The 461373-nt window shown below is 71.0% G+C and carries 402 protein-coding genes, 2 tRNA genes, 1 other RNA gene and 3 pseudogenes (1 of these 408 only partly in view); 219 read left to right on the top strand and 189 right to left on the bottom strand.

Annotated elements, in window-relative coordinates; all coding sequences use genetic code 11:
• The 6 genes from KUA19_RS05910 to KUA19_RS05885 all read right to left on the bottom strand — a co-directional run.
• Positions 1–293, bottom strand: partial view of a class I SAM-dependent methyltransferase gene (locus KUA19_RS05910; protein ID WP_217395069.1) — the beginning only. 460 nt of this gene lie to the left of the window's left edge; the window shows 293 of its 753 coding nt (coding positions 1–293); its start codon is at positions 291–293; the stop codon falls past the left edge of the window.
• Positions 294–329: 36 nt separating this feature from the next.
• On the bottom strand, positions 330–1901 hold the full coding sequence (locus KUA19_RS05905) for a lipopolysaccharide biosynthesis protein (RefSeq protein WP_308167348.1): 1572 nt from the start codon (positions 1899–1901) through the stop codon (positions 330–332).
• A complete protein-coding gene (locus KUA19_RS05900) occupies positions 1898–2770 on the bottom strand; it encodes a sulfotransferase family protein (protein ID WP_308167347.1) in 873 nt (290 codons plus the stop codon). The genes KUA19_RS05905 and KUA19_RS05900 overlap by 4 nt, the downstream gene beginning before the upstream one ends.
• A gap of 37 nt (positions 2771–2807) precedes the next feature.
• Positions 2808–4064: a hypothetical protein gene (locus KUA19_RS05895; protein ID WP_217395068.1), complete on the bottom strand. Its 1257-nt coding sequence runs from the start codon at positions 4062–4064 to the stop codon at positions 2808–2810.
• A gap of 125 nt (positions 4065–4189) precedes the next feature.
• Positions 4190–5551, bottom strand: coding sequence for an O-antigen ligase family protein (locus KUA19_RS05890; RefSeq protein WP_217395067.1), 1362 nt, complete (start codon positions 5549–5551; stop codon positions 4190–4192).
• A gap of 80 nt (positions 5552–5631) precedes the next feature.
• Positions 5632–7314 carry a lipopolysaccharide biosynthesis protein gene (locus tag KUA19_RS05885; protein WP_308167346.1) on the bottom strand — a complete coding sequence of 561 codons (1683 nt, stop codon included), beginning with the start codon at positions 7312–7314 and terminating at the stop codon, positions 5632–5634.
• Between the two features lie 263 nt (positions 7315–7577).
• Between KUA19_RS05885 and KUA19_RS43790 the strand changes: the two genes are divergently transcribed.
• Complete coding sequence (locus KUA19_RS43790; protein ID WP_302498556.1) at positions 7578–10307, top strand: CBM96 family carbohydrate-binding protein; 2730 nt, start codon at positions 7578–7580, stop codon at positions 10305–10307.
• On the opposite strand, the gene cysC is transcribed toward KUA19_RS43790, so the two are convergent.
• The 4 genes from cysC to KUA19_RS05860 form a co-directional block, all read right to left on the bottom strand.
• Complete coding sequence (gene cysC, locus KUA19_RS05875) at positions 10304–11821, bottom strand: adenylyl-sulfate kinase (protein WP_217395066.1); 1518 nt, start codon at positions 11819–11821, stop codon at positions 10304–10306. The genes KUA19_RS43790 and cysC overlap by 4 nt on opposite strands.
• 177 nt (positions 11822–11998) lie before the next feature.
• On the bottom strand, positions 11999–14800 hold the full coding sequence (gene ppc, locus KUA19_RS05870; protein WP_217395360.1) for a phosphoenolpyruvate carboxylase: 2802 nt from the start codon (positions 14798–14800) through the stop codon (positions 11999–12001).
• Positions 14801–14934: 134 nt separating this feature from the next.
• A complete protein-coding gene (locus tag KUA19_RS05865) occupies positions 14935–15354 on the bottom strand; it encodes a PIN domain nuclease (protein WP_217395065.1) in 420 nt (139 codons plus the stop codon).
• Positions 15351–15584, bottom strand: coding sequence for a hypothetical protein (locus KUA19_RS05860; RefSeq protein ID WP_217395064.1), 234 nt, complete (start codon positions 15582–15584; stop codon positions 15351–15353). The genes KUA19_RS05865 and KUA19_RS05860 overlap by 4 nt, the downstream gene beginning before the upstream one ends.
• 175 nt (positions 15585–15759) lie before the next feature.
• Between KUA19_RS05860 and mfd the strand changes: the two genes are divergently transcribed.
• Positions 15760–19332, top strand: a complete 3573-nt coding sequence (gene mfd / locus KUA19_RS05855; protein WP_217395063.1) for a transcription-repair coupling factor — start codon at positions 15760–15762, stop codon at positions 19330–19332.
• Positions 19333–19334: 2 nt separating this feature from the next.
• The gene (locus tag KUA19_RS05850) at positions 19335–19811 is read left to right on the top strand and encodes a methylated-DNA--[protein]-cysteine S-methyltransferase (protein ID WP_217395359.1); all 477 of its coding nucleotides are present in this window, start codon (positions 19335–19337) and stop codon (positions 19809–19811) included.
• 249 nt (positions 19812–20060) lie between these two features.
• Here KUA19_RS05850 and KUA19_RS05845 read toward each other — a convergent pair whose 3' ends face one another.
• A complete protein-coding gene (locus KUA19_RS05845; protein ID WP_217395062.1) occupies positions 20061–21233 on the bottom strand; it encodes a hypothetical protein in 1173 nt (390 codons plus the stop codon).
• Positions 21234–21357: 124 nt separating this feature from the next.
• On the opposite strand from KUA19_RS05845, the gene KUA19_RS05840 reads away from it, so the two are divergent.
• From KUA19_RS05840 to KUA19_RS05745, 20 genes are all read left to right on the top strand, one after another.
• A complete protein-coding gene (locus KUA19_RS05840) occupies positions 21358–22038 on the top strand; it encodes a hypothetical protein (protein ID WP_217395061.1) in 681 nt (226 codons plus the stop codon).
• Positions 22035–22988, top strand: coding sequence for a nucleoside triphosphate pyrophosphohydrolase (locus KUA19_RS05835; RefSeq protein ID WP_217395060.1), 954 nt, complete (start codon positions 22035–22037; stop codon positions 22986–22988). Before KUA19_RS05840 ends, KUA19_RS05835 begins: the two co-directional genes overlap by 4 nt.
• Positions 22989–23078: 90 nt before the next feature.
• Complete coding sequence (locus KUA19_RS05830) at positions 23079–24695, top strand: DUF885 domain-containing protein (protein WP_217395059.1); 1617 nt, start codon at positions 23079–23081, stop codon at positions 24693–24695.
• A gap of 125 nt (positions 24696–24820) precedes the next feature.
• Positions 24821–25432, top strand: a complete 612-nt coding sequence (locus tag KUA19_RS05825) for a hypothetical protein (protein WP_217395058.1) — start codon at positions 24821–24823, stop codon at positions 25430–25432.
• A gap of 149 nt (positions 25433–25581) precedes the next feature.
• Positions 25582–26868 (top strand): phosphopyruvate hydratase, encoded by a 1287-nt coding sequence (eno, locus tag KUA19_RS05820; RefSeq protein ID WP_217395057.1) that lies wholly within the window; start codon positions 25582–25584, stop codon positions 26866–26868.
• A gap of 174 nt (positions 26869–27042) precedes the next feature.
• The gene (locus KUA19_RS05815) at positions 27043–27594 is read left to right on the top strand and encodes an FtsB family cell division protein (protein ID WP_308167345.1); all 552 of its coding nucleotides are present in this window, start codon (positions 27043–27045) and stop codon (positions 27592–27594) included.
• 123 nt (positions 27595–27717) lie between these two features.
• Positions 27718–28242 carry a DUF501 domain-containing protein gene (locus KUA19_RS05810; protein ID WP_217395055.1) on the top strand — a complete coding sequence of 175 codons (525 nt, stop codon included), beginning with the start codon at positions 27718–27720 and terminating at the stop codon, positions 28240–28242.
• Positions 28239–28760: an amino-acid N-acetyltransferase gene (locus tag KUA19_RS05805; protein ID WP_372451768.1), complete on the top strand. Its 522-nt coding sequence runs from the start codon at positions 28239–28241 to the stop codon at positions 28758–28760. The genes KUA19_RS05810 and KUA19_RS05805 overlap by 4 nt, the downstream gene beginning before the upstream one ends.
• Positions 28761–28813: 53 nt before the next feature.
• Positions 28814–29719: a Ppx/GppA phosphatase family protein gene (locus KUA19_RS05800; RefSeq protein WP_308167344.1), complete on the top strand. Its 906-nt coding sequence runs from the start codon at positions 28814–28816 to the stop codon at positions 29717–29719.
• A 79-nt stretch (positions 29720–29798) separates the two neighbouring features.
• On the top strand, positions 29799–30122 hold the full coding sequence (locus tag KUA19_RS05795; protein ID WP_217395053.1) for a PadR family transcriptional regulator: 324 nt from the start codon (positions 29799–29801) through the stop codon (positions 30120–30122).
• On the top strand, positions 30119–31183 hold the full coding sequence (locus KUA19_RS05790; protein WP_217395052.1) for a hypothetical protein: 1065 nt from the start codon (positions 30119–30121) through the stop codon (positions 31181–31183). Before KUA19_RS05795 ends, KUA19_RS05790 begins: the two co-directional genes overlap by 4 nt.
• Before the next feature lie 196 nt (positions 31184–31379).
• Positions 31380–31883 carry an LppU/SCO3897 family protein gene (locus KUA19_RS05785; RefSeq protein WP_217395051.1) on the top strand — a complete coding sequence of 168 codons (504 nt, stop codon included), beginning with the start codon at positions 31380–31382 and terminating at the stop codon, positions 31881–31883.
• A 170-nt stretch (positions 31884–32053) separates the two neighbouring features.
• The gene (locus KUA19_RS05780; protein ID WP_217395050.1) at positions 32054–32734 is read left to right on the top strand and encodes a dienelactone hydrolase family protein; all 681 of its coding nucleotides are present in this window, start codon (positions 32054–32056) and stop codon (positions 32732–32734) included.
• Entirely contained in the window at positions 32695–33441 is a 747-nt protein-coding gene (locus KUA19_RS05775; RefSeq protein WP_217395357.1) for a uracil-DNA glycosylase, read from the top strand. Before KUA19_RS05780 ends, KUA19_RS05775 begins: the two co-directional genes overlap by 40 nt.
• Positions 33442–33486: 45 nt before the next feature.
• Positions 33487–34194: a DUF4129 domain-containing protein gene (locus KUA19_RS05770; RefSeq protein ID WP_217395049.1), complete on the top strand. Its 708-nt coding sequence runs from the start codon at positions 33487–33489 to the stop codon at positions 34192–34194.
• The gene (locus KUA19_RS05765) at positions 34191–34772 is read left to right on the top strand and encodes a hypothetical protein (protein ID WP_217395048.1); all 582 of its coding nucleotides are present in this window, start codon (positions 34191–34193) and stop codon (positions 34770–34772) included. Before KUA19_RS05770 ends, KUA19_RS05765 begins: the two co-directional genes overlap by 4 nt.
• Positions 34773–34774: 2 nt before the next feature.
• Positions 34775–35857, top strand: a complete 1083-nt coding sequence (locus KUA19_RS05760) for an AAA family ATPase (RefSeq protein WP_217395047.1) — start codon at positions 34775–34777, stop codon at positions 35855–35857.
• A gap of 1 nt (position 35858) precedes the next feature.
• Positions 35859–37232 (top strand): DUF58 domain-containing protein, encoded by a 1374-nt coding sequence (locus KUA19_RS05755; RefSeq protein ID WP_217395046.1) that lies wholly within the window; start codon positions 35859–35861, stop codon positions 37230–37232.
• 34 nt (positions 37233–37266) lie between these two features.
• Positions 37267–37815 carry a hypothetical protein gene (locus tag KUA19_RS05750; protein ID WP_217395045.1) on the top strand — a complete coding sequence of 183 codons (549 nt, stop codon included), beginning with the start codon at positions 37267–37269 and terminating at the stop codon, positions 37813–37815.
• A 194-nt stretch (positions 37816–38009) separates the two neighbouring features.
• A complete protein-coding gene (locus KUA19_RS05745) occupies positions 38010–39335 on the top strand; it encodes an NAD(P)/FAD-dependent oxidoreductase (protein ID WP_217395044.1) in 1326 nt (441 codons plus the stop codon).
• A 253-nt stretch (positions 39336–39588) separates the two neighbouring features.
• On the opposite strand, the gene KUA19_RS05740 is transcribed toward KUA19_RS05745, so the two are convergent.
• Positions 39589–41406, bottom strand: a complete 1818-nt coding sequence (locus tag KUA19_RS05740) for a hypothetical protein (RefSeq protein WP_308167343.1) — start codon at positions 41404–41406, stop codon at positions 39589–39591.
• Between the two features lie 141 nt (positions 41407–41547).
• Between KUA19_RS05740 and KUA19_RS05735 the strand changes: the two genes are divergently transcribed.
• The 3 genes from KUA19_RS05735 to KUA19_RS05725 all read left to right on the top strand — a co-directional run bounded on the left by KUA19_RS05735 (position 41548) and on the right by KUA19_RS05725 (position 42962).
• Positions 41548–41631 (top strand) — tRNA-Leu (locus KUA19_RS05735).
• A gap of 146 nt (positions 41632–41777) precedes the next feature.
• Positions 41778–42575, top strand: coding sequence for a Bax inhibitor-1/YccA family protein (locus KUA19_RS05730; RefSeq protein ID WP_217395043.1), 798 nt, complete (start codon positions 41778–41780; stop codon positions 42573–42575).
• Between the two features lie 87 nt (positions 42576–42662).
• On the top strand, positions 42663–42962 hold the full coding sequence (locus KUA19_RS05725; RefSeq protein ID WP_217395042.1) for a hypothetical protein: 300 nt from the start codon (positions 42663–42665) through the stop codon (positions 42960–42962).
• Between the two features lie 266 nt (positions 42963–43228).
• On the opposite strand, the gene KUA19_RS05720 is transcribed toward KUA19_RS05725, so the two are convergent.
• The 3 genes from KUA19_RS05720 to KUA19_RS05710 all read right to left on the bottom strand — a co-directional run bounded on the left by KUA19_RS05720 (position 43229) and on the right by KUA19_RS05710 (position 46504).
• Entirely contained in the window at positions 43229–44476 is a 1248-nt protein-coding gene (locus KUA19_RS05720; RefSeq protein WP_217395041.1) for an acetyl-CoA C-acetyltransferase, read from the bottom strand.
• Between the two features lie 135 nt (positions 44477–44611).
• Positions 44612–45433 (bottom strand): SGNH/GDSL hydrolase family protein, encoded by an 822-nt coding sequence (locus KUA19_RS05715; protein ID WP_217395040.1) that lies wholly within the window; start codon positions 45431–45433, stop codon positions 44612–44614.
• Positions 45434–45472: 39 nt separating this feature from the next.
• Entirely contained in the window at positions 45473–46504 is a 1032-nt protein-coding gene (locus KUA19_RS05710; protein ID WP_217395039.1) for an SGNH/GDSL hydrolase family protein, read from the bottom strand.
• A 191-nt stretch (positions 46505–46695) separates the two neighbouring features.
• Between KUA19_RS05710 and KUA19_RS05705 the strand changes: the two genes are divergently transcribed.
• The 4 genes from KUA19_RS05705 (at position 46696) to KUA19_RS05690 (ending at position 50044) form a co-directional block, all read left to right on the top strand.
• The gene (locus tag KUA19_RS05705) at positions 46696–47100 is read left to right on the top strand and encodes a YkvA family protein (protein ID WP_217395038.1); all 405 of its coding nucleotides are present in this window, start codon (positions 46696–46698) and stop codon (positions 47098–47100) included.
• A gap of 35 nt (positions 47101–47135) precedes the next feature.
• Positions 47136–48509: a cystathionine beta-synthase gene (locus KUA19_RS05700; protein ID WP_217395037.1), complete on the top strand. Its 1374-nt coding sequence runs from the start codon at positions 47136–47138 to the stop codon at positions 48507–48509.
• 69 nt (positions 48510–48578) lie between these two features.
• The gene (locus KUA19_RS05695) at positions 48579–49586 is read left to right on the top strand and encodes a collagen-binding domain-containing protein (protein ID WP_217395036.1); all 1008 of its coding nucleotides are present in this window, start codon (positions 48579–48581) and stop codon (positions 49584–49586) included.
• 110 nt (positions 49587–49696) lie between these two features.
• Complete coding sequence (locus KUA19_RS05690) at positions 49697–50044, top strand: hypothetical protein (protein WP_217395035.1); 348 nt, start codon at positions 49697–49699, stop codon at positions 50042–50044.
• 291 nt (positions 50045–50335) lie between these two features.
• Here the strand turns inward: KUA19_RS05690 and KUA19_RS05685 are convergent, their stop codons facing one another.
• Positions 50336–51511 carry a putative hexosyltransferase gene (locus KUA19_RS05685; RefSeq protein ID WP_254548676.1) on the bottom strand — a complete coding sequence of 392 codons (1176 nt, stop codon included), beginning with the start codon at positions 51509–51511 and terminating at the stop codon, positions 50336–50338.
• 54 nt (positions 51512–51565) lie between these two features.
• Complete coding sequence (locus KUA19_RS05680) at positions 51566–52480, bottom strand: ribonuclease Z (protein ID WP_217395034.1); 915 nt, start codon at positions 52478–52480, stop codon at positions 51566–51568.
• 129 nt (positions 52481–52609) lie between these two features.
• On the opposite strand from KUA19_RS05680, the gene KUA19_RS05675 reads away from it, so the two are divergent.
• Both KUA19_RS05675 and KUA19_RS42445 read left to right on the top strand, forming a co-directional pair.
• Complete coding sequence (locus KUA19_RS05675; RefSeq protein WP_217395033.1) at positions 52610–53509, top strand: dioxygenase family protein; 900 nt, start codon at positions 52610–52612, stop codon at positions 53507–53509.
• A gap of 185 nt (positions 53510–53694) precedes the next feature.
• Entirely contained in the window at positions 53695–54216 is a 522-nt protein-coding gene (locus tag KUA19_RS42445; RefSeq protein ID WP_217395032.1) for a GNAT family N-acetyltransferase, read from the top strand.
• 28 nt (positions 54217–54244) lie between these two features.
• Here KUA19_RS42445 and KUA19_RS05665 read toward each other — a convergent pair whose 3' ends face one another.
• The 4 genes from KUA19_RS05665 to KUA19_RS05650 form a co-directional block, all read right to left on the bottom strand.
• The gene (locus KUA19_RS05665; RefSeq protein WP_308167342.1) at positions 54245–54961 is read right to left on the bottom strand and encodes a cupin domain-containing protein; all 717 of its coding nucleotides are present in this window, start codon (positions 54959–54961) and stop codon (positions 54245–54247) included.
• A gap of 65 nt (positions 54962–55026) precedes the next feature.
• Complete coding sequence (locus KUA19_RS05660) at positions 55027–56676, bottom strand: type 2 periplasmic-binding domain-containing protein (RefSeq protein ID WP_217395030.1); 1650 nt, start codon at positions 56674–56676, stop codon at positions 55027–55029.
• Positions 56677–56699: 23 nt separating this feature from the next.
• Positions 56700–57593: a carbohydrate ABC transporter permease gene (locus KUA19_RS05655; protein WP_217395029.1), complete on the bottom strand. Its 894-nt coding sequence runs from the start codon at positions 57591–57593 to the stop codon at positions 56700–56702.
• Positions 57590–58591: an ABC transporter permease gene (locus tag KUA19_RS05650; protein WP_217395028.1), complete on the bottom strand. Its 1002-nt coding sequence runs from the start codon at positions 58589–58591 to the stop codon at positions 57590–57592. Before KUA19_RS05650 ends, KUA19_RS05655 begins: the two co-directional genes overlap by 4 nt.
• Before the next feature lie 502 nt (positions 58592–59093).
• Here KUA19_RS05650 and KUA19_RS05645 point away from each other — a divergent pair.
• From KUA19_RS05645 to KUA19_RS42440, 5 genes are all read left to right on the top strand, one after another.
• Complete coding sequence (locus tag KUA19_RS05645; protein ID WP_217395027.1) at positions 59094–61412, top strand: beta-xylosidase/alpha-l-arabinosidase; 2319 nt, start codon at positions 59094–59096, stop codon at positions 61410–61412.
• Positions 61399–62523 (top strand): Gfo/Idh/MocA family protein, encoded by a 1125-nt coding sequence (locus tag KUA19_RS05640; RefSeq protein WP_217395026.1) that lies wholly within the window; start codon positions 61399–61401, stop codon positions 62521–62523. Before KUA19_RS05645 ends, KUA19_RS05640 begins: the two co-directional genes overlap by 14 nt.
• On the top strand, positions 62520–63437 hold the full coding sequence (locus tag KUA19_RS05635) for a DUF6807 domain-containing protein (protein WP_217395025.1): 918 nt from the start codon (positions 62520–62522) through the stop codon (positions 63435–63437). The genes KUA19_RS05640 and KUA19_RS05635 overlap by 4 nt, the downstream gene beginning before the upstream one ends.
• Positions 63438–63588: 151 nt before the next feature.
• Positions 63589–64062, top strand: coding sequence for a hypothetical protein (locus tag KUA19_RS05630; protein ID WP_217395024.1), 474 nt, complete (start codon positions 63589–63591; stop codon positions 64060–64062).
• Positions 64063–64343: 281 nt separating this feature from the next.
• Positions 64344–64877, top strand: coding sequence for a hypothetical protein (locus KUA19_RS42440; RefSeq protein WP_254548675.1), 534 nt, complete (start codon positions 64344–64346; stop codon positions 64875–64877).
• 18 nt (positions 64878–64895) lie between these two features.
• On the opposite strand, the gene KUA19_RS05620 is transcribed toward KUA19_RS42440, so the two are convergent.
• On the bottom strand, positions 64896–65510 hold the full coding sequence (locus tag KUA19_RS05620) for a hypothetical protein (protein WP_217395023.1): 615 nt from the start codon (positions 65508–65510) through the stop codon (positions 64896–64898).
• A 163-nt stretch (positions 65511–65673) separates the two neighbouring features.
• Between KUA19_RS05620 and KUA19_RS05615 the strand changes: the two genes are divergently transcribed.
• Positions 65674–66237, top strand: coding sequence for a dihydrofolate reductase family protein (locus KUA19_RS05615; RefSeq protein ID WP_217395022.1), 564 nt, complete (start codon positions 65674–65676; stop codon positions 66235–66237).
• 111 nt (positions 66238–66348) lie between these two features.
• On the opposite strand, the gene KUA19_RS05610 is transcribed toward KUA19_RS05615, so the two are convergent.
• Together KUA19_RS05610 and KUA19_RS05605 are read right to left on the bottom strand one after the other, a co-directional pair.
• Positions 66349–66885: a type II toxin-antitoxin system RelE family toxin gene (locus KUA19_RS05610; protein WP_217395021.1), complete on the bottom strand. Its 537-nt coding sequence runs from the start codon at positions 66883–66885 to the stop codon at positions 66349–66351.
• Between the two features lie 4 nt (positions 66886–66889).
• Positions 66890–67195 carry a type II toxin-antitoxin system prevent-host-death family antitoxin gene (locus KUA19_RS05605; protein ID WP_217395020.1) on the bottom strand — a complete coding sequence of 102 codons (306 nt, stop codon included), beginning with the start codon at positions 67193–67195 and terminating at the stop codon, positions 66890–66892.
• An 82-nt stretch (positions 67196–67277) separates the two neighbouring features.
• Here KUA19_RS05605 and KUA19_RS05600 point away from each other — a divergent pair, with 82 nt between their 5' ends.
• Positions 67278–67679 (top strand): hypothetical protein, encoded by a 402-nt coding sequence (locus KUA19_RS05600; protein WP_217395019.1) that lies wholly within the window; start codon positions 67278–67280, stop codon positions 67677–67679.
• Positions 67680–67978: 299 nt separating this feature from the next.
• Here KUA19_RS05600 and msrA read toward each other — a convergent pair whose 3' ends face one another.
• Positions 67979–68641 carry a peptide-methionine (S)-S-oxide reductase MsrA gene (gene msrA / locus KUA19_RS05595; protein WP_217395018.1) on the bottom strand — a complete coding sequence of 221 codons (663 nt, stop codon included), beginning with the start codon at positions 68639–68641 and terminating at the stop codon, positions 67979–67981.
• A gap of 30 nt (positions 68642–68671) precedes the next feature.
• On the opposite strand from msrA, the gene KUA19_RS05590 reads away from it, so the two are divergent.
• Entirely contained in the window at positions 68672–69808 is a 1137-nt protein-coding gene (locus KUA19_RS05590) for a cystathionine gamma-synthase (protein ID WP_217395017.1), read from the top strand.
• A 71-nt stretch (positions 69809–69879) separates the two neighbouring features.
• On the opposite strand, the gene KUA19_RS05585 is transcribed toward KUA19_RS05590, so the two are convergent.
• Positions 69880–70464, bottom strand: coding sequence for a hypothetical protein (locus KUA19_RS05585; RefSeq protein ID WP_217395016.1), 585 nt, complete (start codon positions 70462–70464; stop codon positions 69880–69882).
• A 176-nt stretch (positions 70465–70640) separates the two neighbouring features.
• Here KUA19_RS05585 and KUA19_RS05580 point away from each other — a divergent pair, with 176 nt between their 5' ends.
• From KUA19_RS05580 to ilvA, 3 genes are all read left to right on the top strand, one after another.
• Positions 70641–72014, top strand: coding sequence for an amidase (locus KUA19_RS05580; protein WP_217395015.1), 1374 nt, complete (start codon positions 70641–70643; stop codon positions 72012–72014).
• 65 nt (positions 72015–72079) lie between these two features.
• A complete protein-coding gene (locus KUA19_RS05575) occupies positions 72080–72925 on the top strand; it encodes a DUF4328 domain-containing protein (protein WP_217395014.1) in 846 nt (281 codons plus the stop codon).
• Positions 72922–74139: a threonine ammonia-lyase gene (gene ilvA / locus KUA19_RS05570; protein WP_217395013.1), complete on the top strand. Its 1218-nt coding sequence runs from the start codon at positions 72922–72924 to the stop codon at positions 74137–74139. The genes KUA19_RS05575 and ilvA overlap by 4 nt, the downstream gene beginning before the upstream one ends.
• A 49-nt stretch (positions 74140–74188) precedes the next feature.
• Here ilvA and greA read toward each other — a convergent pair whose 3' ends face one another.
• Both greA and KUA19_RS05560 read right to left on the bottom strand, forming a co-directional pair.
• Positions 74189–74677: a transcription elongation factor GreA gene (gene greA, locus KUA19_RS05565; RefSeq protein ID WP_217395012.1), complete on the bottom strand. Its 489-nt coding sequence runs from the start codon at positions 74675–74677 to the stop codon at positions 74189–74191.
• A gap of 120 nt (positions 74678–74797) precedes the next feature.
• Positions 74798–75241 (bottom strand): DUF4307 domain-containing protein, encoded by a 444-nt coding sequence (locus KUA19_RS05560; protein ID WP_217395011.1) that lies wholly within the window; start codon positions 75239–75241, stop codon positions 74798–74800.
• Positions 75242–75320: 79 nt separating this feature from the next.
• On the opposite strand from KUA19_RS05560, the gene mca reads away from it, so the two are divergent.
• The 10 genes from mca to purE all read left to right on the top strand — a co-directional run bounded on the left by mca (position 75321) and on the right by purE (position 88421).
• Entirely contained in the window at positions 75321–76211 is an 891-nt protein-coding gene (mca, locus tag KUA19_RS05555) for a mycothiol conjugate amidase Mca (protein ID WP_217395353.1), read from the top strand.
• A gap of 5 nt (positions 76212–76216) precedes the next feature.
• Positions 76217–76438, top strand: coding sequence for a hypothetical protein (locus KUA19_RS05550; RefSeq protein WP_217395010.1), 222 nt, complete (start codon positions 76217–76219; stop codon positions 76436–76438).
• Between the two features lie 106 nt (positions 76439–76544).
• Entirely contained in the window at positions 76545–79097 is a 2553-nt protein-coding gene (locus KUA19_RS05545; protein ID WP_217395009.1) for a putative bifunctional diguanylate cyclase/phosphodiesterase, read from the top strand.
• Positions 79098–79145: 48 nt separating this feature from the next.
• Positions 79146–80747: a coiled-coil domain-containing protein gene (locus KUA19_RS05540; protein WP_217395008.1), complete on the top strand. Its 1602-nt coding sequence runs from the start codon at positions 79146–79148 to the stop codon at positions 80745–80747.
• 32 nt (positions 80748–80779) lie between these two features.
• Positions 80780–81502 (top strand): PspA/IM30 family protein, encoded by a 723-nt coding sequence (locus KUA19_RS05535; protein WP_217395007.1) that lies wholly within the window; start codon positions 80780–80782, stop codon positions 81500–81502.
• Positions 81503–81526: 24 nt separating this feature from the next.
• Positions 81527–82261, top strand: coding sequence for a class I SAM-dependent methyltransferase (locus KUA19_RS05530; RefSeq protein ID WP_217395006.1), 735 nt, complete (start codon positions 81527–81529; stop codon positions 82259–82261).
• 222 nt (positions 82262–82483) lie between these two features.
• Positions 82484–84496, top strand: a complete 2013-nt coding sequence (locus tag KUA19_RS05525) for a thioredoxin domain-containing protein (RefSeq protein ID WP_217395005.1) — start codon at positions 82484–82486, stop codon at positions 84494–84496.
• Positions 84497–84573: 77 nt separating this feature from the next.
• Complete coding sequence (locus KUA19_RS05520) at positions 84574–86766, top strand: asparagine synthetase B family protein (protein ID WP_217395004.1); 2193 nt, start codon at positions 84574–84576, stop codon at positions 86764–86766.
• Between the two features lie 15 nt (positions 86767–86781).
• Positions 86782–87924 carry a 5-(carboxyamino)imidazole ribonucleotide synthase gene (locus KUA19_RS05515; protein ID WP_217395003.1) on the top strand — a complete coding sequence of 381 codons (1143 nt, stop codon included), beginning with the start codon at positions 86782–86784 and terminating at the stop codon, positions 87922–87924.
• Positions 87921–88421: a 5-(carboxyamino)imidazole ribonucleotide mutase gene (purE, locus tag KUA19_RS05510; RefSeq protein ID WP_217395002.1), complete on the top strand. Its 501-nt coding sequence runs from the start codon at positions 87921–87923 to the stop codon at positions 88419–88421. Before KUA19_RS05515 ends, purE begins: the two co-directional genes overlap by 4 nt.
• A 66-nt stretch (positions 88422–88487) precedes the next feature.
• Here the strand turns inward: purE and KUA19_RS05505 are convergent, their stop codons facing one another.
• Together KUA19_RS05505 and KUA19_RS05500 are read right to left on the bottom strand one after the other, a co-directional pair.
• Positions 88488–93365, bottom strand: coding sequence for an SCO7613 C-terminal domain-containing membrane protein (locus KUA19_RS05505; protein ID WP_217395001.1), 4878 nt, complete (start codon positions 93363–93365; stop codon positions 88488–88490).
• Between the two features lie 307 nt (positions 93366–93672).
• Entirely contained in the window at positions 93673–95025 is a 1353-nt protein-coding gene (locus KUA19_RS05500; protein WP_217395352.1) for a UDP-glucose dehydrogenase family protein, read from the bottom strand.
• 258 nt (positions 95026–95283) lie between these two features.
• On the opposite strand from KUA19_RS05500, the gene KUA19_RS05495 reads away from it, so the two are divergent.
• On the top strand, positions 95284–96438 hold the full coding sequence (locus KUA19_RS05495; protein WP_217395000.1) for an acyl-CoA dehydrogenase family protein: 1155 nt from the start codon (positions 95284–95286) through the stop codon (positions 96436–96438).
• Positions 96439–96551: 113 nt separating this feature from the next.
• Here the strand turns inward: KUA19_RS05495 and KUA19_RS05490 are convergent, their stop codons facing one another.
• From KUA19_RS05490 to KUA19_RS05470, 5 genes are all read right to left on the bottom strand, one after another.
• Positions 96552–97298, bottom strand: coding sequence for a nucleotidyltransferase domain-containing protein (locus tag KUA19_RS05490; protein WP_217394999.1), 747 nt, complete (start codon positions 97296–97298; stop codon positions 96552–96554).
• Between the two features lie 155 nt (positions 97299–97453).
• The gene (locus KUA19_RS05485; RefSeq protein WP_217394998.1) at positions 97454–98752 is read right to left on the bottom strand and encodes a cation:proton antiporter; all 1299 of its coding nucleotides are present in this window, start codon (positions 98750–98752) and stop codon (positions 97454–97456) included.
• Between the two features lie 57 nt (positions 98753–98809).
• Positions 98810–102151, bottom strand: a complete 3342-nt coding sequence (locus KUA19_RS05480) for a multifunctional oxoglutarate decarboxylase/oxoglutarate dehydrogenase thiamine pyrophosphate-binding subunit/dihydrolipoyllysine-residue succinyltransferase subunit (protein WP_217394997.1) — start codon at positions 102149–102151, stop codon at positions 98810–98812.
• Positions 102151–103203, bottom strand: a complete 1053-nt coding sequence (locus tag KUA19_RS05475; protein WP_217394996.1) for a ketoacyl-ACP synthase III family protein — start codon at positions 103201–103203, stop codon at positions 102151–102153. The genes KUA19_RS05480 and KUA19_RS05475 overlap by 1 nt, the downstream gene beginning before the upstream one ends.
• Positions 103200–104234 (bottom strand): hydroxymethylglutaryl-CoA lyase-like TIM-barrel protein, encoded by a 1035-nt coding sequence (locus tag KUA19_RS05470; RefSeq protein WP_217394995.1) that lies wholly within the window; start codon positions 104232–104234, stop codon positions 103200–103202. Before KUA19_RS05470 ends, KUA19_RS05475 begins: the two co-directional genes overlap by 4 nt.
• 249 nt (positions 104235–104483) lie before the next feature.
• Between KUA19_RS05470 and KUA19_RS05465 the strand changes: the two genes are divergently transcribed.
• The 11 genes from KUA19_RS05465 to KUA19_RS05415 all read left to right on the top strand — a co-directional run bounded on the left by KUA19_RS05465 (position 104484) and on the right by KUA19_RS05415 (position 113658).
• On the top strand, positions 104484–105401 hold the full coding sequence (locus KUA19_RS05465) for a phytanoyl-CoA dioxygenase family protein (RefSeq protein ID WP_254548673.1): 918 nt from the start codon (positions 104484–104486) through the stop codon (positions 105399–105401).
• Entirely contained in the window at positions 105398–106792 is a 1395-nt protein-coding gene (locus KUA19_RS05460; RefSeq protein WP_217394993.1) for a condensation domain-containing protein, read from the top strand. Before KUA19_RS05465 ends, KUA19_RS05460 begins: the two co-directional genes overlap by 4 nt.
• Positions 106789–107781, top strand: a complete 993-nt coding sequence (locus KUA19_RS05455; protein WP_217394992.1) for a hypothetical protein — start codon at positions 106789–106791, stop codon at positions 107779–107781. Before KUA19_RS05460 ends, KUA19_RS05455 begins: the two co-directional genes overlap by 4 nt.
• Positions 107782–107846: 65 nt before the next feature.
• Positions 107847–108071 (top strand): phosphopantetheine-binding protein, encoded by a 225-nt coding sequence (locus tag KUA19_RS05450; protein ID WP_217394991.1) that lies wholly within the window; start codon positions 107847–107849, stop codon positions 108069–108071.
• 2 nt (positions 108072–108073) lie between these two features.
• Complete coding sequence (locus tag KUA19_RS05445) at positions 108074–108820, top strand: tRNA nucleotidyltransferase/poly(A) polymerase-related protein (RefSeq protein ID WP_217394990.1); 747 nt, start codon at positions 108074–108076, stop codon at positions 108818–108820.
• Positions 108817–109389, top strand: coding sequence for a hypothetical protein (locus KUA19_RS05440; RefSeq protein WP_217394989.1), 573 nt, complete (start codon positions 108817–108819; stop codon positions 109387–109389). The genes KUA19_RS05445 and KUA19_RS05440 overlap by 4 nt, the downstream gene beginning before the upstream one ends.
• Positions 109390–109519: 130 nt before the next feature.
• Positions 109520–110800, top strand: coding sequence for a helix-turn-helix domain-containing protein (locus tag KUA19_RS05435; RefSeq protein ID WP_302498533.1), 1281 nt, complete (start codon positions 109520–109522; stop codon positions 110798–110800).
• Positions 110791–111669 carry a fumarylacetoacetate hydrolase family protein gene (locus KUA19_RS05430; RefSeq protein ID WP_217394987.1) on the top strand — a complete coding sequence of 293 codons (879 nt, stop codon included), beginning with the start codon at positions 110791–110793 and terminating at the stop codon, positions 111667–111669. Before KUA19_RS05435 ends, KUA19_RS05430 begins: the two co-directional genes overlap by 10 nt.
• A 1-nt stretch (position 111670) precedes the next feature.
• The gene (locus KUA19_RS05425) at positions 111671–111946 is read left to right on the top strand and encodes a PqqD family protein (RefSeq protein ID WP_217394986.1); all 276 of its coding nucleotides are present in this window, start codon (positions 111671–111673) and stop codon (positions 111944–111946) included.
• A 108-nt stretch (positions 111947–112054) separates the two neighbouring features.
• Complete coding sequence (locus KUA19_RS05420) at positions 112055–112831, top strand: hypothetical protein (RefSeq protein WP_217394985.1); 777 nt, start codon at positions 112055–112057, stop codon at positions 112829–112831.
• 110 nt (positions 112832–112941) lie between these two features.
• Positions 112942–113658: an SDR family oxidoreductase gene (locus KUA19_RS05415; RefSeq protein WP_217394984.1), complete on the top strand. Its 717-nt coding sequence runs from the start codon at positions 112942–112944 to the stop codon at positions 113656–113658.
• Between the two features lie 23 nt (positions 113659–113681).
• On the opposite strand, the gene dcd is transcribed toward KUA19_RS05415, so the two are convergent.
• From dcd to KUA19_RS05400, 3 genes are all read right to left on the bottom strand, one after another.
• Positions 113682–114293, bottom strand: coding sequence for a dCTP deaminase (gene dcd / locus KUA19_RS05410; RefSeq protein WP_217394983.1), 612 nt, complete (start codon positions 114291–114293; stop codon positions 113682–113684).
• A complete protein-coding gene (locus KUA19_RS05405; RefSeq protein ID WP_217394982.1) occupies positions 114293–114853 on the bottom strand; it encodes an AAA family ATPase in 561 nt (186 codons plus the stop codon). The genes dcd and KUA19_RS05405 overlap by 1 nt, the downstream gene beginning before the upstream one ends.
• A gap of 120 nt (positions 114854–114973) precedes the next feature.
• Positions 114974–116923 carry a PEP/pyruvate-binding domain-containing protein gene (locus KUA19_RS05400; RefSeq protein ID WP_217394981.1) on the bottom strand — a complete coding sequence of 650 codons (1950 nt, stop codon included), beginning with the start codon at positions 116921–116923 and terminating at the stop codon, positions 114974–114976.
• A 598-nt stretch (positions 116924–117521) separates the two neighbouring features.
• On the opposite strand from KUA19_RS05400, the gene KUA19_RS05395 reads away from it, so the two are divergent.
• Positions 117522–118121, top strand: coding sequence for an LmbU family transcriptional regulator (locus KUA19_RS05395; RefSeq protein WP_217394980.1), 600 nt, complete (start codon positions 117522–117524; stop codon positions 118119–118121).
• Positions 118122–118273: 152 nt separating this feature from the next.
• Positions 118274–119212, top strand: coding sequence for an isopenicillin N synthase family oxygenase (locus tag KUA19_RS05390; RefSeq protein ID WP_217394979.1), 939 nt, complete (start codon positions 118274–118276; stop codon positions 119210–119212).
• Between the two features lie 43 nt (positions 119213–119255).
• On the opposite strand, the gene KUA19_RS42435 is transcribed toward KUA19_RS05390, so the two are convergent.
• A complete protein-coding gene (locus KUA19_RS42435; protein ID WP_254548672.1) occupies positions 119256–120674 on the bottom strand; it encodes a uracil-DNA glycosylase in 1419 nt (472 codons plus the stop codon).
• Between the two features lie 111 nt (positions 120675–120785).
• Between KUA19_RS42435 and KUA19_RS05380 the strand changes: the two genes are divergently transcribed.
• Both KUA19_RS05380 and KUA19_RS05375 read left to right on the top strand, forming a co-directional pair.
• Complete coding sequence (locus KUA19_RS05380) at positions 120786–121421, top strand: nucleoside/nucleotide kinase family protein (protein WP_217394978.1); 636 nt, start codon at positions 120786–120788, stop codon at positions 121419–121421.
• Entirely contained in the window at positions 121400–122257 is an 858-nt protein-coding gene (locus KUA19_RS05375; protein ID WP_217394977.1) for an AAA family ATPase, read from the top strand. The genes KUA19_RS05380 and KUA19_RS05375 overlap by 22 nt, the downstream gene beginning before the upstream one ends.
• A gap of 217 nt (positions 122258–122474) precedes the next feature.
• Here the strand turns inward: KUA19_RS05375 and KUA19_RS05370 are convergent, their stop codons facing one another.
• The 3 genes from KUA19_RS05370 to KUA19_RS05360 form a co-directional block, all read right to left on the bottom strand.
• Positions 122475–123236 carry a class I SAM-dependent methyltransferase gene (locus KUA19_RS05370; RefSeq protein ID WP_217394976.1) on the bottom strand — a complete coding sequence of 254 codons (762 nt, stop codon included), beginning with the start codon at positions 123234–123236 and terminating at the stop codon, positions 122475–122477.
• 101 nt (positions 123237–123337) lie between these two features.
• Entirely contained in the window at positions 123338–124324 is a 987-nt protein-coding gene (locus tag KUA19_RS05365) for an aldo/keto reductase (protein WP_217394975.1), read from the bottom strand.
• Between the two features lie 143 nt (positions 124325–124467).
• Entirely contained in the window at positions 124468–125739 is a 1272-nt protein-coding gene (locus KUA19_RS05360) for an MFS transporter (protein WP_217394974.1), read from the bottom strand.
• A 435-nt stretch (positions 125740–126174) separates the two neighbouring features.
• On the opposite strand from KUA19_RS05360, the gene KUA19_RS44440 reads away from it, so the two are divergent.
• The 3 genes from KUA19_RS44440 (at position 126175) to KUA19_RS05345 (ending at position 130695) form a co-directional block, all read left to right on the top strand.
• Positions 126175–127173 (top strand): winged helix-turn-helix domain-containing protein, encoded by a 999-nt coding sequence (locus KUA19_RS44440; protein WP_217394973.1) that lies wholly within the window; start codon positions 126175–126177, stop codon positions 127171–127173.
• 304 nt (positions 127174–127477) lie between these two features.
• On the top strand, positions 127478–129679 hold the full coding sequence (asnB, locus tag KUA19_RS05350; RefSeq protein ID WP_217394972.1) for an asparagine synthase (glutamine-hydrolyzing): 2202 nt from the start codon (positions 127478–127480) through the stop codon (positions 129677–129679).
• Positions 129676–130695: a diiron oxygenase gene (locus tag KUA19_RS05345; protein WP_217394971.1), complete on the top strand. Its 1020-nt coding sequence runs from the start codon at positions 129676–129678 to the stop codon at positions 130693–130695. The genes asnB and KUA19_RS05345 overlap by 4 nt, the downstream gene beginning before the upstream one ends.
• A 26-nt stretch (positions 130696–130721) precedes the next feature.
• On the opposite strand, the gene KUA19_RS05340 is transcribed toward KUA19_RS05345, so the two are convergent.
• The 7 genes from KUA19_RS05340 to tmk form a co-directional block, all read right to left on the bottom strand.
• On the bottom strand, positions 130722–132116 hold the full coding sequence (locus KUA19_RS05340) for a condensation domain-containing protein (RefSeq protein ID WP_217394970.1): 1395 nt from the start codon (positions 132114–132116) through the stop codon (positions 130722–130724).
• Positions 132117–132181: 65 nt separating this feature from the next.
• Positions 132182–132439 (bottom strand): acyl carrier protein, encoded by a 258-nt coding sequence (locus KUA19_RS05335; RefSeq protein ID WP_217394969.1) that lies wholly within the window; start codon positions 132437–132439, stop codon positions 132182–132184.
• Between the two features lie 71 nt (positions 132440–132510).
• On the bottom strand, positions 132511–133518 hold the full coding sequence (locus KUA19_RS05330; protein WP_217394968.1) for a methyltransferase: 1008 nt from the start codon (positions 133516–133518) through the stop codon (positions 132511–132513).
• A complete protein-coding gene (locus tag KUA19_RS05325; RefSeq protein ID WP_217394967.1) occupies positions 133515–134555 on the bottom strand; it encodes an NAD(P)H-dependent flavin oxidoreductase in 1041 nt (346 codons plus the stop codon). The genes KUA19_RS05330 and KUA19_RS05325 overlap by 4 nt, the downstream gene beginning before the upstream one ends.
• Entirely contained in the window at positions 134548–135390 is an 843-nt protein-coding gene (locus KUA19_RS05320; protein ID WP_217394966.1) for an aminoacyl--tRNA ligase-related protein, read from the bottom strand. Before KUA19_RS05320 ends, KUA19_RS05325 begins: the two co-directional genes overlap by 8 nt.
• Positions 135391–135419: 29 nt before the next feature.
• The gene (locus KUA19_RS05315) at positions 135420–136322 is read right to left on the bottom strand and encodes a diiron oxygenase (RefSeq protein ID WP_217394965.1); all 903 of its coding nucleotides are present in this window, start codon (positions 136320–136322) and stop codon (positions 135420–135422) included.
• 114 nt (positions 136323–136436) lie between these two features.
• A complete protein-coding gene (gene tmk, locus KUA19_RS42425; protein WP_254548671.1) occupies positions 136437–137507 on the bottom strand; it encodes a dTMP kinase in 1071 nt (356 codons plus the stop codon).
• A 505-nt stretch (positions 137508–138012) separates the two neighbouring features.
• On the opposite strand from tmk, the gene KUA19_RS05305 reads away from it, so the two are divergent.
• Positions 138013–139104, top strand: a complete 1092-nt coding sequence (locus KUA19_RS05305) for a type I restriction endonuclease (protein WP_217394963.1) — start codon at positions 138013–138015, stop codon at positions 139102–139104.
• A 79-nt stretch (positions 139105–139183) separates the two neighbouring features.
• On the opposite strand, the gene KUA19_RS05300 is transcribed toward KUA19_RS05305, so the two are convergent.
• Together KUA19_RS05300 and KUA19_RS43785 are read right to left on the bottom strand one after the other, a co-directional pair.
• Positions 139184–142003, bottom strand: a complete 2820-nt coding sequence (locus KUA19_RS05300; RefSeq protein ID WP_217394962.1) for an ATP-binding protein — start codon at positions 142001–142003, stop codon at positions 139184–139186.
• 32 nt (positions 142004–142035) lie between these two features.
• Positions 142036–142161, bottom strand: a complete 126-nt coding sequence (locus tag KUA19_RS43785; RefSeq protein ID WP_302498524.1) for a hypothetical protein — start codon at positions 142159–142161, stop codon at positions 142036–142038.
• Between KUA19_RS43785 and KUA19_RS05295 the strand changes: the two genes are divergently transcribed.
• Complete coding sequence (locus KUA19_RS05295; RefSeq protein ID WP_217394961.1) at positions 142160–142516, top strand: VOC family protein; 357 nt, start codon at positions 142160–142162, stop codon at positions 142514–142516. The two genes, KUA19_RS43785 and KUA19_RS05295, sit on opposite strands and share 2 nt — an antisense overlap.
• Before the next feature lie 50 nt (positions 142517–142566).
• Positions 142567–142788 (top strand): hypothetical protein, encoded by a 222-nt coding sequence (locus KUA19_RS05290; RefSeq protein ID WP_217394960.1) that lies wholly within the window; start codon positions 142567–142569, stop codon positions 142786–142788.
• Between the two features lie 54 nt (positions 142789–142842).
• On the opposite strand, the gene KUA19_RS05285 is transcribed toward KUA19_RS05290, so the two are convergent.
• Together KUA19_RS05285 and KUA19_RS05280 are read right to left on the bottom strand one after the other, a co-directional pair.
• Positions 142843–145821: a S8 family serine peptidase gene (locus KUA19_RS05285; RefSeq protein ID WP_217394959.1), complete on the bottom strand. Its 2979-nt coding sequence runs from the start codon at positions 145819–145821 to the stop codon at positions 142843–142845.
• Between the two features lie 169 nt (positions 145822–145990).
• Positions 145991–146872: an MBL fold metallo-hydrolase gene (locus KUA19_RS05280; protein ID WP_217394958.1), complete on the bottom strand. Its 882-nt coding sequence runs from the start codon at positions 146870–146872 to the stop codon at positions 145991–145993.
• Positions 146873–147003: 131 nt separating this feature from the next.
• Between KUA19_RS05280 and KUA19_RS05275 the strand changes: the two genes are divergently transcribed.
• The gene (locus tag KUA19_RS05275; RefSeq protein ID WP_372451767.1) at positions 147004–148929 is read left to right on the top strand and encodes an ABC transporter ATP-binding protein; all 1926 of its coding nucleotides are present in this window, start codon (positions 147004–147006) and stop codon (positions 148927–148929) included.
• Between the two features lie 215 nt (positions 148930–149144).
• On the top strand, positions 149145–149495 hold the full coding sequence (locus tag KUA19_RS05270) for a YciI family protein (protein ID WP_217394957.1): 351 nt from the start codon (positions 149145–149147) through the stop codon (positions 149493–149495).
• A 147-nt stretch (positions 149496–149642) separates the two neighbouring features.
• On the opposite strand, the gene KUA19_RS05265 is transcribed toward KUA19_RS05270, so the two are convergent.
• Positions 149643–150233, bottom strand: a complete 591-nt coding sequence (locus KUA19_RS05265; protein WP_217394956.1) for a Dps family protein — start codon at positions 150231–150233, stop codon at positions 149643–149645.
• Between the two features lie 113 nt (positions 150234–150346).
• Positions 150347–150838, bottom strand: coding sequence for a TspO/MBR family protein (locus KUA19_RS05260; protein WP_217394955.1), 492 nt, complete (start codon positions 150836–150838; stop codon positions 150347–150349).
• A 120-nt stretch (positions 150839–150958) separates the two neighbouring features.
• On the opposite strand from KUA19_RS05260, the gene KUA19_RS05255 reads away from it, so the two are divergent.
• The 3 genes from KUA19_RS05255 to KUA19_RS05245 all read left to right on the top strand — a co-directional run bounded on the left by KUA19_RS05255 (position 150959) and on the right by KUA19_RS05245 (position 154202).
• Positions 150959–151726, top strand: coding sequence for a VOC family protein (locus KUA19_RS05255; RefSeq protein ID WP_217394954.1), 768 nt, complete (start codon positions 150959–150961; stop codon positions 151724–151726).
• Positions 151727–151798: 72 nt separating this feature from the next.
• Positions 151799–152644, top strand: a complete 846-nt coding sequence (locus KUA19_RS05250) for an NAD-dependent epimerase/dehydratase family protein (protein ID WP_217394953.1) — start codon at positions 151799–151801, stop codon at positions 152642–152644.
• A gap of 142 nt (positions 152645–152786) precedes the next feature.
• Positions 152787–154202 (top strand): glycoside hydrolase family 18 protein, encoded by a 1416-nt coding sequence (locus tag KUA19_RS05245; protein WP_217394952.1) that lies wholly within the window; start codon positions 152787–152789, stop codon positions 154200–154202.
• 59 nt (positions 154203–154261) lie between these two features.
• Here KUA19_RS05245 and KUA19_RS05240 read toward each other — a convergent pair whose 3' ends face one another.
• Positions 154262–155326, bottom strand: coding sequence for a hypothetical protein (locus tag KUA19_RS05240; RefSeq protein ID WP_217394951.1), 1065 nt, complete (start codon positions 155324–155326; stop codon positions 154262–154264).
• A 294-nt stretch (positions 155327–155620) separates the two neighbouring features.
• Here KUA19_RS05240 and hrpA point away from each other — a divergent pair, with 294 nt between their 5' ends.
• A complete protein-coding gene (gene hrpA, locus KUA19_RS05235; protein ID WP_217394950.1) occupies positions 155621–159565 on the top strand; it encodes an ATP-dependent RNA helicase HrpA in 3945 nt (1314 codons plus the stop codon).
• A gap of 39 nt (positions 159566–159604) precedes the next feature.
• Here the strand turns inward: hrpA and KUA19_RS05230 are convergent, their stop codons facing one another.
• The gene (locus KUA19_RS05230; RefSeq protein ID WP_217394949.1) at positions 159605–160597 is read right to left on the bottom strand and encodes an aldo/keto reductase; all 993 of its coding nucleotides are present in this window, start codon (positions 160595–160597) and stop codon (positions 159605–159607) included.
• Between the two features lie 52 nt (positions 160598–160649).
• Between KUA19_RS05230 and KUA19_RS05225 the strand changes: the two genes are divergently transcribed.
• A complete protein-coding gene (locus tag KUA19_RS05225) occupies positions 160650–161024 on the top strand; it encodes a MerR family transcriptional regulator (protein ID WP_217394948.1) in 375 nt (124 codons plus the stop codon).
• 143 nt (positions 161025–161167) lie between these two features.
• Here KUA19_RS05225 and KUA19_RS05220 read toward each other — a convergent pair whose 3' ends face one another.
• On the bottom strand, positions 161168–162238 hold the full coding sequence (locus KUA19_RS05220; protein ID WP_217394947.1) for a hypothetical protein: 1071 nt from the start codon (positions 162236–162238) through the stop codon (positions 161168–161170).
• An 11-nt stretch (positions 162239–162249) separates the two neighbouring features.
• Positions 162250–162819: a hypothetical protein gene (locus tag KUA19_RS05215; protein ID WP_217394946.1), complete on the bottom strand. Its 570-nt coding sequence runs from the start codon at positions 162817–162819 to the stop codon at positions 162250–162252.
• 127 nt (positions 162820–162946) lie between these two features.
• Between KUA19_RS05215 and KUA19_RS05210 the strand changes: the two genes are divergently transcribed.
• A complete protein-coding gene (locus tag KUA19_RS05210) occupies positions 162947–163399 on the top strand; it encodes an acyl-CoA thioesterase (RefSeq protein ID WP_254548817.1) in 453 nt (150 codons plus the stop codon).
• Positions 163400–163543: 144 nt separating this feature from the next.
• Positions 163544–165490: an acetoacetate--CoA ligase gene (locus KUA19_RS05205; RefSeq protein ID WP_217394944.1), complete on the top strand. Its 1947-nt coding sequence runs from the start codon at positions 163544–163546 to the stop codon at positions 165488–165490.
• Between the two features lie 127 nt (positions 165491–165617).
• Here the strand turns inward: KUA19_RS05205 and KUA19_RS05200 are convergent, their stop codons facing one another.
• A complete protein-coding gene (locus tag KUA19_RS05200; protein WP_217394943.1) occupies positions 165618–166331 on the bottom strand; it encodes a TIGR03089 family protein in 714 nt (237 codons plus the stop codon).
• A gap of 157 nt (positions 166332–166488) precedes the next feature.
• On the opposite strand from KUA19_RS05200, the gene KUA19_RS05195 reads away from it, so the two are divergent.
• The 4 genes from KUA19_RS05195 (at position 166489) to KUA19_RS05180 (ending at position 171218) form a co-directional block, all read left to right on the top strand.
• Positions 166489–167637, top strand: coding sequence for a glycosyltransferase family 4 protein (locus tag KUA19_RS05195; protein WP_217394942.1), 1149 nt, complete (start codon positions 166489–166491; stop codon positions 167635–167637).
• 67 nt (positions 167638–167704) lie between these two features.
• Positions 167705–168805, top strand: a complete 1101-nt coding sequence (locus tag KUA19_RS05190) for a mannose-1-phosphate guanylyltransferase (protein WP_217394941.1) — start codon at positions 167705–167707, stop codon at positions 168803–168805.
• A 125-nt stretch (positions 168806–168930) separates the two neighbouring features.
• Positions 168931–169953: a hypothetical protein gene (locus tag KUA19_RS05185; protein ID WP_217394940.1), complete on the top strand. Its 1023-nt coding sequence runs from the start codon at positions 168931–168933 to the stop codon at positions 169951–169953.
• Positions 169954–170228: 275 nt separating this feature from the next.
• Complete coding sequence (locus KUA19_RS05180) at positions 170229–171218, top strand: ArsR/SmtB family transcription factor (RefSeq protein WP_217394939.1); 990 nt, start codon at positions 170229–170231, stop codon at positions 171216–171218.
• A 103-nt stretch (positions 171219–171321) separates the two neighbouring features.
• On the opposite strand, the pseudogene KUA19_RS05175 reads toward KUA19_RS05180, so the two are convergent.
• Together KUA19_RS05175 and cofD are read right to left on the bottom strand one after the other, a co-directional pair.
• Positions 171322–172059: pseudogene (locus tag KUA19_RS05175) on the bottom strand (coenzyme F420-0:L-glutamate ligase); the annotation flags it as partial.
• A gap of 14 nt (positions 172060–172073) precedes the next feature.
• Positions 172074–173030, bottom strand: coding sequence for a 2-phospho-L-lactate transferase (gene cofD, locus KUA19_RS05170; protein ID WP_217394938.1), 957 nt, complete (start codon positions 173028–173030; stop codon positions 172074–172076).
• A gap of 103 nt (positions 173031–173133) precedes the next feature.
• On the opposite strand from cofD, the gene KUA19_RS05165 reads away from it, so the two are divergent.
• Positions 173134–175656, top strand: a complete 2523-nt coding sequence (locus KUA19_RS05165; RefSeq protein ID WP_217394937.1) for a bifunctional FO biosynthesis protein CofGH — start codon at positions 173134–173136, stop codon at positions 175654–175656.
• A gap of 393 nt (positions 175657–176049) precedes the next feature.
• Positions 176050–176307 carry a WhiB family transcriptional regulator gene (locus KUA19_RS05160; RefSeq protein ID WP_203755039.1) on the top strand — a complete coding sequence of 86 codons (258 nt, stop codon included), beginning with the start codon at positions 176050–176052 and terminating at the stop codon, positions 176305–176307.
• A 46-nt stretch (positions 176308–176353) separates the two neighbouring features.
• Here the strand turns inward: KUA19_RS05160 and KUA19_RS05155 are convergent, their stop codons facing one another.
• Positions 176354–176800: a metallopeptidase family protein gene (locus KUA19_RS05155; protein ID WP_217394936.1), complete on the bottom strand. Its 447-nt coding sequence runs from the start codon at positions 176798–176800 to the stop codon at positions 176354–176356.
• Between the two features lie 120 nt (positions 176801–176920).
• On the opposite strand from KUA19_RS05155, the gene KUA19_RS05150 reads away from it, so the two are divergent.
• Positions 176921–177280, top strand: a complete 360-nt coding sequence (locus KUA19_RS05150; RefSeq protein ID WP_217394935.1) for a DUF3499 domain-containing protein — start codon at positions 176921–176923, stop codon at positions 177278–177280.
• Between the two features lie 110 nt (positions 177281–177390).
• Here the strand turns inward: KUA19_RS05150 and KUA19_RS05145 are convergent, their stop codons facing one another.
• Together KUA19_RS05145 and KUA19_RS05140 are read right to left on the bottom strand one after the other, a co-directional pair.
• A complete protein-coding gene (locus KUA19_RS05145) occupies positions 177391–178701 on the bottom strand; it encodes an NAD(P)/FAD-dependent oxidoreductase (protein ID WP_217394934.1) in 1311 nt (436 codons plus the stop codon).
• Positions 178698–180044, bottom strand: coding sequence for an aspartate aminotransferase family protein (locus KUA19_RS05140; protein WP_217394933.1), 1347 nt, complete (start codon positions 180042–180044; stop codon positions 178698–178700). Before KUA19_RS05140 ends, KUA19_RS05145 begins: the two co-directional genes overlap by 4 nt.
• A 282-nt stretch (positions 180045–180326) precedes the next feature.
• On the opposite strand from KUA19_RS05140, the gene KUA19_RS05135 reads away from it, so the two are divergent.
• Complete coding sequence (locus KUA19_RS05135) at positions 180327–181553, top strand: polyamine ABC transporter substrate-binding protein (protein ID WP_254548670.1); 1227 nt, start codon at positions 180327–180329, stop codon at positions 181551–181553.
• Positions 181554–181718: 165 nt separating this feature from the next.
• On the opposite strand, the gene KUA19_RS05130 is transcribed toward KUA19_RS05135, so the two are convergent.
• The gene (locus KUA19_RS05130; RefSeq protein ID WP_217394932.1) at positions 181719–182225 is read right to left on the bottom strand and encodes an Lrp/AsnC family transcriptional regulator; all 507 of its coding nucleotides are present in this window, start codon (positions 182223–182225) and stop codon (positions 181719–181721) included.
• 297 nt (positions 182226–182522) lie between these two features.
• Here KUA19_RS05130 and KUA19_RS05125 point away from each other — a divergent pair, with 297 nt between their 5' ends.
• The 10 genes from KUA19_RS05125 to KUA19_RS05080 all read left to right on the top strand — a co-directional run bounded on the left by KUA19_RS05125 (position 182523) and on the right by KUA19_RS05080 (position 194045).
• Positions 182523–184004, top strand: a complete 1482-nt coding sequence (locus KUA19_RS05125; protein WP_217394931.1) for a gamma-aminobutyraldehyde dehydrogenase — start codon at positions 182523–182525, stop codon at positions 184002–184004.
• A 49-nt stretch (positions 184005–184053) separates the two neighbouring features.
• Entirely contained in the window at positions 184054–185283 is a 1230-nt protein-coding gene (locus KUA19_RS05120) for an ABC transporter substrate-binding protein (RefSeq protein WP_254548669.1), read from the top strand.
• Between the two features lie 5 nt (positions 185284–185288).
• A complete protein-coding gene (locus KUA19_RS05115; protein WP_217394930.1) occupies positions 185289–186374 on the top strand; it encodes an ABC transporter ATP-binding protein in 1086 nt (361 codons plus the stop codon).
• A 1-nt stretch (position 186375) separates the two neighbouring features.
• On the top strand, positions 186376–187299 hold the full coding sequence (locus tag KUA19_RS05110; protein WP_308167341.1) for an ABC transporter permease: 924 nt from the start codon (positions 186376–186378) through the stop codon (positions 187297–187299).
• Complete coding sequence (locus tag KUA19_RS05105; protein WP_217394929.1) at positions 187299–188135, top strand: ABC transporter permease; 837 nt, start codon at positions 187299–187301, stop codon at positions 188133–188135. The genes KUA19_RS05110 and KUA19_RS05105 overlap by 1 nt, the downstream gene beginning before the upstream one ends.
• A gap of 163 nt (positions 188136–188298) precedes the next feature.
• Positions 188299–189711 (top strand): NAD(P)/FAD-dependent oxidoreductase, encoded by a 1413-nt coding sequence (locus KUA19_RS05100; RefSeq protein ID WP_217394928.1) that lies wholly within the window; start codon positions 188299–188301, stop codon positions 189709–189711.
• A 115-nt stretch (positions 189712–189826) separates the two neighbouring features.
• Positions 189827–191089, top strand: a complete 1263-nt coding sequence (locus KUA19_RS05095) for a saccharopine dehydrogenase family protein (protein ID WP_217394927.1) — start codon at positions 189827–189829, stop codon at positions 191087–191089.
• Positions 191090–191184: 95 nt separating this feature from the next.
• Positions 191185–191394, top strand: coding sequence for a type II toxin-antitoxin system VapB family antitoxin (locus tag KUA19_RS05090; protein WP_212827194.1), 210 nt, complete (start codon positions 191185–191187; stop codon positions 191392–191394).
• On the top strand, positions 191391–191822 hold the full coding sequence (locus KUA19_RS05085) for a PIN domain nuclease (RefSeq protein WP_217394926.1): 432 nt from the start codon (positions 191391–191393) through the stop codon (positions 191820–191822). Before KUA19_RS05090 ends, KUA19_RS05085 begins: the two co-directional genes overlap by 4 nt.
• A 690-nt stretch (positions 191823–192512) precedes the next feature.
• Complete coding sequence (locus KUA19_RS05080; protein ID WP_217394925.1) at positions 192513–194045, top strand: TROVE domain-containing protein; 1533 nt, start codon at positions 192513–192515, stop codon at positions 194043–194045.
• Between the two features lie 59 nt (positions 194046–194104).
• Here KUA19_RS05080 and gabT read toward each other — a convergent pair whose 3' ends face one another.
• Both gabT and KUA19_RS05070 read right to left on the bottom strand, forming a co-directional pair.
• Positions 194105–195388 (bottom strand): 4-aminobutyrate--2-oxoglutarate transaminase, encoded by a 1284-nt coding sequence (gene gabT / locus KUA19_RS05075; protein ID WP_372451766.1) that lies wholly within the window; start codon positions 195386–195388, stop codon positions 194105–194107.
• Positions 195385–196815, bottom strand: a complete 1431-nt coding sequence (locus KUA19_RS05070; RefSeq protein ID WP_217394924.1) for a gamma-aminobutyraldehyde dehydrogenase — start codon at positions 196813–196815, stop codon at positions 195385–195387. The genes gabT and KUA19_RS05070 overlap by 4 nt, the downstream gene beginning before the upstream one ends.
• Positions 196816–196898: 83 nt before the next feature.
• On the opposite strand from KUA19_RS05070, the gene KUA19_RS05065 reads away from it, so the two are divergent.
• Positions 196899–198332 carry an aldehyde dehydrogenase family protein gene (locus KUA19_RS05065; protein ID WP_217394923.1) on the top strand — a complete coding sequence of 478 codons (1434 nt, stop codon included), beginning with the start codon at positions 196899–196901 and terminating at the stop codon, positions 198330–198332.
• A gap of 53 nt (positions 198333–198385) precedes the next feature.
• Here the strand turns inward: KUA19_RS05065 and KUA19_RS05060 are convergent, their stop codons facing one another.
• Positions 198386–200563, bottom strand: a complete 2178-nt coding sequence (locus KUA19_RS05060) for a bifunctional glycosyltransferase/CDP-glycerol:glycerophosphate glycerophosphotransferase (RefSeq protein WP_217394922.1) — start codon at positions 200561–200563, stop codon at positions 198386–198388.
• Positions 200564–200932: 369 nt separating this feature from the next.
• On the opposite strand from KUA19_RS05060, the gene KUA19_RS05055 reads away from it, so the two are divergent.
• From KUA19_RS05055 to efeB, 9 genes are all read left to right on the top strand, one after another.
• Positions 200933–202312, top strand: a complete 1380-nt coding sequence (locus tag KUA19_RS05055) for a phosphomannomutase/phosphoglucomutase (protein ID WP_217394921.1) — start codon at positions 200933–200935, stop codon at positions 202310–202312.
• A gap of 55 nt (positions 202313–202367) precedes the next feature.
• The gene (locus KUA19_RS05050) at positions 202368–202550 is read left to right on the top strand and encodes a Trm112 family protein (RefSeq protein WP_217394920.1); all 183 of its coding nucleotides are present in this window, start codon (positions 202368–202370) and stop codon (positions 202548–202550) included.
• 5 nt (positions 202551–202555) lie between these two features.
• Positions 202556–203755: an SIS domain-containing protein gene (locus tag KUA19_RS05045; RefSeq protein WP_217395344.1), complete on the top strand. Its 1200-nt coding sequence runs from the start codon at positions 202556–202558 to the stop codon at positions 203753–203755.
• A 40-nt stretch (positions 203756–203795) separates the two neighbouring features.
• Positions 203796–204716, top strand: coding sequence for a cation diffusion facilitator family transporter (locus tag KUA19_RS05040; RefSeq protein ID WP_217394919.1), 921 nt, complete (start codon positions 203796–203798; stop codon positions 204714–204716).
• A 5-nt stretch (positions 204717–204721) separates the two neighbouring features.
• Positions 204722–205891 (top strand): mannose-6-phosphate isomerase, class I, encoded by a 1170-nt coding sequence (manA, locus tag KUA19_RS05035; RefSeq protein ID WP_217394918.1) that lies wholly within the window; start codon positions 204722–204724, stop codon positions 205889–205891.
• Between the two features lie 425 nt (positions 205892–206316).
• Positions 206317–207768 carry an adenosylhomocysteinase gene (gene ahcY / locus KUA19_RS05030; RefSeq protein ID WP_217394917.1) on the top strand — a complete coding sequence of 484 codons (1452 nt, stop codon included), beginning with the start codon at positions 206317–206319 and terminating at the stop codon, positions 207766–207768.
• A 151-nt stretch (positions 207769–207919) separates the two neighbouring features.
• Entirely contained in the window at positions 207920–208822 is a 903-nt protein-coding gene (gene efeU, locus KUA19_RS05025) for an iron uptake transporter permease EfeU (protein ID WP_217394916.1), read from the top strand.
• Positions 208823–208910: 88 nt separating this feature from the next.
• Positions 208911–210038, top strand: a complete 1128-nt coding sequence (gene efeO / locus KUA19_RS05020) for an iron uptake system protein EfeO (RefSeq protein ID WP_217394915.1) — start codon at positions 208911–208913, stop codon at positions 210036–210038.
• Positions 210039–210096: 58 nt separating this feature from the next.
• Positions 210097–211365 carry an iron uptake transporter deferrochelatase/peroxidase subunit gene (gene efeB, locus KUA19_RS05015; RefSeq protein ID WP_217394914.1) on the top strand — a complete coding sequence of 423 codons (1269 nt, stop codon included), beginning with the start codon at positions 210097–210099 and terminating at the stop codon, positions 211363–211365.
• Positions 211366–211446: 81 nt separating this feature from the next.
• On the opposite strand, the gene KUA19_RS05010 is transcribed toward efeB, so the two are convergent.
• On the bottom strand, positions 211447–212382 hold the full coding sequence (locus KUA19_RS05010; RefSeq protein ID WP_308167340.1) for an RDD family protein: 936 nt from the start codon (positions 212380–212382) through the stop codon (positions 211447–211449).
• 92 nt (positions 212383–212474) lie between these two features.
• Here KUA19_RS05010 and KUA19_RS05005 point away from each other — a divergent pair, with 92 nt between their 5' ends.
• Positions 212475–213455 (top strand): stage II sporulation protein M, encoded by a 981-nt coding sequence (locus KUA19_RS05005; protein ID WP_217394913.1) that lies wholly within the window; start codon positions 212475–212477, stop codon positions 213453–213455.
• Here KUA19_RS05005 and KUA19_RS05000 read toward each other — a convergent pair.
• The 5 genes from KUA19_RS05000 to KUA19_RS04980 are packed head-to-tail and all read right to left on the bottom strand — an operon-like array spanning position 213441 to position 218449.
• On the bottom strand, positions 213441–214748 hold the full coding sequence (locus tag KUA19_RS05000) for a DUF58 domain-containing protein (protein ID WP_217394912.1): 1308 nt from the start codon (positions 214746–214748) through the stop codon (positions 213441–213443). The two genes, KUA19_RS05005 and KUA19_RS05000, sit on opposite strands and share 15 nt — an antisense overlap.
• Positions 214748–215725 (bottom strand): AAA family ATPase, encoded by a 978-nt coding sequence (locus tag KUA19_RS04995; RefSeq protein ID WP_308167339.1) that lies wholly within the window; start codon positions 215723–215725, stop codon positions 214748–214750. The genes KUA19_RS05000 and KUA19_RS04995 overlap by 1 nt, the downstream gene beginning before the upstream one ends.
• Entirely contained in the window at positions 215722–217029 is a 1308-nt protein-coding gene (locus KUA19_RS04990; protein WP_217394911.1) for a DUF4350 domain-containing protein, read from the bottom strand. The genes KUA19_RS04995 and KUA19_RS04990 overlap by 4 nt, the downstream gene beginning before the upstream one ends.
• Positions 217026–217601 carry a DUF4129 domain-containing protein gene (locus KUA19_RS04985; RefSeq protein WP_217394910.1) on the bottom strand — a complete coding sequence of 192 codons (576 nt, stop codon included), beginning with the start codon at positions 217599–217601 and terminating at the stop codon, positions 217026–217028. Before KUA19_RS04985 ends, KUA19_RS04990 begins: the two co-directional genes overlap by 4 nt.
• Entirely contained in the window at positions 217598–218449 is an 852-nt protein-coding gene (locus tag KUA19_RS04980; RefSeq protein WP_217394909.1) for a hypothetical protein, read from the bottom strand. The genes KUA19_RS04985 and KUA19_RS04980 overlap by 4 nt, the downstream gene beginning before the upstream one ends.
• 217 nt (positions 218450–218666) lie before the next feature.
• Between KUA19_RS04980 and mtrA the strand changes: the two genes are divergently transcribed.
• The 5 genes from mtrA to hpf all read left to right on the top strand — a co-directional run bounded on the left by mtrA (position 218667) and on the right by hpf (position 224634).
• The gene (gene mtrA, locus KUA19_RS04975) at positions 218667–219356 is read left to right on the top strand and encodes an MtrAB system response regulator MtrA (protein WP_217394908.1); all 690 of its coding nucleotides are present in this window, start codon (positions 218667–218669) and stop codon (positions 219354–219356) included.
• A gap of 238 nt (positions 219357–219594) precedes the next feature.
• Positions 219595–221160 carry an MtrAB system histidine kinase MtrB gene (gene mtrB / locus KUA19_RS04970; protein ID WP_217395341.1) on the top strand — a complete coding sequence of 522 codons (1566 nt, stop codon included), beginning with the start codon at positions 219595–219597 and terminating at the stop codon, positions 221158–221160.
• Positions 221157–223001: an LpqB family beta-propeller domain-containing protein gene (locus KUA19_RS04965; RefSeq protein WP_217394907.1), complete on the top strand. Its 1845-nt coding sequence runs from the start codon at positions 221157–221159 to the stop codon at positions 222999–223001. Before mtrB ends, KUA19_RS04965 begins: the two co-directional genes overlap by 4 nt.
• 3 nt (positions 223002–223004) lie before the next feature.
• The gene (locus tag KUA19_RS04960) at positions 223005–223745 is read left to right on the top strand and encodes a ComF family protein (RefSeq protein WP_308167338.1); all 741 of its coding nucleotides are present in this window, start codon (positions 223005–223007) and stop codon (positions 223743–223745) included.
• A 271-nt stretch (positions 223746–224016) separates the two neighbouring features.
• Positions 224017–224634, top strand: a complete 618-nt coding sequence (gene hpf, locus KUA19_RS04955; protein ID WP_217394906.1) for a ribosome hibernation-promoting factor, HPF/YfiA family — start codon at positions 224017–224019, stop codon at positions 224632–224634.
• 91 nt (positions 224635–224725) lie between these two features.
• Here the strand turns inward: hpf and KUA19_RS04950 are convergent, their stop codons facing one another.
• Both KUA19_RS04950 and KUA19_RS04945 read right to left on the bottom strand, forming a co-directional pair.
• Positions 224726–225835, bottom strand: coding sequence for a GNAT family N-acetyltransferase (locus tag KUA19_RS04950; protein WP_217394905.1), 1110 nt, complete (start codon positions 225833–225835; stop codon positions 224726–224728).
• Positions 225832–226401 carry a GNAT family N-acetyltransferase gene (locus KUA19_RS04945; RefSeq protein ID WP_217394904.1) on the bottom strand — a complete coding sequence of 190 codons (570 nt, stop codon included), beginning with the start codon at positions 226399–226401 and terminating at the stop codon, positions 225832–225834. The genes KUA19_RS04950 and KUA19_RS04945 overlap by 4 nt, the downstream gene beginning before the upstream one ends.
• Positions 226402–226577: 176 nt before the next feature.
• On the opposite strand from KUA19_RS04945, the gene secA reads away from it, so the two are divergent.
• Positions 226578–229418 carry a preprotein translocase subunit SecA gene (gene secA, locus KUA19_RS04940; RefSeq protein WP_217394903.1) on the top strand — a complete coding sequence of 947 codons (2841 nt, stop codon included), beginning with the start codon at positions 226578–226580 and terminating at the stop codon, positions 229416–229418.
• A 390-nt stretch (positions 229419–229808) separates the two neighbouring features.
• On the opposite strand, the gene KUA19_RS04935 is transcribed toward secA, so the two are convergent.
• Together KUA19_RS04935 and KUA19_RS04930 are read right to left on the bottom strand one after the other, a co-directional pair.
• Positions 229809–230327: an Rv3235 family protein gene (locus KUA19_RS04935; protein WP_217394902.1), complete on the bottom strand. Its 519-nt coding sequence runs from the start codon at positions 230325–230327 to the stop codon at positions 229809–229811.
• Between the two features lie 95 nt (positions 230328–230422).
• A complete protein-coding gene (locus KUA19_RS04930; protein WP_217394901.1) occupies positions 230423–230656 on the bottom strand; it encodes a helix-turn-helix transcriptional regulator in 234 nt (77 codons plus the stop codon).
• Positions 230657–230786: 130 nt separating this feature from the next.
• On the opposite strand from KUA19_RS04930, the gene KUA19_RS04925 reads away from it, so the two are divergent.
• Positions 230787–231299, top strand: coding sequence for a DUF6912 family protein (locus KUA19_RS04925; RefSeq protein ID WP_217394900.1), 513 nt, complete (start codon positions 230787–230789; stop codon positions 231297–231299).
• A 137-nt stretch (positions 231300–231436) separates the two neighbouring features.
• Here the strand turns inward: KUA19_RS04925 and KUA19_RS04920 are convergent, their stop codons facing one another.
• A complete protein-coding gene (locus tag KUA19_RS04920; protein ID WP_217394899.1) occupies positions 231437–232408 on the bottom strand; it encodes a hypothetical protein in 972 nt (323 codons plus the stop codon).
• 278 nt (positions 232409–232686) lie between these two features.
• Between KUA19_RS04920 and pruA the strand changes: the two genes are divergently transcribed.
• From pruA to KUA19_RS04905, 3 genes are all read left to right on the top strand, one after another.
• On the top strand, positions 232687–234333 hold the full coding sequence (pruA, locus tag KUA19_RS04915) for an L-glutamate gamma-semialdehyde dehydrogenase (protein WP_217394898.1): 1647 nt from the start codon (positions 232687–232689) through the stop codon (positions 234331–234333).
• Between the two features lie 86 nt (positions 234334–234419).
• Positions 234420–235298, top strand: coding sequence for a tryptophan 2,3-dioxygenase (locus KUA19_RS44435; RefSeq protein WP_308167337.1), 879 nt, complete (start codon positions 234420–234422; stop codon positions 235296–235298).
• 281 nt (positions 235299–235579) lie between these two features.
• The gene (locus KUA19_RS04905; protein ID WP_217394897.1) at positions 235580–236095 is read left to right on the top strand and encodes a PadR family transcriptional regulator; all 516 of its coding nucleotides are present in this window, start codon (positions 235580–235582) and stop codon (positions 236093–236095) included.
• On the opposite strand, the gene KUA19_RS04900 is transcribed toward KUA19_RS04905, so the two are convergent.
• The 3 genes from KUA19_RS04900 to KUA19_RS04890 are packed head-to-tail and all read right to left on the bottom strand — an operon-like array spanning position 236088 to position 239520.
• Positions 236088–237086: an N-acetylglucosamine kinase gene (locus KUA19_RS04900; RefSeq protein WP_217394896.1), complete on the bottom strand. Its 999-nt coding sequence runs from the start codon at positions 237084–237086 to the stop codon at positions 236088–236090. The genes KUA19_RS04905 and KUA19_RS04900 overlap by 8 nt on opposite strands.
• Positions 237083–238342 (bottom strand): 6-phospho-beta-glucosidase, encoded by a 1260-nt coding sequence (locus tag KUA19_RS04895; protein ID WP_217394895.1) that lies wholly within the window; start codon positions 238340–238342, stop codon positions 237083–237085. Before KUA19_RS04895 ends, KUA19_RS04900 begins: the two co-directional genes overlap by 4 nt.
• A gap of 23 nt (positions 238343–238365) precedes the next feature.
• Positions 238366–239520, bottom strand: a complete 1155-nt coding sequence (locus tag KUA19_RS04890; RefSeq protein WP_254548667.1) for an ROK family transcriptional regulator — start codon at positions 239518–239520, stop codon at positions 238366–238368.
• A gap of 221 nt (positions 239521–239741) precedes the next feature.
• On the opposite strand from KUA19_RS04890, the gene prfB reads away from it, so the two are divergent.
• The 9 genes from prfB (at position 239742) to ssrA (ending at position 248838) form a co-directional block, all read left to right on the top strand.
• Positions 239742–240854 (top strand): peptide chain release factor 2, encoded by a 1113-nt coding sequence (prfB, locus tag KUA19_RS04885; protein WP_308167336.1) that lies wholly within the window; start codon positions 239742–239744, stop codon positions 240852–240854.
• Between the two features lie 283 nt (positions 240855–241137).
• Positions 241138–241818, top strand: coding sequence for a cell division ATP-binding protein FtsE (ftsE, locus tag KUA19_RS04880; RefSeq protein WP_203689272.1), 681 nt, complete (start codon positions 241138–241140; stop codon positions 241816–241818).
• 77 nt (positions 241819–241895) lie between these two features.
• Entirely contained in the window at positions 241896–242777 is an 882-nt protein-coding gene (gene ftsX, locus KUA19_RS04875) for a permease-like cell division protein FtsX (RefSeq protein WP_217394893.1), read from the top strand.
• A 155-nt stretch (positions 242778–242932) separates the two neighbouring features.
• Positions 242933–244177: a peptidoglycan DD-metalloendopeptidase family protein gene (locus tag KUA19_RS43770; protein WP_308167335.1), complete on the top strand. Its 1245-nt coding sequence runs from the start codon at positions 242933–242935 to the stop codon at positions 244175–244177.
• Between the two features lie 210 nt (positions 244178–244387).
• A complete protein-coding gene (gene smpB, locus KUA19_RS04865) occupies positions 244388–244864 on the top strand; it encodes an SsrA-binding protein SmpB (RefSeq protein ID WP_217394892.1) in 477 nt (158 codons plus the stop codon).
• Positions 244865–244960: 96 nt separating this feature from the next.
• Positions 244961–245743, top strand: a complete 783-nt coding sequence (locus KUA19_RS04860; RefSeq protein WP_217394891.1) for a cellulose binding domain-containing protein — start codon at positions 244961–244963, stop codon at positions 245741–245743.
• A 65-nt stretch (positions 245744–245808) separates the two neighbouring features.
• The gene (locus KUA19_RS04855) at positions 245809–247170 is read left to right on the top strand and encodes a cellulose binding domain-containing protein (RefSeq protein ID WP_217394890.1); all 1362 of its coding nucleotides are present in this window, start codon (positions 245809–245811) and stop codon (positions 247168–247170) included.
• Between the two features lie 68 nt (positions 247171–247238).
• On the top strand, positions 247239–248381 hold the full coding sequence (locus tag KUA19_RS04850; protein ID WP_217394889.1) for an SRPBCC domain-containing protein: 1143 nt from the start codon (positions 247239–247241) through the stop codon (positions 248379–248381).
• 84 nt (positions 248382–248465) lie between these two features.
• Positions 248466–248838, top strand: a transfer-messenger RNA (tmRNA) gene (gene ssrA / locus KUA19_RS04845).
• 194 nt (positions 248839–249032) lie between these two features.
• Here the strand turns inward: ssrA and KUA19_RS04840 are convergent.
• Together KUA19_RS04840 and KUA19_RS04835 are read right to left on the bottom strand one after the other, a co-directional pair.
• Positions 249033–249701: a response regulator transcription factor gene (locus KUA19_RS04840; protein WP_217394888.1), complete on the bottom strand. Its 669-nt coding sequence runs from the start codon at positions 249699–249701 to the stop codon at positions 249033–249035.
• Positions 249653–251626 carry a sensor histidine kinase gene (locus KUA19_RS04835; RefSeq protein WP_217394887.1) on the bottom strand — a complete coding sequence of 658 codons (1974 nt, stop codon included), beginning with the start codon at positions 251624–251626 and terminating at the stop codon, positions 249653–249655. The genes KUA19_RS04840 and KUA19_RS04835 overlap by 49 nt, the downstream gene beginning before the upstream one ends.
• A 136-nt stretch (positions 251627–251762) precedes the next feature.
• On the opposite strand from KUA19_RS04835, the gene KUA19_RS04830 reads away from it, so the two are divergent.
• The 3 genes from KUA19_RS04830 (at position 251763) to KUA19_RS04820 (ending at position 253985) form a co-directional block, all read left to right on the top strand.
• Entirely contained in the window at positions 251763–252668 is a 906-nt protein-coding gene (locus KUA19_RS04830; RefSeq protein WP_217394886.1) for an ABC transporter ATP-binding protein, read from the top strand.
• The gene (locus tag KUA19_RS04825) at positions 252665–253396 is read left to right on the top strand and encodes an ABC transporter permease (protein WP_217394885.1); all 732 of its coding nucleotides are present in this window, start codon (positions 252665–252667) and stop codon (positions 253394–253396) included. Before KUA19_RS04830 ends, KUA19_RS04825 begins: the two co-directional genes overlap by 4 nt.
• Positions 253397–253718: 322 nt before the next feature.
• The gene (locus KUA19_RS04820) at positions 253719–253985 is read left to right on the top strand and encodes a hypothetical protein (protein WP_217394884.1); all 267 of its coding nucleotides are present in this window, start codon (positions 253719–253721) and stop codon (positions 253983–253985) included.
• Here the strand turns inward: KUA19_RS04820 and KUA19_RS04815 are convergent.
• The gene (locus tag KUA19_RS04815; RefSeq protein WP_217394883.1) at positions 253982–254548 is read right to left on the bottom strand and encodes a nucleosidase; all 567 of its coding nucleotides are present in this window, start codon (positions 254546–254548) and stop codon (positions 253982–253984) included. The genes KUA19_RS04820 and KUA19_RS04815 overlap by 4 nt on opposite strands.
• A gap of 141 nt (positions 254549–254689) precedes the next feature.
• Here KUA19_RS04815 and KUA19_RS04810 point away from each other — a divergent pair, with 141 nt between their 5' ends.
• Both KUA19_RS04810 and KUA19_RS04805 read left to right on the top strand, forming a co-directional pair.
• Entirely contained in the window at positions 254690–255310 is a 621-nt protein-coding gene (locus tag KUA19_RS04810) for a YqgE/AlgH family protein (protein ID WP_217394882.1), read from the top strand.
• A gap of 178 nt (positions 255311–255488) precedes the next feature.
• Positions 255489–255561: transfer RNA gene (locus KUA19_RS04805), tRNA-Ala, on the top strand.
• Between the two features lie 144 nt (positions 255562–255705).
• Here the strand turns inward: KUA19_RS04805 and KUA19_RS04800 are convergent.
• A complete protein-coding gene (locus KUA19_RS04800; protein WP_217394881.1) occupies positions 255706–256395 on the bottom strand; it encodes a hypothetical protein in 690 nt (229 codons plus the stop codon).
• A 182-nt stretch (positions 256396–256577) separates the two neighbouring features.
• Between KUA19_RS04800 and KUA19_RS04795 the strand changes: the two genes are divergently transcribed.
• Entirely contained in the window at positions 256578–256751 is a 174-nt protein-coding gene (locus KUA19_RS04795; protein WP_217394880.1) for a hypothetical protein, read from the top strand.
• 21 nt (positions 256752–256772) lie between these two features.
• On the opposite strand, the gene KUA19_RS04790 is transcribed toward KUA19_RS04795, so the two are convergent.
• Positions 256773–257693, bottom strand: a complete 921-nt coding sequence (locus KUA19_RS04790; RefSeq protein WP_217394879.1) for a hypothetical protein — start codon at positions 257691–257693, stop codon at positions 256773–256775.
• 577 nt (positions 257694–258270) lie between these two features.
• Here KUA19_RS04790 and KUA19_RS04785 point away from each other — a divergent pair.
• Positions 258271–259386, top strand: coding sequence for a MerR family transcriptional regulator (locus KUA19_RS04785; RefSeq protein ID WP_217394878.1), 1116 nt, complete (start codon positions 258271–258273; stop codon positions 259384–259386).
• Between the two features lie 90 nt (positions 259387–259476).
• On the top strand, positions 259477–260211 hold the full coding sequence (locus KUA19_RS04780; RefSeq protein WP_217394877.1) for a hypothetical protein: 735 nt from the start codon (positions 259477–259479) through the stop codon (positions 260209–260211).
• A 150-nt stretch (positions 260212–260361) separates the two neighbouring features.
• On the opposite strand, the gene KUA19_RS04775 is transcribed toward KUA19_RS04780, so the two are convergent.
• Both KUA19_RS04775 and KUA19_RS04770 read right to left on the bottom strand, forming a co-directional pair.
• A complete protein-coding gene (locus KUA19_RS04775) occupies positions 260362–260880 on the bottom strand; it encodes a hypothetical protein (protein WP_217394876.1) in 519 nt (172 codons plus the stop codon).
• A gap of 158 nt (positions 260881–261038) precedes the next feature.
• Entirely contained in the window at positions 261039–261377 is a 339-nt protein-coding gene (locus tag KUA19_RS04770; protein WP_217394875.1) for a hypothetical protein, read from the bottom strand.
• An 85-nt stretch (positions 261378–261462) separates the two neighbouring features.
• Between KUA19_RS04770 and KUA19_RS04765 the strand changes: the two genes are divergently transcribed.
• On the top strand, positions 261463–262197 hold the full coding sequence (locus KUA19_RS04765) for a tyrosine-protein phosphatase (RefSeq protein ID WP_308167334.1): 735 nt from the start codon (positions 261463–261465) through the stop codon (positions 262195–262197).
• A gap of 184 nt (positions 262198–262381) precedes the next feature.
• Here the strand turns inward: KUA19_RS04765 and lysS are convergent, their stop codons facing one another.
• Both lysS and KUA19_RS04755 read right to left on the bottom strand, forming a co-directional pair.
• Positions 262382–264109: a lysine--tRNA ligase gene (gene lysS, locus KUA19_RS04760; RefSeq protein WP_217394873.1), complete on the bottom strand. Its 1728-nt coding sequence runs from the start codon at positions 264107–264109 to the stop codon at positions 262382–262384.
• 145 nt (positions 264110–264254) lie between these two features.
• A complete protein-coding gene (locus KUA19_RS04755; protein ID WP_217394872.1) occupies positions 264255–264959 on the bottom strand; it encodes a sensor histidine kinase in 705 nt (234 codons plus the stop codon).
• Positions 264960–265072: 113 nt separating this feature from the next.
• On the opposite strand from KUA19_RS04755, the gene KUA19_RS04750 reads away from it, so the two are divergent.
• Positions 265073–265861: an NUDIX domain-containing protein gene (locus KUA19_RS04750; RefSeq protein ID WP_217394871.1), complete on the top strand. Its 789-nt coding sequence runs from the start codon at positions 265073–265075 to the stop codon at positions 265859–265861.
• Between the two features lie 140 nt (positions 265862–266001).
• Here KUA19_RS04750 and fdhD read toward each other — a convergent pair whose 3' ends face one another.
• Positions 266002–266913, bottom strand: coding sequence for a formate dehydrogenase accessory sulfurtransferase FdhD (fdhD, locus tag KUA19_RS04745; RefSeq protein ID WP_217394870.1), 912 nt, complete (start codon positions 266911–266913; stop codon positions 266002–266004).
• Positions 266913–269183 (bottom strand): FdhF/YdeP family oxidoreductase, encoded by a 2271-nt coding sequence (locus KUA19_RS04740; protein WP_217394869.1) that lies wholly within the window; start codon positions 269181–269183, stop codon positions 266913–266915. The genes fdhD and KUA19_RS04740 overlap by 1 nt, the downstream gene beginning before the upstream one ends.
• 114 nt (positions 269184–269297) lie before the next feature.
• Between KUA19_RS04740 and KUA19_RS04735 the strand changes: the two genes are divergently transcribed.
• A complete protein-coding gene (locus KUA19_RS04735; RefSeq protein ID WP_217394868.1) occupies positions 269298–269588 on the top strand; it encodes a hypothetical protein in 291 nt (96 codons plus the stop codon).
• Positions 269589–269790: 202 nt separating this feature from the next.
• Positions 269791–271515: an aa3-type cytochrome oxidase subunit I gene (gene ctaD / locus KUA19_RS04730; RefSeq protein ID WP_217394867.1), complete on the top strand. Its 1725-nt coding sequence runs from the start codon at positions 269791–269793 to the stop codon at positions 271513–271515.
• Between the two features lie 182 nt (positions 271516–271697).
• Here the strand turns inward: ctaD and KUA19_RS04725 are convergent, their stop codons facing one another.
• From KUA19_RS04725 to KUA19_RS04700, 6 genes are all read right to left on the bottom strand, one after another.
• On the bottom strand, positions 271698–273971 hold the full coding sequence (locus tag KUA19_RS04725) for a glycosyl hydrolase family 18 protein (RefSeq protein WP_217394866.1): 2274 nt from the start codon (positions 273969–273971) through the stop codon (positions 271698–271700).
• Positions 273972–274112: 141 nt separating this feature from the next.
• A complete protein-coding gene (locus KUA19_RS04720; protein ID WP_217394865.1) occupies positions 274113–275336 on the bottom strand; it encodes an MFS transporter in 1224 nt (407 codons plus the stop codon).
• Positions 275337–275345: 9 nt separating this feature from the next.
• Positions 275346–276656 carry a glycosyltransferase family 2 protein gene (locus KUA19_RS44430; protein WP_217394864.1) on the bottom strand — a complete coding sequence of 437 codons (1311 nt, stop codon included), beginning with the start codon at positions 276654–276656 and terminating at the stop codon, positions 275346–275348.
• 106 nt (positions 276657–276762) lie between these two features.
• On the bottom strand, positions 276763–277611 hold the full coding sequence (locus KUA19_RS04710; protein WP_217394863.1) for an alpha/beta fold hydrolase: 849 nt from the start codon (positions 277609–277611) through the stop codon (positions 276763–276765).
• Positions 277601–278683: a glycosyltransferase gene (locus tag KUA19_RS04705; RefSeq protein WP_217394862.1), complete on the bottom strand. Its 1083-nt coding sequence runs from the start codon at positions 278681–278683 to the stop codon at positions 277601–277603. The genes KUA19_RS04710 and KUA19_RS04705 overlap by 11 nt, the downstream gene beginning before the upstream one ends.
• Positions 278684–278931: 248 nt before the next feature.
• Positions 278932–279894, bottom strand: coding sequence for an EamA family transporter (locus tag KUA19_RS04700; protein WP_217394861.1), 963 nt, complete (start codon positions 279892–279894; stop codon positions 278932–278934).
• Positions 279895–279980: 86 nt separating this feature from the next.
• Here KUA19_RS04700 and KUA19_RS04695 point away from each other — a divergent pair, with 86 nt between their 5' ends.
• Positions 279981–280523, top strand: a complete 543-nt coding sequence (locus KUA19_RS04695) for a CGNR zinc finger domain-containing protein (protein WP_217394860.1) — start codon at positions 279981–279983, stop codon at positions 280521–280523.
• Positions 280524–280620: 97 nt separating this feature from the next.
• A complete protein-coding gene (locus KUA19_RS04690; RefSeq protein ID WP_217394859.1) occupies positions 280621–281388 on the top strand; it encodes a sulfite exporter TauE/SafE family protein in 768 nt (255 codons plus the stop codon).
• A gap of 46 nt (positions 281389–281434) precedes the next feature.
• On the opposite strand, the gene KUA19_RS04685 is transcribed toward KUA19_RS04690, so the two are convergent.
• Together KUA19_RS04685 and KUA19_RS04680 are read right to left on the bottom strand one after the other, a co-directional pair.
• A complete protein-coding gene (locus KUA19_RS04685) occupies positions 281435–281896 on the bottom strand; it encodes an SRPBCC family protein (RefSeq protein ID WP_217394858.1) in 462 nt (153 codons plus the stop codon).
• Between the two features lies 1 nt (position 281897).
• Complete coding sequence (locus KUA19_RS04680) at positions 281898–282236, bottom strand: ArsR/SmtB family transcription factor (RefSeq protein WP_254548666.1); 339 nt, start codon at positions 282234–282236, stop codon at positions 281898–281900.
• A 117-nt stretch (positions 282237–282353) separates the two neighbouring features.
• Between KUA19_RS04680 and KUA19_RS04675 the strand changes: the two genes are divergently transcribed.
• The gene (locus tag KUA19_RS04675) at positions 282354–283106 is read left to right on the top strand and encodes an alpha/beta fold hydrolase (protein ID WP_217394857.1); all 753 of its coding nucleotides are present in this window, start codon (positions 282354–282356) and stop codon (positions 283104–283106) included.
• A 75-nt stretch (positions 283107–283181) separates the two neighbouring features.
• Entirely contained in the window at positions 283182–283601 is a 420-nt protein-coding gene (locus tag KUA19_RS04670; RefSeq protein ID WP_217394856.1) for a GNAT family N-acetyltransferase, read from the top strand.
• Positions 283602–283681: 80 nt separating this feature from the next.
• Here the strand turns inward: KUA19_RS04670 and KUA19_RS04665 are convergent, their stop codons facing one another.
• Positions 283682–284083, bottom strand: coding sequence for a VOC family protein (locus KUA19_RS04665; RefSeq protein ID WP_217394855.1), 402 nt, complete (start codon positions 284081–284083; stop codon positions 283682–283684).
• 183 nt (positions 284084–284266) lie between these two features.
• Here KUA19_RS04665 and KUA19_RS04660 point away from each other — a divergent pair, with 183 nt between their 5' ends.
• From KUA19_RS04660 to KUA19_RS04635, 6 genes are all read left to right on the top strand, one after another.
• Entirely contained in the window at positions 284267–285439 is a 1173-nt protein-coding gene (locus KUA19_RS04660) for an endonuclease (protein ID WP_217394854.1), read from the top strand.
• 1 nt (position 285440) lies between these two features.
• Positions 285441–285914, top strand: coding sequence for a hypothetical protein (locus tag KUA19_RS04655; protein ID WP_217394853.1), 474 nt, complete (start codon positions 285441–285443; stop codon positions 285912–285914).
• A gap of 162 nt (positions 285915–286076) precedes the next feature.
• Complete coding sequence (locus tag KUA19_RS04650; RefSeq protein WP_217394852.1) at positions 286077–287078, top strand: Acg family FMN-binding oxidoreductase; 1002 nt, start codon at positions 286077–286079, stop codon at positions 287076–287078.
• Between the two features lie 21 nt (positions 287079–287099).
• Positions 287100–287399, top strand: coding sequence for an ArsR/SmtB family transcription factor (locus tag KUA19_RS04645; RefSeq protein WP_217395333.1), 300 nt, complete (start codon positions 287100–287102; stop codon positions 287397–287399).
• Complete coding sequence (locus KUA19_RS04640; RefSeq protein WP_217394851.1) at positions 287396–287779, top strand: VOC family protein; 384 nt, start codon at positions 287396–287398, stop codon at positions 287777–287779. The genes KUA19_RS04645 and KUA19_RS04640 overlap by 4 nt, the downstream gene beginning before the upstream one ends.
• 53 nt (positions 287780–287832) lie before the next feature.
• Complete coding sequence (locus KUA19_RS04635) at positions 287833–288357, top strand: GNAT family N-acetyltransferase (protein ID WP_217394850.1); 525 nt, start codon at positions 287833–287835, stop codon at positions 288355–288357.
• Between the two features lie 84 nt (positions 288358–288441).
• On the opposite strand, the gene KUA19_RS04630 is transcribed toward KUA19_RS04635, so the two are convergent.
• Positions 288442–290256: a proprotein convertase P-domain-containing protein gene (locus tag KUA19_RS04630; RefSeq protein ID WP_308167332.1), complete on the bottom strand. Its 1815-nt coding sequence runs from the start codon at positions 290254–290256 to the stop codon at positions 288442–288444.
• A 173-nt stretch (positions 290257–290429) separates the two neighbouring features.
• Here KUA19_RS04630 and KUA19_RS04625 point away from each other — a divergent pair, with 173 nt between their 5' ends.
• Complete coding sequence (locus KUA19_RS04625) at positions 290430–291125, top strand: M23 family metallopeptidase (protein ID WP_217394849.1); 696 nt, start codon at positions 290430–290432, stop codon at positions 291123–291125.
• A gap of 73 nt (positions 291126–291198) precedes the next feature.
• Positions 291199–291795: a DUF3592 domain-containing protein gene (locus KUA19_RS04620; RefSeq protein ID WP_217394848.1), complete on the top strand. Its 597-nt coding sequence runs from the start codon at positions 291199–291201 to the stop codon at positions 291793–291795.
• 20 nt (positions 291796–291815) lie between these two features.
• On the opposite strand, the gene KUA19_RS04615 is transcribed toward KUA19_RS04620, so the two are convergent.
• Positions 291816–292547 carry a carbon-nitrogen hydrolase family protein gene (locus tag KUA19_RS04615; RefSeq protein ID WP_217394847.1) on the bottom strand — a complete coding sequence of 244 codons (732 nt, stop codon included), beginning with the start codon at positions 292545–292547 and terminating at the stop codon, positions 291816–291818.
• 135 nt (positions 292548–292682) lie between these two features.
• On the opposite strand from KUA19_RS04615, the gene KUA19_RS04610 reads away from it, so the two are divergent.
• A complete protein-coding gene (locus tag KUA19_RS04610) occupies positions 292683–294035 on the top strand; it encodes a M23 family metallopeptidase (protein WP_254548664.1) in 1353 nt (450 codons plus the stop codon).
• A 197-nt stretch (positions 294036–294232) separates the two neighbouring features.
• Complete coding sequence (locus KUA19_RS04605; protein ID WP_217394846.1) at positions 294233–295240, top strand: hypothetical protein; 1008 nt, start codon at positions 294233–294235, stop codon at positions 295238–295240.
• Between the two features lie 59 nt (positions 295241–295299).
• Here the strand turns inward: KUA19_RS04605 and KUA19_RS04600 are convergent, their stop codons facing one another.
• Together KUA19_RS04600 and KUA19_RS04595 are read right to left on the bottom strand one after the other, a co-directional pair.
• Entirely contained in the window at positions 295300–296796 is a 1497-nt protein-coding gene (locus KUA19_RS04600) for an IMP dehydrogenase (RefSeq protein WP_308167331.1), read from the bottom strand.
• A 271-nt stretch (positions 296797–297067) separates the two neighbouring features.
• Positions 297068–298093, bottom strand: a complete 1026-nt coding sequence (locus KUA19_RS04595) for a serine hydrolase (RefSeq protein WP_217394844.1) — start codon at positions 298091–298093, stop codon at positions 297068–297070.
• 239 nt (positions 298094–298332) lie between these two features.
• Here KUA19_RS04595 and lexA point away from each other — a divergent pair, with 239 nt between their 5' ends.
• Entirely contained in the window at positions 298333–298992 is a 660-nt protein-coding gene (lexA, locus tag KUA19_RS04590; RefSeq protein ID WP_372451765.1) for a transcriptional repressor LexA, read from the top strand.
• Here the strand turns inward: lexA and KUA19_RS04585 are convergent.
• Positions 298973–299938 carry a phosphotransferase enzyme family protein gene (locus tag KUA19_RS04585; protein WP_217394842.1) on the bottom strand — a complete coding sequence of 322 codons (966 nt, stop codon included), beginning with the start codon at positions 299936–299938 and terminating at the stop codon, positions 298973–298975. The genes lexA and KUA19_RS04585 overlap by 20 nt on opposite strands.
• A gap of 4 nt (positions 299939–299942) precedes the next feature.
• Positions 299943–301145 (bottom strand): cysteine desulfurase-like protein, encoded by a 1203-nt coding sequence (locus KUA19_RS04580; protein ID WP_217394841.1) that lies wholly within the window; start codon positions 301143–301145, stop codon positions 299943–299945.
• A gap of 234 nt (positions 301146–301379) precedes the next feature.
• On the opposite strand from KUA19_RS04580, the gene KUA19_RS04575 reads away from it, so the two are divergent.
• The gene (locus KUA19_RS04575) at positions 301380–302300 is read left to right on the top strand and encodes an arginase family protein (protein ID WP_217394840.1); all 921 of its coding nucleotides are present in this window, start codon (positions 301380–301382) and stop codon (positions 302298–302300) included.
• A gap of 170 nt (positions 302301–302470) precedes the next feature.
• Complete coding sequence (locus KUA19_RS04570) at positions 302471–303094, top strand: hypothetical protein (protein WP_217394839.1); 624 nt, start codon at positions 302471–302473, stop codon at positions 303092–303094.
• A gap of 6 nt (positions 303095–303100) precedes the next feature.
• Here the strand turns inward: KUA19_RS04570 and KUA19_RS04565 are convergent, their stop codons facing one another.
• Positions 303101–303829: a dienelactone hydrolase family protein gene (locus KUA19_RS04565; RefSeq protein WP_217394838.1), complete on the bottom strand. Its 729-nt coding sequence runs from the start codon at positions 303827–303829 to the stop codon at positions 303101–303103.
• Between the two features lie 175 nt (positions 303830–304004).
• Between KUA19_RS04565 and KUA19_RS04560 the strand changes: the two genes are divergently transcribed.
• Positions 304005–304451: a ribosomal maturation YjgA family protein gene (locus KUA19_RS04560; protein ID WP_217394837.1), complete on the top strand. Its 447-nt coding sequence runs from the start codon at positions 304005–304007 to the stop codon at positions 304449–304451.
• A gap of 44 nt (positions 304452–304495) precedes the next feature.
• Here the strand turns inward: KUA19_RS04560 and KUA19_RS44425 are convergent, their stop codons facing one another.
• Entirely contained in the window at positions 304496–307543 is a 3048-nt protein-coding gene (locus KUA19_RS44425) for a hypothetical protein (RefSeq protein WP_217394836.1), read from the bottom strand.
• A gap of 73 nt (positions 307544–307616) precedes the next feature.
• On the opposite strand from KUA19_RS44425, the gene KUA19_RS04550 reads away from it, so the two are divergent.
• Both KUA19_RS04550 and KUA19_RS04545 read left to right on the top strand, forming a co-directional pair.
• Positions 307617–308147, top strand: a complete 531-nt coding sequence (locus KUA19_RS04550; protein WP_217394835.1) for a DinB family protein — start codon at positions 307617–307619, stop codon at positions 308145–308147.
• A gap of 378 nt (positions 308148–308525) precedes the next feature.
• Positions 308526–309599 carry a TerC family protein gene (locus tag KUA19_RS04545; protein WP_217394834.1) on the top strand — a complete coding sequence of 358 codons (1074 nt, stop codon included), beginning with the start codon at positions 308526–308528 and terminating at the stop codon, positions 309597–309599.
• 202 nt (positions 309600–309801) lie between these two features.
• Here the strand turns inward: KUA19_RS04545 and KUA19_RS04540 are convergent, their stop codons facing one another.
• A complete protein-coding gene (locus tag KUA19_RS04540) occupies positions 309802–310464 on the bottom strand; it encodes a flavodoxin domain-containing protein (RefSeq protein WP_217394833.1) in 663 nt (220 codons plus the stop codon).
• Positions 310461–310709: a dsRBD fold-containing protein gene (locus tag KUA19_RS04535; RefSeq protein ID WP_217394832.1), complete on the bottom strand. Its 249-nt coding sequence runs from the start codon at positions 310707–310709 to the stop codon at positions 310461–310463. Before KUA19_RS04535 ends, KUA19_RS04540 begins: the two co-directional genes overlap by 4 nt.
• Positions 310710–310831: 122 nt before the next feature.
• Here KUA19_RS04535 and KUA19_RS04530 point away from each other — a divergent pair, with 122 nt between their 5' ends.
• The 3 genes from KUA19_RS04530 (at position 310832) to KUA19_RS04520 (ending at position 313318) form a co-directional block, all read left to right on the top strand.
• The gene (locus KUA19_RS04530; protein ID WP_217394831.1) at positions 310832–311464 is read left to right on the top strand and encodes a dTMP kinase; all 633 of its coding nucleotides are present in this window, start codon (positions 310832–310834) and stop codon (positions 311462–311464) included.
• Between the two features lie 10 nt (positions 311465–311474).
• On the top strand, positions 311475–312143 hold the full coding sequence (locus KUA19_RS04525; RefSeq protein ID WP_217394830.1) for a class I SAM-dependent methyltransferase: 669 nt from the start codon (positions 311475–311477) through the stop codon (positions 312141–312143).
• A gap of 203 nt (positions 312144–312346) precedes the next feature.
• Positions 312347–313318: a hypothetical protein gene (locus KUA19_RS04520; protein ID WP_217394829.1), complete on the top strand. Its 972-nt coding sequence runs from the start codon at positions 312347–312349 to the stop codon at positions 313316–313318.
• A gap of 27 nt (positions 313319–313345) precedes the next feature.
• Here the strand turns inward: KUA19_RS04520 and KUA19_RS04515 are convergent, their stop codons facing one another.
• The 5 genes from KUA19_RS04515 to KUA19_RS04495 all read right to left on the bottom strand — a co-directional run bounded on the left by KUA19_RS04515 (position 313346) and on the right by KUA19_RS04495 (position 317781).
• The gene (locus KUA19_RS04515) at positions 313346–314449 is read right to left on the bottom strand and encodes a hypothetical protein (protein WP_217394828.1); all 1104 of its coding nucleotides are present in this window, start codon (positions 314447–314449) and stop codon (positions 313346–313348) included.
• A 21-nt stretch (positions 314450–314470) separates the two neighbouring features.
• Positions 314471–315520, bottom strand: coding sequence for an LLM class flavin-dependent oxidoreductase (locus tag KUA19_RS04510; RefSeq protein WP_217394827.1), 1050 nt, complete (start codon positions 315518–315520; stop codon positions 314471–314473).
• A 72-nt stretch (positions 315521–315592) separates the two neighbouring features.
• The gene (locus KUA19_RS04505; protein ID WP_217394826.1) at positions 315593–316648 is read right to left on the bottom strand and encodes a WD40 repeat domain-containing protein; all 1056 of its coding nucleotides are present in this window, start codon (positions 316646–316648) and stop codon (positions 315593–315595) included.
• 204 nt (positions 316649–316852) lie between these two features.
• Positions 316853–317290 (bottom strand): DUF4265 domain-containing protein, encoded by a 438-nt coding sequence (locus KUA19_RS04500; RefSeq protein ID WP_217394825.1) that lies wholly within the window; start codon positions 317288–317290, stop codon positions 316853–316855.
• A gap of 47 nt (positions 317291–317337) precedes the next feature.
• Positions 317338–317781: a protein-tyrosine phosphatase family protein gene (locus KUA19_RS04495; protein ID WP_308167328.1), complete on the bottom strand. Its 444-nt coding sequence runs from the start codon at positions 317779–317781 to the stop codon at positions 317338–317340.
• Between the two features lie 160 nt (positions 317782–317941).
• On the opposite strand from KUA19_RS04495, the gene KUA19_RS04490 reads away from it, so the two are divergent.
• The 6 genes and pseudogenes from KUA19_RS04490 (at position 317942) to KUA19_RS04470 (ending at position 324421) form a co-directional block, all read left to right on the top strand.
• Complete coding sequence (locus KUA19_RS04490; protein ID WP_217394824.1) at positions 317942–318577, top strand: hypothetical protein; 636 nt, start codon at positions 317942–317944, stop codon at positions 318575–318577.
• A gap of 82 nt (positions 318578–318659) precedes the next feature.
• Positions 318660–319577 (top strand): hypothetical protein, encoded by a 918-nt coding sequence (locus tag KUA19_RS04485; RefSeq protein WP_217394823.1) that lies wholly within the window; start codon positions 318660–318662, stop codon positions 319575–319577.
• Between the two features lie 104 nt (positions 319578–319681).
• Positions 319682–321358 (top strand): annotated as a pseudogene (locus KUA19_RS42410) (putative bifunctional diguanylate cyclase/phosphodiesterase); the annotation flags it as partial.
• Positions 321359–321635: 277 nt separating this feature from the next.
• Entirely contained in the window at positions 321636–322802 is a 1167-nt protein-coding gene (locus KUA19_RS42405; RefSeq protein ID WP_254548663.1) for an epoxide hydrolase family protein, read from the top strand.
• 45 nt (positions 322803–322847) lie between these two features.
• Positions 322848–323834 carry a sigma-70 family RNA polymerase sigma factor gene (locus KUA19_RS04475; RefSeq protein ID WP_254548662.1) on the top strand — a complete coding sequence of 329 codons (987 nt, stop codon included), beginning with the start codon at positions 322848–322850 and terminating at the stop codon, positions 323832–323834.
• Positions 323831–324421 carry a TIGR03086 family metal-binding protein gene (locus KUA19_RS04470; protein WP_217394820.1) on the top strand — a complete coding sequence of 197 codons (591 nt, stop codon included), beginning with the start codon at positions 323831–323833 and terminating at the stop codon, positions 324419–324421. Before KUA19_RS04475 ends, KUA19_RS04470 begins: the two co-directional genes overlap by 4 nt.
• A 335-nt stretch (positions 324422–324756) precedes the next feature.
• On the opposite strand, the gene KUA19_RS04465 is transcribed toward KUA19_RS04470, so the two are convergent.
• Positions 324757–326181 (bottom strand): MFS transporter, encoded by a 1425-nt coding sequence (locus KUA19_RS04465; RefSeq protein ID WP_308167327.1) that lies wholly within the window; start codon positions 326179–326181, stop codon positions 324757–324759.
• A gap of 357 nt (positions 326182–326538) precedes the next feature.
• Here KUA19_RS04465 and KUA19_RS04460 point away from each other — a divergent pair, with 357 nt between their 5' ends.
• Entirely contained in the window at positions 326539–327717 is a 1179-nt protein-coding gene (locus KUA19_RS04460; RefSeq protein WP_254548758.1) for an acyl-CoA dehydrogenase family protein, read from the top strand.
• A 74-nt stretch (positions 327718–327791) separates the two neighbouring features.
• Here the strand turns inward: KUA19_RS04460 and KUA19_RS04455 are convergent, their stop codons facing one another.
• From KUA19_RS04455 to KUA19_RS04405, 11 genes are all read right to left on the bottom strand, one after another.
• Positions 327792–328298, bottom strand: a complete 507-nt coding sequence (locus tag KUA19_RS04455) for a pyridoxamine 5'-phosphate oxidase family protein (RefSeq protein ID WP_217394818.1) — start codon at positions 328296–328298, stop codon at positions 327792–327794.
• 144 nt (positions 328299–328442) lie between these two features.
• A complete protein-coding gene (locus KUA19_RS04450) occupies positions 328443–329237 on the bottom strand; it encodes an SAM-dependent methyltransferase (RefSeq protein WP_217394817.1) in 795 nt (264 codons plus the stop codon).
• 40 nt (positions 329238–329277) lie between these two features.
• The gene (locus tag KUA19_RS04445; RefSeq protein ID WP_217394816.1) at positions 329278–329760 is read right to left on the bottom strand and encodes an SgcJ/EcaC family oxidoreductase; all 483 of its coding nucleotides are present in this window, start codon (positions 329758–329760) and stop codon (positions 329278–329280) included.
• A gap of 56 nt (positions 329761–329816) precedes the next feature.
• Positions 329817–330284: an SgcJ/EcaC family oxidoreductase gene (locus KUA19_RS04440; protein WP_254548661.1), complete on the bottom strand. Its 468-nt coding sequence runs from the start codon at positions 330282–330284 to the stop codon at positions 329817–329819.
• 212 nt (positions 330285–330496) lie between these two features.
• Positions 330497–333652 carry a poly(A) polymerase gene (locus tag KUA19_RS04435; RefSeq protein WP_217394815.1) on the bottom strand — a complete coding sequence of 1052 codons (3156 nt, stop codon included), beginning with the start codon at positions 333650–333652 and terminating at the stop codon, positions 330497–330499.
• Positions 333653–333703: 51 nt separating this feature from the next.
• Entirely contained in the window at positions 333704–334621 is a 918-nt protein-coding gene (locus KUA19_RS04430) for a YobF C-terminal domain-containing protein (RefSeq protein WP_254548660.1), read from the bottom strand.
• Between the two features lie 3 nt (positions 334622–334624).
• The gene (locus tag KUA19_RS04425) at positions 334625–335419 is read right to left on the bottom strand and encodes a MerR family transcriptional regulator (RefSeq protein ID WP_308167326.1); all 795 of its coding nucleotides are present in this window, start codon (positions 335417–335419) and stop codon (positions 334625–334627) included.
• Positions 335420–335635: 216 nt separating this feature from the next.
• Positions 335636–336469 (bottom strand): carbohydrate ABC transporter permease, encoded by an 834-nt coding sequence (locus KUA19_RS04420; protein WP_217394813.1) that lies wholly within the window; start codon positions 336467–336469, stop codon positions 335636–335638.
• Positions 336466–337455 (bottom strand): carbohydrate ABC transporter permease, encoded by a 990-nt coding sequence (locus KUA19_RS04415; protein WP_308167325.1) that lies wholly within the window; start codon positions 337453–337455, stop codon positions 336466–336468. Before KUA19_RS04415 ends, KUA19_RS04420 begins: the two co-directional genes overlap by 4 nt.
• A gap of 2 nt (positions 337456–337457) precedes the next feature.
• Positions 337458–338783 (bottom strand): ABC transporter substrate-binding protein, encoded by a 1326-nt coding sequence (locus KUA19_RS04410; protein WP_254548659.1) that lies wholly within the window; start codon positions 338781–338783, stop codon positions 337458–337460.
• A 96-nt stretch (positions 338784–338879) separates the two neighbouring features.
• Entirely contained in the window at positions 338880–340190 is a 1311-nt protein-coding gene (locus tag KUA19_RS04405) for an ROK family transcriptional regulator (RefSeq protein WP_217394812.1), read from the bottom strand.
• A 198-nt stretch (positions 340191–340388) separates the two neighbouring features.
• On the opposite strand from KUA19_RS04405, the gene KUA19_RS04400 reads away from it, so the two are divergent.
• The 8 genes from KUA19_RS04400 to KUA19_RS04365 all read left to right on the top strand — a co-directional run bounded on the left by KUA19_RS04400 (position 340389) and on the right by KUA19_RS04365 (position 353309).
• Complete coding sequence (locus tag KUA19_RS04400) at positions 340389–342839, top strand: PQQ-dependent sugar dehydrogenase (RefSeq protein ID WP_217394811.1); 2451 nt, start codon at positions 340389–340391, stop codon at positions 342837–342839.
• 55 nt (positions 342840–342894) lie between these two features.
• The gene (locus KUA19_RS04395; protein ID WP_217394810.1) at positions 342895–344541 is read left to right on the top strand and encodes a glycosyl hydrolase family 8; all 1647 of its coding nucleotides are present in this window, start codon (positions 342895–342897) and stop codon (positions 344539–344541) included.
• Between the two features lie 70 nt (positions 344542–344611).
• Positions 344612–346369 carry a CBM35 domain-containing protein gene (locus KUA19_RS04390; protein WP_254548658.1) on the top strand — a complete coding sequence of 586 codons (1758 nt, stop codon included), beginning with the start codon at positions 344612–344614 and terminating at the stop codon, positions 346367–346369.
• 410 nt (positions 346370–346779) lie between these two features.
• Entirely contained in the window at positions 346780–349239 is a 2460-nt protein-coding gene (locus KUA19_RS04385) for an ATP-binding protein (protein ID WP_217394809.1), read from the top strand.
• Complete coding sequence (locus KUA19_RS04380) at positions 349236–350909, top strand: DEAD/DEAH box helicase family protein (RefSeq protein WP_217394808.1); 1674 nt, start codon at positions 349236–349238, stop codon at positions 350907–350909. The genes KUA19_RS04385 and KUA19_RS04380 overlap by 4 nt, the downstream gene beginning before the upstream one ends.
• A gap of 4 nt (positions 350910–350913) precedes the next feature.
• A complete protein-coding gene (locus tag KUA19_RS04375) occupies positions 350914–351525 on the top strand; it encodes a hypothetical protein (protein WP_217394807.1) in 612 nt (203 codons plus the stop codon).
• On the top strand, positions 351522–351959 hold the full coding sequence (locus KUA19_RS04370) for a very short patch repair endonuclease (RefSeq protein ID WP_302498499.1): 438 nt from the start codon (positions 351522–351524) through the stop codon (positions 351957–351959). The genes KUA19_RS04375 and KUA19_RS04370 overlap by 4 nt, the downstream gene beginning before the upstream one ends.
• A gap of 51 nt (positions 351960–352010) precedes the next feature.
• On the top strand, positions 352011–353309 hold the full coding sequence (locus KUA19_RS04365) for a DNA cytosine methyltransferase (RefSeq protein WP_217394805.1): 1299 nt from the start codon (positions 352011–352013) through the stop codon (positions 353307–353309).
• 113 nt (positions 353310–353422) lie between these two features.
• Here the strand turns inward: KUA19_RS04365 and KUA19_RS04360 are convergent, their stop codons facing one another.
• Both KUA19_RS04360 and KUA19_RS04355 read right to left on the bottom strand, forming a co-directional pair.
• Entirely contained in the window at positions 353423–353980 is a 558-nt protein-coding gene (locus KUA19_RS04360) for a GNAT family N-acetyltransferase (protein WP_217394804.1), read from the bottom strand.
• Positions 353981–354004: 24 nt separating this feature from the next.
• A complete protein-coding gene (locus KUA19_RS04355; RefSeq protein WP_217394803.1) occupies positions 354005–355339 on the bottom strand; it encodes an NsdA family TPR-like regulatory protein in 1335 nt (444 codons plus the stop codon).
• 305 nt (positions 355340–355644) lie between these two features.
• Between KUA19_RS04355 and KUA19_RS04350 the strand changes: the two genes are divergently transcribed.
• The 4 genes from KUA19_RS04350 to KUA19_RS04335 all read left to right on the top strand — a co-directional run bounded on the left by KUA19_RS04350 (position 355645) and on the right by KUA19_RS04335 (position 358788).
• Entirely contained in the window at positions 355645–355938 is a 294-nt protein-coding gene (locus KUA19_RS04350; protein ID WP_308167324.1) for a hypothetical protein, read from the top strand.
• A gap of 191 nt (positions 355939–356129) precedes the next feature.
• A complete protein-coding gene (locus tag KUA19_RS04345; protein WP_217394802.1) occupies positions 356130–357332 on the top strand; it encodes a radical SAM protein in 1203 nt (400 codons plus the stop codon).
• A gap of 183 nt (positions 357333–357515) precedes the next feature.
• Positions 357516–358313, top strand: coding sequence for a protein kinase family protein (locus KUA19_RS04340; protein ID WP_217394801.1), 798 nt, complete (start codon positions 357516–357518; stop codon positions 358311–358313).
• Between the two features lie 70 nt (positions 358314–358383).
• Positions 358384–358788: an NUDIX hydrolase gene (locus tag KUA19_RS04335; RefSeq protein WP_308167323.1), complete on the top strand. Its 405-nt coding sequence runs from the start codon at positions 358384–358386 to the stop codon at positions 358786–358788.
• Between the two features lie 69 nt (positions 358789–358857).
• Here the strand turns inward: KUA19_RS04335 and gltX are convergent, their stop codons facing one another.
• Positions 358858–360306: a glutamate--tRNA ligase gene (gltX, locus tag KUA19_RS04330; protein WP_217394800.1), complete on the bottom strand. Its 1449-nt coding sequence runs from the start codon at positions 360304–360306 to the stop codon at positions 358858–358860.
• 200 nt (positions 360307–360506) lie between these two features.
• Between gltX and KUA19_RS04325 the strand changes: the two genes are divergently transcribed.
• The 5 genes from KUA19_RS04325 (at position 360507) to KUA19_RS42400 (ending at position 365228) form a co-directional block, all read left to right on the top strand.
• Positions 360507–360827, top strand: coding sequence for a hypothetical protein (locus tag KUA19_RS04325; protein WP_217394799.1), 321 nt, complete (start codon positions 360507–360509; stop codon positions 360825–360827).
• Positions 360824–361054 carry a hypothetical protein gene (locus KUA19_RS04320; RefSeq protein ID WP_217394798.1) on the top strand — a complete coding sequence of 77 codons (231 nt, stop codon included), beginning with the start codon at positions 360824–360826 and terminating at the stop codon, positions 361052–361054. Before KUA19_RS04325 ends, KUA19_RS04320 begins: the two co-directional genes overlap by 4 nt.
• Positions 361055–361741: 687 nt before the next feature.
• Positions 361742–362614 (top strand): replication-relaxation family protein, encoded by an 873-nt coding sequence (locus KUA19_RS04315; protein ID WP_217394797.1) that lies wholly within the window; start codon positions 361742–361744, stop codon positions 362612–362614.
• A 963-nt stretch (positions 362615–363577) separates the two neighbouring features.
• The gene (locus KUA19_RS04310) at positions 363578–364759 is read left to right on the top strand and encodes a recombinase family protein (RefSeq protein WP_254548656.1); all 1182 of its coding nucleotides are present in this window, start codon (positions 363578–363580) and stop codon (positions 364757–364759) included.
• 22 nt (positions 364760–364781) lie between these two features.
• Positions 364782–365228, top strand: a complete 447-nt coding sequence (locus KUA19_RS42400; protein WP_254548655.1) for a hypothetical protein — start codon at positions 364782–364784, stop codon at positions 365226–365228.
• Here the strand turns inward: KUA19_RS42400 and KUA19_RS04305 are convergent.
• The 5 genes from KUA19_RS04305 to KUA19_RS04285 form a co-directional block, all read right to left on the bottom strand.
• Positions 365201–365671: an NUDIX domain-containing protein gene (locus tag KUA19_RS04305; RefSeq protein WP_217394796.1), complete on the bottom strand. Its 471-nt coding sequence runs from the start codon at positions 365669–365671 to the stop codon at positions 365201–365203. The genes KUA19_RS42400 and KUA19_RS04305 overlap by 28 nt on opposite strands.
• A gap of 403 nt (positions 365672–366074) precedes the next feature.
• On the bottom strand, positions 366075–366539 hold the full coding sequence (locus KUA19_RS04300) for a GNAT family N-acetyltransferase (RefSeq protein WP_217394795.1): 465 nt from the start codon (positions 366537–366539) through the stop codon (positions 366075–366077).
• A gap of 128 nt (positions 366540–366667) precedes the next feature.
• Positions 366668–367456: a sterol desaturase family protein gene (locus KUA19_RS04295; RefSeq protein ID WP_217394794.1), complete on the bottom strand. Its 789-nt coding sequence runs from the start codon at positions 367454–367456 to the stop codon at positions 366668–366670.
• Positions 367457–367511: 55 nt separating this feature from the next.
• Positions 367512–367739, bottom strand: a complete 228-nt coding sequence (locus tag KUA19_RS04290; protein ID WP_217394793.1) for a hypothetical protein — start codon at positions 367737–367739, stop codon at positions 367512–367514.
• Positions 367736–368329 carry a hypothetical protein gene (locus KUA19_RS04285; RefSeq protein WP_217394792.1) on the bottom strand — a complete coding sequence of 198 codons (594 nt, stop codon included), beginning with the start codon at positions 368327–368329 and terminating at the stop codon, positions 367736–367738. Before KUA19_RS04285 ends, KUA19_RS04290 begins: the two co-directional genes overlap by 4 nt.
• Before the next feature lie 519 nt (positions 368330–368848).
• On the opposite strand from KUA19_RS04285, the gene KUA19_RS04280 reads away from it, so the two are divergent.
• Positions 368849–371374, top strand: a complete 2526-nt coding sequence (locus KUA19_RS04280) for an IPT/TIG domain-containing protein (protein ID WP_217394791.1) — start codon at positions 368849–368851, stop codon at positions 371372–371374.
• Positions 371375–371584: 210 nt separating this feature from the next.
• On the opposite strand, the gene KUA19_RS04275 is transcribed toward KUA19_RS04280, so the two are convergent.
• The 3 genes from KUA19_RS04275 to KUA19_RS04265 all read right to left on the bottom strand — a co-directional run bounded on the left by KUA19_RS04275 (position 371585) and on the right by KUA19_RS04265 (position 377209).
• Positions 371585–374230 (bottom strand): glycoside hydrolase family 2 protein, encoded by a 2646-nt coding sequence (locus KUA19_RS04275; protein ID WP_217394790.1) that lies wholly within the window; start codon positions 374228–374230, stop codon positions 371585–371587.
• A gap of 62 nt (positions 374231–374292) precedes the next feature.
• Complete coding sequence (locus KUA19_RS04270; RefSeq protein ID WP_217394789.1) at positions 374293–375888, bottom strand: beta-N-acetylhexosaminidase; 1596 nt, start codon at positions 375886–375888, stop codon at positions 374293–374295.
• 148 nt (positions 375889–376036) lie between these two features.
• A complete protein-coding gene (locus KUA19_RS04265) occupies positions 376037–377209 on the bottom strand; it encodes an ROK family transcriptional regulator (RefSeq protein WP_217394788.1) in 1173 nt (390 codons plus the stop codon).
• Between the two features lie 117 nt (positions 377210–377326).
• On the opposite strand from KUA19_RS04265, the gene KUA19_RS04260 reads away from it, so the two are divergent.
• The 3 genes from KUA19_RS04260 to KUA19_RS04250 are packed head-to-tail and all read left to right on the top strand — an operon-like array spanning position 377327 to position 380258.
• Entirely contained in the window at positions 377327–378397 is a 1071-nt protein-coding gene (locus KUA19_RS04260) for a sugar ABC transporter substrate-binding protein (protein WP_254548654.1), read from the top strand.
• The gene (locus KUA19_RS04255; protein ID WP_217394786.1) at positions 378397–379119 is read left to right on the top strand and encodes an ATP-binding cassette domain-containing protein; all 723 of its coding nucleotides are present in this window, start codon (positions 378397–378399) and stop codon (positions 379117–379119) included. Before KUA19_RS04260 ends, KUA19_RS04255 begins: the two co-directional genes overlap by 1 nt.
• The gene (locus KUA19_RS04250) at positions 379116–380258 is read left to right on the top strand and encodes a sugar ABC transporter permease (RefSeq protein WP_217394785.1); all 1143 of its coding nucleotides are present in this window, start codon (positions 379116–379118) and stop codon (positions 380256–380258) included. Before KUA19_RS04255 ends, KUA19_RS04250 begins: the two co-directional genes overlap by 4 nt.
• Positions 380259–380406: 148 nt before the next feature.
• Here the strand turns inward: KUA19_RS04250 and KUA19_RS04245 are convergent, their stop codons facing one another.
• Both KUA19_RS04245 and ggt read right to left on the bottom strand, forming a co-directional pair.
• Complete coding sequence (locus KUA19_RS04245; protein ID WP_217395319.1) at positions 380407–381381, bottom strand: hypothetical protein; 975 nt, start codon at positions 381379–381381, stop codon at positions 380407–380409.
• Between the two features lie 132 nt (positions 381382–381513).
• Positions 381514–383337, bottom strand: a complete 1824-nt coding sequence (gene ggt / locus KUA19_RS04240) for a gamma-glutamyltransferase (RefSeq protein ID WP_217394784.1) — start codon at positions 383335–383337, stop codon at positions 381514–381516.
• 161 nt (positions 383338–383498) lie between these two features.
• Between ggt and KUA19_RS04235 the strand changes: the two genes are divergently transcribed.
• A complete protein-coding gene (locus KUA19_RS04235; protein ID WP_217394783.1) occupies positions 383499–384197 on the top strand; it encodes a hypothetical protein in 699 nt (232 codons plus the stop codon).
• A gap of 59 nt (positions 384198–384256) precedes the next feature.
• On the opposite strand, the gene KUA19_RS04230 is transcribed toward KUA19_RS04235, so the two are convergent.
• Entirely contained in the window at positions 384257–385531 is a 1275-nt protein-coding gene (locus tag KUA19_RS04230; protein ID WP_217394782.1) for an MFS transporter, read from the bottom strand.
• Positions 385532–385636: 105 nt separating this feature from the next.
• On the opposite strand from KUA19_RS04230, the gene KUA19_RS04225 reads away from it, so the two are divergent.
• Positions 385637–386140 (top strand): hypothetical protein, encoded by a 504-nt coding sequence (locus KUA19_RS04225; RefSeq protein WP_217394781.1) that lies wholly within the window; start codon positions 385637–385639, stop codon positions 386138–386140.
• Between the two features lie 343 nt (positions 386141–386483).
• Positions 386484–387719, top strand: a complete 1236-nt coding sequence (locus tag KUA19_RS42395) for an RICIN domain-containing protein (protein WP_254548653.1) — start codon at positions 386484–386486, stop codon at positions 387717–387719.
• Positions 387720–387769: 50 nt separating this feature from the next.
• Here the strand turns inward: KUA19_RS42395 and KUA19_RS04210 are convergent, their stop codons facing one another.
• On the bottom strand, positions 387770–388369 hold the full coding sequence (locus KUA19_RS04210; protein ID WP_217394780.1) for a pyridoxamine 5'-phosphate oxidase family protein: 600 nt from the start codon (positions 388367–388369) through the stop codon (positions 387770–387772).
• A 67-nt stretch (positions 388370–388436) separates the two neighbouring features.
• Entirely contained in the window at positions 388437–391052 is a 2616-nt protein-coding gene (locus KUA19_RS04205) for a DUF4118 domain-containing protein (RefSeq protein WP_217394779.1), read from the bottom strand.
• Between the two features lie 109 nt (positions 391053–391161).
• Between KUA19_RS04205 and KUA19_RS04200 the strand changes: the two genes are divergently transcribed.
• Positions 391162–393204: an APC family permease gene (locus KUA19_RS04200; protein WP_308167322.1), complete on the top strand. Its 2043-nt coding sequence runs from the start codon at positions 391162–391164 to the stop codon at positions 393202–393204.
• On the opposite strand, the gene KUA19_RS04195 is transcribed toward KUA19_RS04200, so the two are convergent.
• The 5 genes and pseudogenes from KUA19_RS04195 to KUA19_RS04180 all read right to left on the bottom strand — a co-directional run bounded on the left by KUA19_RS04195 (position 393168) and on the right by KUA19_RS04180 (position 396337).
• Positions 393168–393872, bottom strand: coding sequence for a response regulator (locus KUA19_RS04195; protein WP_308167367.1), 705 nt, complete (start codon positions 393870–393872; stop codon positions 393168–393170). The two genes, KUA19_RS04200 and KUA19_RS04195, sit on opposite strands and share 37 nt — an antisense overlap.
• A gap of 96 nt (positions 393873–393968) precedes the next feature.
• Positions 393969–394154 (bottom strand): annotated as a pseudogene (locus KUA19_RS43765) (ATP-binding protein); the annotation flags it as partial.
• Between the two features lie 50 nt (positions 394155–394204).
• A complete protein-coding gene (locus KUA19_RS04190) occupies positions 394205–394957 on the bottom strand; it encodes an AraC family transcriptional regulator (protein ID WP_217394776.1) in 753 nt (250 codons plus the stop codon).
• A 37-nt stretch (positions 394958–394994) separates the two neighbouring features.
• On the bottom strand, positions 394995–395297 hold the full coding sequence (locus KUA19_RS04185) for a putative quinol monooxygenase (protein ID WP_217394775.1): 303 nt from the start codon (positions 395295–395297) through the stop codon (positions 394995–394997).
• An 80-nt stretch (positions 395298–395377) separates the two neighbouring features.
• On the bottom strand, positions 395378–396337 hold the full coding sequence (locus tag KUA19_RS04180; RefSeq protein ID WP_217394774.1) for an NAD-dependent epimerase/dehydratase family protein: 960 nt from the start codon (positions 396335–396337) through the stop codon (positions 395378–395380).
• A gap of 196 nt (positions 396338–396533) precedes the next feature.
• Between KUA19_RS04180 and KUA19_RS04175 the strand changes: the two genes are divergently transcribed.
• A complete protein-coding gene (locus tag KUA19_RS04175; protein ID WP_217394773.1) occupies positions 396534–397055 on the top strand; it encodes a GNAT family N-acetyltransferase in 522 nt (173 codons plus the stop codon).
• A gap of 59 nt (positions 397056–397114) precedes the next feature.
• Here KUA19_RS04175 and KUA19_RS04170 read toward each other — a convergent pair whose 3' ends face one another.
• The 5 genes from KUA19_RS04170 to KUA19_RS04150 form a co-directional block, all read right to left on the bottom strand.
• A complete protein-coding gene (locus KUA19_RS04170) occupies positions 397115–397513 on the bottom strand; it encodes a hypothetical protein (RefSeq protein WP_217394772.1) in 399 nt (132 codons plus the stop codon).
• Complete coding sequence (locus KUA19_RS04165; RefSeq protein WP_217394771.1) at positions 397510–398691, bottom strand: hypothetical protein; 1182 nt, start codon at positions 398689–398691, stop codon at positions 397510–397512. Before KUA19_RS04165 ends, KUA19_RS04170 begins: the two co-directional genes overlap by 4 nt.
• 121 nt (positions 398692–398812) lie before the next feature.
• On the bottom strand, positions 398813–399055 hold the full coding sequence (locus KUA19_RS04160) for a hypothetical protein (RefSeq protein ID WP_217394770.1): 243 nt from the start codon (positions 399053–399055) through the stop codon (positions 398813–398815).
• Positions 399056–399142: 87 nt separating this feature from the next.
• Complete coding sequence (gene ypfJ, locus KUA19_RS04155; protein WP_217394769.1) at positions 399143–400063, bottom strand: KPN_02809 family neutral zinc metallopeptidase; 921 nt, start codon at positions 400061–400063, stop codon at positions 399143–399145.
• Between the two features lie 28 nt (positions 400064–400091).
• Positions 400092–400823 (bottom strand): class I SAM-dependent methyltransferase, encoded by a 732-nt coding sequence (locus tag KUA19_RS04150; protein WP_217394768.1) that lies wholly within the window; start codon positions 400821–400823, stop codon positions 400092–400094.
• Between the two features lie 65 nt (positions 400824–400888).
• On the opposite strand from KUA19_RS04150, the gene KUA19_RS04145 reads away from it, so the two are divergent.
• Positions 400889–401254: a YciI family protein gene (locus KUA19_RS04145; RefSeq protein WP_217394767.1), complete on the top strand. Its 366-nt coding sequence runs from the start codon at positions 400889–400891 to the stop codon at positions 401252–401254.
• On the opposite strand, the gene KUA19_RS04140 is transcribed toward KUA19_RS04145, so the two are convergent.
• The gene (locus KUA19_RS04140; protein ID WP_217394766.1) at positions 401185–402750 is read right to left on the bottom strand and encodes a glycosyltransferase family 39 protein; all 1566 of its coding nucleotides are present in this window, start codon (positions 402748–402750) and stop codon (positions 401185–401187) included. The genes KUA19_RS04145 and KUA19_RS04140 overlap by 70 nt on opposite strands.
• A gap of 229 nt (positions 402751–402979) precedes the next feature.
• Between KUA19_RS04140 and KUA19_RS04135 the strand changes: the two genes are divergently transcribed.
• On the top strand, positions 402980–403303 hold the full coding sequence (locus KUA19_RS04135; protein WP_308167321.1) for an ArsR/SmtB family transcription factor: 324 nt from the start codon (positions 402980–402982) through the stop codon (positions 403301–403303).
• Positions 403300–403716, top strand: a complete 417-nt coding sequence (locus KUA19_RS04130) for an SRPBCC family protein (protein WP_217394765.1) — start codon at positions 403300–403302, stop codon at positions 403714–403716. Before KUA19_RS04135 ends, KUA19_RS04130 begins: the two co-directional genes overlap by 4 nt.
• Before the next feature lie 60 nt (positions 403717–403776).
• On the opposite strand, the gene KUA19_RS04125 is transcribed toward KUA19_RS04130, so the two are convergent.
• Entirely contained in the window at positions 403777–404271 is a 495-nt protein-coding gene (locus KUA19_RS04125) for a universal stress protein (protein WP_217394764.1), read from the bottom strand.
• Positions 404272–404390: 119 nt separating this feature from the next.
• On the opposite strand from KUA19_RS04125, the gene KUA19_RS04120 reads away from it, so the two are divergent.
• A complete protein-coding gene (locus tag KUA19_RS04120) occupies positions 404391–404981 on the top strand; it encodes a TetR/AcrR family transcriptional regulator (RefSeq protein WP_217394763.1) in 591 nt (196 codons plus the stop codon).
• A 354-nt stretch (positions 404982–405335) separates the two neighbouring features.
• On the top strand, positions 405336–406508 hold the full coding sequence (locus KUA19_RS04115; RefSeq protein WP_308167320.1) for a lysylphosphatidylglycerol synthase transmembrane domain-containing protein: 1173 nt from the start codon (positions 405336–405338) through the stop codon (positions 406506–406508).
• Here the strand turns inward: KUA19_RS04115 and KUA19_RS04110 are convergent.
• The gene (locus tag KUA19_RS04110) at positions 406498–406977 is read right to left on the bottom strand and encodes a GNAT family N-acetyltransferase (RefSeq protein ID WP_217394761.1); all 480 of its coding nucleotides are present in this window, start codon (positions 406975–406977) and stop codon (positions 406498–406500) included. The two genes, KUA19_RS04115 and KUA19_RS04110, sit on opposite strands and share 11 nt — an antisense overlap.
• A 145-nt stretch (positions 406978–407122) precedes the next feature.
• Here KUA19_RS04110 and KUA19_RS04105 point away from each other — a divergent pair, with 145 nt between their 5' ends.
• Positions 407123–408094 (top strand): CapA family protein, encoded by a 972-nt coding sequence (locus KUA19_RS04105; RefSeq protein ID WP_217394760.1) that lies wholly within the window; start codon positions 407123–407125, stop codon positions 408092–408094.
• 34 nt (positions 408095–408128) lie between these two features.
• Here KUA19_RS04105 and KUA19_RS04100 read toward each other — a convergent pair whose 3' ends face one another.
• From KUA19_RS04100 to KUA19_RS04090, 3 genes are all read right to left on the bottom strand, one after another.
• Positions 408129–408512, bottom strand: coding sequence for a hypothetical protein (locus KUA19_RS04100; protein WP_217394759.1), 384 nt, complete (start codon positions 408510–408512; stop codon positions 408129–408131).
• 118 nt (positions 408513–408630) lie between these two features.
• The gene (locus KUA19_RS04095; protein ID WP_217394758.1) at positions 408631–409662 is read right to left on the bottom strand and encodes a hypothetical protein; all 1032 of its coding nucleotides are present in this window, start codon (positions 409660–409662) and stop codon (positions 408631–408633) included.
• Positions 409663–409784: 122 nt separating this feature from the next.
• Positions 409785–410705, bottom strand: a complete 921-nt coding sequence (locus tag KUA19_RS04090; protein WP_217394757.1) for a hypothetical protein — start codon at positions 410703–410705, stop codon at positions 409785–409787.
• Positions 410706–410857: 152 nt separating this feature from the next.
• Between KUA19_RS04090 and KUA19_RS04085 the strand changes: the two genes are divergently transcribed.
• On the top strand, positions 410858–411913 hold the full coding sequence (locus tag KUA19_RS04085) for an SDR family NAD(P)-dependent oxidoreductase (protein ID WP_217394756.1): 1056 nt from the start codon (positions 410858–410860) through the stop codon (positions 411911–411913).
• A gap of 1 nt (position 411914) precedes the next feature.
• Here KUA19_RS04085 and KUA19_RS04080 read toward each other — a convergent pair whose 3' ends face one another.
• From KUA19_RS04080 to KUA19_RS04070, 3 genes are all read right to left on the bottom strand, one after another.
• Positions 411915–412703, bottom strand: a complete 789-nt coding sequence (locus tag KUA19_RS04080) for an aminotransferase class IV (protein ID WP_217394755.1) — start codon at positions 412701–412703, stop codon at positions 411915–411917.
• Positions 412704–412716: 13 nt separating this feature from the next.
• Complete coding sequence (locus KUA19_RS04075; RefSeq protein WP_217394754.1) at positions 412717–414660, bottom strand: ABC transporter ATP-binding protein; 1944 nt, start codon at positions 414658–414660, stop codon at positions 412717–412719.
• 147 nt (positions 414661–414807) lie between these two features.
• On the bottom strand, positions 414808–416601 hold the full coding sequence (locus KUA19_RS04070; protein WP_217394753.1) for an ABC transporter ATP-binding protein: 1794 nt from the start codon (positions 416599–416601) through the stop codon (positions 414808–414810).
• A 250-nt stretch (positions 416602–416851) separates the two neighbouring features.
• Between KUA19_RS04070 and KUA19_RS04065 the strand changes: the two genes are divergently transcribed.
• On the top strand, positions 416852–418162 hold the full coding sequence (locus tag KUA19_RS04065; RefSeq protein ID WP_217394752.1) for a sulfatase-like hydrolase/transferase: 1311 nt from the start codon (positions 416852–416854) through the stop codon (positions 418160–418162).
• Positions 418163–418454: 292 nt separating this feature from the next.
• Positions 418455–419063, top strand: a complete 609-nt coding sequence (locus KUA19_RS04060) for a M23 family metallopeptidase (RefSeq protein WP_308167319.1) — start codon at positions 418455–418457, stop codon at positions 419061–419063.
• A gap of 23 nt (positions 419064–419086) precedes the next feature.
• On the opposite strand, the gene KUA19_RS04055 is transcribed toward KUA19_RS04060, so the two are convergent.
• From KUA19_RS04055 to KUA19_RS04040, 4 genes are all read right to left on the bottom strand, one after another.
• Positions 419087–420307, bottom strand: a complete 1221-nt coding sequence (locus KUA19_RS04055) for an MFS transporter (protein WP_217394751.1) — start codon at positions 420305–420307, stop codon at positions 419087–419089.
• 140 nt (positions 420308–420447) lie between these two features.
• Positions 420448–421479, bottom strand: coding sequence for an enediyne biosynthesis protein (locus KUA19_RS04050; protein WP_372451764.1), 1032 nt, complete (start codon positions 421477–421479; stop codon positions 420448–420450).
• The gene (locus KUA19_RS04045) at positions 421476–423458 is read right to left on the bottom strand and encodes a CRTAC1 family protein (RefSeq protein ID WP_217394750.1); all 1983 of its coding nucleotides are present in this window, start codon (positions 423456–423458) and stop codon (positions 421476–421478) included. The genes KUA19_RS04050 and KUA19_RS04045 overlap by 4 nt, the downstream gene beginning before the upstream one ends.
• Before the next feature lie 499 nt (positions 423459–423957).
• A complete protein-coding gene (locus KUA19_RS04040; RefSeq protein WP_217394749.1) occupies positions 423958–424590 on the bottom strand; it encodes a MerR family transcriptional regulator in 633 nt (210 codons plus the stop codon).
• A gap of 714 nt (positions 424591–425304) precedes the next feature.
• On the opposite strand from KUA19_RS04040, the gene KUA19_RS04035 reads away from it, so the two are divergent.
• Entirely contained in the window at positions 425305–426108 is an 804-nt protein-coding gene (locus KUA19_RS04035; protein ID WP_217394748.1) for a helix-turn-helix domain-containing protein, read from the top strand.
• A 324-nt stretch (positions 426109–426432) separates the two neighbouring features.
• Here the strand turns inward: KUA19_RS04035 and KUA19_RS04030 are convergent, their stop codons facing one another.
• The 9 genes from KUA19_RS04030 to KUA19_RS03990 all read right to left on the bottom strand — a co-directional run bounded on the left by KUA19_RS04030 (position 426433) and on the right by KUA19_RS03990 (position 439318).
• Positions 426433–427788 (bottom strand): cytochrome P450, encoded by a 1356-nt coding sequence (locus KUA19_RS04030; protein WP_217394747.1) that lies wholly within the window; start codon positions 427786–427788, stop codon positions 426433–426435.
• Positions 427785–428321, bottom strand: coding sequence for a flavin reductase family protein (locus tag KUA19_RS04025; RefSeq protein WP_372451763.1), 537 nt, complete (start codon positions 428319–428321; stop codon positions 427785–427787). Before KUA19_RS04025 ends, KUA19_RS04030 begins: the two co-directional genes overlap by 4 nt.
• Before the next feature lie 24 nt (positions 428322–428345).
• Positions 428346–428789 (bottom strand): acyl-CoA thioesterase, encoded by a 444-nt coding sequence (locus KUA19_RS04020; protein ID WP_217394746.1) that lies wholly within the window; start codon positions 428787–428789, stop codon positions 428346–428348.
• A 1-nt stretch (position 428790) separates the two neighbouring features.
• Positions 428791–434571 (bottom strand): type I polyketide synthase, encoded by a 5781-nt coding sequence (locus tag KUA19_RS04015; RefSeq protein WP_217394745.1) that lies wholly within the window; start codon positions 434569–434571, stop codon positions 428791–428793.
• A gap of 67 nt (positions 434572–434638) precedes the next feature.
• A complete protein-coding gene (locus KUA19_RS04010; RefSeq protein WP_217394744.1) occupies positions 434639–435610 on the bottom strand; it encodes a DUF1702 family protein in 972 nt (323 codons plus the stop codon).
• Between the two features lie 187 nt (positions 435611–435797).
• Positions 435798–436796, bottom strand: coding sequence for a DUF1702 family protein (locus KUA19_RS04005; protein ID WP_217394743.1), 999 nt, complete (start codon positions 436794–436796; stop codon positions 435798–435800).
• A gap of 128 nt (positions 436797–436924) precedes the next feature.
• A complete protein-coding gene (locus tag KUA19_RS04000; RefSeq protein WP_308167366.1) occupies positions 436925–437488 on the bottom strand; it encodes a copper resistance CopC family protein in 564 nt (187 codons plus the stop codon).
• 17 nt (positions 437489–437505) lie between these two features.
• Positions 437506–438081, bottom strand: a complete 576-nt coding sequence (locus tag KUA19_RS03995; RefSeq protein WP_217394741.1) for a hypothetical protein — start codon at positions 438079–438081, stop codon at positions 437506–437508.
• A 142-nt stretch (positions 438082–438223) separates the two neighbouring features.
• Positions 438224–439318 carry a carboxymuconolactone decarboxylase family protein gene (locus tag KUA19_RS03990; protein ID WP_217394740.1) on the bottom strand — a complete coding sequence of 365 codons (1095 nt, stop codon included), beginning with the start codon at positions 439316–439318 and terminating at the stop codon, positions 438224–438226.
• 482 nt (positions 439319–439800) lie between these two features.
• Between KUA19_RS03990 and KUA19_RS03985 the strand changes: the two genes are divergently transcribed.
• The 3 genes from KUA19_RS03985 (at position 439801) to KUA19_RS03975 (ending at position 443229) form a co-directional block, all read left to right on the top strand.
• Positions 439801–440370 carry a DUF5987 family protein gene (locus KUA19_RS03985; RefSeq protein ID WP_372451761.1) on the top strand — a complete coding sequence of 190 codons (570 nt, stop codon included), beginning with the start codon at positions 439801–439803 and terminating at the stop codon, positions 440368–440370.
• Positions 440367–442034 (top strand): FAD-dependent oxidoreductase, encoded by a 1668-nt coding sequence (locus KUA19_RS03980; RefSeq protein WP_217394738.1) that lies wholly within the window; start codon positions 440367–440369, stop codon positions 442032–442034. Before KUA19_RS03985 ends, KUA19_RS03980 begins: the two co-directional genes overlap by 4 nt.
• 82 nt (positions 442035–442116) lie before the next feature.
• Positions 442117–443229 (top strand): carboxymuconolactone decarboxylase family protein, encoded by a 1113-nt coding sequence (locus KUA19_RS03975; protein WP_217394737.1) that lies wholly within the window; start codon positions 442117–442119, stop codon positions 443227–443229.
• A gap of 58 nt (positions 443230–443287) precedes the next feature.
• On the opposite strand, the gene KUA19_RS03970 is transcribed toward KUA19_RS03975, so the two are convergent.
• Entirely contained in the window at positions 443288–444046 is a 759-nt protein-coding gene (locus KUA19_RS03970) for a hypothetical protein (protein ID WP_217394736.1), read from the bottom strand.
• A gap of 171 nt (positions 444047–444217) precedes the next feature.
• Between KUA19_RS03970 and KUA19_RS03965 the strand changes: the two genes are divergently transcribed.
• Positions 444218–445030 (top strand): TIGR03084 family metal-binding protein, encoded by an 813-nt coding sequence (locus KUA19_RS03965; RefSeq protein WP_217394735.1) that lies wholly within the window; start codon positions 444218–444220, stop codon positions 445028–445030.
• 328 nt (positions 445031–445358) lie between these two features.
• The gene (locus KUA19_RS03960; RefSeq protein ID WP_217394734.1) at positions 445359–446729 is read left to right on the top strand and encodes an FAD-dependent oxidoreductase; all 1371 of its coding nucleotides are present in this window, start codon (positions 445359–445361) and stop codon (positions 446727–446729) included.
• A gap of 132 nt (positions 446730–446861) precedes the next feature.
• Here the strand turns inward: KUA19_RS03960 and KUA19_RS03955 are convergent, their stop codons facing one another.
• The 6 genes from KUA19_RS03955 to KUA19_RS03930 all read right to left on the bottom strand — a co-directional run bounded on the left by KUA19_RS03955 (position 446862) and on the right by KUA19_RS03930 (position 452641).
• Positions 446862–448010 carry an RCC1 domain-containing protein gene (locus KUA19_RS03955; protein WP_217394733.1) on the bottom strand — a complete coding sequence of 383 codons (1149 nt, stop codon included), beginning with the start codon at positions 448008–448010 and terminating at the stop codon, positions 446862–446864.
• A gap of 269 nt (positions 448011–448279) precedes the next feature.
• Positions 448280–449470 carry an acyl-CoA dehydrogenase family protein gene (locus KUA19_RS03950; RefSeq protein ID WP_217394732.1) on the bottom strand — a complete coding sequence of 397 codons (1191 nt, stop codon included), beginning with the start codon at positions 449468–449470 and terminating at the stop codon, positions 448280–448282.
• A gap of 32 nt (positions 449471–449502) precedes the next feature.
• Positions 449503–451077, bottom strand: a complete 1575-nt coding sequence (locus KUA19_RS03945; RefSeq protein WP_217394731.1) for a GMC family oxidoreductase — start codon at positions 451075–451077, stop codon at positions 449503–449505.
• 114 nt (positions 451078–451191) lie between these two features.
• The gene (locus KUA19_RS03940; protein ID WP_217394730.1) at positions 451192–451665 is read right to left on the bottom strand and encodes an SgcJ/EcaC family oxidoreductase; all 474 of its coding nucleotides are present in this window, start codon (positions 451663–451665) and stop codon (positions 451192–451194) included.
• A gap of 15 nt (positions 451666–451680) precedes the next feature.
• The gene (locus tag KUA19_RS03935; protein ID WP_217394729.1) at positions 451681–452124 is read right to left on the bottom strand and encodes an SgcJ/EcaC family oxidoreductase; all 444 of its coding nucleotides are present in this window, start codon (positions 452122–452124) and stop codon (positions 451681–451683) included.
• 37 nt (positions 452125–452161) lie between these two features.
• A complete protein-coding gene (locus KUA19_RS03930) occupies positions 452162–452641 on the bottom strand; it encodes an SgcJ/EcaC family oxidoreductase (protein ID WP_217394728.1) in 480 nt (159 codons plus the stop codon).
• A 185-nt stretch (positions 452642–452826) separates the two neighbouring features.
• Between KUA19_RS03930 and KUA19_RS03925 the strand changes: the two genes are divergently transcribed.
• Positions 452827–453192: a nuclear transport factor 2 family protein gene (locus KUA19_RS03925; protein WP_254548650.1), complete on the top strand. Its 366-nt coding sequence runs from the start codon at positions 452827–452829 to the stop codon at positions 453190–453192.
• A 13-nt stretch (positions 453193–453205) separates the two neighbouring features.
• On the opposite strand, the gene KUA19_RS03920 is transcribed toward KUA19_RS03925, so the two are convergent.
• A complete protein-coding gene (locus tag KUA19_RS03920) occupies positions 453206–453505 on the bottom strand; it encodes a DUF2795 domain-containing protein (protein ID WP_217394726.1) in 300 nt (99 codons plus the stop codon).
• Between the two features lie 183 nt (positions 453506–453688).
• Between KUA19_RS03920 and KUA19_RS03915 the strand changes: the two genes are divergently transcribed.
• Positions 453689–455551: a HEAT repeat domain-containing protein gene (locus KUA19_RS03915; protein WP_217394725.1), complete on the top strand. Its 1863-nt coding sequence runs from the start codon at positions 453689–453691 to the stop codon at positions 455549–455551.
• An 80-nt stretch (positions 455552–455631) separates the two neighbouring features.
• On the opposite strand, the gene KUA19_RS03910 is transcribed toward KUA19_RS03915, so the two are convergent.
• Positions 455632–456330, bottom strand: coding sequence for a GNAT family N-acetyltransferase (locus KUA19_RS03910; RefSeq protein WP_217394724.1), 699 nt, complete (start codon positions 456328–456330; stop codon positions 455632–455634).
• Positions 456331–456394: 64 nt separating this feature from the next.
• Entirely contained in the window at positions 456395–457426 is a 1032-nt protein-coding gene (locus KUA19_RS03905) for an MBL fold metallo-hydrolase (RefSeq protein ID WP_217394723.1), read from the bottom strand.
• A gap of 165 nt (positions 457427–457591) precedes the next feature.
• Here KUA19_RS03905 and KUA19_RS03900 point away from each other — a divergent pair, with 165 nt between their 5' ends.
• Complete coding sequence (locus KUA19_RS03900) at positions 457592–458155, top strand: TetR/AcrR family transcriptional regulator (protein WP_217394722.1); 564 nt, start codon at positions 457592–457594, stop codon at positions 458153–458155.
• A 12-nt stretch (positions 458156–458167) separates the two neighbouring features.
• Here the strand turns inward: KUA19_RS03900 and KUA19_RS03895 are convergent, their stop codons facing one another.
• The gene (locus KUA19_RS03895) at positions 458168–458737 is read right to left on the bottom strand and encodes a hypothetical protein (protein WP_217394721.1); all 570 of its coding nucleotides are present in this window, start codon (positions 458735–458737) and stop codon (positions 458168–458170) included.
• Positions 458738–459021: 284 nt separating this feature from the next.
• Between KUA19_RS03895 and KUA19_RS03890 the strand changes: the two genes are divergently transcribed.
• The coding region (locus tag KUA19_RS03890; RefSeq protein ID WP_217394720.1) for a DNRLRE domain-containing protein at positions 459022–461373 on the top strand (2352 nt) is incomplete at its 3' end.

Here is a 461373-nt window from a genome sequence, read left to right as displayed (position 1 = left end):
AGCTCCGCGTACGAGCCGACCTCCTCGGCCTTGGCCAGCATCGCGGCCGAGGTGTCGTACCCGTGGGCGCCGCGGACCAGGCCGTGCAGGATGCGGATGGCCCGGCCGGTGCCGCAGGCGAAGTCGTGCTGGACCGGGCGGCGGTAGGGGAACGCGCGTTTGGCCAGCCTGCGCAGGTAGGCGCGTTGGCGTCGATTGATCGCCGAGGCGTAACTGTCCGGGGCGTATACGACGTGCTCGTACTTCTCGACCGTCGCCTCGTCCTGGAAGATCTCGGTGTAGTCGGCGCGCATGCGGTGCAGGTCCTTTTCTGTACGGCGGTGGGTTGGCTAACCCCGGCGCTTGGCGCCGGAGGAGGTCGAGGGCCGGGCGGCCTGGAGCAGGGCGGGCAGCCCGAGCCGGTCCCGGAAGGTGCGCAGGCCGCCCACGTACACGCCGGTGGCCAGGGCGAGCGCGGCGCCGGTGCCCAGCGGTGAGGTCGGCAGCACCAGCCGCGTCAGCCAGGGCAGCAGCCCGAAGCTGGCCAGGGCCAGCCCCATCGCGGTGCGGGTGGCGGCGCCGAACGGGTGCAGGCCCAGCGAGCCCGCGAGCTGCGCCAGCGGCACCAGGTTGTTGACCGCCACCGCGGCGGCCAGGCCGTAGGCGGCGCCGAGCACACCGAGGCGCGGCACCGCGTACAGGTCGATGGCGACCATGACGGCGAGGGCGAGCAGCACGTTGGCGAGGTTCCAGGTGGTGCGCCCGGCCATCGACAGCACCATGTCGACCATGCCGCAGCCGGTGCCGATCAGCATCGCCACCGCGAGCACCCGCACCGCCGGGGCGGCCGAGACGTACGAGGCGCCGAAGACGCCCAGGTAGACGTCGGCGTAGTCCCACACCAGCAGGTGCAGCGGCCAGCAGATGAGCACCAGCCACGCGGTCGCGGTCTGGTACAGCCGTGCCGCCCCGGCCCGGTCGCCGACGGACAGGGTCTCGGCCAGCCTCGGCTGCACCGCCTGTGCGATCGAGCCGTTGGCCAGCTGACCGAGCACGATGAACCGTCCCGCCACCGCGTACGCCGCAGCGGGGGCGAGACCGGCCAGCCCGGCGACCATCAGCACGTCCACCCGCTGCAGCGCGGTCTGCGCGGAGTTGGCCAGCGCGCGCGGGGCCGTGTAGCGCCAGAACGCCGTGGCGACGGTGCGCCCCTCGATCCGGGCGGCCAGCCGCTCGCGCCGGTCCAGCAGCGGTTCGCGCTGCCAGCGCCGCCACACCAGGTACGCCGCGAGTACCACCACCGGCGCGTACGGCAGCACCCAGGCCAGGGCCCAGGTGGCCGTCGGCAGCGCCGCCTCGCTGAAGACGGCGAGCACGGCCAGCGCCCCGATGCCGACCAGTTGCATCGACGGGCGCAGGATCTTGTCGAGCAGCACGGTCGGCCGCATCTCCCGGTAACCGCGGGTCGCCGCGAGCAGCGCGTCGGTCAGCGCCGCGAGCGGCATGAACACGGCCAGGGCCGACAGCGGGGCGGCGTAGTCGGGCACGAAGTGCGCGGCGGTGAGCCATACCCCCGCGCCCAGCAGCGTGCCCAGCACGGCGACCGGCACCAGCCCGGCGCGCAGGCACGAACCGATCAGCTCGGGCCGCCCCTGGGCCCGCAGCCGGGCGGGCCAGTAGACCAGCGCGGTCGAGGTGCCCAGCCGGGCCACCCCGCCGACCAGTACGAACGCCGACGTGGCGGCGAAGAACGAGCCCGCCGCGTCCGGGCCGAGCCCGCGCGCGACCAGCCAGGTGACGCCGACCCCGGCCACGCCCGCCAGCGCCGCCCCGGCCAGGTTGGCCAGGCCGCCCCGGGCCACGCCCGCCACCCCGGGCGGCGGCGTCGGGGTGGACGCCGGGGCCAGCAGCTGGCCGGTCACCCGCGCCAGCTCGGGGTGCGGCCCAGCCAGTGCGCCAGCTCGGCGTCGTGCGGGGCATAGTGTGCGCGCAGCTCGGTGCGCAGTCGAGCGGGCATCGGCGCCGAGCGCGGCCGGGCGTTGTGCTGCTCGAAGTCGGGGTAGCCCAGCAGCGGCAGGCCGAGGAAGTCCAGCACCCGGTCGTAGGCGGGCTTGGGGTCGGTGAAGAACTGCTCGCTCTCCAGCACCAAAATCCGCTCCGGCGGGACCTCCTGGGCCAGTCGGCGCAGGTAGACGGCGTACTCGCCGCGGGCGCGATAGCCGTGGTGCTGGTGCGAGAACGAGTACGCGTGCTGGTCGGCCAGCATCCGCTCGCGCTGCCCGCGCAGCCGGACCGGTTCCAGGTCCAGCGCGGCGGCGAAGTCGGCCGTGGTCTCGAAGCCGCGGGCCAGCTCGTGCGCGTGCTGGGAGTAGGCGCGCTCGACCGGGTCGCGGACCAGCACGATCAGCTTCACGTCGGGCAGGTCGCGGGCGATCCGCGCGGCCGCGTGCGGGTGGTAGAGGTAGTACGGACTGGACTCGAACGTCTGCACCGGCACGCCCAGCTCACGCTCCAGGCGGGCGGCGGTGCGCCGCAGCGGGAAGTGGCCCTGATACCAGGCCAGGCCCCGGTGGTAGCTGGTGTCGAAGTAGTGCACGCCCTTGTGCAGCACCGCCTTGAGCACGGCCGGATGGGCGGCCATGGCACGGTACAGCGAGGTGGTCCCGCAGCGTTGGCCGCCGCAGATCAGGAACGACGGCAGCATCCGCGCGCCCGAGGTCAGCCAACCGACCGACCGCGAGCCGAGGTGGACCACCTTCTTCACCGACTCCGGCACGTGCGCAGACTTCACCGCTGCCTCCTCGGGCGGGCTGGGGGAACGCTCGACGTCACAGGTGGGCGACCTTGCGGATGAGCACGGGCAGCAGCCACGTCCCCAGCACCCCGAGCCGGGCGCCCGCCTCGGCCTGCCGGTCGGTGAGGTAGCGGGTGGCCAGGTCGGCCAGGTACAGCAGGGCCACCACCTCGGCGCTGCCCGGCACCACCTCGAACGGCTCCAGCAGCGCCGGGGCGCGGCGCACCGTGCCCTCGACCGCGGTCTGCGGGTCGACCCCGTCCTGGAGCTGCCGCTGCAGGTCGTAGTGGACGGCGTCGAAGCCCAGCGGCACCCCGGGGGTGAACCGCTCCCAGTCCCAGACCAGCAGCGATCCATTGAGGTTGGCCATGTTCCAGGGCGCCCAGTCGCCGTGCCAGGCGCCGTAGCGCAGGCTCAGTTCGGAGCAGCGCTCGACCAGGAAGCGGGCGGCCTGTGACAGCTGGGCCACCTCCGGGGCGGCCCGGTCGGCGGCGGCGGTGTCGGCCTCCAACTGGCACAGCCGGTTGCGCAGGTCCGCCCAGTACGGGCTGGTCGCCAGCCAACCCTGGGTCAGCCCGCAGGCGGCGGCGACCTCGGCCATCGCCCGCTGTAGCCGGGCCGGGGTGAGCGCGGCGCGCGGCTGCCACACCGGCAGCGCCGACTGCACCAGCACCTGGGTGCCGCGCCACTGACCGGCGTGCAGGATGCTCGGCACGGTCACCTCGGACAGCTGCACGTGCGACAGCGCGGACAGCGCCGCGGTCTCGGCGCGTACCAGGCGCCGCGTGAGCGGGCCGACGCCGAGCTTGGCGAAGCCGATGGTCTGCCCGTCCGGGCTGATCAGCTGCAGCACCGGCTTGCGGTTGGCCCGCGCCGGTCCGATGTGGATGCTGACGCGCACGTCGGTGCCCAGCGCCTGGCGCAGGAACGCGTCGATGGTGTCGCCGCCCCCGGCCGGGCTGGTCAGGCGCACCCGGTCGCGCAGCACCGCGGGCCAGGCACCGGACTGCAGCGCCACCGCGACGGCGTCGCGCTTGAACTTGGCCAGGCGGCTCTGCGGCTCGGCGAAGCGGCGCACCGCGGCGGCCGCGACGCGGCGCGAGCCGAGCGGCACCAGCAGTTTGGGGCGGCGCGCGTCGGGGATCACCACGTACTCGGCGACGCGGGTGCCGGGGGCACCGGTGCTGGAGCACTGGGGGTAGAGCAGTTGCAGCACCTCGCGCAGGAACTGGCCGCGCAGCTGCGCATCGGACCGGGTGAGCTGCGCCGGGGCGGTGCTGATCGGGCTCATGCGGCCGTCCTCAGGTTCTGCTCGCCCACGCCGATCCTCCCGGTTTTGTCCGTTATGTCCTCCGGGCTCAACGGAAGAGTCCGGGGATCGGTGCGGGGGATCGGGGCGCGAAAAGGACGGCGGCGTCAGGCGGCCGTACGGGTCTGCTCGTTGCGCCAGAGCAGCACGTACCCGAGGAAGGTGAACGCCAGCGGCGTGACCAGGGAGTTGTACCAGAGCGCGGCCACGAAAGAGCCCGCGATCGCGGCCGTGGCCGCCAACCCGATCGCCGACCGGTCGCGCCGGAACCGCCACAGCGCGTACCCGAAGAACCCGAAGTAGGTCACCGTGCCGACCAGCCCGTGCGCGAACAACAGCTGCCACAGCTGCCCGTTGCCGCCCACGGTGAAGTTGCCGCAGCGCTCGCACGCCGCCGACTCGCCCACGGTGATCGAGTTCCGGCCGCCCACGGTGTTTCGGGTCGACCCGAAGCCCAGCACCGGCGACTCGGCGAACCCGGCCAGCGCTCGCTCGGTGAGGAACATGCGTACGCCGTTGGACTTGCCGTTGTCCATGCGCCGCTCGACCACGTCGCCCAGCGGGGTGGCGGCCAGCGCCACGACCAGCCCGGCGCCGACCACCCCCAGCGCGATCAGGGCACGGACCCGTCCGGCCAGCGCCTGACGGATGGCGACGAACACGGCCGTGACGCCCAGCCCGATCCACAGCCCCCGGTTGAGTGAGTGGACCACCGGGATCACCGACACCACCAGCGTGGCCACGGCCAGTACCCGGGTGCGCACCGAGGTCCGGTACGCGAACGCGGCCACCGCGAACCACACCACCAGCAGGCAGAAGTTGTTGCCCCAGGTGTTGGTGTAGCCCCACGGCGCGGCCGGGCGGGGCGCCGGGTCGCCGACCAGGTCCATGATCTGCGCCGCGTACGGGTGGACCAGCGACTTCACGAAGCTCTTGCCGCGTACCCCGTCGGGCAGCAGCAGCTCGAACGGCGAGGTGAACTCGAACGACCCCGCGAACGTGCCCAGCAGCCCGCCCGCGACGGTCACCCCGAACAGCCAACCCAGCAGGTTGACCAGCCGCCGCTGGGTGAGCGCCCTGGTGGACAGGTTTCCGGCGTAGACCAGCAGGATCGTCAGTGCCGCGTACTGGATCACCCGGAACGCCACCGCGGTGATCCGGTCGCCGAACCCGGCGACCACGGTCCCCTCCGGGTCGACGTCCAGCACGGCCAGCCCGGCGACCACCGTCGCGCAGAACGCCAGCCACAGCCAGAAGCCAGGGGGCAGCCGCACCGGCCGACCCGAGGCGTGGCGGCGCCACAGCTGCACCGCCATCGGCACGGCGGCGATCGGGAAGACCAGCACACCCAGGCCCAGTGCCCACCACAGCGGATACAGCGCCAGCAGTAGGGTCAGCGGCCAGCCGGGTCCGAGCAGCGACCTGAACCCGGTGCGGGCGGGCGGGGGACCGGCCGGTAGCGCCGTCACCGGCGCCGAGGCCAGTCCGCCAGTGGCTCGTCTGGACGATCCGCCGGGACGGCGGTCCGTCGCGGACTCCCCGACGGCGGTCACCGCGGGTGCGCCTCGTCCAGCTCGGCCAGGGCCGAGGCGTCGACCGGCGCCAGCATGATGGTCTGGTCCTCGCCCCGCGGCTTGTGGCCATTGGTGTGCGGGTCGGGCTCGGGCGTGGCCGTCTCGACCAGCGCGGGCTCGGGCTCGGGCGCGGACTTGCGGCGGGCGCGGTGCGCCAGTCTCGGCATGACCACGCCGCCGAGCAGCACAGTGCCGACCCGGCGCAGCTGCTCGGCCGCGTCGGTGAGCTGCGGGCGGCGGGTGCGGCGCAGTTCGACGGCGACGATCGCCGCGTCGGCGAGGCTGGCCAGGCTCTGCGCGTCGGCGCTGGCGGCGGTGGACGGCGCCTCGATCACCAGGTAGTCGGCGTGCGCGCGCAGCGTCGCGACGATGTCGCGCAGGGCGTGCGACTGCAGCATGCCCGCGGCGGTGGCGGTGCCACCGGTGGTGATGACGTGCAACGAGGGGGTACGGGCGGCGCGCTGGGTCGCCTCGGCCAGGTTGACCCGGCCCGCGAGCAGGTCGGACAGGCCCGGGGTCGGGGCGACGCCGAGCAGCTGTGCCAGCGGCGCGCTCTCGGTCAGCGTGTCGGGCACCTGCGCCCCGATCAGCACCACCTCGGCGCCCGTACGCGACAGCGCCGCAGCCAGGTTCGCCGCCACCAACGTCGCGGCCGGGCCGCGGCTGGCCCCGGTCACCACCACGACCTGCTCGCCCGGCTTGAGCGCGGCGACCACCTCGTTGCGCAGCCGGTTGAACGCCCGCCCGCCGGGGCTGAACGGGGTGAACACCTCGGTGCAGTGCTTGCCCTTGCCCGGCACGGTGCCGAGCACGTCGATCCCGGCGCGGACCAGGTCGCGGCCGCTGTGCACGCGCCGGTCCAGCCGCTGGCGCAGCGCGGCCAGGCCCAGCCCGGCGAGCAGGCCGAGCAGGGCGCCCGCGGCGTAGTTGACGGCCGGGTTCGGCTTGACCGGGCGGGTCGGCACGCGCGCCTCCTGGATGATCACGCCCGCGTTGACCGTCTCGGTGGCCAGCGCGTTCACCCTGTTGTTGAGCTGGTTGATCTGGTTCACGGTGGTGTCGCGCTGGCTGTCCAGCGAGGCGTACGCGCTGCTGTTGGAGTGCAGCCCGCCCAGCCTGCCGTTGATCTCGGTGAGGTCGTCGCTCAGCTCCTTGAGCTTGGCCCGCAGCGCGTCGGCCTGCCGGGTGAGCTCGGCCTTGGCATTGCCCTCCCGGTTGGCCAGATAGGACTGCGCGAACGCGTGCGCGCCAGCCTGCGCCTCCAGCGGGTCGCCCGCGGTGTACTCGACCTGCAGCACCGAGGTGTTCGGCGGCACCTCGACCGTGACCGAGGCGGCGAGCACGTCGACGTCCTGGCGGTGCAGCAGCTTGGCGGCCCCGGCCACCACCGGCGTCGAGTGCAGCAGCTGCGCCTCGGTGTCCAGGTTGATCTCGTCGCGGGTGCGGCCGCCGGAGACGTTGGCGTCGAGCCCGGCGGGCCGGACGAGCACCGAGGCGGCGGAGACGTACTCGCGCGGCAGGGACTGGTTGTAGGCGGCGCCCGCGGCGACACCGAGCGCGGTGAGCACCACCGCGATCCACCAGTGGCGGCGCAGCATGCCGAGGTAGTCGCTCATGTCGTACGACGAGGGGGGTGACCCGGCGTAAGTCGCTTCCACGGCGTGGGCCCTTCTGGCGGCGGTATGACGTCCGGTGAGGTCAACGGTGCCAGGTGAGGCGACGTAACTGCGCATAATGCCCAATAAGTCGACAAAGATGCGTTATCGCAGCTAGAACGCTATCTAGGGCGCAAAAGTCTCAGGCTTGCTTTCGTGCTGAAAAGCTCCCAAACCTTCCTAAACGGTTATGATGCCCTCAAGGATACGCACAACTGGACATAAATCCAGCTCACGTACCGGGCTTCGGGGGGAAGGGGCGAGCGATGAGCAGGACCCGCATCGGCATCGCGATCACCGTCAGCATGTCCGTACTGGCTTCGGCGGTGCTGCTCGGGCTGCTTGGCGGGGCGCTGGCACCACCACCGGCGCGCGTCTCGGTCACCGAGGACGCGTACACGCTGAGCACCGCGCCGACCACCGGCTCCGGCCGTCAGGTCTACCTGACCGCGGGCGGCTACAAGGGCGGTGCCGCGGTCAGCTACCTCAAGTTCCACGTGCAGCTGCCCGAGGGGCGCCGCCCCGACCGGATCTGGCTGTGGCTCGGCCGCCACAGCGGCACCCTGCCGCGCCTGGTCGAGCTGACCCAGGTGCCCGACACCCGGTGGCGGCAGAGCACGCTCACCGCCTCCACCGCGCCGCGCCTCGGCAACGTCGTCTCCTCGGTCGCGCCCGGCCGGTACGACCGCGCCGTCGCCTTCGACATCACCCGGGTGGTCAACGGCTCCGGCTGGTACGCCTTCGCGGTGACCGCCCCGACCGGCAACCAGCTCGCCTACTTCGTCGCCGCGGAGGCGGGTGCCACCAGCACCGGACCGCCGACGATCACGTTCGAGTGGAGCACCGCGCCCAGCGTGGCCGCCACCACGCCGACGGCACCGTCCGCCACCGCCACCGCGACCGCCACCGCGCAGGCGAGCCGCACCGCCACGGCGACCCCGGCAGCTGACCCGACGCAGGTGCCCAGCGCGACCGCCGACCCGACCGGAACGCCCACGTTCTCGCCGGACCCGATCGACCCGGTCCCGAGCGACGATCCGACCAGCGGCAGCGGACCGATCTCCGGCAGCCCGTCGGCGAGCGCTGAGCCGAGCCGGTCCCCGGAGGGGTCCTCGGACGAGCCGGAGCCCAGCCCGGATGCCTCGCTTGAGCCCGGCCCCAGTCCCTGGCCGGCCCCAAGCGATCCGGCCGAGCCCAGCCCTGAACCCGACCCGGCCACCTCGGCCGACCCGGTGGACCTGCCGGAGCCCTCGACCATGCCCAGCGTCACCCCGTGGCCGGACTCGTCCTACTCGCCCAGCGAGCAGCCCTGGCCGTCGCCGTCCGCGATGGGTGATCCGTCCTGGCCGACGAGCCCGGACCCGTGGCCGTCCGCGTCGCCGGTGGTCGACCCGTGGCCGGGGGACGAGCCGCCGACCGGGGAGCAGCCGCCGTCGGCCGACCCGGGCCCGGTCGACCTACCGTCGCCGCCCGCACCCGGCGCCGACCCCAGCACCGAGCCGTCCGCCGACCCACTGCCCAGCGATGACCCGGTTACGGACCCCACGGCAGACCCCGTGCCGAGCACGGACCCTGAGCCCGGCACGGATCCGGCTCCCGGCACCGAGCCTGAACCGAGCGTCGAGCCGCTGCCCAGCGCGGACCCGGAGCCCAGCACGGGAACCGAGCCGGGGACCGAACCGACCACGGAGCCCAGTGTCGAGCCGCAGCCCAGCACCGAGCCGGGTCCCGATCCGACGGCCGAGCCGCAGCCCAGCGTCGAGCCGAGCACCGACCCCGGCACCGAGCCGGGTCCGGAGCCCAGCGTGGAGCCGGAGCCCAGCGTGGAGCCGGAGCCCAGCGTCGAGCCGGAGCCCAGCGTCGAGCCGCAGCCCAGCGTCGAGCCGCAGCCCAGCGGGCAGCCGGAGCCGAGCGCGCAGCCGGAGCCGAGCGTCGAGCCGAGCGTCGAGCCGAGCGTCGAGCCGAGCGTCGAGCCGAGTACCGGCCCGAGCACCGGCCCGACGGCCGAGCCCAGCCCGTCGACCGACCCGAACCTGCCCGCGGACTGTGTGATCGGGGCGAACCTGGTGCCCACCTGCGGCGCGCTGTGGGGCGTCGCCGCGGGTGCCCACACCCGGCAGAACCGCATCGAGGCGCTGTACGAGTTCGAGCGCCGCACCGCCCGCCGCCAGGTCATCTACCACGCCTACCACCGGGGCACCGAGCTGTTCCCGACGGCCGAGGAGCTGTCCATCACCAAGGACCCGCAGCAGCGGCGGATCCTGTTCCTCAACTGGAAGCCGCGCGAGAGTTGGGGTCAGATCGCCGCGGGCGACCGGGGCACCGAGGCCTACCTCGACCGGCTGGCCACGCACATCAAGGGTTCGCTGACCGAGCCGTTCTTCTTCACCATGAACCACGAGCCGGAGAACGACGTCGTCAACCGGCCCGGTTCGGGCATGACCGCCACCGACTACGCGGGCGCGTTCCGGCACGTGGTGCTCGGCCTGCGCCAGCGCGGGGTGACCAACCTGGTCTCGGTGATGTGCTACATGGCCTTCGTGCCGTGGAACGTGAAGGGCTGGTTCGAGCAGCTGTACCCGGGCGCCGACGTGGTCGACTGGGTGGCCTGGGACACCTACGCCTACAGCGAGCCCGGCTACGGCTACGGCGACTTCGCCGAGATGATGAACCGGGTCTCCGGCAGCCGCAAGGACTGGCCCGGCTTCTACAACTGGGCCGCCACGTCCTTCCCCGACAAGCCGCTGATGCTGGGTGAGTGGGGCGTGTGGCACTCCAGCCGCAACCCGCAGCACCAGGCGAAGTTCTTCGACTCGGCCCGGCTGCAGCTGGAGTCCTTCCCGCGGCTGAAGGCCATGGTCTACTTCGAGTCGCCCAGCGCCGAGGGGCGCAGCTCGATGATCGACGACACTCCGGCCGGGCTGGCCTCGTTCCAGCTGTTCAGCCAGCACCCGGCCTTCGACGTCAACACCGACCCGCTCGGCCGCAGGGGCTAGCGCGGGTTGATCCAGCCTTCGTCGGCGAGGTACGCGAGTACCTCGCCGACGGCGTCTTCGATGGTCCCGTCCGACGTGTCGAGGGTCAGCTCGGCGTCGGCGGGCACCTCGTACGGGTCGTCGATGCCGGTCATCCCGGTGAGCTGCCCGGCGCGGGCGCGGGCGTACAGGCCCTTGCGGTCGCGCTGCTCGCACACCTCCAGCGGCGTGGCCACGTACACGAGCACGAAGTCGGCCCCGGCGGCCACCGCCATCCGCCGCACCGTGGCGCGGGCGCTGGCGTACGGCGCGATCGGGCAGGCCACGGCCAGACCGCCGTGTCGGGCCACCTCGGCGGCGACCCAGCCGATGCGGCGGATGTTCAGGTCACGGTCGGCTTTGCTGAAACCCAGCCCCGCCGACAGTTCGCGGCGCACCACGTCGCCGTCGAGCATGGTCAGGCTACGCTCGCCGGTCTCCAGCAGCGCGTCGGCGACGCCGCGGGCCACCGTGGACTTGCCGGAGCCGCTGAAGCCGGTGAAGAACAGGACCAGCCCACGCTGGCGGCGCGGCGGCCGGGACCGGGACAGCTCGCGGGCGACGGCGGGCGGGGTGTGCCACTCGGGCAGCGGCAGGCCGTCGTCGAGCAGGCCCGCGATCTCCTCGTCGGTGAGCGCGATCCGCTCGAACCGCTCGGGCACCTCGTCACGGTCGCGCCACTGGCCGTCGCGGCTGTCGTACACCAGCTCGCGCGGGATGAGCACGCGCGGGCCGGCGCCGGTCATGGCACCGGGGGTGCCGAGCAGGTGGGTCACCCCGTACGCGGCGGCGACCTTGGCCCGGACCAGCGCGTCGGTGATCTCGTTGCCGCGGTCGACCAGCGGCACCGCCACGATGATCGGGTCGGACATCCGGTCGCGGGCGGCCAGCACGCAGCGCACCAGCGCCTCGGCGGTCAGCCCGTCCGGGCCGGGCGCGCCGACCGGCACCAGGATCACCAGCTGCGCGTTGAGCTGCCGCGCGGCGTGGTTGAGCTGGGCCAGCTGCGGGCGGTGCAGCGGCCGGTCGGCGAAGAAGCCGAGCACGCGCGGGGCGGTGATCAGCCCGCGCACCCGCTCGGTGGGCACCCGCAGGCGCGCGAACGGGGCACGGCCGCCGTCACCGGTACGGGTGACCGGCCCGGCCACCCCGACCCAGCCCTCGCGGCTGGGCCACACCTCGGTCACGTCCAGGCGCGCCACCGGGGCGCCCTCAGGGTCGGTGAGCAGCAGCGGGGGCCGGTCCGCAACGTCGATGCCGTCGAGCATGCCCGCCGGGACCTCGAGCTTGACCGGCAGCGGCCAGTGCCGTCCGTCGCCCAGCCGCGCCGTGGTGGCCACCGCCCGCAGGTCGTCGCGGCCCAGGAACCCGCCCAGCGGCGCGTATGCCCCGCTGAGCAGCAGCTCCAGGTCGGACAGCTCCGTCGGGTTCGGGGTCCACGACGGTGCGCCCCGCAACGCCTCGTCGCTCACCACTCGCTCGCTCCGCTCGCTCACGACCGCTCCCGCCTCCCCGACTTCCAGCCGGTCCACTCCTTCGCGCCACTCGCGTCGTCGCGAGACTAGCGCCCCTCCGTGACCGACAGGTGACAAGTGTGGCAGCAGGACGCACCCCGGTCGAGTGCACCCGCTGGGAGAACCGTGTGAGTCGTCTGAGTGAACGTTGACCGCAGGTCAGCCGGTGTTGCGCATACCGGCGGCGATGCCGTTGACCGTCGTCAGCAGCGCGCGCTCGAGAGTGGGGTCGGTGGTGGGGGCACGGCGGCTGCCCGGGGCGGTCGCGATCGCCCGCCCGGCCATTCCGGCGTCCCGGTACTGGCGCAGCATCGCCACCTGCAGGTGGTGCAGCGGCTCCAGGTAGGTGTCGCGCACGGCCAGGGTGCGCCGCAGCACCGGCTGGGCGTCGAGCAGGGCGGACTCGCCGGTGATGGCGAGCACCTCGGCGACGCTGCGCTCGTACTCTTCCTCGATCGTGCCGAAGATGTGCCGCAGCGGCTCGGGCACCAGTGTCTGCACGTAGCCGCGGGCGATGGTCAGGTCGGTCTTGGCCAGCATCATCTCGACGTTGGACAGGAAGGTGCGGAAGAAGTCCCAGCGGCCGTGCATCTCGCGCAGCCGATCCGCCAGCCCCGCCTCACGCGCGGCGGCCAGGCCGGTGCCGACGCCGAACCAGCCGGGCACGATCTGTCGCGTCTGGGTCCAGCCGAACACCCACGGAATGGCCCGCAGGCCGCCCAGGCCCGCGCCGGAGTCCGGCCGCTTGGCCGGGCGGGAGCCGATGTTGAGGGCGCCCAGCAGCTCCGTCGGCGTCGCCGCCCAGAAGTACTCCGGCAGCTGCTCGTTCTCGACCAGCTCGCGGTACTTGCCGAAGGCGGCGTCGGAGACGGTGCTCATCGCCGCGTCCCACTCCTCCAGCGCTTGCGCTGGCTGGCGGGGCGCGGTGTGCAGCAGCGTCGCCTGGAGCACGGCCGCGACGGTCAATTCCAGGTTCTCCCGGGCCAGCGCGGGCAGCGTGTACTTGTCGGAGATGACCTCGCCCTGCTCGGTGACCTTGATCGCGCCGTCGAGCGTGCCGTACGGCTGGGCCAGGATCGCCTCGTGGGTGGGGCCGCCGCCCCGGCCGACGGTGCCGCCGCGACCGTGGAACAGCCGCAACCGCACGCCGTGCTTGGCGGCGACGTCACGCAGCGAGCGCTGCGCCTTGTGGATGGCCCACTGGCTGGTGGTGATGCCGGCCTCCTTGTTCGAGTCGGAGTAGCCCAGCATCACCTCCTGCACGTCCCCGCGCGCCCGCACGATCGCCCGGTACGGCGCGAGGCTGAGCAGCTCGTCCAGGATCTGGCCACCGGCCTGCAGCTCGGCGACGGTCTCCAGCAGCGGCACGAACCCGATCGACGCGCGCGGCGCGTGCGGGTCGATCAGCCCGGCCTCCCGCCCCAGCACCGCCGCCGCGAGCACGTCGTCCACGCCCCGCGTCATCGAGATGATGTACGACTCCACGACGTCCTCGCCGAACAGCTCCTGCGCGGAGCGGATCGTGCCGAACACGTCGAACGTCTTGCGGGCCGCGTCGGTCAGCGGGCTGTCCGCGCTGGACAGCGGCCGCCGCCCGGTCAGCTCCTTGGCCAGCAGCGCGATGCGCTCCTGCCGCCCGAGCATGGCGTAGTTGTTTACCTCGCCGACCTGCGCGTAGAGCTGCGCCAGCACCGCGTGGTGCGCGTCGGCGTGCTCGCGCACGTCCATCACGGCCAGGTGCAGGCCGAACGCGCTCACGGTCCGGATCGCCGAGGCGAGCCTGCCCACCGCGGTCAGCTGCCCGGCGTTGCGGGCCAGCGAGGCGCGCATCAGCTCCAGGTCGGCGATGAGTTCCCGGGTGCCCCGGTAGTCGCGACCGGGCACGTGCGCGGTGCCCGCCGCCAGCCGGGCGCGGGTGTTGGCCAGCTTGGCGCGGATGCAGCGCGCCTTCAGCCGGTACGGCTCCTCGGCGTTGACACGGCGGAAGCGGTCGGTGACCTCGGGCAGCGCGTCCAGGTCCTTGGCCAGGCTCGCCGACAGGTCCAGCGACACCCCGCGCATGCGGCGCGACACCGACACCTCGTTGATCAGCTCCTCCAGTGCCGCCTCGACCGCGCGGATGCCGTGCTCGTGCTGGAGCAGCAGCACGTCGCGCGTGACCGCCGGGGTGACGTACGGGTTGCCGTCGCGGTCGCCGCCGATCCAGGTGCCGAACGTCAGTGGGCGCGAGGTCGGCGCGGTCTCCACGCCGAGCCGCTTCAGCGTCTCGGCCAGGTCGTCGAGCACCCGTGGCGCGGCGTCGTCGTAGAGGTCGCGCAGGTAGTAGACGGCGTTGCGGGCCTCGTCGGTCGGGTCGGGCCGGTCCAGCCGCAGCTCGTCGGTCTGCCACAGCAGGTCCAGCACCTCGGCCAGACGGTTGTCGCGCAGCGTGGTCTCGCCGTAGAGGGCGTTGGCCGCGTATTCGGCGTCCAGCTCGTCGGCGACGGCGCGCAGCTTGGTCAGGATGGACCGGCGGGCGGCCTCGGTGGGGTGCGCGGTGAACACCGGCCGGATGGCCAGGCGGCGCGCGGCGGCGGCGATCTCGCTGGCGGGCACGTTGCGCTCGGCGATCAGCTTCGCGGCGCCGTCCAGCCAGCCGCCGTGCACGGCGCGGCGGCGGCGCAGCTCGCGGGCCCGGTGCACCTGCTCGGTGATGTTGGCCAGGTGGAAGTAGGTGGAGAAGGCGCGGGCCAGCAGGGTGGCGGTGGAGACGTCGAGCGCGCCCAGCTTGATCGCGGCGGATTCGGCGTCGCTGCGCACCAGCGCGCGCACCTCTTCGACCAGGTCGAGCAGGCCGCGGCCCTCCTGGCGGGCCAGCGTCTGACCCAGCAGCGTGCCCAGGCGGCGGATGTCGGCGCGGAGCGCGGCGTCCGCGACGTCGGCGGCCTCACCGGCGGCGTCGAGTTCCGGATCGTAGGTCAGCTCAGTCACCGCTGGTCCTTCCGCGTGTCCCTCTTCGTGTAGTGAAGGACGACGCTGTCCGACCTGAACTCTAGCCCGCAGACGCGCCGGTCGGCGGTGTGACGCGGGCCATCCCACATTTCGCGATCATCTCGCTACGGGACTGAACCGGCAGGTACGACCCACATCGTGGGCTGATGGGTCACCGCGGCGATCGCGTCGTAGTCCCGGTCGTAATGCAGGACGGTGAGGCTGTTCATCTCGGCGCAGGCCGCGATCAGCAGATCGATGGCCTTGGCGGTGCGGTGCTGGGAGGTCTGCGCCAGCAGCTGCTGCACCTCGACAGCGCGGGCGCAGGAGGCCTGGTCGAGGGCGAGCACATGCATACTCTGCTGGAAGGTGAGCAGCGTGGTGTCATATTCGGTGGCGCGGGTCGAGTACATGACCTCCAGCAACGCCGGCGCGCAAATGGCCACCGACCCCTGGATGAGCAGCGGGCCGATCACCCGTGCCACCTCGGGGTTGCGCTTGACCCGCAGCAGTGCGCTGGTGTCGACGAGGTAGCGAGGTTTCACCGGGTCTCAGCCTGGTCGGCTGAGTATCCCCAGGCCTCGCGGCGCACCTGGTCAGGGTCCTCGATCTCGATAGCGTCCCCTTGCAGGAGTTCCATCAGCCGGTTGGCGGCGTGGACCCGCAAGACCTCATTCAGGGCCTCGTTGATGGTGTCCTTCTTGGTGGTGGTGCCGAGCACCTTGCCGACCTTGGACAGGATTTCCTGGTCGACATCAACCGACGTCATCGCCATATTTGATCACCTCAGATCTACATATGGGGCAAGTGTAGTCCTCCATATAGACGCGGTCCATCCGCTGCGGTGGAAATACCGCAATGCCTTCCTACGCGAGGAGTACGCTGGCCCCAGTACCCCGCACCGTTCTGGCTGCGGGGCAATTCGGCGTGGCCGAACGTGGAAGGCGCAGATGAACCTCACCGGACTCCTCGAAGCCGCTCTCACCGACCCGGCGCTGGCCCGTACCGCGCAACTGGCCCGGACCGAGCCGGAGCTGGACCTGACCGCGCCCGCCTCGGCCCGGCCGTTCCTGGTCGCCGCGGCCGCGACCGCGCGCCCGGTGCTGGTGGTGACCGCGACCAGCCGCGAGGCCGAGGACCTGGCCGACGCCCTGGGCGGGTTCGTCGACCGGGACACGGTCGCGGTCTACCCGGCCTGGGAGACGCTGCCGCACGAGCGGCTGTCGCCACGCTCGGACACCGTCGGCCGCCGCCTGGCCGTGCTGCGCAGACTGGCCCACCCGGGTGAGGCCGGACGGTTGCGCATCGTCGTGGCGCCGGTCCGTAGCGCCCTGCAGCCGCAGCTCAAGGGACTGGGCGACCTGAACCCGATCGACCTGCGCCCCGGTTCCTCGGCGCCGCTGGACGAGCTGACGCACACCCTGCACGACCTCGCGTACGCCCGGGTCGACCTGGTGACCAAGCGTGGCGAGTTCGCGGTGCGCGGTGGCATCCTCGACGTCTTCCCGCCCACCGACGAGCACCCGTCCCGGGTCGAGTTCTGGGGCGACGAGGTGGAGGAGATCCGCACCTTCGCCGTCGCCGACCAGCGAACCATCGACAAGGTCGACCGGCTGTGGGCGCCGCCGTGCCGCGAGCTGCTGCTCACCCCGGACGTGCGGGCCCGCGCGGCGCAATTGGCCGCCGACCATCCGGCGCTGGCGGAGATGCTCACCAAACTCGCCGAGGGCATCCCGGTCGAGGGCATGGAGTCGCTGTCCCCGGCGCTGCACGCGGGCCGCGACAGCATGCAGCTGCTGCTGGACTGCGTACCGGCCGACACGCTGGTGCTGCTGGCCGACCCCGAGCGCATCCGCACCCGCGCCCACGACCTGGTCCGCACGTCGGACGAGTTCCTGGAGGCGAGCTGGGCCGCGGCCGCCGTCGGGGGCAAGGCCCCGATCGACCTCGGCGCCGCGGCCTTCAAGACCCTCGCCGAGGTACGGCAGCACGCCGCCGAACTGGGCCTGCCCTGGTGGACGGTGTCCCCGTTCGGCCTGGTCGAGACCGAGCGCCCCGGCGGCGCTGCCGCCGAGCCGTGGTTGGACGTGCCCGAGGTGCACGTCGCCCCGGACACCGCGACCGTGCTGACCTGGGCCGTCACCCAGCCGCCGGTGTACCACGGCGACACCGCGAAGGTGATCACCGACCTGCGCGGCTGGCTGGCCGACGGGTGGCGGGTGGCGCTGGTATTCGAGGGCCACGGCCCGGCGCAGCGCTCGGTGGAGGTGCTGCGCGACGCGGGCCTGGGCGCGACGCTCGTCGACGAGATCGCCACGACCCCGGCGCCGAACCAGGTCGTCGTCTCCTGCGGCCCGCTGCGGCAGGGCCTGGTCGCGCCCGGGGCCAGGCTGGCCGTGATCACCAACTCGGAGATCTCCGGCGGGCGCGGCACCGGCACCCGTGAGCTGGGCCGGATGCCCTCGCGCCGCCGCAACACCATCGACCCGCTGGAGCTGCGCGCGGGCGACTTCGTGGTGCACGAGCAGCACGGCATCGGCAAGTACGTCGAGCTGGTGCAGCGCAAGGTCAACGGCGCCGACCGGGAGTACCTGGTCATCGAGTACGCCTCCAGCAAGCGCGGCCAGCCCGGCGACCGCCTGTTCGTGCCGACCGACGCCCTGGACCAGCTGTCCCGCTACGTCGGCGGGGAGCAGCCGACGCTGCACAAGATGGGTGGCGCCGACTGGCAGAAGGCCAAGGCCCGCGCCCGCAAGGCGGTCAAGGAGATCGCCGCGCAGCTGATCCAGCTGTACGCCGCGCGCCAGGCCGCGCCCGGCCACGCCTTCGGCCCCGACACGCCCTGGCAGCGCGAGCTGGAGGACGCGTTCCCGTACCAGGAGACTCCCGATCAGCTGTCGGCGATCGAGGAGGTCAAGGCCGACATGGAGAAGACGGCCCCGATGGACCGGCTGATCTGCGGCGACGTCGGCTACGGCAAGACCGAGATCGCGGTGCGGGCGGCGTTCAAGGCGGTGCAGGACGGCAAGCAGGTCGCCGTGCTCGTCCCGACGACGCTGCTGGCGCAGCAGCACTACAACACGTTCTCCGACCGGATGGCGCAGTTCCCGGTGGTGCTGCGGCAGCTGTCGCGCTTCGCCACGCCGAAGGAGGCCGAGGAGACGCTGTCGATGACGGCCGACGGCCGGGCCGACATCGTCATCGGCACGCACCGCCTCATCCAGAAGAGCACCCGGTTCAACAAACTCGGGCTGGTCATCGTCGACGAGGAGCAGCGGTTCGGGGTCGAGCACAAGGAGCGGCTCAAGGAGATGCGCACCAACGTCGACATGCTGAGCATGTCGGCGACGCCGATCCCGCGCACCCTGGAGATGTCGATCACCGGCATCCGCGAGATGTCCCAGATCACCACGCCGCCGGAGGAGCGCCACCCGGTGCTCACCTACGTCGGGGCGTACGACGACAAGCAGGTCGCCGCCGCGATCCACCGCGAGTTGCTGCGCGACGGCCAGGTGTTCTACCTGCACAACCGGGTCGAGACGATCGACAAGGCAGTGCGGCGCATCCGCGAACTGGTGCCCGAGGCGCGCGTGGTCGCGGCGCACGGGCAGATGGGCGAGGACGCGCTGGAGAAGGTGATGGTCGGCTTCTGGGAGAAGGAGTTCGACGTCCTGGTCGCCACCACGATCATCGAGTCCGGCATCGACATCCCCAACGCCAACACCCTGATCCTGGAGCGGGCCGACCTGCTCGGCCTGGCCCAGCTGCACCAGATCCGGGGCCGGGTCGGCCGGGGCCGCGAGCGCGCCTACGCGTACTTCCTCTACCCGCCGGAGAAGCCGCTCACCGAGCAGGCGCACGAGCGCCTGGCCACCATCGCCCAGCACACCGAGCTCGGCGCGGGCATGTACGTGGCGATGAAGGACCTGGAGATCCGGGGCGCGGGCAACCTGCTCGGCGGCGAGCAGTCCGGCCACATCGAGGGCGTCGGCTTCGACCTGTACGTCCGCATGGTCGGCGAGGCGGTGCAGCAGTTCAAGGGCGGCGGCAAGGGCGAGGAGGAGGCGGCCGAAGTCAAGATCGACCTGCCGGTGGACGCGCACCTGCCGCACGACTACATCGACTCCGAGCGGCTGCGCCTGGAGATCTACCGCAAGCTCGCCTCCGCCCGCGACGAGGTGGCGCTGCAGGAGGTGGTGGCCGAGCTGACCGACCGCTACGGCGAGCCGCCCGCCCCGGTGGCGAACCTGGTCGCGGTCGCCAAGCTGCGCCTGGCGGTGCGGCAGTACGGCCTCACCGAGATCTCGATGCAGGGCAAGCACATCCGGTTCAGCCCGTTGGAGCTGCCCGACTCGCGGCAGCTGCGGCTCAAGCGCTACCACCCCGACGCCGTGTACAAGCAGGTGACGTCGCAGGTCAGCGTGCCCGTGCCGACCAACCGCCGGGTCGGCGGCGAGCCGCTGCGCGACCAGCAGCTGCTGGACTGGTGCGTGCAGCTGCTCAAGGACGTGCTGGGGTCATGACCATGCGCTGGACCGTGGTGGACACCCCCATCGGCCCGCTGAGCTGCGCGGTCGACGACCTCGGGCTGTGCGCGCTGCAGTTCGGCAAGCTCGACGTGTCCATGGACGTGGACCGGCGGCTGGACGTGGTCGCCGAGCAGCTGCGCGCCTACTTCGCGGGCGAGCTGGTCGAGTTCACGCTGCCGGTCTCGGTCCGGCGCGGCAGCGACTTCGAGCGGGCGGTGTGGGCGCAGTTGTCGCGCATCCCGTACGGCGAGACGCTGACCTACGGCGAGGTGGCTCGCGCGGTCGGCGAGCCGGACGCGGCGCGGGCCGTCGGCGTGGCCTGCAACCGCAACCCGGTCGCGGTGGTGGTGCCGTGCCACCGGGTGGTCGGCGCGGGCGGCAAACTGGTCGGCTTCGGCGGCGGCCTGCCCCGCAAGCGCCAACTCCTCGAACTCGAAGCCCGAGTCCGCATGGAACACGACTGGCTAGCCTGACCCCTGTTTTTTGAATCGACGCTGGCCTATCTAGAGGATGAAACTCGCGAAATCGTGCTCTAGATAGGCCAGCGTCGATGCTAAATCGGCCTTGGCGCACCCGCCGCTCGGTTGCACGGGGCTCGGCTACACGGGGTCGCACGGTTGCACGGGGTCTCGGGAGACATGGTCTCGGCGGAGTGGTCTCCGGGAACGGCGAAGGCCACCGTCCCACGTGGGACGGTGGCCTTCGCCACATCCGCGGTGCGGTCAGGCGGTGCGGCGGGAGCGGGTGGCCAGGGCCAGGAGTGCCCAGCCCGCGGCCAGGACGAGGCCGCCCCAGATGAACGCCGGGTAGCTGATCGGCGGGGCCCCGATGACGAAGTCCTGCAGCCAGGCCGCGCCCGCCAGGCACGCGGTCGCCAAGGCCGCGCCGAACACCGAGACCAGCAGCACACGGCCGATGCCCGAACCGGCGGCCGGACGGGCGGCGACCACGCCGTCCAGCGGGGTGGCCGCCGGGGCCGGAGCCGTGGGCAGCGCCAGGAACACGACGTCGACCGCGATCGCGCCCGCGAGCAGCAGCAGCGGCGGGATCGACTTCGGGAAGCCGGTGCCGGCCAGCAGCATCCAGGCGAACAGGCGGTAGCCCAGGTAGCAGGCGGCGATGCAGGTCGCGGTCCAGCGCGCGCCGACGAACAGCCGGGCCGCGACCAGGGTCAGCAGCGCCGCTCCGGCCAGCCAGGACGGGTACACCCAGGAGTCGACCGGCAGCGCGAAGCCCTGCACGGCGACGCGGTCGACGGCGCGGCCGATCTGACCGGCCGCGAACTCGAGCAGGCTCGGCTCGGCGGTCGGCGTGCCCGCGTCCCAGGCCTGCAGCGACAGCACGCCGTACTCCTGGTGCTGGTTCGGGAAGAGCACGTTCTCCAGGAAGAAGCCCCAGAGCACGGCACTGACGACGGTGCGCGTACGACCCGGGGGAGTCGAGATCCAGTAGCCGCGGGCGGCGCCGAGCAGCATGAACGCGGTGCCGGTGTACAGCAGCGCGTGGCTGGCGCTCCACGCGGTGATGTCCAGCCCGTTGATGCGGTGGTTGAGCACGTCGATGGGGATGGCCACCAGGAAGGTGGCGGTGCCGCCGATCATCAGGCGCTTGGCCAGGGCGTCCACCCCGACGCTGTGGTACGCCTGGAACAGCACCAGCGCCACCACCAGCACCGTGCCGGCGGTGTTGAGCAGGTGCGGCGGGGCGAAGTCGTCGCGCAGCCACTTGAAGTGCCAGGACATGTCCCAGGTGGAGCCCAGCATCTTCAGCGTGAATGCGACGAGCCACAGCCGATAGACGGCCGTGACCACGGCCGGGGCCTGATCCGGGGCGGGTCCGGAGCGTACGATCCCCACCCAGGCCTCGGGGGATCGAGGAAGCGTCTGCGTCGTCACGGCCGGAATTCTGCCGTGTCAAGGTTACTTTCGGACCCCCCGAACACCTGAATCCACCCTGAGATCTCCCGGATCATCAACCCGTGAGAGAGTTGGGGCCGTACGCCCGTCACAGGAGGACCTCGTGCGCCGTCTGACCGCCGCCGCCGGAATCGCGACCGCTTTGCTGGCCCTGGCCGCCTGCCGTTCGAACCCGGACGTCGCCGCGTACGTCGGTGACCAGCAGTTCACCGAGGAGCGGGTCACGCAGCTGCTCGACCAGATGAAGGCCCAGCAGCCGGGCGCGGACCCGTCGAGCCTGCCCAACCGCACCCAGGTGGTGCAGCTGCTCGTGCTCGACCAGCTCTGCCAGCGCGTCAACAAGGCGGCGGCCCCGACCCAGGCGCCCGCCCAGCCGAACACGCCGGAGCTGCTGACGATCAGTCAGCGGGTGCAGACCTGCAACGAGTCCCTCCAGGCCGACCCGGTCCAGCCCACCGAGGCCGACCTGCGCGAGGTGTACGACAACGGCGTGGCTGTCGGCGCGATCGTGCCCGCCGACCCGGAGCAGTCGTTCGACAAGCTCAAGGACCGGCTCGGCGCGGGTGGCGAGGTCGCCGCGGCGCTGGGCAAGCGCAAGGTGCTGGCCGACGCGGCGAAGGCCGCCGACGTGTCGGTGAACCCGCGCTACCGCTCGCTGCGGTTCCCGCTGCTGTCGTTCCAGCAGGGCCCGGCGATCAGCGCGATCCTCGGTCAGCCCGCCTCGAACGCGGTCGTGGACAAGGTCGTCGAGGCGAGCCCGGAGCCGGAGGCACAGCCGCAGTGACCGCGGCTGGACCCGTACGACGGATCGTCCTGCTCGTCACCTCACCTCGCATCCCGGCGGGCCTGCTCACCGCGCCCGCCTGGGACCTCGTGCGCGCGCACCCGGTGCTCGCCCCCGCCGACGGCGAGGCGGTCACCGCGCTGCGCGCCAACGGCGCGCAGGTGCGCGTGCTCGACCGGCCCGTCGCGCAGGACCTGCTCGACGCCGCGCTGGCGGCCCCGGACGGCACCGTGGTGTGGCTGTCCGGCCCCGGCGGCGACGAGCACCTGGCCCGCGAGCTGGGGCTGCGGCTGGCCCGGGAACCCGGTCTGGCCGAGTTGGAGCTCATGTACGGCTCCTGGGATCCACGCGGCGCCCGTCTGCTCGACGCGGTCGCCGTCACCGACCGGCTCCAGGCGCAGGACCCGTGGCGCCGCGAGCAGACCCACCGCACGCTGGCCAAGTACCTGCTGGAAGAGGCATACGAGGCGTACGACGCGATCGTCGCGGGCGATCACGCCGCCCTGCGCGACGAGATGGGCGACGTGCTGCTGCAGGTGCTGTTCCACGCCCAACTGGCCCAGGAGCTGCCCGAGGACGCGCGTTGGGACGTCGACGACGTGGCGGGCGACTTCGTGGCGAAGATGATCCGACGTAACCCGCACGTCTTCGCCGACACGCCCGTCGCCGACGTCGACGAGATCATCGCCAACTGGGAGCGGGTCAAGAGCGAGGAGCGGGTGCGGCGATCCCCGATCGAGGGCGTCAGCTGGTCGCTGCCCGCGCTCGCACTCGCGGCGAAGCTACTGGTCAAGGCGCGCCGCCACGGCCTGCCCGAGCCGCAGCCCACGGACACCCTGGGCGGGAAGCTGTTCGCGCTGGTCGCCGGGGCGGGGCCCGACGCCGACCCGGAGGCCGCCCTGCGCGCCGAACTGCATCGCTACGCCGAGGCCCTGCACCCCGACAGCTGAGCCCACGCCCGCCAATCCAATAGGCCAGCGCCTATCGGAGGCGGGGCATGGTGCCGTCGGCGGGGCGCGGGGCAGGGTACCTTGGGCCGCATGACGTTGGACTTCGTGCCGCTGGCCGAACACATCGCCGATGCGCTGCTGGAGGCATCCCCGGAACTGGCCGCCGACGCGGGGGACCACCGGTTCGACGACCGGTTGCCGGACCTGTCACCTGACGGCGTCACCGCCGACCTGAACATGCTGCGCGACGCGGCCGGAGCCCTGTCGCAGGTGGACGCCGACGACCTGGACGAGCCGGAACGGGTCGACCACGCCATCCTCAGCGCGCTCGTCGACCGGCAGTTGTTCGAGCTGAGCGAGCTGAAGTCGTACCAGTGGAATCCGCTGCGGCACAACCCGGGCGTGCTGCTGCACGGGCTGCTCGCGCGGCCGTTCGCGCCCGCCGAGCAGCGGCTGCACGCGCTGGCCGGTCGGCTGGCGCAGGTGCCGGACACGCTGGCGACCGCGCGTGGCGTGCTGCGCGACTGCCCGCAGATCCACCTGGAGACCGCGGTCGGCCAGTTCGCGGGCACGGCCGCGCTGGTGCGCGCCGAGCTGCCACGCCTGCTGGCCGAGGAGCCGGGGCTGGCCGACCAGGTGCAGCCGCTGGCGGCGGCCGCGGTGCTGGCGCTGGACGACTTCTCGGCGTGGTGTGCGCAGCAGGCCGAGAAGGGTGGCGGCCGTGATCCACGGCTGGGCCGCCGGCTGTGGGAAGCCAAGCTCTGGTACACCCTCGACACCGAGCTGAGCGCGGCCGAGGTGCTCAAGCGGGCACAGGAGAACCTGCGCCGGGTCACCGAGGAGCTGCGCGAGGTGGCGGTCGCGCTGGAGGGCGGCGCGGCCGACGACGCGACGGTGCGCCGGGCCCTGGACCGGCTGGCCGACAGCCACCCCGACGACACGACGGTCCTGGCCGCGGCCCGTGCCGCGGTCACCGACACCACCGCGTTCGTACGCGAGCACGACCTGGTCACCCTCATCGACGACCCGTTGGTGATCGAGGAGATGCCGGAGTTCGCCCGTGGGGTGGCGGTGGCGTACTGCGACCCGCCCGGCAAGCTGGAGACCGCCGAGCTGCCGACGTTCTACTGCATCTCGCCGACCCCGGCCGGCTGGTCGCCGGAGCGGGTGCGCTCGTTCTACCGCGAGTACAACCACCACTCGATCAAGAACCTGACCGTGCACGAGGCGATGCCGGGGCACTTCCTGCAGCTCGCGCACGCCCGCCGCTACCGGGGCAGCACCCGGGTCCGGGCCCTGGGCCACTCGGGCACGTTCACCGAGGGCTGGGCCGTGTACGCCGAGGAGCTGATGGTGGCCAACGGCTACGGCGGGCTGGCGGTGCGCGCCCAGCAGCTCAAGATGCAGCTGCGGATGAGCATCAACGCGATCCTCGACCAGCTCGTGCACTGCGAGGACCTGTCGGAGGCCGACGGGATGGCGCTGATGCTCGAGCAGGGTTTCCAGGAGGACGGCGAGGCGGCGGGCAAGTGGCGCCGGTCACTGCTCAGCTCGGCGCAGCTGTCGACGTACTTCGTCGGCTGGGCGGAGGTGTCGGAGATCGGACGGGCGCGCCCGTTCGGCGTCGGCGTACGGGACTGGCACGACCGGATGCTGTCGTTCGGCTGCCCGCCCCCGCGCCACCTGCGCACCCTGCTCGGGTTGTAGGGGTTTGCGCGAGGTCGGGCCGATGGGGGAGGCTGTCCGGCATGCGTGCCGCCCTTGCCTCCCTCATGTGCGCGTCAGTGCTGCTCACGACGGGTTGCCAGGTGATGCCTGATGGCGGTGCGCCGATGGACCGCAGCCGTCTGATCAGCGACATGATCGCCCAGGTGCACCGTGCGGGCGAACGGACGTACCACGCCGAGTATCTGCTCGACAACGGGGTGCGGGGCGAGATCGCGCAGCATGTCCGGCCGAGCCAGGCGGCGTACGGCTACCCGGGCGGTCGGCTGATGGCCGCCGCCGACGGGCTCACGTCCTGCGTGACCGCGGTTCGCCCGGCACGCTGCCAGATCCGGCCGGTGCCCAAGCCGGGGCCGCTGGGGTTGGCGCCGTACACCGAGCTGGTCAGGCACGGTCTGGTCACCGCCCCGGTGCTGGACGACCTGCTGGGCGTGGTCGAGGTGCAGACCCAGGCGACGGTCGAGGCGCACGACACGACCGTCGCCGGGCGGCAGGCGACCTGCCTGGAGGTGTCCGGGCTGATCGAGACCACCGCGGCCGGGTTCACCGTCTGTGTGACCTCCGATGGGGTGCTGGCCAGCTTCACCGGCGTGCTCGACGGGATCGAGATCGACCAGGCGCTGCTGCGGCTGTCGGCGGATCCGCCCGCCGACGCGTTCACGGTGCCCAACGGCGCGCGCGTGGTGGACCACCGGCCGAGTGCCACGCCGAAGCCGTGACCCGGACTTAAGGCGCGTTCACTCGGCAGGGACGCGGTAGCCGGTGCGGATGATGCCGATAGGCTTCCTCCGTAGAGCCGGACGCGTCCGGCGGAGGTGCCAGTGAGGGCACGTTCGGCCCCGACGCGCACACGAATGAGGGAGCACACGTGGCCACCATTGAAGGCTTCGTCGCCCGGGAGATCCTCGACTCCCGCGGTAATCCGACCGTCGAGGTGGAGGTGGGTCTCGACGACGGCACGATCGCGCGCGCCGCGGTGCCCTCCGGGGCCTCGACCGGCGCCTACGAGGCGCTGGAGCTGCGGGACGGCGACAAGCAGCGCTACCTCGGCAAGGGCGTCGAGAAGGCGGTCGCCAACATCGAGGACCAGATCGTCGACCAGCTCATCGGGTACGAGGCCAGCGAGCAGCGCCTCATCGACCAGAAGATGCTGGAGCTGGACGGCACCCCGGACAAGTCCGTGCTGGGCGCCAACGCCATCCTGGGCGTGTCGCTGGCCGTGGCGAAGGCCGCCGCCAAGAGCGCGGAGCTGAGCCTGTTCCGCTACGTCGGCGGCCCGAACGCGCACCTGCTGCCGGTGCCGATGATGAACATCCTCAACGGTGGCGCGCACGCCGACTCCAACGTCGACGTGCAGGAGTTCATGATCGCCCCGATCGGCGCGCCGAGCTTCCGCGAGGCCCTGCGCTCCGGTGCCGAGGTGTACCACGCGCTCAAGAGCGTGCTGAAGAAGAAGGGCCTGTCCACGGGCCTGGGCGACGAGGGCGGCTTCGCGCCGAGCCTGCCGACCAACGCGGCGGCGCTCGACCTGATCGCCGAGGCGGTGCAGGCGGCGGGGTACAACCTGGGCACCGACATCGTGCTGGCGATGGACGTGGCGGCGACCGAGTTCTACGCCGACGGGTCGTACACCTTCGAGGGTGCGCCGAAGTCGCGCGACGAGATGATCGCGTACTACGCGAAGCTGGTGGAGTCGTACCCGATCGTGTCGATCGAGGACCCGCTGGCCGAGGACGACTGGGCGGGCTGGTCCGCGATGACCGCGCAGCTCGGCAACAAGATCCAGATCGTCGGCGACGACCTGTTCGTCACCAACCCGACCCGCATCGCCCGCGGCATCGCCGAGGGCGCCGCCAACGCGGTGCTGGTGAAGGTGAACCAGATCGGTTCGCTGACCGAGACCTGCGACGCGGTCGAGCTGGCCCACCGGGCGGGTTTCCGCACCATGATGAGCCACCGCTCGGGCGAGACCGAGGACACCACCATCGCCGACCTCGCGGTGGCGATGGGCTGCGGCCAGATCAAGACCGGTGCCCCGGCCCGTTCGGACCGGGTCGCCAAGTACAACCAGCTGCTGCGCATCGAGGAGGAGCTGGCCGACGCGGCCCGCTACGCCGGTGCGGGCGCCTTCCCGCGGTACACGGCCGGTAAGTAAGGAACGTTCCGACGGGCCGTGGAAAAGGACTCATCTGCGGGTTGACGTCGGAATATGACGCGGGGGCGCGGTAGCGCCTAGCATGTGGTCGAAGCTCCTTTCAGCCGTGTCAACGGTTTGGAGGGGGCTTCGACCATCGCGGGAGGCTGCGACCTTCGCGGGAGGGGAGGGGTGGTGCAGCGGCGACAGCCTGGTGGGCACGGACCGGTGCGGCGGCCCCGTGACGGTGCCCGCGGTGCTCGTGGCAGCGCGGGTGTGCGCGCGGTCCGCGAAGGCGACCGCTCCCTGAGCCGCCCCGCGGCCGCCCGGCGGGCCGCCGCGGCGGGCGCCGCCAAGCGCACCACCGCCCCGAACCCGAACGGCCTGACCGGACGCGCCACCGTGCTGCTGATCGTCCTGGCCGTGCTCGCCCTGGGTTACGCCTACCCGGTGCGCGTCTACCTGACCCAGCTCGCCGAGATCGACGCGTTGCAGCAGTCGCAGCTGGAGCAGGCCGACCGCATCACCGGGCTGGAGCGCCAGGCCGAGAAGTGGAAAGACGACGAGTACATCAAGGCGCAGGTGCGACGCCGGTTCTTCTGGGTCCACCCGGGGCAGACGCCGCTGGTGCCGGTCTGGGACGAGCACGCCGCCGACCACGACGCCGGTCGGCAGCCCACGCCGCCGCCCCAGCCGACCACCTGGTACGGCACCGTGTGGTCGCGCCTGGACCCGGCCGCTCCCTAGCGGTTCGCGCCGCGCGCTCTTGTCGTCATCGGTGATCGAGAGAGTCCGCGAGTCGCATCCGCGTGCCCGCGGTCGCCCACGCTTGAATCACCGAGACGAACGCCAGCGCCAGAGGAGGCCGACATGGAACGCGAGATGGTGCCGCCGCCGGTGCGGGAACCGGCGGAACAGGCCGACCTCGACGCGGTACGCGCACAGCTGGGTCGGCCCACGCGGGGCACGGCGATGGTGGCGCACCGGTGCCCGTGCGGCAAGCCCGACGTGGTGGAGACGGTGCCCCGGCTGCCCGACGGCACCCCGTTCCCGACGCTGTTCTACCTGACCTGCCCACGCGCGACCGCGGAGTGCAGCAGGCTGGAGTCGTCGGGCCTGATGCGCGAGATGAACGACCAGCTGCGCAACGACCCGCAGCTGCGCGCCGACTACCTGCGCGCGCACGAGGACTACCTGGCCCGGCGCGAGGCGGTCGGCCACGTGGCCGAGATCGAGGGCGTGTCGGCCGGGGGCATGCCCGACCGGGTCAAGTGCCTGCACGTGCACCTGGGGCACGCGTTGGCAGTCGGCCCGGGGGTGAACCCGTTCGGCGACGAGGTGATCGCGCTGGTCGAGCCGTGGTGGACGGCCGGTTCCTGCGTCGAGACAGAGTGAGGGGGCAGGCCGCGTTGGGTGAGATCGAGGTCCGCAAGGCGCGTACCGCCGACGTGCGCGGCGTCCGACGGCTGATCGACACGTACAGCGGGGAGCGGCGGCTGCTGAGCAAGGCGACCGTCGCGATCTACGAGGACGTGCAGGAGTTCCGGGTGGCGGTGCGCGACGACGGCACCGTGGTCGGCTGCGGCGCGCTGCACGTGCTCTGGGAGGACCTGGCCGAGATCCGCACGGTGGCCGTGGACTCGTCGTGCCGGGGGCAGCGCATCGGCCACCGCATCGTGGGGGCGCTGCTGGACGATGCCCGCGAGCTGGGCGTACGCCGCATCTTCGTGCTGACGTTCGAGACCGGGTTCTTCGGCTCGTTCGGCTTCGCCGAGATCGACGGCGCCCCGGTGCCGCCCCCGGTGTACGAGCAGCTGCTGCGCTCGTACGACGAGGGTGTCGCGGAGTTCCTGGGCCTGGAGCGGGTCAAGCCGAACACCCTGGGTAACACCCGCATGCTCGTCCACCTGTGAGCGACCTTGGCGTTGAGAAAGGACCCTTCCTCGCGGGCGGTAGGGTGGGCGGCGTGGGGAACGCTGTCGCCGCCATCGATTGCGGCACCAATTCGATCCGTCTGCTGATCACCGAGAACGGCCGCGACCTCGAACGCGAGATGCACGTCGTCCGGCTCGGCGCGGGCGTCGACCGTACCGGCCGCCTCGACCCGGCCGCGATCGAACGTACCCGGGTCGCGCTGGCCGAGTATGTCGAGCTGATCGCGCGCCACGGTGTGGACCGGGTGCGCATGGTGGCCACCAGCGCCACCCGCGACTCGGCCAACGCCGCCGACTTCCACGAGATGGTGCGGACCACGCTGGGCCACCCGGCCGAGGTGATCAGCGGTGACGAGGAGGCCGCGCTGTCGTTCCGGGGCGCGGTCGACGGGCTGCCCGACGGCGGCGAGCGCCTGGTCATCGACATCGGCGGCGGGTCGACCGAGTTCGTCCGGGGCGGCCGTGAGGTGGGCGCCGCGATCAGCATGGACATCGGTTCGGTCCGGATGACCGAGCGTCACCTGCACTCCGATCCGCCGACCGCCGCCGAGTTGGCCGCGGCGACCGCCGACATCGACGCGGCGGTGACCCGCGCGCTGGCGGTCGTCGGTGCCGAACCGGCCACGCTGGTCGGGGTCGCGGGCACGGTGACCACGGTGGCGGGGATCGCGCTGGAGCTGGACTCGTACCGGCCGGAGCTCACCCACCACACGGTCGTGCCGCTGGCCGCCGTCGAGGAGATCGCCGAGCGGCTGGCCGGGCTGGACCATGCCGGGCGAGCCGCGATCAGGGCGATCCACCCGGGCCGGGTCGACGTGATCACGGCCGGGACGCTGATCCTGCGGCAGATCATGCGGCGTACCGGCAGCGCCGAGCTGGTGGTGTCGGAGCACGACATCCTCGACGGCATCGCCACGTCGCTGATCGAACCGAAGTAAGCACAGCTCAAGACGTCGTCGCGGGCGTGGCGGCGAGACCTCGTTGCACTACTGTGCATAGGACAGTACTGTCTATCGCGTGGATACCACGCAACTCCTGAAGGGAGTGCTCGACCTCGCCGTGCTCGCGGTCCTGCGCGAGGACGACGCCTACGGGTACGACATCCTCCGCCGCCTGCGCACCGCCGGGCTGTCCGAGATCGGCGACGCGTCCGTCTACGGCACCCTGCGCCGCCTGTTCGCCGCGGGCTACCTCACCACCTACGTGGTGCCGTCCGAAGAGGGACCGCACCGCAAGTACTACGCGCTCAATCCGGCCGGCCGGGCCCAGCTCAAGCAGGGCGGCGAGGTCTGGCGCGAGTTCGCGTCCACCATGGAGTCGCTGCTACGGGAGCCGGCATGACCATCGAACAGGCTGACCTCGACAGATACGTCACCGCGGTCGGTGCGGCCCTGGCCGACCTGCCCGAGCAGGCGCGCGAGGAACTGCTGGAGGACCTGCCCGCGCACCTGGCCGAGGTGGCCGCCGAGATCGAGGCGGAGGGCAGTGGCGGCACCCTGGCCGACCGGCTGGGCACCCCGGGGGCGTACGCCGCGGAGCTGCGCGCCTCGCTGGGCCACACGGGGGGTCCCGGCCGGGTGGGGCTGCGTACGGCCCAGTGGACCGCGCGCTGGCGGCGCCGCGTCGACGCGCTCGACCGCAGGGTCGGACCGCTGATCGGGTACGAGCGCGCGGGCGAGTTCCTGCGCTCGCTGCGCCCGGCCTGGTGGGCGCTGCGCGGCTGGCTGCTCGCCGTCTTCATCGCGCAGCTGTCGGACGGGTTCCGGTTCGGCCTCGTGCCACGCGTGGGCGGCAACCTCGTCGTCGGCGTGCTCCTGCTGGCGGGGTGCGTGATCGCCTCGATCTGGGTCGGCCGCAACGGCCGCCCGCAGCGGCGTCCGCTACGCCTGGCGTTGCTGGCCGCGTCGCTGGGCCTGGCCATGTTCGGGGTCGTCTACTACGGCGTCGCCGACGACGAGCTCAGCGACCGCGACTACGCGCCCATGGCCGACCTGTACAACCCGTACTCCCACATCCGTGACGTCTGGGCGGTCGGCCCGGACGGTCAGGTCATCCCCGGGGTGCGCCTGATCGACCAGAACGGCGACCCGGTGCTGCTCGGATCCTGCGCGCAGATGAGGGCGAATCCGGACAACGTCTACCGGTACTCCACCGGCGAGTTCGACGTCTACACCAACCAGCCGGTGGACGCGTACGCCGACGACTACACCCGGCTCGCCTGGCGGGTCAACTACCCGGTCTGCGACGGCGGCTCGGTGCCGGCGGTGGCCTGGCTGCCGGGGCAGCCGCAGCCGCTGCCGTGGGCGAAGCCGTCCGTGACGCCGCAGCCCACCCCGCCCGCGCCGTCGGCCTCGGCCAGCCCTCTCGGCACGCCGACACCCGGACCCTCGGTGACACGCTGAGCGACCGGACGCGAGCGGGGCGTGGCAATACGCCCTGCTCGCGTCCCATGTGCTGGGCGAACGGGCGACCGGGAATTCCGGTTTTCCTATGCCGTACAGCAAACGCTAAGGTGTGCCGGTCTCCGCGCCTGCGTGAGAACTCTTCGCCTGCGGGGGCCCACGTGCGCCAGCGGGCGCACCCCTCGGAGGAAACCACATGAGCGAGCAGGACAACCCCGCCCAGCAGCCCCCGGCTGCCGAGCCCCCGGCCTACCAGGCGCCGGTGCCCGCCGCCGGCGAGGGCTTCGACCCGGCCGCCCCGGTCCCGGCCGTCCCCCCGGTCGCGGAGGAGCCCAAGAAGGGCGGCAAGATCGCCGGCATCCTGGGTGCCATCGTGGTCATCGCCATCGTGATCGTCTGCAAGTTCGGCGCGGGCTGGGGCCTCAGCAGCCTGTGGGACAACATCACCGGTGCCGTGCAGACCGCCGACGTCGGCGACTGCATCAACGAGTACGGCAGCGACGTCGACGACGCCAAGGTCGTGGACTGCGCCGACCCGGAGGCGGCCAACAAGGTCGTCGGCATCGTGGAGGACAAGTACACCAGCAGCGCGTTCAACGCGATCGACAACCCCTGCACCGACTTCCCCGACGCCCGGAACGCGATCTGGGTCGGCGACACCGGCACGGGCGACGTCTGGTGCCTCACGCCCATCAAGTGACGCTGCTCACCTGAGGTTTGTTACACGGCGGTGTGGCGAGTTACGGCGATAAGTCGTAACTTTCGCCACGCCGCCGTTGTCTTCCCCGGTACCGTCCGGTGTGGTTGGCTACCCCGAACGCCACGACTGTGCGACCAGCCAATGACGACTGACCGACAGGAGGACGACCGATGGGTGAAATGGTGAACTTCCCCAGCAACGGGGGTACGAGCGAGGGGTACCTCGCGTTGCCCAAGGAGGGCAGCGGGCCTGCGGTCATCGTGATCCAGGAGTGGTGGGGCCTGGTCCCGCACATCGTCTCGCTGGCCGACCGCTTCGCCGCGGCCGGGTTCGTGGCGCTCGCGCCCGACCTCTACCACGGCGTACAGACCACCGAGCCCGACGAGGCGCTGCGGTTGATGATGGGCCTGGCCATGGATCAGGCCGCCCGGGACATCGCGGGCGCGGCCGACTACCTGTCCCAGCGCCCGGATACGACCGGGGGCATCGGCGTCGTGGGCTTCTGCATGGGCGGCAGCCTGGCCCTGTGGTCCGGCACGGTCAGCGACAAGATCACTACGGCGGTCGGCTTCTACCCGGCCCTGCCGTGGGAGCGCATGGCGCCGCAGTGGGGCAACTACGCGGGCAAGACCGCGATGATCCACTGCAGCGAGGAGGACGGCACGTCCGCCGCGCCGGGCATCAAGACCGCCCAGGCGGCGATCGAGGCCGCGGGCGGCACCTGCATCGTGTACGACTACCCCGGCACCCGACACGCCTTCGTCAACGACGACCGGCCCGAGGTGTTCAACGCCCACGCCACGTCGAGCGCCTGGGCCCGTACCGTCGAACTGCTGCGCAACCCGCGGTGACCGCGGCCGAGCTGGCCGCGCTCGACGCACAGATCTCCGCCTGCCGGGCCTGCCCCCGGCTCGTGGCCTGGCGGGAGGAGGTCGCCGCGGTCAAACGGGCGGCCTTCCGCGACCAGGAATACTGGGGCCGCCCGGTGCCCGGCTTCGGCCCCGCCGACGCCCGCATCCTGGTGCTCGGGCTGGCCCCGGCCGCGCACGGTGGCAACCGCACCGGCCGCATCTTCACCGGCGACCGCAGCGGCGACGTGCTGTTCGCCGCGATGCACCGCACCGGCCTGGCCAACCAGCCCACCAGCGTCTCCCGGGACGACGGCCTCACCCTGCGCCACGTGCGCATCGCCGCCGCCGTCCGCTGCGCACCGCCGGACAACAAGCCCACCCCGGTCGAGCGGGACACCTGCGCGCCCTGGCTACATCGCGAGGTCACGCTGCTGCGGCCGACACTACGGGTGGTGATCGCGCTCGGCGCGTTCGCGTGGAGCGCGTGGTGGCCTACGCTGTCCACGGTGTACGGCGTGCGCCCGCCGGTGCCGCGCCCGGCCTTCGGGCATGGCGCGCTGTTCCGGCCGGGTGACACCGCCGGGGCAGTCCCGGCGCTGCTCGGGTCGTACCACGTCAGCCAGCAGAACACCTTTACCGGGCGGCTCACACCCGCCATGCTGGACGACGTGTTGCGGCAGGCCCGGGAGCTGGCCGGGCTCGACTGACCGAGCGCCGGCCGACACCGAAGACGTTCGCACGAGCGGGGAACCATGGAAGCACTGCGTCGCTGGTGGCCACTACTGGCCGTGGCCGCGCTGCTCACGGTGGCGGCGGCGGCCGCCTCCGTCTCCGTGCTGCCGATCGGTCCGGCGACCGACGGGCCGCAGGCACAGCCGGTCGTCTCCGCCACGGCTTCACCCAGCCCGAGCCCGCCTGCCCCGTCGCCGTCGGCGTCGCAACAGGCCGTGGCCGAGAGTGGCTCCGGCTGGCTGGGCCTGGCCGCGGTCGGGGTGCTGCTGGCCATCGGCGTCGTGGTGCTGGTCGTGCTGCTCGGCGCGGCGGCCCGGTCGACCACCAGGTTCCGGCGTCGCGCCATCCGGGAACGTCCCGCCGTCAAGCTGGCGCAGGCCACCGCGGAGGCCGAGGTGATGGCCGCGCTCGACGCCGGTCTGCTCGACCTCGACGACGACGCCGCCGACCCCCGTACCGCCGTGATCGCCTGCTGGGTCCGGCTGGAGCAGGCGGCCGCGGCCGCGGGCGTGGCCCGGCTGCCCGGCGACACCGCCACCGACCTGGTGGTGCGGATGCTTACCGGCCGCCGCCTCAGCTCCGACGTGCTCAACGGCTTCGCCGACGTGTATCGGCGGGCCCGCTTCGCGACCCACCGCGTCGACGCGGGCATGCGGGAGCAGGCCCGCTCGTCCCTGCGCCGCCTGCGCGCCGAACTCGCCGAATCCGGGCAGGGGGTGGTGGCATGACCGACGACGGCTCCTCCATCGAGGATCTGCTCGGCCTCGGGCGCGAGCCCGCACCGGAGCGGCCGGAGCGCCCCGCCCGGCCCCGGTCCGTACGCTGGCTGACCCTGATCGGGTTCGCGCTGGCCTGGACTGCGGCCGGCTGGCTCGCGCTGCAGGCGCTCAGCCTGGCCATGCCGCTGCCGCTGCTGTTCGCCGTCGCGGTGACCATCGTGGCGGTGTGGCGGATGGCCCGCACCCTGAAGGCGCCGCTGCCGTCGCGCCAGGCCGGGCGCCACAGCTACGACGAGGACGCGCCCGCCGTTGACGACGGGATCCGGCTGGCGGTGATGCGCTGGGCGACGATCCTGGAATGGGGCCACGCCGACGGCGCCCGCTACCAGCGCCGGGTGCACGCCCGCCTGGCCGAGCTCGTGGACGAGCGGCTGCGCCAGCGGCACGGGGTCAGCCGCGTCACCGAACCCGACCGCGCGCGTAGGCTGCTCGGCGACCAGCTCTGGACGTTCCTGACGGTGCCGTCCAAGCGGCTGCCCAGCCCCCGCGAACTCGATGTGATCGTCACTGCGTTGGAGAGACTGTGAGCATGCAACCGATTCCCGCCGGCGAGGTGGGTCGCCTCGCCCAGCAGGTGCTCGACCGCGTCGGCACCGTGATGGTGGGCAAGCGCGACTCGCTGGAGCTGGTGCTGGCCGGCATCCTGGCCGGTGGCCACGTGCTGCTGGAGGACCTGCCGGGTCTGGGTAAGACCCTGACCGCGCGCACCTTCGCCCAGGCCCTCGGCCTGGACTTCCGCCGCCTGCAGTTCACCCCGGACCTGCTGCCCGCCGACGTCACCGGCTCATTCCTGTATGACCAGCGCAGCCACGACTTCACCTTCCGCGCCGGACCGGTCTTCACCAACCTGCTGCTTGCCGACGAGATCAACCGCACCCCGCCCAAGACCCAGGCGGCGCTGCTGGAGGCGATGCAGGAGAAGCAGGTCTCGGTCGAGGGCGTGACCTACCGGCTGGAGGCGCCGTTCCACGTGCTCGCCACCGCCAACCCGATCGAGTACGAGGGCACCTACCCGCTGCCCGAGGCCCAGCTCGACCGCTTCATGCTGCGCGTCTCCTTCGGCTACCCGGAGGCCGACGAGGAGCTGAACGTGCTGCGTCGACGCATGTCGCGCCGCCGCGAGGAGGCCGTGGTCGAGCCGGTGGTCGACGCCAAGACGCTGCTGCGTATGCAGGCCGGGGTCGAGGAGATCGAGGTCGAGGACTCGATCTGCCGATACCTGATCGCGCTGACCGCCGCCACCCGCGAACACCCGGCGGTGCTGGTCGGCTCGTCACCGCGCGGCTCGCTGGCGCTGCTGCTGCTGTCCCGGGCCAAGGCGGCGCTGGCCGGACGCGACTATGTGATCCCCGAGGACGTCAAGGCGGTGGCGCTGCCCGCGCTGGCGCACCGGATCACGCTGCGGCCGGAGATGTGGCTCAAGCGCATCGACCCGGTCGCGGTGGTGGCCGAGGTGCTGTCCGCGACGCCCGCGCCGGTCAGCGGCGCGCTGCCCAGCCACGCCGGGAACCTGGGCCAGCAGCGGCCCACGCCCGCCCGTGCCAGCCGCCTGCTGAGCAGCCTCGACGACGACGACCTGGAACCGTTCCGGCCGACCGGGCAGCGGGGCTGACATGCGGCCGGGAGCCCCCGAAACCGGCGACCCGGGTGACAGCGTGCCGCGCCACGACGACTGGGTGCCCACCCGGGCGCTCGGCCGCGCCGTGCTGGTCACCGGGGCGCTGCTGGTCGCGGCGGTGCTGCTGGGCCGGACCGACCTGATCGTGCTGGCCCTGCCGCTGGCGCTCAGCGTCGCGTTCGCGCTGGCCAAGCGCCCGCGTGACCTGCCCGGCCTGCGTCTGTCGACGGTGGAGTCGTTCCCGGTCGAGGGCGGCGAGCTGGGCGCCACCGCCGAGGTGGACAACCGCGACGTCACCGGCTACGACCTGACCGTGGTACGCGTGCAGCACTCGCCCTGGCTGCGCCTGGACGACACCGGCGCGCAGGGACGCCACGCGGGCGGCAGCCGCCCCTACGTGACGCTGGTGCCGCGCGGAGTGGCCGCCGCGATCGAGCTCGCCGGGCCCGCCATCCGCTGGGGGCGGCACTCCCTCGGCCCCGCCTCGGCGTACGCCGTCGCCGCCGACGGGCTGCTGGTCAGCCGGGCCGTGGTGACCGGGGCACTGGGTGTGAAGGTGTACCCGTTGACCGACCCGTTCAAGGCCGCCGAGGCCATGCCGCGCGCGGCCGGGCTGGTCGGCCAGCACCGCTCGCGGCGGCCCGGCGAGGGCGGCGAGCTGGCCGGGGTGCGTCAGTTCGGCCCCGGCGACCGGCTGCGCCGGATCGACTGGCGGGTGTCGCTGCGTACCGAGCGGCTGCACGTGGCGGCGACGCTGTCCGACCGTGACGCCGAGGTCGTGGTGCTGCTCGACCTGCTCGCAGACGCGGGCCGCTCCGGCGGCGTCGACGGCACCGCCTCGGTGCTGGACCGCACCGTCCGCGCCGCCGCGGCCATCGCCGAGCATTACCTGCACCGCGGCGACCGCGTCTCCGTCCTGGAGTACGGCGCCGCCGCGCGTCGCCTACGTGCGGCCAGCGGCCGCCGCCAGTACCTGACCGTGCTGGAGTGGCTGCTCGACGCCCACCCCAGCCCCACCGCGCAGGAGCGCGGCGGCGCCCAGCTCGCCGCGGGCATCTCCGCGGCCGCGCTGGTCGTGGTGCTCACGCCGCTGCTGGACGCGCGCTCGGCGGCCATGCTGGCCGGCCTGGCCCGGTCGGGCCGTTTCGTCGTCGCGGTGGACACGCTGCCCGGCGACCTGGCCGTGCCCGCCACCAACAACTGGGGCGAGGTCGCGTACCGGCTGTGGCGGGCCGAGCGGGAGAACACCATCGGGCAGCTGCGCGAGCACGGCGTGCCCGTGGTCGCCTGGGCCGGCGCAGGCAGCCTCGACGTGGTGCTGCGCGACGTGTCCCGGCTGGCCGCGGCACCGAAGGCGGCCCTGCGATGACGACAGCCGCGATGACGAGGTACGTGAGGACACGATGAAGCAGCTCACGGAGCGGTTACGGGCGATCGGCCGGATCACCGGCGGGCCGCTGCTGGTGCGTACGGCCGTGTTCGTCGCGGCGTTCGTCGGGCTGGTCGTCGCGGCTCCCGCGGGAACGCTGCAGTCCCGGCTGCTCGCCGGGCTGCTGGTGGCGGCGGTGCTGCCCGCGCTCGCCCCGCGCTCGATCGCGGTCATCGGGGTGATGGTGGCGATGATCGGGCTGTGGCTGGTCGACACCATGGCGTTCGGGGCGCCGGTGACGCTGACCCGGCTGCTCGCGCTGGCCGTGGCGCTGTATCTGACGCACACCGCGGCGGCGCTGGCGGCGGTCCTGCCGTACGACGCGATCGTGGACAGCCAGGTGATCATCCGGTGGGCCGCGCGGGCGGTACTGCTCGTCACGGTCTCCGGCGGTCTCACCGTCGCGCTGGCCGAACTGCTCCCCGGCCACCACATCGCCGCCCCGAACGTGGCCCTCGTGCTCGGCCTGGCCGCCACTGCCCTCATCATCGGCCTGCTCACCCAACTCGCCCGCCGCCCCTGACTCCAGGCTGAGCAGAGCGCGAGCTCACTTCAGGGCGACCACCGACCGGCTGCCATCGGCGCCCGCCGGAGGCGGGCCAGGATTGCGGTCGGGACGGAAGCCCGCGGCGGCGGGCGCCAGTGACGCAGGTCGCTGTTGGGGATCACAGGTTTCTCAGCTGATTGTCAGGCTCGCCCGGCGGTAGCGTGAAATACGTGAAGCCACTGCGGATTCTGGTGGTGGGCGCGGGCCACGTAGGCCTATACGCCGCCCTCCGCCTGTCCAGGAAACTGCGCGCGACCGAGGCTGAGGTGGTCGTCGTCGACCCGCAGCCGCACATGACCTACCAGCCGTTCCTGCCCGAGGCGGCGGCCGGCAACATCTCCCCGCGGCACACGGTGGTGCCGCTACGCCGGGAACTGCGCCACTGCACCGTGGTCCAGGGGGCGGTGACGAAGGTCGAGCACGCCCGCAAGGTCGTGACGGTGCAGCCGGTGGTGGGGCCGTCCCGCGAGATCCCGTACGACCACATCCTGGTCGCGCCCGGCAGCGTCTCGCGGACCCTGCCCATCCCGGGTCTGCGCGAGCACGCGGTCGGCTTCAAGACCATCGGCGAGGCGATCTGGCTGCGCAACCACGTGCTGGAGTGCCTGGACATCGCGGCGGCGACGACCGACCCGGAGACGCGCAAACGGGCGCTGACGTTCGTGGTGATCGGTGCGGGCTTCGCCGGGGTCGAGGCGCTGGGCGAGATGGAGGACATGGCCCGCGACGCGCTGCGCTACTACCCGGAGCTCAAGGCCGACGAGATGCACTGGGTGCTGGTCGAGGCGACGCAGCGGGTGCTGCCCGAGGTCGGGCCGCAGATGGGGGCGTACACGGTCGAGGCGCTGCTCAAGCGCAACATGGACCTGCGCCTCGGTACGCGGCTGGAGTCGTGCGTCGACGGCGTGGTGAAGCTGTCCGACGGGGACTCGTTCGGGGCGGACACCATCGTCTGGACCGCGGGCGTGAAGGCGCACCCGATGGTGGCGGCGACGGACTTCCCGCGCAACGCCCAGGGCAAGATCGTCTGTGACGCGACGCTGCGGGTGGTCGAGGACGGGCAGGTCGTCGAGGGTGCGTGGAGCGCGGGCGACTGCGCGGCCGTGCCGGACCTGACCGCGGCGGCGGGGGAGCTGTGCTCGCCCAGCGCCCAGCACGCGGTGCGGCAGGCCACGCGGCTGGCCGACAACCTGGTCGCGACGCTGCGCGGCAAGCCGGTCAAGGAGTACCGCCACAAGCACGTCGGCTCGGTGGCCAGCCTCGGCCTGCACAAGGGCGTGGCGCACGTGTACGGCATCAAGGCCAAGGGCCTGCCCGCGTGGTTCATGCACCGCACGTACCACATGAGCCGAATCCCGTCGTTCAACCGCAAGGTGCGCGTGGTGGTGGACTGGACCCTGGCCCTGTTCCTCAAGCGCGAGGTGGTCTCGCTGGGCGCCCTACACCAGCCCATGGACCCCTTCGCCCAGGTCACCGCCCCCACCAAGCAGGACTGACCGAGCTGCTGGCGGCCGCCTCCGCGGCCGCGGGCTTCCGTCCCGGAAGCCGATGGCAGCTGAGCTGCTGGCGGCCGCCTCCGCGGCCGCGGGCTTCCGTCCCGGAAGCCGATGGCAGCCGCGCGTCGCTGCATCGCTGCGCGATGTCACGCTCCTTTGCGGCAACCATCGGCGGACGGAAGCCGGGGGCTGCTCACTACTTGCGGGGCCAGACGATTGCGGCAACCATCGGCGGACGGAAGCCGGGGGCTGCTCACCACTTGCGGGGCCAGACGATGACGTCGGCGACGGGGGTGCCAGGGCCCAGCAGCTGCTCCAGCGTCAGTTTCAGCTCGGCGTAGCGCGGGTGCGGCGTGAGCACCACGCAGGCGGCGTCCCAGCGGGTCAGGTCCTTGCGGGCGTCGAGCCGGTGGTCGTCGTTGATCTTCGGGACGATGCCGGTACGGATGACCTCCGACAGCACCCACGAGGTGGGCAGCTTGCCGATGCCCATGGTCGCGTGCCCGTTCTTGCCGTGCGGCCCGATGAAGAACCCCTCCGGCAGCGCGAACGCGGTCTGCGCCGCGGTGGCGTTGCGCATCGGCTCGGGCTTCTCCGGCGTCGGCAGCGGCACGGTCACGATGGTCTGGCCCTCGGCCGCGCACTGGCGCCACAGGCCCTGGGCGAAGAACGGCGACACCGGCGCGCGATCGGTGGTCGGCAGCGGCGTCGGCACCAGCGGCAGCAGTGCCGCGCCGACCAGCACCGGCACCGCGATCCGCACCGGCCGCCCCGTCGACTCCCGCGCCTGCTCCAGCGCGCGCACCAGCAGGATCGCCACCAGCGGGATGGCGGCCAGCGCGAAGCGCATCGGCAGCGCGCCGTCGACCACCGGCAGCTTCAGCAGCAGCCAGAACGGGCCGGGCACGCCGGTACGGTGACCGGCGACGACCAGTTCGGGGCCGAGCGACAGCAGACTCATCACCAGCGCGGCGATGCCGCAGGCCAGCGCGATGGCGTCGCGGCGCAGCCACCACACCAGCGCCACCACCAGGATCAGCAGCGGCCAGCCGAGGAAGGTGTTGTACTCGGCCGGGCCGGTGGTCAGCGCCGCCGCCGAATCGTCGCCCGCCAGCGACAGCGGTGAGAACGCGGCGAACCCGGCCAGGTCGGCCGAGAAGTAGTGCGGGCTGAAGACGCCGTCGGAGACCGACTGCGGGCCCTTGAACTGCATCCACAGGGGGTATGCCAGCAGCACCACCGCCGTGCCGACGGCCACCGCCAGCCCGGCCGCGAACCGGCCCAGGTCCCGCAGCGGCGGGCGGGTGCGCACCGCATACGCCGCGGTGAAGACCGTCAGGGTGATCGCGGTGAGGAACAGGGTCTCCTCGCCGATGAACAACTGCAGGGCCACCAGCACGCCGAACAGCACCCCGAAGCCGACCATGCGCCGCCCGGACGGCACCGGCTGCCGGGCCGACCGGGCCAGTTCGACCACGCACCACAGCATCAGCGGGATGAGGAACTGCGCCGTCATGTGCAGGTGGCTGTTGGACTGCGAGACCATGCCGGGGGCGAACCCGCAGAAGGCGGCGCCGACGCCCGCGGCCAGCGGCCCGGCGCGCAGGGTGCGGCGCAGGAAGACGTACCAGGAGATGGCGGTCAGGGCCAGGTTGAACGCGATCAGCAGCGAGAACGTGGTGGCGGCGCCGTAGTGGGCGGTGATCGGGGCGAACAGGCCGCCCAGCGCGATGACGGTGGTGTTGGCCAGCAGGTTCACCCCGTACGGGGCGTTGAGGCGGTCGCTGACCAGGGAGAAGTCGCCGCTCCACAGGGTGGTGTCGTGGGCCAGGAACCACTCGTAGAGGATCTGGTCGGGCGGGTTGAGGGCCAGCGTGCGGGTGTCCGGGTCGGGCCACAGGCCGAAGGTGAGCCAAGCCGCGAGGGCGACGTACGCCACACCGATCGCGACGTCCAGCAGCACGCGCCGCCGCCGGCCGGTTCCGGGGGTGGCCGACGGCGACTCGGCGCCCCGCAGTTCGGGCGGGGCGGAGCTCTTTGTCGATCCCAGGGCGGGCGCGGTGCTCGTCACGCGCTTGACCCTAGCGCTTCACCGGTCCGAACACCTCCGCTGATCCGTGGGGCACGGGGTGATGTGCCGCATTGCCGGATCGCAGGTGCCCCACGACGGGTCGAACAGCTAACGTGACAGGGCACAGCACACGCGGTGCCGGCCCGGGTGGTGGAACGGCAGACACGGTTGCCTTAAAAGCGACTGCCGAAAGGCGTGCGGGTTCGAGTCCCGCCCCGGGCACCAGGTCGACGACCAGCTCGTCGCTGTGCCTTTTGCCGGTTGTGACGCGGGAACGCCGAAGCCGATCTTCAGCCTGAAAGTCGGACTTTCCCGGATGCGCTGATCCGCTACGCTGACGCCACCATCCACGGAGGAGGCGAGGAAGCGCAGTGAAGAGTTCCAATCCGGTCCTCAGCCGGATCGGTGCCGCGGCGCAGCAGCCCCGGTACACGGTGCCGGGCCAGGGCGTGCCGACCAGCTATACCCCGGGCGGCTACCCCGAGGTGGTGCAGACCGGCCACGCCGACGTGATGACCCTCGACGACGTGGTGGTCAAGACCATCACGCTGGTGAGTCTTACCGCCGTGTCCGCCGCGGCCGCCTGGATCCTCGTGCCATTCGAGGCGCTGCTGCCGGTCTGGGCCGGGGCGGCGATCGTGGGCTTCATCATGGGTCTGATCATCTCGTTCGCGCAGGTGACCAATCCCCTGGTGGTGTGCGGCTACGCGGTCGTCCAGGGCGTGGTCCTGGGTGCGCTGAGCAGGGCATACAACTACTTCTTCGACGGCATCGTGCTGCAGGCGGTCATCGCCACGCTTGGCGTCTTCCTGCTCATGGCGGTGCTCTACCGCACCAAGGTCATCCGGGCCACGCCGAAGTTCATGCGCGTCGTCATCGGCGCGGTGATGGGCGTGGTCGCGGTCATGGTGGTCAACCTCGTGATCACCCTGGTCACGGGCTCGGCCACGCCGCTGCGTGACGGCAGCCCCATCGCCATCGGCTTCAGCCTGGTCTGCATCCTGCTGGCCGCGCTGATGTTCGTGGTCAACTTCAAGCAGATCGAGGACGGCATCGCCGCCGGGCTGCCCCGCAAGTACGGCTGGCTCGGTGCGTTCGGCCTGCTCGTCGAACTGATCTGGATGTACGTCGAGATCCTCCGCCTGCTGTCGTACCTGCAGGAAGACTAGTCCGACCGATAGGTCATGGACCGACACGCCGCCGCGGGCACCAGCCCGCGGCGGCGTCGTGTGTTCCGGGGCGGCACAATCCACTGCGTGAGCACCGAGCAGCTGAGGCGAGCGGCCGATCTCCTCGCCAACCAGGTCGGCCACTGGACGCCCGCCCGCTGGGCGGGCCGGGGTGAGTCGATGCACCTGCTGGTGCAGCGGGTCGCCGATCAGGCCGCCGACGCGAGCGGTACGCCGCGCCGGACGGTGCCGCGTCTGCCCGATCCGGCGCTGGCCGACCAGTTGCGGGTCGTCGTCGGCGAGCTGATCTCGCTGACCCCAGCGCCCGAGATCCTGGCCCAGACCACTGCCGAGATCGCCGCCCTCCGCCGCGACCTGGACGCCTGACCCGTCCCCGGGGGCCGATCAGGATCGTGACCGTCCCCCGGGACCGATCAAGATCGCGCAAGTTGCCTGGCAATCGGGGGTATGAGGACCCCTCTTTCGCCCCATTGCCAGGCAACTTGCGCGATCTTGGGCCCGTCCCACGGCCCGGACCCGGCCCGTCCCACGGCCCGGACCCGGCCCGTCCCACGGCCCGGACCCGGCCCGTCCCACGGCCCGGACCCGGCCCGTCTGGGGGCGGGGCAGCGTGCGGGTGGGGGGTTGGGGTGTCAGCTGAGGCGTTCGATGACCATGGCCATGCCCTGGCCGCCGCCGACGCACATGGTCTCCAGGCCGATCGACTTGTCGTGCCACTGCAGCGCGTTGATCAGGGTGCCGGTGATGCGGGCGCCGGTCATGCCGAACGGGTGGCCGACCGCGATCGCGCCGCCCATCGTGTTCAGCTTCTCCAGCGGCAGCCCCAGCTGCTGGTACGACGGGATGACCTGCGCCGCGAACGCCTCGTTGATCTCGCACAGGTCCACGTCGTCGATGGTCATGCCCGCCCGGCGCAGCGCCTGCCGACTGGCCTCGACCGGGCCGATGCCCATGATCTCGGGGCTCATCGCGGTGACGCCGGTGGACAGGATCCGCGCCAGCGGGGTCAGCCCCAGTTCGCGCGCCTTGGCGCCGCTCATGATCACAACCGCGGCGGCGCCGTCGTTGAGCGGGCAGCAGTTGCCCGCGGTGATTCGGCCGTCGGGGCGGAACACCGGCTTGAGCGAGGCGGTGCCCTCCAGCGTGATGCCGGGGCGCGGGCCGTCGTCGGTGCTGACCACGGTGCCGTCCGGAGTGGTCACCGGGGTGATCTCCCGGGCCCAGAAGCCGTCCTTGATCGCCTGCTCGGCGAGGTTCTGCGACCGGACGCCGAACGCGTCCATCTCCTCGCGGCTGACCCCGTGCAGTTGGGCCAGGTTCTCCGCGGTTTGCCCCATGGTCAGGTAGATGTCGGGCAGTTCGCCGTCGGAGCGCGGGTCGTGCCAGGTCGGCGCGCCCGCCTCGGCGCGGCGGGCGGAGCGGGCCTGGGCCGCCTCGAAACGCGGGTTGTTCCACGCTCCGCCCACGGCGGCCGCGGCGTCCGGGGGCAGCCAGTCGGAGTTCCCGCGGGCGTACCGCGACACCATCTCGACACCGGCCGAGATGAACACGTCGCCCTCGCCCGCCTTGATCGCGTGGAACGCCATCCGGGTGGTCTGCAGCGACGACGCGCAGTACCGGGTGACGGTGGCGGCGGGCAGCGAGTCCAGTCCGAGCAGGGTGGCGACCACCTTGCCCATGTTGAAGCCCTGCTCGCCACCGGGCAGGCCGCAGCCCAGGTAGAGGTCGTCGATCAGGGTCGGGTCGAGCCCGGGGACCTTGTCGAGGGCGGCCTGGATGATGGTGGCGGCGAGGTCGTCGGCGCGCAGGTCGCGCAGCGAACCCTTGCCGGCCCGGCCGATCGGAGACCGGGCGGTGGCGACGATGACAGCATCTGACATGAACGAACGTTAACTCACGAGTAACTTAGCCCGCCAGGGCGGAGTGACCAGATCCTCAGCGCGGCAGCGGGATGCTCAGCACGGCCGCGCTCAGCACGGCCGCGCAGGGTGCTCGTGCGGTATGCGCAGGAATGCTCAGGGCAGCCGCGGGGTCACCCCGGCGGCGTGCGCCACCGCGGGCAGCAGCGCGTACGCCCAGACCCGGTACCCGTCCGCGGAGGGGTGGTAGCGGTCGGCCGACAGCGTGTTCGGATCGGCCCGGAACACCGGCCCCGTCTCCAGGGCGAGGTCCACCACAGCGCCTCCGGCCGCGTGCACCGCGCGCACCTGCGCCCGCGACACCCGGCGGCCCAGCCAGCCCACCACCTGCCGCAGCGGCGGGGCGATGGCCCGCGCCGCGCCCAGGTCCGGGCAGGTGCCCACGACCACCTCGACGCCCGACTCGCGCAGTCGCCGCACCGCCGCCCCCAGGTACGCCGCCGCGTCCGACGGCCGCCGCAGCGTGATCGCGTCGTTGCCGCCGACCAGGATCACCGCGACGTCCGGGCGGTCGCCGAGCAGGCACCGGGCCACCTGGGTGGCCAGGTCGGACGAGCGGGAACCGGCCACGCCGACGCTGGACAGGCCCACCTGACGGGCCGCGCCCCGCCGGGGACCGTGCCCCGGCTCGCCGCTCTCACCCGCCGCGAGCAGCGTCGCGAGCTGGCCGCCGACGGTGTCCACCACCCGGTCGACGCCCACGCCGAGCGCGGCGGAGTCGCCCAGCATCACCAGCCGCAGCGGCGGCAGGGTCTCCCCGCCCACGGTCGTGCGCAGCGCCAGGCCGAGCTCGGGCTTGGCATAGCGGCGGGTGCGGGCGATGACCGCCTCGGCGGCCAGCAACGCCGCGCCCCCGACCGTCCCCGCAATCAACGTGATCGCGGCGGCCTTGCCGAGCTTGCGCGCCATCGAACTCATGCCGGAACTCCGCTCCGCGTGCTCATGCCGAAACCTCGCTCATGCCTGTGCCTCGCTGACATCCGTCCGCTCCGTGCCCGCGGTCCAGGTCGCCTCCGCGGGGCGGACCACTTCCCACACCCGGCGGCGCAGCTGCGCCCACCGGCCGGCCGGGCCCCGGTCGCGACCCTCCACGCGTACGCCGGACACCTCGGTGCCGGCGTGGCGTGCCGCCTCGACCGCGGCCTGTGGCAGCGACCGTACCCCGTCCGCGGCAATCTTCGCGCGCTCTTGGGACGCCTGCGGGCCCGATGGCGTGCGCAGCGCCGCGACCACCGTCGGCAGCAGCACCGACGCGGCCAGCGCGTAGCCCTCGGCGGACGGGTGGAACCGGTCGCGGGCGAACATCCGGTGCGGCTGCGCCGAGAAGGTCGGCCCGAGCAGGTCGCCCAGCGAGACGGTACGCCCGCCCGCCTCGACCACGGCCACCGTCTGCGCCGCCGCCAGCTGACGGCTCCACGAGCGCGCCACCCAGCGCAGCGGCGCCCGAATCGGCTGCACCGCGCCCAGGTCGGGACAGGTGCCCACGACGACCTCGGCGCCGAGTTCGCGCAGGCGCCGGACCGAGTCGGCCAGGTGCTTCACGGCCAGGGTCGTGCCCGCCCGGTGGGTGATGTCGTTGGCGCCGATCAGGATCACGGCCAGGTCGGGGCGCAGCTCCAGCGCCTCCTCCACCTGCGGCAGCATGCTCATCGAGGTCGAGCCGACCACGGCCAGGCTGTGCAGCAGGACCGGCCGCCCCAGCCGACGCGACAGCCCGGTGGCGATCAGCGCCGCCGGGGTCTGCCGGGCCCGCAGCGCGCCCAGCCCGGCCGCCGAGGAGTCGCCGAGCATGACCATCCGCACCGGTTCGCCGCCCTGGCGGCCGCCGTACAGGCCGTCCGAGCGGGGCGGGGGAGCGATGGCCAGCGGAATCGTGCGTCGGGCGGCTTCGGCCTGCCCGAGCATCACCCCGACCGTGGCCAGGCCCAGCGCGGTCAACGCGCCGCCGCCCCACATCGCGATCCGAGCGGCCCGCCTGCGGCGCTCCATCGGTGTCTCTCGACGGCGACGACGTGCCGCGAGGGGCGTCGGCGAAGTAATCTCGCTCATAGCCAACCCGCTTCGCGCGGTGCCGATGAGGGCATCGGCGTCTGGCGGTGCCGCACCGGGCGGCAGGCTCGCTCGCAACGCTTCATAGGCAAGAAGGTAGCGCTCTTCGGTAGCGCGCGGATGGAGGCGAGATGGGACGCACATTGCGTCGTACCGCGGCGTTCACAGCGCTGTGGAAAGCGCTGGTCACCGGATCGGGCAGCAACGCGAGCCTGGGGCAGCGGATGGGTGCGATGCCCCGGATGCTGGCGGCCACGCTGCGCGGCCGGTATGACGGCTTCGGTCGGCTGATGCTGATCACGGCCGCCACGGCGTACGTGGTTTCGCCCGTGGACATCGTTCCCGAGGCGTTTCTGCTGGTTTTCGGTCTGGTCGACGACATGATCGTAGTCGGCTGGATCGCCGGAGCGCTGCTGAGCGAGACCGACCGCTTCCTGGCCTGGGAGGGTTCGATTCCGCCGAAGTCCGGCCAGGCTTCCACGGCGCGGCCGCAGCAGACGTCACCGGCCACGGTCATCGAGGGGGAGGTCGCCTGAACCCCGAGGGGTGCTGCCGGCTTTAGGCTTGACCAATGCGTTACTACGAGAACGTGGTCGACCTGATCGGCAACACCCCCCTGGTCAGGCTGCGGAACGTCACCGATGGCGCCAGTCCGACCGTGCTGGCGAAGGTCGAATATCTGAACCCGGGCGGCTCGGTCAAGGACCGCATCGCCGTACGGATGGTCGAGGCGGCCGAGCGCGAGGGCCTACTCCGACCGGGCGGCACCATCGTCGAGCCGACCAGCGGCAACACCGGTGTCGGCCTGGCCCTGGTGGCCCAGCTCAAGGGCTACAAGTGCGTCTTCGTCTGCCCCGACAAGGTCAGCGAGGACAAGCAGAACGTCATGCGGGCGTACGGTGCGGAGGTCGTGGTCTGCCCGACCGCGGTCGCGCCGGAGGACCCGCGCTCCTACTACAACGTCTCCGACCGCCTCGCCCGGGAGATCCCGGGCGCCTGGAAGCCCGACCAGTACAGCAACCCGAACAACCCGCGCTCGCACTACGAGGACACCGGGCCGGAGCTCTGGGACCAGACCGAGGGCCGGATCACACACTTCGTGGCCGGGGTCGGCACCGGCGGCACGGTCAGCGGCATCGGCCGCTACCTCAAGGAGGTCTCCCAGGGCCGCGTGAAGATCATCGGCGCGGACCCGGAGGGCTCGGTCTACTCCGGCGGCACCGGGCGGCCGTACCTGGTCGAGGGCGTCGGCGAGGACTTCTGGCCGCAGACCTACGACCGCGACGTCTGCGACGAGATCATTGAGGTGACCGACAAGGAGTCGTTCGCGATGACCCGGCGGCTGGCCCGCGAGGAGGGTCTGCTGGTCGGCGGCTCGTGCGGGATGGCCGCGGTGGCGGCGATGAAGGTCGCCGCGGCGGCCGGGCCCGACGACGTCGTGGTGGTGCTGCTGCCCGACGGCGGCCGTGGCTACCTGTCGAAGATCTTCAACGACGGCTGGATGGCCCGCTACGGGTTCCTGCGCACTGGCGAGTCCGGGGTCACCGTCGGCGACGTGCTGGCGGCGAAGATGTCGGCCAAGGCGGGCATGCCCGAGCTGATCCACGTGCACCCGACCGAGACGGTCCGCGACGCCATCGACATCATGCGCGAGTACGGCGTCTCGCAGCTGCCCGTGCTCAAGGCCGAACCGCCGGTGGTCACCGGCGAGGTGGCGGGCTCGATCGCGGAGAAGGACCTGATGGACGCCCTGTTCACCGGGGCCGCCGCGCTGCACGACCCGCTCGACCGGCACATCGGGCCCGCCCTGCCCATGATCGGTGGCGGCCAGCCGGTGTCCGAGATCGTCGCGATGCTGGAGAAGTCCGACGCCGCGATGGTGCTGGTCGACGGCAAGCCGCGCGGCGTGCTGACCCGCCAGGACCTGCTCACCCAGCTCGGCTGAGTCCGTCGGTTCGGTCCCGCCGGGTGTGGCGGGACCGAACCGGTGGCGCAGAAGGGTTACTGTGCGGGGGTGCGTGCCGCCGTCGCAGCGGTTCTGAGCGTGGTGATCGGACTGGCGCCCTCCCCGAGGCCGTCCGGCGGGGACTTCGCGCACTCGACCAAGCTGACCGGGTGCGTGGCGACCGTGCAGCCGACCGGTCCCGCCGGAGAGCCGCTGTCCGCGCCGTACCAGCCGGGCACGCGCGCGGTGGTCCGGCTGGTCGGCGGCGAGACCAATGTGCTGTGGCTGACCGCCGCCGACCTGAACCAGATCGAGGAACTGACCTTCGAGCCCAACCCCTCGTTCGGGGCGCCGCTGCTGGTCAACGTGGACACCCGCGGGGTGGGCTTCGACTTCGCCTGGACCGTGCCCCGGCTGCCGTCGCTGCCGGCGCCCAACCGCGACCTGCTGTGGCACTTCCCCGACGCGATCCGGATCACCCTCAGCGCCCCGGTCCCGAACGGGCTGCTCTTCGCGCCCCGCGCCGAGGTGATCGACACCTCCGCCTCCCCGTCGCCGGTCCCGCCACCGGCCGCACAGGTGGTGCCCGCGCCCGGCAGCCAGCCCAACGCCCACGTCGTGCCGAGCCCGTCGATGGAACGGGCGGTCAACGCCCGCGTCGTGGCGAGTCCGACCGCGGAACGGGCGGTCAACGTCCGCGTCGTGGCGAGTCCGACCCCGAGCTCGACGGCGGGTGCCTCACCAAGCCCGAGCGCCGCCCCGTCGGCGTCGCCGAGCCCCAGCCCGAGTCCGTCCCGCAGTCCCAGCCCGTCGCCGAGTGCGATCCCGGCGACCCAGCGGTATCCGTACCCCCTCGATCTGATCTGCGACCGCAGCCCGCGGCCCACGCCGCCGGGCGCCGCCGCGACCGCGCCGGAGCCCGGCGAGGGTGCCGCCGCGACCGTGTCGCCCGCCTCGGGCGAGGCCCGGATGCTGGCGCTGGCATCACAGCCAGTGACCTGGTTCGGAATAGCCCTGCTGCTGGTCGGGCTGGCCCTGCTGATCGGTGTCGTCGCTGCTAGAGCGGTACGTCGCTGATTCGGATGACCGCGTCCGCGGGCAATCGCACAGTCTGTGCGACGCGTCTGCTTGCCCCGCAGTTTTACTAAGCGTACGGAAGCGGCACCGCTACCGAAGGAAGTGGGAACGTGGTCACCGTCGACCATGCACCGTCCGCCGACACCGAACCGACCGAGATAGCCGACCGGCTGCTGTGGCGCGACGCGCAGCAGATCCTCGGCAGACACGACCGACCCGACGAAGACGATCACTGCAACTGGTGCGGTCAGCAGTGGCCGTGCCCGCCGCGACGGTTGGCAGAGCGCGCGCAAGCCGCGGCCAGCCGGCACTGGCGGGAGGCCTGGACCGTACGGCACGACCTGAACGGGCTGCGTTCGCTGCCCGGCTGGCGTGCCGACCTGGGCGAACGAAGTGGCTCCGACCGGCGCGACGCCACCACCGGCACCGGTGGCACGCGCGGCGGCTACTTCGACTAGCCGAGGTCACTTCGACCAGCCAACACAGGGTGTTCCGCCCGGCCGGCCGTCCCCCGGCGCGGGCCGCGCGGACACCCAACCCCGCGGCGCCGCCACCGCGCTCCGCCAGCGCCGGCGTGCCGCGTCGCACCTGTACGGCCGACAGCGGGTCGACAAGCCTCCGTCGACCCGGCGCCTCCGGCCAGGCGTCCGTTCGGGCCGTACCGGTGTCGAGTGGGCGAGGGTACGTGACAGTCCGGTCCCCGCAGTCCGGTCACGTACCCTCGCCCCTGTCTTTGGGGGAGGACCGCGCTACGGCGAGTATTTCCAGATCAGCAGCAGGTAGACGCCGCAGTAGGTGGACGCGGCCGCCAGGGTCAGCACCACCACCGCCATCCTGGCGGGCCTGGTCCGGGCCAGCGCCGTGGCCACCGGCAGCAGCAGCGCGAACGCGGGCAGCAGGAACCGGGCCTTGGCGTTGAAGTAGCCCGCGCCGCCCAGCGTGATCAGCAGGATCAGCCCGCTGAACAGCAGCAGCTGCCACGGCTGCCGGTCGATGATCGAGATCGCGAACAGCGCGACGGCCACCACCAGCACCAGCGACACCAGGTACGTGTCCAGCGAGCTGTTCTCCTTGAGGAGCTTGGCCACGGTCTTGGCGGTGTAGACGCCGCCGTCCCAGCGCGAGCCCCAGCCTTCGTCCTGGATGCGGAACCAGCCGTCCAGGCGCCCCGTGCGCTGGGCGACCCACAGCACGTACCCGAGCCAGCCCAGCGGCGCCAGCGCCAGGGCGACCCACGGCCGCCACGACCGGCCCCTGGTCCGGATCACCGCGAGCAGCGCGGCCAGGCCCACCACCGGGATCAGCGCCAGCGCGGTCGGTCGGGTGAGTCCGGCCAGCAGTGTCAGCACACCCGCGGCCACCCAGCGCTCGCGCAGCACCGCGTACAGGGCCCAGGCCACGAACGCGGTGAAGATCGCCTCGGTGTACGCCATCGACTCGACGATCGCGTGCGGCAGCAGCCCCCACACCAGCGCCAGCAGCACGCCGGTGCGGCGGTCGTGCAGGTGGGCGCCGACCGCGAACACGCCCCAGGCCGCCGCCAGCGCCGCCAGCCAGCTCACCAGGACGGCCACCGTGTCGACCGGTAGCGGCAGCACCGCGTGCACCCCGCGCACCAGCATCGGGTACAGCGGGAAGAAGGCCATGTCGTTCTTGGCCAGCGGCTCGGCCCCGGCGTAGCCCTCGGTGATGATCCGCAGGTAGAACCCGGCGTCGGTACGGTGCCCGAGGATCTGCCAGCCGTCGCGCCCCGACAACCGCGCGACGGTCAGGAAGACGCCCACGCCGACCGCGCGGGCCACCACGTACGCCACCAGCGCGGGCCACGCCGCCAGGAACGACTGCTTCAGCCGAGACAGCGGCGCGCCGCCCGCGGCGGGGACGGCACCGGCGGGCGCGGCGCCCGGCTGGCTGAGGGAAGACACAGGTCGGCTCCGATCGACGGTGCGGCTGGCCGGTGCGAATCTTAGGCCGGATGCTCAGCGGCGCGCGGGCAGGGTGATCCTGCTCAATTCCCGCGCCACCACGATCTCGCCGTCGAAGTGCTCGGCCGCCTCCTGCCCGAACACGTCGGCGTCCGGGTGCCGCTGCGAGAAGTGGGTCAGCACCAGCGTGCGTACGCCCGCCTCGGCCGCGATCCGGGCCGCCTGGGCGGCGGTGAGGTGCCCCGCCTCGGCGGCCAGCTCCGCCTCCGACTCCAGGAACGTCGACTCGATCACCAGCAGGTCGGCCCCGGCGGCCAGGTCGAGCGCGGCCTGGCACCGGCCGGTGTCCATCACGAACGCCATCACCTGCCCCGGCTTCGGCTCGCTGGCCTGGTCCAGGGTGACCCGGCGACCGTCGACCTCGACCGCGCCCTCGCGCAGCAGCACGCCCACGTCCGGCCCGCGTACGCCCAGCGCCGCCAGCCGCTCGGGCAGCATCCGGCGCCCGTCCGGCTCGACCAGCCGGTAGCCGTACGACTCGACGGAGTGGTTCAGGCGCCGCGCCGACAGGGTGCCGAAGCGGCCGGTGGCGACCACGCCGCCGTCGCCGATGACCGGCTGCTCCACCAGTTTCGCCTGGTCGTGGAACCAGCTCGCGTGCCGCAGCCGCCGCCAGAACAGCGTGCCCGAGGCGGGGAAGTGCACCGGCACCTCGTGCGGCACCCGATCCAGTGACAGCCGCTGCACGATGCCGGGCAGGCCCAGGCAGTGGTCACCGTGGAAGTGGGTGACGCAGATGCGGGTGATGTCGCTCGCCGCCGCCCCGGCCAGCAGCAGCTGGCGCTGGGCGCCCTCGCCCGGGTCGAACAGGATGCCCTCGTCGTCCCAGCGCAGCAGGTAGCCGTTGTGCGCACGGTGGCGGGTGGGCACCTGGCTGGAGGTACCGAGCACGATCAACTCTCGGGTCACCGCCGTAGCCTACGACCGCCGCCGGAATCGGCTCGGAGGGATTTCCCAGCCGTCGTGCAGGGTCCGTGCAGTCCGCGTCGACGGTTCCCCGACCCGCGGTGCCTAGCGTCGGCCCGTACCGACGAAGGGATGGGGACTGCGATGCACCACGACCATGAGGGCCAGCGGGTGAGCCGCCGCGCGATCTTCGCGGGGATCAGCTCGCTCGGGCTGGGCAGCCTGCTCGCCGCCTGCGGCGACGGCGGCTCGGCCACGACCTCCACGGGGGAGACGGTGGCACCCGAGGCGGTCACCACGGCCGACCTGACCGGGCTGTTCACCGGCGCCAACACCTGCGCGCTGACCGCGACGACCACCCAGGGGCCGTACTACTTCGACGCCGACAAAATCCGTAGCGACATCCGTGAGGACCGGCCGGGCACCCGGCTGCGGCTGGCGATCAAGGTGCAGGACAGCGAGGAGTGCAAGCCGCTGGGCAACGCCGTGGTGGAGATCTGGCACTGCGACGCGGCCGGGCTCTACTCCGGCGCCGAGGCGATGTCCTCCGGCGGCAGCGGCCAGCCGGGCGGCACCCCGCCCAGCGGCCAGCCCGGCGGCACCCCGCCCAGCGGGGCGCCGCAGCCCGGGGCGGGTCAGCCCGGTGGCCAGAACGGCGGCGAGGGCGACGCGGCCGACCTCCAGCCGCAGGACGACAAGCGCTACCTGCGCGGCGCCCAGGTCACCAACAGCGATGGCATCGTCCAGTTCACCACCATCTGGCCCGGCTGGTATCGCGGCCGCACCGTGCACGTGCACGTGATGGTGCACGTCGACAACTCCCGCGTGCTCACCACCCAGCTGATGTTCGACGAGGCCCTGAACACGAAGGTGTTCGCCGCCGCGCCGTACTCGGCCAAGACCGGTCGGGACACCTTCAACGACGGCGACTCCATCTACCGGGACTCGATGCTCCTGAAGATCACCGAAGACGGCGACGGCTACCTGGGCGTGATCGTCCTCGCCGCCGACTCCGACCACGACGGCAAGTAAACGCCCCTACGTCCCGCGCCGCCCGCGCGCTCGCGGGCCGGGTCGAGGCTGCAGTTTCGGGGAAACTGCACGAATCCGGGTCATGATTCCAGCACTTTCCCCGAAACTGCACGCTCCGCCGCCCACGCGGCGGAGCGTGGGCAGCGGGACGGCGAGGGAATGGCGGTGTGGGTAGGGTCGGCGGGGTGACGGTGGTGGTGCGGGCCGGGGGACCGGGCGACGCGGGGCTGGTGGGGCGGCTGCACGCGGCGAGCCGCCGGGCGACGTACCGGGGCGTGCTGAGCGAGGCCGAGCTGGCCACCATCACCGATGCGCAGCAGACGGCGAAGTGGTCGCTGCTGCTGACCACCCAGGCCGAGACACACCGCCTCTACCTGGCCGAACGCGACGAGCAGGCGCTCGGCTTCGGCTACCTCGGACCCGCCCCGGCCGACGAGCGCGCCGCGCCGCGTACGGGGATGCTCAACGCGATCCACGTCCGCCCCGGCGAGATCGGCACCGGCGTGGGCAGGCTGCTGATGCGGACCTGCCTGGACGCGTTCGCCGACCGGGGTGACACCTCGGCGCTGCTGTGGGTGGTCGAGGACAACGACCGTGCCCGCCGCTTCTACGAGCGGGGCGGCTGGGCGCCCGACGGCGTGACCCGGCGGGCCCCGCTGCAGCAGGCACTGGTCGCCCAGATCCGCTACGCGCGCCCCATCGGCTGACGCACCGCGCCCGCCTGCCTTGGCTGCCTCAGAACGCCCAGGTCTGCAGGTGGCCGCACATGCCGTGGCGGCCGGGCGGGTTCGGGTTCGCGTGGGCGACCTCGGCGTCGGACATCAGTCCGGGGCGCCCTTCGGCCAGTTCGCGCAGTTGGGCACCGGTGCGTTCGGCCTGCGCCAGGGCGCGCTCGCGCCACAGTGCCGCCCAGTTCTCGGCCCGGTCGCGCACCAGCGCGGCGGCGGCCCGGTGCAGCTCGGCCAGCGCGTCCGACCCGCCCTCGCGCAGCCGCAGGTAGCCCTCCAACGCGAGGTCGCGGCGGCGCCGGGCGGCGTCGGCGAGCGCGAGGTCGGTCTGCGGTCCGGCCTCGATCTCCGTGGGTACGGCCAGCGCCGCCGCCCGCGCGTAGGCGGCCGGGTCGGCCAGCACCTCGGGCGGGAAGGTGAGCACCGCGTCGCCCGCCTCGGGCAGGCCCGCGTTCTGCATCACCACCAGCAGTTCCAGGTCGCCGTCGGTGACCAGCCGGTGCACGGTGCCGGGGGTGAACCACAGCACGGTGCCGGGTGCCAGCGGGTGCTCGGTGTACCCGTCGCGACTGAGGGTCTCCAGGGTGCCGGTGCCGGAGGTGACGACGTAGCCCTCGGACGAGGCGGTGTGCAGGTGTGGGGAGCCGCCGCGTTTTCCGTCGGCGGTGGGCCAGTCGTACACGCGCAGCGCCGAGACGGCGGTGGCGCCGGGGAAGCCGTACACGGGAATGGCCTTTCGGACGGGCCGGGTGCGGGCCGGTAGGGAGCACGGCCCGCACCCGGTGCGGATCATGCCAGCTGGTCCTGGAACTGCCCGCGGACCTCGTCGCCACCGGACTGGCGCCATTCCTTGACGGCGTCGTCCCAGGCCGACAGCGGCTTGCGTCCGGACAGGATGTCAGTCTGATACGTGTTGAGGATGGTGTCGAGCGCCCCGCGCTTGCGCGACCAGGCGTCGGAGAAGTAGCCGACGGTCGGGTCCTTCACCGAGCTCGGGATGATCGACTTCTGGTACTCGTAGGACTTCCGCGTGGCCGCGGCGTTGCCCGGGATGAAGATCGCGTCGGGTGCGTCCACGATGTACCGGATGCCGAGCACGGTCTGGGTGACCCCGGCCTGCGTCTGCGCCGGGCCGCCGTTGCTCATCGTGTAGTGCGTGCCCTCGACGCCGAAGCGCCGGAACAGCCACTCCTGCGTGCCGAACGGCGCGGCCAGCCAGTTCGCGATCGCGAGCAGGTCCTTGATCTTCCCGGCGTCGGCCTTCTTCAGCGCGGTGAAGTTGTTGGTCGGCTCGGACTGCCAGGTGCTTGCGAAGCCGCCGCCGTCGTACCTGGGCGGGCGCATGCCGCCGATGTCGAAGGTCGGCCCGGCCACGTTCTCGGCGTAGTACTGCGGCCAGGCGGTGTACCGGTCGGGGTTGAGCACGGTGTTGCCCGCGTTGAACCACTTCTTGACCGGGGCGTTGGCGATGTTGCTGTCGGGGTGGGCATACCCGTCCTTGACCAGCTGCACCACGTCGGACAGGGCCTTGCGGAACTGCTCGGTCTCGGCGGCGTGGGTGAGCTTGCCGCCGTCCAGGCGCCACCGGTTGGGCACACCGACCATCTGCTGCACGAAGTACATGAGCGCGCCGGTCGTGGCCGCCCAGCGGCTGGCCTTCGGGTCGGTCACCGCCTTGCACACGTCGCGGAACTCGGCGTACGACGCCGGATCGGGGTTGGCCTTGAGCTGCGCGAACAGGTCGTCGCGGCGGAACATCAGGGTCCCGCCGACCCCGCGCGGCACCGGCAGCCCGTAGATGCCGCCGTTGTAGACGCACTGCTTCCAGGCGGCGCTGGGGATGTTGGCCAGGAACGGGTACTCCTTGGCCGCGTCCCCGGACAGGTACGGGCTCAGGTCCTGGCACTTGGCCGACAGCCACGCGGGCAGGTTCGCGATGCCCGCGCCGAGGCCGGACGGGGTGAACAGGGCCGGGACGATGAAGTCGGGCAGGTCGTCCCCGGCGACCAGCGCCGCGAACTTGACGGGCATGTCGCCGCTGGGCGTGATGGTGAGTTTGAGGTCGACGTTGAGCCGCTTGTTCAGCTCCTGCCAGAACGGGTTCTGGTCGACCGCGGGCGGCACCGGCGAGCCGGTGAGCACGAACGCCGACACCTGGCCGCCCTTGCCGGGCGGGGCGGTGAACACCTGCGGTGCCGGGTTCGGGTAGCCGCTGAACGCGTCGAGCAGCCCGTCGGCGTTGCCGGGGAAGTCCGGCTTGGCCCCCGCGTACGGCGTGTACGTGGGCAGCTTGACGTCGGCGTTGTTGGTGGCGGTGTTCGGGGTGGTGCCGCCGTCGGTGCACCCGGCCAGCAGCGTTGGCCCGGCGATCGCGGCGGCGGTGGTGGTGAGCACGCCGGACAGCACTGTCCGGCGTGGCACGGGACGTTGTTCGAGCATGGTGACTCCCCAGGATTCGGCGGTCATCCCTTGACCGCGCCGATGAGCACGCCCTTGCTGAAATGCCGCTGGACGAACGGGTAGACCAGCAGGACCGGCACGATCGAGAGCACGAGGATCGCCATCTGGACCGCCTCCTGCGGGGGCAGTCCGGCGCCGCCGCCGAGCTGGTCGACGCCGAGCTGCGTCTGGTTGACCACGTACGTGCGCAGCACCAGTTGCAGCGGCCACATGCCGGAGTCGTTGAGGTAGAGCAGCGCGGAGAAGAAGGCGTTCCAGTAGCCGACGCCGTAGAACAGCCCGATCACCGCCAGGGCGGCCTTGCTCAGCGGCAGCACGATCCGGGTCAGGATGGCCAGGTCGCCGGCGCCGTCGATGCGCGCGCTCTCGATGACCTCCTGCGGCAGCTCCAGGAAGAACGACCGCAGGATGATCACGTTGAAAGCATTGATCATCGGGGGCAGCAGCAGCGCCCAGTACGTGTCGAGCAGGCCCAGGCTCTTGACCACGAGATAGCTCGGGATCAGGCCGGGGCCGAACAGCACCGCGAACAGCACCACCATCAGCAGCGGGCGGTGCGCGAACGAGCCGGGACGGCTCAGGCCGTACGCCAGCAGCGTGGTCGCGAACAGGCTCAGCAGCGTGCCCGCGGCGGTCACGAACAGGCTGATCAGCGTGGCCCGGGTGACCACGCCCCCGCTCAGGATCGCCTCGTACGCCGCGAAGCTGATCCGCTTCGGGATCAGCACGAACCCGCCCGCCCGGGTGACCTCCGCGCGCGGGGACAGGCTGGTGGCCACGATGCCGATGAACGGCACCACCACCGCGGCGCAGCACAGCGTCAGCACCAGCCCTTTCGCGGCCCGCGCGAGCGGCGAGGGCGGCCCGAGCGCGGCGATCAGCGAACGTCTGCTCATCGCTGGTAGATCCCCCGTTCCCCGAAGCGGTGGGCCAGCTTGTTGGCGCCCAGCACCAGCAGCACCCCGAGCAGCCCTTTGACCAGCCCGACCGCGGCACCCTGGCCCCAGTCGGCGGCCAGCACCGCGTGGTTGAAGACATACGTGTCCAGCACCTCGCTGGCATGTCGGCCGACCGAGGGTTCCTGCAGGATGATCTGTTCGAAGCCGACGCTGAGCGTGTCGCCCAGGCGCAGGATCAGCAGCAGCACGATGAGGCTGCGCAGGCCGGGCAGGGTGACGTGCCACAGCTGGCGCCAGCGTCCGGCGCCGTCGACGGCGGCGGCCTCGTACAGCTCCAGGTCGATGCGGGCCAGCGCGGCCAGGAACAGGATGGTGGCCCAGCCCGCGTCCTTCCACAGCACCTGACTGGTGACCAGCACCTTGAACAGGTCGGGGTTGCTGATGATGTCGATCGTGGCCATGCCGTGCTCGCGCAGCGCACTGTTGAGCAGGCCCGCGTTGCCGAACATCTGCTGGAAGATCGCCACGACGATCACCCAGGACAGGAAGTGCGGCAGGTAGAGAATGCTCTGGGCGAGCCGCTTGAGCCGCTCGGAGATCAGGCTGTCCAGCAGCAGCGCCAGCGCGATCGGCGCGGGGAACACGATCAGCACCTGCAACGCCGTGACGATCAGGGTGTTGGTCAGCGCGTTGAGGAACTGCGGGTCGCCGTCGACGATCACCCGGAAGTTGGCCAGGCCCACCCAGGGGCTGTCCAGGATGCCCAGGTAGGGCTGGTAGTCCTTGAACGCGATGACGTTGCCCAGCCAGGGCAGGTAGTGGAAGACCAGGAGCGCTGACACACCCGGCAACACCGCCAGCACCAGCACCCTGTCGGCGGCCAGCCGCCGCCACCACGGCGTACGGCGTCTCGGTGGCCGATCGGGCGACCCGTGGGGCGGCGGGCTGGTCCGCCCCACGGGAGTCTGCGCCCGAGTCTGCGTCGGCACGGTCATCGCCTCGCGGTCCTCTCGATGGGCAAAGCCGTACAGTCGAAAGAATTCCGGAACAGTTCCGTAACTGCCCCGGAACGGTAGGGACGACCGAACGGGATAGTCAACCCCCTATGGCCGAATTGGGGCTATTGAAAACTTTCGGTCACGCACCGGAGCGGCGCCCGCGCCGCCGTAACCGCCGCAAGCTCCCGGCTCGTGCTTTCGGGACCCGGTCTCGACCACGGACCGTGACTAGCGCCGCAGTGCGATGGTGGCGGCAGAGCCGTCCACTGCGCGGCGGTCAACCCCGCCGCCAGCCACCAGCAGGTGTCCCTTTGATTTTCGGAACTTTCGGCGTCCGCTGATCGGCGCATTTGGACCTGTGGGGCGCGAAAGTCTGTGCAGGGCCTATGGACACCGCCGAGTGCGGTGCTAGGGTGCGGATGCCCCTGCCCCCGGGCGAGATCTCCATACCGGAACTTTCCCGGAAAGCAGCCTCATCGTGCCTCGGAGGACCCGCCGGATGTCCAGCCAGCCCACCCAGCTCGAACCGTGGCGCGACGTCGCGCTGCCCGCTGCCGAGCGAGTCGCCGACCTGATGCGCCGGATGACCCTGGCCGAGAAGCTCGGCCAGCTCTACGCGGTGTGGCCCGCCGGCGGCGCCACCGGCCAGGACGTGGCACCGTTCCAGTCGGACATGGTCGACGACGGCTTCGACTGGCGGCGCCTGATCAAGGACGGCCTCGGCCAGCTCACCCGGCCGTACGGCACCGCGCCCGTCTCTGGCGCCGACGGTGCCCGCCAGCTCGCCGAACTTCAGGAGGCGATCGTCGCGGCGGGCCGGTTCGGCATTCCGGCGCTGGTGCACGAGGAGTGCCTGACCGGCTTCACCGCCTACGGCGCGACCATCTACCCGACCCCGCTGGCCTGGGGCGCCAGCTTCGACGCCGCACTGGTCGAGCAGGTCGGCGCCGCGATCGGGGCGAGCATGCGGGCGCTCGGCGTGCACCAGGGGCTGGCCCCGGTGCTCGACGTGAGCCGCGATGCCCGCTGGGGGCGCACCGAGGAGACCATCGGCGAGGATCCGTACCTGGTCGCCACGGTCGGCACCGGCTACGTGCGCGGACTGCAGTCGGCCGGGATCGTGGCCACGCTCAAGCACTTCGCGGGCTACTCGGCGTCCAAGGCCGGGCGCAACTTCGGGCCGGTCGGGCTCGGGCCGCGCGAACTGGCCGACGTGCTGCTGCCGCCGTTCGAACTGGCCGTACGCGACGGCGGTGCCCGCTCGGTGATGCACTCGTACGCCGAGATCGACGGCATCCCCGCCGCGTCCGACCCGTGGCTGCTCACCACCCTGCTGCGCGACGCCTGGGGCTTCACCGGCACCGTGGTCGCCGACTACTTCGGCGTCACCTTCCTGCAGACGCTGCACCACGTCGCCGCCGACCACGGCGCCGCCGCCGGGCTGGCCCTGGCCGCCGGGGTCGACGTCGAGCTGCCCATGGTCCGCTGCTACGGCCGCCCGCTGCTGGAGGCGATCGAGTCCGGCCAGGTCGCCGAGGAGCTGGTCGACCGGGCGCTGCGCCGGGTGCTGCGGCAGAAGTGCGAGCTCGGCCTGCTCGACCCGGACTGGACCCCGACCGTTCCCGAGACCGTCGAGCTCGACCCGGCCCCCGCCCGCGACCTGGCTCGGCGGCTGGCCGAGGAATCCGTGGTGCTGCTGGCCAACGACGGCACCCTGCCGCTGCGGGCCCCCGGCACCCTCGCCCTGGTCGGGCCGCTGGCCGACCACCCCGACGGGATGCTCGGCTGCTACACGTTCCCGCGCCATGTCGGCCTGCACCACCCCGGCCTGCCGCTCGGCGTCGAGGTGCCGACCCTGCTCGCCAGCCTGCGGGCCGAACTGCCCGACACCGCGATCGCGTACGCCCCCGGCTGCGACGTGCGCGGCGACGACACCGCCGGGATCGGCGCGGCCGCGCAGGCCGCCGCGCGGGCCGAGGCGTGCCTGCTGGTGCTCGGCGACCAGGCCGGACTGTTCGGCAACGGCACCTCCGGCGAGGGCTGCGACGTGACCGAACTGCGGCTGCCCGGCGTGCAGGAGCGGCTGCTGGAAGCCGTGCTGGACACGGGCGTGCCGGTGGTGCTGGTGCTGCTGTCAGGGCGGCCCTACGCCCTCGGCGCGTACGCCGACCGCCTCGCCGCCGTGGTGCAGGCGTTCTTCCCCGGCGAGGAGGGCGGGCCCGCGCTCGCGGGCATGCTCACCGGGCGGGTCGAGCCGTCCGGGCGGCTGCCGGTCAGCGTCCCGCGCCACCCCGGCGGGCAGCCCACCACGTACCTCGCCCCGAAGCTGGCGCACCGCAGCGACGTGAGCACGGTCGACCCGACACCGCTGTACCCGTTCGGGCACGGGCTGTCGTACACCTCGTTCGCCTGGGAACCCGACACCGAGGGCCCGCTGGACTGCGGCACCGACGGCGCGGTCGAGGTCGCGATCCGGGTCCGCAACACCGGAGACCGGGCGGGCACCGAGATCGTGCAGCTCTACCTGCACGACCCGGTCGCGCAGGTGACCCGGCCCGTGGTCCGCCTCGTCGGGTACGCCCGCGTGCCGCTGGAGCCAGGCCAGGCGCGCCGGGTCGCGTTCACTGTGCACGCCGACCTGTCCGCGTTCACCGGCCGGTCCGGGCAGCGCATCGTCGAACCGGGGGACACCGAGTTGCGGTTCGGCGCGTCCAGTGCAGACTTCCGCCATACCGTGGCAGTCCGCTTCCAGGGTCCGCAGCGGACCGTGGGCCACGGCCGAGTCATGACCTCGGAGGTTGTGCTTGAAGACCTATGACCTCGCCGTGGTGGGCACCGGCGGCATCGCCGCCGTGCACGCCCGCGGCATCGCGGACTCCGGCGGCCGGGCCCGCGTCAGCGCCGTCGTCGACGTCGACCCGCAGCGGCTCCGCGACTTCACCGCCCACCTGGCCGAACTCGGCCTGCCCGAACCGCGCGGCTACACCAGCCTCGCGGAGCTGCTCAACGTCGAGCGCCCCGACCTGGTCGACCTGTGCACCCCGCCCGGTCTGCACGCCCCGCAGGCGGTCATGTGCCTGAGCCGGGGCCTGACCGTGCTGTGCGAGAAGCCGCCCGCGCTGAGCCTGGCCGAGTTCGACCGGATCACCGCCGCCGAGCAGACCGGTGGCGGCCGGTTCGCCACCGTGTTCCAGCACCGCTTCGGCAGCGGCGCCCGCACCCTGCGGGAACTGGCCGCCGACGGGAGCCTCGGGGTGCCGATGACCGCCGTCTGCCACACCCTGTGGCACCGGCCCGACGCCTACTTCGACGTGCCGTGGCGCGGCCGCTGGGACGTCGAGGGCGGCGGCCCGACCATGGGCCACGGCATCCACCAGATGGACCTGCTGCTGTCGGTGCTCGGCCCGTGGCGGGAAGTGGTCGCCGTGGCTGCCCGCCGGGCCCGGCCCACCGACACCGAGGACCTGTCCTGCGCCATCGTCACCTTCGAGTCCGGTGCCGTGGCCAGTGTCGTCAACAGCCTGCTTTCCACCCGTGAGACCAGCCACCTGCGGTTCGACTTCGCCCACGCCACCGTCGAACTCACCCACCTGTACGGCTACGGCGACGCCGACTGGACCGTCACCGCCACCCCCGACCACGCCGACGCCGTCGCCGCCGCCTGGGCGGCCGGACCCAAGGGCCGCGCCAGCGGTCACGGCGCCCAGCTCACCGCCGTGCTGGACGCGCTCGACGCGGGCCAGGCGCCCCCGGTCGGTACCGCCGACGCCCGCGCCACCATGGAACTGGTCGCCGCGGTGTACCAGTCCGCGTTCAGCGGCCGACCCGTCGCCCGGGGCGAGATCGGGCCCGGTTCGCCGTTCTACGACCGGATGCAGGGCACCGGCGCCCCGTGGCCCGCCGTACGCGCCACCGGAGGTGCCCGATGACCGAACCGGCTCTGCGCCTGGTCACCCAGCCCACCGGCACGCTGGCCGTCGAGTACGGCGACCAGCTTCTCCTGCGCTACGTCTACCAGCCCATGGACGCCCAGCTGGAGTCGCCGCGGCCGTACTTCCACCCGCTGCACACCCTCGGCGGCGACCTGGTCAGCCTGTTCCGCCCACACGACCACGTGTGGCACCGGGGCATCGCGCTGTCGCTGCCCAACGTCGGCACCGAGAACTTCTGGGGCGGCGTCACCTACACCCGTGGCCATGGCTACCGCCAGCTGCCCAACAACGGCAGCATGCGGCACCAGAAGTTCGACCGGCTCGACGCCGAACCCGACGCGGCCCGCGTCGACCACCGGCTCTCCTGGATCACCGAGGGCGGCGAGACCTGGCTACGCGAACAGCGCGGCTTCACCGTCACCACCGCCCCCGACTCCCACGCCTGGGTGCTCACCTTCACCACCGCGCTCACCAACGTCAGCGGCCGCGACATCGTCATGGGCAGCCCCACCACCGAAGGCCGCGACAACGCGGGCTACGGCGGCCTGTTCTGGCGCGGGCCGCGCTCGTTCACCGGCGGCACCGTCTACACCGAGGGCAAAACCGGCGGCGACGAGCTGATGGGCGTACGCGCCCCCTGGCTCGGCTTCACCGGCCGCCACGACGGCCACGGCCGCTCCTCCACCCTCGTCTTCGTCGACGCCCCCGACAACGCCGACCACCCCGTCCAATGGTTCGTCCGCGCCGAACCCTTCGCCTGCGTCTGCCCCGCCCCCTTCTTCTCCGAGGAGGTGACGATGGCCCCCGACAGCACCCTCCGCCTGCGCTACGCGGTCGCCATCGCCGACGGCGACCCCGGCCTGGACGGCGCCACCCACCTGGCCACCCTCGCCCACACCACCCTGAAGTAAGTAAGGAAGGGCCCCTTCTTATCGCTTTCCGAGGTAGAAGGGGCCCCTCTTAACGAGAGCGTCCTAACGCGCTGTTCTCGGCTGTGGAGAAGGTGTGAAGGCGTCGTGAGGGCAGCCGGATTTCCGGGTTCGCGACGGCAGAATCTGGGCCATGCGACGAATACTCGCGCTGGTGGCGGCACTGGTCATCGGGGGCGGGTGCACGTTGGGGGAGCTCACCGCCGACTACGGTGAGCCCGCCGATCTGCGCCCGGCAGACCTGGTCGGCACCTGGAGCAACGCGGACGGAGGCGATCTGGTCTTCACCGCGGACGGGAAGTTCACCGCGACCAAGCTGCCGTACGAGGCGTTCAAAAACTTCCTGCCCGACGGGTTCACCGGGCAGGTCGACGGCGGCGGGACGTGGGAGCTGCGCTCGGCGCGCAGCGGAGGGCCGGACAGTGTCGTCGGGCTGGACTTCGGGCCGCTGGCGGGGCAGGCGGACGCGCGGCTCGGGCAGAGCGTGGACGCGCTGGTGCAGGACGGGAAGACGTACCTGGTCTTCTTCTTCGTGGGGGCGGGCGGGAACAGCTGGCACGCGTACGGGAAGACTCCCGCGCCGCTGGGGGGCGGAGCGGGTGGCTGAACGTCCTGGCAGGGGCGTTCGGGGTGGATGCGGTTCGGGTCGTGTACGGCGACCCGGACCGCGCCGTTTTGAGGGGTACGGAGGGTAACCCGCCCTGGCCTGGACCACGCCTGCATGGGCTGACAACGATCGTGATGGGGCTTCGCGCGGACGTGCCGACCGGCACCGATGCGTACCTGCGGGTTCTCCGTCGGCGGGTTGGGTGCTAGGTTCCTGGCCGATCTTGCCTGCCGTGGTGCTCGTGCCGACCTCGCGCAGCCGTTCCTACGCCGGAGATGTCAATGGAGCTGCACCGTCCCCGCTCGAAGTGGCCCTTCTTCTTCCTCCTGGGTGGCCTGGTGCTCGTCTGGTCCTCGCTCAACGGATCGGAGCTGAGAATCCTCGTCTTCCCGGTGGGATCGCTGCCGCTCCTCGGGTTCGGCCTGGTCATGGCGGCCGGAGCCCTGTACGCGCTGGTCCGCTCGTTCCGGGGCGCCCCGGTGCGCATCGACGAAGCCGGACTTCGGCTCAAAGTGGCCGGGATCAACCGGTCCGTGCCGTGGGCCGCGATCGAGGCGCTCATCATCGAGCCCTATACCGGAACCCTGGCCGGCAACGGGGCACCGCGATTGGTGCTCGTGCCGGCTCCGGGCGCCGACCTGGGGGTCGCGGCGGAGTACCAGAACAAGATCGACGGCCGCCCGTCCATCATCCTGCTGTCGCTGGACTCCATCCTGGAGTCGCTTGAGCAGGTGAAACTGGGCCTGTCGACGTACGCCGGTGCGCGTTTCATCGATGGTGTGCCAGTCATCGAGGCGACTGCCGGGACTTCGTGACTCCACTGGCGCGGTAGTTCAGGTCGGCAGGCGGCGACCGTCGGTCCGCACCGGTACGACCCGGTCCGGGACCCCCAGCTCCGCGACGCGCACCCAGCCCATCGGGGTGGCCGGGGGAGGCGAGTCGCGTTTCGGGGCCAGATCCCGGTTGTACATCTGGGACAGGCCGTAGCCGCTGTCGGCCATCAGGTACCGGTACGCGTAGATCCGGCCCAGGAACAGCCATTCGTGGCGTACGACGGGACGCCGCAGAATGCCCTCGAACCATGCCGCGGCGGCGACCCCGAGCTCGGTCGGGCCGCCGAACGCCTCGAACGCGAACTCGGTCGGCCGCTCCGGCAGGTGGTAGAGCTGGTTGTGCAGCGTGTCGCAGCGGATTCCCGCGCCGTCGTAGTGAAGTCCCGCCACGAAGATCTCATGCCCGTGGCCGCGGACCGGATCAACGAGCCCGGAGAGGCCGACGTAGGCGAGCAACGGCTCTTCCTCGGATTCCATCCGCGTCAGGTTGCTGTGTACGCCGTCACCGTTCCACGACGTAGTGCGGCGACGCAGCGCATCGGCGAAGGCGGCCTCCGCCTGACCGAGGGCGCCGTCGCCTGCCACGTCGATGTCCGGGGCGAACCATGCTCGCATCCGACGAATGCTAGTGCGGGCAGGTCGGCGGCTTGGCTCGCACCGCCAGGGCATCGAACGCTGTTGAGGTGGATGTCGTAACCCACTGCGATCCTTGGCCGCGTATGGCCAGTGGCACCCCTGGGGAAGGCACCCGCACGAGCCGAGACGAAGGAGTCATGAGATGCGCAAGCTGGTGGCGACGGTGTTCAACTACTCGGTCGACGGGCTGCTCGCCGACCCGGACACCGACTTCTGGAAGTTCTGCTTCGGCCTGCCCGAGAACCGCGATCCCGACGACCCGGCCCAGATCGACTTCCTCCGGAGCGCGTACGCGCACGTCTTCGGCCGCACCGCCTACGAGGGCATCTCGGTGAGCATGCAGAGGTCCACCGACCACCCCTTCTCCCCGATCCTGAACGCCGGGCGCAAGGTCGTCTTCTCCCGGACCCTGCGGACGGCCGACTGGGCCAACACCACCGTCGCCTCCGGCGACCTGACCGAAGAGGTCGACAAGCTCAGGCAGGGCGGTGACGGCCACATCGTGGTCTGGGGCGGCGTCCGCCTGTGGCGGTCGCTGATGCAGCTCGATCTGCTCGACGAACTCCAGATCAGCATGTTCCCCTACATCGCGAACGAGGGCACCCGCCTGTTCGACGGCGTCCCCAGGTCGTACGCGCTCGACCTGGTGTCCAGCGTCCCGTCCCAGAACGGGATCGTCGAGCTGGTGTACCGCCGCAACCGCTGAACCGGCCACACGCAGACGGCTGAGGCGGCGGAGCACGTTTGCCTCAGCCGCCGCTCATGCCGTGGCTGACGCTGGCGGTGTGGCCGCGTTTCAGTCGCCTTGTGGCTCAGCTCAACCTTGAGCTGAGCCTGGAGCGTGGGGCTCAGCCATGAACTTCGCCCAACTGTCCACTGCCTGCTGCAGGTCCATCGCGGCGACTTCCTCGCGAGGAAGTCGAACGGTGTAGATCAAGCGGTCGGCAAGCCAGTCGGGGACCGGTTCTGCAGGGGAAGGAGTCGCAACGTGGACGCCCTCAGCAAGCCTTCCAAGTCGTTCGATCACCTGGGCGAGCGCGGTCAGGCCGGGCCTCGTCGCAGCGGCAGCGCGCACGCGCGCAGTCGCCTCGGCGTACACCTCCGCGTCAGCCCGTGCGCCGACGGCCCATATTTCGCAGATCTCCACCACCCCGGCCTCCACCCGGTAGACGATCCGCCAAGTGTTGTTTCCAACGACGAGTTTGCGGAAGCCGGTGAGGTCACCACCCAGTGGTTGCCCTGCCTGCGTGTTGGTCTCAAGAACGAGGATCTTCTTCAAGATCTTCGGCACGATCTCGGGTCCCAGTCTGCGCAGGTCGTCGATGGCGTCATTGGTGAACCGAATGTCCGTCACGGCATCACTCGTCCGGCAGCGCCGCCAACGACTCCCGGGTGTGCCCGTAGGCTCGCAGCACGTCGTCGAGAGCGGTCCGCTCTCCGGTATCTGTGACCTTCCGGGCCAGTACCAGTGCAAGATCGCGGAGATCCTCGGCGGCCTTGGACAGCTCCTCGAGCCGGTGATAGGCGATTACGGCAGCGACCGGCCGACGATGGCGCGTCACCACCACGTCTACTCCCTGCTCTGCTTCTGTCACCAGGCCCGCCACTCCGCGCTGCGCAGCTTCGGTGACAGACATCTCCTGCGGGTGGACGAGGATCGTCATACCAGAAACTGTACAGAACTATGCACATAGTGCCAGAGTATCTATAGTTTCTCTAGAGTCAATGGGTGAGTAGGATAGAAGCATGTCGGCAACCGATCCCATGCCCACTTACGAGCGGTTCTTGCGGGCCGCAGAGCTCCTGGGCATGTCACCGCAGGAACTCGCCACCCGCCTGACGTCTTCCGCACCGGTAGCCGAGAACTCGTCTACCGGTGCGGATAGTTCCGAGCCTGCGGAGGACGTCCAGCTGTACGCGAAGTATCTCGGCGCGCGAGTGGAAGCCGTATACGAACCGTCAACCGGCCACCTACGGATCACTAGCGGCCCTTTGACCGGCAAGAGTTTCACCTCCGCGAGCAGGGCCGCGATTGCTGTCGTCGAGTCGGTCAATCCGGCCCGTGAAGCAGCCAACACCAACGGCCGCCTTTTCTGGACCGTAAGCGCTACTGGGCAACCGCTGCGCTCGATACTCGGTCGGCGCTAGGAATCGATCTTCACCCTCGTCGGCGAGTCCCGCAGTGTTTCAGCGATGGCCTCGCGAAGCCGGCGGGCAGTCACTTTCGGCATAGTCGTTGACGGTACGCCAGCACTGTGACATCGGGCGTTGCGATTGGCTGGAGACTGGGCAGCCCGCTACAGGCGCTCCTATGCGGAGTTGGACGCTTCAGCGGCTGGCTCGGCGCTGTGCCGGCACCGCTGTTCATGCCCATCACATTGACCGATCGCCTCCCGGGCGGGCTTGGGAGGCGATCGGCTAGCTCCGCGAGGTTGCGGAGACGGGCATCAGCCAGCGTCGGCCGTCTTGGCAACGCCGATCGGGCAGCTCATGCCGTTGGGCCCGATGCCGCAGTACCCGTTGGGGTTCTTGGCCAGGTACTGCTGGTGGTAGTCCTCGGCGTAGTAGAAGTGGGTCAACGTGGCGATCTCCGTCGTGATCTCGCCGTACCCGGATGAGTTCACCACCGGCTGGAACGCGTCCCGCGAGGCCTGCGCCTCGCCGGCCTGCTCCGCGCTGGTGGTGTAGATGGCCGACCGGTACTGGGTGCCGATGTCGTTGCCCTGCCGCATGCCCTGGGTCGGGTCGTGGTTCTCCCAGAAGATCTTGAGGATCTCCTCGTACGAGACGACCTTCGGGTCGAACACGACCAGCACCGCCTCGGTGTGCCCGGTCATCCCCGAGCACGTCTCCTCATACGTCGGATTGGGGGTGATTCCACCGGCGTACCCGACCGCGGTCGAGTACACGCCGTCGGTCTTCCAGTACAGCCGCTCGGCTCCCCAGAAGCAGCCCATACCGACCACTGCCGTCTGCAGCCCCTCGGGCCAGGGGCCGACGAGTGGGGTGCCGAGCACGAAGTGGCGGGCGGGCACGTGCATGGGGACGTCCCGGCCGGGCAGGGCCTCGGCGGGGGTGACCAGGTCGAGCTTCTTGTGGCGAAGGAACATGTGTCAAGTGTGCTCGCCTAGGCTGTCCATATGTCTTACGGGTTTGAAACGCTCGCTATCCACGCGGGTCAGGAACCGGATGAACGCACCGGTGCGGTGATCCCGCCGATATTTCAGACATCTACCTTCAAGCAGGACGCGGTCGGCTCGCCGCGGCTGGGCTACGAGTACGCGCGTTCGGGCAACCCCACCCGCGATTCGCTCCAGGAGTGCCTGGCGGCGCTGGAGGGCGGCGCCCGCGGGCTGACCTTCGCCAGCGGCCTGGCCGCCGAGGACACCCTGATCCGCACGGTGTGCGCCCCGGGTGACCACGTGATCATCCCGGACGACGCGTACGGCGGCACGTTCCGCCTCTTCGCCCGGGTCGCCGAGCGCTGGGGCCTGAGCTGGTCGGCGGCCCGGATCTCCGACGTCGACGACGTGCGTGCCAAGCTGACCCCGAACACGAAGCTGATCTGGGTCGAGACGCCGACGAACCCGCTGCTCAACATCGCCGACATCGCGGGCCTGGCGGCGCTGTCGCGTGACGCGCACGCGCTGCTGGTCGTCGACAACACGTTCGCCAGCCCGTACCTGCAGCAGCCGCTGGCGCTGGGCGCCGACGTGGTGGTGCACTCGACCACCAAGTACGTCGGCGGCCACTCCGACGTGGTGGGCGGCGCGCTGATCCTCAACGACCTGGAGCTGGCGGACTCGCTGAAGTACCACCAGAACGCGATGGGCGCGGTCAACGGCCCGTTCGACGCGTGGCTGACCCTGCGCGGCGTGAAGACGCTGGCGGTACGCATGGAGCGGCACTGCGACAACGCGGAGAAGGTGGCCGAGTTCCTGGCCGGGCACCCGAAGGTGACGCAGCTCTACTACCCGGGTCTGCCCGAGCACCCGGGCCATGAGCTGGCCGCCAAGCAGATGCGCCGGTTCGGTGGCATGATCAGCTTCCGGACGGGTGACCCGGCTTCCGCCGAGCGGGTCTGCAACACCACGAAGGTGTTCACCCTGGCCGAGTCGCTGGGCGGCATCGAGTCGCTGATCGAGCACCCGGGCAAGATGACCCACGCCAGCGTCGCGGGCTCGGCGCTGGAGGTCCCCGCCGACCTGGTCCGCCTGTCGGTCGGCATCGAGACGATCGACGACCTGCTCGCAGACCTGTCCGCCGCGCTCTCCTGAGCTGCCGAGGGTTAGGAAGGGCCCCTTGTGCATCGCAAACCGATAAGAAGGGGCCCTTCCTTACCCCAAGGTCAGACGCCCTGGCCGGGGGGTAGGACGCGCTTGGCTTCCATGGCGTAGTCCTCGCCGAACAGGCGCAGCTCGTCGCCCTTGCAGCTGTAGCTGTCCGGGTTCACGGACATGGTCAGCTTCTGGGAGCCCTCGGTACTGCCGTTGATCTTCAGGGTCGATGTCCCGGTCGTTTTGGGGCTGCTGTAGTTGATGGTCTTGTCGTCGGCCACGTAGTTCATGGTGACGTTGCCCTTGTGGATGACCTGGTACTTGTCGCCGTCGCGGGTACCGGTGCGCGTCGTGTTGTACACCATCCGCAGCACGCCGTCGGCGCCGTAGCTGAACCGCACCCCTTTGCCGGTCAGCTGCACGGTTCCCGCGAGGAACTCCGCGTTGGTCGTGTACGACGTCTCAAGCCAGTCGCCGATGAGGCAGTCCTGCGGCGCCTTGCTCGGCGCGGGCGGCGCGACCGAAGGCTGCGGGCTGGCCGCTGCCGCGACCGGCGACGGCGACGGCGACGGGTCCGATCCGTCCCGGGACAGGAAGTAGTAGCCGGCCGCACCGCCGGCCAGGCACAGCACCAGCACGCACACCAGCGCGATCACGCCGACGACGATGGGTACGGTCCAATCACGACGGGGCTGGTTCGGCTGCATCGATCCAGCATTGCCAACGAATCCCGCCGCGGCAAGACTCCGGTGTTGAGGTGGCGGCGATCACCTCCATACTGGAACCCCGGTTGCCTGGGACGGACGGCGACAGTGACGTTGCGGAGGAACTGATGGCGGACACCTGGGTCGGGTCCACCGCGAAGCAGATCGCGCGGGCGGTGCGCCGCGGCGACACCTCGGCCACCGCCGTGATCGCCGACCACCTCGAGTACGTCAGCCGTACCGACCCGATCGTGGCCGCCTTCCGGGTCATCCGTGACGCCGAGGCCGCCGCCGAGGCGGAGAAGGTCGACGAGCAGGGCGAGCTGGGCAACCTCCCGCTGGCCGGGGTGCCGATCGCGGTCAAGGAGAACACCCCCGTCGCGGGCCTGCCGACCTGGCACGGCTCGGCCGGTGCCCGCTCGGCCGTGGCCGAGCGGGACCACGAGCTGGTCCGCCGCCTGCGTGGCGCGGGCGCCGTGGTGCTCGGCACGACCCGCATGCCCGAGCTGGGCCTGTGGGGGACCACCGACGACGAGACCGCCATCACCCGTAATCCGTGGTCGCTGGACCGCACCCCGGGCGGTTCGTCCGGCGGCTCGGCCGCGGCTGTCGCCGCCGGGCTGGTGCCGATGGCCCACGCCAACGACGGGCTCGGCTCGATCCGTATCCCGGCCGCCTGCTGCGGCCTGATCGGGCTCAAGCCCGGCCGGGGCCTGCTGCCGGTGGACCTGGGTGCCGACGACTGGTTCGGGCTGGTCGAGCACGGCATGCTGGCCACCACCGTCGCCGACGCGGCGCTCGGCTTCGCCGTGCTCGCGGGGCGTACGCCGCAGCCGCTGAACCAGCCGGGGCGGCTGCGCATCGCGGTGTCGCTGCGCTCGCCGGTCGCCGGGGCGGGCGCCGACGCGGCCAACCGGGCGGCGGTGAGTTCTGCCGAGAAGCTGCTGGTGGAGTGCGGCCACGACCTGATCGCCGCCGATCCGGCGTACGACACCAAGCTCGGCCTGCGCGGCATGGCGACCTGGTTCGCCGCCGCCTACCGCGACGCCGAGGCGGCCGGGCTGGACCGCTGGCGGCTGCAGAAGCGCAGTCGCCGCCACATCGCCATGGGCGCCTGGGCCTGGAAGCGCGGCTACGTCCAGGAAGCCGACCGCAGGCAGCTGCGCGACCAGTCGCTGGAATTCTTCGCCGAGCACGGGGTCGACCTGCTGCTCACGCCGGTGTTGGCCGGGGCGCCGCTGAAGGCGGCCACCTGGCACAAGCGCGGCTGGCTGAGCAACGTGGTGGCCAACACCCGCTATGCCCCGTACGCGGCGCCGTGGAACATCGCCGGGTTCCCGGCGATGACCCTGCCCCTGGGCGTACGCCCCGACGGCCTGCCCGCGGCGGTGCAGCTCATCGGCCCGCCCGGCACCGAGCTGCTGCTGCTGGCCGTCGCCGGGCAGATCGAGTTGGCCTCGCCCTGGCGCCGCCACGCCCCGGGGTACCCGCGCCCGGCGTGAGCAGGGGACCACGCGCGCCACGAAGATCCGTTACGCTCCCGGGGCCTTCGACCCGGGAGTGATCCATGCCCTGCCCCCACTGCGGCGCCGACAACGAGCCCTCGTACCTGCGCTGCCGCGCCTGCCTGAGCAACCGCGACCAGCCGATCACCCTGCTCGGCGTGCGGACCTACCACCTGCGCGGGCTCGGCTACGCCGTGGTCGCGGCGCTGGCGGTCTACGTCGCCGGGAGGCTGCTGCTGGCGGTGGCGCTGCCGCTGGTCGGCCGGTCGCTGGTCGAGCAGGCCGCCGCGGGCGGCGCCACGGCGCGCGACGCGCTGCACCGGCTCGAGCTGGTCGGCAACCTGGTCGCCGAGTGGCTGCTGGCGCTGCCCGCGGTACTGGTGATCATGTGGTTGTGGCGGGCCCGCAAGAACGTCGACGCCTTCCCGGAGACGCAGGTCTCCGACGGTGCGGGCTGGGCGATCGCGGGCTGGCTGGTCCCGGTCGCGAACCTGATCATCCCCTGTCGGCTCGTGTTCCAGGTGGCGCGGGAGACGGTGCACCGCCGCTGGGTCAAGCCGGTGGTCGCCGTCTGGTGGACCACGTATCTGGCCCAGAGCTTCGGCCTCCTCTTCTTCGGCGGCGACCGGTCGGCGATCAGGGGCGACGATTTCGCCGCCATGGCCGAGTACTTCGACGCGCAGCTGCTCGCCGGACCGGTGTCGTGGCTGGTCACCACGGTGTCGGCGAGCTGCCTGGCGTACCTCGTGCTCAAGGTCGGCCCGGCCCAGGAGGCGCGTATCGCCCGGGGCGAGGCGGCACACGCGCAGGCCGCGTACGCGACCCTCGCCGCGCGGGCAGTGACGAGTGTCCCGGCGGACGTCCCGGCAGGCGAGCAGTCCCCGGCAGGTGGCACGATCCAGGTGTGACACCTGAGCTGGTCAGCCTCGCCGACATCGAACAGGCCCGGGAGCGGCTGCGCTCCGTCGTGCGCATCACCCCGATCGAACCGAGTCGGCCGCTGTCGGCCAAGCTCGGTGGACCGGCCTGGCTCAAGTGCGAAAACCTGCAGCGGGCCGGGTCGTACAAGGTGCGCGGGGCGTACATGCGGATCTCGGGCCTGAGCGAGCAGGAGCGCGCGCGGGGGGTCGTCGCCGCCAGCGCGGGCAACCACGCCCAGGGCGTGGCCCTGGCGGCGGGCCTGTGCCGCACCCGCGCCACCGTGTTCATGCCGGTGGGCGCGCCGCTGCCCAAGGTCGCGGCCACCCGGGGGTACGGCGCGAGCGTGCAGCTGGTCGGGGCGACCGTGGACGAGGCACTGGTCGCCGCGCAGGAGTTCGCCGACCGTACCGGCGCGGTCTTCATCCATCCGTTCGACCACCCGGACGTGATCGCCGGGCAGGGCACGGTGGCGCTGGAGATCCTGGAGCAGGTCCCCGAGGTGCAGACGATCATCACGGGCATCGGCGGCGGCGGCCTCATCTCCGGCATGGCGGTCGCGGCCAAGGCGCTGCGCCCCGATATCCAGATCATCGGCGTGCAGGCGGCCGGGGCGGCGGCGGTGCCCCCGGCGCTGCGCGCGGGCCGCCCGGTGCGGCTGCCCAGCATCGCCACCATCGCCGACGGCATCGCGGTCGGCCGCTGCGGCGACCTGACCTTCGCGCACATCAGCAAGCTCGTGGACGAGGTCGTCACGGTCACCGACGAGGAGATCTCCCGGGCGCTGCTGATGCTGCTGGAGCGCGGCAAGCTCGTCGCCGAACCGGCCGGGGCGGTTGGGGTGGCCGCGCTGCTGGCGGGCAAGGTGGAGGTGCGTACGCCGGTCGTCTCGGTGGTCTCCGGCGGCAACATCGACCCGCTGCTCATGGTCCGCTTGATCGAGCACGGGCTCAGCGCCGCCGGGCGGTACCTGCACCTGGGCGTACGCTGCGCCGACCGGCCCGGTCAGCTGGCCGCGCTGCTGTCGCTGATCGCCGAGCAGCGCGCGAACGTGCTGGACGTGGCCCACCAGCGGCACGATCCCGGCCTGCACCTCGGTGAGGTGGAGGTCGACCTGTCGGTGGAGACCCGCGGCGCCGAACACTCCGACCGCCTGGTCAACGCCCTCACGGCCGCCGGCTACCAGGTCGAGGTAAACAACTGACCCGGCCCCCGCCCGGGCGGGGCAGGGGCCAGGTCAGGCGTGGCGTGGGTCAGCCCCCGAAGGGCTGGAACGACACGATGGTGACCTTGATGTCGGCGCCGCTGGGGGCCGTGTAGGTGACCGTCTGGCCGTTGCGGGCGCCGAGGATGGCCTGGCCCAGGGCGGACTCGGGGGAGTACACCGTCAGGTCCGTGGTGGCGGCGATCTCGCGGGAGCCGAGCAGGAAGGTCTCGGTGTCCTCGCTGTCGTCGTCGAAGTAGATCGTCACGACGGTGCCGACGGTGATCCTGTCGGTGGTCTTCGCCTCGCCGACCTTGGCCACGCGCAGCAGTTCCTGCAGCTGGCGGATGCGGGCCTCGGCCTTGCCCTGCTCCTCGCGGGCGGCGTGGTAGCCGCCGTTCTCCTTCAGGTCGCCCTCTTCGCGGCGGGCGTTGATCTCCGCGGCCATGGCGGGGCGGGCGGCGATCAGCTCGGCGAGCTCAGCCTGGAGCTTGTCGTACGCGTCCTGGGACAGCCAGGTGGCATCAGTCGTGGACACGGGCGTTCTCCTCAGGGTCTTACGGTCGGATTGTTGGTGCGATCGTCCATGGGCGCGTCAAGGGCACGTGGTAACTGCCTCGTTGAGCGCGATGGGCGAAGTTACAAACTTACCAGCGCTTCAGGCCGGACGGCATCCCTTAACCTCGCCGGTTACCGGCCGCCCGCTGGTGACCAGGCGATGAGTCACCTGGGTGCGGGCCGGGTCGGGACCCGGACTCACCGTGATCTCCTCGAAGCCCACCTCGACGCCCGCGGCGTCTCTTGCCCGCAGCGAACAGGTGGCGGTGCCGTCGGCGGGCATCCGCACCAGGATCGTGATCACGACCTGGTCGTCGGACAGGTCGGTGAAGCGGGTCACCGAGGCGCTGTAGTCGCCGTCGCCGTACGCCCGGAAGAGCTGCCAGCCGACCGCCGACATCGCCACCGCGGTCACCGCCGCGAGCGCGAGCACCGCCGCACGCGGCATGGCGCGGCGCTCCCGGCGCTTGCCGTACCGCCCCGCGGGCCACGGCGCACGCTCACCGGTGGCGCCGGCGGGCGTGTTCGTCGAGGTCTCGGTCACCGTGGGGGGTCCTTCGCTAGCCGTGTCAGAGTCGTGAGGAAGACTGGTGGGGTCGATTCTCGCACGTGGGGAGTACACGGTGACGCAGCGGCTGCGCTTGATGGCGGTGCACGCCCATCCGGATGACGAGTCGTCCAAGGGTGCGGCGACGATGGCTCGGTATGTCCGCGAGGGCGCGGAGGTGCTGGTCGTCACCTGCACCGGCGGCGAACGCGGGGATGTGCTCAATCCGAAGTTGGACCGCCCGGAGATCTGGGAGAACATCGCCGAGATCCGCAAGGCGGAGATGGCGGCCGCCCGCGACATCCTCGGTGTCGACCAGGCCTGGCTGGGCTTCGTCGACTCGGGCTGGATCGAGGGCTTCGACCCGGCCGACCCGTCGGGGCTGCCCGAGGGCTGCTTCGCCCGGGTGCCCGCGGCCGAGGCGGCCGAGCCGCTGGTCAAGCTGATCCGCGAGTTCAAGCCGCAGGTGCTGCTGACCTACGACGAGGAGGGCGGCTACCCACACCCCGACCACATCCAGACGCACGTGATCAGCATGGCCGCGCTCGACGTCGCCGCCGACCCGGCGTACCGACCGGACCTGGGCGAGGCGTGGCAGGTGCAGAAGGTCTACTACCACATCAGCTTCACCAAGCTGAAGTTCACGGCGCTGCACGAGGCCATGGTCGCCGCGGGCATGGAGTCGCCGTACGGTGAGCGCCTCAACGACGACTGGATCGGCGACAAGTCGCCGCGCATCACCACCCGCATCCCCTGCGGCGAATACTTCGAGCTGCGTGACGACGCGCTGCGCGCCCACGCGACCCAGATCGACCCCGACGGCCCTTGGTTCCGCGCCCCGCTGACGGTGCAGCGCGCCGCCTGGCCGACCGAGGACTACCAGCTGGTCCGCTCGGTTGTGCAGACCGCCATCCCCGAGGACGACCTCTTCGCCGGCCTGCGCGAGCCGGCCGAGACCGACAGGTGAGAAGCATGCTGCAGTTCCTGGCCGACAACAACTTCGGCGACACGCGCTCGGGCGACGGTCTGGCCGGGCCGATGGCCCTGCTGTTGATCCTCCTACTGGGCGCGGCGACGGTTTTCCTGATTCGCAACATGAACAAGCGAATCAAGCGGTTGCCCGAGACGTTCGATTCCGCCAGCATGGGTGGCGGTGTGCGGCCTGACACGCCCACCTCGCCGGACGCCCGATAGGCGGATCGGGACTACCACCGGCGGGCGCTGTCACGTCAGGCGGAACGCGCGTCGCCGCACGTCGGCGGCAGCCTCCGCCACGCGTGCGCTCGGACAGGGGGCTGCGATGAGCACTTCGCTCTCGCGTACGTGGGACCGGTGGCAGCGCTGGTCCGGAGTGGCGACTGCGGCACGCCCGGTGCGGCTGCTGACCGCCGCGCTCGCGGTGTGCGCCGCGGCCGTGGCCGTCGCCGGGCTGCTCCTGGACGGTGGCGGTCGCCTGGCCGACTTCGGGCTGCTGGTCGGCCTCGTCGTGCTGGCGCACCTGTTCGGCATGCGGATGCGGGTCGGCTCGACGTACATCGACGTCGACTGGGGCGAGGCCGCGTTGATCGTCGGCTTCACGCTGGTGCCCGGCGGCTGGCTGCCCGCCGCGACGGGCCTGGCGGTGCTGGTCGCAAAGCCGGTGCTGGCCCTGTTCACGGGCAACCGGACCACGGCGTTCGAGGTGCTGCGCGCCTCGGCCTCGCTGACCCTGTCGGCGGGGCTCGCGGTGCTGGTCGTGTCGGTCAGCGGGGTGCAGACCCGCCCGATGACGCCGTCGTCGGTCGCGGTGGTGGTGCTGGCCGCGGTCCTCTACCTGCTGTGCAGCGCGCTGCTGCTCGCGCTGCACCTGGGCGTACGCGACGGTCAGTCGATGGTCGGCGTGGTGTGGCAGGCGCTGCGCGGCACGCCCGTCATGATCGTCGGCAATGTGGCGCTGGGCCTGCTCGCGGTCGGGCTGTGGCGCAGCAGCTGGCTGTGGGTGCTGCCGCCGCTGCTGTGGCTGGTGCACCAGCTCTACGTGCACCGGCTGCGCGAGGACGAGGAGCGGCGCACCTGGGGTGCCTTCGCGGCGGCCAGCCGCTCACTGCACAAGCTGGACGAGGTCGCGGTGGCGCAGGAGGGGCTGCGGGCGGCGCAGTCGCTGTTCCCGGTGCGTGCCGTCGAGCTGACCGTGCTCGCCTCGCACACCCGCTACCACGGCGCCACTCGGGGCGGGGTGTTCGAGCTGGCGGGCGCCGAACGGGCCGACATCCCGCCGGCCGAGAGCGACCGGCTGCCGGTGGTGACGCGGCTGCTGGAGGTGGCCGGTGGCCCGGTCGGGCTGCTCACCCTGCGCCTGTCGCGGCAGAGCGCGTGGGGCCTGAACGACCAGCACCGGCTGGCCGCGTTCGGTGACGCGCTCGCGGCGGCGCTGCACGACGCCGCCACCCACAGCGCACTGCGCGAGCTGCGCGAACGCAACACCTACGACTCGCACCACGACCCGCTGACCCGCCTGCTCAACCGGGACGCGCTGCTGGAGCGCGGCGACGCGGTCCTGCGCGGCCTGGACGCGCGGGCTCCGGTGGCGCTGCTGCTGCTGGACATGGACCACTTCAAGGAGGTCAACGACACCCTCGGGCACCTGGCCGGGGACGAGCTGCTGCAGACCGCCGCGACCCGGCTGGTCGCCGACGCGGACGAGTCGGAACTGGTCGCCCGCCTGGGCGGGGACGAGTTCGCGCTGCTCATCACCGACCTGCCCGCGATGTCGTGGGACCGTGACGCGGCCGAGCCCGACCTGCTGGGCGCGGCGAAGACCGTCGCCGAGCGCCGGGCGCGGGCCCTGGCCGCGGCGCTGGCCAGCCCCACCGAGGTGGCCGGGGTGACGCTGTCGTCGGAGGTGTCGGTCGGCGTGGTCGTCGCCGCGGCGGGCGAGTTCGACCCGACGGAGCTGCTGCGTCGCGCCGACATCGCGCTGTACCAGGCGAAGGAGTCGGGAGCGCGGGTCACGGCCTACGACCCGGCCCGCGACCGGACCAGCACCGACCGGTTGGCGCTGGTCGCCGAGCTGCGCACCGCGCTGGCCGCCGACGACCAGCTGCACCTGGTGCTGCAGCCCGCGGTCGACCTGCACACCGGCAAGCCGACCGGGGTGGAGGCGCTGATCCGGTGGCACCACCCGCGCCGGGGTCTGCTCACCCCGGTGCACTTCGTCCGCGCGGTCGAGGCCAGCGACCTGCTTGGACGGTTCACCCGGCACGTGCTCGACCAGGCGCTCGGCTTCGCCGCGCAGTGGGGCGCGCTGGGCATGGAGCTGCCGGTCGCGGTCAACCTGTCGCCGCGCAGCCTGCTCGATCCGCGCCTGCCCGCCGACGTCGCCGAACTGCTCAAGAAGCACCGGCTGCCCGCGTCCCGACTGGTTCTGGAGATCACCGAGACGGTGGTGCTCAGCCCGCTGCCCGTCACCGACCAGGTGCTGCAGGAGCTGCGCAAACTCGGGGTCCGGTTCGCGGTCGACGACTTCGGCACCGGCTTCTCGTCGCTGACCTTCCTCACCCGCATCGCCGTCGACGAACTCAAGATCGACCGTACCTTCGTGGCGCGGATGGGGGAGTCCAAGCAGGCCGCCGCGATCGTGCGGGCGGTGGTGGACCTGGGTCGCCAGCTCGGCATCCGGGTCGTGGCCGAGGGCGTGGAGACCGGTACCCAGCGGGCCGCGCTGAGCAGGCTCGGCTGTGACGCGGCGCAGGGCTTCCACTTCTCCCGACCGTTGCCGGGCGACCAGATCATCGAGGCGTTGCGGACGCTCGCGTCGGCCGCGCGCCCGGCGCGCAAGCTGCGCGCCGAGCCGGGTGGCCTGGCCTCCGGATAGGCCGATGATTCGACCGTTTGTCCTGCTTGATCGCGTTATGGTGAGCAGGTGCCGGTCGACAGCGGGGGAGCCGATCTCTACTCGGTGCTGTGCTGCCTGCTGACGTTCTTCGTCGCGCTGGCGATCGTGCTGTTCGTGCTGCGCCGCAGGCGCCCACCAGGTCCGGGTGGGCCGGGCGGCGGGGGCGGCGGCCCGACGACCCCGTCCGGCCCGCCCGACCCGTACGCGGGAATGTCCACCAACGACCTGTCCACCCGCGCCAACGGGCAGCTCGTCGCGGTCGACAACGCGGTGCGCACCAGTGAGCAGGAACTCGGCTTCGCCACCGCCCAGTACGGCACCGAGGCGGTCGCGCCGTACGCGCAGGCGGTCGCCGCGGCCAAGGACGAGGTCGCCGCGGCGTTCCGGATTCGCCAGCAGCTCGACGACGAGATCGTGGAGGACGAGCCCACCCAGCGGCGACTGCTCGCCGACATCCTGCAGCGCTGCGCCGCCGTCGACCAGCGCCTGGACGCCCAGGCCGACGCGTTTGAGCAGCTGCGAGCCATGCAGGCCAACGCCGAGCAGCTCAGCAAGGACCTGACCGCTCGCGCGACCCAGCTGCGCGCCGGGCTGCCCGCCGCGCAGGCCACCCTGGCCGAGCTCGGCTCCCGCTACACCGAGGGCGCGCTGGCCGCCGTCTCCGGCAACGTCACCGAGGCCACTGCCCGGCTCGACTTCGCCGACGAGCAGCTTCAGCACGCCGCGTCGAGCCTGACCGCCGCCGACCGGGGCCAGGCCGCCGTCGCGCTGCGCGGCGCCCAGCAGGCCCTCGACCAGTCCGGGCAGCTGCTCGGCGCGGTGGACCGGGTCGCCACCGACCTCGCCGCGGCCGGTCAGGCCGCCACTCGGCTGGCCGACGAGCTGCACGGCGAGGTCGCCGCGGGCAAGGCGGCGCTGCAGGCGAGCGGCGGCACCGGAGCGGCCGACCAGATGAACCTGGCCGCCGCGGTGGCGCGGGCCGAGCAGGTCGCCACGGATGTACGCGGCCAGCTCGCCGCCCCGCGCACCGACCCGCTCGGCATGATGCGCCGCCTGGAGGGCGCCAACGCGTCGCTCGGCCGGGCGTTGGGCGCGGTGCGCGACGCCGCCGAGCGGGCGGGCCAGGCTCGGGCGCAGCTGGAGCAGGCCCTGTTCGCGGCGCGTTCGTCGGTCGACTCGGCGGCCGGGTTCATCAGCACCCGGCGCGGCGCCGTGGGCTCCACCGCGCGGGCTCGGCTGGCCGAGGCGCAGCAGCAGCTCGCCGCCGCGTCGGCCGGTGGAGAGCCGGTCGCGGCCCTGTCCGCCGCGCAGCGCGCGCACGACCTCGCCGCGCAGGCCATGGACGCCGCCCGCGACGACGTGGAGCGCTGGTCGTTCCCGTCCGGGTACGGCCGGATGGGCGGCGGCGGACCGGTGATCGTCAGCGGCGGCGGCATGGGCGGCTTCGGGATGGGCGGCCTCGGCGGCGCGGTGCTGGGCGGCATCCTGCTGGAGAACGTGCTGTCCGGCGCCGGTGGCGGCTTCGGCGGCGTCCGGATCGGGCTGATGCCCTCCGGCGAGAACCCGGTGCCCCCCGCGCCGGTGCAGGCGAGGTTCGGCGGTCCCAGCACCTGGGCCCGGCACGGCTGAGCAAGTACCAACGCAGGGAGAAGGGAACTCTGATGGCGGCACAATCGATCCTGGGACGGATCACCGCGATGGCCCGCGCCAACATCCACGCGATGCTCGACCAGGTCGAGGATCCGCGGCAGATGCTCGACCAGATGGTGCGCGACTACACCGCCAACATCGGCGAAGCCGAGAACGCGGTGGCCACGACCATCGGCAACCTGCGGCTGATGGAGGCCGACGCGCAGGAGGCGACCAAGACCGCCGCCGACTGGCAGGTGAAGGCCCAGGCGGCCAGCGCCAAGGCCGACCAGATGCGCTCGGCGGGCAGCCCGGCCGAGGCGGACAAGTTCGACGACCTCGCGCGGATCGCCATCGGCAAGCAGATCGCGTACGAGGCCGAGGCGAAGAACTACCAGCCGCTCATCGCCGAGCAGACGCAGGTCACCCAGCAGCTCAAAGAGGGCGTGGCGCAGATGCGCGTCAAGCTGGATGAGCTGCGCCGCAAGCGCGACGAGCTGGTCAGCCGGGCGAAGGTCTCCGAGGCGCGGGGCAAGGTGCAGGACGCCGTCGGCAACATCGACATGCTGGACCCGACCAGCGAGATCAGCCGGTTCGAGGAGATGGTGCGGCGCGAGGAGGCCCGGCTCAAGGGGCACGAGGAGTTGGCCGCCTCCAGCATCGACAAACAGTTCGAGCAGCTGGCGGCCGGTGCCCGTGACACCGAGGTGGAGCAGCGCCTGGCCGCGATGAAGTCGGGCTCGGGTTCGCGCTGAGCCGAGTCGTTAGGGTGTGACCCCGTGACCGACCCGATCTCGCACGCCCGTTCCTTCGGCAGCGCGGCCGAGCGCTACGACCGCTACCGCCCGTCCTACGCGCCCGAGGCGGTGACCTGGGCGCTCGGTGAGCGCCCGGTCCGCGTGGTGGACCTGGGCGCGGGTACGGGCATCCTCAGCCGGCTGCTGCACCGGCTCGGGCACGAGGTGATCGCGGTCGAGCCCGACGACCTGATGCGCGAACACCTGCTCCAGGCCAGCCCCGGGGTGATGGCGTACGCCGGGTCGGCGGAGCGGATCCCGCTGCCGGACGGGTCGGTGGACGCGGTGGTGGCCGGGCAGGCGTACCACTGGTTCGATCCGGACCGCGCCCACCCGGAGATCGCCCGGGTGCTGCGGCCGGGCGGGGTGCTCGCCGCGTTCTGGAACGACGCGGACCTGGGCACCCCGTGGACGGTGCGGTACGTGGAGATCATCGACGGCGGCGGCGAGGCGGCGCGCGAACGGCCGCTGTCGGACTTCGGTCCGCTGTTCGGGCCGGTCGAGGCGGGGGAGTTCCCGCACGACATGTGGATGACGCCGGACGATCTGGTGGCCATGGCCACCACCCGCTCGCCGTATCTGGTGGGCACCGAACACGAGCGGGCGGAGCTGGTCGGCGCGGTCCGCGAACTGCTGGTCGAGTCCGAACTCGGCGGTCACAGCCGCTTCCCGATGCCGCACCTGACCCGCGTCCACCGCGCCGCCCGCCTCGCCTGAGCCGCCTGCGGGCTCGCGGCGGTCAGCGGCCGGGGCTCGGGCGGGGTATTCACGTGCGCGAGTACCCGTGTGGGGTTGTGGCCACAACCCCACACGGGTGGCGGGCACGCCGGTCGTCTGTCGTCGGCCGCCCGCGGACGCGGCGACCGTCCGACCGGCGCTGTCGTGGCGAGCGTGTGCTGACCGAGCTCCAACGAGATCACTGTGTGAGAGAGTGGTCGGGTGAATCGGCTCGCGAGCGCGACCTCGCCGTACCTGCTCCAGCACGCCGACAACCCGGTGCACTGGTGGCCGTGGTGTGACGAGGCGTTCGAGGAGGCCAAGCGCCGCGACGTGCCGGTGCTGATCTCGGTCGGCTACGCCGCCTGCCACTGGTGTCACGTGATGGCGCACGAGTCGTTCGAGGACGAGGCGATCGGCGACCTGGTAAACGCGAACTTCGTCGCGATCAAGGTGGACCGCGAGGAGCGGCCCGACGTCGACGCGGTGTACATGGCGGCGACGCAGGCGATGACCCGCCAGGGGGGCTGGCCGATGACGGTCTTCGCGACGCCGGACGGCAAGCCGTTCGTCTGCGGCACCTACTACCCGAAGGCGCAGTTCGGGCTGCTGCTGACCCGGGTGGCCGAGGCGTGGCGGGACCAGCGCGAGGCGGTCGTGGAGCAGAGCGACCTGGTGGTGGAGGCGATCAGCCAGCGGCCCGGCACGGGCACCGGCGAGATCACCGACGAGCTGCTGGCGCACGCGGTGGAGCAGTTGCGCGGCGACTACGACATCGCCCACGGCGGGTTCGGCGGGGCGCCGAAGTTCCCACCTCACATGATCATGCTGTTCCTGCTGCGGCACCACCGGCGCACCGGCGACGAGGAGTCGCTGGAGCTGGCGCGGCACACCGGCGAGGCGATGGCGCGCGGCGGCATCCACGACCAGCTCGGCGGCGGATTCCACCGGTACGCGGTGGACGCGACGTGGACCGTGCCGCACTTCGAGAAGATGCTGTACGACAACGCGCTGCTGCTGCGGGCGTACACCGAGATCTGGCGGCTGACCGGCGACGAGATGGCGCGCCGGGTCGCCCTCGACACCGCCGCGTTCATGCTCGACGAGCTGCAGACGACGCAGGGGGCGTTCGCCTCGGCGCTGGACGCCGACACCGAGGGCGTCGAGGGCACCACCTACTCGTGGACGCCCGCGCAGCTGGAGGCGGTGCTGGGGGCGCCGGATGCGGCGTTCGCGGCGGACCTGTTCGGGGTGACCGAGGCGGGCACGTTCGAGCACGGCAGCTCGGTGCTGGAGCTCAAGCGCGACATCGACGACGTGGCCCCGGAGATCCGCGAACGCTGGGAGCGGGTGCGCGAGCGCCTGATGGCCGCTCGCCGGACCCGGCCGCAGCCGTCCCGCGACGACAAGGTGGTCGCCGCCTGGAACGGGCTGGCCATCACCGCGCTGTGTGAGCTGTGGCGCCGCTGCGTGGACACCGGCGACGACGCCGAGCGGGTGGAGACGGACTTTCGCGCGGTCGCGGTCGAGGCGGGGGAGCTGCTGGCCCGCCTGCACCTGGTCGACGGCAAGTTGCGGCGGGTGTCGCGCGACGGGGTCGTGGGCGAACCGGCCGGGGTGCTGGAGGACTACGGCTGCGTGGCCGAGGCGTTCTGCGCGCTGCACCAGGTGACCGGTGACGGGCGCTGGCTGGAGCTGGCGGGCGGGCTGCTGGATTCGGCGGCGCAGCGGTTCCGCGACGGGGAGGGCGGGTTCCACGACACCGCCGACGACGCGGAGAAGCTGGTGGTCCGCCCGGCCGACCCGACCGACAACGCCACCCCGTCGGGGCTGTCGTCGCTGGTGGCGGCGCTGCTGGCGTACACGGGGCTGAGTGGGGAACCGCGTTGGCGGGAGATGGCCGAGCGGGCGCTGGGCACGGTGGTGCCAGTGCTGGCGCAGCACGCCCGCTTCGCCGGGTACGCGGCCGCGTCGGCGGAGGTGCTGCTGTCGGGGCCGTACGAGATCGCGATCGTCACCACCGATCCCGACGGCGACCCGCTGCTGCTCACGGCGCTGGAGCAGGCGCCACCCGGCGCGGTCGTGGTGGCCGGGGCGCCCGACGCGCCCGGGGTGCCGCTGCTGTCGGGCCGCACCATGCTCGATGGCAGGTCGACCGCGTACGTGTGCCGCGGGTTCGTCTGTGACCGTCCGGTGACGACGACTGTCGAACTGACGACAATTCTCAACCAATAGCACTATATGAGCTGTCAAACGGACATTCCTGGCTAGGCTGAGGCTCCCCCCAAAGCCCCCGCTGAGGAGATGACCGCATGGCCGGCCTCGCCGCCCTGCTGAGCTTCGGCTCCGATCGCAACTCCACCGAAACGCTGACCGCGCTGTCGCGCGCGCTGGCCCCACGCGGCTCAGAGGAGGCACGAGGGACGGCCGGGCCGGCGCGACTGCTGGTGCGGGCCGCGCTGCCGATCGTGCACCGCCTCGACGGCGGCGCCGTGCTCGTCGTCGACGGCATCGCCGAGCTGAGCACCCTGACCACCCGGTACGCCGAGCGGGGGCCGAGCGGGCTGATCACCGGCGGGCAGCCGTACACGCTGGTCCTGGCCGACCCGGACGGCCTGGTGCTGGTTCGCAACGGCGACGGGCCGCCGCTCTACTACGCCCGCACCCGCAGCGCGGTGCTCGTCGCCAGCGAGCCGACCGCGCTGCTGGCCGCCGGGGTGCCCGCCGAACCGGACCCGGAGACCGTGCAGCGGTTCCTGGCCGTCGGCTCGTGCGACGAGGGCGCGGCCACCTTCTTCGACGGCGTCCGCCGGGTGCTGCCCGGCCAGGTGGTCGAGATCGGGCGCGGGCAGGCCGACGGCTGGTCGGTGCGGGCCCATCCGCCGGTACGCGGCCGCGGCGCCGCCCCGTCCGGCCGACTCGCCCTGCTCGAAGCCCTCGGCGAGGATCGGGTCGGGGTGCTGCTCGGCCCCGGCCTGCCCGGCGCCGCCGTGCTCGGCACCGCGCTGGCCGAACGCGTCGAAGCCCGTGGCCTGCCCGTCTACTCGGTCAACTTCCCGGGCCTGCCCAGCGACTCCTCCGCGTACGCAGCGGCGCTGCTCGGGCCGCTGGTCGACAGCAGCGTGCGCCACCGGGCGCTGCCGTTCTTCGCCGACGAGATCGACATCGACGCCTTCCTCGCCGACGTCGGCGAACCCGCGCCGGACCTGGCCGGATACCTGTGCTGGGCGGTCGCGCGAGCCACCGGCGGCGAGGTCGACGCGCTGCTGTGCAGCACCGGCTGGAGCGGGCCCGCCAACCACCTGCCCCGACTGTCCGACCGCGTCGCCGCCCGGTACGGCGTGACCCTGCGCTTCCCGTACCGCGAGCTGGAGACCACCGACGAGGCGCTGCGCGCCGAACTGCGCTCGCTGGCCGAACGGACCCTGCCGTCCACCTCGGCCCGCACGGCGCTGGCCGCCGGTAGCGGCCCCCTGGAGCCGCCGCTGCCCGAGGTGCTGCTGCGGCTGCGGGCCGAGCTGATCAGTGCGCTGCTCTACCCGCACCACGGCAGTACCGACCAGGCGGGCCTGACCGCGATGCAGGACCTGGCCGCGGCCGACCGCGCCGAGGTCGACCGGCTGTGGCGGCGGTACGTGCTGGAGCGCTGGCTGCACACCGTCGTCGGGCCGTACCGCCGCCCGGTCGGCACCGTGCCCGCCGCCCGACCCGCGCCGAACCGACCGGCCGCCGCCCCGGCCGTGACCGCCGACGGGCAGGACTGGCTGCGTCACGCGCTGACCACCGAGCCGATGGTCGCGGGCGACCGCCTCGCCGAAAAGATCGCCTGGTACGTCGCCGAGTTCGCCCACGGCGCCGACAAGCCCTCCCGCCAGGCCCTGCGCCAGCCCTGGCACCTGCTCGTCGCCGCCAAGCCGATCGCCGTGGCGCAGGGACTGGCCCGACCGGTCTGGGACATCCGGCCCGGACCGGTCGCCCGCACCCTGGTCCGACTGGCCGGACCCGGCGCCGGCCGGGTCGATCCGTGGACCGTGCAGGTGGCGCTGGAGCACAGCGGCGCCGCCCGGCTCGGCGCCGCCGCGCTCTGCGCCCGGCTGGGCAACCGCGCCTGGGCCGACCAGATCGTCGGGCCGCTGGTCCGCTCGGTCTGCCCGCCGCGCGAGCACGCCTGCGCCCCGGCGCACCTGGCCGTGGTGCCGCCGCCGCGCGAACCGCAGCGGGTCGCCGAGGAGATCGCCGCCGCCCTGCGCAAGGCGCTGCCCGCCGACGTGTACGCCGCCCTGTCCGGTTGTGCCGTAGTCGGGGTGGGCACGGGCGGGATGCGGCTGCTCGGCTGGTCGCGGCCCGGCGAACCGCCCGCCGCCCTGCTGTCCGCGCTGTGCGCCGACAACCCGTTCGGTCAGGACGACCGCCGCACCCCGCTGGTGCTGGCGCTGGCCAAACCGCGGCAGGTGGCCCAGTCCACTGGCCGCAAGGGCGGTCGGCCTGCGGCGAAGCGGCGCTGACTAGACTTCGCGGCGATGGACACGCGCACCGGACTCCCTGTCGTCGGCATGATCGGCGGCGGCCAGCTCGCCCGTATGACCCACCAGGCGGCGATCGCCCTCGGTCAATCCCTACGGGTGCTCGCCACCGACCCGGACGAATCCGCCGCCCTCGTCGCGGCCGAGGTGCAGCTCGGGCGGCACACCGACCTGGCGGCGCTACGCGACTTCGCCAAGGCGTGCGACGTCGTCACGTTCGACCATGAACACGTGCCCGGCGAGCACATCCGCGCCCTGGCCGCCGAGGGCCACAAGGTCTTCCCCGGCGCCGACGCGCTGCACTACGCCCAGGACAAGCACGCGATGCGGCAGAAGTTGAGCGAGCTCGGCGCGCCCGTGCCGCGCTGGGCGCCGCTGCGCACCGCCGCCGAACTGGTCGAGTTCGGGCTGCCCGCGGTGGTCAAGACCGCCCGCGGCGGCTACGACGGGCGCGGCGTCTTCGTCGTCGACGACCCGGCCGAGATCAGCGACCTGCTCGCCAGCGGTGCCGACCTGATCGTCGAGGAGAAGGTGACCCTGCGTCGCGAACTCGCCGTCCAGGTGGCCCGCTCGCCGTACGGCCAGGTCGCGGTCTACCCGGTCGTCGAGACGGTGCAGCGCGACGGCATCTGCGTCGAGGTGCTCGCGCCCGCGCCGGACCTGTCCGACGACGCGGCGCTGGAGGCGCAGCAGCTGGCCATCCGCATCGCCCACGAGCTGGGCGTGGTCGGCATGCTCGCCGTGGAGCTGTTCGAGACGCCGGACGGGCTCGTGATCAACGAGCTGGCGATGCGGCCGCACAACTCCGGCCACTGGACCATCGAAGGCGCCCGCACCTCGCAGTTCGAGCAGCACCTGCGGGCCGTGCTCGACTATCCGATGGGCGAGACGTCGCTGGCCGCCCCGGCCGTGGCCATGGTCAACGTGCTCGGCGGCCCCGAGGGCGGCATCGGCGTCGACGAGCGGGTGCACCACCTGATGGCTGCCGAACCCGGCGTCAAGGTGCACCTGTACGGCAAGCAGACCCGGCCCGGCCGCAAGATCGGGCACGTCACGGCGCTGGGCGCCGACCTCGCCGACTGCCGGGCCCGCGCGGCCCGCGCGGCGCACTGGCTCACCTACGGAAAGGCGATGGGATGACCGAGGCGGCTCCGCAGGTCGCGGTGATCATGGGCTCGGACTCGGACTGGCCGGTGATGCGCGGCGCGGCCGAGGCGCTGACCGAGTTCGGCGTCGAGTTCGAGGTGCGGGTCGTGTCGGCGCACCGTACGCCCCACTTCATGCTCGAGTACGCCGGTGCCGCCGCCGACCGCGGCCTCAAGGTGATCATCGCGGGGGCGGGTGGGGCGGCCCACCTGCCCGGCATGGTCGCCTCGGCCACGCCGCTGCCGGTGATCGGGGTGCCGGTGCCGTTGAAGTACCTCGACGGCATGGACTCGCTGCTGTCCATCGTGCAGATGCCCGCCGGGATCCCGGTCGCGACGGTGTCGATAGCCGGGGCGCGCAACGCCGGGCTGCTGGCGGTGCGGATGCTCGGCATCCACGACGCCACGCTGCGGGCCAAGCTCACCGACTACGCCCACTCGCTCACGGAACTGGTCGCCGAGAAGGACAAGGCCCTGCGCGCCACCCTCTGATGTCGGACGGCCGCCGGCTCGGGCGCGGCCCCGCGCACCCCGATGAGGCGGCCTCGGGCGGTGCGGTCAGCGCATCTGGTTGTAGCGGTCGGTGGCCTGGCGGCGGCGTTCGTTGTTGGCGCCCAGGATGATCAGCACAATGCCGCCGATCAGGACACCCAGCCAGGTGTAGCCCACCAGCGTCAGCGCGTGCAGCGCGGTGATCACCGTGACCGCCGCGCCGATCGCCACCGGCGCCTGCTGCCGCCGCTGGGAGCCGAGGATCAGCGTCAGAATGCCCGCCACCAGCAGCCCGACCTCGCGGATCGGGTTGGTGTCGGTCACCAGCACCACGATCACCGTGGGTCCGAACGCCGCGATCAGCGCGGGCCCGTATGCGGCCCAGCTGCCCAGTCGCGGACGCTGACGCAGTTCCAGCAGGCCGACGACGAGTGCGAGCAGCGCGAACGGCAGCGTGTACGCCTCCGGCAGCGCCACCGCCGCGGTCCGCATGATCAGCCACCAGGCGGCGATCTCGCTGGCCGCCGCCGCCCAGAACAGGATGCGCCGCTCCAGCTGCGGCCGCTGCGCCCGGGTCGCCGCGATGCCGAGCACCGCACCCCAGCCGACCAGCAGCGCCGCCGCGTGGGTGGTGGACCGCGAGGCCAGCGCCAAACCGATCGCTCCGGCGGCGTACCCGGCCCACTCGACCGCGCTGGCCTCGCGCAGCGCCTCCGGGCGCTGGAAGCGGGGGTGCAGCGCGGTGCCGACGATCAGCACGGCGCCGACCGCCAGCACGCCGAACGCCGACCACTCGGGCCGCGCCCCGATCTCCAGGCTGACCGTGAGCACGAACAGTTCGGCGGCCACGGCACCGCCCAGCCAGCCGAGGATGCGCGCGGGCTGCGACTGCCCGCCCAGGGCGGCGGCCGCCCCGACCGCGATCGCGCCGCCGAAGGTGAAGATGGTCAACCCAGCGGTGGCCAGGGCGCCCGCGAGCCCGGCACCGCCCGCGACGAGGCCGATGAGCAGCACCGCGACCCGGGCCGCGCGGACGGCCCGGTCGCTGTCGTCGCTCGACGGCGGGTCGGTCAGCGCGACGCTGAGCATGCACACCGTGAACACCGCCAGGGCCGCGAGCACCCCGGCGGGCCAGGCCAGGTCGAGGCTGACCGGGGTGATGAGCAGCGTGATCGCGGCGCCGGGCACGACCACGGAGACGGCCCGGGTCGGACCGCCGCCGAACCCGACCGCGGCGATCGCGGCGGCGACGGTGAGCAGCAGCGCGGTCAGGGCGGCGGCGACGTCGACGGAGCTGGGTGCGGGCGGAGGCGGGCCCTGCCAGATGGCACCGAGGCTCTCGTATGGCCGGATCAGTGCCGCCTGCAGCGCCGGGGCCAGCGACACCAGCGCGATCACGGCGGGCGCGACCGACGCGGCGACGGCCATGGCGCCCGGGTACGACGGCCAGTTGCGGGTTCGCTCGATCAGCTGTGCACTGCCGTCGAAGCTGATCCGCCAGCGCTGCGGTCCGGTGAACTCCCCGCGCCGCCGCCACTGACGCGGGGGCGCGGGCGCCAGCCCGAGCTGGGCGCGGGTGGTGGTGCGCAGCAGTTCGGCGAGCACCACCAGCAGCACCGCGGCCGCCGCGTACACCCCGGCGGGGTGGCCGGTGGGCAGCGCGAGCAGCGCCACCATCGTGCTCGACACGGCCACGCCCACGGTGCACCACCCGAGGTACGGCGCGACGTGCCTGCGGGCGGCCGCGAACGCCGCCAGCGCGATGCTGACCCCGCCGAGCGCGGCGGTCAGGATGATGTCGGACGCGTTGCCCGCGGTCGCCGCGAGCGCGGCCAGGGCCGCCGGGGCCGCCAACAGCACCCCGGCCGTGCCGGTGCCGCCCATGACCTCGACGTGGCCGGGCGGCTGCGTGCCGTCGGCGGTGGCCTGCCGGGTGACCAGCACCGACATCAGCACCAGGGCGGCCGAGACGAGCGCGACCATGGCCAGGGCGGCGGTGGTGGTCCACGGCCGGACCAGGCTCGCCCCGAGCGCGTGCAGCGACACGGCCACCGCGACAGCGAGCCGGGTGTATCCGGCCCGTGCGTCCTGTGCGATCACCGCGGCGATGGCGTACCCGGTGGCGATGGTCAGGCCGAGCACGATCGGCGCCCACCACGGCCAGCCCAGCGCGGCGGGCGTGCCGACCGTCGCCAGCACCACCGCGACCGCGGCGACGTGGTAGTTGCGGGGCGCGGGCAGCACCACCGCCGCCGCGGCGGCGAGCACGAGCAGCGCCACCGGCCCCTGCCAGCCGAAACCGACGGTGGTGTCGGCCGGGGCGAGTTGGGCCGACCACAGCTCACCCGGCCGGGCCAGCGCCCGGACACCCCCGGCCAGCGCCGGATATCCGGCCACGACGATGAGCACCGCCCCGGCCACGCCGGTGCCCGCGGCCGGGCCGCGGCGCAGCTCCTCCGGCAGCGAACGGACGGCCATCGCCACCACCAGCACGATCGCCGCCGCGACCACCAGCCACGCCTGTGGCACCACCTGGTACGCGATGCGGCCCAGTGCGGCGATCAGTGCGATGGTGACCGCGCCCGAGGCGATGTCGGCGCCGTCGAGCAGCCGGTCGACCCGGCGGCCCGAGTCGATCGAGGGCGCCAGCGCGAGCAGGATCGCGGCGAAGAGCAGCAGCGCCCCCACGGCCGCGTCGAGCGTGCTGGCGCCGGTGGCGACGAAGGCCGCGCCCGCGACCAGCAGCGTGCCGAGTCCGGCTCCGACGGCCAGCGGCGGCCCGATCCGGCGCTGGGACACCAGCCGCGCCGCGACCAGGCCCAGCGTGGCGGCGCAGGCGAGCTGGGCACAGGCCAGCGCGGCGGCCTGACCGGCCAGGGGGAACAGGGTGAGCACCCCGACCCCGATCGCGCCGGGGGCGCTGAACGCGGCGATACCGGCGGCGGTGTCGCCGAGCACGGCCGCCTCCGGCGGTGCCACCACCACGCGCGGCCCCATCGCCAGCAGCACGCCCGCCACGGTGAGCGCGGCCAGCACCGCCGCGGTCGCGGCCTGCTCGGCCAGGGCCACGCTGAGCGCGGCCGCGGCCAGGGTCACCGTCGCCAGCACGTAGGCCCGCGCCGAGCGTTGGGTGCTCGCCCCCCAGGGCTCGGCGTCGGGGGTGTCCGGGCCGGTCGTGGTGCGGATCAGCACCACCGCTCCGGCGCCGATGCCGACCGCGAGCACCGCGACGGCCGCCGCGACCAGCAACCACTGGCCGGCGGCCCAGCTCAGCCCGAACGAGGCGGGGGCGGACAGCGCCGCCAGCGCCGCCGCGGCCACCGCCGCCTCCCGTCGGTACGCCGGGGGCAGGGCCAGCGCCGCGGCGATCGCCAGCAGGGCCGCCGTGGCGGCCAGCGACCAGCCCGGCGATCCGGCGCGGCGGACCACCTCGGCGGTGAACGCCGCGGTGTCGGCGTGCCAGACCGGGCGCGCCGCGACGGGCAGGGCCAGCGCGGCGCGCAGCGCCGCACCCACGGTGAACAGGGCGAGCACGCCCAGCGCCACGGTGGCGGCCAGCTGCGGCCCGCGCCGGATCGCGGCGGGCACCGCGCGTACGGCCAGACCGGTCAGCGCGACCACGGCCGCGATCACCACCAGGGCCCGGCCGGGCAGCGTCACCACGGCGACCCGGGCCGCCGAGCCGATCACGGCCAGCACCATCGCGGCCGCGGCCACCTCGCTCAGCGGCTGCCGCCGCAGCATCAGCGCGCCGAGCAGCCCGGTCGCGGCGGCCGCCAGCAGTGCCAGCCCGGCCAGCAGCACCGACGGCACGGTGTTGGCGGTGAGCAGGGCGGCGACGCCGTAGACCAGCGCCCCGCCGACGGCCAGCCCGTGCAGCACCCAGATCAGCTCGCGCAGCCAGTACGCCGACCAGCCGATCGGGTTGCGCTCGGGCACCTTGGACAGCTCCACCGCGCGGGCCAGCACGGCGTTCTGCGCGGCGACACCCGTGAGCACCACGGCCCACCCCGCCGGACCCTTGACCATGCCGTACGCCAGCAGCGGCAGCACCGGCTGCGCGGCCAGCACCACCACGTACCGGGGCGTGGTGAGCCGGGTCAGGCGGTGGTATCCGAGGGCGACCGCGGCGGTCACCGCGAACACCAGCCCGGCCACCAGCGGCCCGGCCTCGCCCCGATTGACGACCTGCACCAGCAGGTAACCGTCGATCGGCAGCAGCGCCAGGCCGACCGCGGCCAGCGACTCGGCGGTGGAGGTCAACCGGGCCCGTACCAGCTGCGGAGCGACGCCCAGCAGCGCCAGCGTGGCCAGGGCGAGCACCCCGAGGCGCAGTTGCGGGGCCACGTTGCTCAGCGCGACCACCGCGAACACCACGGCGGCGATGGCCAGCAGCAGCGAGCCGAGCACCAGCATCACGTTCTGGACCTCGCGTGGCGAGGCCTCCGGCGGCGGCCCCGACGGCTGGCTCAGCGGCGCGACCCGGGGCCGGGTCGGCGGTCCACCGGGTCCCTGCCCGGCCGCGCCCACGGGCTGCCTGGGCACCGTCGGCGCGCCCGGGTCACCGGCCTGGGCAGCCTGGCCCGCGCCGAACGGGACGGTCGCCGGTTCGGCGGCGGCGGGGCCGGGCTCGGTCGCGGCGGTGGGCGCCTTGACCCCGGGCGGCCGGGGAATCCAACGACGCTGCTTCGGCGCGCCCTTCTTCTGCCGCTCCGCCTCCTCGTGCATGAGGATGTCGCGCTGGTAGATGGCCGCCTGCAGCTTGCCGGAGAGCTTCTTGCGTTCGCCGGACAACCGGACGTCCTCGGCGTTCATGTCGGCGATGGCCTTGGTCAGCCGCGCCACCTCGTCGCCCAGCACTGCGGGGGTGTTGCCGCAGTGCGGGCAGCGCTGCGCGGGATCGCGCAGGCGGCCGCACATCGAGCATTCGCTGTCCGCAGCCATGGCAACCTCCGACTAGCCCCCCGTCACCATCCAGCGACGACGAGTATGGATCGCTACCCCCGCAGCATGCCGAATCCCCCCACCCCTTGAAAACCCCCATTCCCCCCACCGCCACCTCCGCACCCCACCGGTGACGATTCGGTTGATCATGAACTTATGGGTGTGTTCGACGGTGTGTCACCACCCTGGGACCGTGATCGACAAACGGAGGCGTCGGGAGCGGGGTGGGGACCGGCTGGGCGGGGATGCGCCGAGGCCCGCCCCGCGTGGTTGCGGGACGGGCCTCGGCTGGTGAAGCAGGTGCGGGTCAGACCGTGGGACGGCCCAGGGCGCGCAGGGTCCAGCCCGCCGACTTCCACGCGTTGGCGTCGAGGCAGTTGCGGCCGTCGATGATGAGCTTGTGCGCGGCCACCTCGCCCAGCACCACCGGGTCGGCGTTGCGGAACTCGGCCCACTCGGTCAGCACGCAGACCAGGTCGGCCTCGGTGACGGCGTCGACCAGCGACTTCTGGTACGCCACGTCGGGCAGGGCGCGCTTGGCGTTCTCCATACCCTGCGGGTCGTAGACGCGGACGTCGGCGCCCGCGCGGGCCAGCATGCCGGCGACGGCGAGCGCGGGCGCGTCCCGTACGTCGTCGGAGTTGGGCTTGAAGGTGGCGCCGAGCACGGCGATCCGGGCCCCGGACAGGTCCGGACCGGCCGGGCCGAAGCGACGGTTGAGCAGGCCCGCGGCCAGGTTCAGCACGCGCTGGCGGCGGCGCAGGTTGATCAGGTCGACCTCGTGCAGGAAGCGCAGCGCCTCACCGGCGCCCAGCTCCTGGGCGCGGGCCTGGAACGCGCGGATGTCCTTGGGCAGGCAGCCGCCGCCGAAGCCGACGCCCGACTGCAGGAAGCGGTTGCCGATCCGCGGGTCGTAGCCCAGCGCGCGGGCGAGCTGGGTGATGTCGCCGCCCGCGACCTCGCAGACCTCGGCCATGGCGTTGATGAAGGAGATCTTGGTGGCCAGGAACGAGTTCGCGGCGACCTTGACCAGCTCGGCGGTGGCGAAGTCGGTGGCGACCACCGGCACCTCGCGGTCCTCGACCGAGGCCAGGTCGAAGACGCCCTTGTGCGCGGCGTGCAGCAGCGAGTTGGCCCAGTCGGTCTTGGTGGCCACCACGATGCGGTTCGGGCGCATGACGTCGTCGACGGCGAAGCCCTCCTGCAGGAACTCGGGGCTCCACGCGACCTCGACGCCCAGCTCCGGCTGGGCGTGCTTGGCGACCAGGGTCTCCACCCACTCGGCGGTGCCGACGGGCACGGTGGACTTGCCCACGATGAGGGCCTTGCGGGTGAGGTGCTGGGCGAGGTTGCTCACCGACGCCTCGACATACTGCAGGTCGGCGCCGAGGCCGTTGGCCCGCTGCGGGGTGCCCACGCAGATGAAGTGGACGTCGCCGAAGTCGGCGGTCTCCTGGTACGACGTGGAGAAGCGCAGCCGACCGGCGGCCAGGTTGCGGCGCAGCATCTCGTCGAGTCCGGGCTCGTGGAACGGCACCTCGCCCCGGCTCAGCTTCTCGATCTTGTCCACGTCGACGTCGAAGCCGATGACCTCGTAACCGAGCTCCGCGTAGCAGATGGCGTAGGTGGCGCCCAGGTAGCCGGTGCCGAGGAACGTCAGGCGCGGCCGGGGGGCACCGGACGGTGGGGTGACGGGGGCCGGGCTCGCGTACGGGAGAGTCACGCGTTTTCTCCTAGATTCTGCAGTGGCGCCGCATTCAGCTGAGGAGCGCCGTAAGGGGCCTTTGGTTGAGCAGGTGCAGAGCCTACGCCCTGTACTGACGCCAAGGAAAGTTTACCGGAGCCGCTGGACAGCACATTCTTATCGAGCGTTAAGCTACCCGCCGGTACGGCTTTTCATGCGTGGGAGGAAGCGGAGATGTTCGACCTCTACCAGCTCTCGGACGAGCACCTTGCGATCCGCGAGGCGGTTCGTGAGGTGTGCGACGCCAAGGTCGCCCCGAACGCCGCCGAAGCGGACGAGAACAGCGAGTTCCCGCAGGCCAGCTTTGACGCGCTGCGCGCCTCGGACTTCCACGCCCCGCACATCCCCGAGGAGTACGGCGGCGCCGGTGCCGACGCGCTCGCGACCGCGATCGTGATCGAGGAGGTCGCCCGCGCCTGCGCGTCGAGCTCGCTCATCCCCGCCGTGAACAAGCTCGGCACCATGCCCCTACTGCTGTCGGGCTCCGCCGACCTCAAGCGCCGCTACCTGCCCCGGGTCGCCTCCGGTGAGGGCATGTTCTCGTACTGCCTGAGCGAGCCCGAGGCCGGCAGCGACGCCGCCGCCATGACCACTCGGGCGATCTATGACAATGGTCACTATGTGCTCAACGGCGTCAAGCGGTGGATCACCAACGCGGGTGTGAGCGACTTCTACACCGTGTTCGCCGTCACCGAGCCGGGCATCGGCGCCAAGGGCATCTCCGCGTTCGTCGTGGAGAAGAGCGACCCCGGCGTCAGCTTCGGCGCCCCCGAGAAGAAGCTCGGCATCAAGGGCTCGCCGACCCGCGAGGTCTACCTCGACCAGGTACGCATCCCCGCCGACCGCATGATCGGCGAACCGGGCACCGGCTTCGCCAGCGCCATGCGCACCCTGGACCACACCCGGGTCACCATCGCCGCCCAGGCCGTCGGCATCGCCCAGGGCGCCCTGGACGCGGCGCTGGCGTACGTCAAGGAGCGCAAGCAGTTCGGCAAGCCGATCGCCGACTTCCAGGGCGTGCAGTTCATGCTCGCCGACATGGGCATGCGGCTGACCGCCGCCCGCGAGCTGACCTACGCGGCGGCGGCCCGGTCCGAGCGCGGCGACGCCGACCTGACCTACTTCGGGGCGGCGGCCAAGTGCTTCGCCTCCGACGTGGCCATGGCGATCACCACCGACGCGGTGCAGCTGCTCGGCGGGTACGGGTACACCAAGGACTTCCCGCTGGAGCGCATGATGCGCGACGCCAAGATCACCCAGATCTACGAGGGCACCAACCAGGTCCAGCGCATCGTCATGGCGAGGCAGCTGCTGAAGGGCGTCATCTAGTCGTTCTTGCAGGTGGGAGCACGATCCGCCAACTGGGCATGAGCGCGTGCGAGCCGCCGGGCGGTCCGGGTGTCCGTGCCCGCTGCCCGGCGGCTTCGCACTCGGGGCCGGGGTCAGGAGACGACCTGCTGGGCGATGCGTCGGCAGGTCTCGACGGTCTCCTCCACCCAGCTCGCCGGTCGGCGGTGGTCGTATGACGCCATCGTCTCCAAACGCCAGTAGTCCTCGAAGCTGAGCAGGTCCTGCTGCACGGCCCGGAAGCGGCGCGGCCGCCATTTCGAGCTGTGCCCGAACTCTCCCCGGCTGGCCAGAAGCGCGTCGACGACATGCTCGAACGCCAGCCGCGCCGACAGCACGGCGCACTCCTCATCGCCGGCGCGGAGCTGGCCGACGGCGTCTTCGATGAACAGGTCGGTCAGGTTCAGCCGCTCGGCCACCAGCGCCGTTCTCAGCGCGGACTGCTTGAGCGCCTCCTGCCTGGAGGCGAGCCAGTCGGGCTGCAGCAGCGGCTGCGCATAGGCAAGCCGCTCCAGGACGTCGATCTCGTGCCGGCTCAAGCCGAGATGGCTCAGCTCGCCGCTGTCGTACCTATCCCACGAGACCTCGGCGAGCAGCGCATCGATCTGCACGACCTGCCAGTGCTCGACATCCCACCGGCATCCGTCGACGTAGAAGGCGTTCACCGGGATGCTGCCGGACAGACCTCGCAGCGGCACGACCGCGGCCGAGTCGCCAGACCAGGGGCTGTCGCTCACCACATAGACATCCAGATCGCTCTGCGGATTGCCCCACCCGCGCACGAGCGAACCCGACAGGTATACGCACCGCACATCCGAGGGCAGCAGCTCACGATGCTGCAACTCCCGCAGGCACCTGTCCCTATCCAATGGCATCGATTTGCTCCACGGCCGGCGACGACGCTTGCGGCCATCACCCTATCCACTCCGACAGACCCCGTACACGCTGGCAGCCGGTCCGGGAGGGGCACGCCTGCCCGCTCCCGGACCGGCACTGCTCATGAGCGCGCTGTCTCCGGTGCCGTCGTCGCGGCGAGAGCGGCCGGGGCGGGCTCCGGGGATGCCTGTCGGGCTTCCAGCCGGGGGTCGTTGCGGGTCAGGCGGCGGAGTACCGGCACGGTGACCGCCGTCGTGATGATCGCCATGAGCACGAGGACGGCGTACAGCTGCGGGGTGATGACGCCGATCTGCAGGCCGATTCCCAGCACCACCAGCTCGGTCAGCCCCCGGCAGTTCATGAGCGTGCCCACCGCCGACGCCCAGCGCCAGTCGGACCCGGTCAGCCTGGTCGCTCCCGCGGCGCCGATCCACTTTCCGCAGACGGCCCCGGCCAGGATCAGCAGGCCCCAGCCCCACAACTCGAACGACAGGTGCCCGAGGTCGGTCTTCAGTCCCGTGCTCACGAAGAACAGGGGCAGCAGCGCGGGGACGAACACCGCGCGCATGCGGGCGGCGCTGCGCTCCACCGCCGCGACTCCCCGCGGGATGGCCGCGCCGAACAGGAAGGCGCCGAACGCGGGATGCACGCCGATTCGATCGGTGGTGTACGCGCTCAGGAACAGACCCGCGCAGAGGATCACGAGGACCAGGTCGTCGGAGCTACGCCCGGCGCGGGTCAGCAGCGCTCGCAACGCCGGACGCAGCAGCAGCAACATGGCGACCAGGACGACGACGAGCGCGACGGCGCCGAGGGCGGACAGCGGGCTGCCCGCGGTGCAGAGCGCGACGACGGCGATGAGCGCGCACCAGGCGATGGCGTCGTCGACAGCGGCGCAGGCCATGACGAACGTGCCGAGGTAGCTGCCGTCCAGCCCCCGGTCGGTGAGGATGCGGGCGAGGACCGGGAACGCGGTGATGCTCAGCGATACGGCGATGAACAGGACGAACGCCAGTCGCCCGACGCCCGGAGGGGCCAGCCGCGGATACATCGCCAGGCCGAGCGCGGCGCCGACCGCCGCGGGCAGCAGGATGCTGGCGAGGCTGACGGCGACGACCGCGTTCTTGGCCGCCCGCAGGGAGCGGACGTCGAGTTCGAGTCCCATCAGGAAGAGGAACGCCAGCAGCGCGAGGTTGCCGAGCGCGGAGATGAAGGGAAGGACGCTGTCGGGCAGGAGCTGCTCTCGGAGTCCGGGGGCGAGCCATCCCAGCACCGACGGACCGAGCATCACCCCGGCGAGCATCTCACCGACGACGGGCGGCTGCCCTATCCGGCGGACGGCCCAGCCGCCCGCCTGGCAGGCCAGCATCACCATCGGTACGGCCAGCAGTAACGACGTAAGCGCATCAGCTTTCAGCACGGTTCCTCCAGGAGTCGCCGGCGCGGTCGACCGTCAGAGACGCCACGCCACGGCAGGTCAGCTCGGTCGTGGGGGTTCGGATCCGGCGGCGGTGTCGCGCCGGAACGCGCGTGCCAGGACGTCGCGCCGCTCGGCCTGGTACCGCTCGGGTGAGGCGAGGGCGGTGGACGCCAGTTCCGGCGGCGAGACGTAGGCGAGGGGCCGGGCCGGATCGACGGCCGGAAGATTCGACCGTACGAATCGGGCGGCGCCCTGGTTCTCCGGCTCCTCCTGGACCCAGCACACCTCGGCCTCCGCCGGGTAGGCGTCGAGCGCCGCTCGGAGCTCGTCACCGGGGAACGGGTACAGCTGCTCGAGCCGCACGATCGCGATGTCGTCCCGTCGCGCGGCCGCGCGCTCGCCGGCGAGGTCCCAGTACAGCTTGCCGCTGCACAGCAGCACCCGGCTGACGGTGCGGGCGTCGACGGTGGTGTCGGCAAGCACCGGCGACCACCCGCCCTGGGTGAACTCCGCCGCGGTCGACGCCGCCGCCCGCAGCCGCAGCATGGACTTGGGGGTGAACACCACCAGCGGACGCGTACCGGCGAGCCCCTGGCGGCGCAGCAGGTGGAAGTAGGACGAGGGGAGCGAGGGCATGGCGACCGTCAGGTTCTGCTCGGCGCACAGCTGCAGGAACCGTTCCACCCGGGCCGACGAGTGGTTGGGCCCCTGGCCCTCCTGCCCGTGCGGAAGCAGCAGCGTCAGCGCCGACCGCTGGCCCCACTTGCGCTGCCCGGCGGCGAGATACTCGTCGATGATCACCTGGGCGCCGTTGGCGAAGTCGCCGAACTGCGCCTCCCAGATCACGAGGGCCTGCGGCCGGGCGGCGGAGTAGCCGTACTCGAAGCCGAGCGCGGCGAACTCGGAGAGCATCGAGTCGTACACGGCGTAGCGAGCCTGGCCGGAGGCCAGGTGCGCCAGCGGTGTGTGCTCGGCGCCGGTGGTCTGGTCGACGACGACGTGATGGCGCTGGGAGAAGGTGCCCCGCCGGCAGTCCTGGCCGGACAGGCGCACCGCAACGCCCTGCGCCAACAGCGATCCGATCGCGAGCGTCTCGGCGGCGGCCCAGTCGATGGTGTCCTCGGCCAGCGCGGCGGCGCGTCGCTGGAGCTGTCCGAGGATCTTGGGGTGGGCCTGGAACCCGGTCGGCAGGTCGCCCTGCGCGGTGAGCACCCGGGCCAGCTCCGTCCGGGCGACGGCGGTGGCGGGGGCGGGGGCCGAGGTCGGCGCCACCGGCGTCGCCGGTGCGGGCGCCGCGGCGGTTCGGGCCGCCGCCCGGGTGCCCGCCAGCAGTCGGTTGTGGCGCAGGCGCAGCTCCTGCGACTGCTCCGGCGTGGTGACTCCCGCCTCGACGAGCAGCCGGGTGTACCCGTCGAGCGCGGCGGGCTTCGCGGCGATCGCGCGGTAGAGGCCCGGCAGCGTCGTCGACGGATCCTCCAGCTCGTTGTGGCCGTGGCGGCGGTAGCACAGCAGGTGGATGAAGACGTCCTGCCCGAACTCCTGCCGGTATGCGAACGCCACGTCCACGGCGTGCGCGCACGCGTCGGGATCGTCGCCGTTCACGTGCAGGACGGGCGCGTCGATGACGCGGGCAAGGTTGGTCGGATAGTGCCCCGACCTGCCGTCGGTGGCCGTGGTGGTGAACCCGACCTGATTGTCGATCACGATGTGGATGGTCCCGGCGGTGCTGAAACCGCGCAGCCGGGACATGTTGAGCGTCTCCGCCGCCACGCCCTGGCCGGTGACAGCCGCATCACCGTGGACCTGTACGGCCAGCACCGCCGCCGCCCTGTCCGCCAGGTCCTGCCGCGCGCGGGCGAAGCCCTGCAGGACCGGTCCCACCGCCTCCAGGTGCGAGGCGTTCGGCAGCAGGCGCATCCGCATCGGTGCGCCGGACGTCGTGGTGCGGGTCGTGCCGGCGCCGAAGTTGTACTTCACATCCCCGGAACCGTCACCGGCGAGCGGATTGACGGCGCCCTCGAACTCGGCGAAGAGCTCGGCCGGCGGCTTGTCCATGACGTTGACCAGGACGTTGAGCCTGCCTCGGTGCGACATGGCGATGACGGTCTCCGCCAGGTCGGCTCCGGCGGCCCGCTCACAGATCCGGTCCAGCAGGATCACCAGAGCCTCCCCTCCCTCGAGGGAGAAGCGCTTCTGCCGGACGTATTTCGTGTTCAGGTAGGACTCCAGGCCCGTGGCCTCGATCAGCCGCTGGAGGATCCTCGCCCGCTGTGCGTCCGGCAGGGCCGTGCGGGGGCGCTCGACGCGCTCCTGGAACCAGCGGCGCCGCTGCGGATCGGGCAGGTGCATGTACTCCCAGCCGATCGTGCCGCAGTAGTACTCGGTGAGGCGGGCGACGAGGTCGCCGACTCCGGCGGCGCCGCCCGTCCCCGCCGTGCCGGTCCGGACCGTGTCGGTTTCGCGCAGGCCGTGGGCGGCGGGGTCGAGTTCGGGATGGCCGATCCCCGGTTTCGACAGCGGATCCGTCGCGGCGGCGAGGTGCCCGTAGGCGCGGTAGGCGTGGATCAGCGCGGCCACGCCTACCGCGTCCGCCTCGGCGGCGGGCGGCACCGACGCGGCCGACGCGGCCGACGCGGGCGGCAAGCAGACGCCGAGCGAGGCTGCGATGTCCTCGTAGAAGGAGTCCCCGCCCTGCAGGAGTTCATCGATCGCGCGCAGCAGCAGCGCCGCGTCGGCGCCCTGCACGATGCGGTGGTCGAAGGTGACGCTGAGCGTGGCGGTGGGGCCGATGCCCAGTCCGGCCAGCGTCGCCGCCGGCGTGTCGCGGAACTCCGGCGGATGGCCGACCGAACCGACCGCCAGGATCAGCCCCTGTCCCGGCAGCAGTCTGGGCACCGAGTGCGACGTCCCGAAGACGCCGGTGTTCGTGAGCGACACCGTCGCACCCGACAGGTCCTCGGGGCCGGCCTCGAGGCGCCGGGCGCGGCCGACGACGTCGTCGTAAGCCTTGCCGAAGTCGGCGAAGCTCATCAGGTCCGCGGCCTTGATGGTGGGGACCAGCAGCGAGCGCGGCCGGCCGGGCCGGTCGACGGTGACGGCGACACCGAGGTTGACGTGCGTGGGCGTCACCATGGACGGCTTGCCCGCGGTCTGCGTGAAGTGCCCGTTGAGGTGCGGCGCCGCGGCGATCGCGCGCAGCAGGGCGTACGCCACGAGCTGGCTGACCGACACCCGGCCGCTGTCGGCGAGAGCCTCGTTGAACGCGCGCCGGTGGTGCACGAGACGGGTGGCGGAGACGACCCGCGAGCTGGTGGCCACGGGCACGGACAGCGAGGCGTCCATGTTGGCGGCGAGGCGGGCGGCCGCGCCGCGCAGGACCGCGACGGTTCGATCGATCATCACCAGTCCGTTGCCTCCACGATCAGCGACGACCACGTGTAGCCGCCGCCGACATTGACGACGATGCCCAGGTCGCCCGGCTGGTGCAGCACCTGGGAGCGCAGGTCCGCGACGTTGGCCACGACGTCGGCGCACGACAGGTGCCCGGTGTCTCGGTGCATGCTGAGCACCGGTGCCGCGGTGATCGATCCGAGAAGCGGGGCGTAGCTCGTCCCGATGGCGGCGGTGCTGATTCGCGGCACGGCGATGCCCCGGATGCGCGGATCGTCGGCCGCGACTCCCGCCTGGGCGAGGCTCTGCTCGACCACCGATCGCAGCGCCGCCTGGGTGACCTCGAGGAAGCGGGCCATGCCGTGGCGCTGGAAGTATTCCTTCTTCGGCCTGCGGAGGTCGATGTCCGCGCCGTGCATCCGTGGCGCCGTCGTGGCGGCCAGCCCCGCCCGGTTGACCTCTTCGAGTTCGGGCCGGGCGGTGCTGGCGAGCGCACGGATCGCGAGAGCGCCGGGGACGGGTCCACGGGCCAGCACGGCTGCCGCGGCTCCGTCACCGTAGACGCAGCCGTACGCCCCCCGCCAGCGGTCGAACCCCGGCTGCGGGAAGCGGTCAGCCGCGCTGACCAGCACGGTGCGGCCGTCGTCGTGCGCCGTGAGCCACGGAATGGCCAGCTCGAACGCTGCCATGGCGGCGTTGCAGCCCTGCGAGAGGGTGATCGGCAGGCATCCGTCCGCGCCGATGCGCTCGGCGACGTAGTGCGGCGCGCACCAGATGTCGTATCCCTGGTGCCACACGTGGCAGTGCAACAGCAGGCCGACGGTGGAGGCTGGGCGGCCGGCCGCGGCCAGGGCCGCCAGCGCTGCGGCGGCGGCCATATCCGGCGGCGTCAGGTCGCCGTCGGCCACGTGCACCGCGTCGACGCCGATCTCCGCGGCCGAGCCGGCATCGATCCGGCCCCGGGCGATCGCGTCCGCGGTGCGCTCCACCGTCTCGGGGAGCCAGACATTGGCACCGCACAGCGCGATGTCGCCGTCGATCGCGGCGCTCGTGATGATCATCGCGCCTCGGCCAGGCGGGCCGCCGTTCCCAGCACGAGACTCTCGCTCGGGCTCACCGGATCGATCCGGGAGACCGCGGCCATGAGGTCGAAGACATCGACGCCGTGCGTCCGGGCACAGCGGATGATGAGCGGAAAGTGGCTGGAGTGGGTCTGGGTGAGGCCCCCCATCACCTGGAAGGCGCGGTCGTCGGGCAGCCGGGTCAGGGGACGCACCACCCGTTCGCTGAGCTGCGACAGAGCCAGGCAGTCGTATCCGTCGCCGCGGCCCAGGCGGCGCAGGATCGCGGCGAAGCGCTCGGTCGCGGTGTTGCCGGCCGCCCGCCCCAGCCCGTCCAGCGTGGCGTCGACGAACACGGCACCGCTCTGGACGGCCGCCAGCGCGTTCGCGTTCGCCAGCCCCAGGTTGTCGTGCCCGTGGAAGCCCAGCGGGAGATCCGACGCCGCGCCGACCGCGGTGAACAGCTCGGCGACCTCGTGGGGCAGGAATCCGCCGACGGAATCCACCAGGTAGACGGCGTCGGCGCCGTAGTCCTCGCACTGCCGCACCGCGGCCACGACACCGGCGGTGTCCAGGACGTTCGTCTTCATCAGGTTGGCGAACGTCTCGAGCCCCAGGTCCCTGGCCGCCGCGAGGAACTCCGCCGCCGGGCTGACCTCGGTGATGTCGACACCCACCCGTACGAACCGCATGCCGGCCGCGGCGGCCTCACGCAGGCGGTCGAGGCTGGCGATCCCGGGGATGCAGAACATGCCCCAGGCGCTGTCGCGCAGGCAGGAGCCGGCGATTTTGAAGCACTGCTCCTCGGGGACGCGCATCGGGTCTTTGACATCGCCCGCGCCCAGCCCGAGTCCGTGACCGAGTTCGACATACATGACACCCGCTGCTTCGAGCCCGGTCAGGATGTCACCGATCGCCTGCTCCGTGAACTGGAAGCCCACCGCGTAGCTCCCGTCGCGGAGCGTGCAGTCGAGCAGGCGGATAGGCGCCGGATAGGTGTCCTCGGTGTTCGTGACGAATGAATCTGTCATCGCACATCCCGTGTTTGATTGCAGGCGACATGTCCTGATCGCACAGTGGCGGTAAGCGGACGTAATGCTCAGTCGGACGATTCTATGGACCCCATCCCCTGGCAGAGCGGCACTTGGACCGGCAGATGGGCGGCGGAATGAGCTCCGCAAACTGCCTCCGGCATGAGCTGACCAGGCACTTGTCCGCGCGATCACTCACTTCGACACTTGCTGGCGACGGTTACAGCCGACAAGACGGGGGCGTGTGCCATGGCCGGCGCTTTTACCAGTGAGCATCTGAAGTCCTATACGGACAACGGTTTCTGCGTCGTGGAGGGACTCGTCGACGACAGTCTGATCCGGCGCGCCCGCGACGTCGTCGACCGGCTGCTCGCCTCCGACACCAAGGACGTGGGTGAGCGCGAACCGGCCGATCCCTCGATGGTCCGGCGGATCTGGGCGCCCACCAGCCGCGACGAGGTGTTCACACAGATCGTGGAGAGCGGACCCCTGCTCGACGGGGTCTGCGAGCTCGTCGGCGCCAACGTGGTCTACCAGTACTCCAAGCTCAACGTCAAAGCGCCGCAGGTCGGCAGCATGGTCGCCTGGCACCAGGACTTCGCGTACTACCCGCACACCAACACCGATCTCGTGGCGGTCCTCATCTACCTCGACGACGCCACCCGGGAGAACGCCTGTCTCAAGGTGGCGTCGGGCTCGCATCGCCTTGGCCTGCTCGACCACGACGTGGACGGCGCCTTCGGCGGGAAGATCAGCTCGCTGGAGCAGGTGGGTGTCGATCCCGCGAGCGTGGTCGACTGCGAGGCGCCCGCGGGCGCCGCCATCTTCCTGCACCCGCTGGTCGTGCACGCGTCGGAGAAGAACACCTCCGACCGGTACCGACGCGCCTTCATTCCCGCCTACCGCAGCGCCGACGCGCTGCCGATCTACTACGGGCCGCACGCGGCGCACAACGAGCCGAACGCGCGGCTGCTGCGCGGCCGCAGCGCCACGACGGTGCGTTGCGAGTCGGCGCACTGGCGGCTGCCCATCGCCGCGGCGGAGTTCAACTCGCTGTACCAGATCCAGGAGGGGTCGCACTTGACGGCGTCGGGCCGCAAGTCGACGACCGGCTACTTCTCCCATGAGGTCCCGGCCACCGACGGATCGGCGCAGGCAGCCCAGTGACACCGTACGACGAGGTGGTGGTGGGGTTCTGCGGGGCCAGGGACGGCACGGCGGCGCTGACGTGGGGGCAGCGCGACATCCATCGCGGACTGCTGCGGTATTCACCGCACGGTGCCTTCGCCAACCTCCGTGCCGTGGTGGATGTGCCCGCTGGCGCCACCATGGCGGACCTCACCGACGCGCTGCGCTGCCTGGTCGAGGAGCACGAGGCACTGCGGACGACCTATCCCGTCGATGAGACCGGTCGGCCGTGCCAGCTCCTGCACCGGCAGGGTGAGATCACCGTTCGGGTGGTCGAGCTCGCGCCCGGGGCGCCGGTGGCCACCGGGCTTCCCGGCTTCGGGCACGAGTTCGACTACGCCCGCGAGCTGCCCGTGCGGGTCGTGGTGGTGACGGAGGCGCACCGGCCGAAACAGGTGCTCCTGGAGATCTCCCACCTGTCCGTGGACTCGGCGGGCTGCCGGGTGGTGCGGGCCGCGCTGCACGGGAAGCTGACCGGGGCGGAGCGGCCGGTGGCCCGGCGCTACCAACCGCTCGACCGCGCGGCCGACGAAGCCACGCCGGAGGCGGTGGCGACGGGGCGCCGGGCGGTCGCCTATCTCGCCGGGCTGCTGGATGCCTTCCCCTCGCCGATGTTCACCCCCGGCGCGTACAGCCCGGCCCCGCGGCCGAAGGTGAAGCTCACGTCGCCGCCCCTCGGCGAAGCGGTGATCGCGCTGGCGGAGCGGCACCGGGTGACCGACACGTCGGTGTACGTCACGCTCATGGGGCTGTTCACCGCCGTGCTCGCGAACCGCCGGCAGTCGCTGTTCAGCATGGTGGCGTCCAACCGCTGGGTGCACGGCGGGCGTTCCTACGCGGGCACTCTCAACCAGTACGGCCTCATCGGTCTGCCGGTGGCCGGCATCGGCCTGGCCGACCTGCTCAGACGGGCGCAGGTGGCGAGCCTCGAAAGCATGGCCAACGCCGCCTACGACGTGGAGGAGCTCGCCGCCGCCGGCGGGCTGACCGCGCTCGACCACGTCGACTGCGTGCTGAACTGCAATCAGGTCCCCGCCGGCGGACCGGTGCGGACCGGCGCCGCCGGGGTCAGGACGTTGACGGAGCTGGAGCCGATCCGGCTGGTGCCGCGTGGCATCACCCGGACCATTCAGCTCTCCGTCGGCGGCACCGCCGCGGCTCCCGAGCTGTCGCTCAGTGTGGACCCGGCGGTCTTTCCCGACCTCACGGCGGCCGCCATGCTCTGCGCGATCGAAGCGGCCGCCGCACGACTGGCGGATCCGGCGGCGGTGGCCGCCGACCCGGACGCATTGGTGGCCGAGGTGCTCTCGGCCGCCTCGCCCGTGACCGTCGGCGCCGGCGAAACCATCTACGGGGGTATATCGAAATGACCGAGCTTCCCGCCGCCCTGGCCCACTTCGCGACAGATATCGCGAAGCTGGTCGAGCCGCTGCCGCCGACGGTGTCCTGCGTGGCCACCGGATCGCTGGTGGAGGGGCTCGGCAACGCGGACTCCGACGTCGATCTCTACATGATCAGCGATGATCAAGCGCCGGGCCAGAGCTCTTCGTTCGGGCTGAGGCAGTCGGGCTACGTCGACTGCGAATACTTCAAGCAGGCGGCCATTCAGCATCTCGGCGAGCGAGTCAACGGCTGCACCTGGGCCGATATCGAGACCGAGCGCGTCAGCCTCAAGGACGTCGACCGCTACTACCGCATCGCGATCAGCCACCGCATCGTGGTGACCGCGGCCACCGAGCAGACGCTCCACGCCTTCACGAAGCAGGCGGCCGCCCGCGCCCTGTCCATGCTCGGCACGTTTCGGGCGTTCGAACACGCAGCTCGCGCCGCCTACCTTCACGCGGTCGGCCGTCGGTGCGAGGCCGACCTGCTGGCACGGGAGGGCAGCGCGTGGTACGCCACCGCCCGCCTGGCCGAGGACGGCGAGGGCTACGCCTCACTCAAGTGGGTCGGCGAGAAGGCCGCCCGCCGTTACGGGCGGGACTCGGCCCGGTTCGACCAGCTCATCAGCCCGTCGGTGCGTCCGAGCGGCGATCTCGGCGCGCGCGTGGCGCTGCTCGGCACGACGGCCACGGCTCCGCCGGAGCTGGCGACCTTGATCGAGAGCAGATCATGCGGGCTGGCCGCAGGGGTCCACGTGCTGCACGCCGGGGACGACTCCTTCCTCCTCAACGCGGGCCGCTCGATCGCGCAGATCGACAACGCGACGGCCGCGGTCCTGCGCGCGGTCGAGGCGGGCGGCACGTGGCGCGCTGCCACCGACACCGTCGCGGCCACGCTCGAGCTGTCCGGGACGCAGCTCAGGACGGCGCTCTGGGCCGAACTCCAGCCCGCCCGCGCGCAGGGACTGCTCGTGTGAGCAACCGTGGGGCTCATCTCGACTTCGATCATCATCGAACTGATTCAGGAAGTGGGTACGACAGCATGGCAACGGACCGACTGGCGATATGCCTTGCCGCCGTGGACGAGGTCTTCGGGGGCACCGTCAACGCCGACCAGCCGTTCTTCGACCTCGGCGGCAACTCGCTGCACGCGATCCAGCTGACGGTGCACGTCAAGGACCGGGCCGGCCTCGACATCAACACGTTCGACCTGGTCCAGGCGGAGAGCGTGGAGAAGTTCTTCCGCTACTGCCTCGACAGCGAGTGACCGTGCGCACCTTCGACCATCCGGCCTTGGCGGTCTTCGAGGACCTGTCCCAGGTGTATCGGGCCAGAGGCTACCGACTGGCGCTCACCGGGGGTGCGACCCGGGACTTCCTCCTCGGTAAGAAGCCACGCGACTTCGACCTGACCAGTGATGCCGATCCCGACGCCACCGCGCAGATCCTCACGGAATGGGCGGGCAACGCGACCAAGAGCCTCAACAAGTTCGGCGTCGTGACGGCGACCGTGGAGCGGCTGAAGGTCCAGGTGCTGACGTTCCACACCCCTCGGGACTGGTATCCGGCGCTGGACCCGGCGCTGCTGCACGACGATCCCTTGCTGAACCAGCTGCTTTGCGCCGACGTGACCATCAACAGCGGGACCATCACGTTTCCGGGCGGGCAGTGGATCGACCCGTTCGGGGCGGCGGCCGACATCCAGGCGAAACTCCTGCGGCCGCCGATCGACCCGTACGTGACGATCTCCTGCAACCCGCACACCATGATCCGGTACGCGCGCTTCGCCGCCGAACTCGGCTTCGAGGTGGCCCCCGAGGTGCTCGCCGCGATGACCGAGCTCGCCGACACGATCAAGGACGAGGTCAACTGGGGCGTGATCGTCTCGCTGACCAAGATCTTGACCTCGGACAACCCGGGTGCGGGCATCGCGGTGCTGCAGCGAACGAACGTGATCGAGTACTTGCCCGAGAGCTGGCAGCAGAAGTTGATGACGATATACCGGGGTGCGTCGTGAACACTCAAGTCGAGCCGCTTCTGCCCTGGCTGCAGCGAGAGCGCCGAACCAACGTGATCCAGGAGATCCTGTGGATCCAGCACTTCGACGTCGACGGTGCGGTCGTCGCCGGTCAGCCTGAGCTGGCCTGGCGCGCCCGCGCGGCGATCATCGTTTTCGCGGCGGAGCTCCGGCTGCGCCGCTGGGGCGTGTACCCGCCGAGTTCCGGCGACCACACCGCGACCGCGCCGTCGGTGCTTCGGCACCTCGAGGTGCTCGACCCCGACCTCGCCCGTGACACGTGGGACCTGCTGCTGCGCGGCGCACCCGAGACCGAGACCGAACTCGCCTCGGAGATCGCCGACACCAGGAGGTTCCTCGGCGAGCGACTCGGCGTGCCGGAGGGGGTGTCCAAAGTCGAGGCGATCCGTTCCTGGGCCAACGGGCTCCGGCGGCTGCGGGCTGCCAGCAAGGGGCTCGGCATCGGTGAATCCGACGGCTGGTATCTCCTGCAACGGGTCGGCCGCGAACAGCAGACCGACTGGTACGAGGAGGTGATGAGCATCGTCGCGGCCGAGGACGATCGCTGATCGTACGTGGCCGCGTGTCCCGCCGGCGAGACACGGTCATCCGAACCTGGCGCGCGGTTGTCGCACGTCCCAGACTCTTCCACGAGTACTGGGCCGTGCGAACGAGGTCACATGGACACGGGGGGAACGCATGCCGAGTGACACCGCTGAACTCCATCACCGTTCGACCACTTTTGCCTCGCGTCTGCGGCATTCCCGGCTTCGGGCCGGGTTGTCGCAGCAGCAGCTGGCCGACCTGAGCACGCTGAGCGTGCGTGCCATTCGCGACATCGAGAACGGCCGGGTCCGGCGCCCCAGGCAGGACACATGCGAGCTGCTCCTGAGGGTGCTCGACATCGGTCGGCCGGACGGCTGCGCCGCCCAGGAGACACCGGTGCGGATACCGGTCCGCGGGCACTGGGCCGACGGCCCGTTCGTGGGCCGTCACGACGAACTCGAAGCGCTGGCGGACCTCTTCGACTCGGAGCACCAGCTCGTCGTCACCGTCACCGGCATCGAGGGGGTCGGCAAGACGCGCCTCTGCGTGGAGTTCGTCCGCAGGATGCAGCAGCGGGAAGAGCTGCTGGTGGTCTGGATGCAGGGCGGGTCTGCGGCGCTGGACGCACGACCGCTCGCCGCGATCGCGCGCGATCTCGTCTCCGCCGGTGAGTCGGGCGTCATGCAGCTGCGCGACGCGATCGCCGGACGCCGGGCGCTGATCGTGTTCGACGGCGAATGGCCGCAGGAACAGCTCATGCCGACGATCGACTCGCTGCTCGCCGTCATTCCCCAGGTGCGGATCCTCATCACCGCCCGCCGGCCGATCGGGTTCGCCGCGGAGTCGCTGCTGCCCCTGGCCGCGCTGCCGGTTCCCGCCGTCGACCGGGACCACGACCCGGCCGTGCTCGAGCAGGTCGCGTCCGTGCAGCTGTTCCTGGCTCACCTCAAGCCGCTCGACCCGGCGTTTCGGCTCGACACCTCGAACGCGGCCGTGGTCGCGCAGATCTGCCACGCCGTCGACGGCATCCCCGCCCTGCTGGCGTCGGCCGCCCGGTCGAGTCTGCTGTACCTGCCGCAGCACGTCGCGGACCTCGTCTCCGTCGACCCGCTGGTGCTGCTGAGTCGCACCGACGGCGCGCGACCGCTGCTGGAGTCGGTGCACGAGGCGGTCGCCCAGTTGCCCGGCCACCGGCGCGAGCTGCTGTCGCTGATGGCTGATCGAGGACTGGCCTGGAGCGTTCCCGAGGCCTCGGCCACGACGGGCACCGACGCCCGCCGGTGCGCCGATGACATCTTCGCCCTGTACATGCTGGGGCTGCTGCGCCGCCGCAGTGACGGCGACCTCGCCCTTTTCGAATGCCTCAACACAGTGAAGGCCGTGATCCGGCGCGATGGCGCTCCAGACGGGAAGGCGGGGACCACATGCGACTGAGTAGCGTCCGACACGACGGCGGTGAGGACGTCGGCATAGCCACCGGCACGGGCATCGTGCTGCTGAGCACCGTCAATCGGTTGACCGGTGCGCGGCTGGGGCCGAGCCTGCTCGACATCATCCGCCACCGCCAGTTGCCCGAGATCGCCCGCGCGGTGGCCGCCCTGACGGAGCTGGGCGACGACCTCGGATACCAGGGCCCCGTGGTGTTCGCACCGCTCCTGCGCGAACCGCCGAAGCTCTGGGGTGCCGGTCTGAACTACGCGCGCCACGCGGCGGACCTCGAGGTCGAGCAGCCCGAGGGGATGCCCGGTTCCTACCTGCGGCCGTCGAGCACGGTCATCGGCGATGGCGACGCGATCATCATCCCGCGGCAGTCCCAGCGCGTCACCGCCGAGGCCGAGCTGGGTGTGGTCATCGGCGTGACCTGCCGAGACGTGCGCCCCGAGGACGCCCGCAGCGTCATCGCCGGCTACACGACGGTGCTGGACATGACGGCCGAGGACGCGATCCGGATCAATCCGCGCTTCATCCCGTGGGCGAAGGCGTTCGACACCTTCTGCTCCATCGGACCCTGGCTGGTCACCCCGGACGAGGTCGAGGACCTGACGGCCACCCGCGTGGCGACCATCGTGAACGGAGAGACCATCGCCGACAACGTGGTCGCCGCGATGATGCGTGATCCATTCTGGCTGGTCAGCCACTTCTCGGCGGGTATGACGCTGGAGGCCGGGACGGTGATCGCCACGGGCACTCCGGGCGCGGGTGTCATCCGCGACGGGGACGTGGTGGAGGCCCACGTCGAGGGAATCGGCCGACTCCGCAACCCCGTCGTCGCGGCTGCCAGTGTGCTGTCGGAGGTGGGCTGACATGTCCCTTCCCGTGACCACGGAGACGGTCCCACGTCCGCGTCTGGATCTGCGCGTGCGCAACGTGCGCGGAACAGTCACCGTCTCGCTCGCGAACATGACCTACGAACTGTCCGAGACGGCCGTGTGGATCTGGAAGCAGATCGACGGCAGAAATACGATCGCCGACATCGCCGCCATGCTCGCCGCGGAGTTCGAGATCGATGTGGAGACGGCAACCGAGGACACGATCGAAGTGGTGCGTGATTTCGGTGAGTCCGATCTCGTCAAACTCTGACGACGTCAGCCGCCGAGCAGAACCCGGCATGGAGCACATCCAGAATCGTCATGCGTCCCACGTGCCGCAGTGCGCGGCCGTAGGTCCCAGGTGCGGAGGTTACCGAGCATGAGCGCCCAGATCGCCGAGATCGCGGCCGAGATCGACCGTCTCGGGCTTCGCCCGGAGACATGCAGCGCGATCTTCATCGGCGGCTCCCTGTCGCGCGGCTGGGGCCATGCGCGCAGCGATGTCGACGCCTACATCGTCAGCACCATCCCGTGGAGCGGCCCAGCCGACGGGCACAACAGGGTCAAGCTCGATCCACCGGTCATTCCGCTGCGGATCTTCGACGTCGGGGGCCGTCGCTGCGAGGTGCGCTTCTGGTTGGACAGCCAGGTCGACCAGCTGTTCGCGAAACTGACCTGGTCGGAGTTCGAGCGCGAACGGCGCCTGGCCGACCTGAGCGCGTTCGAGGCGGCTCTTCTGTCCCGGGTCAAGTACGCGGTGCCGATCGACGGTGAGGACTGGCTGGTCGGCCGGCGCGAGCAGCTCGCCGGGTCGGCGTACCGGTCCATGGTCGTGGCGCAACTGCTGGACATCGTTGACGGCCACGTCGAAGACGCACTGGGGCTGCTCGAGTCCGGGGACCACCGGGCCGCCGCCATCGCCGCGCAGACGGCGTTGGAACGGGTTGTCGAGGCGCTGCTCAGCAGCCGGGGCGACATGACCTCGGTGGCGAAGTGGCGGGTGCGGCGCCTGGAGGAGGCGAATCTGGAGGTGCTGTCGGCCGACCGCTACTGGGAGATCGCCACCTTCCGGACGTACGACCCGGACAAGCCGCAGGTGTGGGTCGAGTCGGTGCTGGAGACCTGCCGCCAGATCATCCTGGAGGTCGAGGGCTGAGGCCCGGCCAGGCCGCATCGTGGGGATCCGCCCGCGCAGACACACCAACGCAGGAAAGGCGGGCGGGCATGCCCCTCGATCGGATGTTGCACCCGGACGGGCACCGGTAGATGGATCTGGGACTGCGCGACCGCGTGGCGATCGTCACCGCGGCGTCGAAGGGCCTGGGCCGGGCGTGTGCGCTCGCTCTCGCGGCCGAGGGCGCCCGCGTCCTGGTCAACGCGCGCAGCGAGGGTGCGCTCGACACGCTGACGGCGAGCATGGCGGACGCCTGCGCGGTGCCGGGGGACATCACGGATCCGGCGGTGCCGCAGCGGCTGGTGGACACCGCCCTGGCCAGGTGGGGGCGCCTGGACATCGTGGTCGGCAATGCCGCGGGGCCTCCGCTGGGTGGGGCCCTCGAGGTCGATGACGATCAGATCATGGCGGCGATGAATGCGAACATGCTCGCCTCGATCCGGCTGGCCCGCGCCGCCGTGCCGCACATGCGCCGGCAGCGATGGGGGCGGATCTGCTTCATCGCCTCGGCCACGGTGCGCCAGCCGGCCCGCGACCTCGCGCTGTCCAACGTCGCACGCGCCGCCCTGTGGTCGTGGACCAAGACGGCGGCGCAGGACCTGGCTGACGACGGGATCACGGTCAACCTCGCCTGTCCGGGCAAACATGCCACCGAGCGCCTCATCGCGCGCGGCGGCGCCGCATCGGGCCGGATAGCCGATCCGGACGACTTCGGCCAGGTCGTGGCGTTCCTCTGTTCCCGGCAGGCGGGGTTCGTCAACGGCGTCGCCATGGGTGTCGACGGAGGGACCGTCGTCGGGTTGCACTGACCGGCGGCAGGGCCGTGCGCGGGTCAGCGCGCGAGTCCGCCGAAGGGGAAGGCGTCCTCCCGCAGCCTCGACGGGGTCGGCCCGCGTTGCCCCTGGTACTTCCCTTCGTATAGCAGGGGCGTACCCGCGGTGGTGAACCAGAAGATCTGGCCGAATCTCATGCCCGGATAGACCCGGGTCCGCTTTTGGGCCACGATCTCCAGGGTGATGTTGCCGAAGAACCCCTGATCGATGAGGCCTGCCGTGATGTGGTTCGTGACGAACTTGCGCCCGATGGAACTGCGTCCGGTGACGAGCGACGCGTAGTGCAGCGAACCGAAGACCTCCATGGTCGCGCCGAGATAGCACTCGCCGGGTTCGAGGATGTAACCCTCCTCCGGGATCTCGATCTCGTCGTACTCGTCCTCGGCCTTGCAGTCGATCACCTCCGAGGTGATGCGCTTGAGCGAGGGCGAGAGCCGGTAGTTGTAGGAATTCGGATTGAGGTGATCCGGCAGGAAGGGCTCGATGACGATGCGCTTGGCGGCGACCTCTTCGCTGATCTTGTGGCCGGTGAGCCAGCCGTGGGCGCTGATCGGCGCGGTGATCGAGTCCATTGCCTGCGCGCCGTCCGCCAGGCTGTACATCGCGTCCATCAGCGTCCCACCCTCTGCCTCTCGAGCAGACGTTCCACAATTTCCTCGGCCTGCACCAGGGCCTGCGCGAGCGTGCCGTCGTTGGTGATCGTGTGGTCCGCCCGGAACGTGTCGAACCCCGCCTCGACAGCGTGGGCGGTGTTTACGGGCGTATGGTCCGGCCGGGCGCGCTGCGCGATGCGCTCCGGCGACGTCAGCACGCGGACGAAGACGAACCCGGCCTGGTCCAGCGCCGCATAGCTGTTGCGGCGGCAGTCGTCGTTGACGACGACCGTGCGACCGGACGCGTGGACCCGCGCGGTCGCGCTGCGCCCGAGCCAGCCCGGCTGCTCGCGTTCGATCTTGTCCGCGAGGAACTGCAGCAACTCGCCGTCCTGGCCGGTCACCGGCTTCTGCAGCATGTCATAGAACATCTGCTGGAACCGGTGCAACGGCTCGGCGATCTTGATGAGCTCGCCGTCGTACCGCCGGACGAGATGACGTGCGATCGTCGTCTTCCCGGATCCCGTCGGGCCGTACAGGCAGATGCGAGTCGGCTCACCAGCTGGCTCGATGTTCAACTTCCTACCTCTCTGGGCGGCTCGCTTGTCCGGGCGAGGTCCCGGCCGGTGGTGCGGTCGTGTGGATTCGGGCGGTGCCGGTGCCACCGCACCGACGCCTGCGGGCGGCATCGGGCGGGGCTAGCGGTCGCTGTGCATCGGCGGCGCCGGGCTGGCGCTGAACGCGCCCGCGCTGATCACCGCGTGCGTGCCGTCGGGCACGGCGCCGGCCGCGATGCCATACACCGCCGGGGTTCCCGACTCCCGCAGCAGAATGGCCAGGTGCGACAGGACCGAGCCCCGTTCGAACGCGAAGCCCGCCACGGAGCCGATCAGCATCGACAGCGCGGCGTACGGCCTGCTCGCCAGGATGATCGGCGGCTGTGCGCACTGGCGCACCCGGTCGAGCAGGTCGGCCAGATACCCCGCGGTCGCGGCGTGTGCCTCGCCCCCGATGCTGATCGCCGCGGCCACGGACACGCGGGTTATCAGTTCCTCGTCCGGGACGGTGAGCACCGGACCCCGGGCTGTGCCCGCGGAGATCACCGTGCCGCTGTACGCGGTGTGCCGGGTGCCCAGGCCGAGCGAATAGTCGAGGAAGACCGGCACTCCGCCGTCGAGGACCCACTCCACCGCGGCCGGGCCGAACTCGTCACTCATCGCCTGTGTGAAGGTGGCGATGCGGCCGAGATGCGCGAGCAGGGGCTGTGCCGAATCGGGTGCGTTGATCAGGGATCCGCTGAGATCGGTACTGAGCCGCTCGGCTCCGGCGGTGCCGCGGTTGAGCGCCAGCAGGCCCTCGGGCGCGTACTCCACCACGACGCGGTCACCACTGATGTGAGAGATGAAGCCGAGCTCGCCCCGCAGGTAGTCCCGGACGACGGCGGCGCCGGCCTGGTCGCCGTGGCGGTCGGCCCGATGGATGTCCCGCAGGCGCGGGATGAGCTGCGTCTTCGGAATCACCAGCTGGCGTAGCGCGGGGCCGAGGTCGAGCAGGCACTCCTGGCTGCGCCCAGTGTCCAGGCACCGCTCGGCCGCTTCGGCGTCGTGATCGCGATGTAGGGCCCGGGTGGTGAAGCCCATGAGCCACCCGGTGGTGACGTCGACCCCGTGCGCTGCGGCCAGCCGGTTGGCCGGCCCTCGCTTGGCCTCGAACCCGGCGTAGACGGCGGCGACGTCGCCCAGCTGGGCGTTGGCCGGCGGGTGTGCGAAGTACAGCCGCCGCAGCCAGATCTCGTCGGGGGAGTCGAAGCGACGCGCTGTCAGCGGGCGCACCTGAAGAACGTGGATCGTGCCGTGTCGGTCCGCGGCCCATTCCAGGTCGATCTCATGACCGCGCTCGACGCGCAATGCTGCGGCGATCCGCCTGACCTGACCGAGCACCACTTCCTGTGACACATCGCTCACGGTCTGCGCGCTGCGGGCTCCGCCAACGAGGTCCTCGGCCGTTCCCTCCACGAACTCGACCGTGATGTCAGCTGCGCCCGCGTCGGCGTCGAGACCGCTGAACGCCACGCCGGACATCGTGGCCGCGACGAACTGCTGGATGATGACGGCCAGGGCCGGTTCGGCGGTGAAGTCGCCGGCCCGGATCCGCGCCGCGACCGCGGTGGGTCCGTAGAACGATCGCCAGCAGCGCTCTACCGCGTCGGCGACCGCTTCGGCGCCATGGACGTCGAGGAAGCTCTGATAGGCGCCCGCGAGGCTGTTCGCGGGTCCGTCCTCGGCCAGGCCGGAAGACCGCACGGCCACGACCGACGATCGGCCGATCACCGCATCGACGCGCTCGGCGAGCTGGCGCCGGGCCGCGTCCGGCAGCCGGATGTCCGCGGCGATTTCCGCTATGCGCTGGACGGATTCGTGGAAGTAGGCGCCGACCGTCGCCTCGAGATCGTTCATGACCGACTGAATCCCGGCGCGGACGGCCTGCGGCACGGCCTGCCGGAACTCGCCGACGGGCACGACGATCGCGGCGGGCACCGAAAAGAGGCGACTGGCATGCGCGAGTGAGGCGAATTTGTTTCCCACCGCCGCCGCGTCCCAGCCTTCGTGCAGGGACGGAAATCTCTGTCCGCCGGTCGTATCGGCCATCTGCTGCTTCCTCCTTCCGACAGGATCCGGTCCGTGATTTCTGGGGATTCACCTCATTGCCGGGCGTCCCGCCGCATGCCAGTACCGAAGCCAAACACATCCACCGACCGCCTACAAAGGGCCCGGCGAGCCTGTCAGGTGGTGCGCGACGCCCATCGGCAGACCCCGCCGGGCGGCGGGCGAGCGCTCGTCCCGGCCGGCGATCCGCCCGCCGTCCGCCGCGGCGCGAGCCGACGAGACGGCCAACCGCGCCCGCGCGCGGTCACTATCCTAATTGCCCGCGTTTACCCTCTGTTACGGAGTACAAGTACCTAATAGACAAAAGCTTTGTAAACGGTCAGTCCGCTGTGGTTCCGTCGCAGCGTTTTCCGCGCTCATCGGCGCCCCGGGCGGTGAAGGGAGTGCGCGGGTACAGAGCTGCCACTAGCATTGGCGCCCACGGGGGCACATGTGATCACTTTCTATTTTGGCATTTTGGTGGATCATGTGGCGCCGGTCTTCGCGATTAACGAGAGGACCACGGGAAATGACACAAGCTTTGACGCGAAGCACACACATCCTCACCGATGTCGGGCTGACAGGGCAGGCCGGTCGGGCCATGCGTGTGGAGAGATGCGGCATCGTCTTCCACGACGACCTCAGTCTCATGGCCTGGGAGGGAATCGGAAAGCGACTGCTGGCCTATGCGGATTCGGCCAGTTGGTGGATCGCCGACTGGCTCGCCTACGGGGAGGCCCGGTTCCAGGACCGGTACGAGGAAGCCGTCAAAAGAACCTCGCTGAGCTACCAGACGCTGCGCAACTACACCTGGGTGGCCAGGCGCCTGGACATGTCCCGCCGGCGGGACAGCCTCAGCTTCGGCCACCATGCCGAGGTCGCGGCGCTCGAGCCGCCGGAGCAGACCTACTGGCTGCGCAAGGCCGAGGAACACGGCTGGTCGCGCAACCAGTTGCGCAACGAGGTGCGGGCCAGCCGTCGCGAGCGGCTCGCCGACGGCGCGACCGAGGCCCGTTACGAGGTCTCGCGGCCGGGGGACACCTCCGTCGGCACCCGGGGACGGGATCTGATCGCTGACAAACTGTCACTGCAGCTGACCTCTTCGGAGTTGCGGCGTTGTGAGGAAGCGGCCATGAAGCGGGGCCTGACCGTGGACCGGTGGGCCACCTTCGTCCTGCTGACCGCGGCCGAGCGTCAGTAGCCCCGATTCGGCCGTCTCCCATTCAGTGCCTTTGCCGGCGCCTTCATCAATGCTTTCATGGCGCCTGGCCCAGATTGGATGGATCATATTCCGAAGCGGCGCTGACCCGTTTTTCGGCAGTGCTAAACGTCGATGATTGGTGGTGTTCCGGGTTGTCCGAAGTTGAACTCCTTCCCCTTGCCGGGAAGGTGCCGCAATTGCACGTCGAATCTGTCGAAGATGACGCTATTCGCAACATCGAGGAGTTTCGCGAACAGCTGGCCACCTGGGGATTCATGGCGCTTGAGGTGCCCGGGATCGGCGATCGGGTAACCGAGCTGTATGGCGCTTTCGATGCTGCGCTGGCGTCGACTTCGCCGAGCCTGTACGAATTCGCCGTCGACCGGGTTCCGCAGGCTTCGGCGGGCGGCAACCACGGTTTCTTCCGCCCTGGTTCTGAGGTGCCGCGCCTGGCCAACGGGGTCGCCGACCCCAAGGAATTCCTGCACGTGAGCGGCGCCATGCTCGACAACCATCCGGCAGGATCGGCGGCGCTGCTCGAGGCGTTTCCGGCGCTGGCCGAGCAATCCCGGTTCATCTTCGAACTAGGCATTCGGGTCGCGGCGTCGCTCGGTGACGTGGTCCGCGAGATCCTGCCCGGACAGGCACCGGAACTGGGGCTGTCGCGGCACTCCAGCATCCTGCGGGTCATCCACTACCAGGATTCGCAGCGCCGAGAGATCCTGGCCCACGAGCACTCCGGGATCCAGATGCTCGGCGTGCAGTTCCCGGCCTCCGAGGGCGGGCTGCAGTACATCCTCAATGACGGCACGTGGGTGGAGCCGATCATCTGGGGCACCGACGTTCTGCTCTGCAACATCGGGCGCATGCTGTCGGAGGCCTCGGGGCGCCGGGTGCGCCCGTCGACGCACCGGGTGCACCGCTCGCCGATGGCGATGAGCGAACGACGCTGGTCGTCGGTGGTGTTCGTGCACCCGGACCACAGCGGAGAACAGTGGACCATCACCGAGGAAGAGCAGGTCCGCATGCTCGGTGAGCCGTGGGGGGCGTTCGTCAACAAGGGTCTGCGGGAACTGGGGCTCAGCGACTGATCCCGCACCGCCGTCGCCGAGCAGGGCGGGCAGCCAGGAGACGTCATGGCAATCGCCAGTCGACCGGTTGCCCGCCCTGCTCGGCGAGCAGGCGGTTCGCCGTACTGAACGGGCGCGAGCCGAAGAAGCCGCTCGCCGCGGACATCGCACTGGGGTGCGGCGACGCCACCACTGGCGTATCGCCGAGCAGTTCGGTGAGTGCTCGAGCATCCGTACCCCACAGGATCGCCACCAGCGGCGCGGGCCGGGCCGCGAGGGCGCGGATCACCGCGTCGGTCACGGCCTCCCAGCCCTTCCCGCGATGCGACGCGGGCATGCCCTCGCGGACCGTCAGCACGCGATTGAGCAGCAGCACGCCGCGTCGGGTCCACGCGGTCAGGTCACCGGACCCGGGTACGGGCAGCCCGAGATCGTCGGAATACTCGTGGAAGATGTTGCGCAGGCTGCCCGGCAGCCGGGTGACCTCCGGGGCGACCGAGAAGCTCAGCCCGACCGCGTGGCCGGGTGCCGGATAGGGGTCCTGTCCGACGATCACCACCCGCACGTCTTCGAACGGCTGCCGAAAGGCGCGCAGCACCGCGTCCTGCGCGGGCTGGCAGGCATGGCCGCTGCCGACCTCGTCGCGCAGGAACGCCATCATGGCGGCGAGCTGGTCCAGGCAGGGTGCCAGCGGGGCGTGCCAGGACTGGTGGACACGCTGCTGCCGCAGCTCCGACAGCGCAGGAGCCGTGGTCGCGGACCCCGGCTCCGCGCCCTCGCCGCCGGTTGCGGGCGCTGTCGTGTCGGTGACCCGGCCGGCCTCGGCCGCTTCGCCATAGCGCAGCACCGTGGCCGACTCGGCCGCGGTGACCGTGCCGCCGTGGGCGTGGACCACCGCCATGCCGCAGGCGGCCACTCGGGCCGAGCCCTCGACGTGGTGCGCGACGGCGCGCTCGGCCAGCCGGTCGACCACGGCCGAGCCGGTGACCCGCGCGAGGGCGGCCATGCCTTCCACCCGGCCGATCCCGGCCTGCTCGCCGACCTCACCGAGCCGGGCGAATCCTCGCACGAGTTCCACCCGCGCCGTCCCGCCCAGCCGTCCGAGGCTCGCCCAGTCCGCCAGCTCGAGCACGCGGGCGGCGCCCAGGACGGATCCCACGCGGGCGCAGTCGCGGACGGCATCGATCACGGCATGATCGCGTACGTAGCCGATCCTGGCCGAGTCGTGCACGATCCCGATCCGGGCGTGTTCCCCCACCACATCCACCGTCGCCGACCCGCGTATCGACTGCACCCGGGTGGAGCCGAGAACGGCGCCGACCCGTGCGGTCCAGAGGATGGAGTCGACGAACGCGCGGCCGTCCACGACGGGGTGGTCGCCGTCGAGGATGTGCAGGCAGGCCGTCGGGTCATCGCGATACGCGGCGTAGTCCTCGCTGGACCGGATATTTACGCACGTCAACCGTGTCGTGCCAGTCGGCATGCGAAGATCATACGAAGGTGCCGCGGGCTGCGTCCGCCTTCCGGGGCCACGGCCGTCGATCCGCTCGTGATCGCTTGCTCCGGATCGCGTCCGCCGCGTGTACTCGGATCCATGACCCTTGGCCTTGTCATCACCGGTACCCGTGGCGCCGGCAAGACCACGCTGGCCGAGCTGCTGCTACGCGAGTCAGGCACCGCGATGAGGCGCGTCCCCTCCTTCACCACCCGGCCTCCGCGGGCAGACGACCTGCCGGGGACCTACCGGTTCGGTTCGGCGGGCGACTTCGCACGGCTGCAGGCCGACGGGCAGTTGGTCCTGGTGGGCAGCTATGGGGCCTTCCAGTACGGGATCGCCGTGTCGGACATCGAGTCGGTCCTGCGCGCGGGTTGGCGTCCCCTGCTGACGGTCGCGCCCCGGCAGGCATACGGCCTGCTGGCCGGTCCGTCGGGAGCGGGATGGGCGGGGGCATTCGTCGACGCCGCCGATGAGGTGCTGGATGAGCGGCTGGCCGCGGACGGACGTCCGGCGGATGCGCAGGACCAGCGCCAGCGGCAGGAGGATCGGCGGTTCGCCAGGCCGCCGCTCGCGCTCGTGCCGAACGACGGATCGGTCACCGAGGCGATGGAACGGCTGCTCGCGGCGCTGGGAGCAGGCGCCGGCCCACCGACCGGGCGCACCGCCGTTCCCGGCGGGGGAGTCGCCGCAACCGGACGCTATGGTGAGACATGGCACGTAAAAGGACCGTAGTCCTCAATGGGGATCTGGGAAGCGGCAAGAGCACTGTATCGATCATCCTGGCGGAGCGCCTGGGGATCCGGCGAGTCAGTGTGGGTGACCTGTATCGGAAACTGGCCGCCGATCTCGGCATGAACGCGATGCAGATCAACCTGCACGCGCAGCTTGACGACAAGACCGATCACTACGTGGACCAGCTCCAACGCGACATCGCCGCGTCAGGCGAGCAGCTCGTCGTGGACAGCCGCCTGGCCTGGCACTTCTTCGCGGACGCGCTGAAGGTTCACCTGCTCACCGAACCCACGGTCGCCGCCCGCCGCGTGCTCGGGCGGCCCGCGGACACGGTCGAGAGCTACACCTCCCTGGACGAGGCGCGCAACCACCTGGCGATGCGAAGCGAGATCGAGCGGGTGCGGTTCCTCGACCGGTACAACGTGGACAAGACCCGGCTGCGCAACTACGACCTCGTGTGTGACAGCACGCGGGCCACGCCCGAGCAGATCGCCGACCTGATCATGGCAGCGCTGGACGAGGACCGGTCCGACGCTTCGGGACCGGCATGCTTCCTCGATCCGCGCCGGATCTATCCGACGGCGCTGCCGCCGTCCGCGCGGCGGTCTTCCGAAGTGGATGCACCGATCGAGGTCGCGTACTCGTCGCCGAACTTCTTCGCCGTGCACGACCACTCCGGTCTCAGTGCCGCGGTCGCGGCGGGGCCGCCGCTCGTCCGCGTCCACCTGGTGCATGCCGAGGCAGGCAGCGAGCGTCCGACTCCCGACGGCATCGCCGCCTGGGAGCGGGCACATGGCATCACGATGCCGCCCATGCTCTCACCCGCAGCGGCATGATCGGATAGCGTCGCCGCCACCGCCACCGCCACCGCCACCGCCACCGCCGCCACCGCCACCGCCACCGCCGCCACCGCCGCCACCGCCGCCACCGCCGCCACCGCCGCCACGCCGCGGTGTGCGCGTCGCGGGCCGCGAACCGGGCCGCCGCCCTGTTCGCCGCCCGCGGATGCGCTGGCTCCGGGCTGTCTTCTGCCGATCAGCTTCTACAGTCCGATCAGCGCTCGTAGACGACGATGTAGTGACCGTGGTGGCGCAGCCGGGGCCGATCCGGGTCGGGCAGCGCGCGCAGATTCCGGATCACCGGTCGCACGACCCGGTTCCACGAGTCCTCGTCGACGTGCCAGAGGACGGAGAACGTCCGATCCTCCAGTTGCTGGGCCAACCACGCCGGTGCCGTGTGCCGCAGCGTCTTCTCGGTCGTGCCGTGGTGGATCGCGGTGAGTCCGGCCTCGTGCGCCGCGCTGTCGAGGACGGCCCTGGCATCGGGCCGCTGGAAGGCCTCGAGTTCCTCGAGCGGGGCGAAGGTCTCCATGATGTCGTCGGTGGGACCGGCCACGGGCTCGATGCTCGGATCGCCGTACGTCGCGATCAGCCGGCCACCGGGCCGCAACACCCGTGCTGCCTCATGGATCGCGCCAGGCACGTCGACGATGGTGTGCAGTGACGCCACGAAGACGGCGTTGCCCATCACTCCGCTGGCGAACGGCAGGGCGCAAGCGTCGCCGCAGACGAGGCTGTCGCCGAGGCGTTCTCGGGCACGCCGCAGCATCGGCAGTGAGATGTCCACTCCGCAGACGGGGTGGCCTCGCTCGCGAAGTGCGCCGCCGATGAGGCCCGTGCCGACACCGACATCGAGCGTCATCCCGGCAACGAGCCAGGATTCGACATCGACAGAAAGGTGCCTGCGGCCTTCGAGACTATTGCGGGTCTGGTCGTAGACCGGCGCGATGGTGTCGAAGGGAAGCGGAGGGTTCATGCTCGAAACCTACGCGAACGCATCGACGAGGCGAACGTTTGCCGAGCAGCACCGGCGTCCCGCCGGCGGGACACCGGAGTGGGTGGTGAATCCGGCCGCAGTCACCAGGTCCAGGCGTCAGGCGCGGGGCCGCCCCCGCCGATCGGCGGGAACAGCTCGTCGAGCCGGGCGAGGACGCCGGGGTCGAGCGTGATGTGCAGGCTGGCGAAGGAGGCGTCCAGCTGCTCGAAGCTGCGGGGACCGAGGACCGGGGCGGTGACGCCGGGGCGCGACAGGAGCCAGGCGAGCGCCACATCGGCCGGGCTGTGGCCCAGTTCCGCGCACAGATTCTCGTACGCCTCGATGGTGTCGGCGTTGGCCGGCATGCCCTTGGCCGCCCGGCCTTCCTTGGTGCGCACCGCGCTACCCTCGCGCAGTTTCCGGATCGCGCCGCCCAGCAGACCGCCGTGCAGCGGCGCCCAGGGCAGGATCCCGATGCCGTACGCCATCGCCGCCGGCACCACTTCCAGTTCGACATGCCGGACGAGCAGGTTGTAGATGCACTGCTCGCTGACCAGCCCCAGCGAGTGCCGCCGGTTCGCGGCCTCCTGGGCCGCGCCCAGGTGCCACCCGGCGAAGTTGGACGAGCCGACGTACCGGATCTTGCCCTGCGCGACGAGCACGTCCATCGCCTGCCAGATCTCCTCCCACGGCGTGGCGCGCGGGATGTGGTGCATCTGGTAGAGGTCGATCCAGTCCGTCTGGAGCCGCCGCAGCGATCCCTCGCACGCGGCGATGATGTGGCGCGCGGACAGCCCTCCGTCGTTGGGAACGTCGCTCATCGAGCCGTACACCTTGGTGGCCAGGACGGTCCGGTCGCGGCGGCCGGGCTCGGCCGCGAACCACCGTCCGATGATCTCCTCGCTGGCACCGACGTGCAGCTTCCGGCCGTAGATGTTCGCGGTGTCGAAGAAGTTGATCCCGCCGTGCGACGCGCGGTCCATGATGGCGACGCACTCGTCCTCCGGGGTCGTCGCACCGAAGTTCATCGTGCCGAGGCACAGGCGGCTCACCTGCAGACCCGTACGACCCAGACTGGTGTATTCCATGCGTCCTCCCGGGATGATCCCGCGCGATCCACGAGCACTGCACAGGGCGAATGCCGACGCTCGATCGTCGGCATCCGCCCTGATGCATGTCAAGATCATGGACCGGCGGCCCACCGGCCGTCCCGGGCGCTTGCACCGTCCGGTCAGTGCGCGGCGGGCTCCGCATCCAGCAGCGTCCGCACCTTGGACACCTGGCTGAAGAGCAGCGCGACCGGCGCGAGAAGTGCGCCGACGACACCGCACACCAGGCCTTCGCGCGGTCCCCACACGGTGGCGGCGACGCCGGCCGCCAGGGCGCCGAGCGGGGTCGCGCCCCAGGTGATGAAGCGCACCGACGCCATCACCCGGCTCAGGACCTCCGGCGGCGAAACGACCTGGCGGTGGGTGCGGGTGATGACGCTCAGGAGGGTCACCCCGGCCGCCAGCCCGGCGCTGCCCACTCCGTAGAGCACGATGACGGAGACCACGCCGCCGAACGCCAGCGGCATCAGTACGGAGATGGCACCACCTGCTGCCGTGGCCCACAGGATGACTCGGGCGTCGCCGAACCGTGCCGACAGGCGGGCGGTGAAGAGGGCGGCCACGAAGACGCCCACCGCCTCGAGCGACATGACCACACCCACCATCGAGGCCGGCAGGTGCAGGGTCCGCAGGACGAAGGGCGGCGTCGCCGCCAGGATGGCGCCGTTGGAGAAGTTCACGGCGCTCGCGGCGAGGATGGACGGCCTGATGATCGGGTGCCGCATCACGAACCGCAGCCCCACGGCGATCTGGGAGACGAAGGAGCCCTGCGGCCGGGCCGGTCGTCGCTGGTCGGTGCCGCGAAGCCGGCCGAGCAGGACCGCGGAGGTCACGTAGCTGACGGCGTCGACGATCGTGCTGACCGCGGCACCGGCCGCCTGGACGAGCAGGCCGCCGAAAGCGGGGCCGATGAGCTGGGTGATCGACAACGTCGCCGACAGCTGGCCGTTTCGCAGGGTCAGCTGGTCCTTGGGCACGACCGCGGGCAGGAAGGAGGCGTTGGCGACGAAGGCGATGTTCGAGGCGAGCCCGACGATGAAGGCGACCGCGATGACGTGTGCGAGCGTGAGCGCGCCGAGCCACCACGCCACCGCGATGCTCGCCACGAGTGCCGCCCGGGACAGGTCCATCGTCACCTGCAGGGCGCGCAGCGGCAGGCGATCGGCGATCACACCGGCGGGCAGGCCGATCAGGATGATGGCGGCGTACGAGGCGACTGTGATGAGGCTGACCTCGAAATTGGAGGCGTTCAGCGCGACGAGGGCGAGCACGGGCAGTGCGATCTTGGTGACAGCCGAGCCCATCTGGCTGATCACCGAGGCCGTCCAGTACTGCCAGAATGCGGATGCGGGCCGGACGTCCGACGCCGGGGCGGTGGTCGCTGCGACGCTCATGCTCGAAATCCCTACTGTCGCTCGTGTCGATCAGCCCGTCGCGGGTCGGCGGTGACAACCACGTGAGCCGCGCCGACCGTGCTTGCGCCCGTCGCGATGCATGAGATGAACCCCCGTCGGCGCAAGGCCATCGGCCGCTGGGGCGGCCTGCCGCTGGACGGTAGTGGAGGCGGTATCCATTGGCAATGGTCGCCGCCCTCGTCGATCAAGGACGGCCAGGCCTTTCCGCTCCTGCCGCAGCCATTCGATGACGATCGCGCGAGCGCGGGAGATGGCGCTGACAAGTCGGCCGACGGGCACCCCCAACAGGGGCGGTTCACTTGGTAGGCTGCCCCGTGCATCGGCCCTGATGGGCCGCCATGCCCGTCGACCGGGCGGCTGGTCGTCCTCCACCGCATGATGAAACGCCGCTTCTCTCGCGAGGAGGGCTCGGCCGTGGATCCCATCCCGCTGACCGCGAAAGCGCTGTCCAGGCTGCGGATCGTGCCGCACGCACTCTGGGAGGTCCTGGCCAGCGCGGCACTGCTCGCCCATCACGGCACGCCCCAGTTCCCCTATCGCCTCTGGGCTCGCGAGGCGTCGGTGGCGGTGGCCTCCGGCCGAGGCGCCCGGCTGGTCCGATGGGCGGCCGGGTGGCCGGACGGTCTGCCGCCCGCCTTCCTGCTGCCGTCTCCGCCGACCCGCGTGACCAGCCTGCGCGACGCCTGCGCCGAGTTCCGGGCCCAGCCGCCTGAGGAGATCAGCGCGCGGCTGCGCCACCACCATTCCCTGGAAGTGCCCCCGGCGTTCCGGTCGTTCGAATCCGCACCGGCGCGCGCCCTGGCCGAACTCGCCGATCTGCTGGACGAGTACATCGAGGCGATCCTGCGTCCCGACTGGGGCGCGGTGTGGGAGATCCTCAAAGAGGACCTGGCGGCGCGGGCGGAGCGGCTGGCCGTCGCCGGTGTGGACGACGTCCTCGGCAACCTCCATACCCGGGTTCGGTGGAACCGGCCGTCGCTGTCGCTGGTGACCGGCGCACCGGTCTGCGAACGGGAACCGGCGTCGGTCACGTTGGTGCCGGTGGTGTTCCTGCGCGACCGGGTGATCACGTCCTGCGACGGGGCCGGCGGGCTGGCGATCGGCTATCAGGCGCGGGGGGCCGGTGACCTGGCGATCCGGATGGACCGTCGGCGCAGCGGCACGCCGGATCGGCTCGAGCTGCTGCTGGGCAGGGCCCGTGCCGACATTCTGCGGCTGCTCGTGTCACCACGTACGACGGCCGCGATCGCCCGGGAGCTCGCGCTCGCACCGAGCACCGTCTCGGAGCACCTCGGCCGCCTGGTCGGTTGCGGCATGGCCGTGCGCACCCGCCGCACCAACAAGGTGCTCTACAGCCTGTCCGACGGGGGCAGGCTGCTGCTTCGATCCGCGCAGGAACCGAGCGAGAGCTGACCGCCGCGTTCGGCTATTCCCGAATGTGTGGCGCGGCTGGTTCGGTCTTTGTTTAGCTCCCCACATCCGGCCGCGAGTTCCGATCCCGATGCAGCATGCTGCGCCCCGTATCGGGATGGGTCGCAAGGGATGACGCCGGACCACCCACACGGGGGAGGTGAATGGAATGAAGAAGTACAGCTCTCCGAAGGTTCGCCCGGTCAGCACCTCGACGGTGCTCCGCTCCGAGGCGTGATCGACGAGCCGGTGCGCCCGGCCCTGGCCGGACGCACCGGCTCTCCCGACGGCAGAGATGAGGAAGCCCATGTGTGGCATAGCTGGTATCGCAGCACTCGGACGTGGTCTGACCGACCGCGACGCACTCCGGCTCCAGGCCCTGGCCGTCGCGGTCGCCCATCGCGGCCCCGACGAGCGAGTCGCCCTGCGGGTGGGTCCCCAGGTGGGTTTCTGCTTCAGCCGGCTGGCGCTGATCGCCCCGGACGCCGGGGACCAGCCCATCTGGACCGAGGACCGGCAGGTTGTCGTGATCGCCAACGGCGAGGTCTACAACCACGCAGAGCTCGCCCGCGGGCTGCCGAAATTCCCCGCCCGGCCGAACGGGTCCGACTGCGAGGTCCTCGGCTACCTGTACCAGGAGCACGGCCGGGACTTCCTGCGAGCCGTCAACGGCATGTTCGCGATCGTGCTGTACGACGTCGCCGCGAACCGCCTCATCCTGGCCCGTGACCGCTTCGGCATCAAGCCGTTGTACTTCCACCAGAACGCCGACCGCGTCGTCTTCGGCTCGGAGATCAAGGCGCTGTTCCAGGACCCGGCGACCCCCCGCATGGTGGACTGGCAGGCCGCGCTGACCAGCACGGCACTGCAGGGCGCCCCGCTGATCACCGATACGGCGCCCACCAGCTGGTTCTCCGGCATCGAGTACGTCGAACCCGGCACCGTCGTCGAGATCGACCTGCACTCCGGTGCCAGATCCGTCCACCGGTACTGGGACTTTCCCGGCGACGCGCAGATCGGGGAGGCCTCGGACGAAGAGATCATCGCCGAGTACGCGCGGCTGCTCGCCGCATCGGTGGCCGACTGCGCCCACGCCGACGCGGAACTCGGGCTCTTCCTCAGTGGCGGTGTGGACTCGGCCGCCGTCGCGGCGCTGGCCGTGCGCACCACCGACCTGCACACCTTCACGATCCTGAGCCCGGCCACGATCGAGAGCGGCGACGCCTACCACGCCGATCAGATCGCCCGGCGGCTCGGACTCGCGCACCACCAGATGTACGTGCCCCGTGACCATGTCCCGTCGCCGGACGAGTGGCGCCGGCTCCTGTGGCTCATGGAGAACCCGATGACGGGGGCCGAGGCCTACTTCAAGCACGAGCTCTACCGGTACGCGCGGCAGACTCGGCCCCAGCTCAAGGGGATGCTGCTCGGCGCGGCCAGTGACGAGTTCAATGGCGGATACTCCACCGACATCGCCGGTGGTGGCGACTGGTCGTCCTTCGCGGGCCACCTGGACACCATGCTGCGCCGGGGTATGGCGCGAAGCGATGTGACCGGATCCGAGTGGACCGCGGCGGTGGGCGCGCCCGTGCTGCGCGGTGCGGCCGCCGACACCACCGACACCGACGTCTACCTGCGGTACATCCGCGGCCAGTACCGCAAGATCTACCAGTACAACGTCTGGCACGAGGACCGTTCCGCCGCGGGCAGCGGCGTGGAGGCGCGGGTGCCGTTCCTCGATCACCGGCTGGTCGAGTACGTGGCAGCCGTCCCCGCACACCGGCGGGCGAGCCTGCTGTGGGACAAGCGGATCCTGCGCGACGGCCTGCGCGACGTGCTGCCGCAGCACGTGGCCTGGCGGGAGAAGGTGCCCTTCCTGCACGGCAACGGGGTCCGCCATACCCGCCGGATGCTCGTGGGCCTGCTCGAGCAGGAGCAGCGGACCCTGGTCCGGTCCGCCCTCAGCATGCCGGGGGCCAAGGAGCACCTCGACGACAAGGCCGTGCACGCCCTGATCGACGGCTTCGGCCGCGGCGAGCGGCTCGAGGCGGTCGACCTGGTCGTCCGCCTGGTGAATCTGGGCCTGCTCGAAGAGATGCTGGCCCAACTGCCGCCCCCGATCATCGACATTCCCGCGCCGGCTCCCCTCAGTGCCTGGCCCGCGCCCGTCCATGACGGCGAGGAAGGCCGGGACCTGGCACGGCGGGTCCTCGGCTGGGTGCAGCCCTCCGACACGGCCGTGCTCGGCTGGGCCGACGGGGTCATGGTGCTCAACGACCCGCACGATCCCGACATCTGCTACCTGCTGCGCGACGGCTCGATCGAGTTCGTTGTGGACGGTGACGCGGCTGCCTGGCGCCGGGTCGTGGCGCTGATCGACGGAACCCGTACGCTGCGTGCCCTGCTGGACAGTGCGCAGGCCGAGTACGCGCAGATCGCCGACGAGGTCGGGGAGTCGCTGGAGTCAGGGCTGCTCGTTGTGATCACCGATGCGGAGCCGGGCACATGACAGCCAGTTTCCTCAGCCAGGGCGTCCAGGAGTCGGCGCGGCTGGCGCAGACCGCTTCGGGGCTGGCCGGGGCGCTCGACGAGCGGATGGCCGCCGGTTACCGCAGCCGCTTCACGAACTGGGACACCTCGGCGTCCGTGCGCAGCCGTCCCCGGCGGGTAGTCGCGGACGGCGCCGCTGACGACCAGCTGTACTTCCCGCCGGAGCTGGTGCCCTGCTTCGATCATCCCCTGGTCCGGGCAGCGGGGACGGATGCGCGGCGACGCCTGCTGATCCGGTCGCTCTACAACTACCTTCACTTCACCGCCGAGCTCGAGAGTCTCGCCGTGATCCCGGTGGCCACGGAGCTCGCCCGCGGCCGGGCCGGTTTCTTCCTCTCGGCCGCCGCGCGCCAGGACGCCTACCGCATCGTGACCGACGAGGCGTGGCACGCCCAGTTCTCCGACGACCTGAGTCGCCAGGTGGAGGCGCAGACTGGCGAGACCCTGCCGCTCCTGCCGGCACCGCAGTTCGTGGACCGGCTCACGGGCATCGCCGATCGGTTGCACACCAACGTGCCGGCGCTCGGGCGGCTGCTGTTCGCCGTGGTCAGCGAGACGCTCGTGTCGTCACTGCTGGCACGCATCCCCCACGATCAGCGGCTGCCCGCGGCCGTCCGCGACACGGTGGCCGACCACGCCATGGACGAGGGGCGGCACCATGCCTACTTCCGGGACGTGCTGGGCGTGGTCTGGCACGCCCTGACCCCGGCGGAGCGGCGGTCGGTCGGCCCGTGGCTGCCGTCGATCATCCTGGCCTTCCTGGAACCGGACTACCGCGCGGTCGGGCAGGCGCTCGACGGCATCGGGCTGACCACCGAGCAGATCGAGGCGGTGCTCGTCGAGTCATACCCCCGGCAGCAGGTGCTGGCTCGCTCGGCCGAGGCGGCGCAGTCGACCATCCGCTACTTCCGCGAGGTGGGTGCGCTCGACGATCCCGCCACGGCCGACGCTTTCGGCGCGCTCCTGGCCGCCTGAGCCCCGCCCGCGGCGCCCCGGCTGCGCTACCGGAGGGACGACAGGCGGGAGTCCAGCCGCTGCGGCCAGATCCGCAGCAGGTCGGCGTAGTCGGTGAGGAAGGCGTCCGCCCAGCCGGTGCTGTAATGGTCCGTCCGGAAGCGGAACTGCAGCACCAGAGCGCCCGCCTTGTTCCGGGCGATCAACCGCAGCCACCCCCGCGGGACCTCGGCGACGGGAACGCGCACGGCTTTCACCCGCAGCTTCGCGGGCTGCCGGAAGCCGCTGCTCCAGTCGTCGTCCATGTCGAAATGGAGGAAGTGGGGCACGTCCGCCTGCCCGAAGCGGTGCAGGATGCCGTACTGCCCGGCGCTCACCGCACGGGCGATCAGCGTATGCGGGATCTCCTGGTGGCACAGCGCCCCGAAGATTGTGCGGGACTCGCGCTCCATCAGCGCCGCCAGCGTGGGATCGCCGGAGAGGTCGGTGCGGAACACCGTGTAGGTGGCGAAATAGCCGACCACGTCGTTCATCGTATGGTGGCTGCGATTGGCGATCGAGCCGAACACGGGGACGTCAGCCGCTGCCTCGGTGCCCATGGCCTCGCTGCGCCGGGCGTGGATGACGGCCTTCAGCGCGCTCGCGAGCACCACGAACATGGAGGTGCCCTCGGCCCGCGCCAGCGCCTCCAGCTCCCGGCACACCTCCACCGGGACGGTCCGTGTGCACATCGCCAGCCCCAGCGGCTGCCCCGATGGCGCACCGGGATCGGTCAGGCCGACGTCCGGGATCGCGTCCACCCCGGCCAGCGCGGTGCGCCAGTAGGTGGTGAGCCGGTCCAGGGTGGCGCCCCGCAGGTAGTCCCGCTCCCACGCCGCATAGTCGGCGAACTGCAACGACAGCTCGGGCAGGCCGGCATCCGCCCCGCCGGCGGCCTCGTCGTAGAGGGCGAGGAGGTCACGCTGAAGGATGACGCAGGAATTGCGGTCCACCAGGATCTTGTCGACCATGAGCCCGAGCACGTGCTCGGTGTCCGACAGGCGGACCAGCTCGGCCCGGAAGAGCGGGCCCCGGGCGAGATCGAAGGGGATCTCCGCGGCCTGCGCCAGCACGCCGAGGGCACGGGTCATCCGGTGCTCCGGTGCCTCGTTCTCGACGGAGTGCCGGCGCAGGGTGACCGCCTGCCCGTCCGTGACGGTGAGCAGGCAGCCGGTCGGGTGCTCCTGGAACGTCAGGCGCAGGCTCTCTTGACGCTCGACGAGCTGGTGGACGCTTCGTTCCAGCGCCTCGACGTCCAACTGGCCGACGAGGTGCAGCCCCATGGCGACGGTGGTGTTGGGCACCTGGATGCCGCGGCTGCAGAGGATGCGCTCCTCCTGCGTGAACGACGCAGGTGTCGGGCCGTTGCGGTCCGCGCGGGTCAGCGGGGGGCGGATGGGCATGGTCATGGTCCCTTTCTGCGGGCGGCGCCGAGCGTTCGCTGAGGCGGTCGTGGGAGCAGCCGCGATCACGCGGAGGCGGAACGCTGCGGCTCGGCGGCCGCGCCGAAGAAGCGCTTCTCGATCCGGGCGAGGGTGCGGAAGTCCTCCACCGTGACCTCCTGCAGGCTGATCGGGCTCCCGGTCAGCTGCTCCAGCAGGTAGATGAACTCGAGGAAGGCAAGGGAGTCGATGAGCCGCCCCCCGATGAGGTCTTCGTCTTCGGTCGGGGGCTCCGGCAGATCCGGGTTCTTCTCCAGGATCCAGGCCAGGACTTCTTCCATCATCGTGGTACCGACTCCTTGGGTCGTGGGGAACTGGTTCGCTTCGGGGTGAGCCCGGATCGCCGCAGGGCCGCCTACGCCGACGCCTGTCCGACCAGCAGCTTGGCCGAACCCTCCGGCGCGGGAAGTTCCTGGATGCTGCCCAGCCCCGCCTCCTGCATCAGCGCGGTCATCTCCGCGACGGTGTAGCTGCGTCCGCCGTCCCACAGCACCAGCGCGGACAGGTTGTGCAGCGTGGTGAACGCGGGCGAGGTGCGGGCCTCGTCGAGGAAGTGGCCGTGTACCAGGACACGGCCGCCCTCGGCGAGCGCGGCCCGCGCACGGCGCAGAATGTCCACGCACACCTGCGGGGACTCCTGGTGGAGCACGTTGGACAGTAGGACGACGTCGACGTCCGCGGCACCGAACGCGTCGCTGTAGTAGTCGCCGGTGCGTACACGGATCCGGTCGGTGAGCCCTGCGGCCTCTACCGTCTCTCGGGCCAGGGGCACGACCGCGCCGAGGTCCACCACCTCGCACCGCAGGTCCTGCCAGGCGCGGCAGAAGGCGATGCTGTAGGTGCCCGCCCCGCCGCCGACATCGACCAGCGTGCGTGCACCCTGCTGGTCGACCGCGTGGGCCAGCAGGTCCGCCGACCGCACGTTGTACTGGTGCATCCCGAGGATGAAGTCCGCGAGATACACCGGGTCCTCGCCGAGCCGCAGGGCCCGGTCCTCGACCGGTTTGCCGTCCCGCAGCGCCTGCGTGATGTCTCCCCACGGCTCATACCAGCGAGCCATCACCCGGGTCCAGCGGACGACGGACTCCGGCGACGCGGTGGTCAGCAGACGCTGCGTGTGCGGCGTGTTCGCGTACTCGCCGTCCGGTGACCGGGTGAGCAGCCGGATGGCGACGCACGCGTCGAGCAGCCGCAACGCGGGGTCGGCGGGGACACCGCAGCGGCTGCCCACTTCGGCGGCGGGCAGCGGTCCGTCGGCCAGGGCATCGAAGACGCCGACCGTGACGGCGGCGAACAGCGCCTGGGACTGCCAGTAGCCGAAGGCGAGCTGGTTGAGCTGCGCCATTCCCAGATCGACTTTCATATGCTGACGGCTCCTTCGGATGGGCGTTCGACATCGGTCCGGATGGTGCGGCCGCCGGACGCGGCCAGGTACTCCGCACGGATTCGGGCCACGAGATCGGCGGCGGGAGCAACGGTGTTCACCCAGGCGGCGCCGGTTCCGGCATACCTGGCCATCTCGTCCACGCGACCCTGCGCCTCGGCCGTCGGCGCCGCGGCCGAGCCGCGGAAGACCGGCTGCCGCCCGCCGGCCACATCCGTCCAGGCGATGAACGACGAGGGCAGCCGGGTCCTGCTCTCGGTGACCGGGCTGCGCAGCACGCGGTGCCGACGTCCGGGCCAGCCGATGTCGAACCGGTCGGTGATCACGGTGCTGGCCGGGCCGGCGCTGATCAGCGCGGTCCGGTAGTCGGGGTGTGCGCCCGACTCGGGCGTGGCGATGAACGCGGTGCCCATCAGCCAACCGCCCGCACCGAGCCGGATCAGCTCGGCCAGCTGCCGCCCGTCGTGCAGGCCGCCCGCGGCCAGCAGCGGGACGCCGAGGTCCTGCGGCGCCGTCTCGGCGACCAGGTCGCGCACCCCGCGCCGGCCGAGGAGATGACCACCCGCCTCCACCCCCTGCAGGGCGATGACCTGGGCGCCGAGTTCGGCGGCGCGAGCGGCGTCGTCTGCGGATCCCACCTGGACCAGCAGCCGGTACGGGCTGCCGCGTAACGCGGCGGCCAACCAGCGCGGGGGCAGTCCGTATGTGTTGAACACGGCCGACCGGCGATCCGGCAGCGCGGCGAGGGCCGCGTCGACCTGCCGCCGCAGCAGCGCGTCGCCCGCCACCTCGGGAATCACGTTCACGCCGAACGTGGAGCTGGTGCGGGCTGCCGTGTCGGCCACGACCGCGCGGGCACCCTCGGCCTCCATCTTGTACAGCGCGACCGTCCCGAGCGCCCCGGCACCGCTCACCGCGGCCGCCAGCGCGGGTGTCGCGATACCGCCCATCCCCGCCTGCACGAGGGGAAAGTCGACCCCGAGGGCCCGAGCGGCCGCGGCGCAGGGATCAGCCATCCTTCACCTTCTCGAGGGCGTGTGCGACCGAACCGTGAGCCTGAGTGAGGGCATGGATCCAGCGTTCGAGGCCGAAGGCGGTGCAGCTACTGAAGGCCGCCTGGTCCGCGTGAGTGATGCCCAGCCGCTGCCCGAAGAAGTTGCGGTGCCGGTTGATCGACGCGATGGCCGTCCCGTCCTCGGACACGAACTCGTACTTGACCGGATCCAGCGCGGTCAGCGCGGCCCGCGAACTCGTCCGGTCGTAGAAGGGGTCGTTGGCGGCGACGATCGACAGCTTGAGGCCGACCCGATCGGCGAACCGTTCGATGAACGAGCGGCAGACCTGCAGGTGCTCCTCGGCTCCGTCGCGGGTGCCCAGATACAGGATCTCGCGCATGTGGAAGCCCCACAGGCGGCGCAGCCCGTCGAAATGATCCTCGTTGCGATGGCAGCGGCTCACCGCGGTCAACCGCGCCTCGCCCGGCAACTGCGCGCCGCGTAGCGAGAGCAGCAGGCCGTAGCAGGTGGCGGAGGCGAGGACGTACCCGGTTCCCGCACGGCTGCCCTCCGGGAGGGCGTCGACCGCCGTTCCGCCCGCGAGGGCTTCGGTCGCCTGCGGGGAGAACCGGTCCGCGGTCACGCAGAGATGGGGAAAGTTCTTGAAGTAGTCCAGATCGGCGAGCCCGGCGGACGGCAGCAGCGTCGGCGGGACGACCTCGGCGGCGCCGGTCTCGTCCGCCAGCCGGAGGAAGACGGCGTCCAACTCGCGCAGGAGCGCTGCTTCAGCGGGGCCGAGGACCACGAGGCCAGGGCCGGGGTCGGTCAGGGAGAGACCTGTGGGCAGTGCATGCATGGAGCCAGCCTTCCTACTCGGGTGCCTGCTCAGGCCGTGGTGGTGCCCCGCGAGGCGGGCTGGTCGGAAAACACACCGATGCGCCGGTAGAAGGCGCGCGTCCGAGCGGTGATGCGATCGTGTTCGGGCAGGCGGGCGGGGTCGGCGAGCAGCGCGGCCCGGAACCCGTACGGATCGGGTATGCCGGCGTCACGGTAGACGTCGACGCTGTAGAGCTTGGCCAGGGACGTGTTGAGGTAGCGCTGCAGGTAGTCCTTGGCGAACGCGAGCTCGTCCTGGTCGCCGTGCTTCTTCAGGTTCGCGTACAGCGCCCGCACCAGCTGGCAGCCGAACGCGATGTGGCGGGACTCGTCCTGGTGGTGGACCCGGTTGATGGCCCGGATCACCTCAGGCAGCTGCTCGTCGGCGGCCATGGTGCTGTTGTAGTAGTCGACGATCTGTTCGAAGATCAGAATCCGGCTGAACACCAGGAAGCTGTCCAACAGCGGCGATTGCTCACGCTCGGAGAAGGGCAGGGCTCGATCCGCGTACAGCTTGCCGCCGTAGCGCAGGCAGAACTCGGCGAAGAACCACATGTGCTCGTTCTCCTCACCGAGGAAGTGGTGGAAGAACGGTGTGGGCACCTCGAAGCCGGGGGTGTGGATCCGCCGGACAACCTCCATCAGGAGTTCGCGGATCCCGTGCACGTTGAGGCTGTAGAAGTGGATGCTCTCCCAGCGGGACAGCTCCCTGAGCTGCTCCTCGCTCAGGGATGCGGCGGCCTTCGAGCCGTGGACGGTCATCAGGCTGGAACTCATCCACAGCGAGCCGGACGGAATGGACTCCGGCCAGTCGAAGGCGCGGTAGGGGTTGTAGTAGTCGTCGATCGAGGCCTTCGTGAGCCTCTCCACGACCGAGGCGATCTCGCTGTCCCAGACAAGGGCGGCTGACATGTCGGGCTTACTCCCTGGTATGAGACGTGCGGTTCTGGGATACGGGTGCGGTCACGAGCGCGCCGGCACGGCCGCACCGGATGCCATCCCCGGCCGCCTGCGGACTCTTCGCGCTCACCTCGGCGAGGCGGCTGTCCCCGCGTCGATCGGGAGCCGCAGTGTCTCGGTGACGACCTGTCGCACGGCGGCGGCGAGCTCGTCCACCGACCGCTCGGCGTCGATGATCCGGTACGTGTCCTGCCGCCCCCACGGCTGCTCGAGGAACGCCGCTCGGGCGGCCGCGGTCTTGGCCGGATCCGCCTCCTCCCACCGAGGCGCCGAGCCGCGGGAGCGAATGCGTTCCAACGCCTTCTCCGGCGGTATGTCGAGGAAGAGGGTCAAGTCTGGTACCGGCATGTACCGGTACAACCGGCTGAGCCAGTCCTGGTCCTCGAAACCGCGAGCAAGGGTCCGGGCAAAAGCGCTGTAGATGTAGCGGTCGCAGAGCACGACGTCGCCGGCCTGCAGTCGGGGCAGAATCGCGGTCCGCATCTGCCTGAAGCCGTCCGCGGCGGCGAGCAGCGCGAGTTCCGCGACCATGTCGTGCCGCTGGTCGGCGGGCATGGTGCCGTCCAGGTAAGCGGTCACGGTCGGGTCATTGCGGAACGCGTCGGTGACCGGGCGGAACACGGACACACTGGCCACGGCGCTGAGACTCTCCGCAAGGAGCTTCACCTGTGTGGTCTTTCCCGAGCCATCGAGTCCACAGATGGCAATGAGTGCGCCGTCGTACGGCGCCCTGTCGCGGAGACCCACGATGAAGTTCTCCTTTCCATTCGGCAACCGTGACCATGTTCTGACTTTTCCCGGCGGAAGGGTAGGGATGCGACGCCTTACCCGAGGGCGCGCTGTCCCGCTGGCGGGACACCTTCGATCGGCGATCGGGGTTGTATCCCTGTCGCCGTACACCAGAAGCCACGCCGGATTCGGGCGCGCAATGGCGCTTCCGGCGTGGTCGTTACATGCTCGCGGTCGGATGTTCGAGGCGTGATCGTATGTGCGGCGGGCGGCCGGAGCGCGCCGTCGGTCCGTCGACCATGGATTGCCCCGCCGAAAGGTTGCGCGAAGAGCCTTCGGCGTGCTCGGAGGGGTCCGCGGCGTCGTAATGGTCGCGGCGTTGCCTGGGATTCTCTGAATCGGCGGCATTGCCACTGCTCCAGCGCATCGTCATGGCCCGCCGGCTCCTCAAGGGCGTCATCGGACGGCGCGCACGGTCTGGAAGTGGGGGGGGGGGGGGGGGGGGGGCGGGCGGGGGGGGGGGGGGGGGGGGGGCGCCCCACGCCCCCACCCCGTGTCGTGGTTGTTGGGGCACTGGCCCCGCCCGCCGCCCCCCCGCCCCCCCCCCCCCCCCCCCCCCCCACGCTCCGATCAGAGGGTGCGGGTCCAGGTGATGAGGCGATGTCGCTGGGGGGTTGACGGGACGTCGGGTTGCGGACTAGCACAGGCACCGCTCGGACCTATGGGATCCATCCTGGACTGGACCGCACACCCGATCGCCCAGGTGCGATAGGGACGTGGTCCCCATGCCTTTCGCTGTATCTGTCCGACGAACGGAGGTATCAGTCGGCCGATTTTCGTGGCTACGCGCTCCGCAATCGGTCGGTAACATCCCGTCATCCCCCGGTGCAGGGTTCACAGAAGGGCGTGCCATATGGAGTTCGAGGATCGAATCGCCGAGCTGGCCACGAAGGTTCGCGACCGTCGGAGCGCGATCCAGACGGAGGAAGCCGCCAAGAACGCGTTGATCATGCCGTTCATACAGATCCTCGGCTACGACGTGTTCGATCCGAAGGAGGTCGTCCCGGAGTACACGGCCGACTTCGGGACGAAGAAGGGCGAGAAGATCGACTACGCGATCGTGCGCAACGGCGAGGTCCAGATCCTCATCGAATGCAAGCAACCACGCGACTCACTGAAGGTGGTCCATGCGTCGCAGCTGTATCGGTACTTCTCCGTCACGCGGGCCCGGATCGCGATCCTCACCAACGGTCAGGTCTACCACTTCTACTCGGACCTCGACGCTCCGAACCTCATGGACGAGAAGCCGTTCCTCGTACTGGATCTGGAGGACATCGACGAGGCTCTCCTGCCGGAGTTGCGCAAGCTGTCGAAAGAGCACTTCGATCTCGACTCGGTAATTTACGCGGCTGAGGAACTGAGGCAGCTCAGCCAGATCAAGCGCACGCTGGCAGCGCAGTTCAAGGAGCCCGACGACGATTGGGTCAGGTACTTCGCGGCGCGTCTCCACGAGGGATCGTTCACCCAGAAGGTACGGCAGCAGTTCCGGCCGCTCGTCGCGAAGGCGGCCGCTCAGTTCATCCGGGACCAGGTGAACGACCGGCTCAAGAGCGCGCTCTACGCGAACAACAATCAGCCGGATGTGTCGACCGCCGCGGAGGCGCCGGACAATGAAACGGCTGAAGTAGTCGATGCCGGTCGTGATACCGAGGTAGAGACCACACTTGAGGAGCTCACCGGCTACCAGATCGTCAAAGCGATCGCCTGCAGCGAGGTCAAGCCGCAGCGGATCGTGGGTCGCGACGCCAAGTCCTACTTCGCGATCCTTCTCGACGACAACAACCGTAGACCCATCGCCCGCCTGCACTTCAACGGCAAGGCAAGGAAGTACCTCGGCACGTTCGACGAGAACAAGGTGGAGACCCGGCACCTGATCGACTCGCTGGACGACATCTACCTTTACGCCGACGCGATCCGGAGCGCGGTCAGGAACATCGCGAGTTAGCGGCAAGGGCGGGTGCGCAAGGGGGTTATCCAGCCCAGTCCGCAGACCGGCCTTGACCCCGGCCACGAGAAGCGCGGCGTTACCGGCCGGACTGCGGTGTTGCGGCCGGTGTGACGCAACCGGTCGCGGCGAGAGCTGACGCCCCGATTGCGGTGTGCTCACCTCCGGCGAGCACGAGCGTCCGCGCCCACTGATAGCGGCACCCTGCGGCGTCGAATGCCGCACCGGTGGCCAGGATCGCGTCTCGATCGCCGGTGAGAAGCGCCGCCGCTCGTTCCACCTGGGCGCTCGCGATCGGGTTGCCGGACACGATGACCCTCGCCGCCTCGATGCGCTTGCGCGCATCCGGGTGCCCGGCGAGCGCGGCCGCCTCGGCGCGCAGGACCACGTACCAGTGCAGCCAGATCCAGGTGACCCACTTCCACACGTCCTCGGGCTCTGCGGCCACTCGGTCCAGGGCAGCACCGACCCGACCGTGGTGCAGATCCACGATCGCGTCGAATACGGCGCCGTAGCCCGCGCTGCGCTCCGGGGTCGACCCGAGCTGCTCCGCGATGCCCAGCCAGTCCGCCCGAGCCGCGTCGTCGCCGCGCAGCCCGTGGATCATCGCAACCGCCGCCGCGGCGATGGCCAGGCGCGGCGCCCGCAGCCGCCCGGTGCGCTCCCACGCCTCCCGGAACCGCTCGCCCGCCACGAGCACCGTGTCCACTTCCACGGCCATCGCCTCGACCATCAGCAGCCAGCACGTGGCGTAATGGCCGACCTCGGCCAGCAGCGGCAGGTCGGCCAGCTGCCGTGCCCAGCGGCGCGCCATCGGCAGGTCGCCGACGCCCAGGCTGGTGTCGATGCCCGACACCAGCGCGTCGGTCAGCTCGTGCAGGCTGGACGGGGTCACCGGCACCGCCGACAGCATCTCGATCCGGCCGCGCGCCGTGGCGGCGGCGCCGAAGCTGTCACCCGCCCAGCTCTGGGCACCGGCGAGGCCGTCGAGGGCGGCGGAGGCGGTCAGCGGGTCGTCGGCGAGGCGGGCCAGTTCGACGGCCCGGGTGGCGGCGGCGAGCGTGTCGGCGACGGTGTTCTCGGGGGGTCCCTGGTCGGACCCGAACGTGTCGGTGAGCACCGCCGCCTCGGCCAGCGCGACGGCGGCGCGCCCGGCCGCGTCGTCGGCGGCCAGTTCCCGGGCGGCGGTCAGCTGAGCCATGGTCTCGGCCGCCGACGGGACCCGGGTGAACATGCCGGAGAAGCGGTATGCGGTGGTGGCCGCGGTGGCGAGGTCGCGGGCGGCGGTGGCCTGGTCGCCCGCCTGAAGCGCGGCCTCGGCGGCGGCTTGGCGCAGGCGGTACATGTCGTCGCCGAGCAGTCGGCAGCCTGCTACCGAGGCAGCGGACCGCAGCGCGGCAGCGGCGGCGGCCGGATCGGCGGTGAGGGCGGCGGCCTGCTCGTACCGTTGCTGCGACTCGCCGACCAGGTTGCGGGCGAAGGCGAGCCCGGCCAGGGCCACCGCCAGCCGGTACGCGTCATCGCGGTGCTCGGGCACGGTCGTCGCCCAGCCCAGCGCGGCCCGCAGGTCGTCGGCGACCGCGTCGAAGCGCGCCCGCCACGGCCCGTCGGCGTTGCCCGCCGCCTCGGCGAGGCTGCCCGCGCTCCTCAGGCACCAGCGCAGGTGCCGGGTGCGGAGCTCGTCGAGTTCGCCGTGGGCGGTCAGCTGCTCCACGCCGTACTGGCGGATGGTCTCCAGGGTGCGGTAGCGGGTGCCGCCGGCGGATGGGAGCACCGTGAGCAGGCTCTGCTCGGTGAGGCGGGCGAGGCCGTCCGCGACCGCCGGTGCGAGCGGCCCGAACCCGGCGACCTGCCCGGCGGCGTCGGCGGTGAACGGGGCCACGAAGACCGAGACGCGGCGCAGCAGCGTCCGGTCGGCCGGGTCGAGCAGCTCGTGGCTCCAGTCGAGCATGGCCCGGACCGAGCGGTGCCGGTCGTCGGCGCGGGCGCCGCCGGTCAGCCGCAGCTGGTCGGAGAGCAGGTCGGCGAGGCCGTCCAGCCCGAGCGTGGGCAGTCGGGCGGCGGCCAGTTCGATCGCCAGCGCCACGCCGTCCAGGCCTCGGCAGATCTCGGCGGACTGCTGGAGCTGCTCCGGCGCCAGCGGCCAGCCCACGGCGGCGGCCCGGTCGAGCAGCAGCGCGACCGCGTCGGAGTCGCCGTCGCCGGTCAGTGACAGCGGTGGCACGGGGTGGACCCGTTCGAACGGCACCATCAACCGGGCCCGGCTGGTGGCCAGCACGGTCAGTCGGGGGCACTTGGTGAGCAGCCGCTCCAGGAAAGGCGCCACCCCGTCGCGTACGTGCTCGCAGTTGTCCAGCACGAGCAGGGCGTGCCGGTCGGCCAGCGCGGCGAGCACCGACTCGTCGATGCCGCGGCTCTGCTGCTCGCCGACGCCGACCGCCGCGGCCACCGCCGCCCCGACCATCGCCGGGTCGGTGATCGGGACCAGGTCGACGAACCATACGCCGTCGGGGAAGTCACCGGCCGTGTCCGCCGCGACCGCCAGCGCCAGCCGGGTCTTGCCGACCCCGCCGGGTCCGACCGCGCTCACCTGGCGATGCGCCTTGACCGCGGCGGCCAGTGCCGCCCGCTCACCGGCCCGGCCGACGAACGAGGTCACCGCCGCGGGCAGCCCGGAGACGGCCTTGCCGCCCCGCGCCGCCCGGCTCCACTCGGCCGCGAGCTGCGCCAGTGCGCGCCGGTCCGGTGCGTCGAGCTTGCGCAGCAGCGACGAGACGTGGGTCTCGACGGTACGGACGGAGATGAACAGCCGTGCGCCGATCTCCGCGTTGCTGAGGTGCTCGCCGAGCAGAGTCAGCACCTCCGCTTCCCGAGCGGAGATCCCCGATTGAGCCGTCACCGGTCCCATCCTGCCGGATACGTACGCCCGACTCAGTGGTGGTCCCCGTGGTCGGCACGGATGTGGGCCGACGGCCGCCGGACGAGGCTGTATCCGTGGTCGTCGGCGGCCACTTCCACGAGAAACCGGGTCGAGGCGACCCACGAAGGAGTGACCATGACCGGCTCTGCCACCCAGGGCATCAAGACCGTGCTGCACCCGGTGTCCGATCTGGCCGCGGCCAAGGCCGTGTACGCCGCGCTGCTCGGCGTGGCACCGCAGACCGACGGGTCCTACTACGTCGGCTTCGAGGTCGAGGGCCAGCAGATCGGGCTGGTGCCCGGCGGCGGACCGCAGGCGATGACCGCACCGGTGGCCTACTGGCACGTGCCCGACATCGAGGCGAAGTTGGCCGAGGTGACGGCGGCGGGCGCCACCGTGAAGGAGTCCGTGCGTGACGTCGGCGGCGGCCGTCTGGTGGCCACGATCACCGACCCGGACGGCAACGTCCTCGGCCTCATCCAGGACCGCTGACCGCCGTCCGCGTCCGCTCCGGCTCGAACCCCACCGCACAGGAGATCCCAGTGAACAAGACGATTCGGCAGATCCACCGTTGGACGGCGATCGCCTTCACGGTCACCGTCATCGCGTCATTCATCGCCCTGGCCCAGAAGGATCCGGCCATCTGGGTGTCGTACATCCCGCTGCTTCCGCTCGCGGTGCTGCTGCTCACCGGCCTGTACCTGTTCGCACTGCCGTATATCGCCCGGCGGCGGGGCAGACGAGGCGCGACTCAGGCGGCATAGGACGGAGAAAGGGCCCGGCGGGAGATCCGCCGGGCCCTTTCTGGTGTGCTCGGATCAGCTGACGGTGACGACCGTCTGGCCGACCACGGCCGTGCCGTCGCCGTACGTCACCACGCCCAGGTAGCGGGTGCCCGCGACCAGGCCGGTCCACGACAGCGTCACGGTGACCGTGCCGTTGACGGTGATCGGCTGGCTGGCCGGGGTGGCGGTGAAGTTGCCCGCCGCGACCGGCGCGACCGCCCACGAGTGGCCCTTCACCGTGGTCATGCCGGCGGCGTCGAACAGGGTGTAGTAGATGTCGTAGGTGCCGGGGCCGAGGTCGATGACCTCAGCCGCGGTACCGCCGGCGCTCTCGGCGACCTCGTTGGCCGTGCCCGCCACGTACGCGAACACGTCGATGTCGGTGCCCATGGCGTAGTCGGCGTCGAAGGTCTGCACCCGGCCGAATCCGCCGTCCGGCACGGTTACCGTGATCTTGGTGGTCCGGGTGGACGCGGCCGGGCTGCTGGAGCTGAACTCCGGGCCGTCCGGGTCGAGTGCCTCGCCGGTGACGGCGGCCGGAACCAGGCCGGACACGGTGCTGGTCAGGGTACCGGCGTAGCCGCCCTTGACCTTGACCGTGGTGCCCGAGCCGGTCGCGCTGATGTTCAGCGGGGCCGCGACCGGCACCGGCCGGACCGCGATCGGGCTGCGCACCGCGTGCAGCGTCTTGCCCTTGACCGTCTGCGTCCAGGTCAGCGAACCGAACGCCCAGGCACCCTGCGGCGCGGTGGTACGCGTGATCTTGACGGTGAAGCTCTTGGACTGCAGCGACCCGAGCGTGAGGCTGCTCGGGCTGACGGTCACCGTGAACCCGGCCGGAGCCGTGACGGTCGCCTTGTAGGTGGCTGCCGAGGTGGTCGTGTTGGTGACCGTCCGCTTGACGACCTGCTCGCCCGTGATGTCGCCGATGGCGATCGACGGGTAGTTCAGGTCACTCGGGTCGATCTTGGCGGCCGACGCGCAGCCCTTCTCCGGGGTCTGCCCGATCGCGCAGGCGTACGCGTCCCAGTCGCGCGGACGCGACGAGTACACCAGGCCCGGGTCGAACATCTTGGTCGGGTCGACGTGGCCCGCGCCGTAGTTCAGCGGGGTCGCGTCACCGGACGCGGTCTGGATCGGGTTGCCCGCGTTGTCGGTCTGGTAGGCGGTCGTCATGATCGCCGACTTGACCCACATCGGCGGCCACAGCGGGTGCTTGGCCATGATCAGGGCGGCCAGGCCGGAGATGTGCGGCGCCGACATCGAGGTGCCCGACAGCGCGTTGAAGTTGTTGCCGTCGCTGGCCGGGGAGGTCGCCGCGATGACGTCCACGCCCGGCGCGGTGATGTCGGGCTTGAGCAGGTCACCGCCACCGGCCAGGGCCGGGCCGTACGAGGAGAAGCCCGCCATGACCGGAGCCACGACCGGGGTCGGGTCGGTCTCGGTCAGGCTGGCGGTGGCACCGGCGCCCGCGCTCGCGACGTACGCCTTGATGGCGACGCCGTCGGCGAAGCTCACGTGCACGGTCGGCACGGCGTGGAAGTCGCCGACGCCGGTCTGCGACGCGGACGAGTTCGCCAGCACCGCGCCCACGCCACCGGCGGCCGCGACGACCGCGCTCTTCTCGACGCGGGCGTTGATGCCCCGGGTGCAGATCACGATCTTGCCGGCGGCCAGCGCCGGGTCGAGGGTGCCCGGCATGCAGAGCTCGGCCATGGCCGGGTCCTGTCCGGCGGCCACGATGTCCTTGGCGTTCACCAGGCCGGTGGAGGCCACCGCGGCCGGGACGACGCCGACGCCGGTGTAGGTCGCGCCGTTGCCCAGCACGATGCTCTTCTGGTTGCCCCGGTCGTGGCTGCTCGCCGCGACGGTGGTGGTCCACGGCGAGTTGTGCGCCACCGTCGACGGGCCCGAGTCGCCGCTGTTGCCCGCCGAGGTGGAGATGAACACGCCCGCCGCGGCGGCGTTGCGGAACGCCACCTCGTCCGGGCCCACCACGGAGTCGGTCGAGCCGGAGATCGAGTAGTTGATGATGTCCACGCCGTCGGCGACGGCGTCGTTGATGGCCTGGACCAGACCGGCCGTGGTGCCGCTGGCGCCGGACCGGTCCTCCTTCTCCCACAGCGCCTTGTAGACGGCGATGCGGGCGGCCGGGGCCATGCCGCTGATCGAGCCGACCGAGCCGCCGTTGATGGTCGCGGGCACGTTGTAGTTGCCCGCCGCCGTCGACGCGGTGTGCGTGCCGTGGCTGCTCAGGTCACGCGGGCCGACGAACTCGTCCTCGGTGACCGTGTTGCCGAACCCGGGGTAGTAGCGCGCACCGATGAGCTTGTTGTTGCAGGTGATCGGCTCTTCGGTGCCCGCGTCGCAGACACCGCGCCACTTGTGGTTGATGATCCACTGGTCCGGGCGCGGGGTCGGCAGCGCGGCGAACGCCGGGTTCTCCGGCCAGATGCCGGAGTCGATGTCGCCGATGATGATGCCCTGGCCGGCCTTCTCGGCGCCGCCGAACCGCTGCTGCCACACGCCGGTGTCGCCCGACAGACCCAGGAACTTCGGGGTGGTCGTCGTGTCGACGGTGTAGACCTTGTTCTCCCAGACCCGCACCACACCCGCGGTCTTGGACAGCTGCGCGGCCTGGGCCTCGGTCAGGTCGGCGATGAAGCCGTCGAACACGGTGGACAGGTCCGACCGCTTCTTGCCGGTGGCACCGACCTTGCGCAGCACGTTGTCGTGGCGCGAGGTCAGCAGCTTCGTGTACGCCTTCGCGGCGGCCGTCGAGGAGTCGAAGCGCTCGCCCTCAGCGGGCTTGGTCGCCTGGTAGCCGGCGATGCCGCCCTCGTACACGCCGGTGGGAGCGCTGTCGGTCTGGACGATGTACAGCTTCGTGGGGCCGGCGCCGGACGGCGCGGCCTGCGCACCCTGCACACCGGCACCGGCCACGAAGGCAACGGTCACAGTGGCGAGCGCGAGCGTGACCGCGCGGTTGCGGGTCAGTCGCTGGATTCTCACGAGGGGTAACCTCCTGCTCCGGCGGGCACGTCCGCGTGCCCGCGCGGGTAGAAGGTATGTCGCTTGATCGGGTGAGTCGTATCATCCCTACGGCTCGAATTTGGCGTCGACCCCCTGCCTGAGCTGCTGTTGGTTCCACAAAGGACTGACGCTGAGTGATTAGCGCGGGTCAGCCGTTGGTGCGGTCGATGACAAAGTCCTGGTACGGGTGCCGCCCGCGCCGATCGCCCACTTCCGCGACCGCCCGCTGCACCTGCCGCAGGTGCTCGACCGTCATCTCCAGCGGCGGCTCGTCCGGCTGGTAGTTCCAGCCCACCGGATAGTCCTGACCCGGGGTGGTGCTCATCTCGATGTGGCAGCCCAGCACGTGCGTCACCGGCCGGCGCTCGGCGAACTCCACCAGCCGGTCGATGCTGCGCCCGAACGCGGCCCAGTCCTGCACATACAGCCGCCCCGGATAGACGGTGTCGCCGGTGAGCAGGAAGCCGGTGTGCGGGTCGTAGAAGCTGACCGACGCGTCGTGATGGCCGGGGATGGCCAGGCACTCCAGCACCCGGCCGCCCAGGTCGAGCAGGGCGGTGCGGTCTGGGTCGGTGTCGAAGCCGAAGAAGGCGTGCGCCGGTTCGCGTTTGGCCCCGACCAGCTCGGTGTCGGGCCGGTCGGCGAACTGGCCGTCACCGGCGGTGTGGTCGCCGTGCGAGTGCGTGTGCAGGACCAGCAGCCGGTAGCCGGGGCGCGGGTGCCGGGCCAGCCAGTCGGCGATCAGCTCGTCGACGACCGTACGCAGGGGCATGTGCTCGGGGTTCGCGGTGGCGCCGGTGTCGATCAGCACCGCCCGGTCGTTGCCGAACAGCAGGAACAGGAACGGCGCCTCGTAGTGCACCGCCTTGTTCTGCCGCAGGATGTAGGTGTGCTCGTCGTGGGCGTACACCTGGAGATCGGGGTCGGTGTTGTACTTGGCCGACGGCGAGCCGTGGATCCAGGACACGTCCAGTGGCCGGGCGACCGGCGGCTGCGTGGCGAACACGATGGGCTGGGCCCGGCTGGACATGTCGAACGCTCCCCGTGATCCGATCGTGGATGATCATTCACCACTCTACTGGCTGACAGCAATCGAAATCGCTCGTTGACTGTCGGTCCCGCGCGAAAGACTGGTGGCCCACCGACGAGGGAGGACACCACGTGACCGCGACCGCCACCGGCGCCACCACCTCGACCGAAGACCCCGATTCAGCCCCGCCCGCGTACGAGCCCGCGCTGCCCGAACTCCGTGCCATGTGGTGGGAGACCGGCATGCGCGCCCGCGCCGACGCGGGCCTGTTCGCCGTCTTCACCGAACTGCCCAAGCTGGTCTCCACCGCCGTCGGCATCAGTTGGAACGCCGACCGCACCCGCACTCTGGTCGTCGCCGCGACCACCGTCGCCGCCGGCGCGATGGCCACGTTCGGGCTGCTGGCCACCCAGCGCGTACTGGTCGGACTGTTCTCCGCCGGGCCGACCCCCGACCGGGTCACCGCCGCGCTGCCCGCGCTGATCGCGCTGGCGCTGGCGACCGCGACGCGCGCCGGGCTCGGCATCGCCAGCGGGTACGCCCAGAACGGGCTCACGCCCCGAGTCGACCGGGTGGTGGAGCGCAAGCTGTTCGAGACCACCACCGCCGTCCGCCTCGACGCGTTCGACCAGGACGCCTTCGCCGACGACGTCGAACGGGCCAGCCGGGGCACCGACGCGGCGATGGGCCTGGTGCAGGGCACGATGAACCTGCTCGCGGGCGTGGTGTCGCTGCTCGCGGTCACCGTGGCGGTGATCCTGATCCACCCGCTGCTGCTGCTGGCCCTGCTGGTGGCCACCGTGCCCAACGCGTGGGCGGCGCTCAAGGCCGGGCACCAGCGCTACCAGACGTACGTGGCGGGCTCGGTGCGCCGCCGTCGGCTGTGGATCCTGCACCGGCTGATGGCCGACCGGCAGACCGCCGCCGAGCTGCGCAGCTACGACCTGCGCCAGTTCCTGCTCGGCCAGTACGACCAGGTCATGGAGGTGGAGACGAGAATCCAACTCGACCTGGCCCGCAAGGTCACCACCACCACGACCGTCGGTTCGCTGATCGGCGGCGTCGCCAGCGGCGCCGTGTACGCGCTGCTCGGCTGGCTGCTGCTCACCGGGTCGATCCCGCTGGCCGCCGCGGCGACCTGCGTCGTGGCGCTGCAGGCGGCGTCACGGGCGCTGTCGACGGTCACCATCCACGTGGACCGCCTCTACACCGACGGGCGGCACTTCGGCGACTACACCGCGCTGCTGCGCCGCGCCGCCGACCACCTGCCCGACACCTCCGGCGCGGTCGAGCCGCCCCCGCTGCGCGAGCTGCGCGTGGAGGCGGTCAGCCTGGTCTACCCCGACCGCGACACCCGCGCCGTCGACGCGGTGTCACTGGAGATCAAGGCTGGCCAGACGGTGGCGTTCGTGGGCGAGAACGGATCGGGCAAGTCGACCCTGGCCGCCATGATCGCCGGACTGCGGGTGCCGAGCGGCGGCGTGCTCACCTGGAACGGCGTCCCGCTGGCCGAACTGGACGCGGCCGCGCTGCGCGGGCGGATCGCGGTGGTGACCCAGGACTACCACAAGTGGCCGTTCACCGCGGCCACCAACATCGCGCTGGGCGACATCGCCGGGCTGCCGCGACGGGCGCGGATCGAGACCGCGGCCGAGCGCGCCGCGGCCCACGAGATGATCGTGGCGCTGCCGAACGGGTACGAGACGCTGCTGGACCGCACCTTCGCCCAGGGCCAGGACCTGTCCGGCGGCCAGTGGCAGCGCATCACCGCCGCCCGGGGGTTCCTCCGCGACGCCGAGCTGCTGATCATGGACGAGCCGTCCTCGGCCCTCGACCCCCGCGCCGAGGACGCCCTGTTCCAGGCGCTGCGCGACCGCCAGGGCCACCGCACCACCATCCTCATCACGCACCGCCTGGCCAACGTCCGCCACGCCGACCGAATCTTCGTCATGCACGAGGGCGTCCTCATCGAGTCCGGCACCCACACCGAACTCATGGCCAACCCCGCCCGCTACGCCGAACTCTTCACCCTCCAGGCCGCCGGCTACCAGGCGTGATCGATGCGGAGGCTGCAGTTTCGGGGAAATTGCGGCTATCGAGCCCAAGATTCGTGCACTTTCCCTGAAACTGCACCTATCTGGCGCCAGGTCCGGGCACCTCGACCGGAATCGCGGCCGAATTGGTGGCGCGTGGCGTGTCGATTCCGCGTTCGCCCGTTCGTATAGAGGGTGCGGCGGTCACGGGGGCCGTCACCGAGACGAGGAGGAAGACCATGACGCAGTACCTGCTGAGCATCTACCAGCCGGACGGGGTGATCCCGCCGCCGGAGATGCTGGACCGGGTGATGATCGAGCTGGAAGCGGTCAACGAGGAGATCAGGGCGGCCGGAGCCTGGGTGTTCACCAGCCCGCTGACCCCGGCCAGTGCCGCCACCGTGGTGCGCCACCGCGATGGCGAGACGCTGCTCACCGACGGCCCGTACGCGGAGGGCAAGGAGCACGTCGGCGGCTTCTGGCTGGTCGAGTCGCCGGACCTGGACGCGGCTCTGGGCTGGGCCGACCGCATCGCCCAGGTCACCACGCTGCCGATCGAGGTACGCCCGCTGGCGGGCCGGGCGGGCTGACGGAGACCCGCTCACGGCGGTGCTCCGGGCCGCCCAAGATCGGCTGAGTTGCCTGGCAATCGTGCGTATCTTGAGGTCCCATACCCACGATTGCCCGGCAACTTGCGCCGATCTTGGCGCCCCGCGGGCGGGGTGGGGCGGTGGTGGTCAGGCTTCGGTGAGGGGCGTTTCGACGAGGTGTTCGGCCAGGAACCAGGCCTGCATCTCGCCGGTGCGGATCACGTCCGACACCAGCAGGTCGTTGGTGCCGTCGTCGCCCATCTCGGCGGCGCGCGACGCGGCGTCGTGCGCGGCGATCAGGATCGACTCGTGCGCCTCCAGCAGCCGGGAGATCATCGCCGGGACCTCCTCGACGCCGTCCGGCGGCCGCTTGATCACGGTGATCTCCGCGACGTGGCGCGGGTCGCCGATGGCCACGCCGCCCAGGCTCTGGATGCGTTCGGCGATCGTGTCGATCAGCTCCAGCTGCTCGCCCGCGTGCTTGTCCAGCAGCAGGTGCAGTTGGTAAAAGGTCGGACCGCGCATGAGCCAGTGGTGCTTCTTGTAGAGGCTGTAGAGGATCTGGCTGTCGGCCAGCGTCTGGTTGAGCCGCTCGCACGAGTACATCCGGGCGTCGTGGGACAGTCCGACCGGCAGTTGGCGCACCGTCCCGAACTCCTGGATCTGCACCCCCTTCTGGTGCAGGTTCGGCTGGCTGCCGCCACGGGCGGCGCTCTTGGCCGGAGTCTTCGAAGCCATCGATCGTCTCCTTCTCGTACAAGCCGGAGTCGCTGCCTGCGCACTGCGCTTGAGCAGCGCAGACGTGCCTCATCGGGGGCAGGAACGGCGTGCCGTGTCCGAGTCTGGCAGAGTCAGCCCTGGTTGAGCTGCCAGATGCTGAAGTTGAGCGCGGTCGCGAAAGTCACCCACAGCCAGTACGGCACCAGCAGCCAGGCGGCGGCCGTGGACACTTTCCGGAACGCCAGCACGGTCACGCCGACGGCCACCCACAGCGCCACGATGTCGACCAGCGCCACCCCGCGCTGGCCCGCGCCGAAGAACAGCGGGGTCCAGGCCGCGTTGAGCACCAGCTGGACCGCGTACGGCACCAGCTGGGGTCCCCAGCCCACCGCCCGCCACACCAGCCACCCGGCCAGCGCGATCATCGCGTAGAGCAGGGTCCAGACCGGGCCGAACAGCCACGACGGCGGTGCCCAGCCGGGCCGGGCCAGCGCCGCGTAGTCGTCGGCGGGCTGGGCCACGGCCAGCGCGCCGACCACCGCGACCACCGTCACCGCGGCGACGAATCCCGCCAGGACCCACCACTGTCGCGCCGACGGGTGCCGCACCAGGTTCGCTGTCATACCGGTGGCCTATCCGAGATCAACGACCGGGAAACCCGGTTTGCCCCGATGCGCCGATTCGACCTGCCGATTTTCGCGGATGGCGGCGCACCCGCTCGGGCCGCGGGCGACGATGGCGGCATGAGGTACGCACAGGGCACACCCAACTGGGTCGATCTGGGCAGCACCGACGTCGACGGTTCGGTCGCCTTCTACAGTCGCCTGTTCGGCTGGACCGCCGACGACCTGGGCCCGGAGGCGGGGGGCTACCGGATCTTCCGCAAGGACGGCAGGCAGGTCGCCGGGCTCGGTCCGGCCACCGATCCCGAGCGCGGCTCCTCCTGGTCGACCTACTTCGCCGCCGGCGACGTCGACGACATCGCCCGCAAGGTCGAGGAGCACGGCGGCCAGGTGGTCGCCCCGGCCATGGACGTGATGGACCAGGGCCGGATGGCGGTCTTCCTCGATCCGACCGGCGCGTTCTTCTCCGGTTGGCAGCCGAACCGGCACGAGGGTTTCGAGCTGGCCAACGAGCCCGGCAGCGTCACCTGGAACGAGCTGATGACCTCCGACCTCGACGCGAGCAAGGTGTTCTACCAGGAGGTGTTCGGCCTCGACGAGCGCGACGTGGCGATGGCCGAGGGTATGACGTACACGCTGCTGGAGGTGGACGGCCGGGCCGTCGCGGGGGCGATGCCGATCGATCCGGCCTGGCGGCCGATGTCCTCGCACTGGTCGGTCTACTTCGCCGTGGACGATTGTGACTCGTCGTTCGCGCAGGCCCTGGAGTTGGGCGCGAACAAGGTCATGCCGCCGGAGAACTCGCCCGCGGGCCGGTTCGCGATCCTCAGCGACCCGCAGGGCGCCGGGTTCTCGATCATCCGCAACAACCCGGACTTCAGCATCTGAGCCGCGCTCGGTACGTTGATCCCGGTCGGCCGCCCCGGGTCCGACCGTCGGGTCGAACGAGGTGCGGGCGCGATGACGTTGGTGGCGGTGACCGGAGGCAGCGGCAAGCTGGGCCGGGCGGTGGTGCGCGAGCTGTTGGCGCACGGGTATGACGTGGTCAACCTGGACCTGGCCGCCCCGCGCGAGCAGCTGTGCCCGTACACCCGGATCGACTTCACCGACTACGGGCAGGCGGTCGAGGCGTTCACCGCGATCGACAGCCGCTACCGCAAGGTCGACGCGGTGGTGCACCTGGCCGCGATCCCCGGGCCGGGCGTCACCGGCAACGCGGCGACCTTCGCCAACAACGTGACCGTCAGCTACAACGTGTTCGCCGCCGCGCGCGCCGCGGGCATCCGCAACGTGGTCTGGGCCTCCAGCGAGACGCTGCTCGGGCTGCCGTTCGACACCCCGCCGCCCTACCTGCCGGTCGACGAGGAGTACGAGACCCGCCCCGAGACGGCGTACGCGCTGGCCAAGCGGCTCGACGAGGAGATGGCCGCCCAGTTCTGCCGCTGGGAGCCCGAGCTGAAGATGATCGGGCTGCGTTTCTCCAACGTGATGGAACCCGGCGACTACGCCGCCTTCCCGTCGTACCAGGACGATCCGACGCTGCGCAGCTGGAACCTGTGGTCCTACATCGACTGCCGGGACGGGGCGCAGGCGGCGCGCCTGGCCCTGGAGTACCAGGTGCCGGGGCTGGAGGTGTTCATCATCGCCAACGCGGACTCGGTGATGCACCGGCCGTCGGCGGAGCTGGCCGGAGAACTGTTCCCGCAGGTGCCGTGGAAGCGGCCGGTCGAGAGTACGCAGACGCTGCTGTCGATCGACAAGGCTCGTCGGCTGTTGGGCTACGAACCGCGCTACGGCTGGCGTTGAGCGAATCAGTCGTGATGGGACAGATTTGCCTGCCTGGGATACATGTGGATGGTCGAATCCGGAAGGAAGACTAACTGTTAGGACTCTTGACTGATCGTTGTCGCCGGGAGAAGGTCACCGGGAGGCAACGATGGGAGTTCATATGTTCCGTACTCTGCACCGTCCGGGGCTCGTCGGGGCACTCGCCCTGACCCTGGGGGCTGGCCTGATGGCGGCCGTGCCCGCGCAGGCGGCCGGCAACACCTCGGCCGACAAGGCGCCGAAGAAGGTCATCTCCGCGTACTTCGCCGACTGGGACGTCTACGGCCGGGGCTACTTCGTCAAGGACATCCCCGCCGACAAGCTCAACGTCATCCAGTACGCGTTCGGCCTGCCGACGTTCGACCCCGCCACCGGCGCGGTCGGCTGCGGCGTGCTCGACCCGTGGGCCGACTTCCAGCAGGTCTACTGGGGCCCGGAGAACACCGTGGACGGGGTCGCCGACAGCTACCCCGACCAGCGGCTCTACGGCAACTTCAACCAGCTGCGCAAGCTCAAGGCGGCCAACCCGCACCTGAAGATCGAGATCTCGCTGGGCGGCTGGACCAAGTCGACCTGGTTCGCCTCGGTCGCGGCCACCGCCGAGCGCCGCCAGGCGTTCGTCGCGGCGTGCATCGACACCTTCATCAAGGGCAACCTGCCGACCGGCGGCTGGCCGGAGAACGCCGGTGGTATCGGCGCCGCCGCGGGCCTGTTCGACGGCATCGACCTCGACTGGGAGTACCCGACCCAGAAGGCCGACAGCAACGTGGACTACGGCCCGGCCGACCGCCACAACGCGACGCTGCTGGCCCAGGAGTTCCGCCGCCAGCTCGACGCGCAGGGCGCCGCCGACGGCAAGCACTACCTGCTCACCGCCGCGCTCCCGGCGGCCAAGAGCTCCACGAAGTACTACGAGCTGCGTGAGTTCGCCAAGTCCATGGACTGGGTGAACATCATGACGTACGACTTCAACGTGCCCGGCGGTTCGGTGGCCGGTCCGAGCACGCTGTTCGGCCGGGACCCGCGCGACCCCGAGGCCGACGACCTGACCTGGAACACCAGCGGCACGGTCGCGTGGTACCTGCTCAACGGCGTGCCCGCGAGCAAGATCGTGGTCGGGGTGCCGTTCTACGGCATCCAGTACGTCCGCAACCCCGGCGGCCTGTACGGCCCGTTCGACAACACCGGGCTCGACCCGGAGGCGGCGAACTGGGACGCCAAGCCGCAGCCGTCCTACCACGACCTGGTCGACGTGGCGGGTGTCGTCACCGCCGACGGCGTCGGGCAGGGCGGGTACACCCGCAAGTGGAACCTGTTCGCGGGTGAGCCGTACCTGATCAACCCGGCCGCCGCGCACACGCTGGCCGGTCAGTCCGTCACCGCGCCCACCACGATCGTCTACTCGGACCCGAAGTCGATCGCGGAGCGCACCGCACTGATCAAGCTGCTCGGCCTGCGCGGCGCCATGGCGTGGGAACTCAGCCAGGACTCCAGCGACCACGCGCTGATCAGCGCGCTCGGACCGGTCCTGAACTGAACCGAGACACCCGATCCCGGTCGGTGTGCAGGCCAGACCTGCCCACCGACCGGGATCTCTCATTTCGCGGGCGGTGGCGCCCCGTCCCTGGGGGCGATCGGGGTGGCGACCCGCCACAGCTCCCGGAACCGCGCGATGTTGCGCCGCACCTTGGCCTGGTTGGTGACCAGTTGAGTGCTGGCGATGTTGATGCGGTTGACCTCGTTGACCTGGGTCGACGGTGACGACTGGTAGGTGATCACGTCGTCGAAGATGATGAAGTCGAAGATCGGCGGAATGAACCCGCTGGCCGAGCGGGTCGGATCCAGCGCGCGCACCTCGATGCTCAGGTCGGTGTGCATCCCCAGCACCTGGTGGAACTTCTCGTCGTTCCAGAGGTCCGGCCGGTCGAGCACGAACAACCGGCGCACCCGCACGTTGCGCGCGATCGCCTCCCGCTGCGCCTCCAGGTAGCGCTGGCCGAGGTCGCTCTGCCAGAGGCTGCCGTCGAAGTAGTCCTGGCCGCCGACGTCGAGCGTCGTGCTGATCGCGTCGAGGCTCGTGCTGGCGTGCTTGGTCAGGCCGAGCAGCCAGTCCCGGTCCTCGCCGTCGTAGGTGAGGTCGCCGGCGTCGGCCAGCGTCTTCAGCATCTCCGAGAGGCGCTCGATCTCGGCCTGCGCGAGATCGAACACCAGCGGCGGGTTGGGCCTGATCCGGCGGGCGTTGACGACCAGCGTCGTGATCGCGTCGGTGTTCAGCGCCGAGGCCTCGACCGAACCGTACAGGCGGGTGGCCTCGCTGATCCGTTCGAAGTTGCGGCGGATGCTCGCCTCGCTGTCGGCGGTGTGTCGGCGCAGGTCGTCCGCCATCCGGGTCAGCCGCCCGTCCACCTCGGCGGCGACCAGCGCGAGGTCTGCCTCCACCTCGTCCTCCACCCGGCCGAGACGCCGCTCCACGTCGTAGAGGAACTGGACGACGAAGGCCAGCCCGGCGACGAAGAGGGAGACGCCGAAGCTGAGCACCAGCGGCTCGTTCGCCTTCAGGGCCTCGAACGCCAGCGTGGCCAGAAACGTGATCGAGAAGAGCGCGAGGCTGATGACGATCTTGATCGGCATGCGGACGACGGTCTCTCGCGGATGCGCCATGCTTCTCCCTGCCACTGGGGCCGGGCCCGGTCACCGCTCGGGCCGTCCCTGTCCCACGTGTCCGGCGAACATCCCCACGACCGCCCACGGCGCCGGTCGCGGTCGTCGGCACACCGCACGCGGGTTCATCTCAATCGATTGATTGCACTCCATGGTGTCGGCCGGTGGCAAGAGTTCGCGGCCGGAAACCAACCGAACGTTCATGGGAGGACACTCAACGTAGCGGCGCCGCCGACGGGGGGCGGAAAACCGCTGGTCGGTCTGCCCGGGTGACGGCATATCCTTGCGGGCGTCATGACACCTCAGTCCCGCCCTCCCCAGCCCGCCAGCCCGCTCGTCGAGCTGCGGCGACGCGTCGACCAGCTGATGCCGCAGGACCGGCGCCGGCTCGCCCGGCGCCTCGACGGCGTACGCAAGGTCCGTCCCGGCGAGGCGCTGGACGCCGCCGTGACGCAGATCACCGAGGCGGTGGCGCAGGCGGAGCAGCGGCTCGCGGCGCGCGCCGGGGCGGTGCCGCCGATCACGTACCCGGACGAGTTGCCGGTCAGCCAGAAGCGCGAGGACATCGCCGCGGCGATCCGCGACCACCAGGTCGTGATCGTGGCCGGTGAGACCGGCTCCGGCAAGACCACCCAGCTGCCGAAGATCTGCCTGGAACTGGGCCGGGGCGTGCGCGGCCTGATCGGGCACACCCAGCCCCGACGGCTGGCCGCCCGCACGGTCGCCGAGCGCATCGCCGAGGAGGTCGGGGTGCCGCTGGGCGGCACGGTCGGCTGGAAGGTGCGCTTCACCGACCAGGTCGGCGACCAGACCATGGTCAAGCTGATGACCGACGGCATCCTGCTCGCCGAGATCCAACACGACCGCACTCTGTCGCAGTACGACACGCTGATCATCGACGAGGCGCACGAACGCAGCCTCAACATCGACTTCATCCTCGGCTACCTCAAGCAGCTGCTGCCCAAGCGGCCCGACCTCAAGGTGATCATCACTTCGGCGACCATCGACCCGGAGCGCTTCGCCGCGCACTTCGCCGGGCCGAACGGCCCCGCGCCGATCATCGAGGTCTCCGGCCGCACCTACCCGGTCGAGGTCCGCTACCGGCCGCTGGTGGTCGAGGGCGACGAGGAGGACGGCGACGAGGAGCGCGACCAGATCCAGGCGATCTCCGACGCCGTCGACGAACTGGCCACCGAGAAGCCCGGCGACGTGCTGGTCTTCCTCAGCGGTGAGCGCGAGATCCGCGACACCGCCGAGGCGCTGCGCAAGCGCAACCTGCGCCACACCGAGATCCTGCCGCTGTACGCCCGGCTGTCCACCGCCGAGCAGCACCGGGTCTTCCAACCGCACACCGGTCGGCGCATCGTGCTGGCCACCAACGTCGCCGAGACCTCGCTGACCGTCCCCGGCATCAAGTACGTCATCGACCCCGGCACGGCCCGCATCTCCCGGTACAGCAACCGGTTGAAGGTGCAGCGGCTGCCGATCGAGGCGGTCTCGCAGGCCTCGGCCAACCAGCGCAAGGGCCGCTGCGGACGAACCTCGGACGGCATCTGCGTCCGGCTCTACGACGAGCTCGACTTCGTCAACCGGCCCGAGTTCACCGAGCCGGAGATCCTGCGTACCAACCTGGCCTCGGTCATCCTCCAGATGATCTCGCTGGGGCTGGGCGACATCGCCGCGTTCCCGTTCATCGACCCGCCGGACCGCCGTCACATCGCCGACGGCATGGACCTGCTGCACGAGCTGGGCGCCCTGGAGGCGCCGATGCGTGGCGAACCGGGGCGGCTCACCCCGCTCGGCCGCCGCCTGGCGCAGCTGCCGGTCGACCCACGGCTGGGCCGGATGGTGCTGGAGGCGGAGAAGAGCGGCTGCCTGCGCGAGGTGCTGATCATCACGGCGGCGCTGTCCATCCAGGACCCGCGCGAGCGGCCCGCTGACCGGCAGCAGGCCGCCGCCGAGAAGCATGCCCGCTTCGCCGACGAGGGCTCCTCGGACTTCATGGCGTTCCTCAACCTGTGGAACTACGTACGCGAGCAGCAGCGCGAGCTGTCGTCCAACCAGTTCCGCCGCCTGTGCAAGACCGAGTTCCTGCACTACCTGCGCATCCGCGAATGGCAGGACCTGGAGTCGCAGCTGCGCCAGGTGGCCAAGCAGCTCGGCGCCACGCTCAACACGGTCCCGGCGGAGCCCGCCACCGTGCACCAGGCGCTGCTTTCCGGCCTGCTGTCCCATCTCGGCTTCTACGACGCGGAGAAGCGGGACTTCCTCGGCGCCCGAGGTGCCCGGTTCTCGCTGTTCCCGGGCTCGGCGCTGTTCAAGAAGTCGCCGCGCTGGGTGATGGCGGCCGAGCTGGTCGAGACCTCCCGCCTGTGGGGGCGCGTCGCCGCGAAAATCGAGCCGGAGTGGGCCGAGAGCCTGGCCCCGCACCTGGTCAAGCGCCAGTACAGCGAACCACACTGGGAGAAGAAGCAGGCCGCCGTCGTCGCGTACGAGAAGGTGCTGCTCTACGGCCTGCCCATCGTCGCCAAGCGCAAGGTGAACTTCGGCCGGATCGACCCGGCGCTGTCCCGGGAGCTGTTCATCCGGCACGCGCTGGTCGAGGGCGACTGGGAGACCCACCACGACTTCTTCCACGCCAACCGCGAGTTGCTCGCCGAGGTCGAGGAGCTGGAGCACCGGGTCCGCCGCCGCGACATCCTGGTCGACGACGAGACCCTGTTCTCCTTCTACGACAACCGGCTGCCCGCCGACGTCGTCTCCGGCCAGCACTTCGACACCTGGTGGAAGAAGGCCCGCCACAAGACCCCCGAACTGCTCAGCTTCGAGAAGTCGATGCTGGTCAACGCGGCCGCGGGCGGGGTCGAGGAGGAGGACTACCCGGACGTGTGGCGGCAGGGGCAGTTCGAGCTGCCGCTGACGTACCAGTTCGAGCCGGGTGCCGACGCCGACGGCGTGACCGTGCACATCCCGCTGCCGCTGCTCAACCAGATCAGCCCGGCCGGGTTCGACTGGCAGATCCCCGGCCTGCGGGAGGAGTTGGCGATCGCGCTGGTGCGCTCGCTGCCCAAGGCCGATCGCCGCAACTTCGTGCCCGTGCCCGACTATGTACGCGAGGCGCTGGCCGGGGTGAAGCAGGCCGACGAGCCGCTGGTGGCGGTGCTGGAGCGGCAGCTGCGCGCGATGACCGGCGTGGTGATCCCGCGCGACAGCTGGGAGCCGGACAAGGTGCCCGAGCACCTGAAGATCACCTTCCGGGTGGAGGACGAGCAGGGCAAGACCCTCGCCGAGGGCAAGGACCTGCCCGACCTCAAGCGGCGCCTGCGCGACAAGGCACAGCAGGCGGTGGCGGCGGCCGCCGACGACCTGGAGATGCACGGCCTGACCAACTGGAGCATCGGCCCGCTGTCCCGCACGGTCGAGCGCAAACGCGGCGGGTACGACGTCAAGGGTTACCCGGCGCTGGTCGACGAGGGTGCGACGGTCGGCGTGAAGGTCTTCGACTCGACCGGCGAGCAGTGGAACGCCATGTGGCGCGGCACCCGGCGGCTGGTGCTGCTGGCGGCCCCGCCGCCGCTGAAGTCGATCCAGGGTCGGCTGTCCAACCAGGCCAAACTGGCACTGTCGCGCAACCCGCACGGCGGCGTCACGCCACTGCTGGAGGACGTGGTCACCGCCGCGGTCGACAAGGTGATCATCGAGGCGGGCGGCCCGGCCTGGGACGCCGACGCGTTCGCGAAGCTGGCGGCCAAGGCCCGCGCGGAACTGCCGATGACCATCCTCGAGATCCTGCAGCAGCTCGAACCGATCCTGGCCAGCTGGTACGAGATCGACCGCAAACTCAAGTCGATCACGAATGTGCTGCTGGTGCGTTCGGTCTCCGACATCCGGGCGCAGCTGACCGGGCTGGTCTTCCCCGGCTTCGTGGCCGGGACCGGGCTGCGCCGCCTGTCCGACCTGACCCGCTACCTGCGCGCGATCGAGCAGCGGCTGGCCAAGCTGGCCGAGCAGCCGCAGCGCGACCGCGAGAAGCTGCTGCTGCTCGAAGACGTCCTGCACGAGTACGACCAGGCCAAGGCGTCCACGCGGCCCGGCGCCCCGGGCTGGGACACGGTCGTCGAGGTGCGCTGGATGATCGAGGAGCTGCGGGTGAGCTACTTCGCGCAGACGCTGGGCACGCCGTACCCGGTCTCCGACAAGCGGATCTACCGGGCGCTGGCGACAGTTCCCGCGAGCTGACCGGGTGCGGGCGCCACGCGGCGCCCGCACCCGGACTGTTCAGCGCAGCTCGGCCAGCAGCGACTCGACCTCGGCGAACGCCGCCTCGGGCAGTGGACCCAGGGCCAGGGTGGCGAAGTTCTCCTCCGCCTGGGCGACCGTGCGCACGCCCGGGATCGGCAGCGTCCACGGGCTGCGGGCCAGCAGCCAGCCCAGCGCGCCCTGGCTCAGGGTCCGGCCGTCGGCGGTCAGCGCCTGCCGGACCCGGTCCACCAGCTCGGCCCACTGCGGCGTCGGCACCCCGTCGGTGAAGTACTTCAGCCACTCCGGCGACTTGCCGCGCACGTCGTCGCCGCCGATGCGGCCCGCCAGGCCGTGGTACTTGCCGGTGAGCAGGCCCATCGCCAGCGGCCCCCGGTTGATCCCGGCCAGCTCGTAGCGGGCCAGCACGTCCACCATGGCCGCGTTGTCGTTCAGCACCGAGTGGTCGTACTGGATCGCGGCGCAGTTCGGCCCCGCCTCGGCGAAGGCGGCGGCGCGCGCCGGATCGTCGGTGCTCCAGCCGTACGCCCGGATGCGGCCCTGCGCGACCAGCTTCTCCAGTGGACCGACCAGGTCCAGCGCCTCTTCTAGCGGCAGGTGGCCCAGGTGCAGCTGGTACAGGTCCAGGTAGTCGGTGCCGAGCCGGTCGAGGATGCCGTCCAGGCAGCTCAGCATGTATGCCGGGGTGCCGTTCTCGCCGGTGGCCAGCCGCTTGGACGCCGCGAAGGTGAAGCCGAACTTGCTGGCGACGACCACGCTGCCGCGCCGCCCAGCCAGGGCCCGGCCGAGCACCCGCTCGCTGTGCCCGGCCCCGTAGTTGCTCGCCGTGTCGAAGAAGGTGACTCCGAGGTCGAGGGCTCGGTGTACGGCGCGAACCGACTCGGCGTCGTCGACCTCGCCCCACCCGTACGGCTGCCCGTCCTCGCCCCACAGTGGGCCCCCGATGGCCCAGCAGCCCAGGCCCAGGGCGCTGACCTCGATGCCGCTGCGACCCAGTTTCCGTGTCGTCATGACGGCCAGCCTGACACCTGGAGCGCGCTCCAGGTCAAGCTACGGTGGTGCGGTGACCCGATACACCCCCGCCGAAACCGTACGCCGCAGCGGCTTCAGCCTCGACACGCTGCGCTACTACGAGCGCATCGGCCTGCTGGAAGGCGTCGACCGGACGGCCGGCGGCCGCCGCGTCTTCTCCGATGACGACCTGGGCTGGCTCGGCCTGCTGCGCTGCCTGCGCGACACCGGGATGCCGATCAGCGCGATGTGCCGGTTCGCCGAACTCGCCCGGCAGGGCGACGAGACCGTCGCCGACCGGGTGGAGCTGCTGGAGCAGCACAGCGTGGCGGTCGAGGCCCAACTGGAACTGCTGCTGGGCCAGCACGGCCACCTGCGCGACAAGATCACCCACTACCGCGCGCTACTGGCCGCCGACGGGTCCTGACACGCCTGGAACGCGGAACAGTCGCGCCGCCGGGCACGACTGCCCGGCGGCGCGATCTCGCAGGTCCGGCGACGTGATCTCGCAGTTTCGGGGAAAGCGCGCGAATCTTGCACGTTATTCGTGCACTTTCCCCGAAAGGGACGTCAGTCGCGCTTCATCGTCTGCTGGTCGGAGGGTTGGACCAGCATCACGGTCGACTCGTCCGGTAGCGGGGGAGGCGCGGCGGGGCTCGCGGCGGGCGGGGTCGGTGCAGCCGGGACGACCGGGACGGTGACGCCTGCGTCCGGCCTGGGCGCGGGTGCCGACGGCGCGGCTGGGGCCGACGGCGCGGCTGGGGCCGACGGCGCGGCTGGGGCCGACGGCGCGGCTGGGGCCGACGGCGCGGCTGGGGCCGACGGCGCGGCTGGGGCCGACGGCGCGGGCGCCGTGGGCGCGGGAGCGGGTGGTGCGGCAGACGCTGGTCCGGCAGCAGGTGGGGCTGAGGGCGTCATCGCTGCCGGGGGCGGGTTCGGGTTGCGGCGGGGCAGCGGTGGCGCGTCCGCGACCGGCGCGGTCGGCTTGGGCGGCACCGGCATGGTCGGCCCGGCCTGCGGCGGCACCGGCATGGTGGGCCCCGGTGGCACCGGCATCGTCGGCGCGGCGGGGGCGGCGACCGGGGTGGGGCGCGGGTAGTGCAGCGACGGGGCCGGGATGTCGGGCAGCGCGTACGGGTCGGCGGGCATCGAGGTCAGCTGCCGGGTCGGGTCGGGCGCGGCGCCCGGCTGCCGGTACTGCTGCGGCGGGTACTGCTGGTAGGCCTGGGCCGGGTCGGCGATCCGCCGCCACCGGCGCGGGCTGGCGATGGTGGCCAGCAGCGGCACGCCCAGCAGCACGCCGAGGCCGGTCTGCCCCACGGCGCCGGCCAGGTGGATGTCGATCAGCGCGAACGTGTCCTGGTAGGACTTCCCGTCGACCAGGGCCCACGCGCTGGTGCCGAGGAACGCGATCCCGGCCAGCGACGGGCCGGTCGGTGACAGCCGCGCCATGAGCAGGACCGCGTACAGGATGCCCGCGAGCAGCAGCGCGCCCAGCGCCGCGGCCGCGTCGAGGAACGCGTCGGCGGCGCCGCCCGCGGCCATCGTGGTGTTGAACGCGCTGAGACCCGTACCGGTCAGTAGGAAGATCGCGGGAGCGAAGATCAGCGTGAGCAGCAACGATCCTAGGTGGCGCACCATGCCTCCGGGTTCTACAGGTTGGCCTGCGGCGCGCTCCAGGATGGCGTATCAGCGCCAGTCCTGTGCGCGGGGGTCACCGGAAGCTCCAATGTGGCTGTCGGCTCCAGCGTCTGCTGGGCCGGATACTGCGGCGCCACCGGCTGCGGCCAGGCGGGCTCGATGGTGTGCACCGGCTTGGGCCAGGCCCGCCAGCGGCTGGGGCTGAACACCGCGACCAGCAGCAGGGCGCCGACGGCGGCGAGCAGGCCGCTCTGCAGCGGCAGGGTGAGGTCGGCACGGTAGCCGCCGAGCTTCCAGCCCCAGTCCAGCGCCCTCAGTACGGCCACCGGCTGGATCAGGAACCAGACCGTGAACCCGAGGTAGACCAGGGCGGTGAACAGCGGGCCGACCGGCGACTGGCGCAGCGCGCCGATGAGACCGAGCACCAGGCCCGCGCCGGCGACGACGGCGAGGCCGACCCACATGCCGGTGGGCACGTCGGGCGACACGCTCACCGCCAGCATTGCCTGGCCCTGTGCCGCGGCGGCCCAGGCGAGCGGTGTGATCACGATTGCGGCGAGGAGGCTCCATACGTGACGCATGTGCGGCACCTTACTGTTTTCCCGTTGCGCTGGCATCACCGCTGGAGGCAGGCCGTACGGTGAAGGCGTGATCTCCCAGGAGCAGGGCCGCCCGACCGCGTTCTCGCGGGTCACGCTGAGCCGCATCATGACCAACCACGACGTCAACCTGTACGGCACCGTGCACGGCGGCGTGATCATGAAGTTCGTCGACGACGCCGCCGGGGCGGCCGCCGCCCGGCACTGCGGCTTCAACGCCGTCACCGTCTCCATCGACGAGATCGCGCTGATGGTGCCCGTGCGCGTCGGTGACCTGGTGCACGCCAAGGCGCAGGTCAACTGGACCGGGCGCACCTCGCTGGAGCTGGGCGTCTCGGTGTGGGCCGAGCGCTGGAACGAGGCCGACCGCGAGCCGGTCAACGTCGCCACGGCGTACCTGGTGTTCGTGGGCGTCGGCCCGGACGGCGAGCCGACGCAGGTGCCGCCGGTGCTGCCGGAGACCGAGGAGGACGAGCGGCGCTTCCGCGAGGCGGAGATCCGCCGGGAGCACCGGCTGGCCCGCCGCCGCGCCATCGAGAGCCACCGCGCCGACCTGCGCTGACTGTCGGCGACAGCCATACGCACCCGGTGACCGGTGTGCGCCGGGAACACCGCACCCGGGCCGCCCGGCCCGGAGAATGATCGCGCAGGCCATGCGGCAGGATGCGAGTGCGGTGTACGACGGCGTACGCGGGAGGAGATCACGATGACCAGGGTGCTGTGGACCCCACCGGCGGATGTCAGGCAGAACTCCCGCATCGGCGACTACCTGAGCTGGCTGGACAAGCACCGTGGGCTGACCTTCGCCGACTACGACGAGCTGTGGCACTGGAGCACCGAGGACCTGCCCGGGTTCTGGTCGTCGATCTGGGAGTACTTCGAGGTCGTCGCCCACGAACCGGCGACGGCTGTGTTGCCCGACCCCACCATGCCGGGCGCGAAGTGGTTCCCCGGCACCACCCTGAACTACGCCGAGAACGTGCTGCGCATGCCGGGCATCGGCGACGACGAGCCGGTGGTCCTCGGCTACTCGCAGACCCGCGAGCCGGTGGTGCTCACCGCCGCGCAGCTGCGCGAGCAGGTCCGCCGGGCGCGGGCCGGATTGCGCCGCCTGGGTGTCGGCGAGGGCGACCGGGTGGCGGCGTACCTGCCGAACATCCCCGAGACGGTGGTGCTGATGCTGGCCACGGCCAGCCTGGGCGCGATCTTCTCGTCCTGCGCCCCCGAGTTCGGCACCCGCAGCGTCACCGACCGCTGGCAGCAGATCTCGCCCAAGGTGCTCGTCGCCGTCGACGGCTACCGGTACGGCGACAAGCTCATCGACCGGGCCGGTGAGGTCGCGGCGATCCGGGCGGCGCTGCCGTCGCTGACGCACGCCGTCGTGCTGCCGTACACCGAAGGGCAGGTCGGCCTGGGCGAGCTGGCCGCCGACACCGACGAACCGCTGACCTTCGCCCCGGTCCCGTTCGCCCACCCGCTGTACGTGCTCTACTCCTCCGGCACCACCGGTCTGCCCAAGCCCATCGTGCACGGCCACGGCGGCATCCTGCTCGAGCACCTGAAGATGCTCGCCCTGCACCACGACCTCGGCCCCGGCGACCGCTACTTCTGGTTCTCCACCACCGGCTGGATGATGTGGAACTACCTGGTCTCCGGCCCGGCCGTCGGCGCGGCGATCGTGCTGTTCGACGGCAACCCCGGCGCCCCCGACCTGGGCATGCTGTGGCGCCTGGCCGAAGAGGCCGGGATGACGTACTTCGGCACCTCGGCGCCGTACCTGCTGGCCTGCCGCAAGGAGGGGCTGGTGCCGCGTGAGGTCGCCGACCTGTCGAAGCTGCGCGGGCTCGGCTCCACCGGGGCGCCGCTGCCCGCCGAGGGCTTCGAGTGGGTGTACGACAACGTCAACCCCGACCTGATGCTGCTGTCCCTGTCCGGCGGCACCGACGTGTGCACCGGCTTCGTCGGCGGCACCCCGCTCAACCCGGTCTACGCGGGCGAGATCGCGGCCCGCTGCCTCGGCGCCAAGGTCGAGGCGTACGACGGCGCCGGTCACCCCGTCCTCGGTGCCCTCGGCGAACTGGTCATCAGCGCACCGATGCCGAGCATGCCGGTCGGGTTCTGGGGCGACGCCACGGGGGAGAAGTACCGCGAGGCGTACTTCGACGTGTTCCCGGGGGTGTGGCGCCACGGTGACTGGATCACCATCACCGACCGGGGCACCTGCGTGATCACCGGCCGCTCCGACGCGACCCTGAACCGGGGCGGGGTGCGCCTGGGCACGGCCGAGTTCTACTCGGTGGTCGAGGGCATGGACGAGGTCGCCGACTCGGTGGTGGTGCACCTGGAGGACGACGAGGGCGGCGCCGGTGAGCTGCTGCTGTTCGTGGTGCTGGTGCCGGGGCGTGAGCTGGACGACGCGATGCGGAGCAAGATCGCGCGGGAGCTGCGTACGGCGCTGTCGCCGCGCCACATCCCCGACGTGATCTACCAGGTGGCGGCGGTGCCGCGCACTCTGTCGGGTAAGAAGCTGGAGGTGCCGGTGAAGCGGATCCTGACCGGCACGCCGGTGGAGTCGGCGGCGGCGAAGGGGGCGCTGGCGAACCCGGAGTCGCTGAACGCGTTCGAGGCGCTGGCCCGCACCCGCGCCGCCTGAGCCCGTGCTGCCGCAGCACCTAGCATTGACGCTGGCCTATCCAGGGCACGAATGTTCGGAATCCGTCTTCTAGATAGGCCACTGTCAATGCTAGGCCCCTCACCCCGGGGGCCGCGGGCACCCTCCGTCAGGAGATGATCTCGGCGCGTTCCGTTGCCGCGCGGGAGTCGAGGATGCCAGGGGCGGTGTGATGGGACAGCACCAGGCTGGCCCCCGCCGCGAGTGGCGCGACCAGCCAGTCCAGCGGGCGCGGATGCGCGCCGAGGTCGAGCAGCACCCGCTCGCCGCGCTCGATGCCCAGCTCCTTGGCTCGGGCCACCGCCCGCTCGGCCAGTTCGGCGTGGGTGATCGAGCCGCCGCCACCGGGCAGGCCGACCAGGGCGGCCGCGTTCGGGTCGGCGGGCGGACCGCCATAGAAGTCGCCGTGGGCGCGGGCCGAGCTGACCCAGTCCGACACCCCGGCGGGCAGCCCGCGCAGCGGCAGCGCGAACGGGTGCAGGCCCACGGCGTACGTGTCGGGGGCGGTCGGGGCCGTGTCCGCGGCGACGAAGGCGACGTCGGCGGGTAGTTCGTCGGAGTGGGACACCGCCAGCCCGGCGGTCCACGAGGCGAGCATGATCGCGGCGGTCTGCCAGTGCGGCGGCAGCGCGATCGAGGCGACGCTGCCGGGCCCGAGGCCGAGACCGTCGACGAGGAGATTGGCCGTCTTGGACACCCAGTTGGCCAGGGTCGCGCCGGACAGTTCGGTACGTTCGCCGGTCGCGTCGTCGTACCAGGTGAGCAGGGGGCGGGCCGGATCGGCCGACACCGTGGCGGCGAAGAGCTGACTGATAGTCGACACGAGGTCAGGCTACCGACAACGCCGCGTCGTGGACCTTGCCATGGGGTATGTCGGGCGTAGTCTGAGACGTGACTGCTGTGAAACAGCGCACAGTCTCACAACCGCAGAGCGGCGGTCGACTGGGCTGCGCTGCACACCCCCACAAGGAGTGTTCACCGTGACGATCGCTCGCTCTCCCCGGGTGCTGGTCGATGCGACCAGTGTCCCCGCCGACCGAGGCGGGGTGGGCCGCTACCTGGATGGCCTGCTGGGCGCCCTGGCCGACCGGTCCGACATCGACCTGGTCGTGGTCTGCCAGCGCACCGACCAGGAACGCTACGCGCGTACGCTGCCGCATGCGCAGGTCGTGGCCGCTCCGGCCGCCGTGGCGCACCGCCCGGCCCGGCTGGCCTGGGAACAGACCGGCCTGCCGCTGCTGGCCCAGCAGGTCGGCGCGCAGGTGCTGCATTCGCCGTTCTACACCTGTCCGCTGCGTTCGGGCTGCCCGGTGACGGTGACCGTGCACGACGCGACGTTCTTCACCGAGCCCGAGCACTACGACAAGTCGCGCGGCACGTTCTTCCGGTCGGCGATCAAGACGTCGATGCGCCGCGCCGAGCGGGTGATCGTGCCCAGCAAGGCGACCCGGGACGAGCTGATCCGCCTGCTCGACGCCGACCCGACCCGCATCGACGTGGCGTACCACGGTGTGGATCACACCGCGTTCCACGTGCCCGGCGAGGAGGAGAAGGCCCGGGTGCGGGCGCGGCTGGGTCTGGGCGAGGCGTCGTACGTCGCGTTCCTGGGCGCCAAGGAGCCCCGCAAGAACGTGCCGAATCTGATCCGAGGCTGGATCACGGCGGTGCGCGACCGGGTGGATCCGCCCGCGCTGGTGCTGGCGGGTGGTCAAGGTCACGATGACGAGATCGACCGGATGGCGGCCGAGGTGCCCGCGCACCTGCGCCTGCTGCGACCGGGCTACCTGCGCTACGCCGACCTGCCGGGCTTCCTGGGCGGGGCGGTGCTGTGCGCGTACCCGAGTCATGGTGAGGGTTTCGGCCTGCCGATCCTGGAGGCGATGGCGTGCGGGGCGCCGGTGCTGACCACGCCCCGGCTGTCGCTGCCGGAGGTGGGCGGGGACGCGGTCGCCTACACCGGCTCGGAGGCCGGTGAGATCGCCCGTGACCTGTCGGCCCTGCTCGTCGACGACACACGTCGTTCGGCGCTGGCCGCGGCCGGGCTGGCCCGCGCCAAGGAGTTCAGTTGGAACTCCAGCGCCGACGCCCACATCAACGCCTGGCAGCGCTCCATCCGGCAGTACGCCTGACGGGCGGTCGCCCCTGCTCCCGGGCGAGGCGAGTTGCCCGCTCCGCCCGGTCAGGCAGAATGGTCGGATGCTGCACGCCGTAATCCCCGCTGGTGGGAGTGGGACACGCCTCTGGCCGCTGTCGCGCGCCACGCACCCGAAGTTCCTGCACCCGCTGACCGGGACCCCCGACACGCTCATCCAGGCCACCGTCGCCCGGCTGGCGCCGGTCGCCGCGATCGGGGACACCTACGTCGTGACCGGCACCGCCCACGCGGCGGCGATCGCGCGGCAGTTGCCCGATCTGCCCGAGTCGAACATCCTTATCGAGCCGAGCCCGCGCGACTCCTGCGCCGCCATCGGCCTGGCCGCCGCGGTGATCGCGCGGCGCGACCCCGACGCCGTGATGGGCTCGTTCGCCGCTGACCACCTGGTGCGCGACACCGCCCGCTTCACCGAGGTGCTGCGCGACGCCGAGGCGGGCGCCCAGCGCGGCCTGCTCATGACCATCGGCATCACCCCGACCCACCCCGAGACCGGCTACGGCTACCTGCAGTGCGGCGCCGTCGTCGACGGGCCGGTCCGGGTCGTGGACGAGTTCAAGGAGAAGCCGTCGCGCGAGGTCGCCGCGCAGTACCTGGCCTCGGGCCGGTACCTGTGGAACGCGGGCATGTTCGTGTGGCGGGTCGACGTGTTCCTGCGCGAGCTGGCCCGCCAGCAGCCGAGCCTGCACGACGGGCTGGTCCGCATCGCCGCGGCCTGGGACACCGACGACCGGGACCGGGTGCTGGGTGAGATCTGGCCCACCCTGACCAAGATCTCGGTCGACTACGCCGTGATGGAGGGCGCCGCCGCGGCCGGGCTGGTCGCCACCGTCCCCGGCGACTTCGGCTGGAACGACATCGGCGATTTCCACACCCTCGGCGAGGTGCTGCCCGCCGACGAGAACGGCAACGTGGTGGTCGGCGACGACGCGACCCTCGACGGCGGCAAGCCCGAGGTGCTGCTGCACGACGTCCGCAACGTGGTGGTGGTACCGCAGTCGGGCCGCCTGGTCGCGGCGCTCGGCATCGAGAACATGATCGTGGTCGACACCCCCGACGCGGTGCTGGTCTGCGACCGCGACCGCGCCCAGGACGTGAAGAAGCTGGTCGACGAGCTCAAGGAGCGCGGCGACACCCGCATCTGACGCGCCGTCGCGCACCCGGTCAAGTTGCCGGGCAACCGGGGGAATCTCGCACCTTCTTTCCCCCGATTGCCCGGCAATTTGCGCTCTGCGCGGGCACGTGGCGGGCGGTGCGTACGGTGGGGATCATGAAGTTGGTGGAGTTGGCGGCGGCGGGCAACGAGGCGAGTGACCTGCTCCGGGTCGCCGACGGAGCGCTGCTGCGCGAGTTGGGTGCGCGCCGCGCGTACTGGACGGTGCTGGACGAGGGGCCGGTGGAGCGGTGCCTCGCCCTGATCATCGAGCGGGCGGACGGGTCCTGGCACGCCGAGCACGTCGCCGCCGAGGCGGGCGTGCACGCGGGACGGACCGAGGACGCCGAGGCGCTGGCCCACCACGACGGCTGGGTGTACGTGCTCGGCTCCCACTTCGGCTCCAAGGCCGGACCGCTGCGGCCCAAGCGCGCGTTCGTGGCCCGGTTTCGCGAGTCGGCCCGGCCCGAGCTGGAGATCGTCCGGCACCGGTTCGCGCTGCACCGGGTGGTCAACGACGCGCTGGCCGAGCTGGTGACCACGGGGCATCCGGTGGCGCCGGGGCCGGTCGATCCGGCCGTACACGACGGATTCATCGAGCAGACGCTGCGCCGCGGCACCGCCAAGGGCAAAGCCTGGGTCGCGCAGCTCGCGCCGGGCGACCATCCGGTCAACATCGAGGGTGCCGCCTTCACCGGGCGCGGCACGCTCCTGGTCGGGCTGCGCTGGCCGGTCACGGCCGCGGGCGAGCCGGTGCTGGTCGAGCTGGCCGGGGTGCCCGAGCTGTTCACGGGCGGCGCGGTGCGGGTCGCCGGGGTGTACGCGCTGACCGGGACCGGCTCCGGCCCGCTGGGCATACGCGCGCTGGCCGCCCGCCCCGACGGCGGGTACGACGCGGTCATCGGCTCCATCGACGCGCTGGACAAGGGCTCGGTGCTGCTCGAACGGCACCCGCACGCCCGCCACGCCACCTGCCGTCATGTGCGCTTCGAGTTGCCCGGACGGCCCGGCCCGGCCCTGCTCAAGGCCGAGCCGGTGGCGGACCTGGCGCCCCTGCACCATGTGGAGGGGGTGTCCGAACGCGACGGCAGGCCGATTTACGTCACCGATGAGGACCATCGCATCGGGCTGTGGCTCTGAGGAACCCGTGGCTCTGAGCGCGAGACCGTGGCTCTGAGCAGGCTCGAAGCGAACGGAGCGGCCGACCGGTCTGCCCCCCGGCACCCGGCCGGCCGCTACCGTGCCCCGTACGCCCCCGTACGGTTGGCGACGCTGTGCGTCGCTCGGCTCCCCAGGCCGGACCACAGGATCGCGCACCGGGCGGCGTCGGGTCCATGACTTTCGGCTGTGACTTAAAGACCCAGGTCAGTTCCCTCGGTATCCTCATCGAGGTCGCCCCCCACCCCGGAGTCCACATGCTGCGGATCCACTTCACCGGCACCGACCTCGTCCGCACCCGTGTGGCCCCCCGACCCGATCCGATGTGGGAGCTCGCGCTCAGCATCCATCTGCTGCGCATGCGCGGCACCGACCCGCTGCTGTCGGGCTGGAAGAGCGACACCGTGGCCCGGCTGCGCCCGGCCGGACCGCTGCGCGCCGAGGTGGCCATGCTGCTGGCGCTCAACCCGCCGGTGGGCTACTTCCCCGACTTCCTCACCCCGCCCGAGGCGGCCGACGGCATCGACGCCGGGCTCGACGCGGTGCTGTCCACCGCACAGCCCCGGCTGCGCCGCGAGATCGACGTCCTGGGCGGCGCGCGGGGATCACTGCCCGCGAGCGTCGACGAGCTGGGCCGGGGGAACCGGTCCGCCATTGCCGAGCTTGGCACGGCGATCACCCGGTATCACCAGACCGCGATCGAGCCGATGTGGCCCCGGGTGCGCGCCGCCGTCGAGGCCGACCGGGGCATGCGCGCCCGCACCATGCTCGACCAGGGTGTGGAGGGGCTGCTCAACGACCTGCACCCGTCGATCAGGTTCGACGGCGGCACGCTGTCCATCGCCGACTATCCGTCGCACCGTGACGTGCACCTGGACGGGCGCGGGCTGCTGCTGGTGCCGTCGTACTTCAAGACGTACACCAAGCCGGTCACGCTGGTCGACCCGGAACTGCCGCCGGTGCTGGTGTACTCGGTGCACCCGGCGGCCCGGCTCGCGGTCACGGCGCCGGGGGAGGCGCTGACGGGGCTGCTGGGACGCACCCGGGCGGCGGTGCTGGAGCTGGCGGCGGCGGGCAGCACCACCACGGAACTGTCCCGGCGGCTCGGGGTGTCGCCGGCGGCGGTGAGCCAGCACGTGACGGTGATGCGCGACGCGGGGCTGCTGCTGAGCACCCGCATCCGCAACACGGTCCACCACACCCTGACTCCGCTCGGCCACGCCCTGCTCGCGGGCAGCCCCAGGTAGGGCAGGGCACCTTCGTCGGCTCGCGTCAGCGAGACGAGCATTGTTCGGTTGGGTTCGGTTCGCGGAGCGGAAGGGCTCCAGCTCAACTCGCGGCGTGGTTCTCGGCGGCCTGTTCGCGGCCCAGGGCGATCGCCTCGGCGGTGCCCATCGAGAACAGGTCGTGGGCGGCGTCGCGGACCAGCGTCTCGACCGCGCCGGGCCCGTCGGCGCTCGCGGTGATCAAACCTCGGACCACCGCCACCGGCACCCGGTCGACCTTGCCCTTGACCAGCTCCGCCGCGGCGGCCAGCTCATCCACGATCGCCATCTGCGTGATGTGCAGCTCGTTGCCGTACGGGTCGGTCTCGCCCCGGTGGTCGCGCAGCGGCGGAATGCCCGCGCAGCCCAGGGCCACGTCGGTGAGCCCGTTGCGCCACGGGCGCCCCATCGTGTCGCTGATGATCACCGCGACGTCCAGCCCGTACCGCTCACGCATGACCGTGCGCAGCTCGCGGGCCGACCGGTCCGGGTCGATCGGCAGCAGTACCAGCTGGGAGCGGTCGACGTTGGAGGCGTCGATCCCGGCCGAGGCGAGCACGAACCCGTGGTGGGTCTGCACGATGCGGGTGTGGCCCCGGGTGGCCACCGGCCGGGCGGTCTGTTCGCGCAGCACCCGCTCCCGGGCGGCCTCCCGTTCCGGCCCGGCCTGGGGCACGTCGACCAGGTTGCCCTCGGCCTTGGACACGATCTTGCTGGTCACCACGAGGATGTCCCCGTCGACCAGCCAGGGGGCGGCCTCGGTGATGAGCTTGGCGAGGTCGTCGCCGGGGCGAACGTCGCCGATGCCGCGCACCGGGTGCACGCTGTAGCCGCCGATCACGACAGTCCTCCCAGCTCCAGCGCCGCGCGGACCATCGCCGCGGTCGCGTCCTCGTCGGTCATCCACAGCGGTGCCGCGCCCACGCGTACGCCGGGGACTTCGGTCGCCGCGTCGGCGGTGTCGACCAGCCACGCGTCGAGCACCCCACCGGCGGTACGGGCACCGTACAGTCGGCCCACGCCCTCGGCCGTGCACGGCACGTCCAGCGCGGCCAGGCACTTGTCGGCCATGCCGCGCACCGGGCTGCCACCGATGATCGGCGAGACGCCGACGACCGGAGCCCGCCCGGTGACCAGCGCGTCGCGCAGCGGGGCCACGGCCAGCACCGGCGCGATCGACACCACCGGGTTGCTCGGCGCGACCAGCACCACGTCGGCCGAGCCCAGTGCGTCGAGCACGCCCGGCGCGGGTTTGGCGGCCTCGGCCCCGACGAAGACGAACCGCTTCGCGGGCACCTGCGCGCGGTGGCGCACCCACCACTCCTGGAAGTGGATGGCCTGCTCCGCTCCGTCGAGCTCGGTGACCACGTGGGTCTCCAGCCGGTCGTCGGTGGCGGGCAGCAGGTCCAGGCCCGGCTGCCAGCGGTCGCACAGCGCGGCGACCACGGCCGACAGCGGGTAGCCCGCGTTCAGCATCCGGGTGCGGACCAGGTGGGTGGCGATGTCCCGGTCGCCGAGGCCGAACCAGGAGGGCTCGGCGCCGTATTTGGCCAGCTCCTCCTTGACGGTCCAGGTCTCGCCCGCGCGACCCCAGCCGCGCTCGGGGTCGATCCCGCCGCCCAGGGTGTACATCACCGAGTCCAGGTCGGGGGTGATGCGCAGCCCGTGCATCCACACGTCGTCACCCACGTTGACGACCGCGGTCACCTCGGCGCCGGTATCGCGGGCATATGCCCGCACTCCGGTGAGGAACCGCGCGCCGCCGATGCCGCCTGCCAGCACCACGATCCGCATCCTCACATCCTCCCGCACCGCGGCGGTCGCGCCGGGGCAGGGTCGTACGCTGGCCTGCGGGCGTTGGTACCTACTACGGGGTAGCGCGCGGAGGGGAGTCAGCATGGCCGGCGAAGCGGATGCGCAGCACCAGGTCACGGCTGCGGAGGTGACGCGCGCGCTGAGACGGGCGAGCACCGGCAAGGCGCTCGACGCCGCCGAGGCGACCGCCCTGCTCAGTGCCGAGGGCGCGGCCTTCGACGAACTGCTGGCCCTGGCCGGCGCCGTACGCGACGCGGGCCTGCGCGACGCCGGACGCCCCGGCGTCATCACCTTCTCCAAGAAGGTCTTCATCCCGCTGAGCCGCCTGTGCCGGGACCGCTGCCACTACTGCACCTTCGCCACCGTGCCGCACAAGCTGCCCGCCGCGTTCCTGGACCGCGACGAGGTGTTGGCGATCGCCCGGCAGGGCGCCGCGCTCGGCTGCAAAGAGGCATTGTTCACACTCGGGGATCGGCCCGAGGACCGGTGGCCGGCCGCGCAGCAGTGGCTCGACGAGCGGGGGTACGCCTCCACGCTGGACTATCTGCGCTCGGTGGCGATCGCCGTACTGGAGGAGACGGGCCTGCTGCCGCACCTCAACCCGGGTGTGCTGAGCTGGGCCGAGCTGCAGCGGCTGCGCCCGGTGGCGCCGAGCATGGGCATGATGCTGGAGACCACCGCCACCCGGCTGTGGTCGGAGCCCGGCGGCCCGCACTTCGGCTCGCCCGACAAGGAACCGGCGGTGCGGCTGCGGGTGCTGGCCGACGCGGGTCGGATCGGGGTGCCGTTCACCACGGGCATCCTGATCGGCATCGGTGAGACGCACGCCGAGCGGGTCGACGCGCTGTTCGAGATCCGCCGCAGCGCCCGGGAGTACGGCCACCTCCAGGAGGTGATCGTGCAGAACTTCCGCGCCAAGCCCGACACCGCGATGCGTTCGGTGCCGGATGCCTCGGTCCGCGACCTCGCCGCCACGGTGGCCGTCGCGCGGCTGCTGCTCGGGCCGGGCATGCGCCTGCAGGCCCCGCCGAACCTCATCGACGCCTCGTTCGAACTGCTGGTCAGGGCCGGGATCGACGACTGGGGCGGGGTGTCGCCGCTGACGCCGGACCACGTCAACCCCGAGCGCCCCTGGCCACACCTGGACGAGCTGGCGGCGCTGACCGCGGCCACCGGCTTCGAGCTGCGGGAGCGGCTCACGATCTACCCGGGGTACGTCCGAGGCGCCGAGCGCTGGCTCGACCCGCGCCTGCACCCGCACGTCACGGCGCTGGCCGCCGCCGACGGGATGGCCGTGGCCGACGCGCCGGTGACCGGCCGCCCCTGGCAGGAGCCCGAGGTCGAGGGCGGCACGGGCCGCACCGACCTGCACGCCACCATCGACACCACCGGCCGCGCCGCCGACCGTCGCGCCGACTTCGACACCGTGTACGGCGACTGGTCGGCCGTCTCCGAGGCGGCCGGGCGCGGCACCGCCCCCGCGGTACACCTCGGTGCGCTGGCCGAGGGCCTGCGGGTGGCCCGGGAGAACCCGGCGGACCTGCTCGAATCCCGGCACGAGGACGCCGCGCTGGCGCTGCTGCACGCCGACGGCCCGGCCCTGGACGAGCTGTGCCGCATCGCCGACGACGTGCGTGCCGCCACCGTCGGCGACGACGTGACGTACGTGGTCAACCGCAACATCAACTTCTCCAACGTCTGCTACGTCGGCTGCCGGTTCTGCGCGTTCGCCCAGCGCGAGCGCGACGCCGACGCCTACCGGCTGAGCGTGGCGCAGGTCGCCGACCGGGCCGAGGAAGCGTGGCGCGACGGCGCTACCGAGATCTGCGTGCAGGGCGGCATCGACCCGCAGCTGCCCGTCTCGGTTTACCCGGACCTGGTCCGGGCGGTGAAGGAGCGGGTGCCCGGCATGCACGTGCACGCGTTCAGTCCGATGGAGATCGTCACCGCGGCGGCCAAGGCCGGGGTGTCCGTGGCCGACTGGCTGACGCGGCTGCGCGAGGCGGGGCTGGACACCATTCCCGGCACGGCGGCCGAGATCCTCGACGACGAGGTGCGCTGGGTGCTGACCAAGGGCAAACTGCCGACCTCCGCCTGGGTGGAGACGGTCGAGACGGCGCACCGGCTGGGCATCCGGTCCAGCTCCACGATGATGTACGGCCACGTCGACCACCCCCGGCACTGGCTGGGCCACTTCCGGGTGCTCGCCGGGATCCAGGACCGCACCGGCGGCTTCACCGAGTTCGTGGCGCTGCCGTTCGTGCACACCAACGCCCCGATCTACCTCGCCGGGGTGTCCCGCGCCGGGGCGACCTGGCGCGAGAACCGGGCCGTGCACGCGATGGCCAGGTTGCTGCTGCATGGCCGGATCGACAACATTCAGTGCTCCTGGGTGAAGCTCGGCGACGAGGGCACCGTGGCGATGCTGAACGGCGGCTGCAACGACCTGGGCGGCACGCTGATGGAGGAGACGATCTCCCGGATGGCGGGCTCGGCGCACGGCTCGGCCCGTACCGTCGCGCAGCTGGAGGCGGTGGCGGCCGCCGCCGGACGTCCGGCCCGGCAGCGCACGACCGGTTACGCGACCGCGCCACACCGGCACTGACCTGCGTAGATACCGACGGCCGGGGGCGTGACGTCCCCGGCCGTCGCGTCGTTGTGCCCAGGGTGACGGACATCATCGGCTATCTGTCGGATCGCCGTCAGCCGGATGACGTCAAGCCCGACACGCCAGCAGAATTTCGCCACGACACGCCCGGGATGCCGTTACCGCTCTCGGGTCTGGATCGATAGGGCAGTGGCGGGACAATGCCGCCGCACCGAACGGCCCTGCCGGGCGTGTACCAGAGTCAGCTTGACGGTGCACGTGCGACACGCGTGTAATTCCGGTGGGGCCTGGAGGATGCGGCAGCCACGAAACCGCCTATGTGGACAGATGCCCTCTCCAGGGTGGGGGGTTGCGCCGGTGATCCCGGCGCGCATAAAGGAGGCAGCGGAGATGGACGGTCGCCCCGTCGTGGCGGATCTGCTGGGCAACGCGCCCGAGTGGCAGGAGCACGCGCTGTGCTCGCAGACCGACCCTGAGGCGTTCTTCCCCGAGAAGGGTGGATCGACCCGCGAAGCCAAGCGCATCTGCTCGCGCTGCGAGGTCAAGTCCGAGTGCCTGGAGTACGCCCTCTCGCACGACGAGCGGTTCGGCATCTGGGGTGGACTGTCCGAGCGCGAGCGCCGCAAGCTCAAGCGCCGGGCGGTCTGAAGCCTGTCTCCTGCCCGGGTCGGGGGGCCCGGGGCAGGAGGGCATGTCAGCTGAGGTCTTCGGGGCTCAGCCCGAGCAGGTTCGCCACCTGCTCCACGATCACGTCCCGGACCAGCTCGCCGAGGTCGTCGCGGTCCGAGGCGCGGAACTCCAGCGGGCGCCGGTAGACCACGATCCGGGGCGGCACGCCGTGCCGTCCCGGGCGTCCCGGCAGCAGCCGCGCCAGCGGCACCCGGCCGTCCTCCAGCACGTCGGAGTCGTACACGTTCAGGTCCGGCGGGACGTCCTCCACCGCGAACTCGACCCCGGCCAGCTCGGTGGCGAACTTCGCCTCCAGCGACTCGACCGTGTCCAGCACCAGCTCGTCGAAGACCTCCGCCTTGGTCCGGGCCAACGGCACGCTCGCGGGGACCAGGCGGCCGCGCATACCCCGCCCGTGGCGGTCGCGGCGGCGTCGTACGGCGGTGGGGCGGCGGCGGGCGGGACTGGTCACTTCGCCAATGTATCCCCGCCGGTCAGTTTCCCGTCGGGGCACGCCTGAGTGATCCTTCCCTCGGCGTGTCGCGGCGCATCCACGGCGTACTCGCCCGGCGGGGCGCTAACGTCACACGCCGTGAGGTCTCCACGGCGTTGCTCTCGTAACGGCTGCCCCCGGCAGGCGGTCGCAACGCTGACCTATGTCTATGCCGAGTCGACCGCGGTGGTCGGGCCGCTCGCCGCGCACCAGGAGCCGCACACGTACGACCTGTGCGAGCCGCACGCGCTGAGCCTGACCGCCCCCCGGGGCTGGGAGCTGGTCCGCTACGACGGCGAGTTCGAGCCGCCGCCGCCCACCACCGACGACCTGGTCGCCCTGGCCGAGGCGGTGCGCGAGGCGGCCCGCCCGCACCCGCGCGCCCCCGAGCCGCCGGACCCCGCGCCGACCCCCACCCCGGGCCGCCGCGGCCACCTCCGCGTCATCCCACCCGCCTGAGACGTAAGGAAGGGCCCCTTCTTATCGCTTTACGACGAAGAAGGGGCCCTTTCAAACCTCGCGGAGCGGCGGGGCGACCTCGCGCAGCGGTGGGCGCAGCCTGCGGGTGGTCAAGAGCGCAGGCGGGAGAGGGCGTCCAATGCCACGACGCCGCGCAGGCCCGCGTTGATGCCCAGCCAGCGCAGCGGCTCCGGCTCCCAGTTCGGGGAGCGGTGGTTCACCCAGGGCAGGGCGGTGCGTTCGGTCTCATGGCCGGTGATCAGGTCGGCCAGGGTCTGTCCGGCCAGGTTGGTGGCGGCCACCCCGTCACCGACGTAGCCCCCGGCCCAGGCCAGGCCGGTGGCGCGGTCGAGGCCCACGGACGGGTGCCAGTCCCGGGCGATGCCCAGCGGTCCGCCCCAGGCGTGGGTGAACTCGGTGCCGTCCAGCGCCGGGAACAGCTCGCGCAGGGTGTGCCGTAGCGCGTCGTGCACGCGCGGCGCGGTGTCGTACGACGGCCGCACCGCCGACCCGAAGTGGTACGGCGCCCCGCGCCCGCCGAACGCCAGCCGCCCGTCGGCGGTGCGCTGCCCGTAGATGACCAGTCGGCGCAGGTCGGTGAACGTCTCCCGCGCGGCCAGCCCGGTCCGGGCCCAGAACGAATCGGGCAGTGGCGCGGTCGCCACCATCAACGAGTAGATCGGCACCACCGCGCGCCGGGAGCCGGGCAGTCCGGGGGTGTACCCCTCGGTCGCCCGGACCACGAACCGCGCCCGGACCGTGCCGTACGCGGTGCGTACGGCACCCGGCGCCAGTTCCAGCGCCGGGGTCTTCTCGTAGATCGGCACGCCCTGCCGCTCGATGGTGCGAGCCAGCCCGCGCGCCAGCTTGAGCGGGTGCAGCGCGGCGCAGTGCGGGTTCCAGGTCCCGCCGTGCACGTCGGTGGCGCCGCAGCGGGCCCGTGCCTCGGCCGGGCCGAGCAGTTCCAGCTCGAACCCGTACGCGGCCGCCTGCGCCGCCTCGGCCCGTGCCTCGTGCCACTGCCGGGCCGAGCGGGCCAGCCCCAGCGAGCCGCCCTTGGCGAAGTCGCAGTCGATGCCCTCGGCGGCGGCGACCTTGCCGACCTCGTCGACGGTGGTGTTCATGGCGGCCTGGAACGCGACCGCCGCGTCCCGGCCGTGCCGCCGCTCCAGTTTGGGCAGCGAGACCGGCAGCAGGCCGGAGCACCAGCCGCCGTTGCGGCCGGAGGCGCCGAACCCGGCCTGCTCCGCCTCGACGATCGCGACGCGCAGGTTCGGGTCGGCGCGGCGCAGGTAGTACGCCGTCCACAGGCCGGTGTAGCCCGCGCCGACGATCGCCACGTCGACGTCGAGGTCGCCGGACAGCCGCGGGCGGGGCGCGACGGCGCCGCCCGCGGTGTCCCGCCACAGTGAGACAGTCACAGCAGATTCGAGGCCCGGGTCAGCACGTCGCGCAGGATCTGCTCCATCTCGTCGAACTCGGTCTGGGTGCAGATCAGCGCGGGGGACAGCTGGATCACCGGGTCGCCCCGGTCGTCGGCGCGGCAGTACAGCCCGGCGTCGAACAGCGCCGTGGACAGGAAGCCGCGGATCAGCTTCTCCGACTCCTCGGCGTTGAACGTCTCCCGGGTCGTCTTGTCCTTGACCAGTTCGATGCCGTAGAAGTAGCCCTCGCCGCGCACGTCGCCGACGATCGGCAGGTCGTACAGCTTCTCCAGGGTGGCCCGGAAGGCGGGCGCGTTCTCGCGTACGTGCCCGACCAGGTTCTCCCGTTCGAAGATGTCGAGGTTGGCCATGGCCACCGCGCAGCCGACCGGGTGCCCGCCGAAGGTGATGCCGTGGGCGAACATCTGCCCGTCGGCCAGGAACGGCTCCATCAGCCGGTCGCTGGCGATCATCGCGCCGAGCGGGGAGTAGCCCGAGGTCAGCGCCTTGGCGGTGGTGATGATGTCGGGCTGGTAGCCGTAGTACTGGGCACCGAAGTACTCGCCGAGGCGACCCCAGGAGCAGATGACCTCGTCGGAGACCATGAGTACGCCGTACCGGTCGCAGATCTCGCGTACCCGCTGGAAGTAGCCGGGCGGGGCGGGGAAGCAGCCGCCCGCGTTCTGCACCGGCTCCAGGAACACCGCGGCGACGGTCTCCGGCCCCTCGCGCTCGATGGCGCGGGCGATCTCGTCGGCGGCCCATACCCCGAAGGCCTCGTAGTCGTCGCCGTGCTCGGGCGCGCGGTAGAAGTTGGTGTTGGGCACCTTGATGCCGCCGGGCACCAGCGGCTCGAACTCGGCCCGGAACGCGGGCACACCGGTGATCGACAGCGCGCCCAGCGAGGTGCCGTGGTAGGCCAGGTAGCGGCTGACCACCTTGTGCCGCAGCGGCTGGCCGACCTTCTTGAAGTACGAGCGGGCGAGCTTCCACGCGCTCTCCACCGCCTCGGAGCCGCCGGTGGTGAAGAAGACCCGGTTGAGGTCGCCCGGGGTCAGCGAGGCGATCCGGTCGGCCAGCTCGATGGCCTTCGGGTGGGCGTACGACCACAGCGGGAAGAACGCCAGCTCGTGGGCCTGCTTGGCGCCCGCGTCGGCCAGTTCCGCCCGGCCGTGGCCGGCGTTGACGGTGAACAGCCCGGCGAGCCCGTCGAGGTAGCGCTTGCCGTTGCTGTCCCACACGTAGGCGCCCTCACCTCGCACGATCGTCGGCACGTTGCCGTCGCGGTAGGCACCCATCCGGGTGAAGTGCATCCAGAGGTGGTCGGTTTCCTTGCCCATCGTGAGGCTCCACTCAGAGGTACGTCGCCGTGTTGCCTACGGTTATCGCACACAGATTCGCGAGATGACAACCCTTCCAGTGCCATTATCGCTCGTACGCCACGGATTTCGTAGCGGACCGCTGGCCACCGTCCGCCCTGCCGTACCGTTGCGCCGGACAAGGGCGTTTTGTGAGCTGAGGCACCTGGCCCCGCGTAGCCGGACCTGGTTTGGGCAGAATTGTCGGCTGCCCGTTGTTCGACCTGGGGAACGTCCGTCCCCTCAGCTGTAGAGGTACCTCGATTGCGCGCTCCTCGCACCCTTTCCTCGCCCGCCCGCGCCCTGCTCCAGGCCTTCGGCCGCCCAGCCACCCGGCGCCGGGTGCTGACCGGTGCCCTCGCCGGGGGCGCGGTCGCCGTGGGGGCCGCCACGCTGGGCGGGCGTGGGCTGGAGGGCACCGCGGCGGCGGCCGCGAACTGCACCGCGGTCGACCACTCCGCGACCGAGCGCCGCGTCGCCTTCTCCAACTGGGTGCAGTACGTCGACGTCGACGAGCGCGACCCCAACCGGCGTCCGACGCTCGCCGCGTTCACCGCCCAGACCGGGATCAAGGTCGGCTACACCGAGGACATCAATGACAACAACGAGTTCTTCGGCCGCGTCCGTACGCAGCTCGCCGCCTGCCAGGACATCGAGCGCGACCTAGTGGTCTTCACCGACTGGATGGCGGCCAAGGTCATCCGGCTGGGCTTCGCCCAGTCCATCGACCCCGCCCGGGTCGCCACCGTGCACCGCAACGTGCTGCCGTCGCTGCGGCAGCGCTCGTACGACCGCGAGTTCGCGTACTCGATCCCGTGGCAGTCCGGCCTGACCGGCTTCGCCGTCAACACCCGGGTCGCGACCGAGGTGCACACCGTCGACGAGCTGCTCACCCGCCCCGACCTCAAGGGCCGGGTGACCGTGTCGATGGAGATGCCCGACACGATGGGCCTGCTCATCGCCTCGCTGGGCAAGGATCCGGCGAACTTCACGCCCGAGGACTTCGACGCCGCGCTGGACAAGCTCAGCCGGGCGGTGCGCAGCGGCCACATCCGCCGGTTCAGCGGCAACGAGTACGTCCAGGACCTGGCCAAGGGTGACGTCGCCGCCGCGATCGCCTGGTCCGGGGACGCGCTGCAGCTCAACGCGAACGACGAGAAGATCAAGTTCATCGCCCCGGACGAGGGCCTGATGATCTGGTCGGACTGCGCGCTGATCCCGTCCACCGCCCGACACGGGGCCAACGCCGCCAAGCTGCTCGACTACTACTACGACCCGAGCGTGGCCGCGGAGCTGGCGGCCTGGGTCAACTACGTGTGCCCGGTGGCCGGGGCGCAGGAGGAGATGGCGAAGATCGACCCGGAGCTGGCCGAGCACGAGCTGATCTTCCCGAGCGTGGCGACGCTGGCGCGGGTGCGCGCGTTCAAGTCGCTGAGCGCCGCCGAGGAGCGGGCGTACCAGGCGAGCTTCACGGCGGTCATGGGCATCTGACCCGTCGCCCGTCGCCGGTCGCCGGTCGCCGTCGCCCGCGCCGTGCCGTCGCACTTGGCGCTTAGCATCGACGCTGGCCTATCCAGAGGACGGATCAGCGAAAGCCGTCCTCTGGATAGGCCAGCGTCGATAAAAAACCGGGGGTGTGGTCGGGCGCCGGCGCGGTCAGGTGGTGCTGGTGCCGGTGCCCCAGGAGTACGTCTGCTTGCGCAGCTTGAGGTACACGAAGACCTCGGCCCCGACGACTCCGTCCACGGCCCGCACCTCCTGCAGGATCTGCAGCAGGTGGTCGTCGTTGCGGCAGACCGCCTCCAGCAGCAGGTCGTAGGACCCGGCCGTGATCACGACGTAGTCGACCTCCTCGATCTCCGCGATCCGGTCCGAGATGCCGTCGAGGTCGCCGGTCGTCTTGACCCCGATCATGGCCTGCCGGCCGAGGCCGAGCTGGAGCGGGTCGGTGACGGCGACGATCTGCATGACGCCCGCGTCGATGAGCCGCTGGACGCGCTGTCTGACCGCCGCCTCGCTCAGGCCGACCGCTCGGCCGATGGTCGCGTACGGGCGTCGGCCGTCCTCCTGCAACTGCTCGATGATCTGTTTCGCGGTCTCGTCGAGCAGTGCGTGGTTGGCGTGGTTGAGCTGCGGGTGGCGGCGGACGGTTCCGCGGGGCACCGTTGAGTCAGCGGGCGTCGGCAATGCCGGCCTCCTGAGGGACGTGAGCGATGAGGGTCGCAGGGTGGGGTGGGCCCGGGGCCCGGGGCTCCGGTGGTCGAATCGTAACGCCGTCAGCGCCACGATTCCGGTACCGCCCGCCAGCGCTTGTAACGAAAACGTCATCTGTTGGCGACTTTGAGCCCCGGAATCCGTGGAGTCAGCTCAAGAACGCCACGGAATCCCTTGTCATGTGGTCCACGTCATGTAACTATCGTCGCGCCACAGCTTGTTAACCATCTGACAGTGGGGGCCGGGATGACCGTTTTTTCGCCCAATCTGATCGGCGGTGCGAGCGCCGACGGTACCTCGGGTGAGCGGTTCTCCGTGATCAACCCGGCGGACGGCACCTCGGTGGCCGAGTTCGAGCTGGCGGGCACCGAGGATGTGGAGGCGGCTGTGGCGGCGGCGCGGGCGGCGTATCCGGGCTGGTCGGGCGCGACGCCCGGCGAGCGCTCCGGCGCGCTGACCCGGCTCGCGGGCGTCCTGGCCGAACGGGCCGCGGACTTCGTGGCCGCCGAGGTGGCGCAGACCGGCAAGCCGGTGCGCCTGGCGACCGAGTTCGACGTGCCCGGCACGATCGACAACACCGCCTTCTTCGCCGGGGCGGCACGCAACCTGGAGGGCAAGGCGGCGGGGGAGTACTCCGGCGACCACACCAGCATGGTGCGTCGCGAGGCGATCGGTGTGGTCGGCTCGATCTCGCCATGGAACTACCCGCTGCAGATGGCGGCCTGGAAGATCCTGCCCGCGATCGCGGCGGGCAACACCATCGTGCTCAAGCCCGCCGAGCTGACCCCGCTGACCAGCGTCATGTTCGCCCAGGCCTGCCTGGACGCGGGCATCCCGGCGGGCGTGGTCAATGTGGTGACCGGCCGGGGCACGGTGGCCGGGGCGGCGCTGGTCGCGCACCCCGACGTGGACATGGTCAGCTTCACCGGGTCGACCGGGGTCGGGCGCCAGGTCGGCGCCACCGCCGCGGGCGCGGTGAAGCGGGTGCACCTGGAGCTGGGCGGCAAGGCTCCGTTCCTGGTCTTCGACGACGCCGACGTGGAGGCCGCCGCCCAGGGCGCGGTCGCCGGGTCGCTGATCAACAGCGGTCAGGACTGCACCGCGGCGACGCGGGCGTACGTGCAGCGGCCGCTCTACGACCGCTTCGTGGCCCGGGTGGCCGAGCTGTTCGAGGGGGTACGGGCCGGAGACCCGCTCGACCCCGCGACCGACATCGGCCCGCTGATCTCGCTGGCCCAGCGGGACCGGGTGGCGGGGTTCGTGGACCGGGCCCGCGCGGCGGGTGCCAAGATCGTCGTCGGCGGCCGGGTCCCGGCCGACCTGACCCACGGCGCTTACTACGCCCCGACCCTGGTGGTCGACGCGGCGCAGGACAGCGAGATCGTCCAGCAGGAGGTGTTCGGCCCGGTGCTGGTGGTGCTGCCCTTCGACGCCGATGATGAGGGTATGGCGCTGGCCAACGACACACCGTACGGCCTGGCCGCGAGTGTGTGGACCCGGGACGTGTACCGATCCCTGCGCGGCACACGTGAGCTGCGGGCGGGCTGCGTGTGGGTCAACGACCACATCCCGATCATCAGCGAGATGCCGCACGGGGGTTACCGGCGCTCGGGATTCGGAAAAGACATGTCCACCTACTCGTTCGACGAGTACACACAGATCAAACACGTCATGTACGACCGCACCGCGGTGGCCGCCAAGCCCTGGCACCGCACCGTCTTCAAGTAGTTGATAACAGCAGCATTCGGTAGTCCCCTCTTACGTTAAGGAACGTTCGATGCCTCGTCGTATTCCTCTTTCCCCGCAGGCTCAAGCGGTGCTCGCGGCCATGCCGACGCGGCGCAACGTGCTGCGCGGCGCCCTGGCCGGCGGCGCGCTGGCGGTGGGCGGCGGCGCGCTGGCCGCCTGCGGCACCACCGGCAACGGGAGCAGCGGCCCGTCGGCCAAGCCGGCCTGCACCGTGCCGGACGTCTCGGCCACCGAGCGCACCGTGCTCTTCTCCAACTGGCCTGCCTACATCGACGAGGACGAGAAGAACGCCGACGTCCACCCGACGCTCACGACGTTCAAGGCCAAGACGGGCATCGACGTCAAGTACACCGCGGACATCAACGACAACAACGAGTTCTACGGCAAGATCCGTACGCAGCTCGCGGCCTGCCAGAGCATCGAGCGCGACATCGTGGTCTTCACCGACTGGATGGCGGCCAAATTCATCCGCAACGGCTTCGCCCAGAAGTTCAACCCGGACAAGGTGGCCACGTTCCTCAAGAACCTGTCGCCGTCGCTGAAGGGCCGCCAGTTCGACCCGAACATGGAGTACGCGGCCCCGTGGCAGTCCGGCCTGACCGGCATCGCGGTCAACACCGGGGTGACCAAGGAGGTGCACACGGTCGACGAGCTGCTGACCCGTGCCGACCTCAAGGGCAAGGTCACCGCGCTGACCGAGATGCGCGACACGATGGGCTTCATGCTGCTGTCGATGGGCAAGGACCCGGCCAACTTCACCTCGGCCGACTACGACGCGGCGCTGGACAAGCTCAAGGGCGCGGTGGCCTCGGGCCAGATCCGCAAGTTCACCGGCAACGACTACGTGCAGGACCTGGCCAAGGGCGACATCGCCGCCTGCATCGCGTGGTCCGGTGACGTGATCCAGCTCGGGTTCGACAACGACAAGATCAAGCTGATCACGCCGGACGAGGGCATGATGATCTGGTCGGACAACATGCTGATCCCGACCACCGCCGCGCACGCGGCCAACGCCCAGGCGCTGATCGACTACTACTACGACCCGAAGGTCGCCGCCGAGCTCGCCGCGTGGGTCAACTACGTGTGCCCGGTCGCCGGGGCCCAGGAGGAGATGCAGAAGATCGATCCCGACCTGGCCGCCAACCCGCTCATCTTCCCCAACGCCGAGATGCAGTCCAAGCTCCACATCTTCATGCCGCTCACCGAGGCGCAGGAGAAGGAGTACGAGGGCAAGTTCCAGTCAGCGATCGGGGCGTAACGAACGTGACCGACCAGGATCTGTGCATCGAGGGCGTCACCAAGACCTTCGGCAGCTTCACGGCCGTCGACGACCTCACCCTGACCATCCCCGACGGCTCGTTCTTCGCGCTGCTCGGGGCGTCGGGCTGCGGCAAGACCACCACGCTGCGCATGGTGGCCGGGCTGGAGGAGCCGACCAGCGGGCGGATCACGCTCGGCGGCCTCGACATCACCCGGATGCGGCCGTACAAGCGGCCCGTGAACACGGTGTTCCAGAGCTACGCGCTGTTCCCGCACATGAGCGTCGCCGACAACGTGGCGTTCGGCCTGCGGCGCAAGGGCGTGAGCAAGGCCGACGCCCGGGGCCGGGTCGCCGAGATGCTCGACCTGGTCCAGCTCGGCCAGTACGGGTCGCGCCGCCCGGCACAGCTGTCCGGCGGGCAGCAGCAGCGGGTGGCGCTGGCCCGCGCGCTGGTCAACAACCCGGAGGTGCTGCTGCTGGACGAGCCGCTGGGCGCGCTCGACCTCAAGCTGCGGCGTCAGATGCAGATCGAGCTCAAGCGCATCCAGACCGAGGTCGGCATCACCTTCGTGCACGTCACGCACGACCAGGAGGAGGCCATGACCATGGCCGACACGGTCGCGGTGATGAACGAGGGGCGCGTCGAGCAGCTCGGCGCCCCGGCGGAGATGTACGAGTTCCCCGCCTCGGCCTTCGTGGCCAACTTCCTGGGCCAGTCCAATCTGATCCAGGCGCAGGTCACCGGCCAGACCGACGGGCACGTGACGGTCGACGCGCACGGCAACCGGCTGGCGGTGCCCGCGGGCCGGTGCCGGGTCACCTCCGGCAGCGCCCTGCTGGGGGTACGCCCGGAGAAGCTGCACCTGGCCGCGGACCTGACCTCGGTGCCGCAGGGGCACGCCGCCGTCGGCGGCGTCGTCACCGACGCGTCGTTCACCGGCGTCTCCACGCAGTACCTGGTGCGTGCCCCCTGGGGCACCGAGCTGACCGTGTTCGTGCCCAACTCGGGTGTCACCGCGCCCCAGGCGCCCGGGGCCGAGGTGCACGTGCACTGGGCACCAGCGCACTCGTTCCTCGTGGGGAGCTGATGTGGCGGCTCTGATCCCCTCCGCCGGAGGCACGGGTGCGGCGGTCGACGCCGCGCCCGCGGCGCCTCCGGCGGGCATGCGCGCACACCGCTGGGTGCCGTACGCGCTGCTCGCCCCCGGCCTGCTCTGGCTGATCGTCTTCTTCATCGTGCCGGTGTGGCAGCTGTTCGCGGCGAGCCTGTGGGACCCCAACGGCTCGGTCGAGACCGGCTACGCGATGACCTGGTCGTGGAGCAACTACGCCACCGCCTGGGACATGTTCCACGTCCAGTTCCTCCGCTCGCTCTGGTACGCGCTGATCACCACGGTGATCTGCGTGCTGCTGGCCTACCCGCTGGCCTACGCGATCGCGATCAAGGGCGGGCGCTGGAAGAACCTGATGCTGGTCGGCGTGATCGCGCCGTTCTTCACCAGCTACCTGGTGCGCACCTACTCGTGGAAGGCGATCCTGGCCGACACCGGCCCGGTGGTCGAGTTCCTGAAGTGGATCCACGTGCTGCCGCCCGACGGCCGCCTGCTGGCCACCGAGTTCGCCGTGATTGCGGGCCTGGTCTACAACTTCCTGCCGTTCATGGTGCTGCCGCTCTACGCCAGCCTGGAGAAGCTCGACGTACGCCTGCTGGAGGCCGCCCGCGACCTCTACCACGGCCCGGTGCGCAGCTTCTTCCGCGTCACGCTGCCGCTGTCCATGCCGGGCGTGGTGGCGGGCACGCTGCTCTGCTTCATCCCGGCCACCGGCGACTACGTCAACGCGCAGCTGCTGGGCGGCCCGAACACCCAGATGATCGGTAGCGTGATCCAGTCGCGGTTCCTGGTGGTGAACGACTACCCGATCGCCTCGGCGCTCTCGGTGATGCTCATGATCACGATCCTGGTGCTGGTCACGATCTACGTCAGCACCGCCGGCACGGAGGAGGTCGTCTGATGGCCCGCTCCCTGTGGCGCTGGTTCGCCGAGAAATGGGTGTTCCTGCTGGGGCTGCTGTTGCTCGGGTACCTGTTCGTCCCGATCGCGGTGGTGCTGCTGCTGTCGTTCAACCAGCCCGGCAGCCGCAACACCACGTACGTGCTGGACTTCGGCGACCTGCACTTCACGCTGCACAACTGGACCGACATGTGCGGCGCGGCCGGGCTGTGCGACTCGCTGCAGCGCAGCATCGTCATCGGGTTCTGCGCGACGGTGCTTTCCACCATTCTGGGCACTCTGATCTCGTTCGCCCTGGTTCGGTACCGGTTCATGGGCCGGGGCGCCACCAACACGTTGATCTTCCTGCCGATGGCCACGCCGGAAATCGTCATGGGAACTTCGTTGTTGACACTGTTCATCGGGACAAAGTTGCCGCTGGGCTTCTTGACGATCCTGATCGCGCATGTCATGTTCTGCATATCGTTCGTGGTGGTCACCGTGAAGGCACGACTGGCCGGGCTTGACCCGAGGCTGCAGGAGGCGGCGATGGACCTGTACGCGACGCCGTGGCAGGCGTTCCGTCTGGTCATCCTGCCCTTGGTCATGCCCGGGATCGTGGCGGCGGCGCTGCTGGCGTTCTCGCTCAGCTTCGACGACTTCATCATCACGAACTTCGTGACCGGCACCAGCGGCTACGACACCTTCCCCATGTTCATCTGGGGCTCGAACCTGCGCGGCATCCCGCCGCAGGTCAACGCCGTGGCCAGTGCCATGTTCCTGATCTCGTTCGCGTTCGTCATCGCGGGCCAGCTGCGCACCCGTCGCCGCTCCGCCCGTCGCGCCGCGACCAGCTGATCTTCTGAACGGCCGCCGACCCGGCACGCGTCAAGCGTGGTCCGGCTCGGCGGCCGTTTGGTATTCCCGGACAAAACGTTTATCCGGGGAAAATTCAGGATAAGAGGCCACAAACATCTACAGATGTACGGCCTCGCGATTGGTAGAAGGAGGAGATCGGCTCATGCGGGCCAAAGGATCAAAACTGTGGGCGTCGGCGCTAGCGGATGCGTCGCCGACGCCGTACTGGACGGACCGGCCGGAGCGGCCGGCACCCGTACCCCCGCTGACCAGCGCGACCACCGCGCAGCTGGCCGTGATCGGGGGTGGCTACAGCGGCCTGTGGACGGCGCTGGTGGCCAAGGAACGCGACCCGTCGACCGACGTGGTGCTCCTGGAATCGGGGGTGTGCGGCCACGCCGCCTCCGGACGAAACGGTGGATTCTGCTCCGCGAGCCTGACCCACGGGCTGGCCAACGGGGTGGACCGATTCCCGGGCGAGATAACCGAGCTGGAACGGCTCGGCCGGGAGAACCTCGACCAGATCGAGGACACGCTGGTGCGGTACGGCATCGACTGCGACTTCGAGCGCACCGGTGAGCTGGAGGTGGCCACCTCCGCGTACCAGTTGGACTGGCTGCACGAGTCGGCGGAGCTGACCCGGTCCATGGGTTACCAGGCCGAGGTGTTCGACGCCGACCAGGTGCGGGCGCAGGTCGACTCGCCCACCTACCTGGGTGGCTGGTGGGACCGCGACCGGGTCGCCATGCTCGACCCGGCGAAGCTGGCCTGGGGCCTGCGGCAGGCGTGCCTGTCGCTCGGCGTGCGCATCTACGAGGGCACTCCCGTGCTCGGCGTGGTCACCCAGCGCGACGGCCTGGTGCTGCGTACCCCGCACGGTGAGGTGCGGGCGAGCCGGGTGGCGCTGGCGACCAACGCCTTCGGCCCGCTGGTGCGCAAGCTCAAGCGCTACCTGATCCCGGTGTACGACTACGCCCTGATGACCGAGCCGCTGAGCGACGCCCAGCTGGCCGCGGTCGGCTGGGGCAACCGGCAGGGCCTGGGCGACTCGGCCAACCAGTTCCACTACTACCGGCTCACCGCCGACAACCGGATCCTGTTCGGCGGGTACGACGCGATCTACCACTTCGGCAACCGGATCGCGCCGACGCTGGAGCAGCGGGAGGCCACCTTCGCACGGCTGGCAGAGCACTTCTTCACCACGTTCCCGCAGTTGGAGGGCTTGCGCTTCTCCCACAGCTGGGGCGGGGTGATCGACACCTGCACCCGGTTCTGCGCGTTCTTCGGCACCGCCTTCGGCGGCCGGCTGGCGTACGCGGCTGGGTACACCGGACTCGGCGTGGGCGCGACCCGCTTCGGGGCCCAGGTGATGCTCGACCAGCTCTACGGACTCGACACCGAACGCACGAGGCTCGACTTCGTCCGCAGCAAGCCTTGGCCGCTGCCGCCGGAGCCGCTGCGCTCGCTGGGCATCCAGCTCACCCGCTGGTCGCTGGCGCGCGCCGACGAGCATCAGGGCCGCCGCAACCTGTGGCTGCGCACCCTCGACCACGCGGGCCTCGGCTTCGACTCCTGACCCGGCATCTCCACGGGCACCTGCAGCCCCTCGCGTGACCACGCGGCGGGCTGGGACAACACACTTGAAAAGCCACCCATACGCGGTCGAAAGCCGCGTTGTTGAAGGGACTGTTATGCGTATCCTGCTGGTCGGCGCTGGCGGCGTCGGCAGTGCAGCAGCCTCCATCGCCGCACGCCGTGATTTCTTCCAGCTCATGGTGGTGGCGGACTACTCCCTGGAGCGGGCCCAGAAGGCCGTATCCGGGTACGACGACCGCTTCCTGGCGGCCCGTCTGGACGCCTCGAACGCCGAGGACGTCGCAGCTCTGTGCCGCGAGCACCGCATCACCCACGTGCTGAACGCGGTCGACCCCCGCTTCGTCATGCCGATCTTCGACGGGGCGTACGCCGCGGGCGCCGACTACCTCGACATGGCCATGTCGCTGTCGCGTCCGCACCCGACCGACCCCTACTCCCAGACCGGCGTGATGCTCGGCGAGGAGCAGTTCGCCAAGGCTGTCGACTGGGCGGCCAAGGAGCGACTGGCCCTGGTCGGCATCGGGGTGGAACCCGGCCTGTCGGACATCTTCGCCCGGTACGCCGCCGACCACCTGTTCGCCGAGATCGACGAGATCGGGGTGCGGGACGGGTCCAACATCACCGTGGACGGGTTCGACTTCGCCCCGTCGTTCTCGATCTGGACCACCATCGAGGAGTGCCTCAACCCGCCGATCATCTGGGAGCGCGAGCGCGGCTGGTTCACCACCGCGCCGTTCAGCGAGCCCGAGGTGTTCGACTTCCCCGAGGGCATCGGGCCGGTCGAGTGCGTCAACGTGGAGCACGAGGAGGTGCTGCTCATCCCGCGCTGGGTCGACGCCAAGCGGGTCACCTTCAAGTACGGCCTGGGCAGCGAGTTCATCGAGATCCTCAAGACGGTGCACAAGCTGGGTCTGGACTCCACCCGGCCGATCGCGATCGGCGGCGGCAAGTCCCCGGTCATGGTGTCGCCGCGCGACGTGCTCGCCGCGCAGCTGCCCGACCCGGCCACGCTGGGCTCGCGCATGCGCGGCAAGACCTGCGCGGGCACCTGGGTGCGCGGGCGCGCCCTGGACGGCAAGGTCAAGGAGGTCTACCTCTACCACGTGGTCGACAACGAGTGGTCCATGCGCGAGTACGGCCACCAGGCCGTGGTGTGGCAGACGGCCGTCAACCCGGTCGTCGCGCTGGAACTGCTCAGCGAGCGCGTGTGGCAGGGCATCGGGGTGCTCGGCCCCGAGGCGCTGGACCCGGTGCCGTTCCTGAACAAACTGACCGAGTACGGCTCCCCCTGGGGCGTACGCGAGCAGCAGCCGTTCCGTCCCACCAGCAACCAGGTTCGCCAGCAGGTAGCCGCCTGACCTGCGGCCTTGTGAGCCACGCCCCCTCGGGGATATCTTCATGACTGGGTGGGATATACCCCGAGGGGCGCTCGGCGGACAGACAGGGGACGGTCGTGGCGAAGACTCTCATCGACATCGACGAGGACGCGCTCGCCCTGGCGATGGCCGAGTTCGGCACCTCGACCAAGGTCGAGACGGTGAACCGGGCACTGCGCGAGATCGCCCAGCGCCGCCGCGAACGGGTGGACCAGTTCATGCGGATAGCGCTGCTGACGGCCGACCGGCTCGCGGAGACGGACGTCGACCGGGAAGCGTGGCAGTGATCTACCTCGTCGACAAGTCGGCGTGGGAGCAGTTGCGCTACAGCGACGCGGCACGGCAGTCGATGAGCACGCGCTTCCTCGACGGATCGATCGCGACGTGTCCGGTCATCGCGGCCGAGTTGTGCTTCTCCGCCCGTAACCACGCCGAGCTGACCTCGATGCGGGCCGAATACGAGACGGTGCTTTGGCTGGACACGAACGATGCCGCTCAGCGGCGCATGCTCGACGTCATGCAACTGCTGGCACTGCGTGGCCACCATCGCAGCGTCGGCATACCTGACCTGCTGGTGGCCGCCACGGCAGAGGCGCACGGCGCCACGATCTTGCACTACGACAGCGACTTCGAGCGCATCGCCGAGGTCACTGGCCAGCCCCATGAGTGGATCGTCCCGAGGGGCAGCGGGCACGGCGACTCTCAGCGGGGCTGATCGCATACACTCGACGGGCCGCGCGCCAGGTGCGTCGGCGACGGCTACTCCATGGAGGCCGCTGGCGTACGCCCACGAGGGTGCCGCCGACGCCTGTGAAATGACTCGCCCGGTGACGGGACGCCGCCGCCTCCTCGATCTCTGGCGCGCGGCATTCGTAATCACGTTGTGGCACAGCCGTATCCGCCATAGATTGTCTCTCGTCTCCCGGTGCGCAGGCAGCGGATACTTCTTGGATCAACGGGTTGCGGGTTCGAGTCCCGCTCGGGCCGCAGGGTCCGGTAGCTCAATCGGCAGAGCAGTCGACTGTGCCGCCGCCGACATTGACCTCGGGAGACGCCCATGCGGTCGGTCCGGTGCGCAGGTTACGGCTACTCCACTTGTAATGGGGAGGTCGCGGGTTCGAATCCCGCCCGTATCCATACCGGATGCGCGTAGCTCAGTGGCCCAGAGCGCCATCTGCCGTCGCCGACCCGATCTCGGACGGGCCGCATGGATAAAGCATTGGTGCCACCGAAATCTCTGGTCTAGTTTGATTCAGCACCTCCCGGTGCGCAGGTTGCGGCTACTTCTTCTCGCATAAGAATCCATACGCCGCCGCCGTCTTGATCTCGGGAGGCGCACCATTCCTCATCGTCCGGTGGGTGGATGCTGCGCGCCCGCCGACCACCCTCGGGGGAGGGATCTGTCATGGCGAAGTTCAACGTCGCCACCGCTTTCAAGCAGCGTCCGGCCGGGACCACGGCCCAGGGCGCGCCCGGGTTCGCTCGCGAGCCGAAGCAGGAGCTGTTCCTGCTCGCCGTGGCGAACATGGTCGGTGAGCAGACGTTCTACGAGAACGCCAAGGACCGCGACGCGCGCTTCCTGGCGCTGGTCGCACAGGTGGCTGTCGCCGACCCGGACTGGTTCGCGCGGTTCGTGCCGTGGCTGCGCCTCGGCGCCAACCTGCGCACCGCCTCCGTGGTCGCCGCACTGGAGGGCGCGAAGGCACAGGTCGCGGCCGGTATCCCCGGTTCGCGCAAGGTTGTCGACGCGGCACTGCAGCGGGCCGACGAGCCGGGCGAGGCGCTGGCGTACTGGCTGTCCCGCTACGGCCGGGCGCTGCCCAAGCCGGTCAAGCGCGGGGTCGCCGACGCGGCGGTGCGTCTATACCACGAGCGCAGCCTGCTCAAGTACGACTCCGACAGCGCCGCGGTGCGCTTCGGTGACGTCCTCGACCTGACCCACCCGGCCGCGCGCGACGCGACTCAGGCGGAGCTGTTCCGGCACGCGCTGGACCGCCGCCACCAGCGGGACAACCCGCTGCCCGAGGTGCTGTCGGTGCTGCGCGCCCGCGCGGAGCTGATGTCGCTGCCGGTGCCCGAGCGCGCGGCCGTGCTCGACCCGGGGCGCCTCGCCGCGGCGGGGATGACCTGGGAGGCGCTGGCGGGCTGGCGGCAGGGTCCGCTGGACGCGGCGGCATGGTCGGCGATGATCCCGTCCATGGGCTACCTGGCGCTACTGCGCAACCTGCGCAACTTCGACGCGGCGGGTGTGTCCGACGAGGTCGCTGCTGCCGTGGCGGCGAAGCTGTCCGACCCGGACGAGGTGGACCGTTCCCGCGTGCTGCCGATGCGGTTCCTGTCGGCGTACAACGCGGCACCGAGCCTGCGCTGGGCGTACCCGCTGGAGAAGGCGCTGCAGTTCGCGCTCGGCAACGTGCCGAAGCTGGACGGCCGCACCCTGGTGCTGATCGACACGTCCGGCTCGATGAACAGCCAGTTCAGCCGCGACGGCTCGCTGCGCTGCTGGGACGCGGCGACGCTGTTCGGCCTGGCTGTGGCGGTGCGGGCGCAGGCGGCGACGGTGGTGTCGTTCTCGGACCGGACCAAGGTCTTCGACCTGCGGCCGGGCGAGTCGGTGCTGTCGGCGGTGCGCCGCTTCAAGGACGGCGGCTGGTTCTTCGGCATGGGCACTGAGACCGAGAAGGCGGTCCGGGCTCACTACGACAAGCACGACCGGGTGGTGATCCTCACCGATGAGCAGGCGAGCTTCCACGGCAGCCACGACGTGGCGGCCGCGGTGCCCGCGCACATTCCCGTCTACACGTGGAACCTGGCCGGTTACAAGCTCGGCCACACCGCCCCCGTGGGCCGCCGCTACACCTTCGGCGGCCTCACCGACGCCGCCTTCTCGATGATCGCCCTCCTGGAGTCCGCCGAGCGCACCACGTTCCCCTTCTGAGCGCGTAAGGAAGGGCCCCTTCTTATCGCTTTACGCAGCAGAAGGGGCCCTTCCTTACCTCAGGCGGTGGTGATGAAGGCTTCTTCGAGGATGGACAGGCCGCGGTCGAGGTCGGCGTCGGAGATCACCAGCGGCGGCAGGAAGCGGAACACGTTGCCCCAGGTGCCGCAGGTGAGCGTGAGCAGGCCGGCCGCGTGGCACGCCTTGTTGACCGCGCCGGTCAGGACCGGGTCGGGGTCGAGGGTGCCGGGCTTGACCAGTTCGATGGCGACCATGGCGCCGCGGCCGCGTACCTCGGCGATCTGGGGGTGAGCGGCGGCCAGCTTCGTCAGCCGCTCGGTGAGCACCCCACCGATACGCCGCGCGGCGGCGTTGAGGTCCAGCTCGCGCATGGTCTGGATCGAGGCGAGCGCGGCGGCGCAGGCGATCGGGTTGCCGCCGTAGGTGCCGCCGAGCCCGCCGACGTGCACCGCGTCCATGAGCTCGGCGCGACCGGTGACCCCGGCCAGCGGCAGCCCGCCCGCGATGCCCTTCGCGACCGTGATCAGGTCAGGCACCACGCCCTCGTGCTCGCTGGCGAACCAGTCCCCGGTGCGGCAGAACCCGGTCTGGATCTCGTCGGCGACGAACAGCGCCCCGTTGGCCCTGGCCCACGCCGCGAGGGTGGGCAGGAAGCCGGGTGCGGGAACGACGAAGCCGCCCTCGCCCTGCACCGGCTCGATCACGATCGCGGCCACGTTCGCGGCGCCGACCTGCGTGGTGATCTCGTCGATGGCGCGGGCGGCGGCCTGCTCGCCGGTCAGGCCGTCGCGCAGCGGGTACGACATCGGCGCCCGGTAGACCTCCGGGGCGAACGGCCCGAACCCGTGCTTGTACGGCATGTTCTTCGCGGTCAGCGCCATGGTCAGGTTGGTGCGCCCGTGGTAGCCGTGGTCGAACACCACCACCGCCTGCCGCCCGGTGGCGTACCGGGCGATCTTGACGGCGTTCTCGACCGCCTCGGCACCGGAGTTGAACAGCGCCGACCGCTTCTCGTGGCCGCCCGGGGTCAGCTCGTTGAGCTGCTCGCACACCGATACGTACGACTCGTACGGCGCCACCATGAAGCAGGTGTGCGTGAACAGCTCGACCTGCCGCTTGACCGCCTCGACCACCGCCGGGGCGCTGTTGCCCACGTTGGTGACGGCGATCCCGGCCGCGAAGTCGATCCACTCCCGCCCGTCGACGTCGCGCAGCGTGCCACCGGAGGCCCGCTCGACGTAGGACGTGATGGTCGAGCCGACGCCCTTGGCGACGGCGGCGACGCGGCGGGCGTGGATGTCCGAAGAGGCGCTCAAGGTCATTCTCCGATGTTGTGCATGACGTGCTTGACCCGTGTGTAGTCCTCCAGGCCGTACGCGGACAGGTCCTTGCCGTAGCCGGACTGCTTGAACCCGCCGTGCGGCATCTCGGCGACCAGCGGGATGTGGGTGTTGACCCAGACGCAGCCGAAGTCCAGCCGCTTGCTGACCCGCATCGCGCGCCCGTGGTCGGACGTCCACACGCTGGAGGCCAGGCCGTACCGGCAGTCGTTGGCGTACTTCAGCGCCTGCGCCTCGTCGGCGACCTTCTGCACCGTGATGACCGGCCCGAACACCTCGTCGGTGACGATCTCGTCGCCCTGGACCAGGTCGGCCACGACGGTCGGCTCGAAGAAGTAGCCGCGCTCGCCGACGCGGTGGCCACCGGCGGTGATCCGGGCGTGGGCCGGGAGCCGCTCGATGAAGCCGGTGACCCGGGCCAGCTGGTTGGCGTTGTTGAGCGGCCCGAACAGCACGTCCTCGTCGTCGGGCGCGCCGGTTTTGAGGTTGCGGGCCTGCTCGGTCAGGGCCGCCACGAAGGCGTTGTACGCACCCTCGGTGACCAGCACGCGGGTGGCGGCGGTGCAGTCCTGGCCCGCGTTGAAGAACCCGGCGATCGCGATGCCCTCGGCGGCCGCGGCGATGTCGGCGTCGTCGAAGACCATGACCGGCGCCTTGCCGCCCAGCTCCAGGTGGGTGCGCTTGATCGCGGGCGCGGCCGCGGCGGCCACCTCGGATCCGGCCCGGGTGGAGCCGGTGATCGACACCATCGCCGGAGTCGGGTGCGAGACCAGGGCCCGGCCGGTGTCACGGTCGCCGCAGACGACGTTGAACACGCCCGGCGGTAGGAACTCGGCGGCGATCTCGGCCAGCAGCAGCGTCGACATCGGCGTGGTGTCCGACGGCTTGAGCACGACGGTGTTGCCCGCGGCGATGGCCGGGGCGAACTTCCACACCGCCATTAGCAGCGGGTAGTTCCACGGCGTGACCTGCGCGCAGACGCCGATCGGCTCGCGCCGCACATAGCTGGTCAGGTTCGCCATGTACTCCCCGGCGGAGCGGCCCTCGAGCAGGCGGGCGGCCCCGGCGAAGAAACGGATCTGGTCGATCGCGGGCGGCAGCTCCTCGCTCGCGGTCAGCGCCAGCGGCTTGCCGGTGTTGCGACTCTCCAGCGCCACCAGCTCGTCGGCGCGCGCCTCCACCGCGTCGGCGATCTTCAGCAGCGCCTTCTGACGCTCGCTGGGCGTGGTGTCGCGCCACGTGTCGAAGGCGGCGGCCGCCGCGGCCATGGCGTTCTCTATGTCCTGCTTCCCGGAGACCGGGGCGCTTGCGAGAATCTCCCCGGTGCAGGGGTCGATCAGGTCCGCGTAGCCGCCGTCCACCGGCGCTACGTACTTACCGTTGATGAAGTTGGCCAGTTGTTCTGTCATCGGTGGCATAAGGCAATCTTCGCTACGGAATCCGCAACGAGCAAGGGTCTTGAGCAACTGTTTCCGTGCAGTAGGGTGGGCTTATGGCCGATCAGACCCCGTTCTGGATCGCGGGCAGCCCCGAGTCCAGTGATGATCTTGTAGTTGTGCGTAACCCCTACGACGGGCGCGTGGTCGGACAGACCTCCAATGCCACCCCTGCGCAGGTGGAAGCCGCTGTCGCGGCCGCCGCGCGGGTGGCCCCCGAAGCGGCCCGGCTGTCGGCCGCCGCCCGCGCCGCCGCCCTCGACCACGTCAGCCGCCGCCTGGCCGAGCGCGGCGATGAGGTGGCCGCGCTGATCAGCGGCGAGAACGGCAAGCCGCTGCTGTGGGCCAAGGCCGAACTCAACCGTGCCGTCTCCACGTTCCGGTGGGCCGCCGAGGAGGCGCGGCGGTTCGGGGGCGAGCTGATGCGGCTGGACACCGACCCGGCCGCGGCCGGGCGGATGGCCGTGGTCCGCCGCTTCCCCAAGGGGCCGGTGCTGGGCATCAGCCCGTTCAACTTTCCACTGAACCTGGTCGCGCACAAGGTCGCCCCGGCGATCGCGGTCGGCGCGCCGATCCTGGTCAAGCCCGCCCCGGCCACGCCGCTGTCGGCCCTGCTGCTGGGCGAGCTGCTGGCCGAGACCGACCTGCCCACGGGCATGTTCTCGGTCGTCCCGCTGCCCAACGACCGCGCGGCGGCCCTGGTCGCCGACCCGCGCCTGCCGGTGGTGTCGTTCACCGGCTCCGGGCCGGTCGGCGCGAGCATTCAGCAGGCCGTCCCGCACAAGCACGTGACGTTGGAGCTGGGCGGCAACGCCGCCGCGGTGGTCTGCGGCGACTACGCCGACCTGGACTGGGCGGCCCAGCGCATCGCGCTGTTCAGCAACTACCAGGCCGGGCAGAGCTGCATCGCGGTGCAGCGGGTGATCGTGCACCGGGACCGGATGGCGGAGTTCGTGCCGAAGCTGGTCGCGGCGGTGCGCGCGCTCAAGACCGGCGACCCGGCGGCGGCCGACACCCAGGTCGGTCCGCTGATCACCGAAGCCGCCGCGCAGCGGGTCGAGAGCTGGGTGAACGAGGCGGTCGCCGCGGGCGCCCGCGTCCTCACCGGTGGTGCACGCGACGGTGCCGCCTACGCGCCGACCGTGCTGGTCGACGTCCCGGCGGACGCGAAGGTCTCCTGCGACGAGGTGTTCGGGCCGGTGCTGGTCGTGTCGGCGGTCGACTCCGATGACGACGCGTTCGCGGCGGTCAACGACTCCGCGTTCGGCCTACAGGCGGGCGTGTTCACCGGCGACCTGCAGACGGCGTTCACTGCGCACGCGACGCTGCAGGTCGGGGGCGTGATCGTGGGCGACGTGCCGTCGTTCCGGGCCGACCAGATGCCGTACGGCGGCGTGAAGGGCTCCGGCGTCGGCCGCGAGGGTCTGCGCAGCGCCATGGACGACTACACCGACCCGCGCGTCCTCGTACTCACCGGTCTGACCCTCTGAGCTCGGCCCGGTTCGGCCCGGGAGCACGCCGCTCCCGGGCCGACCGCCGGTGTTCAGGCGGCGGCGGGCTGGTTCAGGAACAGGTGGCGGACCACCCGCTCGGCGGCCCGGCCGTCGTCGAGGTGGCAGAAGCGGCGCCGGAACGCGGCGCGGGCCAGTTCCGCCTCCGGGCTGCGCACCTGGTCGTGCTCGAACAGCCAGACCAGGTCGTCCTGGCTGCGGCAGAACGGGCCAGGACCCTCGGTGGCGAGGTCGAAGTAGGTGCCCCGGGTGGCCCGGTAGACGTCCCAGTCGGGCGCGTAGATCACGATGGGCCGGTCGAGCACGCCGAAGTCGAACATCACCGACGAGTAGTCGGTGATGAGCACGTCGGTGGCCAGGTACAGCTGCTCGATGCTCGGGTGGTCGGAGACGTCGCGGACCTGCGGGTGCGCGGCGACCGAGGAGGCGTCGCGGTCGTAGAAGTAGTGCGCCCGCATCAGCACCACGCCGTCGGGTCCGAGCGCCTTGGCCAGCGCCAGCGGGTCCAGCTGCAGGTCGAACCCCTTGGCGTAGTCGCGGTGGGTCGGCGCGTAGAGGACGACCTTCTGGTCGGGCCGGATGCCGAGCTCCGCGCGCACCTTCGCCGCGTCCTCGGCCGTGGCGGTGGACAGGATGTCGTTGCGCGGGTAGCCGTACTCCAGGGACTGGTAGTTGCTCGGGTAGACCCGGCCCCAGACCTCGGTGGAGTACGTGTTGGCCGCGAGGCTGTAGTCCCAGCGGTCGACGCGCTTGAGCAGCTTGCCGAAGTTCATCTTGCGTGCGGTCAGGGCGTAGCGCATCTCGTCGATGCCCATCGACTTCAGTGCGGTGCCGTGGTGGGTCTGCAGGTGGACGCTGCCCTTGCGCTTGACCACGAAGTCCGGGAAGTTCACGTTGTTGATGAACCAGCGGGCACGGGCCAGCACCCGGAAGTAGCGCCAGGAGTTCTCGACGACGTAGTCCACGCCGGGGGGCACGTCGGCCACCCGGTCGGCCTTGACGATCCACACGCCGCGCACCTCGGGCGTGAGTTCACGGGCCCGCTCGTAGATCGCAGCCGGATTGCACCGCACGCCCCGGCCCCAGTACGCCGAGTACACGGCGAGCCGCTGGTCGATGGGGCGGCGGCGCTGGAGGCTGTAGTAGGCGTACTGCAGCTTGCGGCGCAGTCCCCTGGCCTGGCCGCCCAGCTTCCGCTTGGCCCCGCCCAGCTTGCGTCGGGTCTGGTCGAGGCGCCCGTGCGCGTGGCGCATGCTGCGGTAGCCGAGCCAGCTGCCCAGGGCGAGCAGGCGGTGCCGCGCCGGGCTGGCGTCGGGCGGCAGGATGTAGTCGTCGCCGGTCAGGTGACGCTTGCGCAGCAGCACCGACTCCTGGAAGAAGCGGCTGCGCGAGTCGGGGTTCAGCCGGCGGGGGTTGCCGAGCACGACGAGGCAGTGGTTCATGGCGTGACCGAGCACCCAGGGCCGGATCCGGGCGCCGTCGGCGGCGCGGGCGAGCCGCTCGAAGACCAGGTCGTACTGGGCGAAGACCTCGAAGTGGCGGTCGCTGGTCGTGCCCAGGATCGAACCGGAGCGGCGCTGGCGGTAGAGCACGCAGACCCGGGGCAGCACGCTGACCCGCTCGGCGTGGGCCAGCAGCGGGTAGGTGAACGGCAGGTCCTCGTACCATCCGCTGGGGAAGGGCAACTCGGCCGCGATCAGGAACTCGCGCCGGACGACCTTGTTCCAGGCGCACGGGAACAGCTGCAGCAGCTCCGGCCGCTGCGCGATCCGGAAGACGTCCGGCTGATCGGGGTCGCTCAGCAGCTCGTGCAGCATGTTGCGCTTCTGCGCGCCCCACCAGTAGGTCCGCGCGTAGTCGACGATGAGCACGTCGGGGTCCGTGGCGGCCAGGCGCTGGGCCACGGCGGCGAGCGAGCCCTCGGTCAGCGAGTCGTCGCTGTCGACGAACCAGACGTACTCGCCCGTGGCCACTGCGAGCCCGGCGTTGCGCGCGCCGCCCAGACCGACGTTCTCCGGCAGGTGCAGCGGACGCACCCGGAAGTCCCGCGCGGCGTACTCGTCGATGATCGCGCCGCAGCCGTCGGGGGACCGGTCGTCCACCGCGATGACCTCGATATCACGGAATGTCTGGTTCAGGATTGAATCCAGACACTCGCGCAGATACGGCTGGACATTGTAGATAGGCACCACAATGCTGATCTTTGCCATTTTCATTTCCCCGTTGAGCCTTTGACCGGATGCCATCCCCCAGGCACGCAGAGGGGTCGGAATCGACGTGACTCAGCGGGAAGTGCCAGAAGGGGTCGGTAGACGGCCTCGAAGGTAACAGCGTCTGAACAGTCGGCTAATCAGCTGTGAAGTGAATCACGGGCGATATTGGCGATGCGCCTATTGAGGGCCGGATAAAGGTCCCGTCGTCGGAATACGGGATCCCCTGATTGGGTATCACCTTTTAGATGATCTTCCTATCGCGGTGACGCGGTCGGACCGTCCACGCCCGCGCGCCAGCATGTTGTCGCGGTGGGGAAACCTGTGATGGCTAGGCTGTGGCGGTCCCAGCTGCGAGGAGTGAGCGAAATGTTTGACTTGTCCACCATCGTGAAGGCTTACGACGTGCGTGGCACCGTGCCCGATCAGCTCAACGAGCAGGTCGCCGGAGCCCTGGGACGGGCGTTCGCGCAGACGCTGCGGGAGCGGGGCGAGGACCGCGGCACCATCGTGGTCGCGCACGACATGCGCGAGTCCGGGCCCGCCCTGGTCGCGGCCTTCACCGACGGTGTACGCGCCGAGGGCGTCAACGTGATCAACGCCGGTCTCGGCTCCACCGACCTGCTCTACTACGCCTCCGGCGTGCTCGACCTGCCCGGGGCGATGTTCACCGCCAGCCACAACCCGGCGCAGTACAACGGCATCAAGCTCTGCTATGCGGGCGCCAAGCCGGTCGGTCAGGCCACCGGCCTGTCCGCGGTCCGCGAGACCGCCCAGGCGCTGCTGGACGCGGGCACGCCCGTCCCCGCCGCGACCGGCACCATCGAGCGGCGCGAACTGCTGGCCGACTACGCCGCGCACCTGCGCACGCTGGTGGACCTCAGTGGCGTACGCCCGCTGAAGGTCGTCGTGGACGCGGGCAACGGTATGGGCGGCTACACCGTCCCGGCGGTGCTCGGCGACGCGGTGCTCCCGGCTCTGCCGCTGGACATCGTGCCGCTCTACTTCGAGCTGGACGGCTCGTTCCCCAACCACGAGGCCAACCCGCTGGAGCCGGCGAACCTGGTCGACCTGCAGCAGGCCGTGGTCAAGGAGGGCGCCGACATCGGCCTGGCCTTCGACGGCGACGCCGACCGCTGCTTCGTCGTCGACGCCGACGGCAACCCGGTCTCGCCGTCGGCGGTGACCGCGCTGGTGGCCACCCGCGAGCTGGCCAAGCACCCCGGCTCGACGATCATCCACAACCTGATCACGTCGGCGGCGGTGCCGGAGATCGTGCGCGAGCACGGCGGCACGCCGGTGCGCACCCGGGTCGGGCACTCGTTCATCAAGGCGGAGATGGCCGCGACCGGCGCCGTCTTCGGCGGCGAGCACTCGGCGCACTACTACTTCCGCGACTTCTGGGGCGCCGACACCGGCATGCTGGCCGCGATGCACGTGCTGGCCGCGCTGGGCGAGCAGTCCGGGCCGCTGGCCGAACTGGGCCGCGAGTACGAGCGGTACGCCGCCTCGGGCGAGATCAACTCGGTGGTGTCGGACCAGCCCGCGAGCCTGGCCAAGGTGCGGGAGCACTTCGCCGGGCAGCCGCAGGACGAGCTGGACGGGCTCACCGTGACCTTCGACGACGGGGCGTGGATCAACCTGCGCGCCTCGAACACCGAACCGCTGCTGCGCCTCAATGTCGAGGCCCCGAGCGTGGAGCGGATGTCGCAGCTGCGCGACGAGGTGCTCAAGCTCGTCCGTGGGTAGGCTGCACTTCAGCTCAGCCTCGCTGTAGCCCAGCCTGCGATGTGAAGGAGCCGACGTGTCGCTCGACCCGCAACTGCTCGAGATTCTCGCCTGCCCGGCGGAGGACCACGCCCCGCTGCGCCACGACCCCGAGGCGCAGACGCTGACCTGCACCTCGTGCGGCCGGGTGTATCCGGTGCGCGAGGGTCTGCCGGTACTGCTGCTCGACGAGGTGCTGACCGACAAGGCTGGTGCCTGATGGCCATGCCGCCGCTGGACGGTGCCGCGGGCGTACGCGGCAACCGGTGGTTCGACGAGGCGCTGCTCGACGACGCCCCGGGTCTGGCCGCCCGTGACCCGGGCGGGATGCTGCGCGCCATCGCCTCGGCGGGCGCGCAGGTGCGTGAGGCGACCTCGCTGACCGCCGAGGTGGATCTGAGCCACCTGGCCGACGAGGGTCGCCCCCGGGCGGTCGTGGTGGTGGGCGCCGGTACGGCGGCCCGTACCGGCGACATCCTCACCACCATCGCCGGGCCCCGCTGCCTGGTCCCGGTGCTGACCCACCGCAGCGTGGAGGTGCCCGCCTGGATCGGCGCGGCCGACGTGGTGATCGCGGTATCGGCGTCGGGCCGCTCGCCCGAGGCGCTGGCGGTCGCGGAGGCGGCCGGGCGGCGCGGAGCGCGCCTGGTGGCGATCGGTGCTCCCGGCTCGCCGCTGCAGTCGGTGGCCGAGCGCCACCGGGCGCCGTTCATCCAGGTGCCCCGCCGCGGCGCGGCGCGGGCGAACCTGTGGGGTCTGACCGTGCCGGTGCTGCTCACCGCACGCGCGCTGGGCCTGGTCAAGGTCAACGAGGCCGACCTGGCCGAGACCGCGACCCGGCTGGACCTGGAGGCCGACCGTTGCCGGCCGACCGCCGAGACCTTCGTCAACCGGGCCAAGACCCTCGCCCTGAACCTGGCCGGTTCGGTGCCCATCATCTGGGGTGACTCGCCGCTGGCGGCGGTCGCGGCGGTGCGCTACGGCGACATGCTGTCGGCCAACGCCCGCTACCCGGTCGTCACCGACGCGCTCGGCGAGGCCGGTCGGGGCCGGGTGGGTCTGCTCGACGGCGTCTTCGGCGCGCTGGCCGCGCTGGAGCGGGACATCTTCGCTGATCCGGACCTCGACGCGCCTTCGGCCGACCCTCCGCGCCTGAAAGTGGTGCTGCTGTGCGACGGTGGTCTCGCCGACGAGAACAGTGCGGCGCAGACGACGGACCGGCGGGCCGAGGTCGTGCAGGACATCGCCGCGAGGCGAGGCATCGAGGTTGACGTGCTCACCGCTGAGGGAGGCTCGGCGCTGGAGCGCTTCGCCTCGCTTGTGGCGGCGACCGACTTCGCCTCGGTGTACCTCGGGCTCGGGCATGGCCTCGATCCGATGGCGGTGCCGGCCGTCACCGAGCTGAAGGAGCAGTTGCGCAAGTGAAGTATGGGTTCTGCGGGATGACGACGGTCGGGGCAAAGGCATGAGTGCCGAGGGCGGCACCAGGGCGATCGTGGCGGCGTTGGCCGCCAACCTCGGTATCGCGGTGACGAAGTTCGTGGCCTGGGGGCTGACGGGCTCGTCGTCGATGCTGGCCGAGGGGATCCACTCGGTGGCGGACTCGGGCAACCAGCTGCTGCTGCTGCTCGGCGGGCGGCGGTCCAAGCGCGAGGCGACGGCGCTGCACCCCTTCGGGTACGGCCGGGAGCGCTACATCTACGCGTTCATCGTGTCGATCGTGCTGTTCAGCGTGGGTGGCCTGTTCGCGCTGTACGAGGCGTGGCACAAGTGGGAGCACCCGGAGCCGATCACCGAGTGGCAGTGGGTGCCGATCACGGTGCTGGTCGTGGCGATCGTCCTGGAGTCGCTGTCGTTCCGGACCGCGATCAAGGAGTCGAACCAGATCCGCAACGGCGTCTCGTGGAAGAACTTCATCCGGCGGGCCAAGGCGCCGGAGCTTCCGGTGATCCTGCTGGAGGACTTCGGCGCGCTGGTGGGTCTGGTCTTCGCCCTGATCGGCGTCGGTATGACGCTGATCACCGGCTATGGCCGGTGGGACGCGGCCGGTACCGCGATGATCGGTCTGCTGCTGGTGGCCATCGCCGTGGTGCTGGCGATCGAGACCAAGAGCCTGCTGCTGGGCGAGTCGGCCACCGAGGAGCACATCCTTGCCATCGCGGCCGCCATCGTCGACGGTCCCGAGGTCGAGCGCGTGATCCACATGCGCACGATGCACCTGGGCCCGGAGGAGCTGCTCGTCGCCGCCAAGATCGCGGTCCGGCATGACGAGAAGGCGGACGAGATCGCGCGCGGCATCGACGCCGCCGAGGCGCGCATCCGTGCCGCAGTGCCGATTGCCCGGGTAATCTACCTCGAACCGGACATCGACTACGCGAAGGGCTGACCCCCGTGCGCCGACTGCAGAACCCGATCAGGCCGTACGCCTGGGGCTCGCGCGACATCATCGCGCAGGTCCAGGGGCGGCCCGTGCCCAGCGACGGGCCCGAGGCGGAACTGTGGATCGGCGCGCACCCCGACAGCCCCTCCACGATCGACGGCCGATCACTGGCCGAGGCCATCGCGTCGGCGCCGGGTGAACTGCTCGGCGCCGACGCGCACGCCAGGTACGGCGCGCGCCTGCCGTACCTGATGAAACTGCTGGCGGCCGAGCGTTCGCTGTCGCTGCAGGCGCACCCCGACGCGCGACAGGCCGCCGACGGGTTCGCCGCCGAGGAGCGGGCGGGTGTGCCGCGCACCGCCGCGCACCGCAGCTACGTCGACGGCAACCACAAGCCAGAACTGCTGGTGGCGTACACGCCGTTCGAGGCGCTGTGCGGGTTCCGGGACCCGGCGGCGTCGGCCGAGCTCGTCGACGCGCTGGCGGTCCCCGGGCTCAAGCGCGTGGTCGGCGCGCTGGCCGTCGGCGACCTGCGCGAGGCGGTGCACGCGCTGCTCAGCTGGCCCGCCGCGGACCGGCCCGACCTGCTGGAGCAGATCGCCGCCAACGCCGACAAGCTGCCGACCGGCGTCGTCGGCGGCGGCCCGCGCGGCCTGGTCCGGCGGCTGGCCGCCGACTACCCCGGTGACGTCGGCGTGGTCGTGTCACTGCTGCTCAACCACCTGCTGCTGGAACCGGGGCAGGGCATCTGGATGCCCGCCGGGAACCTGCACGGATACCTGCGCGGCGCCGGGATCGAGATCATGGCGGCCAGCGACAACGTGCTGCGCGGCGGCCTGACCCCCAAGCACGTCAACGTGCCCGAACTGCTGCGGGTGCTGCGCTTCGAGCCGCTGCACGAGCCCGTACGCGACCCGGAGCCGGTCACTCCCGGCGTGGTCACCTGGAGCGTGCCGGTGCCCGACTTCCGGCTGCACCGGGTGCGGCTGGACCACGAGGTCGGCGAGGCCCGGCTGGTACTGGACGGGCCGCGGACCGTGTTCTGCGTGGCCGGAAGCATGACGGTGGGCGACGAGAGCGGCTCGGTGCCGCTGCGCGGCGGCGACGCGGCGTACGGGCTGCCCGCGGGCGGGCGGTTGACCTTCACGGGCGCGGGCGAGGCGTACACCGGCTCGCTCTGACGCGGGCCGGGGACGGGGCACCCGGGGTCCGAAAGACTCCAGATCCGCTCGGCGTCGCCGACAACCCCCACTTATCATCGACGGTGGCCTATCTAGAGCACAGTTTCGCGCTTTTCGTGCTCTGGATAGGCCACCGTCGATCGAAAACGGGGTGGCGGCGGCGGGCCGGGTGGGGCACCCGTGTCGTGATTACGCTGTGGTGATGTGACGGACACGGCGCGTGGCGAAACTTGATCTGAACTGCTTGACAGTGGCGCGACGGAATGTGACTCTTTAAACACGCAGCGTTATCGGGATCAAACATCCGAGCCACGCGCGGGGGAACCAAACCGGGGGGAGTGTGGCCCGGTTCCTGGTGCGGAGGGTCCGCCCAGGGACCGGGCCACACGTATGTCCGGCCCGGCCGACCGAACAGGAGCACTCCGATGGCCAGCACGCTCGCCCCCGGCGACTTCAAGGTCGCCGACCTCTCGCTCGCCGCGTTCGGGCGCAAGGAGATCCAACTCGCCGAGCACGAGATGCCGGGCCTGATGGCGGTGCGCGCCGAGTACGCGCAGGCGCGGCCGCTGGCCGGGGCCCGGATCGCAGGCTCGCTGCACATGACGGTGCAGACGGCGGTGCTGATCGAGACGCTGGTGGCGCTGGGCGCCCAGGTCCGCTGGGCCAGCTGCAACATCTTCTCCACGCAGGACCACGCGGCGGCGGCGATCGCGGTGGGGCCGGATGGCACGCCGGACGCTCCGGCCGGGGTGCCGGTGTTCGCGTGGAAGGGCGAGACGCTGCCGGAGTACTGGTGGTGCACCGAGCGGATCCTGCGCTGGCCGGGTGGCGACGGGCCGAACATGATCCTCGACGACGGCGGTGACGCCACGCTGTTGGTGCACAAGGGTGCCGAGTTCGAATCGGCCGGTGCCGTGCCCGCGCCGGACGGCGACGACTCCGAGGAGTACGCGGTCATCCTGGAGGTGCTGCGGCGTTCGCTGGCCGAGGACCCCGGGCGTTGGCGCGCGATCGCGGCGGGCATCCAGGGGGTGACCGAGGAGACGACGACCGGCGTGCACCGGCTGTACGAGATGCTGGCCTCGGGCCGGCTGCTCTTCCCGGCGATCAACGTCAACGACGCGGTGACCAAGAGCAAGTTCGACAACCGGTACGGCTGCCGCCATTCGCTGGTCGACGGCATCAACCGGGCCACCGACGTGCTGATCGGCGGCAAGGTGTGCGTGGTGGCGGGCTACGGCGACGTGGGCAAGGGCTGCGCGGACTCGTTGCGGGGGCAGGGCGCCCGGGTGGTGGTCGCCGAGGTCGACCCGATCTGCGCGCTGCAGGCGGCGATGGACGGCTACCAGGTCGCCACGGTGGACGACATGGCCGCGACGGCCGACGTCTTCGTCACCGCGACCGGTTGCAAGGACGTGATCACCGCCCAGCACATGGCCCGGATGAAGCACCAGGCGATCGTGGGCAACATCGGGCACTTCGACAACGAGATCGACATGGCGGGGCTGACGCGTACGCCGGGTGTGACGAGAATCAACATCAAGCCGCAGGTCGACGAGTGGCGCTTCGCGGACGGCCACTCGATCATCGTGCTCTCCGAGGGCCGCCTGCTCAACCTGGGCAACGCCACCGGCCACCCGTCGTTCGTGATGAGCAACAGCTTCACCAACCAGGTGTTGGCGCAGCTCGAGCTGTTCACCAAGCGCGACCGGTACCCGGTGGGCGTGTACACGCTGGCCAAGAAGCTCGACGAGAAGGTGGCCCGGCTGCACCTGGACGCCCTGGGGGTACGGCTGACCGAGCTGACCAAGGCGCAGGCCGACTACCTGGGGGTGCCGGTGGAGGGACCGTACAAGCCGGACCACTACCGCTACTGACCGGACCGTCGCAGGTCACCGCTTTCTGGAGCCGTTCCAGTCAAGTTACCCCCGTCGACTTCTGGTGCGCCCGAGTCCTAAGCTAAGGTGTGCCTCGCCTTATTAAGGCAAGGCTCACCAAGCAAGACTGCTCTTACCCTCGGGAGCGCACGTGAACGGCAACGTCTTTCTCGCCACGTACCTGATCGGGCTACGCGAGGGACTCGAAGCGACCCTGGTGGTGACGATCCTCGTCGCCTTCCTGGTCAAATCGGATCTGCGCACCCGCCTGCCGTACGTCTGGTCGGGCGTCGGCGTGGCCGCCGCGCTCTCGGTCGGCTTCGCCGCGTTGCTGCAGTTCACCAGCGCCAACCTGGAGTTCAAGCGCCAGGAGCTGTTCGAGGCGATCACCTCGATCGTCGCCGTCGTCTTCGTCACCTGGATGATCTTCTGGATGCGCCGCGCCGCGCGTTCGATCGCGGGCGACCTGCGGACCAAGCTCAGTGCCGCGATCCAGCTCGGCCCGCTGGCCGTCGTGGTGACGGCGTTCCTGGCCGTGGCGCGCGAGGGCCTGGAGACCGCGCTGATCTTCTTCGCGACGGTCCAGGGCGCCGCCTCCACCTGGTCGGTGGTGGCCATCGTCAGCGGCATCGCCACCTCCGTGCTGCTGGGCTTCCTGATGTACCGCAGCGCCCTGAAAATCAACCTGACCAGGTTCTTCACCTGGACCGGCGTGCTGCTGGTGCTGGTCGCCGCGGGCATCCTCAAGTACGGCGTGCACGATCTGCTCGAGGCCGGGATCCTGCCGGGCCTGAACGACTACGCGTTCGACATCACCGGCGCGCTCGACCCCACCACCTGGTACGCCGAGCTGCTGCGCGGCATGTTCAACATCACCCCGGCGCCGACGGTGCTGGAGACCATCGCCTGGGTCGGGTACGCGGTACCCGTGCTCGTGCTCTTCCTGGTCGGGCGGCCGTCGTCGCCCGCGGCCAAGACCACGCCCTCGACCGTCGCCGAGCCGACCCCCGTCAGCGGCGACGCCGCCGGTGGGTCGTCGCACCAGCCCGCCTGAGCGGCGTCCGCCGCGTACCCCTCGACGCGGTCCGCACCGAACCTCGGAACCATCTGAACCCCACCCCGGAACCACAGGAGCCCGACCGATGCGCAAGCTTCCCGCCCTGACCGCCGTGGCCGTGCTCGGCCTGGGCCTGACCGCGTGCACCACCGACCCGGAGCCTGCCGCCCCCGGCGACACCACCGGGCCGATCGCGGTCAAGGCGACCGACACCAGCTGCGAGGTCGCTCGGGGCGAGAACGCCGCGGGCACGGTGACCTTCAACATCACCAACTCCGGCGCCAAGGTCACCGAGTTCTATGTGTACGCCGCGGGCGACCGGGTCATGGGCGAGGTGGAGAACATCGCCCCGGGGCTGACCCGTGAGCTGCGGGTGGAGCTGCCCGCCGGGACGTACGAGACCGCCTGCAAGCCGGGCATGATCGGCAAGGGCATCCGGGGCGCGTTCAAGGCGACGGGTTCGGCCGCGCCGCTGACCGCCGACGCGAAGCTGGCCGAGGCGAGCGCCAACTACCAGCGCTACATCCAGAGCCAGACCGCGGCGCTGCTGCCCAAGACCGAGGAGTTCGTCGCGGCGGTCAAGGCCGGCGATGTGGCCAAGGCCAAGGCGCTGTTCCCGATCGCGCGCACGTACTGGGAGCGCATCGAGCCGGTGGCCGAGATCTTCGGCGACCTGGACCCGAAGATCGACGGCCGGGCCGAGGTGATCGAGGAGGGGATGGCCTTCACCGGCTTCCACCGCCTCGAGCAGGACCTGTGGGAGAAGAACGACATCGGCAAGTCCGGTCCGATCGCCGACCAGCTGCTGGTCGACGTGAAGGAGATCGTGGCCAAGGCCAACGCCGAGAAGCTGTCCCCGCTCCAGCTCGCGAACGGTGCCAAGGAGCTGCTCGACGAGGTCGCCAGCGGCAAGATCACCGGCGAGGAGGACCGCTACTCGCACACCGACCTGTGGGACTTCGCCGCCAACGTGGAGGGTTCCAAGGCCGCCGTGCAGGCGCTGCGCCCGACCCTGGAGGAGCGCGCCCCCGAGCTGGTGGCCGGCCTCGACGCCGCGTTCAAGACGGTCGACGACACCCTGGCCAAGCACCGCGACGGCGACGGCTGGAAGCTGCACACCGCGCTGAGCCAGGCCGACCTGAAGGAGCTCACCGACGTGATCAACGCGCTGGCCGAGCCGATCAGCAAGATCGCCGCGGTCATCTCCAAGTGACGCCCGAGTCCCGTGGCGCCCTCCGGCGGCGCGGGGCTTCTTCCACCCCCGAAGGGACGTGACCCACGTGGTATCGCGACGTACCGCCCTGACCGCCGCCGGTGTCGGCATCGCCGGTGTGGCCGGAGCCGTGGCCGTGGGCTCGGCGATGATGAACGACAGCCCCGACCCGGCCGCCGCCTCGCCGGGCGCCCCGGTGCCCTTCTACGGGCCGCACCAGGCCGGGATCGTCACCCCGGCGCAGGACCGGCTGCACTTCGTCGCCTTCGACGTGATCACCAAGGACCGGGCCCGCCTGGTCGAGATGCTGCGCGAGTGGTCCGCCGCGGCGGCGCGGATGACCGCGGGCCGCGACGCGGGGCTGCTCGGCGCCGTCGGCGGCCAGCCGGAGGCGCCGCCGGACGACACCGGCGAGGCGCTGGGCCTGCCCGCCTCCGGGCTCACCCTGACCATCGGCTTCGGCCCATCGCTGTTCCGCGACGCCGACGGGGTCGACCGGTTCGGCATCGCCGACAAGCGCCCCGCCGCGCTGGAGGACCTGCCGCACTTCCCGGGCGACGCGCTCAAGCCGGAGATCAGCGGCGGCGACATCTGCGTCCAGGCCTGCGCCAACGACCCGCAGGTGGCCGTACACGCGGTGCGCAACCTGGCCCGCATCGGCTTCGGCGTGGTCAGCGTGCGCTACTCGCAGCTCGGCTTCGGTCGCACCTCCAGCACCTCGCGGGCGCAGGTCACCCCGCGCAACCTGATGGGCTTCAAGGACGGCACCCGCAACCTCAAGCTGGAGGACGGCAAGCTGCTCGACGAGCAGCTGTGGGCGCACGCCGACGACGGCGCGGCGTGGATGGCCGGGGGCAGCTACCTGGTGACCCGCCGCATTCGGATGCTCATCGAGACCTGGGATCGGACCTCGCTGACGGAGCAGGAGGCGATCTTCGGCCGGGACAAGGGCGAGGGCGCGCCGCTGGGGCAGCGCAAGGAGTTCGACGAGCCCGACTTCGCGGCCAAGGGCGCCGACGGCACTCCGACGATCCCGATGGACGCCCACGTCCGGCTGGCGCACCCGGCGCAGAACAGCGACGCCCACCTGCTGCGGCGCGGCTACAACTTCGTCGACGGCTCCGACGGGCTGGGACGGCTGGACGCGGGCCTGTTCTTCATGGCCTACCAGCGCGACCCGCGCAAGCAGTTCGTGCCCGTGCAGCGCAACCTGGCCCGCCACGACACGCTCAACGAGTACATCCGGCACACCTCCAGTGCCCTGTGGGCCTGCCCGCCCGGCGTCGCCAAGGAAGGCGACTTCTGGGGCAGCGGCCTCTTCAACTGAGCGGCAGACCCCGCTCGGCCGGCGCCGCCTCGGACCCGACCCGCCCCGGTCGGGACCGAGGCGGCGTTCGTATGCGCGGGGTCAGGCGGTCGGCGCGGCGGTGCGCAGCGCCGTGTCGGCGGCCGGGACCGTGGCCGGGGCGGTGGCCGGGACCACTGCCGCGGTGGCGGGCGTGGGCTGGGTCGGCAGGGCGGGGAACAGCTGGGGCCACAGCGCGGCGTGGCTGGCGCGGTTGCGGGCCAGCCGCAGCGCCGAGCGGCGGTGCCGCTCGCCGACGATCGCGGCCAGATAGACCCAACCCGGGGTGTTCGGCGGTGGCGGCGGCGTGGTGACGGCCAGGATCTCGGTGGCCAGGGCCTGACCCAGCCGGGTGCGGTACGGCTCGCGCAGGCCGCGGCTGCGGGCCAGGAAGTGCCGGGCCGCCAGGGCCAGCTCGTCGTCGAGGTCGGTCAGGTCCAGGGTCGCCGCCCACTCCTGCAGGAACTGCGGGGTGCTGGGCACCCAGCCCCAGCTCTGCGGAGTGCGGTCGTGGATGACGATGGTGCCCGCGGCCAGATCGGCCAGGCGCTTGGCCTTCGCGGAGCCGATGAGCACGCCCAGGCTCGCCGCCCAGCTCACCGGCAGCAGCACGCCGGGCCACTCCAGCACCGTGCCGACCAGGGCGCGGGTGAAGGCGTGGCGCAGGGTGACCGGGCCGCCGTCGTCGCGTACCACCCGAAGGCCCATCGCCAGCTTGCCCACCGACCGCCCGCGGGTCAGCACCATCAGCACCGCCGGGTAGACCACCAGGGCCAGCGCCGACGTCAGCACCCACGCGATCGGCGGCGCCGCCGAGGTGAAGCCGAGCAGCAGCAGGACGAGGGTGAGCAGCGACGCCAGCACGATCATCAGGAAGATCTGCACGAACATGTCCAGCATCAGGGCGAGCACGCGGGATCCGGCCCGCGCCAGGCGCACCTCCAGGTGCACTGCCTCGCCGCTGACCAGACCCGCCGCTGTGGTGTCGCCCTGTCGCACCGGCACAGTGAATCACAGGCACACCCGACTGGGCTGTCCCCGCTAGGCTGCCGGTCGGCGCGGACCCCTCCCGCGCCGGGGGAGGACGAGCAGTGGACCTGGATGCGTACGTCGCCGAGCACCGGGGCGAGTGGCGCCGGCTGGACACGCTGAGCCGCCGTCGGCGCCGCCTGAGCGCGGCCGAGGCCGACGAACTGGTGTTGCTGTACCAGCGGGTGGCCACGCACCTGTCGGTGGTCCGTAGCCGCACTCCGGACCCCGCGCTGGTGGCGGAGCTGTCGCGACTGGTGCTGGCGGCCCGTGGGGCGATCACCGGACCGACCGCGTTCGACTGGCGCAGCGTTCCCCGCTTCTTCACGCACAGCCTGCCGCTGAGCCTGTACGTCGCCCGCCGCTGGTGGATCGCGTCCGCCCTGGCCTTCTTCGCGGTCTCGGCCATCCTGGCCGTCTGGGTCATCGAGGACACCAGCGTGGCCGCGCAGTTCGGGCTGGGCGCGGGCGAGATCCAGCAGCTGGTCGAGCACGACTTCGCCGACTACTACAGCGAGTACGACCATCATGTCTTCGGCACGCTGGTGTGGACCAACAACGCCTGGATCGCGCTGCAGTGCCTGGCCTCGGGCGTGGCCATCCTGCCCGTGTTCTGGCTGCTGTGGCAGAACGCGCTCAACCTCGGCCTGGTCGGCGGCATCATGATCGGCCACGGCGGCGCGGAGCAGTTCTTCGGGTTGATCGCCCCGCACGGCCTGCTGGAGCTGACCGGCATCTTCGTGTCGGCCGGGATCGGGCTGCGCCTGGGCTGGTCCTGGATCGTGCCCTCGCCCGGCCTGAGCCGGGGCCAGTCGCTGGCCGCCACGGCGGTGCAGAGCATGGTGGCCGCGCTGGGGCTGGTCGGCGTGTTCGCGGTGGCCGGGTTCCTGGAGTCGTTCGTGACCCCGTCGCCGCTGCCGCTGCTGGTCCGGGACGCGATCGGGCTGGTGGTCTGGCTGGCGTTCCTGGCGTACGTCTTCGTGCTCGGCGCTCGGGCGCAGCGGGCCGAGGCCGCCGCGCCCGAGTCGTCAGAGCTTGCCTGAGGCCTTCAGGTCCAGGTAGGCGTCGGTGACCCGGCTGGCGAACACGTCGGCCGGGAAGTCGAGCACGGTGACCCCGTTGCGGCTGAGCGCGCTCGCGATGCGCTCGCGGTCGGCCAGCGCCCGCGTCCCGGCCGCCGCGGCGTAGACGTCGCCTGGAGCGTCCAGCGGGGTGGCGGCCAGTTCGGTGAGCGCGTGATCGTGCACGGCCGCGATCAGCACCCGGTGCCGTGCCGCCAGCTTCGGCAGCACCGGCAGCAGGCCCTCACCCAGCGCGCCCGGCTCCAGGGCGGTGAACACCACCACCAGGCTGCGCTTGCGCTCGCGTCGCAGCACCTCGCTGGTGATCAGCTCGAAGTCCGTCTCGACCATCGCGGGCTGCAGCGGCGCGACCGCGTCGACCAGGCGCGGCAGCAGCGACCGGCTCTGCGTGGCGGTGACCACGGCCCGGACCCGATGGTCGGCGGCGATGAGATCGACCTGGTCACCGGCCTCGCGGGCAACCGCGGCCAGCAGCAGCGCCGCCTCCATCGCCGCATCCAGGCGCGGCTCGTCGCCGACCCGGACCGCGCTGGTGCGGCCGGTGTCGAGCACGCAGACGACCCGGCGAGACCGCTCCGGCCGCCAGGTGCGCAGCATGACGTCGCCGCGCCGGGCGGTGGCACGCCAGTCGATGGAGCGCACGTCGTCGCCGGGAACGTACTCGCGCAGCACGTCGAACTCGCTGCCCTGGCCCCGGCCCCGGATCGCGGTGGCGCCCTCGACGGTACGCAGCCGCGACAGCTTCTCCGGCAGGTGCTTGCGGGAGGCGAAGCGCGGCAGCACCCGCAGGGTCCACGGCACGTCGTGATCGGCCTGCCGGAACGCCAGGCCGAACGGTCCCCGGCTGCGCACGGTCACCCGCGCGGCGGGTCGGTCGCCGCGTCGGGTCGGGGTGAGCGCGGTCGGCAGCAGCGCGGTCGCACCCGCGGGCAGCCGCAGCTGGTACGGCTCGTCCGACGCGCCCGCCGACGGCACCCAGGCATCGCGGATCAGCAGCTCGCCCGGCCGCTGGGTCGGGTTGCGCACCGACAGCGTGACCTGGGTGCTCTCGCCGAGCCGGACCGTGGTGGCGCCGGAGCGGGCCAGGGTCAGCCGCCGCGGGTCGGCCGCCAGCGACCGGTCCAGCAGCACCAGCAGGGCGAGCAGGACCAGCAGCACGGCGAACACGGCCGACGGATAGACGCCCAGGATCGACCCGAAGATCACCCCGACGGTGCCCAGGGCCGCCAGCGCGGCGGTGCGTGCGGTGGGCATCAGCGGGGCGTCGGGACGGTGGCCAGCACGGAGTCGAGCACCGCGTCCGCGGTGACACCCTCCAGCTCCGCCTCCGGGGTCAGCCGCAGCCGGTGCCGCAGCGTCGGCCGGGCCATCACCTTCACGTCGTCGGGCGTGATGTGGTCCCGCCCGGCCAGCCAGGCCCACGCCTTGGCGGTGGCCAGCAGCGAGGTGGCGCCGCGCGGCGAAGCCCCCAGCTCGACCGAGGGCATGGCCCGGGTCGCCCGGCAGATGTCCACGATGTACGCCATGACGCCGTCGGCGACGGTGACCTTGCCGACCGCCTCGCGCGCGGCCGCCAGCTCCGCGGCCCCGGCCACCCGCTGGATGCCCACCGCCCGCAGGTCACGCGGGTCGAAGCCGGAGTGGTGGGCGCGCAGCACGCCCAGCTCCTCGTCCCGGGTGGGCAGCGGCACGGTCAGCTTGAGCAGGAACCGGTCGACCTGCGCCTCGGGCAGCGGGTAGGTGCCCTCGTGCTCGACCGGGTTCTGGGTCGCGGCGACCAGGAACGGTTCGGGCAGCGGGCGGCTCACCCCGTCGGCGGAGACCTGGCGCTCCTCCATGACCTCCAGCAGCGAGGACTGGGTCTTGGGGGGCGTCCGGTTGATCTCGTCGGCCAGCAGCAGGTTGGTGAAGACCGGCCCGGGGCGGAACTGGAACTCGGTGGTCCGCGGGTCGTAGATGACCGAGCCGGTCACGTCGCCGGGCATCAGGTCGGGGGTGAACTGCACCCGCTTCATGTCCAGTTCGAGCGCGGCGGCGAGGCTGCGTACGAGCAGGGTCTTGGCCACCCCCGGCGGCCCCTCCAGCAGCACGTGCCCCCGGCACAGCAGGGCGATGACCAGCCCGGCCACCACGCCGTCCTGCCCCACCACGGCCTTGGCGACCTCGGTACGCAGCCGGCCGAGCGCCTCGCGGGCCGGGTCGGCGGGTTCGAACGTCAGCGGCTCGGTCACCGGTGTTCTCCTTCGTTGATGCGGGTGCCGGTCACGGTCTCGACCAGCGTCTTCAGTTCGGTGGCGCGAGCGTGCAGCTCGCTCTCGGAGGTGGGCTCGTTGCCGTACAGCAGCCGGTCGAGTTCGGTGCGGCGGCCGGGCAGGCGCGCGTCCAGCGCGTCGACCAGCTGCTGCCGGTCGGCGGTCGACGGCAGCCCCAGCGCGGTGCGCAGGCGGACCCGGGCGTCGGCGCGCAGCACGTCCAACACGGGACCCCGGGCACGGGCGCGCAGGTAGAGGCGGGCGCGGCCGAGCGCGGTTTCGGCGCCGCGCACCTCGACCGGCAGCGGCTCGACGGCCGGAGCACCCAGCCGCCGCCCCTTCGCCAGGGCCAGCAGCACGCCCGCGACCAGGAGCAGCAGCACGGTCCAGAACGTCCAGTCCGGGAACGGGCTCGGCGGCGTCCAGTCGTCGGAGGACGACTGCGGGCTGTCGCGGTTGTCACCGTCGTCGGACTGCTCGCCGGGTTCGGTGTTCGGCCGCTCGTAGACGACGTCGGGCGGGAGTGTCGCGCCGGGCGACGGGGAAGTCGTCACGACCACGGTCGGGCTGGTCGGTCGCGGGCTCTCCAACGTGTGCAGGTCCAGCCAGATCAGGGTCCGGTGCCTGCTGAGCAGATCGGCGGCGAACCGGCTGTTGTCGTGTTCGGCGAGCCGATCGGCCCGGAACGGGTCGTCGCTGCCCACCGCGATGAACTCGACGCCGTTGTAATTCAGCTGCGCGAGGCCGTGCTCGTAGCAGAAGACCGGCTCCTTGCTGCTGTTCTTGACCTTGAGGTATCGGGTGCGGGCCACCGCGGCCGGAGCGGCCGTGGTGAGCGGGCAGTCCGGCCCCGGCCCGGTCACCGCGGTGGCCCAGCGGCGGTCGGCCACGCCCAGCGTGGGCACGAAGTCGCCCAGCTCCGAACCCGGCTCGACCAGCACCACGGTGGCCCCGTCCGGCGCCAGGTCGACGACGTCGCGGTAGTCGGGATGGACGAAGCGCGGCGCGGGGATGAACAGGGTGACGTCGCTGCCCAGCCGCTTCATGCGCGCGAGCGCGTCGCCGGTGCGAGTGTCGGTGAGGATGCTGACGCCCCGGGCGCGCAGCAGCTCGGCCAGGTCGCGGCCGCCCTGGTCGGCGGGCGAGGTGGGGGCGAGGTACGTGGCCTCGCTCGGATCGGTCTGCTCGACCGCGTGGGCGGTCAGCGCGACCGCGACCACCGCCACCACGGGCACGAACGGCAGGACCAGCCGCCAGCGGCGGCGCTTCTTCGCAGGCGTCATGCCCGGCCTCGCAGCTGCTCGTGGACGCGGTCGAGGCAGTCCCTGACCGCGGCGTCGTGGTCGGCGGTGGCGGGGCGCTTGCCGTACCAGATGGTGGAGAAGGTCTCGGTCGCGGTCGTCACCGCGGGGGCGATCTCGGGCCGGGCGGTGCCCGCCGCACGGGCCAGCTCGGTCACGGTCAGCCCCGGCTGGTTGGTGACCACGTCGCGGTCGACCAGCTCGCGCACCATGGCGCGCAGCCGCTCCCGGACCGCCTCGGCGTAGCGCCCCTGGGCGGCGAGCCGGTCGGCCAGCGTGGTGAAGACGACGGGGGCGACCTCCGGCAGCTCCTCGACCGCCGCCTCGACGGCGTCGAGCTGCTCCTCGGTGACCACGATGGGCTCCTCGGCGCGCTTGGCGCGCTTGGCGCGGCTGCCCCAGCCCTGGCGCAGGTTCCACCGGTTCGGCAGCCAGGCGGGCCAGGTGTACCAGAGCAGGCCGGTCACCCCGGCGAGCACGAGCAGGCACAGCAGCGTCAGACCCAGCGACATCTGGTCGCTCCAGGCGGCGACCGTCTCGTTCCACCACCTCATCGCGTGGCCGCCAGCAGGTCGGCGGAGAGCGGGCGGCGCAGCGCGGCCCGGTTGAGCCAGATGTCCAGGCCCTCGACCCGGGCGCGCGACTCGATCAGCAACGCGGCGTCCAGGGCGGCCAGGCAGGCGTACGCCACGGTGTTGGCCAGCACGAAGCTCGGGATCAGCACCCAGTCGTAGTCCGCGTTGTCCAGCGAGAGGAAGTCCTGCCCGGCCACGACGCCGAGGAAGAAGCCGAAGCGCAGCAGGGCCCAGGCGAGGTAGCCCAGCACCCGCACGCCCAGCACGCGCAAGCCGCCCCGGAAGGCGACGGCACTGGCTCGGCCCAGCGTCCGGAACAGGCCCTGGCGTTCGACGTACAGCACGACCGCGGCGAGCCCGAACAGCGGGTAGCCGACCAGCCACACCGGCCCGAGGAACGCGCCGAGCAGCGCGGGCACGCCCGCGATCAGCGCGAGCAGGGCGGTCTTGGCGATGATGCCGGGGCGGAACCGGCCGAGTTGGCGCGCGGGCACGCTCGCGACGTCGGCGACCACGGCGCGGCCGGTCACCAGGCCCAGCGCCGTGATGATCATCGCTTCCAGGCCCATGCCGAGCGCGAACACCGTCCAGTACCCGGAGAACAGGTCGGGTGGGCCCGAGGCCGGGTGGTAGCCCTCGCCGAGCCGGATCGGGTACAGCACCAGCTGCTCGAGTGCGGCCAGCACGGCGGCCACCATGAGCAGCGTCCGCCCGTTGCGGTGCACCAGCTGCATCGCCGCGTCCAGCAGCTCGCCGAGGGTGAGCGGGCGAAGCGGCACGGCTCGCTCGTACGGCGGCTGGTGCGCGGCCGGCGCGGCGCGGTCCAAGAGGTGCTCCGAGGGGGTGTCGGGGTGGGGGTGGGGCAGCGCCCGTCATCCTGGCACGCCGAGGCCAGTCGCGTGGTCCCACCCTCGCGGGGCGTGGCCGGTCGCGGGGTCCCCACCCTGGCCGATCGGACGAGATCCGCGAAGGCGGTTCGTGTCTTGCGGGATGGGATGGAATATTGGACGACATGAACGAGCTGATGCTGCCTGGAGCAAATGGATGAGGGCCCGAGTCCTGGTTGTGGACGACGATCCCGCCCTGGCGGAGATGCTCGGCATCGTGCTGCGCAGCGAGGGGTTCGTCCCGGCGTTCGTCGCCGACGGTGAGCGCGCGCTGGCGGCGTTCCGCGAGGCGCGCCCGGACGTGGTGCTGCTGGACCTGATGCTGCCGGGGATGAGCGGCCTGGACGTGTGCCGCGCGATCCGCGCCGAGTCCGGGGTGCCGATCGTGATGCTGACCGCCAAGAGCGACACCGTCGACGTGGTGCTCGGGCTGGAGTCCGGCGCCGACGACTACGTGGTCAAGCCGTTCAAGCCCAAGGAGCTGGTCGCCCGGGTGCGGGCGCGGCTGCGCCGGGGTGAGGACGTCACGCCCGAGCTGCTGACCATCGGGCCGCCGAACAACCAGATCGTCATCGACGTGCCCGCGCACACGGTGACCCGCAACGGCGACGAGGTGAAGCTGACGCCGCTGGAGTTCGACCTGCTGGTGGCGCTGGCCCGCAAGCCGCGCCAGGTGTTCACCCGCGAGGTGCTGCTGGAGCAGGTCTGGGGTTACCGGCACTCGGCCGACACCCGACTGGTGAACGTGCACGTGCAGCGGCTGCGCGCCAAGATCGAGCCGGACCCGGAGCGTCCAGAGATCATCTTGACGGTTCGCGGGGTGGGCTACAAGGCCGGGACCAGCTAGTCTTGCCCACGCTGTGACCACCCCCGCCCCCCGCCCCGACCTGCTGTCCAGCGCCGCCGAGGGCGACGACGACGGCCGCTCCGGCGCGTCCGCCTCGCGGGCCGCCCGGCTGGCGACCGGGCTCGGCCGCCTGGTCCGCCGGGCCGCCCGGGTGCCCGCGCTGCGCCCGGCGGCACGCAAGGTCGCGCCCGTGCTGCGGCAGGGTCGGCGCACCTGGCGCCGCTCGCTGCAGCTGCGCATGGTCACCATCACCCTGCTGTCCTCCAGCGTGCTGGTCGGCGGGTTCGGCTACCTGGTCGCCAAGCGCAGCACCGACGCGCTGCTGGGCGGTGTCGGGCAGGAGGCCAAGCAGCGGTTCGACAACGGCGTCGTCGACGCGACCGAGCAGATGAACATCATGCTCACCGCCGAGGACCCCAAGATCACCCAAGACATCACGCTGCTGCTCAGCTCCCTGGCCGGGCAGCGCTCGGACGCCAGCGGCGTGGTGGTGGCGATGCGGTTCAAGGACGAGCCCGCGCGGACGCTGCCCAGCGAGGGCCTGGTGTGGCCGCAGGGTCACGACGTCGGCAAGGCCATCACCAAGGCCCTGGAGGACGACGTGATGGCGGGCGGGTCCAGCCATCAGTACGTCACCGCCGACCTAGGCGGCGACGAGGGCCAGGGCACCTACCTCGTGTACGGCTCGCCCGTCCCGACCCGCTGGAAGCACGGTTCGGTGCAGCTCTACTACCTCTTCCCCGTCGACAGCCAGATGGCCATCGCCGAGGACATCCGGTCGACCATCAACTACATCGGCGCGGCGCTGGTCCTCCTGCTGGGGGTCGTGACGGCGCTGGTCACCCGGGCGACGGTCAGCCCGGTGCGCGTCGCCGCCCGGACCGCCCAGCGCCTGTCGGCAGGCCTGCTCGACCAGCGGATGGCCGTCAAGGGCGAGGACGAGCTGGCCCTGCTGGCGGACGCGTTCAACCAGATGGCGGCCAACCTGCAGCGGCAGATCGTCCGGCTGGAGGAGATGTCGCGCCTGCAGCGGCGGTTCACCTCCGACGTCTCGCACGAGCTGCGTACGCCGCTGACCACCGTCCGGATGGCGGCCGACCTGATCCACTCCGAGCGCGACAGCTTCGAACCGGCCGTGGCCCGCAGCGCCGAGCTGCTGCTGGGCGAGCTGGATCGGTTCGAGGAGCTGTTGACCGACCTGCTGGAGATCAGCCGCTTCGACGCGGGGTTCGCCATGCTTGACGCCGAGCCGACGGACCTGGTCACCGTGGTGCGCCGGGTGACCGAGCGACTGGAGCCGGTCGCCGAGCGCCTGAACGTGTCGCTGGAGCTGGTCGCGCCCGACCCGCCGGTGATCGCGGAGATCGACGGTCGCCGGGTGGAGCGCATCCTGCGCAACCTGGTCGGCAACGCGGTCGACCACGCCGAGGGCAAGCCGGTGGTGGTGACGCTGGGGGTGGACAACCGGGCCGTCGCGATCACGGTGCGCGACCACGGCGTGGGGCTGAAGGCGGGGGAGGAGAAGCTGGTGTTCAACCGGTTCTGGCGGGCCGACCCGTCCCGGGCCAGGCAGACCGGCGGCACCGGCCTCGGGCTGTCCATCAGCCTGGAGGACGCCCGCCTGCACGGCGGCTGGCTGGAGGCCTGGGGCGCGCCCGGCCGGGGCGCCCAGTTCCGGCTGACCCTGCCCGTGCGCGCCGGCGGCCGCCTCGTCGGCTCGCCGCTGCCGCTGGTGCCCGCCGAGCTGCCCGCCCCGCGCGACGGTGCGCAGGACCGGGCGCGTCCGCAGGGAGCCGCGGCGTGACCGGGCTTGACCGGCGCCGCCTGCTCGGCCTGTTCTCCGGGGCCGGCGCCGCGCTGGCGTTGGGTGCCTGCGGCATCAGCCCCGGCGACGAGGTGGTGCGCGATGGGCCGGGCCCCACGGCCGGACCCGGCGTGGCGCCGGCCGCCCTGGCCACTCCGCCCAAGCGCACACCCACCGAGGTGCCCAGCGTGCTGGTGACGGAGTTTCTCCAGGCGTCGGCGGGCGACCACGGGACGCAGGCTTCGCACGCGCAGGTGATGGAGGTGCTCAAGAGCTACCTCAGCCCCGCGGCGATCGAGGAGTGGAGTCCCGGCACCGAGGTGAACCTCGTCCGGCTCACCACGCAGCCGACCCGCACCGACGTCAAGGGCGTCTACTTCTCGGTGCAGCACCTCGGCGTGCTGACGCCGGACGGGCGGATCGAGCCGCCCCGGCTGACCCAGAAGACCTACACCATCGAGGTGGAGAAGTCGGCGACCGGGCCGGGGTTGGTCATCACCAAGCCGCCCAACGACCTGCTGCTCATCGACACGGCGGTGGCGAAATACTACGACGTGCGGCCCATCTACTTCCTCAGCAGCGGGGACGCCTCGACGCTCGTGCCCGACCTGCGCTACCTGCCGCGCGCGGTGCCGCCGGAACAGCAGGGCAACCGACTGCTGGAATGGCTGGTCAACGGGCCGTCGTCGTGGCTGGACCGGGCGGTGGCGCGCCTGCCCGAGGGCACCGCGCGGCGGGGCAACATCACGTTGAGCGCCGACAACGTGACGGTCAACCTGACCGCCAGCGTCTCCGACGCGACCGCGCTGGACAACCTGGCCGCGCAGCTGTGGTGGACCCTGCGGCCGGACCGCTCCAACCGTGGCCTGCAGTTGCGCACCGAGGGCGTGCCCGTCACCACGAGCACGGCCTACCTGTCGAAGAACGCGGCGGTGCTCGAGGGCACGCTGGCGGACGAGCCGCGCCGCTACGCGGTGGTCGACGGCAGCCTGCACCGCCTGCGCTCGGGCCCGGCCACCGCGCCGCTGGCGCTGGGCAACGTCAACCAGAACGTTGTCGTCGCCGCGGTGTCGCGCCGGGCGGAGGCGGTGGCGCTGGTGCGCAAGCGCTACGGCCACCACCAGCTGTGGATCGGCGCGGTCGACCGGATCCTGTACAGCGGGCTTGACGGCGAGAGCATGTCGGCACCGACCTGGCTAGACCGTGGCAAGTCCAAACTCCTGGTGATCGTGAACGGCGAGATCTATGCCGTGGACGTCGAGGGCGGGCACGCGCCCGTGCACGCCGAACGACTGCCCGGCAAGGTCACCGCGATGTCGGTGGCCCCCGACGGCCGCCGGATGGCGCTGGTCATCGGCGGAAAGCTGTACGTGGCCACGCTGATCCGCGATTCCAACCGGGTCACCTCGTTCTCGATCGGCCAGCCGAGACTGGTGCCGACCGGGCTCAGCGACCTGAAGGGGGTGGCCTTCACCAAGGAGGACCACCTGGTCATCGCCGGGCTCAGCCCCGACCAGGAGGTGCTGCTCTTCGAGATCACCGTGGACGGGGTGCTGCGCTCGGACAAGCTGAGCCCGGCCCGGCTGCACACCGAGATCTCGAACCTGGTCGCGTACGTCGACAACCCGATCACCGGTCCGGGCCTGAACCTGCTGCTCGACATGGACGGCTCGGCGTACCAGGTGTTCGGCAACACCATCCGCGACCCTGAGCCACTGAGCCAGTTCCTGGTGTCGTCGCCCACGCCCACACCTTCGGCCTCGGCCTCGGCACTCTCGCCCACGGCCTCGCCCAGCCCGCCGACGCCGCCGACCGTCTCCGCCGCCTGCTTCGAGGGCTGAGCCGTGCCGCCGGGGGTCCGCCGTGCTCGGGCGGGTGCCGCCGCGACCGCCCTGTGGGGTGCGCTGAGCGACCTGGTGCTGCCCGCCGCCTGCGCCGGGTGCGGGCAGGAGGGCCTGCCGCTGCGGTTCGAGGTCTGCGAAGGCTGCGCCCGCGAGCTGGAGGGCCTGCGGGCCCGGCCCACCCGGCCGCAGCCCGCGCCGGACGGCCTGCCCGAGTGCGTCACCCTCGGCGACTACGACGGGCGGCTGCGGGAGCTGCTGCTGGCGTACAAGGAACGCGGTCGGCACCGGCTGGCCCGGCCGCTGGGCGCGCTGCTGGCCGAGGCGGTCGCCGCCGTGGTGCCGAGCTCCCCGGTGCTGCTGCTGCACGTGCCGGACACGGCCGCGGCGGCGCGGGCGCGCCATGGCGACCACATGCTGCTGCTGTCGCGGGGCACAGCCGCCCGGCTGCGCGAGGCGGGCCGCCGGGTCGGGGTGGCGCAGCCGCTGCGCGCCCTGCCCAAGGCCGACTCTACCCAGCTGAGCTCGGCGCAGCGGGCGCTGGCCGCGCTGGGTGGGTTCACCACGGCGCCGGGCCAGCTGGCCGCGGCGCGCCGGGCCGCCGCCGGGTCGGTGGTGGTGCTGCTCGACGACATCATCACCACGGGCGCGACTCTTTCGGCCGCGGCGGCATGTTTGGCGAATGCGGGGGTACGGGTTGATGCATGCGTCACTCTCGCCGCGACACGCCGGACCCGTGCCTGACCGAGAAATATGCCGGAAACTTCCGCATAATGGCCTGATCGGCAGCCGGTGACGGCTCGGTGACGCGTGGTACCGAAAGGGCGAATCTCGTCAAAACAGTCTTGGTACAAGGGATGACGAGAGGCTGTCCAGCGGCTAGCGTCAGAAGCCAACCACCTGATGGAGGCCACTGTAAGAGGTGGCACGAGCGTCGGAAGGGGCTTACGTAAGTGCGCCCCGGAGCAGATCGCCGGGGTGTCCAGTTTTTCGGACAGACCGTGGGAGGTCAGGCGTGGACATCGAGGTCAAGGGTCGTAACGTCGAAGTGCCCGAGCACTACAAGGTGCACGTGGCCGACAAGCTGCAGAAGATCGAGCGTTACGACCAGAAGATCATTGAAATCGACGTCGAGCTAATCCACGAGCGCAACCCGCGCCAAGCCGATTCCTGCCAGCACGTTGAGATCACCTGTGTCACCCGCGGTCCCGTTATCCGCGCCGTCGGCGCCGCCGGTGACTTCTACAGCGCACTCGACATGGCCATCGAACGTCTCGACCGCCAGATGCGCAAGGCGGCCGACCGCCGCCGGGTGCACCGCGGCCGCCGCGCGCCGATCTCCGTCGCCGCCGCGACCGCGGGACTGCCTCTCTTCGAACCCCCCGGTGACCTCGCCGCCGCTTCGCTGTCCCGTACCGGTTCCGTCGCGACGATGGAAGACGAGGAGCAGCCCTGGCACATCGTGCGAGAGAAGGAGTTCTCCGGCGAACCGATGACGATCGACGACGCGCTCTACCAGATGGAGCTCGTCGGGCACGACTTCTACCTGTTCCATGACAAGGACAGCGGCCGGCCCTGCGTGGTCTACCGCCGTCGGGCCTACGACTACGGCCTGCTCACCCTCGCCTGGTGACGTTGCTCGTGGTCACCCTCCTCTGGGAACGGTGACCTGGCACCCGGTGGTCTCGCACCGCCGGGGGCCGGGTCACCGTCCTTTTGCCTGCTCAGCGGTACTGCTCCGCGATCCGTACGAACTGGATGTCGTCGATTCGCCCGCCGTCGCGGCCCGGCAGCTTGGCCTTCAGGTAGGCCTCCTGCTCGAACCCGGCCCGCCGCAGCACGTTGCGCGACGCCTCGTTGTAGGGGAACGTCCCCGCGCACACCCGGATGATCCCGGCCTGCTCCAGGGCCCAGTCGCTGATCAGGCGCGCCGCGCTGGTGGCCATGCCCCGGCCCCGGAACTCCGGCCGCAGGCCGTAGCCGATCAGCGCCTGGCGGGTGAAGGGTTCCTGGTAGAACAGGCCGATGTCGCCCGCGAACGCGCCGGTGGCCGCGTCGAGGATGGCGCAGTCGGCGCGGGCGCCCGCCAGCCACTCCGACTCGGCCCGCTCACAGCGGTAGCGCAGGTGCTCCGGGGTGATCGGGCCGCCCAGGTTGGTCTTGGCGACCTCGGGCAGGCTCTGCAGGGCGTACACGTCATCGGCGTCGGCCAGGGTCAGCCGCCGCAGCACCACCCGGCCGTCGGTCAGCTGCCCGCCGGGGAAGTCGGGCAGGCCCGGGGCGACCCGGTCACCGGAGTCGGCGGCGAGCCGGACGAACGCGGTCAGGTCCGTCTGCGCTCCCGACCGGTCGGTCCCGGCGCCGCGCCGTACCCCCTCCCGGGTGAAACCCGCCGCCAGCGCCACCCGCTGGCTGGCCGCGTTGGTGGCCGCGGTGAGCAGCTCCAGGCGGACGCAGCCGCGCTCGCGCAGGGCCCAGTCCGCCACCGCGCGGGCCGCCGCGACGGCCACCCCCTGACGGCGCGCCCACGGCGCCGTCCAGTAGCCGATCGCGGCGTGGTTGCGCGACGGCCCGACCGGCAGCATGCTCGCCCCGCCGAGCAGGCGGTCGGTGGCCGGGTCGACGACCGCCCAGGCCGCGCCGCCCGCCTGCCAGGTCGCCGGGGCACCCTCGGCGATCCACCGGCGGGCGTCGTCGGTGGTGTGCGGCGACGCCAGATCCGGCAGGTACCGCGCGATCTCCGGGTCGTCGCAGGCCCGCGCCCTGTCCTCGATGTCCGCGTCGGTCCACGGGCGCAGTCGCACCGCGCCCCCGTCGACGACCGCCTCACTCATGCCAGGTCCTCCCGCACCAGCGCCGCGGTCCACGCGTCACGCCGCTCGCCGCGGTGCGCGCACCCGCTGCGCTGCACCCCTTCGAAGCTGAAGCCCGCCTTCTCCGCCACGCGGCGCGAGCCTTCGTTGCCGACGTGCGCCTTCCACTCGACGCGCACCACGCCCAGCTCGCGTAGCCCGTACTCGGCCGCGGCGCGCAGGGCGGCGGTCATGTAGCCGCGGCCGCGAGCGTACGGCGCGGTGACGAAGCCCACATCGGCGACCTCGGGGTCCTTGCCGATGCGCAGGTCGAGCTGCCCGACGTAGGTGTCCTCGGCGTCGGCGACGACCCAGCAGGCGCCCTCGTGGCGCTGCCACCAGCCCGGCGCGTACTCGGTGGCGAAACCGGCCGCCATCTCGTGGTCGTAGCCGAGCGGGACGGTGGTCCAGCGCAGGGTCTCCGGGTCGGTGCAGGTGGCCAGGACACCTGCGGCGTCCTTCAGCTCGGCGGGGCGCAACGTGATCTTCTCGCCCGCCTCGGTGACTGTGTGCAGCACGGGCTGGGGCGCGTCGTAACGGAAAGCCATGGCGGCAACCCTGACATACCCGGGGCGCTGGGCGCACGCTGGTTCTAGGGCGATGACGTGCGGGAACTTTGGGACTTCTTGTCCGATCTTGGTGGCTCTCTCCCCCAGGGGTGACGATTCCGCGTCCGATGCGCCTACGATGGGTCGGCAGACTGTCTAGGGAGCGTTGAACACCCGTGTCGATTTTCGAGAAGATCCTGCGTGCCGGCGAAGGGCGCATGCTTCGTCGGTTGAAGGCTATCGCTGAGGCCGTGAACTCCATCGAGGAGAACTACACCGACCTCACCGACGCCGAACTGCGGGCGCTGACCGACCAGTACCGCGAGCGTCTGGCCGACGGGGAGACCCTGGACGACCTGCTCCCGGAGGCTTTCGCCACGGTGCGGGAGGCGGCCAAGCGGGTGCTGCACAAGCGGCACTACGACGTCCAGATCATGGGCGGCGCCGCGCTGCACTTCGGCAACATCGCCGAGATGAAGACCGGTGAGGGCAAGACCCTGGTGTCGACGCTCCCGGCGTACCTCAACGCGCTGTCGGGCAACGGCGTCCACGTGATCACCGTGAACGACTACCTGGCCCAGCGCGACGCCGAGTGGATGGGCCGGGTGCACCGGTTCCTCGGCTTGACCGTCGGCGTGGTGCTGCCCAACCGCCCCGCCAACGAGCACCGCGCGGCGTACGAGTGCGACATCACCTACGGCACGAACAACGAGTTCGGCTTCGACTACCTGCGCGACAACATGGCCTGGTCCGCCGCCGACATGGTGCAGCGCGGCCACGGCTTCGCGATCGTCGACGAGGTGGACTCGATCCTCATCGACGAGGCGCGGACGCCGCTGATCATCTCCGGCCCGGCCGAGCAGTCGCAGCGGTGGTACGGCGAGTTCGCGGCGGTCGTCGCCCGGCTGGAGCGCGGCAAGGACGGCTCCGGCGACTACGAGGTGGACGAGGCCAAGCGCACCATCGCCGTCACCGAGCGCGGCGTGTCCCGCGTCGAGGACCGCCTGGGCATCGACAACCTGTACGAGTCGGTCAACACCCCGCTCGTCGGTTACCTCAACAACGCCATCAAGGCCAAGGAGCTCTACAAGCGCGACAAGGACTACATCGTCTCCGAGGGCGAGGTCCTGATCGTCGACGAGTTCACCGGTCGCATCCTGCACGGCCGTCGTTACAACGAGGGCATGCACCAGGCGATCGAGGCCAAGGAAGGCGTCGAGATCAAGCAGGAGAACCAGACCCTCGCGACGGTCACCCTGCAGAACTACTTCCGCATGTACGAGAAGCTCTCCGGCATGACGGGTACCGCCCAGACCGAGGCGGGCGAGTTCAACAAGGTCTACAACGTCGGCGTGGTGAGCATCCCGACCCACCGGGCGATGGTCCGCCAGGACAAGTCGGACGTCATCTACAAGACCGAGAAGGCCAAGTTCCAGGCCGTGGTCGAGGACATCGCCGAGCGCCACGCGACCGGCCAGCCGGTGCTGGTCGGCACGGTGTCGGTGGAGAACTCCGAGATCCTGTCGCAGCTGCTGCGCCGCAAGGGCATCCCGCACTCGGTCCTCAACGCCAAGTACCACGCCCGCGAGGCGGAGATCGTCGCGCAGGCCGGCCGCAAGGGAGGCGTCACGGTCGCCACCAACATGGCCGGTCGTGGTACCGACATCCTGCTCGGCGGTAACCCGGAGTTCCTGGCCGCGGCGGAGCTGCGCCAGCGCGGGCTCACCGAGGAGGAGCACGGCGACGACTACTACAAGGCGTACGAGGAGATCCTCCCGGGCTGGGAGGAGGCCTGCAAGGCCGAGGCCGAGGAGGTGCAGGCCGCGGGCGGTCTGTACGTGCTGGGCACCGAACGCCACGAGTCCCGCCGTATCGACAACCAGCTGCGCGGCCGTTCCGGCCGTCAGGGCGACCCGGGCGAGTCGCGGTTCTACCTGTCGCTGCAGGACGACCTGATGCGGCGCTTCCGTTCCGGCGCGGTGGAGGCGGTCATGGACCGCTTCAACATCCCCGAGGACGTGCCGATCGAGTCGAAGATGGTGACCCGTCAGATCCGCAGCGCGCAGACGCAGATCGAGGCCCAGAACGCCGAGATCCGCAAGAACGTGCTCAAGTACGACGAGGTCATGAACAAGCAGCGTCAGGTGATCTACGCCGAGCGCAAGCGCGTGCTCGACGGCGAGGACCTGAACGACCAGGTCCAGAGCATGATCGACGACGTCGTGACGGCGTACGTCATGGGCGGCACGGTCGGCACCGGCAAGGAGTACGCCGACGACTGGGACCTCGAGCAGCTGTGGACCAACCTCAAGCAGCTCTACCCGGTCGGCGTCTCGCTCGACGAGCTGGAGGAGGAGAGCGGCAGCACGCGCAACACGTTCGACGCCGACTTCCTGCGTGAGCGGCTCAAGCAGGACGCGCACGAGGCGTACGAGCGCCGCGAGCAGCAGCTCGGCTCGGAGGCGACCCGGGAGCTGGAGCGCCAGGTGCTGCTGGCCGTCATCGACCGCAAGTGGCGCGAGCACCTGTACGAGATGGACTACCTGCAGGAGGGTGTCGGCCTGCGCGCGTACGCCCAGCGCGACCCGCTGGTCGAGTACCAGCGCGAGGGCTTCGACATGTTCGCCCAGATGATGGAGGGCATCAAGGAGGAGGCGGTCGGCTTCCTGTTCAACCTGGAGGTCCAGGTCGAGCACGAGCACGCCCCCGCCCCGCAGCAGGAGGGCGTGCCGCTGCCCGACTCCGAGTCCCACGTCGAGATCAAGGCCCGTGGTCTGCAGCGCCAGCAGAGCCGTGGGCTGCAGTACACCTCGCCGACGATCGACGGTGCCGCCGGCGCCGGCGCGCCGCAGGTGCAGCAGGCTCCGGCCCTGGGCATCGGCAACAACAACAACGGCGACCGCCGCCCGTCCCCGCGCGGTGGCCGTGGCGCGGTGGCCGCGCCGGCCTCCCGCAACTCGCCCTGCCCCTGCGGCTCCGGCAAAAAGTACAAGCGCTGCCACGGCTCCGCCGAATAGCTGGCGCCCGCCTCCGCGGGCGCGGCGATCGGCTCTGCTGCTGGCGCCCGCCTCCGCGGGCGCGGCGATCGGCTGTGCTGCCGGCGCCCGCCTTCGCGGGCGCGGCGATCGGCCTTTGAAGCCGACCGCATCGGCGCGTCGCTACATCGCTGCGCGATGTCACGCTCCTTTACCGATGCGGTCGGCGGCCGATCGCGGGTCGGTGGTTGGGGCTGAAGACGAACGGGAGGACCGCCTGGATGGCGGTCCTCCCGTTTTTGTGCGGCGCCCGACTGCCCCTGCCGTGCGCGCCGCACTCCTCCCCTCCAGTGGTGGTGGAACCCGGAACGGCCGCCGCCTGGTGCCGTGCGGGCAGGCGTCCGCCCCGGGAGTCGTGGCTGGAGGAGCCGGTCAGAGCAGGACGGTGAGGGCGGTGCAGCGCCAGGTGGTGCCGTCGCGCTCCAGCCGGTACGCGATCGACCAGGTGCTGTGGCCGTCGCTGAGCACGGCGGCGACCTCGGCGACGCCGGGCCGGGGCTCGCAGGTGCGCAGCTGTCGGCGGCGGACGGGAGTGCGCGCGGTGGCGTTGCGCCGCGACAGGCGCATCTTGGCCAGGCGGCGCACCGCGCGGCTCAGCTCGTCGAGCACGTCGTTGGCCTCGGTGACGCGCAGCAGCGGGCGCAGCTGGCTGGGGGCGCGGAAGCCGTTGAACAGCTCCAGGCACAGGTTGAGGAAGCGCAGCGCGGTGGTGTGGCACTCGGGCGAGGCCCCGGCGATCGCCTCGGGCGGGATCACCTCGCGTGGCTCGGGCCGGACCGGCCGGTAGGTGGTGGGGCGCAGTTCGTCGTCGAACGGCGGGTCGAGCAGCGGCGCGCGGTGGATGCGGACCGCGCCCGGCGCGATGGCGGGCGGCGACGCTAGCACCGTCATGGGTTCACCACCTAGATCTTGAGTTTGCTTGAGTTTGCCTCCGTTTGAAATTCTGTGGCTACGGATGGGGCACGGTCAATGCCTGTGGATAACTCTCAGTCCTCGCCGCCGGACAGGGGGTTGTCCTTGACGTACTGCTGCGTCTCGTCGTAGAGCTTGCCGATGAACTCCTCCAGCCGGGCGCGCTCCACGCGCCACTGACCACGGCCGCCGAGCCTGATGGCGGGCAGCTCGCCGCGGCGCACCAGCGCGTAGATCTGCGCCGCCGACGTGCTCAGCTCCTCGGCGACCTGCTCCAGGGTGAGGAAGCGCGGCTGCGGCTGATTCATGGCGGGGTTCTCCTGAGGGGTCTGATGCTTCAACTTGCTTTAGTTTGCCATCGGATGGCGGGTGACGGTGTGCCCGGTGCCGGACATGCGAGACTGTCCCCGACAGGTCGGACGAGCCGGAGGTGACCGAGTGGCGGCAGAATTCGTACGGGTCTATCTGCCCGCGACCGTGCCGCTGGTAGCGGCCCTGCAGGAGTCGGGCGAGCTGGGCCGCCCACCCGTCGCGGCACACGCGGTCACCCCGGCACTGCGCGAGTGGTACGCCGAGGGCGACGAGGAGGAGCTGGAGTTCGTCGCCTTCCTGCGGGCCGCCCAGGACGCCCTGCGCCTGCTGCGCGACGATCCGAGCGCCCCGCGCCGCCGCGTGGTGGTCTCCGTCGACGTGCCCGCCGACCAGGTGACCGCCGACGGTCGCGAGCTCGGCACCAGCACGGTGCGGCTGCGTGACGCGGTCCGCCGGTCCGCCATCGCCTCGTTCCACGTGGACGAGCCGGAGGCCGAGCCGGTCGTGGCGGCGGCCGCCGAGGTGGTCGAGCGGGCTGCCGGGGGCGACCCGGACGCCCAGTTCACCGTGGACTCGGCCGAGGATCTGGACCTCCTCTGGTACGCCCCCGAGGAACTGGCCGACCTCCTGGCCTCCTGACCGGTAGCCACCGCGCTGCCACGCCCGCCGGCCGACACACCCGTTTTAAATCGACGCTGGCCTATCTAGAGGACTGGAACGGAAAATCCGTCCTCTAGATAGGCCAGCGTCAATGCTAGGTGGGGGCGGGCGCCCCGTCAGTTTGCGTCGGCGGTGACCTTGGGCAGGGTACGGCCGTAGGCCACCATCGCCGTGATGGCGCCGACGAAGAACACGACCAGGCAGGTGTTCAGCCGCGAGTCGGCCGCCATGTTCTCGAACAGCTGGTCGCCGGTGACGTCCGTGCTGGCCATGCTGAGCAGCCACGGCGCGCCGAGGCGGGTGAACAGCTCGGCGATGGCCAGCATGAGCCCGGCCGCGCCGCCCGCGAGCAGGTAGACCGGCCAGCGGGGCGGCTGCCCGGCCTGGCGCGACAGCGCCCGCAGCCGCCAGAACGCCAGCAGCCCGGCGGTGATGCCAGAGACCAGGGACAGGGTGAACGCGACCCAGCCGTTGGCGGCGTACCGCCCGGCGGGGGTGCCGTCGTCGCCGAACAGGCGCAGCAGCGGGTCGGCGAAGCGGTGCGCCACGAACGCCAGGACCATGACGGACAGGGCGGCGATGACCCCGGCGCGCAGCAGCGGGCGGTTGCTCCAGGCACCGAGCGCGCCGCCGAGGGCGCCCGCGAGGCCGACGGTGAGGGCGAGCACGCCGCCCGCGCCGGCGGGGACGCCGAAGACCAGCAGCGCGGCGGAGGTGGCCACGGCGCCGGCGAACAGTCCCGCGCCGATGCCCGCGGCGAAGCGTACGCCGGTGGACGGGGCCTTGCCGTGGGCGTCGAGCCAGCCGGTGGTGAACAGGGAGACGGCCACGCCCGCGACCAGGCTGGCCTGGACCAGGCCGGGCAGGGCGACGGCGGCCAGGGCGAGGTTGAAGTCGGTGCTGCCCGGCGTGAACGCGGTCCGGTTGACCAGCAGCGACAGCAGTAGCCAGGCCAGCGCGGAGAAGGCGAGCCAGGTCGGCGCGGGTGCCACCGGCACGGCCGGGGTGGGCGTGGCCGGAGTGCCCCGCCGCTGTGCCGGGGCGGGGGTGTCGACGGGCTCGGATGTGGCGATCGCTGGCTCGGTCATCGTGGTCTCCTGACGGGCGGCGGTGGGCCGGTCGCGGCCGTGGTGCACGCCGCCGCGGCGGGCCCTGGTCGCGGGGGCCTGGGACGGCAGGCGAAGGGGGTCGGGGTGCTCTGGCGACCTAGCCTAGCCATGCCGGAAGGGTGGGTATCGTGGACCGGGAGGGCTGGCCCGGCCACGTGGAACGGATCACATGGCAGCGCTCGCCCGATGTCACGGGCGTGCTTTGCATGCGAGTATGCAAACGACGTTGACATCCCTTCCGATCGAAGGAGCCATCGATGGATGCCGTATCCCTGGTGCCCGACCCGCACAACGAGCCGGTGCGGACCTACGCCCCTGGCTCCAAGGAGCGGGCCAACCTGAGCAAGCGGTTGAAGGAGCTGGCCGCCGACCGGGTCGACCTGACGATGACCATCGACGGGCAGCAGCGCATGGGTGGCGGCCAGGCGATCGACGTCGTCCAGCCGCACAAGCACTCGCATGTGCTGGGAGTCACCCACAATGCCACCAACGCCGATGCGGTGGCGGCGGTGACGGCCGCGAAAAAAGCCGCCCCTCTTTGGCGTGATATGTCCTTCGACGACCGGGCGGCGATCTTCCTCAAGGCGGCCGACCTGCTCGCCGGACCGTGGCGGGACACCCTCAACGGCGCCACCATGCTCGGTCAGTCCAAGACCGTCCAGCAGGCCGAGATCGACTCCGCCTGCGAGCTGATCGACTTCCTGCGCTTCAACGTGCTCTTCGGCCGCAAGCTGCTGGCCGAGCAGCCGATCTCCTCGCCCGGGGTGTGGAACCGCTTCGACCACCGCCCGCTGGAGGGCTTCGTCTACGCGATCACCCCGTTCAACTTCACCGCGATCGCGGGCAACCTGCCGGCGACCCCGGCGCTGATGGGCAACACCGTGCTGTGGAAGCCGGCGCACACCCAGCAGTTCGCGGCGCACTTCATCATGCGGCTGTTCGAGGAGGCGGGCCTGCCTCCGGGCGTGATCAACATGGTCACCGGCGACGGCCTGGCCGTCTCCGACGTCGCCCTGGCCGACCCGGACCTGGCGGGCATCCACTTCACCGGCTCGACCAAGGTCTTCCAGCACCTGTGGAAGCAGATCGGCGACAACATCGCCGGCTACCGGTCGTACCCGCGCATCGTGGGTGAGACCGGCGGCAAGGACTTCGTCATCGCGCACCCGTCGGCCGACCCGGATGCGCTGGTCACCGCGCTGGTGCGGGGCGCCTTCGAGTACCAGGGCCAGAAGTGCTCGGCCGCCTCGCGGGCGTACGTGCCGCGCTCGCTGTGGGAGGCGGGCGTGCGCGATCAGCTCGAGGCCGACACGCGGTCGCTGACCTACGGTGACGTGAACGACTTCGCCAACTTCGGCGGCGCCGTGATCGACGGGCGCGCGTTCGCGCGGCACGCGGCGGCGATCGAGAAGGCCAGGGCGTCGGAGTCCTGCGAGATCCTGGTCGGCGGCACCGTCGACGACAGCGAGGGCTTCTTCGTCTCGCCGACGGTCATCGTCTGCGACGACCCGGCCAACGAGGTCTTCACCACCGAGTACTTCGGGCCGATCCTGGCCGTGCACGTCTTCGACGACGCCGACTTCGAGGCCGTGGTCCGCCAGGCCGAGAGCGTCGCGCCGTACGCGCTGACCGGCGCGATCTTCGCCCAGGACCGCCGGGCCCTGGAGTGGATGGCCAAGGAGCTGCGCTTCGCGGCGGGCAACTTCTACCTCAACGACAAGCCGACCGGTGCCGTGGTGGGCCAGCAGCCCTTCGGCGGCGGCCGGGCCTCGGGCACCAACGACAAGGCGGGCTCCTGGCACAACCTGGTCCGCTGGATGTCGCCGCGGACCATCAAGGAGACCTTCGTGCCGCCGAAGGACCACCGGTACCCGCACATGGACACCGACAACCCGCGCGCCTGACCTGCGCCGATACGCCGCACCCGCCCCACCGGGCGGGTGCGGCGTGGTGCTATGCGGACAAATCGGATGAAGGTTACGGTTGATGGGTGACCTACCACCCGTCAGGTGACCGGGCCGGTCCGCACGTGGGCGATCCCCGCGCTCGCACCGGCTCTCCCGAGGACGGGGCGGCCGTCGCCGAGGGCGAGCGCAGCTTCGGCGAGCAGGGCGGGCGACTCACCTACGGGCGGTACCTGCGGATTCCGCAGCTGCTGGCCCAGCAGCAGCCCGAATCGGACCCGCCGGCCCACGACGAGCTGCTGTTCATCACCATCCATCAGGTGTACGAGCTGTGGTTCAAGCTGCTGCTGCACGAGTTGGCCGACGCGCGCGACCATCTGCTGGCGGGGGAGACCTATGTGCCCCGGGTACGGCTGGAACGCTGCCAGGTGATCGAGCGGTTGCTGATGCAGCAGGTCGACGTGATCGACACGATGACCCCGCAGGACTTCCTGACGTTCCGGACAAACCTCGCACCTGCCTCGGGCTTCCAGTCGGTCCAGTTCCGGGAGATCGAGTTCCTGTCCGGGCTGAAGGACCCCGGCTTCGTGGAGCGGCTGCGCGACCTGGATCCCGTGGAGCGGCGACGGCTGCGCGCCCGGTTGGCTGAGCCGAGTCTGTGGGACGGCTTCCTGTCACTGCTGGCCGCGCACGGTTTCGCGGTGGACACACCGGAGCGGCGACTTGCCTCGCTGGCGGCCGTCGCCCACGATCGGGGGCGCTATGGGGCGCTGTGGGACGTCGCCGAGGCGCTGCTCGCGCACGATCAGGCGTGGGCGCTGTGGCGGGCGCGGCACGTGCTCATGGCAGAACGGCAGATAGGCACCAAACCGGGCACCGGGGGCTCGGCGGGGGCGCCGTATCTCAGGTCACGACTTGATCTCAGGTTCTATCCGGACCTCTGGGCGCTGCGCGCCACCCTGTGAAACGGGCCGAATACGCTACGTGCGAGAATATGTCCGATTAGTCGGATGTGGTGGCGCCTAATCATGGAAGATCACCCACAAGGCGTCGGCAGTCCGACAAGATCGACACGCCGAAGAAATATGCGGCTTTTGCGCGATCCCGCCAGGCAGGCAGTCCGAGGCAGGAAACGGACATATTACTGTCTGATCAGACAGTCGAAGCTGGACTGTCCGGCGCGAACAGTCCACTGTGTATGAGCGATATCCTGGACAGAAGGCTGCGGAAGTGGCAGCGTTGAGACATGGCAGAGGTAGGAATCAACGCTACTGCGGCGGCCGTGCTCGGTCTGCTGCACGATGGCCCGATGACCGGTGGCCAACTCATGGCCGCGGCCGAGCGCAGACTCAGCCCGTACTGGTCCATGACGCGGTCTCAGGTCTACCGCGAGCTGCCGGTCCTCGCCGAGCTCGGCTATGTCAAGCTCGGCAAGCCCGGCCCCAGGGCCAGCCAGCCCTATGCGATCACCGCGTCGGGCAAGCGGGCCTTCGCCCGCTGGCTGAACGAGGAGCCCGGCCGCGAGCTGGTGCGCAACCCATACGCGCTGCGTGTCGCGTTCGGATCCACGCATGCGACCAACCAGTTCGACTCGTTGCTCAACAGCGCGAACACCCACCACACCGAGGCCCTGGCGGAAGCCCGCGAGCAGGCCAAGGAGGCGAAGAAGGAAGGCGACGAGTTCACCGCGGCTGGGCTGGAGTTCGCCGTCGCCTACCACAAGGCGGCACTGAACTGGCTGAAGAGCGCGATCGCTAAGTGAGCTGAGGTCGCGCCGTCGCCAGCGCCGCGCGCAGCCCGGCCGCGGCAGCAGACGTCGCACCCAGCGCATCCAGGGCGAAGAGGCCCGCTCCCACCACCGGCGGCGCAGCCACCACGGCTAGCCGAACAGCCGACGAGTGGGCCTTCACCCCTTCGTAGACCGCGTCGTTGAGCAGCGCGTGACCGGCCCGCAGCACCCCGCCGCCGAGGACCACCTCGTATGGCAGGTCGCGCAGGCCGAGCCGGTCCGCGGCCACGGTCGCCAGGGCCGTGATCTCCGACGCCTGCCGGGCCACCACCCGCCGAGCCACCGCGTCACCGGCGGCGGCCACCGTGAACAGCACCTCGCTCAGGCTGTCCAGCCGCGCCGACGGCAGCTCGCCCAGGTGCACCCCGGCGATCACCGCATGGACCGTCTCTCGGCCGAAGTGCGCCGCCACCGCCTCGACCAGCGCGGTGGCCGGGCCCCGGCCGTCCTCGCCGCGCGCGGCGTGCCACATCGCCAGCGACGCCAGGTGCTGGCCGCCGCCCCAGTCGCCGGAGATCATGCCGAGCGCGGGGAAGCGCGCCGTACGCCCGTCGGCGGCACGCCCGACGCAGTTGATCCCGGCCCCGCACACCACCGCGACCGCGTCAGGGCTGTCGGTGCCCGCGCGCATCAGCGCGAACGTGTCGTTGTCCACCCGGTACGACTGCGCCCAGCCGGTCGCCGCGATCGCCGCCGCGGCGACGTCGACCTCGATCGGCAGATCGACGCCGGACAGGTACACCTCGGCGCGGGCCACCGGCACCGTCGGCGGCATCTCCGCCGCCCGCAGTGCCGCCGCCACCAGCCCGTCGACCAGCTTCACGGCCGCGTCGACGCCGAGGGTCTGCGGCGACGAACCGGGGCCGCGCACGAAGCCGTGCACGCGACCGTCGGTGTCGGCCAGCACGACGTCGGTCTTGGAGTTGCCGCCGTCGACGGCCAGGAACAGTTCGGTGGAGTTCATCGGGCCCACGCCAGGTGCGCGGAGTTGGCGGCCAGCAGCTTGTCGGTCAGGGCCTCGGCCTGCTCGTACTGCCCGACCAGCGGGTGGGCCAGCAGCGCGTCGTAGACGCGGTCCCGACCGCCGTGCACCGCCGCCCGCACGGCCAGCTCCTCGTACGCGGCCACGCCGGAGATCAGGCCCGACATCAGCGGCGGCACCGGCGGGGCGGCCAGCGGCACCGCACCGTCGTGGTCGACCCGGGCGCTCACCTCGATCACCGCCGCGTCGGGCAGGAACGGCAGGTGGCCGTCGTTGCGCAGGTTGACCGCGTGCACGCCGCCGTCGCCGGTGACCAGCGAGGTGATCAGGCCCACCGCGGCCTCGGAGTAGAACGCGCCGCCGCGCTGCGACAGCAGGTCGGGCTTGGTGGAAAGGGTCGGGTCGGCGTACATGGCCAGCAGCTGGGACTCCATGCCGGCCACCTTCTCGCCCCGGGTCGGGGCGCCGCGCTCCTCGCGCACGACCAGGTCGTGGGCGTAGAAGTAGCGCAGGTAGTACGACGGGACACTGCCCAACCGGGTCAGCAGGTCGGCGGGCAGCTGCACCTGGTCGGCCAGCGCGGGCAGGTGGTCGCGCAGCAGCTCGGGCAGCCGGTCGACGCCGTCGACGTACGCGGCGCGCTCCCAGGTCAGGTGGTTGAGGCCGACATGGTCCAGGGTGACCTGCGCCGGGTCGACGCCGAGCAGCGCGGCGAAGCGCCGCTGGAAGCCGATCGCCACGTTGCACAGGCCGATCGCCCGGTGCCCCGCGTCCAGCAGCGCCCGGGTGACGATGCCGACCGGGTTGGTGAAGTCCACGATCCACGCGCCCGGGTTGGCCAGCCGGGCGGCGCGCTCGGCGATGTCGAGCACGACCGGCACCGTACGCAGCGCCTTGGCCAGGCCGCCCGCGCCGGTGGTCTCCTGCCCGACGCACCCGCAGTCCAGCGGGAACGTCTCGTCGCTGATCCGGGCGGCCTGCCCACCGACCCGCAGCTGGAGCACCACCACGTCGGCGCCGCTCAGCCCCGCGTCCAGATCGGCGGTCCAGGTCAGCGCGCCGGGGTGGCCGTGGTGGGCCAGCAGCCGCCGCGCGTACGGCCCGATCACGTCGAGCCGGTCGGCGGCCGGGTCGACCAGCGCCAGCTCGGTGACGGCGAGGCTGCCGGCGAGCCGGGCGAACCCGTCGACCAGCTCGGGGGTGTAGGTGGAGCCTCCACCCACGACTGCGATCTTCATGTGGCTACTCCAGGTTGCGGGGGTCAGGCCGGGGTCAGCGCGTAGCGCAGCGAGTCGATGAGGGCTTCGCGCACGGCGCGCAGCCCGGCGTCCGTGGCGCCCAGCAGCACCGCGTCGTCGGGCAGCGCGGTCACCGCCACCGGGGTGCGCAGCGGGGTGTCGCGGTGGAACGCCTCGACGACCAGGTCGCGCAGCGTGTCGCCACCGGCCTGGGCCACCTCCCCGGCGAGCACCACCAGTGGCGGGTCAAGCAGCGCGGCCACCGCCGCCAGCGCAACCGCGATCCGGTCGGCCAGCGCCGTCAGGAAACCCGCCGCGTCGGCGCCGGAGTCGGCCACCGCGGCGGCGACCGCGTCCTCGGCCGTGGCTCCCGTGATGCCGTACGTCGCCGCCAGTGCCAGCACCGCCGGGCCGCCGACCAGCTCCTGCATGTCGCGGGGCTGGCCGCCCAGGCCGACCGGGACGTAGCCGATCTCGCCCGCGCCGCCGGTGGCGCCGCGCAGCAGCGACGGCCCGAGGTCGATGGCGCAGCCCAGGCCCGCGCCGAACCACAGCAGCACGAAGCTGTCGGTGCCCTTGCCCGCGCCGCGGTGGCGCTCGGCGATGGCGGCCAGGTTCACGTCGTTCTCGGCGGCCACCGTCAGGTCGAGCCTGGTGGCGAGGTCGCCGACCAGGCCCGGCCGCTGCCAGCCGGTGAGGTCGATGTGCCGGATCGTGTCGGTGCCCGGGTGGTACGACCCCGGCACGCCCAGCTGCAGGTGGGTGAGCCGGTCCGGGGTCAGCCCGGCGGTGGCGCACAGGTCGGCCAGGATCAGCCGGACGGTGTCGACCGGGTCGTCGGCGGCCGCGGCGAGCCGCTCCTGGGTGAACTCGGCCTGGGCCAGCACCGCCCCGGTGAGGTCGCACAGCGCCGCGTCGTACGGCGCGTGCGCGGTCTCGGTGGTGTCGCGCACCGAGATGGCCGCGACCACCGCGGCGCCCGGGTTGATCGCGTAGACCTCGGCGTTGGGGCCGGGGCCGCCGCTGGTGTGCCCGACGACCACGGCCAGCCCGGCCTCGGTGAGGGTGCGCAGCACGTCGGAGGTGGTCGGCTTGGACAGACCGGTCAGTTCCCGTAATTCGCCCCGGGTGAGGGTGCCCCGATCGAGCAGCAGCGCCAGCGTGGCACTCTCGTTCATGGCGCGTAGCAGCTTCGACGATCCAGCCAGCCGTGACACAGCCCGCCCCCTGGGTTCACTGATCGTTGGGTCTACTGATCATTGGGTGCACTGATCGGTTGAAGAACGTTCACAATTGGCAACCAACTTTACTATCTTGGTTGCCTGCCGCGTTGTCAAGCGCGGTCCCAGGCGGCGGGCCTCGGGCGGTTATCGGTAGCGGTCCCTACTAGTCTTGTCCTGTGACTGCCGACTACGCCGATCAGCTCAAGTCCCTCGACGCGACCATGCGCAACATCGAGTCCGTGCTCGACATCAACCGGCTGCGCCGCGACAAGGAGCAGCTCGAGCAGGAGGCTTCGGCGCCCGACCTCTGGGACGACCAGGCCAAGGCGCAGGATGTCACGTCGCGGCTGTCGTACGTCAACGGCGAGATCGGGCGGCTCGAGCGGCTGCGCGGCCGCCTGGACGACGCCGAGGTGCTGCTGGAGCTGGCGCAGGCCGAGGGCGACGCGGGCTCGCTGGCCGAGGTGGGCACCGAGCTGACCTCGCTGGCCAAGGCGATCGAGGAGCTGGAGGTGCGCACCCTGCTCTCCGGCGAGTACGACTCCCGGGAGGCGCTGGTCGCAATCCGGGCCGGGGCCGGCGGCGTGGACGCGGCCGACTTCGCCGAGATGCTGCTGCGCATGTACCTGCGCTGGGCCGAGCGGCACGGCTACCCGACCGAGGTCTACGACACCTCGTACGCCGAGGAGGCTGGCCTGAAGTCGGCGACCTTCGCGGTCAAGGTGCCATACGCCTACGGCACGCTCAGCGTCGAGTCGGGCACGCACCGCCTGGTCCGCATCAGCCCGTTCGACAACCAGGGACGCCGCCAGACCAGCTTCGCCGGGGTCGAGGTGCTGCCGGTGGTGGAGCAGACCGACCACATCGACATCCCCGAGGGCGAGATGCGGGTGGACGTCTTCCGCTCCAGCGGCCCCGGCGGGCAGAGCGTCAACACGACCGACTCGGCGGTGCGGATCACCCACCTGCCGACCGGCATCGTGGTGTCCTGCCAGAACGAGAAGTCCCAGCTGCAGAACAAGGCCTCCGCGCTGCGGGTGCTCCAGGCGCGGCTGCTGGAGCGCAAGCGCCAGGAGGAGAAGGCCAAGATGGACGGGCTGAAGACCGACGCGGCCGGGTCGTGGGGCGACCAGATGCGGTCGTACGTGCTGCACCCGTACCAGATGGTCAAGGACCTGCGGACCGAGTTCGAGACGGGCAACCCGACCGCCGTCTTCGACGGCGAGATCGACAGCTTCGTGGAGGCGGGCATCCGCTGGCGCAAGCAGCGCCAGCTCGAGACGGCCTGATCAGCTCGGCGGCACCGGTTTTAAATCGACGCTGGCCTATCTAGAAGACGGATTTCGGTTCTCCGTCCTCTGGATAGGCCAGCGTCGATGCTAGGGCGGGTCGGCGCGTCGGGGGGATCACCCCGCATGAGTGCGCACCATCGTCTGGACGGACCGATTGACTACTCACCGTAAGCGTTGATCACGAGTCGATCACGGAATTTTCCAGGAACATTCACGGCAATACCGTCAAGCGAGCCACGCCGGACTTGGCGAAGCCGCAACACCGCGTAGACTCTCGCCCGTGATTCGACTTGAGCACGTGACCAAGACCTACCCGAAGGCGTCCCGGCCCTCACTGGACGACGTGTCGGTCTCGATCGAGAAGGGAGACTTCGTCTTCTTCATCGGTCCGTCCGGCTCCGGCAAATCAAGCATCGTCAAGCTGATGCTGCACGAGATCAAGCCCAACAAGGGCAAGGTCTTCGTGAACGGCAAAGAGATCAGCTCAATGCGCTCCTGGAAGATCCCCAGCTTCCGGCGTTCCATCGGCTGTGTGTTCCAGGACTTCCGCCTGCTGCCGAACAAGACGGCGTACGAGAACGTGGCGTTCGCCCTCGAGGTCATCGGCAAGTCCAAGGCGGTCGCGCGCCGGGTGGTGCCCGAGGTGCTGGAACTGGTCGGCCTGGGCGGCAAGGAGCACCGCTACCCGCACGAGCTCTCCGGTGGTGAGCAGCAGCGTGTCGCGGTCGCGCGGGCGTTCGTGAACCGTCCGCTGATCCTGCTCGCCGACGAGCCCACCGGTAACCTCGACCCGGACACCTCCATCGAGATCATGCGGTTGCTCGACCGGATCAACCGGACCGGCACGACCGTCGTCATGGTCACCCATGACTCCAACATCGTGAACCAGATGCGCCGCCGCGTCATCGAGATCGAGGGCGGCCGGATCGTTCGTGACCAGGCTCGAGGCGTCTACGGCTGATCGGCCGCGGGCCGTCTCCCGGCCCGCCCGCTGCCTGTCCTGACGATCTGACCGTATTTACCGGAGGAATCCCCCCGATGCGTGCGAAGTATGTGCTGGCCGAGGTGCTGGTCGGCCTGTGGCGCAACGTCACGATGACGGTCGCCATGATCATCACAATGATCGTGTCGCTGACCATGCTCGGCGCCAGCCTGCTGATGTACCTGCAGGTCGACGAGATGAAGGGGCACTACTACGAGCAGGTCGAGGTGTCCATTTACCTCGACAAGGGCGTCGCCGAGGACAAGATCGCGGCGATCAAGGCCCAGCTCGACAGTGACCCACTGGTGAAGCCCGGCGGCGTCATCTACGAAGACCAGGCGATGGCGTACGAGAACTTCAAGGAGCAGTTCCACGACACCCCCGACCTGGTCGCCGCGATCGGCCCGACCGAGCTGCCCGCCTCCTTCCGGGTCAGCCTGAAGGACCCGCAGCAGTTCGAGCAGATCAACACGAAGTACGCCGGCCTCGACGGCGTCGACAACGTGGTGGACCAGCAGAAGCTGCTGCAGAAGATCTTCGACATCCTGGGCTCGATCCAGACCATGTCGCTGGTCGTCGCGGGCGCCATGGGCATCGCCGCGCTGCTGCTGGTCGCCAACACCATCCAGGTCGCCGCGTACAGCAAGCGCCGCGAGGTCGCCGTGATGAAGCTGGTCGGCGCGTCGAACTGGTTCATCCAGGCGCCGTTCGTGCTGGAGGCCGTCTTCGCGGCGGTGCTCGGCTCGCTGCTGGCGTACGGCATGCTGGTGATCGGCAAGATCGTGCTGATCGACCACAAGCTGGCCGCGCTCACCGACCTGCTGCTGCCGGTGAGCTGGGGCAACGTCAACCTGATGCTGCCGATCCTGGCCGGTATCGGGTCGGTCGTCAGCGCCGTCACCGCCTGGGTCACCCTGCGCTTCTACATCCGCGTCTAGTTCGCGGACCGCACCGGAAACCGGCCCGCCGACGGGAGTCAGCTCCCGCGGCGGGCCGGTTTTTTTGTCACTCGCCCTGCTCGGTATGCGTTTTTATGACGATTCACCCTTTATATGCGAAGTAGGGTGTTTCCAGGCGAGACGCAGGAGGTTCCGTGGGCTGGCGTCGACTCATACCGGTGCTGCTGTGCACCGTGGCAGTGGTGCTGACCGGGCTGCCCGCGGTCGCCGCGCCCGACGACCCGAGCGGCGACATGAAGCGCATCGACAAGGAGCTGGCCAAGACTGGCGCGCTGCTGGAGTCGGTGTCCGAGCAGGCGCGCACCGCGGCCCGGCAGCTCGCGGAGACCAACGCGGCGCTGCCCGCCGCCCAGGAGCGCATCGTGAAGGCGAAGACGGCGGTGGTCGTCGCCGAGACGAAGGCCGCCACCGCGCGGCGTAAGGCCGACGCGGCCACTGCCGCCTGGCAGGCCACCGACCAGCAGTACCAGCAGTCCGTGCAGCAGGTGCAGGCCGGCCGCGACCGGATGGCCCGCTTCGCCGTCGCCACCATGCACGGTGCCAATGTGGCCGAGTTCAACCTGCTGCTGGCCGCCACCCGGCCGCAGGAGTTCCTGATCCGGGGCGACCTGATCCGCCAGCTCGGCCAGATGCGCAAGGAGGCCATCGACGGCTACATGCTGGCCCGCCGAGACGCCAAGCAGGTGACCAACGAGGCCGAGCTGCGCCGCCGCACCGCCGAGGAGGCCAACCGGGTCGCGCAGACGACGCTGAAGGAGGCGCAGGAGGCCCGCGCCGAGGCCGAGCAGGCCGAGCGCGATCTCCGGGACCTGTCCGAGCGCCGGGAGAAGGCGGTCGCGGCGGCGGAGGCGCAGAAGGCGGACGTGCAACGCCGCTACGAGGAGGTCAAGCAGCAGAGCGAGGAGATCGCCGCGCAGCTGCGGGCCTGGCAGGAGCAGTACGGCCAGTTCGTGCCGGTGCTGCGCGCGGGCGCCAAGCTGCTCATGCCCACCCGGGGCTGGAAGTCCAGCGACTATGGCATGCGCTTCGACCCGTACTACCACACCTGGCAGCTGCACGCCGGGGTCGACATCGCGGCCGACGGCGGTCAGCCGATCTACGCCGCGGGCGGTGGCACCGTGTCGACGGCTGGTTGGAACGGCGGCTACGGCAACTACACCTGCATCACCCACGGCCGCACCGACGGCCACGTCATCTCGACCTGCTACGGGCACCAGTCCAAGATCCTGGTGTCGGTCGGGCAGAAGGTGCGCGGCGGTCAGCTCATCGGCCGCGTCGGCACCACCGGCGCCTCCACCGGCAACCACCTGCACTTCGAGGTACGCCGCGACGGCGACCCCATCCAGCCGCTGAACTGGCTGCCCGGCTGTCTGTGCTGATGGCGCCCGCCTCCGCGGGCGCGGCTTCCGTCCCCGGAAGCCAGTGGCAGCCGCGCGTGGCCACATCGCTTCGCGATGCCACGCTCCTTTACGGCAACCACTGGCGGACGGAAGCGGTCGGTGGGTGCGGTCGGGGATATCTCGATCGCGGGTCGGTGACGGTGATCGGTATTGTTGTCGGGTTGCCCGAACCGGTGAGAGGAGGCGGTTATGCCGCGGGAGCAGGGACGCAAGGTCATCGCGTCCAACCGCAAGGCGTACCACGACTACACCATCCTCGAGACCGTCGAGGCGGGCATCGCGCTGATGGGCACCGAGGTGAAGTCGCTGCGGCTGGGCCGCGCCTCGCTGGTCGACGCGTTCGGCCAGGAGCGCGACGGCGAGCTGTACCTGCACCAGCTGCACATCCCTGAGTACGCGATGGGCACCTGGACCAACCACGCCCCCCGGCGCACCCGCAAGCTGCTGCTCAACCACAAGGAGATCGTGCGTCTGATCACCAAGACGCGCGAGGGCGGCCTCACCCTGGTGCCCCTGTCCATGTACTTCAAGGACGGTTGGGCCAAGGTCGAGCTGGGGCTGGCGAAGGGCAAGAAGGAATACGACAAGCGCCAGGACATCGCCAAGCGCGATGCCAACCGTGAGATCAGCCGGGAACTCGGCCGTCGGATCAAGGGCCGCAGCTGATTACTGCCCGGTTACCCGCGGGTGACGTGGTGACCGACTGGATTGGGTCGGATAGCTGATCGTGGCGGTGGCGGCGGGGCGGTAGCGTCGCCGGACGTGAGCAAGCATCGGCTTCGCGAGGACGACGACACCACGCTGCTGCCGCCGACCGTCGAGGAGCTGGCCCGCAGCGAGCACCGCGGCACCCGTTCCCGGTCCGGCCGCCAGCCGGTCATCATCGCCCTGGCCACCGCCGCGTTGCTGGTCTCGGGTGCGGCCGCCTGGGCGCTGGTCAAGCCGTCCGCCGACCCGTCGCTCGAGTTCCCGATGACCGGGCCGTCCGCGCCGGGCGGCGCCGGCTTCGTCGACGGGTTCGGGGTGGTCACGCCCAGCCCGCTGCCGACCCTCAAGGCGCAGCCGTCCGGCGCTCCGTCCGCTCCCACCTCGCCTACCACCGCGGCCAGCCCGTCGGTCGGCGCCACCGCCTCGGGTGCACCGCTGGTCAGCCTGTCGCCGTCGAGTGCGGCGGGGGTGGAGGCACCCGGCGCGGGCAATCCCGGTGGCGGCGGCACGACCACGGCGCTGGCGGCGACCTACTCGCTGGACCCGTGGTGGCGAGGGTTCACGCTCGAGGTCACGGTCAGGAACAACGGCAGCGCTTCGGCCGACTGGCGGGTGCGTGTCCAGTTCCCGGCCGGCACCGACAACCAGAACTGGGCGGTCTGGTCGACCGTGGCGACCACGGCACCGGACAACGTATGGGTGTTCGCCCCGCTGTACGGCAAGCTCGCCCCGGGCACCTCCGTCAAGTTCGGCATGACCGGGCTGCGCGCCGGCACCGGCGACGACTTCACGCTGCTCTCGTGCACGGTGGAGGGCGGCAGCTGCACCGGGAGCTGAAGGCGCTCCTTAACAACACCTGAAGTGGTAACCGATTACCCCTCGGGCGTCTTACGATTCCCGCCGTGACCGTGCTGCGGCTCGACGTCGAACTCGCGTACCCGGTGGAGCTGGTGTGGCAGGCGCTGACCGAGCGCCGCCTGCTCAGCGAATGGTTCCTGCAGACCGACCTGGCCCCGGTGCCCGGCGCCACCTACCACGCCTATCCCGCGCCCGACCTGCCCGGCTTCACCGCCCCGTTCGAGGTTGACGTGGTCGACGCCGTGCCGCCACACCGGCTGGTGCTGCGCTGGCGCGGGGAGCAGACCCACTCCGACGTGGTCTGGGAGCTGTCCACCAGCCTCACCGGCTGCCGCCTGCGGATCAGCCAGGGCGGCTTCCTCGGCCTGGGTGGCCAACTTCGCCGAGCCGAGCTGCATCGGGCGTATCAGCTGCTGTTCGAGCAGCGCCTGCCCGAGCTGCTGGAACGGCTGAGCGCGGACGAAGCGGCCGGTCCGGTCCGGCGTCGCCGCAGCGTCGACATCTACGATGCCGCCGACATGCCGCGCCGCCCGCCCGCCGTGATGACGGTGGCCTTCGACGAACCCACCGAGGACGCCCCGCCAGCCGCGACGCCACTCACCGAACCGGCGCCCCTCGCCCCGGACGAGTTCGCTCTGGACGAGTTCAATCCGGGCAAGTTCGCTCTGGACGAGTTCGCCCCGGACGAGTTCAATCCGGGCAAGTTCGCTCCGGGCAAGTTCGCCCCGGACGATTTCGATCCGGGCGATTTCGATCGGGGCGAGCCGCCCGTCCCGCCGCGCGGCGGTCTCGTCCGGCAGGCGCTGAGTATGCCCGTGGACCGGCGGCTGCGGCTGCTGTCGGTGGTCGCGGCGATGGTGCTGACCATCCTCGCAGTCACCGCCCTGGCCACGCTGATCCTGCGCCCGCCCGGCGGTCCCGCGGTGGCGACCGGCCCCGGCCGTGGCCCCGACACGGGCGTGCAGGCCGGTCCGTCCACCAGCGGCTCCGACGGTACGGGCTCACCCGCGCCGTCGACCGCGCCGACCCCGTCCCCGAGTGTCGCCGCGTCACCGTCTCCGAGCGCCGCGCCCAGCAGCGCCACGGCGCCACCGACACTGACGGCCACCTACCGGACCACCGAGGACTGGGGCGACGGTTACATCGGCGCGGTCACCATCGAGGCGGGTTCGACCGCGGTGGACGGCTGGACGGCCGTGCTCGAACTGCCGGACGGCGCCGAGGTGACCAGCGCATGGGACCGGGTCCAGTTCCAGCAGTCCGGACGACGGGTGGTCTTCACTCCGCAGCCGGTGCACCGGCGCATCGAGGGCGGGACGACGTTCACGTTGTCGTTCCAGGTGGGCCACGCGGCGAACCGGGGCCGCCCGGATTCTTGCAGCGTGGACGGGGTGCCGTGCGGATGACCATCGGGCGCCTGACAGCCGCCGATCGGGGGCTACGGTGATCATCGTGACGCTTCTATAGTCGGAGCGTGACTGAGCTGACCATCGATGTGGACCTGGCCCACCCGCGGTCTCGGGTGTGGCGGGCGCTCACCGACGCGCGCCTGCTCAGCGAGTGGTTCATGCCCACCGACCTGGTCGCCGTGCCAGGCCACACATATCGCGCGTTCCCCCCACCGGGGCTGCTCGGGTTGGCGTCGGCCTTCGACACCGACGTCGTCGAGGCGGTGGAGGCCGAGCGGTTGGCGATGCACTGGCGCGACGACCACACCCATACCGAGATGACCTGGACGCTGTCCGACGCCGACGGTGGCTGCCGACTGACGGTCCTGCAGACCGGCTTCTTCGGGGTGGACGGGACGCGTCGTCGCCGCGAGCTGCGCCGGACGTACCAGCTGCTGTTCGGTGAGCGGTTGCCCACCGCGCTGGACCGGCTCGCCTCCGGCGAGGTCGACCTCGGCGGCGTCGTCGCCACCCTGCACACCGCGATCCCGCGCCGCCGTGACCCGGTCGCTCCCGCACCGGTCGCGCCGCCCGCGCCCAACCGGCGGATGCGGCTGCTCTCGCTGATCGGGGCCGCGGTCCTGGTGGTGCTGGCCAGCAGCGCGGTGGCCGTGATGATCGGCAACAGCGGCGGCGGTGAGCCGGTCGCGGTCGGCGAGGAGCAGTACGGCCTGGGCGTCGGCGTGCAGCCCGCCGGCTCACAGCCCGCCGCCACCGCCACCCCGTCCGTCACCATGACGCCCGGCACCACCGTGGGCAGCACCTCCCCGTCGCCGTCCGGGCTCCCGGCCAGCGGCAGCCCGGTGCCCGAGGTGACCGTCACCACCGGGCCGAACGCGCAGCTGACCGCCGGGTACAAGACGATCGCGCTGCTGGGGCTGGGTGGCTTCGACACCGAGGTGACCGTGCGCAACCCCGGCACGCTGGCCGCCGACGGCTGGACCGTGGTGCTGACCATGCCCAGCGACCGCACCGTCGAGAACCGGACCACCGCGAAGGTCCAGTCGACGCAGGCGGGCGCACAGGTGACGATCGTGCCGGTGGCGGCCGCCCGCAGCCTCGCCCCGGGCGCCAGCGTCACCTTCTCGATCCGGTTCCCGGCGCTGCTGGCCGTCGGGCAGTCCGCCAAGGGCTGCACGATCAACGGGTTCGCCTGCGCCGCGGGCTGACACCCCGGGGATACCGGAATGACAGCGCCCTCGGGGGGCGTTAGGCTTGGGGTACACGGTGATCGTCGCCGTGCGCACCACTACGGGGGTGACAGGTTTCGACATCGTACGTTGAGGCAGGAGAAGCGAGCCGAGGAAGCCGACGTCGTCTCGAAAATCGTCGTCGGAAACGTATAAGCGCCAACGCTAAGCGCGCTGACTACGCACTCGTCGCCTAAGACGAGTAGCTAGTCTGTCGGTCCAGGAGTGCCCATGGCCTGGTCACCGGCATCAGCTAATGGGCTGGCCGAGTTGGCCCCGTCGCGGGGCTGCCGAGGCGAGATCAATCGCGACTGGGCCCGTCACACCGTCTTGCTCATGTGATCGGTGGGGCCGAGTAGAGACATAGTGAGCTGCGCTCGGAGAAGCCCTGGCAATGCGGCGATGGACCCGGGTTCGATTCCCGGCACCTCCACCCGTCGAGGCCGGTGCCACCACACGGTGGCACCGGCCTCTGCCGTTCCCCCGCCCCTGCCCCCGCCCCGCCCTCGGCCCCGCCCCGCCCCGGTCCCGTCCGTCCCGCCCGAGATCGGCGCGATTGCCGGGCAATCGGGGGGTGGGAGCGTTTACATACCCACGATTGCCGGGCAACTTAGACGATCTTGGGGACGGTCAGTGGGCGGCGGGGCCGGTGGTGCTGTCGTCGAGGTAGGCCAGGACGGCCAGGACGCGACGGTTGTCGTCGTCGGACTGGGCCAGGTCGAGCTTGGTGAAGATGCTCGCGATGTGCTTGCCGACCGCGCCCTCGGAGACGTACAGGCCGCGGGCGATCGCGGTGTTGGAGCGCCCCTCGGCCATCAGTCCGAGCACGTCGCGCTCGCGGGCCGTCAGGGCCGCCACCGGCGCCTTGGCCCGGCCGCCCGACATCAGCCGCGCGATCACGTCCGGGTCCATCGCGGTGCCCCCGGCGGCCACCCGGCGCACCGCGTCGAGGAACTGCTCGGCGTTGAGCACCCGGTCCTTGAGCAGGTAGCCGATGCCACCCGAGCCGTCGGCCAGCAGTTCCCGGGCGTACAGCTGCTCGACGTGCTGCGACAGCACCAGCACCGGCAGCCCGGGGATCTCGCGCCGGGCGGCCAGCGCGGCACGCAGCCCCTCGTCGGTGTGCGTGGGCGGCAGCCTGACGTCGACGACGGCCACGTCGGGCCGGTGCGTGGTCAGCGCGGTCAACAGCTCGGGGCCGGTCTCGACGGCCGCGACCACGGTGGCACCGTGCGCCTGCAGCAGCTGGATCAGGCCCTCTCGGAGGAGGTAGAGGTCCTCGGCGAGGACGACGCGCATGGGATCTCCATGGTGAGCCGGGTGGGGCCGCCGGGCGGGCTGTCGACGGTGAGGACGCCGTCGAACATACCCAGGCGGCGCTCGATGCCGCGCAGTCCGCTGCCGCGAGCGGGGTCGGCGCCGCCGGTTCCGTCGTCGGCGACGGTGATCCGCAGCACCGCGTCGGCGGTCAGCTCGACGGCGACGGCGTTCGCACCGGCGTGGCGGGCCGCGTTGGTCAGCGCTTCGGCCACGGCGAAGTATGCGGCCGACTCCAGCGGCGCGCTCAGCCGCTGCGGCAGGTCGGCGGTGACGGTCACGGGCAGCGGGGTGTCCAGCGCCAGCGCCCGTACGGCGTCGGCCAGGCCGCGCTCGGCCAGCACCGGTGGATAGATCCCGCGTACCAGCTCGCGCAGCTCACGCAACGCGGTCTGGGCCGACTCCCGACCCCGCGCCAGCAGCGCCTTGGCGGCGGCCGGGTCGGTGTCGACCAGCTGCTCGACCGCGCCCAGCGTCATGCCCAGCGCCACCAGCCGGGCCTGGGCGCCGTCGTGCAGGTCACGTTCGATCCGGCGCAGCTCGGCCGCCTGCGCGTCGACCGCGTCGGCGCGGCTGCGGGTGAGCGTCGCCACCCGCTGCGCGAGCTGGGCGCCCCTGGTCGGGGCGAGCAGCAGCGCGGTCCAGCGGCCGTGCAGGCGCAGCACCAGCGGGGACAGGCGGCCGCCCAGCCAGGCCAGCAGCAGGCCCGCCGGGATGGCCGCGGCGGCGGAGCCGCCGAGCTTGCCGTACCAGTCGTTGCCGTAGTCGGGGATGGGCAGGAGCGTCATCCACAGCCGCGGCATGGCCAGCCCCCAGATGCCGTACACCACCAGGAACGTGGGCGGGACCAGCAGCAGCAGGGCCACGATCGGGTCGGTTTCCAGCCAGAGGATGTCGCGCCAGGTGGCCCGGTCGCGCGTCAACCACAGCAGCCGCTGGTGGAACGCGGCCATCTGCTCGGTCTGGTACAGGTGTTTGCCCACCTGGTACATGCCGTCAGGACGGCGGACCAGTGGCGGCCGGGGCAGATAGGGGCGCGGCACCGGCACGTCCGACCAGGTCCCGGCGAGGTGGCGGCGCCAGTTGGCCAGCCAGCGCATACAGCTCAGCGCGGGGGAGATCAGGAAGATGAGTCCCAGCCCGTAGCCGAACAGCAGCCCGAGCACGGTCAGCACCAGCAGCGGCAGCCCCAGCAGGCTCAACCCGAGCAGCGAGAGCACCCGCATCCCGGACATGCCCTGTCGTTGGAACCAGCCCTTGGCCCGGCTGCCCAGCGTCTGCCGCCACCGCCCACCCCGAGTGAGCAGCGCGCGGCTCAGGTACCCGGAGGCCCGCACGGCGGCCGGTGCGAGCACCGGACCGAGCAGCAGCGCGAGACAGCCGAGCACCCCCGCGGCGACCCCGCGGTCCACGCCGGGCACCGCTGCCCAACTCGGCAGCCCACGCCACAGCAGCACCGGTCCGCCGATCAGCAGCGCCGCCGGAAGCAGCGCGAGCAGTCCGCCGGTGAGCGGGTTCAGCAGCTGCCAGCGCAGGTCACGGAAGGTGGCCATGTCACCGAGCACCCACTCCAGCCGCTGCATGAACCGGGGCAGCCGGGGTCCACGGTAGAGCTGCCGGTCGTGCCGGTAGTAGCCGTCGGGCTGCCGCTGCGGGGGCGGCGGCTCGGGCACGTAGTCGGCGGGGGCGGCCACGCCGGTCCAGCGGTCCAGACGCGTGCGGGCGTACCCGGTGAAGCGGCGCGCCAGCAGGATCGGGCCCGGCAGCAGGAAGATCATGCCCAGGCCGAACCCGGGCAAGAACGCGGCCAGCTGTCCGATCAGCACCAGCAGCCCGGCGGCGGCGAGACCCGCCAGCTGCAGGCCGCGCAGCATCGCCAGCCCGTGTACGGCAGCCCGCTGTCTCATCACCCGGCCAGTCTGGCGGCCGCCGCGCCGCGCGCACAGTGCCCGTGAGACCCGTCATGGGGGTGGGGCTGGCACCACCCCCATCGTGGTGCCGGACGCATTGCCGCCCCGCGTCGCCGTCCCTAGCGTCGTCGCCATGACCGTCATCGAAGTAACCGACCTGACCAAACGGTACGGCGACCGTACCGTCGTGGACGGGGTGAGCTTCACCGTCGCCGAGGGCGAGATCTTCGGCATCCTGGGCCGCAACGGCGCGGGCAAGACCACGACCGTCGAGTGCGTCAGCGGCCTGCGCCGCCCCGACGGCGGCACGGTGCGCGTGCTCGGCCTCGACCCGCACCGCGACGCCGACCGCGACGGGCTGCGCCGGGTGCTCGGCGTGCAGCTGCAGGAGGCGGCGCTGCCCGAGCGACTGCGCGTCGTCGAGGCGCTGGACCTGTTCGCCTCGTTCTACCCGAACCCGGCCGACCCCCGGGCGCTGCTGGCCGAGCTCGGCCTGGAGCAGGTGCGCGACACCGCGTACGGCAAGCTGTCGGGCGGTCAGAAGCAACGGCTGTCCATCGCGCTGGCGCTGGTCGGCTCGCCGCGCATCGCGATCCTGGACGAGCTCACCACCGGCCTGGACCCGCAGGCCCGCCGCGACACCTGGGCGCTGATCGAGCAGGTACGCGCCCGAGGCGTGACCATCGTCCTGGTCACGCACTTCATGGACGAGGCCCGACGGCTGTGCGACCGTATCGCCGTCATCCACGAGGGCCGCGTCGCCGCCGTGGACACCCCCGAGGGCCTGGTCGCCCGGGTCGCGGCCGGGCAGCGGGTGTACTTCCGCGCCCCGTCGACCGTGGACGAGGCGGCGCTGGCCGCCCTGCCGGGGGTCGACTCGGTCGGGCACGAGGGCGGCGAGCTCGCCGTCGCCGGGCGCGACGTGCTGCTGACCGTCGTCACCGAACTGGCCCGCCAGGGCGTCACCCCCACCGAGCTGCGGGTCGAGCATGCCGGGCTGGAAGACGCGTTCATCGCACTGACAGGAGCGACGGCATGAACAAGCTGGTACGGATGGAGGCGCGCCTGTTCCTGCGCGACCCCGCCGCAGTGATCTTCGGCATCCTGCTGACCCCGCTGATCCTGGTCATCCTGGGCAGCATCCCCGGCTTCCGGCAGGCCGACCCGGCCCTGGGCGGCCACCGCGTCATCGACCTGTACGTCCCGATCCTCATCGCCATGGCCCTGGGCATGATCGCGCTGAACATGCTGCCCGCGCAGCTGGTGACCTATCGCGAGCGTGGAGTGCTGCGGCGGCTGTCGGTCACCCCGGCCCGGCCGCGTGACCTGCTCGCCGCTCAACTGCTGGTGCACCTGGTGCTGATGGCGTTCGGCACCGCGGTGCTGCTGGCACTCGGGCGGCTCGCGTTCGGGGTGGCGCTGCCGGACGACCTGGTGGCGTTCACGGTGGCGCTGGTGCTGTCGGCGGCGGCGCTGTTCGGCATCGGGCTGCTGGTCGCCGCCGCCGTACCGGGCGTCAAGGTGGCGCAGGGGATCGGGTCGGTGCTGTTCTTCCCGATCCTGTTCTTCGGCGGGCTGTGGGTGCCGCGCGAGGTGATGCCGTCCGGCCTGCGCCACGTCAGCGACCTGACCCCGCTGGGCGCCGGAGTGCAGGCGATGGCCGACGCCGCGGCAGGCCACTGGCCGCAGCCCCTGCACCTGGCGGTCCTCGCCGGGTACGTGCTGGCCACGTGGGTGCTGGCGATCCGCCTGTTCCGCTGGCAGTAGGAGCGGCGCGTCCCGCCGGGCGGACTCCCGCCCGGCCGGCCCGCTCGGCCGTGTTGCTGCAGTTTCGGGGAAGCTGCAGCAATGCGTCCGTGAATTCGTGCAGTTTCCCCGAAACTGCACGAGCCAGCGTGGCACAGCACGACCCAGCGTGGCACAGCACGACCCAGCGTGGCCCAGCACGACCCAGCGTGGCCCAGTGTGACGCGGCTGGGGCCCTCGCGCTTGGCTGAACGATCGTTCAAACCTGGGCAAAGGGTAGACATGCCCGCGAACCGGCGTGACCATCGAACGTAAGGACGTTTCGCGGTCCCGGGGGTGAGCTATGGCCACCGATCCACTGGACGAGATGAGAGCCGCCGTACTGGGGCCCGCACAGGGGCTCGGCGAGGTCGTCAAGGACGCCCCGCGCCTGGTCCACCGGGTGCGGGCGCTGGAGGACGACCGGCGCGCGCTGCTCGACGCGGTCTCCGCCCGTCCGCTGGACCACCGCAGCGAGGAACAACTCGCCCAGCGGCTCACCGAGTACCGGCAGCACAGCGCCGACGTGCTCTACCAGGCCTACGGGATAGACCTGGGCGGGGAGACCTAGGCCCGCGCCAGCCAGGCGCCCAGCGCCTTCGAGCACTCGGTCACCGCCGCGGACCAACTCACGTTCGCCTGCCCGTCAGCTTCGTCGCTGACGTGCTTGACGACGCGCACCGGCACCCCGAACGCCGCCGCCGCGGCGACCACCGCGTAGGCCTCCATGTCGACCAGCCCCGCGGTACGCGCCAGCGCCTCGCGCAGGTCCGGGTCGGCCACGAACACGTCGCCGGTGGCCAGCACCGGACCTTCGTCGGCCAGGTCGATCGGCGCGCCGAAGACCTGTCCGGTCAGCGCCGCGATGGTGGCGGAGTCGAAGTCGTGCTGCACCACCCGGCTGATCAGGTGGATCCCGGACAACCCGGGGTGCAGCGCACCGGCCGTACCCAGGTTGATGATCTCCTTGGGCAGTGGACCCGCGGCCAGCGCCCGGGTCACCGACATCGCCGCGCACACCTTGCCGACCCCGGTCAGCAGCACCGGGAACGGTGAGTCGAGGTGCTCCGCCTCCTCCGGCAGGGCGACGGCGAGCAGCGGCAGATCGGGGCGGACGACGCCGGAGAGAAGCATCCGCAGATTCTAGAAGCCGTCGGTGACGCCCGCGTGACGGGCGGGTCAGACAGTGTCCAATCGCCGACAGTGGCCATATCCGTCGCAGAAGCCGTGCCGAGACCCTAACCATGTCGGGTCCGGGCGGATATCGTGCCAGTCATGGCGTCGGGAGAGCCACACACCACGTGGCATGACAAGGCGGGGAAGGGTTCGGGGCGATACGGGGTGGAGTCACTGACCGGGCACCTGCTCGTTGCCCTGCCCACACTGAACGACCCGAACTTCGAGCGTACGGTCGTCTTCGTGCTGGCCCACGAGGCCGACGGAGCGCTGGGGGTGGTGCTGAACCGCCCCACCGAGGCGCCGGTGGGCGACGTCCTGCCGGGCTGGGAATCGCTGCTGCGCGAGCCCGGGGTGCTCTTCGAGGGCGGCCCCGTGGGCACCGACTCGGCGATCTGCGTGGCCCGTGCGCGGGCCGGGGTGGCCGGTTTCGTCGGCTTCAGCCGGGTGATGGGCCAGATCGGCACGGTGGACCTCAGTCGCGACCCGGCCCGCGTCGGCCAGCGCCTGGAGTGTGTCCGCGTCTACCACGGGTACGCGGGCTGGGCCGCCGGCCAACTGGAGCAGGAGATCGCCGAGGGCTCCTGGTTCGTCTTCGAAGCCCTCCCCAGCGACCCCTTCCGTACCCAACCGGAAGACCTCTGGCCCCTCGTCCTCCGCCGCCAGGGCGGCCTAACCTCGGCCCTGGCCAACTACCCCCCCAACCCCACCCTCAACTGACCCACCCCACCCACCCGGTTGATCATGAACTTATGGTCGGGTTCGACGGTGTGTCATGCCCCCGACGCCGTGATCAACACGCGGGGGGATACCCGTTTTTGCAGGGGGGCCGGGGCCGTGTACTATTTCGCAGGTGCCCGAGCGACGGAAACGGCAAACGGGGACTTACCAGTAACAAGGGGCCGTGGCGCAGCTGGTAGCGCACCACACTGGCAGTGTGGGGGTCAGGGGTTCGAGTCCCCTCGGCTCCACCTAGGAAACGCCCAGGTCGAAAGACCTGGGCGTTTCGCTTTTTCTGGGCTGTGATCTCTGTCGTGCCACATCCGTGCCACATCCATGCCACATCGCAGCGGCTGAAGCCCCACGATTCCGCCGAACGGGGTCAGGCCCTGGCCCTAGCCAAGCGGACGCCAGACGTGACGTCGCCGCCACTCGTCAGTACCGGCGCGGAACTCCTGGAAGAACCGAACGGCTTCGACAACGTCAGTGGTCTCCGTGCGGAAATGCCGTTCGGCCGACCCCTCGCGATGCTCCAGCGCATAGGTGCCGGTCGGTACGCCAGCCGACCGCCCGTAGCCGACCTGCGCGTACCAGCCGTCAGCTCGCTCCAGCACGGCGTAGAAGTCGCCTGCACTGAGCCGCCGCACCGTCCAGTCCAACCGCTTGTCGTCAGGATCGGGAACAGTGGGCGATACCGCAGAGGACAGGGTGAAGGGCGGGGCGTAGCCAGGGGCGTTGGGGTTCAGGACGTGAAAGCCGGGCTCGTAGCAGACCAGGCCATGTTCTGCCGCTAGCCGCAGGACGGCACTACCAACCTCATCTGCTCGCGACCACACACACGAGATGGCGAGTACGTAGTCAGATGGTTCTGGTGTGTAGCTCCAGACGCCGAGATCATCGATGTCGTCGATGCTCAGGTTTTCGAGCGGTGGGAACATCTCAAGCAGCGCGGCCCGCAGTGCTGGCACGCGGGAGTGCGCGTCGAAGACGTCCGGCTGTCCGTCAGCCCACCGTTCAAGTTTGATGCGTGCATCGTCGGCGGTAATCGACTCGGACTCGTGCCAGACGTAGAGGTCGAAGCTCATGTTGCCTTCTGCGGTTGTTGCCGGTGGGGCGCTCATAGTAAGGCTCGTGCGGCAGATGGAAACTGCCCTGTCGGCAAACGCAAAAGCCGCCGACCCGTGGGCTTGCCTTGGGCAAACCACGGATCGGCGGCCAGTTTAGCCTTTGATCAACTTCAGTCGTTCCCCGCGCCTCCTCAATCAGCATGTCCAGCGCTGCGACCGACCCGGCCGTAGCCGAACACGCGCTGGTCGGACGGATCGATCTACAGCCCGATGCGCCGATGGCAGTACTCAGCGACGGTGCTGCGCGGGCCATCGACTTCGACCTCATGACGTGGGCCGAACTGTTGTCGGCTGCTGTGCGCGGCCCGGCCTAGACTTTCGATTCGGCTTCGCGGTCAGCGGCAGATCTCGGCTGCATGCCACGGCATCTGTCGATTCGAGCCTGCGCCGGTGGGCGGTTCCGGTAGAGGGCCGTCATTGACGTGTACGCTATTCGCGTTCCAATCGATCCAGGCGAAGTGTCGGCGGGTACCTTCCCAACCAGCCGACATGACAAGGGGATCACGTGCGGTGCCAACAAACGTCTTACGTGCTTGGTCGCCAGCGAGGTAATCGATCACTACTCCCCATTCGTAATACCCCCGACATGCCGCGACTTGAAAGACAAGCTCGGCCGGATCGCTTCGCGACACGATGAATGTGCGGCCGAGCGGCTCGGTTCGTGGCATAAACGTAGGGTCGGCTATCTCTCCCGACGTGTCGCCGTACACCCCTCGATCGAGCACGCTGCCCCGATCGAGCAACACTTCAAAGAGTCGTACTGGCGGACCACCACCGCAGCCAGGATTGAATTCCAACCCCCAGGATGGATTTTGGGTCGAGCGCTCATGTATGACGACACTTACGCCAGTTACGTAGACTGGCCGATCGTCTGGTGTGGTGAGATTGATGCGTAACTCACCTTTGTACCAAGGGGCCGCCTTGACCTGCTCCACTACCTGCAAGAGGGGATCGCGGCTTGGGGTTAGGCGTTCGGCAAGTTTTACCAGGTCCGGAGCATTCCCGAATCCGGCGACGCCCATCGAGGTCAGGCACGAAAGTCCTTCGCCACCCGGCATGGGCCATGAGCTGGAGACCACGAGTGTGGTTTCGCGTCTGGGCCAGATCGCATCAATCAGCTTTTGGCCTAGTGGCGTGACCAGTGCCGTGACAACGATAAGGAGGAGGGCACCGCACGCCGATAGCACCTTGGCATTGGGGCCAAGTTTCGAGCGGTCAGACCTGGGTGTCGACGATCGCCCTTTAGCCTTGGCCACACTATCAAGTTAGCTCCATTGGGCCTGCAGGGATGCCGTATCGCCAGCCATGACTGGCTAGTCCGTGATCGCAAACATTCACGGTGTTGGCCGCCGGTAGTGTCGGCATCGTGACCGGGGATGGTTTCACGATCAAACTGACCATGACCAGGCGCTTCACTCGTAGAGATCTTCTCACCCCGATTATGCTGCTCTTCTGGCAGCCGCTCGGGATCGTTTACTCGACACGCTAGGGAAGTGGGTCGGCCAGTCGCGGACGACGGGCAGCCGGGGGTTGACCGACCAGCAGCGGCGGCGGATGCGGCAGATCGTGCGCCGGGGCAGCACCAGTTCGGTGGGATGTCGCGCCCGAACGGCACGGTCTGATCCGACGGGACAGGGTCGCTGCGGCTGTCGGAGCCGGGTGCGTTGAGCGTGGTCGGGCCGGCGCGGCGGGCAGCGCACGCATGTTTCTCTGAACCACACCATCGCTCTGGCTCGCGGCAGTCACCGAAGATCCGCTGCTCCGCGTTCGGCTCTTGCTGCCAGCAGCGAAGCGCTTGACCCTCACCTGGCGTCAGGCTGCATAGTCGGTCGCGTGGAAGAGCACTGGACCGTAGGACGCGTGGCCGAGTTGGGCGGCGTGAGTGTCCGCACGCTGCATCACTACGACGAGATCGGGCTCGTACGGCCGTCGGCACGGACCGCGGCCGGGTACCGGGCCTATTCGGCGGGCGACGTGGAGCGGCTGCGCGAGGTGCTGGCCTACCGTCGGCTGGGGTTCGGGCTGCGGGAGGTCGCGGACTTGGTCGGCGACCCGTCCACCGACGCGGTCGCGCACCTGCACCGACTGCGCGGCCTGCTGCTGGAGCGGCGCGATCGCGCTGATGCCATGGTCGCGGCCATCGACAGGGAACTCAGGGCACGAGGGAAGGGACTGACGGTGACACCAGAAGAGCAAATGGAGATGCTCGGTGCACGGCTGTACGACGCGATCGGCGGTGCCTACACCGCGACGCGGCGCACCGAGCCGCGGATCGCCGCGCAGATCTGGGACGCGCTCGGGGACGCACAGACAGTGCTGAACGTCGGGGCCGGCACCGGCTCCTACGAGCCCTCTGATCGTGACGTGACCGCGGTGGAGCCGTCGGCGGTCATGCGGGCGCAGCGTCCCGCGGGCGCGGCTCCGTGCGTGGCTGCCGCTGCGGAGAGCCTGCCGTTCGAGGACCAGTCCTTCGATGCCGCGATGGCCGTCTCCACCGTCCACCACTGGGGGGACCCGATCGCCGGGCTGCGCGAGATGCGGCGCGTGGCCCGTCGCGTGGTGGTGCTCACGTTCGACACCGACGAACCCGGATGGCAGGACCGGTTCTGGCTGACCCGCGACTACTTGCCCGAGTTCACCACCGTCCTCGCAGAATTTCCCTCGCTTGCCGGGATGGCCGACGCAATCGGCGCCCGCGCGGAGCCGGTCCCCGTTCCGTGGGACTGCGCCGACGGCCTGTTCGAGGCGTACTGGCGCCGACCGAGGGCGTATCTGGAGGATCACGTGCGCCGTGCGATGTCGGTATGGACGAGGGTCGGGCCCGACGCCGAGCAGCGGGCGATGCGAAGCCTCGACGACGACCTCGCCTCCGGTCGGTGGGCCGAGCGCAACCGCGACCTCGCCGACCTCGACGCGGCAGATCTCGGCCTCCGCCTGCTCGTAGCTTGACCCGGACCATCGTGCCAACATGATCTGTGCGGGGCTGAGCCGCGACGCCATGATCTGTGCGGGGCTGAGCCGCGACGCGATAATGACGCGATGATCAACCGAGAGCCGCGGTGGCTGGACCGCTATCAGAACGGGCAGCACGACCAAGTCTGGTACGAGTTCAGGCAGCTGGGCGGCACCATCCGGTCGCACCCCGAGCTCCTCGACGAGGCGCAGCTCGTGTGTGACGAGATGGCCCGCCGCGCCCGGCACAACATCGAGCTCATCGTGCGACGTCTGACCGACGAGGGCTACCGGTTCCACGGCAATGACGACCAGGAAACCCCCTGCGTGGCCCACCATCCGCCGACGCCGGCCGCCGACGAGCACGCGAGGTGGTTGGAGCGGCGATTCGGGGCCGTACCGCTGACCCTGCTGTCATGGGTCCGGCTCGTGGGGGACGTATGGCTCGTCGGGACACATCCGGAATGGACGAGTTCGGCCGACGCCGACCCCCTCGTGTTGGAGGTGGAAGGGACACGGCACAGCGACGAGTCCATCCGCGAGTACTTCGACGACGCCTGGAGCGCTCGGCGGGACTCACGACTGTTCGTGCTGCCGCTGGCACCGGACAAGTTCCACAAGCAGAACGTCAGCGGGGGCAGCCCCTACGGGATCGTGCTGCCGGACGGGTGCGTCGAGGGGCTGTTCTCCTGGGAAACCACCATGCCGTTCGTGGCCTACCTCAACTGGGTCTTCGGCGAAGGCGGCTTCCCCCTGCCCTCGGGCGACCGCGATCAGTGGCGTGTCAGGCACCGCCTGGTCAAGGACATGCTGCGACTGTAGGCCGGTACGAAACCGCTGGCCGTAGCTGTCCGCGCGTTCCTCGACACTCTCTAGCAGCGCTGGTCAGGCCGACTACGACTCGTATCCGGACCCCGGCGGGACGTCCCCGGCACCGCGGGAGCCCAGCGTTCCGGTCCTGCTCGGGCGTGCCTACTGCGCGGTGGATTCGCCCGTCGCGGCGCGGGCCCGCGCCACGAGTGCCTCGATCCGTTCCGCGTAGCGCCGCGCGTCCTGCTCCGTCGGCGCCGACTGCCACGGCACCAGTACGCCCGCGGTCGGCCGCTCGCCCGACGGCGTCGCCCGCGATGCGACCGGGCGCGGCTCGGCGGTGACGTAATACATGATCACTGGGGCGAAGTAGCGGCCGCCCCGGCCGTTGGACTGCTCGACCACCGGCACCCGGGCCACATCGGCGGCGGGGATGCGCCAGGTCCGCGCCATACCGCGGACCACCAGGACGGACTGTTCGGTGTACACCCCGAGCCGGACCGCCCGTACGGCGAGGACCGTCATGGCGGCCGCCCAGAGCAGCGCCGCCATGACGGCGAGCAACTTCGATTGCGGCGCTACCAAGGTCAGCAGCACCCACGCCCCGATCACCGCCGCGAGCAGCGAGGTCGCCGCCAGCACGCCGTTCTGCCAGCCGCTGCGGGCCGTCTCGTCGGTCATGCAAGCCAACGTACCGACGGTGTGCGACCCTGTCCCTCCCCAAGGGCCGCGCGCTGGTGCCCGCCCGCGCCGCGCTGGTCGACACCGTCTACGGCGGGTCGTCCACGGTCTGACGCACCGCCCGGCGCGCCGCGGGTGCCTGATCCGGCCGCGTCAGCTCACGGAGTGCCCGTGCCCGGATCCGTGCCCGGTGCCTTGTCCTCGGGGCCACCGCTGTCGCGGGCGTCGCTGCCGAAGCGGCCGCGGATGTCCTGGCTCGCCTTGCCGAGCGTGTTGGAGACCGCGTCGGCCAGCAGATGCCCCACGTCACGGACATCGGCGCGTACGGCCTCGTCCTGTACCGCGTTGCTCGTGGTCTTGAACAGGTCCTCCACGGCCGTGCCGAGCTTGTTCAGCGCGTCGGGCCACGCGTCGGGGCCGGACTGCTCGAAGTGCAGCTTGAGCTTCAGTCCCAGTCCCTGGAGTCGGTCACCGATCTCGTTCCACTCGTTCGCCATGGTTCCAGCATGCCCCGCCAGGACAACCGCCAACCGGCGCGCGGGGGACGGCGGGGTGAACGGGTGCGCCGTACAGTCGGGCGATGTGAGCAGACATGTCCCGTTCCAACGGGTGCACAATTTCCGTGATCTCGGCGGCTACCGCACCGCCGATGGCAGGACGGTGGGCTGGGGTCGGCTGTACCGGTCGGACTCCCTGAGCAAGCTCGACGACGCCGACTGGGCCGCGTTCCTGGCGCTCGGTGTCCGCACCGTGATCGACCTGCGCTACCCATGGGAGATCGAGCGCAACGGCCGGGTTCGCGGGCACGACAGCTTCACCTGGCACAACCTGAGCATCGAGCAGCGGCCCTACCGTCAGGCGGAGCTGGGGCCGGAGGTCGACCCGGTGCCCTTCCTGGCCGGGAAGTACGCCGAGGTGGCCGAGGACGGCGTGGCCGAGCTGCGCGTTGCGCTGGAGCTGATCGCGGCCGCGGACGGCGCGCCCACGGTGTTCCACTGCGCCTCGGGCAAGGACCGGACCGGGATCGTCGCCGCGCTGGTGCTGTCGTTACTGGAGGTGCCCGAGGACGTCGTCGTCGCCGATTTCGCGCTGACCGAACTGGCCACCGAGCACCTGGTGGCCGACATCACGGCCCGGATGGGGCGCCCGCCGATCTGGCCGGGGTACGGCCGGGCGCCGGCGGAGATCATGCGGTTGTTCCTGGCGGACCTGACCAGGGCGTACGGCTCCGTGCGCGGCTACGCGGAGCAGCGCCTGGGCGTGGACGAGACGATGGTTCAGGCCCTGCGCGACCACCTGCTCGAACCTCGGCCCTGACGCCTGACGCCTGACGCCTGACGCCCATCCTGGGTGCGGAGCACGGGCGCCGAGCGCGGGCGAGGGCGCTCGAGGCACGCGTCAATGCATTGACGCTGGCCTATCCAGGGGACGGATTTCGCGGAATGTCCTCTGGATAGGCCAGCGTCAAGGTAAGAGCGGGCCGGTCGGCCGAGTCAGCGGGTCACGGGGTCAGCAGTGAGCGGACTCGCTCCGGCCCCACCGCCAGCAGCAGCGTGGGCAGGCGCGGGCCGGTGTCCCGGCCCACCAGCAGGTGGTACAGCAGGGCGAAGAACTCCCGCTGCGCCACCTTCAGCTCCGGCGTCGGCTTGACGTCCGGCGGCAGCCCCAGCATCACCTTCGGCACGCCGTACACCAGCGTGGTCAGGCCCTCGAGTGACCAGTGCTCGTCCAGCCCGGCCAGCAGCAGCCGCAGCGACTCCCGCTCGGTCTCGCCCAGCGCCGCCAGCCGCTCGGCGTCGGGCGCGGCCAGCACCCGGGTGCGCTGGTCGGCGGGCACGTGGGTGGTGATCCAGCGCTGGGCCTTGTCCAGGCGCGGCCGGGTCTCGGCCAGGGAGGCGACCGGGTCGGCCGGGTCGAGGTCGCGCAGGATGCGCAGGGTCTGCGCCTCGTCGCCGGTGGTGACGTCGACGATCGAGGCGAGCGTGCGGTACGGCAGCGGGTGCGGCGTGACCGGCAGCAGCCCGGCGGCGGTGCCCACGGCGCGGGTGTACGCGGCGGCGTCGGCCGGGGTGGCGGTGTCGTCGCCGACCTTGCGGCCGAGGGTGTCCCACTCGTCGTACAGGCGCTGGATCTCCTGGTCGAACGCGATCTTGAACGACTGGTTGGGGCGGCGGCGGGCGTACAGCCAGCGCAGCAGCGGCGGCTCCATGATGTCCAGCGCGTCGGCCGGGGTCGGCACGCCGCCCCGCGAGCTGCTCATCTTGGCCATGCCGGAGATGCCGACGAAGGCGTACATGGGGCCGATCGGCTGCTCGCCGCCGAAGATCTCACCGACGAGCTGCCCGCCGACCTGGAACGACGAGCCGGGGGAGGAGTGGTCCACGCCCGAGGGCTCGAAGACCACGCCCTCGTAGGCCCAGCGCATCGGCCAGTCGACCTTCCACACCAGCTTGCCCCGGTTGTGCTCGGACAGCCGGATCTGCTCGGTGTGCCCGCACACACAGGTGTAGGCGAGCTCGGTGGTCTCGTCGTCGTAGGCGACCACGGTGGTCAGGTCGCGGTCGCACACCGAGCAGTACGGCTTGTACGGGAAGTACCCCGCCGCCGTGTTGCCGTCGTCCTCACCGGCGGCGCCCGAACCCTCGGCGGCCTCCGCGGCGGCGGCCGCCTCCTCCTCGTCGAGCTTGCCCTGCTGGGCGCCCGCCGCGCGGTTCTTGGTGCGGTAGCGGTCCAGCACCGCGTCGATGCGGGCCCGCTCGCGCATGGCCAGCAGGATCTGCTCGCGGTACTTGCCGGAGGTGTACTGCTCGGTCTGGCTGATCGGGTGGTACTCCACCCCGAGCTGCGCCAGCGACTCGATCATCGGCGCCTTGAAGTGCTCGGCCCAGTTGGCATAGGTGCTACCGGCCGGGGCGGGCACCGAGGTCAGCGGCTTGCCGATGTGCTCGGCCCAGGACTGGTCGATGCCGGGGACCCCGGCCGGGACCTTGCGGAACCGGTCGTAGTCGTCCCAGGAGAGGACGTGCACGCACTCGTACCCGCGGCGGCGGATCTCGTCGGCGACCAGGTGCGGGGTCATCACCTCACGCAGGTTGCCCAGGTGGATCGGGCCGGACGGGCTCAGGCCGGACGCGCAGACGATCGGTTTGCCCGGCGCGCGACGCTCCGCCTCGGCGATCACTTCATCCGCGAAGCGGGAGACCCAGTCGGCCTCGGGGCTTACAGCCACGACCAGCACGTCCTTTCCGTGAGAACGCTGGTGGGAGGCGTCGGCGGTCCGCCGTCCAGGCGGGCCGTCAAGGCGAGCCACTAGCGCAGAGGTGTTTCCACCATTCTCCCGGATGGCGTGAACCGGTTTTACGCCCGCCCCGGGCTCATCCCACCAGGGCGTGTGCGGGCAGCACCACCGAGGCGGCGATGCCGCGCTCCCCGGCCGGCTCCAGCTCGACCCGGATGTCGTGCCGCTGCGCCAGCCGCCCGACCACCCCGATGCCCATCTGCCGGACCGTGACCGCGCCGACCTGGACCGCCGGGTGGGCCAGCCGCTGGTTCAGTTCGCGCAGCCGCGCCGGTGGTATGCCGATACCCCGGTCCTCGATCAGGATCACCGCCCGGTCGGTCACCCGCCGCACCTCCACCAGCACCTTCGTGTCCGGGGCGGAGAACGCGGCCGCGTTGTCGAACAGCTCCGCCAGCAGGTGCACCAGGTCGTTGACGACCGGGGCGGCCACCACGAACCCCGGCTCGACCACGCCGAACTCGATCCGGCGGAAGTCCTCCACCTCCGAGCAGGCGCCCTGCAGCACCTCCTCCAGCGGGACCGGGTCGCGGCGGATGCGTGCCGACTCGCCGCCCGCCAGCACCAGCAGGCTCTCGTCGTTGCGGCGCATCCGCAGGGCGAGGAAGTCCAGCTCGAAGAAGTTCTTCAACCGCTCGGGGTCCTGCTCTTGCTGGCCCATCCGGTCCAGGCAGCCGATGAGCCGGTCGACCATGGCCTGCGACCGCCGCGACAGGTGCAGCAGCATGTCGACCGTCTCGAGGTGAGCTTCCTCGTTCGCGGGATCGGTCGGGGCGGTCATGGTGATCACTCCAGTGACGGTGACGGTTACCGGGGCGCTATAAGTGCTGGCGCAGACTCAACCACGTCGGGGGCGGGTCGACAAGCGGCCCGGCGACCGGTCAGGCTGGTGCCATGGTGGCGGTACCGGATCGGGATCGGGTCAGCGCGCTCCTGCTCGACGGACCGGAGCTGATCCTGCTCCGCCGCACCCGCCCCGAACTGGACCAGCCATACTGGGTGACGCCCGGCGGTGGCCGCGACAAGCACGACGCCTCGCTGATGGCGGCGCTGCTGCGCGAACTGGACGAGGAGCTGCGCGCGGTGGTGACCCCGCCGGTGCCGCTGACCTTCCGGGACAGCCCCAGCCCTGACGGCCGCCTGATCCGGCACCACCTCTACGCCTGCCGCCTGGTCTCGATGGACCCCGCCAACCGGTACGGCACCGAGTTCGCCAACCCGGCCAAGGGCACCTACGACGTGGACCGGGTGCCGTTCACCCTGTCCGCGCTGGCGGCGCTGAACCTGCAACCCGAGGTGCTGCGCGCCTACCTGGCCGAGGGGGTGGACCGGGTCGGGCAGGCGGCCCAGCACGGGCGGGCGGCGTACCGCCTCTGTTTCGCCCCGGACGCCTCGCCGGAACGCCTGCGTGCCGCCCTGGCCGAGGCGTACGGCGTCGAGGACGTGTCCATCGGATCCGCCGAGGAGTCGGCCGGGCCGCCGCCGCGGGTGGTGTTGCGGCTGGAGCCCGCCGCCGTCGTACTGGTCGCCGGGGACGCGCTGGCCCGGGTCACCGGCGCCAGCGAGCTGGAGCTCGCCACCCGGCTGTGCCGCCTGGCGGACACGTCCGCCCTGGTCGACGAGGGTCCGGGCCGCCGGTGGTCCGTCGCGCCGGACGGCTCCTACGCCCCCGCACACACCTGACCGCGCGGACCCACCCTGCAGTTTCGGGGAAAGTGCAGGAATCTTGGCCCGCTTTCGTGCTGTTTCCCGAAACTGCACCCTCCAGTGTCGCGGGGCGGCGCGACCCCCAGCGGCGCGGCGGCGTGGGAAGGGGCGGGTGGTCAGGGGAGGATGCGGTCGGGGCGGGTGTAGACGTTCATGGTCTGGCCGCGCAGGAAGCCGACCAGGGTCATACCGGCCTCCTCGGCCAGGTCGACGGCGAGCGTGCTCGGCGCCGACACCGCCGCCAGCACCGGGATTCCGGCCAGCCACGCCTTCTGGGTCAGCTCGAAGCTGGCCCGGCCGGAGACCAGCAGCACGTGCCCGGCCAACGGCAGCCGCCCGGCCTGCAGCGCCGCGCCGATCACCTTGTCGACGGCGTTGTGCCGCCCCACGTCCTCGCGCACGCTGACCAGTTCCCCGGCGGTGGTGAACAGCCCGGCCGCGTGCAGGCCGCCGGTGCGCTCGAAGGTCCGCTGCGCCTTCCGCAGCCGGTCGGGCAGCTCGGCGAGCACCGAGGCGGCCAGGAGCAGCGGATCGGCGGTCACGTCGTGCCGCGAACGGACCCGGATGGCGTCGATGCTGGCCTTGCCGCATACGCCGCACGAGCTGGTGGTGTAGAAGTTGCGCTCCACCCCCGCCTGCGGCTCCGGCACGTGATCAGCCAGCACGACGTCCACCACGTTGTATCCGCCGCTCTGCTCCGTCTCCTGCTCCGCGAGGTTAAGAACGGGCCCTTCACCTACGGAAAGCGATAACAGGGGGCCCTTCCTTACCTCGGGGCCGGCGCAGAGCTGGGCGGTGATCACGTCGCTGGGCGACGTGATCACACCTTCGGTGAGCAGGAAGCCGAGCGCCAGGTCGAGTTCGTCGCCGGGGGTACGCATGGTGACGGCCAGTGGACGGCGGGGGCGGCCGCGGTGACCGACCCGGATCTCCAGCGGCTCCTCGGCGGCCAGCATGTCCTGGCGGCGCGCGGACGAGCCGGACAGGTCGATCCGGGTGACGGTGCGGCGGTCGCTGGCCCGGCCCATCAGCGCGGCCGCAGCCGGACGATGACCTGCTTCGAGGTGGGTGTGTTCGACTCGGCGGCGGTGGAGTCCAGCGGGACCAGCACGTTCGCTTCGGGGAAGTAGGTCGCGGCGCAGCCTCGGGCGGTCGGGTAGGCGATCACGCGGAACGACTCGGCGACGCGCTCGCCGTCGGCCCACTCCGAGATCAGGTCCACCATGGTGCCGTCGGCGAGGTCGAGTTCGCGCAGGTCGTCGGGGTTGACGAAGACGACGCGGCGGCCCGCCTTGACGCCGCGGTAGCGGTCGTCCAGGCCGTAGATGGTGGTGTTGTACTGGTCGTGGCTGCGCAGCGTCTGCAGGAGTAGGCGGCCAGGCGGGATCGTCAGCACCGCGAGGGTGTTGGCGGTGAACCGGGCACGGCCGTCGGGGGTGGGGAAGCGGCGGCTGTCGCGGGGCGGGTGCGGCAGGGTGAACCCGCCGGGTTCGCGGACCTTCGCCTCGAAGTCGGTGAAGCCGGGCACGGTGTCGGCGATCAGGGCGCGGACGGAGCGGTAGTCCTGGGCGTACGACTGCCACGGGATGGTGGAGTCGGGCAGCAGGTGCTCGGCCAGGCCGGACACGATCGCCACCTCGGAGCGCAGCTGCGGCGAGGCCGGGGCGAGGCGGCCGCGTGAGGCGTGCACGCACGACATCGAGTCCTCGACGGTGACGAACTGGTCGCCCGCGGCCTGGGTGTCGCGTTCGGTGCGGCCCAGGCAGGGCAGGATCAGCACGGTCTGCGGGTCGGCGGTGACCACGTGCGAGCGGTTGAGCTTGGTGGACACGTGCACGGTCAGCGCGCAGGAGCGCAGCGCCGCCTCGGTGACGTCGGTGTCGGGCGAGGCGGCGGCGAAGTTGCCGCCCAGGGCCATGAACACGGACGCTTCGCCGTCGCGCATGGCGCGGATCGCCTCGACGGTGTCGTACCCCCGCCGGGACGGCATGGGCAGGGAGAGTGAGTCGCCCAATCGGGCCAGCCACGACGGCGGCTCGTGCCAGATGCCCATGGTCCGGTCGCCCTGGACGTTGGAGTGGCCGCGCACCGGGCACAGGCCAGCGCCGGGCAGGCCGATCATGCCGCGCAGCAGCTGCACGTTGACGACCTCGCGGATCGTCGCGACCGAGTCGCGGCCCTGGGTCAGGCCCATCGCCCAGCAGACGATGGTCGCGGGCGAGTCGGCGAACAGGCGAGCCGCGGCCTCGATCTGGTCGCGGGTCAGGCTGGTCGCGGTCGCGACCAGGTCCCAGTCCAGCTCGCGCACGGACTCGGCATAGGCCTCGAAATCCGCCGTGTACGAGGAGACGAAGCTCTCGTCCACCGCGCCCCACGACAGCAGCAGCGACCCGATCGCCTGGAACAGCGCCAGGTCTCCGCCGACCCGGATGGGCAGGTGCAGGTCGGACAGCGAGGTGCCGCCGCCGACCAGGCCGCCGACCTGCTGCGGGTTCTTGAACCGCATCAGCCCGGCCTCGGGCAGCGGGTTCACCGAGATGATCCGCGCGCCGTTCCGCTTGGCGATCTCCAGCGCGCTGAGCATGCGCGGGTGGTTGGTGCCCGGGTTCTGGCCCACCACCGCGATCAGCTTGGCCTGGTGGATGTCCTCCAGCGTCACCGAGCCCTTGCCCATGCCGATGGTGCTGTTCAGGGCCACGCCGGACGACTCGTGGCACATGTTCGAGCAGTCCGGCAGGTTGTTGGTGCCGTACGCCCGCGCCATCAGCTGGTAGAGGAAGGCGGCCTCGTTGGAGGTGCGGCCGGAGGTGTAGAACAGCGCGCGGTCCGGCTCGATCGCGCGCAGGTGGCTCGCGGCCAGCGCGAACGCCTCGTCCCAGCCGACCGGTGTGAAATGCGTCGCGCCTGGCCGCTTCACCATCGGCTCGGTCAGCCGCCCTTGCTGGCCCAGCCAGTAGTCGCTGCGCCCGGCCAGGTCGGCCACGGCGTGCTCGGCGAAGAACGCCGGGGTGATCCGCCGCAGCGTCGCCTCCTCGGCCACCGCCTTGGCGCCGTTCTCGCAGAACTCGAAGTGGGTGCGGTGCGCCGGGAGCGGCTCGGGCCAGGCGCAGCCGGGACAGTCGAACCCGTCGGCCTGGTTCATCTTGAGCAGGGTGAGCGCGGAACGGCGTACGCCCATCTGCGCCCCCGCGGCGCGCAGGCCGTGCATCACCCCGGGCAGGCCGGCCGCGCTGTCCTTGGGCGCACGCACGGTCAGGTCCTGGTCACCGACATCGTCGCGGGGAGGCTTCTTCGCCATACCTATGACCCTCTCACGTTTCTCGCGGTGCGTAGCCGCCGGTCGGCGTCTAGCCTGTGGCGGTCACACCGGCACCCCGGCCGGTGCGATCCCATCCCCTGGGGAGGACGATCGATGAAGGACTGGATCGCCGGTCTGCTGGCCGTACTCGGGACACTGCTGATTCTGGCCGGTGCGACGGTGACCGTCGTGAAGACACTCACCCCCGATCCGGGTGCGACCGCGGTCACCACCGACCCGCTGGGCGGCACGGCCGTGGTCGCGGGCAGCCGGTTCACCCGCTGGCTGCACCGCATCAGCGCGGCCGACCGGCTGATCGCCTGGGGCGTGGTGCTGCTGGTGCTGGCCGCGGTGGCGGCGGGTGCGATCTCGCTCAATCTCAGCGCCGCGGCGGGCACCCGCTGACCAGCGGCCCGCCGAACGTGAACGGCGGCCCGGCCCGCGTGACCGGGCCGCCAACTTACACCGTTCGGCGCGGCTAGGTGCACCCCGCGCTCCCTGGCCACCTGCGAAGGATTATTCTGCCTCCGAGGTACGCCTCAACTGATCAATCCGGGCGGCGGCGCGCAGGCGTCGTGGCGGCCGGGCCAGCCACAGGAGGCCACACGTGACCACCGTCGCACCGCAGCCGATCGCGACGCGGCCCTACCCCGTGCGAAAGCAGATCAAGGGTTCGGCGATCGCGCGACTGCTGCGTACCACGGACGCGAAGCAGATCGGGATCATGTATATGGTCACCGCCTTCGTGTTCTTCCTGATCGGTGGCCTGCTGGCGCTGCTGATGCGCGCCGAGCTGGCGCAGCCGGGGATGCAGTTCCTGACCCCGGAGCAGTACAACCAGCTGTTCACCATGCACGGCACGATCATGCTGCTGTTCTTCGCGACGCCGATCGTGTTCGCGTTCGCGAACTACGTGGTGCCGATCCAGATCGGCGCACCCGACGTGTCGTTCCCGCGCCTGAACTCCTTCGCGTACTGGCTGTACCTGTTCGGGGCGAGCCTGGCCACCGCGGGGTTCATCACGCCGGGCGGTGCCGCGGACTTCGGCTGGTTCGCGTACGCGCCGCTCAACGACGCGATCAACTCGCCCGGCATCGGCGCGGACATGTGGATCGCGGGCCTGGTGCTGTCGGGTCTGGGCACCATCCTCGGCGCGGTCAACATGATCACCACGATCCTGACCCTGCGCGCGCCCGGCATGACGATGTTCCGTATGTCGATCATGACGTGGAACATCCTCGTCACCAGCCTCCTGGTGATCATGGTCTTCCCGCTGCTGGCCGCCGCGCTGCTGGCCCTGCTGGCCGACCGGCGCCTCGGCGCCCACGTCTTCGACCCCGCCACCGGCGGCCCGATGCTGTGGCAGCACCTCTTCTGGTTCTTCGGCCACCCCGAGGTGTACATCGTCGCGTTGCCGTTCTTCGGCATCATCTCCGAGGTCATCCCGGTCTTCAGCCGCAAGCCGATCTTCGGTTACACCGGTCTGGTCGCCGCGACCCTGATGATCGCCGCGCTGTCGATGAGCGTGTGGGCGCACCACATGTTCGCCACCGGCCAGGTGCTGCTGCCGTTCTTCTCGTTCCTGAGCTTCCTCATCGCCGTACCCACCGGCATGAAGTTCTTCAACTGGATCGGCACCATGTGGCGCGGCCAGATCACCTTCGAGACACCGATGCTGTTCGCCCTCGGCTTCCTGGTGACCTTCCTCTTCGGCGGCCTGTCGGGCGTGCTGCTGGCCAGCCCGCCGATCGACTTCCAGGTGTCGGACTCGTACTTCGTCGTGGCGCACTTCCACTACGTGCTCTTCGGCACCATCGTGTTCGCCGTGTACTCGGGCATCTACTTCTGGTTCCCGAAGATGTTCGGGCGGATGATGGACGAGAAGCTGGGCAAGGTCCACTTCTGGCTGACCTTCATCGGCTTCAACGCCACCTTCCTGGTGCAGCACTGGCTCGGCGCCGAGGGCATGCCCCGCCGGTACGCCGACTACCTGCCCTCGGACGACTTCACCTTCCTGAACGGGTTCTCCACCGTCGGCGCGTTCATCCTGGGCGCCTCCACGCTGCCGTTCATCTACAACGTGTGGAAGTCCTACCGGACCGGTCCGATCGTGACCGTGGACGACCCGTGGGGCCACGGCAACTCGCTCGAGTGGGCCACCAGCTGCCCGCCGCCGCTGCGCAACTTCGACAGCATGCCGCGCATCCGCTCCGAGCGGCCCGCGTTCGACGCCAAGTTCCCGCACCTGGCGGTGAGCACGGGTACGAAGGCTCCGGTTATCGAGGCGCCCAGCTACTCGCACGGGCGGCAGGGCGGGGAGCACGAGGTTTAGTTTGTGGGCGCGCTTACTGAGCGCGCTGAGCTGAGGGCGGGGGGGGGGGGGGGGCGCCCCCCCCCCCCCCCCCCCCGGGGGGGGGGGGGGGGGCGCGCGGCGGGGGGGGGGGGGGGGGGGGGGGGGGGGGGGGCGGGCGCGGGGGCCCCCGGGGGGGGGGGGCGCCCGGGCACGCCGCGGTCTCACAGGCCCGAGTTGAGGGCGGTCATCAGGGTGCCGGACGCGGTGTCCCCGGACATCTCCCAGATCATGCCGCCGAGCAGGCCCTTCTGCTTGACCCAGGCCGTCTTCTGGCCGATCGACCAGGTGTCGTCGAACGACCACCACTGCCCGCCCGCGCCGGTGTAGCAGTACGTCGAGACCGACTGCGTGTCGTGGTAGACCGTGCAGCCGGGCACGCCCGAGATCAGGTTGGCGTAGCCCCGGGTGCCCGCCTCCTCGGCGAACTGCCCGGGGGCCGCGCCGGTCGCGGTCTGCCACTCGCCATTGACCCCGCCCGCGGCCACGCCCTGCCAGCCACGGCCGTAGAAGGCCATGCCGATGGTCAGCCGCCGAGGGCTCACCCCGGCGTCCAGGTACGTCTGGATCGCCTTGTTCACGCTGAACTCGAACGAGTACGGGTCCTGCGTGTCGCGGTACAGGTTGGCCTGGTGGCCGGTGCGGTTGGGCTCCCACGAGTTGTCCGAGCCGGACCCGTGGAAGTCGTAGCCCTGCACGTTGGCGAAGTCGAGCGAGTTGAACACGCCGGTCGGGCCGATGTCCCAGCCCGCGGCGACCTTGGCCGGGTCGGCCGGGGTGAACGCGGTCAGCAGGTAGCGCTTGCCGGTGGTGGCGCCCAGCGCGTCGAGCTGGCGCCGGAACTCGGCCAGCAGCAGCGTGTTGTTGGCCTTGTCGGCGGCGCTGACGTGGTTGCCCGGGTGCCCCTCGGCGCCCGGCCACTCCCAGTCGAGGTCGATGCCGTCGAAGATGCCCGCGGCGCTGCCCGGACCGCCCGCGCCGTTGTAGGTCGGCAGGTTGCCCTTGAGGTAGATGTCCAGGCAGGAGCTGACGAACTTCTGCCGCGAGGCGGCGGTGGCGGCCACGTCGGAGAAGTACTTGGAGTACGTCCACCCGCCAAGTGAGATCAGCACCTTGAGGTTCGGGTACTTCACCTTGAGCTTGCGCAGCTGGTTGAAGTTGCCACGCAGCGGCTCCCAGCCGGTGTCGGCGACTCCGTCGACCGACTGCGACGCGGCCATCGGGCGGCCGTAGTCCGCGTCGGCGTCACCGGCGCCGGTGCCCTGGTCGGGGTCCTGCGGGTTGGCGGTGGTGCCCTTGGTGACGCCCTGCAGGCAGGTCAGGTTGACCGGGTCGATGTTGGCGAAGGCGTAGTTGAGGTGGGTCAGCTTGGCGGCCGAGCCGCTGGTGTCGAGGTTACGGACGAAGTACTGCCGCCCGTAGATGCCCCACTGCACGAAGTAGCCGACCTTGGCGTAGCCGGTGCCAACCACGTCGTCGGTGGTGACGGTGACGGCGTTGCTCGTCGCCGAGACGTTGTCGTAGGTGTCGCGGGCCTTGACCGTGAACGTGTAGGAGGTCATCGGTGCCAGTCCGGTGACGACCGTGCTCAGCCCGGTGCTGCTGGCGCGCAGGGTGGTGCCGGTGTAGACGTCGTACCCAGCGATGCCGTTGGCGTCGGTGGCCGCGTTCCAGGCCAGGGTGACCGAGGTGGACGACTTGGCGGTGGAGCGCAGGTTGCCCGGCACGGTCGGCGGCGTGGTGTCGTTGGCCGGGTTGAGGGTGGTGGCGGTGACCGCGCCGCTGAGCGCGGACAGGTTGCCCCGGGTGTCCCTGGCCCGCACCGTGAAGGTGTAGGTCGTGTTGGGGGTGAGCCCGGTGACGGTCGCGGAGGTGCCGGTGGTGCTCGCCACGACCGTGGTGCCGTTGAGCACGTCGTAGCCCGCGATCGGGAAGTCGGTCGCGGTCGCGGCGGTCCAGGACAGCGTCACGGTACGGGTGGTCCGCCCGGTCACCGTCACGCCGGTCGGCGCGTTGGGCGCCCGGTCGGGCGTGCCGTCGCACTTGTTGCCGTTGATCCGGCAGTTCAGCGGGGTGGCGCCGGAGCCGTACGCGATGAACCACGGGCTGTAGGGCTCAGTGTTGGCCCCGGCGGCGACGGTGCCGTTGTAGTGCGCGTTGACCACGGTCACGTGCGAGCCGGACTGGGTGGCGGTGCCGTTGTAGAAGTTGCTCATCGTCACCCCGGCGGGCAGGTCGAACTCCAGCGTCCAGCCGGTGATCGAGGCCAGGGTGGGGTTGGCGACGACGAACTTGTCCATGAACCACGAACCGTTGTTCGTGCTGGAGAACGTGGCCGTGAGTCCGTTGGGGGCGGCGGCCGCGGCGCCGGGCAGCGCCATGGCCGCGGCCAGACAGATGGTGAGGCTTGCGGCAAGGGAGCGGATCCTGCTGCGCATATGCCCTCCTGTTATTAGGAAACTTTCCTAATATTGAGCGGGGCCAATGCGGGCGTCAACGTTCCATTCACCTAAATTAATTTAAGGCAGGCCGCCGTCCGTGCCGTAGGGCGCGGCTGCCGTACCGCACGGACGGCGGGGTCAGGTGGCGGCCCCGACCGCGCGGCGCGCGCGGGACGCGGGCGCGGTCATCGCCGCGAGCAGCCCGATTCCGGCCAGCGGCGGCAGCAGCAGCCACAGCACGGAGCCGATCCCGGCCGCCTCGGCCAGCCAGCCGATCAGCGACGGCCCCGCGACCAGCCCGGCGTAGTGGACGGTGCTGTAGCGGGCCAGCGCCAGCGCCGCCGCCGTGCCGCCGTCGGCGCTGCCATGGCCGACCGCCCCGGCGATGAGGGGGCCGACCACCGCCAGGCCGCACCCCTGGATGGCGAACCCGGCGATGGCCGACCAGACATGGGGCACGGCGGCGGACAGCACCACCCCGGCCATGGTGATCACGACGCTGGCCCGGACCAGGGTCACGGCGCCGAAGCGGTCGTGCAGCCGGTCGCCGACCATCCGGGTGACCGTCTGCGCGACGACGTACGCGGTGTAGCCGAGTGACGCCACCCCGGCCGCCGCACCCCGGCGCTCCTGTAGGAACACGCCGCACCAACTGGAGATGGCCCCGTCGCAGAACGCGGTCGCCGCACCCAGCCCACCGAGCACCAGCACGGCACGGGTCCAGCCGGTGAAGAACCCGGGCCGGGGTGCCCTCGGCCGGTCGCCGCCCGCCGCGGGGACGTCGAGCAGAAAGCGTCCGCTGACCAGCGCGATCACGCACAGTGTGGCGGCCAGGGCCAGATAGTGCGTGGTCAGCGGGATGCCCGCGCGGATGGCGGCGGTGGCGCTGAACGCCCCGGCCAGCGCCCCGACCGCCCAGGCGGCGTGCAGGCTGTTGAGCACCGGCCGCCGCGCGGCCCGCTCCACCTCGACACCCTGGGTGTTCATGGCGACGTCGAGCAGCCCGGCGACCAGGCCCCAACCGAACATGCCCACCACGGCCGCCCAGACGCCGGGCACCACCGTCATCAGCGGCAGGAACCACGGCACCACCACCGCTGTGGCCCGCACCACGGTGCGGCTGCCGAAGCGCCCGGCGAACTGCCCCGCGATCTGCATCGCGACGATGACCCCGACCATCTGGGCCAGCAGCACCGTGCCGAGCTGGGCGTAGGACAGGTCCAGCTGTTCGCGCAGCTGCGGCAGCCGGGCGAACCAGGTGCCGAGGTACAGGCCGACGACTCCGAAGATCGCGGCCGCGGCGGCGCGGGGGCGGCGAACTTCGACGACGGGTGGCGCCGGTGTGGTGGCGGTCGCGGTCACGGCGGTCCCTTACGCGGCGGCTGGGGCGAGCAGCTCGCCGTACCCGTTGGCGCCGCTCCAGGTGCCCACGGTGAGGTGGCCGTTGTACGGCTGCCCCGCGGCGTTGCGCATGGAGGGGCGCAGGTGCGCCATGTGGATCAGCACGTCGTCGTACTGCACCACGGTGCCCGCGGCGGTGGCCCGGACGATGATGTCCTCGTCCTCCCCGCCCCACCCCTGGTAGCGCTCGTCGAAGCCGCCGATGCGGTGGAACAGCTCAGGGCGGATCCACATGCAGGCGCCCGGCACGTCGCGCAGCAGCAGGCCGCGCGCCTGCGCCAGCGGCGGCGCGGCGGTCGCGGCGAAGCAGCGCTGCGCGATGAGCCGGTCACTGGAGGCGGTGTCGAGCGACAGGAACTCGGTGTGCGGCAGGTGGGCGTCGTGCAGCGGGTCGTCGAACCGGGCCAGGTTGCGTTCCAGGAACCACCGGTCGGCCAGGATGTCGGCGTCGAGCAGGCACAGGGTGGTGAAGTCGCCGGGGGTCTGCCGGACTCCGACGTTGATCGCCCACGACTTGTTGAACGAGCCGGGGCCGGGGATGTGAAAGTAGTGGTCGACCAGCGGCTCGATCAGGTGTTGCCAGCGGGGCTCGGTGTCGAACTCGACCACGGCCACCCGGTAGCGGCTCGCGGGCAGCGACTGGTCGCGCAGGCCGAGCAGGCAGGCGAGCAGGTTGCGCAGCCGCCCGGAACCGCCCCGGTCCATGATCGGGATGACGACCAGCACGTCGGCGTCGTCGCGGGGCTGCGGCGGGGGCATGGTTTCGCTGGCCCAGGCCCACAGGCGATCGGTGGCGACCGGTTCGGCACCGGCCCGGTGGTCGGGGCCGCGCAGGTAGTTGATGAACACGTTGGCGTCGGCGTCACGCAGCGCGGCCGCGGCACCCGTGAACAGCTCCGGTCGCTCCCCGAGCAGCAGCGTGAGCAGCGCCTCCAAGCGGCGCTCGGCCGCGGCGTCGGTGGGGTCGGCGACCAGCCGCCGCAGCGCCGCCTCGGTGGTGGGGTCGGCGGCGGCGATGACGTCCAGTTCCGCCATTACGGCGGCGTAGAAGGTCTCGCTGTGCAGCCAGTAGTCGGCGGCGACGTCGCGCACGGCCGGGTCGTGGGCCAGCACGACGTACCGGGTGAGGCGCTTGGCCAGATCGTCGCCCTCCGGGTCCGCCGCGCGGTACACCGAGGCCTCGGCGTAGCTGGGCTCGGGCACCCGCGTCGCCCGGATCTTCATCGGGTTGGTGGTGCGCAGGACGCACATCGGGGTGCAGTCGCACGGGCGGGGTTGCACGGCCTCTCCTCCGTAAAAGTCCGGGCGACTGGTGTCGCCTGCGGAACGTCTCATGTAGACGGTGCGCTGCACAACTTTTGACGTGCGATGATGCCCCAAGATCGGGTCAGCGCGGGGCGGTGTGGCGCAGCAGTGCCGGGATCACGACCGGCCAGTCGACCCGGTCCAGGTCGTGCCCGGCCTCGGGCATGACCAGCACCTCGACCTGCGGCAGCGCGCGGGCCAGCGCCCACGCGTGCGCGACCGGCAGCACCGGGTCGGCCCCGCCGTGCACGACCAGCACCGGCACGGCGACCTCACCGAGCCGCTTGCGCCACGGCGAGCCGTAGTCGAGCTCGCTGTGGCGGTGCATCGCGGTGGCGAGATCGGCGCTGTGTGCGACGATCCGCTCGGCCATCCGCCGCGCGGCGTCCTCGTCGAGCGGCCGCACCACCCCGGCCCGGATCGTGGCCAGCTCCACCAGGTAGATCGCGGCCGAGGCCGGGTCGTCCCAGTCGGGCAGGTCGACGTCGTCGAGCTCGGCGCGCACCCGCAGCGAGGGCGGCGGCAGGTCGCTGTCGTCGGCGCCGGGCGCCGCCGGGCTGGAGGCGATCAGCGTGAGCGTGGCCACCCGGTCGGGGTGGTCGAGCGCGAGCAGCTGCGCGACCATGCCGCCCATCGACGCGCCGACCACGTGGGCGCGCTTGAGGTCGAGCGCGTCGAGCAGCCCGACGGCGTCGTCGACCAGATCAGCCAGCGAGGAGGAGTCGAGGCGGACGCTGGAGCGGCCGGTGTCGCGCTGGTCGAACCGGACCACATGGTGCCCGGCGTCGGCCAGCTCCTGGCAGAACTCGTCCTCCCACACGGTCATCGGCGCGGCCGAGCCCGCGATGAGCAGCAGCGCCGGGTCGGTCGGCGCGCCGAACGTCTGCACGCACAGGATGCCGCCGTTGACTCGGATCCATCTATGCGGCATCGCCGCCTCCTGGGGTCGCCTGGACGGGATGGCGCACCGGGAGGCCCCCGGTGCGCGGCTGCGGCCGGACGGCCGCGAGCCGGCCGAACACGGCCGCGTACGCGGCCCGCTCGGCTTCGGGACTGTGGCCGCGGCGCACCGTGCGGGCCGCCTCGCGGCCCAGCCGCGCGCCCAGCGCCGGATCGTCGAGCAGCCGCTGGACCTGGTGCCGGAAGTGCCGCGGATCGGCGAAGACCAGCCCGTTGTGGCCGTCGCGCACCAGGCAGGTGTTGCCGGGGATGTCGCGTACGAGCAGTCGGCAGCCCAACGCCATCGCCTCCAGCACGGCGTTGGGGCTGCACTCGCTGAGGGAGGTGTTGAGCACCGCCGTGGACTGGCGCATCGCCGCGAGCAGGTGGTCGCGGCGCAGCGGACCGATGAAGTCGACGCCGGGGCTGCGCGCACACCGCCGCCGTACGATGTCCTCGAAGTCCTCGTCATAGGACACTCCGGAGATCACCAGGCGGATGCGCGGGTCCTCCTGGTGCCACTGGCTGACCTCGCGGGTCAGCAGCAGCGGGTCCTTGACCGGGCGCAGTCCCGAGGGAAGCAGCAGCACGCGGGCGTCGCGCGGCAGGTCGAGGGCGTGGCGCAGCGAGTAGAACCGGGCGGGACGGACCTGCACGGCCTGCGGGATGTGGTGCAGCCGGTCCTTGGTGCGCGGCCACAGGGTCAGGCACCGGTCGACGAAGTCGTGGTTGAACGCGACCAGGGCGGCCGCGCGGTCCACCGCCTCGGTCATCACCGCCATGGCCTGCGGGTCCTCGGTGAACTCGTTGAGGTCGGTGCCGCCGAAGACGATGACGTACGGCAGGTCGGAGTCGGCGAACGTCTGGCCGCAGAGGTACGCGTGCGTCCCGAGCATGGCGTCGATGCCGTTGCGGCGGGCCAGGTGTGCCAGTTGCCGCGGATCGCCGGGGTCGGGCGTCAGGAGCACGGAGTGGCCGCTACCGGTCAGGTGCGCGGCGATGCGTCGGATCGTGGTGTCGCTGCCACTGCCTGGTGGGCTGTGGAGCACGGCGAGAAGCCTCATCGTTCACCAATCAGCACAGTTTCCGAGGCTCTTACCAGCCCGGATCGTGGCTGATCGTATGAGCCGAAACCACCACCTGCCTTCTCTTGAAATGCGAAGTACTCATGACGAAGTTGTTAACCGCAGCAAGCCCGCGCGCCGCATCACCCTCGGCACCGGAATGCGGTTTCGGAGAAACCGCGCGAATACTCGTCCGGATTGCCGCAGTCTTCCGGAAGACTGCGGCAATCCGGACGGGGCTCGGTGGGCTAGGCCCGCTGGCCCACGAGTTCGGGCTCGGCGGACGGGGCCTGCGCCGACTCGTGCCGCGCCTCGTCCAGCCGGACCAGCACGACGCCGACCAGGATCAGGACGCCGCCGAGCAGCTGCAGCCGGGTGGGCAGCTCGTCCAGCACCAGCCAGGCGATGAGAACGGCGAACAGCACCTCGGTCAGCCCGACGAACGAGGACATCCGGGCGCCGAGGATCCGCGCCGCCCCGATGCCGCACAGGTACGACACCACCGCGGCGACCAGCGACAGACCCAGTAGCGGCACCAGCCAGCTCACGCGGTGGCCCGCGAACTCGACGTCTCCGAAGGTGGCGTGCAGCGGCAGCAGGCCCGCCGCGCCGAGCGCCACCAGCATCACCGCGCCGAGGGCCATGCCACCGCTGGCCATGGCGACCGAGGGCAGTTGGCTGTCGACCCGGGCCGACAGCACGAAGTAGACCGCCAGACCGACTGCGGCGACCAGGCCCCACACCAGACCGACCAGCTCGAACCGGCCGCCGGTCAGATCGAGTATCAGCAGCAGCCCGATCACGGCGGCCACCGCTCCGGCGATGGTCAGCCGCCCCGGCCGCTGGCCGTGCGCGGCCCACATCCAGAACACGACCAGGATGATGCCCAGGTACTCCAGCAGCAGCGCCACGCCGACGGGCAGGTAGCGCACCGCGTTGAAGAAGCCGACCTGGGCGCCGCCGACGGCGAGCAGGCCGTACAGCGCGACGGGGCCGGCGCTGCGGCCGAGCACGTGCCAGCGCCCGCGCAGCGCGATGATCGTCGGCACGACCAGCACCAGGGCGGCGACGCCGATGCGGGCGGCCACGGCGGCGGTGGCGGACCAGCCCGCGTCCATCAGCGAGTGGGCGAAGGAGCCCGAGGTCGCGAAGGTGGCCGCCGAGATCACGGCCAGGCCGAGGCCGAGGCCGGTCGGACGTTGGGTATGCATGGTGAGACACCTCGATCCAGCCGCGCGTAATAACCAAAAGACGGCTATGCTGATGACAGTACGCCCGGTACATGATAGGAGTCAAGATGCTCTTTGCTCATGACACCGAGGAGGCGCTGATCGCGGCGGCGGCCCTGGTCAACACCGCCGCCGACCCTGAAGGGCTGCCCGACCTCGCCGCGCTGGACGCATTCCTGGCCGCCCACGGCTTCACCGGGTCGCGCACGCACACTGCCGCCGAGCTGCAGTCCGTGCGGCAGCTGCGTCCCCGGCTGCGCCGCGTCTGGGAGACCGACGAGGACGAGGCCGTGGACATCGTCAACGGCCTGCTCCGCGAGCACGAAGCACTCCCCCGGCTGGTCCGGCACGACAACTGGCCGTATCACCTGCACGCGACCCCGGCCAACGCGCCGCTGGCCGCCCGGCTGGCCGTCGAGGCCGCCATGGCCTTCGTCGACGTCATCCGCGGCGGCGAGAGGGGGCGGCTGCGCATCTGCGAGTTCCCCGGCTGCGGCAACGTGGTCGTGGACCTGTCGAAGAACCGGTCCAAGCGCTTCTGCGACGCCGGATGCGGCAACCGCGCCGCCGTCAGCGCGTACCGGGCCCGCAAGGCCGCGTCCCGGACGTGATCTTCTTCGCAGGGCGTCGGTCCCGGCCCGCAGCGGATCTATGCTGCGCCAGGTCGGGCCGCCGGGACCCGGCGGACGGAGAGGCGGGAAGCAGCGCATGGGCGTGACCCTCAACCTGGCCGAGGCGCTGACCGTCCTGGTCGCGGGCTTCGCCGCCGGGGCGATCAACGCGGTGGTCGGCTCCGGCACGCTGGTCACCTTCCCGGTGCTGCTCGCACTCGGCTACCCGCCCGTGGTCGCCAACGTCTCCAACACGGTCGGCCTGGTGCCCGGCTCGCTGTCCGGCGCGTACGCCTACCGCCACGGCCTGGCCGGGCACCGCCCGCTGCTGCTGCGCCTGGGCACCGCCAGCGTGCTCGGCGCGCTCACCGGCGGCATCCTGCTGCTCAAGCTGCCGCCCGGCGCGTTCAAGGCCATCGTGCCGGTGCTGATCGCGCTGGCCCTGGTGCTGGTCGTGGCCCAGCCGTGGCTGGCCCGGCGGCTGGCCACCCACCAGCACGACGACCGGCCCCAGGCGGGGCCGCTGCTGCTGCTCGGCATCTTCGGCGCGGGCGTGTACGGCGGCTACTTCGGCGCCGCCCAGGGGGTACTGCTGCTCGGCCTGCTCGGGGTGCTGCTCTCCACCGACCTGCAATGGGTCAACGGGATCAAGAACCTGCTCGCCGCCCTGGTCAACGGGGTCGCCGCGGCGCTGTTCATCGCGCTGGGCATGGTCGCCTGGGCGCCCGCGCTCCTGCTCGCCCTCGGCTCGGTCGTCGGCGGCCTGGTGGGCGGCCGCTGGGGTCGCCGCCTGCCCCCCGTCGCACTGCGCGCGACCATCGTCGTGATCGGCCTGGCCGCCCTGGTCAAACTACTGGCCTACTAGCGGACCCGGTCCCGCCGGTGTCCGACCGGCGGGACCTCGGCGTGGTTCACGCCATCGTCTTGAGGTAGTTCTCCAGCGCACGGTAGGAGTCGCGGGCGCCGTGCTCCATGCCGGAGGCCACCATGCCGTCGCGGTCCTCCCGGTTGGCGAAGGTCGAGGTGCCGGTCAGCACGGTCAGGCCGTCGCGGAACGCGAACTCCAGCCGCTCCACCGAGATGTGTCCCGGCAGGCCCTCCCACTCGAACGTCTGCACGATGAGCTCCATCGGCACGATCTCCCGCACCTCGCCGCGGAACGCCCACTCCTGCCCGTCCGGGCCGTGCTCGACGAAGCGCCACTTGCCGCCGGGCCGGAAGTCGAGCTCCGCGTCGCACTCGTGGCCGCGCGCCCACCAGTGCTTGAGGTGCTCGGCCTTGGTGTGCGCCTCCCACACCAGCTCCAGCGGCGCGTCGAAGGAGCGCGTCAGCACGATCTCCAGGTCACCCTGCACCTTGACGTCCAGGTCCATCTCAGTCCTCCTGTGTCGGCGAACCCTTGCCCAGGGTCCGCAGGTAGTCGTCCAAACGGTCGTAACGCGCTTCCCAGAAGCGGCGGTACTGGTCGGCCCAGTCCACGACCGCGCGCAGCGGAGCTGCTTCCAGGCGGCAGGGGCGCCACTGGGCGTCCTTGCCGCGGGTGATCAGCCCGGCCTGCTCCAGCACCTTGAGGTGCTTGGAGACCGCCTGCAGGCTGATCGGGAACGGCTCGGCGAGCTGGTTGACAGTCGCCTCCCCCTCGGCCAGCCGGGCCAGGATGGCCCGTCGGGTGGGGTCGGCCAGCGCCGCGAAGATCACGCTGAGCTGGTCCAAGCCCGTCCTCCTTATTCAACCATTCGGTTGTTTAACCAACAAGTTGAGTATGCACCTCACGGTCCTCCCCCGCAACCGGGACAGCGAAACGATCACCGATCCGGCAAGCTCTGCGACATGGCCGCGCGGTATGTCGACCTCAACGGCGTGCACACCTGGTACGACCAGCGCGGCGCCGGTGAGCCGGTGGTCCTGCTGCACGGCGCGCTGATCGACTCGCGCTGCTTCGATGGCAACCTCGCCACCCTGGCCGACCGGTTCGCCCTGTACCTGCCCGAGCGACGCGGCCACGGGCATACCGCCGACCCCGGCGGTCCGATCAGCGCGCATCTGATGGCCGAGGACACCGTGGCGTTCCTCGACGCGGTCACCGGGCCGGTCCGCCTGGTCGGCTACAGCGCGGGTGCGGTGGTGGCGCTGCTGGTGGCGCTCGCCCGGCCCGACCTGGTCGAGCGACTGGTGCTGATCAGCGGCGCGTACCACCGCGACGGCTGGTTGCTGCCCCCGGCCCGGCCCGCCGACATCCCGCGGGTCATCTACGACGCCCACGGCGAGGTCTCCCCCGATGGCGCCGAACACCTGGCCGTCGTCGTCGACAAGATCGCCGCCACCGCCGACGAACTGGCCCTGACCGAGGCCGAACTCAAGGCCGTGCGCTGCCGCGCGCTCGTCCTGGTCGGCGACGACGACGCGGTATCGCCCCAGCACACGCTCTCGCTCTATCACGCCTTGCCGCAGGCGCAGCTGGCTGTGCTCCCGAACGCCTCGCACACGCTGCTGCTGGAGCAGCCCGACCTGTGCACGCGCCTGGTCGCCGACTTCCTCACCGGCGAGCCCGCCCCGACGCTGATGCCGGTCCGCCGCGGCTGAACCTCGCGGCTGTCGTCATCCGACGAGAGCCGACCGGTTCCGCCCGCGCCGACCGACCTTTGCGAAGATCACCGCATGGGACTCATGCTGCGTACCGCCGATCACGCCGATGTCGCCGCGGTGCTGACGTTCTGGCTGCTCGCCGCCGAGGGCACCGACCGCCACGACGCCGCCCCGGCCGTGACCCGCCTGATCGACCGTGATCCGGACGCGCTGCTGCTGGCCGTCGACGGCGACGAGATCGTCGGCTCGCTGATCGCGGGCTGGGACGGGTGGCGCTGCCACCTGTACCGCTTCGCGGTGCACCCCGAGCGCCGCCGTCAGGGCATCGGCAAGGCCCTGCTCGACGCGGCCGAGCGCCGTTTCGTGACGCTGGGCGGCGTCCGCGCCGACGCGATGGTGCTCGACGCCAACGAGCTCGCCCTGCCCGCCTGGAGCGCGGCGGGCTACCGGTTGGAGCCGCAGTTCTCCCGCTGGACCAAGCCGCTGGTCTGACCCCGGACGCCGACGACTACGGGCGCGCCGCTCTACCACTTCGGGAGGCGACCGACTGTCGGTCCACAAGCGATACCGGCTCAGCGCACCGGTTGACCGATGCCGATGAGGTTGCCCTCGCTGTCACGCAGCCACGCCGCGCGCTCGCCCCGGCCGACGTGCGGATAGTTGCCCTCGACCGCGGCGATGCCGTCGACGGTACGCAGGCCGGGCAGGTCGACCCGCTCGAACTCCACGCCGCGGGCGCGCAGCTCCGCCACCACCGCCTCGATGTCGTCGACCTCGAACGCGATCTGGGTGTGCGTGCCCGACGGCACGCCCGCGGACTGGAACAGCGCGAAGCGGCCCGCCGCGCACTCGTAGAGCAGGCCGCCCGGCCGCTGGGCGACCGGCTCCAGGCCGAGCTTGTCGGCGTAGAAGGCGCGGGCGCGCGCCAGGTCTTGGCAGGGCAGCCGGGTGGAGACACGGGCAGTGTCGAGCATATTGCGATTCTTACATTTCCACGCCGCCACCACCTGCGATGACTCCGAGAATTCACTCGAGCGCACGCGGCTCGCATTGACCGAGGTCACCGTCCTGGATGGACGGCGGCGCCCGCCGATCGGCTCGCACGGCGGCGTTACACCTCTTCTGCCACCCGTCGCCACCGCATAGCATCTCGTGCCATGAGGCCCCCCACTCTCACCCCCGCGCGACTCGGAGCGATCCTCGTTGTCGCCGTTGCCGTCGTCACCGCCGTCATCCCGGTGTCGGCGTCGGCCGCTCCCCCGCTGACCGTCGCCGCCGCCCTGGCCGCGCAGGACGGTCGCGTCGCGACGGTCGCCGGATACGTCGTCGGGCAGCCGACGGCCACCAACACGGTGATCAGGTCGAACTTCACCGGCGACACCGCCATCGCGATCGCCGACACGGCCGCCGAGACCGGCACCGCGAATATGCTGTACGTCCAGGTCACCACGGCATGGCGCGGCTCGTTCGGGCTGCAGACCAACCCGGGCCTGATGGGCCGCTCGGTGACCGTGACCGGGACGCTGACGCCGTACTTCACGCCACACGGGGGGCTCAAGGGCCCGAGCGCGATGAGCCTCACCGGCACCGCGCCCTCCCCCACCGCGACGCCCGGACCGACGCCCTCGACGGGGCCGTACGACACCACCTACTACCGCACCGCGATCGGCAAGTCCGGGACCGCGCTGCGCACCGCGCTGCACGCCATCATCAAGGTGCAGACCAAGCTGACGTACGCCCAGGTGTGGGACGGGCTGCGCGCCACCGACCAGGACCCGAACAACGCCAACAACGTCATCCTGATCTACAGCGGCCGCTCGCAGAGCAAGACCGCCAACGGCGACGGCGTGGACGACTGGAACCGCGAGCACGTCTGGGCCAAGTCGCACGGCGACTTCGGCACCGCCACCGGCCCCGGCACCGACCTGCACCACCTGCGCCCCGAGGACGCCTCCGTCAACGCCGACCGCGGCAACAAGGACTTCGACCTGGGCGGGTCGGCGGCCAACCAGGCGCCGGGCAACTACACCGACGCCGACTCGTGGGAGCCGCGCAACGCGGTAAAGGGCGACGTGGCGCGCATGCTGATGTACATGGCCATCCGGTACGAGGGCGACGACGGCTTCGCCAACCTGGAGCTGAACAACACCGTCGGCAACGGGTCGGCGCCCTACTTCGGCAAGCTGTCGCTGCTGCTGCAGTGGAACCTGCAGGACCCGCCGGACGCCTTCGAGAAGCGCCGCAACCAGGTCATCTACGACAGCTGGCAGGGCAACCGCAACCCGTTCATCGACCACCCCGAGTGGGCCACGGCGATCTGGGGCAGCTGAGGTGAGCCGGGTCGCGGTCACCGGCCACCGGGACCTGACCCCCGAGGTGGCGCGGTACGTCGCGGAGACGCTGCGTGCCGCGCTGCCGACGTACTCGCCGGTGGTGGGGTTGACCTGCCTGGCCGACGGCGCGGACCAGCTGTTCGCGCGGGTGGTGCACGAGCTCGGCGGGGTCGTCGAGGCGGTCGTCCCGGCCGCGGACTACCGCGAGCACGTGCCGCCACCCGCGCTGGCCGCCTATGACGAGCTGCTGGCCGGTGCCGTCGTGGTGCACCGGCTGGCCGCCACCGCCTCCGACGACGAGGCCTACCGGCTGGCCAGCGAGTTCATGGTGCGCGGTGCCGACCTGCTCGTCGCGGTCTGGGACGGGCAGGCCGCGCGCGGCCATGGCGGCACGGCCGACGTGGTGGCGTACGCCCGGGAAGTGGGCGTGCCGGTGACCGTCGTCTGGCCGCCCGGCGTGCGACGCGCCTGAGCTGCCCTGTCGCGCCTGCGACCGCACCGCGTCCGGCGCGATCTCCGTTGAGTCAGTGGCACGGCGCCGGTTCGGGACGAAGGTCCCGGGCCGGCAGCACCTTCGCCTCCGGTGCCGGAGGCGGACGGTGGCGTGCACTGGAGGCGACTCAAGGGAGACCCGATGACGACGTCCGACGACGCGCACCACCGCGCCCCCGCCGCCGCGTACGCCGCGGCGGCCGAGGCGGCCGGACGCGCCCCGTCCATCCACAACACCCAGCCGTGGCACTGGCAGGTGCACCCCGATCGCCTGGACCTGTTCGCCGACACGTCCCGCAGCCTGCCCGGCACCGACCCCGACCAGCGGATGCTGCTGGTCAGCTGCGGTGCCGCGCTGCACCACGCGCAGGTTGCGCTGCACGCCCAGGGGTACCAGGTCGCCGTACGCCCGCTGCCCGACCCGGACCGTCCCGAGCACCTGGCGACGTTGACGGTCGACGGCGACACCCCGGTCACCGCCGACGCGGTCCGCCTGGCGCAGGCGATCCAGCTGCGCCACACCGACCGGCGGCCCAACGTCGACATCCCGGTCACCGGCGAGCAGCTCGAGGAGCTGCGCCGCGTCGCGGGCGCGGTCGGCGTCGACCTGCACCGGCTGACCGCCGACCAGGCCACCGAGCTGGCCGTGGCCGTGTCCCACGCCGAGGACGCCGCCGCCACCGAGCCGTCGTGGCAGGCCGAGACGGCCCAATGGACCGGCCCTGACCGACCCGCGGGCACCGGCCTGCCGCCCGAGGTCATCCCGGACAAGCGACCCGAGACCGACGTCGGCGAGCGCGACTTCGGCACCCAGGGCACCCTGGAGGTCGGCGGCGGCCACGACAGGGCCTCGACATACGTGGTGCTGTTCGGTGCCGAGGACGACCGGGCCGCCTGGCTGCGCGCGGGTCAGGCCCTGTCGGCGGTATGGCTGCACGCCACGCTGCTGGGGTTGGCGGTGCTGCCGTACAGCCAGGTCATCGAGATCGACGCGACGCGGGCGATGATGCGCCGGATCCTGTCCCACCTCGGCCACGCGTACGTGGTGCTGCGCCTGGGCGTCGCCGACCCGGACCACCCACTGCCCGGCCACACCCCGCGGTTGTCCTTCGACGAGACCACCACCGTCGACCCCGCGAGTTGATAGGCAAGCAATTACTTGCCTATAGTGGCTGACGTGGGTGACGTCTTCAAGGCACTGGCCGACCCGACGCGCAGGAGGATCCTCGACGAGCTCACCGAGCGCGACGGCCAGACCCTGTTCGAGCTGTGCGCCCGCCTGACCATGAAGCACCAGCTCACCTCGTCACGGCAGGCGATCTCGCAGCACCTCGACCTGCTGGAGGCCGCCGGGCTGGTGGAGGTCCGTCGCCAGGGCCGCTACAAGTTCCACCACCTGAACACGCAACCGCTCGAGCAGATCCTCACCCGCTGGATCCGCCCCACCGCGCAGGAGAACCCGTGAAGATCCACCTCACCAGCATCCTGGTCGACGACCAGGCCAAGGCGCTGGCCTTCTACACCGACGTGCTCGGCTTCGTGAAGAAGAACGACATCCCGATGGGCGAGCACAGTTGGCTCACCGTGGTGTCGCCCGACGACACCGACGGTGTCGAACTGGTGCTGGAGCCCGACGCCCACCCGGCGGCCAAGCCGTTCAAGGCGGCGCTGGTCGACGACGGCATCCCGTTCACCTCGTTCGCCGTCGAGAACGTGCACACCGAGTACGAGCGACTGACCAAGCTCGGCGTCGTGTTCACCCAGCCGCCCACCGAGATGGGCCCGGTCACCACCGCCGTCTTCGACGACACCTGCGGCAATCTGATCCAGATCGCACACATGTAGGCGACCGACCCCGGTCCCGGCACCCGCCACCGCGACCGGGGTACGGTGGCCCGATGATGATCACCAGGATCGCGTCGCTCGACGACGCCGAAGAGCTGGCCGAGCTGGCACACGCCAGTCGGGACTTCCTCGCCCCGTGGGAGCCGATCCGCGACGAGAGCTTCTACACCGCCGCCGCGCAGCGGTCCTTCCTGGAGCACAACCTCGACGCGTACGCCCGGGGCGCCATGGTGCCGCTGATCATCACCGACGGGGACCGGATCGCCGGGCGGATCAACATCAACGACATCGTCCGGGGCGCGGCCCAGTTCGCCCACATCGGGTACTTCCTCGGGCAGCAGTACACCGGCAGGGGTCTGGCCAGCCGGGCGCTGGGCGAGGCGATCGCGCACGCCTTCACCGTGCTCGACCTGCACCGCCTCCAGGCCGGGACGCTGCTGCACAACACCCCGTCGCAGCGGGTGCTGGCCCGCCACGGGTTCGAGCCGTTCGGCGTCGCGCCCCGGTACCTGCGGATCGCCGGGCGGTGGCAGGACCACGTCCTGTTCCACCTGTTCAACCCCGCCCAGTCGGACTGACCCGCCGCCGGCGACGGCCGGGCACCGATTCCATACGTGGGGGTACACGCCACAGGTTGTGCGCACAACCTGTGGCGTGTGCGGTCACAGGGTCACTGACCAGCCGCTGACGTTGCCGAAGTTCCACGACCTGGTGTCGGTGACCCGCAGCTTCCAGGTCCCCGCCGCCGGTGCCGACACCCCCGTGGCCGTGTAGGTGCCGCCGCTGTAGTTGGTGCAGGCGCCGGTCGAGGCGGACTTGAGCAGGTAGACCGTGCCGTTCGGGGCGACCAGTTCCAGGCGCAGGTCCTGGCCGCAGAAGTGCGACGCGGTCACCGTCACCGCCACCGACGAGGCGGCCGAGCCGCTCGCGGTCGAGGTCACCGGGCTGTCCACGGTGCCCGGATCGGGGATGAACACCGTCGTCGTGCTGCTGAACGTCCGGGTGCCGCCGCCCCCGGTCTGGGTCGTCGCGGTGACGGCGCCGCTCGCCGCCGACGTGTTGCCCGCCGCGTCGCGCGCCCGCACCGTGAACGTGTACGCCGTCCCCGAGGCCAGCCCGGTCACCGTCGCGGTCGTCCCGCTCACCGACGTGGCCAGCGTTCCGCCCTGGTACACGTCGTACCCGGTGACGCCGACGTTGTCGGTCGCGGCGTCCCAGGCCAGCGACACGCTGGAGCTGGTGGTGCCGGTGGCGCGCAGGTTGCCCGGCACCGTGGGCGCGGTCGTGTCACCGCCGCCGCCACCGCCGGTGACCAGGGTCAGGTTCCACTTGGCCAGTGCCTCGTTGACCGGCTGGAACCACGCCTCCTGCTGCCCGCAGCTGTCGGAGTAGCCGCCCTCGTGCAGGCCGACCGCCTTGGCGTCGGACACGGTCACCCAGGCGCCGCCGGAGTCCCCCGACTGACCGCAGGTGCTGGCGTAGGTCAACCCGCCGACGCTGAACGAGCCGTAGTTGACGGTCTGGTTGACCTTGGTGACCGAGCCGCACTTCCACTTGCTGGTCGTGCCCGAGTGGCACACCGCCGTCCCGACCACGGCGTCCTTGGACCCGGTGATCGTGACGTCGGCGGCGACGCCGTTCGCGGTGACGACCGGCGACAGCGTCCAGCCCGCCTGGTCGACGTCGATCAGCCCGAAGTCGCCCTCCATCGCGTTGACGGTGTGGTTTCCGCCGACGTTGGAGGTGCCGATCCGGGTCCCGTCCTTGCCGTACGCGGCCTGGTTGACGTCGTTGGTGCAGTGCCCGGCGCTCAGGAAGTGACGACTGCCGCCGCTGCCGGTGACCGCGAAGCCGATGGTGCACGGGCCCTCGGTGCCGGGCACCCACTTGTCACCACCGCGCACGTCCCCGCCGTGCTGCACCGGCGCCTGCGACACCTGCCGCACCCGCACCATCTCGCCGAGCGCCCGGACGCGGTCGACCGCACGACCTGCCGCCGCGTCGAGGCGGCTGCCGTCGACGGTCACCACGACGCGATCGGCCGCGGCGTCGACGCCCCAGCCGGTCACGGCGGCGGGCACACCCAGCGCGGCGATCCGGTCGGCGACCCGGGCCAGGCGGGCGGTGCCGAACCGCACCACCAACGCGGTCGCCCCCGCGGCGCGTACCCGGTCGGCGGTGGCGGCGTCGGTGACCGCGACCGTGAGCGAACCGGCGGTCGGGTCGAACCAGGCCTGACCCGGCCGCAGCGCCAGTGGGCCGCGCAGCCGGTCCAGGGCCTGCTCGGCGCGCTGCTCGGCGGCGACCCGGGCCAGCGCGCCGGCCCGGGTCAGGCCGAAGTCGCGCTGCATGGCGGCCAGCAGCGGCGGATCGGCCGCGCCACCGGACGGGCTCGCCGCGGCGGGGGGCGCCGCGGCCAGGGCGCACATCAACGCGACGGCGGCGATCGCCGCTCGGCGCGGGACACGAGCGTCCACTGTCCACACTCCTTCTGAGGGATTCCAGGAATGCGGGTCAGCCTAGGAACTGACTCATGTCGGTCGATAGAGGGAAAACCCTTGCGTTGCGGCCCGTATGCAGCGACGACCCGCCCGTGCGAGCGGCCGCTACGGTGAAGGGCCGCCCGGCCGACAGCGAGGAGGACAGTCCGATGCCCGTTCGGCGTCTGGGCGTGGCCGCCCTCGTGCTCGCCCTGGCCACCGGATGCACCGCGCCACCACCGGACCCGACCAGCCCGAACCTGCCCGCCCAGGCGCCCCGTCCGGCCGCCGAGACGACCCGACCGGCCGTCGCGGTAGGCAGCCCGGTCGACGGCCGGTGGGGCCGCGCGGGCGAGCCAGGCTCAACCCCCGTGGGCGGGCACCATCGGCTGGGCAAGGCACAGCCGATGAATCAGTGGGCCGCGGACCTGCGCGTGGACGCCGGTACGCCGGTCGTCTTCCGCGTCACCGCCGACTCCGGCCGCGTCACCGCCGAGATCACCCAGATCGTGGACGGCGACGCCTGCCGGGCCGGGGGCGGCGGCGACTTCGTCACCGTCGGGCTCTACTACGAGAAGACCCTGCTGGGCCGAGTCACCTACGCCCACCTGCGGCGCGACCGGAAACTACGGATCGGCGCCGTGGTCGCCCCCGGTGCGGTCCTGGGCACGGTTGCCGACCTGGGCGGCGCCGACACGGGTGGGCCGAACTGCTGGACGGGGCCGCACGTACATCTCGAACTGCGGTCCGAGACGCATGCTGCCTGCTGGCGTGACCGCACACCCGGTGCCAGGCTGCGCGAGGGCGACACCGTCGGCTACGTCAGTGGCTCGCTCGGGTCAACTGCTGCCCGCTGCCGCCAGTAGCAGCGTGAGCGCCGCCGGGCACCGCCCATATGACATTGACGCGCCGGTTGCGGCGGCATAGAAACATGTGGCTATGACTGTCGACGACGACCGCCGATACGGCGAGATCCCCAAGCCGCCGAGCCGCGCCCGCCGCATCGGCTGCGTCGTCGTCGCGCTGCTGCTGTCGGTGTGCCTCTGCGGCGGGCTGGCGACGGCGCTGCTCAACGCGCGCGACGACGGCAGCCGGGAGGTCGGGCCGGTGGCGCTCAGCGCGGGCGGCATCGTGGCCGTCGCGCTGCTGACCTGGGGGTCGTACGCGCTGGCCCGCACCTATTGGCAGGACTGGCGGCTGCGGATCAGCGGCGAGGTCGTCCTGGCCGTGATCGAGGAGACCTATCCCGAGTACGACAGCGAAGCCGGTTACTCCTGGCGGGCCCGGGTGTCCGGACGCACCAACTCGGGACACGCCTTCAACCGGAAGGTGTACCTCGGCTTCCAGGAGCCGCAGGTGGGCAGCCGCGTCGAGGTCCGCTATCACCCGGCCAACCAGCGCATCACCGCGGTCGACCGCGGTTTCGGCGCGATCGTGACCGCTTTCATCGGCCACGTCCTGGTCCTGGGCCTGCTCGTCCTGATGCTCTACTGCCTGGGCGCGGTTGGCTACGGCCTGTATCGCCTGTGGACCTGACGTCATGGCTCAGTCTCAGGTCAGCGCACGACCGCAGTGACCATACCCGAAACACCGAACGGGACCTGGGCAAGGACGCGGGCGTCCGGAGCCATCACGCAGGTGGGGCCCCACCCGACACGCGACTCGTCACGTTCGCCACAGACGTCGGCGGAGACCAGCCACATGTGTGTCTCGCGGACGCGGTCGGCGCGGATCTCGTTGTGCCGGTGCTTCCACTCCAGTGCGGCGGGCCGCCGCATCATGTTCTGCGCCGGTACGAGTAGCAGCCGCGCCCCCTGCCCCGCCACCGCGGCCGCCGCCTCCGGAAACCGGGTGTCGTAGCAGATGTTGATCCCGAACCGGACCCCATTGCACACGAACGTCGGATACTCCTGCCCGGCGGTGAAGTACGTCTCGCCCTCGGTCAGGTGCGTCTTGCGGTACACCCCCGCCAACCGCCCGCCCGTCACCACGGCCTGCGACACGTAGAGGTCGGTGTCGTCGGCCTCGATCAGCCCGAACACCAGCGTCTGCCGAATGGGGCGCAGCCGCCGCAGCACCGCCGCGAACGCCTCCGAGTCCAGGCTCATCGCGCACCGGTTGAGGTGGTCCGGCTCGACCAGGTAGCCCTGCAGGAAGCCTTCCGGAAACAGCAAGAGGTCGAGGTCGCGGGCCTGCTCGGCGGCGGCGAAGCCTTCCAGGCAGGTCAACGCCGCGTCGATGTCACCGATCAGCTCCGGCGTCTGGCACGCCCCGACGCGTAGGGACACGGCGCGATCCTAGCCCGATCAGGGCGGACAGCACACGATCGTGTACGGATTGTCGAACATGTCGATATTGGAATTGCTGGCTACCATGGATCCTCCGTGGCCGCAGTAGCGGCATCCCTCTCGGAAGGCTCCCTTTTGCACACAAGATTCGTCCGCGTCCTCGGTGGCGCCTGCGCGGTAACCCTCGCCGCCGCGGGCACCTGGATGGCCACCTCCATCGGTGCCGAGGCGTCGACCCCTCGGCCGCTGTTCGCGCTGCCGTTCCCCTGCGGCGAGTCGTGGCAGTTGTCGACCTACAGCGGGCACGACGACTACGACATCGACTTCACCTTCGACGGTCCGGGCGGCAGCCTCGGGCGCCCGATCCTGTCCTCCGCCCCCGGCACGGTCGTCTTCGCGGGCTGGGGCGACGGTGGCGGCTGGCACGTGCGCGTCGACCACGGCGGCGGCTGGGAGACGATGTACCTGCACATGGTCGAGTCGCCGATGGTGACCAAGGGCCAGGTCGTGACGGTCGGACAGCAGCTCGGCAAGGTCGGCACCACCGGCCACTCCAGCGGCCCGCACCTGCACTACGAGCAGCTGCTCGACGGGGTGAAGACGGAGGCCTGGTTCGACGGGGTCGCCTCGGGCATCACCTCGGATGGCAGCGCGGCCACCGGTCCGCTGCACGTCGCCGGGCCGACCTCCCCCGACCAGCACCTGACCAGCGCCAACTGTGGCACGGGCGGTCACCCGGTGCGGGAGCTGCGCAGCGACAAGGGCTGGCACGCCCGGCCGGTCGGCGCGGCCGCGCCGGTCACCGGCACCGCGCTGGCGGCGATCGAGTCCGGCGGCGACACGGTCCTCTACACCGTCGCCGACGGCAAGGTGTACGAGTCCAGCCGTTCCGGTGGTTGGCTGCCGGCGTACACCGGGCTCACCGGGCTCGCGGGCTCCGCACTGGCGGCCCTGGACGTCGACGGCGTCCGCCGCGTGTACGTCGTCGTCGACGGCGCCGTATACGAGGCGCGCAGCGACAACGGCTGGCGTCCGGTGCCGACCGGCGTCTTCGGCGTCAGCCCGACGACCCTGTCGGCGGTGTACGTCGACGGCTCGCCGGTGCTCTACACCGTCGTGAACGGATCGGTGCACCAGGCGACCGGCGGTGCCGGTGGCTGGACCGACGTGGACCTGCGCATCCCGGCCAGCGCCGTCGCCACGGTCCGTGCCGGAGCCACGACGGTGCTCTACAGCACGGACCACGGCAACGTCTACGTGGCCGAAAGCGGCTCGGGCTGGGTCAACCGGTACACCGGCATCTCCGGCGCCGCCGACACCCTGGCCGCGGTCGACCTCGGCGGCTTCCAGCACGTGTACACCATCATCGGCGGCCGCGTGCACGTCGCCGGTGAACGCGGCTCCATGCTGCCGGTCGACACGGGCGTGCCCGCCACGGCGATCAGCGCGGTGACCATCGCCGGACGTGCCGCCGTCTTCGCCAGCTGACCCCGCTCACTGGTGCCGCAGTTTTCGGGGAAAGTGCACGAATCAGCGCCAAGATTCCAGCACTTTCCCTGAAACTGCACCTGCGACAGCCAGTCCACATCCGATATCAATCTGATCTTCGTTATTCAGTCATACCGCGGGGGGCCGCGAGCACCTAGCATTCCCATCGGTCAATCCCTACCGACCTGGGAGCGCACATGCTCGACACCCTCGCCTCCGTCCGCAGGACCGTCGTGGCGGCCACCCTCGCCGCCGCGCTGGTCACCGGCGGGCTGCTCGCGCCCACCCCGGCGAGCGCCGCCGTCACCCCGGCACAGCTCGCCCTGCGCTGGGCGCCGATCCACTACCAGGACGTGGACGCCACCGGCGACCACGCGCTGGGCGGCAAGTCCGACTACCTCACGAAGGTCGACTTCGACGGCGACCTGACCGGGCGCAACAACTGGGACAACGCCGGCGCCGCGAACGCCAACTTCGCCGCGTACGCCTACTACTCGGTGGTGGAGACCGGCACCCACTGGTACCTCACCTACCTGTTCTTCCACCCGCGTGACTGGGTGGACCACCCGTTCTTCGAGACCGAGCACGAGAACGACGGCGAGGGTGTGCTGCTGGCCGTCGAGAAGGACGGTTCTACCTACGGGGTGCTGCGCTCGGCGGTCACCGTGGCGCACACGGACTTCTTCTCGTACGCCCCGAGCGGGAGCAACTGGACCAGCGGCAACGAGAGCATCGACGGCACGCTGCAGCTGGCCGCCTCGCCGCACGACTCGTTCCAGCACCCGGTCACCGCGCAGGAGGCCAAGGGCCACGGCCTGAAGGCGTACCCGCAGTACAACATCAACGGTGACGGGCTGGTGTACTACCCGTCCACCGTGGCCGAGGTGCCCAGCAGCGGCAACGACCGCGACGTGCAGTACGAGCTGATCGACATCTTCGCGTCGGGCGGCCTGTGGGCCCAGCGCAACAACAGCACCCTGTTCGCGAGCTACGGCACGTTCGCCGGGGACACCACCGGCGGCTGCGGCTCGGGCACGTTCGGGTGCAGCACCAACTCGGCCAACGCCCCGTGGGGCTGGGACGACGGCAACGACGTGCCGGGCCGGGGCGAGCTGGCCACCAACCCGGCGAAGCTGTCGGCGGAGTACTTCACCATCCCCGGCACCTTCTCGCGCACCTACACCAGCAACGGATACGCGGGCTGAGCAACGCGAAACGGCCGGGCGCGTGGTCCACGCGCCCGGCCGTTCACTGTCCTACCAGGTCAGATGCTGGTGCCCGCGGTCTCGCGGACGGTCACGTTGGCGTGGCTCTCCTGGAAGCTCTGCTCGGACACGAGCGTGAGCCGAGCCGTGGACTGGAACTCGGCCAGCGAGATCGAGCCGCACGACACCATGGTCGACTTGATCTTCGCGGTGGTGACGGCGAGCCCCTCGTGCAGGTCGCCCGCGTACGGCACGAAGCCGTCCACGCCCTCCTCGAAGACCAGGCCCTTGCCACCCTGGCCGTAGCGCTGCCAGTTGCGGGCCCGGTGCGACCCCTCGCCCCAGTACTCCTTGACGAAGCCCTCGCGGGTCGGGATCTTGGCACCCGGGGCCTGATCGAAGCGGGCGAAGTAGCGGCCCATCATGACGAAGTCGGCGCCCATCGCCAGCGCCAGCGACACGTGGTAGTCGTGCACCAGGCCGCCGTCGGAGCAGACCGGCACGTACTCGCCGGTGCGGGCCAGGAAGGCGTCGCGCGCGGCGGCCACGTCGAGCACCGCGCTGGCCTGACCGCGGCCGATGCCCTTCTGGTCGCGAGTGATGCAGATCGAGCCGCCGCCGACGCCGACCTTGATGAAGTCGGCCCCGGCCTCGGCCAGGAAGGTGAACGCGTCGCCGTCGACGACGTTGCCGCCACCGGTGGGCACGTCCGGGTAGTTCTTCTTCACCCAGGTCAGCGCCTCGGCCTGCCAGTCGCTGTAACCGTCGGAGGAGTCGAAGCACAGCGCGTCGACGCCCGCCTCCAGCAGCACCGGGACCCGCTCGCGGAAGTCGTGGGTGTTGATGCCCGCGCCGACGCGCAGCCGCTTGCCGCCGTCGACGAGCTGGTTGGGGTAGCGCTTGTTGTCGGCGTAGTCGGAGCGGAAGACCAGGTACTGCAGGTTGCCCGCGCCGTCGAGGATCGGCAGGCAGTCCAGGCGCTCCTCCCACAGCCGCAGGTTCGCCTCCGACAGTGTGACCTCGGCCCCCGCGTGCGGCAGGTCGGCGATGCTGATCATCCGGCCGCTGACCGGCCCGTCGAGGTTGTGCCGCTGCGGGTGGAAGTCGCGGGAGGTGACCAGGCCGAGCAGGCGGCCGCAGGCGGTCCCATCCTCGGTCACGGCGGCGGTGGAGTGGCCGGTGCGCTGCATCACCTCGAGCAGGTGCCGCAGCGTGTCGTCAGGCCGCACGTTCGTGTCGCTCGTCACGAACCCGGCCTTGAAGTTCTTCACCCGGCGGACCGCGGCCGCCTGGTCGTCGATCGCCTGGTTGTGGTGCAGGAAGCTGAGACCGCCCTCCCGCGCCAGCGCGATGGCCAGCTCCGGCGAGCTGACCGCCTGCATGATCGCCGAGGTGAACGGGATGCGCAGCTCGATCGGCGACACCGTGCCCTCACGGTGCCGCGCCAGCGGAGCACGCAGGTCGACGTTGCCGGGGGCGCAGTCGGTCCTCGTCCGATTCGGCAGCAGCAGGTATTCGTTGAACGTTCGCGACACCTCGCTGAGAACCTGGGCCACGCCACGCCTTCCGCCATGTCGACGGCCTCCGGCCGCCGAGCCGTGATTACCCCATGTGAAAGCACCACAGTCGCGCCTGATCAGGCGCCAACCCGGGTTCATCCCAGGCTACCGGATGACCCGATCCAGCCACACATGACGGACCTGCCCTGACGGCTCCCAGCCGGTCATAGCATCGACAATCGCCCGAAAGGCGACATCGGTAGTGGCGACCGTCACTCGCGGTCACCGGTGGCGCCCGCCCAGCCGACACCGGGCGGGCGCCCGACCGTCAGCCGCCGTTCACCTCACGGAACGGCGTCAGGTCGATCGTCGGTTGCGCCGAACGGGCCGCCAGGCCCGCCACCGGCGTCGGGATGGAGTCGAACAGCTGCCGTCCGAGGACGGCGTGGGCCTCGACCGCCCGGTGGGTGGCGCCGTAGTTGTCCAGGTCACCGAGCGAGTCGGCGAAGAAGGCGAAGGTGAGCGCGGGCGCCCCCGAGCTGTCGAACATGATGCCCACCTCGTGGCGGCCCGCCCCGAGCGTGTTGAAGTCCGCGCCGTACTTGATCGCGACCCGGCTGCGTTCGTTGGACGACATGTTGCGCCGGGTGCCGTCGTGGTAGCCGTTGACCCAGCGCATGATGCCGAGCAGGAAGTCGCACGACTTCTGGGACAGCAGGGTCTTGTCGGCCAGGCGCCACAGCAGGTCGTGCACCTCGGCCGGGGTGGTCTTGCCGAGGAAGAAGCGGTTGGGGTTGGCCACCGGGATCACCCGGGTGTTGACGAAGCCCTTCGCCGCCAGGATCTCGTTGATCTCCAACGCGGGGGCGACCCGGCCGCACATGCGCACCGCGGTGTTGTCCGAGACCAGCAGCATCGCGGTGAGGAAGTTGGCGATGGTGAGGTCGTCGCCCCACACGGTCTGCAGGTGGTAGATGCCACTGCCGCCGAGGATGAGCTCGGCGGGCAGGTCGAGCTTCTGGCCCAGCTGGAGCAGCCCGCGGTCGACCTTGTCCAGGACGGCCACGGCCACCGCGATCTTCTGGACGCTGTACGCGTCGACGATGGCGTCCTGGTCGTCGGCGATGACGGTCTCCAGCACCCCGTCGGCGTTGCGCAGGGCGACGTGCGAGTGCCATACGCCGCCCGCCTTGGTCTTCTGGCGCTGGTAGACGCGGCGCAGGTGGGCGGGGCCGGTGCCCCGTGCCTGGTCGTCGGCGGTTTCGGCCGACGCCGGTGCGGCCGCGGTCACGGCGGCGGCGACACCGAGGCCGAGACCGCCGAGGGCGGCCCGGCGAGAAAGGTTGGTGGACAAGGGGTTCCCCGTTCGTCGCGAAGGGACAGTTTCCCGATCCTAAGATCGCCAACCAAATGCCCACGCGCCCGCGGCGCGCGCAAGATCACGCAAGTTGCCAGGCAACCGGGGGAAAGAGTGCCCAAGATACGCACAGTTGCCGGGCAACTTGCGCGATCTTGGTTCACCGAGACCGGGACGGGGACCGGGGCGGAGCGGGTCCGGGTGTCGGGGTGAGGGTGGGAAGAGGGTCGGGTAGGGTGCATTCGGTGCAGAGTAGGATTTTGGTGGACGGGACGGACATCAGCCTGCGGCAGCAGCGCATTCTCGCCGTCATCCAGGAGTGGATCGGCAAGCGCGGCTACCCGCCGACGCTGCGCGAGATCGGCCGCGCCGTCGGCCTGAGCGCCACCTCGTCGGTATCGCACCAGCTCGGCGAGCTCGAACGCAAGGGCCTGCTGCAGCGCGACCGCGGCCGTCCCCGCGCCATGACCGTGTGCGTCCCGGTCGACGAATCCGGTGTCCCGCAGGCGCCCGCCGAACCGCCGGTGAAGGTACCGCTGCTGGGCACGATCGCGGCCGGCGGCCCGATCCTGGCCGAGGAGCACCTCGAGGAGGAACTGACCCTCTCCCGCGACCTGGTCGGCTACGGCACCCTCTTCTCGCTGCGCGTCCGCGGCGACTCGATGATCGAGGCCGCGATCTGCGACGGCGACATGGTCGTGGTACGCCAGCAGCCGACCGCCCACAGCGGCGAGATCGTCGCCGCGATGATCGACGGCGAGGCGACGGTCAAGGTGTGGCGGGTCACCCGGGGCCACGTGGAACTGGTGCCGCGCAACGCCGCGTACGAGCCGATCCCCGGCGACGACGCCGTGGTCCTCGGCAAGGTCGTCGCGGTCATCCGCCGACTGCGATAGTGAGCACCCGCCCCAGCTGGGCCGGGGTCGGCAGCAGGTGCAGGGTCTCGTCGATCTCTCGTTCGGCCCAGGCCCGGTGGCGCGGCTCGGCCAGCGGGTCCAGCGCCACCCCGGTCTGCTTGAGCAGGAAGTTCAGGTGACCCGCGAGCAGCATGGAGAAGTCGGCCGGTGCGGTGATCCGGCCGGGACCGCCCTCGGCGACGTACGCCCGGTAGAGCGCGCGCATGGCGTCGAGATCGGGGCTGCCGTCGCAGTACCAGTCGAACATGGTGCGGGCCAGCTCCCGGGACGGGTCGGCCGGGCCGAGGTTGTCCCAGTCGACGACCACCAGGGCCCCGTCCGGGTCGGCCAGGAGGTTCTCCGGGTGCAGGTCGCGGTGGCACAGCACCAGCGCGGCGGGATCGGCCGGACCCACCGCCGCGCACAGTTCGGGCAGCTCGCGCAGCCGCTCGGCGAGCCGTGCGGCCCACGGCGCGGCCGAGGTCACCGCGGTGTGCCAGCGGTGCGCGGCGGGCACCTGGTCGTACCAGGGGTCGGGTAGGCCGCCGTCCAGCTCGCGGGTCAGCGCCGGGGCGTCGCGGTGCAGCCGCGCGAGCAGCCCACCCAGATCGGCCGGTGTCGCGTCGACGGCGGGACTCAGGTCGATCCAGTCGTAGAGTCGCAGGTGGACACCGTTGCGGGCCGCCACGAGATACCGACCGTCGCGGTCGGGGTGACTGCGCGGCACGCGTACGCCCGCCGCCGTCGCGTTCGCCGTGAACGCCAGCTCGCCCGCGATCACGGCGGGTGACGGCCCCTGGCCGAAGATCTCCTTCAGCGCGTACCGGTCGGAGCCGACGCGCACCTGCCAGATCTGGCCCAGCGCCCCGCGCGGACCCGCCGACACCTCGACCGGGCCGACCCAGCCGAACGTGTCACGCAGCTGGTCGACCAGCTCGGCGACCACGGGTTCAGGCCGCCGAGCGCAGCGCGTCCAGCAGCACGTCGACGTCCTCGGCGGTGGTGTAGTGGTAGATGCTGGCGCGCACCGCGCCGCCGGAGTCGCGCAGGCCCACCGTCGTGAAGTACTCCCAGGCGTAGTAGTCGCCCGCGAACGCGCAGATCCCCGCCTCGCCCAGCAGCGCCGACGTCGCCGCCGGATGCTGGTCGCGCAGGCGGAACGACACCGTCGGGCAGCGGTCCTCCGGGGCCGGGCACAGGCGGACGCCGTCGATCCCGGCCAGCCCGTCGACGAGCTTGGCGAAGAGTCCCGCCTCGTAGTCACGTACCGCCGAAAGCGAGGTCAGCAGGCGCTCACGGCGCGTGCCGGTGGCGGTGGAATCGAGTCCGGCCAGGTGGTCCACGGCCGCGGTGACCCCGGCGAGGGAGGCGAAGCTCGGCGTGCCGAACTCGAACCGCTCCGGCACCGCGTCGCTGGAGGGCAGCAGCTTCGCCGGGCGCAGGCCCGCCAGCAGCGCCGGGTCGGCGACACAGGCCGCCACGTGCGGGCCGGACCACTTGTACGCGCTGGTCACGTAGAAGTCGGCGCCCAGCGCCGCGACGTCGGTCGGCTGGTGCGGGGTGGCGTGCACGCCGTCGACGTACACCAGCGCACCGGCGGCGTGGGCCAGCGCGGCGATCGCGGGCACGTCGGGGCGGGTGCCGATGGCGTTGCTGGCGGCGGTGACCGCGACCAGGCGGGTGCGCTCGTTGACCAGGTCGGCGTACTGGCCGGTGGGCAGCTCGCCGGTGGCCGGGTCGAAGTCGGCCCAGCGGACCGTCACGCCCGCCTCGGCGGCGACCTGCACCCACGGGCGCACGTTGGAGTCGTGGTCGAGCCGGGACACGACGACCTCGTCGCCGGGCTGCCAGGTCGCGGCCAGCGTACGGGCCATCAGGTAGGTCAGCGAGGTGGCGCTGTTACCGAAGATCACGCCGGCGGGGTCGCCGCCGACCAGGTCGGCCACGGCGACCCGGGCCGTGTTGAGAATGCCGATGGCCCGGCGGCCGGGCTCGAACGCGTCACTGCGGTTGGCGACGGCACTGGTGTAGACGCCGTGGGCGGCGCGGGCCACCGGCTCGGCGACCAGCGAACCGGCGGCGGCGTCGAAGTGGCGGAACCCCTCGGCCAGCGCCGGGTAGGCGGCGCGGACGGTCTCGATGTCGAACCCCATGGCCGCCACCCTAGCGACCAGCCCATACACCCCGGAAGCCGCACCGTCACCCTGCCCCGCCCGCCCACCGCCACGGGCCGGCGCGCCTGCCCGCGCGGCGACGCCGCGGTTTCGGGGAAAGTGCGGGAATCCGGAGCGTCATTGCCGCACTTTCCCCGAAACCGCAGCCAGTCGGTCCGCCGGTCCCCGGCGTGGCTGCTCCTGGCGGGGCGGGGCGCCCACCACGATGGGCAGATGCTGCGGGATCTGGTCGTCATCGGGGCGCCGACGAGCGCGGGCAGCTATGCGCCCGGCCAGGAGGCGGCGGTACGCGTACTGCGTGAACTGGGTCTGCTCGACCGGCTGCGGACGACCGGCCGCCGCGTCCGTGACGGCGGCGACGGGCCGCTGCAGATCTGGTCGCCGGACCGGGACGAGCCGCGGGCGCAGAACCTGTCGGCGGTGGTCGAGTCCGTCACCGCCGTCACCGACCACGTCGCCGCGGCCCTACGCGACGGCGCCGACGTGCTGGTCGTCGGCGGCAACTGCACCATCGCCCTCGGCGTGATGAACGCCCTCACCGCGTACGACCCCGACGCCGGGCTCCTCTACCTCGACCGGCACTTCGACCTCAACACCCCGCGGAGCAGCACCGACGGCGCGCTGGACTGGATGGGCACCGCCCACGCGCTGGACCTGCCCGACACCGCCGAGCAGCTGGTGTCCGCCCTGGCCCGACGCCCACTGCTACGCCCGGACCGGCTCCGATACCTCGGCGTCGAACTCGCGGCGGCCACGGACTGGGAACGGGACCAGGCGGCGCGGCTTGGCCTGCGGTGGAGCTCGCACACGGCGCTCGCCGAGGATCCGGCCGGGCAGACGGGTCAGGCACTGGCCGAGCTGCCGCCGGGACCGCTCGCGGTGCACGTCGACGTCGACGTGCTCGACTTCACCGACGCCCCACTGGCGGAGAGCACCGGCGGCCGCAACAGCGGCCCGTCCCTGGACAGCCTGGGCATCGCGCTCGCCGCGGCCTGCGGTGATCCCCGGTTCCGAGCGTTGTCCATCGCGGAACTCAACCCGGCCCGCGCCGCCGGTTGCCCCGAAGTCCTGCACCGGTTCGTCGAGACGATCGCGCACGCCCTGCGCGGTGCGGACCGGCCAGCCGAGTCTTGACTCGTCGACCCGAGCGTGGCGGCGGGGCGCCTGGGCGGGCGGCACTCCGTCCGGCGTCGCACCCGCACCGGGTACGCCGACGCCAGGGGTTTCACCCAGCGGGTCCTCCGGGGGTGTTCAGGGTCCGACCCGGATGCGGCTGGAGGCGTACGGCGGCCAGGCTGTCAGCCGTGGCACGCAGGAGTGGACAGTGGGGGCGGCAGTCGCTGGTATGGCTGCACGCGGTGACCTCGATCGGCTGGATGAGCCTGGCGCTGGCGCTGTGCGTACTGCTGATCAGCGGTCCCGGTGGGTACGACTCCGCCCGGGTGCTGGACAAGCAGCTGCTGGCGCACCTGGGCACCTCGGCGGCGTTCACCGGGCTGATGCTGTCGGGGCTGACCGCGTGGGGGTATCTGCGCCACTGGTGGGTGCTGGTCAAGTTCGTGATCACGCTGTCCCAGCTCGTAATCGGCGCGTTCGTGCTGAGCCCGCGCCTGGACGCGCTGGTCGGCGGCGACGCCGGGGTGCAGATCGCGTCCTCGGCGCTCATGGTCACGGCGATCGCGTTCCAGGCCTGGCTCTCGGTGACCAAGCCGTGGCGGCACACCCCCTGGACCGACCCCCGCTGGCGCGCCCCGTCCCTGCCGAACTGGCTCTACTGGGCCGCGATCGCCGTGCCGGTACTGGACTTCGTGGTGTGGAAGGCCCTCTTCGGCTCCCCCGCCCCGCTGCTGTCCCTGCTGGTGGTCCTGTTCTTCCCGTGGTACCGCCGGTCCCGGACCCGCGCCGCGGCGCGGCTGGCGACGGCCTGAGCCGCACTACCGCAGGAACGCGGTGATCCGGTTCCACGCGTCGGCCGCAGCCTCGGCGTGCCCCTGCCTGCCGAAGTGGTCCCACTCGATGAAGCCATGCGGCTGGCCCGGGAAGACCACGATCTCGTGCGGTATGTTCGCGCCGGTCAGGTCTCGACCGAGGGCCTGGTGGACCTCCTCGGGCACCTCGGTGTCGGCACCCCCGAACAGGCCCAGCACCGGCACCCGGATCCCGGACCCGAAGTCCTCGGGCAGCGCCGCCGACACACCCATTTTCCCCACGTAGGGACAGATACCGATCACACCGGCCAGACCGAGGTCGGCGGTGCCCGCGTACAGCGCGTTGGCGCCGCCGATGCAGAACCCGGCCGCGTAGACCGGGCCGGCACCGATACCGCGCAGATAGGCGATGGCCGCCGCCAGGTCCGCCAGCACCAGTTCGCGGTCGAAGGAATCTTTGGTGCTCGGGTCGTACTCCTCGCCACGGGCCGCGGGCCCCAGCGTCCGGCCGTAGTAGTCGATCACCAGGACGTCGGCCCCGGTGCGGGCGAACCGGCGGGCCAGGTCGCGAAACGGGGACCGCATGCCGCCGACGTCGGGCAGGAGCACCAGCCGCGCGCCGGTGGGCTGGTCCGCGCGGGCCAGGTAGGCACCGAACCGGGAGCCGTCGGCCGAGACCAGTTCGAGCACGGGGTCGCTGTCGGCAGGGGCGTGGGCGTCACCGTCGAGACACATGCGTCGACCGTATCGACGCGGTCAACCGGATTGCCCGGCGAGCGTCAACGCACCCACGCCATCCAACGCCCCACCCACCCGCCACAGGTAAGGAAGGGCACCTTCTTATCGGAATACGCGGTAGAAGGTGCCCTTCCAAACGCGCCCGGCGCGGGAGGGCCGCTAGCATGCCCAGATGCTCTCGAACCCCCGGCTGATCCGTGTGCTGGCCGCAGTCTCGGCGGTCCTGTTCCTGGCCGTGGCGCTGGCGATCCGGGCGCTGTGGGACGGACCGGTCGAGCAGTTTTCCGGCACCGCGCTGTACGCGTCGATGGTCTTCGCCGGGGTCTACCTGCTGTGGCCCCGGGTCCGACCGCCGGTGGCGGGGGCGGTCGCGATCGCGTTCTGCTGGGTCGTGGAGTGTTCCCAGCTCACCGGCGTTCCGGCGTACCTGTCGGAGCGCAGCCTGCTCGCCCGCCTGGTGCTCGGGGTCCAGTTCGACCCGGTCGACCTGCTCTGGTACCCCGTCGGCGTGATCCCCCTGGCCGCCCTCCTCTGGCTGCTGACCGCCCGTCGCCCCGCCCCCGCCCCCGCCCCCGCCTCCCCGAGCGCGGGGGCGGGGGCTGGGGCCGGGCAGCGTTAAGAAGGCGCCCTTAACCGTCGGAAAGCGATAAGAGGGGAACTTCCTTACCTCGGGGCGCGGCTTGGGCCGACGGAGACGACGGCGCCCGCGCCGAGCAGCACCAGCCCCACGATCATCGCCGCGACCGGCAGTTCGGTCGGGATGCCCAGGTACACGGTGATGCCGAGGATCCGCGAGAGTCCCCAGGGCAGCAGGGCCAGCTGGTCGTTCCAGATGGTCAGCGCCCGCTCCAGTCCGATCGCGGCCACCATTGCGCTGAGCGCCGCCAGCGCCGTACCGGCCGCGGCCAGCGCCGTGCCGACGGCGCGGCGGCGCAGCAGGCCGTAGCGGGTGCGCAGGACCAGGGCGGTGGCCACGAACAGCCAGCCGAAGGCCGCGAAGGCGACGGTGATGTAGGCGGTACGCAGGGCGGGGTCGGTCCAGAAGTTGAACCAGTACCGGCCGGGGCCACGGGTGGCCAGCGCCGCCAGCAGGATCACGCTGCGCAGCAGGGCCACGCCGCCGATGACGGCCCAGGCGTGGAACGGGTCGCGGCGGCCGACGATCAGCCGTACCACCAGGGCGAACAGTAGCCAGCCGCCGAGCGTGACCAGCAGATGCGCCGGGGCGGCGAACCAGGTCAGGGTCGCTCGACTGGCAACCAGGACGAGGGTGGGGATCAGCCAGACCAGGACGCGGTCCAGGCGCGACTCCGGGGTGGGCAGGTCGGCCAGCCGCCACGGCCGGGTCGCGCCGAGCCACAGCGCCCGTGCCGCGCCGCCCCCGCGGATGCCCCACAGCGCGACCAGCGCGATGAGGGCGAGCAGGATGCGGGCGAGCCAGGCCATGGCCGGGTCCCGGTCGGCGCGCTGGGCGCCGAGGTCGGCGGCGGTGAAGTTGTACGCGGGCAGGTCCACGTTCCCGCTGTAGCGGCCCTTGTGCAGCTCACGGGCGGCCCGGTAGGTCGTCTCGGCCTGCCGCCAGGCGTCGTAGGCGGCCTGGTCGCCGGTGTCGAGCCACTGCGTGTGCCGCAGCACCGCCGTCCGGTACGCGCCCAGCGTCTCGAACAGGTTGACCTGGTAGTCCAGCGTCTGCGTGAACCGCTTGCGCAGGTCGGGGTCGCGCCAGGTGGCCGGGTCGGTGGCCGCGACCAGGTCGCGCATGCGGCGGGCGAGGTCGGTCGCCTGCTCGCCCTCGGCGACGGCCTCGTCGACGCGTCCGGCGCTGACGGCGTAGATGCTGTCCAGCGCGGCGGAGTCGCCGGTCGGGATGTCCCACTCGAAGATCCACATCATCGGCGGGGGTTCCAGGCCGAGCGCCTTGACGCTGTTGTCGGCGTACGGCCCGAGGTAGAGGCCCTTGGTGACCGCCTCCCGAGACAGTGCCATGGCCTGACCGATCGCGGCGACCGTGGCCGGGTCGGCGGAGAAGGTGCGGTAGGCCCAGTCGGCGGTGAGCCGCGCCGGGTCGGCGTCGGGGTTCCAGGCCAGCCGGGCGATGGTGTAGGTGTTGAGGTCGTACAGCTGCCAGAAGCCGGTGCGCAGGTAGAGCGACATCGGCCCGGCCTTGAGCGGGCCGCCGTCCTGGGTCCAGTTCCACACCCCTTCGACGTGCGGGTTGGCGGCCAGGAACTGGCGCAGCGCCTGCTGGTGCAGCGGGCCGAGGTCGTTGGGCAGCGACCCGAACGCCTCGAACTCGCGCCGGGCCTGGAACTCCACGATCCGCCGCTGCGAGCCCTGCGCCAGCGTGGTGTTGAGCGGCAGGTGGCTGTAGAAGTCGCCGAGGGTGTACTTCGTGGACACGATCAGGTGCGGGTCGTCGAGTCCGCCGAGCACCTGCCGGTACGACTCGGGGTTGGTGTGCAGATCGCCGACCGCGCCGACGCCGACGGTCCAGGTCCGGAAGATGACGTCCCGGCCCGCCTGCCCGGCCGTGGCCAGCAGCGCCTTGAGCATCGCCCGGACCGACACGTCGGTGGTGACGGCGATCTTCGACGAGTAGTCCCAGCCGTTCTGGGCATACACCTCGCCGCCCTCGCCGATGCGCACCATCAGGCCGTCGACGTACGGCAGCGACTCGAACAGCTCGGACAGGCCCGCCTGGTAGACGGCCCACAGCTTCGGGTCGGCGGTGTCCAGGCCGCCGGTGGTTGCGCGCAGGTACCGCTCCAGCGGCGGCGACACCGCGAGCATGTCGGTGAGCAGGAAGACCTTCAGACCCATGTCGTCGGCGTACCGGAAGACGGGGCCGAACGCGGCGACCAGCGCCTTGGCCCGGTCGACGTGGGAGTCCCCGGCGGGGTAGACGGCGTGGCCGTCGCCGACCTTGGCGAAGGTGACGTACTCCAGGAAGCCGGGCAGGACGATTCCGTTGTAGCCCTGGGCGGCGGCGTGGTCGACGTACTGCCGGAACTCGGTGCTGATCCGGTCGACGGCGGCGGCGTCGACCCACGGCGCCCTGGGCAGCAGCGCCTGCCCGACGATGTCGGTGTTGAGCGAGTAGTCGGTGCCCGCGGCGAAGGCGGCCGGGTCGGGTTCGCGGCCGACGGAGCCTGCGTCGGTGAGCCGCAGGCCCAGGCGCGGGGTGATGAGTCTGCCGTCCTCAGCGGGCGGGACGGCGGCGTCGCCGGAGCGGATCCGGTCGGCGACCGCGTACAGTCCGGCGGCGAGCCCGGCCTGGTCGGCGGCGGTGACGGTGAGGTCGGCGCCCGAGGTGGCCACCGTGTACGCCTCCACGCCCGCGCCGGGTGCGGTCGTGCCGGAGGCGGTCGTGCCGGAGGCGGCCTCGATCCGGGTGCGCACCGCCGGACCGGTCCCGGCCTGCGCGGCGACGGCCGGGCGGGGCAGGCCGCGCGCGGCGATCGCGTCGGCGACGGCATCGGCGGCCTTGGTCAGGCGCAGCTCGTCGGGCACGACGACGGTCGTCACCGTGGGGGCGGCGACGACCTGGCGCACCGGCGCGGCGGACGGGTGTTCCCGCGGCACCGTGGCGGGGGCCCAGCTGAGCCCGAGCGCGTCGCCGACTCCGTACGCGACTGCGGCGCCGAGCAGCAGCAGGACGAGCACGGTGGCGAGCAGCGCGAAGGGGCGCGGGGGACGGCGATTGTGAAACACGCTCGCATACTAGGGGTGAGCAGGCGAGGACGGAAGATCACGAGTTGATCACGGCGGCGGTAGCATGGCGCGCATGGAACTGGCCGACGCCACCGCGATGCTGGCCCGCACCCCCGACACGCTGCGCACCCTGCTGTCCGGCCTGCCCGAGCAGTGGCTGCGCCGCGACGACGGCCCGGACACCTGGAGCGCGTACGACATCCTCGGCCACCTGCGCCACGGCGACGCCACCAACTGGCTCCCCCGCGCCCGCATGATCATCGAGTCCGGCACCGGCCGCGCCTTCGAGCCGTTCGACCGCGTCGCCATGCTGCGTGAGGCCCCGCAGCCGGTCGACGAGCTGCTCACCGCGTTCGCCGACGCCCGCCGTGACAGCCTGGACCAGCTCGCCTCGCTCGGCCTCACCGACGCCGACCTGGACCGCCCCGGCAGCCACCCCGAACTCGGCGAGGTCCGACTCGGCCAGCTGCTGTCGGCCTGGGTCGCCCACGACCTGACCCACCTTGGCCAGATCGGCGAGGTGCTGGCCCGCCGCTACCGCACCGACGTCGGCCCCTGGCGCACCTACATGCCCGCCCTCGACCGGGTCGCCACCGCCGAATAACCCCACCCCACCCCACCCCACCCCACCCCCCGCCGCGTCCGCCGCGTCCCGCCGCGTCCGCCGCGTCCCGCGCGTCCCGCCGCGACGTCGCGCTCGATTTGCCGGGCAATCGGGGGAATAGCGCCCCAAGATACGCCCGATTGCCCGGCAACTTGAGCGATCTTGGCCCACCCCGTCGGGCGGTACTCGAGCGTCGTGAGGGTCGCGTGGGGCGCTGGGTCCAGGAAACTCCCAGGTGGGGCCGCTATCATCGGCGTCCGAGGGGAGTACCTCACCAGACCGTTCCGGTCATCACGGACCGGCCCAGCCGGCCCCGGACGGGCGCCCGCCACGACGCGGGCGAGGGAGACCTCAGACAGCAACGTCTGGAGTCTCATCATGCCCGTCGACACGCTCGCCGCTGCCACCACGATCGGCACGCCCTGGCTCTGGGCGATCACCGTGTTGGCACTGTTCGGCCTGCTCGCTCTCGACTTCGTCATCACGCGCCGACCGCACGAGGTCAGCATGCGCGAGGCGATCGGCTGGACCGTCTTCTATCTCGCCCTTCCGGTCGCCTTCGGTCTCTTCCTCTGGTCGCGCCACGGCGGCACGCCCGCGGTCGAGTTCTTCACCGGGTACGTGGTGGAGAAGTCCCTGTCCGTCGACAATCTCTTCGTCTTCATGCTGCTGCTGACCGCGTTCGCCGTGCCCGCCGCGCTCGCGCAGCGGGTGCTGCTGTACGGCATCGTCGGCGCGCTGGTGCTGCGGGCGGTGTTCATCGCCGCCGGTGCCGCCGTGCTGAAGACCGGCACCTGGGCGTTCGTGCTGTTCGGCGCGGTGCTGCTGGTCACCGCGGCCAAGGTGCTGCGCGACGCCGTACGCGGCGGCCCGCACGAGATCGACATCGACAGCATGCGCGGCGTACGGCTGCTGCGCCGGTTCATGCCGGTGACCGATCGTTACCACGGCTCGCGGCTGACCGTACGCCGCGACGGTGTCCGCGCGCTCACCCCGATGGCCCTGGTGGTGGCCGCGGTCTTCCTCACCGACATCGTCTTCGCGGTCGACTCCGTCCCCGCCGTGTACGGCGTCACCGAGGACCCCTACCTGGTCTTCGCCACCAACGCCTTCGCCCTGCTGGGCCTGCGCGCCCTGTACTTCGTCCTGCACAACGCGCTGGGCAAGCTGCGCTACCTCAACCACGGCCTGGCCCTGATCCTCGCCTTCATCGGCGTCAAGCTGGTGCTGCACTGGGCACACGGCGTATGGCCTGCCCTGCCCGAGGTGCCGACCCTGCTCTCGCTCAGCGTGATCATCGCGGTGCTGGTCGCCGTGACCGTGGCGAGCCTGGTCGCCAACCGCCGCGACGCCCGCACCCCGGCCGCCACCGCCGCCACCTCACACCCCGAACCCACTGAACCTACCGAACCCGCTGAGCCCGCCGAGCCCGCCGAGCCCGCCCGTCACTGACCCCGAGGTAAGGAAGGGCCCCTTCTTATCGCTTCGCGATGTAGAAGGGGCCCTTCTTCACTCAGTCGACACGAGGTCCAGTCATTCGGCACCGAGCCGATCAGACGGCGCAGGGTCCGCCCAGTCGGCGCAGGGTCCCCTCAGTTCGGCGCGGGGGCCGCGAAGTTCGGCGCGGGGTCCCTCAGTTCGGCGCGAGGTTCGCTTAGTTCGGCACGATGTCGGTCTGGACCATGGTCTGCGGGCCGCCGCCGGTCAGCGCGTCGGCGATGTGCCCGGCCCAGGACCGGATCGCGGTCCAGTCGCGGAAGTCGCCCTCGGGTGCGCGCAGTGCCGCCGCCACCGCCCGGTCGGCCGCCGTCAGCCGCTCCAGCTCCAGGCGGCCCGCGAAGACGCGGTGCTCGCGGGCCTTGGTCGCTTCGGCGATCCCGGCCACGTCGACGGGCTCCTCCCAGGTCGCGGGTGGGCCGAGCGGGCCGCTGGAGAACAGCCACACCGGTTTGGCGGCCAGCACCGGTTCGTGGCGCTGCACGAACCAGCGGGCCGGTTGCAGCCACTGGCCCGCGTAGACCGCGCTGCCCAGCACGAACGCGTCGAAGGAGTCCATGACGAGGTTACTGTCCTCGTCCACGTCGGTCTCGGTGACCTCCAGCCCGCGCCCGGTCAGCTCCGCCGCGATCGCCTGAGCGATCTCACGGGTGGACTCGTACTTCGACGCCGAGGCCACCAGCACCTGCCGTACGCCGGGACCGGCGTCGGCGAGCGGTTCGAGCACCGGCTCGAACTCGGCCAGCAGCAACGGGCGGAGGTCCAGCGTCTGGTCGGGCACCGTCGGCGCCACGGCCGGGACGCCGCCGGTCACGCTCACGCCGGAGTCCGTTCCAGATCGGCGTCTGCCTGGGCCAGCAGACGCTGTCCGAGCGCGATGAGCGCCCGGCCCGCGGCCAGCTCCGCGCCGATCTCCGGCACGTCGTCGTCGAACCTGGTCCGCACGGCCTCTCCCGCCCCGTCGAGCCGGGGCGCGTTCGGTCCGGAGACCAGCCGGGCGACCGCGCGGGTATGCCCCTCGGCGTCCGGCTCGTCGATGGTGACGTCGACACTCCAGTGCGTCATCGGACCAGACCTCCAAGCGGGCTCACCTGGCCCGTACCCCGCCATTGTCCCCGCAAACCCCGGCCGGTGGGGCCTGACCTGCCCGAATCCGGGCACGTGACCGCGGCGGCTAGCATCGTGCGATGCCCCGACCCGTGCTCATCGCGATCGTCGGCATCGACGGCGCGGGCAAGACCACTCTCGCCCGGCGGTTGGCTCGCGACCTGACCGAGGCGGGTGTGCCCGCGAGGTACTACGAGAACGCGGGCGGGCGGCCGGTCATCACCCGGATCGCGCGCGTGTTCGGCCGGGCCGACGGCCCCGCGCTGCTCGGACGGGGCGGGAACCTGCTGGTCGAGGCGACCATCCGGTGGCTGGCCATCGGGCGGACCGTGCTCGGCGCCCGACTGGGCGGCCGCGTCGCCGTCATGGACCGATACGCCTACTGCCAGTACGCCGCCATCCGCACCCGCCGCCAGCGCGGCGAACGACTCGCCCGCATCGCGTACGGTCTGTTCCCGCGACCGGAGGTGGTCTGCTACCTGGCCGTCGACCCGGCGCAGGCGCAGCGCCGGGTGGAGCTGCGCGGCATCGACCGCGAGGAACTGGCATACCTGACGGCCGCCGACGCCGCGTACCGGGGGCTGCCGGAGTTCGCCGGGTTCACCGTCGTGGACGCGCACGGGTCACCGGACGAGGTGCGCGCGGCGGTGCGCGACGCCGCCTTCCCGACGCTCAGAGCGAACAGGACGGTCACCGCACCGCGACGCGGCTAGCGTGGTCCACATGGGAGTTATCGCGGCGTACGACGCCCATGCGGACTGGTACAACGAGTTCATGTCACCGGCCGCCGGGGACTACCTGCGGCGGGTGCACGCCACCCTCGCGGACCTGCTCGGCCCCGGCACCGGTGCCTGCCTGGACGTCTGCTGCGGCACCGGCGCCCACGTCCCCGCCCTGGCCGGGCTGGGGTGGACGCCGATCGGGGTGGACCTGTCCCGCGAGCAGCTACGCCACGCGGCGCGATACCTGCCGGTCGCCGTTGCCGACGCGGCGGCGCTGCCCATCGCCGACAGCCGCCTGCCCGCCGCGACCTGCGTGCTGGCCAGTACGGACGTCCCCGACTACGGGAAGGTCATCGCCGAGATCGCGCGCGTGCTTCGGCCGGGCGGCCGGTTCGTGCACCTCGGCGTGCACCCGTGCTTCGTCGGCGCGTTCGCCGACTGGAGTGACGCGCCGCGGGTCGTGGTCGACCAGCGCTACGCCGAGCGCGGCCACACCTTCGACACCTGGAACCCCAACGGGGTACGGGCCCGCGTCGGCGGGTGGCAGATTCCGCTCGCCGACCTGCTCAACGCGGTCACCGACGCCGGACTGCGGTTGGTTCGCACCGCCGAGGCCGGACCGGGCGGAGTGCCAGACCTGTTCGGCTTCCTGGCCGCCAAGCCTGGCTGAGCTTCCCGGCCGGCAAGCCCGGCGCACCGGCGGTATGGGGTCGCAAGCCCGGCTCACCGGAGGTATGGGGTCGCGGCCGGGCGGTCGGCCCTGCTCCGCGTCGCACGTTCCTGTCCAGAGGCCGGGACTCGGGTGGCTTGGTCGCGCACCGGCGGAGCTCCGGATCCGGCCCATCAGCTCGCCGTCGGCGCGATACTCGAAGCGTGGGGCGGGCGGCGGCCTTGAAGATCGGCATCGGCGCGGTACTGCTCATCGCCTCCTTCTTCCAGGTGGTGGTCCCCGCGTCGATGTTCGCGCCGCCGCAGGACCGCCTGTTCGGGCTCGCGCTGGTGCCCGTGTTCGCCCTCGGCCTCTGCTCCGCGCTGTTCGTGGTCGGCGGCATCGTCGCCGGTGAGGGCATCTGCGACGCCTTCGGCGGCACGTCCCTGTGGGACGTGGTCACGCGTAGTCCCCTGATGCTGCCGCGAATGCTCGCCTGCGGCGCCACCGCCGGGCTGGTATTGGAGATCGTCGGGCAGTGGCTGGGCCGCCTCTGGTACTACCCGTGGTGGACGTCGTGGTTCTACGCACTGGTGCTGATCCCGGGCTTCGCGCTGTACTGGCTGCTCATCGTGGAGAGCTACCTGGCGGCCAAGGCCGTTCTCGACGCCGTCACCCGCTCCCGACCGATTCGCGGCACCGTCAGACTCTGGCCGGTCGGCGGGCTGGTGCTCGCCGCGTTTCTGGCGCTGTCCATCCGCTGGTACGCCGAGCGTGGCCTCGCGTTCGGCGTCACGGGTCCGACCTCGACCGCTCCCCCGTTCGGCTACGCCGTCCTGGCCGCCGCCGGGGTGACGCTGCTCAGCGGTGCACCGGTCAGCGCCGCGCGACACCGCTACTGGGTGCCCTTCGCCGCCATCGTGCTGGCGGCAGCGGTCGTGTCGCTGACGTACGAGGTCCCCAACGCCGTGCACCGGCAGTGGGCCTACGCCCACTTCCCGGGCCCGGAGCTGCCGGGCGGGCTACCGGTGGCGATGTTCCTGGCCTGGCCCCTGCAGTACGTGGTGTTCCTGGCCCTGCCCAGCGCGCTCCTGCCCGACCTGGCCGCCCTGTTCTGGCGACCGCCCGCCGACGCGGGCCCGGCCGGGATCGCGGCCGCGGTGCCTCCGTACCCCGGAGCTTCGCGCGAACACTGAGCCGCGGTGCGCCACGTTCCGGCGCTGTCACCAGGCGCGGTCGTCGAACCACTCGTCGGCCAGCTCCGATGGAACCCCGACCCGCCGCGCGAGCTCGTCGAAGACCTCGCCCGCGTGCTCGCGGTTGATCGTGTCGATGAGCCCGTGCTCCTCCTCGATCTTGTTGAGATCGGCGATCAGCCCCCGCATCGCCTTCTCCAGCAACGCGAGCCGCCGCGGATCGTCTGCCGCCACCGCGTCGACCGCGGTGCGCGCCCGTGTGTACGCCTTGCACGCCGCCAGCCCGAACACCCGGGACTGCTCGGCCCAGTCGCGGAACGGATTGTCGAGGTACTTGGCCAGCCAGGCGTCGGACTTCGCCCCGTCGACGGCCACCCTGACCGGCGTGCCCTTGAACCGTTCCCGCAGCGCCCGCGCGGTGCTGCGGCGCGTGCCGCACAGTTCCAGGCACTCCAGCAACGGCAGCTCGGGCAGGTCGCCCGGGTCCACGTCGTACGCCTCGTCGATTTGGAGCCGCCGCAGCCGGTGCCGGGCCAGCTCCGGCAGGTCGGTGAGGGTGCCGGGGGTCTGGTCGAAGCAGATGCGCAGGTCGGTGAGGTCGGTCAGGTCCGCCAGCGCCGCCGCCGACAGCGACCGGTCGACGGTCAGCCACAGGGTCGGCACTCGCCGCAGACCTTCGGGCACCGTCACGTCGTCGGCACCGCCGAACAGGGTCAGGCTCAGTCGGTGGCCCTGCTCCGGGGCGTCCACGACCAGGTCCGGCGGCCAGCCCCGCAGCATCAGCGACGTGGTGCCCCCGCCCAGGCGCACGCTGCGCAGGCCCGCGCCGCTGAGCCTGACGTTCGTCACGCGGGTGCCGCTCAGATCGACGTCGCCAACCGCGTCGTCCCAGTACAGGTAGCGGATGTCGCGGTCGGCCAGGGCTGTGGTGAGGCCCCGGGCGGCACCGGCCCACTCCAGCGTGACGCACTCGGGCAGCAGGTCCAGCTGCGACCAGTCGACCGGGCCCGCGGCGGGCACCCGGAACTCGCCCCGGCCGGTCAGGTTCACCACCGGGGTGTGCCGGATGACTGTCACGGCGCCGCCGCCGAAGTCCACAAGCAACGGTACGGCGCGACGGTCTGCGAACATGCGGCAGACGATAGGCCAGGGCTACGACGCTGGCGCGTCGGCGGACAGCAGCTGCCGTACGCGGGGGACGACCTGCTCGGCGTACAGGCCGATGGAGGTCATCATCGCCTCGTGCGGCAGCGTGCCCGAGCTGTACTTCAGCTCGAACCGGGACACGCCGAGCGCCCGTACCGTCTTGGCGATCTTCGCCGCGACCGTCTCCGGCGAGCCGACGTAGAGCGAACCCACGTCGGCCTCGGCCTCGAACCGGGCCCGGCTGGTCGGGCCCCAGCCGCGCTCGCGCCCGATGCGGTCGTGCAGGACCCGGTAGTGCGGCCACAGCTGCTCGCGGGCCTGCTCGTCGGTGTCGGCCACATGGCCGGGCGAGTGCAGGCCCACCGGCAGCGTCGCCACGCCGAACTCGGCGAGCGCCCGGTGGTACAGGTCGACGTACGGCGCGAAGCGCTCCGGCTGGCCGCCGATGATGGCCAGCATCAGCGGCATCTCGTACCGGGCGGCGCGCACCACCGACTCGGGGCTGCCGCCGACCCCGATCCAGGTGCGGATGCGCCCCGACTCGGTCTTCGGGTAGACGTGCTGGTCGGTCAGCCCGGCGCGCAGCTCGCCCTGCCAGGTCACCGGCCCCTCGTCGAGCAGCTTGTCGAGCAGGTCGAGCTTCTCCTCGAACAGCTCCTGGTACTGGCCGAGGTCGTAGCCGAACAGCGGGAACGACTCAGTGAACGAGCCCCGGCCGAGGATGATCTCGGCCCGGCCGTGGGAGACGGCGTCGAGGGTGGCGAACCGCTCGTATACGCGAACCGGGTCGTCCGAGCTCAGCACGGTCACCGCGGTGCTCAGCCGGATCCGCTCGGTGCGGGCGGCGATGGCCGCGAGCACGATCTCCGGGGCGGTGACCGCGAAGTCGGCACGGTGGTGCTCGCCGATGCCGAACGCGTCCACACCCAGGCTGTCGGCGAGCACCGCCTGCTCGACCACATTCCGGATGACCTGCGGGTACGGCAGCGTGGCGCCGTCGGCGTCCACGGTGACGTCACCGAACGTGTCGAGTGCGAACTCCAGCGGTGCGGACATGCCCAGCCTCTCCCTACCTTGCGACAGTTGATCGCAACCGTGCCCCCGGGAACGCTATTCCCCGAGGTCAGCTCAGGCGATACCAGGGACGTCCCAGAAGACCAGGTAGTCACCGCCGCTGACGTATCCGGCGATCATCACGGTGCGGTTGTCGGCCCGGAACCGCACGGAATGCGCCTCGTCGATGTAGCGGCTGTCCAGAACCGCGCCCTTGGCAGGTTTGGCCGGATCGGTGACGTTCCAGAGCGTCGCGGAGCCGAACCCGGTCCCGGTGGCGAGGGTCTTGCCGCTGGAACTGAACGCCAGCGAGAGTACGGCGCCGTCGTGCAGGTCCGTCGCGGATGCCCGTACCGGTTTGGCGGGGTCGCTGACGTCCCACAGGATCATGCTCTGGTCCGCGCCGCCGGTGGCCATGAGCTTGCCGTCCGGGCTGAACACGATCGAATGGACCGCACCGTGATGGCCGCGCAGGGTGGCGATCTTCGACGCGCTGCCCGCGTTTCGCACGTTCCAGAGCACGACCTCGCCGCCTTTCACCCCGGTCGCCAGGACCCGTCCTCCGGGATGGAAGGCCAGCGCGTAGGCATCCGAGGTCTTGATCAGGGGCCGGGGACGGCCGTCGAGCGCGCCGGGCCACAGCACCACGCCACCCGACTCGGCGACCGCGAGGACGGTTCCCGAGTCATTGAAGACGGCGTTGCGAGGCTTCGCCTCGCCGCCCGCGGGATCGGCCAGCACCGGGCGAACCACGGTCTTCGTCGGCTGCCGCGGATCGGCGACGTTCAGCACCGTCACAGACGCCGGTTCATAGGTCGACACCGCCGTCACCCGCTGTGCCCCGGAGTTCCACGCGGCCTGCCCGGAGCAGTAGGCGACGGGCACGCCCGACACCTCGCGAGGCTCCTCGGGCTTGGACACATCCAGAATCTTGATCATTTCCCCGTCGCAGAACGCCACGAGGCCCGTCTTCGGATCGTCGCCGAAGTACGCGCTCGCCGGCAGGTGAGCGATCTCGCGCGGCGACTCGGGCCCGACGGCAGCCGCGCTCGGGGAGGGCGCGACGGCCGGAGTGTCCTGTCCGGACCAACGTACGAAATGGACCACCACCAGCGCGGCCGCGGCGAGCACGGCGACACCGCCGACCACTGCGAGAACGCGCCACTTGGCTCGGCCCTTCGCCGGGCCGGGGGTCGTCACCGGTGGGTGCTGTTCGGACGCCGTCAGTGTCATTGCCGCTCCCCGTGTCCTACCCGAGGATCTTCACCTCGGCGCGTCGACAATGTAGCGGCGGGTGCGAATGGCCGGGCGTGGGATCCGGGATGGACCGGTCGGTCAGTGTGCGGCGTTGCCGAACTGCCACTCCAGGCCGGGTACGCCCGCCGCCAGCTCTTCCATGATCGCCTCGACGGCGCCCGTGCCGGCGTCGGCGGCCACGGTGACCACGACGAACTGCCGGTGCTCGGGCGCGTCCACGCGGCCGCCGATCCCGGCGAAGGCCGCCGTGAACCGGTCGATCACCTCATCGGTGAACTGCGGGTCGGCGTAGGCCTGCACGCACAGGTTCGGCCCGCGGCGTACCACCTGGAAGCCCATGCCCTCCAGGATGATCACGTCGCCCTCGGCACAGCCCATCACCAGACCGGGGCTGGACAGCAGCTCGATCAGCCCGCCGGGCAGCCGCCGCGCGGCCACGATCTCGCGGAACACCTGCCCGTCCTCCTCCCGGTAGGCCAGTGCGATCCGGTTGGGGTCTTCGTCGAGCTCGAACATGGCCGAGATGATGCCACGTCGCTCGACGCGGGCGCCGGTGAGGCCGGTCAGGTCGGGCCGTCGGGGTCGAAGCTCCGCACGAATCGCCGCTGCCAGGGGGTCTCCACCGCGTGCGGGGCGTAGTGCGCGCGTACGTAGGCGACGGCTTCGGTGGTGGGAACGCCGTCGAGCACCGCCAGGCAGGCCAGCGCGGTGCCGGTGCGGCCGCGGCCGCCCGCGCAGGCGACCTCGACCCGCTCGACGGCCGCTCGCGTCCATGCCTCGCGCAGCGCGGCGGCGGTGGCCAGGCGGTCGGTGGGCAGCCGGAAGTCGGGCCAGCGCAGCCAGCGCGCCTGCCAGGAGACCGGAGACGGCTCGTGGCCGAGCAGGTACAGCCCGAGGTGTGGGAGTGGGCCCTCTGGCAGCGGGCGTCGCAGCGCGCGGCCGCGCACCAGCCGCCCCGACGGCAACCGAAGCACCCCTGGCGCGTCCGGATCCCAAAGCACGCTCACCCGCTCGACCCTAACCCCGGAAAACGTGCCCAACGCGACGTCCGTTCGGGCACGGTCGCATTGGCGAGAGGGCGGCTACGATACGCCGAGGCGGCCTCGGATTCCGACGCCGACGCGCACAGGACAGGCAGCTTTCCGGCGACGACTGGCGAGGACGCCCATGCGTGTGGAGTTGGCACTGCCAGCAGATCCCGACCTGCTCGACGTCGACCTGGTCGGGGTCGACGGGGGCGAGTCGCTGCCCGCCGCCACCGGCTCCCGCTGCCGCGTCGGCGCGCCGGTGGTGCACCGGGTGACGGGCGACGACGGCAGGCTGCTGGTCGCGGTGGCGCTGCCCTGCGGCTTCACCGGCGGGGAGGAGCCGATCACCCGCGCCGCGGTCGCGGCCACGCTGAGCAGCCTCGACGGCTCCGCCGACCATCCCGTCGCGTACGGTCTCAGCCCCGCCCGGCTCGCCCACGCGACCGGCACCCGCCCCGCCTCGCTGGCGTTCACCGTGTCGTGGAGCCCGGCGGTCACGGTCGGGTTCGAAGCTCCCGCCGAACCGGCGATCGCCGAGTACTACCTGCGCGCCCACGGCGAGGGCGGCCGCGAGGTGGGCTGGCGGTTCCGGGAGACCACCACGGCCCGCCTGGACGGCGTCGAGTGGCTGACCATGGTCGTGGCCGCCTCGGCGGCGGCGGGAGGCGTGGCGCGCCTCGCGCTGACCGCCTCCGTGCGGCGCAAGGGACTGGAGATCGCGCCGTACCAGGCGCGGCTGCCCGAACACCTGGCCCGCCTGCGCCTGACGGAGTGAACGCGGCCTGGCCAGACATACGCCGGTCGAGCGGGAGCGCGAACGACCCGAACCGCGTCCAAGGCCAGCGGAGGTGAGCGTGATGGCTCGACGACACTGGGCACCGCTGCTGCTGTCAGCGGTGCTCGCCCTCGGCGGCTGCGCCGGGCGCGGTGGCGAGGCCGCATCGGGCGGCGGCAACACCGAGGAAGACGGCGTGGCCCGCCTGCACCGGCAGGCACAGGAGGCGCTCACCAGGTACGACGCCGCGGTCAAGTCCGCCGGGGTGGGGCGGTTGTTCGTCCCGGTGCGGTCGCTCACCGACCAGATCGGAGACTGGGAGCCCGACAACGGTGACCACAAGCTCGCCCTGGCGGCCGGGCAGGTCACCGCGGTCACGACGCTGCCGCCCGACAGACCGCGCGGGAAGGTGGTCTGGGCCGACGGTGTCACCAGGGAGTACACGCTGCTGACGCCCACGCAGGCGATCGCCGCGATGGGCGTGGAGGGCCACGGTACCGACTGCGGCGGCTGCGCCCCGATCGAGGTCACCGGCGCGAAGCTCACCACCGGCGTCATCGAGACGACGCGAGGCGCCGCGACCGTGCCCCGTTGGGAGTTCACCCTCAAGGGCAGTTCGGTCCGCATCGTCCGCGTCGCCGTGGACGCCGGTGCCACCGTGCGGGTGGTTCCGCCTTCGTGGGACCCGTACCACGCCCCCGGCGGAGTGGGGATCGAGTCGGCGACCGTCTCGTCCGACCGCACCCAGCTGGTCGTGCACTTCACCGGCAGCGCCGGTCCGGCCAGCCAGCCCTGCGGCGTCGACTACACCACCGAGGCGGTCGAGTCCGACACCGCGGTCGTGGTCATCGTGCTCGGCCGCCCGCACTCCGACCACGAGTCCTGCACCGCGATCGGCTATCGACGGCAGGCTCCGGTCCGGTTGAGCCGCCCGCTCGGCGAGCGGGCGGTCCTCGAGGTCGTGCAGGGCCTGCCCGTGCCGCTGACGATCACCTCGTAACACCGATCAGGTTGCTCGACGGTGAACATTGCGCCAACAGTGGCGACGTGAGCGCCGCGGGCCAGTGTTGACCGGCCGCCAATGAATACCCTTCGGGATGGCGGATGCGGGCGTACACGGAGGTGCCTGTGCGGGGAGCACCTGATCTGAGGTCGCTGGTCCGCCGCGCCCTGGTGGTGACGGCGGACCAGACCTGCGAGCAGCTCGAGGCGACCTTCCGGGCCCGTCCGGACGTGACGGCGGTGGTCGTGGCGCGCCCGGGTGAGCTGGGTCTGATCATGCGGGGCCGGTTCGACCAGGCCATGTCCGGCCCGTACGGCTACGGTCGCGCGCTCTTGGGACAGCGCCCGGTCGCGGAGGTCGCCGACTGGAACCCGCTGCGACTGGCCGCCGACACCACCGTCGCGGCCACCTCACACCTGCTGCGCACCCGGCCCCTGGCCCACCGCTACGACGACGTGCTCGTAGACCTCGACGGCGGCGCCGTCGGCACCGTCTCGGCCGCCCATCTGTTCGACTCGCTGGCGACCCAGTTCGCGCACCGGGCCATCCGCGACGACCTCACCGGGCTGGCCAACCGCGCCCACTTCCTGGACCTGCTAGTCGCCGCGTGCGCCGACGCCGGCACCGGACACGATCGGGTCGCCGTCGCGTTCCTGGACCTCGACGGCATGAAACGCATCAACGACTCCCACGGCCATCAGACGGGCGACACCGTGCTGACGCTGGTCGGCAGGCAGCTTCGCGACGCGCTGCGGCCCGGCGAGATCGCGGCCCGGCTCGGCGGCGACGAGTTCGCCGTGCTCTCCCGCCTACCGCGGGACGCGCCGATGGAGCGCGGCGCCCTGGAGCTGGGGCGACGCTGCCTGTTGGCGATCGCGGCCCGCGACGGGAGGCACGATCCGGCACTGCACCCGTACGCCAGTGTCGGCGTGGCCGTCTCCGGGGACCTGTCCGACCCACAGACGCTGGTCGGTGAGGCCGACATGGCGATGTACCGGGCCAAGCAGGCCGGCGGCAATCAGGTGGAGCTCGCCATCGGGGTGGAGGCGGGCCTGTCCGGCGACATCGAGCTGGTCGACCGCACCGTCGCCCAGGCCGTCGAGCACGGCGAACTGCGCCTGTACTACCAGCCGATCGTGCGTATCGCCGACCGCCGGGTGATGTCGATGGAGGCGCTGGTCCGCTGGCAGCACCCGAGCATGGGACTGCTCACCCCCAGCCGCTTCCTGCCCGGGGCCCGGCGCGGCGGCCACCTGCCACTGCTGGACCGCTGGGTGCTGCACCGCGCCTGCGCGGACATGCTCGAGCTGGACCGGTCGCTCGGCGACGCCGCGCCCGACCGGGTCAACGTCAACCTGTCCGCGCCGACCCTGGCCACCCCATTCGACGCCATGGTCACGCAGGTGCTGCGCGAGACCGGCCTGCCGCCGCAGCGGCTGCGCCTGGAACTGCCCGAGGACGCCGACCTGCAAACCCTGGCCGAGGCCGGGCCGCGCCTGGAACGGCTCATCGAGTCGGGGGTGCGGCTCGCCCTCGACGACATGGGGGCCGGGTCGACGAACCTGCGCTACCTGTCCACCCTGACGGTGCACGGCCTGAAGATCGACCGGGCGTTCGTGGCCGGGATGCTGCACAACCCGCGCGACCACACCGTCGTGAAGCTGCTCACCGACCTGGGGCACGGTCTGGGGCTGCACGTCACCGCTGAAGGGGTGGAGAGCGCCGAGCAGCTGTCCGCGCTGGCGCAGCTCGGCGTCTCCTACGCCCAGGGCTACCACCTGGCCGAACCCCAGCCCTTCGCGCGGCTCGGCGACCTCGTCCTCACCGCCGCCGCGCCCGGCCGCCACCGCGCCCTGACTCCGCACCCGGGGGTGGTGGGGACGGCACGCAGGGAGATGCAGGTCCGGCCGGTCGGGACGATATTTGCTCATGAACCGAATCTTGTGAGGCGTCGGCACCTGGGAACTCCTAGCGGAACAGGTCGTCACCCCCGGCCGACCGGCCGCGACGTCCGGATCGCCGACCCCGCCGCGACGACGCTGATAGGAGCCGCACATGCAACCGTTCCGTGTCGACATCCCCCAGTCTGCTCTGGACGACCTCCGCCGCCGGCTCGCCGACACCCGCTGGCCCGTCGGGCTGCCCGAGGCGGGCTGGGAGCGCGGTGTGCCGCTGGACTACCTCAAGGAGCTCGCCGAGTACTGGCGCGACGGCTACGACTGGCGCGCGGCGGAGGCGGAGCTGAACTCGTACCCCCAGTTCACCACCACGATCGACGGGGCGAACATCCACTTCCTGCACGTGCGCTCGCCCGAGCCGGACGCGACGCCGATGATCATCACGCATGGCTGGCCGGGCTCGGTGGTGGAGTTCTACGAGATCATCGGGCCGCTGACCGACCCGCGTGCCCACGGCGGCGACCCGGCCGACGCATTCCACCTGGTCATCCCCTCGATGCCGGGCTACGGCTTCTCCGGTCCGGCGGCTGACGGCGGCTGGAACATGCGCCGGATGGCGAAGGCCTGGGCCGAGCTGATGCACCGCCTGGGCTACGACCGGTACATCGCCCAGGGCGGCGACTTCGGTGCCGCGCTCTCGCTGGCACTCGGCTGGGCCGACGCCGAGCACCTCGCGGGCGTACACCTGAACACGATGATCACGGTGCCGCTCGACGAGAGTGACCTGGTGGATCTGAGCGAGGAGGACCAGGCGCGCATCGAACGCTCGGCGCGGTTCGTGAAGGACCTGTCGGGTTCGATGAAGCTCCAGTCGACCCGACCGCACTCGGTGGCGTACGGGCTCAACGACTCGCCCGTCGGTCAGCTGGCCTGGGTCGTCGAGAAGTTCAAGGACTGGGCCGAGGCGCCGAAGGCGCCCGAGGACGCTGTCGACCGCGACCGGATCCTGACCATCGTCTCGATCTTCTGGCTGACTGCCACCGCGGGCGCGTCCGGCCAGCTCTACTACGAGATCGCCGACAACCTGCCGATCTCGGCCAACGCCGGGCGCTACGACCTGATGCCGCCGTTCACGGTGCCACTCGGAGTGGCGACCTACCCCGGCCAGGTGTTCAAGCCGGTGCGCCGCTTCGCCGAGCGGTCGTTCCCGACGCTGACGTACTGGAGCGAGTACGACCGCGGCGGCCACTTCGCCGCGCTGGAGGAACCTGATCTCTTCATCGATGACGTGCGTGCCTTCCGGCGTCGGCTGGAGCAGGGCTGAGGGTACGCTCGGGACAGGCGTCTACCAACGGGGCGAAGGATGGGCATGTCCGACAACGACGACTTCGAACGGCTCACCGGCCCGTTCCGGACGGAACTGCTGGCGCACTGCTACCGGATGCTCGGATCCGTCCACGACGCCGAGGACCTGGTGCAGGAGACCTACCTGCGCGCCTGGCGGTCCTATGACGCGTTCGAGGGACGGTCGTCGCTGCGGACCTGGCTCTACCGGATCGCCACCAACGCCTGCCTGACCGCCCGGGAGAGCCGAGACCGGCGGGCCCTGCCGTCGGGACTCGGCGCCCCGGTGGCGGACCCGCACCTGCCGGTCCCGGCGGCCCTGCCGGAGGTGCCCTGGCTGCAACCCGCACCGGACAGCCTGTTCGGTGCGGGTTCCGACGATCCGGCCGCCATCGTGGTCTCCCGGCACACCACCCGGCTGGCCCTGGTCGCCGCCCTGCAGCACCTGCCACCCCGCCAATGCGCCGTGCTCATCCTGCGCGACGTGCTGCAATGGCGGGCAGCCGAGGTCGCCGAGCTGCTGGGCACCACCACCGCCGCGGTGAACAGCGCACTGCAGCGGGCCCGTGCCCAACTCGAACTGGTCGCCCCGGCCGAGGACGAGGTCGTGGACGTGCCCGGCCAGCGCGCGCTGCTCGACCGCTATGTCGCCGCGGTCGAGAACGCCGACACCGCCGCGCTGGTCGGCCTGCTCACCGAGGACGCGGTGTGGGAGATGCCGCCGTTCGCCAGCTGGCTGTTCGGCCGCGACCTCATCGGACGGTTCCTCAAGGCGCAGTGCCCGTCCGATCCGGGCGACAACCTGCTCGTGCCGACCCGTGCCAACGGGCAGCCCGCTTTCGGCGCGTACCTGCGCGGCGCGGACGGGGTGCACCGGGCGGGCTCGATCAAGGTGCTCACCATCACCCGAGGCGCCATCTCCCGCATCCTGTCCTACGAGGATCCGGACCTGTTCGAGCTGTTCGGTCTGCCGCCGGTGCACCCGGCGGCCTCGCCGCTGCCGTCCCGATGACCGCACTGGCCGGCGCCGGGCTGTTCGCCGACGGCGCCAGCCTGCTGGAACGGGCGATCGGCTACACCCTGAGCACGGTGCAGACCCTCTCGGCGGACGAGCTGACGCTGCCGACGCCGTGCCCGGCCTGGGATCTCTGCGCGCTGCTGCAGCACACCAACGACTCACTGTCGGTGCTGCACCAATGCGTGACCAACGGGTCCGTGGACGCCGGGCCGGTCGACCCGGACCCGGCGCCCCAGGATCTCGGGGCTGTGCTGCGGGACCGGGCCGGGCTGCTGCTCACCGCGCTGTGCGCCAGGAGCGACCGGAACCAGGTCGTCACCGTCCTCGACCGGTCGCTGGCGGCCGACATCTCCATGGGCGCCGGGGCGATCGAGATCGCCGCCCACGGCTGGGACATCGCACAGGCGCGCGGCCAACGCAGCCAGATCCCGCCGCTGCTGGCCACCGAACTGCTGGACGTCTCCTACCTGGTCATCACCGACGCCACTCGGCATCCGATGTTCGCCCGACCGGTCGCCGTGGTGCCCACCGCCAGTCCGAGCGACCGGCTGGTCGCGTTCCTGGGCCGCACCCCGAGCTGACCATCCGCCACACCTGACCGGCCGTCACCCCTGACCCACGCCACCCGTCGGGCGCGACGCGCCACCTCGCGCGGCGCGTGCCGCGCGCCGCGTGCCGCGTGCCGCGTGCCGCGTGCCGCGTGCCGCGGGGCGCGGGGCGCGGGGTCGTGCAGTTTCGGGGAAACTGCAGGTATCCGGGCCAAGATTCGTGCAGTTTCCCCGAAACTGCAGGCGCCAACGCACACGCGCCCAGACGCGCGTGACGCGCATGGCCCGGACGCGCTCAGGTCTGGCGCACGGAGACGCCGGTGTGGCGGACGGGGAGCGTCCGCCACACCGGCGTGGGTGATGCCGGGTCAGCCGACTTCTGCGCCGACCTCTTCCTGCACCTTCGTCTGCACCGGCGCTGCCGCGGGGGCGGCGGCCGGACGCGGCTTGCCCGGCGAGAACAGGGCCGCGATGACACCGACCGCCGAGGCCCCGGCGGCCAGGTAGAGCGCCGCCGAGATGCCGCTGATGGCCTGGGCGGGGCTGTCGTAGCTGCCGTTGGCCGCGAAGACCACCGCGAGCAGCGCCACACCGAAGACGCCGCCGACCTCCTTGAGGGAGTTGTTGGCCCCGGCCGCGACGCTGACGTCCTCCGGCGGCACCGAACCCATCACCGAGTTGGCCACGGTCGGGAAGCACATCGAGATGCCGATACCGGCCAGGATCAGCGGCAGGACCAGGCTGCCGTATCCGACGCCGGGCTCGGAGACCGCGGCCACCCAGCCGAGGCCGATCGCCTGCAGCAGCATGCCGCCGACCATGAACGGCCGGTTGCCCAGCTTGTCGGACATGCCGCCCGCGATGGGCGCCACCAGCATCGGCATGGCGGTCCACACCAGCAGGCGCAGGCCGGTGCCGAGCGGGTCGTTGCCCAGACCGGTCTGGAACATCTGCGCCATGAAGAACAGCGAACCGATCAGCGAGAAGTGCTGGAAGAACGCGACCAGGTTGGCGGTGGTGAAACCGCGGCTGCGGAAGTACTCCAGCGGAAGCATCGGGTAGGGCGCGCGACCCTCCCAGATGAGGAAGCCGATCACGAGCAGCACGCCGACCACCAGCGAGCCGATGACCTCGCCGCTGCCCCAGCCCGCCTCCGGCGCCCGGACGGCCGCCCAGGTCAGGGCGAACAGACCCGCCGAGACCAGGAGGAGGCCAGGGATGTCGAGCTTCGGGCGCGGCCCGTGGCTCTCCCGCAGCTTCACCGTGGACAGCACGGCCGCGACCAGGCCGAACGGCACGTTCAGCCAGAAGATCCACTGCCAGGACAGGCCCTGGGTGATGGCACCGCCGACGACCGGGCCGGCCGCGATGGCCAGACCGGAGACGCCGCCCCAGATGCCCATCGCCATGCCCCGCTTCTCCGGCGGGAAGTGGTCGGACAGCAGCGCCAGGCTCAGCGGCAGCGCGATCGCGGCGGCGATGCCCTGCACCACGCGGGCCAGCAGCAGCACCTCCACGTTGCCGGACAGTGCCGCCACCACCGAGGCGGCGACGAACAGCACCAGGCCGAACACGTACATCCGGCGGCGGCCGAATCGGTCGCCGAGGGCCGAGCCGGTCAGCATCAGGCAGGCGAAGGCCAGGTTGTAGGCGTTCACCGTCCATTCGAGGTCGGTCAGGCTCGCGTCAAGCTGGAGGCGGATGGTCGGCAGCGCCGTTGCTACCACCATCACGTCCAGGGAGATCAGGAACGCGCCGATCGAGACCAGACCCAGCGCCCAACCCGGTCGCACGGGACGTCCAGTCGATAGGGTCTCAGTACTCATGGGAACACCCCCGGGTGGTCCGGTCCAGTAGATCCGACATGTCTACAACTCCGTCTCTGGCTGTCGGGGCGGTACGGCCCCGATCGGTCACAGGTACAGACCAGCGCCGCGCGCGAAACTCATCGGTGATCCGGGACCGGTCACGCGACCGGGTCAGCAGCGCACGCTGAGAGGTGCCCGGCCCAGCGCGCGCAGCGCATGCTCGCGGGGTGCGCACGTGGCCGCACAGGGCTGCGTTCCGTCGCGGACACGCCGCCTGACCAGCACCTCCGTGGCCGCGCGAGGGCGCACGACCGGCTGCCGTAACCCCAGGAGGACATGGTGTTGGACGCGAAGGTGCCGCAACGGGAGGAACTTGTCCGTCGCGCCTCGGAACTGGTGCCGCTGCTGCGGTCCAAGGCGCTCTGGATCGAAGAGCACCGGCGCCTGCCGGAGGAGGTGATCGAGGCGTTCGAGGCCTCCGGCCTGCTCAACATGCGCATCCCCGCCCAGTACGGCGGGTATGAGAGCGACGCGCGCACCCTGATCGACGTGCACGCCGAGATCGCCCGCGGCGACGGTTCGGCCGCCTTCGTCTTCTCGGTGTGGTCGTTGATCAACTGGATCGCGGGCCTGTTCCCGGACGACGTGCTCGACGAGGTGTTCGCCACGCCCAACGTCCGGGTGTCGGGCACGCTCGCGGCCTCGGGTTCGGCCGTCAAGGTCCCCGGCGGCTACAAGCTCAACGGCAGCTGGCGCTTCAACAGCGGCGTGCTGCACAGCCACTGGAAGTTCATCGCCGCGATGCCCGACGGGCCGGAGGCGGCGAACGGGCCGATCACCGCACTGGTGCCGGTGCACCAGCTGGAGACCCTCGACGACTGGCACACCCTGGGCCTGCGCGGCTCGGGCAGCGTGACCACGCTGGCCAAGGACGTGTTCGTGCCCAGCGAGCGGATCATCCCGACGTACGAGTTCTTCACGGACCAGTGCAAGTCGAAGGTGAACGCGCAGAAGGCGATCTACCAGGTGCCGATGCTGGTCACCTCGACGGCCGCCACGGCTGGGCAGACGCTGGGCGCCGCCAAGTACGCCCTGGAGAGCTTCTTCGACCGGCTGCCCGGACGCGGCATCACCTACACCGACTACGCCAGCCAGGCCGAGGCGCCGATCACGCACCTGCAGGTGGGTGAGGCGACGCTGCTGACCGAGGAGGCCGAGGCGCGGGCGCAGCGGTTCGCCGACCTGATCGACACCAAGGTGGTGACCAACGAGGCGTGGTCGCAGGCCGAGCGGGTCAAGTCCCGGGTGGAGATGGGCCGCATCGCGCAGCTGGCCAAGAACGCGGTGGACCTGGTCGCGATGGCCAGCGGCGGCTCTTCGATCTACAACGACGTGCCGATCCAGCGGATCCAGCGCGACATGCACACCATCGTCATCCACGCGCTGACGAACCCGAACACCAACATCGAGCTGTACGGCCGCCTGCTGTGCGGCTTGGAGCCCAACACCCAGTACCTGTAGGCGACACAGGGCGGCGCGGACGCAGTGCACCCGTACACCCGGGTCCACGGCGTCCGCGCCGTTGTTCAAGCAGGTCAGAAGCGCCAGCGGGTCGGCGTGAAGCCCTCGGCCGACGGGAAGCCGAAGGCGGTCACCGGGTCCAGCCGGTACGCCGCGTACGGCGGCTTGCCCGCGGTGGGGGCGGCGTAGTCGGCGTGCAGGGCGTCGTCGCGCACGCTGACCTGCCAGCCGTACTTGGACCGGTAGGCGTCCACCACCCGCTGTAGTCCGGCGGCGCCGGTCACCTCGGTCGCCGTGCCCTCGATGACCAGGTCGAAGCCGTCGCACGACGCCGTGATGGAGCTGCGCCCGTCCTGGGTCAGGTTGCGGCTCTTGGCCGCGTCTCGGGCGGAGGCGAAGTGCACCGCGCCGTCGGCCCACACCGCGAACAGCGGGCGCACGTGCGGGCGGCCGCTCGGCGTCAGCGTGGCGAGCCAGAACTTGTCGGTCTTGGCCAGCGCGTCGGCGACCACGCCCCACTTCGCCGGCGTGCCCTGCCAACCGGGCAGCAGCAGTTCGGCCACAGGAACCTTCACGGTCATGCGTCTCGCTCCCTTTTGTGCGGTGTACCGGCATCGAGTCCCGGAGAGATACGTCTGGATGATACCGGTACAAGATGATCTGTCCACATGGACGCGGCCTGGGCCCGGCGCGATGCCGGGTCCAGGCCGAATCGGTGCCGCGCCTTACTTTCGCGCGTAACCGCCGTACATCCGCTTCATCGACTCGCCCTCTTCGGCGCCGGGCCGCCACCGGCCGACCGGAACCAGTCCGGGCGACTGCAGCTCGAAACCATCGAAGAACGCGGAGATGTCCGCCAGACTGCGGTAGACCAGCGGGAACGTGGCGTTCTTGTACACCTCGTCCATCTTGGCCAGCTCCTCAGCCGTCACCTGATCGGTGCACAGGTGCGACACCACCAGGTACGACCCGGGAGCCATCCGCTGCTCGAACGCCGCGACGATGTCCTTGGCCACCTTGAAGTCGCCGATGCAGTGCAGCGCGGCGATGAACATCACCGCCACCGGCTTGGAGAAGTCGATCAGCGACTTGGTGTCGGGGTGGTCGAGGATCTCCAGCGGGTTGCGCATGTCCGCCTCGATCAGGCGCGTGTTGCGGGCGCCCTCGTCGGCCAGGATCTGCTGCCCGATCGTCACGACCTCGCCGTCGGCCTCGGCGTAGAGCACGCGGACGTCCGGGTTGATCCGCCCGGCGACGTGGTGCGTGTGGTCCACGGTCGGCAGCGCCGAACCCACGTCGATGAACTGGGTGATCCCCAACTCGCCGACGAGGTGGGCGACCACCCGACCCTGGAAGGCACGGTTCTCCCGCACCACCCCGCGGGTGTTGTCCTCGCCGAACAGACGCATGACCTCGTCACCGGCGGCCCGGTCGACCGGGCCGTTGTCCTTGCCGTGCAGGAAGTAGTCGTACATCCTGCCGGTGTTGGGCTTCTCCTGGGTGGACTCTTCTACGGACATCTGACCTCCTTGCGAACCTGCGTGCCGTACGGCACGCGGCTCACCCCTTGATGGGACTGCTCTGGTGGGAGAAGAGGCTGAGTTCGCCCTCGGCACGGCGGACGATCACCCAGGTGTTGCGCACCTCTTGCTCGGGCGGCAGCTCGGTCTGCCCGCCGACCAGCGTGCCGCCGTTGGTGACCAGCAGGGCGACGTCGTCGGTGATGAAGTTGACGAACAGGGTCGAGCCGGTCACCCGCGAACCCTTGAACGGGAAGCGCTGGAAGGCCTCCTCCATGTACGCCTGGATCGCGGCCCGGCCCACCAGCTGCCGGTCCTCGACCAGCGCGCCGCCGTCCTCGGTGAAGATGTCGGCCCAGCCCTTGGCATCGTTGGCTTCCCAGACCTTCTGCACCCGCAGCGGGATGGTCAGCACGGCCTGCACGTTCGGGTCGCTGAAGTGCGCGTAGTACTCGGGGTTGTCCGGCACACCGGCGGCGGCGAGGATCTCCGAGGCGTTGCCCCAGGACAAGGTGGTCGTCATATGGTGGCTCCTGTTCGTAAGCTGGGACGGGTCGACACGGGACTACCAACACGGAACTACCAGCGCAGGGTGGCGCCTTCGCCGCGCGGGCTGTTCTGGTACGACGCCAGCTGCCACTGACCGTCGGTCTTGACCACCAGCCACGTCGAGTGCACCGCCAGCTCGGGCGCGATCTCGGTCTCCCCCTCCGGCAGGATCCCGCCGTGGGTCCGGATCACCGCCACCCGGTCGGTCACGAACCGCAGGTCGACCGGGCGCCCCGTGATGCCCGACCCCTTGAACGGTCCCGCGAACGCCGCCGCCATGAACGAGCGCACCTCGTCGCGGCCACGCTTGAGCACGTCACCGGGCAGGATCAGCACGCCCTCCTCGGTGAACACCTCCGCCACCGCGTTGGCGTCATTGCGCGCCCACGCCGCGACCAGCCGCAGCGGAACACTGAGCGCTTCCTTCTCTCTGTCACTGGTGAACGTGCCGTAATAAGCATCCAGGTCGGCCGGGGCCGACATCGTGTCCGCGGACATGACGGAACTCCCTCCTAAGACCACACCTTTGGCCGGACCATCGTCAGACGTGGCCGACCCCGAGGGCATCTCCAGGAATGCGCAACCACACCAGGTGCGCTGACCTGCGCGGACATGAGTCGGCAGCACAGCCGGAAGGCGACGGGACCCACGGAATACGCGCCGAGGCCGAGCCCATTGGTGACGAATGGGCTCGGCCTGGCGAGGGGATATCAGCGCAGCGTGGGGACGCCGCCACCGTCAGCGAGGGCGACCTCGACGCCGGGCAGGTCGCTCGCCCACCGGTCGGCGACGGCGGCGAGCCCCGCGGCGTCCGGCGGGTGCACGCCCAACCCGATCGCGAACCGGACCACCGGTCCCCCGGCGAACGGGCGGGGCCAGCCGTGCACGTCGGCGACCCCGGCCGACTCCAGCGCCGTGAGCAGCGCCCGCAGCCGACCCCGGACCCGACCCAGCAGCTCCTCACGGGAGTCGTCGTCTCCGGCCCGCACCGAGACCACCGCCCACGCGGCGTGGCGGCGGTGCAGCGGCGGGGGCGCCAGCAGCCGCGGCCACGCGTCGGCGCCGGATTCGGCCGCCTCCTCCAGCAGCTCCCAGGCCTGGTACAGCTCCTGGGCCAGCAGGTCAACCAGGCCCGAACCCACCTGCTCGGTGCACGAGCGCACCGGCGCGGTCGGGGTCAGCACGGTGCAGAGCGCCGCCTCGGTGCCGGATGCGCCGCCCCAGGCCGAGCCCGCACCGGGCGCCGCTGCCAGGGCAGCGGAGCCGCCGGGCACGGCCGGATCGAGCGCGATCGGATCGCGCCAGTCCCGGGCCGCCCAGTCACCGAAGAAGCGGCGCAGCAGCTCGTCCGGTTCGGCCGAGCCGACGGTGCGCACCGTGCGGGCCGCCAGGACCGTCCAGGCCAGGCCGGGCAGGCCGCCGAACGGCGCGGCGTCCAGGCCGCGCGCCTTCGCCCACGTCTTGACCTGGCGGGCGAGCCGGACGAACGCCGCCCGGTCGGCGGCGACGGCGGCGTCGACCGCGGCCGCGTCGGAGACGGCGCTCAGGGCGATCGCGGCCACCTCGCCCAGTTCGGCGCGCCGCGCCACCGCTTCGGACGGGTCCAGCGCACCCGTGCCGACCAGCACGAGGTCGACGTCGAGCCCATATGCGGAGAGGCGCAGGCCGGGCACGCGGGCACCGGTGACGAGCCGGACCCGTACCGCGTCGGGCAGTGCCGCGACCACCCGCGACCGGATCTCGGCCGCGGCGATCTCGCCCGACAGGGCCGCCACCAGGTCCAGGTCGCCGCCGGGCAGCGCGCAGCCCATCGCTCGCGAACCCACCACGTGCACCACCGCCTCCGGCAGCGCCCCCCGCACCGCCGCCACGATCCGCGCCGCGTCGGCGTCGTCCGCCGATCGACCAGCAGCGGCGGACGTCGGCGCCGCAGCGATCAGCCGCCCGGATGACGTCCTGGCAGGACCGGCAAGCCGCCCGGATGACGTCCTGGCAGGACCGGCAGCACCGGCAGTCGCAGCCGAAACCGCGGCCGAACGCGAAGCCTCGGCACGGGTCTCGGTCGCGGTAGGTGCGGCCTCGGCGGCGGCAGGCGAAGTCGCGGCTGCGGAAAGCGGAACCTCGGCCACGGAGGGCGGAGCCTCGGCGGCCGAGGGCAGTGGCTGGGGCGCGGGTGGGTCGGGCAGCCAGCGCAGCTCCCCGGTGCCGAGAGTGAGTACCGCGCGGGGCCGCATCGGCTCGTCGCCGCGCCGCGACAGCAGCACCAGCTCCCCCACCCGTGCGGTCGCCGGGTCCAGGCGCGCGGCGCAGGCGGCGGCGACCTGCTGCGGATCACGACTGCGGCCCAGGGTCAGGTGCGGGGTGTAGCCCTCGGCCCGGCCCCGGCAGCGCGGAAACCGGTCCGCGAAGGCCCGGTGCAGCCGCGCCCACGGCCGCTCGTCGGCGGCGGCCGGGTCGAGCCAGACCGTGGCGTCGTCGCGGTGGCCGAAGGTGTGCACCCCGTCCAGCCTCGCGGTGAACGGGGCGAGTTCGGCCGCGGCCGCCGACAGCAGCGGCGCCGCCTGCTCGAACGCGGCCTCGGGCACGAATCCGAACAGGACGTTCACGTGCGGCGGCCAGCGGTCGAAGCTCGGGTCGTGCGCGGCGCGCAGGTCCTGGATGCGGGGCCACAGCCGCCGCGGCGGCAGCCAGGCCAGCGCGGTCCGGGCCGTGGGTGCCACGTCGAGCACCGAATCGCCGCAGTCGCCGAAGTCCAGCTCGGCCAGCACACCGTAGTGGTCGGACGGGAACAGCAACCGACCCGGCTCCGCGTTCGGATGGGGCTGCGGCCGGTCGCCCAGCAGCAGCGCGGCGGCCGGGTGGCCCGTACCGCGCAGCATGATCCGGTCCAGGCGCGAGGCCCGGCCCGACAGCGACGACACCGCCGCGAGCGGGTTGGCGACCGGGTCGAACGTCGGGGTCCGGTCGTCCGGGCCGTGCACCAGGGTCCAGGCGTCGCCCAGCCCGAGGGTGCCCGCGAGCCCGTCGCTGCCGTCGTTGAAGTCCCCGACCAACACCAGGTCACCGGCTACGCCCGCCAGCCCCTCGGCGAGCCGGGTCAGCTCCTCCTGCCGCCGCCGCGGGCCACCCTCGGCGTGGTCGCTGGTCAGGTGAGTGGCCGCGACGACCAGCGGGCCGGTCGCGGTGTCCACGACGACCGCCGACAGCGCCTTGTACGGCCCCAGCCGGTGCCACCCCACCTCCCGCACCGGCAACCGGCTGAGCAGCACCAGTCCACTCTGCTCGACCTCGCGCGCCCCGGCGCACACCGTGTACCGCACACGCACCCACGGCTGGGCCAGCAGCAGGTCCAGCAGTCCGACCTCGACCTCCTGCAGCGCGATCACGTCGGCGTCGGCGGCATCCAGGGCCGCCAGCAGCAGCGGTCGCCGCAGCGCCGTGTCGATGAGGTCACCGTCGTAGCGGTCCCACAGCGTGTTCCAGGTCAGCACCCGCAGCCGGGTGGGTCCGGGCACGGCCGCGGCGGTGGCGGTGGCGGTGGCGGTGGCGGCCGGGTGCCAGCCGTCGCGCCACGTGTACGCCGTGCCGGCGGTGAAGAACGGCGCTCGCAGTGCGTGCTCGTCGCGTACCCGGCCTGCCGTGCTGGTGTCGAGCCGGTCCACGCCCGCGGCGCGGTCCCAGACGATCTCGCCGTCGGCCTCGATGTAGAGCACCCGGTGCCACGGGATGTCGCCACCGGGCACGAAGGCGGGCAGCGCGACCCGCTTGGGCGCGGCGGCGCGCTGCGACACCCCGAGCACGAACCGGGCGGGGTCGAACCGGGGATCCCACCGAACGCGGTGGTAGATGTCCTCACTGGTACGCATGGCGCGCCCAGTATGGCCCCGGTGACCGCCCCGGCTCACCGCATTTCCGGCTCAGCCCAGCGCCGCCGCCAACTCCGCGTAGGTGGGGGCGAGCTCGCGCAGGGTCTGCGCGACGGCCTTGTCCCGCTCGGCGACGACGTCGTACTGCAGGCTGCCGACCAGCCGGGCCTGCCGGGTCGCGACGGCCGCGGCCGCGGGCAGGCCCAGGCCCGCCAGCGCGGTCGCGGCGTCGACCAGGCGGCGGGCGCCGACCCGGACCGCGAAGTACATCAGGTGCGCCCGCAGGTGCGGGGGCAGCCCGGCCTCGGCCAGGTCGGCGAACCCCTCGACCCCGGCCGCGCCGCCGACCGTGCCGGGCGGCACGGGCAGGTCGTCGCGGCCGCGCAGCCAAGCGGCGGCCGCGGGCAGCGACGCGCGCAGCGCCGTCTCGGCCGACACCTCGCGCACCTGCCGGAACCCGCTGCGCATGGTGTATGCCCGCGTCCGGTACCCGATCGTGTCGGCCCGCCACGCGGTCAGGAAGTCCCCGACCGGCAGCGTCGCGTACGGGTGCCCCTGCGGGTCGTGGAACTCGACCAGGTCCCCGTGGACCGCCAGCACCGACACGAAGTGGTCGGACTCGATCGGCCCGGTCATCCCCGGCTGGTGCCGCAGCCATCCGATCTCCACCGGCCCGACCAGCACCGGTCCGTCCTGCACCGCCTCGCGCAGCCGCGCCAACGCCGTGTCGCCGTCGTCGGCGCCCTCCCGGTGGCAGGTCCAACCCAGCAACTCGATCGCGTTGTCCAGCCCCTGATCCGGGTCCCAGCCGTACGGGTCGAACAGCGGCAGCCCGCCGCCGAGCAGCTGGAACCCGAACGGCGACCCGGTCAGCACCTCGATCGTGGACGGGGACGGCGCGGCCGCGCCGAGCTGCATCGCCAGCGAGTTCGCGTAGCAGTACGGACCGGATCCGAGGTAGGGGTGCATGGCTCAGCTTCCTTCGGTGACGGGGTAGGCGATGTCGAGGAACGCGCCGCCGGTGCCGGGCTGGATCTCGACCGGTCCACCGGTGCAGACCAGCTTGTTCGCGTCGATCCAGGCCTCCAGCGCCTCGTAGGCGCCCAGGATGTGCGGGAAGACGGCGTCGGCGGCGCTGACGGACAGCCAGGCGTCGGTCCCGCCGGGCGACAGGCGTACCAGCAGGTCGTCGACGGGTTCGACGGTGCCGGTGAACGGGATCGCGACCTCGACCGGCCCGTCGCTGTCGTGGGTCACGAAGTCGTGGAAGTGCACGAGCAGTGGTCCGTCGGCGGCCACTCCGGCCGCGTGCAGCCGGGCCCGGATGTCAGCGCGGGCCTGCGCGACGAAGGCCCCGAGCGCGCCGACGAAGACGTGGCCACGGCGCGACAGCAGTTTGCGTGCAGGGCGGGCACGCAGCATCGGGGTGCCAGGCCGCGGCGCGGCTTCGATGTCCAGCGCCTCGACGAGTTCGCGCTGGTGGCGCAGCTGGTCCTCACGGGCGGCGAGCCAGGCGCGCAGCTCGGCCTGCCGGGCCTGCGGGTCGAGGTCGAGCAGGGTCGCGATGCGGGCCAGGGGCAGGTCCAGGGCGCGCAGCCGGGCGATGAGGCGGCCGCGCGGCACCTGGTCGCGGTGGTAGCGACGGTATCCGGTGCCCGGGTCCACCCCGGCGGGGATCAGCAGGCCCTGGTCGGCGTAGAGGCGTAGGGCCTTCGGCGACAGGCGGGTGGCCGCGCCGAACTCGCCGGGCAGCAGGTCGTCGGTCACCGGCCCATCCTGGGCCATGCCCCAGGGGCGAGGTCAACCACAGGTCCGCGCCACGCCGGGCCGTGCCCCCGCGCCCCGCCGCCGCCACGCCGCCGCCGCCGCCGCCGCCGCGAACGAGCAGTTTCGGGGAAAGTGCACGAATCCGAGCCAAGATTCCAGCACTTTCCCCGAAACTGCACCAACGTCCGCCCGCCCAGCGGGCGGCGCCCGGCGGGGTCAGCCCTTGACCCCCGTCAGGGTCACGCCCTGCACGAACGCCTTCTGGGCGAAGAAGAACACCACCACGATCGGCAGGATGGTCAGCATCGTGGCGGCGCTGACCAGGTGCCATTCGACGTGGTGCATGGTGCGGAAGCTGGCCAGCCCCAGCGAGACGGTCCAGGCCTGCTCGTTCTCGCTGGCGTACAGCAGCGGGCCGTAGTAGTCGTTCCAGGCGTAGAAGAACTGGAACATGGCCGCTGCCGCGATGCCGGGGCGGGCCATCGGCACGATGACCTTCCACAGCGTGCGCCACTCCCCCGCCCCGTCCACCCGCGCCGCGTCGAGGTACTCGTCCGGGATGGTGAGCATGAACTGGCGCAGCAGGAAGATGGAGAACGCGTCCCCGGCCAGCATCGGCAGGATCAGCGGCCACAGCGAGCCGGTCAGGCCCGCGTTGGCCCAGAACAGATACAGCGGCACCGTGGTGACCTGCGGTGGCAGCATCATCATGCAGATGATCGCGATCATCATGGTCTGCCGTCCGCGCCAGCGCAGCTTCGCCAGCCCGTACGCGGCGGGGATGCTGGCCAGCAGCATGAACACCGTGGCCAGCCCCGCGTAGAGGACCGTGTTGACCAGATAGCGCAGCAGCGGTGCCCGGGTGAACGCGTCGGCGTAGTTCTCCGCGTGCCATGTCGTCGGCCACAGCTGCGAGGTCAGTGCCTGGTCGCTGGTCATGAACGAGGTCAGCACCAGGAACAGCACCGGGGCCACGAACATGACGCACAGCGCGATCGCCACGCTGTGCCGCGCGACGAGCAGCAGGAACGGCTGCTTCTGGGTTCTCATCGCGCGTACTCCCGGAATCGGCGCAGCAGGATCAGGGTGGCCGCGATGGACACCAGGAACAGCACCACGGCCAGCACGTTGGCGTAGCCGAGCACGTGGTAGCGGAAGCCGACGATGTACAGCCACAGCGGGTAGGTGTAGGTGGACCCGTTGGGGTAGCCGAACGTGTCGGAGATGCCGCCGCCACCGGTGACCTCGCCCGAGGCGACGCTGGCGGCGACCGCGGCCTGGGTGAAGTACTGCAGCGTGCCGATGATGCCGGTGATCGCCGCGAACAGCAGCACCGGCGAGATCCCGGGCAGGGTGACGAAACGGAACCGCTGCCAGGTGCCGGCGCCGTCGAGTGACGCCGCCTCGTGCAGTTCGACCGGGACATCCAACAGTGCCGCCACGAAGATCATCATCAGGTCGCCGACGCCCCACAGCGCCAGCAGCACCAGCGACGGCTTGGACCAGTCCGGGTCGTTGAACCACAGCGGCGGGTCGCTCACGCCCAGGTGGGACAGCAGCGTGTTCACCGGTCCGGTGCCCGGCTTTAGCAGCAGTACGAACGCCAGCGTCGCGGCGACCGGCGGCGCCAGCGCGGGCAGGTAGAACAGCGTCCGGTACACGCTGCGGCCGCGCTTGACCTGGTTGAGCAGGAGCGCGGTGAGCAGCGCCCCGAGCATGCGCGCCGGGACCATCACCACGACCAGCCACAGCGTGTTCCGGGCCGCCTTGACGACGTTGTCGTCCTGGAACAGGAACCTCCAGTTGTCCAGGCCGACCCACTCGGGCGCCTGGATCATGTTGAACCGGGTGAACGAGAACCAGATCGCCGCCAGCAGCGGATAGACCAGGAACAGGATCAGGCCGACCAGGACCGGGCCGACGAAGACGTACGGCGTGAGCCTGCGGCGCAGCTTGAGCGAGAATCCGCCCCTCAGCGCCGTGGAGAAGGAGTGGGAGGTGCCGGGAGACCCGGCACCTGCGGTCGCGTCGGCCACGGTCAGCCGGCCAGCTTCACGAGGTTGTTGATCTGCTCGTCCACCTTGGTCAGACCGGCGCCGAGGTCCTTGCTCTTACCGGACTGGTAGTCCTGGATGAACGCCGACAACTCCTCCTGGTAGGCGGCACCGACCACGCTGGGCGGAGTCGTCGTGGTGCCCGGGTTTGCGAAGATGTCGAGGAACACCTTGAACTCGTCGTCGATCACCAGGTCCTTGCTGGCCAGCGCGTCACTGGTGGTCGGCACGTTGCGGATGCCGTTGCTGAGCTTGACGATCGCGCTCGTGTCGGTGGTCAGGTACTTCAGCAGCGCCCACGCGGCCTCGGGGTTCTTCGCGGTACGCGAGACGCCGATGACGTTGCCGGTCACATAACCCGCGCCGTAGCGGGCCGGGTCGGTCACCGGCAGCGGCGCCACCCCGAACGGCACGTCCTTGGCCTGGTCGCGCAGGAACGCCATGCGCCACTCGCCGTCCACCGCGATGGCGACCTTGCCCTTGTGGAACGCGTTGTCGGCGCCCCACTCGTCGCCCAGCCCGGCGCGGAACTTCTCCAGCTTGTCGTAGCCGTACCAGTCGACGAGCTCTTTCTGCCACGCGAACAGCTCGCGCCACTTGGGGTCGCTGCCGATGGCCGACGTGCCGTCCTCCTTGAGCCAGCTCGCGCCGACCGCGGGGGCCAGGTGCGCCGGGGAGTTCTCGTAGAAGCCGAAGCTGGGCAGGAACCCGGCCCGCTCGATGGTCCCGTCGGGCTTGCGGATGGTCAGCTTCTTGGCCAGGTCGGTCAGCTCGGCCAGCGTCTTGGGCGGACCGGCGACGCCCGCCTCGCCGAAGATCTTCTTGTTGTAGTACAGGCCGTACACGTCGGCCAGGAACGGCATCGCGCACCGCTTGCCCCGGTACTCGGTGTAGGACTTCACCACGGCCGGGTACTTGTCCATGACGACCCCGTCGCGCTGCAGGTACGGGGCCAGGTCGATCCATGCCCCCGACGAGCAGAACTTGCCGACGATGTCGGTGGAGTAGCTCAGGCCGACGTCCGGGCCCTGCCCGGCGCCGATCGCCTGCAGCATCTTGGTGTCGTCCTGGCCGCCCTTCACCACGACCTTCACCTTGGGGTACTTGGCCTGGAAGTCGGCGACGATGTCGTCGATGGCCTTGGCCTCGCGGTCGGTGAAGAAGTGCCAGAACTCCACCTCGCCGGAGGGCTCGACTCCGGCGCTCGCGACCGGCGCCGGGGCCTGTCCGGGGGTGCACCCGACGGCAGCGGTCACGAGCAGGCCCGCCGTCAGCGCGACGGCGGCCAGCCTGTTGGCTGTGATAGACAAGGAAACGCTCCTCTGGATGTCGTGCAGACCTGCGAGCTGCGGATTCAAGGGGTGTCGCCGATGCCTGCCGTTGCCGCGGCAGGCACAGGTTTGGTGCTAGGCCGGGGTGAGCGTGTAGCGCAGCGCGTCGATGAGCGACTCGCGCACGGCACGTACTCCGGCGTCCATGGCGCCCAGCAGGACCGCGTCGTCGGACAGCGCGGTCACCGCCACGGGCGTGCGCAGCGGTGTGGCCCGGTGGAACGCGGCCGTCACCCGGTCGCGCAGCGCGGCGCCACCGGCCTGGGCCACCTCGCCCGCGAGCACCACCAGGGGCGGGTCCACCAGCGCGGACACCGCCGCGAGCGGCACCGCGATCCGGTCGGCCAGCGCGCACAGAAACGCGTCGGCCGCCGCCTCGCTCGCGGTTGATCGTTCAAGTTGCCGGGCAATCGGGGGTATGACGGCCTCACTTTCGCCCGATTGCCCGGCAACTTCGATGACCTTGGTCCGGGCGGCTTCGGCGTCGGCTGGGCCGGCCTGCGCGACGGCGGCGGCGATGGCGGCCTCGGGGGTGTCGGCGATGAAGCCGTACGACGCGGCCAGTGCCGCCACGGCCGCGCCGCCGACCAGGTCCTGCATGTCTCGCGGTGTGCCGACGGGGTGGTCGGGGCCGCCCAGCGGCAGGTAGCCGATCTCGCCCGCGCCGCCCGTCACGCCGCGCAGCAGCGCCGCGCCGAGATCGATCGCGCAGCCCAGGCCCGCGCCGAACCACAGCAGCGCGAACGCCGCGCTGCCCTGGGCTACGCCGCGATGGCGTTCGGCGATGGCGGCGAGGTTGACGTCGTTGTCGGCGTCGACGGCCAGGCGCAGCGCGGCGGCGAGTTCGCCGACCAGGCCGGGGTGGCGCCAGCCGGGGATGTCGATGTGCCGGATGGTGTCGGTGCCGGGGTCGTACGAGCCGGGCACGCCCAGCTGTAGCCGGGTCACCCGGGAGACGGGGACATCGGCGGCGGCGCACAGGTCCGCCAGGATGCGGCGCACGGTGTCGGTCGGACCTTCGCCGGGCACGCCGGGGAACTCCGCTCGGGCCAGGACCGCGCCGCTGATGTCGCACAGCGCGGCGCCGAAGGGCGGGTGCGGGGACTCGGTGGTGTCGCGCAGGGCGAGGGCCACCACGTACGCGGCGACCGGGTTGACCGAGTAGACCTCGGCGTTGGGCCCGGGGCCGCCGCTGGTGTGTCCGACCACGACGGCCAGGCCGGTGTCGGTGAGCCGGCGCAGCACGTCGGAGGTGGTCGGCTTGGACAGGCCGGTCAGCTCGCGCAGCTCGGCGCGGGTCAGCGTGCCGCGGTCGAGCAGCAGCGCCAGGGTGGCGCTCTCGTTCATCGCGCGCAGCAGCTTCGACGACCCGGCCAGGCGTGTCATGAACGACCCTTCAATAGGCAAGTAGGCTTACTATCCTCATCGGGGTACGGGGTGTCAAGGGGTCCCGAGCCCGCTCGACCAGCCGTCTCGGCACGGCCCAACCCTTGACCCCCTGCGATTCACGTACTTAACATCCTCGCTAGTCGAAAAGTAAGTCAGGTTGCCTAACAGTTCCCTCACCGGAGAGGAGATCGCGGCATGACATCCATCCGAGGCCGCCTACGCCGCCGCACCGCGGCAGCGGGCGGAACCCTTCTGCTCGCGTCGCTGCTCGTGGGCGCACCCGCGCACGCGGCACCGACCCGCGCCGAAGCCGAGAGCGCCACCATCTCGCAGGGGGTGGTCGAGTCCAACCACCTCAACTACAGCGGCACCGGCTTCGTCAACACCGACAACGTCACCGGCAGCTACGTGCAGTGGACCGCGTCGGCCGCCAACGCGGGCCCGGCCGTACTGAAGATCCGCTACGCCAACGGCACCACCATCGACCGGCCCGCCGACATCACCGTCAACGGTTTCCTGGTCGCGGGCGCGGTGTCGTTCCCCGGCACCGGCAACTGGGACACCTGGGCCACCAAGACCCTCACCTTCAGCGCCAACGCCGGCGCCAACACCGTCCGGGTGAGCTCGACCAGCGTCAACGGCACCGCCAACCTCGACTACATCGAGACCGAGGTCGAACCAGCCAGCACCGACTACCAGGCCGAATCGGCCACGCTGTCGCAGGCGGCGACCGCCACCAACCACACCGGCTACACCGGCACCGGCTTCGTCGACTACACCAACGTGGCGGGCGGGTACGTCGAGTTCACGGTGACCCGCCTGGTCGCGGGCAGCGCCAAGGTGACCCTGCGCTACGCCAACGGCACCGGCGCCGACCGGCCGCTGGACCTGGCCGTCAACGGCAACACCGCCGCGAGCGACCTGTCCTTCCCCGCGACCGCCAACTGGGACACCTGGGCCGACCAGACCATCACGGTCAGCCTGCCCGCCGGAACCAGCAAGATCCGGGCCACGGCCACCGGCGCCAGCGGCGGGCCCAACCTCGACCGGCTGCGCCTCACCCCGCAGTCCGACTCCACCGCGCCGACCACCCCCGGCCAGCCGGTCTGCGCGAACATCACCGACACCGCGCTGGACCTGTCGTGGGGCGCGTCCACCGACGACACCGGCGTCATCGCGTACGACATCTACCACGACGGCAACAAGCTCACCTCGGCCGCCGCTCCCGCCACCGGCACCCGGCTCACCGGCCTGTCCCCCAACACCGAATACCGACTGTCGGTGTTCGCCCGCGACGCGGCGGGCAACGTGTCGCTGTCCAGCGCCCAGGCGATCTGCACCACCCTGCCCAGCTCCGACACCCAGGCACCGACGGCGCCGGGCACGCCGTCCGCCTCCGGCGTGACCGGCACCGGTGCCACGCTGAGCTGGGGCGCGTCCACCGACAACACCGGCGTCACCGCGTACGACGTGCGCATCGGCACCACGGTGGTCAAGTCGGTCACCGGCACCCCGCCCGCGACCAGCGCCTCGGTCACCGGGCTGGCCTGCAACACGGCGTACACGCTGAACGTGGTCGCCCGCGACGCGGGCGGGAACGTCTCGGCCGCGAGCCCGACGGTGTCGTTCACCACCACCGCCTGCAGCGGCGGCGTGCCGTCGGCGATCAGCACACTGTCCACCGGCTGGACCATCCCGTGGGGCACGTACTTCCTGCCCGACGGCCAGACGGCACTGGTCACCGAGCGGGACGACAAGGTGACGGCAGGCCAGTTCAAGGTGTTCAAGGTGACGCTGGGCGGCACCCGCACCCAGGTCGGCACCGTGCCCAACGCGGTCACCACCAACGGCGAGGGCGGCCTGCTCGGCGTCGCGGTCGACCCGAACTGGGCGACCAACCACTTCATCTACTTCATGCACACCGCCGCCGAGGGCAACCGGATCGTGCGGATGACCTACAACGGCACCAGCCTGAGCGGGTACACCGTGCTGGTCCAGGGCATCGCCAAGAACCGCTACCACAACGGCGGACGGCTGGCCTTCGGCCCGGACGGGTACCTCTACGCCACCACCGGCGACGCCCAGAGCAGCGCCAACGCCCAGGACAAGAACTCGCTCAACGGCAAGATCCTGCGGATGCGCACCGACGGCACGCCCGCCCCGGGCAACCCGTTCGGCACGCTGGTCTACAGCTACGGCCACCGCAACCCGCAGGGCCTGGCCTGGGACTCGCAGGGCCGGCTGTGGGAGGCCGAGTTCGGCAACAGCCTGTACGACGAGCTGAACCTGATCAAGCCCGGCCTCAACTACGGGTGGCCGACCTGCGAGGGCACCTGCTCGGTGTCCGGCATGGAGAACCCCAAGCGCCAGTGGTCGGTCGACACCGCCTCACCCAGCGGCATCGCCATCGTGCGCGACACGGTCTACATGGCCGCGCTGCGTGGTGAGCGGATGTGGCGCATCCCGCTGCTCAGTGGCGAGAGCACCGGCACCCCGACCGCGTACTACGTCGGCACCTACGGCCGGCTGCGGACGGTCACCAAGGTGCCCGGTGCCGACCAGCTCTGGCTGAGCACCACCAACAGCGACAACAACGGAGGCGCCGCGAACGGTTCGGACACCATCTTCAAGATCACGATCTCCTGAGCCTGATCCCGATCCCCCGGTCCGGCTCCGGCCGGACCGTGACCGAAGGAGTCACATGCGCACCGCACCACGGACGGCACACCGCCTGGCCGCCGCCTTCGTCGGCGCCCTGGTCCTGACCGCCGCCGCACCCCTGACCCACGCCGCCGCGGCCACCACCCGCTACGAGGCCGAGAGCGCCACCATCTCGCAGGGTGTGGCCGAGGCCAACCACCTCAACTACTCCGGCACCGGCTTCGTCAACACCGACAACGTCACCGGCAGCTACGTGCAGTGGACCGTCACCGCGCCCAGCGCGGGCAGCGCGACCGTCGCCATCCGGTACAGCAACGGCACCACCACCGGCCGCCCCGCCGACATCGCGGTCAACGGCACGGTGGTGGCGGCGGCGTCGGCGTTCGGGTCCACCACCAACTGGGACACCTGGGCCACCAAGACCCTGACCGTCAACCTCAACGCGGGCAGCAACACCATCCGGGTCACCGCCACCAGCGCCAACGGCACCGCCAACCTCGACTACGTCGACCTCACCACGGGATCGACCGGCACCGGCCCGACCATCCCGTTCGGCAGCCACCAGTACGCCTACGTCGCGGGCACACTCAAGCCGTCCGGCACCCAGTCCACCCTCGACGCGGCCGTGGTGACGTACTACAACAAGTGGAAGGCCGCCTTCGTCAAGCAGAACTGCGGCAACGGCTGGTACGAGGTGATCTCGCCCGACGCCGACCACCCGTACGTCGCCGAGGCCCAGGGCTACGGCATGGTCATCACCGCGCTCATGGCCGGCGCCGACGCCAACGCCAAGACCGTCTTCGACGGCATGGTCAAGTACATGCTGGCCCACCCGTCGGTGAACAACGGCAACCTGCTCGCCGCCGAGCAGGACACGTCGTGCAACAGCGTCAACGGCTCCGACTCGGCCACCGACGGCGACCTCGACGTGGCGCTGGGCCTGCTGATGGCCGACAAGCAGTGGGGCAGCACCGGCACGTACAACTACAAGCAGCTCGCGGTCAACCACATCAACGCCATCAAGGCCAGCGAGGTCAACCCGACCACGAAGCTGATGCTGCTGGGCGACTGGAGCACCTCCGGCGACTCGCTGTACTGGACCACCCGCCCGTCCGACTTCCACCTCGACCACTTCCGGGCGTTCAAGGCGGCCACGGGTGACACGTTCTGGGACACCGTCCGCACCAACCACCAGAACCTGATCACCAACCTGCAGACGCAGTACGCCCCGAGCACCGGCCTGCTGCCCGACTTCGTGGTCAACACCAACACCACCGCCAAGCCCGCCCCGGGCGAGGTGCTGGAGGACCCGAACGACGGCAAGTACTTCTGGAACTCCTGCCGCACCCCGTGGCGCATCGGCACCGACGCGATCACCGGCGGCGGCTCGGCCTCGCTAACGTCGGCCCGCAAGCTCAACACCTGGATCAAGTCGAAGACCGGCAGCAACCCCAACAGCATCGCGGTCGGGTACTCGCTGAGCGGCACCCAGATCAGCTCGGGCAGCGAACCGGCCTTCTTCGCGCCGTTCGCGGTCGCGGCGATGACCGACTCCGGCAGCCAGGCCTGGCTGGACGCACTCTGGACCAAGATGATCAACACGTCGTTCACCAGCAGCGACTACTACTCCACCAGCATCCAGCTGCAGGTGATGATCGTCGCCAGCGGCAACTACTGGCTGCCCTGACCGGGCACCGCGGCGGGGTCGGACTTCCGACCCCGCCGCTTCCTTTCCTCCCACCTCCGACAGGAGTGTCATGCGCAGTCGCAGCACCCCCGCACGGCTGGCCGCGGCAGTGACGACCGGCCTGCTCACGGCCGCCGTCATCAGCGCCGCCCCGGCCACGGCGGCCCCCACCCGGTACGAGGCCGAGAACGCCACCATCTCGCAGGGCGCCGTCGCCACCAACCACCTCAACTACAGCGGCACCGGCTTCGTCGACAGCGTCAACGTCGCGGGCGCCTACGTGCAGTGGACCGTCAACGCCGCCACCGCGGGCACCGCCACCCTCGCCCTCCGCTACGCCAACTCCGGCGGCGCCGACCGGCCCGCCGACATCGCCGTCAACGGCACCACCGTCGCGGCCGCGTCGAGCTTCCCCGTCACCGCCAACTGGGACACCTGGACCACCAAGACCCTGACCACCGCGGTCAACGCGGGCAGCAACACGGTCCGGGTCACCGCCACCACCGCGGGCGGCCTGGCCAATCTGGACTACCTCGACGCCGAGGTGGCCGCCACCACCGAATACCAGGCCGAGAACGCCACGATCTTCCACGGCGTCGTCGAGGCCAACCACACCGGCTACACCGGCACCGGCTTCGTGAACAGCGACAACGAGACCGGCAGCTACGTCGAGTTCGCCGTGAACGCCGCGAGCGCGGGCAGCGCCACCCTGGAGCTGCGCTACGCCAACGGCACCACGGGCAACCGGCCCGCGTCGGTGTCGGTCAACGGCGCGACCGTGGCGACCCCGGCGTTCGCGCCGACCGCGAACTGGGACACCTGGGCCAACCAGAACGTCACCGCGAACCTGGTCGCGGGCGCCAACACGGTCCGGGTCACCGGCACCACCACCGGCGGCGGGCCGAACCTGGACCGGCTGCGGCTGCTGCCGGTAACCAGCGGACCGTTCATGGCGGTCGCGCCGTACGAGTACTTCGGCTGGGGCGATCCGCAGAGCCCGACGGCGGTCATGTCCGCCACCGGGATCAAGTGGTTCACGCTGGCGTTCATGCTCTCCGACGGCGGGTGCAACCCGCTGTGGGACGGGTCGCGGCCGCTGACCGGCGGCGACGACCAGGCGAAGATCAACGCCATCCGGGGTGCCGGTGGCGATGTGATCGTGTCGTTCGGCGGGTGGAGCGGCAACAAGCTCGGCGAGAAGTGCACGTCGGCGTCGGCGCTGGCCGGGGCGTACCAGAAGGTCATCAACGCGTACGGGCTCAAGGCGATCGACGTCGACATCGAGGACACCGAGTTCTCGACGGCGTCGGTGCGGCAGCGGGTGGTCGACGCGCTGAAGATCGTGAAGACGAACAATCCGGGGATTCGCACGTTCATCACGTTCGGGACCACGCCGACCGGGCCGGACGCGACCGGCAAGGATCTGATCAACAAGGGGGCGGCGGCCGGGCTGGACAACGACGGCTGGACGATCATGCCGTTCGACTTCGGCGGGCACACCGGGACGATGGGGCAGGCTTCGGTGAACGCGGCCGAGGGGCTGAAGAACGCGGTGAAGACGGCGTACGGGTACAGCGACGCGACCGCGTACGCGAGGATCGGGATCTCGTCGATGAACGGGATCACCGACGAGCCCGGCGAGACGGTCACCATCGCCGACTTCCAGACCATCCTGGCGTACGCGCAGCAGCACCACCTGGCACGGCTCACGTTCTGGTCGATCAACCGCGACCGGGCGTGCGGGACGGGCAGTGACGCCGACTCGTGCAGCGGCGTCTCCCAGCAGCCGTACGCCTACACGAAGATCCTCGTCCAGTACACCGGTTGAGGCAACACCACGGTGCACCGACGCTCCGTCGGTGCACCGTGGTCACCAGAACGCGAACCGGTTTTGGCTGATACCGGGTAAGCCACTGCCGGTGGCTCCTGTCCGACGGTTGAGTGCCGCGTGACGACCAGCACTTGCGCCCAGTGCTGGCTACCCCGAGCCACGGTGCGGTCACAGCGGCATCGCGCCAGCGGTCTGGATCAAAATCACGCGCACAGACTGCGGCAACAAATCATCTGCCAGGCGGGGCGGCGCTCGACATTCGTCAGAGCCTACGATACTGCCTTGGGGTCGTCACCGATGACTGAAACTGGTCGGCGTCGCTTCGTAGTTTGTCACACCGTGGGTGTTTACTCACCAACGAACGACAGGCGGCCCGCACCCGGCTGTGACACCCTGGGGAGGGATCCATGACGCAAGGCGGAGACGAGGACTTCTCAGACCGGCTCGATCTCACGCCCTCGCCACGATTGCTACAAGTCTTAGGTGACCTTCCGTACCAGCCGTGGCAGTGCCTTGCCGAGCTCATCGACAACGCCTTCGACGATTTCCTCTCTGACCAAGAACGCGATCCAATGGATTCGCCAGCGGTGCAAGTGACGCTGCCACGGCAGAGCACCGCTGAAGGCGACGAGATTGTCTGCGTGGCCGATAACGGGCGTGGGATGACGGCCAGGCAGCTCGGAGAGTCGCTAAAGGCTGGCTACAGCGCGAAGTCTCGCCATGGGAGTCTCGGCTTGTTTGGCATGGGTTTCAACATCGCTACAGCACGTCTCGGGAACGTGACCGAGGTCAGAACGACTCGTGCTGGTGATTCTACCTGGCTGATCGCCGAGATCGACTTCCGGAAGATGCAGCGGCAGGGCGGCTTCGAGATTCCTCTGAGGCGGGAGCCAAAGCAGGACGTGTCCCTTCACGGTACAGAGGTAACTGTTAGGACACTTAGGGCCGAGGCTCGCGACAGGTTGCGACGTCCGTCCACTGCAAGCCAAATTCGAGATCGACTCGGCAAGGTCTACTCCTACATGCTCCGCTCAGCTGATCAGGTGCGCGAGCTCCCAGGGCCGATGCTGGCAGGCAGAGGATTTGCTCTCTATGTCAACGGCACTCGCGTCAAACCACATTTGCCCTGTGTGTGGTCACCCGCACGTTCAGTCAGCAACCGAGGGCGACTGATTCCAGCAGTGATCGAGATCAATAAGCCGCTCAAGGCGGCATGGGCCTGCATGTCTTGTGGTCATTGGCATGTCACCCAGTTGGACAACTGTGTCGAATGTGGCGGTAACGAGCTCCAGTTGCGTGAGCGGCGCATTGCAGGCTGGGTAGGAGTGCAGCGATACTTCGATACCAGCGACTTCGGGATCGATTTGCTGCGCAACGGACGCAAGATTCTTATCGCCGACAAAACACTTTTCGATTGGGAGCATCCCGACACAGGCGAAATTTGGAAAGAATACCCAATTGAGCTGGGCTCAACCGTCGGCGGACGCTTGGTTGGCGAGGTGCACCTCGATCATGTCCCGGTTGTGTATCAGAAGAATGATTTCGAGCGCAGCACGACAGAGTTCATATCGGCAGTCCAGGTAATCCGCGGGGAAGGGCCGCTGCAACCTCGAAAAGCTCGATCCGTCGGCTTCGGTGACAATACGTCGTATCTTGGCCAACTTTTTAGCGGATATCGCGACATCGATCCCGGGCTAAAGTGCCTGGTTCCAGGTGACGGCAAAAAGGCTGTCTTTAGTGCGGCCAAGGAATGGGCTAGTCGCTTTCACAAGGGGCAAGCGGAATATCTGACTGACGAGAAGTGGTTCGAGCAGGCGGCGGAACATGATCGCATTAAGCGCGGCGAGTCTCGTCCGACAGGACCCGGCACCGTGCGGGGCGGAGCCACCGGAACCGTAGATGGCGACGGAGGCCGCAGAAGGTCCGACATCCCCGAGACGCCGGATCCCAATGGTGACGACGACCTGTTTACGCGTACAGGACTGGGCGACATATTCGGACGTCCTGGCGGACGGACAGCGCCAGCCGATAACCCGCCGCCGCCGCCAGAGACAGAGGAACAACGCTTCGAGCGGTACCTCAAGGCCGCACGAGTTATGCACGACCTCACAGGTGAAGTGTCTTTAGCCAGTCTCACGCGGCGCGAGGTTGTCGCCTACGAGACGACGGAGCGTCTGATCGATGCTTCCGGCATCGACACTCCGTGCCTATCACGCAGCGGACGTGCCAATAAGATCGACATCTTCGTCAACGGGGATCACGAAGTCTTCCGTGAGTACGGTAGGGATCCGCGCGAGTATGCAATCGTTCAGCTGGCGGAGCACCTGCGTACAGCGGGCCGCCTGGAGAGCACCATCGCAACGGTTGCAGCAGATGTGACCAAGGCCTTACCTGATCAGCGCCTCACTGATACGGCGCTGAGGGCACGTATCAGCTCGGTTCTGGGCAGGATCAGGGAGCTGCTGACCTCTGTGGCCGTCGAGCACTCGACGGCTATATGGTCATGTCTCCCAAACTCGGAGAAGATCGCCGCCGAGCACACCGCCCTCGCGGACGAGCCGAGGCTGGTCTGGCCCGACCTGACAACGGACGGCCGCTTCGTCGCGTACCTAGGCGCCGGTGGGGTAGCCGCCATTGTGCGTGAGCGTCCGGACCTTGTGCTTGATGGGAGGGTCTTCGTGACGACCTGGGCGACGTGGACGAGCGAGGACGCAAAAGAACGACAGGTATCTCGTCTTTCACGCCATCTTGAGGCAATTGGCGAGTTTATGTCTAGTACGGACGCAAAAAGTAGACTTGACAGGGCGATGGCCCGACTTACCCTCGACATGCTCGATCAGGAGACAAGCGGGGGTGAGCTGACATGAGCACTTCCTTTGTCGATCCGACGTTCCTCGTCGATGTCGGACCGGTTGCCTTTGCGCGACAGGTCGAACGGCTCTTGCTACACCTGGGCTTTACCGATGTCGCCAACGTGGATGGTCCAAACGACCAGGGCGGCGATATCCTCGCCTCAATCAACGGGATACGATGGGTCTTTCAAGCCAAATGGAAGAAAAGTGCACCTGTTCCCGCAGGCGCGATCGATGAGGTATTGCGAGCCAAGGCTTTCTATAAGACCGACAGGGCGGCTGTCGTAACAAATTCCAGATTCGGTCCATCTGTGGTTCAACGTCGCGACGAACTGAGCCGGCTGGGTACCCGAGTCGAATTGTGGTCCGGCAGAGAGCTTATTGAGCTATACGGCAATGAGAAAGCCACTACAGCTCGGCTGCCAGAGCGACCGCTGCGGCCCTATCAGTCTTCGGCCTTCCAAGCACTCGTTGACGGACTTGAGGAAAAAAACAAGGCGCTGCTCATTTTGGCCACAGGTTTGGGCAAGACGGTTGTCGGTGGCGAGGTGGTAGCACAATTTCTGGAAAAGCGTCCGCATGACAGGATCCTCGTCGTGGCTCACACCAAGGAGCTTGCCGAACAACTCGAGCGTGCTCTCTGGTACCACGTGAAGAAGGACGTACGAACTCAGCTTCTAACAGGTGACCACCGCCCTGATGACCTGCGGGGCATAACCTGCGCCACCGTCGCAAGTGCGTTGGCGTATGTCCGAAGCGGCTATCGCCCAAGCCTCGTCATGGTCGATGAGGCTCATCATGTTGCCGAGGAGGGTCAGTTCGCGGAATTGCTCGACCTCTTGGCCGACGTGCCACAGTTCGGTGTAACCGCAACTCCGTGGCGCGGTGACAAGTTCGATATTCGTCGCAGATTTGGCGATCCGAGTTACCTCCTCGGAATCGGCGACGGAATGCGACTAGGATATCTGGCCGAGGTGCGGTACCGCTTGTTTGCCGATAACATCGACTGGGACTTCGTCCGCGAGGCAAGCAAGTATAGATACACCATCAAGGACTTAAACGCGCGCCTCTTCCTGCCTGAACGTGACGAGGCAATCCGAGATGAGCTGGTGGACACTTGGGCACGAACCCGTGAACCTCGTGCAGTCATCTTCTGCCGAACCGTCGAGCATGCTGAGCGCATGGCGATCCTTCTAAATCGCGTGCCGCAGTGGAAGGGTGCTGAGGCTATTCATGCAGGACTGAATCAGCGGGACAGGCAACTACGCCTCATGAGATTCAGGGGCGGAGACACCCCAATTATTACTGCAGTTGACATCTTGAACGAAGGTGTCGACGTCCCTGATGTGAACATAATCTGCTTTGCCCGCGTAACACACAGCCGGCGGATTTTCGTGCAACAGCTCGGACGAGGACTACGGCTGCGCGAAGGAAAGAGCCATGTTGAAGCTCTAGACTTCGTAAGTGATATCCGCCGAGTTGCGGCGATCATGAACCTGCGTGAGCAGGTTGCCGCCGATGAGCTGGAGACACTCAGACTTGCCCATGCCGGGACTAGGTTCGAATTCACGGATCGCCGGGTGGAAAGCCTCATGCAAGAGTGGATCAAGGATGCGGCGGACCTTGAGACAGCACTTGATGAGGCCCGACTTCAATTCCCTGATCCAGAATTGCTGGGTGGTTAGGCCGATGGCGCGAATGCCAGAAGATGTCCGTCGCCAGGTCATCATTGAACTCTTTAGACGTGCCGATTCTCTGGATTGGGACGGTCTTCAACAGACGGATAAATCGGTCTGGTACGCACGCTGGTTAGATGAGCCAGAAATCGGTGGCGTCCTCGAAAAGTTCATGCCGAGGGATAAAGCGCGTATCTGGATCAAGGACACGCCCATGAAGCATTACAACCGCGCACGTAGCGGCATCGGTCCATATGCTGATCTTGTCGGTAGTAAGTTACCAGACGCACCCACGCTTGTTCGCCTGGCGTTTGGCGAAGGGTGGACGGTTCTGCCTTCCACGCTACGCGATAAGCCCAATCGCTGCGCAATTCGAAAGAATGATGATCTTCGTCAGATTCTTTGGGGTGGGTCGAAGAGCTTTCCGTCCCTTGTTTGGGCCTCAATCAATGCAATTGTGGACGCAGGGCCAGCACCCGTTATCCTAGTAGTTACTAGACAGGGCGAGCGATTGTCGGACGGTCAGATCGCTCGACATTGCCAAATTGGGGAGCTTATCGGTGTTGAGCTACGGCATGTGACAGCGGGCGCTATGGTCTCCTCTGGATTGGTTGGGATGGGATGAGAGACCCGGCCATTACTAGCCACATTATGTCCGCAGTGAGAAACCGCGACACTAAGCCAGAGGTGATTCTACGCCGAGCGCTATGGGGAAGTGGTATGCGCTACCGGCTTCGTTCGCAACTCATCGGTAAGCCGGACATCATATTTCCGGGTGCGAAAGTCGCAGTTTTCGTTGACGGCGATTTCTGGCACGGCAATGCTTGGCGAGTCCGTCATATGGCTTCATTTGAAGAACAATTTGAACGATGGAATAACCCGAACTTCTGGCGCAATAAGATACTGGCAAATATGAAGCGTGATGAGACGGTCAACGAAGTTCTACGCTCCTCCGGCTGGATGGTTTATAGGGTCTTTGAGTCACGCTTAACTGAAGACGTGGACCGCGTAGTCGACGAAATAAGGATGTTAGTCGAAGAAGGTCGTCGGCATCGTTAAGCGTTGGTGAGTGGAAGTTGTTTGTGGACAAGAGCTGTGATAGGAGAGCGCGTGGCACGGTCAGTTGAGCTGTTCGCGGGCGGTGGCGGAATGGCCCTGGGCATGCTCAGTGCCGGCTTCGAGCACGACCAGCTGGTCGAGATAATGCCGATAGCGTGCGAGACGTTGAGGCAGAACGCCGAACGCGATCCGCTGCTCTGGAAGACAGAATCTGTCAGAGAGATGGATGTGCGCTCTTGGTTGCTTGAGTCCGAAACTAGGCAGTTCGAGGGCGTCGATCTGGTTGCGGGCGGTCCACCATGCCAGCCGTTTTCGATCGGAGCCGGAGACAAGGCTGACCACGCAAATGAACGGAACATGTTTCCCGCCGCTGCTGACTCCATCAGCCTGCTGCGCCCTAAAGCTTTTGTGTTCGAAAACGTTCCCGGTTTGCTACGTGAGCTGTTCCTCCCATATTACGAATATATTATCGATCGATTGACGAAGCCGTCCATCTCGCCTAAGCCTGATGAGGACTGGGTTTCACACCATGCCCGAATCAGGAAGAGCAAAACGAAGGCGGAGTATGAAGTACGAGTGTTAACGCTGGATGCTGCCGACTTGGGAATCGCGCAAACGCGTCGTCGAATCTTCATTATCGGGGTTCGAGCCGATGTGGCCAAATTGCATTGGTTCGAGGGCGTCTCATTGACGCACAGTCGCGACGGCTTGATCCATTCGCAATGGATTACCGGCGAGTACTGGAAGAAGCATTCCATTGTGCAGCCTGAGATGCCGGCACGTTTTGCAAGCAAGGTTAAAGAAATCCGCAACTCCGGTGTGACTCCTGCTGGAGAGCCTTGGCAAACAACTCGTGACGCTATCACACGGTTCCCTGCACCGGTCGATGGAATAGACACGCCTGGCATCCTGAATCATAAGGGTATTCCGGGAGCGCGAACCTACCGTGGACACACTGGCGGTTGGATAGAATGGCCCGCAAAGACTCTAAAGGCGGGTGTGCATGGAGTTTGCGGTGGCGAGGCCATGATCCGATTTTCCGATGACTCGCTTCGCTATCTTACGATCCGGGAAGCCGCCGCTGTCCAGAGTTTCCCGGATTCCTACCAGCTTCCGGATGTACGTACGGCTGCGATGCGCCTTGTCGGTAATGCAGTGGCGGTCGAGGCAGCGGCTGCTGTCGGCCGGAGACTTCACGCGATCGTGACGGGCTTACCACAAGAGTCATCGGCTTCGACTCTCAACGGGAGGGTTGCCCATGCGGTGCATGCGGCAGAAATCTCCGCAATGCTGAGGCGTAGACAGCCCAGTCGACCGGGGGAGACGGATTTGGCCGAGGGACTCTGGTAACTCGTCGCAATTCCGTGGAGGTCGTCGCGACAAATCCTTAGCCGAAGGATGCCCTGGTATGATTCCGGGGCTTCTTCCGTTCTGGAGCTACTACTGTGCGGGCTATCGGCCCCTCACGTGCTTGCCCGGGAAGGGTACGGCGTCTCGTCAGCAAGAACGGAGTAGAGCAGCGAATCACGCCATGCGCCATTTGTGAAGACGTGGTCACGCATACGGCCCTCGTACTCGAAATTGAGCCGACGCAGGATCGCCTGGGATGCGAGGTTGTCAGGGCCACACGCTGCTTGGATCCGGTGCAGGCCTAGCTCTCCGAACCCGTGGGCGAGCATCAGCTGGGCAGCTTCGTGCGTGTACCCCTGGCGCCAGTGGGATCTGCGGAGGGCGTAGCCGAGCTCGCCACTGCGGTGTCCGCCGAGCCCGATACGGATGAAGCCGATCAGCTCGTCGGTCTGCCGGTCAGCAATGGCGAGGTAGTAGTCCGGCCGTGGCTCTGACTGTCCTCGTGCGATGTCGGCGGTGAGCCGTTCAGCCTGCTCTTCGCGGGTACGTGTGTCGAAGCTGAGCGAGATGGTCACGTCCGGGTCGCCGACGACGGCCATAGAGGCGTCGAGGTCGCGTTCCTCGAATTCGCGCAGGACGATCCGCTCGCCCTCGATCCGCACTGGGTACACGCGCTGACTCTATCCAGTCGTAGGTCAGGCGGTCAGCGCTGCTGCGGGGCGCTGGCTGAACGACTCGATCTCGTCGCGCAGGCCGCAGGCGATGGTGGAGTCCTTGTACCGGCGGTCGCGTAGTGCGGTGTGAACTCGTCCGACGCTCGCGACGATTCCGCCGATCCGCAGTTCAGGGCCGTAGTCGAGAACCGGGTCGAGTGCGTCCCGCGCACCGTCGAGCTGGCCTTCGTGGATGCGGGCGAGCGCGAGTTCGGCTCGGGTCCCAGCCTCGTCGGCAAAGGCACGGCTCTCGGCGTCGGCGGACCCGTACAGCTCCAGTGCCTGTGTGGCTTCCCTGGCGGCGTCGCCGTGCAGGCCGTTGAGGTACACGTAGGTTCCGGCGGCGTAGTAGTGCTGCTTGGCCTGCGAGAATGCGAACAGCCCGCCGATCTCGTCGAGATCATCGACCTGGAGGCGCTCGCGGTGACCGGCCGCGCGAACAAGCGCCGCTTGCGCTTCATCGACTGCGCCGAGCTGAGCCCACGCGCGGGCCTCGGACGAGGCGAGCCACGTCGTGATCGAGCCGGACAGCGACACGGCGATCTCGGACCCGGAATGCGCGTAGCGCGCTGCTTCGTGCGGGCGTCCGGCCCAGTAGGCGATGAGGCTCTGCAGGTTGCGGGCCCAGGCGCGCAGGCCGAGGTGGTCGGCGTTGTCGGCGCAGACGTACATGGTTCGCGCCAGGGTCATGGCGTCGTGGAAGCGGCCGAGGTCCTGGCTGGCCTTGGCGACCATGCCGGTGACGACGCTGGCCAGGACGTAGAGGTCACGGGTGTGAGCCGGCTTCTGCTTGCCCTCCAGGAACCCGAAGGCTACGTCCTGCAATTCGATGAGGTCTCCCATGATCGCGGTGAGCGGCTCGCGCAGGTAGGCGTTCGCGAGTCCCACGACGTCATGGCGGAGTTGCTCGATAGCTTCCGTACCGACGTTGTGGGTCTCGGCGTAGCTGGTGAAGCGCGCGGCGCGGCGAGCGGACATGGTTATCTGCCTCTCCAGGGTCATGGTGCTGAGCAGCGCCTCGGCCCGATCGGGGACGACAGCGGGCTCGATCTGTTGCGGGGCGGCGGTCTCTCGCCTGGGCGGTGCGAGCAGCTCGTGCATGGGGTGGCCCCAGTAGAGCCGCGCGACGCGGCGTTGAGCTGGCCGTGGCTGGGTCTGTACGTCGCCGACCATCCAGCGGCGCAACGTCCGAAGAGACAGTGCGGCGTCTTCTCCGTGTTCTCGAGCGCAGCGCACGTATCCGTCAACGACCTCCTCCTGGGTCCGCTCCGAGGCGGTGATGATGATCGCGAGCAGGGTCGGCTGGTCGTCGTGCATGTGCTACACCCCCTGACGTGGGACCTGACCTCACGGTAGATCGGCGTACGTCGCCGGACTAGCCCTGTCACCGTCCAATAAGCCCAATGGCCGGACAACGGCCGCACGGCGGCCGAACCATGTCCGCGACAGGGCAGCGGCGTGCGATGTCCGCGCCGCCGGAACATCGGCAGGCTTCGAGATATCGAGCTCTCCTGCCGCCGGTAGTCATCGGGACGGTGGCGGCAGGAGGAGGGGCGCGCGGCGTAGGCGATCGCACCCGTCGCGTCGTGCGCCCCGATCCGAACCCTGCTGGAGGGAATGCCGTGGTCACGAAGCAGTTCATGGTCGTGCTCACTACAGTTCGGCCCCTGCGACCAGGTGATCCGCCCCGGGATGAGCAGACCTGGCCTGAGGACCGGCGCGAGGTAGTGATGGCCGCTGACCTCGAAGCAGCGCAGCGGATCTTCTCAGCCTTCTGCGCTCTGCCGCTGGTGAGGGCGGGCCGGCAGCGGGCCAAGATCGTGCCACTCGGCGGGAGTGACGTCTGGTTCGTCGACTGGTCGGCGCCGCTTGTGACTAAGGCGGCTGCTGACCTCGTCAGCGTGGGCGTCTCCTGAGACCGTCGCCGATTGCGTCATCCACAGGCAATCAGAGGTCCGAGGAGTGATTACTACATGTCCAGGGCACCACCACGACCGCTGATGAACTCGCGCCAGTCCGGCTGTTCGGCGCACCCAAGGGCCGGAACTCCGGGCGGTCGCCAGCCAGGCAGCCGCCCACTACCCCACTCCCTCAGGAGGTGATCGACGTGCACCAGCTCATCGCCACCCCGTTCCTCGACGACGGCCATCTCATCCTCAAACCCGGCAGCGAGCAGGGCATGCGCATTCCCGTCGGGCACTATGAGCAGCTTCGCGACCTGTCCGCGCGTCACGGCACAGTTCCGGACTGGCTGGGCATCGCCGCAGTGAACGGCTGGGGGCTGCGCCTGCGTGACGAGCCCGTCAACGAGGTCATGACCGTGCGCCAGCCCAGCAGCTACGGCTACGGGCGGGCGTCGTGGGAGCTCAACCTCGGCTGCAATTACGACTGTGAGCACTGCTACCTCGACATCAAGCGCTTCGAGGGCCTGGCCTGGGAGCAGCGGGTCCAGCTCCTGCACATCCTGCGCGACGCCGGGGTGGTGTGGCTGCAGTTGACCGGCGGCGAGCCGCTGATCGACAAGCTGTTCGCCGAGACCTACGCCTACGCGTGGGACCTGGGCATGATGATCTCGATCTCGACCAACGCGTCGCGGTTGTGGAAGCCGGAGATCCTCGACCTGCTGCGCACCCGACCGGCGTACCACATCACCATCAGCGTCTACGGTGCCACGGCCGACAGCTACGACGCGCTCGTGCGCCGCCGTGGGGCGTTCGACAAGTTCCACCGGGGCCTGACCGCCGCCAGCGAGGCCGGACTGACCATGAACCTCAACCTCGTCGTCACCAAGACCAACGACACCGAGGTCGACGGCATGATCGCCCTTGCCGAGGGGTTCGGGCTGCCCTACCACGTGTTCTCCAACATGTCCCCGACGATCATGGGCAGCGCCCGGAGCCTGCCCGCGCAGTCGATGCCGCTACTCAAAGCCCGCAAGCCGTTCACCGGCTGCAACGCCGGGCACACGTTCTTCCACGTGGACCCGCACGGCATGGCGTCGATCTGCAAGGTCGGCCGGGACCCCAATATCGACCTCCTCGCCGAAGGCGTGGAGGGCCTGCGCCGACTCGGCGGCATCGCCGACGGCCTGCTCGCCAGGACCGGCGGGTGCAGCGGGTGCAGCGTGCAGGGCACGTGCAACACGTGCATGCCGCTGGTCCGCCTGTACCGGCAGGCGAAGTCGCCGATGGAGCGCTACTGCCAGCACCGAGAAAGTGGGGAGGTGATTGTCAATGGCACCGACAGCCACAGCGACCCGGCCGGCACCAGTCATGGTCGCGCTGTCCCAGCATCCGCAGCCGCGGCCTGAGGTGACGGAGATCGAGTTCGTCAACGTAGAGCAGACCGTCCTGGCCGCGAACAAGTGCAACTGCAACTCCAGCGACGACAACCCGTACTGACGACGAGGGTGGTCCCGGCGTGGGCGCTGGGACCACCCTCCACCGCCCCGGTAACCTCGCCGCCAGCAGGCGGCTCAGCGATGGAGGAGACCATGAACCAGCGCGTGTCATGGCAAGACCTTCCTGCTGGCCTACGACGCCTGATCGAGGCCGAGGCGGGGGTCTTCGTCCGCGCCGAACAGGTCGGCACCGGGCACAACTGCCTGCTCGGCATGGTCATGCATACCGCTCACGACCGCTACTTCCTCAAGGGCGTCCCTTCCGATCACAAGCGGGCCGTCTGGACCCAGAGCAACGAGGCCGCGATCAACCCCCACGTCCGGCATGTGTCTGCGCCGCTCGCCTTCCACGTCGCCGCAGACGGCTGGGACGTCCTCGGCTTCCAGTGCCTCGACGGCCACCACGCCGACCTCAGCCCTGACTCACCGGACCTTCCGAAGATCACTGCGAGCCTGCGACTTCTCGCCGAGATACCCGTTCCACGCGGGCTGACCCTGCGCACCATCCAGGATCGCTGGCGCGACTACGCGGGTGACCACGCCCACCTGCTCGCCGGAACGGCCATCGCGCACACGGATCTGCACCGCCACAACATCATGGTCAACGGGACCGCGAAGTTCGTCGACTGGGCCTGGCCGACACTGGCCGCGCCATGGTTCGACACGGCATGCGTCGGTTTGCAGCTCATCCAGGCCGGGCACACTCCGAAGGACGCCGAGCTGTGGTGCCAGCACTCGCCCGCCTTCGCCGCCGTCACCGACCAGGCGATATCAACCTTCGTCACCGCAACTCGGAGCCTGTGGGCCGAGATCAGCGCCGCCGACCCGCAGCAATGGAAGATCGAGGTTGCCGAGGCCGCCCGAACGTGGGCAGAGCACCGGGGCATTTAGCGGCCCGAGGGCCACAGCTGTGCACAATGCCGCACCCGCACCGTCCAGCCCGCCCATCCAGGGAGAAGCCGTGAGCGAAACCCGACCTTCGATCGTCGCCGCCATCATCGTGCGCGACGGCCGGACACTGCTGGTGCGTCGCCGCGTCAGTGAAGGCAGCCTCTCGTGGCAGTTCCCCGCCGGCGAGCAGGAGCCCGGCGAGGTCGCCTACGAGACCGCCGTCCGCGAAGTGGCCGAGGAAGCCGGTCTCACGGTGAGGCCAGTCGCGCTCATCGGCGAGCGACAGCATCCTGCGACAGGTCGGCACATGATCTACGTAGGCTGTGAAGCGGACTCAGCCACGGCCGTCGTCGTCGACACCGACGAGCTGGCCGAACTGGAGTGGTGCGACGACGCTGCGTTGAAGGCAAGGATCCCCAGCGGCCTTTTCGAACCGGTGGCCGCCTACCTTCTCCATCGCCTTCAGCGTGATTGAACCGAGCCGTCTTCTGGCTGCTGAGCGGCCTGGACTCCGGCAGAGTTCAGGCCGCTGGTCACCAAAGCCTCACTCGGCTGGCCGGTCAGCGGCGGAGCGTAGACGTGCCAGTGTGCGGTCACGACCCAGCACCTCCAGTGACTCGAACAGCGGCAGGCCCACCGAGCGGCCGGTGACTGCGACGCGCACGGGTGCCTGGGCCTTGCCCAGTTTCAGGCCGTGCGCCTCGCCTACCGCGAGTATCGCGTCCTTCAGCGGCTCGGCCTCCCACGTCGGCAGTGCCTCGAACGCGGCGATGACGTCGCGCAGCACAGCGACGTCCTTACTCGCCTTTGCCCAGGCCGCCTCGTCCGGCTCGACCGTGTCAAGAAACAGGAAGTCGACGTACGTGACGATCTCCGACAAGAGGCTGATCCTGGTCTGCGCCAGCGGTGCCACTTTCGCGAACACCGCCGGGTCGTAGGCGTCGGCCCGCCACGGCGGGGCCAGGATCCCGAACCCCGACTCGGCCCTCTGCTCCGGGGTCACGAACGGGCCAGTCAGCCAGGGCGCGCACGCGGCGACGAACTCCTCGGTGCCCACCGCGCGGATGTACTCGCCGTTGAACGCGGTCAGCTTCTTGACGTCGAAGAACGCCGGGGCCGAGTTCACCTGGTCGAGGCGGAACTCCTCCTCGATCACCGACCACGGCACGATCTCCCGGTCACCGGACGGCGCCCAGCCCAGCAGCATCAGGTAGTTGCGCATCGCCGCGGCGAGGAAGCCCTCGTCGCGGTACATCTCCAGCGCGACCTTGTCCCGGCGCTTGGACAGCTTCTGCCGCTTCTCGTTGACCAGGATCGGCGTGTGCGCCCATGTCGGCGGCCGGTGCCCGAGCGCCTCCCACAGCAGTTGCTGCTTGGGCGCGTTGGGCAGGTGCTCCTCGGCCCGGATCACGTGCGTGATCCCCATCGTGATGTCGTCGACCACGTTGGCCAGGAGGAACACCGGAGAGCCGTCGCCGCGGGCGATGACGAAGTCCTCGATCAGCTTGTTCTCGAACGTCGGCTCGCCCCGAACGAGGTCTTTGACCACGGTGACGCCCTCGTCCGGCGTACGGAACCGCAGCGCCCGGCCGTCTGCCTGGCCGAGCCCGCGGTTGCGGCAGAAGCCGTCGTAGCCGGCGTGCTGGCTGCCCGAACGTGCGTGCACGTCGTCGCGGGTGCAGTCGCAGTAGTAGGCCCGGCCGGTGTCGAACATCTGCTGAGCCGCCTTCGCGTGCTCGGCGGCGTACGACGACTGGAATAGCGGACGGTCGTACTCGTCGGCGCCCACACCGAGCCACGCCATCGCCCGGACGATGCCCTCGGTCCACTCCGGCCGCGAGCGTGCCGCGTCGGTGTCCTCGATCCGCAACACCAGCGTCCCGCCCGACTGTCGCGCGACCACCCAGTTCAGCAGCAGTGACCGGGCGTTGCCGACGTGGAACATGCCCGTCGGTGAAGGGGCGAATCGAACGCGGATTGCGGAATCGGACATGCGCCGCAGCCTATCGGCGTAGGCCGCTGATCCGCGCGCGACATTCGGGCGGAGCGAATCGAGCACGCCATGGCCCGGCCTGAAGCGCAGTTGCACATCGGGTAGGTAATCCTTCGCGTGTCGCTGGACACGATCGTAAACCGCTTCCATCCCCGGCCTGCCGACAGCGACACTGACCGGGGACCGAGACAGGAGTGGTTATGGCGCTGACGCAACGTGGAAGCCGCCCCATCGTCGTGGACGGTATCGAGTACCGCTGGCTCGTACGGCGGCGGCCCACCTACAGCCAGGGCATAGGCGCACCGCTCACCTTCGTCGTCGAACTGCCCGACGCGCACGGCGCGGTACTGGTAGTCAGGACCGATGCCGCCCGCCCCGACAACTGGATCGGATCTCCTTCGGCCGTGATACGTCCGGCGCAGGTCGCCGCCTGCGTTAGGGCGGCGCTGCGCGGCGGCTGGCGACCGACACAGCCAGGGCCCGCATTCCTCGCTGACGCGACGCTGGCGGAAGCATCGTGAGCGTCTTCCCTGACGAGTTCACGGCCACGCGCATGATGTTGATCAGTGAGGTTTCCTCCGACGAGATGTGCTGCCAGACCGTGGCTCTGAACCGGCCCTTGTTCCTTCGCCCCGGCGATCACTTGAGTTTCGACGGCGCGGAGGTCATCGTCGACCGGTTGTCTGGACGCCGGGAGAGGCACACGGGGATCGATGGACAGGCGCTCCAGCGATGGCGACTGCGCTAGCGTCGCAGCACTGATCTCTTCTTCGTTACGTCAGACGCGCGCCATGCCTTCGTATGCGATGTCGTTGCCGTCACGCGAGCCGGTGCGCCCACGTGCTGATCTGAGAGCTCCTATCCAATCCTGACAGCACAGCTCGGAGGCGTCTCGCTAGACGCCGATCACATTGGCCTGTTCAAGTTTACGGACTTACCCTGGACCTCTCGGTCTCATAGCCGAGTCGTCCCGGCCGCTGGAGTGCGGTGTCGGGGCGGTGACCCCGACCGCCGTCGTTGCGGTCGGAGGGGAGGTCCTCCAACACTCCCGCGCATGTCCGCGGACTTGATGGCTCTCGTGTTGACGAGAACGCCGTGTTGGAGGACTACGACGCCGCCCGGAGCGACGTCCCTGCACCCGATAGCACCCGTTCTCATCCTCCGAGAGCCGTCGCGCCGTTGGCATTGCGCGACGGCTCTTTCGTCTGCTGGTCGCACCACACGCAACGGCTCCGGACGTCGGTTCCCGGTCCACGTGGCTGTGCTGCTCGGGGGCGGCGAGCCCGTCCAGCTTCAAAGTGACGCCCTCAAGCACCCGGCTCCACCCTGACAGACCAGGTCAGCCACCTGACCGACGGGCACGGCGTGGTGCAGAAGACCCTTCGGGTCTTCCCCCTCGGGCGCGGGGCACCAATACCTATCGCAGGAGGCGTCTATGCGAGCAACAACAGATCATGTGCTGCGGGTGCAGCACCAGCTCACCGAGCGGGACTGGCGTCTGCTCGGCTGGCTCTACGACCACGCCGTGCTGACCAGCTTCCAGATCGCGCACGCCCTGTTCCCGAGCCTGAACCGCGCCCAACGCCGCCTCACCCAGCTCACCGGCCTCGGGCTGCTGGAACGGTTCCGGCCGTTCCGGCTGCAAGGCGGCAGCCACCCCTACCACTACGCCCTCGCCCACACCGGAGCCCTCGTCATCGCCGCCACACGCGGCGACGAGCCGCCACGCCGCGCGGCGAGCACGACGCGGCTGCACCGCATCGCCACCAGCCGAAACCTCGACCACCGGCTCGGCATCAACCAGTTCTTCACCGACCTCGCCGCACACGAACGGCTCCACCCCGCAGCCCGGCTACACCACTGGTGGCCCGACACCAGGCTGAACCGATTCTTCAACCCTCCAGGTACCACGGCGTACGGCATGGTCAACGCCGATGCCCTCGGCGTGTGGTCCGAGCACGGACAGACCACAGTCTGGTACCTCGAACACGACCAGGGCACCGAAGCGCTCGGCGTCCTGGTGGAGAAACTGGCCGGCTACGGCAACCTCGTCCGCCGGGGCGGCCCGGCCTGGCCGGTGCTGTTCTGGCTGCACTCGACCACCCGCGAGGCCAACCTGCACCGCCGCCTCGCCGACATCAGGCTCACCGTGCCCGTCGCGACAGCCGCCCGCGACCGCCTCGACGGGCGCAGTCCCGCCGAGGCGATCTGGCACCTGCACGGTGCCGCGTCGCCACTGCTGCGCCTGGCCGAACTCCCGATACCCGGCGAGGTCAACCCGGCCGACTTCGACCAGGCCAGACCATGAGCAACCCTGTGACCTGCGGTGTCAGGTCGCGTCAGGTCTGGGCTGGTCGATGGACCTGACAACGCCTGGCGCCTGCAAGGCCGTGGAGCTACGGTCTGCCCCTCACCATTTCCTTACTCGGCCGCATCGTTACCGGCGCCTTTCGCGCCCGAGCCCACCTGCGGGTCGGCGAGGGCCAAGCACGAACCACCGCACCGGCACTCCGTCCCTCGGCATCGCACGCACCAGCATCCAGACGACTCCACCGTGCTCGATGGTCGGCTTGACATTCGTCCTGGATGGACCGGGAATCGACCCGATCAAAACCGGACGCCAGCCGGTCAACCAACCCGGACCGGGACAGGCCATGACCACCACCGTCGCCAACGGGACCGTGACCGGGACCGACCGGGACAGGCGAACGGGACCACCCACAGCACCACGAACCAGCCCGAACAGCCCCGCGAACGGGACCCGAAGCGGGACCGTTCCCGATCGAGCGGGACTGCAACCGGAACCGGAAGCGGGACCTGAAGCGGGACCGGGACATCGAGCGGGACCGGGACCGACCCACAACCAACAACCTTGAACACGCCCACAATCCGAGAGGAGGCCCCATGGACGCACATCGCGCTCACCGTAAGCGCCCACTCCGAGGAGGCCAATGCCACCACCACGCCCAGCCGGACAGGCTGACGACTACGAAGCCGAGCCGGGCCGGACCGCCGAGCGTCCTGTCCGGGACCGGCACGGCCGCCGTGACCCTGCGGACCGGAGCACGCGGACCGGTCCCCGGTTTACCGTCGGCCCGCCCAAGACGGTCCCGATGACGCCCGACGAGTACGCCAGAGCGGTCCACGCCTGGGCGGTCCTGATCGCCGCTTGGTGGACCGATAATCCGCCCGACGAAGACGACGAGTAAAACCCTTCGCGCTGCGGCCGACCAGCGCGGCCGCAGCGCCCAACCGTGAGGAAGTGATGTATATGGCCGCCCGTAACAGAGCCCGCAAACCCAAGACCGATGCGACCGCGACCGGGACCGTCCGGGTCGCGGTCTATACCCGCCGCTCTACCGACGAGGAGCATCAGCCCTTCTCCATCGACGCGCAGGACTCCAAGCTCGACTCCTACGTCGCCTCTCAGCCCGGATGGCACATCGTCGAGCGGTTCACCGACGACGCCTCCGGCGCGACCATGGACCGCCCCGGTCTGCGCAAGGCCCTGGCCGCCGCGAAGGCCGCCCGCTACGACCTGCTGCTGGTCTACCGGCTCGACCGTTTCACCCGCCGCATCCGCGACCTCGCCGTCCTGATGGACGAGTTGGAGAAGGCCGAGGTCCACTTCCGTTCCGCGACCGAGCCGTTCGACACCTCGACGCCGGCTGGGCGGATGCTGGTGCAGATGCTCGGCGTGTTCGCCGAGTTCGAGCGCGAGATCATCATCGACCGAGTCCGCAACGGCATGGAGCGCAAAGCCGCCAAGGGCAAGTGGACCGGCGGACCAGTCCCGTACGGCTACCAGCTGGACCGCGTCCTCGACATCCCGGTCCCGGACCAGGCCGAAGCCGCCGTGGTCCGCCAGATCTTCACCGCCTACGCCCAGACCAGAGTCGGGACCAGGGCGATTGCCACCGCGCTCAACCAGCGCGGCATCCGCACCAAGACCGGCAAGCCCTGGTCCGGCTACACCATCGGCCGGATGCTCGCCAACCGCATCTACCTCGGCGAGAAGGTCTTCGGCGACATCAACGTCCCCGCAGCCCATGAGCCGATCATCAACCCCGACCTGTTCGACGAGGTACAGCAGATCATGAGCACCCGTGGCGAACCCGGCTCCCGGCGAGCCGCCTCGAACTCCGACTACGACTACGACCTGACCGGGCTGATCACCTGCCCAGCCTGCGGCCTGAAGTACATCGGCACCTCCGCCCAGGGCCGCAGCCGCACATACCGCTACTACACCTGCGTCTCCCGCATCCGCTACGGCAGCCACGGCTGCGACGCTCCGCGCTTGCCCGCCGAGGAGATCGACCAGGCAGTCTTCGCCGCGCTGCTCGACCTCTACAGCGACACCGGCCTCATCGCCGACGCTGCCCGCGCCGAGCGGCAGCACCGCGCCGGCCAGCACGAGACGAACCGGGCCGAACTCGGCGCCGTCACCCACTGAGATCGGGCAGGCTGAAGCGGCGATGGACCGCTACCTGACCGCGTTCGAGACCGGTGCTCTCGACGCTGACACCTGCGGCAAGCGCGTACGCGACCTCAAGGTCCGCCTGGAGCGGCTGGAACACCGTCGCATCGATCTTGAGCACGCGCTGACGTCGGCACCCGGCAAGCCCAGCCAGAAGGCCATCGACCGGCTACGGCGAGACCTGGCCCACGTCTTCCGGCACGGCACGCCCGGCCAGCGCAAAGCGCTGATCGAGGCGAACGTCGCGGAGATCCAGTTCCAAGGAAACCGGCTGATCCCGGTCTTCAAAGTTCCAGAAGAAGCAACAGAGCCGGTCGAGGAATCGACCGGCTCTCCCGTTGCATCGGTTCGCGCAATGGAACCTGTGGTGCACCGTGGCCAACGGAATGCGAACCGGTTTCTGCCGGTCATGGGTGTTTATGGCTCCAGGCCGCACTCGGCGTAGATGCAGCGCTGCTGAGATTTCGCACGGAGGGCGAGCCGCAGTCGATTGACAAGGCGGGCGGGCAGGTAGTCGGCGAGATCGCTTGCGTCGACGAATTGTGCGTCGACGATCTCGCCATCAGCGAAGGTCATCGCAGATAAGTCCGCCTCGCTCAGTTCGCCGCCATCAAAGATGATCAGCATCTTGTCACCCTCATTCGGGGCAGGCGCCCAGTCGATGACAAGCGGCTGTGGCGCGACCGTCAGATCCTTTCCCAGTTCCTCGATGATCTCGCGGCGGCAGGCGGTGAGCGGCGCTTCGCCTTCGTGGACATAGCCGCCGGGGATTTCCCAACCCGGTTTGTAGCTCGGTTTGACCAGCAGCGGACGGCCCGCCGCATCGACGAAGAGCGCCCCTGCGGCTAGCCGCGGGGTGGCGAACGAGTTGGTCTGGGGCGCAGCCACCGGGTCAGTCTAGTAACTACTCGCTGAGCATATTCATGCGCTTGGTCAGCGCGATGAGTGTTGGGGTGGGCTTGCCTCGGCTACGGCGCAGCCATCCGGTAACGAGCTGGCGGCCGAGGAAGTGGTAGCGCACCTGCTCGGGTGCCAGTTGCTCAGCGTAGAGCAGCGTCGCTTGGGCTTCTTCGTTCCGGTTCCAGCGGCTACAGGCGCGAGCAACTTCAAGCGCATGGTGTCACCGGCGTCCAGCGGCAGGGCTGATGTGTCGATGCGTGGTCCCAGGTCCATGGCGACGTGGATGTCGCCGAGTTCCGCCGCTGTGGCCACCCGGTGTGTCCACCATGATCGCCAGGCTACCGTGTCGATCTTGCGCAGCTCACGCCGAGCGGCCCCGCCCGGCAGGCGGTCAGGGCGTCTCGTTGCGCAGCACGTATCGCACGAAACCGCTGTGGGCCGTGTAGCTGTCGTAGAGGGCGCGGGCGCGGTCGTTGTCCTGCTTGGTCTGCCAGTAGAGCGTGGCCCAACCGTTGGCCTTGACCTCCGCCCACAGCGCGTCGATGAGCCGCCGTCCCGCTCCTGCCGACCGGGCGGTCGGGTCGACGAAGAGATCCTGCAGGTAGCAGACGGGTGTCAGCGTGGACGTGCTCTCGTGGACCAGATAGTTCGCGATGCCCACGACACGCCGCCCGCCGGGCGCGTCGGAATCCTCGGCCACGATCGCGTGGACCGGCTCGGTCGGGTCGAGAATGCGCGCCCAGGTGTGCCTGGTGATCCCCTCCACCGGCTCACGCTCATAGAACCGCGTGTACGCGTCCCACAACTCCCGCCAGCGCGCCTCGTCGGCGGCCTCGACAGCCCGAATGATGATCACCCACCGAGCCTAACCTCGGTCGGACCATGCTGCAGTTTCGGGGAAACTGCTGGAAAATGCACGCCGATAGCTGCAGTTTCCCCGAAACTGCAGCAGCCCGAGCCCGGTCGTACCGGGTGGGGGGGCGGTCATGGGGTGGCGGGCGTGGCGAGAGGTGGCGGGGACGGCAGGGGCGAGTGGCCGTTGCGGCGGCAGCGGTCGTAGTCGTCGTCGAGCGTCCGGAAGAGCCGGTCCCAGATCGTCGTGTAGAAGCCGAGGTTGCGGGCCGGGTTCAGGTGGTGCATCGCGTGCATGGTCGGCGTCGCGACGATCGCGAACGGCCGTGAGGGCCGCCAGCGCAGCGGCAGCGGTTCCACCCCGAGGTGGCCGAAGATCCCGAACACCAGATTGATCACGGTATAGCCCACCAGCGCCCACACGCTCAGCGGCACGATCGACAGCATCACCAGCCACAGCGCCCCGAACCCGATCACCTCGCCGGGATGCAGCGCGAACAGGGTGATCGGCCGCGCGTCGACGAACCGGTGGTGCAGGCGGTGGCCCAGCGGGTACAGCCAACGCACGTGGGCCAGGGCGTGGCCGACGTACGAGGCGAAGTCCATGGCCAGCACCAGCAGCAGCAGGTCGACTGCGATCCGCCAGCTCACGTCGAGGTCGAACCGGATCACGCCGAGGGTCCACAGCTTCCAGCCGACCACCGTGACCGCGGTGTTGAGCAGGACAGCGCTCGCGGCCAGCCACCCCTGCAGGGGATCGATGCGGCCCGGATCGGGCAGCAGCCGGACCACCGTCCGCAGGCGTAGCACGGCCGTGCCGAGCCCGACGCCGACCACGAGGATCAGCGCGTTCTCGACGAGAGCGAGCAGGGCCGCGGCCCACATCGGCAGGTCTTTGACGTGCGCGGCGACCTCGTCCATGCGTGGAGGATACGAGCCACCGGTGCGCGCCGCCGCCCCGTGCGCAAGGCCGCCGTTACGGCTGCCGGGACAGGAACGGATCGGGTGGCAGTTGCGGGCGCAGGGGCGGCCGCACACCACTGTCGACGAGAACCACCTCAAGCCGGGCCTGCACTTGGCCGACCAGCCAACCGCCGTAGCCGCCCACGACGTAGCAGGCCATCAACAGCGCCGCCACGGCCGCCAGCTGGACGGCGAGTTTCCAGCCGCGCTGCCACTCCCACCAGTGCGAGATCATCTTCATAGTTGGGAGAGCACCTCCTGCCCAATCGCGAGGATTACCTTCGTCTTGTTTCTACCGGCGTAGTCGCCGTTCAGGCCGTACTCGATCCATACGAGGTAGGAGCCCTGTCTGATCGTCAGGACCCGGTCGCTGACCAGCAGTGCCTCATCGCCCAGCGGCACCGAGCGCATCGGGGCGAGCCACCCCCGCGACAGCCGCAGGTGCTCCTGCGGGCCCTTGCCGCCCGCGCGGCCCATCCGGATCACGCTGATCCACAGGTCGCCCGAGGCACCCCGCACCGTGCAGCCGGCGGCCAGGAAGCCGTTGTCGTCGCGACCGCCGGTGTCCTCGGCCGGACCCCGCTCGGGCAGCGCCACGTCCAGCAGTTCCGGTCGCAGCATGGGGCAGACGGCCTTCGGGCCGGGTTCCGGCGTGTAGGTGACCGTGTCCACCGCCCACAGGCCCCGGGCCAGGGCGACTGCGGCACAGAGGACGATCAGGGCCCTACGGCCGTTGCGCCGCCGGCGGGCGACGGACCCCGGGTGCTCGGCGAACGGGTCGTCGTCCTGACTTCGTACGTCTGTCGCCGCGGTACCTGGATCATGATGCACGCGAGCCAAGGTACCAACGGGCGCAACCCGCCCCGCCGAGGGCGGACCGGGGCATCCCGCGAGCACTGGGAGGAACGCGGGATGCCCCGGAGCCTGTGGTGGCCGGTGCCGCCTGCTCTGTATAGCGGCACGGCACCCACTGGTGTCACTGCCACGGGATCGCCGTCGACGCGGCCAGCACGTCGTATCCGCGTACCCGCGCGGGCTTGCCAGGTTCTGGGATCCTCTGGGGGCCATTTGTCGGGACTGGTGGCACCGACCGAGCCATTGCTCGCTGGACAATCAGTGCGGCTCAGGGACAGTCGGCCGGAATTGCGGACCGTTACGGCAACGATACGAAACGCACATGACTGTTAGCTTCGGGTGTCCATTTGACAACGCACAGTGATCTTCGTAGCTGACAGCTACGGGAAGCGCGGGTCAATCATGCAATCAGTGCACCTGACAGTGGTTCCTGGACGGACAGAGCGGCGATGGGGCGCAACGGGGCTGACCAGGCTCCTGATCTCTACGGTCGCTATGGTCGTCGGCATCGTCACGGGCGTGCTCGTCACCGGTTCGCCGGCATTCGCCACCGAGGTGGCGACCGTGCACGGAACAGTGACGTTCGCGGGGAACCCGGTCGTCGCGGCTGAAGTCGCGGTGTACCCGGTCGGCGCGACCGCAGGAGCTGTCGCGAACGGCTCCACCGACCAGGACGGCCGGTACTCGATCAGCGTCCCCTTGGGCACCTGGGACATCGTGTTCACGCCAGCTGAACCGTTGACACCGGTGACCAAAACGAACGTGGTGATCACCGGCGACCACCCGCTCGACGTCGCCCTCATCCAAGCCGGCGTCAGCGATGTGTCGGGCCGGTTGGTCGATCACCTGGGCACCCCCATCCCCGGACTCAACTTCCAGGTCTACGGCGACACCGGCGGCTACGGCGTCACCACCGACGCCGACGGCAGATTCACCCTCACCGCCCGCAACGGCGCCTACGCACTGTCGATCTACAACTACTACAACTACCGCCCCAACATCGACATCCCCTACTACTTCGGACTCAACACCGCCCCCAACACCTTCGTCATCGACGGAGACATCAACCTCGGCAACATCGCACTACCCAAACCCGTCCACGTCACCATCGGAGTACTCGACCCCGACAACCTCCCCGTCCCCAACACCGACGTCTACCTCAACGGCGAATTCCACATCCAACCCGGCTTCGCAACCATCCTCGGCATCCCCATCACCTCCGGCCTCGGCTCCGCAACCGGCAGACGCACAGGCACCGACGGCTCCTCCACCTACCTCGTCACCTGGCCCGCAAACCCCGTACCCGTCACCGTGTCACCACCACCCGGCAACCACCTGCTCATCGCCACCACCCCACCCATCGACCTGTCCGCCGACACGGACCTACTCGTGGCATACCAGGCGAACGGTTCGGCCGTGACCCTGATCGGGCTCGGCGACCGCTACTCCACCGCGACATCCACTGAGCTGACGGTCGCCGCGCCAGGCGTGCTGGCGAACGATCACGCACCGAGCGGGACGATCCTGTCCGCGACCCTGTCGCAACCACCGGCACACGGCGCACTCACCTTCAACGCCGACGGCTCTTTCCGGTACGCGCCCGACAGCGGCTTCACCGGCACCGACCAGTTCACCTATCGGGCGGGCGCATCGGGCTACCAGACCGCGCCGGTCACGGTCACGATCCACGTCACGCCACCCCCGGCGCCGACGATCACCGCAGTCGCTCCGGATCATGGCCCGGTCGCCGGCGGCACCACCGTCACCATCACCGGCAGCCACTTCGCCACAGCGACAGCGGTCGCCTTCGGCTCGACCGCCGCAACCACGTTCACGATTGTCGATGACACCACGATCACGGCCACGGCGCCGGCAGGTAGTGCCGGCGACGTCGACGTCCACGTCACCGGTCCTGGCGGCATCAGCGCACAGACCGACGCCGACCAGTACACCTACGACCCGCCTGCGCCGGCCGTGACCGCGATCAGCCCGGCGGGCGGCCCGGGCACCGGCGGCACCGTCGTGACGATCACCGGCACGAATCTCACGGGTGCCACCTCGGTCACCTTCGGTGGATCAGCGGCGACCCAGGTCACCGTCGTGAGCGATACGGTACTGACCGCGGCCGCACCACCAGGGACCGGGATCGTCCATGTCACCGTCACCACTCCGTCGGGCACCAGCGCCACCGGCAGCGCGGACCAGTTCACCTACCACACCGGCGCGGACCTGAGCACGACGCTCAACGCCTCAGCCAACCCGGTCGCGCTCGGAGACGCCTACACCGAAACCGTGGTCGTCACCAACCACGGCCCCAACGCCGCGACCCAGGCCACGACGTCGGTCGCCTTCACCGGACCGCCCGTGACCATCCTCGCCGCGACCAGCTCCCAGGGCACTTGCACGATCACCGAGGCCAGCGTCGACTGCAGCTTCGCATCGCTGCCCAATGGCGCCACAGCGACCGTGATCGTCACGGTCGAACCGGCCGCGGTCGGCACAGTCACCGCCAGCGCCACCACCGGCGCCCACGAACCCGATCCCGCACCCGCCAACACCAACGCCGTCGCAACGGTCACCGTCGACAACGCGCACGGCTGCACGATGATCGGCACCAGTGGCAGCGACACGATCAACGGCACCGGCGGCAAGGACGTGATCTGTGCCTTGGCCGGCAACGACCACGTCCACGGCGGTGGCGGCGACGATGTCATCTACGGCGGATCAGGCGCCGACGTCCTGGACGGCGACAACGGCAACGACACCATCTACGCAGGCGACGGCGGCAGCGCCCTGATGGGCGGCAACGGCGACGACATCCTCAACGGGGGCAGCGGCAACGACACCATCTACGGCGACAACGGCAACGACGTCATCAACGCAGGCGATGGCGCCGACACCGTCTATGGCGGAAATGGCAATGACACCATCGACGCAGGCGACGGCACCGACGCCACTGACGGCGGCAACGGTGCCGACACGTGCACCCACACCGAGCACCCGACCAGCTGTACCGGATAGAACCATCGGGTACCCGGCCACGGCGGCGCCCTGACCAGTGCTCACGCGCCGGTTCAGAGCCGCTCGTAGCCGCCGAGGGCTCCTCGCGAAGTTCGAACCGGGGCATCCCGCGAACACTGGGAAGAACGCGGAATGCCCCGGAGTAACAGGCCGGTGCCGTCGCAGCTGCTGCTGCAGCGAGGCGGCACCGGCCCGTGCCGGTCAGTTGCCCTACGGGATGGCCACCGAGGCGGTCGGCACGTTGTATCCGCGTATCCGCAGGTAGGGTGCCTGCCCGCCGAGGTCGGCCGTCTGGTAGCCGGCGGTGATCGTGGTCGACTCGCCCGGCCACAGCGTCACGTACCCGTCGGTGTAGGTCACCGGCAGCACCTCGTTGCCGCCGTTGCCTGCGGTGACCTCCGGGCGGACGAGGAAGGCCAGCGTCGACCCGGTGTTGGTCAGCGTGATCGTGACCGTCTCCTGCCCGCCCGCGACGCTGCGCGACACCGACCGGGTCACCCCGCTGTTGGACGGCAGCGAGTTCAGCCCGGTCAGGTTCGCGAATGTCTTGGTCGTGGTCGAGTACCAGTTGCTCTTGTTGCCCAGCGCGTCGGCGGTGGTCGAGTACCAGTACACGTTGTTGCTGACCAGCGCCCCACCGCCGTCGCGCAGCTGCAGCCGGATGAGGTACGTCGTGGTCAGCCCGCTGACCGCCGGGATGGTCAGCACCGACGCCGAGGCGTTGGCGGCCGAGGTCACCGGGACGGAGGTGGTGTACTTCTGGGTCAGGTCGGGCACGTTGTAGACGGTCGCGGTGGCGGTCAGGCCGGTGCGCGCGGCCAGCGTCGAGTTGACCACGTACACGTTGCGGGTGAGGTAGTCGTAGGCGATGTGCACTGGTTCGGTGGCCTTCTTGGTGCCGAAGAAGCCGCCGCCGGGCTTGAGGAAGTAGTCGTACAGGTTCCAGTGCACCGCCGGCCAGGCGTTGTTGAGCATCCAGAAGATGGTGCCGAACGACTGGGTGTGCTGCCGTGCGCTCCAGGCCTCGAAGAACGCCCGGGTGTTCTCGTAGTTCTGCGCCTCCGACTTCTTCGAGTAGTCGGCGGCACTGGTCGCGGTGCCGTAGCGGCGGTCGAGGCCGTTGGAGTACATGCTGATGTTGTCGAAGACGCTGCCCGCCCGGCCCGCGTGGTAGTTGAACGCGGTGCCGATCGGCCACTGGTCGGCCGGGGCGAGGAACTTCTGCAGGCTCTCCAGCGGCGGCGGGGCCTCGGTGCCCTCCTCGCCAGTGGTGCCGAACGCCGAGCCCGCCTTGGTCGTGTCCCACCACAGCACCGGCGGCGCCCACTTGTAGGGGCCGTCCATCTTCATCCCGGCGTTGGCGTTGGACCAGGTCGCGACGTTGTCCAGGGTCGGGTTCTGCCAGTGCAGGGCGGTGGCGATGTTCTTGTACGCGGTCAGGTGCGCCGCCGTCGGCGGCTGGTCGCTGCCGTACGTCCACACGAACGGGCTGGCGTGCGCCCGCAGCGCGCGCAGCTGCGTGTCCAGCGACGCGTTGGCGACCTGCTGCTGCTCGGCGGTCCAGGTGCTGTCGTTCTCCCAGGCGCTGCAGCACACGAACCCGGGCATCAGCATGACCCCGGCCTGGTCGGCCAGGTCGTACAGCTCCTCGTTGCCGAGGGTGCCCTCCAGCCGGATCGTGTTGAGACCCATGTTCTTGACGTAGTTCACGTGCGCGGCGTTGGTCTTGGTGTCCCACCGCTGGAGCAGGTCCCACACGTAGCCGCCGCCCCGGAACAGGATGTTCTGCCCGTTGACCTTGTATCCGGCGAAGGAGGTGCCGTTGACGGTGGTCCGGTAGTCGGTGAACTGCCGCACCCCGAACTTGATCGCCTTGCTGTCGGAGGAGGCGCCGCCGACGGTCGCGGACACGGACAGGTCGTAGAGCTCCGGCGAGCCGAACTGGTACGGCCACCACAGCGCCGGGCTGGTCAGGTGCAGCTGCGGGTAGGCCGCCGGGGTGAAGGCGACCTCGCGCCGCTCGTTGGGGTTGAGCGTGACGTTCTGGCTGACCGTCACGGTCGGGTACCCCGGCTTGCTGATCGTCGCGCCGACCGTGGTGGTGACGGCGCTGCCGGTGGCGTTGAGCGCGTCGACGTACACGGTGAGGTCGGCGGCGTTGGTGGCGGGCAGCGGCAGCACGGTCTTGACGTACGGATCGCGCAGCGCCACTGCGCCGGTGGTGTCCAGCAGCGACTTCCCCCAGATCCCGGCGTTCATGTCAGGGGCTTCGGGGTTCCAGTCGACGGTGCAGACCGACAGGTCGGCGCAGCCGTGCGCCGGGGGCGTGACCCGGATCGCGAGCGCGTTGAGACCACCCGGGTTGATCAGGCCGGAGACGTTGTACTCGTGCGCGGCGAAGGTGCCGACGGCGTTGGCGTCGAGCTGGGTGCCGTTGAGCCAGATCTGCGCCCGGTAGCTGATGCCCTTGAACCGCAGCCAGTACACCTGACCTGGGCTGCTCGCGGCTGCGGTGAACTGGCCGCGGAACCACCAGTTCTGGGTGGTCAGGTCGGGCACCGACTGCAGGTTCGTGCCGAAGTAGATGTTCTGGTAGACGTTGTTGGCCACCAGCCCGGCCAGCACCGTCGAGGGTAGCGTGACCGGGTTCCAGCCGCTGGTGCCGTATCCGACCTGCGAGATCGTGGCGCCGGTGTCGGCCAGGCCGGTGGCCGAGCGCATCGCCCAGCCGCCGCCCAGCTCGGTCGAGGTGACGCTGGCGGCCTGCGCCTGCTGCGCGCCGGTGACTCCGACGGCGACGACCATCGCCAGCGTCGTCAGCACCGAGCCGAGCAAGCGGCGTCGTGATCGGAACATGGATAGCCTCCTCCTGCCGACCGGGTGGGTCAGCCTTGTGGAACGGGCGGGTGGTGCGGGGTTCAGGAGCCGGTGGGCCAGCTCACCTGGGTGGATTGGTAGTAGGCGATGCCCATGACGCGCCAGCGGGGGCCCTGCGCGCCCAATCGCGTCTTGAACGCGGTCAGGTTGTGCGTGCTGTACGGCGACCAGCCCAACTCCGCGATCGCGGGCAGGCGCGGGAACGCCATGTAGTCGATGTCGGCGGTGGTGCGGATGGTCTCGGTCCACAGCGGCGCCTCGACGCCCAGCACCGACGACTCGCCGACGCCGCTCAGGTAGGCGCCGGGGTTCCAGTCGTAGGCCTTGTCGACGTCGATGAGCCCGGCCCACTTCTGCCCGAGCCGGGTGTTGTTCTTGTACTTCATGTCCAGATAGGTGCGGTTGGCCGGGGACATGAGCACCTTGGTGCCGTTGGCGGCGGCGGCCGCCACGGCCGCATCGCTGGTGCCGGTGCCCCAGAACTGGGCGACCCGCGACGGCTGCGGGCTGGCGTGCACGACGTCGTGCCAGCCGAGCACGGTCTTGCCGTGCGCGGCGACGATCTGCTGCACCCGGTCGACGAACGTCGTGTAGTCGGCAGCCGTGGTGGAACTGGCCTCGTCGCCGCCGATGTGCAGGTACGGCCCGGGGGTCAGCGCGGCCAGCTCACCGATCACCTGGTCGATGAAGGTGTAGGTCAACTGCAGCGGCACGCACAGCGAGCTGAATCCCACGCTGGTGCCGGTGTACAGCGCGGGCGCGACCCCGTTGCAGTTGAGCTGGGCGTACGAGGCGAGCGCGGCGTTGGTGTGCCCCGGCATGTCGATCTCGGGGACGATCGTGATGTAGCGCGAGGCGGCGTAGGCGACCAGCGCGGTGTAGTCGGCCTGGGTGTAGTAGCCGCCCGGGTCGCCGCCGACCGCCGTGGAGCCGCCGTAGACGGCCAGGTTGGGCCAGCTGTTGATCGCGATGCGCCAGCCCTGGTCGTCCGACAGGTGCAGGTGCAGGTAGTTCACCTTGTACAGGGCGAGCTGGTCGAGGTAGCGGCGCACCGCCGCGGGCGCGAAGAAGTGGCGGGCCACGTCGAGCATCGCGCCCCGGTAGGCGAAGCGCGGATAGTCGACCACCTGCGCGCCGCCGACCTGCCACGGCCCGGCCTGCACCGTGGCCGCCTCGACGGCGGGCGGCAGCAGCTGGCGCAGCGTCTGCACTCCGGCGAACAGGCCCGCGGGCTGGTTGGCGCGTACGGTGATCGCGGTCGTGGTGACGTCGAGCTGGTAGCCCTGCGTTCCGACGGCGGCGGGGGCGCCGGTGAGCAGCAGCGCGATGCCGGTCGGGGAGCCGTTGGGGGCGGGGGCGACCGGGAGGGCGTACCCGGTCGACGGGCGCAGGATGCCCGCGAGGTAGCCGCCGATGTCGGCGGCGGCGGTCGAGCCGGGCTCGGTGTAGATCGAGGTGGCGGCGGTGATGGTGTAGGTGACCCCGGCGGTCGGCACGGCGGTGACGGGAGCCGGGACGACCGAGGTCAGCGGCACGGGCGCGGCCTGCGCCGCCGGGGCGGCCGTGAACGTGGCGACGCCGGTGGCGACGGCCAGGGTGAGTGCGGACAGCGTACGGCGAACACCAGGACCGGTCATGGTTCGTCCTCCGGGAACGCACCAGGGTGCCGCCGGAGTCGCCTCCATCGGCACGCAACGATATTGACGTATGTCCCAGTGTCGCAAGGATAGTGAGCCGACGATTGTTTGGCAATCTAACTGACCATCATTCCGCGATGGACTGCCGTCAGCGCGCCGCGAAGACCGCGTTCCAGGCCCGGTCGGCGGCCCGCGCCACCGCGCCGCTGAGCACGCCGCCCTCGTTCAGCGCGCTGGCCAGCACCACCGGCCGCAACGGGCCGAGTTCGGCGATACGCTGCGAGATCGCGTCTCGCAGCAGCTCGACGTTGCGGCCCACCCCACCGCCGAGCACCACGATCTCGGGGTCGAGCACCGCGGCGACCGCCACCACCAGCCCGCCGATGCGGCGCCCCTCCGCCTCCACCAGCGTCCGCGCCGCGGCATCGCCCTGCTCCGCCGCCGCGAACACCTCCTTCGCGGTGGCGTACGGCAGCCCCGCCGCCTGCGCCGCGCGGGCGATCCCCGGCGCGGCGACCACGGCCTCGGTCGGGCCGTGCTCACGCTCCTCGGAGCCGCCGGGCGCATCCGCCGCGGGCAGGTAGGACACCTCCCCCGCGGCACCGCGCGCACCTGTGTAGAGCTGGCCGTTGATGACGATGCCCATGCCGACGCCGGTGCCGATGGAGACCAGCACGAAGTGCTCCTTGCCGCGGCCGTGTCCGTACGCGTGCTCGCCGACGGCGGCCAGGTTCACGTCGTTCTCCACTACCAGCTCCAGGCCGAGCGAGCGGTGCAGCCGGTCGACCAGGCCGGGTTCGCTCCAGCCGGGCAGGTTCGGGGCGAAGTCGACCCGTCCCGTTCGCGGGTCGAACACCCCGGGGCTGCCCAGCACGCCGCAGGCCAGCGAGGACCAGGGCACCCCGGCCTCGCCGGCGACCTGGTGCGCCAGCGACCTGGTGCGGCGCACCACCGCCACCGCCGTCTCGGCGGTGTTGCGCGCGTCCCGGCGGGCCAACATCTCGCCGCGCAGGTCCGCCACCGCGACCCTGATCCATTCCCGACCGATATCGACGCCTAGCACGTAGACGGCGCTCGCATTGAGATCGTAGAGCGCAGCCACCGGGCCGGGGCGGCCGGACACCTCGCCCACCAGCCGGGCCAGCCCCGCCTCCGCCAGGCCGGCCAGCGCCGCCGACACCGTGGGCTTGGACAGACCGGTGAGCCGGGCCAGCTCCACGCGCGAGGTTGGGCCGTTGGCGCGCAGGTGGTCCAGCAGCAGCCGCTCGTTCATCACGCGCAGCAGCCGCGTGTTTCCCGGCTGCTCGGTCCGATTCCGCATGGGACCGATCCTAAAGCCCAGGCTGGCCTACGCATCGATAGTAAGATACCTTTCTTATCGCTGCGCCACATCGTTCCTCCACTTCAGAGAGGGCACCTCACCATGCACAGAGGATGGTTGGCAGTTACCACCGCCGCCGCGCTCGCCGCGACGCTGAGCCTGTCGGCATGCGACAAGAACGAAACCACCGGCGACACCGGCGACGGCAAGAAGACCATCGCCCTGTTCCTGCCCGAGTCGAAGACCACCCGCTACGAAGCGTTCGACCGCCCGCTGTTCGAGGCCAAGACCAAGGCCCTGTGCGCGGACTGCGAGCTGCTCTACTTCAACGCCGACCAGGACGCCGCCAAACAGCAGCAGCAGGTCGAGGCGGCCCTCACCCAGGGCGCCGACGTGCTGGTGCTCGACGCGGTCGACGCCGCCGCGGTGGCGCCGCTGGTCAACCAGGCCAAGCAGAAGAAGGTGCCGGTCATCGCGTACGACCGGCTCATCTCCGGCATCGACTACGCCTACTACGTCTCGTTCAACAACGTGCGCGTCGGCGAGATGCAGGGCCAGGCGCTGCTCGACGCGCTCACCGCCAAGGGCAGCCTCGGCAAGGGCCAGGTCGTGTTCATCAACGGCTCCCCCACCGACCCCAGCTCGGCCGACTACAAGAAGGGCGCGCACAGCGTCCTGGACGGCAAGGTCACCGTCGGCCGCGAGTTCGACACCCCGGACTGGAGCCCCGACAAGGCCCAGCAGCAGATGGAGCAGGCCATCACGGCCCTGGGCCGCGACAACGTCGTTGGGGTGCTGTCGGCCAACGACGGCATGGCCGGGGGCGCCATCGCCGCCATGAAGCGCGCCGGGTTCGCCGCCCTGCCGCCGATCACCGGCCAGGACGCCGAGCTCGCCGCGGTGCAGCGCATCCTCACCGGCGAGCAGTACATGACCATCTACCTCGACATCCGCGCCGAGGCCGAGAAGTCGGCCGAGCTGGCCGTGGCCCTGGCCAAGGGCGAGCAGCCGTCGGCACCGGCCACGGTGGACAACGGCACCGCGAAGATCCCGTCGTTCCTGCTGGACCCGATCGCGGTCACCGCCGACAAGATCAAGGACACCATCGTCAAGGACGGTTTCTACAAGGCCGCCGACATCTGCACCGGCGAGGTCGCCGCGGCCTGCACCAAGCAGGGCATCTCGTAGTGGTCCTGCAGGCACGCGACATCAGCAAGCGCTACGGCGCGGTCCAGGCGCTGCATGGGGTACGCCTGGACCTCGCCGCGGGCGAGGTCACCGCCCTGGTCGGCGACAACGGCGCCGGCAAGTCCACGCTGATCAAGGTGATCGCCGGGGTGATCAGCCCCGACACCGGGCGCATCGCGTTCGACGGCCGCGACGTACGCATCCACCGCCCGCACGACGCCCAGGCGCTCGGCATCGCCACCGTCTACCAGGACCTCGCCCTGTGCGAGAACCTCGACGTGGTCGCCAACCTGTTCCTCGGCGCCGAGCAGCACCACGGCGGGCTGATGCGACACATCGCCATGGAGCGCACCGCCCGCGACCTGCTCGGCTCGCTGGACGTACGCATCCCCGACATCGGTCAGCCCGTGGCGGCCCTGTCCGGTGGGCAGCGCCAGTCGGTGGCCATCGCCCGCGCCCTGCTCGGCGCGCCGAAGGTGGTCATCCTCGACGAGCCCACCGCCGCCCTCGGCGTCGAGCAGACTGCGCAGGTCCTCGCCCTGATCAAGCGGCTGCGCGAACGCGGCCTGGCGGTGCTGCTCATCTCGCACAACCTCGCCGACGTACGCGCCGTCAGCGACCGCGTCACCGTGCTGCGGCTCGGCCGCAACGCGGGCGAGTTCCGCACCGCCGAAGCCGACCAGGACACCATCGTCGCCGCCATCACGGGAGCACGCGCATGAAGCAGCGGATGGTCGTCGGCGCCGCGCCGGTCGTCGCGGGGCTCGCCGTCATCGCGACCGTATTCGGACTGCTCAACGAGCATTTCCTGGCGGCGGAGAACCTCACCAACCTGATGCTGCAACTCGCCGCGACGGGCACCATCTCGCTGGGCATCATCCTGGTGCTGCTGCTCGGCGAGATCGACCTGTCGGCCGGGTCGGTCAGCGGCCTGGCCGCGGTCGTGATGACCGTCCTGTCGGTACGCCACCATCTGCCCGTCGCCGCCGCGATCGCGCTCGCGCTGCTCACCGGGGCCGCCATCGGCACCCTGCACGGGGTGCTGTTCACCCGGCTGGGCATGCCGTCGTTCGTGGTCACCCTGGCCGGTCTGATCGGCTGGCAAGGTCTGCTGCTGTACCTGCTGGGCAGCGGCGGCACCATCAACCTGCCGTTCACCGGGTTCGTGGCGAAACTGAGCGACACCTGGCTGCCGCAGTGGGCCTCCTGGCTCGTGGCGGCCGGGGTCGTGCTGGTCTGGGGCGGGTCGGCGTTCGCGCAACGGCGGCTGCGGACCCGCGCGGAACTGCCCGTACCACCGCTGTGGCGTACGGCCGCGCCGATCGCCGCGGTCGGGGCGCTACTGGCCGCGGCCGTGGTCGTGCTCGGTGCCGACCGGGGCGTGCCGCTGCTGCTGCTCATCTTCGGCGCCCTGGTCGTGCTGCTGGACCTGGCGCTGCGGCACACCGTCGTCGGACGGCGGATCTTCGCGGTCGGCGGCAACGCCGAGGCGGCCCGCCGCGCGGGCATCAACGTCGACGCAGTCCGGGTGCTCGCGTTCGCGGGCTGCGGGACGCTCGCCGCGCTCGGCGGCATCCTGGCCGCCAGCCGCCTGGCGGCGGTGAACCAGAGCTCCGGCGGCAGCGACATCCTGCTGATGGCGATCGCCGCCGCGGTCATCGGCGGGGCGAGCCTGTTCGGCGGGCGCGGCCGCACCTACGCCGCGCTGCTGGGCATCCTGGTGATCCAGTCGATCACCAACGGGATGCTGCTGCTCAACGTCGACTCGTCGATCCGGTACATGGTGACCGCCGCGGTGCTGGCCGTCGCGGTCGCGATCGACTCGCTGGCGCGGAAGGCGGCCCCCGCGACCAGCCGATAGACCGGAGCGCCGGGGGAGATGGCGCTCCGGCATCCGCGGCCGCCATCGGGCCCGGGACACCACACGGCGTCCCGGGCCCGATCCGTCGTGTGGCCGCCGCCGCGATCCGCGTCAGCGACCGGCCTTCCCCGGTCCGCGAGTCAGCGCGTCAGAACGACGCTCGACTCCAGGAACGTCCCGCGATGACCGGTGGTCCCGACAGCTCCCGCTTGATGGAATGCCAGCCGGCGTGCCACTTGTGCGGGGGTTGCGCGAGTTCTTCGCACACCGCCCGTGCCAGCTCCTCCGGGCCGCGACCGCGCCAGGGCGTACCCATGAAGATCCGGTAGTCGTCGCCGAGCTGGAGCGCCACCTGGAACACCTCATGATCGCGGTAGTGGTTGGCGGCCCACGTGAGCCGGAGGCCGTGTTCGGCCAGCCGGCCGCGGTCGGCGTCGCGCAGGACGAGCCTCCCGGCGGTGCGCTCCGGGGTCTCCCAGGAGTGGTCCAGGGCCATCCGGGCGACTTCGGCGTCGTACGCGGCGGCGTCGAACGACACCCCTCGGCTCATCGGCACCTCGATCAGCCAGTCCCAGTGCACCGTATCGCCGTCGCGGATGATCGTGACATCAGTCGAACCACAGCCGTAGACGCCGCACTCGCAGCGGGCGATCGGCACTCGGCGAACCTCAGCGGTGGCGATCAGGCGGTTGGTGGGGACGAGCAGCTCATACGGGTCCATCCCGAGGCCCGCACCGGCCGCGGTGACCTCCACGTCATTGACATGGACCCGCACCTGGAACCCGCCACCTGCCTCGTCGCCCGCCGGCACCACCTCCAGCCGGAGAGCGTCGACTCCCGGTCGGCGGAGCACCCCGCCACCGGCCGCCACCGAGAAACCACCGGAGACGGTGCCCGGATAGGGAATGTCCAGCTCCTCGAGCGACCGGACCGTCAACACGTGCAGGTCGTACGACGAGTCCTTCGCCGAGGCACCGGCCAGCTCGCGCAGCGACGGCGAGTCGAGCCCGTCGACAAGCGCCTGGCACGCCGCGTCGATCACGGCCCGGAGCCCATGGCCGGTGTCGGTGTTCCAACGCGCGACGGCGTCGAACAGGCGCTGCTCGGCGGACACGCCGCTCATCTCACTCACACAGGGCATCTTCCCTGGCCAGTGCTTGATCGGCACCAGAATTTCGGAACGGTTCGCCCATCCCGAGCCGTCATGACGGACCGGGCCGGGGCACCAGACGGTGCCCCGGCCCGGTTTCACGCGTTACGGCGTCGGCCAGACCACTCCGGCAGCACCGCCGCCGCGCCGGGTCGGCTCGGCCGCCGCCACCAGGCGTCCGCCGCCGGCGAAGTCGATGCCGGTGGCGGCGCCGATCTCCGGGTTCGGCGCGAACACGTGCCCCAGCGCCTCGAGCCCCGGTTGCTCCGGCGCGAAGCCCGGCTCGGCCTGCACCGCGGCGGTGTTGCGCTGGGTGGCACGGGCAGCGGCGATCGCCTCCGGCAGGGTCATCCCCAGGTCGAGACGGTTGACCAGGATCTGCAGCACCGTCGTGATGATCGTCGAGCCGCCCGGCGTGCCGACCGCCAGGTACGGCTTGCCGTGCGACAGCACGATCGTCGGCGCCATCGAGCTGCGCGGCCGCTTGCCCGGCCCCGGCAGGTTCGGGTCGGGCGCGGTGCCCTGGGTGGGCGTGAAGTTGAAGTCGGTCATCTCGTTGTTGAGCAGGAAGCCCCGGCCCGGCACCACCATGGCGTTGCCCCCGGTCTGCTCGATGGTCAGCGTGTACACGACCACGTTGCCCCACCGGTCGGCCACGGTCAGGTTCGTCGTCGACTGGCCCTCGGTCGGCGACTGGCCCGGGGCGGCCGTCGCGCACCCGGTGTAGGACCCGTCCGGCTGACCCGGCGCGACCGGTTTGACCAGTGCGTGCGCCGGGTCGATCAGGCAGGCGCGCTCCTTGGCGAACCCGTCGGTCAGCAGCTCGTCCAGCAGCGGGCGCGGGGTGTAGTCGCCGACGTAGCGGTTGCGGTCGGCGAAGGCCAGCGCGCTGGCCTCCAGGTAGTGGTGCAGCGCCTGGGTGCGGGTCATCGTCGACAGGTCGGCGCCTTCGAGGATGTTCAGCGCCTCGCCGACGGCCTGGCCGCCGCTGGAGGGCGTGGCCATGCCGTACACGTCCAGGCCCCGGTAGCCGACGTGGGTCGGTTCCGGGGTGCGCACCCGGTAGGCGGCCAGGTCGGAGCGGGCCATGGTGCCGGGCCGGATCGGATACGGCCAGACCGTGCCGGGCGCGGTCACCACCGGCGGGTGCTGCACCGTGTCGACGAGGTCGGCACCGATCGCGCCCCGGTAGAAGGCGCCGGTGCCCTCGCGGCCGAGCTGCCGGTAGGTGCGGGCCAGGTCCTTGTTGCGGAACACGGAGCCGACCGCGGGCGGCTGCCCGTCCGGCAGATACAGCGCGCTCGTGGACGAGAACTGGCTGAACGCGGCCGTGTTGTCGCTGATCTGGGTACGGAACGTCGCGTCCACCAGGAAGCCGCGGTCGGCGACCTGCTCGGCCGGGCGCAGCGCCTGGGCCAGGCTGGTCGTGCCCCAGCTGCGCAGCGCCTGCTGCCAGGTGGCCAGGGTGCCCGGCACGCCCGCGGCGATACCGCTGACGCGGGCCTCCTGGAACTGGTACGGCAGGCCGGTGGCCGGGTCGACGAAGGCGTTCTCCTGCATGGTCATCGGGGCGGTCTCGCGGCCGTCGATGGTGTATACGCGCCGGTCGCGGGCGCTGTAGTAGACGAGGAAGCCGCCGCCGCCGATACCGGCCGAGAACGGCTCGGTGACGCCGAGGGTGGCCGCCGCGGCGACCGCCGCGTCGACCGCGTTGCCGCCGCGACGCAGCACGTCCAGGCCGACCCGGGTGGCGTCGGGGTCGACGGTGGCCACGGCGCCGCCGTAGCCCTCGGCGGTGGGCTGCCGGTCCGCGGCGATGGGCTCCCGGTCTGCGGCGAGCGGGTCGGCTTGTGCGGGAGCTGCGATGACGGTCGACATCAGTGCCGCCCCGGCCAGCGCGACCAGTGCACGGTGGTGCCTGAGTCTCATGACGTCCCTCCACTTAGGAAGTTTCCCGCCCACCGTATGCGCTAACGGGAACAGGCGCACCCCGCAGCACCCCATACTACCGTTTTGCCGATATTGCCGTCCTTGTCGACCACTTTCGCCGCTCGGCGGCACTGTCCCCCGGTTGTGCTTCAATGGCCGCCGTGACCGTCCATGATCTCGTGCAACAGCTGCCCCCGGCGGACACGCTGCTGCATCGCTGCCGAGCGTTCGCCCTGCTCGACGCGGTTTTCGACCAGCGGTACCGCAGGCACACCTTCGCCGCGGCGTGGGGGCCGCGCGGCGTCCCGCTGGCGGGCATGGACAACTACTCAGGTGACGAGTACACGATCGTCTTCGACCCCTCCGGCGTGCTGCTGCTCGGCTTCGACCATGAGAGCCCCGCGACACCCTGGCGCGACGACGACCACGAGCACTGGCCCGGTCTGCTGGACGGGGTGCCGGACCCGCTGACCGGATACCTCCGCGAGCCCGCGTTCCTGTTCGAGGACTTCCTCGACGTCACCGTGGTCGCCTGGCTGGAGACCGGTGACCGGACCTGGCGGCACGGACCGGTCGACTTCAGCGAACTGCTGGACGAGGACACCCCCGACCCGGACGGCTCGGCACACCTGTTCGGCCTGCTCGCCGACGGCAGCGCCACTGCTTACGTGGAGTTCGCCGCCGATTACTTCGGCAGGAACGTCGATGCGGTGGCCGTGGCGGCGGTCCTGGCCGGGCAGCCGTTGCGCCCGGAGATCGTGGCAGCCCTCGCACCAGAAGCCGACTTCGCGGCCGTGGCTGTCGATGCGCTCGCCATGGGCTATCCGCTCGCCCCGAGCGGGGACCGACAGCCGAGCTGACGCCCAGCCGAGCTGACGGCCAGCCGAGCTGACGGCCCAGCCGAACCGACAGGCGGCCGTCAGGCGACCGAGCCCGAGGAGACTGGCTCCGACGGTGCGCGCGGCGTCGTCGTACGGCGGCGCGCGTACGCGGCCAGCGGGATCGCCGCCGCGAGCGCCGCGAGCGCGACCGTCGCCGCCCCCGAGGCGAGCAGGGTGTCGCTCGGGCCGAGCCAGTTCACCAGCGGGCCGCCGATCGCCGCCCCGATCGGCGCCGCCGCGACCATCACCGAGCCCCGCGCGGCGAGCACCGCGGGCAGGTCGGCCGGGTCGGCCGCGGCCTGGAACAGCGTCACGTTGAAGGCCGGGAACGGCCCGTAGATGATGCCGCCGACCGCCATCCCGGCCATGGTCACCCAGGCCGACGTGGTGAACCCGAACGGGATCAGGCAGGCGCCCCACCCGGCGATCACCGCGATCGCGAACGGCCACGGCGCCACGCCGCGCAGGGTGCCCGCGAGCAGGCCGCCGGCCAGGGCGCCGACGCCGAACACGGCCCAGTAGACGCCGAGGAAACCGGCATCGCGGCCGAGCACGTCGACGATGAACAGCGGCAGGGCGACCTCGACCGGGCCGTACAGAAAGAAGAAGACGGCGGTGAGGGCGAGCAGGCCGAGCAGCTGCGGCCGCCGGGCGAGGATTCGGAAGCCGCCGCCGGCCGGGGTGGCCTCGTCCTGCGCGGCGGGTGCCGGGACGCGCCGCAGTTGCGCGACGAGCACCAGGTAGGTGGCGGCGTCGAAGGCCAGCACGGCCGCCGGACCCGCGAGCGCGACCAGCACCCCGGCCAGCGGCGGTCCGACGATGATCGCCGTGGTCTGGCTGGTGCCCAGCAGCGTGTTGGCGGCCAGCCGCTGCTCGGCCGGGACCAGCGCGCTGACCAGCGTGTACGTGCCCGCCGTGCCCCACGCGGCCAGCAGCGACGACAGCGCGAGCAGGGCGACGTACAGCGTCGGGGTGAGCGCGCCGAGCAGGTAGCAGGCCGCGGCGGCGCCGAGGGTCACCGCGCGCAGCAGGGCGTTGGCGATGACCAGGCGGCGCGGGTCGACCCGGCTCAGCCAGCGGGCCAGCGCGGCGGCGCCCACCGCGGCGGGCAGCGTGTACGCGGCGACCGCCGCCCCCACCACCAGCGCGGCCCGTTCCGGCACGGTGATCTGGATGGCCAGCCAGGAGATCGCCACCACGCTCAGGCCGTCGCCGAGGAAGGACACCGCCTCCCCGGACAGCAGCCGCCGGAACCCGGGCACCCGCAGCACCTCCCGGTACGGGGCAGGGACCAGCCGTTTCGCCATGCGCATCGGGCAAGACTGCCAGTTCAAGCCCGGTTGAGGTCAACCGGGAACCAGTCGGCCCCGTCACGACTCTCCTGCTCTGCCCGCACCTCCGAGTCCCAGGAGACGACCGTGACCGCGCCATATCGACGTACCGGGATCGCCGTGCTGCTGGCCGTCGGCGCCGCGCTCGCCGGATGCACCGGCGGGCAGACCCCGACCGTCGCCCCCAGCAGTGCCGCCGCGCCCGTCTCGCCCCCTGCGGTGTGCGGTTCGCCGGTCGAGAAGGGGCCGCTGCCCGACTGGGCCAGCGCCGGGTTCTCGGGCAGCTCCGCCATCCCGCACGTGTTCGGGCGCGGCGGCGACATCGCCGCCATCCTGTTCGCCTACCCGCTGACGTACGCGCGCACCGACGGCGCCAACAACAAGATCCTCTGGGTGTCGCGACCGGAGGTGAAGTCCGACCCGCTCGTGATCACCGGTCGGCTCGACGGCACGGGCGAGCCGGTGGTCCGCACCGTCGAGGGCGGCCCGGGACCCTCGATCATCGACTTCCCGCGGGCTGGCTGCTGGCGCCTCAGCCTGGCCTGGTCCGGCCATACCGACACGCTCGACCTGAGCTACGCGGCCTCGTAGTCACGAGTCAGACCGACACCTCGCCGGCGGCGCCTTCCCGGGCGACTCTCCTTCACGGCGTTACACCTCATACGGAGTGGCCACACCGTATGAGGTGTAACGCGCGGTAGGGAACACCCGCCGGGGACCGGCCTCGCCGCGATGCGCCGCTTCTCGGACCGACCGGCACAGGCCACGGCCGGACCACTTGCCCGGGATTCATTGACATGTCGCGATCGGCAGGACTAACGTCGGCGGCTGGTTGGCCACCTCCGCTGAGGGACGTCTCGTCCTACCGGGTTGATGCCGGAGACCGGCTGACGGTTCATTTCCGTCCGCTCGTTCTTCTCACCCGGGAGATCGCATGCTCCGTACCCTCTCTCTGTCCACGCCCGGCCGATCGCGGTTGGCCGCGGCGCTGGTGTCCGCGCTGGCGGTGCTCGCCGGTTCGGTCGCGGTGCTGGTCACGGCCGCGCCGACCGCGTACGCCGCGAGCGCCTTCACCTCCACGGCCGTCAACCGCAACGGCGGCAACTGCGCTGACCTGCCCAACGGCAATACCGCCAACGGCACGCAGCTCATCCAGTGGAGCTGCAACGGCGGCGGCAACCAGAACCTCACCTTCACCCCGGTCGCGGGCACGTCCGACCAGTACACGATCGGCACGCTCAACGCGGGCAAGTGCGTCGACGTCAACGGGGCGTCGACCGCCGACAACGCCACGATCATCCAGTGGAGCTGCGGCACCGGCACCAACCAGCGGTTCCGGCTGGTGCCGGTCGCGGTCAGCGGCACCGACCGCACGTTCAACCTGCAGGCGGTGCACTCCGGCAAGTGCGTGGTGCCCGCGGGCGGATCGGCGGCGAGCAACACCGGCCTGGTGCAGCTGGCCTGCGGCACAGCCACCTCCCGGGTATGGCGCCTGGCCGGGTACCCGGTCGGCACCAGCCCGTCGGCGTCCCCGTCGACTTCACCGACGCCGGCGCCGTCGACCTCGCCCGGCGGCACCCCGCCGTCGAAGACGGTGCGGGTGTTCTGGCTGAAGCCGTCCGACGTGCCCTACGACCAGCGCTACCCCGACGGCATCGCCGCCGTCATGCGCGAGGCGCAGCGCTACTACCTGCAGGAACTCGGCCGGACGTTCACGCTGAACAGCGTCGTGGTCGAGGTCGTCAACGGCGACCACGTGCGCAGCTGGTACGAGAACACGCCCAACGGCGGCGACAAGTACTGGTGGTCGGTGACGAACATGCAGCAGGAACTGGCCCGCAAGCTCTCACTACGCAACCCGGACAGCCGGTGGCTGTGCGTCGGCGAGATCAGCGCCGAGGGCGACGGAGCCGGTGGCGGCGGCAGCCCCGGCTGGGTGGTGCTCAGCGGCCACGACGCCGACGGGGCGGCCGGCATCAGCGGCCAGTCCATGAACCGCTGGTACGGCGGCATGGTGCACGAACTCGGCCACGCTTTCGGCCTGCCCGACGCCGCCTCCACCGACGGCACCCCGATGTCGGCCTCGTTCTACAGCTACCCGAACACCCACTTCAGCCAGGCCCAGAAGAACCAGATCCTGGCCGGACCGTACGGCAGCTTCCTGTCCTGAGCGTGTCGGCCCGTGGTCCGCGACCGTTCGCGGACCACGGGCCGTCCCGGTCACGCCGTGGCGGGCTCGACGCCGGGCGGCAGCGGCAGCGGCAGGCCGGGCAGACCGTCGAGGCTGGTGGCGACGTGGTCCTTGCCCGCGAAGTACGCGTCGAGCGACTCGTCGTCCTCCCGCTCGAACCGGCGCCGGTGCAGGTCCCGGTCCTCGTCGTAGGTCATGAACGGGACCGCGAAGCCGCAGGTGTCGCGGATGTTGTCGGCGTGCACCACGATGATGGCGCGCAGGCCGTGGCCGCGATGGTCGATGCCCGGGAAGCGGCCGAGCAGGTCGGGGAAGCGGGGGTCGTCACGGAATACCGGCTCGCCGCGCCCGTGCACGCGCACGATGTTCGGGGGGCCCTCGAAGGCGCACCACATCAGCGTGATGCGGCCGTTCTCACGCAGGTGCGCGATGGTCTCGGCGTTGCTGCCCGCGAAGTCGAGGTAGGCCACGGTCTGCTCGTCGAGCACGACGAACGAACCGGTCAGACCCTTCGGGGACAGGTTCACCGTGCCGTCGCCGGCCAGCGGCGCGGTCGCGGTGAAGAACATGTGCTGCGCCTCGATGAACTCCCGTAGGCGCCCGTCGATGCGGTCGTACCTCTTTCCCATGACGCTCCTCCCGTGTCACCGCGTCGCACGGTACGCCCCTGGCACCGCCGTCGGGGGGCACGGCCGGTCAGGTCCCAGCGGGTGGATGGTGCAGTCCCTCGGTGAAGGCCCGCTCGGCGGCCGCCTCCTCGGCGGTGGTCAGCCCGGCCGGGGGCGGCACCGCGGGCAGCGTGAGCACCATGGTCAGGCCGCCGCCGGGCGTGGTCTCCGGCAGCAGCGTGCCGCCCATCGCCTCGGTCAGCCCACGCGACAGCGCCAGTCCGAGGCCGACTCCGGTGTCGTTGTCGCGGTCGCCGAGCCGCTGGAACGGGGCGAACACCTGCTCGCGCTGGTCGTCGGGGATGCCCGGACCGTGGTCGATCACGCGCAGCTCCACCCGGTCGCCGTGCTCGCTCGCGGTCACCAGCGGCGCTCGGCCGGGCGGGCTGAACCGCAGCGCGTTGCTGACCACGTTGACCAGCACCCGCTGCAGCAGCCCGGGGTCGGCCTCGACCGCCGACAGGTCGTCGGGGATGCGCACCTGTACGCCCCGGCCCGGCGCGCCGAGTTCGTCCAGCGCGGCGGGGACCGTCTCGTCCAGCCAGATCGTCGTGGTGGCGACCCCGAGGGCGCCCGCCTGCAGGCGGCTCATGTCGAGCAGGTTGCTCACCAGCCGGGTGAGCCGGTCCAGCGACTCGGCGGCGGTGTCCAGCAGCTCCCGCTCGTCCTCGGGGCTGAACTGGACGTCCTCGCTGCGCAGACTGGCCACCGCCGCCATCGCCGAGGCCAGCGGCGTACGCAGGTCGTGGCTGACGGCGGCCAGCAGCGCGGTCCGCATCCGGTCCGCCTCGGCCAGCGGTTTGGCCCGCGCCGCCTCCTGCGCCAGTCGCTCCTGGCGCAGCGCGACCGCCGCCTGGGCCGCGAACGCCTCGATGACGCGCCGGTCGGCGGCGGGCAGCGCCGGGCCACGCAGCACCAGGGTCAGCCGGTCGTCGACCGGGACCGCGGTGTCGCCGTCGCCCGGCGTCGTCGACGGCGGGCCGCCGACGACCGCGGCGACCTGCCAGGCCGCCGGATCGGTGCGCCGGTCCGGTCCCGGGGCGTCGCTGCGCGTCTCCAGCATGGTGACGGCGGACAGGTGGAACGTCTCGCGCAGGTGGTCCAGCAGCGCCTGCAGCGGCCGGGTGCCGCGCAGCACGCTGCCCGCGACCGTGGCCAGGGTGCTGGCGTCGGCCGAGGCCTGCGCCGCCTCCCGGGTACGCCGTGCCGCCAGGTCGACCACGGTGCTGACCGCCGCCGCCACCAGCACGAACACCACCAGTGCCAGCACGTTCTCGCGCTGGGCGATGGTGAAGGTGTGCAGTGGCGGGGTGAAGAAGTAGTTGAGCAGCAGCGTCCCGCCGACGGCGGCCAACAGGGCGGGCCGCAGGCCGCCGACCAGCGCCACCGCGATGACCATCGCCAGGTAGAGCAGGATGTTGCTGGCCAGCGACAGGTGGTCGCGCAGCGCGTACAGGGCGAGGGTGAGCAGGGGCAGGCCAAGCAGCGCCAGCGCGAAGCCCGCCGCGCGTCGCCGGGCCGACAGCGCCGACGCCCCGGCGGGCAGGCCGCGGCGCCGACCCGACCCGGCCCGCTCGTGTGACACCAGGTGCACGTCGATCGGGCCGGACCGGGCGATGGTGGTGACCCCGACACCCGGGGCGAACAGCCGGGCCGGCCGCCCGCGGCGGCTGGCGCCCAGCACCAGCTGGGTGGCGTTGACGCCCTGGGCGAAGTCGAGCAGCGCCCGCGGCACGTCACTGCCCACCACCTGGTGGTATGTGCCGCCCAGGCTTTCGGTCAGCAGCCGCTGCTTGGCCAGCAGCGCCGGATCGGCACCGGCCAGGCCGTCGTTGCGGGCCACGTGCAGGGCGAGCAGGTCGGCGCCCTTGCTGCGCCCGGCGATGCGGGCCGCCCGGCGGACCAGCGTCTCGCCCTCCGGCCCGCCGGTGAGGGCCACCACCACGCGTTCGCGGGTCTCCCACGGCTTGCCGATCCCGTGGTCGGCGCGGTAGCGGTCCAGCTGCTCGTCGACCTTGTCGGCCAGCCAGAGCAGGGCCAGCTCTCGCAGCGCGGTGAGGTTGCCGACCCGGAAGTAGTTGCCCAGCGCGGCGTCGACGCGGTCGGGTCCGTACACGTTGCCGTGGGCCATCCGGCGGCGCAGCGCCTCCGGGGTCATGTCGACCAGTTCCACCTGGTCGGCCTGGCGGACCACCGCGTCGGGCACGGTCTCGCGCTGCGTCACGCCGGTGATCTGCTCGACGACGTCGTTCAGCGACTCCAGGTGCTGGATGTTGACGGTCGACAGCACGGTGACGCCCGCCTCCAGCAGCTCGGCGACGTCCTGCCAGCGCTTGGCGTTGCGGCTGCCGGGCACGTTGGTGTGGGCGAGCTCGTCGACCAGCACCACGTCCGGGTGCCGGGCCAGGATCGCGTCGACGTCCATCTCGGTGAACGCCGCGCCCCGGTAGGCGAGTTGGCGGCGGGGCACGATCTCCAGCCCGTCGAGCAGCTCGGCGGTACGCCGCCGACCGTGCGTCTCGACGAAACCGACCACCACGTCGGTGCCGCGTCCGCGGCGGCGCCGCGCCTCCTCCAGCATGGCGTAGGTCTTGCCCACGCCGGGTGCGGCGCCGAGGTAGATGCGCAGCTGTCCACGAGCCATAACCGGATCATCCCCCACTCCGGCATCCGGGCGTGACGTCGGCCGCGACGGCGTCAAGATACCGTCAAGAACCAGCACTAATAGAGATCAACAGCCTTACGCTGACGGCGTGCCCACCCCTGCGATCTGGCTCAAGCGCGTCCTGCTCGGCAGGCCGTTCCGCACCGACCGGCTCGGTGAGACCCTGCTGTCCAAGCGCCTGGCCCTGCCGATCTTCGCCAGCGACCCGCTGTCGTCGGTCGCGTACGCCACCCAGGAGATCCTCCTGGTCCTGACCCTCGGCGGCCTGGCCTACCTCTACCTCGCCCCCTGGATCGCGGTGGCGGTGGTGGTCCTGCTGACCGTCGTGGTGATCTCGTACCGGCAGGTGGTGCGCGCCTACCCGTCCGGCGGCGGCTCGTACGAGGTCGCCTCGCGCAACCTCGGCCCCGGCACCGGCCTGGTCGTCGCCGCGGCGCTGCTGGTCGACTACATCATGACCGTCGCGGTGTCCGTCGCGGCCGGGGTCGACAACATCATCTCGGCGGCCCCCGCCCTCAACGAGTGGCGGGTGCCGATCAACCTGGCCTTCGTGGCGCTGCTGGCCGCGATGAACCTGCGCGGCGTACGCGAGTCGGGCAAGACCTTCGCGGTGCCGACGTACCTGTTCATCGTCGGGGTGCTCGCGATGATCGCGGTCGGGCTGGGGCGCACCCTGTTCGGGCACCCGCCGGTGGCCGAGAGCGCGGGCTGGGACGTTCGGCCCGAGCACGTCGGGCTGGCCGGGCTCGGGCTGACCGTGCTGGCGCTGCGCGCGTTCTCCTCCGGCTGCACCGCGCTCACCGGCGTCGAGGCGATCTCCAACGGCGTACCGGCGTTCAAGCCGCCCAAGAGCGCCAACGCCGCCCGGACCATGGCCGCCATGGGCGCTCTGTCGGTGGTCATGTTCGCCGGGATCACCGCGCTGGCCCTGATCTCGCGGGTGCACATCACCGAGAACACCTGCGACCTGGTCGGCTTCCCCGGCGACTGCGCCACCGACCCGCAGCGCACCGTCATCGCGCAGCTCGCCGCCGCGGTCTTCGGCGGCATGCACTCGCCGATGTTCTACTACATCCAGGCCGTCACCGCCGCGATCCTGATCCTGGCCGCCAACACCGCTTTCAACGGATTCCCGCTGCTCGGCTCGATCCTGGCGCAGGACCGCTACCTGCCGCGGCAGCTGCACACCCGCGGCGACCGGCTGGCCTTCTCCAACGGCATCATCGCCCTGGCCGCGATCGCCGCGGCGCTGATCGCCGCGTTCGACGGATCGGTCACCCGGCTCATCCAGCTCTACATCCTCGGCGTGTTCACCGCGTTCACGCTGTCGCAGTTCGGCATGGTCCGACACTGGAACCGGCTCCTGCGCACCGAACGCGACCCGGCCACCCGACGGCGCATCCACCACTCCCGGTTCGTCAACGCCCTGGGCGCCGCGCTGACCGGAATCGTGCTGGTGGTGGTGCTGGCGACGAAGTTCACGCACGGGGCATACCTGGTCGTCATCGCGATCCCACTGCTGTGGCTGATGATGCGCGCCATCCGCCGCCACTACGACACCGTCCGCACCGAACTGGTCGCCGAACCCGGTGACAAGACACTACCCAGCCGGATCCACGCCGTGGTCCTGGTCTCCACCGTGCACAAACCGACGCTGCGCGCCCTGACGTTCGCCAAGGCCAGCCGCCCCGACACCCTCACCGCGCTCACCGTGCACGTCGACGAGGCCGACACCCGACACCTGCAGCAGCAGTGGGCCGAGTACGACATCACCGTCCCCCTGACCGTCATCGAATCGCCGTACCGCGAGATCACCCGACCCGTGCTCGACTACGTCAAGAACCTGCGCCGGACCAGCCCACGCGACGTCGTCGCCGTCTACATCCCCGAGTACGTCGTCGGCCGCTGGTGGGAGCACCTGCTGCACAACCAGTCCGCGCTGCGGCTCAAGGCACGGCTGCTGTTCGAACCCGGCATCATGGTCATCAACGTGCCGTGGCAGCTGCACTCCAGCACCGCCCGCGACGTCGACCGGATCGCGCACACCCCGGGCCAGGTACGCCGCGGCCTGGCCGACACCGAACCGGTCGGCGCTCAGCGCTCCGGCGGCTCGGCGGGCACGAACCGGTAGCCCATACCGGGCTCGGTCAGCAGCTGGCGGGGGTGGGCGGCGTCGTCCTCCAGTTTGCGCCGCAGCTGGGCCATGTACTGGCGCAGGTAGTTGGTCTCGGTCGCGTACTGCGGCCCCCAGATCTCCTGCAGCAACTGGCGCTGGCCGACCAGCTTGCCCGGGTTGCGCACCAGCGCGGTGAGCAGGTGCCACTCGGTGGGGGTGAGCCGCACGTCCGCGCCGTCGCCCCCGATCGGGCGCACCACATGGTTGGCCACGTCCACGCGGTGCCGTCCGATGCGCACCACGGTCTGCACGTCGGGCGCGGTCGTGTGCCGCCTGGTCACCGCGCGTACCCGGGCCAGCAGCTCGTCCACCCCGAACGGCTTGGTCACGTAGTCGTCGGCGCCCGCGTCGAGCGCCTGCACCTTGTCGGCGCTGCCGGTGCGCCCCGACAGCACGATGATCGGCGCCGAGGACCAGCCGCGCAGTCCCCGGATCACGTCGACCCCGTCCATGTCGGGCAGGCCCAGGTCGAGCACCACCACGTCGGGGTGCCCGGCCCCGGCGACCCGCAGGGCGCTGGCACCGTCGGCGGCGAGGTCCACGTCGTAGCCGCGCGCCTTCAGGTTGATCCGCAGCGCGCGCAGGATCTGCGGCTCATCGTCGACGATGAGGATCTTCGTCACGCCTCGGTCCTCTCCCGCCACGGCGGTGCTGTCGGCTGTCGGCAGCGACAGCACCATGGTCAGGCCGCCGCCCGGAGTCGCCTCCGGGACCGGTGTGCCGTTCATCGCCTCGCGCAGACCGCGGGCCAGGGCCAGGCCCAGCCCGAGCCAGGTGGAGTCGCTGCGGTCGCCCGAGCGCCGGAACGGCAGGAACACCCGGTCCCAGTCGGTCTCGGGGATCCCCGGCCCGTGATCGACGATACGCAACTCGACCCGGCCACCGTGCGCGCTGGCCTTGACCATGGGCGGCAGGTCGGTCGGGCTGTGCCACAGCGCGTTGCCGATCACGTCGGTCAGGGCCGGAAACTGGCCCGGTACGAGGTGGGCGTACGTCCGGTGAGCTCCAGGAACGCGGCGTTGAAGGCCGACAGCGAGGTGTAGCCGACCCGGAACGCGATCGTGGTGACCGGAGTGTCGCCCGCGGCGAGTTCCTCGATCGCGCGCAGCACCCGCATCCGGCGCAGCACCGCCCGCCAGGTCATGCCGGTCTCGTCCGCGAACCGCCGCGCCAGCGACCGCGGTGCCAGTCCTACCGCGTCCGCCACGTCCTCGAAGCGGATCTCGCCACCGAGGTGTTCCTCGGTCAACCGCAGCGCCCGGCGCAGCTCCGGGGACCGGCCCGAGGGCACGACGACCGGGCTCGGCCGCTCGGCCAGCCGCCAGGCGACCGCGGCCAGCGCCGCGAACAGCGTCTTCGCATACGCGGGCAGGGGTTCATCGCTCTCGCCCCACGACCCGCACTCGCCCACCAGCGCCCGAGCCAGCGGGCTCAGGTCGAACACTGTCAGCGGCGCGGGCGGTGCCGGAACGAACCCGACGTCGAACAGCACCGACGCGGACGTGACCGGTTGCGGGATGCTGACCCGGATCGGACGGCCCGCCTCGATCAGGGCGGCCCGAGCCGGGGGCAGCACCCACGCTTGGCCCTGCGCCTCCAGCCGGAGGGCACCGGCGGAGGCGCAGAGCAGGTATTGGCGGTCGACGCACAGGTCTCGGGCGGACTCCGGCGCGAACGTACGGACGAAGCTGTACGCCTCGCGGGTCATCGGCTGCCTCGCACCGGACCATCGTAGAAGCGGCCGGTCAGGCGACCGTCTCCACCAGTTCGGCGCGGAAGCGGCGGCTCACCGGCGCCCCGGTCATCATCGGCCGCAGCACCTCGCCCGACCGCGCGAAGGACTCCGACCGCTGGTAACCGGCGAACGAGGTCTCGTCCGTCCACTCGTGGACGATGGTGATCCCGGTGTCGTTCTCCCGGCACGCGTGGACCCGGAAGGCGACGTTGCCGGGCATGGCGCGCACCAGCGCACCCTCGCGGTCGAGCTGGGCCAGGGCGGCCGGACGGTCGGTGGCGGCGGTGTCGAAGTCGACGATGGCGATCAACATGGGGAACCTCCGGTTCGGTGGGCGGCTGCCGCGGCAGCGATGCCTAGATCCTCGCCGGGGGACGAGCCGGTCGGCCGCCGTCAGCCGGACACGTTCACACTCGTATCGGACACGTCGTCGGGCGCGGCTGCCACCTCGGCAAACGTCTCGCGTATCGCCTGGTCCAGCGACCGGCCGGTCGGCGACTCGAGGAACAGCGGCGTGAGCAGCAGGTCGGCGAAATGGGCGGGGTTGATCCCCGACTCCTTGCGGCCCAGCGCCTGTTGCAGGCCCCCGAGCCTGGTCGCGACCCGTACGACGGAGGTGGGCAGGCGACGGACCCGCCGACCGCGGCCGACGGCTGCGGCGATGCGCGCCATCATCTCGGCCCAGGTCAGGTTCTCGTCGGCGACCGGGATGTCCTCGCCGCCCGCCCGTTCCAGGGCGTCGACCGCGACCTCGGCCACGTTGCGCGCGGAGGTCGCGGCGGTCCCGCCGACCGGCACGGCCAGCGGGGCACGGGACCTGGCCCAGCCGTCCAGCGGACCGGCCCAGTTGGGCAGCCGATCACCGGCCCGGCCGAACACGAACGGCAGCTCCAGCACCGCGACCGGCAGGTCCGGGCCCGCGGCCGCCCGCCCTTCCGCGGCCTGCTCCACCCGGCAGCGGATGTAGGTGTGCCGGTCCGGCAGGCGCCACTGCGGGTGCAGCCGGTCGAAGTAGGTGTAGTACGAGCCCATGACGACGCCGCGGGTCAGGCCCTCCAGGCGGGCCGCGGTGAACAGGCGCACCACCGGCTCGACGATGTCCGCGCGAAACGCCGGGTAGATCGGCTTGGGCAGCGGCGTCTGCTCGTCCGTACGGGCCGCGAAGACCACCCCGTCCAGGCCCGCCAGCAGCGGCCGCAATTCATCGACCGATGCCGACTCGATGTCCAGCACATGATCGACGCCCACACGGGCGGTACGCGCCACCGTCGTCACCGCGTGGCCCCGCTCCCCCAACACGTCCACCACGTGCGCGCCGATCAGCCCGGTTCCGCCCACCACGAGTACTCGCACGCAAGCAGTCCACGATGGACCCGTCCGCCTGTCAAGACCCTTCCCGACGAAGCGCCAGCGCGCCCCGCACCCGGCTCGGCGGCTGCAGTTCCAGGGAAGGTGCGGGAAAGCGCGCCACGATTCGTGCAGTTGCCCTGAAACTGCAGCCACCACCTGCGGGCGGGCAGGCGTCGCCGCGCGGCCGTAGGCTGGCGAGGTGTCAGGGATCGTGTTGCGGGCGGCGGGGGCTGGTGACGGCGGCGTGATCGCCGCCGTCCAGCAGGCCGCGTGGCGGGCCACCTACGGAAGCCTCAATCCGGCCCTGGTCGACGGCCTCGACCTGGTGCGCACGGCGGACAACTGGGCTCGAGCGGCCGCCGAGCCGACGCGCCGACTGCGCCTGGCCCAATGCGGCGCGACGGTCGTCGGATATGCCCTCAGTGGCCAGGCCGAGTCGGAACCGGCGGGCGTGGGCGAGCTCGACGCGGTATACCTGCTGCCCACAGCCCACGGCCTGGGCGCCGGTCGGCTCCTGGTCGAGGACGCGCTGGCCGGGCTGGCCGGGCTCGGCTGCGGCGAGTGCGTCGCCTGGGTCGTCGAGGCGAACACCCATGCCCGCGGCTTCTACGAGCACCTCGGCTTCCGGTTCGACGGCGGCCGCGACACCTGGCGCGGGCTGGACACGGTCCGCTATCGAGTCTCGACACACGACGCTCGCGCTGATCACGTGTCCGGATGACGGACCACCGCGACTGCCGCCTGGACGAGCCCCTCCTCGATGACCGAAACCCCAGCCGGTCAGGCGGTACGCGGCAGCGCGAACGGGTCTTCGGGCAGGAAGCAGCCGTGGTCCTGCAGCGGCAGCGGGTCGCCGAGCACGATGTGCTGCAGCCTGCCCGCGGGCGACAGACCGTCCGGCCGGTCGTGGACGCGTGTCCCGGCCAAGGGACCGCCGCGACCGATCAGTTCCCCCTCCACGTCCGCGACCAGGTCCCCGTCCCGGTCCAGCAGGGCGTGCACGGCGTCGTAGACGTCGACCACGGCGGCGGCCGCCTCGGCCTCGGTGAGGTCCGGATCGCTGTCGCGCAGAGCCTGGCGGGCCGCGGCCAGGAGGCGGCCCGGGTCCACCACGACGACGTCGCGCCGGGTCCGGATGCTGATCGTCATCCCCGCCACCGGGGCCGGTCCCTCCGTCATGCGGGGAGCGTAGCCGCCCCGAGGGACCTCGGCAGTACCTCCATGTCCGGGTAGGTCGCGCGGAGCTGGGACATCGTCTGCGCGGAGACCGCGGTGCCGACGAGGTCGATGTCGTCGGGGGTATGGCGGCGCACCAGATCCACGACGGTGTCGTCGTCGACGGGAGTGCCCCGCAGCGACAGCGAGCCAAGCCGCTCGACGCCGTCGAGTAGTCGGTGCAGCGGCAGGTCACCGTCACCGTCCACCGAGATGCTGAGCGAATCCAGCTCCCTCGGCAACCGCACCGATCCCGCGAGCGACCCACCACCGATAGTCAGCTGGCGCACTCGCTCGGAGATGACTCCGCCCAGCCAGACGGTGTCCGTCCCGACGAGAGTGAGGCTCTCGACCGCCGGTGCCTGGGTCGCCAACGACTCACAGCCCCACGGGCGGGGCGGCAGGTTGGCGATCGTCAGGTCAGTGACCGTGGTCAGCGCTCCCCCGGCCGCCGAGAAACCCTCCGCGTCGGCCAGGTGCAGGGTGAGCCGCTTCAGTCGCGGAAATCGGGCGAAGGTCGACAGGGCACCGGTCCCGAGCCGACAGCGCCGGTGTTCGAAGATCTCCAAGTTGGGGAGTTCGGGCAGCGCGGACAGCAGCTGACCGTCGAACTCCGCCGTACACAGGTCGAGCGACCACACGCTGTCGGCCGCTGCCGCGAGGGCCCGCAGATCCGTGGCGTCCCAGCACTCGGCACGGGTATGGATGCTGAAGGTCCCCTCATGCCGCCTGGGGGGCAGCCACGGCCCGAGCGCGTGGAACGGCGGCATGCCCTCGCGCTCGTGGTAGAGGTGCTCGTCGTCGCCGGTGAACCTGCCACAACACACGACCTCGAAAACCGTCTCCGTCCCGGTCTCGCTGGTCACCATCACGTTGATCCATTCCGGAACCCGGCCGTCGCGCCACAGCTGCGCGACGGCGGTGGCCAAGTCGACCCGGTGCAGGCTTGATGCCTTCTCCCAGGAGCTGTCCTCCGGGAACCGGACCTCACCGGGACGCGGCGGATGCCCGTCATAGGACTGGTTGAGGCGCACCCGGAAGGACAGGGCATCCGGGAGTGGCTCGGAGATCATGGTCTGCGCGAACCGGTGTGCCATCTCAGCTGCCTGCCTGAACCGCGAGGTGAAGGTGTCCTTGTCCACGGCTGCAACATACTCGGCCAGGCGGGACCGTTCGGACCGGTGCGCGCCGAGCCGCGCACGGCGGCGGTCGCGACGTATCGCCGATCCGGCGCGGCCCGGCTGCCATCGGAGTGAGCGGGGACTACTGGACCCAGAGCTTGTAGTAGCCGGGGCCGCTGGCCGGGTTGGCCGGGGTCACCGTCTCGCAGTAGTACTGCGCCCAGGAGCCCTGCTGGACGCCGTAGTAGCCGATCGACAGGCACTGGTCGGGCCAGCCGTAGGTCCCGGCCAGCCGCCAGGCCGCGTGCGCGGCCGTCGCCGTACCGGTGACCAGGGCACCGGCCAGGACGGCCACCGCCGCGGCCCGAGCGAACCTCTTCTTCATCGGAGCACCACCCATCAGTGAGAGTTGATGTCACTGAGAGGCTGGTGGTTACTGTCAAGAAACGGAACAGTTCGTGATCGGTCTATGTCAGATCGCCTTGGTGAAGGTGTCGCACTGCTTGCCGTCACCACTGCCATAGCCGGTGTTGAACCAGCGGCTACGCTGCTCGGAGGTGCCGTGGGTGAACTTCGACTCGTCGATCGGACCGCCCGCCTGAGACTGGATCTTGTCGTCGCCGATCGCGGCGGCCGCCTCCAGCGCCTGGTCGATGTCGGCCTGGGTGAGCGAGCTGAAGATGGGCTGCCCCTTGGCGTCCTTGGTCTCCAGCGCGTGCTTGGCCCATACCCCCGCGAAGCAGTCCGCCTGCAGCTCCAGCCGGACCGACAGCTCGTTGGCGCTGCCCGGGTCGGCCTCGGAGCGCCGCTGCACGTCGTCGGAGGTGCCGAGCAGGTCCTGCACGTGGTGGCCGTACTCGTGGGCGAGCACGTACGGCTGGGCGAAACGGCCCTTGGCGCCGAAGCGCTGCGCCAGCTCGTCGTAGAAGGTCAGGTCGATGTAGACCTGGTCGTCCAGCGGGCAGTAGAACGGGCCCACGCCGCTGTCGGCCATACCGCAGCCGGTGTTCACCTGGCGGGCGAAGAAGACCGTGTCGACCTGCTGGTACTGCTCGCCGAACGTGGTCGGCAGCGCGGTGCGCCAGTATGCCTGGATCGAGTTGATGTATAGCGCGTTGCGGCACTCGCTCTGGTTCAGCCGGTCGGGGTTGGCCGTCGAGCAGGTCTGGTCCACGCCGGGGCCGCCCGCCTCGTCACCGCCGCCCATCAGCTTGGGGCCCAGGAACGTGCCCGCCACGATCAGCGCGAGCACTATCAGCGTGCCCACCGTGCCGCCGCCGATGGGGATGGGCAGGCCGCCCAGGCCGCCGAGCGAGCCCCCGCCGCCGCCACCGGAGCCCCGGGCGTCGGTCACCTGACTGGTGTCGATGTCAGCGTTCTCGTTGAGGGTCATGCGCCCCGGATACCCGCGCCGGGCGCGGTTATTCGGGGCGTAGTGTGCCGACGCCGACACGGCGCACGACCACGACGTCCGGGCTGTCCGCGCCCGTCGGCGTCAGTCCGGCCGCGCGCAGTTCGGCGTCGAACCGCTCCTCGCTGACCAGGTGCCCGTCGAAGGTCTCGGTCTCCTGCCGGACCAGCTCCCCGTCGCGGACCACCCGGTAGCGGAAGCACCAGCGGACCCCGGCCGACCCGACCGGCGCCGAGGTCACGTCGCCGGTGTAGACGTCACCGCCCAGTTCCACGCTGGGCAGGCCGCGGCGACCGTCGCAGGCCGTCGCGGGCGGGCGCTGCACCACGGCCACACCCCCGGGCACCAGCGCCTCGGCCAGCGCGGCCAGCGCCCGTCGCCGGGCCCCGGCGTCCAGCCCGCCCATGGTGTTGAGGCACCAGCCGAAGTCGGCGACCGCACGCAGGCCCAACTCCTGTATCCCGGCGGCGTGCACCCGCACCCGGGGGCGGATGTCGGGGCGGGTCGCCAACCGGCTCAACAGCACCGAACGCATGCTCGCCGACGGTTCCACCGCGTGCAGGGGCAGGTCACACCGCTGCGCGAACCGGAACGTGGCCAGGCCGGTGCCCGCCCCGACGTCAAGCACTCCGACCCGCGGGGTGCCGAACCACCTGTCCGCCAACCGGTCGACCACCGCGAGCTGGTCCTCGGCCTGCAGCAGGTCGTAGAACTCGGCGGTCACCGCGTACGGCTGATTCACCGCGATCTCCATAACCCCGACCCGCTCATGACGAATGATCGATCGACAGCTGTACGCTGCCGTGCATGGCTGAATGGATCTACTTTGTACACCCGCCCCGCGACAATTTCCGGGCGACCCTCGACGACGAGGAGCGGGCAGTCTTCGACGCCCACGTCGAGTATCTGCTGCACCTGTACGCCAATGGCAAGCTGATCCTGTCCGGACCTACGCTGGGGACGACCAACACCGGCATCATCGTCATCGAGGCCGACGACGAGGCCGCGGCCGCCCAGATCATGAACGACGACCCGGCCATCTCCTCCGGCCTGACCCAAGGTGAGCTGCGGCCGTTCCTGGCCGCGCTGCTGCGCGGGCGCGATCACTCCAGCGTGCCGGTGTTCGACACCGAGACGCGACACAACGGCTCGCCCGCCAGCGTCACCGTGTGAATCTCGCGGTAGCCGGGGCCGGGCACGTCGGTGGTGATGCGAAAAAGTGGCTGCCCGTCCCCGACCCCGACGAACTCGTCGGCCAGATCCACCTCGGCCAGCGAGTTCCACTGGTGCTCGTCGCGAAACGTCGGACGCGGTTCGGCGGTGTATTCGGCGAAGTGGTCGTTGAGCCAGACCGCCGCCGCGCGGGTGCACGAGCCGTAGTAGGTGCTCTCATAGTCGTGGCGGGCGCCGGTGTAGCCGCCGACCAGCGGGCTGAAGTAGGAGTACTCGTACGGGAAGATCCGAGCCGAGGCGTAGGCGGCCTCGGCCTGGCCCAGCACGGCCGCCCCGACCAGCGCCACGGCCAGCGCGACCCGGCCGTGCCGCTGGGCGTGGCGCACCCAGCGCACCAGCAGCGCCGCCGCCAGCAGCACCAGTCCGGGCACCACGAACAGGAACTGCCGCAGGCTGTTGTAGAGCGTCGAGTGCGCCACGATGATCATGACGAGCGGCAGCACGGTGTACGCCCCGAGCAGCAGCAGGCGGGCGTCCAGCCGCTGCCGCCGTACCAGCGCGAGCGCCGCCGCCACCGCGGCGGCCGCCGTCAGCAGGACCACCGGCAGCGGTGAGCCGATCACGAGCCACCACGGCGCGTAGTACCAGGGCAGCCGCGTCGCGCGGACCAGCTCGCCGCCGAACAGGATCTCGTTGTCCCAGTCGTAGTTGGCCATCGAGTGCACCGAGTCCAGCAGCCCGTGCCCCGGGTTGGTCAGCAGGTACGGCCACATCACGGACATCACCAGGTACGCCGTCGAACCGACGACCAGTGCCGCGCAGAACTGACGGGCGAGCTCGCCGCGCAGTGCCACCCCGCGCAGTCCGCGCCCGTGGCGCAGCCAGTACCCGGCCGACACCAGCGCCAGCAGCCCGAACCACAGCAGCGCGTTCACCCGGATCGAGGCGGCGAACCCGATGGCGGCCCCGACCGCCGCCAGCGCCAGCACCCCGGACGGACGCTGCGGCCGCGACCAGCGGCGCAGCAGACGCAGCACCAGCCACAGCACCAGGGCCATGGCCACCGCCATGGGGACGTCCTTGGAGTTGTTCGGCAGCTGGCCGGTGTAGCGCGGGTACAGCGCGAGCCCGGTCGCGGCCGCCAGCGCCCCCCACGGCCCGGCCAGCTCCCGGCCCGCCAGCGCCACGATCAGGATGCCGAGCAGCCCGAAGCAGGCGTTGACCATGGTCCGGGTCTGCCACACCTCACCGGTCAGCTGCTGAAAGAAGGCGACGATCACCTCGTAGCCGGAGCCGTGCTGGGGCATGTAGAGGTAGTCGGGCATCTCCAGGAACGAGCGGTCGTGCCCGAACGACAGGTAGAACTTCAGCACCCGGGCGCCGTAGTCGTCCTGCATGTACTCGTCGTAGGTGCGGCCGTGGTAGCGCGCCGTGGCCAGGGTCACCCAGGTCACCACCGCCAGGACCAGGCCCAGCAGGGTGTACGGCAATCGCATCGCCCACCAGGACCGTCGCACCGACGTGACAGGTGGAACATCACTCGGTGTAGCGGAAACCGGCTCGACGGCGACGTCGGACACGAGGCACTCCCTGCTCGGTGAGGGCTCCCCCGTCCCCCGACCTGCTGGATTGTGGCTCAGGCGGGTGGCCCGCGCCAACACGCTCGCCGAAGACGGTGCCTGTCCGTGTTGACGCGTCGGAAAACTCCGACGTATTGTTTGAGCCGTGGCTGAGACCCGCGTGACAGACGTGTTCAGTGCGCTGGCCAACCCGGTCCGCAGGCAACTGCTCTACGCCCTGCGTACCGGACCGCTGGCGGTCAACGACCTGGTGGCGCGGTTCTCGCTCAGCCGCCCGGCGGTCTCGGAGCACCTGCAGGTGCTGCGGCTGGCCGGGCTGGTGCGCGAGGAGCCGCGCGGCCGCCAGCGCTTCTACCACCTGCAGCCGCAGCCCCTGGCCGAAGTGGGCCAGTGGCTGCACCCCTTCGAGCACTACTGGCGCGAGCGACTGCGGTCGCTGCGCGACGTACTGGATGAGGAGTCCCCGTGACCGAGCCCGCCGTGATCCACTGCGACCAGTTCCTGGCGCACCCGCCCGCCAAGGTGTGGCGCGCCCTGACCGAGCCCGAACTGCACGCCCGCTGGTGGGCCGCCGGTGACGTCCGCCCCGTGGTGGGGCACCGCTTCACCCTCGACATGGGCAAGTGGGGACAGCAGCCGTGCGAGGTGCTGGAGGTCCAGCCGGAGCGCCTGCTGCGGTACAGCTTCGCCGAAGGAACCCTGGACAACACCATCACCTGGCGCCTGGTCCCCGAGGGCACCGGCACCCGGCTGTTCCTGGAGCAGGCCGGCATCGACCTCGACTCGCCCCTGGGCCGCAGCGCGCTGGAGGGCATGTCCCGGGGCTGGCCTGGCATCCTCAGGCACCTGGACACCGTCCTGCCGACCTTCGCGGACGCCTGACCTCCGCTCGCGAAGGTTCGACCTCGCCCGGCTCCCGTCGGCTCCGGTCGCGAACGCCCGTCAGGGCACGACCACGACCGGCCAGCGACCCAGCCGGACCAGCCGCGTCGCGACCGAGCCGAGGAACCGGTGCCCGGCCTGCGCGGATGTGCCGACCACCAGCATGTCGGCCTTGAAGTGGTCGGCGGTCTCGCGCAGCTGCGTGAACGGATCGCCCTTGCGCACCACGAAGGTGGTCGGCAGGCCCATCTCCTCGGCGACCCGGCGCACCTCCCGGCGCAACTGGTCGGCGAGCTCGTCGTTCGCGTCCGCGGCGGCCACGGCCAGATCGGCGTACATGGTGCCGACCAAGCCCGACGGGGCGCCCACGAAGACCACGACCAGGCGGCAGCGCTGGCGGCGGGCCAGCCCGGCGGCGTACGCGGCGGCATGCTCGGACGTCGGGCTGCCGTCGACCCCGACCATGATCACGCGTGGCCCGTCCGTGCCGCACTCGAAGTCATGCCGCAGCGCCGCCGGGCCGTACTGCTCGGCGGCGCCGGTAGGGGTGTCCATGTCCGCTGCTCACGCTTCCTATCGAGGGGCATCCACGCCCACCAGCATGACACTGCTTGCCTGACACGCAAAGTTGCCCATGAGGCAAGTTTGCCCACCGAGCGGTAAAGTGTGCATTTGTGGAGACGACGATCACGCTGCGCGAGCGCAAGAAGGAAGCGACCCGGCAGTCGCTGCACGAGGCGACCCTGCGCCTGGCGCTGGAGCGTGGTTTCGACACGGTGACCGTCGACGCGATCGCCGACGAGGCGAATGTGTCGCGGCGTACGTTCTCCAACTACTTCATCAACAAGGAAGACGCCCTGCTCTACGGCGACCGGGCCCGCATCGACGGACTGCTGGCGCGACTGCGCGCCCGTCCGGCCGACGAGCCGCCGTGGCAGGCGCTGACCCGCAGCGCCGCCGCCCAGTTCGCGCAGCGGCGCGAGCCCGACCCGAACTGGCTGGGTCAACTGCGGCTGCTGCGCAGGCACCCGTCGCTGCTCGCCCAACAGGCGGCCATTCAGTCCGCGTTCGAGCAGGACCTGGCCGCCGAGATCGCCGCCCGCGACCCGGACCACGACGACCCGATGCGCTCACGGATCATGGCGGCGGTGTTCCTGGCGACGATCCGCACGGTAACCGCGCAATGGACCGAGCAGAAGACCAGGTCGTCCCTGGCCGACGCGATCCAGACCGGCCTGGCCTGCGCCGGAGACCGCTTCGCCTGACCCGGCGGCTGGCGGCTGGCGGCTGGCGGCTGGCGGCTGGCGGCTGGCGGCTGGCGGCTGGCGGCTGGCGGCTGGCGGCTGGCGGCTGAACGATGATCGCCGTCTTCGGTCACTATCTCGGCTGCACAGCGCCCTTTTGACCGACGACAGCGATCATCGACCGAAACAGGCCCGAAGATCGCCACTACCGGTCAAAACACTGCACGGCGCGAGAGCCGAAACTCACTTTCCGACCGCAGTCGCCAATCATCCACGGCGGCAGGCGCCGAAGATCGCGACCTACGGTCAGAACACTGCACTACGCACGACGGGCAGGAACCTCAGTCCCTCGTCACAACGACGATCACGGCGCGCGTGAGCCTCAGCAGATCACCAAATCAGGTCACATCGGACCCCCTGGTTGGCGATAGGCCGAGCCCACTGATTTGCCGTGTGGGCAAAATTACTTGTTGTGCAAAAGTGTCGCCGCGGGCAGTAGCGTCAGCGGACGTGCGGCACCCCGCGATCAGACGCTGGCTCCGCAGGCTGCTGCCTGTGGTGGCGATCGCCGTAGCGTTGTACACCGTCCGCGACAAGGTCCCTAGCGTGGACGAGATCTGGCCCGTGCTCGCCGGCGCCGAACCCGGATGGCTGCTCGTGGCGCTGGTCGCCGAATGGGTCTCCATGGCCATGTTCGCCCGGCAGCAGGTCTGGCTGCTCAAGGGCGTCGACGTGGACGTGCCGATGCGCAGCGCGCTGGCCGTGACGTACGGCCGATCGGCCATCGCCATCAGCATGCCCGCCGGATCGGCGGTGTCGGCCGCGTTCGCGTACCAGTCGTTCCGCCGCTGGGGCGCCTCCAGCGAGGCCGCCACGGCAGTCATGATCCTGTCCGGGGTGTGCTCGTTCGCGGCTCTGGCGCTGCTCTACCTCACCGGCTTCCTCACCATGGTCGTCCGGGCGCCCCAGGAGATGTGGGACGCCCATCCGGCCGGTGTGCTCAGCGCGGCGGGCGCCGTCGCGGTCGCCGTCGGCCTGCGGATCTGGCGCCGAACGCGGAACCGGGCCGACTGCGCCGACCGGATCACGCGACCCGCGGCTCAGGCGGTCGAGGGCGGCTGGCCGGCCGACCGGCTGCGGGTGCTGCTGGACCTGCTGCGGCGTACCGTCTCCGTCAGCGCCACCATCTCCCGCCGCTACCGCCGGGCCGCGCTCGGCTTCGCCGCCGCCAACTGGCTGGCCGACCTGGTGTGTCTGGCCGCCGTGGCCCGCGCCTTCGACCTGCCGCTCACGTTCATCCAACTGGGCACCGTGTACGTCGTCGTCCAGCTGGTGCGCCAGATCCCGGTCTCCCCCGGCGGCATGGGCGTCATCGAGGCCAGCCTGCTCACCGCGCTCACCTCGGCCGGGGCCGGGCAGGCGCCCGCCACGGCGGCGGTGCTCGGCTACCGGCTGTTCTCCTGCTGGCTGATCATCCCGGTCGGCCTGGCGATCTGGGCGTACCTCGGCAAGGTGCACGCCCCGCAGCCACAACCCGTCATGCCCTGACCGTCAGCCACAGGTACGGGCGCGGCTGGATCGCGTTCCACTCCTGCTCCTGCTCGGCCGGGACCCGGACGAACCCCGCCCCGAGATAGCAGGCCAGCGCCGCGTCGTTGCCCGGCACCAGCCGCAGGAACACCGTCGGGTGGAGTTCACGCGCCAGTCCGGTCAACGACCGCACCAGCTCCCGGCCCAGGCCCTGGTTGCGGCGAGCCGGATCGATCAGGAGCCGGGCCAGCTCGACCTCGTCCTCCTCGTCGTCGACCCACAGTTCGCCATAGCCGACCGGCACGTCGCCGTCGACCAGCAGGTATGCCCGCACGTCGGGCTCAGTCGCCCAGGACGCGATCACCTCCGGGGGCACGGGCGCCTGGTCGCGCGAACACCAGGCCGCCACCTCGCCCGGGGTCGTCGCCCAGCCGCTGACCAACGCGGCCGCCACATCACGAAACGCCGTCACCGACAGCTCCGCCACGCTCTTCCTCCCAGCCCCGAACACCGGCGCCGCACCGTAACACCAACTCCGCACCCCCGCGCCACCCATTACTCCGCCGCACCAGCCCCGACCGGGGTGCGATTTCGGGGAAGTTGTCGAGTGGGCCGAGACGCGGTGGAATGGAATGGTGGTGCGAGTGGTGCTCGCGGGGGACACCATGCTCGGGCGCGGGGTCGGCGACCGGTTGGCCACCGGGGCGGCGTTCGAGGAGCTGTTCTCCCCTGCCGTACGCGGGATCTGCGCCGACGCCGACGCGTGCGTGCTGAACCTGGAGTGCTGCGTCAGCGACCGCGGCGAGCGCTGGGCCGCCCCGGGCAAGCCGTTCTTCTTCCGTGCTCCGCCGCGCGCCGCGGCACTGCTGTCCTGGCTCGGCATCGGGTGTGTGACGCTGGCCAACAACCACGCCCTCGACTACGGCTCGATGGCGCTGCTGGACACGCTGGCGCACCTGCGGGCGGCCGGGATCGCGGTGACCGGTGCCGGGCCGGACGAGGACACCGCCCGCGACTGGCGGGCACTGGACGCCGGGGGTAAGCGGTTGGGCGTGCTCGGCGTCACCGACCATCCGGCCGACTTCGCCGCCACCGCCACGTCGCCGGGCGTCGCCTATGCGGACCTGCACCGACAGGTGCCCGACTGGCTGGTCGAACGGATCGCCGCGATGGCCGCCGAAACCGACCTGGCCCTGGTCATGCCGCATTGGGGCCCGAACATGACCAGCCGTCCCGTGCCGCATGTGCGGGCCGCGGCACCAATTCTGCTGGCGGCGGGCGCGACGCTGGTCGCCGGGCACTCCGCGCACGTTTTCCACGGCGCGCACGGACCGGTGCTGTACGACCTGGGTGACTTCATCGACGACTATGCCGTCGATCCCCATCTGCGCAACGACCTCGGCCTGCTGTTCGAGGTGACGGTGGACGACCGCGGACCGGTGCACGTCGAGGCCGTGCCGCTGGCGCTGGACTACTGCCATACCCGGCTGGCCCGGGCCCGGGAGGCCGACTGGATCGGCCACCGGTTCGCGGCGGCCTGCGCCGAGCTCGGCAGCACCGCCACCGCCGTCGCGGACGGCAGGTGGCGCGTGCCGCTGCGCTGAGTCCCGCGACAGTCCCGGTCAGCGACAGTCCCGGTCAGCGGATACGGCGGCGGCTTATCCGGGCCAGGCGCGCCGCCACGGCGTCCGGGGTGTCGATGCCGAGTTCGGCACGGCGGCGCAGCTTGTACGACACGATGTCGGCCAGCGGCGCGTCCCGCCACTTGCGCCAGCGCGTGGTGTACCACATGGACTTCTTCGCCAGCAGCGCGTTCTCGGCACGCTCGGCCACCTCGACGTCGACGGTCGCGCCCGCGGCGTCGGTGAGGACCTGGCTGGCACGATGCCGGTCGGACCGGTTGGGTGTGCGCTTGTTGCGTCGGATGCTCTTGCGGGAGCTCTTGTCGTTCTCGCCGTAGTCGTTGCGCCGATCCTTGGCATAGCTCAACGCCTTCTTCTCCTGCGGACTCCGCCGGACCACAACGCTCCCTTCGACCTGCCCTCCACTGCCGACGCTACGCAGCGGCGAACCGGCCCGCATCCGGATTCGCGGAGGTCACCTGGGCGACAGCCCGGATGGCCTCCGCGAACGGTGTGGGTCAGCGGGCCTGCCAGTCGTGCTGGTAGCCCTGGTAGAGGTAGCGACGGGTGGAGCCGTCGCGCAGCGTCACCCAGGCGACGCCGCTACGACCGGCGGTGACCAGGACACTGCCGTCGTTGGCAGGCGACGGGATCGCCGCGTACTCCCAGTCGGCGCCGATCTGGGTCTGCGGCGTGAACGTCGTCGGCGGGGCGGAGATCGTCTGCAGCGGTCCGATCTGGGGGTTCGGCTCGTAGCGCGGCGCGGTCTGCTGCGTCCACAGCAGCCGGGACGAGTCGGCCGTGAAGGCGGGCTCGGTGGCGAAACCGTCCAGGGTCGCGCCCCCGCCGCCGAAGGCGGCCACCCACCACTCCTCGCCGGTCACCACATCCACGACCGACAGGCAGTCGTCGACGATGGCGAAGCACTCGCCGTTGGGAAAGGCGATCCAGCGCCCGTTGGGCGACCAGGCGATCGTGCGCGAGTGGCGCAGCGGATTCCAGGTGCCGGGCGGGACGACCGCCGCCACGGCGGACTTCTTCGGCATGCTGTCGAACACCCGCTGCGCGGCCGCGCTCAGGTGCGTCTGCAGCTTGCGCCCCGAAGCAGCGCGGGCCGGCGCCGAGCCGCCCGAGCCGATGTCCACGATGTAGATGGTCGGCGCGTAGTTGTCCCAGGTGCTGTATTCGTATGCCAGCTTCGTGCCGTCCGGCGACCACGCTCCGGCGCCGACGAAGCCGCTGGTGGTGATCTGGCTGCCGACGGTGAACGTGTGCGCGACCGAGTCGACGTGTCCGTAGAAGAGGTTGCCGCCCTTCAGGACGACCAGGCCGTCACCGGGACCGGGCTGCCAGCGCGGCCGCTCGTACCCGCCGCCGGTCGTGGCCTGCCAGACCGCGCCCGACGTCTCGGCGATGAACAGATTGCCGCCCCGGATGAACGCCACCTTGCCCGGCACTCCCGGGCTGACTGCCTGCGCCGGTGCGACCGGAACCAGAATCGCTGCCGCGGCCAGGCACACGCCCGCCACGGTCCTTCGCATTACCCCCATGGATCACCCTCCTGTTTGGAGTCGTGTAATCCATCAAGCCTAAGATGGAGTCTCTTCGATCGCTGTCCGTGCGGTGACATGAACGGCCGGTGCCGGTGTCGGGCTCCCGACCCGGACGCCGTTCAGGCCAGCGTGGTGGGCAGCCCGGCCGCCTCGGCGACCCGGCACCGCCACTCGGCGCGGATCGCGTCGAGTTCGGCCCGGTGCTCGGCCTCCCACCGGTCCAGGCGCGAGGCGAGCAGTCGCATCGCCGGACGGTACGAAGCCTCGCGGCACGTCGCGTCGGCGGTGAAGGTCGCTGTCAGCGCCGCCACCGCGTCGTTCCACGCGGGGGTCGCCGGGCGCCCGTTGACCGGGGCGTCCTCCAGCCGCAGCCCCCAGTCGTGGAACAGGAAGTCGTCGCGGCCGTGCCACTCGACCTGGTAACCCAGCTCGGCCATGCACGGCGAATACCGCATGATCCCGAGCTTGATCATCGAGTCGCCGATGATGTCCGACCCGATGCCGGGCAGGTCGGACAGCTCGTAAGCCCCGGTCGGCGGCAGGAAGTCGTGGTAGTCGCGATACTCGTACGGCGCTCGGCAGCCGTTGACGACGGCGGCCCACCCGTCGGGGTCGACGCCCGGTGGCGCGCCGCGTTCGTAGTATCCGGCGGGCATGTGCGCGTGGCCGAGCACGTTGGTGATGAATCGGCGCCCGTGCTCGGTCACCGAGTCCAGCACGCCCGCGCGGCCGGTGCCGTAGCCGAGGTCGGCGTCGGTGAAGCCCTCGTACCGGCTGAAGAACGGGGCGGATTCGTAGGGCATGCCGTGCTCCCGCATACAGGCCACCGTGCCGCCCTCGATCCGGTGGTAACTGAGCAGCTCGGACGCCTTGAGTTCCTCGGTCGAGCCGAGGATGCGGATCATCAGCGCGTCGAGACGGGCCGCGGTCGCGGTCGGATCGCTCCACACCGTGTAGCGCAAGACCACGGCGGCACCGCCCGCCAGCAGCGCCGCGGCGAGCAGGAAGATGACCGGCCACCGCCGGGTGAACCGCGACACCGATCCCCCTGACCTCGACGTGAACGTCGGTCAATCTACCGGGTCCATCGGACCGGCACTGTCCCGTGGCACGGTGCGCACGCTGAGAGGCGCGCCGCGGCGCCCGCGCACGGCAGGATCGACCGCAGGGCGGCGACCGGGAGGAGCGCGCGATGCAGGTGCTGGTGACGGGTGGTACGGGGTTCCTCGGCGCGCACACCGTGGCCGCGCTGGCCCGCGAGGGCCACCAGGTGCGGATGCTCGCCCGTGCGCACGCCGGGGTCGAGCGCGCGCTCGGCCCGCTTGGTGTGTCCGCCAGCGGCGTCGAGGTGATGCTCGGCGACGTGACCGACCCGGCCGCGGTGAACCGGGCGGTGCGCGGGGTCGACGCGGTGGTCCACGCGGCCGCGGTGTTCTCCTTCGACACCCGACAGAACGCGGCCATGCGCCGCACCAACGTCGCCGGGACCGAACTGGTGCTGTCGGCGGCCCGCCGGTTCGACGTGGGCCGCACCGTGTACGTCTCGACGTTCGGCGCCATGCTGCCCGCCTCGGGCGGCGTGATCGGCACCCGGACCGCGCCCGGCGCGGCGCGTGAGCCGTACCTGGCCAGCAAGGCGGCGGCCGAGGCGGTCGCCCGCGAGCACCAGGCCCAGGGCGCGCCGGTGGTGATCACGTATCCGCCGGCGCTGCTGGGCCCGGACGACCCGAAGCTCGGCGACCAGAACGCCCGGCTGCGCAACATGCTGCGCGGGCTGATGCCGATGTGGCCCTCGGGCGGCTTCCCCGTCGGCGACGTACGCGACACCGCCGCGCTGCACGCCGCGCTGCTGACCGCCCCGGCCGACAGCCCGGACCGCCACTTCGGACCGGGCCGCTACGCCAGCACCCGGGTGTTCGTGCGGTCGGCGCGCCTGGTGACCGGCCGCAGCCTGCCGACGGTGTTCCTGCCCGCGCGCGCGATGATGCCGCTGGCCTACCTGGCCGGGCTGGCGCAGCGGGTCTGGCCCTGGCACATCCCGGCCGAGTACGGCGCCTGCTACGTCTGCGCCTGCGACGCCCGTCCCGACGACGAGCGCCCGCCGCTGGGCATCGCTGCCCGCCCGTTCACGCAGACGCTGGCCGACACCGTGCGGTGGCTGCACCGGCGCGGGCTGGTCACGGCCCGGCAGGCGGGGCAGGCCATCGGCCCGGCCGACGTGTCGACGGTCGCGCCCGAGCACGTGTAGTTCAGATCGGATCCCACGGCACCGCGTCGTACAGGCCGGTCAGGGTCGCCATCAGCGGCTCGTCGATCGGGATGCGGCGGTCGTCGATGTGCTCGACCGGGGTGATGCCCAGCGAGTTGGTGACGAACGCGGCGGGCAGCGTGACCGCCTCGGACAGGTGCAGCGCCCGGCGCCGCACCGCGCTGCCCCGATCGACCAGCGCCCGCTCCAGCAGCTGCATGGTGATGCCCGCCAGCGCGGGCGCGTCCGGCCACAGCACCGCGTCGCCGTCGCGGAAGCCGATGTTGGCGATCGCGGTCTCGCTGATGAGCCCGCCGGGACCGGTGAGCAGGGCGTCGTCGTAGCCCTCCCGGCGCACCCGGATGCCGTGGTAGGTCTGGCCGAAGCCGCCGACGTGCTTGAGGTGGGCGGCCGGGCGCTGGTACGGCACCGAGCGCAGTCGCTTCGGGCGCGGGTCGAACACGTGCGGCTCGGTCACCGAGACCATCACCGACACCGGGTCCGGCGCCCCGGTGGGCTGCGGGCTGAACACGACCACGCGCACCGAGGCGTCCGCCCGGCCGCGCAGCGCGTGGCGGATCCGTTCCCGGACCAGCTCAGCGGGCAGACCGGCGCCGAACAGCTCCCGGGTGGCCGAGTCGAGGCGGTCCAGGTGCAGGTCCAGGCCGCGTACGGCACCGGCACGGACCTGCATCGAGGTGTAGTGGCCGTAGTTGACCAGGGCCGGGAACAGCAGCCCGGCGGCGGCGGCCGGGTCCCCGTCGATCTCGACGTACGGCGAGGTGGTCACGCGGTCCTCCGGTTCACTGGTGCCGCGACCAGGTCGCGAACATGTCGGCGTAGCGGCCCTTGGCGGCCAGCAGCTCGGTGTGCGAACCGACCTCGACGATGCCGTTGCTGTCCAGCACCACGATCCGGTCGGCCCGCATCGCGGTGGACAGCCGGTGCGCGATCAGCAGCGCGGTACGCCCCTCCAGCAGCCGGTCCAGCGCCTGCTCGACCCGCAGTTCCGACCGCAGGTCCAGGTTGGACGTCGCCTCGTCCAGCACCACCACCCGGGGGTGGGCCAGGAACGCCCGTGCCAGCGCGAGCAGCTGCCGCTGCCCGGACGAGACCGACTGCCCTCGCTCGTGCAGCGGTGCGTCCAGCCCTGCCTGGGTGCGCTCGACCAGGTCACGCAGGCCGACCGCGTCGATGGCGGCCCAGATCTCCGCGTCGGTCGCCTCCGGCCGGGCGAACGCCACGTTGTCGCGGATCGACCCGGCGAACATGAACGGCTCCTGCGGCACCACGCCGATCTGGCGGCGCAGCGAGGCGAGGCTGACCTCGCGCAGGTCGTGGCCGTCGATGAGGACCCGCCCGGAGTCCGGGTCGTGCAGCCGGGTCACCAGTTTGGCCAGCGTGGACTTGCCCGCGCCGGTGGGTCCGACGCAGGCGATGGTCTCGCCGGGCGCGATGGTCAGGTTCACCTCGCGCAGCACCGGCCGGACCGGGTCGTAGCCGAAGGTGACCCGGTCGAACACGATGCCGCCGGAGGCGGGCGGCAGCGTCCGCGGACGCGGGTGCTCCAGCACCGACGGCTCCTGCGCCAGCAGCGCGCGCAGCTTGAGCACCGCGGCCCGGCCCTGCTGGTAGTTGGTGTACAGCTGCACCAACTGCTGCACCGGGGCGAAGAACGCGTTGAGGTAGAGCACGAACGCGGTCAGCTCGCCGATGCTCAGCTCGCCGCGCAGCACCATCCGGCCACCGATGAGCAGCAGCAGCGCCATGCCGACCATGCCGATCACGGAGGTGCCGGGGCCGTAGATCGCGTTGATGTGGCCGGTGAATTCGTTGGCGTCGCGGTAGCGGCCCACCACGACCCGGTGGGCGCGCACGTTGCGGTCCTGCCGGTTGTGCGCGGTCACCACCCGTACACCGTGCAGGTTCTCGGCCAGGTCGGTGAACATCGCCGCGATGGTGTCGCGCTGGCGCGCGTAGCCGACGTCGGAGGCGCGCCGGAACCACAGCGACGCCGCGAGCAACGCGGGCACCACCAGCAGCAGCGTGATCGCGGCCAGTTCGACGTGGTAGGCGAACAGCACCGCCGTCACCACGATCATGGTCAGTCCCTGCACCGCGAACTGGGCCAGCCCCTCCTGGAACAGCTGCTGCAGCGACTCCACGTCGGAGGTCATCCGGGTCAGGATGACCCCGCCCTTCTCCTCGGTGTAGTAGTCCATGGACAGCCGCTGCAGGTGCGCGAAGACGCGTACCCGCAGCTCGCGGGTCGCCTCGGCGGCCAGTCGCCCGGTCTGGCGCATGCGCGCGCCCGACACCCACCACCCGGCGACGACCGCCGCGACGAACGCGCCCGAGGCCCACAGCAGCACCGGCAGATTCCGGGCGCCGATGCCGTGGTCGATGCCGACCTGCACGAGCAGCGGGCCCGCCTGCAGCAGCACCGTCTCGGCCAGTACGGCCAGGCAGGCCAGCACCAGCAGGCCGCGGCGCCGGGTGAGCAGCGACAGCATCGTCAGCGGGGCGCCGCCGCCGCGGTGGCCGAACCGGTCGGTGGGCTCGGGGTGCCGCGGCTCGGCCGCCTCCAGTCGGCGTACGCCCGTGAGCAGCTCCGACGGGATGCCGCCGAACGGCAGCCCGTTGCCCTGCGCCCCCTTGTTGCCGCCCCCGGCCAGGCCGCCGAGACCGCCCATCGGCCCGCCGCCGCCCGCGCCCGGCCCGCCGAACCCACCGCCGAACATGCTCATGCCGTCGCCTCGCTTCGCTCCCCGACGGCATGAGGCACTGACATGCCCCGTGACATGATTCGCTCGCTCCGCTCGCTCATGCCGTCGCCTCGCAACGCTGCCCGACGGCATGAGGCACTGACATGCCCCGTGACATGATTCGCTCGCTCATGCCGCCACCTCGCTGTTCAGATCGTCGGGGCGCAGGCTCGCCAGCACCTCGGTGTAGCGGGGTTCGGTGGCCAGCAGCTCGGCGTGGGTGCCCTGGGCCACGACGCGGCCGTCCTCGACCAGCACGACGGTGTCGGCCAGGGCGATGGTGGACAGCCGGTGCGCCACGATGATGGTGGTCCGGTCGGCCAGCAGATCGCGCAGCGCGGCGTGGATGCGCTGCTCGACGGTGACGTCGACGGCGCTGGTGGCGTCGTCGAGCACCAGCACCGGCGGGTTCACCAGCAGCGCGCGGGCGATCGCGATCCGCTGGCGCTGCCCGCCGGACAGGGTGTAGCCGCGCTCGCCCACGACGGTGTCGTACCCGTCGGGCAGCTCGCGGACGAAGTCGTCGGCCCCGGCGGCGGTCGCGGCGGCGACCACGTCGGCCAGGTCGGCGTCGGGGCGGCCGTAGGCGATGTTGTCGCGGATGGACACGGAGAACAGGAACGGCTCGTCGGGCACGATGCCGACCTGTTCGCGCAGCGTGTCGAGCGCGTAGTCGCGCACGTCGCGGCCGTCGACCCGGACGGCTCCGGCGTCGGCGTCGTAGAAGCGGGCCAGCAGGCGGCCCAGCGTCGACTTGCCCGAGCCGGTACGGCCGACGACCGCCACCGTCGCCCCGGCCGCAACGCGCAGGTCCAGCCCGCGCAGCGCGACGGTGCCGTTGGGGTAGGTGAACTCGACGGCCGCGAACTCGACGTCGCCACGCACCCGGGCGCGGACCGGGTCGGGCCATTCGGTGATCTCGGAACGGGTGTCGAGCACCTCGTAGATGCGCTGCGCCGAGGCGGCGGCCCGCTGACCCAACATGATCATCATGCCCAGCATGCGGAACGGCGGCTGCAGCATCAGCACGTACGAGTTGAACGCGACGATCGTGCCGACCGAGGCCTGCCCTTCGATGACCATCCAACCGCCGCACAGCAGCACCAGGGCCAGACCCAGCCGGGGCAGGCTCTCCAGAGTGGGCGCCCAGCGGCTGCGGATCTCCGCGTCACGCCGGTACGCCCAGCGCACCCGGTCGGCCGCGCTCGCCAGCGTGGTGAGCTGCCGCTGCTCGGCCGCGAACGCCTTGACGATGCGCACCCCGCTGACGTTCTCGTCCACCAGCGTCGCCACCTTGGCCAGCCGCGCCTGGATCAGCCACGACACCGGGAAGATCGCCTTGCGCATCCACACGCCCAGCACCGCGATCAGCGGCATGGTGGCCATGGCCACCACCGCCAGCGGCGCGTCGATCGACACCATCAGCGCGAACGCGAACACCGCGATCAGGCACTGCACCAGGATCGACGGGCCGAACGCCAGGTACATCTGCACGGCGCGGATGTCCGAACTGGACCGTGACATCAGCTCGCCGGTCTGCACCCGGTCGTAGAAGCCGAACGGCATCCGGATCAGGTGCGCGTAGATGATGTTGCGCAGGTCGTACTCGATCTCGTACGCGGTGCGCAGCAGGTAGCGGCGGGCCAGGTAGTTGACTCCCCCGGCGGCCAGGGCCAGCCCGACCAACCACCACACGTAGGTGCCGAGGCTCGCGGTGCGGGCGACCAGGGCGTGGTCGATGCCCAGGCGCACCACGTTGGGGATCTGCACCTGCACGATCAGGCCGACCAGGGACAGGCTCAGCGAGGTGAGCAGCAGCCAGCGGTGCGCCAGCACCACCGGCAGCGCGCGCCGCAGCCAGGATTTGCTCGGATCGGGGTCGATGGCGGCGCGGGGGGCGCGGTACTGCGGGGGTGCGGTCATCACTGGTCCAGGTCCAGGCACGGTAAGGGGCAGCTCCGGGGTGGCACCGTAACCATGCCACGGTGCGGCGCCCGCAGGCGACCCGCCTGCGCCGCCGTTCCCGCCGGTACGCCGCGGTCGACGCGCCGACCTCGCGCTACACCCGTCGTTAACAAAATGATCACTTCTGTGAATGGGCGTTTTTCCGGCGCGGGCGCGACTTCATTGGCAGCTTGTCCTAATGCGATATGTAATGTCGCGGCTACCACGGGTGTCTGCGCTCCTCGCGATCACACTGGCCTGGGCCGCCGTACCCGCCACCGGGGCGCCTCACCCGGCACGCCCCAACGTCCTGCTCATCGTGCTCGACGACGCACGGCCCGAGACGGCGGCGGCGCTGCCCGCCACCACCCGGTGGCTGCGCGACGGAACCTCCTACCCGCAGACCGTCGCCGCCACCCCGAGCTGCGGACCGAGCCGCGCCACGCTGCTCAGCGGGCGATACGCCCACAACCACGGCGTGCGCCGCCAGGCCGACATCGGCGGCTTCGACCACACCCGCACCCTGCAGCAGACCCTGCACGACAGCGGCTACCGCACCGCGGCGGTGGGCAAGCTCTACAACGACTGGCCACTGGACCGCACCCCGCCGGGGTTCGACCGATCCGCCCTGACCGGCGGCGGCTACGACGGCGCGCAGTTCGTCGTCGACGGTGTACGGACCCGGGCCAGGTACTCGACCTCGTTCATCGGCGCGCAGGCGCGGCGGTACCTGGACGAATTCGAGCGCGACGACGACAAGCCCTGGCTGCTCTATCTCGGCTTCACCGCGCCACACGCGCCCTACACGCCGCAGCCGCGCTACGCCGGGCGGACCTTCCCCGGCGGCGCCGACCCGTCCGCCGACGAGGCCGACCGCGCCGACAAACCGGCGTACGTGCGCAAGCACCACACCACGCGCGCGGAGGGAGAGGCCGTCCGCACCGGACAGTTGCGCACCCTGCTGTCGGTCGACGACGCAATCGAGGGCGTCCGCGCGCGACTGGCCCGCACGGGCGAGCTGCGCGACACCCTGGTCGTGCTGGTCTCCGACAACGGCAAGCAGTGGGGCGAGCACGGCCTGGGCGAGAAGTTCATGCCGTACGGGCCGTCGTACCGGGTGCCGCTGCGGCTGTGGTGGCCCGGCCACGTGGCCCCGGGCACCGACCCCCGCCCGGCCAGCACCGTGGACGTGACTCCGACAGTGCTCGCCGCGCTGGGGATCACCCCCGGCTACCGGCCGGACGGGCTCAACCTGCGCGGGGCGGATCGGCACCGCTGGCTGCTGCTGGAGTACTGGCGCGACTCGCACAACGGCGGGTTTCCCACCTGGAGTTCCCGCTACCTGCCCGGCCGAGCGCAGTACACGGAGTATCGCGACGCGCGCGACCGGCGCACCGATCGCGAGTACTACGACCTGCGCGCCGACCCCTGGCAGCTGACCAACCTGCTGCGCGGCGAGCGGGACCGCACCCCGGACACTCGGGCGGACGCCGCCGCGCTGGCGGCCGGGCGGGGCTGCGCGGGTGCCGCCTGCCCGTGAGGAGGCTCAGGCGATACACCATCATGCGTTTTTTGTCGGTTTTGCGGCGCGCCTCCCGCGGTGCCGCGAGCCATCGGTCTAGCGTCGCTGTCGGCCCGTGACCCGCGGGCCGACCCGCGGCGCCCTACGGGCGGGGCTGATCGCGGGTCATCAAGATGCCCGGCATCCCTGCTCCGCCGGGCGGCGAGACGGAGGATGTGTGCTGCAACGGCCCCTGGCCGCGGCGACAGGCGATGGTTACCGCGGCCGCCGCCGGGCGTCCGCTCCCCCGCGCCTTCGCTACGCCGCAGCCGTGACCACCGCGCTCGTCGGTGCGGGCATGGTCGCCCTCACCGCGGGCGCCGCGATCGACGACGCCAAGCCCAGCGGTCTGACCGGAGACGCCGGCGTGACCAGCCGGGTCGCGCTGGCCCGAGCCGAGGCCGCGCGGCAGGCCAGCCGCGAGGAGCGCACGCTCAGCACCTCGATCTCCCAGGCCCCGGACGCCTGGGTGCTGCCCGTGCACGGCTACACGCTCAGCTCCGGCTTCGGCATGCGCTGGGGCGCCTGGCACAAGGGTCTCGACCTGGCCGGACTGCCGGAAGGCACACCGTACGCCGCCGTGCACGACGGCATCGTGGTGCAGGCGGGCTGGAACGGCGGCTACGGCTACTCGATCATCATCGATCACGGTGACGGCCTGCAGACGCTGTACGGCCACTCCAGCCGGGTCCTGGTCCGGGAGGGCCAGCAGGTCCACGCGGGCGACATCATCGGACGGCTGGGCAACACCGGCCAGTCCTTCGGCACCCACCTGCACCTGGAGATCCACGTCAACGGGCTGGCGCAGAACCCGATGCCCTGGTTCGCCCGCCACGGCGTCGACTTCACCACCGGCGTCGAGTCCGTCTACGGCCGCTGAGGCAGGGGCCGCGCCGCGGCCCCTCATACCGTGGTCCGGGTGGCCAGCAACGGATCGGCCGCCAGGGCCGCCGAGAGGCGGCCATGCACGGTGGCCACCCGGGCGGCCACGATCGCCGCGACGGCACCCGCCACGGTGAGCAGGCTCAGCGCGAGCGGGACCGCCCCGGCCGAGGAGCCGCCGATGGCCGCACCGACCAGGACGGGCGCGCCCGCACCGCCGATCATCAGCGCCGTCAGCATCATCGCCCGGGACGACTGCGTCGCCGGGGTCACCGTCGCCAGCCAGGCCAGCAGCGTCGGGAAGACCGGACCCAGCAGAATCCCCGCGACGGCGTACGCGTACGGGGCGACGCCGGGCACCGACGCGAGCGCGAGCGCGCCCGCGGCCAGCACGGTGCAGGTCACGACGAGCCTGGCCGGGGCGCGCCGGGGCGCCAGGTTCGGCAGGCTCACCCGGCCGAGGGCGTGACCGGCCCAGAACAGGGCCGTCAGCGACGCCGCGAGCGGTGCGGAGAAGCCGACCGCGACCAGGTGGGTGGTCGCCCAGGTGCCCACACCGATCTCGGCCGCGCCGTAGAGCAGTCCGGCCACCATGAACACGGCGAGCACGGGCAGGGAGCTCCGGGCGGGTTCATACGCCGTGGCGCGCCCGCCCGGCGCGGACACCGCGGCCGGCCCGGCCAGCCTGCGGGCGGGCCAGCCCAGCAGCGCCAGCACCGCGACCGCGAGCAGGACGTGGCGCTCATGCCTGGCGGTGGCCCCGACCGCCAGCGGCCCGACGATCGAGCCGACCATGAACGTGGCGTTGAACAGGTTCAGCACCAGTGCGCCGCGCCTGCCGAACCCGGCCGCGAAAGCGGTGTTGAGATACAGCATGAGACCGCCGAAGCCGAGGCCACCGAACGCCGCCGCGGCGAGCGCGGCCGGCCAGGACGGGGCCAGCGCCAGCGCGGTCGCCGCCCCCGAGGCGACCAGCACCAGGATGGACATGGTCACCCTGCCGTCGACCCGGCGGGCGAACACCCCGCAGTAGACCATCGCGGCCAGCGCACCGAGCTGGAAGACGCTGACCAGGCCGCCACCCGCGGTGGGGCCGAGGCCGAAGTCGTCGCGCAGGGCGGGCAGCAGCGCGCCCAGTGCCGCGAACAGGGTGCCGTACAGGAAGAAGAGGACGAACCCGGCTGCGCTGCGCAGCTTGGGAACCGGTGCGGTCGTGCTGTCGGTGCGGATGTCGGCGACCATGCTGGTTCCCCCTGGCTGAAAAGGTTCCTGTGCCGGAGGTTTCCACCTGGTGACATGGCCGGGCATCTTGTCAGTTGCGCAGTTGCGGGTGGGACCCGCGGCGGCCCTGGCCACCGCCGGTCCCACCCGCGGCCGATCGGTCAGGCCGTCGCCGGTACGGGCACCGTACGCGGGTAAGCCTGTTGCTGCTTCTTCTCCTTGAGGTGCTTGTACCACCAGAAGGCGCCCCGGACGGCACAGACGATGGTCACCGCGAAGAACAGGGTGTAGACCACGTTGAAGATCATCAGGATGCCGTACACGGTGGCGACGCTGGAGCCGAACATGAACTGCATCCAGCCCTTCGACGGCGTCGTCCCCGGGTCGGTGATCATGTAGTTGGTGAACAGCACGAACGCCACGCCGGTCATCGGGATGAGCGCCGCCCACAGCGCCACGTCCCAGATCCAGGTGCGGATCAGGGCCTGGATGACGAAGCCGCCCACCCAGCCGAGGATCAGCGGGACCTTCTTGGTCAGCAGCGCGTTGAGCACGGTGCCCGAGGTGAGGATGACGAACGGGATGACCACCCGGATCGCGTCCGGCACGTGCTCGGTGAAGTGGTACGGCGGCGCGATGTTGACCCACGGGAAGGTCACCAGCACGGCGGTGATGCCGAGGTTGGACGGGTTCATGAAGTGGCGCATCCGGCCCTTGATCGGGGCCCGCAGCACGTACTTCTGCCCGACCGCGACCACGATGCCGAACGCGATGGGCCAGAAGATGTCGTTGGCGTAGAGCAGCATGTTCGCCGCCAGCGCGGTGATGTGCGTGGGCAGCAGGAACGTGTACACGCCCCACATGCCGTTGCCGGAGTACTCCGGGCGCTGTTTGTAGGCCCACGCCCTGACGGTCTCGGCGGCGAACTCGGTGCCGTAGCCGACCGCCAGCGCGATGAACGGCCAGGTCCACGGCTGCTCGAAGCCGAACAGCCAGTAGCCGAGGATGTTGAAGATGCTCATCGAGATGGCGAAGTTGCGCAGCGCCTTGTAGCGGGGGTCGGCGTTGTCCACCCGCGGCGGGGCGGCCATCCGGTTGGTCGCGACCACCCTGGTCGGCTCCACCCGTACGGTGGGCGCCGCGGGCGGTTTGATGCCGATGCCGGTCGTGCTGACGCGTTCTGCGTGGGTCATTTCGCCGTCACCTCCTGAGCCTGAGTCGTGAGCATGAAGTCGTGCCAGCCGGCGGTCAGGTCGACCGTCTGCATGTGGATGGCGCCGGTCAGGTCGCGCCAGCAGAGCTCGGCCGAGACCGGCTTGGCGCCCTGGGTGCCCAGCCCGAAGTAGACGTCGAAGCTGCGCTTGCCGGAGTGGCCGCCGCCGCCGTCGAGCTGCGCCAGCTGGGTCTTGCCGTCGGCGGTGGTGATCTTCACCAGCGCGCCGTACGCCGGGGTGTGCAGCGCGCCGCCCTGGGCGGTGCCGTCGACCGGGCGGTACAGGCGCAGGCCGAGGAAGTCACCGTTGCCCTTGCGGTCGTTGCGGTAGTACGTGGGCGCGCCCCACTGCCGGGCGATGGCGAATTCCTGGCTGCCGTCCCCGTTGACGTCGGCCACGGCCACCCCGCGGCTCGGGATCGGCTGGTCCATGCCCAGCTGGGGGCTGAGGTCGGTGTAGCGGCCGTTGCCCTCGGGCGCCCAGAAGGCCATGTGGGCGCTGCCGGCGATGTCGTCACCGGGCCGGGCGTGGGGCCACATCGCCGGCTCCTGCAGCATCAGGTCGTTGCTCATGGCCAGTTCCTGCAGCCAGTTCCACCGGTTGATCTCGCCCTTGACGAAGCCGGCGGTCTGTACGACGACCTGGTTGCCGCTGTTGTCGAAGTCGGCCATCTTGGCGTCCCAGCCCCAGCCGACCCAGGCCATGTTGGTGTCGCTGGCCTCGTTGTCGAACGGGGCGATGCCCTTGCCGAGCTCTTTCTTGGCCTCCTCCACGTTGGCCGCGGTGTTGCGCCAGACGAAGTTGCTCTCCTCGATGCCCCACGACTGCGTGATGTTGCTGACGAAGGCGTCGAAGCGGCCGGTGCCGTGCAGGTCACCGAACTCGATGCCCATGCCCTTGAAGGAGTCGTGCCCCATCACCAGCGACTTCGGCGTGAACGCGCCGTGCTCGCCCTCGGCCAGCGCGAACCTGATGCTGCCGGGGGTGGACACGTTGTGGAAGAAGCGGTCGTTGCCGAAGTCGTTGGCCAGGTAGAGCTCCGGCAGCAGGTCGCCGTCCAGGTCGGCCGAGGCCGACGCCAGGGTCCAGCCGGTGGCGCACTTCGGGTCGATGGCGCCGCGCTGCTCCTCGAACTCGACCGTGGCCGGCTGCCCGGCCTTGCCCGCGGTCTTGGCCTTCCAGCGCAGCACGTGCGCACCGCCGGCGTTCTGGGCCCGCGACATCGAGTGGTTCATCGACACGTTCTTGTTGCCCTGCGGGTCGAGCACCCCGGAGTCGGGGAAGTAGTTGAAGACCCCGATGTCGGGCTTGCCGTCACCGTCGAAGTCGGCGACCGCCACCGCGTTGGTGTTCCACAGCTGCCCGTGGTAGGCGTTGTCGGCGAAAGTTCCACCCGGGATCAGCTCGGTGGCCACGAACGTGTCCCGACTGAGCACCGACGCGGCGGGCTTGTGCAGGAACAGCACCGGGGTGCGGCCCCAGTAGTAGACGAGCAGGTCGGTCCAGCCGTCGAGATTGAAGTCACCGGGCGCGCAGCCCATCGGCGCCGTGGTGCTGCTGTAGGGCAGCGGCGCGGCGTCCAGCACGAACGGCTGGTAGGCGCCGCCGGTGCCCGGTGCCGGGGTGACGATCGCCGCGTCGCTGCGGGTGTCGACCAGGCACAGGTCGTCGGGCTTGCCGCCGCCGTCGATGTCGTTGACGGCGATGGCCGCACCGACCGACGAGACCCAGGACTTGATGTGCTCGTACTCCGGATTCACCGTGCGCACGTCACGCAGCGGCAGGTTCGGCGGCAGCGCGATGGGCAGCTCCGTGAAGCGGTACCGCGAGGCCATGGAGGCCTTCTCGGCAGCGGAGGCCTCGGGCAGCTGGCTCACCACAAACAGCGTGCTCAGCAGTACGAGCACGAAAACGACAGGTGCCAGTCGGCGCAGCAGGCCGACCTCATTCGCTGGCATCGGTTCCCCTCGAAGATAGACGTCACGGTGCACGACTCGACCGCCGGCGAAGCCCGCCGGAAGGCGTCAGACGGTTTTCTGCGGTCTCCGCCCCGGCGTTCACGCTCGGCGACCGGCGCCATGCCTTGCGCGAGGATTCAGAACCCGCCCGACACTTCCGCAATGATTGACACATCTGAATCAGAATGCGGAATGGACATTGGTTCCAACGCGGACCGGAAAGACCTCATACGAGTTAATGGAGGTTTGTCGCGACCACTATCGCGACACCTTGAGAGATGCCTTAAAGACGGGTCCCCTTCCTATTCGTGCCAGGAAGGTATTGACCACCTTCTCGACGTCGCCCATCCTCGCGGCCGTCGGAAGGTCCTGTCTTCTCGATAAATGCTCAGCGCCGACCCCCGCAATCTGGAAGACCCAGATGGTCACACCGAGTGACGAAAGGCGGGGACAGAACAGCGATGGCGGGCGGGGCCGGGGCGCACCTCCCCGGGCCCGCTCAGCGTTCGGGTGCGGCGGAGCCGTGCGCCCGGATCGCGAGGTAGTGCTCGTACGCCATCCGGCGCATCACCGCGAAGGCGACCTCGAGCAGGACGGTACGGGCGACCGCGGTGGCCGCGCCGTCGGTGGGCAGGGAGTCCAGCTCCCGTACGGCCAGGCGTTCGGCCGCGTCGGCACAGGGGGCGAAGATGTCGGCCTCACAGTCCCAGCCCAGGTCGCGCAGTGCGACCAGCACCTGCGCCAGGGTCGCCCGGCCGGGGGTGTTCGGGTCGACGCGCCAGCCCAGGTCGGTCAGGAACCGGTCGACCTGGGCGCTGGCGGAGGTGTCGGCGGGCACGTCGGACCGGGCCGGATGCTCGGCCGACAGCGCGTTGTTGACCACTTTGGCCAGTCCGTGCGGCGACATGCAGTTGTCGTCGAGGGCGGCCAGCACCTCACGCACCGAGGCCAGGCTCATCATGCCCATCCCGGTGAGCACACGGATCAGCCTCAGCCGGGCGACGTGAGTCTCGTCGTACTCCGCCTGGTTCCTCGCAGTCGGTACGCCGGGGGGCAACAGGTGTTCACGCAGATAAAACTTGATCGTCGCCACCGACACACCGCTTCGCCTGCTGAGATTCGAGATTTTCATCGAACTCCATCGGTGTCTGTGATGGGAATGCTTGCATGTTGGCACATAGCGATCACTCGCCGCAACCGCAGAGATGTCGCATATGCCGGGTCGGCGCAGCTGTTTCGAGCCGGTTCCACAGCGGTTCACCGGTGATCTAGCCACTGCTCGCGCACCCCGACCCACCACGGGTCTGACCTGTTTACGACAGCGGCCGCACCAGAGGCAACCAAAACGACGCATCGTGCGTCCACATCGGATCCAGCTTGTCGGCCATCGTCACGATGCGTAGCCGAAATGGATAGCAGAACTCGCCGACTTCGCCTTTCCATAATATTGCTCAGTTTTCGTCCGGACCTGCCCCCGACCCCCATACACGCTGGTGGGAGCCGCTATCCTCGACTATTGGAGCAGCGCCGACCGGCCGGTCGGCTGAAGTGCCTCGGCCGTTGGTATTGCCGATCCCTTTAGGACCTCTTAACATCGATCCCTGTCACTGGTATTCATGAGTGTGGGGACTTCAACGAATGCACTCGGGTGCGCGACCCGAGAGCAGGGGGCCGAGAACGAAATGGTCTCCGCACCCATGTACACGGTGTTTCTAACGAGTTAACGAAACCTATCCGGATCATAGCGGTCCGGATATGTTCATGGCTCACGGAAACGTGCCGTGGCGCCGGTGGCAGTGACGGATCAGCCGCCTCGCCAAGACTGAGGTCGATTTCGGGAGACGCTATGGACAAGACCACGACAAAGGCCGTCGAACGCGTGATCGCCACCATGCGCGAAAATCTCGGTCAGCAGCTCACCATCGACGACATGGCGCGTGTCGCGATGTTCAGCAAGTTCCACTTCTCGCGCATCTTCCAACGCGTGACCGGTGTCTCTCCCGGCCGCTTCCTCTCCGCACTGCGGCTCCAGCAGGCCAAACGGCTCCTGGTCTCGACGCAGAGCAACGTCGCCGACATCAGCCTGCAGGTTGGCTACACCAGCATCGGCACCTTCAGCTCCCGCTTCACCCGCAGCGTCGGGCTGTCCCCGACCGCGTACCGCCGCCTGCGCGGCTACGCCCCGGCGGTGCAGGCCGAGACCACCGTGACCGGGCCCGAGTGGGCCTTCGGCACCGTCAAGGGTGTCATCCGGCCCTACCCGGCCGACGAGCCGCAACTGACCTTCGTCGGCCTGTTCCGCGACCGCATCCCGGAGTGCCGACCGGTCAGCTGCACGATCCTGGACCAGCCCGGACCGTTCACGCTGGAGAAGGTGCCGCCGGGCGACTGGTTCCTGCTGGCCCACTCCGTCTCGGCCGACCCGGCCCGGGTCACCGACGAGGCGGTGGCGGGCAGCGGCAACGAACTCGGGGTCGGTTCGCTGGGACCGATCACCATGCGGCGTGGCATGGTGATCGACGACGCCGAGCTCAAGCTCAAGGAGATCTCCGACCTCGACCCGCCGGTGCTGCTCGCCCTGCTGGACGTACGCAAGGCGGCACTGAAGCTGGTGGCCTCCCGCGAAGCCACGCACGTCCCCGTGTCCTGATCCGCGACCCGCTCCGACGATCCGTCCCAGAAGACGGCGGCCCGACCTCTCGGTCGGGCCGCCGTCTTCCCCGTTCCCGCCACCAGCCTTCCCGCACCGAACCAGCGGCACGGTGGCCGTCGACGGTCGCGCTCGGCCGCCAACTCCGTTGACCGTCAGTGGCCGTCACAGGGCCACCAGCGAGGATTGCGGGCTCCGGGCCGAGCAGGGCGGGCTGAGGATTGGTCGTGGCGCGGTGGGCGCGGCCGAGGGCGGGCGCCAGGGGGTACGACGACGGGCCCCGGCGCCACCTGGAGGGGCGGCACCGGGGCCCGGCAGGGGGCGCTACGCCTGGTGCACGTGCATCGGCAGGCCGCCGCGGATCCGCAGCGACAGCATCGGCTCGGCCACCACGTCGTACCCGGGCATCCGGGTCATCCGCAGCTCGCGGCAGAGCATGGCGATGACGAAGACCGCCTCCATCATGCCCAGGTGGTTGCCCACGCAGAAGCGCGGACCCGCGCCGAACGGGATGTAGGCGTAACGGGGCCGGCCGGTGACCAGGTCCGGGTCGAACCGCTCCGGGTCGAACCGCTCCGGGGACTCCCAGAACGCCGGGTGGCGGTGCATCGTGTACGGGCTGACCACGACGTCGGCATTGGCCGGCACATGGTAGCCCGCGATCTCGTCGGGGGCCAGCGTCTTGCGCGGCAGCAGCCACACCGGCGGGTAGAGGCGCATGACCTCCTCCACCACCATCGAGGTGTATCGCAGCTTGTGCAGGTCCTCGAACTCCGGCCGGCGGTCGCCGAGCACCGCCACCGCCTCCTCGCGCAGCCGCTCGCGCACCTCGGGGTGCTCGTCGATGAGGTGCAGCGTCCAGCTGAGCGTGCTGGCCGTGGTCTCGTGCCCGGCCAGCAGCAGCGTCACCAGCTCGTCGCGCAGACGGATCTGGCCGACCTTGCGGTCGGACTCCGCGCCAGCCGAGACGATCAGCCGGGACAGCACGTCCTCGCGCTCGTCGGTGCGCCCCGCCCGCTCGGCGACCAGTTCGTCGACGATCGCCTGCAGCTCGGCGCGAGACTTGCGGAAGCGCAGCTGCCGGGGCAGCGGCACCCAGGTCGGCACCGCGCTCAGCGACTCCAGCTCGAACATGGCCTGGTCCTGCACCACGCCGAAGTGGTCGCCGATGTCCGGGAACTGGCCCAGATCGGTGTCGATCAGAGCCCGGCCGAGCACGCCCAGGGTCAGCCCGGTCATCTGCCGGACCACGTCGACCGCGTCACCGCCCTGGTACGCCCGCAGCCGCGACACCAACAGCTCCGCCTCCTCCGCGATGGCACCGGCCTGCGCGGCGATCCGCTTGCTCTGGAACGCGGGTTGGATGACCCGGCGCTGCTTGCGCCACAGCTCGCCCTCGCTGGTGAGCAGGCCGTCGCCCAGGGCACGCTTGGCGTGCACCAGGCCGATGCCCTTGTGGTAGTTGGCCGCGTTGTCGGCCAGCACGTGTTTGACGCTGTCGGGGTGGTTGAAGAAGTACAGGGACTTGGGGCCCACCGGGATCCGCACCGCGTCGCCGTACAGCGCCGCGGCTTCGGTCATCATGCCCAGCCGGTCGCGGTTCATCACCGCCAGCCAGCGCAGCGCGGCGCTGCGCGGTGGCCCCGGTGGGGCCGTGCGGGTGCGCGTCATGGTCGTCATTTCGTCACGTCGCTTCGCTCGTGGTGGATCTGATGGAATCGGCCGTGCAGGAACAGCAGCGCGTCGTCATCGTCGGCGCGCTCGACCGACAGCAGTTCACTGAGGTAGATGGTGTGGTCGCCACCCTCGTGGCGGGCCCGCACCTCGCACTCGAAGTGGGCCAGCGCCCCGTCGATCAGCGGGGCGCCGGAGAACCGGCCCGTGGTCCAGTCGACGGCGTCGAACTGCTCCTTGCCCAGGGGCCGGTTCCGGTCGGCGAAGTACCTGGCCACCGCCTCCTGGCCGGAGCCGAGGACGGAGACGGCGAACCGGTTGGTGGTCTCGAGGACGTCGTGCATGATCGCCTCGTGGCCGACGCAGATGAGGATGAGCGGCGGGTCCAGCGAAACCGTGGTGAACGAGTTCGCCGTCATGCCGTGCGGGGTGTCCCCGCCGACCGAGACCACCGTGACTCCGGTGGCGTACGCGCCGAAGGCCCGGCGTAGCGCCTTCGGGTCCGCCACCAGCAGCGGCGGGGTTTGCTGGACGTCCACTGTGCTCTCCTCCTCTGCCGATGGCTAACTTCGCGTGCCCGCGAGCTGGTAGGGCGCCAGCGCCTGCACGAGAGCGTCGGGAACCCGGGACGGGACGGTGCGGGTGTTGGGGCCGCGCATGCACGCGACCCGCTGCCCACCCCGGGCGACGAGAGTCTCCCCGCCGCCGGGCTCCAGCCGTACGTAGTCGAAGCCGAACTGGACCTGCGTCTGCGACAGCTCGATCAGGTTCATCCGGATCGCCAGCTCGTCGAAGGCCGTGATCTCGGCGAAGAACTCGCAGTCGACCTTGAGCGTGAACAGCTTCAGGTCGTCCTGCAGGTCCGCCAGGACCTCCGGAGCGCGCTGCTTGAGGAACATCTCCCGGCAGCGGCCCTGCCAGCGCAGATAGTTGACGTAGTACACGTTGCCCACGATGTTGGTCTCCTCGAAACCGACCGTGTGCAGGTATTCGAAGTACCGTTCCATCTCAGCGGCCTCCATCCGTTGCGATCGCGAACACCACCGGCTCGGTGACCCCGGCCAGCCCCGTCGCGAACGTCGCGATCCGCAGGTCGCCGGAGGCGAACACGGTCCAGCCGTCCCGCTCGGACGGCAGCAGGGACAGCGGCCCGCGGACCGGCCTGCCGGTCTTCTGCAGGCACTCCACCGCCGACCAGACCCGGGTCGCCACCGTCGCGCGGTCCTCCCCGGTCTGCGCGGCGACCTGCTGGGCCAGCCCGGTGTTGGGCCCGAGCAGCCCGTCCCACACCGAGTCCGGCCGCTGCGCGACCAGCTCGACGTCGCAGCCCAGCGCGCCCGACCCGGCCGTGACCAGGGTGACCCCGGCCGCGTGCGAGCTGGAGATGGTCCGGTCGCCCGGCACCTCCGGCTTGCCGTCCTTGCGGTACTTGACCTTCACCGGGCCGCCCAGGGCCCGCCCGGCCGCCAGCGCGGTGCGCTCCCGGCGCACCGCCTGCGGGTCGCCGCCGGTCTGCGGGCCGTCCGGCTCCACCACCACGGCCACCTGCGCACCCAGCACGTCCCCGACGGCACGCTCCAGGTAGGGGCCCAGCAGCGGCGCCTCCCACGGCCCGCGGCCGTCCTTCTTGCGTACGGCCCGCAGCTTCAGGCCCTCCCACCGCTCCACGACCTTGCCCGAGCCGTCGCGCAGCGCGATGTCGTAGAGGTAGGTGTCCCCGTCGCGGCTGCGCTCGGTGGCGCAGTAGCGCAGGCCGGGTGTGGTGAGCATGGCCTCGCCCATGGCGTGGATCCGCTCGATGCCCTGCGGCAGCAGGGTCGCGTCGGGCACGCACACCTGGTTGCCGTGCATCAGGGCGTCACGCACACCGGGGTCGCCCAGCAGCAGCTGCGGGGAGAGGAAACCGGCGAACCAGTTGGTGGTGGCGTCGGAGGCGACGTCGACGTCCACGTGCCGCGCCGCGGCGCGGTGGTAGCGACGCAGCCGCTGGAAGCGCCCGCCCTGGAACAGGGTGGGGCCGTACAGCTGCGTGGCCGGGTCCAGCGGCACCGCCGGCAGGCCGTCGAAGATCTGCTCCGGCGCGCCCTCGATCGGCTCCCCGTTGGGCAGCCGCAGCCGGGCGCGGAAGTGATCGGCGACGAAGCCGGTCTCCTCGCTGTGGATGGCCACCTCGACCGTGTCGGCGCCGGTGACCGTGGCCGCGATGCGGACGCGGGTCGCGCCCTGCGGCGGCACCACGATCGGGCGCAGGAACTGCGCCTGCTCGACGGTGCGCTTCCCGACGACCCCGGTCACCGCGGCGGCGGCCTGGGCCATCGCCTCCATGCCGAACACCGCCGGGAACAGCAGGTTGCCGTCGAGCAGGTGGTCGGCCAGGTACAGGTCGGTGCCCGCGCTGAGCTCGACCTCGGTCACCAGCTCCACGCCGTGGTAGCGGATCAGCGGCCGCTCCACGAAGCGCAGCAGCGGCAGCTCCGGCAGGTGGTAGCGGACCGTGTCGATGCCCTCGGTACGGCCGCTGATCACCACCGTGCCCGGCGTGGTCGGGTCGGCCAACAGCCGCCGCAGGATCGCCACGCCCTGGTCGGGCGTGATCGGGGTGACGCCGTCACGCGACAGCGACTCCACCACCGACAGCCGCTCGCCCATGCCGACGCCCGACCATACCGACCACTCCAGGCACAGCGCCCGGCAGTTCGGGAACTCCCGGCCCACCTGGCGGGTCAGGTCGTCCAGCCACTCGTTGGCGGTGGCGTAGTGCGCCTCGCCGCGCAGGCCCGCCCGGCCGATGATGCTGCCGAGCGTCACCAGCAGCCGCAGCCGCTCCGGCTCGACCGCGGCGAGCACCGCGTTCAGGCCGTCGATCTTCGGGGCGAAGGTACGCCGGAACGCCGCGGTGTCCAGGCTCGCGATTCCGGCGGGCTCGTTGCGCCCGGCGCCGTGCAGCACCGCGGTGATCGGGCCGAGCTCGGCCGCCAGCCCCGCAACCGCGGCCTTGACCTGCGCCGCGTCGGTGACGTCAGCACGGGCGTAGCGCACGGTCACGCCGCGCTCGGCCATCCGGGCGATGTTGGCGGACAGTTCGGCGTCGTCGGCCGGGTCGGAGCGGCCCAGCAGGGCGAGCTTCGCTCCGCTGTCCTCGGCCATGGCCAGGGCGCACTCGGCGGTGATGCCCTTGCCGCCGCCGGTGACCAGCAGCACGTCGCCCTCGTGCAGCGCGGGCAGCGTGGTTTCCGGCTCGTACGGCATCACCCGCAGCGTCGGCACCCGCCGGGTCCCGGCCTCGTCGTAGTGCACCTCGATGTACTTCGCGGTCGCGGCGACCTCGGCCGCCACCCAGTCGACGGCCTTGGCCATCGCGGGCACGTGCACGATGGACACCCGCAGGTGCGGTGCCTCCAACTGCAGCGTCTTGGCCAGGCCCGCCGCGCCCCGACCGTGCTGGACCAGCACGAACCGGGTCCCGGCCGGACCGGCCAGGGCGGTCTTGGCGCCGTTGAGCGCCAGCTCCAGGTGCTCCTCGCCGGAGTTCTCCGGCAGGCAGACCAGGACACCGGCGCCGACCCCGGCGCGCTCCAGCGCCCGGCGCAGCGGCTCGGCGATGGGGCTGCCGTCGACCGCGAACACCTGCCAGCGGCCACTGTCCTCGGTCGCGGTACGCGCGGGCAGCGGCAGCTCCTCGAAGTCGAGCGACCACGGCCGGGCCCAGTCGGCGGCACCCAGGACGATCTCCGCGGCGGCGCTGTCGCCGCCGTGCGAGGTCGACTTGAGCTGCTCCAGCGCCTCGGCCAGCTCGCTCACCGTGGCGGTGGCGAAGTTGGTCGGCGTCTGCGCCGGAGGCACGCCCAGGCTGGTCGCCACCTGGTTGACCAGCTGGCCGACGGTGATGGAGCTCAGGTGCAGGTCGTCGAGCAGGCGGCTCTCCTCCCGCACCAGCTCCAGCGGCAGCTCGGCCCGCTCGGCGGCCAGCCGCCGCAGCAGGGCCAGCGTCGACTCGCCGTCCTCCTGGACCACCGCGCCGCCACCGGCACCGGGCGTGACGACGGGCGCGGTCCGGACGACACCCTTGATGTCGACCCGCGGCGCGGCCTCGCACGGGCTGGCGAAGAACTTGAACTCGGTGCCGACCGCCAGCGGGCGGATCAGGCGGCCGTGGAACAGGGCCGCGTCCACCTCGGACGCGCCGACCACGTACGCCGCGCCGACCACGCGCAGCACGCCGGCCAGCGACTCGTCGTCGGTGTCCAGCGCCACGGCGGGCACGTCGGTGGCGGCGGCCAGCCCGCTGAGCACCCGGCCGGGACCGACCTCGACGAACAGGTCGACCTCCTTGGCGGCCAGGGCGACCGCCTGGGTGAACAGCACCGGGTCGGTGATCTGGCGGTGCAGCAGCGCCGGGATGTCGGTGTCGGCCGCCAGCGCCTCGCCGGTGACCGTCGAGATGATCCGCTTGTCCACCTCGAAGAACTGCTCGTCGGCGATGGCCTGGCCGAACGAGGCGGCCGCGGGGGCCACCAGCGGCGAGTGGAACGCGTGCGACACGTTGAGCCGGGTCGCGGCCACGCCCTCCTCGCGGGCGCGGGCGCAGACCGCCTCCACGTCCTCGACCGAACCCGAGATGACGGTCTGCTGCGGGCCGTTGTAGCCGCCGATGACCACGGGCAGGCCCTTGGTCAGGCGCAGCACGGTGTCCGGGGAGGCGGCGACGCCGGCCATGGTGCCCGACGCGCTGTGCTGGCTCATGGTCCTGCCGCGTACGGCGGCCACGCGCAGCAGCGTCTCCTCGTCCATCGCCCCGGCCCACTGCAGGGCCGCGATCTCGCCGAGGCTGTGCCCGACCGCGACAGTCGCGTCGATGCCGAGTGTGGACAGCACCCGCAGCCCGGCCATCGAGCCGGTGACGATGCGTGGCTGGGCCACCTCGGTGGCCACCACGTCGGCACCGGTCGGCAGGGCCGCCTTGGTGTACATGTCGTCGGCCTCGGCGAACCGGCGCCGCATCGCCCCGCCGCTGACGCCCCGGCCCGAGCCCTGGCCCGGGAACAGGTAGCCGATACGGCCGGGGCCGCTGGCGTGGCCCAGGAAGGTGCGGCCGTCGGCCCCGAACGAGGTGGTCTCCCCCGCCTCGACCTTCTCCAACAGCGCCTTCAGGCGGCGGGTCGCGTCCTCGGGCGAGGACACCACGACCGCGGCCCGCAGCGGCAGTTCGCGCAGCTCCCGGTGCAGGGTCGCGGCCAGGTCGGCCATCTGGGCGTACGCGATGGTCGGCACGAACTCGATCAGCCGGGTCAGCCGCTCGGCCAGCTCCTTCGACGAGGCCGCGTCGACCAGCAGCAGCTCGACGTCCTGCAGCGAGGACGCCAGCGCCTTGGTGCGGGTGTCCAGCGGCACGCGCTTACGCGGCCGTTCGTTCTCCAGCACGATGTGGGTGTTGATGCCGCCGAAGCCCATCGCGGTGATGCCCGCGCGAACCGGGGTCTTGGTCGGCCACGCCTCGGCGCGGCGCAGCACTCGCAGCTGGGCGTCGTCGTCGGTCAGCAGCTCGTGCGGGTCGACACAGCCGATCGCCGGGGGCAGCACCTGGTGGTGCACGGCCATGGTGGCCTTGATCAGACCGGCCACGCCCGCGGCGGCCTTGGTGTGGCCGATCATGCCCTTGATCGAGCTGATCGCGGCCGGTGCCTTCGCGCCCGCCGCACGGCGGGCCAGCGTCAGCGCCTTGAGCTCGGTCGCGTCGCCGACGGCGGTGCCGGTGCCGTGGCCCTCGAACAGGCCCACGGTCTCGATGCCGAACCCGGCCCGCTCGTACGCCCGATGCAGCGCCAGCTGGTAGCCGCTGACCTCGGGGCGGGTGATGCCGCCCTTGCCGTCGGAGGAGATGCCCCAGCCCGCGACCGTGGCGTAGATGCGGTGCCCGGCCTTGCGCGCCTCGTCCTCACGCATCAGCACGACCATGCCGCAGCCCTCGCCGGGCCAGAAGCCGTTGGAGCCCTTGTCGTACACCCGCATCTCGCCGGTGGCCAGCGCGCCGGTCTTGGCGAAGCCGATGATCTCGAACGGGTCGATGGACAGGTCCACCCCGCCCGCGACCACCACGTCCAGCTCGCCGTCGACCAGGCCCTTGCACGCGGTCGCCACCGACAGCAGCGACGACGAGCAGGCGCCGTCGACGGTGTAGCCGCCGCCCTTGAGGTCGAAGTGGTTGCAGATGCGCCCGGCGATGGTGTTCGACAGGCCGCCCGCGAGGGTGTCCTCGTCGATCTCCGGGAACGGCGCCTTGAACGTCGCCTCGAAGTCGCTGAGGAAGGTCGCGAGCTGGTCGTCGTCCCAGTCCTGCTCCTTGAGCGCGGCGGCGACCATGCGGCGTACGAACGGCCAGCGCAGCCGCAGTTGGTTGGCGCGGGAGAACTCACCGGTGAGGCTGTTGCCGACGATGACGCCGGTACGCTCGCGCGGCAGGCCCTCGGCCATCGGGAAGCCCGCGTCGGCCAGCGCCATCGCGGCCACGTCCAGCGCCAACCAGTGGGTCAGGTCGGTGGACCGGTACGTGCTGCCGGCCACCTTGTAGGCGATGCGGTCGAACTCGTAGCCCTCGATGACGGAGGCGTTGCGGGCGTAGAACTTGTCCGGGGCCTTGGGATCGGCGTCCCAGTAGTCGGCCAGGTTCATGCGGACCTCGGGGAGCTGGCGGAACGCGCGTCGCCCGGCGACCGCGTTCTCCCACAGCTCCCGCGGTGAGGTGGCGTCCGGGTAGCGGCACGCCATCCCCACTATCGCGATTCTGGACATGCGGAAACAACCTTTCATCCGGCGGGTGTGCGCGAACGCCACCCGGGACCACCAGGTAGGAAGGAACTCAGCAGTGGCCGTTGGCCACGAACCGGTCGGCGATGCGCCGGCGCCACACCTCGTAGATGGGAATGTCGCCGTCCATCGGCAGGTCGATCAGGGCCTCGATGGTGACCAGCTGCGCTTCCTGCGGCGACATGTCGCAGAAGATCTTCGTGGCGACCTCGTTGTGCGGCACGGTCAGCCCGGCGCGCTCGCGCGCACCCGCGGCGAAGGCGGCACCCTGGGCCAGCTCACGCCGGTAGTCGGCGGCGTGCTGCCACAGCTCTTCCAGCTCCTTCGGGTCGGCACCCCCGGCGTAGGTGGCGGCCAAGCCCATGCCGGCGTACATGTCGGCGCGGCGCTCGACCGGGAACCGGTCGATCAGCCCGGCGGCCACCTCGGCCTCGGTGCCGCCGACGAACCAGCAGGCGCGGCCGATGCCCTGGTCGATGACGCGGTTGGCGTACCAGTTGTGCTCGCCGCCGGGCCAGGGGAAGTTCTCCTCCACGTACTGGTCGTAGACGTACTTCTCGGTCTGGAAGTACGCCTGGTGGAAGCCGTAGCCGTCCAGGATCAGCCACTTGAGCAGCGGGTCGGCCGCGTACAGGGTCTTCCAGCGGAATCGCGGCAGCCGGGCCATGGCCCAGCCGACCCCGACGTAGATCATGTAGACGTGGTCGTCGGCGCGGCCGTCGAGGAAGTCCTCGACCAGCTTGCCGCCGCCGATGGGCAGGCCGTCGCGGATCGCGAAGCCCATTCCGGCGCCCTCGTAGGCGAAGCCCTTGTACCTGGTCGGCAACTCCTCCAGCGGCTGCTCGGCGTCGAGCGGGCGGCGTGCCTCGGCGGCGTACGCGTAGCCGGTGAGGAAGCTGCGGCCGACGGTCTCGAGCATGTCGCGCGACGCCTCGTCCTTGACGTGGAATCCGCGTACGTCGAGCCGGGTGGCCTTCATGTCGGGAGTGAGGATACGGCGCCGCAGCGCACGGTAGACGCTCATGGCAGAGCCCCCAATGTGGTCGTCGAATTCGACGTTGTCCATGCGATCCTGACAGGGGCCGGGTGACAATTCTTCTTCACGTTTGCCGACCCCGGAAATAGGTTCCGGACAGCGGCCCGGAACGCATGGCGAACGACGATTCCCGCTCACCCGAAAGGAGCGGGAATCGTTCGCCACACCTGTAACGTCAGTGCGTCCGCACGGCTTTGGCGGCCACGAATCGGGCGCGCACGCGGGCGCGCCACACCTCGTAGTCGGGCTCCCCGTGCGCGGGCTGCAGGCCGCCCACGGCCACCTCGTCGGCGAACTCGGCCGCCTCGGCCAGACTGATCCCGGCCAGCGCGGACACCGCCTGCTCGCTGTGCAGCGGCGCGAACCCCGAGTACGAGCGGGCCTTGGCGGCGAAGACGCTGCCCTGGGCCAGGTCCGCCGCGTACGCACCGGCCAGCTCACGCAGCTCGGTGAGACCGTCCGGAGTGGATCCACCGGCGAAGGTGGCCGCCAGGCCCACCCCGCTCCACAGGTCGGCGTGGCGATCGGCCTCGAACCGGCCCACCCCGGCCGCGACGTTGCGGACCACGCCGCCGTGGATGAACCAGAGTGCCCGGCCCACACCCTGGTCCCAGGCGCGCGCGAAGTACTCCGGGTGTCCGGCGAACGGATAGGGCTTGGGGCGGCGCCGGTTGTCGACCCAGTCCTTGGTGTCGAAGTACGCCCGGTCGAAACCGAGCCCGTCCACGGCCAGCCAGCTCATGGTCGGGTGGTAGGGCGTGCCGGTGAGGTCGGGGATGACGTTCTTCCACAGCGGCCGCGGCAGTCGCGCCATCGCGAAGCCGATGCCGATGTAGGTGAGGAAGATGTGCGGCTGGCCGGGGCCCATCAGCAGGTCACGGGTGCGGGTGCCGCGGCCGCCCGCCATCGCGTCGCGCACCGTGAACGCCATCGTGGCGCCCTCGTAGGCGAAGCCGCGCATCTCCGGTTCGACCAGCTCCAGCCGCCGCTCGACCTCCCACAGACCGCGGGAGTCGATGCCCCATTCGAACCCGCAGATCACCGACTGCGGGATCGCTTCCAGTCGCCGGGTCGCGGCGGTCGGCACGATCGGGAACCCGCGCTTGGCGAAGCTCACGTCGGCCAGTGACGGCGTCATCATCAGGTTGCGCAGTGAGCCGAGGGTCGTTGCCATGGTTCCTCCGTACCTGAGGAGTCACGCTCCGCCAGGTCGGCGGGCTGTCCCTCATCGTGGTACGCGGCCCGCCGCCACAGCGTCTCCAGATGTGCGCTTATCCGGATGTGCGCAGTTCGCGCGGGGTGTCACGCCCGGGGTCGGGGCCGCTGCACCATGAGCATGACCATGAACGCCACCAGCGCGGCGGCCAGGAAGGTCAGGGCGATGTTCAGGGGGTCGTCACTGCCGTGGGAGTGCGCGGACGCCTCGGGCTGGGGGGCGTCGGCGGGGGCGCTGTCGGCGGCGCCCCGGGTGTACCGGAAACCACCCTGACCGGCCAGGATCTGGCCGTCGGCCAGCACGATGTGGTACGCGACCAGGTAGGCGCCGTCGGCCGTGATGGTGACCGGCACCCCGACGACGTCCCCGTCGACCCGCACCCGGTCGCCCACGGTCCGACCGGACGCGTCGGCGACGGTCACGTGCGCCTCGCGCGGCTCGAAGTCACCCGCGAAGGTCAGCTCCACCTCGGTCGGCGCGGTGCCGACCACCGCGCCGTCGGCGGGGCGGATCCGGCTCAGACCGGGTGGTTCGGTGTCGACGAACAGCGACAGCACCGCCGTCCCCACGATCACGGCGGCCATCAGGACCGTGCCGATTCGGGTCCACAAGCGGCGCGACCCGGGCATCGTCTCACCCGGGTCGCGCACGTCGCTCAAGGCCGCCATCACGCCGCGGCGGCCACCGGCCGGGCCGCGCAGGTGCACGCGGCCGCGCGGAACTCCACCTGGTTCGGCCGCAGGTGCAGGTACATCGCGACAACCATCGGCAGGAACACGATCGTGTTGTAGAACAGGTGCAGCTCCACCCGAGGGAAGACCAGCTGCGCGATGCTCGTCGGCACGGCCTTGCCGAAGAACATCGTGTGCGACTGCGCCTGGATGAACAGGAGCAGGTGCTCGATGTGGTGCCAGAACTGGATGCCGAACGCGATCATCCACCAGATGTACGAGCGGCCGGTGAAGCCCTTGCGCAGCAGGAACAGCCCGATGACCATCACCAGGGCGTACCCGTAGTGCAGCCACTCCGACGAGACCAGCCACGGGAAGAACTGGCCGAGCACGCCCCGGGCCTGCGGCCTCGGCCGGTCCAGCACCCAGATCTGGTACGCCTGGGTCAGATGCTCGGCCCAGTGGGCCAGCACGACGAACATGAACACGTTCAGTGCGGTGCGGTGGCCGGCCGCGTTGAGCCAGCCGGTCGTGGCCGGGCTGCGCCCGGTCGACGCCTCGAAGGTCGTCACGTCCCCTCCCCTGTCGACAGAATCCACCACCGACAGTCGTCGACGACCCGGCGGCGATCGCTACGCAATCCGTGCGGCGACCGGTACAGCGTGATAGGCAAACCTCACCTCGCACATCTTCCAAAATGCTCTCTCAGGCCGTCTACCAAGCAATATGGCCACTTGACGGAAGCTGCGCGCCGGTCGGCAGATGCCAGCCGCCCACTCGGCGGGCCGCCGCGCAACTGGCCCAGGCAGCCACCTCGACCAGCGCCGCCTCCCCCGGATGCCAGGCCCGGAACTCATCCACCACATCGGCGTCCACCTGGTACGACGCCAGCGCCGTCAGCAGCGCCAGCCGCGCCGCGGCCTGGTCGGCCGGGCCGAGCCCGGCGATCAGCCGTTCGCACCACTGGCGGCTGAGCCCGGTCTCCTCGCCGCGCCAGCTGTCCAGCCGCCGGTTGACCAGCTCGCGCACCTCCGCGGAGAGCACCCGCTGCCCGGCGTCCTCGAACGCGGCGTAGGCGCGGGCGACCGCGGCGGCGATCACCGGATTGTCCTTCGCCCAGGCCGCGTCGGGTGGCAGCGGTGCGGGCGGCAGCAGCGGCAGCGACCGGCCCGGGGCGCGCGGGTCGCGCAGGGTCGGGCGCAGCACCCGGCTCACCCCGCGCTTGAACCGGCGCCGGGCGGCCGGGCCGAGGCCCGGCGGCAGCAGGAAGCTGGACAGGAACACGTTCACCATGCGGGTCAGGTAGTGCAGGCTGACCAGCACCCCGACCAGTTCCGGCCGGTCGGCCTCGGCGAACGGCGCGGGCACGGCGGCCGGGTCGTCGGGTTGGGCCGCGGTGCGCGCCCAGGCCGCGACCGCGCGCACCCGGGCGTCGTCCAGCTCGTCCACCCGGTCGGCGACCAGCGCCTCGGCGTCGTGCTCGGTGGCCAGGTCGTACATGCCGACGCTGTGCATGTCCACGCAGTAGGGGCAGATGTTGGCCACCGAGACCACGGTCGCCACCGCCTCCTTGGCCGCGCGGTCCACGGTGTCGGTGGGCAGCATCGGCTCGCGCATGAGCGCCCAGTACGCCGCCGCCAGCCGGGGCGACACCGAGTGCAGCTGCACCGGCGGGACGACCAGGCCCATCTCCTCGGCGACCTGCGTGTAGACCTCGGCCAGTTCGCCCCGCGCGGCCGCCACGGGCACCGGGGTGACGTACTTGACCTGACGCTGGACCACTGACGACGCGATACGGGCGATGAGCATGCCTGCCTCCCCTGCGGCTGGTCGCCCGCCCGTCGCGCCGGCGGCGGCGATCCAGACATGGCGATCCTTTCCCAGTATTGGGCTGTCCGCGCCGGACGCAACGGCGGCGGCCCAGGCGAGCACCTTCGGAGAAATCGCGTGCCGCCGCGCGCACCGCACATCGTTCTACCTGTGCGCTATCCATTTTCGATGGGAACGGTTTCCGGCGTGTCGCGATTGGTGTCGCAATGGCGTGTCACTTCGATCGATGCCCGGAATGGATAGCGGCACTCCTCAGCAACCAGAGAGATGCGGCTGCAGGAACGCCGAACACACGATGATGCGGCAGTGAACCGTTCCCCAATCAACGATCGGGGCACTGTGTGAATGAGCCGCGCCCGCATTCCGACGCGCTTTCGACGGAAAGCGTAATCGGTGTGCGAGGCATGCCTGCCCTTGTCCTGACCATCCCGTGTGCCCATCCCTAGGCAGGAGGCGCCCCCGTGCACACCGAAATTCCCGACCCTGAAGCGTCGCGCGTCATGACGCTCGAGGCGTTCGCGGACACGATCATCCCCGGTGCCAAGCGGTCGCCCGACGACCACGCGATCGCCGGCGCAGCCGAGGACGGCGGTGCTGTCGAAGCCGGCGCCCTGGCGATGCTCGAAGACCCCGCGGGCGGCCTCGCCCACTCCCTGGAAGGCTTGGCCCAGCTGCTGAATCTGCAGGCGTCGCTCTACGCGGGCGAGCTCGACCTCGCCCTCGACGAGGCGCTGCCCGCGTTCGTGGCGCTGAACCACGACCACCGCACCAGGCTGGTCCAGCGGCTGTGCCACCCCGAGCATCCCGAGAAGACGCTGTGGGTGGGCCTGGCCCTGTTCTGCAACATGGCGTTCGACAGCGCGGCGCACATGAGCACCCACGACGCGCTGGCCCAGGGCCATCCCGGGCTGAAGATCATCGGCTACGCCAAGCCGAACCCCGACGGGCTCTGGCGCTTCCCGCGCTACTCCTACGGGCGTGCGCTGTCCGACCTCCACCCGCAGACCAACTCGACCGGGAGCCTGGCGTGAACAGCATCGAGAGCACCGACGTCGTCGTCATCGGCAGCGGGTTCGGCGGCGCCATCGCCGCGTACCACCTGGCCGCCGGGGGTGCGCGGGTCGTGGTGCTGGAGCGCGGCCCGTGGCTGGCCGCCGACGACTTCGACCACGACTTCAAGCTGGGGTCGTCGTACACGCGGATCTTCGACTTCGTGGTCGGCGACGGGATGAGCATCCTGTCCGGCAACTGCGTCGGCGGCGGCAGCGTGGTCTACTTCGCCACGATGCCGCGCGCGCCGCGGTACATCTTCGAGCGGCACGGCAGCATCGGGCGCCGCATGTGGCCCGCCGCGATCGACCGCGACACCCTCGACCCCTGGTACGACCGCGTCAGCGAGTCGCTGCCGGTGACCATGACCCCGTGGGAGACGGTGCCCTACGGCGGCGGCATCTGGGCCGCGGCCTGCAACCACGCCGGGCGCACCGCCAACCCGGTGCCCTCGGCCGTCGACACCGACCAGTGCACCAACTGCAACTGGATGATGGGCGGCTGCAAGTTCGACGCCAAGAAGTCGCTGCTGCTCAACTACCTGCCCGCGGCGCAGTCGCACGGGGCGCAGATCCGGCCGCTGCACGAGGTGCAGCACCTGGAGCGCACCGACGACGGCGGCTACCGGGTGCACTACCGCATCGTCGACGACTCCGACTACCGCATCCTGCACGAGGCGGGCACGATCGAAGCCAAGATCGTGATCGTGGCGGCCGGCACCGGCGCCACCCCGCCCATCCTGCAGCGCTCGGAGAAGTATCTCGGCAAGATGCCGCACGCCGTCGGGCGCTACTTCTCCGGCAACGGCGAGCGGCTGAACACCGTCGTGTTCGACGAAGACAAGGTCCGCGACGTGCTGGGCCTGGACCGCGGCGACGGGGTGCCGTACGAGGCGCACCAGATCGGCCGGGGTCCGGTCGTGGCCAGCTGGGACAAGCTCGACGGCAACCTGCCCGAGTACGAGCGCTACTCGCTGGAGCAGCTGTACTTCCCGCCGGGGCTGGGCACCATCCTGGCCCAGGTGCCCGGGGCGACCGGCGCGCCGGGCGACCCGACCTGGTTCGGGCCGCGCAAGAAGGACCTGCTGCGGGAGTGGAAGTCCTGGCTGACCATCTTCACCATGTCCGAGGACGACAACGAGGGCGTGTTCGGGCCCCCGCCGGAGACGGGCAACGCCAACCGGTTCTCGCAGCAGATGCTGGGGCACGGGCCGCTGTCGTACAAGCCGACGGCCAACACCTGGCGCGGCTGGAACCTGTCCGACGCCGACGTCAAGGACATCGTCGAACGCGACGGCATCGCCAAGGTCGCGCCGTGGACCAACGACCTGGTCGGGGCCTACACGGTGCATCCGCTGTCGTCGTGCCGCATCGGCGACGACCCGGAGACCTCGGCCCTGGACGACCGGCACGAGCTGCGCGGCCACCCCGGCATCTTCGTCACCGACGGTTCGGCGGTGCCCTGCGGGCTGACGGTGAACCCAGCGCTGACCATCTCGGCCCTGGCCGAGCGGGCCATGCCCGGCATCGTGAAAGCGCTCAACGAGCGGGGTGTGCGCTGCACCTACGGCGCGCCGATCCCCGGCCACACCACCACCACGAAGCTCACGAAGGTCACGAAGGTCAAGGTCGGCGCCACCAGCTGACCGCCCCGCCGCACGGCCGCAGCGGCACCCCTGCCGCTGCGGCCGTGCGGCGCAGGTACCCCACCAGCAGAAAGGTATCGCCATGGCGTCACTGCTCGCCCTGGTGTCCCGCCGCCCGACGCTGAGCCATGTCAAGCACATCCGCCCGGTCAGCCCGACCGCCGCGGACGGCCTCGTCGCGCAGGTCTACGAGCAGGTCGAACGGGAGTTCGGCATGCTCGCCCCACCACTGATCCTGCATTCGCCCGTCCCGGAGATGCTCGCCGCGGGCTGGACCGTGCTGCGCGAGACGCTGCTGGTCGAGCGGGGCACCACCCGGGCCGTCCGGGAGTTGGTCGCCTCGGCGGTGTCGCAGGCAAACGCCTGTCCGTACTGCGTCGACATTCACAGTTCCACGCTGTCGGGGCTGGTCGGCGGGCATCCGGACGCCGCCGCCGTGGCCGCCGACCGCGTCGACGAGATCACCGACCCGCACCTGCGCGCGCTGGCTCGGTGGGGACGCGCCAGCGGCCTGTCGGGGCAGCTCGCCCCGGCGCCGTTCCACGCGGGACAGGCGCCAGAGCTGATCGGCACCGCGGTGACCTTCCACTACATCAACCGCATGGTCAACATCTTCCTGCCGGACACGCCGCTGCCGCCGGGCGTCTCCGGCGGCGGCCGTCGGGCGCTGCTCAAGCTCGCGGCCCGGGTGATGGGCGGCATCGCCCGGCGGTCCAACAGCACCGGGCAGTCGCTCGGGCTGCTGCCGCCCGCCGCGCTGCCCAGTGACATGGCGTGGGCCGCGGGCATGCCGGACATCGCGGCGGCGTGGTCGCGCGCGGCCGAGGCGTACGACGCGTGCGGTCGCGCCTACGTGCCCGAGCGGGTGCGGCTGCTGCTGCTCACGCGCCTGAACGCGCGCGGCGCCGAGGGTCCGGGCCTGTCCAACCGGGTGTGGCTGGAGACCGCCGTCCAGGGCCTGCCCCTGGCGGACCAGCCCGTCGGGCGGCTGGTGATGCTCACCGCCTTCGCGGCGTACCAGGTGACGCCGCGGGTGATCGAGGAGTTCCGGCGGGACCGGCCCGGTGACGACGCCCTGGTGGCGGTCACCGGTTGGGCCGCGATGACCACCGCCCGGCGCATCGGCGCCCGGCTGGCCGAGGACCTGGCCGTCGGGTTGCACAAGGAGGCTGTCGTCACCGAGGACGTCGCCTGACGCGATCGGCCCGGACGCCTCCCGCGTCCGGGCCGATGCGCTGCTCAGCGCGACCGGTTCACCAGGCGACCGGGTAGTACGGCACCGACCAGCCGCGGTACGACACGTGGTCGGTGTAGCCGGCGACGCCGACCTTCCCGCCCACCGAGGTGCCGATGACCTTGCCCTCGCCGAGGCTGATGGCGACGTGGCCACTGCCGGCGGAGTTGTGGTACCAGACCAGCGCGCCGCGCGGCGGGATACCGCTGGTGTGCAGGTAACCGTGGCTGCTCTCCCAGTCGCCGCCGATCTCGGCGGTGTTCCAGCCCGACCCGCCCCAGCCGTACGCCTGCGCGGTGAAGGCCAGGCACAGGTTCTCGTACGCGGTGGAGCCGTAGTGCTGGAAGGCCCAGTTGATGGCCCCGTTGGCCGAGCGCGGATTCGACTTCGACGACGGCTCCGCCCCCACGTAGGTGCAGGTGTTGACGATCTGGCCGTCCGAGCCGGTGTACACGTACGCGTCGGAGACCATGCCGCCGTTGGACAGGAGGTCCCACACGTTGGTGGTGCCGTAGGTGCCGGTGACCGTCTCGCCGGTGGTCTGGCACAGCAGGGTGACGCCCGCGCCGTCGGCGACGGTGCGCCACCCGTCGTAGTTGGTGCCCGGCGCGGACCGGACGTTGAGCGGGCTGCCCGCGGTGTTGATGGTGCCGGGGGCGGAGGCGGCGTACGCCATCGCCGTGCCCGGCATGGTGACGACCAGGCCCACGGCCGCCGCGGCGCAGGTGATGCCCCAGCGGACGGAACGCTTCTGCAGCGTATCGATGAATGCATGCATGTCGCTGACGGTAGGCGCTCCGGATACACCTCCACTCCAGCTTCGCTACACGTCGACCACCTCGCCTTATCGAGTCGTGCTGATGTTCGCCAGGGCACGCGGGAAGAAGCCCGCGACGGCCGCGCTCGGGCAGGCTGTGCTGGTAGGAGACGTTCCGACTAGGGAGACCCTGTGACACAGACACCCGACGTGGTCGCCGCGCTCACCGCCGACGGCGACGCCCTCGACCGGATGGTCACCGGCCTCGGCGCCAGCGGCTGGGACGCGCCCACGCCCGCCGAGGGCTGGACGGTCAAGCACCAGATCGCCCACCTCACCTCGATCTTCTGGATGGCCGAGAAGGCCGCCGCGACCCCCGAGGCGTTCACCGCGATGTCGGCGAACCTGGGCCCCAACTTCAACGACAACGTCGCCAAGGCGATGGCGCCGTTCCTGGACATGCCCAACGAGATGCTGCTGGGCAAGTGGCAGGAGCAGCGCGCCAACACCGAGCAGGCGCTGGCCGCGCTCCCGCCGGACCAGATCGTGCCCTGGCTGGTGCGCCCGCTGCCCGCCGGGATCCTGGCCTGCGCCGGGATGATGGAGCTGTTCGGGCACGGGCAGGACGTCGCCGACGCCCTCGACGTCAAGCGCGAGCACACCGACCGGCTCGGCCACCTGGTCGGCTTCGCGGTCCGCACCTGGGACTTCGGGTACACCGGCCGCGGGCTGGACGTGCCCGCCGACCCGTTCCGGTTCGAGATCACCCTGCCCTCGGGCAGGGTGATGGAGTTCGGCCCCGCCGACGCCGCCGACCGCATCAGCGGCCCGGCCGTCGACTTCTGCCTGCTGGTGACCCGCCGTCGGCACCACCGCGACCTCGCCGTCACCGCCAGCGGCCCCAACGCGGTGCCGTGGCTGGAGATCGCCCAGGCCTACCGGGGCCCCGGCGGGAAGGGCCGGGCTCCCGGACAGTTCAGCGACGCCGGCAAGTCGGCCGCCTGAGCCCCGTTCCACCACGCTGCCGTCCGGGCGCCCGGTCCGGACGGCAGCACCCTGTCCATACCGGACCGCCAGACGTGAACACCCGGTCCGGGCGCGGTCCCTCAGCGCGCGCCCGAACCGGGTGTGGTGCTCAGGACGGCGGCGGCCGCACCGCCCCGCCCCGAGTCTTGATCGATGATCACGCATCGGCGAGCCCTTGGTCATCTCCGTTCGTGCGCATCCGTCAGGGTCGCGCAGCCCGCCAAGTGCGCACGATAGCGGCAGCCAGCGGCTTCGCGCCGTGGTTGCATACATCTGGCATTGCCGATCAGTTGGGAGGTCAACCACCATGGCGGACATCGGGCAGCCGATCGGCGACCGTGCGGTCGTGATCGGAGGCAGCATCGCCGGCACCCTCACGGCGCGGGTGCTCTCGGAGTTCTACCGCGAGGTCGTCGTCGTCGACCGTGACGAGATCATGGGCGTGGCGGGGCCGCGGCGCGGCGCCCCGCACAGCGTCCACGCGCACGGCCTGCACGCCCGCGGCTACCTCATCCTCACCGAGCTCTTTCCCGGACTGCTGGAGGACGCGCGCCAGCTCGCCGGCCTGACCATCCGCGACTTCGGCGGCATGCGCTGGATCTTCGACGGGCGGCCCATCAAGCCCGCCGACACCGGGCTGCTGTCGGTGGCCGGGTCGCGGCCCGTGCTGGAGAACTACCTGCGCAACCGGGTCGCCGCCATCCCCGAGGTGCAGTACCTCGAACGCACCGACGTGCTGTCGCTGCGCACCGACGCCGCCCGGACCACCGTCACCGGCGTACGGCTGCGCCAGGGCGACCGCGAATGGGATCTCGACGCCGACTTCGTCGTCGAGGCCACCGGCCGCGGCTCCCGGCTGCCCGCGTGGCTGGCCGAACTCGGCTACGAGCGGCCCACCGAGGAGCGCATCAAGATCGGTCTGGCGTACACCACCCGTACCTTCCGGCGGCGTCCCGGCACCTTCGGCCCACCCCAGGCGATCAACCCGGTCTCCTCGCCCACCTTCCCGCGTGGCGCCTTCTTCGGCCAGGCGATCACCGGCGACTGCCGGGTGTCGCTGACGGGCATGCTGGGCGACCTGCCCCCGGGGGAAACCCAGCAGTTCCTCGACTTCACCAAGTCGCTGCCCGCGCCCGACATCCACGAGGCCATCGTCGATGCCGAACCGATCGGCGAGGCGGCCTCGTTCACCTTCCCGGCCAGCGTCTGGAAGCACTACGAGCGGCTGGACCGCTTCCCCGACCGGATCGCCGTGCTCGGCGACGCCGTGTGCAGCTTCAACCCCGTCTACGGCCAGGGTATGACCGTCATCGCGATGCAGGTCATGAAGCTGCGCGAGCACCTGAGCCGCAACGGCGGCCGGGACACCGCCGGGCTGCGGCAGGCGTTCGCCGACGCGATCGCCGACCCCTGGCTCATCTCCACCAGCGGCGACCTGGAGTTCCCCGGGGTGGCCACGCACCGCCCGCTCAAGCAGCGCCTGCTCAACGCGTACCTGACCCGGCTGCGCTACGCCGCCACCAAGGACCCGGCGGCCACGACCGCGCTGATGCGGGTCAACGGCCTGGTCGACCGGCCGAGCGCGCTGTGGCGGCCGGGCCTGGTGGCCAAGGTGCTGTGGCTGTCCCGTGACCTCGACACCACCCGGCGCGAGGAGCCGGTGCCGGTACCGGTCTGACCGCGCCGCAGGCCGACCAGCGGCCCGGCTAGCCACGAGGCGCCCCCGCGGCCTCCCGCCGCCGGGGCGCCTCACGCTGTCCCGCGGCGAAGGCACAGGGCAGCCGGTTGGAAGAGACGGAACCCGGGTGCGTCAGCCCGCGGCTACGACGTGCAACCCGCCAGCCTCGATGGAGCTGACGTTGTCGAGTGTGGTCTGGACGATGATCGGCCTGTTTCTGGTCGTGGTGGTGCCGTCGCCGAGCTGGCCGAGACCGTTGAGACCCCAGCTCGCGACAATGTCGTCGTCGGCTTCGAGGAGAGCCAGGGCGAACTCGGCACCGGCGGCGATGGCACGGACGCCGGTGAGGTTGACGACATCGACGGGGGTGGTGCGGTCACCACCGGTGACTCCGATGCCAAGCTGGCCCTGCTCGTTGTCTCCCCAGGACTTCACGCGACCGTTGGCCCGCCGAGCCAGGCTGAAGGCGAGGCCCGCAGCGACCTCGCGGACGTCGGTCAGACCGGTGACATCGACCGGAGTATCGCGCTCGCTGGTGCTGCCGTCGCCGAGCTGACCGTCGAAGTTGGCTCCCCACGCCTTGACCCTGCGGTTTTCCAGTAGCGCCAGGCTGTGTGAATTGCCGGCGGCGATCGCCCGAACTCCCGAGAGGTTCGCCACCTCGATCGGGTTGTCGCTGAAACCATCGCTCGTGCCGATACCTAGCTGGCCGAGACCGTTCTCGCCCCAGGCCATGACCTTGCCGTTGTCCAGCAAAGCCAGGCTGAACAGAAACCCGGCGGATATCGCTTTCACATTGTCCAGGCCGACGATTTCCACAGGTATCCGTTGAATGCCGCCGTTGGTGCCGATGCCCAGCTGGCCGCGACTGTTGTCGCCCCAGGCCATGACCTTGCCGTTGTCCAGCAAAGCCAGACTGTGGAAGCCGCCCGCCGCGATGGCCCGCACCTTCTGCAGGCCGACGACTGCGCCGGGGACCGGATGATTGGCGGTCGTGCCGTCGCCGAGCTGCCCTGCCTGGTTGTTGCCCCAGGCTCTGACCGTGCCGTTGTCCAGTAACGCCAGGCTGCTCCAGATGCCGAGCGACAGCGCTTGGACACCGGTCAGTCCCTCGACGGCGGCTGGTGAATGCCGGTCCGTCGTCGTGGTGTCACCGAGCTGGCCGAACTCGTTGTATCCCCATGCGACCGGATGACTATCGTCTGCTGCGGCAGCCGCGCTGGCGCTTGCCCCGGTCACGGCCGACAGGCTCAGAACGGCTCCCAATGCGAGAAACGCCATCGGCCGTCTGATGATGCCGCGTGGTCTCATCGTGCTCCCCCATGTGCTCACTTGGGCTACGGGTGTCGGATCGACAAACCCGCAGCTCCCGGACGTGTCCTGGTGTATCAGGGCCCGACCGGAACAGACCGTCGACTCGCCGGTGCCCTCAGTGCCTGGACACGGATCACAAGCCCAAAGACGTCCCCCAGACCCCCGAGCAGGTAGGCGGCAGAGACGCCAAGTGGTGGCGCCCAGCACAGGCGCCACCACTTCCCGAACCGAACCGGTCAGATGTACGGGGTGTTCGGCTCCAGGCCGACCAGGATCCGGCCGTACAGCTCGAAGTTGGTCTCCGGCACCGTGATCGCGTGCTTGCTCATCGCCAGCATGTCGCGTTGGATGCGCTGGATCGGCACGTCGGTGTAGATCGAGCCGCCGCCGCTGGCGTTGGCCAGCATGTCGACCGCCTCCCGGGACAGCTTGGTGATCGAGCCGATGTCGGCGCGGGTACGGGCCCGCTCCTCCAGCGTCCACGGCTCACCGGTGAGGCCCTTGCCGTCCACGGTCTTGGTGATCCGCTGGGCGTGCCAGTCCGCCTCGTCGATCTTCATGGCCGCCTCGGCGACCTGCATGTGCGTCACCGGCGCGTCCGCGGCGTGCTCGTAGTTCGTGTAGGTGATCTTCCGGGAGGGCAGCCGCTCCAGGAAGTTCTCCTTCGCGGCCATCGCGGTGCCGACCAGCGCGCCGCCGGTGGCCGCGTTGGCGACGCCGAGCAGCGTGTTGCGGTACATCGGCAGCTCCGCGTTGAGCGGGCTCTGCGACTGCCCGGCCAGCACGAACGGCAGCGGCACCAGGCGCTCGGCCGGGACGAACAGGTCCTTGGCCACGGTGGTGATGCTGCCCGAGCCCTGCAGGCCCGAGGTGTGCCAGTCGTCGATCAGCTCCAGCTGGGAGATCGGCACCAGGCCGACCACCGGCCACGGGTTGACCCCGTCCGGCGACGGCGCCATGACGATGATCTCCTGCCAGTGGCTGTGCAGCGAGCCGCTGATGAAGCCCCACTTGCCGTTGACGATCAGGCCGCCGTCGGTGGGGGTGCCCATCGCCGACGGGCTGAGCGTGCCGCAGACGCGTACGTCCGGGGTGGAGTAGACCTCCTTCTGGGTCTCCTCCGGAAACATGCCGACCATCCAGCCGGGGATGGCCCACACCGACACGACCCAGGCGACCGAGGCGTCGCCGCGGGCGAGCTGCACCAGGACCTCGTGCAGGGTCTGCGTGTCGGCCTCGTATCCGCCGAAGCGGGCGGGCACGCGCAGGCGCAGCAGGCCCGCGTCGGCCAGCGCCTCGACGACCTCGTCGTGGATGCGCCGGTTGGCCTCGGTCCAGGCGCCGTGCTTGCGCAGCAGCGGCACCAGGCCGGCGGCCCGGTTGACCAACTCCTCCCGCGTGGGGGCGTTGGTGATACTGCTGGTCATCTGATCCTCCAGGGGGTCACGGGACGGGGGTGTCAGGCGGCCGGGACCGTCTGGGGCGCCAGCGGGGCGAGGCCGGCGATCAGGTCGGCGGCCTTCTCCGCGATGGCCATGACCGGGGCGTTCGGGTTGCCGCGGATCAGCGTCGGCATGACCGAGGCGTCCACGACGCGCAGTCCGTCCACGCCCACGACCTTCAGCTCCGCGTCGACGACCGTGCCCATGGCGCAGGTGCCCGCCGGGTGGAAGATCGAGTGCGTGTAGTGCCGGACGTAGTCGCGCATGTCGGCGTCGGACTCCGAGGCCGGCGGCTCGTGCATGCCCGTCGCGTACGGCGACATCGCCTGCTGCCGCGCCACGTGCATCGCGATCCGCGTCGCCACCACCGCGTCGTCCAGGTCGGACGACTCCGCGTAGTAGTTGTGGAAGATCTTCGGCTTGGCGGTCGGCTCGTCGGTGGCCAGCACCACGGCGCCGCGGCTGCGCGGAGCGAGCATGGTCGGGCCGAACGAGTACGAGTGGTGCGTCGGCGTGCCCAGGCCGCTGTCGGCGAACATGACCGGTGCGCCGAGGAACTCGACGTCGGGGGCGGGCAGCCCGTCGCGGGTGCGGATGAACGCGCCCGCCTGGGGGCCGTTGGCCGTCATCGGGCCGCGACCCTCCTTCATGAACAGCTCCACGTTCTCCGGCGTGCCCGCGACCAGCATGCTGATCGGGATGTCGTGGGTGTACACCAGCGGGATCAGCGCGTGGTCCTGGAGGTTCTGGCCGACCTGCGGGTTGTCGAGCACCAGCGGGATGCCCAGCGCGCCCAGCAGCGCGGCGGGGCCGATGCCGGACAGCATCAGCAGGTGCGGCGAGTGGTAGGCGCCGGCGCTGACGATGACCTCGCGCTCGGCCCGCAGCGTGATCTCCTCGCCCAGGCGGGCGCCCACCACGCCGACGGCACGGCCGTTCTCGATCAGCACGCGGCGCACCTGGAGGTTGGTCTCCAGGGTGAGGTTGGGTCGGTTCAGCGCCGGGTGCAGGTAGGCGGTGGCCGCGCTGACGCGGTAGCCGTCCTTCTGGGTCACCTGGAAGAAGCCGAAGCCGTCCTGGCTGTCGGCGTTGAAGTCCTCGTTGAACGCGTACCCGGCCTGCACCCCGGCCTCGACGAACGCCGCCGCCGACGGGTTGAGCGCCCGACCGTTGGACACCCGCAGCGGGCCGCCGACGCCGTGGTACGCCGAGGCGCCGTTCTCGTTGTCCTCGGCGCGCTTGAAGTAGGGCAGCAGCTCGTCGAAGCTCCAGCCGGTCTGCTTCCACTCGTCGAAGTCCAGCCGGTTGCCACGGATGTAGACCATGGTGTTGATCGAGCTGGTGCCGCCGACGACTCGGCCTCGGGGCAGGTAGATGCGGCGCCGGGCCAGCTGCGGCTCCTCATGGGTGGCCAGGTCCCAGTCGTACTGGGAGCGGAACAACTTGCCGAAGGCGACCGGCACGTGGATGTTCGGGTCGGTGTCCGGCGGCCCCGCCTCGACCAGACACACCTTCACGTCGGGGTTCTCCGACAACCTGGCGGCCAGCACGCAGCCCGCCGAGCCGGCGCCGACGATGACGTAGTCGTACACTCGATTCCTCCTTTATCCGGAAATTCGTCGCATGCCGTGCTCAGCAAGGCATGCGCGCCTGCCACGACCGGCGGACCGGGACCGTGGCGGGCACGCACGCCTGCTTGTTGCTGGTCAGCCCTTGATCGGGCTGCTCTGATGGGACACCAGGTTCAGCTCCCCATCGGGCTGCCGGGTGACGATCCAGGTCGCGCGGATGAAGTTCTCCGGCGCGATGTCTGTTTGACCCGGCATGATGATTCCGCCCTCGGTGACGACCATGGCAGCGTTCTCGGACAGGAACTTGACCTCGATGGGCCAGCCGGTCACCCGCGCGCCCTTGAGGGGCCCGTTGAAACCGGCGTTCATGTACGAGCGGATGTCTTCCTTGCTCGTCAACTGGTGGTCGCGCATCAGCAGGCTGCCGTTGTCCGTGAAGACCTCGGCGAACGCGTTCGCGTCGTTGGTCTCCCAGGCCGCCTGGATACGCTGCGGGACCGTCAGCACCGCCTTCTGGTCGGCGCTGGTGAACCCGCGGTAGAAGTCGTGGTTCTCGACCACACCTGCCTTGTCGAGCAGGTCGGAGGCCGTGCCCCAGGGCTTGGACATGCGCTCTCCCACCGATCAGTTCTTGACCGGGCTGGTCTGGTAGGAGGCGATGCGCCAGTCCCCGTCGCGCTTGACCACGACCCACACGGTCCGGAAGGTGAAGTTCTCGTCGCCGTCGCGCGCGACCCCGCCGTCCGCGATGACCACGGCGGACGTCTCGGTCAGCAACTTGATCTCCCGCGGCTCCTCGATGAGACGGGTGCCCTTCCAGCCGGCGGCGAACGCCTCCGCCATGTACTGGCGGATCTCCTCCCGGCTGATCAGCTGGCGGTCACCGAAGAGGGCGCTGCCGTTGTCGATGAACATGTCGGCGAACGCGTCGGCGTCGTTGGCGCCCCACGCGGCACGGACCCGCAGCGGCGCCGTGAGTACCGCACCCTCGCTGCCGTTGGGGAAGTCACCGTAGTTGGCGGCCCACTCCTTGGCACCTTTGACCAGCATTGCGGCTTTGTTCGTCATTGCGACTCCTCCTCCTACGGAAGTTGGGTGCGGTGGGTTACCAGCGCAGGGTGGCGCCCTCGCCGCGCGGGCTGTTCTGGTAGCTGGCCAGCAGCCACTCGCCGTTCTGCTTCACGCAGGTCCACGTCGAGCGGACAGCGAGCTCCGGCGCGATCTCCGTCTCCCCCGGCGCGAGGATGCCGCCGTGGGTACGGATCAGCACCACGTCGTCGGAGACGAAGCGGACGTCGACCGGGGCGCCGGTGACACCGGTGCCCTTGAACGGACCCGAGTAGGCGGCCGCCATGAAGGAGCGGATCTCCTCCCGGCCCCGCTTGTACACGTCACCGGGGAGGATGAGGATGCCGTCCTCGGTGAACGAGTCCGCGACGCCCGAAGCGTCGTTGCGCGACCAGGCAGAGACCAGGCGCACGGGTACGCTGAGGGCCTCCTTCTCCTTGTCGCTGGTGAACTTCCCGTAGTACGCGTCGAGGCCGCCGGCGCTCGACTCGATGTCCGGCGCGACCGTCGTAGTCATGCCTGCACTCCAATCTGTGCGGTCACCGAACTGGGCGAAGCGAGAACGTGCACGCACGTCGATTCGCTTCGCCACCATCCTGTTCGGTGCGCATACGCCCTGCACCTCCGAGAGTGCGGTCGCCACAGAGGGCGTTCGCGGAGGTCGGCAACCAGGAAGATGACCCTCGGGGGAGGATGGGTGGCATGTCGCGCAACAAGCAGACGGTCGAGCGCTACCTGGACGGATTCCGCCGCCACGACCACGGGCAGATCCTGTCGTGCCTGACCGACGACATCGAGTGGACCGTCTACGGTGCCTTCCACCTGACCGGCAAACAGGCGTACGACGCAGCGATCGAGGGTCCGGGCTTCATCGGACCGCCGACGCTGAACGTCGTACGCCTGGTCGAGCAGGACGATGTCGTGATGGCCGAACTGACCGGCTCGGTCACCAGGGACACCGGCGAGGTGATGCGCATGTCGATGGCCGAGGTGTTCGTCATGCGCGACGGCCTCATCGCGCAGCGCCGCGCCTGGGTGATCGAACTGAAGGAGGACGACTACCGCTGACCGGCCATCACCGTCAGCTCAGATGGGTGTCGGGCACCGCGCGCAGGTAGGAGGCGACGCGTTTGTTGTGGGAGCGGGCCTGGGCCGCCCGCTGCCAGGAGGTCGTGCCCTCCTCGACCGACGGGTCGAGCCGCACCGAACTGCGCAGCTCCGACATGTTCCGGTAGATCTCCGGCGGCAGGGTCCGGGCGAGCTTCACCACGCCGCTGTCACTGGTGTACTCGAGCACGTGCGCGAGGATGGCGTCCTTGTCGGCCGGGAAGTCGATGTCGCGCAGAGCCTGCTGCATCTGCGCCCAGTCTTGGTTCTGCATAGTTCGACTCTGGCCCGCCGGGGCGGGCCCCATCGGGGGTTCGCGCAAATCCGCGCGGACGCGATCCGGATGTTGCGGCCGAGCATGGCTCAAAGCACGCCGTGTCACCGGCGCGGTGGCTACCTGCCGGGACAGGGGTGGACCGCGTTCGGGCCGACGCGGGCGTACGGTTCAATCGGAGCCATGACTACGGCGAAGATCAAGCGGCTGGCCGCTCGCACCCACCGCGGGCAGACGTTCGGGCGCGACGGCGACTTCCTCGCCCACCTCGAACGCGCCGCCGCCGCGGTCACCGGGTTGACCCGCAACCCGGCCGCCGCCCAGGCCGCCTGGCTGTACGCCGCGCCCGACGCCGGGGTGGTCCCGGCCGACCTGCACCGCCTCGGCATCGCCCCGAACACGGTCCGCCTGGTCGAAGCGCTGCAGCGGCGGCCCGAGGAGCTTTACGTCGCGCCGCACAACTACGCCGAGCGGCTGCTGCGCACCCCGGACGCGGCGCTGGTCCGCTACGCGGTGCTGACCGACCTCTACCGCCACCGCGCCGACGAGTCCGCGTACGAGGACCTGCGCAAGGAGCACATCCACCTCGCCGACGCGCTCGGGCTGCCTCGGCCATCGCTGAACCCGAAGAACCCGCTGGCCGGGCAGGGCCTCGCCGCGCTGGTCGACGCCCGGCCGGGCGTCGGTGGGCACTGGGGCCCGGTGGCGCGGGCGATGGGCGAGCTGCGCGACGCCGCCGCGCTGCCCTACCTGGTGGAGGGCTACCACGCCGAGAACGTGCCCGACGGCCGGTTCTGCTGCCTGGTCGCGGTGCAGGCCGCGATCCACACCATCGTCACCCGGCCCGAGAACGCCTCGACCGCCCCGGTCGACGCGCTGATCGAACAGTGGTGGGACGCCGAGAACGGCTGGGAGCAGCGGGTCGCGGTCTGGGGGCGGGCGGTGGCCCGCGACCGCGCCCACCGCGACGCCCTGCTGTGCAAGGTCGCCGCCAACGAACCCGGCACGGTGTCCTCGGCCATCCCCGGGCTGGTCGGGCCGGGCTGCGTACGCGAGGTCGCGCTGCTGCGCACGGTGGTGGAGCGCGACGACCCGCGCTGGCGGTGGGCCCGCCGCGCCGCGGTGGCCCGGCTGGTCGAGATCGGCAGCCCGGAGGCGGCCACGGTGCTGCGCGAGCGCCCGCTCGACCCGACCGACCCGCCCTGGCACGCCGACCCGACCTGGCTGACCGCGCACGGCGCCGACGTCGTCGACACCCTGGTCGCGTACCTGGACGAGTACGCGTGGGTGCATGAGGGCCCGTTCGCGCTCGGTGAGCTGCGGGCGGTCGAGGGGGTGCCCGCGCTGTGCGCGATGCTGCGCTCCGCGAACCCGCCGTTCGCGGCGATCGACGCGCTGGGCAAGATCGGCTCGCCGGACGCCGTGCCGACCCTGCTGGAGTGCCTGCACCACGACCGCCCCGAGGTACGTGACCTGGCGCTGCGCGCGCTCAGCCGGATCAGCGACCCCCGCGTGGTGGCCGCCGCGATCGAGGCCTGCGACGACCCGGACCCGCGCGTGCGCGAGCGGGCGGTGCGGGTGCTGGCCCGCCACGGTGACGAGCGGGCGGTGCCGCAGCTGATCCGGGCCTGCGACACGGCGTACGCGCTGGTCGCGCTGCGCGCGCTGGTCCGCCTCGGCGACCCGCGCGCCCTGCCCACGCTGTGGCACCTGTTCGGTGACGCCACCGCCGACCGGGCGGTGCGGCACACCGCCGGGCAGGGCCTGGCCGCGATCGCGGGCCCGCAGCAGTACGTGCACCACACCCGGGATCTGCGGGTCCGCCGGGCCTACGTGTGGCTGCTGGGACACAAGCCCGAATGGAAGCCGGAGTATCAGCTCAAGACCGCCACCGCCGACGACGATGCGATCATGCGGGCGCGTGCGGCCGAGGCGTTCGGGCGGCTGGGCGATCCCGCCGGGGCTGAGCACGTACGCCCGCTGCTGGACGACCCCGACCCGCGCGTGCGTGACGCGGCCGCCACGGCCCTGCGCCGCCTGGCCTGAGCCGCCGACTGCGTGAGCCGCCGATTGCCCTGGGCCGCCGATTGCCCTGGGCCGCCGATTGCCCTGAGCCGTCCGGCGGCTCAGGGCTGCGGCACCTCGACCACCGCGAACGGCGTCTGGCGCCGCCGTTCGAAGCCGAGCGCCTGATACAGCCGGATCGCGTTGGTGTTGGTCACCGCCGCGTGCAGGAACGGCGTGTCGCCACGCGCGTGGACGACCGCGCCCACGGCGCGGACCAGCCGTCCGGCCAGCCCTTGCCCGCGTGCCGCCGGGTCGGTGCAGACCGCGCTGATCTCGGTGTACCCGGGCAGCCGCAGCCGCTCGCCGGCCATCGCCACCAGCACCCCGTCGCGCCGGATGCCGAGGTAGGTGCCCATCTCGACGGTGCGCGGCCCGAACGGGCCGGGCTTGGTCCGGGCGACCAGGTCGAGCATCTCCGGCACGTCGGCGGCGCCGAGCAGCACCGCCTCCGGCTCCTCCTGGTCCACCACCCCGGCGACGTCCACCAGCTGCACGCCGTCCAGCCCGAAGCGGACCGTCCACCCGTCCGGGACCTCGAAGTCGCCGGTGAGCAGGGCCGACCCGCCGGGGCCGAGCAGTTCGGCGAAGTCCGCCCAGCCCTGGGCGCCCGCGCCCGGGGCGACGGCCCCGAACGGCGAGACGTCGGAGTCGAACACGCCCGCCTGGCCGTGGCGCCGGGCCAGGCCCGCCAGCGGTCCGCTCAGCGCGGCCCAGGCCACGTTGTCGAGCAGGTCGCCGCCGACCCTGTTGCCGCTCATACCGTTTCCCCCGCGCCGTGGTGGATCAGACCATCCGCATGGTATCGACCCCGGCCGCGCTCACTCAGGCCAGCGGCTGCCACCACGGGTCGATCGCGGGCGGGGCGTCGACGTCGACGCGCTCGCCGGGCCGGGGCACGGCCAGGGTGACGTCGTGCGCCTTGGCCTCGCGCCACACCCGCTCGACCGGCTCGGACCAGGCGTGCAGGGCGAGGTTGAAGGTGGCCCAGTGCACCGGGATGAGCAGGCCGCCGCCGAGGTCACGGTGGGCCTCGACGGCCTCCTCCGGGAACATGTGGATCTGCGGCCAGGCGTGGTCGTACGCCCCGATCTGCATCAGCGTGGCGTCGAAGGGCCCGTGCCGGTGCCCGATCTCGGCGTAGCCACCGAAGTAGCCGGAGTCGCCGGTGTAGAAGACGCGCCGCTGCTCCCCCGCGATCACCCACGAGCTCCACAGCGTGTGGTTGCGAGACAGACCCCGGCCGGAGAAGTGCTGCGCCTCGGTGGCGGTCAGCGTCAGGCCGCCGATCTGGGCACTTTCCTCCCAGTCCAGCTCGATGATCCGGTCGGCGGGCACGCCCCAGCGGTCCAGGTGCGCGCCGACGCCCAGCGGCACCAGGAACGGCGCGCTCTGGGTGCGGGTCAGGTGCTCGATCGTCGGCATGTCGAGGTGGTCGTAGTGGTCGTGTGAGATGACGACGGCGTCGACGGCGGGCAGGTCGGCCAGCGCCACCGGCATCGGGTGCAGCCGCTTCGGGCCCGCGAACGGGGTCGGCGAGCAGCGGTCGCTCCAGACCGGGTCGAGCAGCACGCGGCGACCCTCGATCTCGACCAGCGCGGTGGCATGGCCGTACCAGGTGATGTGCAGGCCGCGGTCGGTGGCCGGGGCGCCCGGGGTCACCAGCGGGACCGCGCCGGTGGGGGTCCGCCGCTGCTTGCCGAACAGGTATTCGCGCAGCACCTTGCCGCCGGGCGTGACGGTGCGGGTCGGCGCGGTGTTGTGGAACGTCCCGTCGTGGAAGTGCGGGGAGCGTCGCACGCGCTCGCCGCGCGCGCCGTCAGGGCGGGCGCCGAGCGCCGCGAGGATGCCACGCATGATCAGTCCTTCGTCCAGGGGTCGACCGGCGTGCCGGTGGCGTACGTATAATCGGAACGTGCGCCCCACTTACTATACGGAACGCTCGCCCCGGTTGCCATCGGCCGTCGGCGTGATACGCGCCTCCGCCACTCGGCGCGCAGGTCAGGGCGCACGGATTCAGCCATGAGTGGCGATCGACCCCTGCGCGCCGACGCCCGCCGCAACCGCGAACGGGTGCTCGCCGTGGCATACGAGGTGTTCGCGGCCGAGGGCCTGTCCGTGCCCATCGACGAGATCGCCCGCCGCGCGGGGGTCGGCGCGGGCACGGTCTACCGCCACTTCCCCACCAAAGAGGCGCTGTACGAGGCGATCGTGCTGGACCGGGTCGACCGCCTGGTCGGCCGGGCCCGCGAGTTCGCCGACGCCGACCCGGCCGAGGCGTTCTACGGGTTCTTCGCGTTCATGACCGACGAGGGCGCCACGGACAAGGGGCTGGCCGAGGCGCTGGCCGGCGCCGGGTTCGACATCGAGGCCACCGCGCCCGGTGCCGAGCAGTCCTTCATGGACGCGATCGGGGCACTGCTGGCCCGCGCCCAGGCCGCCGGGGCGGTGCGCCCCGACCTGACCGCCGCCGACGTCAAGACCCTGATGGTGGGCTGCCAGGCGATGCAGCGCTACCGAGGTCGGGACCTGGGGCCGGTACTGGAGGTCATCCGCGACGGGTTGCGCGCACCGCGCGGCACCTGACCCCCCGCCTCGTCACATCGTGAGATCGATCAGGCAGTAGGCCTCGTCCTGGTGCGTGATGCTGATGCGCTCCACCCCGTCGACGAGCACGGCACAGGTCACCGACTTGCCCGGGGCGACCACCCGCACCGCGATCTGAGCGGCGTCGTCCTCGGTCTTCCAGAACCACTCACAGGGCAGCGGGACCTCGTCGTGGCTGGCCCCGCGTGGCCAGGACCAGTACACCGTGGCCTTCGCGGGGCCGCTGGCCCGGAAGGTCACCAGGTGCGACGCACGGGCGTACGGCGAGGAGAGCGGCTGCGCCGACCAGAGGTCGCTCGGCTGCGGCGGGCGGGCGGCCGGGGAGGCGAGCAACCGTCGCAGGAGCCCGCAGCAGCACAGGAGCAGTAGCAGCGCCAACCCGCCCGCGACCAGGCCCACGATCAGCTTGCGATGCCGCCCCTCGCCCGTGGCCGGCGGTGCGGCGACGGGGTACGGATGCGGCGCACCGGACCCCTGCGCGCCGGCGTAGGGCGACGGGGTCGGCACGTAGGGCGGGGGCGGCTCGGGCGGCTGCCAGGGCGGGTCGGGCGGTTTGATCACGGGCGCGACAGTAGCGGTGCCCCGCGAGCAGGCACGCATCGGTGTCCACGCCGACCTGGCGCCGGTGGACGGCCGGCCCGCCACCTCACCCGGACGGTCGCAGCCAACCGTTGCGGCACAGGCGATCCGCCACCCGGGCGTGGGCGGCGGGCGCACCGACTGCCCCCTACCGACGTCGATTTGATGGTTAGCTTCAGCCGCCTGGGGCGGTGGGCGCCCCGCGGGGAAGGGATGCACTGTTCATGCGAGGACACGGTTCGCGACGTGGACGCGGGTGGGTCGCGATGGCGACCGTCGCGCTCTCGTCGCTGGTGGTCGGGGTGGCAGCGGTGCCCGGTGGCGCCGCAGCGGCGAGCACCGCAGCGGTGACAGCACCGGCGGTCGACCCCGACACGTTGACGGTGGCGCAGGCGGTCGCGCAGGCCAGGAAATCGGGCGAGCCCGTCGTCGTGACCGGGTCGACAACGTCCACCAGCGAGCTGGTCGCACGCCCGGACGGCGGCATGTCGCTGTCGCTGAACGCGCAGCCGGTGCGCAAGCGCATCGGCACGAAGTGGTCGCGATTGGATGCCACGCTGCGCCCCAACGCAGACGGTTCGGTGTCACCGGCCGTCACGACCGCGCCGGTGCGGCTGTCCGGCGGGGGCAACGGGCCGTTCGCGACGATGGACGGCGGCGCGGCCGGGCTGTCGCTGTCGCTGCCGATGACGCTTCCCGCGCCCGTGCTGTCGGGTGACACCGCCACCTACGCCGAGATCCTGCCCGGGGTCGACCTGCGGGTGCGGGTCACCGACCAGGGCGGGGTGAGCGAGGTGCTGGTGGTCAAGGACGCGCGGGCGGCCCACGATCCGCGGCTACGCGAGCTGCGGATGGCGACCCGGGCCACCGGAATGACGCTGCGGGTCGACGCCGACGGCGGCCTGTCCGGCCGGGACGGGTTCGGCCAGACCCTGCTGCGGGCCCAGCCCCCGAAGATGTGGGACTCCACCCCGGTCGGTGACGTGCCGCAGGTCAAGGGCCGCATCGCCGACGGGCGCCCGGCGCGGTCGTCGGCGGTGGCCCCTGGCGCCGCCGCGACCGTGGGGCGGATCGGGCTGGCCGTCGGTCCGGACGCGATCACGCTGACGCCCGACCTCGCGCTGCTGACCGGCGCGAAGACCACGTATCCGGTGTTCATCGACCCGACTCCGGTGTGGACGCCGAAGAGCTACAACAAGACCGGGTGGGCCTCGGTGGCGCAGCCGTACCCGTCGAGCAGCTACTGGAACGACACTCCCGACCCCGACGGGCACATGCAGGTCGGCAACTCGGGGTCCATGTGGTCGCACACCCTGATCAACTTCGCGCTGCCGACGCTGGCGGCGGGCAGCACCGTGCACAAGGCGACCCTGCGCAGCCGCGAGGTGTGGTCGTGGTCGTGCACCGCGAGCACCGTCAACGTGTACGCCCCGACCGCGTACACCCTCTCGTCGTCGAACGCGACCTGGAACTACTGGAACGGCAAGCAGGGCAGCGTGGTGGACGGCCAGCCCGAGGCGCACGGCTACAGCTCCTCGTGCCCGGCCGCCGACGTCGAGTTCGACGTGCTGTCCACCGTCGCCGCCCGACTGGGCAACACCCAGACGTTCCTGCTGATGGGCAGCAACGAGGCCAACGACCACAACTCGTGGAAGGAGTTCGACCCGAACCTGACCACGTTGAACCTGGAGTACAACCAGCCGCCCAGCACGCCGACGAGCCTGTCGACCTCACCGCTGACCACGTGCACGGGCCTGACGACCATCGGCGACGCCGATGTCAGCCTCCGGGCGGTGGTGGCCGACCCGGACGGCGGGTCGGTCGGGGCCGGTTTCGAGCTGTGGAAGTCATCCGCGCCCGGCACGATCCTGTACTCCACCAACCCGGCGAACTTCGACTTCGGGTCCGGCAGCACCGCCGTCGCGATCGTCGGCAAGGCCGTCCTGGAGAACGCCGCCGCGGGCGCCGTCACCACGTTCTCGTGGCGGGTGCGGACCTACGACGGCTTCTCGTACAGCCCGGCCTACTCCACCACCTGCCAGTTCAAGTTCGACCCCACCCGGGCCGGGCCGCCGGGCGTCACCGTGGCCGGTGGCGCCACCGTGGGCGCGTCGGTACAGGTGACGATCACCCCGCCGGTGACGGGCACCGCGCCGACGTCCTACATGTACCAGCTCAACGCCGGCACGCCCGTTCCCGTGGCGGCCGGGCAGCTCACGTTCGCCATCGTGCCGACCCGGTTCACCAACACCATCACCGTCACCGGGCTGTCGGCCGGCGGCAACGTCGGCGACAGCGCCTCGCTGACCTTCACCGCGCAGGCCGGCGCACCGGAGGCGGTCGACGACCTGACCATGGACGGCCGGGCCGACCTGCTGTCCACCGGACGCGCGAGCAACGGCCTGCCGGGTGGGCTGTGGCTGGCCAAGGCGACCAGCGGCAACCGGCTGGACCAGGTGGCGCACGACATCGGCATCAACGGCACCGGCGTGTTCGGCACCTCCAGCCCGCACGAGTACGACGCCGCCGCCAGCACCGCCACCGGCACCTTCACCGGCGGCACCCAGAACGACGTGCTGGCCTACTACCCGGCCGACACCACCCTGCAGCGCTCCGGC

It is taken from the genome of Catellatospora tritici (genome assembly GCF_019083965.1).
Classification (GTDB): Bacteria; Actinomycetota; Actinomycetes; order Mycobacteriales; family Micromonosporaceae; genus Catellatospora; species Catellatospora tritici.
This window is presented reverse-complemented; position numbering and strand designations above follow the sequence as displayed.

Coding starts and splice junctions, on each gene's coding strand:
- KUA19_RS05895 (WP_217395068.1), bottom strand. CDS start 4,064: ATGAGCCCGATCAGCACCGCCCCGGCGCAGCTCACCCGGTCCGATGCG.
- KUA19_RS43790 (WP_302498556.1), top strand. CDS start 7,578: ATGAGCAGGACCCGCATCGGCATCGCGATCACCGTCAGCATGTCCGTA.
- KUA19_RS05860 (WP_217395064.1), bottom strand. CDS start 15,584: ATGGCGATGACGTCGGTTGATGTCGACCAGGAAATCCTGTCCAAGGTC.
- mfd (WP_217395063.1), top strand. CDS start 15,760: ATGAACCTCACCGGACTCCTCGAAGCCGCTCTCACCGACCCGGCGCTG.
- KUA19_RS05850 (WP_217395359.1), top strand. CDS start 19,335: ATGCGCTGGACCGTGGTGGACACCCCCATCGGCCCGCTGAGCTGCGCG.
- KUA19_RS05830 (WP_217395059.1), top strand. CDS start 23,079: ATGACGTTGGACTTCGTGCCGCTGGCCGAACACATCGCCGATGCGCTG.
- KUA19_RS05825 (WP_217395058.1), top strand. CDS start 24,821: ATGGACCGCAGCCGTCTGATCAGCGACATGATCGCCCAGGTGCACCGT.
- KUA19_RS05810 (WP_217395055.1), top strand. CDS start 27,718: ATGGAACGCGAGATGGTGCCGCCGCCGGTGCGGGAACCGGCGGAACAG.
- KUA19_RS05790 (WP_217395052.1), top strand. CDS start 30,119: ATGACCATCGAACAGGCTGACCTCGACAGATACGTCACCGCGGTCGGT.
- KUA19_RS05785 (WP_217395051.1), top strand. CDS start 31,380: ATGAGCGAGCAGGACAACCCCGCCCAGCAGCCCCCGGCTGCCGAGCCC.
- KUA19_RS05780 (WP_217395050.1), top strand. CDS start 32,054: ATGGGTGAAATGGTGAACTTCCCCAGCAACGGGGGTACGAGCGAGGGG.
- KUA19_RS05770 (WP_217395049.1), top strand. CDS start 33,487: ATGGAAGCACTGCGTCGCTGGTGGCCACTACTGGCCGTGGCCGCGCTG.
- KUA19_RS05765 (WP_217395048.1), top strand. CDS start 34,191: ATGACCGACGACGGCTCCTCCATCGAGGATCTGCTCGGCCTCGGGCGC.
- KUA19_RS05760 (WP_217395047.1), top strand. CDS start 34,775: ATGCAACCGATTCCCGCCGGCGAGGTGGGTCGCCTCGCCCAGCAGGTG.
- KUA19_RS05755 (WP_217395046.1), top strand. CDS start 35,859: ATGCGGCCGGGAGCCCCCGAAACCGGCGACCCGGGTGACAGCGTGCCG.
- KUA19_RS05750 (WP_217395045.1), top strand. CDS start 37,267: ATGAAGCAGCTCACGGAGCGGTTACGGGCGATCGGCCGGATCACCGGC.
- KUA19_RS05720 (WP_217395041.1), bottom strand. CDS start 44,476: ATGTCAGATGCTGTCATCGTCGCCACCGCCCGGTCTCCGATCGGCCGG.
- KUA19_RS05715 (WP_217395040.1), bottom strand. CDS start 45,433: ATGAGTTCGATGGCGCGCAAGCTCGGCAAGGCCGCCGCGATCACGTTG.
- KUA19_RS05710 (WP_217395039.1), bottom strand. CDS start 46,504: ATGGAGCGCCGCAGGCGGGCCGCTCGGATCGCGATGTGGGGCGGCGGC.
- KUA19_RS05705 (WP_217395038.1), top strand. CDS start 46,696: ATGGGACGCACATTGCGTCGTACCGCGGCGTTCACAGCGCTGTGGAAA.
- KUA19_RS05700 (WP_217395037.1), top strand. CDS start 47,136: ATGCGTTACTACGAGAACGTGGTCGACCTGATCGGCAACACCCCCCTG.
- KUA19_RS05675 (WP_217395033.1), top strand. CDS start 52,610: ATGGGGACTGCGATGCACCACGACCATGAGGGCCAGCGGGTGAGCCGC.
- KUA19_RS05660 (WP_217395030.1), bottom strand. CDS start 56,676: ATGCTCGAACAACGTCCCGTGCCACGCCGGACAGTGCTGTCCGGCGTG.
- KUA19_RS05655 (WP_217395029.1), bottom strand. CDS start 57,593: ATGAGCAGACGTTCGCTGATCGCCGCGCTCGGGCCGCCCTCGCCGCTC.
- KUA19_RS05650 (WP_217395028.1), bottom strand. CDS start 58,591: ATGACCGTGCCGACGCAGACTCGGGCGCAGACTCCCGTGGGGCGGACC.
- KUA19_RS05645 (WP_217395027.1), top strand. CDS start 59,094: ATGTCCAGCCAGCCCACCCAGCTCGAACCGTGGCGCGACGTCGCGCTG.
- KUA19_RS05635 (WP_217395025.1), top strand. CDS start 62,520: ATGACCGAACCGGCTCTGCGCCTGGTCACCCAGCCCACCGGCACGCTG.
- KUA19_RS05630 (WP_217395024.1), top strand. CDS start 63,589: ATGCGACGAATACTCGCGCTGGTGGCGGCACTGGTCATCGGGGGCGGG.
- KUA19_RS42440 (WP_254548675.1), top strand. CDS start 64,344: ATGGAGCTGCACCGTCCCCGCTCGAAGTGGCCCTTCTTCTTCCTCCTG.
- KUA19_RS05620 (WP_217395023.1), bottom strand. CDS start 65,510: ATGCGAGCATGGTTCGCCCCGGACATCGACGTGGCAGGCGACGGCGCC.
- KUA19_RS05615 (WP_217395022.1), top strand. CDS start 65,674: ATGCGCAAGCTGGTGGCGACGGTGTTCAACTACTCGGTCGACGGGCTG.
- KUA19_RS05605 (WP_217395020.1), bottom strand. CDS start 67,195: ATGACGATCCTCGTCCACCCGCAGGAGATGTCTGTCACCGAAGCTGCG.
- KUA19_RS05600 (WP_217395019.1), top strand. CDS start 67,278: ATGTCGGCAACCGATCCCATGCCCACTTACGAGCGGTTCTTGCGGGCC.
- msrA (WP_217395018.1), bottom strand. CDS start 68,641: ATGTTCCTTCGCCACAAGAAGCTCGACCTGGTCACCCCCGCCGAGGCC.
- KUA19_RS05590 (WP_217395017.1), top strand. CDS start 68,672: ATGTCTTACGGGTTTGAAACGCTCGCTATCCACGCGGGTCAGGAACCG.
- KUA19_RS05580 (WP_217395015.1), top strand. CDS start 70,641: ATGGCGGACACCTGGGTCGGGTCCACCGCGAAGCAGATCGCGCGGGCG.
- KUA19_RS05575 (WP_217395014.1), top strand. CDS start 72,080: ATGCCCTGCCCCCACTGCGGCGCCGACAACGAGCCCTCGTACCTGCGC.
- KUA19_RS05550 (WP_217395010.1), top strand. CDS start 76,217: ATGCTGCAGTTCCTGGCCGACAACAACTTCGGCGACACGCGCTCGGGC.
- KUA19_RS05545 (WP_217395009.1), top strand. CDS start 76,545: ATGAGCACTTCGCTCTCGCGTACGTGGGACCGGTGGCAGCGCTGGTCC.
- KUA19_RS05535 (WP_217395007.1), top strand. CDS start 80,780: ATGGCGGCACAATCGATCCTGGGACGGATCACCGCGATGGCCCGCGCC.
- KUA19_RS05520 (WP_217395004.1), top strand. CDS start 84,574: ATGGCCGGCCTCGCCGCCCTGCTGAGCTTCGGCTCCGATCGCAACTCC.
- KUA19_RS05515 (WP_217395003.1), top strand. CDS start 86,782: ATGGACACGCGCACCGGACTCCCTGTCGTCGGCATGATCGGCGGCGGC.
- purE (WP_217395002.1), top strand. CDS start 87,921: ATGACCGAGGCGGCTCCGCAGGTCGCGGTGATCATGGGCTCGGACTCG.
- KUA19_RS05505 (WP_217395001.1), bottom strand. CDS start 93,365: ATGGCTGCGGACAGCGAATGCTCGATGTGCGGCCGCCTGCGCGATCCC.
- KUA19_RS05495 (WP_217395000.1), top strand. CDS start 95,284: ATGTTCGACCTCTACCAGCTCTCGGACGAGCACCTTGCGATCCGCGAG.
- KUA19_RS05480 (WP_217394997.1), bottom strand. CDS start 102,151: ATGATCGATCGAACCGTCGCGGTCCTGCGCGGCGCGGCCGCCCGCCTC.
- KUA19_RS05475 (WP_217394996.1), bottom strand. CDS start 103,203: ATGATCATCACGAGCGCCGCGATCGACGGCGACATCGCGCTGTGCGGT.
- KUA19_RS05470 (WP_217394995.1), bottom strand. CDS start 104,234: ATGACAGATTCATTCGTCACGAACACCGAGGACACCTATCCGGCGCCT.
- KUA19_RS05465 (WP_254548673.1), top strand. CDS start 104,484: ATGGCCGGCGCTTTTACCAGTGAGCATCTGAAGTCCTATACGGACAAC.
- KUA19_RS05455 (WP_217394992.1), top strand. CDS start 106,789: ATGACCGAGCTTCCCGCCGCCCTGGCCCACTTCGCGACAGATATCGCG.
- KUA19_RS05450 (WP_217394991.1), top strand. CDS start 107,847: ATGGCAACGGACCGACTGGCGATATGCCTTGCCGCCGTGGACGAGGTC.
- KUA19_RS05435 (WP_302498533.1), top strand. CDS start 109,520: ATGCCGAGTGACACCGCTGAACTCCATCACCGTTCGACCACTTTTGCC.
- KUA19_RS05430 (WP_217394987.1), top strand. CDS start 110,791: ATGCGACTGAGTAGCGTCCGACACGACGGCGGTGAGGACGTCGGCATA.
- KUA19_RS05425 (WP_217394986.1), top strand. CDS start 111,671: ATGTCCCTTCCCGTGACCACGGAGACGGTCCCACGTCCGCGTCTGGAT.
- KUA19_RS05420 (WP_217394985.1), top strand. CDS start 112,055: ATGAGCGCCCAGATCGCCGAGATCGCGGCCGAGATCGACCGTCTCGGG.
- KUA19_RS05415 (WP_217394984.1), top strand. CDS start 112,942: ATGGATCTGGGACTGCGCGACCGCGTGGCGATCGTCACCGCGGCGTCG.
- dcd (WP_217394983.1), bottom strand. CDS start 114,293: ATGGACGCGATGTACAGCCTGGCGGACGGCGCGCAGGCAATGGACTCG.
- KUA19_RS05400 (WP_217394981.1), bottom strand. CDS start 116,923: ATGGCCGATACGACCGGCGGACAGAGATTTCCGTCCCTGCACGAAGGC.
- KUA19_RS05395 (WP_217394980.1), top strand. CDS start 117,522: ATGCGTGTGGAGAGATGCGGCATCGTCTTCCACGACGACCTCAGTCTC.
- KUA19_RS42435 (WP_254548672.1), bottom strand. CDS start 120,674: ATGCCGACTGGCACGACACGGTTGACGTGCGTAAATATCCGGTCCAGC.
- KUA19_RS05380 (WP_217394978.1), top strand. CDS start 120,786: ATGACCCTTGGCCTTGTCATCACCGGTACCCGTGGCGCCGGCAAGACC.
- KUA19_RS05375 (WP_217394977.1), top strand. CDS start 121,400: ATGGCACGTAAAAGGACCGTAGTCCTCAATGGGGATCTGGGAAGCGGC.
- KUA19_RS05370 (WP_217394976.1), bottom strand. CDS start 123,236: ATGAACCCTCCGCTTCCCTTCGACACCATCGCGCCGGTCTACGACCAG.
- KUA19_RS05365 (WP_217394975.1), bottom strand. CDS start 124,324: ATGGAATACACCAGTCTGGGTCGTACGGGTCTGCAGGTGAGCCGCCTG.
- KUA19_RS05360 (WP_217394974.1), bottom strand. CDS start 125,739: ATGAGCGTCGCAGCGACCACCGCCCCGGCGTCGGACGTCCGGCCCGCA.
- asnB (WP_217394972.1), top strand. CDS start 127,478: ATGTGTGGCATAGCTGGTATCGCAGCACTCGGACGTGGTCTGACCGAC.
- KUA19_RS05345 (WP_217394971.1), top strand. CDS start 129,676: ATGACAGCCAGTTTCCTCAGCCAGGGCGTCCAGGAGTCGGCGCGGCTG.
- KUA19_RS05340 (WP_217394970.1), bottom strand. CDS start 132,116: ATGCCCATCCGCCCCCCGCTGACCCGCGCGGACCGCAACGGCCCGACA.
- KUA19_RS05335 (WP_217394969.1), bottom strand. CDS start 132,439: ATGATGGAAGAAGTCCTGGCCTGGATCCTGGAGAAGAACCCGGATCTG.
- KUA19_RS05330 (WP_217394968.1), bottom strand. CDS start 133,518: ATGAAAGTCGATCTGGGAATGGCGCAGCTCAACCAGCTCGCCTTCGGC.
- KUA19_RS05325 (WP_217394967.1), bottom strand. CDS start 134,555: ATGGCTGATCCCTGCGCCGCGGCCGCTCGGGCCCTCGGGGTCGACTTT.
- KUA19_RS05320 (WP_217394966.1), bottom strand. CDS start 135,390: ATGCATGCACTGCCCACAGGTCTCTCCCTGACCGACCCCGGCCCTGGC.
- KUA19_RS05315 (WP_217394965.1), bottom strand. CDS start 136,322: ATGTCAGCCGCCCTTGTCTGGGACAGCGAGATCGCCTCGGTCGTGGAG.
- tmk (WP_254548671.1), bottom strand. CDS start 137,507: ATGCCGCCGATTCAGAGAATCCCAGGCAACGCCGCGACCATTACGACG.
- KUA19_RS05305 (WP_217394963.1), top strand. CDS start 138,013: ATGGAGTTCGAGGATCGAATCGCCGAGCTGGCCACGAAGGTTCGCGAC.
- KUA19_RS05295 (WP_217394961.1), top strand. CDS start 142,160: ATGACCGGCTCTGCCACCCAGGGCATCAAGACCGTGCTGCACCCGGTG.
- KUA19_RS43785 (WP_302498524.1), bottom strand. CDS start 142,161: ATGGTCACTCCTTCGTGGGTCGCCTCGACCCGGTTTCTCGTGGAAGTG.
- KUA19_RS05280 (WP_217394958.1), bottom strand. CDS start 146,872: ATGTCCAGCCGGGCCCAGCCCATCGTGTTCGCCACGCAGCCGCCGGTC.
- KUA19_RS05270 (WP_217394957.1), top strand. CDS start 149,145: ATGACGCAGTACCTGCTGAGCATCTACCAGCCGGACGGGGTGATCCCG.
- KUA19_RS05265 (WP_217394956.1), bottom strand. CDS start 150,233: ATGGCTTCGAAGACTCCGGCCAAGAGCGCCGCCCGTGGCGGCAGCCAG.
- KUA19_RS05260 (WP_217394955.1), bottom strand. CDS start 150,838: ATGACAGCGAACCTGGTGCGGCACCCGTCGGCGCGACAGTGGTGGGTC.
- KUA19_RS05255 (WP_217394954.1), top strand. CDS start 150,959: ATGAGGTACGCACAGGGCACACCCAACTGGGTCGATCTGGGCAGCACC.
- KUA19_RS05250 (WP_217394953.1), top strand. CDS start 151,799: ATGACGTTGGTGGCGGTGACCGGAGGCAGCGGCAAGCTGGGCCGGGCG.
- KUA19_RS05245 (WP_217394952.1), top strand. CDS start 152,787: ATGTTCCGTACTCTGCACCGTCCGGGGCTCGTCGGGGCACTCGCCCTG.
- KUA19_RS05240 (WP_217394951.1), bottom strand. CDS start 155,326: ATGGCGCATCCGCGAGAGACCGTCGTCCGCATGCCGATCAAGATCGTC.
- hrpA (WP_217394950.1), top strand. CDS start 155,621: ATGACACCTCAGTCCCGCCCTCCCCAGCCCGCCAGCCCGCTCGTCGAG.
- KUA19_RS05230 (WP_217394949.1), bottom strand. CDS start 160,597: ATGACGACACGGAAACTGGGTCGCAGCGGCATCGAGGTCAGCGCCCTG.
- KUA19_RS05220 (WP_217394947.1), bottom strand. CDS start 162,238: ATGGTGCGCCACCTAGGATCGTTGCTGCTCACGCTGATCTTCGCTCCC.
- KUA19_RS05215 (WP_217394946.1), bottom strand. CDS start 162,819: ATGCGTCACGTATGGAGCCTCCTCGCCGCAATCGTGATCACACCGCTC.
- KUA19_RS05210 (WP_254548817.1), top strand. CDS start 162,947: ATGACCAACCACGACGTCAACCTGTACGGCACCGTGCACGGCGGCGTG.
- KUA19_RS05205 (WP_217394944.1), top strand. CDS start 163,544: ATGACCAGGGTGCTGTGGACCCCACCGGCGGATGTCAGGCAGAACTCC.
- KUA19_RS05190 (WP_217394941.1), top strand. CDS start 167,705: ATGCTGCACGCCGTAATCCCCGCTGGTGGGAGTGGGACACGCCTCTGG.
- KUA19_RS05185 (WP_217394940.1), top strand. CDS start 168,931: ATGAAGTTGGTGGAGTTGGCGGCGGCGGGCAACGAGGCGAGTGACCTG.
- KUA19_RS05180 (WP_217394939.1), top strand. CDS start 170,229: ATGCTGCGGATCCACTTCACCGGCACCGACCTCGTCCGCACCCGTGTG.
- cofD (WP_217394938.1), bottom strand. CDS start 173,030: ATGCGGATCGTGGTGCTGGCAGGCGGCATCGGCGGCGCGCGGTTCCTC.
- KUA19_RS05165 (WP_217394937.1), top strand. CDS start 173,134: ATGGCCGGCGAAGCGGATGCGCAGCACCAGGTCACGGCTGCGGAGGTG.
- KUA19_RS05160 (WP_203755039.1), top strand. CDS start 176,050: ATGGACGGTCGCCCCGTCGTGGCGGATCTGCTGGGCAACGCGCCCGAG.
- KUA19_RS05140 (WP_217394933.1), bottom strand. CDS start 180,044: ATGGGCAAGGAAACCGACCACCTCTGGATGCACTTCACCCGGATGGGT.
- KUA19_RS05125 (WP_217394931.1), top strand. CDS start 182,523: ATGACCGTTTTTTCGCCCAATCTGATCGGCGGTGCGAGCGCCGACGGT.
- KUA19_RS05120 (WP_254548669.1), top strand. CDS start 184,054: ATGCCTCGTCGTATTCCTCTTTCCCCGCAGGCTCAAGCGGTGCTCGCG.
- KUA19_RS05105 (WP_217394929.1), top strand. CDS start 187,299: ATGGCCCGCTCCCTGTGGCGCTGGTTCGCCGAGAAATGGGTGTTCCTG.
- KUA19_RS05100 (WP_217394928.1), top strand. CDS start 188,299: ATGCGGGCCAAAGGATCAAAACTGTGGGCGTCGGCGCTAGCGGATGCG.
- KUA19_RS05095 (WP_217394927.1), top strand. CDS start 189,827: ATGCGTATCCTGCTGGTCGGCGCTGGCGGCGTCGGCAGTGCAGCAGCC.
- KUA19_RS05080 (WP_217394925.1), top strand. CDS start 192,513: ATGGCGAAGTTCAACGTCGCCACCGCTTTCAAGCAGCGTCCGGCCGGG.
- gabT (WP_372451766.1), bottom strand. CDS start 195,388: ATGACCTTGAGCGCCTCTTCGGACATCCACGCCCGCCGCGTCGCCGCC.
- KUA19_RS05070 (WP_217394924.1), bottom strand. CDS start 196,815: ATGACAGAACAACTGGCCAACTTCATCAACGGTAAGTACGTAGCGCCG.
- KUA19_RS05065 (WP_217394923.1), top strand. CDS start 196,899: ATGGCCGATCAGACCCCGTTCTGGATCGCGGGCAGCCCCGAGTCCAGT.
- KUA19_RS05060 (WP_217394922.1), bottom strand. CDS start 200,563: ATGGCAAAGATCAGCATTGTGGTGCCTATCTACAATGTCCAGCCGTAT.
- KUA19_RS05055 (WP_217394921.1), top strand. CDS start 200,933: ATGTTTGACTTGTCCACCATCGTGAAGGCTTACGACGTGCGTGGCACC.
- KUA19_RS05045 (WP_217395344.1), top strand. CDS start 202,556: ATGCCGCCGCTGGACGGTGCCGCGGGCGTACGCGGCAACCGGTGGTTC.
- KUA19_RS05040 (WP_217394919.1), top strand. CDS start 203,796: ATGAGTGCCGAGGGCGGCACCAGGGCGATCGTGGCGGCGTTGGCCGCC.
- ahcY (WP_217394917.1), top strand. CDS start 206,317: ATGGCCAGCACGCTCGCCCCCGGCGACTTCAAGGTCGCCGACCTCTCG.
- efeO (WP_217394915.1), top strand. CDS start 208,911: ATGCGCAAGCTTCCCGCCCTGACCGCCGTGGCCGTGCTCGGCCTGGGC.
- KUA19_RS05000 (WP_217394912.1), bottom strand. CDS start 214,748: ATGCCCACCGCACGCACCGCCGCGCTGGCGGCCCTGGGCACCGTCGGG.
- KUA19_RS04990 (WP_217394911.1), bottom strand. CDS start 217,029: ATGACGCCTGCGAAGAAGCGCCGCCGCTGGCGGCTGGTCCTGCCGTTC.
- KUA19_RS04985 (WP_217394910.1), bottom strand. CDS start 217,601: ATGAGGTGGTGGAACGAGACGGTCGCCGCCTGGAGCGACCAGATGTCG.
- mtrA (WP_217394908.1), top strand. CDS start 218,667: ATGAGGGCCCGAGTCCTGGTTGTGGACGACGATCCCGCCCTGGCGGAG.
- mtrB (WP_217395341.1), top strand. CDS start 219,595: ATGGTCACCATCACCCTGCTGTCCTCCAGCGTGCTGGTCGGCGGGTTC.
- KUA19_RS04950 (WP_217394905.1), bottom strand. CDS start 225,835: ATGAGTGAGGCGGTCGTCGACGGGGGCGCGGTGCGACTGCGCCCGTGG.
- KUA19_RS04945 (WP_217394904.1), bottom strand. CDS start 226,401: ATGGCTTTCCGTTACGACGCGCCCCAGCCCGTGCTGCACACAGTCACC.
- KUA19_RS04935 (WP_217394902.1), bottom strand. CDS start 230,327: ATGACGGTGCTAGCGTCGCCGCCCGCCATCGCGCCGGGCGCGGTCCGC.
- KUA19_RS04930 (WP_217394901.1), bottom strand. CDS start 230,656: ATGAATCAGCCGCAGCCGCGCTTCCTCACCCTGGAGCAGGTCGCCGAG.
- KUA19_RS04920 (WP_217394899.1), bottom strand. CDS start 232,408: ATGACCGAGCCAGCGATCGCCACATCCGAGCCCGTCGACACCCCCGCC.
- pruA (WP_217394898.1), top strand. CDS start 232,687: ATGGATGCCGTATCCCTGGTGCCCGACCCGCACAACGAGCCGGTGCGG.
- KUA19_RS04905 (WP_217394897.1), top strand. CDS start 235,580: ATGGCAGAGGTAGGAATCAACGCTACTGCGGCGGCCGTGCTCGGTCTG.
- KUA19_RS04900 (WP_217394896.1), bottom strand. CDS start 237,086: ATGAACTCCACCGAACTGTTCCTGGCCGTCGACGGCGGCAACTCCAAG.
- KUA19_RS04895 (WP_217394895.1), bottom strand. CDS start 238,342: ATGAAGATCGCAGTCGTGGGTGGAGGCTCCACCTACACCCCCGAGCTG.
- KUA19_RS04890 (WP_254548667.1), bottom strand. CDS start 239,520: ATGAACGAGAGTGCCACGCTGGCGCTGCTGCTCGATCGGGGCACCCTC.
- ftsX (WP_217394893.1), top strand. CDS start 241,896: ATGCGTGCGAAGTATGTGCTGGCCGAGGTGCTGGTCGGCCTGTGGCGC.
- smpB (WP_217394892.1), top strand. CDS start 244,388: ATGCCGCGGGAGCAGGGACGCAAGGTCATCGCGTCCAACCGCAAGGCG.
- KUA19_RS04840 (WP_217394888.1), bottom strand. CDS start 249,701: ATGCGCGTCGTCCTCGCCGAGGACCTCTACCTCCTCCGAGAGGGCCTG.
- KUA19_RS04835 (WP_217394887.1), bottom strand. CDS start 251,626: ATGAGACAGCGGGCTGCCGTACACGGGCTGGCGATGCTGCGCGGCCTG.
- KUA19_RS04830 (WP_217394886.1), top strand. CDS start 251,763: ATGACCGTCATCGAAGTAACCGACCTGACCAAACGGTACGGCGACCGT.
- KUA19_RS04825 (WP_217394885.1), top strand. CDS start 252,665: ATGAACAAGCTGGTACGGATGGAGGCGCGCCTGTTCCTGCGCGACCCC.
- KUA19_RS04820 (WP_217394884.1), top strand. CDS start 253,719: ATGGCCACCGATCCACTGGACGAGATGAGAGCCGCCGTACTGGGGCCC.
- KUA19_RS04815 (WP_217394883.1), bottom strand. CDS start 254,548: ATGCTTCTCTCCGGCGTCGTCCGCCCCGATCTGCCGCTGCTCGCCGTC.
- KUA19_RS04810 (WP_217394882.1), top strand. CDS start 254,690: ATGGCGTCGGGAGAGCCACACACCACGTGGCATGACAAGGCGGGGAAG.
- KUA19_RS04800 (WP_217394881.1), bottom strand. CDS start 256,395: ATGAGCTTCGACCTCTACGTCTGGCACGAGTCCGAGTCGATTACCGCC.
- KUA19_RS04795 (WP_217394880.1), top strand. CDS start 256,578: ATGTCCAGCGCTGCGACCGACCCGGCCGTAGCCGAACACGCGCTGGTC.
- KUA19_RS04780 (WP_217394877.1), top strand. CDS start 259,477: ATGATCAACCGAGAGCCGCGGTGGCTGGACCGCTATCAGAACGGGCAG.
- KUA19_RS04775 (WP_217394876.1), bottom strand. CDS start 260,880: ATGACCGACGAGACGGCCCGCAGCGGCTGGCAGAACGGCGTGCTGGCG.
- KUA19_RS04770 (WP_217394875.1), bottom strand. CDS start 261,377: ATGGCGAACGAGTGGAACGAGATCGGTGACCGACTCCAGGGACTGGGA.
- KUA19_RS04755 (WP_217394872.1), bottom strand. CDS start 264,959: ATGACCGCCCCGACCGATCCCGCGAACGAGGAAGCTCACCTCGAGACG.
- KUA19_RS04750 (WP_217394871.1), top strand. CDS start 265,073: ATGGTGGCGGTACCGGATCGGGATCGGGTCAGCGCGCTCCTGCTCGAC.
- fdhD (WP_217394870.1), bottom strand. CDS start 266,913: ATGGGCCGGGCCAGCGACCGCCGCACCGTCACCCGGATCGACCTGTCC.
- KUA19_RS04740 (WP_217394869.1), bottom strand. CDS start 269,183: ATGGCGAAGAAGCCTCCCCGCGACGATGTCGGTGACCAGGACCTGACC.
- KUA19_RS04735 (WP_217394868.1), top strand. CDS start 269,298: ATGAAGGACTGGATCGCCGGTCTGCTGGCCGTACTCGGGACACTGCTG.
- KUA19_RS04725 (WP_217394866.1), bottom strand. CDS start 273,971: ATGCGCAGCAGGATCCGCTCCCTTGCCGCAAGCCTCACCATCTGTCTG.
- KUA19_RS04710 (WP_217394863.1), bottom strand. CDS start 277,611: ATGCCGCATAGATGGATCCGAGTCAACGGCGGCATCCTGTGCGTGCAG.
- KUA19_RS04705 (WP_217394862.1), bottom strand. CDS start 278,683: ATGAGGCTTCTCGCCGTGCTCCACAGCCCACCAGGCAGTGGCAGCGAC.
- KUA19_RS04700 (WP_217394861.1), bottom strand. CDS start 279,894: ATGCATACCCAACGTCCGACCGGCCTCGGCCTCGGCCTGGCCGTGATC.
- KUA19_RS04695 (WP_217394860.1), top strand. CDS start 279,981: ATGCTCTTTGCTCATGACACCGAGGAGGCGCTGATCGCGGCGGCGGCC.
- KUA19_RS04690 (WP_217394859.1), top strand. CDS start 280,621: ATGGGCGTGACCCTCAACCTGGCCGAGGCGCTGACCGTCCTGGTCGCG.
- KUA19_RS04685 (WP_217394858.1), bottom strand. CDS start 281,896: ATGGACCTGGACGTCAAGGTGCAGGGTGACCTGGAGATCGTGCTGACG.
- KUA19_RS04675 (WP_217394857.1), top strand. CDS start 282,354: ATGGCCGCGCGGTATGTCGACCTCAACGGCGTGCACACCTGGTACGAC.
- KUA19_RS04670 (WP_217394856.1), top strand. CDS start 283,182: ATGGGACTCATGCTGCGTACCGCCGATCACGCCGATGTCGCCGCGGTG.
- KUA19_RS04665 (WP_217394855.1), bottom strand. CDS start 284,083: ATGCTCGACACTGCCCGTGTCTCCACCCGGCTGCCCTGCCAAGACCTG.
- KUA19_RS04660 (WP_217394854.1), top strand. CDS start 284,267: ATGAGGCCCCCCACTCTCACCCCCGCGCGACTCGGAGCGATCCTCGTT.
- KUA19_RS04650 (WP_217394852.1), top strand. CDS start 286,077: ATGACGACGTCCGACGACGCGCACCACCGCGCCCCCGCCGCCGCGTAC.
- KUA19_RS04635 (WP_217394850.1), top strand. CDS start 287,833: ATGATGATCACCAGGATCGCGTCGCTCGACGACGCCGAAGAGCTGGCC.
- KUA19_RS04625 (WP_217394849.1), top strand. CDS start 290,430: ATGCCCGTTCGGCGTCTGGGCGTGGCCGCCCTCGTGCTCGCCCTGGCC.
- KUA19_RS04620 (WP_217394848.1), top strand. CDS start 291,199: ATGACTGTCGACGACGACCGCCGATACGGCGAGATCCCCAAGCCGCCG.
- KUA19_RS04605 (WP_217394846.1), top strand. CDS start 294,233: ATGCTCGACACCCTCGCCTCCGTCCGCAGGACCGTCGTGGCGGCCACC.
- KUA19_RS04580 (WP_217394841.1), bottom strand. CDS start 301,145: ATGGGGTTCGACATCGAGACCGTCCGCGCCGCCTACCCGGCGCTGGCC.
- KUA19_RS04575 (WP_217394840.1), top strand. CDS start 301,380: ATGCTGCGGGATCTGGTCGTCATCGGGGCGCCGACGAGCGCGGGCAGC.
- KUA19_RS04565 (WP_217394838.1), bottom strand. CDS start 303,829: ATGTGTCTCGACGGTGACGCCCACGCCCCTGCCGACAGCGACCCCGTG.
- KUA19_RS04560 (WP_217394837.1), top strand. CDS start 304,005: ATGCTCTCGAACCCCCGGCTGATCCGTGTGCTGGCCGCAGTCTCGGCG.
- KUA19_RS04550 (WP_217394835.1), top strand. CDS start 307,617: ATGGAACTGGCCGACGCCACCGCGATGCTGGCCCGCACCCCCGACACG.
- KUA19_RS04545 (WP_217394834.1), top strand. CDS start 308,526: ATGCCCGTCGACACGCTCGCCGCTGCCACCACGATCGGCACGCCCTGG.
- KUA19_RS04535 (WP_217394832.1), bottom strand. CDS start 310,709: ATGACGCACTGGAGTGTCGACGTCACCATCGACGAGCCGGACGCCGAG.
- KUA19_RS04530 (WP_217394831.1), top strand. CDS start 310,832: ATGCCCCGACCCGTGCTCATCGCGATCGTCGGCATCGACGGCGCGGGC.
- KUA19_RS04525 (WP_217394830.1), top strand. CDS start 311,475: ATGGGAGTTATCGCGGCGTACGACGCCCATGCGGACTGGTACAACGAG.
- KUA19_RS04515 (WP_217394828.1), bottom strand. CDS start 314,449: ATGTTCGCAGACCGTCGCGCCGTACCGTTGCTTGTGGACTTCGGCGGC.
- KUA19_RS04510 (WP_217394827.1), bottom strand. CDS start 315,520: ATGTCCGCACCGCTGGAGTTCGCACTCGACACGTTCGGTGACGTCACC.
- KUA19_RS04500 (WP_217394825.1), bottom strand. CDS start 317,290: ATGTTCGAGCTCGACGAAGACCCCAACCGGATCGCACTGGCCTACCGG.
- KUA19_RS04490 (WP_217394824.1), top strand. CDS start 317,942: ATGCGTGTGGAGTTGGCACTGCCAGCAGATCCCGACCTGCTCGACGTC.
- KUA19_RS04485 (WP_217394823.1), top strand. CDS start 318,660: ATGGCTCGACGACACTGGGCACCGCTGCTGCTGTCAGCGGTGCTCGCC.
- KUA19_RS42405 (WP_254548663.1), top strand. CDS start 321,636: ATGCAACCGTTCCGTGTCGACATCCCCCAGTCTGCTCTGGACGACCTC.
- KUA19_RS04475 (WP_254548662.1), top strand. CDS start 322,848: ATGTCCGACAACGACGACTTCGAACGGCTCACCGGCCCGTTCCGGACG.
- KUA19_RS04470 (WP_217394820.1), top strand. CDS start 323,831: ATGACCGCACTGGCCGGCGCCGGGCTGTTCGCCGACGGCGCCAGCCTG.
- KUA19_RS04455 (WP_217394818.1), bottom strand. CDS start 328,298: ATGACCGTGAAGGTTCCTGTGGCCGAACTGCTGCTGCCCGGTTGGCAG.
- KUA19_RS04450 (WP_217394817.1), bottom strand. CDS start 329,237: ATGTCCGTAGAAGAGTCCACCCAGGAGAAGCCCAACACCGGCAGGATG.
- KUA19_RS04445 (WP_217394816.1), bottom strand. CDS start 329,760: ATGACGACCACCTTGTCCTGGGGCAACGCCTCGGAGATCCTCGCCGCC.
- KUA19_RS04440 (WP_254548661.1), bottom strand. CDS start 330,284: ATGTCCGCGGACACGATGTCGGCCCCGGCCGACCTGGATGCTTATTAC.
- KUA19_RS04435 (WP_217394815.1), bottom strand. CDS start 333,652: ATGCGTACCAGTGAGGACATCTACCACCGCGTTCGGTGGGATCCCCGG.
- KUA19_RS04430 (WP_254548660.1), bottom strand. CDS start 334,621: ATGCACCCCTACCTCGGATCCGGTCCGTACTGCTACGCGAACTCGCTG.
- KUA19_RS04420 (WP_217394813.1), bottom strand. CDS start 336,469: ATGAGAACCCAGAAGCAGCCGTTCCTGCTGCTCGTCGCGCGGCACAGC.
- KUA19_RS04405 (WP_217394812.1), bottom strand. CDS start 340,190: ATGACACGCCTGGCCGGGTCGTCGAAGCTGCTGCGCGCGATGAACGAG.
- KUA19_RS04400 (WP_217394811.1), top strand. CDS start 340,389: ATGACATCCATCCGAGGCCGCCTACGCCGCCGCACCGCGGCAGCGGGC.
- KUA19_RS04395 (WP_217394810.1), top strand. CDS start 342,895: ATGCGCACCGCACCACGGACGGCACACCGCCTGGCCGCCGCCTTCGTC.
- KUA19_RS04390 (WP_254548658.1), top strand. CDS start 344,612: ATGCGCAGTCGCAGCACCCCCGCACGGCTGGCCGCGGCAGTGACGACC.
- KUA19_RS04385 (WP_217394809.1), top strand. CDS start 346,780: ATGACGCAAGGCGGAGACGAGGACTTCTCAGACCGGCTCGATCTCACG.
- KUA19_RS04380 (WP_217394808.1), top strand. CDS start 349,236: ATGAGCACTTCCTTTGTCGATCCGACGTTCCTCGTCGATGTCGGACCG.
- KUA19_RS04375 (WP_217394807.1), top strand. CDS start 350,914: ATGGCGCGAATGCCAGAAGATGTCCGTCGCCAGGTCATCATTGAACTC.
- KUA19_RS04370 (WP_302498499.1), top strand. CDS start 351,522: ATGAGAGACCCGGCCATTACTAGCCACATTATGTCCGCAGTGAGAAAC.
- KUA19_RS04355 (WP_217394803.1), bottom strand. CDS start 355,339: ATGCACGACGACCAGCCGACCCTGCTCGCGATCATCATCACCGCCTCG.
- KUA19_RS04340 (WP_217394801.1), top strand. CDS start 357,516: ATGAACCAGCGCGTGTCATGGCAAGACCTTCCTGCTGGCCTACGACGC.
- gltX (WP_217394800.1), bottom strand. CDS start 360,306: ATGTCCGATTCCGCAATCCGCGTTCGATTCGCCCCTTCACCGACGGGC.
- KUA19_RS04325 (WP_217394799.1), top strand. CDS start 360,507: ATGGCGCTGACGCAACGTGGAAGCCGCCCCATCGTCGTGGACGGTATC.
- KUA19_RS04315 (WP_217394797.1), top strand. CDS start 361,742: ATGCGAGCAACAACAGATCATGTGCTGCGGGTGCAGCACCAGCTCACC.
- KUA19_RS04310 (WP_254548656.1), top strand. CDS start 363,578: ATGGCCGCCCGTAACAGAGCCCGCAAACCCAAGACCGATGCGACCGCG.
- KUA19_RS42400 (WP_254548655.1), top strand. CDS start 364,782: ATGGACCGCTACCTGACCGCGTTCGAGACCGGTGCTCTCGACGCTGAC.
- KUA19_RS04295 (WP_217394794.1), bottom strand. CDS start 367,456: ATGGACGAGGTCGCCGCGCACGTCAAAGACCTGCCGATGTGGGCCGCG.
- KUA19_RS04290 (WP_217394793.1), bottom strand. CDS start 367,739: ATGAAGATGATCTCGCACTGGTGGGAGTGGCAGCGCGGCTGGAAACTC.
- KUA19_RS04280 (WP_217394791.1), top strand. CDS start 368,849: ATGGTCGTCGGCATCGTCACGGGCGTGCTCGTCACCGGTTCGCCGGCA.
- KUA19_RS04275 (WP_217394790.1), bottom strand. CDS start 374,230: ATGTTCCGATCACGACGCCGCTTGCTCGGCTCGGTGCTGACGACGCTG.
- KUA19_RS04270 (WP_217394789.1), bottom strand. CDS start 375,888: ATGACCGGTCCTGGTGTTCGCCGTACGCTGTCCGCACTCACCCTGGCC.
- KUA19_RS04265 (WP_217394788.1), bottom strand. CDS start 377,209: ATGCGGAATCGGACCGAGCAGCCGGGAAACACGCGGCTGCTGCGCGTG.
- KUA19_RS04250 (WP_217394785.1), top strand. CDS start 379,116: ATGAAGCAGCGGATGGTCGTCGGCGCCGCGCCGGTCGTCGCGGGGCTC.
- KUA19_RS04245 (WP_217395319.1), bottom strand. CDS start 381,381: ATGAGCGGCGTGTCCGCCGAGCAGCGCCTGTTCGACGCCGTCGCGCGT.
- ggt (WP_217394784.1), bottom strand. CDS start 383,337: ATGAGACTCAGGCACCACCGTGCACTGGTCGCGCTGGCCGGGGCGGCA.
- KUA19_RS04230 (WP_217394782.1), bottom strand. CDS start 385,531: ATGCGCATGGCGAAACGGCTGGTCCCTGCCCCGTACCGGGAGGTGCTG.
- KUA19_RS42395 (WP_254548653.1), top strand. CDS start 386,484: ATGCTCCGTACCCTCTCTCTGTCCACGCCCGGCCGATCGCGGTTGGCC.
- KUA19_RS04210 (WP_217394780.1), bottom strand. CDS start 388,369: ATGGGAAAGAGGTACGACCGCATCGACGGGCGCCTACGGGAGTTCATC.
- KUA19_RS04205 (WP_217394779.1), bottom strand. CDS start 391,052: ATGGCTCGTGGACAGCTGCGCATCTACCTCGGCGCCGCACCCGGCGTG.
- KUA19_RS04190 (WP_217394776.1), bottom strand. CDS start 394,957: ATGACCCGCGAGGCGTACAGCTTCGTCCGTACGTTCGCGCCGGAGTCC.
- KUA19_RS04185 (WP_217394775.1), bottom strand. CDS start 395,297: ATGTTGATCGCCATCGTCGACTTCGACACCGCCGCCACCGACCGTCCG.
- KUA19_RS04170 (WP_217394772.1), bottom strand. CDS start 397,513: ATGACGGAGGGACCGGCCCCGGTGGCGGGGATGACGATCAGCATCCGG.
- KUA19_RS04160 (WP_217394770.1), bottom strand. CDS start 399,055: ATGAAGAAGAGGTTCGCTCGGGCCGCGGCGGTGGCCGTCCTGGCCGGT.
- ypfJ (WP_217394769.1), bottom strand. CDS start 400,063: ATGACCCTCAACGAGAACGCTGACATCGACACCAGTCAGGTGACCGAC.
- KUA19_RS04145 (WP_217394767.1), top strand. CDS start 400,889: ATGGCTGAATGGATCTACTTTGTACACCCGCCCCGCGACAATTTCCGG.
- KUA19_RS04140 (WP_217394766.1), bottom strand. CDS start 402,750: ATGCGATTGCCGTACACCCTGCTGGGCCTGGTCCTGGCGGTGGTGACC.
- KUA19_RS04125 (WP_217394764.1), bottom strand. CDS start 404,271: ATGGACACCCCTACCGGCGCCGCCGAGCAGTACGGCCCGGCGGCGCTG.
- KUA19_RS04105 (WP_217394760.1), top strand. CDS start 407,123: ATGGTGGTGCGAGTGGTGCTCGCGGGGGACACCATGCTCGGGCGCGGG.
- KUA19_RS04095 (WP_217394758.1), bottom strand. CDS start 409,662: ATGGGGGTAATGCGAAGGACCGTGGCGGGCGTGTGCCTGGCCGCGGCA.
- KUA19_RS04085 (WP_217394756.1), top strand. CDS start 410,858: ATGCAGGTGCTGGTGACGGGTGGTACGGGGTTCCTCGGCGCGCACACC.
- KUA19_RS04075 (WP_217394754.1), bottom strand. CDS start 414,660: ATGAGCATGTTCGGCGGTGGGTTCGGCGGGCCGGGCGCGGGCGGCGGC.
- KUA19_RS04070 (WP_217394753.1), bottom strand. CDS start 416,601: ATGACCGCACCCCCGCAGTACCGCGCCCCCCGCGCCGCCATCGACCCC.
- KUA19_RS04055 (WP_217394751.1), bottom strand. CDS start 420,307: ATGGTCGCCGACATCCGCACCGACAGCACGACCGCACCGGTTCCCAAG.
- KUA19_RS04050 (WP_372451764.1), bottom strand. CDS start 421,479: ATGACCCACGCAGAACGCGTCAGCACGACCGGCATCGGCATCAAACCG.
- KUA19_RS04045 (WP_217394750.1), bottom strand. CDS start 423,458: ATGCCAGCGAATGAGGTCGGCCTGCTGCGCCGACTGGCACCTGTCGTT.
- KUA19_RS04040 (WP_217394749.1), bottom strand. CDS start 424,590: ATGAAAATCTCGAATCTCAGCAGGCGAAGCGGTGTGTCGGTGGCGACG.
- KUA19_RS04035 (WP_217394748.1), top strand. CDS start 425,305: ATGGACAAGACCACGACAAAGGCCGTCGAACGCGTGATCGCCACCATG.
- KUA19_RS04030 (WP_217394747.1), bottom strand. CDS start 427,788: ATGACGACCATGACGCGCACCCGCACGGCCCCACCGGGGCCACCGCGC.
- KUA19_RS04020 (WP_217394746.1), bottom strand. CDS start 428,789: ATGGAACGGTACTTCGAATACCTGCACACGGTCGGTTTCGAGGAGACC.
- KUA19_RS04015 (WP_217394745.1), bottom strand. CDS start 434,571: ATGTCCAGAATCGCGATAGTGGGGATGGCGTGCCGCTACCCGGACGCC.
- KUA19_RS04010 (WP_217394744.1), bottom strand. CDS start 435,610: ATGAGCGTCTACCGTGCGCTGCGGCGCCGTATCCTCACTCCCGACATG.
- KUA19_RS04005 (WP_217394743.1), bottom strand. CDS start 436,796: ATGGCAACGACCCTCGGCTCACTGCGCAACCTGATGATGACGCCGTCA.
- KUA19_RS03990 (WP_217394740.1), bottom strand. CDS start 439,318: ATGCTCATCGCCCGTATCGCGTCGTCAGTGGTCCAGCGTCAGGTCAAG.
- KUA19_RS03975 (WP_217394737.1), top strand. CDS start 442,117: ATGGCGTCACTGCTCGCCCTGGTGTCCCGCCGCCCGACGCTGAGCCAT.
- KUA19_RS03970 (WP_217394736.1), bottom strand. CDS start 444,046: ATGCATGCATTCATCGATACGCTGCAGAAGCGTTCCGTCCGCTGGGGC.
- KUA19_RS03960 (WP_217394734.1), top strand. CDS start 445,359: ATGGCGGACATCGGGCAGCCGATCGGCGACCGTGCGGTCGTGATCGGA.
- KUA19_RS03955 (WP_217394733.1), bottom strand. CDS start 448,010: ATGGCGTTTCTCGCATTGGGAGCCGTTCTGAGCCTGTCGGCCGTGACC.
- KUA19_RS03950 (WP_217394732.1), bottom strand. CDS start 449,470: ATGACCAGCAGTATCACCAACGCCCCCACGCGGGAGGAGTTGGTCAAC.
- KUA19_RS03940 (WP_217394730.1), bottom strand. CDS start 451,665: ATGTCCAAGCCCTGGGGCACGGCCTCCGACCTGCTCGACAAGGCAGGT.
- KUA19_RS03935 (WP_217394729.1), bottom strand. CDS start 452,124: ATGACGAACAAAGCCGCAATGCTGGTCAAAGGTGCCAAGGAGTGGGCC.
- KUA19_RS03930 (WP_217394728.1), bottom strand. CDS start 452,641: ATGACTACGACGGTCGCGCCGGACATCGAGTCGAGCGCCGGCGGCCTC.
- KUA19_RS03925 (WP_254548650.1), top strand. CDS start 452,827: ATGTCGCGCAACAAGCAGACGGTCGAGCGCTACCTGGACGGATTCCGC.
- KUA19_RS03920 (WP_217394726.1), bottom strand. CDS start 453,505: ATGCAGAACCAAGACTGGGCGCAGATGCAGCAGGCTCTGCGCGACATC.
- KUA19_RS03915 (WP_217394725.1), top strand. CDS start 453,689: ATGACTACGGCGAAGATCAAGCGGCTGGCCGCTCGCACCCACCGCGGG.
- KUA19_RS03910 (WP_217394724.1), bottom strand. CDS start 456,330: ATGAGCGGCAACAGGGTCGGCGGCGACCTGCTCGACAACGTGGCCTGG.
- KUA19_RS03905 (WP_217394723.1), bottom strand. CDS start 457,426: ATGCGTGGCATCCTCGCGGCGCTCGGCGCCCGCCCTGACGGCGCGCGC.
- KUA19_RS03900 (WP_217394722.1), top strand. CDS start 457,592: ATGAGTGGCGATCGACCCCTGCGCGCCGACGCCCGCCGCAACCGCGAA.